The following is a 427,335-nucleotide window of genomic DNA, read 5'->3' as shown; positions in this document are numbered from 1 at the left end:
AAATTAGGGAGGAACAACTTCGATACATATACTATAAAAGGTAGATGTGACCTAGATGTGAACATGGAGTGAAAGAGGGAGGGAGTTTTAAGTAAGAAGAAAGAGAGAGTAAAAAAATAAGACCATCACATATAGGATGGTCAAGGAAGGGGACAATTTATGTCAATTTAATTAGGGATGGAAGCTGCTTCTAGACACTGGGGAATGTCTTATAAATTAGGGAGGAACAGCTCCGATACGTATACTATAAAAGGTAGATGTGACCCTCGTGTGAACTTGGCGTGAAAGATATGGGAATTTGAAAAAGGGGTAAAATAGTTGTTGGTGTAAGAGTTATAGTATAAGTGGAGATATAATAGAGAATATTCTTTTGTAAAATAATAGGAGTCTGAATATAAATAAAAGTTGAAATCTATGAAAAAAAGGATTATGCTCAACTATATTATGAGAATATAAGGGTTATCCCGCTACTTGTAGGCTCTTAAAGGGTCTTTGTGTATGAGGGGATAAAAGCTTCACTTGATAAAGGGAGTTAGTGATATGGAAGTAGCAAAAAAACAAGGGTTGTATAATCGCATTATACGATTAAATCCACCACAAATTTTAGCATTAGGCTTTTTTTGTTTAATTGTGGTCGGAGGATTGTTATTAAAGTTACCGTTTGCAACGAAAGCACATATTAGTTGGATAGATGCTTTCTTCACAGCTACGTCGGCAGCGACTGTAACGGGTTTAGGCGTTGTAGATACTGCAAGTACATTTACGATGTTTGGTGAAATTGTTATTATGTTTTTAATTCAAATAGGTGGTCTCGGTCTTATGACGATAGCCATTTTAATTGTTTGGGTATTAGGTAAAAAAATTGGTTTACGTCACCGATTATTAATTGGAGAAGCATTTAATCAAACAAATATTGGTGGTCTTGTGAAATTAGTGAAACGAGTTTTTATTTTTTCTATTTGTATTGAGCTAATTGGAGTTATCTTTTTATCGATTCGCTTTATTCCAGAGTTTGGATTTGGAAAAGGTTTATATTATAGTATTTTTCACGTTATTGCGTCATATAATAATGCCGGTTTTGCGCTTTGGCCAGATAATTTAACAAGATACGTAGGAGATCCTATTGTTAATATTGGGATTTGTTCTTTAATTGTAATAGGAGGGCTAGGGTTTACGGTATTAATTGATATATGGTATAGTCGCAGTTTCCGAAAATTATCACTTCACTCCAAGATTATGATTGTTGGAACGATAGCACTTAACATTATTGCGATGATTGTGATTTTTGTATTGGAATATAATAATGTGAAGACTTTGGGACAACTATCTTTAAATGAAAAGTTATGGGCTTCGTTCTTCCAAGGAATTACACCTCGTACAGCCGGTTTTAACACGATAGATTATGGCGGCATGGAAGAGTCGTCGATATTATTTACGATGATATTAATGTTTATTGGTGCAGGAAGTGTATCGACAGGTGGTGGAATTAAGTTAACGACATTCGTTATTTTAATTACATCAGTTCTTTCTTTCTTTAGAAAGAAAGAGGATTTTGTTTTATTTCATCGTACGATTAAAATGTCGACAGTAACGAGAGCGTTAGCAATTGTCGTTGCTAGTCAAATACTTATTTTTACAGCGGTATTTGTATTAATGCTTACAGAAGACTTCAGTTTTATTCAGTTATTATTTGAGACAATTTCAGCGTTTGGCACAGTAGGGTTAACAATGGGGATTACTGCGAAGCTATCGGCGTTTGGAAAATGTATTATTATGTTTGTTATGTTTTGTGGATTAATCGGACCGTTAACACTTGTTTTCTCTTTGGCACGACCAGCGAAACAAAAAATTAAATATCCATCAGAAGATGTATTTACAGGATAAGGTATCCCGCATAAAGCGAGATACCTTTTTCATTTTAAAAAAGAGAGAACAATAACCCAATAAGCGCCACTCGGAATAAAATCGCAATGAGTGCAGCGATACCGCCTACAATGGCAGCGATACCGCCAGTTACAGTAGCCCCACGATTATATGCGTAAATACCGAGTAAAACAGACACAAGACCAAACAGTGTTGGGAATGTAAATAGCGATAATATTGCTAAAGCAAGAGCAATAAAACCAGCAGTCGATCCAGCTGCAGATGATCTTACATCATCATTATCTTTATCATCATAATCAATACGTTGTGGTGCAACTTCAGCTGCGTATTCTTCTTTATAGTCACTATAATCACTATCTATTCGATCTCTTTTTTTATATTCATCAAATTTCTCAGTCAAAGTAAGGACTCCTTTCATAACAAGGTTCAATAATAGTATGTTTCTCTTTACTGTTTTTATCCGAGCCTGTACAGGGAGTAATATCCAATTGGAAAGTGAAAATGTTTTTTTAAAATAGGAAAACTAAGTATGACTTCCTCTATTTTGGAAAGTATAAAAAAGAATAATGAGGAAAGGGTGCAATACATAATGGAACATCCAATTGAAAATTTAATGAAAACAGCAATGACAAATTTAAAAGAGATGGTAGATGTAAATACGATTGTTGGAAGTCCAGTTTCAACAGCTGACGGAAATGTAGTATTAACAGTGTCTCAAGTGGCTTTCGGTTTTGGAGCTGGTGGAAGTGACTTTAAAGGGGAGTTTATTTCTGAAAAACATAATGGCGGACAAGGGCAGCATAAAGAGAACAAGCAAAATCATCCATTCGGAGGCGGAAGCGGGGCTGGGGTTTCTATTAGTCCAGTTGCTTTTTTAGTAGTTGGTTCTAACGGTGTGCAAGTATTGCATCTCAATAGTAGTACACATTTAATTGAAAAAGCTCTAAATACTGTACCAAGCACTGTAGATAAATTTGTAAATGGTCGCCACAAGTGAACTTGCATTTTTTAGGAATTATGATATATTAGAAAAAGTGCGCTTTAGGATGATCGGAATAATTGAGCTGTAAATATATATGATGTGTGGAATAAGGGAGAGGAATTTATGATTAATATCAAAAACTTAGTAGTTGGCTTATTTATGTTAGTAAGCGGTTTTGTTGTATATGTAATAAAAGAAAAAGCTCCATTCTAAAACAGACAAACCGTTAATGTCTGTTTTTAATTTGTAAAAAATGTTGACAAGTTATTGTATTGGTGTTATAATTTTAATTCGTGTCTCGGTTAAAGCTAGTGTAAAGTAAATAAATCTTATGAATATAATACGAAAAGTTTGCGAAAGATCGGGTAGTCTTACCAACAACTTTTGTGAACAAACCCTATAAATTGTATATGTAAGCTTTATATGTATACTAGTGAATCAAGGAGCGGTCAGTGGAACCGTAATGATGAGAGAGAGGTAGGGCTTTCATCCAGTATATGTTACTTTCCCGTTAGGTGAATATAAAAAAGAGGGCTCCTTTTGAAAAGGAGCCCTCTTTCTTTTGTGTATTGTGATTTGTAAAAATTTAAATGCGACTTTCAACTTGCTGACAAATTTCATCTGTTGTTAAACCATGTGCTGTAATTACAGATCCTTTTATCGATGTATCTGCAATGCCCATTATATTAGAATCTTGCCCAGTTACAACACAACAATCACAACCTTGTACATCATTTTCAGAGTTAAGTGAAATAACTTCATGCCCTTGTTGCTGAAGAGCTTGTTGAACATCAGTTAAAGAGTTCTCAACACCAATTCTAGCCATAATTTTCACCTCCTACCATCTAGTTGCTAGTATGCTCAAATCCATAGCATATATTTATGAAAAGATGGTAGGAAGAGAATATTTATTTAGTCGTTATATACACCAGTAAGCATTTGACTTACGAACTGATCGTTTAAAGTATCTTGGGCGGAAGAAGTATTTGAATGAATGCCGATTGAAGCAATAAAATTATTATGTTCTTTATTATTTGGTTCTACCTCTACATAATTATCGAATTTACAAAAACCTTTCGTATCCATTAGATCAAATAGTTGAAGCATTTCTACTACCTCTTGTCTCGTTCCTTTAATTTGTACACACGCCATATTGATTTCCTCCTTCATTTTGACAAATTGTTTTTTAAAAATAGGATTATGATTACGAAATGAAAAATATGAATGTTATTTTTAGACAGCGTTATTTTTATTATTTTCCCCCTTTTTCAGCAAAAGTCGTTGTATATTCCCGAATTTATAAAAACGGACGTCCGTTTATTGAATACAATAGATTCGTATCAATTGACAAAAATCCTTCTTTTAAACAAATATTTTTTTTAGTGGAAATTGGCGAAAAAATTTTTTTGACTTTTTGTAAACGTTAACAATGCTGTTAAATCAATATAATCAAAGATGTACGTACGATTAAAAATTAAAAATTTTCTAAAAATTCACTTGATTTATTTAGAAAGGAGAGTAAACTAGGAAACAATAAAAAACTCATAGAACATAGGGGGCGCTTTCCAGTGAACGAGCAATGGATTTTCTTAAATGGAGAATTTGTTCCAAAAGACGAAGCAAAAGTTTCAGTATATGATCATGGCTATTTATATGGCGATGGAGTGTTCGAAGGGATTAGGGTGTATAGCGGTAATGTTTTCCGTTTGAGAGAGCATCTTGTCCGGTTATATGAATCAGCGAAATCCATCATGTTAGAAATTCCATATACGTTAGAAGAAGCAACGAAGATCGTTGTTGAAACGATTCGACATAACAAACTATCTAATGGATATATCCGCCTAGTTGTGTCAAGAGGACCAGGGAATCTTGGATTAGATCCCGATTCTTGTACGAAACCAAATGTAGTAGTAATTGCAGAACAACTATCTTTATTCCCACAAGAATATTATGAAAAAGGGATTCCAATTATAACAGTTGCAACGCGTCGTAATCGCCCAGATGTTTTGTCGCCTCAAGTAAAATCTTTAAATTACTTAAATAATATTTTAGTTCGCATCGAAGCGAAATTAGCTGGAGTACAAGAAGCACTTATGTTAAATGATCAAGGGTATGTAGCTGAAGGCTCTGGAGATAACGTATTTATTGTAAAAGGAAATAAATTAATTACACCGCCAAGTTCTGCTGGGGCGTTAGAAGGTATTACACGAAACGCAATTTTAGAAATCGGCGAAAAGCTTGGGTATGACGTAAGAGAAGAATTATTCACAAGGCACGATGTATATGTAGCTGATGAAGTGTTTTTAACAGGAACAGCTGCTGAAGTCATTGCTGTTACGACAGTAGATGGTAGAACGATTGGTTTAGGAAAAACAGGTCCACATACAAATCGTCTATTAGAAGAATTTCGTAAATTAGTTGTAGAAGATGGTGAGAAAATTTACGAAGAAAATAAAGTTGGATAATAACTCTTTATGACATGATAAAACGTTGATAGGGAGGAGTAGTTGATTGTGAAGCCTCACAGAGAGTCGGTGGTTGCTGAAAACCGATGGTTCACGTCGACGAACATCGCCCTTGAGTGCTAAGCTGAAGCATTTGTCTAGGCTTAGACGGTAGCTCCGTTATTAGCTAGACTCATCCCGAGTCACTGAGGCAAGAGTATTCTTGCAAAGAAGGGTGGTACCGCGAAATCTTTCGTCCCTTCAGCACATAGCTGGAGTGTGGACGTAGGATTTTTTTATTTTATAAAGGGTATAAAAAGGGGGCTTATAAGAAAAATGTCTTCAAAAACAGAAGAGAAACTGGCAACTGGTGCACAGCTATTGTTAGAAGCGCTAGAAAAGGAAAGAGTAGAAGTGATTTTCGGTTATCCAGGTGGTGCTGTTTTACCTCTATATGATGCGCTTTATGATTGTGAGATTCCGCATATTTTAACGCGGCATGAACAAGGTGCAATTCATGCCGCTGAAGGATATGCAAGAATTACAGGGAATCCAGGAGTTGTAATTGCAACAAGCGGGCCTGGTGCTACAAATGTTATTACTGGTCTAGCTGACGCGATGATTGATTCATTACCGCTTGTTGTATTTACAGGGCAAGTAGCAACAACGTTAATCGGGAGTGATGCTTTCCAAGAAGCTGATATTATGGGGCTTACGATGCCGGTGACGAAACATAATTATCAAGTACGAAAAGCATCGGATTTACCTCGAATTATTAAAGAAGCATTTCATATAGCTAGAACAGGAAGACCGGGCCCAGTTGTAATTGACCTTCCGAAAGATATGGTAGTAGAGAAAGGTGAGCGATGTAGTGATGTACAAATGGATTTACCAGGATACCAGCCTAATTACGAACCGAATCTACTACAAATAAACAAATTATTACAAGCGATTGCGACTTCAAAAAAGCCGTTAATTTTAGCTGGAGCAGGTGTATTACATGCAAAGGCATCGAAAGAATTAACAAGCTTTGCTCGTAAATATCAAATTCCTGTTGTGCATACATTACTTGGTCTTGGTGGTTTTCCGCCTGATGATAAATTATTTCTTGGGATGGGAGGAATGCACGGTTCTTACACGGCTAATATGGCGTTATATGAATGTAATCTACTTATAAATATAGGAGCAAGATTTGACGATCGTCTTACTGGGAATTTAGCATATTTTGCTAAAGAAGCGCTTGTCGCACATATAGATATTGATCCAGCGGAAATCGGAAAAAATGTGCCGACTGAAATTCCAATTGTTGCGAGTGCGAAGCGGGCGTTAGAAGTATTACTTCAAACAGAAGGAAGTAAAGAAAATCATCATGAATGGCTCTCTTTATTAAAGAGTAGAAAAGAAAAATATCCATTAACTTATAAACGAAATTCTGAAAGTATTAAACCTCAATACGCGATTGATATGCTATATGAAATTACGAAGGGAAAAGCCATTGTAACAACAGACGTTGGGCAACATCAAATGTGGGCAGCACAATATTATCCGCTGAAAAATCCAGATAAATGGGTAACTTCTGGAGGCTTAGGAACAATGGGATTTGGATTTCCAGCAGCAATTGGTGCACAAATTGCAAAGCCAGAGGAATTAGTTATTGCCATTGTCGGTGATGCGGGATTTCAAATGACCCTGCAAGAACTAAGTGTATTAAAAGAGCATTCTTTACCAGTTAAAGTGTTTATTTTAAATAATGAAGCTTTAGGAATGGTAAGACAATGGCAAGATGAGTTTTATAATAAACGATATTCGCACTCCATACTTTCGTGTCAACCAGATTTTGTTGCCCTTGCGAATGCATACGGCATAAAAGGCGTCCGTATTGATGATCCACTTCTTGCAAAGAAGCAATTAAAGCATGCGATTGAATTACAAGAACCAGTATTAATTGATTGCCGCGTACTTCAATCTGAAAAGGTTATGCCGATGGTTGCCCCAGGAAAAGGGGTTCACCAAATGGAGGGAGTGGAGAAAAGGTGAAGAGAATTGTTACAGCGACAGTTCGAAATCAAAGCGGTGTGTTAAATCGAATTACAGGCGTTATGACACGTAGACATTTTAATATTGAAAGTATTTCAGTAGGGCATACGGAATCGTCGGATATTTCAAGGATGACGATTGTTGTACATGTTGAAAGTGAACAGCAAGTTGAACAGTTAATTAAACAACTGCATAAGCAAATCGATGTCCTAAAAGTCTCTGATATTACAGAAGAGGCAATGATTGCTAGAGAACTCGCACTTATTAAAGTGGCAACTTCAAGTGTAACAAGAGCAGAATTATATAGTTTAATTGAACCGTTCCGAGCCGCTGTAATAGATGTTGGAAAGGATTCCATAGTGGTGCAAGTAACAGGTACCCAGGAGAAAGTAGAAGCGTTAATTGAATTGCTTCGTCCATACGGTTTGAAAGAAATTGCTAGAACAGGTGTAACAGCATTTACGCGTAGTATGAAAAAACAAGATAAACAAGTGATGTTAATTCAATAATTATTTAAATATAGGGGGAAATGAAAATGGCAAAAGTTTATTATGAGAAAGATGTAACGGTAAATGTATTAAAGGAAAAGAAAGTAGCAATTATCGGATATGGATCGCAAGGTCATGCGCATGCGCAAAACTTGCGTGATAACGGATTTGATGTAGTAGTTGGACTGAGAAAAGGAAAGTCATGGGATAAGGCGAAAGAAGATGGCTTTTCTGTATATACAGTAGCGGAAGCAGCAAAACAGGCGGATGTAGTAATGATTCTACTACCTGATGAATTGCAGCCAGAAGTATATGGAGCTGAAATTGCACCAAACTTACAAGGTGGGAATTCTCTTGTGTTCGCACATGGCTTTAATGTTCACTTTGATCAAGTAAAACCGCCAGCAAATGTAGATGTATTTCTAGTAGCGCCGAAAGGCCCGGGGCATCTAGTACGCCGTACGTTTGCTGAGGGCGGAGCTGTTCCTGCATTGTTTGCAGTATATCAAGATGCAACAGGAGTTGCGACTGAAAAAGCACTTTCTTATGCTGATGGAATTGGAGCGACGAGAGCTGGTGTATTAGAAACGACGTTTAAGGAAGAAACAGAAACAGATTTATTTGGAGAGCAAGCTGTGCTTTGTGGCGGAGTAACTGCGCTAGTAAAAGCTGGATTTGAAACGTTAGTTGATGCAGGATATCAACCTGAACTTGCATATTTTGAATGTTTACATGAATTGAAACTCATTGTTGATCTTATGTACGAAGGTGGACTTGAAAATATGAGATATTCAGTTTCAGATACAGCGCAGTGGGGCGACTTCGTATCAGGACCACGCGTTGTTACTGAAGATACGAAGAAAGCGATGGGAGAAGTGTTAGCAGAAATTCAAGATGGTACATTTGCAAGAGGTTGGATTGCAGAGCATAAAGCAGGAAGACCAAATTTCCAGGCGACAAATGAGAAAGAAAATGAACATGAAATCGAAGTAGTTGGACGTAAATTACGCGAAATGATGCCTTTCGTACAGCCACGAGTAAAGGTAGGGATTAAATAATATGAAGCAGATTTTGTTCATGGATACGACGCTTCGTGATGGCGAACAATCACCAGGAGTTAATTTAAATGAACAAGAGAAATTGCAGATTGCAAGGCAACTAGAAAGACTTGGTATTAATGTAATGGAAGCGGGATTCGCAGCAGCTTCTGAAGGTGATTTTCAATCGGTAAAACGTATCGCAAATACCATTCAAAATGCTACGGTTATGAGTTTAGCTAGAGCGAAAGAAAGTGATATTCGAAGAGCCTATGAAGCGGTGAAAGGTGCTGTCTCTCCTCGTTTACACGTATTTTTAGCTACAAGTGACATTCATATGAAATATAAGCTTTGTATGTCAAAAGAAGATGTATTAGATAGCATTCATCGCTCGGTTACGCTCGGAAAATCGTTATTTCCGACAGTGCAATTTTCAGCAGAAGATGCAACAAGAACATCGAGAGTATTTTTAGCTGAAGCAGTAGAAGTAGCGATTCGTGCAGGAGCGAATGTAATCAATATTCCTGATACAGTTGGATATACGAATCCAGAAGAATATTATTCTCTTTTTAAATACTTACAAGAATCTGTTCCTTCGTATGAAAAAGCAATTTTCTCTTGTCACTGTCACGATGATCTTGGGATGGCAGTAGCGAATTCGTTAGCTGCGGTTGAAGGCGGAGCATTGCAAGTAGAAGGAACGATTAATGGAATTGGAGAAAGAGCGGGGAATGCAGCTCTAGAAGAGGTCGCAGTTGCTCTTCATATCAGAAAAGATTTCTATGAAGCAGAGTCTTCTATGACGTTAAAAGAAATTAAAGCGACAAGTACATTAGTAAGTCGTTTAACAGGTATGGTTGTACCAAAAAATAAAGCGATTGTTGGAGCGAATGCATTTGCTCATGAATCAGGTATTCATCAAGATGGTGTTTTAAAAGAAGTGACGACATATGAAATTATTGAACCGACCCTTATAGGTGAATCTCAAAATCTATTTGTACTTGGAAAACATTCTGGTCGTCACGCATTTACGGAAAAAATGAAAGAACTAGGCTATGAATTTACAAAGGAAGAACGTGATGCGGTATTTGAAGCTTTTAAAAAATTAGCTGATCGTAAGAAGGAAATTACTGAAGAAGATTTACGAGCGCTTATGCTTGGTGAAGCAGCATTTGCGGCGCAGCAATATAACATTACGCAATTACAAGTGCACTTCGTATCAAATAGTACACAATGTGCGACAGTTGTGCTGAAGGATGAGGAAGGAAACGTATACGAAGATGCAGCGACTGGTTCTGGTAGTATTGAAGCAATTTACAATGCAATCCAAAGAATTTTAGGATTAGAATGTGAATTGGCAGATTATCGCATACAATCTATTACGCAAGGTCAAGACGCACTTGCCCATGTTCATGTTGAATTAAAAGAAGGAATGCATCAAGTATCAGGTTTTGGTGTTGCACAAGACGTATTGGAAGCTTCGGCGAGAGCTTATGTCCACGCGGCAGGGAAATTGAAATCTTTTATAGCGCTTGTAAAGTAAATGTTAGATAAGTGAGGAAAGTTCTCCTCACTTATCTAATTAAAGTTCTGAAAATTCAGTTAAAGGGGTGCTTAAGTTGGAAAAACGTATTGTTTGTTTAGCTGGTGATGGTGTTGGTCCGGAAATTATGGAAAGTGCGAAGGAAGTATTGCATATGGTAGAGAGGCTATATGGACATCATTTTCATTTACAAGATGAGTACTTTGGTGGGAGTGCTATCGACGTAACTGGGCAACCATTACCGCAGCGAACACTTGCCGCTTGTTTAGCAAGTGATGCGGTTTTACTTGGAGCGGTTGGTGGCCCACGGTGGGATGATGCGAAAGAAAGGCCAGAGAAAGGATTATTAGCTTTAAGGAAAGGACTTGGTGTATTTGCGAATGTTCGACCTGTAACGGTAGAAAGCGCAACTGCACATTTATCGCCATTAAAAAACGCTGATGAAATTGATTTCGTTGTTGTTCGTGAATTAACAGGTGGCATTTATTTTTCTTATCCGAAAGAACGAACAGAAGAAGTGGCAACAGATACTCTTACTTATCATCGTCATGAAATTGAACGTATCGTCTCGTATGCTTTTCAATTAGCGAGCAAACGGAAGAAAAAAGTTACGTCTATTGATAAGGCGAATGTTTTAGAGTCTAGTAAATTATGGCGAACTGTTACGGAAGAAGTAGCTCTTCGCTATCCAAATGTTGAATTAGAGCATATTCTAGTCGATGCAGCTGCTATGGAATTAATTCGTAATCCAGGTCGATTTGACGTTATCGTAACAGAAAATTTATTTGGTGATATTTTAAGTGACGAGGCTTCTGTATTAGCGGGATCGTTAGGAATGCTTCCATCAGCAAGCCACGCTGAAAATGGTCCTTCGTTATACGAGCCTATTCACGGATCAGCACCGGATATTGCGGGGAGAAATAAGGCGAACCCAATTGCGATGATGCGTTCTGTTGCAATGATGCTTGGACAATCATTTGGATTAATGAGAGAAGGGTCTGCAATTGAATCCGCAATATCTGCAGTTCTTCAATCGGGAAAATATACAGCAGACATTGGGGGAGATGAGACGACAACTTCATTTACGAAGGCAGTTATTCAAGAGATGGAAGAGCAAGCGCTAGTAGGGAGAGGAAGATAATGGGGAAAAGATTACTAGATAAGCTTTGGGAGAGACATGTAGTTGCGACAAACGAAAATGGATTGGATTTATTATATATCGATCTTCATCTCGTTCATGAAGTAACGTCACCGCAAGCCTTTGAAGGCTTGCGGCTTACAAATAGAACTGTTCGGAGACCAGAATTAACATTTGCAACGATGGATCATAATATTCCAACGAAAGATGTTTGGAATATTACCGATCGTATTGCGAAGCAGCAATTGGATACACTTCGTGAGAACTGCAAACAATTTCAAGTGTCATTAGCTGATATTGGTGATGAAGAGCAAGGGATTGTCCATGTTATAGGACCAGAACTTGGACTCACGCAGCCAGGGAAAACGATTGTTTGCGGTGATAGTCATACAGCAACCCACGGTGCTTTCGGAGCGTTAGCATTTGGCATTGGTACGAGTGAAGTAGAGCATGTATTAGCAACGCAAACGCTGTGGCAACGAAAACCGAAAGCGATGGGTATTGAATTAAAAGGAAAGTTACAGAAAGGTGTTTATGCAAAAGATATTATTTTACATCTCCTTTCAAAGTACGGCGTAGCAGTTGGAACCGGATATGTAATGGAATTTTACGGTGAGACGATTCATGCTATGGAAATGGAAGAGAGAATGACACTTTGCAATATGGCAATTGAAGGAGGAGCGAAAGCTGGTATCATTGCACCAGATGAAAAAACATTTTCTTATGTAAAAGGGCGTAAATATGCACCGAAAGACTATGGAACTTTTACGGAAAAATGGTCGGAGCTTTATACAGATTCAGATGCAATTTATGATTTGCATATTTCGATAGACGTTACGGATTTAGCACCGTATGTTACTTGGGGAACAAATCCTAGTATGGGTGTTCGCATTGATGAAAAATTACCAGAAAAGCGTGATGAAAATGATGAAAGAGCATTTTCGTATATGGGATTGAGTCCTGGACAAAGCACTTTTGAAATTCCAGTTCAGCATGTTTTCATAGGATCTTGTACAAATTCCAGGCTATCTGATTTAGAAATTGCCGCATCTGTTGTAAAGGGGAAAAAGGTAAAAGACGGTGTGCGAGCCCTCGTTGTTCCTGGGTCTAAAAAGGTAAGAGAAGCAGCAATGCAAAAAGGATTACATCGCATATTTGAAGAAGCGGGGTTTGAATGGAGAGAGCCTGGATGTTCAATGTGTCTTGGAATGAATCCGGATCAAGTGCCGGAAGGAGAACATTGTGCATCTACTTCAAATCGTAACTTTGAAGGAAGACAAGGAAAAGGAGCACGAACGCATTTAGTTAGCCCAGCAATGGCAGCAGCAGCTGCGTTATATGGTCATTTTGTTGATATTAGAAAGGAGAGTTACGATGGAGCCATTTCGTATTCATAAAGGTACTGCCGCAGTACTTATGAATGACAACATTGATACAGATCAAATTATTCCGAAGCAATATTTAAAGAGAATTGAAAGGACGGGATTTGGACAGTATTTATTTGATGAGTGGCGCTACGATAATGAGCGTCATGAAAATCCTAATTTCCCTCTTAATGCTCCAGAAAGAAAAGGGGCAAGTATATTAATTACAGGTGATAATTTTGGGTGCGGTTCTTCAAGAGAACATGCTCCGTGGGCGCTTGCTGATTATGGTTTCCGCGTTATTATCGCCGGAGGGTTTGCAGATATTTTTTATATGAATTGTATGAAAAATGGTATGTTACCAATTGTAATGGATAAAGTAATGCGAGAACAACTTGCCAAAACTGATGCGAGAGAACAAATTGAAGTAGATTTAGAGAATGAAGTAATTACAACGAGTACGCACAGGTTTCATTTTACAATCGAGAAAATGTGGAAAGAGAAATTATTAAATGGTCTAGACGAAATTAGTATTACGATACAATATGAACAAGAAATTGGAGAGTATGAAAGGGAAATAGCTTTATATTAAGAAATAACAGAATTTTTAAAATGTATTTACATTCAGAATTAAGTGTTATATACTATGTAAAAATCAGAGGAGAAAGGGAGTAAGTATTATGAATATCGTACAATCTATTAAAATGCTTACACAACTACATCATCATACATAAAACCCTTGAACCTAGCGTGAAAACGTGTAGGTACAAGGGTTATTCCCGTTGTACCTACACTCTACTAAAGAGCCTTGTAGGTATTTTGTCTACAAGGCTCTTTTTATTTTCGGTTTAGGTGAATGAAATAGGCATACATTAGAAAGGGAAAGGTGTGAGAATTTAGATGACAAAATGGAAACGTGCAAACCCAAGTGGAACGAGAGACTATTTATTCGAAGAATGTACGTTAATTGAAGAAGTAGAACAAAAATTAAGGCGTACTTTTTTAGAGCGAGGTTATGAAGAAATAAGGACACCGACAATAGAATTTTATGATGTTTTTGCATTTCGAAGCAGGCCGATAGATGAGGAAAAGATGTATAAATTTTTTGATGAAAAGGGACGGATTATCGTGTTACGCCCAGATATGACAATTCCTTTAGCGAGAGTGATGGGAACGCAGAGCTGGGATACTCCGCTTAAACTGACGTATAGCGGGAATGTATTTCGGGCGAATGAGTCCCATTCTGGAAAATATAATGAAATCGTACAAGGTGGTATTGAAATTATCGGGATTGATAATGTAAGAGCTGAAATTGAATGCGTAATAAGTGTTATTCAGGCACTTCAAAAGTTAAAGGTGCAATCTTTTACAATTGAGATTGGGCAAGTACAGTTATATAAATGTATTGTAAAAAAACTCTCCATTCGTGATGAAGAAGAGAGTGTGCTTAGAACATATATTGAAAGTAAAAATTATGCTGCTCTATCAAATTTTATTAGAGAAAAAAAATTAGATCGATGTGATGAAACAGTCAGATTACTTGAGAAATTGCCAAGGCTATTTGGAAATTTAGAAGTTATTGAGGAAGCAGAAAAACTCGCCTCAAGTAATGAAATGAAAATGGCGATTGCCAGAGTGAAAGAAATATATGAAGCGATTGAAAAACTAGGCTATGGATCTTACATCTCAATTGATTTAGGTATGATTCAACATTTGGATTATTATACAGGTGTTATTTTCAAAGGGTATATATATGAAATTGGAGAAGAGATTGTTAGTGGAGGAAGATATGATGAGTTAATTGGGAATTTTGGAGAGATGCTACCGGCTGTTGGACTCGCGGTGCAAGTCAATCAAATTGTGAAGGCGCTGCAAGAGCAGCAAGAACCATATGAACGAAAGAAAATAGATATTATGATTCATTATGAGTTAAATAGATTAGCAGAAGCGGAAAGATTACGAAATTTACTTCAAAAGGACGGGAAAAAAGTAGAGCTATCTTTATTCCCTAATTTAAACGACACCTTTCAATTTGCCAGAAAAAATAAAATAGTAACGGTCGTAGAGGCAAAGAACGAATCATTAGTGGAATATGTATGGAAAGAGAAATGGGTATTCCAGAAAGAAGGAGAAACTTCATGCGTAACATTCAAATTGCGTTAACAAAAGGAAGATTAGAGAAGCATGTGATTCCATTGTTTGAGCAGATTGGAATTGATTGTTCGGAGCTCAAAAATAAAGGACGAAAGCTTGTCTTTCAAAGTAGAAATACAGATATCTCATTTATTTTAGTGAAAGCAGTAGATGTTGCTACTTATGTAGAACATGGAGTAGCTGATATTGGGGTCGTTGGAAAAGATATTTTAATGGAAAACGAGAAAGATGTTTATGAAATGTTGGATTTAGGAGTAGGCGTGTGTAAGTTTTGTGTTGCTTCTATTCCTACTTATAATCCGAAGAGTTACCGGAAGAAACGCATTGCTACGAAATATCCACATATTACTTCTAACTATTTTCATGATAAAGGGGAGGATGTAGAGATTATAAAAATAGAAGGTTCTGTAGAAATCGCTCCTATTCTTGGATTGGCAGATGCGATTGTTGATATTGTTGAAACAGGAAAAACATTACAAGAAAATGGACTCATTGTATTTGAGGAAATGTGTTCTATATCTGCTCGAATGATTGTAAATAAGGCTGCATTAAAAACTAAAAAAGACGAAATATTCAGTGTTATAAATATGATGGAGCAAGAAATTTTGTCAGGAAAATAGGGGGGCTTGTAATGGAGATAGTTTGTGAGGATTTCCAAGTTGCGTTATCGAAAATAAAGTTGCTACGAGAAAACGCTAATATAATAGAAGGAACTGTTCAAAGAAGTGTAAACGAAATCGTTCAAAATGTAAGGGAGAGTAAAGATGAGGCTGTATCTTTCTATACAAAAAAGTTCGATGGTGTGGAGGTTAAAGAGTTTCGTGTAAGTGAGGAAGAAATAAAACAAGCGAGTAGGTTTGTAGAGAATTCATTTTTAGATGCGTTAAAAGAGGCAAAGAAAAATATTATTTCGTATCATGAAAAGCAAAAAAGACAATCGATGTTCGATTGCACGAGTGAGGGCATCATTAGAGGACAAATCATTCGGCCTTTAGAAAATGTAGGGGTATATGTGCCAGGCGGAACTGCTTCGTATCCTTCGTCAGTATTAATGAATGTATTGCCAGCAAAAATCGCAGGCGTGGAAAAAATTGTAATGGTGACGCCGCCGAATCAAGGAGGAATTGATCCACATATTTTAGTTGCTGCAAGCCTTGCAGGAGTAGATGAAATTTATACGATAGGTGGTGCGCAAGCAATTGCTGCTTTAGCATACGGGACGGAATCGATTCCGAAAGTGGATAAAATAGTTGGACCAGGAAATTTGTACGTCGCTCTAGCGAAACGAGAAGTATACGGAATAGTAAATATCGATATGATTGCTGGACCATCAGAAATTGTAGTTATTGCTGATGAAACCGGCAATGCAAAATATATTGCTGCTGATTTATTATCACAAGCGGAGCATGACGAGAGAGCAACAGCAATTTGCATTACAACGAGTATAGAGTTAGCGAAAGAAGTAGAAAGAGAGATAGAAAGGCAGCTAGCGACATTACCAAGAAGTGAAATCGCACGTGAATCGATAAATAGAAATGGAGCCATCTTTATCGTTTCTTCTTTAGATGAGGCACTAAAGTTATCGAATGAAATCGCTCCAGAACATTTAGAGTTACATATAAAAGAGCCGATGAATGCTCTAGCGTATGTGAAACATGCAGGATCTATTTTTCTTGGACCATATGCACCGGAACCGCTCGGTGATTATTTAGCAGGACCGAATCATGTGTTACCGACAAGTGGAACGGCAAAGTTTTTCTCACCGTTATCAGTTGATGATTTCGTGAAAAAATCAAGCTTTCTATCTTATACGGAGGAAGCGTTAAGAGATGTACAACATCATATTGTAGAACTTGCAAATAAAGAAGGGTTACATGCGCATGCGAGAGCAATTCAAATAAGATTTGAGGAGGAAGAATAATGCGTGAGTCCAGTCAAATACGTGAAACGACAGAAACAAAAATAAAATTAAGTTTGCAGCTTGATGAAAGCAAGAATGTTTCTGTGCAAACGGGAGTTGGATTTTTTGATCATATGTTAACTTTATTTGCAAGGCATGGAAGATTCGGTTTGCAAGTGGAGGCGGAAGGCGATGTATTCGTTGATGCGCATCATACAATCGAAGATGTTGGAATTGTACTCGGAAATTGCTTGAAAGAAGCGTTGCAAAATAAAGAGGGGATTAACCGCTACGGTTCAGCGTATGTACCGATGGATGAATCGTTAGGATTTGTCGCGATTGATATAAGCGGACGCTCATATATTGTATTTCAAGGTGAATTAACAAATCCGAAACTAGGAGATTTTGACACGGAATTAACGGAAGAATTTTTTAGAGCAGTTGCCCATGCAGCAAATATTACGTTACATGCTCGCATTTTATACGGGAGCAATACACATCACAAAATTGAAGCTCTATTTAAAGCGTTTGGTCGAGCGCTTAGAGAAGCAGTCGAAAGAAATGCCAACATTACTGGTGTAAATTCAACGAAAGGGATGTTGTAATTGATTGCTATTATAGATTATGGAATGGGGAATATTCGCAGTGTGGAACAAGCATTAAAATATATTGGAGCAGAGCACATCGTAACGGATGATAAAGAAGAAATATTGAGAAGTGATGGCGTTATTTTACCGGGAGTAGGCGCATTTCCGAAAGCAATGGACGTTTTAGAAGAAAAAGATTTAGTATGTGTGCTAAAAGAATTTGGGAGTTCGGGAAAACCACTTTTGGGCATTTGCTTAGGAATGCAGCTTTTATTTGAAAAAAGTGAGGAGCTACAAGACTGTAACGGATTAAATTTATTGCCAGGTGTCATTAGAAAGTTAAAAGTTCCTTATAAAATTCCACATATGGGGTGGAATGAATTAAAGAAAGATGGAGAAATATCGCTTTGGAATGGAGTAGAGGACGGTTCTTTCGTATACTATGTCCACTCTTATTATGCAGATTGTCCAAATGAAATTGTGTATGGGTCAAGTGAGTATGGAGTGCAAGTACCTGGTTTTGTAGCAAAAGGAAATATATATGGCGCACAGTTTCATCCTGAAAAAAGTGGTGACATTGGAATGCAAATGTTGAAAAATTTCAAAGGGGTGGTAGAAGCATGGAAATCTTCCCAGCTATCGATTTAAAAGAAGGTCGATGCGTTAGACTTTATCAAGGGGAATTTAGTAAGGAAACAGTAATGAATGAAGACCCGGTTGCGCAAGCGCTCATATTTGAAAAGTTTGGAGCGAAAATACTACACATTGTTGATTTAGATGGTGCAATTGCTGGGGAGTCAGTAAATTTGTCCGTAATTGAAAGGATATGCAGGGCGGTACGTATTCCTGTGCAAGTTGGAGGAGGAGTTCGATCACTTGCGGTAGTAGAGAAGTTATTGTTAGTCGGTGTAAAAAAAGTAATTTTAGGAACAGCTGCTCTTTATGATAAGGCATTTTTAGAAGAAGCAGTTCGTCTATACAAAGAGAAAATCATAGTTGGAATTGACGCGAAAAATAGTTTTGTAGCAACGAGAGGCTGGCTTGATATGTCTGAAATTTCTTACATTGTTTTAGCAAAGCAAATGGAGAATTTAGGTGTTCAAACGATTGTGTTTACAGACATTTCGAAAGACGGGACGCTGGCAGGGCCAAATTTTGAGCAATTAGAGTTATTACAAAAAAGCGTAGGCATTCGTCTCATTGCTTCTGGAGGAGTAGCATCTATTCAAGATGTGAAAAAATTAAATGACATGAATATATATGGCGTCATAATTGGAAAGGCACTTTACGAGAAAACGATTGATTTAGAAGAAGTGTTACAGGTGACGAAGCTATGTTAGCGAAACGAATTATTCCATGTCTAGATGTAAAAGGAGGGCGAGTCGTAAAGGGTGTGAATTTTATAGGGTTACAAGACGTCGGTGATCCTGTTGAAATAGCAGCTTTATATAATGATGCGGGAGCAGATGAAATCGTATTTTTAGATATTACTGCGACGCATGAAGGGCGAAAAACGATTATAGATGTTGTAGAACAAACAGCTTCGAAAGTATTTATTCCTCTTACAGTTGGAGGAGGGATTTCAAGTGTGAAAGATATGTACAATTTACTAAGAGCTGGAGCAGATAAAGTTTCAATAAACTCAGCGGCAGTGAGAAGTCCGAAGTTAATCCAGGAAGGTGCAGAACATTTTGGCTCACAATGTATTGTTGTAGCAATTGATGCTAGAAAAGTAGAGGAAGATAAATGGAATGTATACGTGAACGGCGGAAGAGTCGATACAGGGATGGATGCAATCGAATGGGCGAAGCATGTTGCCCAGCTAGGGGCAGGAGAAATTTTACTAACGAGTATGGATGCAGATGGAACAAAAAATGGATATGATCTTCGGTTAACAGAAGCAATTTCAAAAAGTGTTTCCGTCCCAGTCATTGCATCTGGAGGGTGTGGTCATTCGGATCACATTATAGAAGTCTTTCAAAAGACAACTGTTGACGCAGCATTGGCAGCATCAATCTTTCACTATGGCGAGGCAACTGTACAGGATGTGAAGAGGAAATTAAGAGAAGCAAACGTTGAGGTGCGGTTATGAAACCTAACTTTTCAAAAGGGTTGATACCAGCTGTTGTTATCGAGGAAGATACGAAAGAAGTTTTAATGCTAGCTTATATGAATGAAGAAGCGTATGAAAGAACGCTAGAAACGAAAAAAACATGGTTCTATTCCCGCTCGAGACAATCGTTGTGGAATAAAGGAGAAACATCAGGTAATGTTCAATATGTTCAGTCACTTTATTTAGACTGTGATCAAGATTCAATCGTTGTTGTCGTAAAGCAAATAGGGCCTGCTTGCCATACGGGAGAAAAAACGTGTTTTCACTATAAAATTATATAGGGGGGTACATATGGAAGATATCCTTAAGTTATTATTTGAAACAATTGAAGAACGAAAGAAAAATCCACTCTCTGAATCATATACGAATTATTTATTTTCAAAAGGTGAAGATAAAATTTTAAAGAAAATTGGTGAGGAGTGCACCGAAGTAATTATCGCGTCTAAAAATAATGATAAAGAAGAACTAGTAAAAGAAATGGTTGATGTGTTCTATCACTGTTTTGTTCTATTAGCTGAAAAAAATATTTCGTTAGAAGATGTCATGCAAGAAGTGAAAGAAAGAAATGGAAAGCTTTCGAGAGTAGGAGATCGAAAAGAAATAGATACATTATAAGGAGGGAATATGGATGAAAGTGGACTATCACCTTCATTTAGAAGAAGGTCCTTATTCAATAGGTTGGCTTGCTAAAATAAATGATGCACTACAATGTTATGAACCGCTTAAAGAAGATAAACATTCAATAGGATGGCTTATGAAAGCACAAGAACGCCTGCAAAAACGTGTGAAGGAAGGCCCATTTACAGCGAAATGGATTGATTTATATTTAGAAGAGGCGTTGCGAAAAGGGATAAAGGAAGTTGGCATTGTCGATCATTTATATCGATTTCACGAGGCGAAAGGATATTATGAAAAATATGTAGATATTAGTGATTCAAAACTCGGTCGTTTACAGAAGGAATGGCTAGACCAAGTAAGAGTAACGTCTCTTTATGATTTTACAAAGGCGATTGAAGAGGCAAAAGAGCGATGGAGTAAACGAGGGGTAACGCTCAAACTTGGAATTGAAGCGGATTATTTTATCGGCGGCGAACAAGAGCTAAAAGAGTTACTAGCATTAGGAGACTTTGATTATGTAATCGGTTCAGTCCATTTTATAGAGGGGTGGGGATTTGATAATCCAGATGCGAAAGAGTATTTTGGTAAGCATGATTTACATACTTTATATCATACGTTTTTCGCTACAGTTGAAAGTGCGGTTCGTTCTGAGCTCTTTGATATAATAGCTCATCTTGATAACATAAAAGTATTTAATTATCGGTTAGATGAGAATGAACAGCTTTTTTATTATAAGGAAATTGCGCGTGCGCTAGTAGAAACGAATACCGCAACAGAAGTAAATGCAGGATTGTACTATCGCTATCCTGTTCGTGAAATGTGTCCAAGTCCACTATATTTACAAGTGTTAGCTAAATATGGAGTTCCAATTACGATTTCTTCGGATGCTCATTATCCGAATGATCTAGGGAAATACGTAAAAGAAAATGTGCAAACATTACGGACTCACGGTATTACTCAAATCGCAACATTTTCGAAACGAGTAAGAGTAATGAGACAACTTGAAGAAGAAGTAACAATTTCAAAATAAAGCACGATTTTTTGATGAAAACCACCCTTTTTGTTCAAAATAAGAAAGAATGAAAAGGAGGGTAAAAAATGGTGAAACAACAAAATAAACAAAACGTACAAGCGACAGATCAAGTGATAGATCAAGCTTATACTTCTGAAACGAATAATACAGCTAACTCAGTTATCGAGGAACAAATTAGCGATACAGTTGCAGAAGGAACAATTGATGCGAAGCTTGGAAAAGAATCGCAAGAGAAGGCATAAGAAGAGAGGAGAGATGAATCTCCTCTTTTCTTATGTGAAAAAATGACGATTTTCAAAACTATAATCAAATTCCTTGGTTTTTATATGTGGATTTCTTACAATGAAATATAAGAGATATCTTATTTTGCATAGAAGAGGTGTTAGTAGTGGCGAAAATATTAGTAGCAGGGAAAATTCCAGAAATCGGATTAGAACTATTAAAGGATCATGATGTAGAAATGTATGATAAAGAAGAATTAATTTCTTTAGATGAATTAACAGAGCGTGTAAAAGATAAAGATGCATTGTTAAGCTTACTTTCTACAAAGGTGACGAAAGAAGTTATTGATGCGGCACCTCATTTAAAGATTGTCGCAAACTACGGTGCTGGTTACGATAATATTGATTTCACTTATGCAGGAGAAAAAGGAATTGCAGTATCGAATACACCGAAAGTATCAACTGAAGCGACAGCAGAATTAACATTTGCACTTCTGTTAGCAGCTGCACGTAGAATTCCTGAAGGTGATACGTTATGTCGTACAACTGGATTTAACGGATGGGCACCGTTATTCTTCTTGGGCCGCGAAGTACACGGTAAGACAATCGGAATTATTGGCCTTGGAGAAATTGGGAAGGCAGTTGCAAAGCGTGCGAAAGCATTTGGAATGGATATTTTATATACGGGGCCAAATCGTAAGCCTGAAGCGGAAAGTGAACTGGGAGCAACATATGTAACATTGGAAGAATTATTACAAACAGCAGACTTTATTACAATTAACTGTGCTTATAATCCGAAATTACATCATATGATTGATGAAGAACAGTTTAAAATGATGAAGAAAACAGCATATATTATAAATGCTTCACGTGGACCAATTATGCATGAATCAGCACTTGCTCATGCACTAAAAACGAATGAAATTGAAGGTGCAGCTCTTGACGTATTTGAATTTGAACCGAAAATTACAGAAGAGCTAAAAGGATTAAAGAATGTAGTACTTGCTCCTCATGTAGGAAATGCAACATTCGAAACTCGTGATGCGATGGCTGAAATGGCAGTGAGAAATATTTTAGCTGTATTAAACGATGAAGAACCTGTAACACCTGTAAATCAAAAATTATTAGTTACAAAATAAAAAGAAACCTTCCAATTTCGGAAGGTTTCTTTTTATTTTTCTTTATTTGCTTTTTTAGAAGGTCTTTGTCTAAGGAATTGAGATAGCATATACAAAATATATAGTGGAATGGCAATGAATAAGAAAACAGAAAAATTACCAAAACCTGTTTGGTACATTGTGATAATGCTTCCAACTAAAAATAGTGTAATAATGATGCTATATCGTGGAATTGGTACATCCTTTAAACTTGGGATGCGAATTCGGCTCACCATTAAAAATGCGAACGTTACAAATACTGTAATAAGAACGATTTTTGGAATGGTATTTGAAAATAATGTTAGGAAAGCGACAAGCCCTCCTGCTGCAGTAATCGGAACTCCAGTGAAATATTTCATAGAAGTAGAAGATGGTGTTACATTAAATCGTGCTAAGCGATATGCTCCGAACAGTGGGAATAATCCCGCTATGTATAGTCCAATGATTCCGTAGTTGGAAAAAGATGTGTAATACATTAAAACAGCAGGTGCTGCGCCAAATGTTACAACATCTGCGAGTGAATCAAGCTCTTTTCCCATTTGTGAATCAACGCGTAATAAACGAGCAACACGACCATCAAGACTATCTAACATCATCCCGATAAGTACTAAAATAGCAGCTGATTTATAATATCCTAAAGATGCATAGCCAATTGACAAGAATCCGCTATATAAATTTCCGAGCGTAAATAAGTTTGGAATAGCTGCTCTATACAAAATCTGATCCCTTGCTTTCTGTTATAAATTCTTAATTAGTGTATGAAAGTTTACTTATTTTATCATACCATAAATTTCTTCCTCATACGAAAGAAATTCCCAATTTGTGAAAGATTTCATAGAGGACAAGATTGAAGTATAAGTAAAAAAAGAAGCAACTTTTCATAAAGTTGCTTCTTACATTATTCAAATTTTGTTATCATCGTTCCAGTTTTATATCGATTATTAGGATCGAATCGTAATAAATCTCCATAGATCAGTTTGTCGGATAGTTTTAAATCTGTTTTTGCTTTTTCAATATACGGCTGACATAGCGCTACATCTGCCTCTTCACCGGAGCTTTTTTTGTAGCACATATTTTTTGTGTACACATAATCCTCTGTTACAAAACTACCATCGCGCATTACCATGAGAGGGTCTTTTTCTTTTATAAATAAGTCAGTTCCAAATTCAACTGATTGATTTGTTTTAATACCAAGTAAATGAAGAAGCGTCGGTTTAATATCAATTTGTCCTGATACTTTAGAAATAACTTTTCCTTCTTGACCAGGTACATGAATAATAAGAGGGACGCGCTGTAATTGCATAGAATCAAACGGTGTAATAGCGTCTTTCCCAAGGAACTGAGCCATAGATGCATTATGGTTTTCGGAAATGCCGTAGTGATCTCCATAAATGACAATAACAGAATTGTCGTAAAGTCCTTCTTCTTTTAATTGGTTAATGAATAATTTGAGAGCTTCATCCGTGTAGCGGACCGTTGGGAAATAGCGATTTAGAACGCCGCTTTCCGAATTAAACTCATCAACATATTGATCTTCTGGATTTAGAAGAAATGGAAAATGGTTTGTTAAAGTAATAAATTTTGTATAGAACGGTTGTGGTAAAGATTTTAGCTTTGGAATAGATTGTTCAAAGAACTCTTTATCTTTTAATCCCCAACCGACAGACATTTGCTCCGTGCCTACGTAATCATTTAAATTAAAGTAACGATCATATCCAAGTGCAGGGTACATTACATCACGATTCCAAAACGTTTTATCGTTTGAATGGAAGACAGCAGAAGAATATCCGTATTTCTTTAATTGTTCTGCTGTAGCTGTATATTCATTCGTTGCATGAGTGAAGAATACAGAACCACGGTCTAACGGATAAAGTGAGTTTTCAACGATAAATTCAGCATCAGAAGTTTTACCTTGTCCCGTTTGATGATAGAAGTTATCAAAATAGAAACTATCTTTAATAAACTCATTTAAAAATGGAGTAATTTCTTTTCCATTTATCTTTTTATTAATAACAAAACTTTGTGTAGATTCCATTGAAATTAAAATTACATTTTTACCCTTTGCAGCTCCAAATAAGTTTTTATCAACTTGTTTATCTTTTGAGTCTGTATAGTTTTTAATTTCAGAGAACCCGTCTCCACTTGCAAATACACGCTCGGCTGAAGACTTAGATTGAAGGGTAATATCAAATAGATGATATGTGTATAACCCTAAATTTTTCACGACAGTTTGACGATCAAATGAGCGTGAGAACATTTGTGGTTTATATATAACTGAAACAACAATTTGTAGTGCTAATAATGCTGTTACACCGCTAAAGAAAGTTCGCTTCTCAGAGCGAGAAAGCGGCGTCTTGTCACAGAATGATGGGAATTTACGTGAAATAAACATTAAAATAATTGCATCTGCAAATAAAAGTAATGTTTTATACGTAAATAGTTCTTTAATGCTCGTTCCTAAGTCAGCCATATTATTTGTTTGGAATAAAACAGGGAAAGTAACAAAATCGTTATAGAACCCGTAAAACATTGCATTTCCAAATAAAATAAATGACAGTATAAAACTAATTACAATAATAATTCGGTTTCGGTACTTAGATGCAAGTAAAGCGAAACCAAAAAATAAAAGTAACGAAGCTAGTGGGTTAATAAAAAGCATAAATTCTTCAAAGAAGTTATCAATTCTAATATCAAATGCTAGCTTGTACACAATATATGTTTTTATCCATAATAAAACGACTGCAACTAGTGCAAATCGTAATTTTGGAAACAGACGTTGTAGCATAATATACTCCTCTCTTAAAAGCATGACAGTTCTTGTGAGTCCCTTTGAATAGCGCTTCACTTTATATATACGAACAGTCCTTTATTATTATGATTATTATACTATGAGTATCATTATACGAAAATAAAAGCGGGTTGTGGGCTTTTTTTGCAACAATTGAGTAGAAAAAGCGAAGTGGGAGACAATAAAATGGAATTTCTATGTATGATTATTATCATTCGTTAAACATAGAAAGTATCGCAATGGTACGGAGGTTATGATGCGAAAATTATTATATCTAATAGTATGCATTAGTTTTATGCTTTTTTCTTCACCGAGTGTATCAGTAGCACAATATGATGCACAGCTCATGGAAGATGCTCTTTATTCTGTGTTATTTCCAAAAATAAATGAAGCGATTGAGAAGCAATATGGAAAATTAAAACCGTTTGATTGTCCTAAAATTATTAGTTTAAAAAAACTTTATAGCGGTACATATTTATTTCAAGCAGTAATTGAAATAACGAAATATGAATCAGGAATAGGTGGTAAAGTACTTCCTCCATTTGAGAAGATAAGTATGACATTTAACAATGAAGAAGGAGAATGGACTGTTACAAAAATATCTATAAAGCGCTTACCGGATGAAACGAAATTAAACTGTAAAAAAACAATTTAAAAAATTGTTTGACAAATAAAATGTTCCTTTGGTATTGTTAATAGCAACAATTAGATGTTTGAAAATTAAATAGACTTACCTCATCTACTCTCAAAGGTAGAGGCCGCGATAGGAAAGAGTAAGCTATGGGAGATTTAATGGAATCTGTGATCATAGGTTGAAAGGGACTATTGCCGAAATATAAGAATAACCATCTTATTCATATATTGGGACTGCATTGAATAAATGTAGTACTGTCATAAGATTTATTTTATGGAGAGCTATTTGGAGATGTTGATGCGGTTTCTTATTTTGAGAAGATAACAACTCGTTTATTTTTTCAATATATATTTTTCCTAATAAGAAACGCGTGTGAACATTGTTCCGCGCGTTTTTTGTCTATCTAAAAGCGTGCTGCAATGAATAGAAGATTGGGGTTATGAGTTTTAGAGGAAATAAGGGAGGAATTCAAATGTATTTACACGGCACAAGCCGAATCAATGGGCAAGGACACTTAGAAATTGGTGGGTGCGATACGACGCAGCTAGCAAAACAATACGGAACACCACTTTATGTATACGATGAAGAGTCTATTCGAGGAAAGTGCCGCGCGTTTCATCGTGCTTTTAAAGAAAGTGGTTTCTCTTATCAAGTAGCATATGCAAGCAAGGCGTTCTTGTGCATGGAGATGTGCCGAGTAGCTCGTGAAGAGAATATGTCATTAGATGTTGTTTCTGGAGGAGAATTATATACTGCGCTTCAAGCAGGATTTCCAGCATCGCGCATTCATTTTCACGGCAATAATAAAACAGAAGAAGAGATTGTGATGGCTCTTCAGGCGAATATTGGTTGTTTTGTCGTAGATAATTTCTTGGAATTAGAAATTTTGCATGATTTAGCAGTGCAACATGGAAAGTTTGTGAACATATTAATCCGTGTAACGCCAGGAGTAGAGGCACATACACACGAATATATAACAACAGGTCAAGAGGATTCGAAATTTGGATTTGGTGTTTCAAATGGTCAAGCGATGCAAGCAATTGAGCTAGCTTTGCAAAAATCAAATTATAATGTGCTAGGAATTCACTCGCACATCGGATCACAAATATTCGAAACGGCTGGTTTTGTTCGAGCAATTGAAGTACTACGTCAATTTTTAGAAGAAGTGAGAGAGCGAACAAACTATGTAGTGAAAGTATTGAATGTAGGTGGAGGTTTCGGTATACGTTATACGGAGTCTGATACACCGTTAACACTTGAAACATATGTGGAGGCTGTAACGAGTACGATAAGAGAGCAGTTTACAGTATGTGAATACCCGCTTCCAGAAATATGGATTGAACCGGGTCGTAGTATCGTAGGTGATGCTGGAACAACAATTTATACAGTTGGATCGGTGAAAGAGATTCCTGGTATTCGGAAATATGTTTCAGTCGATGGTGGGATGACAGATAATTTAAGACCAGCTTTATATAACGCTCGTTATGAAGCAATGTTAGCGAATCGAGGGAATGATGAGAATGAGGAACTCGTTTCGATCGCTGGGAAATGCTGTGAAAGTGGAGATATGCTGATTTGGGATATTAACTTACCGCAAGTTGCTTCTTCTGATTTACTAGCAATTTCTTGTACGGGGGCATATGGGTACTCGATGGCGAATAATTATAATCGTATTCGTAGACCAGCTGTCGTCTTTGCAAAAGGCGGAACATCACAAATCGTTGTAGAGCGTGAAACGTATGAAAATATTATTGGGAACGATCGCATACGTATTAAAGAGCTTGTTTAGGTAGGGAAAAGGAGTTGTTCTGAGGGGCAATTCCTTTTTTATAAAATAATTAAAATATATCGGAAAACTAGGATTGAAAAAAAACAGAATTGTGATAAAATACAAATACAAAGCTTATCAAGAGAAGCGGAGGGAACTGGCCCGGCGAAGCTCGGCAACCTGCTTATAGAAAGCAAGGTGCTAAATCCAGCAAAATGGAATCCATTTTGAAAGATAAGGTAAAATATATTACCGAACAGTCTTTTCGAAATGGGAAAGATTTTTTTTATGAATAAAAAGGGGGGCTGTTCGCGTGAGCGTACGGGAACATTTTGAGGAAGTATCTGAGAAAATTCAAGCGATGCTTGCTGATATGAAATATGGCTCAATTACAATTGTTGTGCAAGATGGAAAAGTAATTCAATTAGAGAAAAGTGAAAAAGTACGTTTAAAGTAAAAAGCGCTGACTAGAAAAACTAGAGGCGGTTTTAACCTATTTTATTAGGTTAAAACCGTCTTTTTGCTTTTACAGGGGGAAAAAACATGTTGACGTATGAAACGTGGAAAGAAAATGGGTTTTCATTTTCAGAAGAAGATGAAACGAAAGGCGCGCTATCCGTATTAAGTTGGGCTTATAAAGAATATAAAGATGAAATCGTATACGCATGTAGCTTTGGATTAGAAGGTATGGTATTACTGCATCTTATAAACCAAGTAAATCCATCTGCTAAAGTTGTATTTTTGGATACAAATGTTCACTTTCAAGAAACGTATGAATTAATTCAAAAAGTGCGAGAGCGATTTCCTTCATTAAATATTATAGAAAAACAGCCAGAGTTAACACTTGAAGAACAGGCGAAGATCCATGGAGAGAATTTATGGGAAAGTAATCCGAACCTCTGTTGTAAAATTAGAAAAATATTACCGTTAGAAAAATCATTAGCAGCGGAAAAAGCGTGGATATCGGGCTTAAGAAGGGAACAATCAGAAACACGTAAGCATACAAATTTTATAAATCAAGATCATCGCTTTCAATCTATTAAAGTTTGTCCACTTATTCATTGGACGTGGAAAGAAGTGTGGCGATATGTATACAAACATAGTTTGCCATATAATCTATTGCATGATATTGGCTATCCAAGTATTGGGTGTGAAAAATGTACGTTACCTGTAGGAGATGGTGGTGACTCAAGAGATGGTAGATGGGCGGGGAAAATGAAGACAGAGTGTGGCCTTCATTTTCAATAAGATAGATTTTGAAATAAAGCTAAGAAGGGATATAAAAAGATGAGTACAACAAATGAATTAGTAAACCGTATTGATGAAACATATGACATATCGAACATTGTAAAAGAAATTGAGCTAGACAAAATTGCGCTTAGTGATTTAGAACTTCTGGCGATAGGAGGATATAGTCCACTTACAGGATTTTTAGGGAAGAGGGATTATGATGCAGTCGTAAAAACGCTCCGTTTAGCAAATGGTAGCGTGTGGAGTATACCAATTACATTACCAGTAACAGAAGAAGTAGCAGAGAGACTGAAAGTAGGAGAGGAAGTAAAACTTGTTAACGATGGAAATGTATATGGTGTCATTCAAATAGAAGATATTTTTGTACCTGATAAAGAAAAAGAGGCGTTACTTGTATATAAAACGACGGATGAGGATCATCCGGGAGTAAAAAAATTATATGAACGACCAAATGTTTACGTAGGAGGAGCTATTATTCTTACAAAACGTTTTGGGAATAATCCATTTCCTTCTTATCATTTAGATCCAATTGAAACGAGAGAAGAATTTAAAAAACGTGGTTGGAAAACAGTAGTCGGATTTCAAACGAGAAACCCGGTACATCGTGCTCATGAATATATTCAAAAGTCAGCTCTTGAAATTGTAGACGGTCTCTTTTTAAATCCACTTGTTGGGGAAACGAAGTCAGATGATATTCCTGCGGATGTAAGGATGGAAAGCTACGAAGTATTACTTCAAAACTATTATCCGGAAAATCGTGTCTTTTTAGGTGTATTCCCTGCAGCGATGCGTTACGCAGGACCGAGAGAAGCGATATTTCATGCATTAGTAAGAAAGAATTTTGGATGTACCCACTTTATAGTAGGGCGCGATCATGCTGGGGTAGGAGATTATTACGGAACATATGAAGCACAAGAAATTTTTACGAACTTTACATTAGAAGAGTTAGGAATTACGCCACTATTTTTTGAACATAGTTTTTACTGTACTAGATGTGAAGCGATGGCTTCAACGAAAACGTGTCCGCACGGAAAAGAGGACCGTGTCATTTTATCAGGTACAAAAGTAAGAGAAATGTTAAGAAATGGTGAGATTCCGCCTAGTACATTTAGTCGTAAAGAAGTAGTGGAAGTGCTAATTAAAGGTTTGAAAAAAGAAGTAGTAACAGAATAGGGAGAGAATGAGATGGATACGAATACTACTTGGCATACAGCTTCTGTTTCAAAAGATGAGAGAAGAGTGAAGAATGGGCATCACAGCTTTGTAGTTTGGTTTACTGGTTTATCAGCTTCAGGTAAATCTACAGTAGCGAATGCGGTTGCTCGTAAACTGTTTGAAAAGAATATCGGAAATTATGTGCTAGATGGGGATAATATTCGCCAAGGTTTAAATAAAGATTTAGGTTTTTCTGAAAGTGATCGCATGGAAAATATAAGACGTATTGGTGAAGTGGCGAAGCTATTTGTAGATCAAGGTACTGTTGTTCTTACAGCGTTTATTTCACCGTTTCGAGTAGACCGAAAACAAGTAAGAGATCTATTAGCTGCAGATGAGTTTATAGAAGTGTTTGTAAAATGTCCAATTGAAGAGTGCGAGAAACGTGATCCGAAAGGACTTTATAAAAAGGCGAGAAAAGGTGATATTAAAGAGTTTACGGGAATTGATTCACCGTATGAGGAACCAGAACGAGCGGAATTAATTGTAGAAACGCACAAGTATTCTATTGAAGAATGTGCAGAACAAATTGTGAAGTACTTACAAGAGCGTAGTTTCATATAGGGGGATAAAAGATGAGTTATGAAAAAGTGTGGGCTAATAATGAAAAATTAAATCAAACAGAGAAAAAGAAATTAGAGAAAGACGGATTAGAAATATTTAATGATATTCCTTACTATGCGGAGAATGGATTTGAATCTATTCCGAAAGAAGAGTGGGACGCTTTTAAATGGGCGGGATTGTATTTACAAAGACCGAAAGAAGCTGGCTATTTTATGATGCGTGTAAATATTCCTTCGGGGATTATTACGAATGCACAGGCAGAAGTGCTTGCTTCTATCGCTGAGGATTATGGGCGTGATGTAATAGATATTACGACAAGACAGGCGATTCAGTTTCACTGGTTAGAAATTGGGCAAATTCCAGATATTTTCAAACGATTAGCAAGAGTGGGGTTATCTTCAGCAGGGGCGTGTGGTGATATAACGCGTAATATTACAGGGAATCCACTTGCTGGCATTGATGCGAATGAACTATTTGATACAACGCAAATTGTGAAAGAAGTATATGACTATTTCCAACATAATGAAGAGTTTTCAAACTTACCACGTAAATTTAAAATGTCTATTAGTTCTAACATTTATAACTCAGCAAACGCAGAGATTAACTGTGTTGCATTTACACCTGCTACGAAAGAGATAGATGGTGAGAAAAAAGTTGGTTTTCATATAAAAGTAGGCGGGGGATTATCAGCCCGTCCATATTTAGCTGATGAATTAGATGTGTTCGTTTTACCAGAAGAAGTGAAGGCGGTAGCGATTGCAATTGCTACTATATTCCGTGATTTTGGATATCGTGAAAAACGTCATTTAGCCCGTTTGAAATTTCTTGTTGCTGACTGGGGTGCGGAGAAATTTAAAGAGAAATTAATAGAGTATACAGGACCATTGCAAAGCAAAGGGGAAAGTGCACTCAAAGGATGGAATGCAGGATACTTTTATGGCGTCCAAGATCAAAAACAAGAAGGATTAAAATATGTCGGTTTTAATGTACCGGTAGGGCGTTTACATGCAGAAGAAATGTTTGAGATTGCTAGAATTGCAAAGCAATATGGAAACGGGCAAATTCGTACTTGTAACTCACAAAACTTCATTATTCCGAATGTTCCGCCAAAAAATGTTGCAGGATTATTAAGTGAACCGTTGTTTGAAGCAATTTCAGCAAATCCGAAATCGTTTATCGGTCATGCGGTTTCATGTACTGGCATTGAGTATTGCAATCTTGCACTAGTAGAAACGAAAGAAAGATTGCGTAAAATCGCCGAATACTTAGATACACAAATCGCACTCGATGTTCCGGTTCGAATTCATATGGTAGGATGCCCGAATTCATGTGGTCAACGTCAAATTGCTGATATTGGTTTGCAAGGAGTAAAAATGAAAACGAAGGAAAAAGGAATTGTTGAGGCATTTGAAATATATGTAGGCGGAACGCTATTAGACGGAGGAGCATATAACGAAAAGTTAAAAGGGAAAATAGATGGAGAAGATTTGCCTGATGTCCTCGTATCATTTTTGAATTATTTCCAAAAGAATAAACTACTAGCCGAAACGTTTTATGATTTCGTCGGACGTGTTGGAGTGGAAGAATTACAAATTGTACTAAATAACGTATTAGAAGAAGTAATAGCATCTTAGGAGGGGGCAATATGGACTTATATCGATTTGAAGCTGTATTAGTAAATAGTATTGTTCCAATTGTTGTCGTTGCTCAAAGCGAAGAACAGGCATTTAAGCTCGCGGAGATGGAGCTTGAAAAGCATTTTTTACCGCTGCCAGAAGTAAAGGAAATTTCTCTATTTGAAAAAAAGAAGATTCGAAAAGGTGCGGCATTTGTTATTCATGAGTAGGGAACAGGTAATAGGAAATAATGAAAACTTCCATTCGTATATAAGGATGGAAGTTTCACTTTAATAGTAGAAATGAGGAGAGATGATGGGGAAGGTTTATATCGTTGGAGCAGGTCCTGGTGATCCAGATTTAATTACTGTGAAAGGGTTGAAATGTATTGAGAAAGCAGACGTTATTTTATACGACCGTCTTGTAAATAAAGAGTTGCTTTCATACGCAAAGTCTGAAGCTGATTTAATTTATTGTGGAAAACTGCCAAATTATCACACGATGAAGCAAGAGACGATTAACACGTTTCTTATTAAATACGCGAAAAAAGGAAAAGTTGTAACGAGGCTAAAGGGCGGAGATCCATTTGTATTTGGAAGAGGTGGAGAAGAAGCTGAAGCGTTAGCGAAGCAAAGTATCCCATTTGAAATTATTCCTGGTATTTCAGCTGGTATAGCTGCTCCTGCTTACGCTGGAATTCCAGTAACACACCGCGATGCAAGTGCAAGTTTTGCTATTGTGACAGGGCATCGGAAAGAAGATGCTGAAGAGGAAGTGAAGTGGGAAAATTTAGCGAAAGGTGTGGATACATTAGCGGTCTATATGGGGGTTAGTAATTTACCTTATATATGTGAACAACTTATAAAGTACGGAAAAGAAAAGAGTACACCTGCTGCTATTATTGAGCGGGGGACGACATCTATGCAACGTACAGTTACAGGGACGTTAGGAACGATAGTAGAAGTAGCTAAAAAAGAACAGATTCAAAATCCAAGTATGATTGTTATTGGAGAAGTTGTCCGTTTTAGAGAAAAGATACATTGGTTTGAGAAACAAGCGGAAAATGCATATCCAGTAAGCGGAGTATTGTAAAATGAAGGCTGTCTTATATATATGTCATGGAAGTCGTTTGAAAGCAGCAAAAGAAGAAGCGGTTGCATTTATTACGTCATGTATGAATCGTGTAGAGATAAATATTCAAGAAGTTTGTTTTTTAGAGTTAGCGAGTCCTTCTATTGAAGAAGGATTTCGTACATGTGTGAAGCGTGGTGCTACAGAGATTGTCGCTATTCCTGTTTTTTTATTAGCGGCAGGGCATGTAAAGAAAGATATTCCGCTTGAATTGCGAAAATTAAACGAGGAATATCCGGATATCAAAATAGTGTATGGTAATCCATTTGGTGTATCAGAAGTGCTTGTAAAAGCGGTATATAACGGAAGTGGCATTAAAGACTATGAAGAAGAAGTAACACTTTTGCTTGTTGCAAGAGGGAGTAGTGATCCGGAAACTTTACAAGACATAAATTGGATCTCTTCTTTATTTCAAAAAGAAGAGAACATTAAAGAGGTGGAAGTTTGTTATTTAGCAGCTGCAGAGCCGAAGTTTGATGAGAAGTTGAAAGAAATTGTAGAACAAAAAGAACGGAACATTGTTGTGTTACCTTACTTATTATTTACAGGCTTACTTATGAAACATGTTGAGAAAGAAGTGTGTCAATATGAGTCGGAAGAGATAAAAATAAGTCCATATTTAGGGAAGAATGTGGCGTTTCGAGAGATGTTAATTCAGAAAACAGAGGAAATACTGAAGGGAGAACAATATGTATCCACTTACAGTGCGAGTTGATAAGAAACGTGTGGTTGTCATTGGCGGAGGGAAAGTAGCAGGGTTTAAAATTGTTCCCTTACTAAAACAAGGTGCGGATATAATTGTGATAAGTACAGAATTAGATGCGAATTTAGTAAAACTTGTAGAAGAAAAGCAAATTCGTTGGTATCAAAGGGAGTATGAGAAAAGTGATATCGACGATGTTTTTTTAGTAGTCGCAGCGACTAGCGATTCGGTACTAAATGAACAAATTGCTGAAGATGCCTCGGCAAATCAATTGATAAATGTTATTACGAATCCGGAAAGTGGAAATGTTCATTTTCCGGCGGCAATTCATCGTGGACTACTTAATGTAGCTGTTTCTACTGGAGGGGCTAGTCCGAAACTTGCAAAAAAAATTCGTGATGATATTGCAAATAAATATGATGAGACCTATGAATCATATCTTGATTTTTTATATGAAGTTAGAATAAAAGTGAAAGAATTGCAGGTAGAGAAAAGGAAGAAAAATATATTATTGCAAGAAGTATTAAAGTCGGTATATGTTCAAAATGAACAAAAAAGAGAAATTTTTTTACAAGAATTAGAGAGGGAACTTCATGTAGGATAGTGAGTGAATTGTGCTTTACAAATGTAAAAATATAATTTATAATCACAAGTAACTTCAATAGATGAAATCGATGAGCAAGAAGAGTACGTATATTTGAGGCGTTCAGAGAGCTGGGGTAAGGTGTGAGCCCGGTACGATAAAATATACAGAATGGGCTTGCGAGAGGTATGCTGAACATTGCAGTAGGCAACCCGGGTTCCGCCGTTAAAAGGATAGAGTATCGGAGTTTTCCTGTACTTGAACAAGTGGGATTTATCAATCCAATTGAGGTGGTACCACGGTATTTATATTACATATATCGTCCTCTACATGCATATTTGCGTGTAGGGGACTTTTTTATTTTCTAAAGGAGGTGTGCGAGTATGAAATGAAAGTGTATAATTAGTAAAAGTTTAAATATTCAGAAAAGGAGAAATTATAATGAAAGAAACACAGCAATGGACGTCGAAAATAGGCTTTGTACTCGCAGCAGCCGGAGCCGCAGTAGGTCTTGGGGCAATATGGAAATTTCCATATGTTGCAGGTAATGGCGGGGGAGGCGCATTCTTCCTTGTATTCTTACTATTAACTGTATTTATTGGTATGCCTCTCCTTATAGCTGAATTTGTTATCGGACGTAGTACCCAAAAAGAGGCGGTTACAGCTTATAAAATATTAGTACCAAATAGTAAGTTATATCCTTGGATTGGTCGTATGGGAGTTGTTACTTGTTTTAGCGTACTATCTTTTTATAGTGTTGTAGGCGGATGGATTTTACTTTATTTATACTATAGTGTCACAGGTAGTTTCTGGAACGGTGTAGTCGATTATGGGCAATTGTTTGGTGAAACAATTTCAAATCCAGCAAGTGCTATTGGAGCACAATTCATCTTTATGCTTTGTACCATTTTTGTTGTTAGTAAAGGTGTGGAAAAAGGCATAGAAAAAGCAAGTAAGTACATGATGCCGCTATTATTCATTTTATTTATTGCTATCATTATTCGTGCCTTAACGCTTGATGGCGCTATGGCTGGGGTAGAATTCTTCTTAAAACCAGATTTTTCAAAGCTCACAGCAGATACGATTTTATATGCGATGGGACAATCTTTCTTCTCACTAACGGTAGGTGCCTCGGTAATGGTAACGTATAGTTCGTATTTAAAGAAAGAAGAGCATTTAGCTAAATCAGCAACATCTATTGTAAGTTTAACTGTATTTATTACAGTACTTGCAGGATTAGCGATTTTCCCAGCGATTTTCGCATTAGGAGTTAAACCGACAGAAGGACCAGGGCTACTGTTTATCGTTCTTCCTGCTGTCTTTGCAAAAATTCCATTTGGACAATTTTTCTTCATTATGTTTTTAGTATTATTCTTCTTTGCGACTTTAACATCTGCGATTTCAATGCTAGAAATTGTAGTAGCATCTGTTGCGAAAGATAATGAGAAGAAGCGTCCATCAGCTTCGTTATTAATTGGTATTCTTATTTTTGCAGTTGGAATTCCATCAGCGTTATCGTTTGGAATTATGAGTGATGTGAAAATATTTGGTAAGACATTCTTTGATTTCGTCGATTTTTCGGTAAGTAATGTGTTACTGCCATTAGGAGTACTAGCCATTTCGCTATTCGTACCAAATAAAATGAGTAAAGAGTTATTAATGAAAGAATTAGAAGTTACGGAAACGAAAGGAAAAACATTATTTAACATTTGGTTCTTCTTACTTCGTTATGTTATTCCGGTAACTGTAATTATCGTATTTTTAAATGCGATAGGCGTATTTAAAATGTTTGCATAATAAAAAGACGGAGACTTCTCCGTCTTTTTATTATGTTGTAGAAGTATTTAATAAGCGATTATATGCTTTATAAGCTGTGACAACTGCGATAAATGATCCAATTAAAAATAACGCTGAGCCGCCGAATGTAAATAACCGGCCGATGTATGCTTCTCTAGCTTCTTCTATTTCTTCTTGTAATTGTGTATTCATATTTATCACCCCGCAAAATATAGGCATTTAGTTGTAGTTTATGTAAAACGCCTAAAAAGTGTGAAGTGGTAAAAAAAACTCGGTATGCACCGAGTTTTTTTATAATCCGATATAAGGAGACGGATCAACTGCGTTTGTCTTACCAACATTCCATTCCCCAATATGAAGTTCGAAGTGTAAATGTTGTCCGTAAGATTGACCGGTATTTCCCATAAAGCCAAGCTGATCGCCTTGTTTTACAGTTTGTCCATTGGATACAGAGCGACTATTCATATGTGCATACACTGTCGTATATGTTTTTCCGTTAACACGGTGAGATAAGTAAACAACGTTTCCGTAACTAGAGGATAATTCTGAACGGATAACAACACCATCTGCAGCGGCAATAATTGGAACTGTTCCCGAAGCTGCGATATCGATTCCTTTATGGTTATCTAAAGAACGTGCGCCGAATCCAGAAGTTTTTGATCCAGCCGCTGGTTTAATAAATCCACCTTTGTTCGTATCTTGCGGTGTTGGTGCGGCTTGTGTGCTTTCTTTAGCAGAAGCAGCGGCTTGTTTTTTTGCTTCCTCAGCCTTGCGTGCCTCTTCCGCTTTCCGAGCTTCTTCCGCACGTTTTTCCTCTTCAATTGCTTTTTGAACAGCTTGACGCTGGTTTTCTAAAATACCTTGTGACTCTTCTAATCCTTCAATCTCGGAATCTACTTTTGATACTTTCGTATGTAGATCTTTAATAAGAGTTTGTTGCTGTTGTTGATTACTTACTAACTCTTGTTGTTTTTGCTCTAATTTTTGTTCAGATTCTTTCAGTTGTTGCTCTTTTTTCTCAACAGCCTCTTTTTCTGTCGTTACAGCATTTTGATCGTTTGTTTGCTTTTTCACAATATCGGTATCGTTATTTAAAATTAAACTTACAGAGTACATATTATCAACAAGATCGGCAATATTTGCAGAACTTGTTATTACTTCTGTAATGATACTCGTACGAGGCTTTTCTTGCATAGATTGTAGTCGTTGTTTAATAACTTCCTGTCGTGTATCTATGTTCGTTTGTAATTGCTCTATATGCTTCTTTTTTTCAGTAATAACTTGCTGTGTGTTGCTAATTTCTTTTTTTGTATCGTTTAATTCAGCTTCGTTTTTATTAATAGAAGTAGTTAATTCATCAATTTTCTTTTGTAATTCTTGGATTTCTTTTTCTATTTGTTCTTTCTCAGCTGATTTATTTTGTAAGTCATTTTGTTTGCCTTCTAATTCAGATTGAATATTAGATAATTTATTTTCATTCGTTTCAGCGTATACGGGTGAAAGTAACGGGGAAACGAAAATCGTTCCAGCTGCTAAAACACTAAACGCTGCAAATTTCTTTTTCATTGTTGTCTGGCTCCTTTCCCTATGAATGTTATATATCATAAGAAGAAGAGTGTCTATCGTTGTAATCATAATGTAAAGAGAATTTTATAATTTTGCTAAGTTTTGTCGGAATTTAGCATCTTTTCGTAGTGTTTGTCATAAAGTTAAAATTCTTGAATGTATAGAAAAAGGTATCAATTTCTATATTGTTTAAAAAAATCATGGAAAATGATGGAGTTTTCCATAATGAAACAGTACTTCAAAAACCTATCAATCACTAGTGAGGAATCGATTTCATGTGAGGTTTTCTGACATGAGGTTTATTTTTGTCAAGAAAATTATTTGCGTTCGGGCAAACTTATTTTGTTGTCAGATTTTAATTTTTGATTTATGATTTTTAACAGGGACAAAATGTAGTGAATTGTCGAATAATATGTAATACTCTTAATTTCAAGTTTTATAGACATAGAATGAGAGATAGAGTGACACATCGAAGAGGGGGTTACCACAAGTATGAAAAGAATAGGACTTGCATGGCAAATTTTAATAGGACTTGCGCTTGGTATTGCAGTTGGGGCTATTTTCTTTGGCAATCCAGAAGTGGTGAAGTACTTACAACCAATTGGTGATATTTTCATCCGATTAATTAAGATGATTGTTGTACCGATTGTTGTAGCGAGTATTGTTGTTGGGGTTGCTGGTGTTGGCGATGTTAAGAAGTTAGGCCGACTAGGCGGAAAAACAATTATTTACTTTGAAATTATTACAACGATTGCAATTGCTGTTGGTCTATTAATAGCAAACATTTTCCAACCTGGAAAAGGCGTTGATATGGATAAGTTAACAAAAACAGATATTTCTAAATATACACATACGACAGAGCAAGTACAAAGTCATTCGTTCGCGGATACGTTTGTAAATATTGTTCCGACGAACATTATGAAATCATTAGCTGAAGGTGATATGCTTGCTATTATCTTCTTCTCAGTATTATTTGGTTTAGGTGTAGCAGCAATTGGTGAGCGTGGCAAACCAGTTCTGCAATTTTTCCAAGGTGTAGCAGATGCAATGTTTTATGTAACGAACCAAGTTATGAAGTTTGCGCCATTTGGTGTATTCGCATTAATTGGTGTTACAGTTTCTACATTCGGATTAGCTTCATTAATTCCATTAGGGAAATTACTCATTGTAGTATACGGAGCAATGATATTCTTCGTTGTGGTCGTATTAGGACTTACAGCGAAAATATTCGGTATTAACATTTTCCAATTCTTTAAAATTTTAAAAGACGAGCTGATCTTAGCGTATTCTACAGCAAGTTCAGAAACGGTTTTACCGAAAATTATGGAGAAAATGGAGAAATTCGGTTGCCCGAAAGCAATTACATCTTTCGTTATTCCAACAGGTTATTCATTTAACTTAGATGGATCAACGTTATATCAAGCAATTGCGGCAATTTTCTTAGCGCAAATGTACGGTATTGAATTATCCATTACACAACAAATTACGTTATTACTTGTATTAATGGTTACATCAAAAGGTATCGCGGGTGTACCGGGCGTATCATTCGTTGTATTATTAGCAACACTTGGTACAGTAGGTATTCCAGCTGAAGGTTTAGCGTTTATTGCAGGTATTGACCGTATTCTAGATATGGCCCGTACGGCAGTTAACGTTGTAGGTAACTCTTTAGCGGCTGTAGTTATGTCTAAGTGGGAAGGTCAATATGACGCTGAAAAAGGACAAGCCTATTTAAAAGAGATATCTGAAAAGGGTCAAGCGGCTTAATTATGATTTGAAAAGCTCTCACATATTATGTGAGAGCTTTTCTGTATGTAGAAGAGGAGCGAAAGTTATGAAACGTAAGTACGGTGATGGTTCTACGTGGAAGCGATTAATAGAGAAGACATACACAGTAAAACGAGTTGAAGCAGGTATGTTAGGAATATTGGATATAAAAAAGGTGAGAGAGCCTAGTTATAAAGAATACAATAGTAAAGAGATTTGCATTGCAGGTGATGGGTATACATGGATGCAATATTTTATAAGCGACAAAAACTTTGCAATTACAGCTATGTTAGACAATCAAAAACAATTAGTGCAATATTATATCGATGTGACGAAAGAATTTAAAATTGACGATCGTGGTTTGCCTTATTTTGATGATTTATACTTAGATGTAGTATTGTTACCGAGCGGTGAGATTTATGTATTGGATGAAGATGAGTTAGAGGATGCCTATAATATAGGTGATGTTACTAAGGAAGAATATGAATTAGCATGGCGTATAACAAAATGGATTGTAGCAACGATAAAAAATGAAGAATTTTCTTGGATTTCAATATTAGATAAAGAAATCGAAAAGTTAAAATGATTGTTGTATTCAAATTTTTGCATAATTACCAAAAAAATCTATACAAAAAATAATTGACTTTTGTTTTGTAAGCGAGTAAAGTTAGGGAAGAAATTATTATTAAAAAATAAATATGAAACCTTCTTATAAAGAGAGGCGGAGGGACTGGCCCTACGATGCCTCGGCAGCGGACTCGATTTCAGAGTGCTGTGCCAAATCCAGCAAGCATGTGCTTGAAAGATGAGAAGAGCGTTTCTTATAGATGTATAAGACCTCTTCTCATTGGAAGAGGTCTTTTGTTATTCATTAGAAAAAGGTTGAAACTAGGGAGAGATGGTACTTTGAAAGAAACGAGAGGAAATGGTTTGGCTTTATTACCACTTGGGATATTTTTGGCGCTATTTATTGGTTCTGGAATTATTACAGGTGATTTCTATAAATTGCCGATACTTGTAGCAATTTCAATTGCTGTAGGGGTCGCTTTAGTGATGAATCGTAAAGAAAGCTTTAATGCGAAAGTAGAACGATTTGCTAAAGGTGCAGGAAATCCGGATATTATGATTATGGTATTAATTTTTGTACTTGCAGGGGCGTTTTCTGAAACAGCAAAAGGAATGGGCGGAGTTGATTCAACTGTTAATTTAGCGTTATCTATTTTGCCACCAGGATTTATCGTTGCTGGAATTTTTGTTATAGGGGCATTTATTTCATTAGCGATGGGAACTTCAATGGGAACAATTGCAGCACTAGCACCAATTGCTGTAGGGATTAGTGGGCAAACTGATATCTCAATTGCACTTGCGATGGCTACTGTTGTGGGCGGAGCGATGTTTGGTGATAATTTATCATTTATTTCAGATACAACAATTGCTGCTGTTCGTTCACAAGGAACAGAAATGAAAGATAAGTTTAAAACGAACTTTTTAATTGTATTGCCAGCTGCTATTATTACAATTGTACTATTAGTAATAATTACTTTAGGAAGTGATACACAAGTTAAAGCCCATAGTTTCGACTGGATAAAGATTTTACCGTATGCAGGAGTACTTATTACGGCGTTACTTGGTTGGAATGTACTTATTGTGTTAACTGGTGGAACTGTATTATCAGGTGTTATAGGGCTTATAGATGGAAGTTACACGTTAGAAAGTTTCTTTAAAAGTGTAACGACTGGCATGGGCAGTATGATGGAGCTAGTATTACTTGCTATATTAATCGGTGGTATGGTTGAACTGATCCAATATAATGGTGGTATTCAATATTTAATGAATCTTTTAACGCGTAATATTCGTTCGAAAAAAGGAGCAGAGTTCGGTATTGCTGGTTTAGTGAGTATGACGAATATGTGTACAGCGAATAATACGATTTCGATTATTTTTACGGGTCCTCTTGCGAAGAACATTGCGGATCAATATGAAATTGATCCACGTAAATCAGCGAGTGTACTAGATCTTTTCTCTTGCTGTATACAAGGGTTAATCCCATATGGTGCTCAAATGTTAACTGCGGCAGGATTTGCTGCGTTATCTCCGGTTGAATTGTTACCATATGCATTTTATCCGATCTTAGTTGGAGTATGTGGAATCATTTCTATATTAATTGGTTTCCCGAGATTTTCTAAAGTGGCGGAAAAAAAAGAGTATCATAAAACAGCATGATTAAATATGGATGTTATTCGTAGTAACAGAAGCCGTACAGAGAATATTCTCTGTACGGCTTTTTATGTGTGATAAAAGAGGGAATTATCCTATCCTACCTTCTGTTTTTACAAAAGGCTGAATTTAACTCAGTCTTAAGTCTGAGTTAAAAACGGTTCTTAAGCTCGTTATGAAAAAAAGAAAAAATAGTTAAGATAAGAGTATCAAATCGAAGGGAGGCAAGCACAAGATGAAACAATTTCTAGCGTTTATCGCGGCCGGTATTTTGGCTTTAATTGCTCTTGGTAGTCTTGCTGGTATTGTAGGATTCGCAATCGGAGCAGGAGTTGTGTACTGGAGCTATAAATCATTTGTGCGAGCACAATCATTTTTTGGAAAGTTAGCTTGGGGTATTGTTGGTTTAATCGGTTTGTCCATTGCACTTTCTCATTCCCCAGCATTAATCGGTATCGCAGCATTAGTAGTTTTATACTACGGATACCGTGAGTGGAAAAAAGAAAAAAACGTAGTTGTTGATTCTGCTCCAGAAAGTTCTAAACCATATAGCAACTTTGAAGATGAGTGGAACAAGTTAATGAAAAACTAATATAAAATAAATTAAATTATAAAGTAGAAGAGAGGAAGATTTATAATGAAACAATCTTTATTCGGACGTGTACGCGATGCAATTTTAGCTGATTTTCATAATGTGTTAGATGAGAAAGAAAGAAAAAATCCAATTGCTATGTTAAACCAATATTTACGCGATAGTGAGCGTGAAATAACAAAAATTGAGAAGTTAATTCAGCGTCATAAAACATTAAAATCTAACTTCGCTCGTGAGCTTGAGCAAGCACGCTATTTTGTTAACAAAAGATCAAAGCAAGCCATCATCGCTCAAGAAGCAGGCGAGTTACAACTGCATGAACGTGCATTAGAAGAAGTAGCGTATTATGAAGGGCAAGTAACTCGCTTAGAAGAAATGTATGCTGGTGTTGTAGAGCAAATTGATGAGTTAGAGCGTCGTCTTTCAGAAATGAAAAATAAATTAAAAGAAATGAACGCAAAACGTATGGAATTAATGGCGCGTGAAAATATGGCACATGCAAACCGTCGTATGAATACTGCTATGCATAAAATGGATGAAAATAATCCGTTCTTACGATTTGAAGAAATTGATGATTACATTCGTGACTTAGAGCTTCGTATAAATGAAGAGTATGAGCGTGATACATTTGATATGAAAATTGCAAAACTAGAGCGTGAGATGAAAGAGAAAAATGAAGTATCATTAACGAAAGAAGTAACAAAATAATTGTAGTATATAATAAAACAGGCTTATGATATAGTGATAGAAGAAAAGGTGTTGGAAAGCAATGCCTTTTCTTCTATGTATATGTGACAAAGAGGGAGGGGAGCTGAAATGAAGAAGCACTTTTCAAAAACACAATTAATGGGGATGCTCCTCCTCATATTTGGATTCGGTCTTTTTCTTGATATGATACTTGGACATTTTGAACCAGGTGGTCTAATATTTGCATTTATTATGATTATGTTTGGAAGGCATTACCGAAAGAAAAATCGTTATGTAAGAGGAAATGTATTTTTATTTGTCGGTGGTATTGTATTCTTATTCTTCTTATTTTCATCAGCAGCATTCGTACTTGTTGTATTTGCTTGTTTAGCTTTAATTGGTTATCAACTTATTCAACAAGGGCACCAGCAAAAAGCAATGAAAGTTGAAATTAAAGAAAAGGGATATATAGATGAAGAAAAACAAATATATCGTACAGAACCGTACATAAAAAATATGTTCGTAGGTAATGTACGAATGATGAATCATATTTATGAACTTGAGGATATTAACGTCCAATATGGCGCTTGTGATGTCGAGATTGATTTAACAACTGCGATGATTCCAGAGGGAGAAACGGTAATTGTTATTCGGGGAGTCGTTGGTAACATTCGTTTATATGTGCCATATGATATCGAACTGTCCTTAAATCATTCTGTTATTGTTGGGCGAGTGCTCTTGCCGGGACACGAAGAAACAGGATTTAACCGTAATGTTACGTTTAGAACAGAACAGTATAAAGAAGCTCCTCGCCGTATAAAAATTATTTCTTCGCTTGTCGTAGGTGATACGGAAGTGAGGAAAGTATAATGAAAAAACAAAAGAATATTTCGTGGATGTATATTCGTTATTCTATGTTGTCCTCTGTGAGTATCGCACTTATTTGTACAATTGTATATGTATGGAAAAGCGAACAACAAGTTTATGATTTACTATGGAAAGAATCCATTGCTTCTGTTCCAATTGGCTTGTTTATTATGAGTACTAGTCTTCTTATCGGAGGAATTGTAGGGTATGCAATCGGTTATTATATAGAGCAGCGTATACAAGGATTAAATACTTTTCTATTTGAAGTAGAGCGAGGGAATTTTCCGAGTGATGTTTCGTTTACTGCGGATGATGAATTTCATGAAGTGGAACGAAAAGTAATCGTTCTGGCTCGTCGATTAGAGGAGCAAGCGGGGCTATTTCAAAAAGTAACGAATGAACGAGCTCATTGGAATGAAGAGATGAGACAAGAAGCGATTTCCCAAGAGAGGCATCGATTGGCGAGGGAGCTGCATGATTCTGTAAGTCAGCAGCTTTTTGCAATGTCGATGATGATGTCAGCTATTAATGAACAAGTAGCTGAAATTCCAGACACGACGAAAAAACAGTTGCAGCTTGTTGAGAATATGGTTGTAAATGCACAATCAGAAATGAGAGCATTGCTCCTTCATTTACGCCCAGTGCAGTTAGAAGGTAAGAAACTAACAGAGGGTATAGAAGAATTATTAACAGAACTGTCTAGAAAGCAACATATGAAAATTGAATGGTTAGTTGAACCGATTCAATTAAAAAAAGGTGTAGAAGATCATTTATTCCGTATTGTACAAGAGGCGCTGTCTAATACTTTACGACATGCGAAGGCAAAGAAAACCGAAGTACGCCTTCGTAAAATTGATCAATATGCGATTTTGAAAATTATTGATGATGGTGTTGGTTTTAAGGTTGGGGTTAATAAGGCAGGTTCATACGGCTTAAGGTCAATGCAAGAGCGAGTTCATGAAATTGGTGGTACATTAAAAGTCCTTAGTTTTCCGAATAAAGGTACGCAAATAGAAGTGAAAGTACCGATTATGATTGAGAGAGGGGGAGAATCATGATAAAAGTATTACTAGTTGATGATCATGAAATGGTTCGAATGGGTGTATCAGCATATTTATCAACGCAGCCAGATATTGAAGTAGTTGGAGAAGCTGAAAATGGAAGAAAAGGTTCAGAGTTAGCCTTGCAGTTAAGACCGGATATTATTTTAATGGACCTTGTTATGGATGAGATGGACGGAGTTGAAGCGACACGCGCTATTATTCAAGAATGGCCAGAAGCGAAAATTGTAGTTGTAACGAGCTTTTTAGATGATGAAAAGTTATATCCTGTTATTGAGGCGGGAGCGACAAGTTATTTATTAAAAACATCAAGAGCGAGTGATATTGCAGACGCTGTACGAGCTACTTATGATGGGGAAACGGTATTAGAGCCGAAAGTTACTGGCAAAATGATGTCTCGTATGCGTCAGAAGAAAGAACAACCTTTGCATGAGGAGTTAACAGAAAGAGAGTCTGAAATTTTGTTATTAATTGCAGAGGGGAAAAGTAATCAAGAGATTGCAGATGAGTTGTTTATTGCCCTTAAAACAGTAAAGACACATGTGAGTAATATATTAAATAAGCTAAATGTAAGTGACCGGACACAGGCGGTTATTTATGCGTTTAGACACCAATTGACGAAATAAAAAGGAAGCTTTGACTATATATGGTCAAAGCTTTTGGTTGACGGTCAATTATGTAAGCGTTATTATCGAGGTGTTAACAGTACATACAAAGGGGAGAGAGTGTATGTTAGTTCAAACGATATTTGGAATGAATGAAACGAAAAAATTAGGTAACTATGTGAATGCGTTGCAAGCACTTTGTGAACAATATGATATTGAAGCAGATCGTATTGCAATTATTGAGGCAACAGAAGAATATTATTTATTTCTAGTAAAGCAAGAAGATTGCTATGATGTTGTAAAAGTAGAAACGGTGGATACGAATATTGATTACTATACGAAAGCTTATAAAGTAAGTAGCTTTAATCATACTTCTTATCAAATGTAAAAAACTCCCATTTCGTTAAAGGTATATAACTACAATTAAGTATTATAATTAAAAGCCTCTATCGAAAATTACTAAGTAACTTTCGATAGAGGCTCCTTTTATTTAGGTCACTCTATATTCATCAAAAAAATTGAATACTACTTTACGGGGTACCGCCAGCATTTCTAAAAAAAACCCGCTAAGAGTATGCAAGATTTTATACAACTTTTCGGATAATCTAGTAACAAACAAGAACCCTAAAACCGTGCTAGGATAGGAATGTATAAAAAAATGCATAGATCCATAGAACAAAAAAAGAAGGTTCCCTTGTGAGAGTAGGGGTTCCCCCCTTTTCCTTGCTACCAATAATGAGACGTTATGTCAACCTAACATGTATAGGATATACACTCTTCCTTATTCAACTAAATGGCAGTTTAGTTCAACAAGAAACAGGAATGTTTTTGTTTTTTGTTGAATTTAAGAATTCAAAGATAAAAATTTGAGGTGGATATTGTGTCGCAAGTTGCACTTTTAACGGTCACTCACGACCCCAAGGGAATAAACATTGAGCTTTTTCAACAATTACAAGAGGACCTTGAGGGTATTTATGGGGAACTTTTCATTACCATTAGCGATTTGTCGTCAATTGAATTAGTTAAAGAGATGGAAAGAAGTCAATTTAATGTGAAGATAATTCCAAAGAAGGGAGCGGCTCAGGCACGAAGAGAAGTTGTGAAATTTGGTCTTACAGGTCAATGCCAGTATTTTCATTATTGTGACTTTGACCGTTTGTTAACTTGGAGTAAGAATCATTTAGATGAATTAAAGAATATGGTGTCAGATATGCCGAATTACGATTACCTTATTTTAGGACGTACTGAACGTGCAATGAACACACACCCATTGGAATGGATTGAAACGGAAAAGATAACAAACAAAATCTGTTCTTTAGAGCTAGGTAAGGAAGTTGATATAACAGCAGGTTCTTGTTCTTTTTCAAGGGAATGTGCGAATAATATCAATAATTTTTCGAAAGAAAAGATGACAGATGCAGAGTGGGTAATGATAATTCATAGAATTGCTAAGTTGAATGTGGAGTACGCTCAAGTTGAAGGGTTAGAGTACCACGAAGATACTAACGGAATTATGAGGATTATAAGTGATTCTGAAAAGTGGTTAGGAAGGCTTCAACTTAGTTTAATTATTAGTGAAACCGCATTTAAAATAGGTAAATAAATGCTTTTTAATGTGAGTTTGTGAAAAAATATACTTAAACAAACGGGTGCTTTAATTGAGCAAGAAACTAAAAACTTTTAACTTCCGCTTTCGATAATTATGTAAATAAGCTGTCCATATGGGCAGCTTATTGTATTTTTTTTGCTTAGCGTGTTTTTCTTCTAAAATGCTGGCGGTACCCCATGCCCATCAAGCTAAAATTTTATAGTACCCCCAGAACGAAATTTTGTACTAACTTGTAACAAAATGCTCATTTTTTCGTTTTGAGGTATTTGCATTTCTTAGCTTGATGGTGATGGGGTGGTACCCCTACTAGAAAAATTGTCTCCGTGTGAACGTGAAGAACTTGAAAAATTTAAAAAAGAAGCAATGGAAGAACCACCGGATTTCTTTGAATATATTCAGTCTACCGAAAAAGATAATAAATGATACATAATACCTCCAACAGAATATTTATCAAATTGATAACATATGTATGTATTCCTTTCGATTTTTACAGAAATTGTAATAATATAAGTATATGCATATAGAAGGGGAGGCATAGATTCTATGAAAAATGTTAAGTTTTATGGGTTAATTCTAGCATTCATCTTGCTACTGGCAGCTTGTAGTAGTAATTCCTTTGAAGGTTATACATCAAAAGCTGATAAGAACATTAAGGATAAAAAGTATAGCGAAGCTATAAAGAATTATCAAGAGGCTTTGAAGTTGAAGGATGATAAGAAGATTAGAAGTAAGTTAGAACAAACCGAACATTTAAAGAAAGCGCAAGATGCTTTTGATAAACATGAAATCGGGAAAGCTATGAATAATGTTCAAAAGGCAAAAAGTGATGAAAATAAAGAATTAACAAAGCAAGCCAATGCATTGCAAGGTGAGATTCAACAAGAATTTTTAGCTACATTTAATAAGTTGAACATGAATGATATTACTGGCGATGTAAAAGAAGCTCGTAAATCTTTAGATGATCTTAAGGCTTGGATACAACAATCTGACCTATTAAAATCTCAAAAGGATTTTGTTGATACGTTACCTGAAAAAGAAGCAAGTATCTCTAAACTAGAGGAAAGTAAAAAATAAAGAAAAGAGGTTGCCCAAAGGTAACTATTCAGCGACTTTTGGGACAACCTCTTCTTTTCATTGTATACTTTCAAGAAAATTTAGAATAAAATAAAAATATAGTCATCTACCTATTATTCACTAATGAAAAGAAAAGGGGGTAGCGAAATGCAACTGAAGTATGGGAAGCACATTAATATATTATCTATTGTTCTAACTTTGTTCTCTTTTTTAGCAATTGTAAGTTTCTCTACCTGGTTGAGTGGATATTCAATTCCCAACCTTTCTACAATGGTTAAGGTAACAATGTGGAGTGCATTTATTCTTGGAATTATAGGGTTTAGACAAGAGAAAAGCGCACTAGCGATTATAATTATGGGAATATGTGCCTTTGGTCTAGTCGTTCTATATACTTATGCGGTTATAAGTTTTCTTGAGCATTAAACACCATGAAAAAGAAACGAACATTTTTGTTCGTTTCTTTTTTTTGTGATGATTATTATAAAATAGCCTCTTCTAATGATTGAGTGCTGAATCCAAGAATTGATTTTTGAGTGTTATTTTCATGATCCTTTACAATGATATATGGAACGCCCTGTACGTTAAAGGAATTATACTTTTCTTTTCCTTCTGGGGTATTAGGGGTACCACCCCATACCCATCAAGCTAAGATTTTAAAGTACCCCCTAAACTGAAAATTTGTGTTTTTCATCGCACTTGTACGCATAACACTGCGATAAACAACAGGATTATCTTTTATTTTCCCACTAGCTTTAAGCCATAGAAATAACGAACTTACTCTATCAATTATTGCGTTGATAGTTGTAGTTTTGATGTCATTATCCTCATACTCATCCTCAAAATCAAAATTAAACAACTCTACATTTTCATAAAATCTATAAGGGTTCTTGAGCCATAGTTTAAAGTCTGTTAATATCTGTGGTCTCCCATCTAAATCTAAAATGTCTAACCGTTTAATTTTTAAAAATACAATGAAGTACCAGAGTTGATAGCAGTACGTTTGAACAGTCTTAGGTGCTACTTGTTGTACTGCTCTTGCTTGTATCACATTGAGGTAGTCTTTTACAAATGATATGAAATTAAGGTCTTCATCCATTAAATAATACATAACCCCATTGTCTGTTATAGCTTTTCTTACAGATATCATTTCACGCCATTTATCTATTGGTGTTTGTTTTATCTTAGAAATATGTATCACAACCTTTTACTAAGCTAAGCATTCATTTTTAGGCAAGGTCCTCGAATTGAGGCTATACCCTCCTCTAAAAGAAAGAATATTCATTCTAGAATCAACATTCTAATAATAACACGTATTAACCTATATTACTATGTATCACTAATCTGTACGTATACATAAAAAAAGGACAGTAGGAACATCGTTCCTTACTATCCTTACTCATATATATAATATATCTTTAACGAAATGGGAGTTTTTTTATGATGCTTTCGATTCAGGTGAATGGTCCGTTAATGGTACTGCTTTTGCACCACTTAATTTTGCGATAACAAAACCGATAATAGCCCCAACTAATGCTGGCACTAACCAGCCAATTCCTTCATTATATAATGGAATAAACTCGAAATAAGATGTGATAGATGAAACAGGAATATTCCCTTGTTTTAATCCGTCAAAAACGCTAACAACTGCTGTTCCGATTAAAGCACATACATAAACAGATCGATAGCCACCGAAATATTTATGAAGTAATGATAATAACACGAGTACAATTGCAACTGGATATACAACAAGTAAAATAGGAACAGAGATTGCGATAATTTTTGTTAAACCTAAATTGGCAACTAATAATCCTAACAAGCAAATGACGCTTGCTAACGTTTTGTATGAAAATTTTGTCAATAAAGTTGAGAAGTATTGACTGCATGCAGATACAAGTCCAACGCATGTTGTTAAGCAAGCGAGTGTAACGATAAGAGATAACAGAATTAGACCATATGGACCGAATAATTGTTGTACGATAACGGTAAGTAGCTGTCCTCCATTGTTTGCGTATCCAAGAGAGACACTAGTTGTACCGAGCCAGCCAAGTGCACCATATACAAGTACGAGGCCAGTAGCGGCAATAAGTCCTGCTTTTGCTGTTGCGATGGCAATTGATTTACGGTCATTCACACCTTTTGAGCGAATTGCATTTACAACGATAATCCCAAATGCAAGTGCTGAAATGGTATCCATCGTTAAGTATCCTTCCATAAAACCTTTGAAAATTGGAGAAGTTTGATACTCTTGCATGGCTGGTCCAGATTGCCCGAGGGGTGTAAATACACTCTTAACGAATAATAAGAAAATAGAGAGTAATAAAATAGGTGTTAATACACTTCCGATACGATCGACGAGCTTAGAAGGGTTTAAACTAAGCCAAAATACGATAGCAAAGAAGATGACTGTGTATAAAAATAGCGCTAGGCTGCTAGAGCGAATAGATTCTGGTAAGAAAGAACTAACTCCCATTTCATAAGCGACATTAGCGACACGCGGAATGCCCATAGATGGACCAATTGCAATGTATACAATTACCGTAAAGAATATTCCGAATGATGGGTGAACATGACTCGCAAGTTGCTGCATGCCATTTCCTGATAGAGAGATGGCGATTACAGTAAGTAGCGGTAAGCCGACTCCTGTTAGTAAAAACCCAATCATCGCTGGCCAAAAGTTTTCACCAGCATTTTGTCCAAGCATTGGAGGGAAAATTAAATTTCCTGCCCCAAAAAATAAAGAAAATAGCATAAGGCCTGTGAAAAAAACGTGCTTTTTTGATACAGTGTTCATTGTTTTTCCTCCTTTTTTGTAAATTCATTGTTAGAACACAAAAAACTCGCCCCTTAAGAAAGGGACGAGTTATATTTACCCGCGATACCACCCTAATTTATACATGTAGAAATATATCTATATGTATACGGCTTTACAACGTACAACATGATACGTGTTCCTTGTAACGGGGGACGACCGGTAAGAACTTACTTCAGCATTCGGTTCTACTTCTCGGAGATGATTTTCGGTTACGAACTGAGCATTGGCTTTCAGCAAAATACCAACTCTCTGGGGAACAGCCCTATAACGTACTCGTTCTCGTCAATGAATTTTTATTCAAGTATTCTGACAACATTTTCACATGTTTTTTTCAGAAAGTCAACATATTTTTTGGGAAATACACTTTCCTGTAGAAATATAGCTGAGAATATAAGGATTAATGCTGTTTGTAAAAATGCTGTAAAACATTATAGAGAATTGTAAAGTTTATGGAGAAAATCGATATTTAGAGGAGTAAAGAAGGTATTGTTAGAATTTACAGAGAATAATACAACAATCCACTTGTTGGAAAGAACAAACCAAAAGAGGTGACTGAAATGCTTGCGATGGGAGTATTATTTGGCATTATTGCTATAATTGGTTTTATGTGGTTATATTATTCGCGTTCGTTTAAACAAGCAGAAGTTTTACTCTTTCAAAAAGGTAGTTTGTTGACAAATCAGTCTAGATATTTAGTATGTCCGAAGTGTGGAAGTGCACAGGCCAGGAGTGGAGGATATCAAGAGTGTTGTAAAATTAGATTATGAAAGAAGGAAGCCTCACATTATTTTGTGAGGCTTCCTTCCTTACAATTTCATGGCGCTCCAAATGGTCCAACGATCTCTTTCGATAATAGGAGAGACGTTTTGTAATGCTGTTTGGATATGATGTAGAAGTTGAGAAAGTTCATGATCTGTTAATTCATATAGAATGGATCGTCCGGTTCGAGGAGATAAATCTTGCAGCAATGCTTCTACAGAATCATGTGTTTTTCGTACTTCCCATTGTGTTTGAATGGGGAAAACTTGAAGAGAATATTTTTGTAATTCTTGCTGTATAGTAGTGGTTTTTGGTCTTCTTTTTGATTCTATTTCAATGAGTTTTGGAAATACAGAGAAAAAGTATCCACGAATGTGTTCAGGACTTCCTGGAATTGTACAATCTTCAATAGTTCGGTCTTGTAAAATAAGTATACCGTCTTTTTTTAATATGCGAGAAGCCTCTCGGATAAATATAGGAATATCTTGTAAGTGATGAATGACGGCACGCGAAATGATAAGGTCGAATGTTTCGTTAGGGTATGGAATGTTGTGCGCATCACCGTGAATGAATGAAATGTTTGGGAAGCCGTTACAATTTTCTTTTGCAGCTTGTAATATTTCTTTTGAAAAATCAAGTCCAACAACACTTTTGGCTCCCATAAGAGCAAGTTCTTTCGTATAAATGCCGCCACCACAACCTATATCAATTACTTGTTTATTTTGCACATCTGCAATATTGTTTATTGTTTCCTGCCATGAAATATGTGCGTTACGACTTGCATACGTATACCTATTATTTGCATCATGAAAATTAATGGACATTATAAAATCCTCCCTTCATTGTATAGTATAGCTCATTCTATATAATGTAACGTTTTTGTTTCATGTATGAGGATTATAAGAATTTCTTATTGGAAAAGGAGAATCGATTTGAAAGGGAAATATTTAATGGGTTTATGTGTTATTTTACTCGCGTCGTGTGGTCAAGCCGAGCAAAAGAAAGAATCGAAACAAGTAGAGGAGACAGTGAATGAAGTGAAAGAACCATTACAAGTAACTGTTATACAAAAAGGTACAGAAGAAAAAAAATTAAAGAAAATGGATGCGGAGTTAGTGGTAGATATTATAAACAAAGCAGAAAAACAAGAAGTAACAGGTAGCTTTGGTGAACCAGAATATGAAATACAAATTAGTAGAGATGGGAAAATAGAAACGTATTATGCATGGTTAAGAGGAGAGGATCGACGGGGATGGGTGCAATATAAAAAAGCTATGTATATGATGAATGAAAAAGATACGGAAAAACTTTTGGCTATATTTCCAAAGATTCCAGAACAAAAAGAAGATGAGATGCAGGTAGGGCCTTTAACGGAAATAACGAAAAAAGATTTGCAGATTACCGCGTTCCATATTAAAGCGGGTGATCAAAAAATGAATTATACAGTACGTTATACGATTTCACAATCACTATATAATAAGTTAGCGAAGGAACAAGAATATTATTTGCAATTGATTTTCCCGGAAAAGGTTCAAAAATTTATCGGAGCAAAAGAAAGTGAAATAATTGCAGCAGAAAAAGTAAAGGAAGGGTATAAACAGTATGAATTGAATGTTACTGTTCCGATAAAAGATGCTTCAGAATCACAATTAAAATCACTGGAAGCCTATTATGATAATTACGATTTGCAAATATTAAATAGTAAGAAAGAAAAAGTAGGAGCATTTCAAAACATTATTCAAATTGTTAAAGATTATGGTGAAAAAATGAACTTACAAAGATAAAGTGAAACTTTAATCAGTGGGGGATCCATCCCCTACTGATTATTAGCCTATACCAATCGGGCGTTTACGGGATAAATGTGAATCGTAAAGTCTATACAGATTTTCCTAGGAAATGATAAGAGAGGGGAAAGAATCCCCTCTCTATTACTTTGCTTTTGCAGATGGCTCATTCATTGATTTTCGTGTAATAAGAAAAGAAATCATAAGAGCGGAAAGAATGATAAGAGCAATAAATAAGTGATTTGGCAACAAATCTAATAATAATACGTAGCTAACGGTATAAAAAATAAGAGTTGAAGCTAAAAAAGATAGAGCGCCTATCATAAGGGATTGTAATTTCATTTGTAATACCTCCTTTCATTTATATTTTTGGCTAAAAATGGATGTAATAAACATTATTTCTAACAATAGAAAAAAATATGTCATAATAAAGACAAGAATAGGTTTTGGTGAGTGTAAATGACTCAGTAAAGTGAGATAAAGGAGAGGAATATGAAAAAAAATAAAAAAGGGTTATGGGGAATTATCGTTGCAATAGGGTTATTTTTACTGTCTAAGTTAAAGTGGGTATTTGCCATTTTTAAGTTAGCAAAATTCTCAACAGTATTTAGTATGTTCTTATCGCTTGGGGCATACGCGGTTATATATGGATGGAAATTTGGGGTAGCGCTCGTTTATTTGTTGTTTGTTCATGAAATGGGTCATTTATGGGCCGCGAAAAGAAAAGGGATACCAACATCGCCGGCGATCTTTATTCCATTTATGGGAGCTCTTATTGGCATGAAAGAAATGCCGAAAAATGCAAAAGATGAAGCTTACATCGCCTTTATGGGGCCTCTTTTCGGCTTGCTTTCATTTTTACCGGCTATTCCACTATATATAATAACGAAAGAGCCATTTTGGGCGCTTATTATTTTGCTTGGAAGTATGATTAATTTCTTTAACTTAATTCCAGTTTCTCCGTTAGATGGTGGAAGAATAATTTCAGTTGTAAGTACGAAAATTTGGGGAGCAGGGCTAGTTGTACTACTTGGCTATTCTATTTACTTCAAAAGTATTTTAGGTGGATTTATTGTTATTATCGGTTGTATGGAATTGTATAGAGTAATAAAGAGAGATGAACCGATTAAGGAATTAGGATATAAAATCGATGGAATGAAAGAATATGTTGCTAGGCTTGAAGAGGAATTAAAAGAAACTGGTGCGGTGCATCGCACTATTTATATGATTCATCATGAGATGAATGTATTAAGACAAAGAGAGCGTGAGAAAGAATTAAAAACAGGAGAAATTCAAAAAATCGAAGTGCTAGAATACCTTTTACCAAAGTTTGAGCCGCTTGATTATGTCCCATATGAAGATGAAAAAGATGAGTATACAATTCATATAAGAGAAGCATTTGAAGTGTCGGAAAGAAAATTAAATGAATGGGAAATAGAAAAGGAACAACAAGAAAATTATTATAAAGTTGATACGAAAACAAAATGGACAGTTTTTGCTTGTTATATCGGATTAATGGCTATACTCGGTTATACAGCTTATGAAGGTTATATTGTTTTACAAGAGCATTTACCAAAGAGAAGTTTGTAGAAAAATAGTGTCGAAATGACAAGAAGGATTTAGACAGGAATTACATTTCTGCGAGAGAATGTTACAAGTGTAACAGTACATTGTAATATTCATAGTAGAAAAGGAGTTCTGTATATGAAGAAATTGTTAAGTGTATTGGTAACTATTACTGTAATGGCAATAGCGAGCTATAGTCTTACGAAAGTACTACTGTATTATGCGAATAAGTCTGCTGGAGTAAATACAGTAGCACAAATAGAAGATGTGCAAGAGAAGAAGAAGACACTCGAGTTTGTTCGTACGACGCATGAAAGTTATAATAATTTCTTGAACTATGGTAAGGCAGAGGAATACACAGATGGGGATTGGAAACATTTTAAACAATGGTTTCAAGAGCAAGAACCTTCTTTAAAAAATATACATAAAGAAATAAAAAATGAAAAAATAAAACGTGATGTGAATAGAAGTTATGAAATTGTAAAAAAAGGTGTGGAGCTTCATAATATTGAGTATGTAGTCTATGCTCATCGCGTATATCATGACTTGGATATAATTGTAAATAAATATAAAGGTGAAACGAATGTGTGGGGGTATACCGAGTTTGGAGATGGGCAGAATATACAAGTAATTGAACAAGCGATACAAACGAAGTAGTAGGCTAGCTAGAATTCTAGTTAGTTTTTTTTTGAGCACTATTAATGATGGCTAATTAAAATTTACTTAATATGTGCATTGTTCATATATTTTTCACAAAAACACCATGCCAATAGTGATTAAAATCACAATATGTATTATACAATTCAGTTAAACTAAAATCAGTTAAAGAAATAGAGGAGTGGGATACAATGTTAAGTGCAAAAACAATTGAAATCGTAAAATCAACAGTACCGTTATTACAGGAAAAAGGCGTTGAAATTACAACGAGATTTTATCAAATTTTATTTTCGGAACATCCGGAGTTATTGAATATTTTCAACCATACGAATCAGAAAAAGGGAAGACAACAACAAGCATTAGCAAATGCGGTTTATGCAGCTGCAATGTACATTGATAATTTAGAGGCTATTATTCCAGTTGTAAAACAAATAGGTCATAAGCATAGAAGTTTAGGTATTAAAGCAGAGCATTATCCAATAGTAGGTACATGCTTACTACGAGCGATTAAAGAGGTCGCAGGCGCACCAGACGAAGTTTTAAATGCATGGGGAGAAGCGTATGGCGTCATTGCTGATGCATTCATTAGCATTGAAGCGGATATGTATGAAGAAGCTGCACATAAAGAAGGTGGATGGAAAGATTTCCGCAACTTTGTGATTGTTAAAAAGGTGAAGGAAAGTGACGTTATTACATCATTTTATTTAAAACCTGAAGATGGCGGGAAAGTTTCATCATTCATCCCAGGGCAATATGTAACGATTCAAATAAATATTGAAGGTGAAACATATACGCATAATCGTCAATATAGCCTATCTGATGCTCCTGGAAAAGAATACTATCGCATTAGTGTAAAGAAAGAAAAAGGTGTAGATACACCAGATGGTAAAGTATCTAATTACTTACATGATCATGTAGGAGAAGGAGATGTCTTACCAGTAAGTGCACCAGCGGGAGATTTCGTGTTAAATATGGAGTCAACATTACCTGTTGTATTAATTAGTGGTGGAGTAGGTATTACACCGATGATGAGTATGTTAAATACGCTAATCGAACAAGAATCAAAGCGTAATGTATGCTTTGTTCATGCGGCGATAAATAGTAATACACATGCGATGAAAGAGCATGTTGAGACAGTAGAAAAAGAGTATGAACAAGTGAAAGCATATACTTGCTATTCTTCACCGACAGAGCAAGATGTGGAAATGAAGAATTTTGACAAAGAAGGATTCATTGAACGTGGATGGTTACAAACTATTATTCCAACAATTGAAGCAGAATTTTATTTCTGTGGCCCAGTACCATTTATGAAGCATATAAATGCTGCATTAATTGATTTGGGTGTTAAACAAGAGAACATTCATTATGAATTTTTCGGTCCCGCAGCAAGCTTACAATAGATTAACGTTGCTAAGCAAAAAACGAGGTATTATTTTACCTCGTTTTTTGCTTGTTCTCTTAATAAGCGATTTACTGTTTCGCGGCGTACACCTATGAGTTGACCAATTTCAGTTTGTGTTAATATTTCATAAATAGGAATGTCACCTAAATATAAGGTGAACCACTCTTGTAAACGATGAAGGCGCTCTTTAGGAGAGACAGTTGTCAATTGATCGATACGCTGTTGCATCATTCTTAATTTCGATTGTAATTGCGTAGCGATATTTTCATACGATGCAGGATTTTCCTGAAGTTGATTGTACCATTCATTGCTAATTATAGGCTCAACTTCTGTTTTCATTAAAGCGATAGCTGTACCGTGATATTCCTTCGGTGAAATTAAAGAATGGTGAGGTATCGTTTCACCAGGAACGATAATATTAAATAAAAATGGTGTTCCGTCTGCTTCTAACCGAATAACTTTTAATAAACCTGTTTTTATAAAATATAATGGACCGTCCTCACCTTGACGGAATAATACATCTCCCTTATGTAGAATCAATGTTAGCCCCCCATTAAAACATTTCTATTTCTTATATTTTAGCGTATATGTATCAAGACAATATGCTTTTTAAACAGCAATTTCATTGACGAAATGTATGCTATTACAGTAGTATACTATTTAGTGTGTAATAGTACTAGCAATGAATACGCTGTAGGGGGTTTAGTATATTGTTAGATGCGATGAAGATGACGGATATGAGAATTCCGGCGAATGCTATCATTCATGTAGAAGAGATGAAAGGTGGAGTCGTTTTATCCGTTGAAATAGACGGCCAAATTATTTATACGATGGCTTATGATGAAGAAACAGATAGTTATGCTGAATTATATGATCGAAATGATAAGAGGGCGTGCCAAGTACATGAAGACTTTATGGGATGGTCACTTCTTCACTAAAAAGATGTCAATATGACATCTTTTTTTATTGAATCGATAGATTATACAAAGAAATGAAATATAAGGATAAAATTTGTAATAAATGATTTTGCATTGTTAGCACTTTGTAACTGCATGAGACCTGTTTTTTCGCTATCATAAAGATAACAGTCGTAGCTATAGGAGTGATCAACTTGAAGAAAGTACATATTTCAAATTTTATGCTATTAAGTGTTTGTTTAGTTTTATTTGTTCTCCTAGGAGCCTTTTTATATTCATGTGTATAAGAAAAAACGCATTCTAGAAAGAACGCGTTATAAAAATGAAGTAATGATTAATCTAGTTCCAAGAATAATTAATGTGATACGTAATAAATTAATTACGGCATTACCGCTTAATTTTGTGTTAATATAAGCCCCGATTTTTCCGCCAATCCATGCACCAGGAATCAAAATTAATGCATAGATCCAGCTAACATTTCCAAGGGAGATGTGAGTTGCAGAACTTACAATTGCTGATAAAAATACGATAAACATCGAAGTTGCTACAGCAATGTGTGCTGGGAACGCAAAAAGGAGCATCATCGCTGGCACAAGTAAGGCGCCACCACCGATTCCGAATAATCCGGATATAAATCCAACTATAAAGGCGATAAAGATAGCGAGAAATGGTGGGAATTGATAGTCTACAGTATTTCCTTCTTTATCTGTAAAAGATCGTTTAATTACAGTCATATTTGATAGGGAAAGAGGTTTCAATTTGTCCCGTAACATAAGAAGAATGGAGACGAATATAAGAAAAATCCCAAAGTATAAAGAAAATGTATCTTGGTTTAAAAATTTGTTTGCCCATGACCCGATAATACCACCAGGGCCACTCCCGATAAATAAAATAAGTCCACTTTTATAATCTACCCGTTTATGTTTCATGTATGTAAGGGTAGAAGACAGCCCTGTAAAAACGACTGTTACCATAGAAGTTCCTACTGCGAGTTGTGGTGATAAACTGTGTAATCCAATTAATAACGGAACGATAATAATTCCGCCCCCAAGCCCTACTAGGCTCCCGACTGTCCCGGCGATTAATCCGATGAAAAGTAACATGATGTATTCCAAAATTGCCAACTCCTCTATATAACTTATCCAACAATCATTATACACGCTTTTTAATAAGAAATAGACTTGTTCACAAAAAAGTCGTCTTCCTAGAAAAATAAGGAAGACGACTTTTGATTAAAAGATTAAGTGTAATAAGTAGTAAAATAACGCAGCTAAAGAAGCTGAAATAGGAAGTGTAATTACCCATGTAATTAACATGCGTTTTGCAGTTCCCCATTTTACACCTTTCACACGATGTGAAGCACCAACTCCTAAAATAGAAGAAGAGATAACGTGCGTTGTACTAACCGGTAAGTGAATGAATGTTGCACCGAAAATAACAAGTGATGATGATAAATCGGCAGCTACACCATTTACAGGACGAATTTTCATAATTTGTCCACCGACAGTTTTAATAATTTTCCACCCACCGACAGAAGTACCAAGCCCCATTGCAGTTGCACAAGCTAATTGTACCCAGAAAGGGATGTCGTCAGAAGTATGATAGTTATTGGCCATAAGAGCCATCGTAATGATTCCCATTGCTTTTTGTGCATCATTCGTACCGTGTGTAAAAGCCTGTAATGCTGCAGTGAAGATCTGGAATATACGGAAGTTTTTGTTCGTTTTCGTTAAGTTAAAGTTTTTAAAGACGACTTTAAAAATACTATATACGATATAACCAATAACAAAAGCGATAATCGGTGAAATGATTAAAGCTTCAAGAATTTTTATAAACCCTTTATAGTTTAATGCGTTAACACCAGCAGCAGCAATTGCTGCACCAGCGATTGCGCCAATGATTGCATGCGAAGAACTACTTGGAATACCATAGTACCAAGTGATTAAATTCCAAGCTATTGCCGCAAGCAAAGCAGCTAAAATTACAAGAGAACCATTAGGTAAAGCAAATGGGTCAACGATATCTTTTGTAATAGTTTTTGCTACACCTGTAAATGTCATCGCACCTAAAAAGTTCATAAGAGCTGCCATAATAATTGCATGTCTAGGCTTTAGAGCTTTCGTTGAAACAGCCGTTGCAATAGCGTTTGCTGTATCGTGAAATCCATTGATAAAGTCAAAAGCTAAAGCGCAAATGACTACTAAAACGGTCAGTATCAAGAGTGTATCCATGATCAAACTCCTTACGCGTTCTTCATAATGATTGTTTCTAATACGTTTGCAACGCTTTGACAGCTATCAGCTACTTCTTCAAGCTCTTCGTAAATCTCTTTAAATTGAATAATTTTAATCGGATCTTTCTCACGAGAGAATAAGTGCTTAATCGCATGACGGCGAATATCATCACATTGTGATTCGTAATCCTTAATCTTAATCGCATTTGTACGAATATCGACTAATTTCTTTTTAGACAGTAATTCAACAGAGTTTGCAATTTCAATCGCACATTGATTAATTGCTTCTACGAATTTAATCATGTATTCATCAGCTTCTGTAATAGAATACATTTCGAATAGACCAGCACTATGATCTAATCCGTCTAATACATCATCCATACTCATTGCAAGCTGTAGGATGTCTTCACGTTCAATAGGAGTAATAAACGCTTTGTTTAGCTCCATAATGATTTCGTGAATAAATGAGTCACCTTTTGACTCATACTCTTTCATGCGCATAGAAAACTCTTTTAAATCGCTAGCATTTTTAATTTTATACTCCACGAAAAACTGCGCGCCTTCTTTTAAATTTTCGGAAACATTCATTAGCATTTCAGAAAATTTATCTTTTTTTGATTTAAAGACCATTATTAGTTACCCCCACAAAAGTAATATATGTAAAATATATTGGCTAGTCAATTCTAACAAAAAACTGTCGTTTTTTAAAACATTTTATCGAAAAGTTTACAAAAACTTAACATAACTCACATTGTTGCATTAATAATATTAATACTAATGGTGAATATCTTACTTGTAGAATGTCCTTTTCTTGTAAAAAGTATGAATGTGAAAGAAAAGCTTTACACTATAGGAAAGACTACGTTATTATAATAAATTTAAAAGGAGGTATATTCTTCCTTTTAAAAAGAAGCGTGTAAACAAACGAAGGAAGTGAACGAATGAAATTGAAGAACACTCACTTAAAAAAAACGCTTGAGTGGTTCAATCAGAGGAAAAAACTACGCAATTCATTAATTGTATTGGGAAGTTTGCTCGTTACTCTATTTATTGCTGTAAATATAATAATTTCCATTCAAGATATATCTGAATTAAAACAAGCTGTACCACAACCGACTTTAATTTATGATGCAAATAATGAAGTTGCGACTAAATTAGCTTCTTCTAAAACAGAAGGGGTCAAAAGGAAAGATATTCCTGATATTATGGTTCAAGCAATTGTTGCAGTAGAAGATAAGGAATTTTTTAGTCATCATGGCATTTACTATAGTGGAATCATAAGCGCTGTATTTAAGAACATTACAGCTGGTGAAGTTGTGGCTGGTGGTAGTACAATTACACAACAACTTGCAAAAAATGTATTTTTAACACAAGATCGCACATACTCACGTAAAATAAAGGAATATTTTTTAACAAAAAAAATAGAGCGTACTTATTCAAAAGATGAAATTATAGAAATGTATATGAATCAAATTTATTTTGGTGAAGGTGCTTGGGGGATAAAAAGAGCAGCCAAATCTTATTTTGATAAAGATGTAAAAGACTTAACAATTTCAGAAGCTGCAACGATTGCAGGATTAATTAAAGCGCCATCTGCGTATTCGCCGTATAAAAACTTTAATAAATCCATTGAAAGACGTAATGTCGTATTAAGTTTAATGAAGGAACAAGGATATATTTCTGAAGAACAATATAATCAGGAGAAAGAATCAGGTCTTGTATTACGACGTGGTGTTGACGATAAATATAAGGGAAAATACTCTCAATACGTAGATTATATTGTTAGAGAAGCGATGGACAAGTATGAATTAACACAAAATGAAATTTTAGCAGGTGGTTATCGTATTTATACGGAACTTGACCCGAAAAAACAACAAGCGGTTGAAGATGTTGTGAATAATGATAGTTATTTTAAAGATAGTGGTTCAGATCAGCTTATGCAAACTGGAGTGGTCCTTATGAATCCCAAAACTGGCGGTGTTCCAGCTTTAGTTGGAGGTAGAGGTCCATATCAATTTTTACAGTTTAATCATGCGACACAATTAAAAAGGCAGCCCGGTTCAACGTTAAAGCCTCTTGCAGTGTATGTACCAGCGTTAGAGCAAGGATATGAAGTATACGATGTTTTAAAAGATGAACCATTTAATATTAAAGAATATGCACCACAAAATAGTGATCATACGTTCCATGGCAATGTGACAATGTATGAAGCAGTGGCAAAGTCATATAATGTTTCAGCAGTTTGGCTATTAGAGCAAATTGGATTAGATAAAGGATTGAAATCTTTAGAGCGGTTTGGTATTCCATTAGAGCCTGAAGATCGTACGTATCCGATTGCTTTAGGAGGTATGCATGTAGGGACTTCTCCATTTGTAATGGCTCAAGCGTATAGCACATTGGCAAATGATGGTGTCCAAGTAGAAGCTCATGCTATTAGAGAAATCCAAAATGCTGAAGGGGAAACAATTGGAAAATGGTATAAGAAAGAAACTCGTGTGACGAACGAGAAAGTTGCCCAAAAGATGACATACTTATTAAAAGGTGTTATTGAAAGGGGAACGGGTGAAAAAGCGAAAGTTAATAATATCGATACCGCAGGCAAAACGGGGACTACCCAGCTTGTAAATGGACCAAGCACTGGTGCGAAGGATTCGTGGTTTGTTGGATACACACCGGATTTAGTAGGTGCGATTTGGGTAGGGTATGATAAAACAGATAGTGAGCATTATGTGCCAGGAGGCAGCCAGATTACAACGACAATGTTCCGGGACATTATGAAGAAAGCGAATGGAAATCCAGCTCAAAAGGCATTTCAGTTATCACTAATACCTGAGGCGGATTATACAAAGCAATTAAAAATGATTGAGGAAGAAAAACGAAGGAAAGAAGAAGAGGAAAAACGAAAAGAAGAGGAACAACAAAGAAAAAAAGAGCAACAAGAGTGGTTTGACAAAGTGAAAGAGTGGATTCCATCATTTTGGTAAAAGAAAGAGGCGAATAACGAAATTCGCCTCTTTTTCGTATGGAAAATAAAGTGAAACTTTAATCGGTGGAAATCTTTGCATACCTTTACTAGTTATTAGTACATATCAATTGGGATAAATGATATTACTCGTTAAGTATAATATTCGTACTGCCAAAGGATTGAGAATCGTATGTGACGATTACGGTACCTTTACTAATAGGTTCGTAAGGTAATTCTTCTTCATAATTACCATTATTTTTATTGTGAATAGAAAGTGTGATTTCATCAATTTCTTTATTTGTATATTGATCTTTAATCGTTTCAGCAATTTGAAGTAGCGCTTCGTAACTAGAAGCTTCTGTAATAAGCATTCCTTTTATAACCTTTTTTTCATTTTGTGTGGAAGAGGAATACGGGATGTCGTTTTGTTTTGTATACAGAAGTTCGTATGGAACTGTTTTTCTTTCTGCTTTTGAAATGTTTGAATATTTTAGAGTTAAAAGAAATCCTATACATAAAATTATGCATACCATAAGAACAAACCAAAAACGTGTCAGTGATATAATTCTCATTATCATCCCTCTTTCATGTCTTTGTCTTCACTATTTATCATACAAAAAGAGAATTAAGCTAAAGTAAATTTGAAGTAAAGAAACGTAAAGAAGGAGTACTTATCCTCCAAAATAAGTACTCCTTTTTATTAAAAGAGAGATTTAACATACAATCAAAATAATACAAATTACTATAAACCAAATATTCTTGGTCTTTCAAAAATAAGATAAAAACTAAAAGTTAGTAAATTCGGAAGACTGATAGTGTAGCTGTTGTGTCACCAGTGTTAGGAATAGAAATAGTATTAGCTGTAGGTTGTACAGCGATTGTTGTACCAGCTTGTAAAGTAACGATTGCAGAGAAAGAAACAGCACTACCGATAACGTTAGTTGAAAAATTGCGAGTAGGTGGTTGACCGTTGAATGAAATACCGAACCCGAATGGTGAAGAACCCGGGAAGGTTGTAGATGCTGAGAAACTAATATCGTATACTCCTGTTTCTAGAATAGTTAAAGTATCTGAAGTGTCGTTAAAAGTTATATTATTTATTTCAAAAACTTGATTGAATTGGATGTTTGTTCCAGGAGATATAGTTTGTGCATTGGAGTTTCCTATTGCTGCTATAGTTACAGGGATTGGTGTGCCCGCCGGTCCAGTAGCACCGGTAGCACCAGCAGGTCCTTGAGCACCTTGAGCGCCAGTAGCACCAGCAGGTCCTTGAGGTCCAGTAGGTCCAGTAGGTCCTATTGTTCCTCCACCAAGGCAACCTGATCCATATTGAACTAGGATAGCTTGAATTTCTGTAATAAGCTTAACTAGTTTATCGATAGTACAGCAATCGATTTTGAATAACTTAGTAATATACAATAAATAATTAAGCAAACTTTGTAGCTCAACGTACAATGCTCCGCATGAGAAAGGTGAGGACTTTAGGATAGTTAATAAGTTAGCAATAATAGAACTACCAATTTTTTCTTGTGCAGGTGATAAATCTAAGCAACTGAGGAATTTTTGAAGATTATTCAGGAGAGCAATTAGTTTATCGATGTTTTCTTGAGAAGGATTTTGAAATACAGCTTGAATACTATGACCAAGAGCTTGAAGAAGTCTAGCATACTCTTTTAGTTCTGCCTTAGAGATGTTAATATAACTGCAAGCTCTTACTTCGCAACAATCATTACCATAAAATACTTTCCCTTTCTTTTATAGAATAAATAGTCGTTACTATATAATAAAATGAAAACTAAACTGAATTCGTGAGGGACAAACTACTATTTCAAAAAAATAAGAAGTTTACCTATATTGTGAAAACAAAGAACAATGAAGAGATAGAGAAAGATTTATATGAGTTAAAAAAGAATAGGCTAGAATAAAAAAACTGCACGCAAATTGTTAAATAATATCTAACAATTTGCGTGCAGTTCGTGGAACAGCACAACCTTTTTAATGATTAATTCGTTCATAGTTCGCTTTAGGTAAAATTGGAATAGAAATAGTGAAAGTTGTACCGTTTTGATTACTAGACATTTTTAATGTACCGTTATGATTTTGAATAATTTTCTTCGTTACTGACAAGCCCAGTCCTGTTCCTGAATCTTTTGTTGAGAAGAATGGATCAAAGATATATTCTTGAATAGCTGGAGGAACCCCAGTTCCGTTATCTGTGAAAGTAATCCGAACAAAGTTATCTAGGCGATAACTAGAGATTTGAATGGAAAGAGGTCTTTCGCCTCGAGCATCGATAGCATTTTGAAATAAATTTAAAAAAACTTGCACGAGTTCATGGCGATCAATATTGACGAGTACACCATCTAATTCAGTAGAAAAATCATAGTCAATAGAAATGTTGTGCAAAAAAACTTCACTAGCAAGTAGTTGTTGAATATATTCGCGTAAAAACGTATTGATCGGAAAAGGTTCTCTAGTAAATTCACGCGTTTTTGAAATGGCTAAAAATTTTGTGATAATACTATTTGCACGATCTAGTTCAGGAATGAGTAGACTTTTAAACAATTCTTTATTGGATGGAGAAACGCTATCTTGTAGAAATTGCAAGTATCCACGTACCGTTGTAAGAGGATTTCGTACTTCATGTGCAATCCCAGCAGCAATTCGACCAGCTAGAGAAAACTTTTCGGCATCACGTTCTGTATTTAAATAATGAAATACACTAATAACTTGGAAAATCTCTCCATTATAATCACGAATAATGCGGTTGTTTACGATGCCGTAGTTTTTGTCCAATACTTCTTCATTATATATTTCGGTTCCCGTTTTTAACGTTTCAATAGCTTTAATTTGTTCTTCAGGTAAGTTTAATAACTGTTGAATTGGTTTCCCAATTATAGAATTTCGTATGACACCAAAATCATCTGCAGCAGCTTGATTACATAATGTAATGTTACCTTTATTATCAATAAAAGTGACGTGATGCGAAAATGCATCGAAAATATGAACAAAATATTTTTCGAGTTGTTCAAATAAAAATAGTGAATCGCAAGTAAGCTGAAAGGTAGGCTCTTTATCTTTTTGTTGTATGGGTTGAATAGAATGAGATGTTCTCGTTTTTTTTATTTGCAAACCAATATGTGGATTTTTATATGTGAAATGATGTGGTAATTGATTTACAAGCTCTTCATATAACCGCACTTTATTTTCTAACTCTTTTATTCGATTTTCATGAGATAAAATAATATCGTCTTGAAGCATAAATAAATAACCCCTCAATTTAAAAATTCTTCCATCTAGTATATCATATTTTTATATAGATACTCTTAAAGAAAGAGCTACTTTGTGAAATTGGTCGGATGGTATTTTTGTGAAGTAATATAGAATGAGTGTAGGCTGAAGTTGAGAAGGGAGGAATTCGTTTGCTTTTTATTGGAGTAACGGGATGGGGAGATCATGATTCTTTATATGTAAATCCCTATGAAAATAGAAATAAATTGCGAACTTATAGTGAACATTTTCCCATTGTGGAAGTAGATAGTTCATTTTATGCGATACAACCTGCGCGGAATTATACAAAATGGGCGATGGAAACGCCGAAAGATTTTTCTTTTATAGTAAAAGCCTATCAAGGAATGACAGGACATATGAAAGGGGAAATCCCTTTTTCTACGTTCGATGAGATGTTTGATGTGTATAAACAATCCATTCTTCCTTTAATAGAAGCGAATAAATTAAAAATGATTTTATTTCAATATCCACCATGGTTTGATTGTAAAGTGAAAAATGTAGATTTACTTCGATACACGAAAGAAAAAATGGAAGATTTACCATGCGCAATAGAATTTCGAAATCAAACATGGTTTTATCCAGAAATGAGAGATAAGACGTTACAGTTTTTAGAAAAAGAAAAATGGATTCATACAATTTGTGATGAGCCTCAGGCAGGAATAGGATCAGTACCGCTTGTATTAGAGGCAACAAACTCGGACATGGCGTTAATACGTTTTCATGGCCGAAATGTTCATGGTTGGCTGGATAAAGGAGAAAATTGGAGAGCGGTTCGCTGTTTATATCGTTATAATAGTAAAGAGTTGGCGGAATGGGTAGAACGATTAGAGCGATTGAAAAAAAAGACGAAGGATATATTTGTTTTGTTTAATAATAATTCAGGTGGAGATGCCGCGGATAATGCAAAACAATTGATGGAAATGTTGAATATTACATATGGTGAACCGAAACCGGAGCAATTAAATTTATTTGAATAAATACAAACAAGAAAAGCACTGCACAAACAGGGGGAATGTACAGTGCTTTTCTATATGAAAAAGAGGGGTAACAATGTTACTGAGCGTTTGGTTGATTCATCAATTGTTGGCTTCGTAATAAATGATAATGGTTATCATTATCATAGTCAATAGTTTTTCGGAAAATAAATAAAAAACTTTTGATATTTTGAAAATAAATAAAAAAAGAACAGCGATTACTGCTGTTCTTTTCCATTGACGAATTGTTGTAAATCAAAAGGAGTTATCGCTTGGATAAATTCCTTTGAGATAAGCGTTTGAACAAGAGTGCTTTCAGAAATGGTAGCACCTGTTTTCTTTTCATAAGATTTCTTTAATAAATCAAGTTTTTCAGCCGTTTCTTTCGGTAATTCAATTGTTAATGTGTTCATAATTTCTCCCCCTTACTATTAGAGTACCACTACAGTATAGGAGAGACAAGGAAAGAGAATATGAAATATAAAAAAGGTTACCAGATTTATAAATGGTAACCTTTTTTATGTATAAGAGTTATTAAGCAATACCGATATACTTTAAAGTTTTTGATGGAGTACTGTGGTCAAAGAAGTGTTGTAAAAATGCGATATCAACACCTGATTTGTATGCACAATAGCCCCAAGTTTTTCGAAGTGTATGTGAGCTAATCCCTTCTAATCCAACTTCTTTTGCAGCTTTGTTTAAAATGTACCATGCATGTTGTCTCGTAATAGACTTTGTCCCTTTTTGAGACTTTAATAATGGTTCATTGCGTTTCCAAGTTTTACGTTCTTTCATGTAGTCTTCGATTGCGTGCTGTAAGTCTTCATTTACAGCAAACCATTTATGTTTTTTTACTTTTTCATTGTAAAATAAAATGGAATGGCGAACATTTTCATTTTCATCGATTACATCACTGACTCTTAATTGTAAAATTTCACTTACTTTTAAGCCAGAATTTACAGCTAATACGAATAATAAGCCATCACGTTTCGAAGATTGTAAAAGTATATTTTTGATAGTTTCTAATTGTTTTTCGTTTTGAATAGGTTGTCCTGCTTGTTTCATTTCACGCACTCTCCTCTTTTATGTGTGTAAAGGAAAGGATTAACTTGTTTCTAACTATAAAGGGAGAGTGTGAATTTCATGTGAACTCCTAGTGAAATTAAGACAAATTATTTGACTTCTTTTACTTTTTGTAAATTAAAATAAAATACAACGCTATTAGTAGTATTATACACACCGTATTCGGCGTGATGGAGATCTAAAATGTTTTTCACAATAGATAACCCAAGACCAGTACCTCCAGTATGACGGCTACGAGAAGCGTCTAAACGGTAGAAGCGATCCCAAATCTTTTCAAGGCTTTCTTCTGGAATAGGATTACCTGTGTTTTCGATTTCAATTTTCACATTATCTTCCGTTTCTACAACAGAGACGTGTATTCTTTCTCCATCTGGAGTGTATCGAATTGCATTGCTAAGTAAGTTTACAACTACTTGCTCAATACGGCTACGATTTGCTTTAACAAATAGAGAAGAGTCAGCATGTATGTCCACTTGTAAATGTTTTTCTTCCATGCTAAATAATAATTTTGTATAGATTTGTTGAATTAATTCACCGATTGAGAATGTCGACATTTCTAGTTTGTACGTACCAGATTCAAGTTTTGCTAATTCTAACATTTCAACAATAAGCCTGTTCATATTATCTGTTTCTTCCAAAATAACATTTGTATAATATGTCGTATCTTTACTTACGCCATCTTGAATACCTTCAGCGAAGCTACGAATAACACTAAGTGGTGTTTTTAATTCATGAGATACACCAGAAATGAATTCTTTTCTCGTTTTTTCTAATTGACGTTCGCGTTCAATATCTTGTTGTAATTTTGTATTGGCAACATTTAATCGGTCGATTCGATCTTTTAAATTTACAGAGAGTGTATTAATACTACCTGATAACCCACCAATTTCATCGTCTGCTGTAACAGGTAACTTCTCGCTAAAATCAAAGTTGGCCATTTTTTTTGTAACGCGATTTATCTTAATTAATGGTTTAACAATGATTTTTGAGTAGTAGAAGGATAACAAAATAATAACGAGAAACACGATAATTAAGGCATAGACATAATAATCTTTTAAAACGAGCATCGCTTCATTAACGGGTTGTAAAGATGCTATCGCAAAAGCGTACTCCTTAATTTCTCCGTTTTCCATAATAGGCTTTACAAAGACACTGTTTTTTATATTTTCCCCACTATCTAAAATATACGTGTTTAATTGATTTGAATTAGAAGCACCTTGCCTAATAGTTCTTGCAAAATATTGAACAGCTTGTAATGTTTCAAAATCCTTTGCAAGACGAACCTCAGTCTTGGAAGGAAGCTGTAATTTAGATATTACCCCAGTAAAATCGATTGGAGAACCAGTATCATTATATCGATTTTTAAGTTTATTTTTAGATGGATTACCACTAATAGATTGAAAATCTGAATTGAATTGTTCATTTTCCCATCTAGTATTATTAGTTATTAATTCTAGAGGTGTTATCATATTATTCGGTTGGAGTAGTCCGTCTACATAAATTATTCCATCTTTTTTTAATCCTAAGTTTGCGAATTTATTATATTCTTCTGGTGTTAAAAGATTGTTAAGGGGGATGGAATAGGTTTTATTATTGTTAGGGTTAATCACATCAATGTAAAAACTGTTTTCACTTTTAATAATTCCGTTAGAATCTAAAAATTGGATTTCGGCATTTGTTTTATCATGAAATTCTTGTTTTAATTTTCTAGTGTCCTCAAAGTCTTGAGCGCTTTTTTCGTAATTATCTACGAATTTTTCAAAAGCCGTTTGAACGGTTTTTACTTTCTTATTAATATAAAACTTCTCTAAAAATAGAGATTGTCCAAGGAAAAAAAGGAGAAATATGATTGTAAATAAAGTTGATGTTAATAAAAATAGTTTAAAGACGATGCTTCTGTTCTTCACTGTTTCACCTCGTATGAAAAATACTGTAATATAAATGATTTCTTAATTATAACAAAGGTTATCAAAAAAATAGAGGGGAGAAATCTGTCTCTCTCTAAAGTAGTTTTTTATAGAAAGTCACATAAAGAGAAGATGCAGTGACTGTCGAAGTATTGTAGCATAAAAAAGAACTCGCCAGACGTATGACGAGTTCTTTAGTGTACTATTGCTGAATTGCTGCATCTAAAGCGATTTCAATCATTTCGTTAAATGTAGTTTGACGCTCTTCAGATGTTGTTTCTTCACCAGTGAAGATGTGGTCGCTTACTGTTAATACGGATAATGCATTTACACCATATTTAGCTGCTAATGTGTAAAGAGCAGTCGTCTCCATCTCTACTGCTAATACACCGTAATCTCCAAGTTTTTTAACCATGTCCATGCTCTCACGATAAAATACATCTGCTGTTAATACGTTACCAACACGAACGTGTAATCCTTTTTCTGTTCCAGCATCGTAAGCTTTCTTTAAAAGATCAAAGTTTGCAGCAGGAGCAAAATCAAAACCTGGGAATGTTAAGCGGTTCATATTAGAATCTGTACAAGCCGTCATAGCAATAATAACGTCACGTACCTTAACATCTTTTTGAATTGCACCACATGTTCCAACACGAATTAAATTTTTCACGCCGTAGCTTTGAATTAATTCGTTTACATAAATAGAAATAGAAGGAACACCCATACCTGTACCTTGAACAGATACACGCTTTCCTTTATAAGTTCCAGTGAAACCTAACATGCCACGTACGTTGTTATAGCAAGTAACGTCCTCTAAAAATGTTTCAGCAATATATTTTGCACGTAATGGATCACCAGGTAATAGAATAGATTCAGCGATTTCGCCTTGTTTTGCTTCGATATGTACACTCATGAAAAGTCCTCCTTATTATGTATTGATAGAAATCAATATCATTTGCATTATACACTACGAATCCTGTCAATCAAAACCTTTTTAATATTTGTAATGTGTACAAAATAGGAGGATTTCATGAATCATCACCTAGAATATATATAAGAAGTTTTGCATGAATAGAGACAATAAAAATGGTAGGTGATATTTTGAAAAATCTTGTCATTGGGCTTATTGCACTAGTACTTATTGTGGCAGGAGGATTTTACATAAAAAAATATCAAGAAACTGTAGAAACGACCGGAGATGTTCAAGAAGTGAAATGGGATGTGAAAAATAAAAAGGGAAATGAAAAAGCAGATATTTCGTTTCAATTGCTAAATAAAATGAATAATGAAGTTCGTGGTGTGAACGATCAAATTCGAGCGGTGATAGTGGATGGGAATTTGAAAAACATACAACAAACGAAGCCTATATTTGCTGGAAATGGATCGTATAAGCTATCTTCAGATGTAGCAAAAGGTGAAGAGTACACGATATTTTTGTATGAAGATGAAAACAAGTCCGTGGAATCATTTTCTAAGAAAGATTTTGGTGAAGAAAAAAAGGAGAAAAACAAGGACAAGAATAAAAAGAAACTACCTGTCGATACTGTACTTACAAAAAATATAGGAGAGCATCAAGTGTCTCTTTTATTTGGTGCATTACATCCGAATGAGGCAACGACATTAACATTTCAGTTTCAAGCGAAAAAGGGAGAAAAGCTGAAATTAAATTCAGGAAGAGGAGAAGTCAACGCTCTTTATATCGTTGATGAGACGAGGGAGCATTTTTTATACGCGATTCCTGTTGATATGGATGAACAATTACAATATAGAATTACATTTCCTGAAGAAGGAACATATAAAATATGGGGAGATTTCTATATAAATGGTAAGAAGTATACAAAAGAGTTTAGTATACAAGTGCAAAAACGAAAAAACAGCTAAGTACTTAGCTGTTTTTTCGTTTTCCTATTAATTTTGTTACAGCGAGCATTGTAATTGGTAAAGAATGATTCTTTCGAAATGCTAAATATTTTCCACTCCATGCAGGTTTGTATTTTTCTTTGAAATGTCGTAAACCGCTGAAGCTATATGTGTAACGAACGTTATTAAATATTGCAGCGGCAACTCGTTCAGACCAGAACGATTGCGTTGATAAACCGACATTTGAGAGTGGTGCCATACCAATATTAAAGGAATGGTACTCATTTTCTTTTGCCCAGTGGAATAAGTGGATAAAAATTGCATCCATGATGCCGCTAGGAGCGTCTGGATAATAACGCATTAAATCAACAGATAATATGCCACTTTGATATACTGGCATAAAGGTTGTAAAGGCAATTATTTTTCCTTCTGCATCAGATAAAGTAGCGATAGGGGCACGGCTAATATACTCACGATCGAAGTACCCAAGTGAAAATCCTTTTTCTTTTTTTCCGCCAAGCCAAGCATCAGACACTTTCTTTAATTCCTCGTATAATTCGTCTGAGAATGGTGGCTCATGAATAGAGAATGTATAACCTTCTCGTTCAAAACGGTTGAAAGTAGCTCGCATACCAGCACGTTTTTTCCCTGTTATTGTAAACGTATTTAAATCAACGACAGCCTCTTCGCCAAGTTTAAAGAAGTTATAGCCGAAATCGTGGTATAAGCTCATCCATTTACTTTCAATTTGATAAAATACGCAAATATACCCAAATCGATCAGCTTCAGCTAAAAATTCTTGCAACACAGTACGGTAGGAGGATGGATCACCAATTGGATCACCAAGTACAACAAGACGTTTTCCAGTAATTGAAAAGAGAAGAAGTGCTTTTCCATCACTACTAAAGAAGAACTGTTTATCTCCTAAAAAACCTAAATGACTAAGTACATTCCCGCCATGTTCCTCTAAGAAGTTTTCTAACCTTTTATCATTGGCTGGTTGCCCGGGAAATTCACTACGGTAACGATTGGCAATTAGTGAACCGATAAGTAAAAAAGTAGGAACGAAAAAAGCGGCTGCTAATGCACTTCGTTTAACCTGTGTAATATTTCGAACGACAAAATCGGGTTGGAATGCTTCTTTTGCGCCTGCAAATAAAATGCCTAAGTTTTTATATAAATATAACGTAAGCAATAAGAAGATAAATACTTTTACGATATCAGAAAGAGAGACTTCCATTTTCTCGCGTACAAATCTTTTACGAAGCATATATAACACAGCAAGTACGATTAATAAAATAAAGGTTTCTTCAATATCAATTCCTTTTAGGGTATTAAAGATCGCTGCTCCAATTAAAGAAACAATCGTCATATAGTAAGAACGCTTTGTTCCGTAATATATTCCTCGCGAAAGAATCAGGAGGAGAATACCGAATGTTAATGATAAGCTAAAAGAAAATTGGATAAGGTGCTTGGGAGCTAGAATATGTAAGGCGTGAGCTCGGTTAATACTAGTTGGTAAAATTGTTGATAAAATAACCATCAAGCCAGCGAACACTGTTAAAGCGGCGGATGCCCATGAACCTAATTTCCCTAAAAAATCACGTTGTAAAGTCCAAATTACACCAGTTGTTTCTAATGCAGGTGCAATAAATGGTTTATCTTCAATTTTTTTAATGGCTGCTCCTGTCATTTCAAAGGCTGCAAAAATGAGACCAAGGCAGAATGGTAAGATGTAATAGACAAGGCGATATAATAACATAGCAGGTAGTAATACACCTGTATCAATGCCGTATTGTCCGAGTCCAGTTAAGAAAACAAGATCAAATGAACCAAGGCCACCAGGGACAAGACTTACGACACCAGCTAAAGCTGCAATTACATAAACACCTAAAAACTTTTGAAATTCAATATCAATTCCAAACAATATTAAAATGACGTACATAACGATACCAGCAGATACCCACTCAACTAATGAAACTAATGAATATAAAACAGTTGGATTTTTCTCTTCTTCTTCATCCTCTTGTCCGTCTAGCTGTTTTGTTTTTCTATTTTTAATTTTAGAAAATCCAATATATATAGGAACGAAAAGAGCAAAGAAGATAAGAACAGGCCATAACCACGGTTTTTCATGCAGAATAAAACTAGTGTCTAATATTCCAATAAGGCCGAGGAATGAAAGAATGGCTAATCCGTTAATAAACGCGGTTGTCATCCAAGCGATGCTTTTAATAAGTTTTCCATTATCTTTTATATGCGGACGATATAACATTGTACGTACACCGGCACCAACAAGACCACCAAAACCGATAAATCCATTTAAAGTGTTTGCAATCCATGAGATGCGGAAAATCTTTTGTACAGGTATATCGGCTTTTAAGTAACGAAGCATAACAAAGTCATAAAAGAACATTGTTGAAACGGCAAATGCACCGAGTGTAATCGCTAAAAATACTCCACCAGTTGGAATGTTTTTAATTGTTTCAATCGCTTCTAAAAAAGAAATGCCTGCTAATTCTTTTTTAGCTTGAAAGAAAACAATTGTTAAGACAACAAATGGGAAGAGTATTTTCCCGATTTGTAAGAAACGTTTCCATGAAAACGACATAAATACAACTCTCCTTGTGTAAGAAAACTGAGACAATAATATTATTATGACAAACTTCAAGAAAAATAAAAAGGTAAATTCCTGTATAGGGAAGCTATTTTTTATATAGGTTATATTTAAAAGAATATTTCGTTTATCGGAAAATTGGGTTAAAATAAGGTGAAAGAAGGAAGAGAGGGGAAGTAGATGGTTATAATAGGTTATGCAGGATATGAGTTAGAAAAAGCAAAACCGAATACATCAGAAGATTTTTTTAATAGATCTGAAGTGACATATGTATTAAATAATCAAGAGAAAACCTTTTCTGTCTTATATGTTCGATATTTTGAAGAAATTTTACAAGAAATTACCCCTTTTGAAGGAAATCCAGTTTATAAAGTAGAAGAACAAGACGTATATTTACGAGATATTGTAGCAATCGCTTGTTTAGTGAACAATAAAGAGCTACGCGCGCAGAAGCGCTTGTATCTCAATGAAGTAACAGACTTTCAACGATACTTTGACGAAGGAACAGTGGTGAAAGTACAAGAAATATTAGCTGAATTACATAAAAATAAAAGAGTGGAAATAGCGTAAAACGGCAAAGGAGAGAGAAGCCATGTCTAATTTGATGGTTGAAAATCAAACAGAACAAGTTTCTATATTTTTAGAAGATGTCATTTCCTTAATAACTAATTATGTAAATTATCATACATTACCTTCTTTATTGGAAGAAACACCAACAGGAAACGAGCAATATTATAAAGGGATATTAGGGTCAATAAGGAGACTTCTTGTTTTTTGTGAAGAAGGACTTGATGCATGTTTTGTTTTGCTGAATAGCCAGCCATTTCGAAAGACAGCAGCTGAAAAAGTTTTATATAAGATTTATCATCAAGTAATTGCAGAGTTTTTTTCACCAAAGAATGATCATTGGTATGAAAATAGTCGTTCCGCTTATACAGGGAAAAATTCTATTGTTTTTCAGCAAACACCACCTGGATCTATAGAACGAATGATGAAGGATTTAGAAGGGAAATTTCAATTGATGCGTGAAGAACTAGAATATTATGAGACAGATTATCAAACAAAAATGTTGCACAAATATTGATTAAGGAAAAGAAGCTAAGGACACTTAGCTTCTTTTCCTTTTGTCCAGTTATATAAGGGATTTTAATTGAATATAGTTAAAGTGGATAGCATCAAGGAGGTGTGACATGAGTCAGCAAGGTGTATTTACAGATTACTTTCATGAAGTAGAAAGTTGGTGTGAAAGTGTTCTTCAAGTATTAGATAGCCGTGCAATGGAAGTGTATGATGTCCATATGCTTGCTTATAAAATTCAAACGCTATTAGAGCGTATGAAAGAGCATGAATACGACACAGATGCCGAGTTTATGTATGAAATAAGTGATGATGTAGAACATATTCAACACCATTTACAGGAAGTATTTGTGCAAGAAGGAGAGGAATATGAACTATGTGAAAGAGGGGATAGCGAACGAGCTGTTCCGATTGGGGGGCATACACTCCCACCATTACCTTATCCATATAGTGCGTTAGAACCGTACATTTCACGAGAAATTATGATGTTACACCATGATAAACATCATCGTAGTTACGTGGAAGGATTAAATAAAGCAGAGAAGATGATGGAAGAAGCGAGAAAAACAAATCAATTTGATTTAATTAAGCATTGGGAAAGAGAAGCGGCTTTTCATGGATCAGGTCATTACTTACACACGATATTTTGGAATAACATGAAAAAAGATGGTGGTGGAAGTCCGAGAGGGGCTTTTTCACAACAAATTGAGCAAGATTTCGGAAGTTTTTTACGTTTTCAAAAGCATTTCACAGAAGCAGCTTCTAAAGTGGAAGGTTCAGGATGGGCGATTCTTGTATGGGTACCCCGTTCAGGAAGGTTAGAAATTTTGCAAAGCACGCTTCATCAATTGTTTACACAGTGGGATACGATACCACTCCTTGTACTTGATGTATGGGAACATGCGTATTATTTACAATATCAAAATCGAAAAGATGAATATATTAAAAATTGGTGGAATGTTGTAAATTGGCCTGATGTAGAAAAGAGATTTGAAAGTGCAAAGCAAATTGAATGGACGCCGTATTAGACGCATATCCCATGCGTCTTTTTTATTGGAGGTGGAAGGAAGATTTCGTTCATATTTTAAAAGGCCAAGCATACACTTGTACAAAAAGTGCCAAAAGGACGTGGGGGGGAAATATGAGACGAATTTGTATAATAATTACGCTAATTATAATGTATGCAAGCGTTATGCCGATTCCTACATATGCAAAAATGAACGGTGGTGTCAGTGCTCGTAACGCAGTTTTAATGGAGCAACAATCTGGTCGTGTACTTTATGGGAAATTAGAACATGAGCCACAAAAAATTGCGAGTATAACAAAAATTATGACAGCATTGTTAGCTGCTGAATCAGGAAAAATGAAAGAACTAGTATCGGTGAGTAATGAAGCAGTACGAGTAGAAGGATCAGCAATTTATTTAAAACCTGGACAAAAAGTGAAGTTAGAAGATTTAGTCTACGGATTAATGCTTAGATCAGGTAATGATGCAGCACAAGTAATTGCTGAAAATGTGGGAGGAAGTATAGAAGGGTTCGTATATTTAATGAATGAAAAAGCGAAAGAAATCGGAATGAAAGATACGCACTTCTCAAACCCGCATGGCTTGGATGGGGATGGATCGCATTATTCGTCGGCTTATGATATGGCATTATTAACGAAATATGCAATGGGGAACGAGACCTTTAAGAAAATTTTTGGAACAAAAACGTATAAATCAGATTCTTGGGATTATCCGTGGAAAAATAAACATAAGCTTGTGACATCTTATTATGAATTTGCAACAGGAGGAAAGACAGGTTTTACGAAGAAAGCAGGACGGACACTTGTTACGACAGCTTCAAAAGATGGACTAGATTTAATTGTCGTAACTTTGAGTGCTTCTAGTGATTGGGATGATCATATGAATTTATTTGACAAAGGTTTTGAACGTTTCAAGCAAACGAAAGTTTTAGGACAAGGAGCACTCGCTGAAATAAATGAAAAGAAATATGCTAATCATGTTTATACGAAAAATAGTTTTTTCGTGCCTTTAACTGAAGAGGAAAAAAAGAGCGTGGTATTAAAAGTTGAACTCGATAAAAGTGTAAAACTTATGGATGGAGTAAAAGTTGGAAAGACAGATGTTTATGTTGGCAATGAGAAAGTTGGAGAACGGAATTTATTTTATAGTAAACGGAAGTTAATAGCTACAACGGGAATGTATTGGAATAATGTGCAAGAAATTTTTTCTTATATGATAGGTGTTGGGAACGATGGTTAATCTCGTCTGGGCAGCGATGGCGATCATAGGGATTGTATATGCCATGATAAACGGAACGATGGAAGAAGTAACTAAAGCTGTATTTGACGGGGCAAAAGATGCAGTAACAATTTGTATAGGACTTATTAGCGTTTTAGTATTTTGGCTTGGTTTAATGAAAATTGCAGAGGAAGCAGGGTTATTAAAAAAGTTAGTTACACTTTTTATGCCGATAATAAAAAGGTTGTTTCCAGAAATACCGAAAGATCATCCGTCAATGGGATTTATTTTATCGAATATGATGGCAAACTTTTTTGGATTAGGTAATGCAGCGACCCCTCTTGGTATTAAAGCGATGGAACAATTGAAAGAGTTAAATGGAGGGAAGGATTCGGCCAGTCGCTCTATGGTGACGTTTCTCGCATTAAATACATCAGCGATTACTTTAATCCCTACTACTGTCATTTCGATTCGAATGACTTATGAATCAGCAAATCCTACCGAAATCGTTGGGGTAACATTCATTGCACAAGTACTCTCTATGATTGGAGCAATTTGGATTGACCGCTATTTTTACCGAAGAAGGAGTAGAAAGGGGCGGAAAAAATGAGTATTGTAAATACAATTTCATTATGGGTCATCCCTTGTGTAATCGGTTTTATCCTTTTATATGGCACGATAAAAAAAGTTCCGACGTATGAATCGTTTGTTGAGGGAGGAAAAGAAGGGATTCAAATTGCAGTTTCCATTTTACCGTTTATGGTGGGAATGCTTGTATCCATTTCGATTTTTCGAGCGTCTGGAGCGTTAGATGCGATGATATCTGTAATGAAGCCGATGTTAGACTTAATTCATGTCCCAGCGGAAATTGTTCCACTAGCACTTATACGTCCTATTTCCGGATCGGCTGGTTTAAGTATTACGACTGATTTAATTGCGACATATGGGCCAGATTCGTTTATTGGAAGATTAGCTTCAACGATGCAAGGTAGCACAGATACGACCTTTTATATTTTAACAGTATACTTTGGGGCTGTTGGTATTAGAAAAATGGGAGATGCATTAAAGGTAGGGCTTTTTGCAGATTTGATCGGAATTATTTGCTCGATTGTGTTTGTTTCTCTATTGTTTCGGTAATGCTATTCATTTTTTGCGCTATTTCGCTTATAATACGTATACGACCACTATTAACGTGTAGTTTAATAGTGGTTTTTTTATGCGGTATTTTTGACAAAATGATGAACTTTTATTGTGAGAAATATGAAAAATGTGGACAATAATAAAGGGTAAAAACATGATTTGACCTTTATATGTTTATTATCATCGCTATGTTGTTTAAGTGAGAAGGAGCGAATAGCCGTAAAGCGTATGCGGTTGCCAAGTCTTTCTAATGTAAGGTAAGATAAATTCGAGGTGAAAAAAAGAAATGGAACGATTACAAAAAGTGATTGCGCAAGCAGGTATTGCATCGAGAAGAAAGGCTGAGGAATTAATTCAGCAAGGAAAAGTGAAAGTTAATGGGAAAATAGTGAAGGAGTTAGGAACAAAAGTAACTCCTCAAGATAAAGTAGAAGTAAATAACATCCCTCTTGAAAAAGAAGAACCTGTTTATTTTTTACTATATAAACCAACTGGTGTAATTTCGAGTGTATCAGATGATAAAGGAAGAAGTGTTGTAACAGACTTTTTCCCTGAAATCAGACAACGTTTATTCCCAATCGGACGTTTAGATTATGATACGTCTGGCGTATTATTGATGACAAACGATGGAGATTTCGCCAATGTATTAATGCACCCGAGATATAAAGTTGAAAAAACATATGTTGCAAAAATTAAAGGACCATTAACAGGTGAGAAAATTCGCATGTTAGAACGAGGCGTTATGTTAGAAGATGGGAAAACAGCACCAGCAAATGTGAAAATTACTTCTTGGGACAAGCGTAAAGAGACGGCAATTGTACAATTAACGATTCATGAAGGACGTAACCGTCAAGTACGTCGTATGTTTGAAGCGTTAGACTGTAAAGTAGTAAAATTAAAGCGTGAACGTTATGCTTTCTTAGAAGTAGGAAGTCTGCGACCTGGTGATGCGAGAGAATTGACACCTCATGAGGTGAAACAATTACGCGCACTTGCTTCTACAAAGCCAAGATAAGTTATAGAGTTAAAATTTCACCAGTGGAGTACTCTGCTGGTGATTTATTCAATACAACATTTACAGAAGATAATACATAACATTTACCGAGGAGAGGAGAGGTAATATGAAGAAAAATCGCTTATTATTTCGTGTTATTATTCTACTCATTTTATGTGGTGCTGTAGGATTTACCCTTTATCAAGGATTCTTTGCTAATAAAGAGAAAATGCAAATCGGAAAAGAAGCACCTAACTTTGTTGTGACGGATTTAGAAGGGAAGAAAATTGAACTAAAAGATTTAAAGGGTAAAGGTGTATTTTTAAACTTTTGGGGCACGTGGTGTAAACCTTGTGAAAAAGAAATGCCTTATATGAATGAATTATATCCAAAGTATAAAGAAAAAGGCGTTGAAATCATAGCGTTAGATGCAGATGAAACGGATATTGCAGTAAAGAACTTTGTGAACCAATATGGTTTGAAATTCCCAGTTGCCATTGATAAAGGACAAAATATTATAGGAACATATGGAGTAGGTCCATTACCGACAAGCTTTTTGATTGATAAAGATGGAAAAGTAGTGGAGCAAATTATAGGTGAACAAACGAAAGAACAGTTAGAAGGCTATTTAAAGAAAATTACTCCGTAATAAAGAAAGCCTTTACATAAGAGGTGCATGTCAATAGCGCCTCTGATTTAAAAATTCTGAGTATTGCGGTAACTTGAGGTTAGAATATACAATAGTACATATAGATACAGGGGCGGTGAGAGTGTTGAAAGAAATTAAATGTGAATGTGGACATGTTAATCCGATAGGAACCATTTTTTGTGAAGCTTGTGGGAAACCATTTGAAAGCAATGAAAATGTAAAACTATTGGATATGCGCTATGAGGGGAGTGCACGGAGATCTCTCACGCAAACAAAAACGATAGTCGATAAAATTTGGAGCTTTTTCTCTTCTGTAAAAGTGGGTGTATGGCTAATCGTAATAACTTTAGCTGCATCAGCGATAGGAACTATTTTTCCGCAAGAAATGTACATAACTCCAGGGATTGCACCAGCTGAATATTATAAACAAGAATACGGATTTTTAGGACAATTGTACTATCAATTAGGATTTAATAATTTATACGGTTCATGGTGGTATATGATTTTGATTGCTTCTATCGGTATTTCACTTGTGATATGTAGTTTAGACCGCGTTATTCCACTTTATAAAGCTTTAAAAAAGCAAGGCGTAAAAAGACATCCTAGCTTTTTAAAGAGACAGAGATTATATGGGACTGGTACACCTCAAGATGGTGATCTGGAAAGAGTGCAAAAGAATTTAAAGAAAAGAAACTATAACGTGAAAGTGGAAGACGGAAACGTTTTAGCAGAAAAGGGACGCTTCTCGCGTTGGGGTCCATATGTAAATCATATCGGTCTTATTATCTTTTTGTTCGGTGCAATGCTTCGTTTTTTACCGAGTATGTACGTAGACGAAGCTCTTTGGTTACGTGACGGTGAAACGAAAGAAATACCAGGGACGGATGGACAATACTATTTGAAGAACGAAAAGTTTATCAAGGAAGTTTATGATAAGAGTAAGGACAAAGAAGTTTATGATGAAGCGATTGATCGCGTTGGTGATAAAATGATTGCGAAAAACTTCCAAACAAATGCTGTATTATACAAAACGGTAGGAGAAAATATAGCGGGTCAAAAACCAAAATTAGAAAAGGTAAAAGAAGCGGAAATTCGCGTGAATGAACCACTGAAATTTGATCAATTTGCAGTGTATCAAGTGGATTATAAAGAAAGTGAATTTAAAAGTATGTCCTTTAACTTGCAAAATAAAGAAAATAATCAAAAGTGGGGACCGATTAAAGTAGATTTAACGAATCCTAAGGAAAAATATGATTTAGGAAATGGTTATTCTCTAGAACTATTAAGCTATTTTCCTGATTTTTATTTTGATGAGAATGGAAAACCAAATACAAAAACGAAATTACCAAACAATCCTGCATTTGTATTTAAAATGTTTACACCTGAAACACCAGATGGTGAAGTGAGTTTTGTTGGTATTCAGCAAAATATAGAACCTGATGGAAACAACAAATATAAAATGTCGTTTGCAGGTGTTGAAATGCAAAATGCAACAGCACTTACTGTAAGAAAAGATTTAACGCTTTGGATTCTCGGTATTGGAGGATTTATATTTATGGTTGGTGTCATTCAAGGTATGTATTGGAATCATCGCCGTATTTGGATACAACGTGTTAATGATGAATGGTGGATTGCAGGGCATACGAATAAAAATTGGTTCGGTTTAAAGAAAGATATTGAAAGAGTAATAGAAGGTACAGCAATTCCACAGCCAAATGATAAAGTAATTGATAAAAAAATTAGTTAAGGTGGGGAAACGATATGGTGCAAATAAGTAGTAACTTTCTCTTTACCGCATTTATTTTATATTTAATTGCGACTCTATTTTTTGGGGGAGCCATTAAAGAAAAGGGTCATAAATGGGCAAATGTAGGAATAACGATTACAATTTTAGGGTTTATAGCACAAACAGTATATTTTGTTACAAGGTGGATTGCATCAGGTCATGCGCCAGTTAGTAACTTTTTCGAATTCGGTACGTTTTTCGGTATGATGCTTGTCGGAGCATTTATTGTAATGTATTTTATGTACCGCGTAAGTATAATTGGACTATTTGCATTACCAGTTGCTCTTTTATTAATTGCCTATGCAAGTATGTTCCCGAGGGAAATATCCCCGCTTATCCCATCTTTAAAAAGTAACTGGTTACACATTCACGTGACGACTGCAGCAGCAGGACAAGCAATTTTAGCAATTAGTTTTATTACGGGCGTTATGTATTTATTGAAAAATGTAGATCAATCAACGAGAAGTAAACGTACATTTTGGTTAGAAACGGTAGTGTTCACACTTGTTTGTACAGTTGGATTTATTGCAGTAACGACAGTATTCTCCAGTATGAAATATGAAGCTAAGTTTCAATGGATTGATAAAAATGAACAACAAGTCGAGATGAAGTATAATCTCCCAGCTTTAGTTGGACCACATGAAGGGAAGTTACTGACAGAAAATAAACTAGAACCGACAGTCGAAGTTCCAGCAATTGTAAATGCGAAAAAATTAAATACTGTTATTTGGTCAGTAATAGTTGGAACACTACTTTATATTGTATTAAGACTTGTTTTACGCAAACGAGTATCAGCGGCACTTCAGCCACTAGTAAAGAATACGAATAGTGATTTACTAGATGAAATCGGATATCGATCTATTGCGATTGGATTCCCAGTTTTCACATTAGGTGCGCTAATTTTTGCGATGATTTGGGCTCAAATAGCATGGACGCGTTTTTGGGGGTGGGATCCAAAAGAGGTTTGGGCACTTATAACGTGGCTCTTTTATGCTGCAGTATTACATTTGCGATTATCTAAAGGATGGCATGGGGAAAAATCAGCGTGGCTTGCAGTAATTGGTTTTGCGATCATTATGTTTAACTTTATTGTAGTGAACTTAATCATTGCGGGTTTACATTCATATGCATAGAGAAATAAAATAGGAGAGTGTATGTCACTTTCCTATTTTATTTTTGTCAAATTTTCTTCTTTTTTGAGAAAAACATGACAAAGTAGCGGTTGATTTTGTAAAATGATGTCGAGGACATAATATACTGTTCAAATAAAATACATAGTTTTGGAAAAAAATTGAACAAACTTTATTATTCTTGTGAAGCATAATATGGAAAGTGAAACGTTTAAAAAATATTTTGTTAAATGAGAATAAGTGCAACATAATATTGTAGAAGGGTAGGTGTGAACCGTTGCGCTAAAATGCGTAGCGGGTAGAAATGGAAAATGAATCAAGAATATTAATTGTAGACGATGAGGATCGTATTCGTCGCTTATTGAAAATGTATTTAGAAAGAGAGCAATACACAATTGAAGAAGCTGATAATGGTGATACAGCTTTAGAAATGGCCTTACAAAATGATTATGATTTAATCTTATTAGATCTTATGATGCCTGGTAAAGATGGTATCGAAGTGTGCAAAGGGGTTCGTGAGAAGAAAGCGACACCAATTATTATGCTGACAGCAAAAGGTGAAGAAGTAAATCGGGTACAAGGGTTTGAGGTAGGAACTGATGATTATATCGTGAAACCATTTAGCCCACGTGAAGTAGTGCTTCGTGTGAAAGCGGTGTTACGTCGTGCTGTACCAACAACATTCTTTACACAAGATACAACGACGAAAGATGTTACTGTGTTCCCGCACTTAACAATTGATAACGATGCACATCGTGTTACAGCAGATGGTAATGAAGTGAATTTAACACCGAAAGAGTATGAATTACTATTATTCTTAGCGAAAGCTCCAGATAAGGTGTTTGACCGTGAGCAATTGTTAAAAGAAGTATGGCAATATGAATTCTTCGGAGATTTACGTACAGTTGATACGCATGTAAAGCGTTTACGTGAGAAGTTAAGTAAAAAATCACCAGATGCTGCGAAGATGATTGTTACCGTTTGGGGCGTTGGTTACAAGTTTGAGGTTGTGAACGACTGATGCTTTGGAGAAGTGTAGTAGGGAAGTTATGGATGACCATATTACTTCTCGTTTCGTTTGTTCTTGGATTTGTTGCGATTTTACTTTCGCAGTTTTTTAGAACATATTATGTTGATATGAGTGAAGCTAGGCTTCAAAAAGTTGCAACAAGTGTTTCAGAGTTAATTGAAGAAGGTGCCGATGTCAAAACGATTGAGGATATCGCCTACAAATTTTCTGACCCACTTTCAAGGATTATCATTGTAGAAGACGGTAAGGAAATTTCTTCTTCACCGAAACAAGAAGGATTAGTTACGCTTACAATGGATGATTTGAAAAATGATAAAGAATTAGCAGCTGTATTTACAGATAAAAAGGAAATCAAGAATAATATTAGAAAAGCCTCTAATAGTAGAAAAAATAAAAACACGGAAAATGATATTATGATTGTCGGGAAACCAGTGCAGTCAAAAAATCAAAGTGCAGTGTTTGTATATGAATCTTTACAAGTGCCGATACAAGGTATGGAGAGAACGACTGATTTTATTTTCTTATCAGCCGGGATTGCGATTATTTTAACAACTTTCTTTGCATTCTTCTTATCTACCCGAATTACAGCGCCGCTCCGTAAAATGCGTGAGGTTGCTTTTGAGGTGGCGCGCGGGAAATTTGATACGAAAGCCCCTATGGTGTCGCAGGATGAAATTGGGGAGCTCGCAACTGCTTTAAATCAAATGGGTAAGCAGTTGAAGTTTAATATGAATGCTCTGCAGCAGGAAAAAGAGCAGTTAGCTAGCATTTTGAGTAGTATGGCGGACGGTGTTATTACGTTAAATCAAGAAGGTGAAGTCGTTGTTATCAATCCACCGGCAGAAAATTTCTTACAAGTTTGGCAAGAAGAAAAAGAAGTAGAATTAAGTAAAAAACTTCCTTCTGAACTTGTTGAACTATTCCATCTCGTTGTAGAAAGCGAACAACAACAGGTTGTTGAAATTAATTTGCAAAAAGGTAACTACGTAGTTCTTATGACACCGCTTTACAATCAAACGAAAATTCGTGGAGCAGTAGCAGTATTGCGAGACATGACGGAAGAGCGTCGTCTTGAGAAAATGCGTCAAGACTTTATTGCGAATGTATCACATGAACTTCGTACACCGATGGTAATGCTTCAAGGGTATAGTGAAGCGATTTTAGATGATATTGTGCAAACAAAAGAAGAAATTAATGAGTTTGTTCAAATTATTTATGATGAATCTGTTCGTTTAGGTAAACTTGTAAATGAGTTATTAGATTTAGCACGTATGGAAAGTGGTCATGTAGAGTTACATATAGGTGAAGTTGATATTCATCCTTTTGTCGAAAAAATTGGCCGTAAATTCCAAGGGATTGCAAAGGATAAAGAAGTTCAATTAACAGTTGATTTCCAAAGCCCAATTGAACAATATCCGTTTGATGCAGATCGTATGGAGCAGGTATTGACGAATTTAATTGATAATGCAATCCGTCATACAAATGCGGGTGGACATGTTACACTTGTAATTAATACGGAAAATAGTGGCCTTGCTTTTGAAGTGCAGGATTCAGGTGCGGGTATTCCAGAAGAAGATATTCCATTCTTGTTCGATCGGTTCTATAAAGCTGACAAAGCGAGAACGCGTGGGAAAAAGGTTGGAACTGGACTCGGGCTTGCGATTGCTAAAAATATTGTTCAAGGTCATGATGGAAAGATTTCTGTATCCAGTGTCGTTGGAGAAGGAACTACATTCTCTGTATATTTACCAAATCGTATAATTTAGATATGTATGTTTTTAAAAAGTGATAATGAATAAAAGCTCTACTGTTTTTTATTTTTTTGTAAGTTCAATTAAATAAAGAATGGTAGAGTTTTTTTCTTTAATAATCAGTATGAAAAAAGAGAGGTGTCATAATGAAATGAAACTTTATACAAAAACAGGAGATAAAGGGGAAACGAGTGTAATAGGTGGCCGAGTGGATAAAGATCATATACGTGTAGAAGCTTATGGCACGATTGATGAGGCGAACTCTCACATCGGATACGCGCTGTCAAAATTGCAAGAGGAATGTTTTCGTGACATTTATAACGAGCTTGAAAATATTCAACATGAACTATTTGATTGTGGAGGAGATCTAGCAATAGTAGAGAAGAAAATCCCCTATAAAGTAACGATAGAGATGGTCGAGTATTTAGAGAGAAGAATCGATTCCTATACAGAAGAAGCGCCGCCATTAGAACGTTTTATTTTACCAGGTGGTAGCGAGGCATCAGCTACAATACACATTGCACGTACAGTTATAAGAAGAGCAGAACGTTGTATAGTGTCGTTGCAAAAAGAAGGAGAAACCAATGAAATTGTTCTGAAGTATGTAAATAGGTTATCTGATTATTTGTTTGCGGTAGCTAGAGTAATAAATGCGCGTTTACAAGTGAAAGATGTGGAATATAACCGCAGTGCACTTGTTTTTCGCAATAAAAAAGAGAAGGAAGTGGAGTAATTCACTTCTTTTTTTGTATACTTTTTTCTATAATATCCCACAATAGAGAAGGTATGACGGTTATTAGAAAACGGAGGATGTATATGAAAGCGTTAAAATGTGGCGTGGTGATATTGAGTATATTATTTTTATCTCAATTACATGTTTATGCTGAAGAGAATCAGTGGATATGGCCTGTTGATGGGCAGGTAAGTGATTATTTTGGGACAAGACATGGGAAACACTATGGTATTGATATAGCTGCGTCCATTGGAACGCCTGTTGCAGCTATTCAAAATGGTAAGGTGACAAAGTCTTATTTTTCAAGTAGTTATGGAAATGTTGTGTTTATTAAACATGGAGAATATGAGGCTGTTTATGCGCATTTAAATAAGAGATATGTAGTTCAAGGGGATAATATTTCAAAAGGAGAGCGAATTGGAGAGGTAGGGAATACAGGAGAATCGCGAGGAGCGCATTTACATTTAGAAGTGCATCAAGGAAGATGGACGATGGAGAAAAGGAATGCGATGAATCCGTTACTTGTTTTAAATGAACAAAAAAACCAAGTCGTTTCATCATCATTATATGTTGTACAAAAAGGTGATACTTTAGTTAGTATTGCTCGGAGATTTAGTATGACAGTTGAGGAAATCAAAGTGAGAAATGGATTACGACAAGAGCAAATCTATCCGAACCAACAACTATACGTTAAGTAAAGGAAACTTCTCAAAGTATAACTTTTGAATAGATTTTTAAGAATACGATAGTAAATGAATTTATATCGACGTTTCGACAAGAAATGTTGACTTAGCAATAACATACGAGGATAAGAGTAACCTATTCTTAACGAAAAACCGTCCCAAAAAATCTTTTGGGACGGCTTCTTTTACCAAAAAATAAAGACACATATAAATCCAGAAATAGCTAAGTAGCTATATAAGTAAAAGACTTTTGTTCTTGTTTTTTCTTTTGTCCGAAATAGTACGATAGTTGGTTCGATTAGACCAATTGTAAGACAAAGTAAACCAAGAAGCATAAAGCCAATTGAAAGAGAATACAGGGCGATTTGTGGTGCTTGAAATGGAATCATCCATTTTAATAAAAATGCAATAAGTGCAGTGTAACAAATGCTACCGATGTATTTATTCAATGGTGTATTAGAACGGAAACCAGGAAGTTTCTTGGAAAAAGGACGGGAAACAACTTCCGTTTGTAAAGATGTATGTTCTTCAATTATTTTTTGAGCTTCTTTTCCTTTTTGGAAAAGGGATAAAATCCAGTTTCGCTCACCTTGAAAAATAAATTGAGAAGTTGTTAAATAGTGATCAACTTTTACCTTATTCCAACTCTTCCATGGATGACGCTCACATAATTTTAATTTACTTTCTGTTTTTTTATCATACTGATAAATACTTATGCCATCTTGGTCAAAAGTAGCGTAGTATGTCTCTCTTGAGAATGTGCCTAGATCAATTGGACAGTAGAAAAGTAATTCTTTTTTTAAATAAAAGTATTCTTTTCTTAAGTTCTTTTTCATTGCTTCTCGAATAGAGTGTCTTTTATCTTTCTTCATGACATTTCCTCCATAACTCAGAAAATGTTCTTATCTTAACAATTCAACATCTTATCACTTTTAACGATATATGACTAGGGGATTCATAAGAGAAATACCGAATTATAAAAAATATGGGTTGTATTGTAAAATATATTGATTGTATCTTTGATTATATAAAATTAATAACTTATTTTTAATAAGTTACACTTTTTTTGTTCACAATACGATTATGTTGTTGTATAATGAAGTGGAAAATAGAATATCGGTCTATCTTCGGGGCAGGGTGAAAATCCCGACCGGCGGTGATGAACAGTTAATAATTTCGTTCTAAGCCCGCGAGCCGTTAAGGCAGGATTTGGTGTGATTCCAAAGCCGACAGTATAGTCTGGATGGGAGAAGATGGAGGTTCATGCGTTCAAAAAAGATAAGTATTTGAACGTCTGTTTGATGTGCCTTAAAATTCTCCCTTTGTGTAAATCGCAAAGGGTTTTTTCGTTCTATGAAAAAATAGGCATAGCAGAACCTTTCCACTTTCCATGAGAAGATCGATGGAAAAGGAGAGAGAAAGATGAAACAAAAAAACAGTGTAGTGCAGATGGTGAGTGTAGCGATGCTAAGTAGTATTGCGTATTTACTAATGATGTTGGATTTTCCATTCCCAGGGCTTCCGCCATTTTTAAAAATTGATTTTAGTGATGTGCCAGCTTTAATTGCGGCGATTATTTTTGGGCCGATTGCAGGAGTAATTGTAGAAGCGATAAAAAATATTTTACATTACGGGATTCAAGGAAGCTTAACGGGAGTGCCAGTTGGAGAAATTGCAAACTTTATTGCAGGGTGTTTATTTATTGGACCAGCAGCTTTCTTATTTAGAAAGTATCGTACTGTAAAGAGTTTAACGACAGGATTAATGCTTGGGACAATTACAATGGCGTTAATCATGAGTGTATTAAACTACATCATCATATTCCCAGCTTACACTTGGTTTTTAAATTCACCAGCTATGTCTAGTGATGCTATAAAAACAACGGTTGTAACGGCAATCTTACCATTTAATTTAATTAAAGGAATTGTAGTGACAATTGTATTTGTAGCGTTATTCTCACGCTTGAAAGTATGGGTGTTTGCAAAAATGAATAATGCATAAAATATAAAGTGAAACTTTAATCAGTGGGGGTTTTGTTCATCCCCCGCTGATTATTAGCCTTCACCAATCGGGCCTTTACGGGCAGCACGCCCCTCACCTAACTTATTTGCTTTCGCTGAATTTTGAGGTGGGGGTCTTACTGCTCGGCGAATAGTGAGGTAAAATAAAACCATTAGTAGTATGGACTACTAATGGTTTTTTATTAAGCAGAATGAAAATAGAAAACAAAAAATACCCCTCATCCATATGAGGGGCATTTTTTGAAGTTAATAAAAGACTATTCGAATTTTAAAGAGTCGCCATCAAATGATTCGTCAGCAACTTTAATTGAGTCAGTTGGACAGCCTTCGAATGCATCCATCATATCTTCAATTAATACATCTGGAATTTCAACGATACCTTGGTTATCGTCTAATGTCACAAATGCAATACCTTCATCATCATAGTCATAAATGTCTGGTGCAGCAGCGCCACAAGCACCACATGCAATACAAGTATCTTTATCAACGATTGTATATTTTGCCATCTTTTTTCCCTCCTGATAATATGTATGTGAAAAGTTCGTCAAAAAATTATAACCTTATTGTAAAACGGTTTTTAAAACTTTTCAACATAAAATTATAATGATAATGCTTATCAATTAGGGTGTCAACTTGTTTTTGAATTATTTCATAAGATTTTCAAAATACTTAAATGTTATTTCGTTTGATACAATAGAATATATACAAGCATGTAGTGTGAATATGATAAGTTAAATGCGATCGTATTGAAAAAGGAATGAAGTTAGACTGAAAGGTGGAAGCGGTAATGCAGCTACAATATACTTTATTATATTGTTTAAAACAATTGAATGGTGAAAGAACCGTTTCTTCGATTTATTATTTGTTAAAAGGAAAGAGATCGTCGCAAACATTACAAGATGGGAATATGTTTCAAATTTCTTTTTTGTTTGGGATTTATAAATCATTAAATAGAGCTGATTATGATCAAGAAGTTGCAAAGTTGTTACAGACGGATTTAGTGCAATCTATACATGATAATACATACGTGTTAACGACTGCGGGTATCATGCAATTAAACAAATGGGAAGATGAATTTGCCTTTCCGACGTATTTACATGGTTTACACTATGGTGAAATAGGTGAAACGTTTTGGAAGAGATTATCATTAATCGTTCAAACCATTTCGAATATACAACAGGCAAATGCGAAATTTATTCCAATTCAACAGGATACAGAAATAATGATGTGGGTGAAACGTTTTCTCACGGGAATACCATATACGAGAAATGAATTGGCTAAAAGATTGTGGAAGGAGATGCATACTCTTTTACAAAAAAATAATTCAGTAGAAGCGACAATCGTAACATACCGGTTAACTGGCTATGAACGTATTGGGTGTACTTTACAACAATTAGCGGAAATTACGAAACAAGATGTATTTCGAGTGTACTTTTTATTTTGGGGTACAATTCATTTCCTTATTCAAGAAGTTCGCAATAAAGAAAATGAATTTCCATTATTAGCTGAAATTATTTCTTATCCAAATGAGAAAGCTGATTTATTTAGCTTATCAACGAAAAAAACATATAATTTTTGGAGACAAGGACGCTCTTTAGAAGAAATAGCGACAATTCGGAATTTAAAGGTTGCCACGATAGAAGATCATTTTGTGGAGATTGCTTTACGAGAAAAAGAATTTTCTATTGAGATGTTTATGGAAAAAGAAAAAATAGAAAAAGTATCAAAAGTAATTGAAGCATTACAAACACGTAAATTGCGTGTGTTGAAGCAAGCGGTTGGAGAGGGAATCTCTTATTTTGAAGTCCGTCTTGTATTGGCACGGATGGAGGGTATTAATGAAGCTTGAGGAATATTTATATAAGTGGTTTGGATATTCTGAATTTCGTCCGGGGCAAAAAGGAGTTATTACGGACTTATTGGAAGGAAAAGATGTTGTAGCAATGCTTCCGACTGGAAGGGGAAAGTCAATGTGTTATCAACTTCCAGGGCTTCTGCAAGAGGGGACGGTGCTTGTTGTATCACCACTATTATCTTTAATGGAAGACCAAGTTACGCAATTAAAGTATGTCGTGAAAAATCGAGTTATTGCATTTAATAGTTTTCGGACGTTAAGTGAAAAAAGAGAAGCAATGAAAAAGCTATCTTTTTATAAATTTGTTTTCGTATCACCCGAGATGTTGCAGTCGGAACTCCTAATAAGAGAATTGAAAAAAATACATATTTCATTATTTGTCGTAGATGAAGCGCATTGTATTTCACAATGGGGATACGATTTTCGGCCAGATTATAAAAAATTAGATAAAGTAATTGAGAGTATCGGATCTCCAAATGTATTAGCATTAACAGCGACTGCTACAAAGGATGTACTGCAAGATATAGCGGAAAGTTTAAATCTAAAAAATGTCGCTGAGCATGTGTATTCAATTGATCGTCCAAATATTGCGATGGAAGTGCAATTTGTGGAAACGATAGAAGAAAAAAAAGAGGCGCTTTTTGAGCATATAATGTATTTGCAAGGACCTGGTATTGTTTATTGCTCAAGTAGGGCCTGGACAGAGCGTTTAACCGAGTACTTAAGAGGAAAAGGAATTACAGGTGTAGCTTTTTATCATGGTGGTATGGAACATGAAGAGCGTATGTTAATTCAACAACAGTTTATGAATGACCAGTTGCAAATTGTAATATGTACAAGTGCTTTTGGGATGGGGGTCAATAAGGCGAATACAAGATATATTATTCATTTTCAATATCCAACAAATGTAGCTTCTTATTTACAAGAAATTGGAAGAGCGGGGAGAGATGGTGAGCCAAGTATAGCCATTTTGCTATGTAGTCCATTGGATCATGATTTGCCAATTTCAATCATTGAAGATGAATTGCCAAGTAAATCACAAATACAATTTTTATTTTCGTTACTACAAGAAAGAATGTTTCAAACGAAAGTATTACCAATAGAAGATGTAGAAGAAATTTGTTATAATGCAGCAAGATTTAATGAACAATATTGGCGTTTTATCCGTTATCATCTCGAATATCTTGGAATCATACAACGGCGAAATCTTCTGCTAGAGAGCTTGTCAGATGAAATAATGCACAGATTAATAGCGGAAGTGGAAGTGAGATTGCGTAATAAATATAGTGAGCTAGAAAATATGAAGTCATGGATACAAGTTCAAGGATGTAGGCGTGAATATTTATTACAACAGTTCGGTTATAGAAAGGAAAAAGAGATAGAAAACTGTTGTGATTACTGTGGTATTACAAAAACAGAGTATAAAAAAAGACGAGCGCAACAGTCTGTTTTCGACTATAATTGGGAAACAGAGTTACAAAAGCTTTTCGGCCTAGGGAAGATGGAGGAATGATGAACATTCAAAGGCAAAATGTTGAAGATATGAGTCCGAGGGAAATAAGACTGAATCTATACATAACACAACTAATCATTATTGGCATCGGTTGTTTACTAGCATACATATTATTTCAAGATAAAAGAGAAGTTTATAGTTTATGGAAATGGGAACCCATTTCTATACTTGTACTAGGTGGCTTATTAGCGATTTGTATTGTGTTATTAGATTATGTTGCAATGCGAGTGTTTCCAGAATCTTGGTTTGATGATGGTGGCATTAACGATAGAATGTTTCAAGGAATCTCGGTCATGCATTTACTCGTTATCACGTTTATTATTGGCTTTGCGGAAGAGTTTTTATTTAGAGGTGTAGTGCAGACTCATTTTGGAATTGTAATAGCGAGTTTAATTTTTGCTGTGTTACATATTCGGTATATAACGAAGCCTTTTTTGTTTTGTTTCGTCTGCTTTATTAGCTTTGTTTTTGGTTATGTATTCGAGTGGACAGGAAATTTGTTTATAACAATCTTTGCACACTTTCTTGTTGATTTTATAATGGGACTCCAATTAAGAAAATAAATGGAAGGTGGTGGTGAACAACATGAGAAAACGAATTCCTAATTTTGAAGAGGAGTTAGAAGTTGAGCGAGTGGAAGAAGATGAAGGTTTACCGCCGCGTAGTGAAGTTCGTAGAAATAAAGAGAAAAAACCAAAATTTAAAATGAATCATATTTTCGTCCGAGTTTTAACATTTTTATTCATATTGTTACCTATTAGTATTCTATGGTATACAGATAAATATACACAGGTGAAAAATGATAGTAATAATGCTGGGAAAAGTGCGTTTGAAGTGATTTTCTTTGATTCAGCTAAGACTGAATCTCAAAAGCAGTCTGAGAAAGTAGCAACTCATATTGTGAAAGATGGAGAAAGCTTAGAAAGTATAGCGAAGCAATATTTCTCAGATGAAAATGGGATGGAAGTAATTAAAAAGTATAATGATTTGCAAGAAGACGAAGTGAGAGTAGGACAAGAATTAAAAATTCCTATAAAAGATAAGTCTGCGAAGTAAGAGAGCGAGTTAAATGAGTGATATAAAATAGCTGCATATAAAATGAAGGACTATACTTTACGAGGAGGGAGAGTAAAAATATATGACATGGATTATATTATTATGTACTCTCATATGCATTGGTTTTGTATGTCTTCTTGGAATGTATAAAGAAGCGATGCGTAATACTGTGCTGGAACATACATTAGTATTCGAAGAATTTCCGGAAAGTTTTCAAAAAGTTAATGTTTTTTTTATTTCGGATATTCATAGAAGGGTCATTTCTAGCTCGCTAATTGAACGAGTGAAAGGGAAAGCGGATATCGTAATTATTGGCGGCGATTTAGCTGAAAAAGGAGTACCTTTATCGCAAATCTCTTTAAATATTCAAAAGTTAAGAGAAGTAGCCCCTGTATATTTTGTATGGGGAAATAATGATTATGAAATTGAATATCACGAATTAGATGCTTTATTGTTAGAAAATAAAGTGAAGGTATTAGATAATACAAGAGTTGTATTTGAGTCTGAATTAGGAGAGAAAATTTGCTTGCTCGGTATCGATGATGTTGGATTAGAACGAGATCGTTTAGATTTAGCATTGGCTGATTGTAAAGAAGAAGGTTTTCGCATTTTAATTAGTCACAACCCTGATATAATAAAAAAAATGTCTGGTAAAGAGCAAATTTCGCTCGTGTTAAGTGGGCATACACATGGAGGACAAATTCGGTTGTTTTCATCTGAAAAACATTTAAAGGGTGGCATATATAAGCATTTTAATATGACACTATTTGTTAGTAATGGGTATGGAACAACATTGTTTCCTCTTCGTTTTCGGGCACCTTCTCAAACGCATATCATTACGTTGTGTGGAGGGAAATAATGCCAACTTCAAATGGAAATTATAATATAAAAGCTGTTTCGAATATACTCGGAATTCAACCGAGTACACTTCGCGCATGGGAAAGACGCTATCATATTATTGCCCCAAAAAGAAATCATGCGGGGCATCGTTTGTATACAGAAGAGCATATTCATATTTTGAAATGGTTAATGAACAAGGTTTCTGAGGGGATGATGATTGGACAAGCCGTTCAGTTATTAGAAGGGAATCGGTTGCAGAACAATATTCAAATAGAAAAAATTCCTGATAAAGAAGTTGTTTTAGTGGACGATATACTACAAGCTTTGTTAGAATTTGATGAAATTACAACTTCTGCATTATTAAACGAGGTTTTTAGTATATATTCAACGGAAAAAGTTGTTATAAGCATCGTTCTTCAAGTCGCAAACAAGTTGTTAATTTTAAAAAATAATAATGAGATTACAATGTTACAATTCAAATATGTTGTATCATTCTTACAAACACGTCTAGGAATGATTTATCATAATGCATCAGTGTATTCTTCCGTTAACAAAGTTTTCGTTTTGGAAAATAATATATTAAAAGGATTTATTTTCGCGACGTATTTACGAATAAAAGGATATCAAGCAATATATATGGGGACAAGTTTAGATGAAGAAGGTATTTTACTAGCTATTGAACAATTGCAACCTAAGTATTTGTTTATATCTTTTGATGATGAACGAGAACTTGAAGAGGCAGTAAGATTTATTGATTTGTTGCAAGCAAAAAATAAAAATCTCTTTGTTGGTTTTATAGGAAGAAAAAGCATTGGGGATCAATTAAATCTTCAAAATATCCTTATTGGTAACACGAAAGAAGAATGGGATAGATGGATAAGAATGTCAGAATAGTTGTTCGAAAAGAACCATCTATTTTCTATTTCATATAATAAAAATTAGATGCAATGGTTACGTAGGGAGGGTATGAGATGAGACTGGAACGTTTAAATTACAATAAGATCAAAATTTTCCTAACATTTGATGATTTATCAGAACGAGGATTAACGAAAGAAGATTTGTGGAGAAATGCACCGAAAGTACAGCAACTATTCCGTGATATGATGCAAGAAGCAAATAAAGAATTAGGGTTTGAAGCGGATGGTCCGATTGCTGTGGAAGTATTTTCTCTACAAGCTCAAGGTATGGTTGTAATTGTAACAAAAGAAAATCAAGAAGTGGATACAGAAGATGAGTTCCGTGACGAGTTTATTGAAATGCAAGTGACTCTTGATGAAAGTGAACATATACTTTACGAGTTTGCTACATTAGATGATGTAATCAATTTGTCAAATCGCTTATATAACCTTGGTGTAACTGATGGGAAGTTGTATACATGGGATAATCGTTTTTATCTTTGGATAGAAGAAGAAGAGCAATTTCAATTATTGAAGGCGGATTTTATAGCTATTTTAGCGGAATACGGTAATCCGTCAACAGCAACAATTTATCGCATAATGGAATATGGTAAAGAATTAATGGATTCTCAAGCAATTGAACAAATATACAATTACTTTGTGAAAAAGCAAAACCTCAGCTAATGTAACGTAGCTTGAGGTTTTATTTTTATTCAGCTGAAGATTGGAAAACCTAAAATCTATAAAGCGAAGTTTAGGCAACAATACTAGCCGAACTGTATTTGAAAATTTGATCAGTATTTCTTGATGAAATATTGATTTTATTGAATGTGTTTTGGTGAAAATAAAAAATATTTAAATATTTAAGTATTTTACTTTTCTAAAAGCAATAAAAGGACTATAATAATAGTGAAAACGTTTGCAATGCGAAATAGTTTGTATATATTTGTTAGCGTTTTCTATTGCATTCCAAATTTAACGGTGTATACTAGGCAATGAAGGTTTACTAAACAAGTGAAATTACAGGGGGTTTACTTACTATGGTAGCCGAAAAGGGAACTCAAACGAAAACACAACAACAAGGGGAACAACATTTTGAATTGTTAAATTCAACACAAATTGTAATTAATGAAGCATTAGAAAAATTGGGTTATCCAAACGAAGTATATGAATTATTGAAAGAACCAATTCGTATGATGACAGTGAAAATTCCAGTTCGTATGGATGACGGGACTGTTAAAATATTTACAGGATATCGTGCACAACATAATGATGCTGTTGGTCCAACGAAAGGTGGAATTCGCTTCCATCCAAACGTAACAGAAAATGAAGTGAAAGCACTTTCTATTTGGATGAGTTTAAAATGTGGTATTGTTGATTTACCATACGGTGGAGGTAAAGGTGGAATCATTTGTGACCCACGTGAGATGTCTTTCCGTGAATTAGAAAGATTAAGCCGCGGTTATGTACGAGCAATTAGCCAAATTGTTGGTCCGACAAAAGATATTCCGGCTCCAGATGTATTTACAAACTCACAAATTATGGCATGGATGATGGATGAGTATAGCCGTATCGATGAATTTAATTCACCAGGATTTATTACAGGTAAACCACTTGTATTAGGTGGATCACACGGACGTGAAACAGCGACTGCAAAAGGTGTAACAATTTGTATTCGTGAAGCTGCGAAAAAACGTGACATTGATATTAAAGGTGCACGCGTTGTTGTTCAAGGATTTGGTAACGCTGGTAGCTTCTTAGCTAAATTTATGCATGATGCAGGCGCGAAAGTAATTGCAATTTCAGATGCTTATGGCGCATTACATGATCCAAATGGATTAGATATTGACTACTTACTAGATCGTCGCGATAGCTTCGGTACTGTAACAAAACTATTTAATAATACAATTTCAAACAAAGAACTGTTAGAACTCGATTGCGACATTTTAGTTCCAGCTGCAATTGAGAACCAAATTACAGAAGAAAATGCTGATAAGATTAAAGCGAAAATTGTGGTTGAAGCTGCAAATGGCCCAACTACATTAGAAGCAACAAAAATCTTAACAGATCGTGGTATTTTACTTGTTCCAGACGTATTAGCAAGTGCTGGTGGCGTTACAGTATCTTACTTTGAGTGGGTACAAAATAACCAAGGTTACTACTGGACTGAGGAAGAAGTAGAACAACGTTTAGAAAAAGTAATGGTAAGATCATTCGATTCAATTTATGAAACATCACAAGTTCGTAAAGTAAACATGCGCTTAGCTGCATACATGGTTGGTGTTCGTAAAATGGCTGAGGCTAGTCGCTTCAGAGGTTGGGTATAATATATAATGTTTTGAGAAAACGTGATTTCCTTTCGAGGGGATCACGTTTTTTTGTTGAAGTATTAAATTGAGGTGTTGTATATGGAAAATGAAATGATGGAACGAGTAGAACAATTAGAAGAAAAGGTTAAGAGGTTAGAGGGAGAACTTGCAAGAACGATGGAAGCCAGAAAAACAAGTATCGTTCGGGTGTTCGGGGAAGGGTTACTGTTTTTAATATTTGGTTTGATTGTAGTAGGGCCGATTATCGCCGTTGTAATCTCAATTCTTACTTGGCTTGCTGAAAAATAAAATAAAAACAAAAAGAACACTTGTTCTACACGAACAAATGTGCTATACTCTCCTTAGATAAACAAAACGGAAATGATTTTAAGGAGAGATAAATGATGAAAATGACAGTAGACCAAAGATTTATGATGCCAGCGGATGTTGTAGAACGAGTGGAAGTATTACGAAACAAGCAAAGTAAGCGTGGCACATTATTACAATCAGTAAATAAATTTTTCGGTTTAGATACGAAAGAAGATTGTGTTTGGTTTTACGGTTTTTATGGAGTGGCTGTAAGTATTTTATTATTTATGGTATTCACATCAAATATTTTCGATTTTATCTTCGCATAAGAAATATGCTATAAGGACATTGCTACCGAATACATATAAGGAAGTAAGGTAATCTTCTAAAGCGGGAGTTGGTAGTAATGGCGATGTTTCCTATAGAGCGTAACTATATTGGATATGGAAGTTCACGACCGGGAATTCCTCTTTCTAAAGTAAGGTTTATTGTAAGTCATGATACGGGGAATCCTGGTAGCAATGCGATAGGGAATCGAGATTACTTTAATGAAATACAACCGAAAGCTTCGGCGCATACATTTATAGATGATAAAACGATATTGGAAATTATTCCTATAAATGAAGTTGCGTATCATGTTAGATATGGTGTGCCGACGGATAATGACTTATATGGTTATGATGCGAATAAGGCTGCCATTGGGGTAGAACTTTGTTATGGCGGTGATGTTAACTTTTGGGAAGCATATACTCGTTTTACGTGGTATCATGCGTATTTATGCCAAAACTTCGGTTTGAATCCAAAAAAAGATATCGTATCACATAAAACATTGGATCCAGCTAGAAAGATTGACCCTGAGAATGTATTAGGGAAACAAGGTATTAAATTTCAGCAGTTTTTAGCAGATGTCTATCGGATGTATGTTTCGTTTAGATGACAAATATATGAAAAATGAATACAATAAAGATAGGTGCCTACTGCTGTAAGTAGGTTTTTTCTTGTTTATATAAAATAGAGCAGAGGTAGAAGACTAGGAGTGAACTGAGTATGCAAAAAGAAACAGTTATTATTATCGGAGGCGGTCCATGCGGATTAGCAGCAGCGATTTCGTTGCAAAAAGTGGGGTTAAATCCGTTAGTAATCGAAAAAGGAAACATTGTAAATGCAATTTATAATTATCCAACTCACCAAACATTTTTCTCCTCTAGTGAAAAATTAGAAATTGGTGAAGTGGCTTTTATTACAGAAAATCGTAAGCCATTTCGTAATCAAGCGCTTGCTTATTATCGTGAAGTAGTAAAGCGTAAATCTGTACGTGTAAATGCATTTGAACGAGTGGAACAAGTTCAAAAAGATGGTGATGTTTTTAAAGTTGAAACGACGAAGCGTGACGGAAACAAAGAAATATATGTGGCGAAATACATTGTTGTCGCAACTGGATATTATGATAATCCGAATTATATGAATGTACCTGGTGAGAAACTTGAGAAAGTAGCTCATTATTTCAAAGAAGGACATCCTTATTTTGATCGAGATGTCGTTGTAATAGGTGGTAAAAATTCAAGTGTAGATGCGGCGTTAGAGCTTGTTAAATCGGGTGCACGTGTAACAGTTCTATACCGTGGTGGGGAATACTCGCCAAGTATTAAGCCGTGGATTTTGCCGGAATTTGAGGCGTTAGTACGAAATGGGACAATTCAAATGCATTTCCATGCGCATTTAAAAGAAATTACTGAGCATACGTTGACGTATACAGTAGATGGTGAAGCAAATACAATTCAAAACGATTTTGTATTTGCTATGACGGGTTACCATCCAGACCACAATTTCTTAACAAAAATGGGAGTTCTGATTGATGAAGCAACAGGGCGTCCGATTTATACAGAGGGTAGTATGGAAACAAACGCTGAAAATATTTTTATTGCAGGTGTAATTGCTGCGGGGAATAACGCAAATGAAATATTTATCGAGAACGGTAGATTCCATGGAGATGCGATTGCGCACACCATTGCATCAAGAGGAGAATAAAAAGCAGCTGTCGAAAACTCGACAGCTGCTTTTTTAATCGTGCATATACATATTTTGGATTGTTTCGTGAGAGTTTGTGTTCTCTAATGCGACTAACAATTTAATACGTGCCTTTTGAGCGTTTAAACCGTATGTGAATATAACACCCATATCTTTTAGTTGTTTGCCCCCACCTTCATACGAATATACATCTTGAACGATACCGTTGAAACAGCGAGACACTAATACAACAGGAATTCCTTTGCTTATTAACCGTTCTAAACTAGGAAGTGTTCGTGGAGGTAAATTACCTTGTCCAAGTGCTTCAATAACAATTCCATCTACTGGTAGTGTTTCGATTGCTGATAATAATGTATCATCCATACCTGCGTATGCTTTTAGAACGACAACGTTTTTAGAAATCTGTCGTACTGCGCATGTTTCGTGATGCACTAAAGCATGATGGAAAACAACACCGCGTTTTGTTACCATGCCAATTGGTCCGTACTGTGGACTTTGGAATGTCGCGACATTACTTGTGTGCGTTTTTGTTACATTTGTAGCGCAATGTATTTCATCATTTAATACGACTAAAACACCTTTTTCAGCAGCTTCATTACTGCTAGCAACTTTTACAGCTGATAAGAAATTATATAGACCATCAGCACCTAATTCATTACTAGAACGCATTGCTCCTGTCACAATGATTGGGATGGTTGCTTGAACTGTTAAATCAAGAAAATAAGCTGTCTCTTCTAATGTATCGGTACCATGCGTAATGACTACGCCGTGAATATTATCTTGTTTTACTCTTTCGTCAATGATGACTTGTAATTGTAGCATTTCGCTAGGAGTCATATGAGGAGATGGAAGATGGAACACATCTTCGACAATTAAATCAACATCGCCTTCTAAATCAGGAATAAACTTCAAAAGAGGATTCTTTTCACCTGGTTGTACAACCCCAGTTTCTTTATCTTCTTCCATTGCAATTGTTCCGCCTGTGTGTAAAACTAGGATTCTTTTCAATGCTTATACCCCTTTCAAGTTGAAAAATACATTTAGAACATAACATGTTTTGAGTAAATTCGACAATGAAAATGTATAAAAGTATGCTTAGAAAATGACAATAAAATGAATTGCTTTAAGCGTTTGCTGGTAAGTGGTTATTAGATTAGGTTTTGTTTATATAAATTTACGAAATTAGATGTGTAAGTATAGAGGGGAAGGAGTGAGTTTTTTGGAAAAAGTGGAAAGAATTATAATTCGTATATTGCTGATTCAATTTATTTGTCTTTCTATTGTTCAACTACTTTTTATACATAAATCTTCAGTGAAATATTTATCGAAAATTGTTTATTACGAAGGTGTCGTCACGAAAAATAAGGCGCAAATCTTACAGGTGAATAAGTAGTTTTCATTTTCTTCTATGGTGGATTATGCTACAATAATTGAGGATTTAATGACGTGAAGCAAATGGGAAGAAGCAGGGGGAGAATACCTGCTTTTCGTTTTGTTTTATAAGTGAAAAATGAGGTGTTACAATGGATAAACGAATTTCGATTGCTATAGATGGTCCAGCAGCAGCTGGGAAAAGTACAGTTGCAAAAGTTGTTGCAAAAAAACTTTCATATGTTTACATTGATACAGGCGCAATGTACCGTGCTATTACATATGCAGCCCTTGAACAAAAAGTGGATCTTGAAAATGAAGAAAAGTTAATGGAAGTTGTAAAAAATGTGAATATTGAATTTCAGCAAGGGGAAAATACACAACTTGTATTTTTAAATGGACAAGATGTTTCTGAAGTGATTCGTACGCCTGATGTGACGAATCGCGTATCTATTGTAGCAAAGCATCGTCTTGTTCGTGAAGAAATGGTACGTCGTCAACAAGAATTAGCTGAAAAAGGCGGCGTAGTAATGGATGGCCGTGATATTGGTACACATGTACTACCAGATGCTGAAGTGAAAATCTTTATGCTTGCTTCTGTAGAAGAAAGAGCAGAAAGAAGACATTTAGAAAATATGAATAAAGGTTTCGATTCTAATTTAGAGCAGTTAAAAGAAGAAATTGCTAGGCGTGATAAATTAGATTCAGAACGTGAAGTTTCTCCTTTGAAAAAAGCTGATGATGCATTGGAATTAGATACAACTTCTTTATCAATTGAAGAAGTGGTCCAAAAAATTATGGGTATTGTTTCAGGAGTATTTGCGAAATAAAGAAAGAGGGCTATCCTCTTTCTTTATTTTTTTTGAAATGTAAAGGATACGTGAATTATAAGTCTCTTTTCTTGACAAATGGGCTAATTTGTAAGAAGTTAGTTACAGAGGAGAAAAACTGTCAGAATATATTCGCTATTATATTTCAAATCATACTTTCTTCAAGATGATTTTGCTGTATACTATTTATATAGGTTTAATATAGTTTCTTGTGAACTGTATTGAAACAGAATATGTGATGATAAATTCTTAAACATGCAAATGAAAACATTTGTTTTCATTTCGTATATACATAAAAATGCTTTGTCAATTCTGTAGGGAGGTATTTCCATGGTAGAGAAAATGAATGAAGAAGTTATGAATTCAAAAGAATTACAAGTTGGTGACGTTGTTACAGGTTCTGTAACGAAAGTTGAAGAGAAACAAGTGCTTGTAAATGTTGGATACAAAACAGATGGCGTAATTCCGATTAGTGAATTAGCTAACGTTCATATTGAAAAAGCAAGCGATGTTGTAGAATTAGATCAAACACTAGAATTGAAAATTATTAAATTAGAAGAAGATGATCTTGTTTTATCTAAACGTGCTGTTGACGCAGAAAAAGCGTGGGTAGAATTACAAGAGAAATTTAATTCTGGTTATGTATTTGATGTTACTGTAAAAGATATCGTGAATGGTGGATTAGTTGTGGACCTTGGTGTTCGTGGTTTTATCCCAGCTTCACTTGTAGAAGTACATTATGTAGAAGACTTTGCTGACTATAAAGGGAAAACATTAGCGGTGAAAATTGTTGAATTAGACCGTGAAAAAAATCGTGTAATCCTTTCGCATAAAGCTGTAGTAGAACTAGAACTAGATTCTAAGAAAAAAGAAGCCATCTCTTCGTTAAAAGAAGGAGATGTTGTTGAAGGGACAGTACAACGATTAACGGATTTTGGTGCTTTCGTTAACGTTGGTGGTGTGGATGGTTTAGTTCACATTTCACAAATTTCACATGAACGTGTAGAACAACCTTCTGAAGTATTAGAGCAAGGTCAAAAGGTAAAAGTAAAGGTGCTATCTGTTGATGCGGATACACAACGTATTTCTTTATCAATTAAAGCAGCTCAGCCAGGACCTTGGGAAAATGTTGCTGGCGAAATAAAAGCTGGAGATATTCGTGAGGGAGTAGTAAAACGCCTTGTTACATTCGGTGCGTTTGTTGAAATTTTACCTGGTGTTGAAGGGCTTGTACATGTATCTCAAATTGCAAATCGTCACGTGAAAAATCCAAATGAAGTATTGGCAATGGGGCAAGAAGTAAAAGTGAAAGTGCTTGAAGTCCATGTAGCGGAAAAACGTATTTCTTTAAGCATAAAAGAAACGCTTGAAGAAAATAATGTAACAGAAGATTATAGCCAATATGAGCCAAATGCTGATTCAGCTACTTTCCAGTTAAGTGATATTATTGGTGAACAACTGAAAAAATTAAAGAAATAAAGAGGGGTACAAGTGGTAAGGGCAAAACGTAAATTAGATCATATTGAATATGCTCTTTCTACTGGTCAGTCTCGTACGCATGGCTTTCATGATATTGATTTTGTGCATCAAAGCTTGCCAAATTCAAGTTATGACACTGTAACATGTGAAACAAAAATCGGCGAACTTTCACTAAGTTCGCCGATTTTTATCAATGCGATGACTGGTGGTGGAGGAGAGCAAACGTTACATATTAATGAGCAATTAGCATATGTAGCGAAACATCATAACCTTGCTATGGCTGTAGGTTCGCAAATGGCAGCCTTAAAAAATGAAAGTGAGGCGGCTTCGTATAAAATCGTCAGAAAAGTAAACCCAAATGGCATTTTCTTTGCTAATTTGGGGAGTGAGGCAACTGTCGAACAGGCGGAGCGTGCCGTTGATATGATTGAAGCGAATGCACTGCAAATTCATTTGAATGTCATACAAGAGTTAACGATGCCAGAAGGAGACCGTGATTTTACGGGTGTACTTCGGCGAATTGAACAAATTGTGTTAAACAGTAAAGTTCCTGTCATTGTAAAAGAAGTAGGATTTGGAATGAGTAAGGAAACAGTACAGCAGTTAGCGAGTATAGGTATAACAGCAATTGATATTGGTGGACAAGGTGGTACGAATTTTGCTGCTGTTGAAAATGAAAGAAGACAGCGAATGCTTTCTTATTTTAATAACTGGGGCATACAAACTGTTACCTCGATTATTGAAGCAACCTCTACAAATAATAACCTCTCTTTTATTGCATCTGGGGGTATACAAACAGCGCTTGACGTGGCAAAGGCAATCGCATTAGGGGCGAATACAACTGCGTTTGCTGGATACTTTTTACGTGTTTTAATGCAAGATGGTATCGAGAAGTTAGTGGATGAAATCGATCTTTTACATACAGATTTAAAATTTATTATGACAGCTCTTGGCGCGAAGACGATAGAAGAGTTACAATCTGTACCTCTTGTTGTAAAAGGCGAAACCTATCATTGGTTAATGCAGCGTGGTATTGATACTACGCATTATAGTAGGAGATAAAAAATCAACCGTGTGGTTGGTTTTTTTATAAAATAAAGAAGTGAGATATTGCGCTATATAATTCTATGAATGAAAAAAGAGAATATATTATGATTGAGATATTAATACGAAAACAAAAGAATTTATTAAAAAAATACGAAAAAAGACGGTTTCATACAATACTGAAACCGTCTTTTTTTATTTTTAGTGCTGATTTTGCTTTCGAGCTTGCTCCGGTGTATCAAGACTAGTTGCACCAGGATATTGAAGTGATTGGTCGCGATCAGATTCAACGCGGCGTGATTCTCTTAGCTTTCGTTCTTGGCGATCTTTACCCATTGTGAGTTCCACCTCCTTATTAAAAGTTTTGCTGTTATGAGAAAAACTATGCACAAAGAAAAGGTAGGATTAACTTTCATAAAAAGTTCCCATAATGGAAAACATAGGAGGTGAAATGATGGATGGGAGTACTTTTTATTTTGTGGCTTGGATAGGGTGGATTGTCGTGACCTTTTTTATGAAAAAAGAACCTATTCGTTGGAAGATAAGTGCTTGTATATTAATTTTTATTATTTGTTCCCCGTTAAATGTGACGATTGCTTCTTTTACTGTATCGGTAAATGCCCTTTTGCTTTGTATTATTTCTTTTGTAGGCATCACACTATACTCTATTTGGAAAAAATTATACACTTTACTTTCGGCGCTTATTATTGCAATGTTATATACAAGTTTCCATTTGTTAGAAGTATATGATCCGATTTGGATTGTGGTTGATAGGTTGTTGCTGCTAAGTGGTGCACTTGTGTATGCATCAATTTTATTGTACGGGGATCGCATATTAAGATTGTGCACCTTGTATATAGGGATGTTACAAGGAGAGTTGTTGGTGACGCTTATTTTTCATAAATTACATTTTCCTTATGAATATGGCAGTTTAGCCTTTTTTGATGTTGTTGCCGTTTCTACTTTATTTATGGCGATTTTACTATGGATTACAAAAGTATCAGTATATATGGAACAATTTAAGAGGAAAACGCGTAAAAGAAGGGCGAGGGTAATACATGACTGAATATACACCAGCCATTTTATGTGGCGTAATTGCCGGGACGGTAACTAGGGTGTTAATGCTTCGTACCGATACGAGGCAATATCCGACGAGGCTTCACGGGAAAATTATTCATATTGCGATGGGGTTAATTGCGGCTGCCTTAGGGGCAATTGCGATTCCGTCTATTTTGAAAAAAGATTTTTCTGCAATTACATTTCTTACGTTAGCGGCGACGCAATTTCGTGATGTGCGTAATATGGAAAGAAATACGCTTCAACAATTAGATGGATATGAGCTCGTACCACGTGGTAATACATACATTGAAGGGATTGCATTAGTCTTTGAAAGTCGTAACTATTTGGCGATGTTAACGTCGTTTGTAACAACGTTTGCGTATATAGGATTCCATTCATGGATTGCTGGGGTAATTACTGGTATGGTAAGTTTTTTCATTGCGAGAAAATTAATGTCAGGTAAAAGGCTTCATGATCTTGTAGAAATTGAGCACGTTCCACTTCGTTTTGAAGGAGCGGGACTTTATATTGATAATATTTACATTATGAATATTGGATTACCAGCAAGGCAAGAAGAAATTATGAAATATGGAATGGGTTTTATTTTAAAACCGAAATCAATTGATGCGATGGTTACAATTGCAAATTTAGGACAACGGCAAGCTATTTTACATGATGTCTCTGTTGCTCTAGGGATATATAGGGATTCAGGTACACCAGCACTTGTACCGTTAGCAAAGCGTGATTTAGAAGATGGAAGAGTTGGGATTTTTGTTTTGCCGCAAGACCAAGATGCCGAGAAAGCGATAGGTGTCATAGGGAATGTGCCAACGCTAGAAAGTGCTGTTCATATGTCATCGGAAGCCCCGAAAGGAAGGGAAGATAAAAGATGATGTTAGAAAGTGTTATTCTCGCAGTAATTACAACAACACCGGAAAAGTTTGCAGGTGGAGCTCCCTTATTTACTTGTGAGACGACAGAGGAACTAGAATTTGTTGCGAATAATTTAGAGGCGATATTAGATGGTATTGCGCATCGCTTACAAGAGAATGTATATATTATTGTGAAACATTAGCAACGTGTGTTATAATATGAGGTGTTTTGATACGTTGAGAAATATTCTGGAATGCAAATCCCTTCTTGCACAAAGAAGGGTTTTTTACATAATAAACAGAAGCAAGTTGAAAGGATGAAAGTATATGCCGAAACCAGTAATAGCAATAGTAGGCCGCCCAAACGTGGGGAAATCTACTATTTTCAATAGAATTGTTGGAGAAAGAGTTTCAATCGTAGAAGATATACCAGGTATAACGCGAGACCGTATTTATAGTGCTGGAGAATGGTTAAATCATGAGTTTAACATTATTGATACAGGTGGAATTGATATTGGAGACGAGCCGTTCTTGACACAAATTCGTCAACAGGCGGAAGTAGCGATTGATGAAGCAGATGTTATCATTTTTATGACGAATGGTCGCGATGGTGTAACTGCAGCAGATGAAGAAGTTGCTAAAATTTTATATCGTTCTAAAAAACCTATTGTACTTGCGGTAAATAAGGTTGATAATCCAGAAATGCGTAGTGATATTTATGATTTCTATGCATTAGGATTCGGTGAGCCATTCCCGATTTCAGGTACACACGGTTTAGGACTTGGTGATTTGTTAGATGAAGCTGCAAATCATTTTCCGAAGATTGAAGAAGAAGCGTATGACGATGAAACAATCCGTTTCTCTTTAATTGGACGTCCAAACGTAGGGAAATCATCACTTGTAAATGCACTTCTTGGTCAAGAACGTGTAATTGTAAGTAATATAGCAGGAACGACACGTGATGCTGTTGATACGCCATATAGCAAAGATGGTCAAGATTATGTAATCATCGATACAGCTGGTATGCGTAAAAAAGGGAAAGTATATGAAAGTACAGAAAAATATAGTGTACTTCGTGCACTTAGAGCGATTGAACGTTCTGACGTTGTTTTAGTTGTTTTAGACGGAGAAGAAGGAATTATTGAGCAAGATAAAAAAATCGCTGGATATGCTCATGATTCAGGACGAGCTGTTATTATCGTTGTAAACAAATGGGATGCAGTGAAAAAAGATGAAAAAACAATGAAAGCATTTGAAGAAAACATCCGTGCTCATTTCCAATTCTTGGATTATGCACCGATTGTATTCTTATCTGCGAAAACGAAAAAACGTACACAAACGTTATTACCGGTTATCAATGAGGTAAATGAAAGTCATAGCATCCGTGTACAAACGAACGTATTAAACGATGTAATTATGGATGCGGTAGCGATGAATCCAACGCCGACTCATAATGGTAGCCGTCTGAAAATCTTCTATGCGACACAGGTTGCGGTAAAACCACCGACATTTGTTGTGTTTGTAAACGATACAGAATTAATGCACTTTTCATATGAGCGCTTCTTAAAGAATCGTTTACGTGAAGCGTTCGGTTTTGTAGGAACGCCGATTCACATTATCGCTCGAGCAAGAGACTAATGGAGAGGATGTGATTTTATGACAAAAATCACAGTAATAGGAGCAGGTAGCTGGGGAACAGCGTTAGCGATGGTATTAGCTGACAATGGACATGATGTACGTATTTGGGGAAACCGTCCTGAACTCATGAATGAAATTAATACGAAACATGAGAACAGTAAATATCTTCCGGGGATTACATTGCCAAGCACAATCGCAGCCTACTCTTCTTTAGAAGAAGCGTTAGTAGATGTAAATACAGTACTGCTAGTAGTACCGACGAAAGCGTATCGTGACGTATTGCAAGAGATGAAGGGGATTGTTACGGAACCAATTACTTGGATTCATGCAAGTAAAGGAATCGAACCAGGTACGTCAAAACGTATTTCAGAAGTGATTGAGGAAGAAATTCCAGAGAACTTGATTAAAGATGTTGTTGTACTGTCTGGACCGAGTCATGCTGAAGAAGTAGGTTTGCGCCAAGCGACGACTGTTACGTCTGCAGCCAAACGTATGGAAGCGGCTGAGGAAGTACAGGATCTGTTTATGAATAGCTATTTCCGTGTGTATACAAACCCAGATATCGTTGGAGTTGAGCTCGGTGGTGCGTTAAAAAATATTATCGCATTAGCTGCTGGGATAACGGATGGTCTAGGGTTAGGTGATAATGCAAAAGCGGCATTAATGACACGTGGTTTAACGGAAATTGCTCGTTTAGGAAGAAAAATGGGCGGAAATCCGTTAACGTTTGCTGGTCTAACTGGTATGGGAGACTTAATTGTAACTTGTACAAGTGTTCATAGCCGAAATTGGCGCGCTGGAAATATGCTTGGAAAAGGACATTCTTTAGAAGAAGTGTTAGAAAGCATGGGAATGGTTGTAGAAGGTGTAAGAACAACGAAAGCTGCTCATGAATTGGCAGAGAAAATGGAAGTTGAAATGCCTATTACAGCTGCTTTATATGACGTGCTATTCAATGGGAATAATGTGAAAGATGCAGTAGGCTCATTGATGGGACGTGTTCGAAAACACGAGGTTGAGGCGATACCTGATTTGTTATAAAAAAACGGTAGAAGTACATTTTGTACTTCTACCGTTTTTTTTTTATTCCCTGGGTTTTTTCACCAATTTTTCATTTTTGCATAGGATAAAGAGTAACTTGAGGAGAGGGTGAAAAAAATGGATAACAACATTTTTAGTAACATTGAAAAAGAGGCGAAAGTGAATAAAGAAGATATTTTTAAATTAGCATCATCTGTACAAAATGCGAACTTGCGTGATGAGCAAGTGCTTCGTCAATTGATTCATCAAGTTGCCCTAATGGCAGGACGTGAAGTGCCGAAAGAGCAAGAGGATCAAATTGTAAAAGCTATCATTAACAATAATATGCCAGCGGATTTTGGTTCGTTAAGTAAAATGTTTAAAAAATAAATTATGAGAAACAAAGAGTTTAGAGAATGCATATGATAGTCATGAAAGAATGGGAATAGAGCTGGTAAGGGCATATTTGGTCAACCGAAGCACATCATTTCGTGCTTCGGTTTTATTATTTTAAATAAATTTCATCAATTCACGGCAAAATGATGAAATTTATTTGTTTAAAGATTTTAATTTGTTAAAATAGTATAAAAATAGATTGAAAGTAAAGGGGTGTATATATGTCGGAAGGGCTTATGAAAATGTGGTTTGCTTTAGGGGCAATTGGATTTATGTTTCTTGCAGTAAGTTTTATTTTATTAAGTAGGCATAAAATGAAGAATAAAATTTTGAAAGGGATTACAGCTTTAGTAGCGTACACCCTCATGATTGTATCTGGAATTATTATTTTCCTTGTTGTATTTAGTGGCCCTATTGAGCAGTAGAGGATGTGTAGTCTGTAAATGTTACAAAAGGAACAGTCCATACTAGCGGGAAAAGGTGATTACCAGTGAAAAAAATCCATATTATTTTAATATTTTGTTGCATAAGCATTTTGACAGGGTGTATGTATCCGAGAGAAAATATGAAACAAAACGCTATTCCTTATGAAGATCAGTTACAAGTTGTTCAAAAAGCTATTACTACATACAAGGAACAAACGAATGGTTTATTGCCAATTAAGACGCGTGATATGAGTACGCCGATTTATCAAAAATATCCAATTGATTTTCAAAAAATTGCTCCGAGATACATACAAGAGGCACCAGGGAATGCGTATGAAAGTGGGGGAGTGTATCAATATGTATTAATAGATGTTGAAACAAATCCGACAGTAAAGTTAATTGATGTTAGGATGGCGGAACAAATTCAAGAAGTAGCATTAAAGTTAAGGATGTATCGTGATGAACATCAATATCCACCTTTTAAAAAAGTGATTACAGATGGTGTTTATGAATTAGATTTCAAAAAACTAGGATATAAAGAGGTACCTCAAGTGACAAGTCCGTACTCTGGAAAAAGTCTCCCTCTTGTAATCAATGAAAAAGGAGAATTGTTTGTTGATTATAGAATCGATTTATATGAAGCGCTGAAAAAAAATGAAGGGCAATTTAAAGAAGGGGAAGATATCCGGAATATACTACTAAAAGATTCCCCGTTTGTCCCTGCATATTCTTTACCTTACACAGTGGAAAATGGCGAACCAATTTTTTTAAAATCATAAGTCATGAACCTTTCTTTTAGTGAATAAGTTCTAGAAGAAAGGTTTTTTATGTTATACAACTTGCGATGCAAACAAAAGGTATTTTTAAATAGTCATATGAAATTGGACAAAATTATATGATATATTGTCCGAACTTCTAGAATACCATTATATTATATCAGATATTATAGGCAACGTTAGAGAAGGTATTAGTTGACTATAAACGTGGAATTATTCCCAAAAATATTGAGGGAGGGAATCACTTGGAAAAGGTAGATATTTTTAAAGATATTGCGGAACGCACAGGCGGTGATATTTATTTTGGAGTTGTAGGAGCTGTTCGAACAGGGAAATCAACATTTATAAAAAAATTTATGGAACTTGTTGTTATACCGAATATTGAAAATGAGTCAGACCGTCAAAGAGCGCAGGATGAATTGCCTCAAAGTGCTGCTGGTCGTACAATAATGACGACGGAACCGAAGTTTGTTCCAAACCAAGCGGTTTCTATTGAAGTAGATGAAGGTCTTGAAGTGAATATTCGATTAGTAGATTGTGTTGGGTATACGGTTCCAGGAGCAAAAGGCTATGAAGATGAGAATGGTCCACGTATGATTAATACTCCTTGGTATGAAGAGCCTATTCCATTCCATGAAGCTGCAGAAATCGGAACACGTAAAGTAATTCAAGAGCATTCAACAATTGGTGTCGTTATTACAACAGATGGAACAATTGGTGAAATTCCAAGAAGAGATTATATAGAGGCAGAAGAACGCGTTGTAAATGAGTTAAAAGAAGTAGGAAAGCCTTTCATTATGATTATCAATACTGTACAGCCGTATCATCCAGATACAGAGCAGTTACGTCAAAGTTTATCAGAAGAATATGATATTCCAGTAATTGCGATGAGTGTAGAGAGTTTAAGAGAAACAGATGTGTATAATGTACTTCGGGAAGCGTTATTTGAGTTCCCGGTCTTAGAAGTGAATGTAAACCTTCCAAGCTGGGTAATGGTGCTAAATGAAGGACATTGGTTACGCCAAAGTTATCAGGAAGCAGTTCAAGAGACTGTAAAGGATATAAAACGTCTTCGTGATGTGGACCGTGTCGTTTGGCAGTTTAGTCAATATGAATTTATTGATCGAGCAAGTCTAGCTGGCATCGATATGGGGCAAGGTGTGGCGGAGATTGATTTATATGCGCCAGATGAATTGTATGATCAAATTTTAAAAGAAGTAGTAGGAGTAGAAATTCGAGGGAAAGATCATTTATTGAAGCTTATGCTCGATTTATCTCATGCGAAAACAGAGTATGACCAAGTTGCGGATGCCCTGCGTATGGTAAAGCAAACCGGATATGGAGTAGCAGCGCCTGCATTAGCTGATATGAGCTTAGATGAGCCGGAAATTATTCGTCACGGTTCCAGGTTCGGTGTTAAATTAAAAGCGGTTGCGCCGTCTATTCATATGATTAAAGTGGATGTAGAATCAACATTTGAACCGATTATCGGTACTGAAAAACAAAGTGAAGAACTAGTTCGTTATTTGATGCAAGATTTTGAAGATGATCCGCTATCAATTTGGAATTCTGATATATTTGGGCGCTCTCTTAGCTCGATTGTTAGGGAGGGCATTCAAGCGAAATTATCTCTAATGCCAGAAAATGCGCGTTATAAATTGAAAGAAACGCTAGAAAGAATTATTAATGAAGGGTCTGGCGGATTGATTGCGATTATATTATAAGAAAAAATCCCTCTAATTGTAGAGGGATTTTTTTATTTTGGAGTATGTAATAGTAAAATAAACAGTTATTATCTAATACTTTGTTGTAAATTGTCAAGTTTCATCAGATTTTCACATTTTAAGAGTAACAATTTCCTTAAAAATATTGAATTATAAAGGAGAATCGTATAATATAGGCGTTGATAATGATTTATCTACATCTTTGTAGTATAGAATTTGCAAAAATTGCCTACAAATGAAAGTAAGACTCATTTTATGATCATTATACAGTCTTATCTTTGGGAGGAGGTGAATGGCATGAACAAGACAGATTTAATCAATGCTGTTGCAGAAGCAAGTTCCCTTTCTAAAAAGGACGCAACAAAAGCAGTGGACGCTGTTTTTGATTCTATCTTAGAAGCTTTAAAACAAGGTGATAAAGTACAACTTATCGGATTCGGTAACTTCGAAGTTCGTGAGCGTGCGGCTCGTAAAGGTCGTAACCCACAAACAGGTGAGGAGATTGAAATCGCTGCAAGTAAAGTACCTGCATTCAAACCTGGTAAAGCGTTAAAAGATGCGGTTAAATAATCCTTACATATTAACAGGGAAGAAGAGGTTCCTTTTTGGAAACTCTTCTTTTTGCTTTTAAAAACATAAATATGCTAGAATGTGTTCGTATCACTTTTAGGTTTTTCGGGAGGGCTAGCGGATGGCAAAAGTTAATTTAGAACAAATTGAACAAGCAGTACGTCTTATTTTAGAGGCAATCGGAGACGACCCAAATCGCGAGGGAGTACTGGATACACCAAAGCGTGTTGCGAAAATGTACGCAGAAGTATTCTCAGGGATGCATGAGGATCCAAAAGAGCATTTACACAAAGTATTCGGAGAAGATCACGAAGAGCTTGTACTAGTAAAAGATATACCATTCTATTCGATGTGTGAGCATCATCTTGTTCCTTTTTATGGAGTTGCTCACGTTGCATATATTCCGCAAGGTGGAAAAGTAACGGGACTAAGTAAATTAGCTCGTACTGTAGACACAATTGCACGTCGTCCGCAACTACAAGAACGTATTACATCAACAGTAGCTAACTCTATTATGGAAGTACTAGAGCCGCATGGTGTAATGGTAGTAGTAGAAGCAGAGCATATGTGTATGACGATGCGTGGTGTGAAAAAGCCTGGTGCAAAAACAGTAACGACTGCAGTGCGCGGCGTGTTAGAAAATGATGCAGCAGCACGTAGTGAAATTTTATCGTTTATTAAGACGAAGTAAAGAAAAGCGGGAAACTGCTTTTCTTTTTTTTATATGCAAAAAAATGATATAGTTTTAGTATGAAAGAGCAAGAATATAAAGGTTGAAAATTATTTCTGCCTTTTGTGCAAATGAATGTTTGTAGTTGTTAGTGATGAAGATGATTCGTATGAATGAAAGTTGAGGCTGCATTCGGTGACAGTTTGGCAGAAGTAGCCAAGTTTTGATTATAGAAAATAGAATGTATGTGTTATAATAAATTTTATGAATTAGAAAACAAGGGTGATTTTTTGTGTGTGACATCTACGGAGGGTATGCTGGTATTAAAGAGAAATTGATGGAGAAATTACGCCATCCTTATTTTATAAACTATATTGAAGAACCATTTATTGATGAAGAAAAAATAGCGCTGTTATACGGTGCATTAAAGGATGCAAATATACATAAAGAACAAATTGATCATTATGTAGTAACGATTATGCTTGTACAAATTGCTCTTGATACACATGAAAAAGTATCAAATAAAGCAAACGAAGAGACGAGTGGATTTCATAAGCGTCGTCAATTGACAGTGCTTGCAGGCGATTATTATAGTGGTCTATACTATTACTTATTGTCAATGAATTGTGATATTATCTTAATTCGCGCACTTGCTGAAGGAATTAAGGAAATTAATGAGCATAAAATTATGCTATATCAAAAAGCCCATGTGACGATTCAAGACATAATGGAAAGTGTAGTAATAATTGAATCTGCGCTGTTGCAAAAAACATGTGATCATTTTCATTTATCCAATTGGAAACCATATATAACTTATGTATTAGGAAAAAATCGTCTTCAAAAAGAGTGTCAATTGTATGCTGATAAACAAAATTCACCTGTTTTTCAAGCGGTTCAAAAAATCTCATTGGATGATGATAAAAATCTGGAAACAGTTATTAATGAATGGCTTATGGAAATGAAAAAGCAGGAAGAAAAATTTTTAGAGAATCATACAGAAGTTAATGAAATAATTTCTATGTTAAGAGATAAATCAAGGACATAAGCAACTTTACATTGGAAGAAGGTACGAGCATGCAACAATCAAAAGAAGAAAGAGTACATGACGTATTTGAGAAAATTTCTGATAAATACGATGTGATGAATTCTGTAATTAGTTTTCAAAGGCATAAGGTATGGCGCAAAGAAACGATGAAAATTATGGATGTGAAACCTGGGAGTAAGGCACTCGATGTTTGCTGCGGAACAGCTGATTGGACAATTGCGCTAGCAGGAGCTGTAGGGGAAAATGGAAAGGTTTACGGTTTAGACTTTAGCGAAAATATGCTAGCTGTCGGTAAACAAAAGGTAGAAGCTTTAGAATTAAAGCAAGTAGAACTTATGCATGGAAATGCAATGGAACTTCCTTTTGAAGATAATACGTTTGATTATGTAACGATTGGTTTTGGGCTACGTAACGTTCCGGATTACATGCAAGTATTAAAAGAAATGACGCGTGTAGTAAAGCCTGGTGGAAAAGTAATTTGCTTAGAAACATCTCAACCAACAATGATTGGTTTTCGACAAGGGTATGTCTTATACTTTAAATATATCATGCCGTTGTTTGGAAAGATATTTGCAAAAAGTTATAAAGAATATTCATGGCTTCAGGAATCCGCTAGTACATTCCCAGGGATGAAAGAGTTAGCGAGTATGTTTGAAGAAGCTGGGCTTAAGAATGTGCAAGTGAAACCATTTACTTTTGGTGTAGCAGCTATGCATTTAGGTGTTAAACCAGAATCAAAATAGAAAAAAGACGTTTTAGGTTAAGGTGAACAATATGAAGTTACAACTTATGTACTCTTTTTTACGATCGGATATTAATGTTATAGAAAAAGAATTGAAGAAGACAGTTGCTTCTGAGCAGCCGTTAGTAGAAGAAGCGGCATTACAGCTTATTGAAGCAGGTGGGAAGCGGATTCGCCCTGTTTTTGTTTTGCTTGCAGGGAAATTTGGGGATTATAAGTTAGATGCAATTAAGCATGTTGCGGTTGCATTAGAACTTATTCATATGGCTTCTCTTGTTCACGATGATGTTATAGATGCTGCGTTTTTACGACGCGGTAGCGCAACAGTGAATGCGAAATGGGGAGATCGTATTGCAATGTATACAGGAGACTACTTGTTTGCGAAGTCTCTTGAATGTATAACAAATATAGAAATTCCAGATGCACACCAGGCACTATCTCATACAATTTTAGAAGTTTGTAAAGGTGAAATCGAACAAATTAAAGATAAGTATAACTATGATCAAAATTTAAGAACGTATTTAAGAAGGATAAAACGAAAAACAGCATTATTAATCGCCGCGAGTTGTCAGTTAGGAGCGATTGCTGCTGGTGCTAATCGTGATACTGTAAATCGTCTATTTTGGTATGGATATTTTGTTGGTATGTCTTATCAAATTATTGATGATATTTTAGATTTCGTATCGACAGAAGAGAAGCTTGGAAAGCCTGCTGGTGGTGATTTATTACAAGGTAACATTACATTACCTGTTTTGTATGCCATGGAAGATCCTGTTCTTCGTCAGAAAATTACATCTGTGCATGAAAATACAACAGCAAGTGAAATGAAAGAAATTATTAATGATATTAAAGCGAGCGAAGCTATTGATAAAGCATTTTCGTTTAGTGAACGTTATTTACATAAAGCATTAGAAATAATAAAACCACTCCCTCGTGGACAGGCGAAGTATGCGTTGCAAAATGTCGCAAAGTATATTGGAAAACGAAAATTTTAGTGTTTTTTCTAAAAAATAAAATAATCTCTCTATTTCAAAACTATTGCACAATTGTGATAAGGGTGTTAATATGTGTGTGGGGATATACAATTACATACATAATTCAGAAGTGGAGAGATTTTTTATGGAAAAAACATTTCTAATGGTAAAACCAGACGGTGTACAACGTGCCTTCATTGGGGAAATTGTAGCTCGTTTTGAGAAAAAGGGCTTTCAATTAGTTGGTGCAAAATTAATGCAAGTTACTCCGGAAATTGCTGAACAACACTACGGTGAGCATAAAGAAAGACCTTTCTTTGGTGAATTAGTAGAATTTATTACATCTGGCCCTGTATTCGCAATGGTATGGCAAGGTGAAAATGTAGTAGATACAGCGCGCAATATGATGGGTAAAACACGCCCACATGAAGCTGATATGGGAACAATTCGCGGAGATTTCGGTGTAACTGTTGCGAAAAACATTATCCACGGTTCGGATTCTTTAGAAAGTGCAGAGCGCGAGATTGCTATTTTCTTTAAGGAAGAAGAATTGGTAGACTACTCAAAATTAATGAATCAATGGATTTACTAATTATTTTAAAATAATTTGTAAACGCTTTAATAACTGTGATAATAGTAAAAAGTGCAAGAAGAATAGGGGTATTCTTCTTGCACTTTTTTTATTTTGATTTGTTACGAAGTTAGGACTGTTATGATATATTGGTATGTAAAGTAAAAGGTATAACGTTATGAAAATGTTAGAATGATTACAAGTAGGATAAAGCAAGTAGTTGATTTACTATATAATTTCAATGTTTTCTTATAAAATGATGAAAGATACCATTGCTACTTTATGTAGCGGGATAAATACATATGCGAAAAGAGGAATAACGTATGCGATATATTACAGCTGGTGAATCCCACGGTCCGCAACTTACGACAATTTTAGAAGGTGTTCCGGCAGGATTATCTTTAGTAGCGAATGATATAAATGAAGAATTAGCTAGAAGACAAAAAGGATATGGACGCGGTAGACGCATGCAAATTGAGAAAGACCAAGTGCAAATTGTAAGTGGTGTTAGGCATGGGAAGACGATGGGATCCCCGATTGCACTTGTTGTTGAAAATCGTGATTTCACCCATTGGACAAAGGTTATGGGCGCAGAGCCGTTAACTGAGCAGGAAGAGAAAGAAATGAAAAGGCAAGTTACGAAACCTAGACCTGGACACGCAGATTTAAATGGTGCGATTAAATATGGTCATAGAGATATGAGAAATGTATTAGAGCGTTCTTCAGCACGTGAAACGACAGTTCGTGTTGCAGCTGGTGCAGTTGCAAAAAGGATATTAGCAGAATTAGGTATACAAGTAGCGGGACATGTTATCGAAATTGGTGGTGTACAGGCAGAAAATATTACGTATAACTCTATTGAGGAATTACAAAGTACTACAGAAGCATCTCCTGTACGTTGTTTAGATGAAAAGGTCGGTAAAAAGATGATGCAAGCAATTGATGATGCGAAGGCAAATGGTGATTCTATCGGCGGTATTGTTGAAGTAGTTGTAGAAGGTATGCCAATTGGAGTAGGTAGCTATGTACATTATGATAGAAAATTAGATGCAAAATTAGCAGCGGCAATTATGAGTATTAACGCTTTTAAAGGTGTTGAAATTGGAATTGGTTTTGAAGCTGCGCATAGACCTGGAAGTGAAGTGCATGATGAAATCCTATGGGATGAAGTGCAAGGGTACAGAAGAAAAACGAACAATGCAGGTGGAGTAGAAGGTGGTATGACAACTGGTATGCCGGTTATTGTGCGTGGTGTGATGAAACCGATACCGACATTATATAAACCGCTTCAAAGTATTGATATTGATACGAAAGAACCTTTTACAGCGAGTATTGAACGTTCAGATAGTTGTGCAGTACCGGCAGCTAGCGTTGTGGCTGAAGCTGTTGTCGCTTGGGAGCTCGCGACAGTTTTAATTGAACAATTTGGATTAGATCGTATCGATCTTATACGTGAAAATATTGAGAAACATAATGAATATGCGAGGGGATTTTAATGGAGAACATACATATTCAAACGAAATCAAAAGAATATGATGTACATGTTGGAAAAGAAGCGTTGTCACATTTAACAACGTTTATTCAAAAGATGAATCCTGCTGTATCTAACATAATGATCATTTCTGATGAAGCTGTTTCATCACTACATTTACAGACAGTTGTTGATGCATTACAAGTAGAGCAGGACGTGTTTTCGTTTGTTGTACCGAGTGGCGAAAAAGAGAAGTCTTTTGAAAATTTTTATGCGGCTCACACTTCGGCTCTTGAAAATAAATTAGATAGAAATTCTTTAATTATCGCACTTGGAGGCGGAATGATTGGAGATTTGGCTGGCTTTGTTGCCGCGTCGTTTATGCGTGGTATTCGCTTTGTCCAAGTTCCAACGACTTTATTAGCTCACGATAGCGCAGTAGGCGGGAAAGTAGCAATTAATCATCCACTAGGAAAAAATATGATTGGAGCGTTTCATCAGCCAGAAGCTGTTGTATATCATACGCCATTTTTGCATTCACTTCCTGAAAAAGAGTGGAGATCAGGTTATGCAGAAGTGATAAAGCATGCTCTTATTGGTGATGTAAAGCTATATCATTGGTTAAAAGAAGAAGTGCAAACATTAACGGATCTTCGTGATGAAAAATTAATTCACATATTAACGAAGGCGATTCCTGTGAAAGCGAACATTGTGTCACAAGACGAAACAGAAAAAGGTGTACGTGCCCATTTGAATTTTGGGCATACGTTAGGACATGCTCTTGAAAAAGAGTTAGGGTATGGAAATATTACTCACGGTGATGGAGTAGCGGTTGGTATGTTATTTGCTATATTTTTAAGTGAGCAAGTGTACAAGGTTGATCTTGCTTATGAAGAGATGAAGCAGTGGTTCTTGAAATACGGCTATCCAAAGATGCCAAGTGATTTGAATGTAGAGCGCCTCGTTCAACTGATGAAACAAGATAAGAAAGCGAATGCAGGAACAATTCATATGGTACTTATGCAGGAATATGGGGTAGTGAATGTCGTATCTATTTCAGATGAGACTGTTCATATTGCGTTAAAAGCATTTCAAAAGGATATGGTCTAGAAAAGTTGTAGAATAGGTATGAAATGCATATGTAGAGGTATTCTCGTAATGGTGACGGTTATGATTAAAGATGACAGTAAGGAATTATAAATCATATCAATGACTGGGGGAAGAAAAGTGAGAGTAAAAGAGCAATTGTTAACTTTGAGAGCATATGTACCTGGGAAAAATATTGAAGAAGTAAAAAGAGAATATGGATTGTCAAAAATTGTGAAGTTAGCGTCGAATGAAAATCCATTTGGCTGCTCTGCGCGTGTGACAGAAGCATTAACTTCGTTAGCCAATCAATATGCACTCTATCCGGATGGGGCGGCTTTTGAACTTCGGGAGAAAGTAGCAGAGCATTTAGGTGTAAAAGCGGAACAACTTTTATTTGGTAGTGGGCTAGATGAAGTCATTCAAATGATTAGTCGTGCTTTGCTCCATAATGGAACAAATGTTGTAATGGCGAACCCTACGTTCTCGCAATATCATCACCATGCTGTTATTGAAGGAGCGGAAGTTCGTGAAGTACCACTTAAAGAAGGTATTCACGATTTAGATGCGATGTTGCAACAAGTAGATGACAAAACGAAGATTGTATGGATTTGTAATCCGAATAACCCGACAGGTACATATGTAGAAAAACAAAAATTACTTTCATTTTTAGAATCAGTTCCAAAGTCAGTGCTCGTTATTATGGACGAAGCATATTATGAATATGCTGGGGCAGAAGATTATCCGCAAACATTGCCTCTTCTTGAAAAATACGAAAATCTTATGGTGCTACGCACATTCTCAAAAGCATATGGATTAGCTGCTTTTCGTATTGGATATGCGATTGGGGATGCAAAACTTATAGGGCAGCTAGAGGTAGCGAGACTGCCATTTAACACATCAACTATCGCCCAAGCAGTAGCATTAGCGGCAATAGAAGATCAACAGTTTTTACAAGAGTGCGTGAAGAAAAATGCCGAAGGGTTAAATCAATATTATGCATTTTGTAAGGAATATAACGTATTCTACTATCCATCCCAAACGAATTTTATTTTCTTGAAGCTCGGTATACCTGGTAATGAAGCTTTCGAACGATTAATGAAAAAAGGATATATCGTTCGTTCTGGTGCTGCATTTGGTATACATGATGGTATTCGTATTACTGTTGGGCTTAAAGAAGAAAATGCTGAGATTATTGAGTTGCTTACGGAACTTGTAAAAGAACAAGTGAAAAAAGAAGAAACGTATTCTTAATAAATAGTGAAGGCTCCTAGTATAGGAGTCTTTTTTATTTGAACTGTAATAAGGGGAGTTGTTTGCACGTTCAAGAAAGAAAACGTTACAATAGAAGTAGACGTATAAGAAGGACTATTGTACATATAACTTATTTAAAATGTGAGGAGGATACATTTTGAAACTAGTAGGACGAAAAAATAGTTTGAATGGGAAAATTGTTGTTCCAGGAGATAAATCTATTTCGCATCGCTCTGTTATGTTTGGAGCGATAGCAGAAGGGACGACGAAAGTATCAAATTTTTTATTAGGAGAAGATTGTTTAAGTACAATTGCATGTTTTCAAAAACTAGGTGTCAAGATTGAACAGAGTGGTAACGATGTCACGATTTACGGTAAAGGATTACATAATTTACAAGAACCGAAAGAAGTATTAGATGTGGGGAATTCAGGGACGACTATTCGTCTTATGCTTGGGATTTTAGCTAATACGCCGTTCTATAGTACGATAATCGGTGATGCATCAATTGGAAAACGTCCTATGAAACGTGTTACAGACCCGCTTAGTAAGATGAACGCTCAAATTGATGGTAGAGAAAATGGACAATATACACCTTTATCTATTCGTGGTGGAAAGGTGAAAGGTATGCATTACCAATCACCAGTAGCAAGTGCACAAGTGAAATCGGCAGTTTTACTTGCAGGTTTGCAAGGAGAAGGTGTAACTACAGTAACAGAGCCTATGCAGTCTCGTGATCATACAGAGAGGATGTTACGTGCATTCGGTTGTACAGTAGATGTTAATGAACGTACCGTGTCATTACAAGGTGGCCAACAACTTAAAGGGACAGACATAGAAGTTCCAGGAGATATTTCTTCGGCTGCATTTTTCTTAGTAGCTGGTGCAATTGTCCAAAAAAGTAAGCTTGTATTGGAAAATGTCGGTTTAAATCCAACGCGAACAGGGATTTTAGATGTTTTAACAAAGATGGGTGCACTTATTTCTATCGATAATATTAGAAACGAAGAGTTTGAACCGTGCGGGGATATTACGATTGAAACATCGAAACTAAAAGGAATAGAGATTGGTGGATCGCTTATTCCAAGGTTAATTGATGAAATTCCTGTAATTGCTTTATTGGCAACGCAGGCAGAAGGAATTACTGTTATTAAAGACGCTGAGGAGTTAAAAGTAAAAGAAACAAACCGTATCGATACTGTTGTAGATGAATTAGGCAAATTAGGTGCGAAAATTGAAGCTACACCAGATGGTATGATTATATATGGTAAACAAAATTTAAAAGGAAATGCTGTTAATAGTCACGGCGATCATCGTATTGGGATGATGCTAGCAATCGCATCTTGTATTATAGATGGAGAAGTAAAAATAGAGAATAGCGATGCGGTCTCTGTATCGTATCCGAACTTTTTTGAACAATTAGCTGCGCTATAAGAGAAAGTATAGGAAGAGGCAGTTCACTCAAAAGGTTGCGTTCTTACACCTAGTTGCTTATGATAAGTGAACAGAAGAGAAATATTTTTTGAATTAAAGGAGACGTTTATGCAAAAGTTTGAACAAGCTGTTACATATATTGAAAATGGTGAAGCGGAAAAAGGATTACAATTATTAAAAGAACAATTACAAGTTGCGAATGATGAAGAGAAGTATGATATCGCTCACTACTATCATACACTTGGATTTACGGATGAGGCGTTAGCAATTACTGAAGACTTACGTTTATTATATCCGGAAGAAAGTGAATTTACGGTATTTTTAGCAGAATTATATATTGATTTAGACAAAGAAGATGAAGCAATTGAAGTACTTCATGATATTCCAGAAAATGATGATTTATATGTTCAATCGTTATTACTTGTTGCGGATTTATTCCAAATGCAAGGTTTTGATGATGTAGCAGAGCAAAAACTATTGAAGGCGAAAGAAATCATGCCTGAAGAGCCTGTTATTACGTTTGGATTAGCAGAATTATATAGTAGTAAAGGTGAAGAACAAAAGGCAATCACTTATTACGAGTCGCTATTAGCGGAGCATAAAGTAATGGGTGGTGTTGTCATTGCACTTCGCCTTGCAGAAACGTTAAGTGCGATTGGAAACTGGGAAGAGGCGATCTCTTACTATGAAGCAGGCTTAGAGGAACAAAAAGATATTCACTCCTTATTTGGATATGCGTTCACATTATATCAAGGAGAAGAATATCAAAGAGCAATTGGTGCTTGGCAAGAACTAAAAGAATTAGACCCTGAGTATGCATCACTATACATGTATTTAGCGAAAAGCTATGAAAAAGAAGGAATGCTTCAAGAAAGCTATGAAACACTTCATGAAGGAATTAAAGTAGATGAGCTTGCTGTTCCGTTTTATGTAGAATTAGCGAACATTGCAGCTAAATTAGGAAAAGTAGCAGAGGCAGAGGAAGTACTTCAAAAAGCGCTTGAGTTAGATCCAGGACATTTAGGTGCAATATTAAAATATGCGTATATCTTAAAAGGACAAGAAAAGTATGAAGAGTTAATTACAGTTGTAGAGCGTGCTATTGATAGTGGAGAGCAAGATACACAATTACTTTGGGATCTTGCGTTTGCAAAAAAACAATTAGAAATGTATTCGGATGCATTAAAACACTATGAAAGTGCATATACTTCTTTTAAGAATCATCCAGACTTCTTGGAAGAGTACGGCTATTTCTTATTGGAAGAAGGAATGCGAAAAGAGGCCAAAGAAGTGTTTGTTCAGTTATTACAACTAGACCCGACACAAATTCATATTGAAGAGTTGTTATATAATTTAGAGGATTTTTCATAAGTTGGAAGGAAACTGAATGCCGCTTCTTGAATCTAAAAAGAAAAGAGAAAGACAGAGGAGGGACTTAATTGCTATGAATACCCCTGTTTCTGTAAACGAGAAGAAGGATTTTGTAAAATGGTTTTTGAATAACTACCAACTGAAACAGCGTGAATGTGTATGGATTTTGAATTATTTAATGAGTCACGACCAATTAATGCATAAAGTCCACTTCGTAGAGCATGCAAAATATTGTCCGCGTGGCTTAGTGATGTCAGCAAATTGCGTAAAGGACACACCGTTTCACTTTTTTAAACAAAATGTTATGACAACAGATGCTGAAAAGTCGTTTCATGATATTCGTTTAAATCGAGATGAGGATATTTATATTCAACTCAACTTTAAATCATCGTTCCAAAATGCAAATTATGTAGCTGTATTAGAAGACAATCCATATTTACCAAAGCATATTGAAGTAAATGAAAAGGATCGTTTACTTGCAGAGAGATTTTTAGAAGAGAGTGTATTTTCGTTTAGAAGAGAACGTCTTTTGAAACAAATTGATGAAGCGCTGGATAAGCAAGATAAGGAAGCGTTTCATAGGTTAACAGCGGAGTTAAAGACTTTATAGAATTTATTTGGATTATTAATTTTTTACAAATTTCAGACTCTTTTTAAGAAAAACTATCTAACTTGGGTAGTTTTTCTTTTTTTACCTCTTTTAGTATGGTTTAATATATATAAAGTGAAAGTTCTGTCATTTTGATTAGAGGGAGGGGAGAAATGTGAAATGGATTGTAAAAGACGTGGAACAGTTTGAGCAAGCAAGAGAGTATGTAGATACAGGAGTAATACCTCTTTTATCAATTTCAGCAGCAAAAGAAATGAAAATGGTAGTAGAACAAGGTGAATTTATAGAATTGTTGAGTATGGAGTTGGAAAGAGAATATAAAGGAAGAGTGCTTTTACTACCTGCATTTACGTATTTAGTAGAAAGTCAAAAGAAAGAAAAAGCTCGTTTGCAAGAGTGGACAGATCATTTGCAAAGCCAAGGTTTTAAGCATATTGCTTATGTTACAAGTGATTTTTCATGGAAAGAAGATATGCAAGAGTTACCAGGGGATTTATTTTGGTTTCCTTCATTGGCGTTAGAGCAATTTAGTGATCAAGCGAAGAGAGAAGTCATTCACGCTCATATAAAAAATATTATGGTAATGTTAGAAGAAAGATGGGGAAAATAATAATAAACAGAAAGTTCTTATTATTATGAGTAGTATGATATTGACCTGTGCATGAGGGTATTATATCATGATAGTGTCCTAGTTTTTATTTTTTATATTATTTTTCACGAGGGGACAATTTCTGATAGAGGGGGGAAATTTTCGTGAGCGAGAAAGAACATCGTGTGTCAAGAAGACAATTTTTAAATTACACACTTACAGGGGTAGGAGGCTTTATGGCAGCGGGTATTTTAATGCCGATGACGCGATTTGCGCTTGATCCGGTGTTAAGAAAAGAAGCGGGAACGGACATGGTTGCTGTTGCACAAGTAAAAGATATTACAACAGAGCCGAAGCGTTTTGACTTTAAGGTGAAGCAGGTTGATGGTTGGTACAAGTCTGAAGAGCCAAAATCAGCTTGGGTTCATAAAGATGAAAGCGGAGACATTGTTGCGTTCTCTCCGGTATGTAAACATTTAGGATGTACAGTTAACTGGAATTCGGACAAAGCACATCCGAATCAATTCTTTTGCCCGTGTCACGGGGGCCGTTATACAAAAGATGGGGTTAACATTAAAGGCACACCGCCTCTTGCTCCGCTTGATGTGTACGAGTCTAAAGTGAAAGATGGAACGTTGTATTTAGGAAAAGCGAAGCCAAGAGGGGGTGGAAAGTAGATGCTAAATAAAATTTATGATTGGGTAGATGAACGATTAGATATTACACCAATATGGCGCGATATCGCTGATCATGAAGTACCTGAACATGTAAACCCGGCACATCACTTTTCTGCATTCGTCTATTGCTTTGGAGGACTTACCTTTTTCGTTACTGTAATTCAAATTTTATCTGGAATGTTTTTAACGATGTATTATGTGCCTGATATTAAAAACGCTTGGGAATCGGTTTATTATTTACAAAATGAAGTTGCTTACGGGCAAATTGTTCGTGGTATGCACCACTGGGGTGCTAGTCTCGTAATTGTAATGATGTTTTTACATACACTCAGAGTTTTCTTCCAAGGTGCGTATAAAAAGCCTCGTGAGTTAAACTGGATTGTTGGTGTTCTTATTTTCTTTGTTATGTTAGGTCTTGGCTTTACCGGATATTTATTACCGTGGGATATGAAAGCGTTATTTGCGACGAAAGTAGGGATTCAAATTGCAGAGCAAACGCCGCTCATTGGTCCTTATATTAAAACATTACTCGCTGGTCATTCCGAAATTGTTGGCGCTCAAACATTAACTCGCTTCTTTGCTATTCACGTCTTCTTCTTACCAGCAGCACTTCTAGGTTTAATGGCCTTCCACTTCATCATGATTCGCAAACAAGGTATTTCCGGTCCGCTATAAGAGATTGCTAAATTAAAGGGGAAAGAACTAAAGGAGGGAGATTATGCATCGCGGCAAAGGGATGAAGTTTGTAGGAGATTCTCGAGTACCAGTAGCTCGGAAACCAAATATTCCAAAAGATTATTCGGAATATCCAGGGAAAACAGAAGCGTTTTGGCCGAATTTCTTGTTAAAAGAATGGATGGTTGGTGCAGTTTTTTTAATCGGTTATTTATGTTTAACAGTGGCACATCCGTCACCGCTTGAGAGAATGGCGGATCCGACAGATGCCGGATATATACCACTTCCAGATTGGTATTTCTTATTCTTGTATCAGTTATTAAAGTATTCATATGCTTCGGGTTCATTTACTGTAATTGGTGCGTTTATTATGCCAGGTATCGCGTTTGGAGCATTATTGTTAGCACCATTTCTTGATCGTGGCCCAGAAAGAGCACCATTTAAGCGTCCAGTAGCAACTGGATTTATGCTTTTAGCAATTGCATCTATCATTTTCTTAACTTGGGAATCTGTAGCACACCATGATTGGGAAGCTGCAAAAAAGCAAGGAGCAATTGTAAAAACAGCACCAGTTGATAAAAATGATGACGGCTACAAACTCATGCAAAAAAATACTTGTTTAACATGTCATGGTGACAACTTACAAGGTGGTGCAGCAGCACCAGCTCTACAAAACTTAACTTTAAAACCGGAAGAAATCGCTAAAATTGCGAAAGATGGTAAAGGTGCAATGCCTAAAGGTGTATTTAAAGGAACGGATGAAGAGCTGAAAAAGCTTTCGGAATTCGTTGCAAAGTATAATAAAAAATAATAGAAAAGCTGACTACAAATTTTGTAGTCAGCTTTTCTATTTAGTTAGAGGAAGTTTGTTATAATAGAGTAGGATTTAGTGAATGAATTACTTTGCTTGAAAGGTGTTGGACATACAGATTGGTTTACGTGTATGCAATGTTAAGACAGCGCTCAGTATTATTATTTTTATTGATTGTTAACATATTAGGCACAATTTACGGGTTTATATGGTATGGAAATCAATTAAAAGAAACGTTCCTAATATTTTGGCCGTTTGTACCAGATAGCCCGATGGCGAGTCTCTTTTTTGTCTTTGTTCTAATCGCTTTTTTGATAAAGAAGAACTGGGGATTAATAGAGGCATTAGCGATAGTTACTTTAATAAAATATGGTATTTGGGCGGTTGTTGTAAATGGGGTTTTGATTTATGTAAAAGGTCCTATTGGTCTTATGGGATATATGTTAATGTTATCTCATTTTGCAATGGCGGTGCAGGGAGTGTTATATGCTCCGTTTTATCGGATAAAAAAATGGCATTTCATTGTAGCTGGCATATGGACGTTACATAATGATGCAATTGATTATTTATTTTGGCAAATGCCGAGATACGGAATTATGCATTTGTTTGCAGAGAAAATTGGTTATTTTACGTTTTGGCTAAGTATTGTTGTACTGTGTATTACATATTATTATTGCTTACGTGAGAACCGAAAACAGTTTTATTTATGATGGTGAGGACATTTAGGGGGAGAAAATGAAGAAAAATAAGAGTGGTATAAACATATTGGATCGATTGGTTACTTTAGTTGTTTCATATAGCATAGCATTTTCTATTTTCGCTCTCGCGACAATGGTAGTTGTATATGGAAAATGGCTGTATTATTTTGAAATTGATTTCTTAAATATTCCAGACTTAGCGGATATGACGAAAGATGAAATTAAAAGAAACTATGATGTGCTTATTACATATTTATCTCCGTTTTATGAAGGTGCATTACAATTGCCGACATTAGACATGTCTACAAATGGTCGCATTCATTTTGTGGATGTTAAAAATATTTTAGTAAAGATTCAATATATAATGTATGGAGCGATTGTAATTGCTTTATTAGGAGGAACGTATTTACTAAAAAAGAAAAAAGAAAAGTTTTTACTTCACGGATCGATTCTTACAATTCTTTTTCCGATAGCTCTTACGTTACCGATTGCCATTGATTTTGAAAAGAGTTTCGTATTATTTCATAAGCTTTTATTTAGCAATGATTATTGGATGTTTGATATTGAAACAGATCCGATTATTTTAATGTTACCGGAAGAATTCTTTATGCATGCTGCATGTGTTATTTTATTATTGATTTTAAGTGGAAGCGTACTTTGTTACGGTGTGTATAAATATTTAGTGAAAAAGAAAAGGGTTTCAAAGAAAAAATTCTCTGCCTAAAGAGAATTTTTTTGTTTTCATAGAGATAATATATTTTTTTGATTTTGTTCTGTTCTATTCTTGTCCAACTCCACATATTTTGTACTAGTAGTTATAGGGGGGACCGGGATGAAGAGAACATTAATTGGACTGATAGCATTTCTAATTATAATGTTTCCAGTACGTATATATGCTGAAGAGTGGAGTGAACTAACTGGATTGCTAGATGACTCTTTACAGTTAGTAAAGAAAAATGAAGATGAGAAGGCAATACAAGTACTGCACCATTTCTCAGAGCAGTTTCTATCAAAGGAAAATGAAAATAATTCAAAAGTAACTCCGGGACAAATTAGAGTCGTTTCTTTGGCATACGATAAGGCGAAACAATCTCTCGCGGAAGATTTAGATAAGCAAGTTAAAGTTGATAATATGTTAGCGTTACAACTTGCTGTTGATGCACAAGTATCTAAATATCAGCCACTTTGGATGGAAAGAGAAAGAAAGATAATGGATGCTTTTTCTCAAGTAGAAAAAGCAATGAAAAAAGAAGATGATGGGCAGTTCCAACAGACACTAAATACATTTTTGAATGAATTTAATATTATTTATCCGAGTTTAATGATTGCCCTGCCAGAAAACGAAGCGCAGCGTGTAAATGCACATTTATCTTATTTGGATGAATTTCGTAATGTTATGCTAAAAACGAAAGGTGGACAAATGCAACTAGGGATTATTAAAGGTGATTTGCAAAAAATATTTCATACAGTAAAAAAAGATGAGATTGCTCCCTCTCTCATTTGGTTTATGACCATTACTGGAGGACTTATTTTGTTCACTTTAACGTATGTTGGATGGAGAAAGTATAAAGGGGAGAGAGAGAAACGGAGAAGTAACTTGCATTCTAAAGATAGATAATGTGTATAAATAAAGATACGGATTGTAAGGTTTATTTATTGACAATGGTGCAAGAAAAAAATAGAATGAGAAGTACTATAATTAAAACTTCAATGGAGGTTTATGATGTTTTATTTAATTTACTTCGCGATCATTTTGATCATACCGTTGTATGCACAGTCAAAAGTACGTAGTGCCTATAGCAAGTATTCACAAGTTTATTCAACTTCAGGTATGACAGGAGCGGAAGTTGCTCGGAAAATTTTAGATGAAAATGGATTGTACAATGTAGCTGTAGAGGAAACGCCGGGTCATTTGTCGGACCATTACGATCCAACCGCAAAAACAGTCCGATTATCAACAGATAACTATTATGGACATTCAGTTGCTGGTACAGCTGTAGCAGCACACGAAGTAGGACATGCAATTCAAGATGCGAAAGATTATAACTTCATGCGTGTACGCCATTCGTTAGTGCCAGTTGCTAATTTTGGTTCAAACATGTCATGGGTTTTTGTACTAATTGGTGTATTTGCACAAATGTCTGGTTTGTTGTTACTAGGAATTATTTTAATGGCAGCAGGTGTTATTTTCCAACTTGTTACATTACCAGTTGAATTTGATGCATCAAAACGTGCAATGCAACAAATTGAAGCACTTGGTATCGTATCGACAGATGAGTACGGTCAAGCTCGTAAAGTATTAAATGCGGCAGCATTAACATATGTAGCAGCGGCGGCTGTAGCAGTATTTGAATTATTACGCCTTGTATTAATTTATACTGGTATGCAGCGTAGCGACGATTAAAGACTATCAATTATGATAGTCTTTTTTTGTTTCGTGGAATGAATCTTATAACATGTTACAAATGGAAATAATATGGGGTGTAGAACTAGTTAAAAAAGATAAGTATGGGATGTTGAAAGAAGGTGACAGACATGGAATATCCAGAACATTTAGTTAAACAAGTGAGGGAGCGAAGTGCTACATACCAGTTAGAAGGTTTTTTAAGTGGACAGGGTCCTAGAAATCCGAAATTAATGCTTGTTGGAGAAGCGCCTGGTGAAACGGAAATTCATAATGGTATCCCGTTTAGCGGGAGAGCCGGAAAACATTTAATGGAGTTTTTAGAACGTATTCACGTTACAAGGGAAGAGGTATATATTACGAGTGCGGTTCGGAGTAGACCTTATAAATGGAGAGAGAAAAGGGAACGAAATGGCGAAATAATACAGAAGAAGTACAATAGAACACCAAATCAAGGAGAAATACTTGCTCATGCACCTTTGTTAGACTATGAGTTGGAGCTTATACATCCGCCTGTTATTGTCACACTTGGTAATATTGCACTGCAGCGTTTAGTTGGTAAAAATAATAAAATTACGAGTGTTCATGGTGAATTGTTAAAACAACCCGTGCAGCGATTGAAAGATAGTAGCAGTACAGAATTTATATGGACAGAAAAAGAACATTATATTTTTCCGACCTTTCATCCAGCTTCAATTTTTTATAATCGGAGTTTATTGGAACTCATTTATGAGGATTTGGAGAAACTTAAAAGATGTATAATAAAAAACTAGAAAAGCTAAAGAGCTTTTCTAGTTGAATTTAATTATGTAACGGATTTTTATTTTCATCTAGTGTAAATCCTTCGCCGACGACATCATGTACATCACTTACAGCAACAAAGGCGTGAGGGTCTACAGAAGTAATAATACTTTTTAATTTCACGATTTCGTTTTTTGCAACGACACAATAAAGTACATTTCTTTCAACTTTTGTATAGGATCCAACTGCTTTTAAAAAGGTTGCTCCGCGCTCCATTTCGGATAAAATTTTTGCAGCAATTTCATCGTTTTTATCAGAAATAATAGTTGCACCTTTTGCTGCATAAGCTCCTTCTTGCATAAAATCAATAACTTTAGCCCCGATAAAAACAGCAACTAACGTGTACATGCCTTCGCGATATGATAAATAGGTAAGAATAGAGACGACAATAACGACGGCATCAAACATAAACATCGTTTTTCCCATACTCCATCCAACATATTTGTGAGCTAGCCTTGCGATAATATCAACACCGCCAGTAGTACCGCCGTATTTAAATATAATTCCAAGTCCTATACCGATAAATGCCCCTGCGAATAAAGCAGCCAGTGTCATATCATTTTGCAAGTTTAAATGTAAGTTGAGTACTTCGTAGCGCTGGAAAATCCATAGGAATAAAGATACGCTAAATGTACCGATTAATGTATATAAAAATGTTGTTCGACCGAGTAACTTCCAACCAATAAAAAATATAGGAATATTTAAAATTAAGTTTGTATAGGAAGGGTCAAGCGAAAATAGAAAATATAATAATAGCGTAATACCGGTAAACCCACCCTCTGCAAGATGGTTTTCAATATTGATATTTACAATACCGAAAGAAAAAATAGCGGAACCGATTAAAATAAAAATGATATTTCGAATCTTCAAGTTTGCTTTCATATAGAAATCCCCCTAGTTATGCAATGATTGGAATTGCTCCGCTTAAACGGCAAAACATAATAAGTTATTTCTAGCTGCTAATAAAAATAGTGAATATCATAGGAACCCGATTAGTTCAGGCTAATCTTTTGCAAAAAACGCAAAAGAAGTTTCACTTTACCCCGTCCCAACGGCTGGTAGGAGATAAGGCGAAGAAGAAGGACAAACTAGCCGTAGGGACCCGATTAGTTCAGGTTAATCTTTTGCAAAAATCACGCAAAAGAAAGTTTCACTTTATTATAGTCTATCCCAAAAAGAGTCGTAAATAGTGATATGAGAGAATAATATTTGTCAAATCGCGATGAATTGGCTAACATGAAAGAAGAAGGAATAGAGGTGACAAGTATGGAAGCGAAAACGATGAAAGATATGCAGAAGGAAGTAGATGCATATATCGGTCAATTTAAAGAAGGATATTTTAGTCCGCTTGCAATGATGGTTCGTTTAACTGAAGAGATGGGAGAGCTTGCAAGAGAGGTTAATCATTATTATGGTGAGAAACCGAAGAAAACGACTGAGATAGAACGAAGTATTGAAGAAGAGCTTGGAGATGTGTTATTTGTTATGATTTGTATGGCAAATAGTTTAAATATTGATTTAGAAACAGCGCATAACATTGTAATGAATAAATTTAATACACGTGATAAAGATCGCTGGACACGTATTGATGAGGGAGAGAAAGAAGCATGAAAGAAATTAAAGTAATTATCGCTGGACCAAGAGGACGTATGGGACATGAAGCAGTCCTTCTAATGGAAAGAACAGCGCATTTCAATTTAGTAGCAGCAATTGATTATAAGCATGGCGGAGAAAGAATTTCTGATTTATCTGGAATGCCAGCGTTAGATGCACCTATTTACGCGGATTTACATACTTGTTTAGATGAAGTAGAAGCAGATGTATTGTTAGATTTAACAACACCAGAAATTGGAAAGAAACATGTGACACTTGCAGTTGAACGTGGACTTCGATCTGTTATTGGTACAACTGGATTTACTGAAGAAGAACTAAAGCAATTAACAGAAAATGCAAAAGAAAAAGAAGTAGGAACAATTATCGCTCCAAACTTTGCAATTGGTGCAGTCCTGATGATGAAATTTTCACAAATGGCAGCGAAGTACTTCCAAGATGTTGAAGTAATTGAATTACACCATGATCAAAAATTAGACGCACCATCAGGTACGGCTGTAAAAACAGTAGAATTAATCCGTCAAAATCGTGTACCAAAAGAGCAAGGACACCCTAATGAAACGGAACAATTAGAAGGAGCACGTGGTGCAAATGTAGACGGTATTCACATTCATAGCGTACGTCTACCAGGGCTTATTGCACACCAAGAAGTCATGTTCGGTGGAGATGGACAAATGTTAACAGTTCGTCATGATTCATTCAATCGTGCATCATTTATGTCAGGTGTAAAACTATCAATTGAAACAGTAATGAACCTTGATCATCTTGTGTACGGTTTAGAAAATATTATCGACTAAAGGGGAGACAACGGATGAAAATTGCCTTAATCGCACATGACAAAAAGAAAGATGATATGGTTTCGTTTGCGTACGCATATAAACCAATCTTTGAAAAACATGAACTTTTTGCAACAGGAACGACAGGCCTTCGTATTATGGAGGCAACTGGTTTAGTTGTAACAAGATATCAATCTGGTCCTCTTGGTGGCGATCAAGAAATTGGTGCAATGATTGCAAAAAATGAGATGGATATGGTGATTTTTTTCCGGGATCCACTAACAGCGCAGCCGCATGAACCTGATGTCAATGCGTTACTTCGTTTATGTGATGTATATGCCATCCCACTAGCAACGAATATGGCAAGTGCTGAAATGCTAATGCATGCATTAGAGCGAGGAGATTTAGATTACCGAAAGTTAAGAAAATGAGGGGAACAATTATGAGTGGATTACATATATTAGCGTTTGGTGCTCATGCCGATGATGTTGAAATCGGCATGGCAGGTACCATTGCAAAGTATACGAAGCAAGGATATGAAGTAGGCATTTGCGATTTAACAGAAGCTGATCTTTCTTCAAATGGAACGGTAGAACTAAGAGAAGAAGAAGCAAAGGCTGCAGCTCGTATTATGGGAGTAAAAACGAGAATTAATTTAGCAATGCCAGACCGTGGTTTGTATATGAAAGAAGAATATATACGTGAAATTGTAAAGGTTATTCGTACATATAAACCAACGCTAATTTTCGCACCATATTACGAAGATCGTCATCCAGACCATGCTAATTGCGCGAAACTTGTGGAAGAAGCTATCTTCTCAGCGGGAATTCGTAAATATATGCCTGAGATTTCGCCGCACCGTGTAGAGTCTTTTTATAATTATATGATTAATGGTTTTCATAAACCGAATTTTTGTATAGATATTAGTGAATACCTTTCTAAAAAGGTGGAGGCGTTAGAAGCGTATGAAAGTCAATTTTCAACAGGAAGTGATGGTATTAAGACGCCATTAACTGAAGGTTACGTTGAAACAGTAATTGCTCGTGAGAAGATGTTTGGGAAAGAAGTTGGAGTGATGTATGCCGAAGGATTTATGAGTAAGAAACCGGTTTTATTACATGCTGATTTAATAGGGGGATGTAAATGAGATTGAAAATAGGTATTACATGTTATCCTTCTGTAGGTGGTTCTGGTGTTGTTGGAACGGAATTAGGAAAGCAATTGGCGGAACGTGGGCATGAAATTCATTTTATTACATCGGGTGTACCATTCCGGTTAAATAAAGTGTATCCAAACATTTATTTTCACGAAGTAGCAGTAAATCAATATTCAGTATTTCAATATCCACCTTACGATTTAGCGTTAGCAAGTAAAATGGCCGAGGTTGCTCAAAGAGAAAATCTTGATATTTTACATGTGCATTATGCAATCCCTCATGCTATTTGTGCATATTTAGCAAAACAAATGATTGGAGAGCGTATTAAAATTGTTACAACCTTACATGGAACAGATATTACTGTGTTAGGTTCCGACCCTTCGTTAAATAATTTAATTCGCTTTGGTATTGAACAATCTGATGTAGTTACTGCTGTGTCACATTCGTTAATTGAAGAAACGAATGAACTTGTAAAACCAGATAAAGAAATTGAGACGGTATACAATTTTGTAGACGAACGTGTGTATTTCAAACGGGATATGTCTCAATTAAAAAAAGAATATGGTATACGAGAAAATGAAAAAGTGTTGATTCATATTTCAAATTTCCGAAAGGTTAAGCGTGTACAGGATGTTGTGCGGTCATTTGCCGAAATTGTAAAGGGAGTAGATGCGAAATTGCTTCTTGTTGGGGATGGACCAGAGTTCTGTACTATTTTACAATTGGTGAAAAGTTTACATATTGAGGAACGTGTCTTATTCCTAGGAAAGCAAGATAATGTTGCAGAGCTTCTTGCGATGAGTGATTTAATGCTGCTTTTATCAGAAAAGGAAAGTTTTGGTCTAGTTATATTAGAAGCGATGGCGTGTGGTGTGCCTAGTATCGGAACGAGGGTTGGGGGCATTCCAGAGGTCATTCAACATGGTGAAACAGGATATATATGTGAAGTTGGAGATACAGATGGAATAGCTAAGCAAGCAATTCAACTACTAGAAAATGAAGAACTTCACCGTAATATGGGAGAGCGGGCGATGAAATCTGTATATGAGCAGTTTCGTTCGGAAAAAATCGTTTCACAGTATGAGGCGATTTATTATGACATACTAAGGGATGACAATAATGGAAAGATTTAAAAAAGCTAGTTCAATTATTGAGATATTAAAACAGCACGGACATGAGGCTTACTTCGTTGGTGGAAGTGTACGCGATCTTATTATCGATAGACCAATTGGAGATATCGATATCGCAACATCTGCTTTACCAGAAGAAGTAATGGCTATTTTCCCAAGACATGTTCCGGTTGGTCTTGAGCATGGAACTGTAATTGTTGTAGAAAATGGTGAACCGTATGAGGTAACTACTTTTCGAACAGAAAGCGAATATGAAGATTTTCGGAGACCTAGTAGTGTTCAATTTGTCCGTTCATTAGAAGAGGATTTAAAACGACGTGATTTCACGATGAATGCAATTGCAATGACAGAGGAAGGCGAAATGATTGACTTATTTGCTGGGCAAGAAGCGATTCGTCTGAAGGAAATTACAACGGTTGGAGATGCTGCAGACCGTTTTCAAGAAGATGCACTGCGAATGATGCGTGGTATTCGGTTCGTAAGTACGTTAGGTTTCTCTTTGGAAACAAAGACGAAACGAGCAATTGAAACGTATGGACATTTGCTCGAACATATAGCGATTGAAAGAATTACAGTTGAGTTCGAAAAGTTATTGACGGGTACGTATTGTGTGAAAGGGCTTCAAGAATTGGTAGAAACGAAGCTATTTTCTCATCTGCCATATTTACAAATGTCAGAAGAAAGACTCTTGAAAGCTACGCAGTATAAATGGGATTCTTTTGAAACAGACATTGAGGCGTGGGCATTTTTCTTATATTGTATCGGAGAAGAGCATCCATCTGTCTTTTTACGTCAATGGAAGTTTTCGAATAAAAAGATTAAGGATATTGTAGCGGTGTTATTAGCAATTCGTTCTAGAAAGGAGAAGGAATGGGATACTGTCCTTCTTTATAAAACTGGAATTCACATTGCTGAAATGGCGGAAAGAGTATATGAAGCGATAATAGAAAGTTATAATAGCGCGTCTGTTAAGCAAGTACAATCATTATTTCATGCATTGCCGATAAAAAATCGTCAAGAAATGAATGTGACTGGTAATGATTTATTAAGCTGGGCAGATAAAAAGCCAGGTCCGTGGGTTGCCGAAATGCTTCAAAACATTGAAGAAGCAATCGTACAAGGAGATTTAGTCAATAAGAAAGAGAATATAAGGGAGTGGCTACAAAGATGCAATCTACTATAAGAAAGCAGTTATTACAAGTTTTTTCTGAAGCAGATGGTGCATTTGTATCTGGTCAAACACTTAGTGACAAACTTGGCTGTTCGAGAACCGCTGTATGGAAGCATATGGAGGATCTTCGTAATGAAGGGTATGAACTAGAAGCTGTACGCCGCTTAGGGTATCGAATTGCTAGTAAACCAGATAAGGTAACTGCTAATGAGATCCAATTAGGATTGCAAACAGAGCGTATCGGTAGAACGGTTTATTTTGAAGAATCAGTTGAATCTACTCAGCATATTGCAGCAAGACTTGCTTATGAAGGAGCAGAAGAGGGAACAATTGTCGTTGCAGAAGAACAAACAGCAGGTAGAGGACGTTTAAGTAGAAAATGGTATTCTCCAAAAGGCACAGGGATCTGGATGAGTATTATTTTGCGTCCATCTATTCCAGTTCATCATGCACCACAGCTTACTTTATTAGCAGCTGTTAGCGTAGCACAAGCAATTGAAAAATGTACAGGTGTAAACGTAGGGATTAAATGGCCAAATGATATTTTAATTCAAGGTAAAAAAGCTGTCGGTATATTAACGGAGATGCAAGCTGACCCGGATAAAATTAATGCTGTTATTATGGGAATTGGCATTAATGCAAATCAGAAACAAGAACATTTTGATGAGGAAATTCAGCAAATTGCAACTTCATTAGCAATTGAATCGGGTAAGCCGATTGTTCGTGCGGAACTTATGCAACAAATTTTCTTGCAACTAGAAAAAATGTATGAAGAGTATTTAAAAAATGGTTTCTCTGTTATAAAAATTCTTTGGGAAAGTTACGCAATTAGTATCGGAAAAGAAATTACGGCTCGAACGATGAAGCAAACGATTAATGGATTAGCAAAAGGGATTACAGAGGATGGTGTATTGCTGCTTGAGGATCATCAAGGATACGTACATCACATTCATTCTGCGGATATAGAAATTAAGTAAAAGAAGTTCCTATTTTGGAGCTTCTTTTTGTCATTTAGACATTGATAAATTTCACATACCGTAATTAGGATAGAAAATTATTTTTTCGAAAAAATGTAGCAATTCCTTTTCAGAGTTTGCTATAATTAGTTCGAATATGGGCAGTATCAAAGCGAACTGCACCATTATTTTAAGCAGTATGAAAAAATAATACTTTGGATTCTGCCTTGATCCAATAACGGACTGGGACAGAGGGATGAATAATGCCGACTAAAACACAACCCTTCTGCCCTTTTATGGCCAGAGGGGTTTTTTATATGATTTCGGCCATCTCCTCTCTCCTGCATAAAGGAGGAGTAGTTTTTGAAAACAAAAACAGATTTTTTGAAAATGAAAGAGCAAGGTGAGCCGATTACAATGCTAACGGCGTATGATTATCCATCTGCTAAATTAGCAGAAGAAGCTAAAGTCGATATGATTTTAGTTGGTGATTCTCTAGGAATGGTTGTACTTGGATATGATTCAACGGTTCCAGTAACGGTAGAGGATATGATTCATCATACGAAAGCTGTACGCCGCGGCGCGAAAGAGACGTTTATTGTAACTGATATGCCATTCATGTCTTATCATATCTCATTGCAAGATACGATGGTTAATGCACGTCGCATTGTTCAAGAGAGTGGTGCACATGCATTAAAGGTAGAAGGTGCTGGAGAAGTTATATCAACTATTCACTACTTGACGAATGCGGGAATCCCCGTTGTGGCACATTTAGGTTTAACTCCTCAATCTGTAGGAGTACTAGGTGGATATAAAGTACAGGGGAAAGATGCTGAAAGTGCAAAGAAATTAATAGAAGACGCAAAGAAATGTGAAGAAGCTGGTGCGATAGCACTTGTGTTAGAGTGTGTGCCAATGCAATTAGCAGAACTTATTTCAGAGCAAATGACAATTCCTACAATTGGAATTGGAGCAGGACAAAAAGTAGATGGGCAAGTTCTTGTATACCATGATCTTATTTCGTACGGCGTAAATCGTGTTCCGAAATTTGTGAAGCAATATACGTCTGTTCAAGAGGAAATTGTGCGAGGGATTTCGCAATACGTTACTGAAGTAAAGACAGGGCAATTTCCTGAAGAAAAACATTCATTCACAATGAAAGAGGAAGAATGCTTAGCGTTATACGGAGGAAAACAATAATGAAAATCATAACTACAGTGCAAGAGATGCAGCAAATTACAAACGAACTTCGTACAAGTGGAAAAAGTATCGGTTTTGTCCCAACGATGGGATATTTACACGAAGGGCATGCTACTTTATTACGTAAGGCAAGGGAAGAAAATGAAATTGTAGTTTTAAGTGTATTTGTAAACCCACTACAGTTTGGGCCGAACGAAGATTTAGATCGATACCCACGTGATATTGATAGAGACGAAAATGTAGCAAAAGAAAATGGTGTTGATTATTTATTTTATCCGAGTGTAGAAGAAATGTATCCAGCAGAACAAACGACAATAGTGGAAGTTGTGAAGCGTACCGACGTATTATGTGGCAAACAAAGACCTGGTCATTTCGCTGGTGTTACGACTGTACTAATGAAACTATTTAATATCACATTGCCAACGCGTGCTTATTTCGGTATGAAAGATGCACAGCAAGTCGCTGTCATTGAAGGGTTTGTCGCTGATTTTAATATTCCAGTTACGATCGTACCAGTGGATATTGTAAGGGAAGAGGACGGATTAGCGAAAAGTTCTCGTAATGTGTACTTATCACAAGAAGAACGTGAAGAGGCTCCTCATTTATACCGCAGTCTATGCATAGCGAAAGAAAGAATTGAGGCGGGCGAACGTAATCCAGAAACTATTACAAATCTTGTGAAAGAGTATATTGAGAAATATACAAAAGGAACTGTAGATTATGCTGATTTATATGCATATCCTTCATTAAAAGTAATGGATGAACTTGAAGAACGAATTATATTAGCAATTGCTGTTAAGTTTGAAAATGTACGATTAATTGATAATATATCATTAACGGTTAAATAAGGGGGAGCATCTATGTTTCGCACAATGATGAGAGCGAAGTTACATCGCGCAACAGTAACAGAAGCAAATTTAAATTATGTAGGCAGTATTACAATTGATGAAGATTTAATGGATGCAGTAAATATTGTAGAAAATGAAAAAGTACAAATTGTAAATAACAATAATGGTGCTCGCTTAGAGACATATGTTATTAAAGGAGAGCGCGGTAGTGGTGTTGTTTGTTTAAATGGTGCAGCAGCAAGGCTTGTACAACCAGGTGATAAAGTTATTATTATTTGCTATGGTTTAGTGGCAGAAGAAAATGTTCATAAACAAGAACCAAAAATTGCAGTGTTAGACGATGATAATCAAATTATTGAAATGTTAGGTGCTGAAAAAGCGGGCACGATATTATAAGTAGGAAGGCTATCTCTATTACGGAGATAGCTTTTTTGTGCATCTTTTCATTAAGATGAGATAAAACGTGGTATAGTAACATTATATAATTTTGTGTTTGATAGGTAAGAAATTGAGGTGTTACATATATGAGTAAGCGTTATGTCGTTGTTGATTTAGAGACGACAGGGAACTCCTGGAAGGATGGGAAGGATAAAATCACCCAAATTGCGGCTGTTGTAGTGGAAGATGGAGAGATATTAGAGATTTTTTCATCTTTTATTAATCCGAAGAGAGAGATTCCACCATTTATTACAGAATTAACAGGGATTGATGAGAGTTTGGTTAAGCAAGCCCCGTTATTTCAAGATGTAGCCCCGATGATTGTTGAGCTATTACAAGGTGCAGCTTTCGTTGCACATAATGTTCACTTTGATTGGAATTTTTTAACGGAAGAATTAAGGCAGGCTGGATATACAGAAGTACATTGCCCAAAAGTTGATACAGTTGAGTTGGCGCAAATTCTTTTGCCGACAGCTGATAGTTATAAATTACGTGATTTAGCTAAGAAACATGAACTAGAGCACGATCAACCACATCGTGCGGATAGCGATGCTCTTGCAACAGCGGAATTGTTTATACAATTTTTAAATGAAATCGAAAAGTTACCGCTTGTCACGTTGCAATCGCTTTATGAATTAAGTGATGTTTTCCAAAGTGATATAGCTGATGTGCTTTCTGAAAATATTTTAAAGAAAATGATGCATGGTAAAGAAAGGGCAGAGGGGTATGAAGTGTATCGAAATATTGCGCTTCGAAAGCGGAATTATTCTTTAAGTCTCAGTGAAACATGCTCATCTAAATTTGATGCTTTCTTACATAAGACAATGGATAAACTTGAGTTAAGTATGCCGAAGTTTCAAAAAAGAGAAAGCCAACAGATTATGATGAAGGAAATATATACAGCGCTAAGAGATTCTAGGTTTTCACTTATTGAAGCGGGAACAGGTACGGGGAAGACTCTTGCATATTTACTTCCAAGTATTTATTTCGCAAAGAAAAAAGAAGAACCTGTCATTATAAGTACACAAACTGTACAACTGCAACAACAAATACTAGAAAAAGAAATACCGTTATTACAGAAAATAATGTCATTTTCATTTGAAGTAGCTCTTCTGAAAGGAAGAAAGCATTATCTTTGTCTACACAAATTTGAATATGCTTTGCAAGAGGAAGAGAAAAATTATGATATGGCGCTCACAAAGGCAAAAATTTTAGTATGGTTATTGCAAACGGAAACTGGCGATCGTGATGAATTAAATATTCCTGAGGGCGGAAAATTACTTTGGAACCGTATTTGTAGTGATGCATATAGTCCAGGCGGGATGCAAAGTAATTGGTTTAGTCGTTGTTTTTATCAACGAGCGAAAAATAAAGCATTATTTGCGGATATTGTTATTACAAATCATGCTTTATTATTTCAAGATTTTTCAAGCGAAGAACCACTGTTTGCTTCATATGAACATATTATTTTTGATGAAGCTCATCACATCGAAGAAGCGGCGAGTAGAACATTAGGTGAACAGTTCTCATGCATGTATTTTCAATTAGCTTTATCTCGTCTTGGTACGCTAGAAACAGATGATGTACTTTCTAAAGTATATAAAATGATGAAAAAATCAGAGCAAGCATCTCGTTCGACTTTCCGTATGGTGAGTCATAGTTTGAAGGAATTGAAATTTGATGCGGATGAACTATTCCAAATGTTACGGACTTTCGTATTTAAACAAACAAAGCAGGAACAAGGGATGAGCAATATGCCGCTCATTTATCGATATAACACGGAAGTAGAGAAAGGTAAGTTATGGGATAGCATTACCGAGTTAACAAATCGATTTGTGTATGATGTAAGAAAGTTATTAACTACACTTGAGAAGCAAGTTGATATATTGCAAAGTAAATTAGAATGGGAGATGCATGTCGTTACAGGTGAATTTATGCATTTAATTGAGTTGTTGAGAAAGATGACACAATCTTTACAATTACTCATTTTAGAAAAAAATTCATACGTGACATGGATGGAGACTGAAACGAAGGGAACGATTCATTCAACAGTTTTATATGCGCAGCCTGTTCATATTGGTGAAAGATTTGCTGATGAATTCTTAACACAGAAAAAGAGTGTTATTTTCACATCAGCAACGCTAACTGTTAATGATTCATTTGACTATATAAAAGAGGAGCTAGGTTTACATGATTTTGCTCCCAATACACTAAAGGTCCTATCACCATTCCGTTTTGAAGAACAAATGAAATTAATGGTTTCAACGGATGTACCTTTTATTAAGCAAGCAAGTAATGAAGAGTATATTGAGTCTATATCGACACATATTGCGAAAATAGCGAAAGCTACAAAAGGTAGAATGCTCGTTTTATTCACTTCGTATGAAATGTTGAAAGAAGCGTATACGAATTTGAAAAATGATGAGGCATTAGAAGGATATTTATTATTAACGCAAAGTGTGAATAATAAGAGCCGAAGTCGTCTAATCCGCAAATTCCAGGAGTTCGACAAATCGATTTTGTTAGGAACAAGTAGTTTTTGGGAAGGGATAGATATACCTGGAGATGCCCTGAGTTGTCTTGTCATTGTCCGTCTTCCTTTTACCCCTCCTCATCAGCCGATGATGGAAGCAAAAGGAGAGTGGTTACAAAATCAAGGAGAAGACGTATTCGCTAAGTTGGCGCTCCCACAAGCAATCTTGCGTTTCAAACAAGGGTTTGGTCGTCTTATTAGAACAAATACAGATACGGGAACTGTATTTGTATTAGATCGTCGTTTGACAAGTTCTTCCTATGGAAAACGATTTTTACAATCAATCCCAACTGTACCGCTATATGAAGGACCGTTAGAAGAATTATTAGTACAGTTAGAAGAATCGTCAAATGAATAAAATTGGAAGAAAAATACGCCTGAAGTACATTTGAACTTCAGGCGTAAAAAATGTGGGTAGGAGGAATTTTATTTTTCTTACTTCTTGTATACAAAATATATTGCTTTTCGATTTGAAACCTTTTTTTGCTGTACATGTCCTGCTATAATAGATGGGTGATGAAGCAGGGGTTGTAAAGAATGTACTCTTATTGTAACCGCATTGCGTTCTTCTATAATTAGAAATTTTTGTGTAACGGAGGAGTTTTTTCATGGATAAGAAAATCGAAGTCCTATCAACGACGCGTATTAAATATTCGTCTGACTTGTATAAAATTGTTGATAGCTTGAATCGCACGTTAAAAGAGCAGGACCTCATGTTCGGATTAGCATTAGACGAAAAAGATAAAGAAACAGCTGTATTTACGATTTACAGAACGTAGTGATACAATGAAAAAGTGGATCTTTGCAATCGTTATCGTAATCGTTGCTAGCGGAATATATGGGGCGTATGTTTATAATAAAGCAATGGAAAAGAAAATTCCTAAAGAGGCAAAATCTGTAGAAATTGCTAAAGAAAAAGCAAAGCTTACAAAGGTAAAATCTGTGGATTATTATAATGGAAATTCTTCATATACAGTCGTGCAAGGTGTAGACGAAAAAGGAGAACAAATTATTGTTTGGGTGCCTGATAAAAAAGGAAATGTCCTTGTGAAGAAAAAAAGCGAAGGTATTTCAGAAAAAGCTGCTTTGCAAAAATTGGCTGAACAAGCTACAGGAGAAGGTGCTGAGCCGAAGCCGAAACCAAAAGAAGTTATAAAAGTAAAATTAGGTGCTCAAAACGATATTCCATTGTGGGAAATTACATATATTGATCAGGAAGATCGTTATACGTATTACTATTTAGAGTTTCAAAATGGGGTTTATGCTGGACACTACAGCATTGAAAAATAGATGTAGGGGGAACTACAAATGAAATTAGCAAAGCGAGTAGCTGCTTTAACACCATCTGCAACTTTAGAAATTACAGCAAAGGCACAAGCATTAAAAGCAGAAGGTCATGATGTAATTGGATTAGGAGCAGGAGAACCTGACTTTAATACGCCAGAACATATTATGGATGCTGCGCATAAAGCGATGTTAGAAGGACATACGAAGTATACACCAACAGGTGGATTACAAGCGTTAAAACAAGAAATTGTGAAGAAGTTTACTCGTGATCAAGGAATTGCGTATGATCCATCTGAAATTATTGTATGTAATGGTGCCAAGCATGCATTATATACATTATTCCAAGTGTTACTTGATGAAGGAGATGAAGTTATCATCCCAACTCCTTATTGGGTAAGTTATCCTGAGCAAGTAAAGCTTGCTGGTGGTAAGCCAGTTTATGTAGAAGGTCTAGAAGGCAATGAGTACAAAATTACAGCAAAGCAGCTGCGTGAGGCAATTACAGAGAAAACGAAAGCAGTTATTATTAATTCACCGAGCAATCCAACAGGGATGATTTACAGCAAAGAAGAATTACAACAGCTTGGAGAAGTATGTTTAGAGCATGATATCTTAATCGTTTCAGATGAGATTTATGAAAAATTAATTTATGGTGACGTGGAATATACTTCAATTGCCCAGCTTTCTAATGCATTGAAAGAACAAACACTTATTATTAATGGTGTATCTAAATCACATTCTATGACAGGTTGGCGTATTGGATATGCAGCAGGAAATAAGCAGCTTATTAAAGCGATGACGAACTTAGCGAGTCATAGTACGTCAAACCCTACTTCAATTGCTCAATACGGTGCAATTGCTGCGTATGCAGGCTCACAAGAACCTGTAGAAACAATGCGTCAAGCGTTTGAAGAAAGATTGAACATTATTTATGATAAATTAATTCAAATTCCTGGTTTTACTTGCATTAAGCCACAAGGTGCTTTTTACTTGTTCCCAAATGTAAAAGAAGCCGTAGCATTAGCTGGGTATGATACAGTTGATGAGTGGGCAAAAGCATTATTAGAAGAAGAAAAGGTGGCTCTTGTTCCAGGTACAGGATTTGGTGCACCAAATAACGTTCGATTATCGTATGCGACATCTCTTGAGCAAGTTGAGAAAGCATTAGAACGAATTCATACGTTCATGAAAAGTAAAGTACAGGCTTAATCGTCTGTTTCTTGTAGTAAATGGAAAAAAACCTCCCTATATATAGGGAGGTTTTTTTGACGAATTGTGGCAAAAAGAAATGGCTAAAGGTGTGTTATACTAGAAAGCGAGGTGTTTGGTGATGAAAAAGAAAATGATGTTACAATGGTTTGAACAGGGAAGCATAGCGATTCCTAAATTGCTTATGATGCATTATAAAAAGCTAGGTTTAAATGAGACGGAATTTATGGTAGTACTTCATGTACACACATTTTTAGAATCAGGTAATTCGTTCCCGACTCCTTCAGAGATTTCAGAACGGATGACGATAACAGAAATGAAATGCATGGAAGTGATTCAGATTTTAATCCAAAAAGGCTTTTTAGCACTAGAAGGTGGACGAAGATCTGAAGCGATGATGTGTGAAAGTTATTCTTTACAACCACTGTGGGAAAAAATATTGCACTTTTTAATGAATGAATCTATAGAGGAAGAGCAAAAAGAACAAAAACAAATTCAAGTAAATTTATATACAGTATTTGAAAAGGAATTCGGAAGACCACTTTCGCCATTTGAATGTGAAACATTAGGGATGTGGGAAGATCAAGATCAACACCATCCGAATTTAATTCAAGCGGCTCTTCGTGAAGCTGTTATGAGTGGTAAACTTAATTTCCGGTATATTGATCGTATTTTGTTTGAGTGGAAAAAGAACGGAATTAAAACGGTAGATCAAGCGCAAAATCAAGGCCAGAAATTTAGAGCGAATCAACAACGCACACAACAAACGACAAAACAAGAGACGAAATTTACTGGGAAAGTGCCTTTTTATAATTGGTTGGAGCAGTAGTGTAGGAGGAAAGATATGTTGAACAAAACGCAAATTCGTTATTGTTTAGATACAATGGCGGATATGTATCCAGAAGCGCATTGTGAATTAATTCATGATAATCCATTTGAACTTGTAATCGCAGTGGCATTATCTGCACAATGCACAGATGCACTTGTGAATAAAGTGACGAAAAACTTATTTCAAAAATATAAAACACCAGAAGATTATTTAAGTGTGTCTTTAGAAGAATTACAACAAGATATACGTTCCATTGGATTGTTTCGAAATAAGGCGAAAAATATTCAAAAATTGTGCCGGATGTTACTAGATGATTATAACGGGAAAGTTCCAGAAGACCGTGACGAGCTGACGAAATTACCAGGAGTAGGAAGGAAGACAGCGAATGTAGTTGTTTCGGTAGCATTTGGAATTCCAGCGATTGCTGTTGATACGCATGTAGAGAGAGTAAGTAAACGGTTAGCAATTTGTAGATGGAAAGATTCTGTGTTAGAAGTGGAAAAGACGTTGATGAAGAAAATTCCAATGGATGAGTGGGGAGTTACACACCATCGTATGATTTTCTTTGGACGTTATTACTGTAAGGCGCAGCGACCACAATGTGAAGAGTGCCGATTACTAGAAATATGTCGTGAAGGAAAGAAACGAATGAAGGGGAAATAAAGGATGGAGCGAGTTATAGAAATACCGAAAGAGTTTCGGTACGTACCATTTTTTAAAAAGAGTGCAAATTCGATTACGTATAATACAGACCAGTCTTTTGAAGAAATAATACAAAATACTTACTTTATATTTGATATTGAAAGACAATATGAGCCGTGGAATGAAATTGAAACAAGTATTCCAGCGGTGTTAAATGTATGGAAAAGCAGACATGAAGAAATTGCTACACTATTTCGAAACCGAAAAAAACAAGAAGCTGAGGGCCCGATGATTCTTTTTGCAGCACACTTGCTATCGATTGTATATTGGCTAAATGAGAAGCCTGTTCATAGTTTGAATGAGATGCAAGTAAATACGAATGAATTGGAAGTACAACCTGTTAATTTTATAGAACGATACTCATTTATTATAAAGAAACCGAGTAATTATCATTCGTATATTCAATTAGCACAGTTGTATATTGAAATAGAAAAGCTATATGTTAAGAAAATAATAACAAAAAAGAAGTCCTTTTCTCGTTAAGAGTAAGGACTTCTTTTTTGTTATTAAGACTCTGATGTAACAACATCTCCGTCTGCGTGAGGTGTATCTCCTCCGGGATTCTGTTGGTGCTGCTCTTCTTCAGCTTTTTTTCTGGCTTCTTCTTCAGCTTTTCTCTTAGCTTCTTCTTCAGCTTTTTTCTTAGCTTCTTCGTCAGCTTTTTTCTTAGCTTCTTCGTCAGCCTTCTTCTTAGCCTCTTCTTCAGCAGCTTTCTTTTGAGCTTCTTCTTGCTGTTTACGTTGTTGTTCTTGTTGCTGTTGTTGTTGCTGCTGTTGTTTACGCTGATCTTCGTCAGCTTTTTTTGTAGCTTCTTCTTGTTTTAGTTTATCTTCATTGGCCTTTTTCTGGGCCTCTTCGTCAGCCTTTTTCTTAGCTTCTTCGTCAGCTTTCTTCTTAGCCTCTTCGTCAGCTGTTTTCGCATCTGGAGTTCCGCCAGGCGCAGTGAATGATGCACCAATTGCAGGACTTGTTCCAGTACCTTTTTTCGCTACTACAGAGAAGCTGTAAGTAACACCTGGTTTAATACCACCAAGAGTAGCTGTCGTACCGCTTACTGACAAGCTACCACTAGAACCGTCAGTAGCTTTATAGCTTGCTGCGTATGCATCAACATTTGATGATGGTCCAGACCAGTTCAGTGTCACTGTGCTAGCACCATCGAAAGCGACATTAAGGCCACTAGGTGGATCTACTTTAATTTCTTTAACTGCATCTTTTTTCGCACCTTTAATGTACAGTTCTCCATTTAATTCTTGTACAGAAGAAGGGCGCTCGAAACGAGATTTATCTGTAGCGAATTTGCTCATCATCACTTGGAACATTTGCTGAGCAATTCTAGTAGAACGATCTCCAATGTAATTTTCTGCACTATCTTTTTCATAACCGGTCCATACAGCCATTGTATATTGAGGCGTATATCCTGCGAACCAACTATCTCTGTTTGCATCTGCTGGAATATCGTATTTTTTAATAACAGATTTATCAAAGTTTTGTGTTCCTGTTTTACCAGCAACGTCAAAACCGGGAACATAAGCCGTTGGGCCAGTACCACCACTACCAGGTTTTACAACATCACGAAGTACATCGGTAACCATGTAAGCTGTATAATCGTGCATTGCTCGTTTTTCTTTCGGCTTAAAGCTTTTCTTTTTCCCATCTGGGAAAATAACTTCTTTAACGAAATGAGGCTTATTGTACATACCATCATTTCCAAATGCTGCATAAGCTCCAGCGACATCTAACGGAGAGCCTTCATTACTACCAATTGCAGTTGATTCAAATACAGTATCATCTTTAAATGTCATGCCTAGATCTTTGGCGAATGCTTTTGATTTATCAAGCCCGACCGCTTGAGCTGTTTTTAAAGCAGGAATATTTAAAGATTTTTTTAGTGCGTCACGTAGGGAGACATCTCCTTTATAACTGTTTGTAGCATTTTTAATTTTTGTACCATCAGAGTATGTGTACTCTGAGTCATTTAATTGATGGTACGTAGACCATTGTAGATTTTCAATAGCTGGACCGTAGTCAAAAATAGGTTTCATTGTTGAACCAACTTGACGTTTTAAATCGATAGCCATGTTGTGTCCTTTAAATGTTGATTTGTTTTCTTTACGACCGGCACCGACTGCACGAACTTCTCCAGTTTTCGTATCCATAAATACAAATGAACCTTGGAATTGATCATTTGGATATTTAATAAGATTTCCATCCATTATTTTATCTGCATAATCTTGAGCTTCAAGGTCAAGATTTGTATGGATTATTAAACCATCAGAGCCAATATTCACATCAGGTATCTCTTTTTCTACTTCTTTGAAAACGGCATCTAAATATGCTTGATAAGGCATTTCAGTTGCATCTGAAGATGGAAGAAGACCTTCTTTTACAGAGATTTGCATAGCTTCGTTCATTTCTTGTTTTGTAATGTAGCCATGACGATTCATTAATGTTAGTACAACATTACGACGATTTGTTGCTCGTTCAACATTTTCTGGTTTTGTTGGATCATAAATGTTAGGACCTTGGGGTAAACCAGCGAGCATTGCAGCTTCATGTAACTTTAAGTCTTTTAAGTCTTTGTTGTAGTATTTTTTTGCTGCAGTTGCAATACCATACGAACGGTTACCTAAGTTGATTTTATTTAAGTACATTTCTAGAATTTCATGTTTAGAGTACTGTTGCTCTAATTTATAAGATAAGTACCATTCTTGCACTTTTCTCTTTGCGGTTTTTTCCATCGTTAGGAAATAGTTTTTAACTACTTGCTGTGTAATTGTACTACCACCTTGTGATCCGAAACCACCAGTGACATTTTCCATAACTGCTTTTGTAGTACGTTTAAAATCAATTCCATTATGGTCATAGAAGCGTGAATCTTCAGTCGCAAGGAAGGCATTTTCAACTACTTTTGGAATTTGTTCATATGTAACATGGGTTCGTTTTTCAGCACCGTATTCATAGAAGAAATTCCCGTTTTTATCAAGGAATTTTGTTGATAAAGGATTGACAAGTTTTGATTTGTCTAATTTCGGAGCGTCCTTTACCATAACAAAGAAAGCTGAAACGCCGGCAACGAGTCCGACGATACTAAGAAGTAGAAAACCTATAAGGAATTTCTTGAAAAAGGAACCTTTTTTCTTTGGTTTTTCTTCTTTATTTGTTTCTTTCGTTTGATTTTTTACATGATTTCGTTCTGTACGAGAACGATAATTATCTGACATTATACTTTCTCCTACCTTTCATTCTCTCCCCAAAAGTCGAAAAAAGAGCCTTAGTGATGACTCTATCACGAAAAATAAACCGTGTCTAGTACGCGGATATAATCAATTCGAGGGTGATAACCGCATGATAATAAAGATCCATGCTCTTCTATTTCTTGTTTTGTAATCGATTTACGTCCACCAGTATTTTGACGATTCCAAAATGCAATAATATGTTTTGCATCTAATAAATAAAATTCATCAAAAAGTGTAAATTTAATAATAACAAATGCAATTCCATTATGAGCGATTACTTGCTTCATATGCTCAATTTGATGAAGGTGGAAGTTTTGAAGTGGAAAACTGGTTTTGTTTTTTGTTTCTTTTGCTTCAAAATCGATGTATTTCCCTTTGTATACACCGTTGTAATCTGTTGTAGAAGGTTGTTTGAAATACGCTTCTTTTACCACTGCAGCACTTCGAGCGGGGTAATCTACTTTTACAATTTGAAGAGGTGTAGGTTTTTTATGTACGCATGCAATATTATGGGTTAAGTAATATTGATTGGTTTCATTCAATTCCTCTTCAAGGGACATACCTCTATTACTGTAAGTATGTTTTTTTATTGGTGTTTTATGGGGTTGTGAAGCTTGATCGTACCTTTTTCCATTTGGGTAACGAATGGTCATATTGTGTCCACTCCCAACTTGTTAAGAATTACTTACAAAGGTGATTATATCAAAAAATGAAAAAAGATGTGACCTTTTTCAAGAAAGGTATGGTACTTATTCATGTTTAGCTGGAACGATTACGGAAAAATTAAGCAAAACCGTAATGATATTTTGTGTACAGAAGAGGAGAAAGCTATAGTTCTTAATATTAAGGAGAGAACGGATGTAGCTAACGTAGATAACATTTCACGTACACAATCTTACCAAGAATATTATTTGAGAAATAAAGAAATTAGGTGGTCTTTTTTAGCGAGTATGGTCTCAAGGAATGGGGGATGGAATATGACAGATTTAGAAGGAGAATATTATTCTAATCTTCTACCCCAAACAGTTAAGAGACGATTATTTCTTTGTTATGAGAAAGCCAATTGGCTCATTTTTTTAGATGCATTCCCTCAACTATTACTGTATGAAGAAAGTAAAAGGCGATGTGAGCCGCTCTTTCATTTGTTACAATTTTTTAACATATCAATTTTTATGGAAAAAGAATGGTCATATTTCTGGGAGAAAAAAGATATCAATAGGCTTATGACGGCGCTTATTATTAATGAACAAAATAAAATTCAAAAACCAGTAATCGAGAATACATACTTTCAAAAACATGTATTTGATACGGCAGTGTTCAAATTTCAAGAAATACTTCACATTAGTGCAGTTGTTTTTCCGATGATGGAAGGGAGAATGTATGGGTTTTCAGTTTATCAATTTGAAACGTTACAAAAACGTATAGAACTTGGGAAGAAGTTAGCTTGGTTATTGTTTCATTCAAAGTATAAAGATTCTTTTTATAAGTTTGCATTGCAAACTAGGCATACGGGATCAAGGATGGATTATGAATGTAATATAAGAGAGGTTAGACAATCAAGTACACCGGCTCTTAGAGATGTGTACGCTATTGTCGCTCACGAAAAATTAATTGAAAAAGATTGGTTTAGTGAAGGGATGGAAATGGAGTCTTTATTTGTACTTGAAAAGCCAAAGGGGGAAATTAATATAACAGAATGGTATAGAATGAAGAGGGAGCAAATACACACTCTTTCTATATTAAGTAGTTTTGTTAAAAGAATAGATGAGTTCATGATATAATCAAAAAGTCCCGCTTTCCTACATGAAGGCGGGGCTTCTTGATTAAAAGTAATATGTTCTTCAACAAATGACTTTTTACTTCGCTATTTGCCGGCAGTACGACTTTAACCTCAGCACTTATCGAAAGCGAATAGGGAAGGTTAGACTGGAAATTAGCTATTTGTAAAAGCCACTTTGGTTAAAGGGGCATTTTATCCTGCTATTTGTGGGCGGTAAAACTCCCACCTCAAAATTCGGCTGGAGCAAAGAAGTTAGGTGGAAGCCTTGCTGCCCGTAAACGCTCGATTAGTGAAGGCTAATAATCAGTGGGGGATGAACAAAACCCTCACTGATTAAAGTTTCACTTTATGTAGCGGGGAAATTTGGACCATCAAGCTTTGGATTACCAGTCTCAGGTTTGTTTTGTTGTTTGTTTTGTTTTTTCTTTTTTTCATTTTTATTTTTTGCCATCATAATACACCTCCTTTTTGTATTGTTACCATTTCTAAAAATGGCATACAAAATGATTTCTTTGACGAATATCAACTAGTTTTGTCATGTGAGCAGGAGTAACCAATCAATCGGCGAAATTACATGACAAAGGAAAGGCAAAGAAGGGGGCGTTTTAAATATGGCGATGGTTCAGAAGGAAGATGTTATGAAAAAAATGGATCAAATGTTAAGTTCTCTCGATTTGCTGGAAATGAATATTGGGATTAGAATGAATCACGCATTGAAGGATAAAGTTGAAAAAATATGCAATAAGATAGAAATAACAGAAATGCATATCGAGCATATGGAAAATAAATTAGTGCATCACGAAGAAAAAGGAAGCTGGGTAAAGACATTTCAAAACGTCGTAGTGAGTGCATAATAAGGTGGGAATAAAATGAAATATGAAGCATTAATCCAGTCTTCGGAGAAGTTAATGCAGTATAATGATGAAGCCAATGTAAAAAAAAGAGAAATGGATGAATATGATTTTTATAAGGATATGAAGCCATTTGTTGATATGGTAGATGCGGAGTTAGAGGTGTGGAAAGAATTAGCTTATATATGGATAAAGGAAGAGCTGCCTAAGTATATACATGTACAACAAATCGATCAAGTGTATGAGAATTTACAAACTAATGTGCTACAATGTTTTGTTAATAAGGGAAAAGGTAAACGTTTCTTTGAAACTCATCAAGCTATTTCGTATACTTTACAAAATATCGTAGATCAATGTAAGTAACAAGAGGGGAAAACCCTCTTGTTTTTTTAGGCTTCTGTCGCTGTTGTAGGTTTTGTTGCGCCGTTTATTTCTAATTCACGTATTAATGTTCTGTAATCTGAGATGCATATTTTTCCGTCGAGATAACAATGTCTCGCAAAGTCTAGCAGTTCATTTGAACTTTCTGTACAGTACCCCTTTTTTTGAGAAAACGCTTGTTTTAAATCCCCTAATACCATGTTGATTCCTCCCCCATGAGAATCTTCTTCCTTATTATCATAGCATGGAAGGGTTTACTTTCTAATTTTTTTAAAAATTTAAACTTCCGACAAAAACAGACAGATACTCCGTCACACATTTTATTTTATAGGTACATATTCTATATGTAGAAACTTATGTGAAGGAGGAGAGTATGCATGTTTCAACAACCTAATGTATATCAGCAAACAAATCCATATGCACAGCAAAATATGTACCAATATAATGAGGATACATATTTACGATATAATATGTATCCTTTCGAGCCTCATTATGGGAACCAAAATTATTATCAACCATTTGAAGTGTCGTTTGGGAATCAACCGCAACAAGAACAACAACCCTACATGAATCAACAACAGCAGCAACCGCAACCGCAACAAGTACAACAACCCTACATGAATCAGCAGCAGCAACCACAACCGCAACAAGCACAACAACCCTACATGAATCAACAACAGCAGCAACCACAACCACAACAAGCACAACAACCCTACATGAATCAACAACAACCTTATATGAATTCACAATATTATATGCCGCCACCATCTTCCTATGGAAATCAACAAGCGATGTTTTATCCACCAAAACAACCGTATCCAACTATGAATAAACAAAAGCAACAACAGCAACCGAGTCAATTTTCTAGTTTTGTTTCCCAATTTAAAACATCAGATGGCAACTATGATGTAAATAAAATGATGAACACAGCTGGACAAATGATGAATGCGATGAATCAAGTGACAGGAATCGTTAAGCAAGTTGGAGGTTTTTTTGGTAAATAATAGTGGGGGGTATCTATAATAGTATTATGTATGAAGTAGGGCAATAGTCAAATTTCTATGAAATAAATGGGTGTATATAACAAGCGGCTTAACCTCTTCTCTCATATTGTAAAGTGTAGTCAGATTTTTTTTAAGAGAGAGGAGAGAAAAACTATGCATCATTGTCATCCTTGTTTTGGAGGGCATAAGCCTGTAGGACCTATTTGTACAACTGCTCCTGTCATTCATCCGACCAAACAATGCGTAACACATTCTTTTTCAACAACGGTGGTGCCACACATTTTCCCAACGCATACAACACATGTACACCATCAACAAATTAAAAATCAAGGCTTCTTCCCACAAACAAACTCGAATGTAAACGTTGTAGATCCTGGTAATCCAGGATTTGGTGGTGGATTCGGCGGGGGATGTGGACCATGTGGTCATGGTCATCATCACCACGGGCATCATATATCTCCATTTGGACCAGGACCGAATGTATCTCCGTTTGGACCAAATATCGGACCGAATATCGGACCAAACGTTGGTGGAATGTTTAAAAAGTAAATGATATGTTAGAACTAGCGAAATGCTAGTTCTTTTTTTGTAATGGAGTGTTGATATGAAAGTTGTTACTGTAACAGGATATAAGCCATTTGAGCTTGGAATCTTTAAAAATGATCATCCAGGAGTAGAATGTATAAAAAAGGCGCTTCGTCGTAAGTTAACTGCTTTTGTAGAAGATGGTTTGGAGTGGGTTATTATTAGTGGCCAGTTAGGAGTCGAATTATGGGCTGCTGAAGTTGTTTTTGAGATTCAAGTAGAATATCCAGATTTAAAATTAGCGGTATTTACTCCTTTTTTAGAACAAGAAGAAAATTGGAAGGAAGATAACCGTGAATATTACGAATTTATTCTTTCGCAAGCAGATCACATTGATAGTATTACGAAACGGAAGTACGAAAGCCCAGAGCAATTTAAATTAAAGAATCAATTTTTTATTGCAAAAAGTGATGCACTTTTAGCTGTATATGATGAAGAAAAGCCTGGGAGCCCTAAATATATAGTAGAAGCGGCTAAGAAAAAAGGAGAAATAGAAAATTATCACAGTTATTTCATTCTTTTTTCTGATTTACAAGATATAATGGAAGAGGAACAGTGGAATAATGCAGATTAATATGTAATATTGTACTTGCATATTTGATTGACAAAAGGCATTGTTTCTGAAAAAATTTAGTTAATGAAAGCTTTGGCAAAAATTTGAGGTGAAGAAAATGATTTCGGATAAAATTAAATTAACAGCGAAAGATATTTTAGAAAAAGAATTTAAAACAGGTATGAGAGGTTATCAACAAGAAGAAGTAGATAAGTTTCTTGATATGATTATTAAAGATTATGAAGCTTTTCATAAGGAATTTGATCAATTAAAACAACAAAATGCTCGTTTAAAACGTGAATTAGAAGAGCAGAAAGTAGCGGCAACACAAGTTCCGCAACAACCAGTACAAACACCAGTTGCACAACCAGTATATAACAATACGAATACGGATATTTTAAAACGTCTATCTAATTTAGAAAAAGCTGTATTTGGAAGTAAGTTATACGAATAAATTAGGGTAACAAAAAGGTTAAAGTAGTTTACATAGAAAAAAACATTGCAAAATCTTTTTGTTTCCACTATACTAATGTTTGTCATAACGTTTGGGTAATCGCTGCAACGCCAACGTTGTAGAGGAAAGTCCATGCTCGCACGACCTGAGATGGTCGTAGTGTTCGTGCCTAGCCAAGTCATAAGCTAGGGTATTCTGGCTGTGAAGCTGGTTTAACGGCAGGGAAAAAACCTAAGTCCTTTCGGATATGGTTTGACTACCTTTAAAGTGCCACAGTGACGAAGTCCTTGAAGAAATGATAGGAGTGGAACGAGGTAAACCCCACGAGCGAGAAACCCAAATAATGGTAGGGGAATCTTTTCCAAGGAAATGAACGACGGGAAAGGACAGGTTTTATAACCTGTAGATAGATGATTGCCACCGGAGTACGAGGCGTGGGCCGTTTGCAGTACAAAGGAACAGAACATGGCTTACAGAACGTTATGAACCAACTATGAAATAACTCAGCTCTCCTTTGTTAGAGGAGGGCTTTTTATTTGTATGAAGTTATAAATTATGAGTTACAATGGTTAATGAGAAAATTTTTCGTAAAATTTAATGATTAATAGGACAAATTGCTATTAATTATTGTTTGAATATACATAAGAGGTGAATGCAAATGGGAAAAGTTACTTTAATTGCAACAGCGGCAATGGGTATTGAAGCGTTAGTTGCCCGAGAAGTTCGCGATCTTGGTTATGAATGTCAAGTAGAAAACAGCAAAGTAACATTTGAAGCAGATGAAAAGGCGATTTGTCGCACGAATTTATGGTTACGTACTGCGGACCGTGTGAAAATTAAAGTTGGCGAATTTAAAGCAACAACATTTGATGAGCTATTTGAAAAAACGAAAGCATTAAACTGGGGAGATTATATTCCAGAGAACGGAGAATTCCCTGTTATCGGTAAATCTTTAAAATCTGAGTTATTCAGTGTTTCGGATTGCCAACGTATCGTTAAAAAAGCTGTCGTTGAAAAATTAAAAACAACATATAAACGTACAACTTGGTTTGAAGAAGATGGTCCGTTATTCCGTATCGAGATTGCAATGTTGAAAGATATTGCAACATTAACAATTGATGCGAGTGGTGTTGGACTTCATAAACGTGGGTACCGCATGGATCAAGGGGAAGCTCCTTTAAAAGAAACATTAGCTGCGTCTTTAATTAAGTTAACGAACTGGAAGCCAGATCGTCCTTTCGTGGATCCTTTCTGTGGATCTGGAACAATTCCGATTGAAGCTGCATTAATTGGACAAAATATCGCACCAGGATTTAACCGAGGTTTTGCATCGGATGAATGGGGCTGGGTTGGTAAACAAAATTGGCGTGAAGCTCGTCAAGAAGCTGAAGATTTAGCAAATTATAATCAACCATTACAAATCATTGGATCTGATATTGACCATCGTATGATTCGAGTTGCTCAAGATAACGCAGAAGAAGTAGGTTTAGGTGATTTAATCACATTTAAACAAATGCAAGTAAAAGATTTCACAACAAAAGAGGATTATGGCTACGTCGTAACGAATCCTCCATACGGAGAACGTTTAAGTGAAAAAGCGCTCGTTGAACAACTGTATAAAGAAATGGGACAAGTATTCCGCCCGTTAGATACGTGGTCAATGTATTTATTAACAAGTTACGAAGCATTTGAGAAGTGTTACGGAAAAGATGCGTCGAAGAAACGTAAACTATTTAACGGATTTATCCGTACAGATTACTACCAATACTTCGGAAAACGTCCACCGCGTAATTCATAGTATAAAACTCCTCCAGCACGCATATACTGGCTATTATGTAATGCGTAAAGGAGGCAGTGATATGGATAGTTTTCAATTATCAATGATTCAAAAAGCTATTCACCGTACGTATGATGAGCTCGGAAAAGAAGTGGATAGTCAAGGCGTAATTGTAGATGAAATACAAAAAGCGCAGGAAGAATATTTATCAGCTCTTTCACATGAAACAGCGATTGATAAACGGTATTTAAAGTCATTAATATAGAAGAAAATTTTCCTTTTTCGAAAGGGAAATTTTTTTTCGTGTATTTCTATGTATTGCAACAGGGGAAAGTGGCTGCACGCATATAAGTAGCAGCTACTAAATCTTTTTATAGAAAAACTGTTTGGTTGGAGGCTAAGGATGTTTACTGAGAAGAGATTACCATTTGAAGTAGGAAAACAAGACAATTTTTATGATAAGTTGAATGAGTGGATTGGAGATGTATTTTACGACATCCTTCCGGAAAAAGGCTTTGAAGAGCGTGATGAACAAATTTTTATGGCGTTTCAGTTAGAGCGCGCTTTCCAAGAGAAAAAAGTTATGTTCGCAGAAGCGGGAGTAGGAACAGGGAAAACAATTGTATATCTTCTATATGCAATTTGTTATGCACGTTATACAGGGAAACCTGCTATTATCGCTTGTGCAGATGAAACGTTAATTGAGCAGCTTGTGAAAGAAGAAGGGGACATTGCTAAGTTATCTGAAGCATTAGGACTATCTGTTGACGTAAGACTTGCGAAATCGATGGATAACTATTTATGTTTACGTAAACTTGAAGATGTTATGAGTGGACGAGCTCCGGAAGTAATTGAAGACGTATATTATGAATTACCACAGTTTGTATTTGATCATGGTACGATGCAAAACTTTACTCACTATGGTGACAGAAAAGAATTTCCACTTTTAAATGATGAGGAATGGTCAAAAGTAAACTGGGATTACTTCCAAGATTGCTTCACTTGCGATTCACGTCATCGCTGTGGACAAACTCTTTCTCGTGAACATTATCGTAAAGCGGCAGATTTAATCATTTGTTCTCAAGACTTCTATATGGATCATATTTGGACGTACGATGCTCGTAAACGTGAAGGACAAATTCCATTACTACCTGAAAGTAGCTGCGTTGTATTCGATGAAGGACATCTTGTAGAATATGCAGCTCAAAAAGCCTTAACGTACCGTTTAAAGCAAACGATGATGGAGCAACTTTTAACGAGATTGTTACAAAATGATATTCGTGAAGAGTTTGCACATTTAGTAGAAGAAACAATTTGGCAAACAGAGCGATTCTTCGATGTGTTACAAGAGAATAAAAAGGAAATTGAAGGTTCTGATCGTTTAGAAATTACTGTGACAGAAAAAGTAACTGCAGAAGCGAAAAGACTTTATGCGAAAATCGGTGAAGTCGGTGATGCACTAGTATTTGAAAGTGAAATGCATACAGTAAACACATATGATTTAAATATCGTTGATGAACATTTAGATGTGTTAGAACATTCACTTCGTCTTTTCATGCATGAGAAAAATGTAATTACGTGGGGTGAAGAAGGTGATGGTGCCTTCACGTTAGTTATTATGCCGCGTGCAGTTGAAGAAGTGTTACAAGAAAAAGTATTCTCGAAGAAAATTCCATACATTTTCTCTTCTGCGACATTATCGGACAATGATTCGTTCGCATTTACTGCAAACAGCCTAGGGGTAAAAGATTACTTATCATTCTCAGTTGCCTCACCGTTTGATTATGAAGAGCAAATGGCAGTAAACTTATTATCGCATACGAAAGAAAATGAATGGGAAAGAAAGTGTCAATATACACTTGAAAATATACAGAAAACAAATGGACGTACACTTGTATTATTCCGTACAACACAAGAGCTTGCAGCGTTTAAAGAATATGTAAGTAAAGAGCAAATGTCAGTTCCGTTCCTATATGAAGGGGATAAAGAAATTAGTCAGCTCGTTTCTCGTTTCCAAAATGAAGAAGAGACTGTACTTTGTGCCGTTCATTTATGGGAAGGTTTAGATATTCCTGGCTCATCATTATCACATGTTATTATTTGGTCATTACCATTCCCTCCAAACGATCCTGTGTTTGAAGCGAAGCGTAAACATGTAAATGATCCATTCTGGGATGTAGATGTACCATATATGATTTTACGTCTTCGTCAAGGGATTGGCCGTTTAATTCGTACGAGCGACGATAAAGGTGCTATATCAATCTTCTTATCTGATACAGAAGATGAGAAAGTGGTAGAAGCGGTGAAAAACGTACTACCAGTAGAAGGTAAAGAATTATAAGGAAAAAGCTTGGCGCTTGCCAAGCTTTTTTTCTATTATAAAAGGAATTTAGATTTCCATGTCGAATTAAGTTTGAGGTAGAAAAAGGAGGTTTTTATACGATGACAGTAGCTACATATGAAGTAGAAAAACAATTTTTAACATATGTGAAGAAGATACAGAATTACGGAGAAGCATTAAGCTTAATGTTTTGGGACTTGAGAACAGGTGCGCCTAAAAAAGGTGTAGACCAGCGTTCAGAAGTAATTGGTATGCTTTCATCAGAAGTGTTTGCCATGTCGACTTCAGATGAGATGGGGGACTATTTAACAGAGCTTGAAGCTTTAATACGTGAAGACAAACTTTCTGAAACGACAAAGAAAATGGTTGAAGAGTGTCGTAAAGAATATGATAGAAATAAGAAAATTCCACAAGCGGAATATGAAGCGTATGTGAAATTAGAAGCGAAAGCGGAGAGTGTGTGGGAAGAAGCCCGCGAAAAATCTGATTTCGAAATGTTCCGTCCGTATTTAGAACAAATAGTTGAATTTAAGAAGAAATTTATTGCATATTGGGGTTACGAAACATATAAATACAATACATTATTAGATATGTATGAGCCGGGTATTACAGTAGAAGTGTTAGATCACGTATTTGGTCAACTACGAGAGCGTATCGTTCCGCTCGTAAAAGAAATATCGGAGTCGCAAAAGAGATTAAATACAAGTGCTTTATCAGAACATTTTTCAAAAGAAAAACAAAAAGACTTTACATTAGAGCTATTAAAGCAATTGAATTATGACTTTGAAGCAGGTCGTCTTGATGAAACGGTACATCCATTTGAGATTACATTAAATAGAGGGGATGTTCGTATTACGACACGCTATGACGAAAGAGATTTCCGTATGGCAGTGTTTGGAACAATTCATGAATGTGGTCATGCTGTATATGAGCAAAATATTGCAGAGAAATTTGAAGGTACACCGCTATGTAGTGGAACATCTATGGGTATTCATGAGTCACAATCATTATTCTTTGAGAACTTTATCGGTCGTAATAAATCATTCTGGAAGAAAAATTATGATTTATTAAAAGAGTATAGCGATGGTCAATTCAATGGTATATCAGTAGATGAGTTTTATGATGCGATTAACGAATCGAAGCCATCGTTCATTCGTATAGAAGCAGATGAGCTTACATATCCGCTTCACGTCATGGTTCGTTATGAACTTGAGAAAGAATTATTTGATGGTACATTACAAGTGAAGGATTTACCGGCGGCTTGGAATGATAAAATGGAAGCATATTTAGGAATTCGTCCAGAAAACGATGCACAAGGTGTATTGCAAGATGTTCATTGGGCTGGTGGTTCATTTGGATACTTCCCATCTTATGCGCTTGGTTATATGTATGCAGCGCAATTTAAGGAAAGAATGTTAAAAGACATTCCGAACTTTGATGCATTATTAGAAGAAGGAAACGTAACACCAATTCGTGAGTGGTTAACAGAAAACATTCACCAATACGGTAAAACGAAAAAGCCACTTGAAATTTTAGAAGATGTAACAGGTGAAGGATTAAATGCAAATTACTTAGCAGATTATTTAGAAGCGAAGTATAAAGAAATTTATGATTTATAAAAAAGAGCTGCTTACTTGCAGCTCTTTTTTTAAAGGGGATAGAAAATTGGATTATACATATACAGTAATGACGCAAGAAGAAGCAGAAGAAATTGCATACAACTGGAATTATGAAGGGAAATATTCCTTTTACGATATAGAGGCAGATGAAGAAGATTTAGCTGAATTTTTACATGATGAGAGTAGAGGGGATCATACATTTTCTGTGAAGGAAAATGGCACTCTCATTGGTTATTTTACTGTTTGTAAAATAAATGATGGAACGGTTGATATAGGTCTTGGAATGAGACCTAATATAACTGGAAACGGATTTGGTTTACAGTTTATAAACGCTATACTAGCTTTTAGTAAAGAAAAATACGGATGCAATTATATAACACTATCAGTAGCGATATTTAATGAGAGAGCGATTAAAGTGTATAAAAGAGCGGGATTTGAAGCTGTTGGAACGTTTATACAGAAAACAAATGGTAGTTGTTTTGAGTTTTTGAAAATGAATTATATATGTAAAAATGATTAAAAAACAGAAGAATCTCCTTCTGTTTTTTTGATGCAAAAATAAATAATACTTTTTGTAATTGGGAGCTTTGAAATTTTGGAAGAGGATGTGTATGATTGAACTTTAGCAGCAAATAGCAAGTTTAGTAAGGAGATGCAGTATGAGTACAATTAAAACGAAAAATGAAATAGATTTGATGCACGAATCTGGAAATTTACTTGCGTCATGTCATAGAGAAATTGCGAAAATGATGAAACCGGGTATTACGACAAAAGAAATTAATACGTTTGTTGAAGCATATTTAGAAAAGCATGGTGCAACATCTGAGCAGAAAGGTTACAACGGGTATCCATATGCGATATGTGCATCTGTAAACGATGAAATGTGTCATGGGTTTCCGACCGATGTTCCTTTAACTGAGGGCGATATTGTAACAATTGACATGGTAGTAAACTTAAATGGTGGTCTTTCAGATTCTGCTTGGACGTATAGAGTTGGAAATGTTTCTGATGAAGCAGAAAGGTTGTTGATAGTAGCTGAGAATGCTTTGTATAAAGGAATTAATCAGGCGATAATCGGTAATCATGTAGGAGACATTGGCTATGCAATTGAAAGCTATGTAGCAAAGGAAGGTTTTTCTGTCGCAAGAGACTTTACGGGACATGGGATTGGGAAAGAGATTCATGAAGAACCAGCAATTTTTCATTTTGGGAAACAAGGACAAGGACCTGAGCTACAAGAAGGAATGGTAATTACAATTGAGCCCATTGTAAATGTAGGTATGCGATATTCGAAAGTAGATTTAAATGGATGGACTGCAAGAACGATGGACGGGAAATTATCAGCTCAATATGAGCATACAATTGTGATTACAAAAGATGGGCCAATCATTTTAACGAATCTTTAATATGATATGTAAGAGTTTACAAAACTCGAACGAAAATGATATTTTCATAAAATTTGTACGTGTTTTATTAAGAAAAGCTTTTCAAAGTATAAAAAGTGCGTTATAATCCTTCTATAAAATAAATAGTTAGCTACACTCATATAATCGCGGGGATATGGCCTGCAAGTTTCTACCGAAGTACCGTAAATACTTTGACTATGAGTGAGGACGAATATATTTGCTTGTTTAGCATTCTTTTTTTGCGAAACTCCAAAAGCGCGTCTCTCACTTGTAACGAGTGGTGGCGGCTTTTGGAGTTTTTTTATTGCATAAGAGGGGGAACAAACATGAAAGTATTACAAGAAAAGATTTTGAACGAAGGAAAGGTTTTATCTGGTGACGTATTAAAGGTAGATGCATTTTTAAATCATCAAATTGACCCAGTACTTATGCAAGAGATCGGAAAAGAATTTGCTAAACGTTTCAAAGAAGAGAACATTACAAAAATCGTAACGATTGAATCTTCGGGCATTGCACCGGCAGTTATGGCTGCATTAGAGCTTGGTGTAAAAGTAATCTTTGCAAGAAAACGTAAATCGTTAACGTTACAAGATAATATGTACGTTGCAAACGTATATTCATTTACGAAACAAGAAACGAATGAAATTTCATTATCTCGAAATCATATCGATGAAAATGATCGCGTTTTAATTATCGATGACTTTTTAGCAAATGGTCAGGCTGCTCTAGGTTTAATGAGTTTAGTAGAGCAAGCAGGAGCGAGTATTGCAGGAATTGGTATTGTTATTGAAAAAGCATTTCAAGATGGAGGAAAGAAGCTTCGTGAACAAGGCGTTCGTGTTGAATCACTAGCAGAAATTGCATCACTTGATAACGGCACAGTTACATTTGTACAGCATGAAACTGCGGAGGTGAAATAAACGATGAAGCAACATCCATTTAAAATCGCATCGCTTGGTATGCAGCATATGCTGGCTATGTATGCTGGCGCAATTATTGTTCCTCTTATTGTCGGCGGAGGACTTGGTTTAAATCAACAAGAATTAACGTATTTAGTATCGATTGACTTATTAATGTGCGGCGTGGCAACAATTTTACAAGCATTATCAAATCGCTTTTTCGGTATTGGACTTCCAGTTGTACTAGGTTGTACATTTACAGCTGTTGGGCCGATGATTGCAATTGGTAAACAATACGGTGTGTCTTCCATATATGGGGCAATTATTGCTGCGGGATTATTTGTTGTTATTTTCGCGAAATTATTTGGGAAACTCGTAAAATTATTTCCTCCTGTTGTAACAGGATCTGTCGTTACCGTAATTGGAGTTACACTTGTTCCAGCTGCTATTAATGATATGGCTGGAGGAGTAGGGAGCAAAGACTTCGGAAGTCTTGAAAATTTAGCGTTAGCATTTGGAGTATTATTATTTATCATCATTATGTATCGTTTCTTTGATGGCTTTATACGTTCTATTTCTATATTACTTGGTCTGTTGTTCGGTACAATCGTTGCAGCTTTCATGGGGAAAGTAAGTTTGCAAGCGGTTGGAGAGGCAGATTGGTTCCATGGTATTCAGCCGTTTTACTTTGGTACACCAACATTTGAATTAACACCAATTATTACAATGATTCTCGTTGCTTGCGTAGGGATTGTAGAAGCAACAGGTGTATATTTTGCATTATCTGATATTTGTAATAAAAAGATCGGTGAAAAAGAATTAACAAAAGGTTATCGTGCAGAAGGATTAGCAATGGTTTTAGGTGGAATTTTTAACGCATTTCCATATACAACTTACTCTCAAAACGTAGGACTTGTTCAATTAACCGGAGTAAGAAATCGCGTTATTATTTATACTTGCGGTGGTATGTTAATTGTTCTTGGGTTCATTCCAAAAATCGCAGCTATCACAACAATTATTCCGAAATCAGTACTTGGCGGTGCAATGCTAGCAATGTTCGGTATGGTTATGGCATATGGTATTAAAATGTTAAGCAGTGTTGATTTTGGAAAACAAGAAAATTTATTAATTGTCGCATGTTCTGTCGGAATCGGACTTGGAGTTACAGTTGTTCCAACGTTATTCTCACAGCTTCCTGAAAATATTCGTATTTTAACGGATAACGGAATAGTTCTAGGAAGTGCGTCAGCAGTACTTTTAAATATCGTATTTAATATGGTGCCGCAGCGTAAAGTGAAAGTAAAAGAAGAGCCAGTGTCTATGCAAGGTGCAGTAAGAGAAGCGTAAAAAAGCAAGGTCTCATTATGAGACCTTGCTTTTCTTTTTAAGTGGCATCATTTTCCCGTACGTACCAAGACGCCAAATGTACTCAAGTGGCCCGTATTGATAACGTGACAGCCACCAGCGGCTAATAAAGATTTGCAACGTGTAGAAACCGACGCAGAATAGTGGTCCTACCCATAATGGAGCAAGATAATCATTTTTGAACAATAGCCCGAATACAAGTAATGTAACAATTGTATGTGAGATGTAATTCGTTAACGCCATTCGTCCAACGTACTGGAATGGACGTAATAATTTTTGCCATTTATCTTTTTGTAATAAACGCATCAGCGTGAAAATGTAGAATATGAATAACGTTTTTCCGCTTATCATCGTAATTCCCATAAGTGATAATGGTGTGTATGGTTGATTATTCATAAAGAAGTACACCATAATAAACCACATTGGCAATGTTAGAATGAACATAATGATTTGCCATTTCTTTAGCTTTGGATCTAATTCTTTTGCACGGCGGAAAATATCTTTTTTACCAGCATATAATCCGAGTAAAAATAATCCAAGTGTTTCAGGAAGCATAATAAGACTGTTATTTATTGCTTCAGAATAGAAAGAATGGAATCTGACTGTAATTTGTAAGCCCCAGTTGTCTAACGGCATAATTGCTGTGGAAAGACCTAATTCATCTACTGGAACTCGTAACATAAGAAGGGAACCTAATAACGTGAACAATTGCATGAAACTTAATAGAACGATTGCCCATATTAAAGTAGTTCGAGGTTCTCTCTTATAAAATAAGAATAAGAAAAATCCAGCGATTGCATAACTATGTAAAATGTCTCCGTCCCATAAAAGAACGTAATGCAAGAAACCAAATAATAATAAAATGAGCAAACGACGCACAAATAAAGTTTTCGGACGATCTGTTTTCGCCTCAGCACGACTCATAAAGATGTAAAAACCTAATCCGAATAAAAATGAAAAAATAGTATAAAACTTCGTTTGAATAAACATGTCAAAAAACAAGCGAATATAGCTGTCTAACCCCTCATAAACGCCTGAAATGTCTCGAGAATCAACACCAGCGATAACTGGCCAGTTAACAAGAAAAATACCTAGTACAGCTATTCCTCTAATAATATCAATTGAGTGTATCCTCTCGCCTTGTGTGAGATTTTGTGTCATTTTTTTCCTCCTTGATAAGTAATTCCCTTTTATTATACAAAATGTAAGAGGGAGGGGATAGGGGAGATTTCCAATTTTTAAAGCTGTTAAGTTGTGAATTATGAGATATAATAAGAGTGCACAGCAAGTTTTAAACTTCTTTAAAACAGGCAGTAAAGCTCCTTTTCCCGAAGGAGCTTTCTTTTTTAGAAATTTGTTGATAATGATTCTCTTTAATGATAAAATGTATTCAAAAGTGATAATCATTATCAAAAAAGGTTGGTGTGTTAATATGATGTATGCACTTGTTGCAGGAACGATTGCTATATATGTTGGTGTTACAAAGTATGTATTAAATGGAGTAGGAACAACAAAATGAATAATATTACATAAAATCCCTTTCATTTGTAAAAAGAATGAAAGGGATTTTTTTATTTTTAATGAGAATATGCTGAAAATTTAGTATGATAGTAAAGTGAAACTGTAATCATTGGGATGCTCAGTCCTAAATGATTATTGTCACACAAATAGCGGGATACAGTATATACATCTTGGATAAAGGGGAACAAGGGGATGACAAACATAGTACAGACAAACGGTATGAAAAAACTTGTTTGTTTTTATGAAGAGTGGCAAAAACATGGAGATGCAGAGAATAGTTTGAAGTTGTTTGAAGTGATTCAAAAATATAAACAAGAACAGCTTATGATAGCTTTTTGTGGTCATTTTTCGGCAGGGAAATCGACAATGATGAATCATCTATATAAAGCGCAATTACTACCGACAAGTCCAATTCCAACGAGTGCTAATGTCGTTAAAATTGAAAAAGGTTCTGATCGCGTTGTTGTTACGATTAAGTCTGGAGAACAGTATGAATATGACGGCGCATATTCAGCAGAAGAATTAAAACAAATATGTAAAGACGGTGATGAAGTAATTGGTGTTCATATTTATCGAAATGATGCACCAATTCCTGACGAAGTTATGTTAGTTGATACGCCAGGAATTGATTCTACAGATGATGCTCACCAATTAGCAACAGAATCAACACTGCATCTTGCAGATGTTATTTTTTACATGATGGATTATAACCATGTCCAATCAGAAGTAAACTTACAATTTGTTAAAGAATTGAAACAACGTAATAAAACGGTTTATCTTGTTGTAAACCAAATAGATAAACATAAAGAAAATGAACTATCTTTTGAAGAGTATAGAGAAAGTGTAAAACAATCTTTTGCTAACTGGGATATTGAAGTAGATGGTATTTTTTATACATCACTGCGAATGATGAATCATCCATACAATGAGATTCAAAGTTTAGAAGTACTAATCTCTTCTATCATGAAAGAAAAAGAGCAGTATGTAAGTGCGGGAATGGAGCGAGAAACAGAATATTTACTGCAAGAACATTTCTCATTTATTCTTTCTGAAAATGAAAAGCAGCTTATAAAATATGAGGAAGAATTAGTGTCACCGCTGTCGCTTTCAGAGATTGTTGAAAAGAAGGAAGAGTTAATTGAAAATAAAAATCGAGCATCGAGTAAAGAGTCTGATGTAAGAAATGAATTTATTAAAGGTTTACAAGCTATATTAGATAACGCGTATTTAATGCCATTTGAAATGAGAGAATTGGCAAATGAGTATTTAGAAACGAAATTAACGAAATTTAAAGTTGGTTTGCTATTTGCGAAGGGAAAGACGGAGCAAGAAAAACAGAGACGTGTAGATGCTTTTCATTCCGCCCTTCAAAAGACTGTTGAAACGCAACTTGATTTTCATGTGAAAGAATTCATTGTAACCTTCTTAAAAGAAGAGGGATTATTTACAGAGGAAATTGGGAAGGACATATATGCTCTAGAGATTGCTTTCGGGCCAGAATTATTGGCTGAAACAATTAAACAAGGGGCTGGCTTTACCGGTGATTACTTACTTCTATATACAGCTGATGTTGCAAATGAGTTGAAAAAAAGATACTTTATGAAATCTCAGCAAATCTTTGGGAAAAGTACGGGTACATTGCAGAAAAAAGCGAAGATAGAAGTTGCTCGTATTGAAGAAGAGATTGAAAAATACACGATGTTACAAACAGCAAAAGAAACGAAATTACAATATATTAAGGCGTATGAGGAATATGAGAGCTATTTAGGAGATGTTTGGAATGAACATATTTCTATACCAGATGGATTGCGAATAGACGAAATATTACAAAGTGAAAAACAAATTGTTAGTGAGAAGTTTACGCTACAAGAGCAAGAAATCGTAAATGATAACGAAATGGCTAGTGAAGAAGAAATGAAAGGGACGGCAGCTTTAAATATTCAGCGTATATTAGAAAAAGTGAAGAAAGCTGAAACAATATTAGATCCATTGCCAGCGCTGAAACATTTACAGCAAGAAGTAGTTGGAAAAAGACAGCGTGTAGAAACGAAGCAATTTACAGTAGCATTATTTGGAGCTTTTAGTGCTGGGAAATCATCATTTGCTAACGCATTGCTCGGTGAAAAGGTACTTCCTGTATCACCAAACCCAACGACAGCAACGATTAATCAAATTTTGCCGGTTACAGAGGAAAAACCACACGGAACAGTAATTGTTCAGTTTAAATCAAAGCAAGCACTATTAGAAGATATGAAAGCTGTTTATAAGCTGTTTCACTATGAGATTACTACGTTAGATGAAGCATTAACGCAAATTGATAAAATTATGAAATATCCTTCACCGAGCGGGAAGCAAAAAACAACATTTAGCTTTTTACGAGCGGTACAAAAAGGATATGAGGCAGTTGCTGCGCATTTAGGGGAACAAGTACAAGTTACGTTAGAGGAGTTCTCTGATTATGTAGCTAATGAAGAAAAATCATGCTTTGTTGAGTATATGGAGCTTTATTATGATTGTGCTTTAACAAGGCAAGGAGTAGCTCTTGTAGATACACCAGGAGCTGATTCTATTAACGCCCGCCATACGGATGTTGCATTCCAGTATATTAAAAATGCGGATGCTATTTTATTCGTAACATACTATAATCATGTTTTCTCTCGTGCAGATCGTGAATTTTTAATTCAGCTCGGTCGTGTAAAGGATACGTTTGCGCTTGATAAAATGTTCTTCTTAATTAATGCGGCCGATTTAGCAGAGTCTGAAGAAGAACTTAAAATGGTAAAAGGTTATATTGCGGATCAGCTCTTGCAATATGGCATTAGAAATCCACGTTTATTTGCAATTTCAAGTTTATGTGCGCTTGAGGAAAAACAAGGGGAAAGTATTGACAAAGAAAAGTATGGCATTTTACAAAACTCTGGGATTGCTAAGTTTGAAGAATCATTTACGTCCTTTATGATGAGGGATTTAATGCTTGTATCTGTGCATGCTTTATATGGTGCATTGCAAGGAGCAAATCAACTTCTTGTAAATATGATAAATGGCGCAAAGCAGGGAAATGATGAGAAAGTGAAGCAAACAAAAAAAAATGAAGCAGAGCGTGATCAGCTACTTCATATTATTTCGTCATATAGTGTGCTCGCTGAAGAACAAGCAATGCAAAATGAAGTGAAAGAATTGCTTTATTACGTACAACAACGCTTATTCCTACGCTATAACGATGTGTTTACTGAATTTATTAACCCGGCATCACTTCGAACAGATGGGAATGTAAAAACGCAGTTGCAACAGTGTGTAATGGAATTAGTTTCATTTATTCAACATGATTTATTACAAGAAATGCGTGCGACATCATTACGTCTTGAAAGATGGATAGATGAAGCGATGAAGCGTGCAAAGGATGAAATTGTTGTGAACTGCAAAGGAGAAAATGAATCGATTTCTCTGGGCGGAACAGTAGATTATGAATATAAAGTTATTACACATAAAGAGCCATTTCCTTCAATAGAAATAAAAGATTTCAAAAAGGCACTAACGCATTTTAAAAACGAGAAAAGCTTTTTTGAAAAAAATGATAAAGCTTTTATGCAAGAAGACGCTAAAGGAGTGCTAGAACCTTTCGTATCAAACTATGTAGCTGATGAAGAAGATTTATTCGTTCATCATTATAAGCAAGAGTGGGATACAAAATGGAATTTATTCCAAAAAGTGATGCAGCAAGATGTTGAGAAATATTATGAAAGTATATTATTCGCTTTAGCTGAAAAAATTGATGTAACACTATATGAGCAAAGTAAAGAAGAGCTTCAAAAGCAGTTAATAGAAATAGAAAAAGAAATTTATGTTATATAGTCGCTATGAAAAAAAGATTCGTTCAATTTTCTTTTGTAATACAGTATCTAAAGATTTTACGAACCCTGCGAATTCATCAGTAGAAATCATATGTGTAAGAACTAAGCGTCTGCCGTCTGGTGTTTCACCGCATAAGACGAATGAAGAAAACTCATATGTTTTGTTTTCGACTACTAATTTTGGATAGGAATATGTGTCGCTTTTCTTTTTCTTTCCATCAATGGAGATGACGTTGCATTTTTTCTCATTGTTGTCCATGGTGAATCCCTCCTTTCTATTACTTATGGTAGACAAGGAGGGTTTAGAACAATGGAGAAGGGGGATTTTTATGGATGTTGTATTAGAGCGTGTTTCTAAAGATAATGTGCCAAAGTCTTTACTCTTGCTTGCTGATCCAAGCGAGCGGCAAATTGCTACATATATACAGAGAGGAATGGTATATGTAGCTAAAGTAGAGGGGAAAGTGGTTGGTGTATATGTGTTGTTGGAAACAAGACCAAAGACGATGGAAATTATGAATATTGCGGTTGTAGAACATATGCAAGGGAAAGATATTGGTAAGAAAATGTTGCTGCATGCGATAGAAATAGCTAAAGGATATGACATGCACAAAATTGAAATTGGGACAGGTAATTCTAGCGTTTCACAACTTGCGTTATATCAAAAATGTGGATTTCGTATTTTTTCTATTGATTTTGATTACTTTTCGAAGCATTATGAAGAAGAGATTATTGAAAATGGAATTGTATGCCGTGATATGATTCGGCTTGCAATGGAATTGAATAAGAAAGTATAACTTATTTAGGGGGAAGAGAAGATGGAAGTACATAAAGCAATTACAGCACATTCTCGTAAACAAAATGAAAGTGTAAAAGCATGTTTACAATTAGATGCGCAGCGTGAAGCAGCTATTGAAGCAGCCGTATCTCTTGCGTCAAATGGGAAAGAATTTTCGGTTGATGTCATTAATGTTGTAACAAAGCAAATTAATGATCTTGCAAAAAATGGTGTTACACTACAGCGTAAATATGTTACAGAAGAAATGGTTATGGAGTATGTAAGTCGTTTGCAAGAGAAAGAAGGTCGTTAAAGATGATAGTTACAGTCGAATGGTTACGTGAGCATATAGAAGATGAGAACGTCCGTATAATCGATTGTCGTTTTGATTTAGCGAATCCTAATTGGGGTAGAGAAAAGTATGAGGAAGAACATATTCTTCATGCGTTATATTTTGATTTAAATTTAGATCTATCAAGTCCTGTAACAGAACATGGTGGTCGCCATCCGTTGCCAAATATTGAGGAGTTTGCAGACAAGCTTTCGCAAGCTGGTATTGATGAACATACGACAGTAATTGCATATGACAGTGAAGCGGGTGCAAATGCTTCTCGTCTCTGGTGGTTATTAAACTATGTAGGACATGAGAAAGTATATATATTAGATGGCGGATTTCCAGCTTGGAAAGAGAATGGACTACCGATAACAACGGAAATTCCTGTTGCTAAACGAAAAGCATTCAAAGCAAATATACAAGATCATATGCTTGTAACGATGGACACGGTCAAAGAGAATATTCATGCAGGTACAGATATTACGTTAATTGATTCTAGAGAGTCAAAACGTTATGCTGGTGCTGAAGAACTCGTTGATTCGAAGGCAGGGCATATTCCAACAGCAGTAAACTATTTTTGGAAAGATGGAATTTTAGAATCAGGACGCTTTAAAAACAACGAGGAACAGCAAGGACGTTTCCAAAATCTCGATAAAGAGAAGGAAACAATCGTATATTGTGGTTCTGGTGTTACAGCGTGCCCAAATATAGTTGCATTAAAATTAGCTGGTTTTCAAAATATTAAATTGTATGCAGGTAGCTGGAGTGATTGGATTTCTTATTCAGAAAATCAAATTGCAAAAGAAGAAGATTAATCACTTGCATGCAAAAATAATTTGTATTAAAATAAGGTCACAAGCAAGAGATTGCTCGAAAAACTTTGTATTTTACACATTGGAAACAATGTGATAATATAACGACAAGTAAATAATACATCCTGCGGTGTACGTAACTTATTTATGTCTAAAACCGATGTTAGTTATACGGAAGCTCAATATTTAGCGACCATCATCAAGCCTTCCTTGTGGAGGAAGATGTACGGTAACTGTGAGGGCATCCACCTGCGAGTAGCGGGTTTTTGGACATTTACGAGGAGCGGCACGTGCGGGGGTCTTATTTCAACTAACATTATATAAAATTCCTACGGTGTACGTAGCTTATGCATGTCTTAAACCAATAAGTTTAATATGGAAGTTCAATATTTAAATGTAGCTAACATGCCGTCTTTTTAAGAAGGAAGTTACAAACATTTGTGAGAGCATCCACCTGTGAGAGCAGGTTTATGGACATCTAGAGAGAACGGCATATGTGGGGCTAAATAAAAACCTTACGTTTTATACGTAAGGTTTTTTTGTTGTATAAATATATCTACTTTATCTGGATTCACCTGTGAAGTTTCCATAATAAATATAGCACTTTCTGTCTTCATCAATCTCTCTTGAATCTAAAGTGAACTCCATATGCATGCCGTCGCGCTGAATATATATAATATCTGAATGAAGAGATGGTAAAATTTCTTCATAGTTCCATATATCTTTACTATCTATTATGCATGAACTCGTTTCACGTAGTTCTCTAACTTCAAAACCGATGTGGGAGTATATAGGGTCTGAAGGGTCATTTGCAAACTCTTCTTTTTGAATATATATAACTGCTGTTCCGTCTGAATCTACTGAAGTTGCAGTAACAACATATGTATTTTTATCTTTTATAAAATATTCACAAGTCATGCGTGCGATGATTTCAGAATTAGAAATATTTGCGTAGTTCCATAAAGCAGGATACCCTTTCGTTTCATCGTTAATTCGATATTCTAAGCGCATTTTATCCCTCTTCTTCCTTTTTCTTCTACTTTATCATGCTATCTTATATAATAGGAATAGAATTTAAAAAGGGGAGTGCGAAGGTGACAAAAACGAAATGGTTAGTAGGCGGTGTCGTAACGTCTTTAATGACTGGCACTTTATTTGGCTGCGCACAAGATCTTCCCCCAAAACCGAATGATAATAGTTGTTCAGATTGGGATTGGGATGATGAACTTGGGGTATGGCAGTGTGATGATAGTAGTTCAGGTTATCGTGGGCATTACTTCTATGGTGGGAGTTACTATCAAAATAAATCCACTTTTAAAAATTCATCGGCGTTTAAATCTTATCAATCGTCTGCGGAATTTAAAGGTGGAATTGGAAGCGGTTCAAAGGGAGGATTTGGGGGCTAAAATATGTCGCAATACATAAGAGATAGAAAAGAGTTTTATTTGAAATATCCGAATTTTTGGTCGGATTTATATGAATGTGAGTATAGTCTGTTTCATGTTTTCTCTATAACAAATCAGACTATGAAACAATTGCAATTAGCAACTGAACGAATGGGGAAAATATTTTTTAAGACTGCTAGACTTTTGCGTAATTTAAGTGACGAACAGCTTCTTGAACTTGGGTTTCCTCCTGCGAGCTTATCATTCATTAGAATGAAAGGATTATATCCTGAATCTGTTATTTCGCGATTTGATTTCGTTTTAACAGATGATAACCAAATTAAAATGCTTGAGTTTAATAGTGATACACCAACTTTTATTATGGAATGCTTTCAAATGAATGGAAAAGTTTGCGAGAAACTAGGCTATGATGATCCAAACTCGGATCAAGAACGATTACTATCTTCTGGTATTACAAAAGCCGTAATGGAAGCGACAAAGGGAATAGACAACCCAAATGTTGTTTTTACAGCACATCATGAACATATTGAGGATTGGAATACGACTGTGTATTTGAGTCAGTTATGCCATGTTGAGAATAAAGTAGTGCCAATGTCAGAACTTAGAATTACAAAAGATGCTTTAGTGGATAGGGATGGAGTACAGATTGATGTGTTATATCGCCAAACATATCCGATAGAAGATTTAATTGAGGATCAAGATCCTGAAACAGGAGATTTGGTAGGTGTGGAACTGTTGCAACTTGTAAAAGCCGGAAAGCTTTTTATAATAAATCCATTGTCAGCATTTTTACTTCAGCCCAAATCAGTTCAGTGTCTTATTTGGGGATTAGCAGAAGAAGAGGCCTTTTATACAAATGAGGAACAACAGTGGATTAAAGAATATATGTTACCTACATATTTAGAACCAGATTTATTTTTAGGAAAAGGTTCTTTCGTTCAAAAACCTTCATTTGGTAGAGAAGGGGACACAATTACCATTCGCGATAAGGACGAACATATTATGCTTCAAAATGCACACCAAACATATAAAGCGTCACTGCCGATATTTCAAAAGTATACAGAACTTCCAGTCGTATCCTTGGAAACAGAAAAAGGGATGGAGAAACTGTCGTATGTGTTTGGTTCGTTTTTAATTGCCGGAAAAGCGAGTAGTATCGGTATTCGTGCGGGGGAAAAAATTACGGGGAATGAATCGTACTATTTACCGGTAGGTATAAAAAAGGAGGAAAGTATATGATTAATTTTTTATTATATTTAGCAGTAACACTAGGCCTTTTATGCATTGGTCTTTTCCTAATGGAAGTAACAACGAAAGTAAAAGAATTTAAGCTAATGGCCCAAGGAAATAAGGCGGTAAGCTATGTACTTGGAGGACGACTACTTGGGTTAGCTATTGTTTTATATTCGACAGCCGCTAATTCCATTTCACTTCTTGATATGGTTTGGTGGGGAGCAGTTGGGATTTTGGCTCAAATTATCGTCTTTTATTTAGCTGAGTGGCTTACACCACGCTTTAATATAAATAAAAGTCTCGAAGAAGATAATCAAGCAGTCGGTCTTTTTCTTATGTTTTTATCGCTTTCAATTGGGATTGTAATTGCTGGTTGTATAACTTATTAAAAACTTTACGTTTAAACGTAAGGTTTTTATTTTTGCTAATTTTGAAATGTGTGCTTGATTCATTTAATTAGTCGAAAGAGAAATAGTGTGTATATGAGAGGTAGTTGTTGTAATAAGGAAAAATTCCCATGCAAAGTGTTGACATCTATTTTAAATAAGAGTAACATTTTCTATGTAATTAAAATAAGTCTCTGTTAGGTGAGGCTCCTGTATAGAGAAATGCTACTGCCCAAAAATGTCGAGAGACGCCAATGGGTCAACAGGAATGATCGAATTAAGGTTTTTCTTAACGTAGCTGGTAATGAACCTATGCTATACAGTGCTAAAACTCGACGAGGGAGAGGTCCGTAGATTTCTAATTATATTAGGAATCGCTTATTTGTGTATGCAATGACCTTTGCTCTCTTATGAGTAAGGGTCTTTTTTGTTACAAAGCTATGAGTAATTTCATAGTATAGATTATAACTAAAAAATAAATGAGGAGGTGAGGAGCATGTCAAATTCTGACTCGGTTCCGTTACCCATATGCTTCAAATCAAAAATATATGATGTAGGCAGGAAACGACTTGTTCCTCCCTTTATATTTATCATAATGTAGCGTTTATTTGAGTATTCCAGCACTAGATACTTTCACGCTAAAGTGGATAAATTGAGAAACAAAGCGTTTCTTCCTATGTTTAAAGGAGGAGACGATAATATGTTATATGCAAACAAAACTGTGGGTAACACGTCATATAAACTAAGTAAAAAATCAATAAAAGAACAAATAATGCTCCAAAAAAATAAAGATTTATTAATTGAAATTGCAACGAGAGATGTAAAATCTGTATTTGCGTATTTTAAAACAACAAGAGACGGACTATCTGTGAAAGAAGCACAAAAACGAATTCAAGTATACGGCCGAAATGAATTAATTTCAAAAAGAGCGCGTATTGCGGAAGTGATGATAAAGCTAAGTGAAATGATTCCAGGTCTTTCAAAACAAAATGCACGTGATGAATTACAATGTGAAACAGTTACTGTTTCTAGAGTAGAAGCATCTAGCCTAACAGGGCTAAACAATGAATTGAAAATGATGAAGCTACCAGTACAAGAGCTTGTACCTGGAGATATGATTTTTCTTTCAGAGGGCGATACAGTACCAGCAGATGTACGTATTATTTATGCAAATGATTTATTAGTGAATGAATCTATGCTGACAGGAAACGATGCTAGTATTGAGAAATTTGAAAGCTGCTATCATCTAGAACGTAAACGATTTATTCCATTAAAACGGATGAAAGACTATAATCCACTTGAACTTGAAAATGTATGTTTCAAAGGTACTTATATTGTTGGCGGAACTGCAAAAGCTGTAGTTGTTTCGACAGGTAAAAATACGTATTCAGGAATACTTCATACTTGTTGTGGTAGAACGTCTTAATTTGTTAATGATGCTAAATATAAAAAAACAATGTATAATAGACAAAGTTGAACAAAAACGTAGAATGGTAATCTATATATAACCTTACGTGATAACGTGAGGTTATTATTTTTTGTTAGTAGGAGAGGTATTATGAAAAAAGTATTATTAGTTGATGGTATGGCACTATTATTTCGTGCTTTTTACGCAACAAGTGTCTACGGACAATTTATGAAGAGACAAGATGGTACCCCAACGAATGGGATTCATGGTTATATGAAGCATTTATTAACGGCAACACAAGCAATTGAGCCAACACACATTGTAACGTGCTGGGATATGGGAAGTACGACATTTAGAACAGAATCGTTCTCGAATTATAAAGCAAATCGTGCAGCACCGCCGGAAGAATTAATTCCACAATTTGATTTAGTGCAAGAAATGACTGCGAAATTATCTATTCCAGTCATCGGTATGAAAGGTTATGAAGCGGATGATTGTATCGGTACACTTGCAAAACAATATTGTAACGAAGCGGAAGTTTATATTTTAACTGGAGATACAGATCTACTTCAACTTGTTGAAAAGAACGTTACAGTTATGCTTCTTCGTAAAGGAATTGGAAATTATGAGTATTATACACCGGAGAAAATCATGGAAGAGAAAGGTGTAGAACCTTGGCAAATTGTCCATGCAAAAGCATTCATGGGAGATACAAGTGATAATTATCCAGGTGTAAAAGGTATTGGTGAAAAAACAGCGTATAAGCTTATTCAAGAACATGGTACAGTATCGGCAGTACTAGAAAATATAGCATCATTAACGAAAGCACAGCGTACAAAAATTGAAAGTGATTTAGAGAACTTAAATATCTCTTTACAATTAGCGCAAATTCATTGTGAAGTTCCAATTTCATGCTCAATAGAAGAAGGGTTACACACAATGAACGAAGAAAAACTACGATTTGTTTGTAACGAAATGAATTGGGGAAGACCTGAAATATTAATCAATATGCTATAAATAGTTTGGAAAGAGGGATGTTACATGAGTCGAACGTTGACTAGGTGACACCTTCTTTTTTTGTTTTGGAAAACAGTATCTTAGTGAATGGGATAATATAGAATTCATCTTGAAATATATAAATATTTCGACAAGATAAATCGATATAAGATGACGAAAATAGCAATTTATATAATTAAATGAAGCAACTTCAAAATGGTTTTAGGATGATCTCTTTTTTGCGTTGTTCACAAAGTTGTCAGAAAATAAACGTAATTTTCATATGAAGTTCAAATAGAATTCACAACAATCAATTATTATAAGAACAACCAGATAATTCTTTATCTTTTATATAAACCATCCCCCAAGGAGGACAATGAAAATGAGAAAAAAAGTGAGAAAATCTTTTAAACAATTATTAATTGAAAATAAACAATCACTATTAAATAATAAAGAAAATATGAAAGAAATTGAAGAAAGAATTGAGAAACGACATGTAGCATATAGTGGTGCCAGTAATTAAATAAAATAAAAAAGATAGCCTATAAAGGCTATCTTTTTTATTTTATATTGAAAAACACTATTCCTCTCTTTAATTTTGTAAATATGCAAGGTATTTTTATAATGTTTTTCTAACAATATTACCCATTTTTCGAGGTTGAAATTGGTATATGCCAATTTTAAAGATTAACTATTCATAATATTACAAAAAATGTTACAATACACTCAAATTTATACTATAAAATCATTTTAATATGAAAAATTGGAATGAAAAGAAAGGAGAGGAATATGAATAAAGATGTCGCTTTGAAATGATTATTATCATTTCATTAGGAGTTGATGTAAAACGATGGAAAGGCATGAAGAACTGGATTCTATAAGAGGAATTTCTTCATTGGTAGTAATGATTGGTCATCATTTGATGATTTTCTCAGCATTTCAAAATTACAGTTATGAAGATAATAAACCATTTGTTGTATATCTATTAAAAGAAACGCCTGCACGTCTTATTTTTAGTAGTGGTAACGAATCAGTTATTGTCTTTTTTATTTTGAGTGGATTTGTTTTGTATGAATCTATTCAAAAAACATATAGTAGCTATGGATCATACCTTCTAAAACGTATATGCAGAATATATATTCCGTATATTGTGGCAATAGTCATAGCTATTATATGCCAGACTACAATAAGTAAATATGGTATTTCTTATTTAAGCGAATGGTTTAATCGCTCATGGACGATTGAAAGTTCTTCAAGTCTAATAGCACAGCATGTTTTATTGGTTGGGAAATATAATACTGATACATATAACAGTGTGATTTGGTCACTTGTACATGAAATGCGAATATCTATAATTTTTCCGTTAGTTTTGATGGTTTGTTTACGAAAAACAGTAAGGGGTTCATTACTATCATTGTTTAGTTTTAGTATATGTTCTGTCGTGATATTATTCTTATTTCGCTCGAGTTTAACATTAACAAGCTATGTATTAACGTTGCATTACACAGTGCTGTTTTTACTAGGAGCACTAGTTGCGAAGTATAAAAATAATTTAATAGCTTTTTATAGTAAGTGTACTAAAAATACGAAAATTACATGGTTTTTATTTGCGATTTTACTTTATATGTATGAAGGGCTTATTGGAGAAATTAAAGTGCTCAATAATTTTATATTTCGAGACTACGTAGTAGCGATAAGCGCATGTCTATTTGTCATATTAAGCTTGTCAGTATCAACTTTGTCGTCCTTGCTGCATAATAAATACTTGTTATATTTGGGGAAGATTTCTTACAGTCTTTATTTATACCATATCATATCTTTATTTTCTCTTATATACGTGCTCCATGAAATATTACCGTTACCTATTGTTTTAATTTTGTCGCTTATTCTTTCGCTTATACTAGCAATGATTTCGTATGTATTTGTAGAAAAATTTGCATTTAGAGTCGGAAAGTATGTAACAAAACGAGCTGATAGAGAGAGGAAAGAGTTATTTGTAGAAAATGATGTGCAGGATGTTATTCAGACAAAGGCGGTGAAATAATTGAAGCAAGAAATGAGTATAAAAGATTTTCAACAGTTATTGAAAAGAAGATTTGTAACGATCATTTTGACGATGTGTTGTTTAACCGTTTCTCTAGTTCTTATTTCTATGTATGTGCTAAAGCCTTCGTATCAATATTCAGCGCAAATTCTTGTTGGAAATTTAGATGAGTTTAATAAGGAAAATACAGCGAATAAAACACAAGAAAATAAGCAACTTGTAACATCGTTTGTTGACATTTTAAAAAGTCCACTTATTATTTCGACAGTAAAAAACACTTTGAAATTAGAACAATCAAGCTATGAATTAGCACAAAAAATTTCAGTAGTGAATACGGACAACTCACAAATTGTTACTGTTACAGTAAAAGATTCGGATCCTAAAATCGTGAAAGAAATTGTAAAGTCATTGGCAGAACAATCTCAAAAAAGCTTTCAACAATATACGAATGTACAGGGAGTAAAAATATTGATTAATCCAGACTTACAGGAAAAAGCGGAGAAATTGTTTCCAAAATTTCAACTTATCATTCCTATCTCTTTAATTGTTAGTTTTTTTGTTGGTGTAGGTTTAGCTATATTTCGAGATTATTTTGATGAACGTATATACGTGGAACAAGATTTAGAGAAAATAACGACAGTCTCTGTTATTGGTCATATAAATATGAAACCGAAAAGAAAAAAGAAACCTACAGAGGTTGATAAGCAATCATCTATATATCGAGGTGAACATGTCGATGTTTAAGACAAAGAAAAAGCTACCATTCGATCCGCATGATGCTCTGATGAAAGAGCAGTTTTATACTGTATATCACGAGTTGAAAAAATCTGGAAAACAACTATTCTCAGTTATTTCAACGAAGGACAGAGGCGTCGTTGCCTCGCTTATAGTAAATATGGGGCTAGTGTTTGCGGAAATGAAAAAAAAGGTGTTACTTATCGATGTGAATTTTTCGGACCCTAAACTACACCTACTATTACAAAGTGATCATATGACAACAGTAAACGATATAATAAGCTCCCCTCCATCTAATTATGAAACTTTTTCAAGTGATTTGTCTAAATACTTGTATTGTATTCCTGCAAAAAAAACAGTACACAGCGGAACGCCCTTAGTTGCTATGGATGAATTTGATAATGTAATTGCTAAGTGGAAAGAAGATTTTGATTACATTTTCTTTTATTCATCCGAAGTATTTGAGCTTCCTACTACGTATATTATTGCGGAGAAATGTGATGGAGTAATTTTGGCAGTCAAAAAGCGGAAAGATTCTCTGCGTACAGTGAAAAAAGTAATAGCGGACATAAAGCGGAAAGAATGTGAATTACTTGGTATAGTTTTATATTCTTGAATTTGGGGGTAACGATCCATGATTCGTGAAACAAATCAAGCGAAGTTGTATGCTATTCCGGCTCAAGAAAAGGATAAGGTTTTGAATCGAAGTGTTAAACGCTTGTTTGATATTATATTTTCACTCATATTGTTACTTTTTACGATACCAATTATGTTGTTTTTTTGTGTTTTGATTGCTTTAGAGACATCGGGGGCTCCAATCTATTTTCAAGAGCGTTTAGGAATCAAAGGAAAGAAATTTTATTTATTTAAATTAAGATCGATGGTTAGCGATGCGGAAAAGAACGGACCACAATGGGCAAATGAAAATGATCCGAGAATTACAAAGGTTGGATTGTTTATAAGAAAAACGAGAATTGATGAATTACCACAACTAATAAATATTTTAAAAGGTGATATGTCTTTTGTTGGCCCTAGGCCAGAGAGAGAGTATTTTTATAAAAAATTTGAAGCTACTATTCCGGAATTCAGGGAGCGTTTATTAGTGAAACCAGGGTTAACAGGATGGGCACAAATAAATGGAGGATATAATCTTGATCCGAAAGAAAAGTTGGAATTGGATATGGAATATATTGAATTGAAGACGGTTAAAATGGATATTCGTATTTTATGTAAGACAGTTTTTATTGTATTGAACGGGAATGGTGCAAGATAGTAAATATAATTTTATTTAAATATTAAAATAATACAAAAAATATAAGTAGGTTACATGCAAAGGAGAACTGGTATGGGTAGATCCATTCTAAACAATATTGTACATCTATTTTATAGTACGATTTTAGCTAATCTTCTTCAAGCCATTAGCTTAATTGCTTTAGCCAACTTTTTTAATGCCCAAAATTACGGGATGTTTAGTGTTGCAATAGCATTTACGTTTGTAATGTTATTTTTTACAGATTTAGGGCTTAGTAATACATTTCTTCGAGAAGGGGCAAAGGATGGAGTAGATTTAGAAACGGTTGTATCTTCATACGTAAAGATAAGGATGCTTCTTCTTATTTCTATTTCTGTAATTGGTTATATAGCCATTCATTATGTATATGAGGATAAGAATTTAATTTATATGATGTTAAACATAATGTTCCTGATGTTAATAGGCCTTACATGGCAAAATATAGCGATTGCCTATTTTCAGCTTATGGAACGTATGAAATATATAGCACTAATTAAAGTTGTATCCGCATCAGTTGTCATTATTATTACATGCCTTTGCATTTTCGGAGAGTTACCAGTGTATACAACAGCTCGCTTATATGCTTTTGGTTATATGATTGGCGGTTTATTTAGCATATACGTTATGAGAAAAAAGACGAGCATGAATATGAAAGTAGCAATTCATAAAGGATTGTTTTGGCAATTAGGTCCTTTTATTGTTAGTGGTTTTTTAATAATGAGTACGCCACAATTAGCACCCATCTTACTCAATTATACTTTACCGTTAAGTATGGTGGGGGTTTTCGCGGTTGCTTATCGGATGCCAGCGGCTTTATATCAAGTGCCAGGGGTAATTGCAGGGGCATTTTTTCCAGTGCTCTTTAAACACTATAATCAGAATAATTTAGAAGAACATACGAAATTAAATATGCTTCAAATAAAATCAATGGCGGTCGTGGGAATATGTATGACGATAGGTTTATATAATTTAGCACCCTATTTTATTTCTATATTTTTTCATGAGGAATGGAATAATGCAATAGAGCCGCTCCAAATACTATCTTTTCTTATTGTATTACAAAGTTTAAATATTGCTATCGCGGATGGTTTAACAACGAGTGGCTTTCAAAATAAGAGAACTGCCGTACAGTGTATTGCTTTAGTGATTGGAGGAATTATGCTATATAGCTTCAGTAGCATTGGTGGAGTCAGAGGAGCGGCTTACGCTATGGTTTTATTTGAAATAGTGGCTTTGATTGGATATATAGCAGTAAGTACAGTGAGGACAAAAATTGTATTCCAAATTGTAATACCGTATACAATTTATTTTGGTGTAACCTTTATTGGAGTGCAATATGTATTACAGACATATAATTTGATTGCACTTGTTCTTAATACGTTAATCGTAGTAGTTGGGATATTCCTATATGATCACGAATTTAAAAAACTTATTCTTTCATTTATAAGAAAAACACGAGAAAAGGATTATATTACGAAGCAGGGGATATAGCCTATGGAAAATAATATGCAAATTTCGATAAAATGGATTTTTCTTCTAACTTTCTTTGTTATGTTAAGTAAATACAACATATATATAGGATTTTCCTTGAAGATATATATGATTTTTCTAGTCATTTATTTTTGTTTAACAATTAAAGATTTTTATATTCGAAAGCTATATTTTCATGAAGTTGTATTTTTACTGTTTTATTTCATCTATTGTTTAAGTGGTATTCTTTCTATATATTTAAGTGCTAGTATTCGTATGATTTTTGGCGTATTACTTGTTTTAGGATGTTATTTTATTATGAGGAATTTACTGGGGAACACCGAAATAGTAGTACTTGAGTCAGCCATTGTCTATGTAGGATTAGTATTTAATATTGTAAGTCTCATACTCTATATAGTTGGATTACAACATTTTGGATTATATGGCGGAGAAGAGAGAGAGATTTATGCTGGATTATTAGTAGATAGAGGATATCCGAGATTAATTGGATTATTAGATGATCCCAACATCTTTATTTTTTATAATACAATATTTTTTATGTATTATATGACGAATTTATATAATATCACCAATGTAATAGGGTTGATTCTATGTGTTACAACGAGTTTATTAACTTTTTCCAGAGGCGGTATTTTAGCAATTGCGCTCGTCATTTTTGTATATGTATGCATGTCCAGTTTTGCTAAAAAAGTAAAAATAATAATGGGTTTAGTATTATTTAGTGTTATTATTTTTAGTTTAGCGAATGTAGTAATGGGTGGACAACTAGATGATATATTGAATGGTCGGATTTCTGATTTTTCACACGATAATGGGAGTGGCAGATTTACACTATGGGAAGCTGCTTTTAAATATTTTTTATCTAATCCATATATCGGTATCGGTGCTTTTAATTTCTCGAATTATTATGAGTATCAGTACAATGAAAAACTATATGTACACAATACATTTTTAGAAATTTTATCTGAATCAGGTATAATTGGTTTCCTTTTATATAGCGCTTTTTTATGTATTCTAATGGTGAAGTTGACTAAGTATAACTTGTTTCGTGAAAAGCCATATCTTTTATTGACTATGATTGCATTTTTATTTCAGATGATGTCATTGTCACTTATTATTAACGAAGCTTTCTTTCTATTTTTAGCAGTTGTTGTGAAGTACATTTCAACATATGAAGGAAGGGGAATGATAGATGGTAAAGTGTCTATCAGTACATAACGAGGCGCCTTGTGTTTCTATAATAACACCTTCTTATAATAGTTTACGTTTTATTGGTGAGACAATCACATCTGTGCAGAGTCAATCTTATGAAAATTGGGAAATGCTTATCGTTGATGATGCTTCAACGGATCACTCAGTTGTAAAAATTAAAGAGATGATAGAAGGGGATTCGCGAATTCGGTTATTATCATTAGAAGAAAATAGGGGTGCTGCTAAAGCTAGGAATATAGCGATTAAAGAAGCGAGAGGAAGGTATATTGCCTTTTTAGATAGTGATGATATTTGGCTACCAAATAAATTGGAGACGCAATTGTTATTTATGGAAGGAACGAATGTTGCGTTTTCGTATACGTCCTATAGTTTAATTGATGAAAATAGTAATGACCTGAATAAAGAGGTGAACGTACCAGAATTTGTTGATTATCATTATTTAGTAGGAAACACAATTATTGGGTGTTTAACAGTGATGCTTGATCGTGAGAAGATTCCTTGTATTGAAATGCCTAGTGTGCAGCCAGAAGATACAGCATTATGGCTGAACTTGTTAAGTAAAGGATATGAAGCGAAAGGGATACAGCAGGTATTGGCAAAATATAGGATTGTTACAAATTCTGTTTCGAGAAATAAAATAAGGGCGGCCTTCCGATATTGGAAGCTGTTAAGAGCACAAAAACCACTTAATTCATTGCAAACCTTTTTTTATTTTAGTAAGTATGCTTATCATGCTTATAGAAAAAATAAAATCAATGTAGTTGGGAAGACGCAAGTATGAATATATTGTTGATGACAGATAAATTGATAACTGGGGGAGCCGAGAGTTACTTCTGTAAATTGGAAAACAATTTGCAATATGAAAACATTACGGTTTATACAGCGGCAGGTGATGGGGAATTATATCAATCTCTAAATAAAAAAGAAAATTTCATTTTGCTCAGCCGTTGGAATCATTTGAGAAATGTTTATGATTTACGAAAAGAAATTTGTAAACGAAAGATAGATATTATTCATGCAAATAGTTTACGAATGGTATTATATGCTTTGTTACTTCAAAAGTTTATTAAAAGAAAGATAAAAGTTGTGTATACGAAACATAATGTTACGATACTAGAAAAGAAAATGCCAATGATCTTTCGTTATTTCATGAATAAATACGTGAATAATATTATTACAGTAAGTGAGTCTGAAAGAAAGAATTTAATTTCAATTCGTGTAGCTGAAGAAAAAATCAAAACAATTTATAATGGTGTGGATATTCAAAAGTTTTTATTCCAGCAGAGAAAGAAAGAATCTATTTATAGGATAGGCATATTAGCGAGATTATCTAAGGAGAAAAATCATCAACTATTTGTTAAAATTGCAGATGTGTTAAAAACGAGAAATGATTTTATGTTTTATATTGCTGGTGATGGACCGGAGAAAGAATCTATAATGAAAGAAATAGAAAAATATGGTTTACAACAAAGTGTAAAGATGTTAGGAAATGTTTCAGAACCACATGAATTTATAGGAAATATGGATGTATTACTTTTATTATCTTTTCGTGAAGTGTTTCCAATGGTAGTAATTGAAGCAATGGCTACAGGAACGCCAATTGTTTCAATAGATGTCGGCGGAATAAATGAAGCGGTAATAAATGGAGAATCAGGTGTTTTGGTGTCTGAATATTGCGAATCCGAATTCGCAGACGTGCTGGAGGAATTACAAGGAAATGAAGAAAAGGTGAATGATATTAGAGTGAAAGCGCGAGAAAAAGCGGAAAAAAATTTCTCGTTAACTAAAATGGTAGAAGAAACGAAGGATATATATGAATTAAACAAATGACCGTGGAGGTCGTTTGTTTTTTTTATGATACAAACTTTTAAGAGAGAACTCACATATTATATGAAAAAGGCAATATAAGGAGTGAATTTATTTTGTCAGAATATATTTCTTCACAAGAGGAGTGTGCGCCAGAAAATAGTGTTCATATTGATTGCTTTGGTGCAGTTCCGAATTCGGGAAGTGATAGTTCGTTAGCGATTCAACAAGCGATTAATTATTGTGTAGCGAACCGAATTTCGACGGTAAGAATTACAGGGGTAAATACGTATAAAATATTGAAGCCGATTGTTATTAAATCCAACGTAAGGTTAGAGTTAGATCCTACCGTAACGCTGCAAATTGATGGAGATTTTAATGTGTTTGAGTTACAAAGTAATGCTTCTATAACTGGCGGTACTATTCAAGTTATTAATCAAGTATTTCAGTCATCTGTTATTTATGTTTCCGGTTCACAACAAATAGAAGTTCCTAATCACTCTCTTATTTCAAATATAAATATAATAAATGCAACGTCGTCATATAAAGGTAAGGCTATACACTTTTATTGTCAAAAAGCATGGGATTATATTAGTTTCTTTCAAGTTAACTTTATTCAAATTAAAAACTTTCAAACTGCAATACATTTGAAGACAGAATATATAGATGATATAAATACACCTTGCTGGATTAACGCAAATGTATTTCAATCTATATTTATTGATGGATGTCAGTATGGAATAGAAGTAGATGGGAATAGTGATTTACCAAATGAAAGCTCAGGAAATACGTTTCATGATATTCAAGTGCAATGTAGACAACAAACGAAAAAAGCAATTCGTTGTTCAGGTGCTTATAATACATTTAACTGTATGATTTGGGATACGTACCGGATGAGTAGTGAACAAATAGCAATTGAATTTTCTTCCAATTCTCATCGTAACTACCTTTTTTCAAATTTACTTTCAACAACTATTGTAGATAACGGACAATACAATGTTTGTAAGTCTACTTATGAAGAATCACTACGGATTCAGTTACCTTTGACGCTGAATAAACCACATTTAATAGGAAATCAAGATGATATTTTAGTAAATGCTCAACTGAAGTATAGTGTTAAGCAAGTAAGTGGGAAATTACCTTACGGAGGAAATATCGCTAATTGTTTTAATTTAATAGATGAACAAAGTGTGAATTATATCGATGTTCCAGATAGTAATCCAGTTGTTATTGAACTGGACTTTACGAAAAATCCGATTAAAATGTTGAATTGTATTGGGATGTACTTTGGATGGGGAGAGAGCCCAAAGAAAATTAAAATTGAATATGCATTAAGTGCAACTGGGAGTTGGATTATCGCGGCAGATGTTCCATTAAATGTTGGAGATACAATTATATCGAATATGAAAGCTAATCTGTTATATAAAGTAAGAATTACATTGAGTGGTTACGCTCAAGACCATAAGCGTTTTCGAATTAATCGTATTTTTGCAAGGTCTTCTATGGAAAATGGAAATGCTTGGTTAGCGACAACTGGTGGAAGAATGTTTGGAGATATTGAGTTAGAAGCAAGTAAAGGTGTAATTATGAAAACTGCTGGTGGAGTAAAATGGAAAGTTACTATAAATGAAGCGGGTCAGCTTATTACAACTAAAATAACTTGAGATGTTCTTCTCTTTGCATAAGTTGTACAAGTATTAGGTGGTGTGATGAATTCGTTTTAAAAGAGGAAGTGTAGTCTGTAGAATGAAAAAAGCTTGTAGTTTGAATATTATCAAACTACAAGCTTTTTATTTTTTCGATTACCGCCACCAAATCCAAGTCCAAAAGTAGTTTCGTATATTCCGAGGAGTAATGCGTATAAAACGTTCACCGTCAAAGAAACAATTTAAATTTGGAAGTGTTTCATCTGGATTTTCTGGAATAAAGGTGACGATGTTTTCGTTACTTGTAACGGTTACTGTAATTGGTGGATCGGTAGGCGAGACTTGAAGTTGTAAAGAAACGTTTGCTGTGTTTTTAAATTCATTATTAATAGGTGGACTTATCACTTGTACTGTGAATAACACGATAATTGTTTCGTTCGGTTCCAAATTAGTAGCGACTAGGAAACCGATATTCGGATTCGCTAGTGGAGAGCGTTCCCCATTAATGAAGACCGTACCGTTCATAAATTGTAAACCTGCTGGAATGGTGTCTTGTAACGAAATATTTGAAAGTGAAATCTCAGAAGTATTCGTAATACGCACCGTATAGTCAAAATATTGGTTTAAATAAGCAGAGCTGACGGAAGCGGTTTTCGTGACTGTTGCAGTTATAAATTGAACTGGTATACGAACAATATTCGAATTAACAATGAAAGTAATAATCGGATCCTGTGGTGTCAATTGGAAAGCGACTGTAACTGTTGCAGAATTGATAATTGTACTGTTTGAAGGAATAGAAGTTACGAGAACTTGAAATGTTATAGTTGCTACTGAATCAGCTGGTAAAGCCCCGATATTAATACCAGTATCTGGACGAACATTTGGTGCCGGAGTACCGTTAATTGTTACGCTGTTTTCTATAAATGTTGTACCAATTGGAATGGTATCTAAAATAGAAGTACTTATCGTAGGAATCGGGGAATGGTTCAATACCTCTAATGTGAATGTAATAATATCTCCTATAACGGCAATAGATGTGTCGGCTGTTTTTTTAATACGAACCATAGGATCAACTACTGTTGTTGTAACGACATTTGTTTGCTTTGTAATTGTAATAGGTGGTTCATTCGGATCAATGATAACAGTATAGGAAACGGAAGCATCGTTATTGATAGCAGATTGAAGAGTTGAAGGAGATATTGTTACTTGGAAAGTAATGATAGTAGATTCATTAGGGGCAAGGTTTCCTAACGAAATACCGTTTTCAGGATTCGCATTAGGCTGATTGATTCCGTTAATCGTAACGCTGCCCGTAACGAAGGTTGTATCTACTGGTGCGGTGTCTATGGCAATAATATCTTCAATAATCAAATTACCATTATTTGTGATCGTGATTGTATACGTTAAATTTTGACTAGGTAATGCATTTGTAGCATTAACAGACTTTAGGGTAACGACATTATCATTTTGGACAGTTGTTGTGACAGTATTTGTTGTAGTCGTATTTGTAACAGGTAAGTTATTTGGGTTGACTATATAGTTAAAAGTAGTAATTGCTTCGTTGTTGAGTTCATTTGGTGATGGAATAGAAGTTACAGTTACTTGGAAGGAAGCGATAGTATTTCCATCAACAATTATAGTGCCAATTGGTATACCACTTATTGGATTAACTCCTGGAAGAGCTTCTCCGTTTACAATAACGCTATTTTCTATAAACGTAGTACCTTGAGGAATAATATCTTGAATGATTACATCATTTGCTGCAACATTACCGGTTTGATTGAGTGTAATCGTATACGTTAACGTATCACCGACCGTTGCAAATGCAAGGTTAACAGCTTTATTACTATTCAAATTCGCGTGATGAATTTCTGTTACGGCAGCTGATGAAAGAATAGTTTCGGTAATAGGTGGTCGATTTGGTAAAGTGTATTGGTATTCAATTGTACTCGTGTTAGAGATTGGATTTGTTTGCGGAATGGAAGTAACCCGTACTTGGAATAGAATAGTTGCTGTCGTATTAGGCAGAATGTTATCAATTAGTATACCGCTAAGTGGGTTGTCATTTGGACGAGCGTTGCCATTCACAATAACACTATTCTCTATAAAGCTCGTATTTGCTGGGATAATATCTGTAACGATAATGTTTTCCACTTGTATATTCCCAGTGTTTGTGATGGAAATTGTGTAAGGGATAATAGTTTGTAGGTCAGCATATTGGATAGGTGTTGTTTTTATTGCGATTATATTAGCAGAAATAACTTCAGTGAAGGTAATATTACTAGTGGATATTTGTTCTTCACCATTTAGTGTATAACGAGAAGTTGCTTGATTTTGAATGCGACCACTAGCTGGAAGAGCTACCACAGTAACGGAAAATGTGACTGGGATAGTAACGTTAGGAGCAACCGTTCCTACAAGTATACCGGTACTTGGATTGGCGTTAAGCTGCGGAAAGTTATTTACTAAAACGCTACCGTCTATAAAGATTGTTCCATCAGGAATATTGTCTGTAAATACAACAGCAGTAGCATCCGTATTTCCTGTATTCGTTAAAGTTGTTGTATAAGTTAAAATGTCACCAATCGTTACAGAAGTTAAATCAACAGTTTTCAGTGAAACGATATCAGCGTCATTAATTTGAACGAAAGTAGTATTGGAAGTAGTAGATTTTTGAATTGGTGCAAAGTCAGGATTGAAAATAAAGTCGTAGACGATGTTTACAGTATTAGGTGTTGGATTTACAGCAGGTAAATTCGTAACGGAAACTTGGAATGTTATTGTTGTCGATTGACCTGATGCGATATTAGGAATGGAAAAGCCGATATTAGGGTCCGCTGCAGGAAGTAAAGTGTTGTTAACTATTACACTTCCCGGAATAAATACTGTCCCATCCTCGATAGTATCTGTAAAAAAGATGGAGTTAGTTGTAGTGGATCCGTTATTTTGAATGACTACTGTATATTCAATGGTTTCATCAATATTAGCTAATACTTTATTAGCGGATTTTGTAGCGATAAGAATAGTATCAATAAATTGTATATTTGTAGTATTGGAAGAGGTCGTTTCTGAAATTGGTGGTAAGCTTGGGTCTGGTTGATACTCATAGTGAATGACGGCGATATTATTAATGTTATTTTGAGAAGGTATAGAGACTACATTTACTTGGAACGTAACGATAATCGTATTATTTGGAAGGATAATATTAAGGGTGATTCCGGTAATTGGATTTTCGTTAGGTCTTGGTATGCCATCTACAAGGATACTATTTGGAACGAATGTGGTGCCAGCTGCAATTGCGTCAATTAGGAGAGTATTTGTAATAGGTACTGTACCAGCGTTTGTAACTGCGACTGTATATGTGATGATTTGACCGATACGTGTAATGGATCTATTGGCGGATTTAATTGCACTAACATTTGCCGTCCGTACTTCCGTGTTTACTGCATTTGATAACGATCTACGCTGAATAATCGGAGAGCTAGGGTCAATTTGGTATTCATACGAAGTGTCTGAAATGTTAATGACCGTATTGCCGGGCGGTATACTTGTAAGTTGTACTTGGAATGAAATAGTGACTGTTTCATTTGGTTGTATCGTGCCAAGGGTTACTCCGTTTTCTGGATTCGCGCCAGGCTGAATCACATTATTTATTGTTAAGCTATCTTCAATGAATATAGTACCTTCTGGAATGTTATCAATGAACACAATATTGTTAGCTGGAACGGTTCCTATATTTTGTAGTGTATTTGTGTAGGTAATATTTTGCCCGATTGATACGAAAGTTACATCCGCCGCTTTAACAGAAATAATATTTGCATTTTGAATCGATGTTGTAACAATATTAGAATTTGCAGAGCGATTCACTGGTGGAGCTGTAGGAATACTTACATATTGGTAAGTTACAGAAGATTGATTTATAATTTCGGTTTCAGTAGGTGGATTGTTTGTTTGCACTTGAAATAGTATCGTTTTGGAACTGTTTGCTGAAATCGTTCCAATCGGTATTCCACTTTCTGGATTTACACCTGGCTGCAGGACACCGTTAACTGTAACACTATCTGGAACGAATGTAGTCCCAGCTGGAATAGAATCTGTAAAAATAGTATTTATTGCGTCAACATTGCCGATATTATGCACTTCAGAAATATAAAGTATAGTTCCACCAATATCTACAGTTATTGGGTTGGAGGCTTTTGTAATTGTCAATTGTGCTTGCACGAAGTTCGTAATGACGATATTACTTGTAGAGGTTTCAGTAATTGGCGGCTGGCTTGGATCTGGTTGAATTGTATATGTTGTATTGGATTGATTTGTAATAGAATCTTGCGAGAATGAATTATTAATAAGAATTTGAAACGAAATAAGGTGAGTAGCGTTTGCTGCAAGGTTAGGAAGCGTGACACCTACATTTGGATTTGCGCCAAGTATAGTAGTTCCGTTAAGTGTAAAACTATTTTCTACAAACGTAGTCCCTTGCGGAATAGTATCTGAAAATATGAGATTAGAAGCTGGAATATTTCCGGAATTTTCTAGTGTTACGGTGTAAGTTAAAATATCTCCAACGGTTGCTTGTGGTGCGTTGACAGCTTTTAGAGAAAGGATTGTGGCATCAGAAATTTGTGTAAATGCCGGATTAGAAGTAATTGTTCGAGAGATGATAGGATCGTTTGGATCGGCGATAAAAGTATAGTCAATACGGGCTGTATTAGAAATTGGATTCACGCTTGGAATGGATTGAACGATAACTTGGAACGTGACGGTGACGATTTCTGACGGCGCGATGGCGTTTAATGGTATCCCTACGTTTGGATCGACACCTGGAACTGAAACGGTATTAATGGTCACGCTATTAGGAATGAATGCAGTTCCTTCTGGGACCAAATCTGTTAAAGTAACTGTATTTGCAGTTGTATTGCCATTATTTTGAACGACTACTGTGTAAGTGATTGTACCGTTAGTAGATTGTACGAGAGAATCTGTATTTTTAATTACGGATAATGATGCATCAACGACAGCTGTATTAACCGTATTAGATGAGGATGTTGCGGTAACTGGAGGTTGACTTGGATCGACAATAAACGTGTAACTTGTAATGGCTTGATTTATAATCGCCCCTTGCGGTGGAATAGAACTTGCAAGAAATTGGAACGTAATAGTAGCAAAATCACCTGGTGCGATAATACCAACTGGAATACCGAGAGTTGGACTTGCATCTGGAAGTGAAATTCCATTTAACGTAACGCTATTTTGAACGAATACTGCACCTATAGGAACTCCGTTTATGAGCAATACAGAATTTGCAGGGAAGTTTCCGGTATTTGTTAATGTTGCTGTATACGTAATTACATCTCCGATAGATACGATTGATCGATTTGCTTCTAAAACAGTAGTAACGGTAGCGTTATTAATTTGTGTTGAAGCGCCATTAGAATTTATTGTGCTTGTAACAGGAGGAGCTGCCGGGTTAACAATAAATGCGTATTGAATAGATGCAACGTTTGTAATTGGGTTTGAAGGTGGAGTAGATGCAACTATGACTTGGAAAGTAACAATTAAGGAACTGTTCGCGCTAACGGTTCCGATATTAACTCCGTTATTTGGATTTGCACCTGGAATGATACTTCCATTTACAGCAAAACTATTTTCAACAAAGGTCGTTCCTGCTGGAATCAGGTCTGAGAAGTTTAGATTCGTAGCGTTTGTATTGCCGCTATTTTGAATCGAAACTGTATAAGTGATCGTGTCACCGATATTTGCAAAAGCTGTATTAGCAGTTTTTACAGCTGAAAGTATTGCTGAGTTAATAGAAGTAACGAAGACGTTCGTTTCCACATTGCCAGGTTGAGCCTGTAATGCATTGCCTACGTTATATTGGAAGTTAACAAATCCTAAGTTTTGGAGTTCAGGAGTGAATGTAGTTGGATTGCTTACGATTTGTACTTGGAATATGATTGTTACAGTTTGATTTGGATTGATTGTATTTATACCAACACCGTCAATAATAGAAGCGGATGATAATGGAGTGCCATCAACAACAACTGATCCTGCAACAAATTGTGTCCATGTCGGTAAAGGGTCTGAGAAAACAACGTTGTTAGCTGGAATATTTCCTGTGTTCGTAATAGTCGTTGTATACGTAATTGTATCACCGATCGTTGCAAAAGCTTTATCTCCTATTTTAAGAGTAGTTAAAATAGCACTTTCAATTTGTGTTGAAACAATATTAGAAGTAATGTTTTTTGAAACGGGAGGATTCGCTGGATTAACGATATGTTGAAAACTAACGCTAGCTTGGTTGGTAATTGGATTTATAGGCGGGATTTCATTTGCGGTAATATGAAATCCTACAATGATAGACTGGTTTGGCGCGATATCACCAATTGGAACGCCTGTAATTATATTTGCATTTTGGATAATAGTTCCGTTAAGTGTAAAACTATTTGGTTCAAAGGAAGTACCGTTTGGAATAATGTCGGTAAAAATAACATTAGTTGCGCTAACATTTCCGCTATTTGTAATTGTAACGGTGTAGACAATATCTTGCCCGATATCTACTGTTGACACATTTGAATTTTTTTGTGCAGTAAGGATAGCACTATTAATTTGTGTTGATGTTGTATTAGATTGATTAGAAGTTGTAATAGGTGGCAGGTTAGGATTAACGACATAATGATATGTGATAGAAGCAGAATTAGAAATTGGATCAAGTGTTGGAAGTGTAGTAACAGTTGCTTGGAATGTGACGATTGCCGCATTACCACCAATAATTGAACCAATATTTACACCAGTAGATAAATCAGCGTTTGGAATGGTTTGCCCATTAACTGTAAAACTATTTGGAACGAAACTTAAATTGCTATCAAGAATATCGATAATAGTTACATCAGTTGCAGCCACATTCCCTGTATTAGGAAGGTTAAGTGTAAATGTTATTGTATTACCAACATCTGCAAAAGTAAGATTTGCTGTTTTTGTACTAATAATAGTTGCATTGTTTATTTGAAGAAGCGTAGTGTTAGAAGTAGCTGTACTTGAAACGGGAGGATTATTTGGATCAACAGTAAACTCATAATTCGTGGATGCTGTATTCGGTGTTGGATTAATAGGTGGAATGATGTTCACTGTAACTTGAAAGACAATACTATATATTTCATTTGGGGGAAGTGTTGCAAGTAATACACCGGTATTCGGATTCGCGTCAGGTTGTAAAACACCATCAACAGTTAATGTGTTAGGAACAAATGTGAGTCCACTTGGTAATACATCTGTGAATACAATATTAGTTGCATCGGTATTCCCTATATTCGAAATAGAAGTAGTGTAAAAAGCAGTTTGCCCGATATCTGTATAAGATACACTTTCATTTTTCGTCATGGATAATATGGCTTCTCTAATTTGCGTTGAAACAGGATTACTAATCGAAGTTTCTGCATCAGGTGGTGAGACTAATTGGTACGATGTTGATGAGAAATTTACAATTGGGTTTTCGGTTGGTAAGGAGATTACGTTTACTTGGAAGGAAACATTTACTGTAGTTCCAGCTGTTATAGGCCCAATATTTACACCGTTCACTGGATTCGCGCCACTTTGAGGAATACCATTAATAGAAAATGAGTTTGCAATAAATGTAGTTCCGTTCGGCACAGTATCTGTGAATATAACATTTTGTGCGGATGAATTTCCGTTGTTTGTTAAAGTAACAGTATAAGTTAGTATGTCTCCGATATGGCTAAATGATGTATCAACTTGCTTTGATGAAAGGATGGTAGCTGTATTAATTGTAGTAAACACTGTATTTGAAGTAGCAGTTCTTGATACAATTGGCGCATTTGGATCAGCGATGAATGTGTAGGAAGCAGTAGCGGTATTTGCGATTGGATTTTGAACAGGGGTAGAAGTAGCGGTAACTTGAAATGCTATTGCTATTGAGCTGTTAGGAGCAATTGATCCAATTGTAATACCTGTATTAGGATTAAGGCCAAGTTGTGTGATGCCATTTATTGTGACACTATCCGAAACGAACGTTGTGCCGTCTGGAATAAGGTCAGTGAACGTAATATTCGTAGCGCTTGTATTCCCATTATTCGTTAAAATTGTCGTATAGGTAATAGTATCACCTAGCGTTACAAGGGTTTGATCGACTGATTTTGCCATCGTTATCATAGCATCTAGTACAGGGTTTGTAACGATATTTGTTGAAGTAGAAGTAGTAGCAGGAGCACTGCTTGGATCAACGGTATAAGAATATAAAATTGTGTCACTACCCATAATCGAACTTGAAGGAGGAATAGAAATAACATTTACTTGGAAAGTAACAGTTACTGTTTGGCCAGGAGCGATATTGGGTATGTTTACTCCAAGTGCTGGCTGCGCCCCGGGCTGCTGAACTCCATTTATTGTGACTGAATTTGGTATAAATGTAGTGCTAGCTGGGATAGCGCTTGTGAATGTTATATTCGTTGCTGGTGTATTACCTGTATTTGTAATAGTAGTTGTATACGTAATTGTATCTCCGACAGAAATAATGGATTTATCGGCACTTTTTGTAGTTGTTAATATAGCACTCTTAATTTTTGTTGAAACCGTATTAGATACATTCGTTTGTGATACAGCAGGCTGGCTAGGATCGACCACATGTGCAAACTGTACAGAACTAAAATTCGAAATTGGATTTATACTTGGAATGTTTGCTACAAGTACGTTTATCGTAATAGAAACCGTACTACCAGGGTTTATATTTCCAATCTGAATTCCGTTCGCTGGATTTCCAATTTGCTGCGCACCAGAATCATTTACAAGATTGCCAGATATAAATGTCGTTCCATCAGGCAAAATATCCGTGAAAATTATATTTTGTGAAGTGACATTTCCAGGGTTACTTAATGTGATTGTATAAGAAATGGTATCGCCAATCGTTGCGAAAGCTTTATCTACAGATTTAACGAGTGCAATTTCCCCAGAATTTATTTGTGTCGAAACAGAATTAGATGACGTATTTCGTGAAACAAGTGGTAAATTAGGTCCTGTCATAAATTGATAATTAATAGAAGCGCCGTTTACAACCGGTGAGTTTGGTCCTCCGGGTCCGATTGTAAAAATAGGATTTGGGATGCTAACTACTTGCACACGGAAGGTGACGTTTATAAAATCTCCCGCAATAATATCCCCAATTGGTATTCCGTTCGCTGGATTTACTCCAGGTAATAAAACCCCGCCTACTCGAACGCTATTTTCTATAAATACTGTATTATTTGGAATCGAATCTGTAAAAGTAATATGAGTAGCAGTAGTATTTCCTATATTTTCTAACAAAACAGTATACGTTAAAAATGAATTTCCAGGTGCGATGTCAGAAAATAGTCGATCCACACTTTTCGTTGCTTGAATGATTGCTTCGTTAATTTGAATTAAAGTTGGATTACTTGTAGCTGTTTCTGTCACCGGTGGCTGGGTAGGGTCAACAATGATTGAGTACGTTGTGCTAGATTGGTTCAATGTTGGGTTTGTAGCTGGTATTGAGCCAACGATAGTTTGAAAACTAATTGTTGTCGTTCCTCCAACTGGAATTGAGTCTAAAGAAATCCCGCTATCTGGCCTAAATCCAAGTTGTGGGATGGAGTTAATTTGTACGCTATCAGGAACAAATGAAAGTTCAGGTGGTAATATATCGATAAAAACAGGCGTGTTTGCAGTAGTATTTCCGCTATTAGTGAGGGTAGTTGTATACGTAATTGTATCTCCAACAGCAGCAAATGCACTACTCGCAGTTTTTGTTGCGATAACGGAAGCAGTATTTACTTGTGTAAAAGTTTTATTGGATTTAACTGTTCGTGAAACAGGTGGTTCATTAATATCTACAATAAAACTATATTGAACCGATGATTTATTAGGGATTGGATTAGGATTTGGAATTGTTGTAATGTTTACTTGAAAGCTGAGTATAACTGATGCATTTGAATTTATGTTACCGATATTGATACCATTTTGTGGATTTGCATTAGGAATGGTTGTTCCATTTACTGTAAAACTATTTGGAATAAACGTTGTACCATCTGGAATTAAATCTGTAAAAATAACATTGTTTGCGGTAGTGTTACCGGAATTAGTAATGGTAGAAGTGAAAGTAAGTGTATCTCCAATAGTAGCGAATGTTGAATTGACAGTTTTATTTATAGATAGAGTAGCATCAATAATTGGAGTAACCGTTGTGTTTGTAATTGTACTACCAACAGCAGGTGATTGGTTTGGATTCACGGTATATTCATAATTTACAAGAGCATTATTTGTTAATGTGCCACTAGGTGGTATGGCTAAAATTTGTGCTTGAAAAGTAATGAATACAGTATCTCCTGGTGAAATATCTGCTAAGTGAACACCAAGTGATGGATCTAATCCTGGTTGTGGAACATTATCGATAGTTACGGAGTTTTGGATAAATGACGCTCCTGCACCAAGTCCATCCGTCAAAACAGTTGCACTAGCAGGGATATTACCTGTATTTGTTACTGCAATCGTATAGGTGACGATATCTCCAATTGCAGCTGTTGGTGCATTCACTGACTTAGTAGCGACGATTGTAGCGTTATTAATTTGAGTTGTTATTACGTTACTTAACGCATTGGCAGATGTTGGAGCTAAGTTAGGATTTACGACATATTCGTATGCTGTATTACTTTGATTAGGGATTGGGTTCGGATTCGGGATGGAAATTACTTGCACTTGGAACGAAATTATCGTATTTGCATTCGGATTTATTGGATCAATTGCTATTCCATTCGATGGATTTACATTAGGCAGTATATTCCCATTTACTGTTACACTATTAGGAATAAACGATGTCCCGCTTGGAATTAAATCTGTAAATATCACGTTTGATGCAAGTGTGTTCCCGTTATTCGCTAAAGTAGTTGTGTACGTAATAATATCATTTACGTTCGCAAACTGTTTATCTGCAGATTTTGCAGAGGTAATCGTAGCGTTATTAATAGTTGTCAGTACAGTGTTAGAAGCTACCATTTGCATTACAGCTGGTTTAGATGGGTCATATGTGTATTGGAAAGTAGTGCCTGATTGATTCGTAATTGGATTTACCGCAGGAATAGTTGGTACAAAAACTTGGAATGAAACGGTACGTGATGAATTTGCTCCTATCGTACCAATAAGAATGCCATTAGCGGGATTTGCATTGGCTATAGGGACACCGTTAATCATTACAGTGTTAGGAAGGAAGATGGTACCAGCTGGAATGATATCTGTAAACGTTACATTGGAGGTAGGGATATTGCCGTTATTAGTTAAAATCGTTGCATAAGTTATGACATCGCCAACATCAGCGAAATTTGTGCTCGTTAGTTTCGTAGCAACAATATTAGCAGTATTAATTTGTGTAGTTACTATATTACTAGTAGCGTTTCTAACAACAGCAGGTAAATTTGGATCTGCGATAAAGCTATATTGAAGTGCAGCGCTGTTTTGAACTGGATTTGGTGCAGGTAAACTATTTGCACTAATTTGGAAAACAATCGTTGTAATGCCGCCTGCTGGAATAGTACCAACTTGAAGACCAACACTTGGATCTGCACCTAACTGTAAAGCACCGCCTATAAAAATACTATTTGGTACGAGAGTCATACCAGGAGGGAGTATATCAGTAACGACTACATTATTTGCTGAAGTATTTCCAGGGTTGGCTAGAGCAATTGTGTATGTGATCGGTTGCCCAACATCTGCAATAGTTAAATCTACTTGTTTGACAATAACTACATTTGCTAAGTTGATTTGTGTACTTACAGTGTTACTTAAAGATGTTTCTATAGTTGGCGGGTCGCCCGGAATTAAAATAAAACTATATTGTGTACTAGATGAATTTATTGTTGGGTTTTGTGTTGGGAAAGAGGTGACAGTTACTTGATAAGAGACGGTAAGTGAGCCGTTAGCAGGAATGGAAGGTAACGGAACACCGACATTTGGATCGGCGTTATTTTGGAGTATATCATTAATAAGGAAAGTATTTGGGATAAAGGTAGTACCGTCTGGATTCGTATCAACGAAAGTAGGGCTATCAGCGGAAACACTTCCTGCATTCGTCAAAGTAACGGTATAAGTTAATATATCCCCTACGGTAGCGAACGCTCGATCCACTGTTTTGGTTGAAATGACATTTGCATCGTTTACTTGAGTAAATGTAGTGGTTGAAGTAGTGTTCTTACTTACAGGTCCTCCTGAAGGTGTTAAAAATCCTGAGACTGATACATCGGCACTACCAGTTTCTACAGAAACACGGTTACCAGCTACATAAATTGTTAAATTTCTTGCGGGTAAGGAACCGTTTTGATAAGCGACAATGAGCGTCCATCCAGAAGAATTGATAGCCCCGTTAGAAGCATCTAAAGGGTCAACAAGTCCAGGGACAGAGCCAGTTGTATAAGAGCCGGATCCTCCAGCTTGAACGAGGGATGTTACATCTGCGGACCGTGTATAGAATCCAAATGTGACAGATCCAGAAACGAAAGTTTGATTTGAAGCTGTAACAGCTGAAGGGGTAATTGAGTAAGTTGACACAGGTGTTGTAAAAGAAACGGGGTTTCCTAATAAACTCGTAATGTTTTGATCACGAGATAAATAGTTTCCTCCCCAAACAAGTTCTGCGTAAAGGATAGTACTACCAGCAGGGATATTCAAAATAGCGGTAGAACTATTTTGTGTATAGTTTAATGTTGTACCAGCAGGAAAAGTAGTTACTTGTAAAGCAGTATTCGTAGTTACGAATGCACCAATTGCCCCGATTGTACCAGCACGGTTTTGATTACTAATTTTACTTAAGCCGAGAGTGTTTCCTGTAATAGCGAGTGCGCCGTTAGTGGTGGTAGAAAATCGATTCGTAATGGGCATGTTGTCACCTCATTTATATTATAGTCTTGGTCAAAATAGGATATGTGTGTGACAGATAAAGGGAAACATGTACAAGTTGATTTGGAAAGAATGATTCAAATGTCTAGATAAGGAGATGGAGAATGATTGAATTGGAAATGAGGGTAGAACGTCTTAGGCAAGAAGAAATAGAGGACATTGTAGCGTTATCTGCTTATATTGGTTGGGATTATAATAGAGAAGAAGTTGAAACGATTTTTAACTCATGTATTGTATATGGCGTATGGAATGAGAGAAAAAAACTTATTGCAAGCGCTGCAATTATATTATACGGAGAGGCGTTAGCGTCAATAGGAATGGTGATTGTACATCCGGATTATAAGGGAAGAGGGATTGGAAAGGCGATAACGAATTTATGCATTAAGAGCGTATCGGTTCAAACTCCCATTATGCTTATTGCTACGGATGAGGGAAAGCCTCTATATGAAAAATTAGGATTTAGAGCAGTAAGCTATGTTTCTAAATACATATGTAACTCGTACAATGGGAATGATTATTGTGTAGGAAATGAAGATTATATGATGAATTATGAAGAGTGTGATTTAGAAGAAATAATAAAATTAGATGAGTATGCGTTTGGAACAAATAGAGAAGAGTTCTTAACGAAAAGAATTATGCAAAGTGAACAGTGTATTGTTGTAAAGGATAAGGAACAAAATGTATTAGGTTACGGTTTAAGTATACAAACACCAGAAAATAAAATAATAGGACCAGTCGTTGCAAGAAATGATGCGATGGCAATGAAGATTGTACATTATTTAGCAAGAGAGTATCATGGTAAATTAAGAATTGATGTACCAGAAGGAAAGAAAGATTTCATGAAAGAATTAGAGATTACTGGTTTCAAAAAGGTTAATACACCACCAATTATGATGAAAAATAGCGATAAATTATTAAAAAGGAATAATGAGCTATATAGTATTGCGGCACAAATTTTTGGATAAAAAAGAATCCTTCTGAATGAAGGATTCTTTTTCGTTAATCACGATATTGGTCGTGAGTTGGCTGAAAGAGATCTTCCTCGATATCTCTCACCATAGAAAAATGATCAACATTATAATGACCGTGTAGAGTTTTATTATGATGACCAATAATTTGCTCTGCAGACAATACGTCAGAATCAGTTGTGGAATGACCATTTTTAATTAATGTAACGTCAAATCCTTGTACAGTAGCTGTTCTAACTGCGGTGTCAATGCAATGTTCTGTTTTACATCCACCTATAACAATATGATTAATTTTTTCTTCTTTTAAAAGTTCAAGTAAAGAAGTGCCATAGAATGAATTTGTTGCTGCTTTATTAATAAGGATTGCAGACTGAGGTACTTTAATTTGATTATGTACTTCAAATCCCACGCCGCTACCAGAAGCGACATCAATATCTCTTACGAAAACAATAAGGGCATTTGAATCTATTGCTTTCTGTACGGCTGTATTTAGTGTAGATAATAGCTCGGTTTTACGAAAAACTTCATTTTCTTGTTTATTTCCATCAATTAATTCTTGCTGAGCATCGATAATTAATAGTGCCTGTTTCATTCGATATCCCCTTTAATATAAAATAAATTCCACTTTACATATTCTTTTATATTGTAAGGAAATCCTCTATTGTCTACGGAGTAGACAATAGATTTACAAAGTTGTCAAATAAATTTCATTCTCATAGCGTGTAAAAACATGTATGATAGGAGATGGAGAATTTTTGAGTAGGTGGGAATATCATGCAAACAGTAGAAGATTATCTTTCATTCTTACATACGAAAGGATTTAAATTATCAGAGGAAGCACAAGGGTTTATTATGTTCGGACAAGGATACACCGGTGCGTCTGATGGAATTGTGAATGCAGCAATAGAAGCGACGATTAAGCATCAATTCCAGTTTGATGGTAGTTATTTTGTTGCGTTATTAGAACGATTGAAAGAAGAAGAAATTACAGATAAAAAAAGCGCTAAGGCTTTTATGCGGAAGTTACAAGCGTAACTTCACGCAGCCCGCGCTTCTTTTTTTGTTTTGGAAGGTAGTTCAACAAAAACCATACCTAGGAAAATACATAGACATCCGATAATGGCAGAAATAGAAAGCTGTTCATTTGCAACGAGAACACCTGTTAAGGCAGCAAAAACGGGCTCCATTGCGAAAATAATTGCTACTCTCGTTGGAGACGTATGTTTTTGTGCCGATGTTTGAATGAAAAAAGCAATGGATGTCGCGAATAGGGACGTTAGAAATAGAGCAAATAAAAAGGAAGAATTCGTCCATAGTGCTACTGAAAATAATTTTTCCCAATCTTCAAACAAAAAGGCGCAAATAGAAGAAAACATACCGACAGCTAATACTTGCGACGTGCTTAACAATAAAGGTGATATTTTCTTAGAAAAGAAGCCGTTAACAAGAATATGGGCAGCGAAAGCAACTGCACAACCGAGAACGAGTATATCTCCAATGTTTAATTGAAAAGAATCACCAGCCGTTAATAAGTATAAACCTGCTGTTGCTACAGCAATACCAAGTACGATAAAAATGGTAGCTTTTTGTTTTAAAAAGATAAAAGATAAAATTGGTACCATAACGATACTAAGCCCTGTTAAGAAACCAGCTTTTGAAGAAGTTGTATAAAGTAAGCCGAATGTTTGTAATACATAGCCAACACATAAAAAGAAGCCAACGATTAATCCGGCGAGACTACTCTGTTTTATATCTTGTTTTGAAGATTTTTTCGAGAAAATCATTTGAACGAATAATAAAATAATTCCAGCGAATAAAAAGCGAATACCATTAAAAGTAAATGGACCAACGAAAGACATAGCATTTTGAACGACAACAAACGTAGCTCCCCAAATAAAAGAGACAAATAATAAAGCAAGAGGAGCAATCCAATCTTTTTTCACACTCATACCCCCGTTAATTTTGTAAGATAGCTTTTCTAGCTAATTCATCAGCGACTTTATTTTGACTACTTGGAATCCACTTAATAAAAAAGAGATCGAAACTTTTTATGTACTGCAGTGCTTCCTCTAATAGTGGTGCAAACATTTTGTTTTTTGCGTATTCTTTTTCAACAGCTCGCTCGACAAGTTGTGAATCTGTACGAAAAGAGACAATGTTATAATTATGCTCCATGCAATATTTTAATGCTGCAAGTAAAGCGTGGTATTCTGCTTCATGATTGGACATTGTCCCAAGGGGCAGTGATAATTGTACAGCTGGTTGAACCCCTTTAATAAACACGCCTGCACCAGAAGGACCAGGATTTCCTTTTGATGCACCATCAATATATACTTCAATCAAAATGAGAAACCTCCAAATTATAAGATTATCCCCTACTTATATGTTTCCTTGAAGTAGGGGATAGAGTACTTAGCCGATTGTAAGACTATAACGACATGTAAATGTTTCATTCGCTTGTAAAGATTGAATCCCTTTTTTTTCCTTAAAATCTTTTGCTGGATTTATTTCATCAGCAATCCCGTACCAAGGTTCAATACATAAGAAAGGTGCGTTCTCGCCTGGTGTCCATACGCCGACAAATGGGAAGCCGTCAAATTCTACTTTTACAAATTTATTATGTTTATGAGAACGAATAGAGATTTCATTCGTATTCATATTTTCAAAAATAAGCGCATCATTTTTGAATAAATCGTATGTAAGTGGTAATTCATTCGTATTTTCAGCGATTAATTGCTTTTTACTTGAAAGGTAAGGTCCTTCTAATACGTTTGTTTCTAAGCGTTCAGAACCATTAAATGATAAATGATAATCTGTAAATGATTCACCCTCTAATAAGGGGAAGTTGAAACCAGGGTGTGCTCCGATTGAGAAGAACATCTCTTTTGAAGTAGGATTATTTACTTCATATGTAACATGTATATTTTGTTCGTCTACTTCATAAGAAACGAGTAATTCGAATTCGTATGGGTATTTTTTTAATGTTTCTTCATTACTAGTAACGATATAAGTGATATTCGTTTCATTTTGTTCTTTTACAGAAAATGTAAGGTCACGAGCGAAGCCGTGTTGTGTTAAAGAATATGGTTTACCATCTACGTAGTATGTATTATCTACTAATCGGCCGACAATTGGGAATAAAATTGGTGCGCGGCGTCCCCAGTAAGTAGAATCGCCTTGCCATAAGTATTCAGTGTTATCTGCTTTTAAGCGAACGCTTTGTAATTCTGCACCTTTGTCAGAAATGGAAACGATCACTTTTTCATTTTGAATTGTTGCTGTCATGAAGTGAAACCTCCTAAATCTTTCATATGTTTTATTATACGTTGTCCAAAAGAAAAAAGGTAGTAAATGATAGGAATCTATTGACGAAAGAGTGGCTACCACGTAAAATATAATCTTGTTGCTTAAAAACGAATAACGTGGTTCGAAACCATCCCACGTAAAAAAACTAAGGAGATTTTGTCATGAATATAAGAACATTAGTCGGTAATGGTATTTTAGCGGCATTATATATTGCTGTTTCTATGCTTATTCAGCCATTTGGCTTTACGAATGTACAGTTTCGTATTTCAGAGATGTTTAATCATCTCGTTGTCTTCAATAAGAAAGCAATTTACGGTATTGTATTAGGTGTATTTTTAACGAATCTCTTTTTCTCACCTATGATCGCTTATGATTTAGTATTTGGAGTAGGGCAATCAATTCTTGCACTACTTGCAACTATTATTTCTATGCGCTTTATTAAAGGTGTTTGGGCTCGTATGATTTTTAATACAGTTATCTTTACAATTACAATGTTTATGATAGCAATTGAACTTCATCTTGCATTTGATTTACCATTTATGTTGACTTGGTTAACATGTGCAGTCGGTGAATTTGTTGTCATGGCGATTGGTATGCCTGTAATGTACTGGATTAATAAGCGAGTACAATTTGAAAGATTTATGTAATAGATGAAAGAGCCGTCCTTTATATAGGAGGGCTCTTTTTGTATGTGATTATATTGAATATAATACTGTGACTCTTGATAAAATATAATAAAATAAATATAAGAAGTCTTATATAAGGGGAATCTAGTATGAAATATAAAATTCATTGGTTGTACAAAACGAAGCGTGGTTTACAAACTGAATTAACAACAGATTATATGAACATAGAAGAAGTGCTTCAATTTGCAGAGGATTTTGAGAAAACAGGAAGGGCGAAAGAACTGTTATTTTTCGATGAAATGGATGCGGAATGGTCATTAAAAGAAATGAAAAAACTGAGTAAGCAAGTGGAGGAAGATCCCCGAGAAATTCAAGTTTATTTTGATGGTGGTTATGATGTACAGACGAAAGAAGCTGGGGTTGGTATATGTGTGTACTATAAAAAAGGAAATACAAATTACCGAATTCGTCGCAATGCATACATAGAAGGCATATATGATAATAACGAAGCGGAGTATGCAGCATTATTATACGGGATGAATACACTCGAGGAATTAGGAATTAAATATGAACCGGTTACACTTCGGGGGGATTCTCAAGTTGTACTGCAGCAATTAGCTGGTGAATGGCCTTGCTATGATGAACATTTAAATCATTACTTAGATCAAATTGAACAAAAAGCGAAGCAAATGAAATTAAAGCTTGTTTGTGAACCGATATCTAGAAAACAAAATAAAGAGGCGCATCAATTAGCAACGCAAGCATTAGAGGGGACGGTAATTGACAGTCATAAAGAAATAACCGAATAGAGAGGTGCCAAGGTGAAGAAAAAGCAACTCATTACAGAGGTAAATGACTTATTAGAGACGTATTGCGAAGGGTGTTTCCTGCAGGAACATAATCGGAAAAATCATAGTAAATACTATGCCCATTCTTTTTGTATACGGCAATGTACGGTTGGAGAGAAGTTGAAAAAGTATGGAGAGCAATTGTCATAAAAAACATCCAGAGAATTTTCTCTGGATGTTTTTTTAATGTTTTGCTTCGTGTAATTGATGCTCACATTTACTTAATTTTTTTTCTTCATTCATGAGAAATGGCTCATCTAAATCTGTCGCAACAGATTTCATAATTTCTAGCTGAGAACGAGCCGCTTCTACTGCAGTAGTGGCATGCTCTAATGTGTCCGGATCCATTGAGATGGTTGCAGAACCTACCATTTTTTGTGCAGTTTCTACACGGAATTTTACTTCTTCAAAATCATTTACATGTGAACCCATTGTTATTGCCTCCTTTGTATTTTGCGCATTTCACATAGTTTTTGCTCTGTAAAAGGGAAATATACAAAGGAATAACAAAGGAGGTTACCAAGTTAGGTAACCTCCTGTCGTATGCTGTATTAAAGTTTTACTACGTTAGCAGCTTGAGGTCCACGGTTTCCTTCAGTAATGTCGAAAGATACTTCTTGACCTTCCTCTAAAGCTTTGTAGCCGTCACCTTGAATAGCAGAGAAATGTACGAATACATCATCAGAGCCGTCCATTTCGATAAATCCAAAACCTTTTTCATTGTTAAACCATTTTACTTTTCCTTGCATGTTACAATTCCTCCTAAAAAACGATTACTTTTTTCATTTAGTGAAATTCATTGAAAAGAAAATATATTTTAAAAATGCTATATTCTAGAATATTCTGCTAAATGATTAATTTAAATATACACGTATTGGTAGAATTTAGTCAAGTAAGCGGTTTTATTTTTTGTATTTTTAAATAACTTTCCGCTCAAATTTTTAATAAGGTATAGGACAAGCCGCGTATGTAATATTCTTAAATGAAAGCTGTACATAATGAGGTGAAAGAATGAATGAGTCTTATTTATTAGATAATGAAGGAATGAAAAATAGAGTCGACATACCGAATTGGGTTGCAAAAGAATTTCATGATTTTTCGAATGTCGTGCTAGAACCAACTTTTCCGTGTTATTTCGGTTTAACAGCTTTGAAAAAGAATGAACTTCGTTATTCATTTCTCTCTCATAATGATTGGGGGCATTTACCTAATACAATGTTATCTTTTTTGGAGTTAATGAAAGAACGGCCAATTGTAAGAAGAGGATTTTTTCTTTTTGTAGAACCGGAATGTGAAGAGAAATCAATCGAATATTATCGAGATTATTTTTGGAACGTACTACAATATTTACATGAAAACGATGATCAAACATGGCCGAAGCAAATTCCAACAGATCCAGATCATTATTTATGGGAATTTTCATTTGGTGGTGAACCGATATTTGCGTTTGGAAATGCACCGGCTTATAAACAGCGAAAGACTAGGCATTTAGGAAATTCTCTCGTTATTGGATTCCAGCCACGAACTATTTTCGAGGGTTTAGAAGGAGATCGTCCTAAAGGCTCATACTCGAGACAAATGGTTCGTGAGCGAGTTGAAAAGTGGGATCAGCTACCGAAGCATCCTAACATTAGTCACTATGGCGATTCTGACCATCGTGAATGGAAGCAATATTTTATTGGAGATGATATAGAGCCGATTAAAGGTAAATGTCCTTTTCATCATAGGATAGTGAAATAAGAGCCATCAACTGGATGGCTCTTTTGTATATTTTGGATAAAAAAGGGTATTGTATTAGTGAATAATTTTTATGAAAGCTAGTCTATTTTCTATATTTGCATCATTACTTAATAGTAAAAGAAGTAGAAAGGATAGAGAGATGTTTGGAGCAATTATACAACAAATAGTATTGGGTATTTCATTAGCTGCACCGGTAGGTCCAATTAATATTGAAATGTTGAAACGTGGAATTGAACGTGGATTTTGGCATGCGTGGATTGTTGGAATCGGAGGAATGACTGCTGATATTTTGTTTATGCTTCTTATTTATTTTGGTTTATCTTCTGTGTTTATGTATACATATGTACAAGCTTTTATGTACTGCACTGGGTTTTTCCTGTTATTTTATTTAGGATTTCAAAGTGTAAAACAAGGAATCTCCCACTCGAATATGGAATATAACAAAGAAGAGGTAGGTGGACTTAAACAATCCTTTATGGCGGGATTTTTAATTGCGATATCCAACCCATTAAATCTTGTTTTTTGGTTTGGCATATACGGAAGTACACTTAGCTCATTGCTTACAAGGGTAACGAAACAAGAAGCTTTTTTGTACAGTCTTTGCATTATTATTGGTATTATTTTGTGGAACTTAAATATTGCTTTTTCTGTACATTTTGGAAGAACTTTATTAAAACCAAAAGCACTTGGCTATATTACAGCCGGAGCAGGTATTATTTTAGTAGGATATTCTATCCATTTTGCATACAAAGCTTTACAGTTGTTCACATAAGATTGAAGGGGAGATTTTTATGTATCGAACCACTATTGACGGAAAAGAAATTATCATCACATTAGCACCAAAAATCCGAAAAGAAATTACTGACAGGAACCCATTATATGAAGCGGTATTTAAAAATGCAGCAAGGTTGCTGCAAACGAAACAACCAACGTTTGCGGTAAATCATGAAATATTTGGGCTTATTATTGGAGAAGTACAAAGGGGTGAAGTAACAGTGTTTGCAGTAGAACACATTATCCCGAAGCAAAATATATTTGGTCCGAACACTTTTTTCTCGACAATAGAACAGCAGGCAAATTTGTAAAGTGAATAGAATAAGAATAAAATAGAAAAGAAATAGTCGTAACGATATGTTACGGCTGTTTTTTTGGAAAAGGGGGAAGAAAGATGAAGAGAGTGGTAAAGGGGTTCTTTTTGCAACATGATATTGTTATTATGTATAGTGTTCTATTAATTTTTATCTTTATTTTAAAAATGCAATTTTTCACATGGATCGGTATGTTAGCGTGTCTGTTTGGTATTGTTTTTTATACGTTTAACGAGTATATGACACATCGTTTTTTATTCCATTTAAAGCCGCCTAAAAATGCATTTTTATTAAAAATGTTAAGAAGATTACATTATGATCATCACGTATATCCGGATGATTTGAAACTTTTATTTTTGCCTGTATGGTTTAGTATACCTAGTTTCACTATATATTTACTTATATCATATGGTATTACAAAAAGTGTTACTGTTACACTTTCATTTGGAGTCGGAATGATTATCATGCTCCTCGTTTATGAATGGAAACATTATATTGCACATAAGCCGATTCGTCCCTTCACTAAGTTTGGAAGATGGCTAAAAAAACAGCACATATTACACCATTATAAAAATGAAAAGTTTTGGTTTGGTGTTTCAAATCCAGTATTCGATTTTATATTTGGAACGCTTAAAGATGGAAAAGAAGTTGAATTAAGCCAAACAGCTCGTAATTTAGAAAAAGAGAAAAAGACAGAAGCGGTGCGATAAGCACTACTTTTTTTATCCCGATTGGTGTGGATTGAAGTACGCGGATTTTATGGTGAAAAAGTATATTAAAAACTTAGGGGAAAATGCCGAAAAATGTCTATCGAAAAATCTTTGCAGGAATGTACGGATTGTCTAAAATGAAAATAAGTTTCTGAATATTTATAAAATTTAGTCTTTAGGTATGCAAGGGGGAAGTGTATCTCAAGTAAGAGAGGGGACCAGAGAATGAAACGAGATGATACGTCAGCACGTAAGTTACAAAATGAGGTGAATTATACAGAGGTTGTTCAGTCTGAAGAGTTTCAATTGTTATTAAATACGAAAAAGAAGTTTATCATTCCGATGAGTATTTTCTTTTTAAGTTTTTTTATTACATTACCTGTTTTAACATCGTATTCAAAGGTGCTTAATACACCGGTATTTGGTGATGTTACATGGGCGTGGGTATTTGCATTTGCACAATTTATAATGACATGGGCATTATGTATGATTTATAGCAAAAAAGCAGAATCCTTTGATGAAATCTCGCAAAAAATTCTGCAAGATATGCAAAAGGGGAGGGGCTGAATTTGAATACTACTGCTTTTGCACTATTTTTAATTATCGTCCTTGGTACACTTGTTATCACGTATTTCGCATCGAAAAAAACGAAAAATGCGAGTGAGTTTTATACGGCTGGAGGGGGATTAACTGGTTGGCAAAATGGTCTGGCCATTGCTGGGGATTATATGTCTGCTGCGTCATTTCTTGGTATCGCTGGGGCAATAGCGTTAACTGGGTTTGATGGTTTCTTTTATAGTATAGGCTTCTTAGTTGCTTACTTAGTTGTATTGTACCTAGTTGCAGAACCGCTTAGAAATTTAGGGAAGTATACGCTAGCAGATATGATTGCGGCGCGTTTTGATGCAAAGAAGGTTCGCGGTATTGCAGCACTTAACACGATGACTATTTCGATTTTTTATATGATTGCACAATTAGTCGGTGCAGGTGCACTTATTAAATTATTATTAGGAATAGAATATACGACATCCGTTTTAATTGTTGGTACACTCATGACAGTGTACGTTATTTTTGGAGGTATGACTGCTACGAGTTGGGTACAAATTGTAAAGGCTGTACTACTTATGGCAGGTACATTTATTATTTCTGTTATCGTTTTCGCGAAATTTAATTTTAGTGTGACAGAAATGTTCGCTCAAATGAAAACAGCTACTCCATTGAAGGAATCATTTTTAAATCCAGGAGTAAAGTATAAAGATGGTCTCGATACACTTTCTTTAAATTTAGGACTAGTTCTTGGTACAGCGGGATTACCGCATATTCTTGTCCGCTTTTTTACAGTACGTGATGCAAAAACGGCACGTCAATCTGTTGTGTACGCTACGTGGTTAATTGGAGCATTTTATATTATGACGATTTTCTTAGGATTTGGTGCAGCGGCGTTTGTAGGGAATGAGGCAATTATTAAAGCAAATCCAGCCGGTAATATGGCAGCACCTTTATTAGCTAAAGCACTAGGTGGAGATTTCTTATTCGCATTCGTATCGGCGATTGCTTTTGCAACAATTTTAGCTGTAGTAGCAGGTCTTGTATTAACAGCGGCTTCCGCATTTGCTCATGATTTTTATAACGAGATTATTCGAAAAGGAAAATCAACGGAAAAAGAACAAGTTTCAATGGCTCGTTATGCGTCTATTGGAGTAGCGATAGTATCTATTATACTTGCTTTATTTGCGCAAACATTAAACGTAGCATTTTTAGTATCACTAGCATTTGCAGTTGCTGCTAGTGCAAACCTACCAGTTATATTATTTACAATATATTGGAAGCGCTTTAATACAACGGGTGCAATTTGTGGTATGATCGTTGGTCTTGTATCAGCAATTGTTCTCGTAGCGTTAAGTCCAAACGTTTGGAATCCTGTAGTTGGAAAAGCTATTTTTGTCGGGGAAGCGATATTCCCATATACGACACCTGGAATTGTTTCAATTCCGCTTGGATTCCTTGCAGCATATTTAGGAACTATTTTCTCTAGTAAGAAAGAAGATGCAGCGAAGTTTGATGAAATTCTTGTGAAATCTAATACTGGTCATGGAATTAGTGATGCATCTACACATTAAAAAAGAGGAGCTTTTCGAATTATGAGAAAAGCTCCTCTTATTTTTGTCATTTTCTTATAAATATTACATTATTTTTGGTAGGATTTGTCTTGGTTTTGTGGAATGAAAATAGCAGGGAGAAATTTAACTCATCATGGCACCAGCGCAGCTTTGTGAAAAATAAGTTGTTATGGAAGGTGGAAGAAATGATGAAAACAAAACAAACAGATGAATTATTAGCAAAAGACGAGCAATATGTTTGGCACGGAATGCGACCCTTTAGTCCGAATAGTACAATGGTAGGGGCAAAGGCAGAAGGGTGCTGGGTTGAAGATATACAAGGAAAAAGATACTTAGACGGTATGAGTGGTCTTTGGTGTGTAAATAGCGGATATGGAAGAAAAGAGCTCGCAGAGGCAGCTTATAAGCAATTGCAAACATTATCATACTTTCCGATGTCACAATCACATGAACCAGCAATTAAGCTCGCTGAAAAGTTAAACGAGTGGCTTGGTGGAGAGTATGTTATATTCTTCTCTAATAGTGGATCAGAAGCGAATGAAACAGCTTTTAAAATAGCAAGACAATATTATGCTCAAAAAGGTGAACCGCATCGTTACAAATTTATGTCACGTTATCGTGGTTATCACGGAAACACAATGGCAACGATGGCAGCGACTGGACAAGCACAGCGTAGATACCAATATGAGCCATTTGCGTCAGGATTTTTACATGTAACGCCTCCAGATTGTTACCGTATGCCAGAAATGGAATCACAAAATATTTATGATGTAGAGTGTGTGAAAGAAGTCGATCGTGTTATGACATGGGAATTAAGTGAAACGATAGCAGCATTTATTATGGAGCCAATCATTACAGGTGGAGGTATTTTAATGCCGCCACAAGACTATATGAAAGCTGTTCACGAAACATGTCAAAAACATGGGGCATTACTCATTAGCGATGAAGTTATTTGCGGTTTCGGGCGTACAGGAAAAGCTTTTGGATTTATGAATTATGATGTGAAGCCAGATATTATTACAATGGCTAAAGGTATTACGAGCGCATACTTACCCTTATCAGCAACAGCTGTGAAAAAAGAAATTTATGAGGCATTTAAAGGAACAGGAGAATATGAATTCTTCCGCCATATTAATACATTTGGTGGCAATCCAGCGGCTTGTGCATTAGCGCTTAAAAACTTAGAGATTATGGAAAATGAAAATTTAATTGAGCGCTCTGCACAAATGGGTTCGCTTTTATTAGAGCAATTAAAAGAAGAAATCGGAGAACATCCACTTGTTGGGAATATTAGAGGGAAAGGGCTATTAGTTGGGATCGAACTAGTAAATGATAAAGAAACGAAAGAGCCAATTGATAATGATAAAATCGCAACTGTTGTAAATGCCTGTAAAGAAAAAGGACTTATTATTGGGCGTAACGGTATGACAACAGCAGGATATAATAATGTCTTAACATTGGCACCGCCGCTCGTTATATCAAGTGAAGAAATTGCTTTCGTTGTTGGTACGTTGAAGACGGCGATGGAGCGTATTTAATTAATTGAGCGAGCTGTAATATACAGCTCGCTTTTGTTTATTACGTGAAATAGGATAGCTTTTTAAAGGAAGGGATATTAATGGAGAAATATGACCCTAGTAAACATTATCACATTGGATATTATGAAGATGGATATGATTTAGAAGTGACAGCGTATAAAAGAATAAATGAACCAATTTGGGATGCCTATATTCCACACTATGAGGTAGATGATTTTTACAAAAAAGTGGAGGAAATGAAGCTAGGTGAATATATAGATGATTATGGCATTAAGGTGTATTCATTTAGTAATGATATCGATGATGAAGAAGCGCGAACTATGTTTGAAAATTGGTTAAAAATGAATGGAATTGTTTAAAGATAAAATGAAAAAGGAGATTACTATCTTATAAGATAGCAATCTCCTTTTATTATATGAAACTTATTTACTTGCTTTCATTGCTTTATCTTTTGCACCAAAAGTGTATTTTAACATTGGTGGTGTAATCATTGTAGTTAAAATAACGACAATAACGATAGCTGTAAAGTAATCTTGTGCTAATAGGCCAGAAGAAAGTCCTGTTCCTGCGATGATAAGAGCGACTTCACCACGAGAAACCATTCCGGCACCGATAATTGCAGAAGACTTAGCGTCAAATCCAGTCATACGTGCACCGAATCCACAACCAATTAGTTTCGTTAATACAGCGATTACTGTTAATGCTAGGATGAACCAAATTTGATTACCAATACCATCAAATGTAATATTCATACCGATACTTACGAAGAATACTGGTACGAACATTGCGTAAGCGATTGGTTCTACTTTCTTTTCTACTTCATGTTTGTAGTTCGTTTGAGAAATTGCGATACCAGCTGCGAAAGCACCGATAATACCAGCAATTCCTAATAATTCGCCGAAATACGCGAATGAGAAACAGATAATAAGAGCCGCGCTCACGATAGACTCAGATACGCGTAGTGGTGATAACCAACGCATAATCGCTGGAACACCTTTCCATCCGATTAAAATAATAGAGGCGAAGAATACAACTTTCTTCAAGATAACCATTGTTAAGTTAACATCGTCTGTACCTAAGAAGCTCATTGCGAATGCTAATAAGATAACAACAAGAATGTCATCAAATACAGCAGCGCCAAGCATTGTTGTACTTTCACGTGTTTTCATTTTACCTAAATCACGAAGTGTTTGAACGGAAATACTAACACTTGTCGCACATAGAAGTAATCCTAAAAATACAGCGTTCCCTTGTTCCATTCCCATAACAAGACCGGAAACGTAACCACCTACGAATGGAAGAATGATACCTCCGAGTGCAACTGCTAAAGAAGAATTACGATTTGCGTTTAATTCTTCTAAGTCTGTTTCAAGTCCAGCCATGAACATTAACAGAATAACCCCGACGTTACTTAATTGTGTTAGAAGCTCTGAATTTTCAATCCAACCAAATACAGCTGGACCGATAACGATACCGACAATTAATTTACCTAGTACAGAAGGTTGACCTAATCTAACACTAAGGTCACCAGCAAGCTTTGTACTTAATAAAATAAGTGCAATTTGAAAGAAAAATTCGAATTCCATCGGATCCTCTCCTCATCATTTTTATTTTTATCATACGATTTCTCGGAATTTGCCTAATGAAAATATGTAAAACCCATTAAACAAAGGGTCTTATTACAAGTTCTTTTGAACTCGTAATTTGAACCTGTAATTAATATATAATAAAATTTATTAAAAATCAATGAAAAAATAGCAGATTTTCATGAGAGGATTCGTTTTAGAAATGGAAGATATAGATATATAATAAGAAGTAATAAAGTTTACATATAATGAATGGAGAAAGAAAAATGTTATTAAATCAACGTTTTACCATTGGAGAAATGGCGAAAATGCATAATATAGCGGAATCTACATTACGTTATTATGATGAGAAAGGGATTTTTCATCCGTCAACTGTTGACCCTCAAACAAATTATCGTTATTACACAATTGATCAGTTTTCACTATTAGATACGATTAAATTTTTACGCCAATTGAACATCCCGTTAAAGGAAATAAAGAAATATATTGATGAAAGAAACCCATCGTATGCGCTGAATTTACTTGAAAAACAACAAGAAATGATGTTGAAAAAGCAAAGAGAAATTGAGTATGCTTTGGCAAAAATGGAGCATAAAATCCATTTAATGAAGAAAGCGACGAAATCTGAAGCGAATCAAATTATTTATAAAAAGATACCGAAACGAAAAATTACAGCAATTGCAGTTGCGCCTAATACAACGGATGATATGTTTGAGTATTATATCCATTCATTGCAAAAAAATATGAAGCAAATCGATAATAGTTTATTTTCAGGAGATATCGGTGTAACAGTCTCAAAGAAAGCATTAATGCAAAATGAGTTTCAAGCATATAACAGTGTGTTTATTCTTTTAGATTACATGCCTTTTCAAGTACATACTTCAGATGAAATAAAAGAAGGGATATTTGCTTGTTCTTATCACCATGGACCATATGAAGAAACAGACACAACGTATATGGAATTATTAAAGCACATTGATAATGAAGGATATGAAGTGTGCGGAGATGCACTGGAACTTGCATTAATTGATTGGTCCGTAACAGAAAATCCGGAGGAGCAAGTAACGGAAATTCAAATACCTGTTATTAAAAAGACAAATAAAAAATAGGCTTATATATTTTTCAATTCTCTCTTGACCTTCAAGTTACTTGAAGGTTTAAACTGTGAACAGAGCATTGAAAAAGGAGCATTTATATGATGGAAACAACAGAAAAGTTAAGAGAAAAACCGATAAAAAGTTTATTTATTTCATATTTAATACCAGCTGTTCTTGGAATGGTATTAATGTCAGTTAATATTGTGATTGATGCAGTCATGATTAGTAGAGGAGTGGGCGCAAATGGTCTAGCAGGAGTAAACGTAGCTATTCCAGCGTTTTCAATTTTCTTCTCGATATCATTATGGATTGGAATGGGAGGAGCAACGTTATATTCGATTGCACTAGGTGAAAATAAACTGGAAAGAGCAAGGTCTATTTTTACTCAATCTATGACAGTGGCAGTTATTATCGTAGCTGGTTTAGCAGCTATTTGCTTATGGAGAATAGAAGATATAGCATACTTATTCGGTGCAAATGAAGTGATTTTACCATATGCGTTAGACTATTTACACGTGTTATTAACATTTGGAATGATATACGTGTTAGAAAATATTTTAAGTACATTTATACGAAATGACGGAAATCCTAATTTAGCAATGGCGGGTCTTGTTGTAACGGCTGTATTAAATATAGTGTTTGATTATATCTTTATTTTTATCTTTGGATGGGGCGTAACAGGTGCTGCTTCAGCGACTATTCTTTCAGCGGCGATTGGTTTCCTCGTATTATTATCCCACTTCTTTAGAAAAAGTAGTATTTTAAAATGGACGAAATTCCATTTTGAATGGGATACGATTAAACAAATTATGGTGATTGGTTTCCCGAGTTTTACAGCAGAAAGTACAGTAGCGATTGTAACAATCGGTTTTAATATTGCGTTCGTTCAATATGCAGGAGAACTAGGTGTAGCTTCTTATGCGATGGTGAATAGTATTCATGCAATGACATTACTATTATTCTTCGGTGTTGGTGCAGCATTACAACCAATTGCTAGTTTCCATTATGGTGCAAATTTATCAGAAAGATTACGTGAAGGATTGCAGTTCGCAGTAAAAATTGCGGTAGTACTCGGAGGTATTGCAATTGTTATCGGTTTATTCTTCGGGAAATATATTATTGGTTTATTTGATGTTCAATCGCCAGAACTACTGGAGTTAACGTTAACAGGTATTAGTTTATTCTTTATTCAATATGTATTTTTAGGCTATAACATTGTATATGGAGAGTACTTCCAATCAGTGAGACAAACGAAAAAATCAGTACTTATTATAATGAGCAGAGGTTTACTATTTATTATTCCATTGTTATGGATTATGCCAAAGTTATTTGGGATAAACGGAATTTGGCTCGTTATGCCAGTAGCTGAAGTATTGACAGCAATTATCGTATTTACGATGAATCGTATGAAACATCCTGTTCCGTTAAACATGGCGAGAGAGACAGAAGCAATATAGTGAAGAAAATCCCCTTGAACAAATAAGGGGATTTTTTTATTCTTTTAAACTAATCGCAAAAGATCCATCTGTCTCCTGCACAGAAGCGAAAGCCACATTTTTAATGTTTGTAACACCTTTCTCCTGTAACTCTGCATGTAACCACTTTTCGTTTTTATGGATTAATTTTAAGTTATCGTATTGAATTTGTGAATCAACGATAAGAGCGATTGGTAACCCTGCATACTTAACATCTATATTCATATCTTTTGGCGTCAATGGTACGAGTTCTCTCTTTGGTAAAATACTTATAGATCCATTTGATTCTAAAATTGCATATTCAATTTCATGAACACTTGGATATCCTGCTACTCGGAGGTTTGAGAGTAATTCGGCAATCGGGTATCTACTTTTCTTTAAGTTCTCAAAAATAATATCTCCATGTTTTATTAAAATAATGGGGTGCCCGAGAATGAAGCGATTTAATTTATTGAATAAACTTAGTTTTGTAAGAAGTAGATGTAAGCATGTAATGGTAACCATGCCGAAAAATGCTTGTAAAGCACCAGCGACTGGTATTGCTTGAAAAGCTAGATAAGATAAAAAAATAATAGCCCCAAAATCATGAGGGGTTAGTTGTGCTAATGCAGATTTACCAAGTAGCTTAAGTGATAGTAAAAATAAGATAAAAAAGAACGATACATTAAATAAAAAGAGAAGCAAGAGGGACACTCCTTCGTGTGAAGTTGTACTTACTATTCCCGAAAGTAATGTGAATATTACCTTTTATAGGATGAATTAGGGTGAATTGGAATTTGGCTGTATACAAACAAATAAATGGATATTATGATGAAGGAAGTAAAGGGAATAGGAGTATATGGATATGAGAAAGAAGAAAATAATTAAGTACATTTTAGTTGTTATAATGATCTTCGCCGTGTATGCGGGGTTTTTACAATATAACATCTATAAGCATGGTCATATGAATGCCACCTACGATGCGGATTATATAATTGTACTAGGATCGAAAGTAAATGGAATAAAACCTTCTTATTCATTGCAATATCGTATTGATAAAGCAGCTGAGTATTTAAAATCACATGAGAAAACAATTGCTATCGCATCTGGAGGCCAAGGAAAAGGTGAAGATATTACAGAAGCATTAGCGATGAAACAAGGATTAATGAAACAAAATATTGCAGAAGACCGCATTATAGTGGAAGACCGTTCGACGAGCACAGATGAGAATATTAAATTTTCAAAACCTCTTATCCCTGAACATATGAAAAAAGGGATGATTGTAACGAACGATTTTCATATGTTCCGAGCGAAAAAGATTGCAGAAAAACAAGGATTGACATTAGAAGGTCTTCCGGCGAAAACACCGAAACCAATTATTATTCAATCGAACGTTCGAGAATATTTAGCGATTACGCAATATTGGTTTATGAATCGAATATAGTGAAAGTGATCCCGCCTGAAATTCTAGGCGGGATTTATTTTGAGGGAAATCTTACAAAAGTGTCATGTTCATGAAAGGTAAAGCGATAGTTTCTAAAAGGGTTTCCTGACATAATGAAGATAACAAAAAACTTTAGAGGTGATTCGGTTGAAAGGAAATAATATTTTATCTTCGCTATGTTACTTTAGTATCTTTTTTGCACCATTTTTACTACCAATTATCGTGTACTTCGTTGCGGAAGATGAAGTGAAATATCATGCAAAAAAAGCATTTTGGTCACATATTTTCCCATACGCAATTTTATTTGGAGGATTGGCACTATCAGGAGTATACGGTTTAAGTTTCAATCAGTCTGAGGGCGTTGGAATTGGGATGGTTATAACGTATGCAGTGTTTATTTTAGTAGGGATTTATTATTTCATTTGGAATATCGTAAAAGGCGTTAAAGTTTTAAAAACGGCGTAACAATAATAGAGTACGGATTTCTTGGTAGTTTCCAGTAAGTTAATATAATTTCATTTACCGTAATGAAAGATACTTATAAAAAAGAGTAATTCAAAAAGAATTGCTCTTTTTGTGCTTATAAGTTGTGAATAATGAAAAAGATATGTTAATTTTTCATTATGAAGAGAAAAAAGGAGTGACTTTCATGAATGAGATGATACATAAGATGGAGCAACACGTTTCAGTTCGTAAATATAAAGAAGAACCAATTTCAAAAGAGGTAGTAGAAAGAATGGTGCAAGCTGCACAACATGCGGCTTCCTCACATTTTGTACAGGCGTATTCTCTTATATATGTAACAGATCAGGGACTAAAGGCTAAACTAGCTGAATTATCCGGGAATCGTCACGTGAAAGACTGCGCAGCATTCTTTGTATGCTGTGCGGATTTAAAACGTTTAGAAACTGCATGTGAGAAACATGGAACAGAAATTAAACATGAGGGAGTAGAGGACTTTATCGTAGCAACAGTAGATGCTTCACTATTTGCACAAAACTTAGCACTTGCAGCTGAATCTTTAGGATACGGCATTTGTTATATTGGTGGAATTCGTAATAACCCGAGAGAAGTGAGTGAATTGCTTCATTTACCGGATAAAGTATATCCTGTGTTTGGAATGACAGTCGGTGTGCCAGATGAAAAACATGGAGTTAAACCACGTTTACCGGTAGCGGCCATTCTTCATGAAAATGGATATGATGAAACGAAATATGATGAATTATTAAACGAATACGATGAAACGATGAGTGCGTATTACAAAGAAAGATCGTTAAATCAAAAAAACGTAACATGGACTGAATCAATGAGTTCATTTATGTCCAAAGAGAAAAGAATGCATATGAAAGAGTTTTTAAATGAAGAAGGATTAAATAAGAAATGAGTAAAAAGGCAAACCTGTGATGCGGGTTTGTCTTTTTTGGAGGAGAAATGTGATTGTTTTCGAATTGGTATAGAGGGAGGCGATAATATGAAAAAAGCTTTAATCTTTTTATTTGATGGATTTGCAGAATTTGAAGTGAATATAGCGAGTTTATTTTTGACAAGTAAGGAGTTCGAAATAATAACAGCAACTGTAGACGGAAAAACAGTTACAGGAGAAGGAGGATTTTTGTGTCAACCACATGTCTCTATAGAGAATATTGAAGTAGTGGATTACGAAGTGTTTATTGTACCAGGAGGACATATTTTTGATCATTTAGAAAATGAAAAGTTGTTATCTATCGTGAACAAATTACATAAGCGAAATAAATGGATAGCGGGTATTTGTGCAGGGACATCTTTACTACATGCAGCAGGCGTACTTAATAAGAAGAAATTCTCAACATCATTAACTCCAGATGAAGAACACTTAGCAGATCTACATGAATGGAAATATAAACAAAAGAAAGATGTAACTGTGGATGGTAAGGTTATTACAGCGGTAGGGTCTGCATATGTTGAATTTGCAGTTGAAATAGTGAGGCAGCTTCATTTATTTAATGAATTTGAAGTGAATGAGAACTTACAATACTTTAAAAATATAACGGGACTTTGCGATGAAACTTTAGTTTAAGTGAATAGCTTTATATTAATACCTAAGTTTAGAAAGCTGTCGATTCTTTCTGAACTTAGGTATTTTGTTTGTTATCCTGTACATAGGAATAAAAATTAATAAATTTTTACAAAAGTGATAGAAAATGAGAATGAAATGCCAATAGTAAGTAAAAGCAGCTGCTAAAGGGGAACTGAGGAAGGAAGATGCTTATGATTTTCAATTCTGAAGAGGATTTAATTATAGCTATGAAAAAACGTGATCAAGATGCTTTGAAAGAAGTGATTGATCAATATGGAAAATTAATTTTGTACATTATTCATAAATCATTAAGTACTCCTATTGAAAAACAATATGTGGACGATTGTTATAACGATGTATTTACTGTCATTTGGTTTCATATTGACCAATTTGATATAGAAAAAGGAAACTTAAAATCTTGGATGATTGGTATTACTAAATTAAAAGCGTTGGAATATAAAAAGAAAGTATATAAAGAGAATAAAATCGATAAAGACGTAGAAATAGATACAGGTATCCATGATAGGTATGAAATAGAACAAGAAGAAGAGATTATGGAAATAGTCCAAGATTTAAATAATAAAGATCGGTATATCTTCTTAAAGAGGTATATTGATGGATATTCCATTGACGATATTGCAAAAGAATTAAAAGTAACGGCGGATTATATATACAATCGAATTTCTCGTGGGAAGAAAAAACTTCAAAAACTGTGGAAAGGGAGTATGTAATATGGATAAAAGATTGTTATCGATGTTAAATGAGCTCCAATATTCAGAGGAAGAAATTACATGTTTAGAAAAAGAGGCGAATGATTCTATAAATATAGATAAATATTATGTGAGAAATGGAGAGTTACTAAAAAAATTAACTTTACAAATGTTAGAAGAATCCATTCGCAACGAATTACAAACTGGTGAAGAAATTGAGAAGGAACTGCTAGCAGACGAAGGATGTATGGTAAATAGTAAAATTATACCCAATATATTATACGTAGGAGCTACTTTTTATTATTATATCGTGTTGACAAATAAGAGAGTGATCATGAAAGGATTAGATTGTTATTTTAAAAAAACAAATGAACATAGTATGCCAATAGAGGATATACAATCCATTTCGCAACATAAAAAAATGAAAAATGTCTTTGAGATTAAATATAATAACAATTATATACAATTTGGAAGTATCGAGTATGAACATGAAATTGCAATGATTATGATAGAGTTAAAAAAACGTGGAGTAAAAGTAGGGAAATATACAGATTTAGAAAAAGGTTGGATGATTTTTTTCAGTGTATTTGTAATAGTGATGGGTGGGCTCATAGCTTTACCATATTTAACATAAAACGATAAAAGCGGCATAATAGCCGCTTTTTATCGTTTAGTTAGTTTGTATTAATGATTTTGTAGCTTTAAAATACAACAATAATTCCGTTGAATCTATGTATTATTGCACAAACTACAGCACCATCTATAACAAATGCAAACTGTCAATAAGAAGATAAATACCTGTACAGCTCAAAAGGATGTATGTGAATATTTTGAAAACTTGTTGATTAAGCCATTTGAAAATAATTTGACCTATAAACAAACCTAAAAATACAATTGGAATTGCATAAAAACTTGATTTCCAAATTGTTATGTCCGTTCCAGTAAAGAGTATTTGAGTTAGTAGACTAATGAAATATATAAACAGATAAAAAGCTAATGTAGTTGCTCTCAACTTCTCTTTTTCAGTATCAGTTCCTGTAAAGTAAAGTAACAAAGGAGGTCCGGGCATACCGATACTCGTCGTTAAAAGTCCAGATAATCCACCAACTATGAAATCTCTAAACGGTGTTGATCTAACTTTAACATTGCATATTAGCAACAATGTTAATAGTAAGAGTAGGGTGCTAATTGTTAATTTAAAAGTGTTTATGTTAACGGAAATGAAGATTAAAATTCCAAAAGGTACACCGGCTATACTTCCAAAAATAAACCGTTTCAGTAAAATAAAATCAACGTCCATTCTTATTTTCCAAATGAGTGATATGGAAATAATTAATGATAAAATAATGTTTATTTGTATAGCTTCTTGCGGTAGAAATAACATGAGTAAGAAAGGTGTTGCCATTATAGAAAAGCCAAAACCTGTACTGGCTTGTAAAATAGAAGCCACTAATATAATACATATGAAAATGAATATAGTATTCAAAAAAGCCCTCCTACATAATCGAATCTAATACATATTTTAACATGAAGTGAAACTTTAATCAGTGGGGGATTCATCCCCACTGATTATTAATCGACATCAATCGGACCTTTACTGCCTGTTCTTAATACGAGAAAAAAGCGGCAAAAAAGCCGCTTTTTATGTTGCAGTTAATATTCTAATGATGATCCTGTAGCTCTAAAATATTTTTCTCGTGAAGGAGTCATTACCCGGATTGCTAATAAACAGGAAAGGAAAAGAATGAGTAATGAGCTACTTATTACAGTAATTTGAACGGAAAGAAATTGTGCGGATGCCCCAATTGCTAAAACGAAAAAGATTTGGATGAAATTTTTTATGGAATCAAACACGCTATCGATACGTCCTATCATATGTACAGGAATGTTATTTTGATAAAATGTGATAAAGCCAGTACCTGCAAATGATGAAGAAATGCCAAGTAAAATGAAACCAGCTGCCGCGACTATAAATGAATTTGAAAAGGCGAAAATTACATAACCTATTGCTGTGAATATCATACCGAATCCGATACAATGTTGAATTGGTAATCGTTTGGCAAGGAGAGAGACAAGAAATGAACCGGAAACGTAAGCGGCACCAGTTATACTAACAAGCATGCTATATTCCATGTCGGACAAAAGCAGTACTTGATTTGTGAATACAACTTCTTGTGAATCGAGTGCCATAGAAACAAGCATAGTCGCTTGAAATAAAACGAATATGAGAATTATGTAAGTTTCCGTTCGAGCGAATGAAAAGACTTGTTTCAAATCACTTCGTAATGTTTGTACGAAAGTATTTGCAACCTCTTCGTTTTGCTTTGTTTGTAATGTAATGTTAGGCAAGAAGTAAATGAGAATGGTAGAAAGTAGAAATGAAAGCGAGTTGCAGTAAATAACAAAGGATGCTGAGTACGTGGTGAGAAGTATTCCAGCAAGAGCTGGACCGATAATAAAAGCCCCGCTCGTACAAAAGTTATTCCAAGCGTTGAATTGAGCGCGTTCTTCAGCTCGTATGAGCATTGTTTTATAAGTAAATGAAGCTGGATCGAAAAATGATGTAGCAATGCGAGTTAAAAAGATAAAAATATAAATGGCCCAAATAGAATCAAATAGTGGAATACAGCCAATGAGAGCTGCACGAATGATATCTGTGATGAGCATAATGGACCGTTTGTTTAATCGATCTACTATGCTACCAGACCATATTTTTGTAACAACGGTGGCAATTGGGCCAACAATCCATAATCCTGCTACAGCAGCAGGGGAGTTTGTACTATTTAACACCATTAAGTTTAGAGCGATGAGATACATAAAATCACCTAAACGAGAAATTCCTGTTCCCGACAATAATAATAATTTATTTTTCATAAACAAATGGCCCTTTCTTTCATTGTTTTTTAATCCTGCAGGAAATAGCGTATTCCTCTTCAGAGTTTGATTGACGAGCGGTTTTGTTTTCCCAACGTAATAAAACTTGTGTAATCTCCCAAGTAAGCTGTTGTAATTCTTCCGGAGTTAAAAATAGATGAGATACAATATGGCTACCTGTATTCGTTCCTTCTGTGCCACTTTCTTCAATATAGAAATGAGCCGCTTTTGCTTTATAATATTTTTCAATAATTCCGCGTTTTTCCTTCGTGTCTACTAATTCAAGTAACCCTCCATCATATAAAATTTGAACGTGATAATGTACGCTGCCAGCAGTTTTATTTAGTTTAGTAGCTACTTGTTTTGCAGTGAGTGCTTCGTCTTTTAAAAGGTGAAGAATTTGAATACGAGTTGCATTGGAAATGAGCTTCTGCTGCTCAGCTGAAATAGTAAGTCTATCATCAAACATTATGGCATCTCCTTTCTTATAATCTGAATTTATTGTACATTCTAAAAAATTAGAACGTAAGGAAAATAAATCTCCTTTTTTCTCTGTATTTCGACACAAATAAAAATGGCATGTACATATGCATGCCATTAAGTGATAGTAGATTCTTCACTTAGCTCCCCGCGATAAAACAAGAAAAGCCATATAAAACTAACAAAAATACAGCATATAGCCAACAAGCTACCAATAACTTGCGGAGAAAGAATCTCTAAAAGCCATCCCGTAAAAAACATAGATAACTGAATAAGCGATCCATAGATGGAATAATGAAATGAAAAAACTTTACCCATCATATTTTCGTGCGTGTAAGTTTGAAGTAATGTCGTATCAAGTGGAACGATGATTCCTCCTGCTATACGCATACAGAGTAATGTAATGATACCGATAATAAGTTGATTGGATAAAGTGAAACTTTAATCAGTAGGGGCATCCCACACTGATTATTAGTTGAACCAATCGGGCTTTTACGGGCAGTTGATTCCCCACCTAACTTCTTTGCTTTCGTTTAATTTTGAGGTGGGGGTCTTACTGCCCGTTAATGCGGGGCAGAATGAATCCGAGAAAGAAAATTCCTTGTAGTAAATAGGCCCAACAAAATGCTCTTTTCATTTTGTCTTTATTTTTAGACATATAAAGATTAACGAGGAGACTGCCAATCATAAGTCCAGCCCCTTGAACCGTATATAAAATTCCAATGTTAGTGTGGAAGATTCTTTCGGCATAGATTGTTAGAAGTAACTGATAGGCACCTCCAATAATGCCCCATGAAATGCCGACAAGAATTAATGTTAAAATAATTTTGCTTTGTAATATGTATGTATAACCATCTTTTATATCAGTAAAAAATGCTTTTTTTGTGGTAAAAGTATCATGAGCAGGAATACTCATTTTATAAATAATATAGGCTGAAATAAAGTATGATAGGCTATTAATAAAAAAGGCAATCTCGATACTTAAAGATTGTGCAATCATCCCACCTAAAGAAGCTCCCATAATAGACATAAAACCATTGATTGTACTAGAAAGAGAGTTAGCGGTTACTAAATGCTTTTGATGTACGATATTTTTTATAGTTGATTGCTTAGCGGGCTCGAATAAGCAAGAGAGTACTGATAAGCATATATTAGAAACGAAAATAATTTCAATTTTGTAGACTGCTAATAAATAAGTGAGGACGATAATTCCTCGTAAAATATCGGTAAAAATCATAATTTTCTTTTTTGAAAAATGGTCTACAACTCCGCCTATGAATGGGCTCAGAAGAAGTTGAGGTAACCCTTTGCTCATAAAGGTGAGTGCTAACATAAATGAAGATTCCGTTATGCTATAGACGAGTGTTAATAAAGCGACAGTATGAAACCAATCCCCAAGTACACTTAATGTTTGACCATAAAATAATTTTTTAAAGTTTTTATTTGTTTTAAGCAGTATGGAATACGACATGGATTGTGTAGGCATAAAAAATTAATCCTGATCTATTGGTGATGTTTGTATATGTTTTTTCCATTCATTTAAATACATTTTCTCTTCTATAAGTAGTTCAACATATAAGTCTACTTTGTAAAAGACTGTAATCATTGTAATCCTCCTTAGTAAAAATGTTTCTTATTCCATAGTAAACGATTTCTTGTTAGTTGAAATCACAAAAAAGATGGACATAAATTCATACGAAAGTATGAAAAAACAGCTCATATTTGAGCTGTTTTCGTATAGTTTTTAGTTAACATATTTCATTCATTTAGAGTTTAACGAAAAGGATATTTTATCTTAATATCCGCCTCCGCCACCCCAGCAGCTACATCCGATAATGATTAGAAGGATGAATAGCACGATGAGTAAAGCAAATCCACCGCCGAAACCAGCGCAACTACCACCAAAGCTCATGTTTTTTCCTCCTTTTTAGGAAATTAATCTATATAACTAATGGATTACTTTATAAGATATGTTTTTATTTGGAAAAGGAGCAAGTCTTACTTTTAATTAGACAAGAGCCTGTGAGCTAATTTAGATATGACATACACGTACTTTCATAGCACTTTTTGAAAAGGGTAAAACAATATGGAAGCGTATAATAGTTGGATGTAGCTTACAATTACATTAAAATTTCTTTTCATGAATATAAAATTTGTAAAAAAAACCATTTTTTTATTTTTTTATTGGTAAAAATGTACTATAATTTTACAGGTAATATTATGGGAAAAGGGAGTTTTAGTATAGAGATGGAGATGGGACAATTACACAATAAAATAGAACACAAAAAGAAAGAGTTAATTCAACTTGTTGCTATGCATGGATTGGATCATGTTAAAGTTTTGTTATTTAGTCGCGATTTAGATATACTAATTAATGAATTTATGAATATAAAAGACAAAGTATATAAGTAATTAATCTTTAATTTTTTATATTAGGATTATTTACTGATAAAGGAGAGAACAGTTATTGGAACATTTACTAGAAGAGTTGTATAAACAAATAAAAGAAGAAAAAGGTGCAGTTACTATATTCTTAAAGAGCGGAGTAAGAATAGTAGGGGAAGTAGTTGGAGTAGATAGATTTACAGTATTAATGTTAGTAGATGGAAAACAACAACTTATTTATAAGCAGGCAATATCAACAATTATGAAATAAGACACTCAAAATGAGTGTCTTATTTCATAATTAAATGGTTACTGCTTGCATGCTTCAACGTCAATGCCAGCAGCGAGTAATTTTTTTTCTCCGTCTTGTTCAATGATTTTTTGTAATTTAGATAAGAAAGAGTCAAAATCTGTATGTTTACCAACTTGGAAAGTCATTTTATGCTCAATTGGTAGCCAAGTATCAATATCAGCTTCGTTATGCTGAATTTTCACTTCAAGTTTATCAAGCGCGTTAGCAACTTTTGCTTCATACGTTTCTTTCGCTTCGAATTCCATCCATAAATCGTATAATTCTTCGCCAAGAGAACCTTCTAGTGTACGTTTAATATTTAAAATAGCCTCTTGTTCATTTTTTTGTTTTTGTAATTGTAATTTACGGCTATTCATCGTATCAAAGGCGGGGATGTCACCAGCTTCTGCTTCAACAAGATCGTGGATTATGACCATTTTAAGTAATTTTTCTATGTTTACTTTTTGATCCAAATAAGGCTCAACTAAGATAGCCATTAAGGACATACGCCAAGTATGTTCTGCAACACTTTCTTGACGTCCGTTTGAAAGCCAACTATGTCGCATTTCGTATTTTAGTTTTTCTGCTAATGCAATGACCTGTAAAATATTATGTTCCATAGGAATCCTCCTCACATTGCTATATTATAATTCTAGTATAGAAATGAAATGTGTCAATTATATTAGTGTATTGCTATAAATGGATTGAAAGTGTATAATGAGTATTATATGTAAAAATGAATTATTAAAATAAAAAAATGATGTATGAAAATGTGTATGAGTTAAGAAAAGGTGCAACATTATTAGATAAGATTGGTGATTTCGCTCCAGCATGGGGCGTGATAGGAACGTTAATCGGTCTTATCATTATGCTTCAAAACTTACAAGATACTTCACAAATTGGTACAGGGATGGCGGTTACAATGTTGACGACATTATATGGATCTAGTATTGCAAATATGATTGCAATACCCCTATCTGAAAAAGTGTATCGTGGTATTGAAGATTTGTATACAGAGAAGAAGTTTGTAATAGAAGCAATTTCAGAGCTGTACCGAGGACAAATTCCTTCCAAATTAAAGTTAAAACTCGATACATACGTGTATGAATAAAAGTGTATAATGTGGATGATAAAAGGTTAGCAGCGGTAGGATATGTAGACGCAAAACCAGTAGCGCCAAACGGTTCACCACAAAATGGGGAGAAGAACCGCCGCTTTGAAATATATTAAGGAATAATATATTTCTATTTTAGTAATAAAATAATAAAAATACAGAATTTCTTTTAAAAAAACATTAAATTTTATCGTTTTATTTTATATAATGATAAGGTGAAATATTAGGATATTTTTATATATAGTAAGGAGAGAACCGAAAAGAATGGCACATAAAATTTTAGTTGTAGATGATGCGATGTTCATGCGAACAATGATTAAAAACTTGTTGAAAAGTAATTCTGAATTTGAGGTTATCGGTGAAGCAGAGAATGGGGTAGAAGCAATCCAAAAGTATAAAGAGCTACGACCTGATATTGTAACACTAGATATTACGATGCCTGAAATGGACGGACTTGAAGCATTAAAAGAAATTATGAAAATTGATTCGAGTGCAAAGGTTGTCATTTGTTCCGCGATGGGACAACAGGGTATGGTATTAGATGCAATTAAAGGCGGGGCAAAAGACTTTATTGTAAAGCCATTCCAAGCGGATCGTGTAATCGAAGCTTTAACAAAAGTAGCAAACAGCTAATATAGAAGGGGTGCCACAAGGAATCAAAACAATGATAGTAGATAGATATGTGGCCCCTTTTTTTCTTGTTTTAAAACGATAAATCTTTATGCATAAATGAAATGTTTGTTAGACGGATAGGGGATTAAAATGCAAACAGATCTATTAAATATATTTTTTGAAGAAGCAGAAGAACATTTACAGTCGCTAAATGAAAATGTGCTAAATTTAGAACGGAATCCTGCCGATATGGAAGTCGTAGGAGAAATATTCCGCTCAGCTCATACATTTAAAGGTATGTCTGCGAGTATGGAATTTACAGAAATGGCGGATTTAACGCATAAAATGGAAAGTGTTTTAGACGAAATTCGTCATGGTAATATGATGTTCAATGTTAATATTATTGATGTTATTTTTGAATGCATTGATAATTTGGAAAAGATGGTTGCAGATGTGCAGCAAGGCGGAATAGGTAATATAGATGTCATATCAACGAAACTTAAATTAGAAGCATTATTGAACGGAAATGCAGAGCAAGGTAGTAAAAACAACAATGATACAGTTTCGCATGAAGTACACATAACAGTTGAAAAACAAGCTATTTTAAAAGCTGTACGTGCCATTATGTGTATGGAAGCGTTACAAAATTTAGGGGAAATACAAAAAACGGTTCCGAGCATTGAAGAAATTGAAGCAGACGCTTTTGGATTTGAGTTTACAGTATATATGAATACGGATCGTAGTGTTGAAGAGCTGAAACAGGTAGTGCTTCATATTTCTGAAATTGAGAAAGTAGAAGTGAAACAAGGGAAACATAAAGCGCAAGAAATAGTAGTACCAGAAGTCGTACCCGTGGAAGAAACGATTCAGCAGGGTGAAACTGTACAGTTGGAGTCACCTTTAGAGCTACCACCTCAACAAGTAAGCAATACGTCAACGAAAAGTACTACAAAAACGAAAAATGCTAAAGTAGAGAATCGTTCTATTCGTGTTCAGTTAGAAAAAATCGAAAGATTAATGAATATGTTTGAAGAAAGTGTAATTGAGCGAGGACGAATTGATGAATTAGCAGAAACAATTCAAAATAAAGAGTTAATCGAGCATTTAAATCGATTAGGGGATATTTCAAAAGATATTCAAAATGTACTATTAAATATGCGTATGGTACCAATCGAAACAGTTTTCAACCGTTTCCCACGTATGGTGCGCATGTTAGCGAAAGATTTAGGAAAAAAATAGATTTACAAATTACAGGTGAAGATACTGAAGTTGATAAAATTGTTATCGATGAAATTGGTGATCCGCTTGTTCATTTAATTCGCAATGCAATTGATCATGGGGTTGAGACAGTTGAAAAACGCCGTGATGCTGGAAAAAACGAAACAGGTACAATTAAATTAGAAGCGTTCCATAGTGGGAATCATGTCGTAATTCAAATTACTGATGATGGAAACGGTATCTATAAAGAGAAAGTATTAGAAAAAGTGATTAAAAATGGTGTTATAACAGAAACAGAGGCAAATAAATTAACGGATCGTGAAGTGTATGATCTTATTTTCCAACCGGGGTTTAGTACAGCGGAAGTTGTGTCGGATCTTTCTGGACGTGGTGTTGGATTAGATGTTGTTAAACATACAATTCATAGTTTAGGTGGGCATTTAATTATTGATTCTGAGGAAGGAAAAGGAAGTACATTCAGAATTGAACTTCCATTAACTTTGTCAATTATTCAATCAATGCTTGTTCAAACAAATGATACGCGTTATGCGTTACCCCTTGGTAATATAGTTGAAGCGATTCGAATTCAAAAGGAAGACATTCAATCGTTACAAGGAAAAGATGTTTTAAATTATCGCAATCAAATTATTGAAGTGAAACATTTAAGCACTGTATTTGGTGAGAAAACAGAAGGTGATGCGTTTGCATCATATGATAGTCAAATGGTTCCAGTATTAATTGTTCGCAATTCATATCGCAGCTATGGACTTATTGTCAACACGATTATCGGACAAAGAGAAATAGTCTTAAAGTCATTAGGTGACTTCTTTGCAGAGAGTTCTAACTATTTCTCTGGTGCGACAATTCTCGGTGATGGACGAGTGGTACTCATTTTAAACCCAGAAGGTTTATAATAGGAATGAAGGAAGCTCCCCACTTGTATACAATTGGGGAGCTTTTTAGTCAGAACGGTTAATTAAGTGTGTGACAACATCCGTTTACAAATGTTGTGGAAATAAATACATGTTCCAATGTGACTAATAAGTTTGGTAAAAAAACGAGTGCAATCGAAAGTTTATATCATGAAAGAAAAACAGACATGAGGAGGCAGGGAAAATGCCTGAGCAACACACAAAAGGGGATACGAGCACTATTGTACTAGAGAAAGAAAATGAGCATTTAACGACTCAACAGTGCGATATTCTTGGCGAGATTGCAAATATATCATTTGGTTCAGCTTCGACGGTATTATCAAGCATCTTAAATAGGCAAGTAAGTATTACTACTCCTCATATAGAATTGGTGGATTTATATGATACAAGTGATGTTGAAATTCCCCATGTTGTATTAAATATTCATTTCACAAAAGGATTAGATATGGAAAATCTTCTTGTTTTAAAGCAAGACGTCGCTTTATCTATTGCTAATTTAATGATGATGGAAACAGGGGTAGTTGAAGAAGGGAAAGAGCTCGGTGAACTAGAGCTAAGTGCAGTACAAGAAGCAATGAATCAAATGATGGGATTCGCAGCTACATCTATGTCGGAGTTCTTCCAGGATACAGTGGATATGTCTCCACCTACAATTAAAGTTGTGAGACTTCAGGAAGAGATGGAGAAAATTTCTGGTATTGATGGAAGTAACGTAATTATTAAAGTATCGTTTGAATTAAAAATAGATAATCTTGTAGATTCTAAACTTGTGCAAATTGTTTCAGGTGAACATGCGAAGCAAATGGTAAAAAAATTATTACAATTATCTGGTGGTATGGAAGAAGGAATAGAAGAGCAAGCGGAAATTATGGAAGTTGAGGTTGTAGAAGAACAGATTGAGAAAGAGCAGTTAACACAAGAAGAGAAAGATGTACTTGGGGAAATTGCGAATATTTCGATTGGATCAGCGTCAACAGTACTATCAACGCTTTTAAACCAACCAGTTTCTATTAGTACACCAAATATAGAGGCAATTAATGTTCGTCATTATGATGGAGTACCAATTCCTTTTGTTATATTAAATGTCGATTTTGTTGAAGGATTAAAGAATGAGAATGTATTCGTATTTACGAAAGACGTTGCTTTAACGATGGTAGATTTAATGATGATGGGAACGGGTGAAATTGATCCTGAGAAGGAACTAAGTGAATTAGAGTTAAGTGGTATTAAAGAAATCATGAACCAAATGATGGGGCATGCTGCAACAGCAATGTCAGAAATATTTAAAGAAAAGATGGATATGACATCACCAGATGTTAAATTTGTTTCGTTAAAAGAAGAAATGGAGTATTTGGGAGAAGCGATGGAAGTGGACGAGCTTGTTCAAATTACATTTAATATTGAAATTGGTAACCTTCTTCAGTCAAAGATGTATCAAATACTACCAATTGCAGAAGCAAAAGAAATGGTTAGACGACTTCTTTATCCGATGGTGGAAGAGCAAGAAGAAATAGTTGAAGGAGTTATTGAAGAGGAAGGAATTCCTGCACCGGTCATACAGCCGATTGAATATCAAGAAGTTAAACAGATAGAGCCAGTGTATATGGATGCATCTATTCTACAAAATGTAGAAATGAATGTTAAATTTGTATTTGGAAGTACAGTGAGGACAATTCAAGATATTTTAAGTTTACAAGAAAACGAAGCGGTCGTACTGGATGAAGATAGTGATGAACCAATTCAAATTTATGTGAACGACGTATTGGTTGCGTATGGAGAGCTTGTAAATACAGGTGGGTTTTTCGGAGTAAAAGTGACGAAATCGCTATAGGAGTTTGAACAAATAGATGAAAAACGTAAAGTTTTTTCTAGTGAGTTTGCTATTTATATATATATGTACCTTCTTCCCATTGCAAGGGCAAGCGGAAGAAGTAATTGTACAAGAGCAAAATATAAGTAAAGTGAATGAGAAAGAAGAGCAACATATAGAAAATTGGGAACAGCCAGAACAAACGGGAATGCTCCCGGTTGAAGATGAAAGAAAAGCAGTTGAGAATGAGAAAGAACAACGAGAAGAAAGAAAGATAGAAACAGACCGAGGAATTATTACAGTTAATAAGCAGGAATTAAAGGTTGGCGAAGAATTGCGAATTGCTGTAGAGCCAAATGAAAAAAATATTCAAAGTGTAAAAGGTGTATTGCAATTACCACAAAATGGTGTGCAGTACAGGCAGGAAAGAGTAATATCTTTCGAGTATGAAGAAGAAACGAAACGATGGGTCGCCAATTACGAAGTCGGAATATATGATTTGCAAGGTGATTGGAATCTTCAGCTCGTTGAAAGCTATACAGAAGATGAGAATGAATTAAATGTTCCGCTCATTCGAATAAATAGTGAAACACCCACTATAGATAAAGAATTACCGAAGTTAGAGAAGGTTACTATTGATGAGGCAAACGAGAATTTTATTGAACGGAAAAAGGGAGAATCTGTTCATATACGAGTAAAGACGGTAGATATAGAATCGGTTGTTAAAGAAGTGCGGGTTATATTAAAGGGAAAAGAAGAAAGTAACGATATTACTTTTTTATTAGACTATAATAAACACGCCATGGATTGGCAGAAAATAATTGAAATAACAGTAGCATTACCTATTGGTCCGCATCAACTTATCCTGGAAGTAACAGATGCGGCAGGTAACAAGCTTGTGATAGAGAGTGAATATATCATTTCTATTATCGAACCAAAAGTGAAAGATGATGAAAATATAGAAGAACATACGAATCAAAATAAACTAGAAGATAAGAAAGAAACTGAGAAGCAGGAAGATTCGAAAATGGAGACTCCGCTTCCGGAAGAAAAACTTCAAGTTGTTCAAATATTAAAGCAAGACGAGAAAGTAAACTATTTTGTAAAAGAGCCGTTGAAAGAGAAAGAGGAAATCAACTACGTTATAAAAGAGCCGTTGACAGACAATAAGGAAGTAAATATTGGGAAGGCTCATAAAGATACAAAAAGCAAAAATGATAATCAAGTCGTTTCTAAAAAGAAAGAAAAAATAGAAGAACGACAAGAGAAAAAAGAAGGGAAAAGTGAACAGGGAATACAAGTCTCTAATGTGTTTGCTATCATGTCAGGATTATTTGTACTATTTTTAGTTTTAAAGAGTAATAAAGAGTGGGGCTAATAATTTAAATGGTCTGTTACAGCTCTATTTCTCTTTGTATGGATTATAGGTTTCATATTGATTCGTATTCTATAATAAAAAAGGTCGTCATTTCAATTATGACGACCTTTTGCTATATTTTTTCATAGAAGAATGTATCAAAACGCTGAAGGTTGTAGCGTTCGGGTGTTAAAATTTGTTCTGTGCTACCAACGAATAGTACGCCGCCTTTTCGTAAAGAACGACTAAATTTTTCATAGAGCTTTATTCTTGCTTCTTCTGTAAAGTAAATCATTACATTTCGACAAATGATTAAATCGTAGTTTGTATCAAATGCCTGCATTAACAAATCGTGTTGCTTAAATGTGACTTGCTGTTTAATATTTTCATGCAATATATATGTATCATCTTCTTTTGTGAAATGACGTTGTTTTAAATCAATAGGTAATTCTTTTAAAGAGCGTTCTGTATATTGACCACGTTTCGCAGTTTCTAAAACATGATAATCAAGATCAGTGGCTTGGATTTCATAACGAAACGGAGCTAGATACTTCGATAAGATTAAAGAAAGTGTATACGGTTCTTCACCGGCAGCGCAAGCAGCACTCCAAACTTTTAATTTACCGTTATTTTGTTCAAGTAATTTTGGTAAAGCTTTCGTTTCTAACGTTTGCCAGCGTTCTTTGTTTCTGAAAAACTCTGAAACATTAATCGTAATGTAGTCAATAAAACTTAAAAATAATGTTTGATCAGTGCGTAAACTATTTAAAAAGCTTGTATAATTGTCAAAAGCTTTTCTTGAAATGAAAGCATCGATTCTTCTGCGCATTCTATCTTGCTTATAGGAAGCGATATCCATATTAAATAGCTGTTTAAAACTCGTAATAAAATGATTATAATCTTGTGCAGTTTTCATATTTACAATAGGCACAATAACGATATTGTGCCTCCCCCTTTACATCATACGAATTTTTTGTTCAAAGATTTTTTTCATCTGCTTTTCATGTAAGCCTGGTAAATCATAAATAACGGCGTCAATTCCTGCTTCTTTTGCAATGTCAATAGGAATGACAGACGTATGTTTATCCCCATTATAAAAACAGAGAACTAAATCAGTATCTTCGACGATTTGCTTTACAAAAAACATATAATCTGATCGATAAATGGATTCGGAAGGATGATCAAAAGCAATATATTCAGCTCCGTGTTTTTTTAAATAATCAACGACTTCTTGAAATTCGCATGTTAATACATGTAACGGTTGTAGCGTATAAAGGCATAAATTTTGAGCGAGTCTTTCGTTTTCAATGAAAAAACGAAGAACTTCATTTTCAACATATTTATAATATAATATATAAATTTTATGTTTATGAGCATAGTCAATTAAAAATTTTTTTATTTCTTCTTGATTTAATGCTGTTAATTGATTTGAACCACAAAGAAAAATATTCATAGTTTTGTGCCACCTCATGCTAAATTGTAACGTATCTTCTATAAAAAATAACTGCAAAATATGAGTGTTCAGAGTATAATTATAAATAACTGGATTTTACGATTAAGTTTTGAAAGAAATAAAAAAATAAATAGGTGATATATATGCTACGTTCTATCTCGCACAATCCGATTTTATCGCATATACCGCCTGCTACTCAAATGCCGAAAGAAGCAAATATTAGGACAGGACTTGCATTTTCGGATAATTTGCATGCAGATCCGAAAAAAGATAAATTGTTAGAACAAATGGAAGCGTTAGTTGATAATATTGGGGAAATTAAAGAGAAAATTGAATTAGAGTTAACGCTTGATAATGTTAGGGAATATAAAAATACTGTGAAATCATTTTTAAATTTTTATGTTGATAACTTACTGCAATATAAAGACGTTATGTCTCGTCATCCGCGTTATGCATATCCGCAGAAAATGACAATTGTAAAACAAGCCGAAGTGGGATTAAATGAATTGGAGGATGTTATGAATTTAATTAATACGAAAACAGGACATTTAGAAATGTTAAATCAAATTGGAGAAATTCATGGTTTAATTGTAAATTTAGTTTTGTAAAGGGGAAGGAAGTTATATGTACATACAATTATATGAAAAGCTTGTTATTATTCAAAAAGCATATGAAAATATTCAAACGCTTGGAGAACAAATAGATGAGAATTTAAAACATAAAAATATAAATATAAATGCAGTTCAAAAGCTGCAAGTGGAACAATTACAGTACATAGAAGGTGTAAAAGGATTATCCTGCTCTTTTGAGGAGATGGTTGTTCAGTTTTGTAAAGAAAAGAAAGTTGAGCCATTGCGTATGCGTTCGCTATTTTTGTATTTTACACCGGGAGAAATTAGGGAAATGGAAGAATTGCAAAAAAGTTTCAATAGATTAGATGAAAATGTAAAAATGATTCTTTTGAAAAATAAATATCGCTTAAACGTACTATTAAAAACTACAGAGATTATTGTAGATTCCGTTTCTGAATACAATTTGGAGAAAAACAATAATTCGCAAATCTTTATGAATGAACTATTGTAAAGGAGAAGTGAAGCATTATGAGGTTATCTGATTATAATACGCCGCTATCTGGTATGCTAGCGGCTCAAATGGGATTACAAACAACGAAACAAAACTTATCTAACATTCATACACCTGGTTATGTGCGTCAAGCCGTGAATTTAGGATCTGTAGGAGCTAGTAACGGTCATACGCCAGGACAGAGAATAGGTCATGGTGTACAAACATTAGGTGTTGATCGAATTGCTGATGAAGTGAAAACGAAGCAATTTAATGATCAGTTGTCACAGTTATCTTACTACGCATATATGAATTCTACTTTATCTCGAGTAGAGTCTATGGTAGGAACTACAGGGGAAAATTCATTATCAAGTTTAATGGATGGATTTTTTAATGCATTTCGTGAAGTTGCGAAAAATCCGGAACAATCAAACTACTACGATACATTAGTTGCTGAAACTGGAAAGTTCACAAGTCAAGTAAATCGTCTTGCGAAAAACTTAGATACAGCGGAAGTACAGACGACAGAAGATATTGAAGCGCATGTCAATGAATTTAATCGTCTTGGTGCTAGTTTAGCAGAAGCGAATAAAAAAATTGGACAAGCAGGGACACAAGTACCTAATCAACTATTTGATGAACGTGATCGCATTATTTCAGAGATGTCTAAATATGCCAATATAGAAGTGTCTTATGAATCTATTAATCCTAATATAACAAGTATTAGAATGGATGGCATTTTAACAGTAAATGGACAAGACACACATCCACTTCAATTAAATAGGGGGCACGAACCGATGACTGTTGCGATTTATGGATCGGATATTCCTTTAACAGGTGGAGCAATTCAATCGGCAATAGATACGAAAGCGAAGATTGCTAGTTATAAGAAAAATATTGAAGAATTAATGAGTTCTGTGAAAAATCAAGTGAATACAGTGATGGGAAAAGATTTCTTCGTTGGAGATCATGCGAAAGATATTCAGTTAAATCCTGAATTCGCAAAAGATGTTTCAAAAATGAAAATTTCTGCTGAAACAGCAAATAAACTGGCAAGAATTACAGATGGAGATTATAAAGAAGGTCTTTCTTATAAACAAGCGTTAGACCAATTTATAGTTGGTGTAGCTTCTAATAAAAGTGCGGTGAATGTTTATCAAAATATTCATAAAGAGTTATTAGAAGGTATTCAGCAAGAAAAAATGAGTATAGAAGGCGTCAATATGGAAGAGGAAATGGTTAATTTAATGGCCTTCCAGAAATACTTCGTGGCAAACTCTAAGGCTATTACAACGATGAATGAAGTATTTGACAGTCTGTTTTCGATTATTAGATAACATGTAGAAGAATTGAAAAGCTTTTTATGGATCCAATCTAGGGTAGAAGCGGACAGGGCCTTTTAGTGGATCAAGCTGTGTAAGATCAGAGAAATGAAATGGTTGCATGGTAAGAAAGAAAATAACCGTACAAAGTGGCAGTTGCTGCCCCTTGCCAAGTCAAATATAGATAAAGGAGAAGATAGGGATGAGAGTATCGACGTTTCAAAATGCAAACTGGGCAAAGAATCGGATGATGGATTTGAATGTGCAACAGCAATATCACCGAAATCAAGTAACTTCCGGTAAAAAAAATCTTCTCATGAGTGAAGATCCACTTGCAGCAAGTAAATCATTTGTGATTCAACATTCGTTAGCAAATATTGAACAGATGCAAAAGGATATAGCAGATTCTAGAAATGTGTTAAGTCAAACGGAAAATACATTACAAGGTATTGTGAAATCTTTAACGAGAGTGGATCAATTAACTTTGCAAGCATTAAACGGGACGAATAGTGAAAAAGAATTGAAAGCAATTGGATCAGAGTTAGAGCAACTTGTAAAACAAGTTGTGTATTTAGCGAATACGAAAGAACAAGGGCGTTATCTTTTTGGTGGTGATGGTGCTGAGAAGCCGCCGTTTGCAGACGAGGGTACATACCAAGGTGGCGAAAACGATGTAATGTGGAAGCTAAATGATGGTTATGAAATTAAGGTATTCCGTAAAGGTGATGATTTATTAACTCCTGTAATTCAAACGTTAGTAAAGATGAAGGATGCTATGCAAAATGGTAATCAGGCAGCATTGCAGCCGTTATTGGGGGAAAATAAGAAAAACTTAGACAATGTTATCAACCGTACGACAGAAGTTGGTTCAACGATGAACACTGTTGATACGTTTAAGACCATTTTAAATGAACAAAATTTAGCGCTTCAAGAAAACCGTAAAGAAATTGAAGATGTTGATTTAGCAGTAGCAATTTCTGACTTAGCTTACATTAATGCGACATATGAAGCAACGCTGAAAGCAGTTAGTACGATGAGTAAAACGAGCATTTTAGATTACATGTAAAACAATAAGGAGTGAGAAATATGGCAGGGACGTTAACAGGTATCGGTGGTAGACAACAGATTTGGAATCTCGGTAATAATATGATCGATACTTCTAACTTCGTAGAATTAGAAATGAATGCATTAGATATGAGGAAAACGCCATATATAAATGAACAAAGTAAACTTACACAAGATAAATTGTTGTATACAAGCTTAAAATCAGAATTTAGTTCTTTTACACAAACTTTTAAAAACTTAGCGGCTTTTAAAGGAAACGAGAAAAAAGTAACGACATCACAAGATGGTTATATTAACATAAAAGCTGATGGTGGAGCGATTACAGGAACGTTTAATATAACAATTAATCAACTTGCACAACGTCACCAAATAGCTTCTAATACTATTGAAGATATAAATGCAAAGCTTCCTAGAAATGAAACATTAAAGATTAATGACAAAGAGATCAAAGTTACGACTGATATGACATATAAAGATTTAATTAATAAAATAAATGATGGCGATTATGGTGTATCGGTATATACACTTGGTAATAAAATCTTCATGTCTTCTACGAAAGAGGGCAAAGAAAACGCTATTAATTTAGACAAGACACAACCTAACTTACTTAGAGAATTATTTTATTCAAAGGTAGAAATTAAAGGAACAGATAGTGAAACTGGGCCGGAATTGAAACTAAACACAATCAATGAAGCGCTAGATGCCGAATATAGTATCAATGGTATCGTAGAAACAAGCGCTAACAACACAATTGAAACACTTCCGGGTGTAAAGGTTGAACTTTTAAAAGTAACTGAACCGAAAGTAGAAAATCAGCCTAGTGGTGAAACCGGTAGAGAAACAAAAGCTGCAAATCAAAAAGGCGTAGATTTGAAGTTTACAGTTAGTGAATCAAACGTCATAGATGCAGCTAATTTAATTAAAAAAATGGTAGTTGATTACAATAAAGCTGTAGGTACAGTTGACATTTTTGATGGGAAAAATGGTGCTTTTCAAGGACAGGCAATTATGCAAAGTGTTCGTCAAATGATGAACAATGTTGTGACGTTTTCAAAAGATGGAAGCTACTTGTTCACATATGGCATTCAATTAAAGCAAGATGGAACTTTGCAAGTGGATGATGAAAAACTAACAAAAGCGTTAAAGGATAATCCGGACGGTGCAAAACAGCTTTTCTTTAGTTCAAATGGCATAGGAAAAATGATGGAAGAACGAATCGAGAAAATTTTTGGAGATAAAGGTGTTGTTGGTGAGCGAGTAAAGGGCATTGATTCGCGTGTAAATGATTTAGATAAAAAGATTAAAGATATTGAAGCTCAAAATTTACAAAAACAGGATGGAATTGTGAAGAAATATCAGCAATTAGAAAGTACACTAGCAGCGCTAGATAGCCAATTAAAAACAATTAAAGCAATGACAAAGCAAAAAAGTGATGATTAATCAAAGTTAAGGACGTGATCGTATGCAAGCATGGCAACGCTATATGCAAAATGACATTATGACGAGTAACCCAATTAAAAATACAATTTTTATTTATGAAAGATGTATCGTTGAGTTTCGTAATTTAGAAGAGCTTTTAAATACTTTTAAACTACAGGAAGGAGATGCACTTCTTGAAAAATTAGAGCGTATTTTTGAAGAGCTAAAGCTTCAATTGAATCCTGAGATTACTAAAGATTTGTATGATAGTCTATTCGGTTTATATGATTGGATTAGCATTCAAATTCAGACGATGAAAGTAACGCGTGAAGCAAAAGATATTGATACGATTGTGAAAGTGTTACAAGATTTAATAGATGGTTACCGCGGGGCACTTGAAAATGAACAATGATATTTATCAATCGTTTGTCGGCTGTTTTAATGAAATCGGTGAATTGAAAGTGTCAGATGAAGAATTTGCTGAGAAAAGTGCTATGTTAAATCGCTGGATGATGATTTTGGATGAAAAGACGCGAGCGGATGTCGCAGCGGAAGTGAGTTTATTAATAATAAAGGCAGCTCAACATATTCGAGATAAGCAAAAGATTTTGGAAGAAATGATTATGACAAATGATGGGCGAATGAAAGCTAATTCGTTTTACGGTAAATATTAAGTGCAAAGTATGGAAACGGGTTCCTCTAATTACAAGGGGGATCCATTCTGTTGTTTGAATAAAGACGTTCCGCTAATTGAGGTTTCACTTTATGATTGTAATGGAAAAATAGCAGTGATCTAAACAATAAAAAAATGAATGTTATTTTATTGTTCTTATATCGAAATGTTATATAGATTACTAGGTGAATACAGTTTTTTATATTCTTTTATATATTTTTTATTTTTCTAAAGACAGCAATAGGAAAATGGAATAAAATATGAAAGAGTACACAATAGATAATATTTTAATAAATACATATGAGGAAATAAATAATGAAGTGAAACTTCCATCAGTGGATGATCATGCCGTAAGCGGTATGATGGAAAAAAGAAGGGTGTGGAATATGCCGGACTTAGTTAGTGATGTTAGTCATTATATGAATTATTTAGTAACGAAGCGAAATACTGTTTCTAGTAATATTGCAAATGCGAATACACCGGGCTATAAAGCGCAAGAGGTAACATTTGCTGAACAAATGAATATGAATAATCCGCTATTCAAAAAAAATGTTGCGGATTTAAAGAGTAATTCAGACTTATATCAAACGAATGAAATGCACTTACCGACAGCAAATATGAAAAATACATATGCAAAGATTCAAACGAAATCAATGCAAACGAATAAAGATGGAAATAGCGTGGATGTAACGACAGAAATGCTGGATTTAATGAAAACAAACCAATTATATGGTATCTCAATTAATGCGATTAATACGCAATACGCAATTAACCAAGCAGCACGTGGACGTTAAGAGTAGAAGGAGAGACAACGATGTTCCAAGCAATTAATGCAAGTGGCTCAGCGCTAACTACAGCGAGAAAATGGATGGAAGTTACTTCTAACAATATCGTAAATGCGAATACGACGGGAGCACCAGACGCAGAGCCGTATCACCGCCGAAGTGTGGTGCTAGAATCAAATAATAATTTTGCGAATATGCTAGAGGGAGCTCCTGCTAACGGAGTGAAAATAAAAAGTATTGAAACAGATCGAAATGAAAATCTAGTATATGATCCAACGCATCCACATGCAAATGAAGAAGGATATGTACGTTATCCGAACATTGATGTGACAGCTGAGATGACGAATGTAATGGTTGCTCAAAAAATGTATGAAGCAAATACAAGTGTATTAAATGCGAACAAAAAAATGCTTGATAAAGATTTAGAAATCGGCCAAGGATAAGAGGGAAGAGGGGAAATATGAAAATCCAACCATTGTTAAATACACAGCCATTTGGAGCGATTCATCCAATTGGAGCACCGAAAAACACGCAAACATCTGTAGTTGAAGGTGAAAAGTTTATCGATTTATTGGAAGATATGAATAAAACACAAAATAATGTACAAACTGCGGTATATGATTTATTGACAAAAGGAGTAGGAGAAACACATGACGTTTTAATTCAGCAAAAGAAAGCTGAATCACAAATGAAAACGGCTGCTCTTGTACGAGATAATCTCATTGAGAATTATAAGTCACTAATTAATATGCAAATTTAGGAAAATAGACGGGTGTGTTTAAATGGAAAAGATAAAAAATGTTTTCCAATCGTTAAAAACGTGGCATAAGTTAGTCATTGGTGCTGCGCTTTTAGCAATTGTAACAGGAGCACTTTTATACTTTACCTTGCCAGATAAATATGTTGTTGTATATCAAAATTTAAATGATGCAGATAAGCAAGAGATTACAGCAGAATTATCGAAGCTAGGTGTTGATTATCAATTAGCAGCCGATGGTTCGATTCGAGTGCAAAAGAAAGATGCTCTATGGGTTCGAAAAGAAATGAATGGAATGGGATTACCGTTTAATTCAAAAAGTGGTGAGGAAATTCTATTAGAAAGCTCGATCGGTTCAAGTGAGCAAGATAAAAAAATGAAGCAGCTTGTCGGTACGAAAAAGCAATTGGAGCAAGATATTGTCCGAAACTTTGCGACAATTGAAACGGCAAATGTGCAAATTACATTACCTGAAAAAGAAACCATTTTTGATGAAGAGAAGGAAAAGGGAACAGCCGCAATTACTGTTGGTGTGAAACGTGGACAACTATTAACGGCCGATCAAGTTGCGGGTATACAGCAAATGATTAGTGCAGCTGTTCCGGGTGTGAAAGCAGAAGAAGTAAGTGTTATTGATAGCAAAAAAGGTGTTATCTCAAAAGGAGCAGATGCGGCGCATTCTAATCGTTCTTCTTATGAAAAAGAAGTTGAGATGCAACACCAAATTGAAGGTAAATTAAAACAAGATATAGATGCAACGTTAATGATGATGTTTAAACCAAATGAATATAAAGTGAACACGAAAGTGTCTGTAAACTACGATGAAGTTACACGTCAGTTAGAAAAATATGGTGATAAAGGTGTACTTCGTAGTAAACAAGAACAAGAAGAACGCTCGACGGCACAAGATAATACAAAGCAAAGTGCCGGTATTACAGCGAACGGTGAAGTGCCAAACTACGGTACGAACAATAATCAAGATGGTAAAGTCGTCTATGAGAATAATAACAGCAACAAAATTGAAAACTATGAAATAGATAAAACAGTTGAAACGATTAAGAAACATCCAGAATTAACGAAAACAAATGTTGTTGTATGGGTAGATAACGATACGTTAGTAAAACGAAGAATTGATATGACAACGTTTAAAGAAGCAATTGGTACAGCAGCTGGACTTCAAGCTGATCCGAACGGAAACTTTATAAATGGTCAAGTTAACGTTGTAACTGTTCAGTTTGATCAACCGAAAGTAGAGAAGGAAAAAGAACCAGAAGAAAGTGGCATTAACTGGTGGTTATTCGGTGGAATTACAGGTGGATTGTTAGCGCTTGGTGGCCTATTATGGTTCTTCTTAGCGAGACGTAAGAAAAAGAAAGAAGAAGAGGAATATGATGAATACTTAGCAGAAGAGGAAGTTGCTGCTAGTAGTGAAAGCATTATGGAAATTCCTGAAGAGAAAATAGTGCCAGAGTCAAAACCAGGACCAGTAGAACCGATAGAACCTACATTAGATGACCAAGTGCAGGAAGCTACGAGAGAGCATGTAGAAGGTACTGCAAAAGTTATTAAAAAATGGCTAAACGGATAGTAAGGGAGGAAAAACAATGTTAGATGAAATCTCCTCCAAAGAAAAAGCTGCTATCCTCATTCGTACATTAGACGAAGGGGTGGCAGCAAAAGTCATTGAATATATGACGGCTGAGGAAAAAGAAGTGTTACTTCGTGAAATTGCGAAGTTTCGTGTATATAAAGCAGAAACGTTAGAAAATGTACTAGGGGAGTTTCTGTATGAACTAAATGTAAAAGAATTGAATTTAGTGACCCCAGATAAAGAATACATTCGTCGTATATTTAGAAATATGCCAGAAGACGATTTGGAAAAATTATTAGAAGACCTTTGGTACAACAAAGATAATCCATTTGAATTCTTAAATTCACTAACAGATTTAGAGCCACTTCTTACAGTGCTTAATGATGAATCGCCACAAACGATAGCAATTATTGCTTCGTATATTAAGCCTCAATTAGCATCTCAATTAATTGAGAGATTACCAGATCATAAGCGTGTAGAAACGGTAATGGGCATTGCGAAGCTAGAGCAAGTAGATGGTGAATTAATTAATCAAATTGGTGAGTTATTAAAAGCAAAATTAAATAATATGGCATTTAGTGCTATTAATAAAACAGATGGCTTGAAAACGATTGTGAACATTTTAAATAATGTTTCACGAGGCGTTGAAAAAACAGTCTTTCAAAAGCTCGATGAAGTCGATTATGAGTTATCTGAGAAAATTAAAGAAAATATGTTTGTCTTTGAGGATTTACTTGGTCTTGAAGATCTTGCACTTCGCCGCGTATTAGAGGAAATTACAGACAACGGTGTTATTGCGAAAGCAATTAAAATTGCAAAAGAAGAAATTAAAGAGAAATTATTTACATGTATGTCTTCAAACCGTAAAGAGATGATTCTAGAAGAGTTAGATGGCTTAGGACCGCTTAAGATGACGGATGCTGAAAAAGCGCAGCAAACGATTACAGGTGCAGTGAAAAAGCTAGAGAAAGAAGGAAGAGTTATCATTCAAAGAGGTGAAGATGATGTCCTTATTTAAAAACAGAATTCCGAAGAATTTTGTTTCTTTTTCTGAAGAAACGTATGAATTACAATTTCCAAAACCGGCTTCAGTTCAAATAGAAGAGGAAGAATTACAAGCTGATCATGCAGAGCTTCGCGCCCAGCAAGAATCATTACATATGGAAATGAATCAGCTAAGGCAAGAGCAGCAAATGCTAGAACGAGAGCGGCAGCAGTTATTACAAGATAAAGAACAATTTCAAATGCATATCCATGAACAAATGGAGCAGATGGAAGCAGCGCGTGTGCAGTTTCAAAAAGAACAACAAGAAATAGCGTATGAATGGACAGAGTTATTATGGGATTAATCTTTTCATTTAGCAGAAAAAATCGTGAATCAAGCGGTAGATTCACGATTGCTTGATGTGTTGCCTATTTTAACGGGCATCGTGCAAACATTGCCTACTTCGTTTGAAAAATTAGTCATTACAGTACATCCAGAAACGTTTGAACGTATTCAGGAAGAGAAGGGAAATACGAAAGAATATTGGTTACTACAATTAGTAGAATGGAAATATGATTTCTCCCTGCAGTTTGGTGAATTTGTTCTAGAAGAAGAGAAAGAGTTCTTTGAATTTAAATTTGCACCTATATTTGCGGAACTTCGTCAGAAATGGGAAGAAGAGAAGTTATTTGAGGAGCAAAATGTATGAGCCGCCTGTTAATGAGTGAGAACGAAAAATGGAATAAGTTCATTGAAACACCGCTGTATACGAAAGTTGGCAAAGTTCATAGTGTACAAGAGCAGTTTTTTGTAGCGAAGGGACCGAAAGTGAAGATTGGAGATGTTTGTCTCGTTGGAGAGCATAGTGTCTTATGTGAAGTGATTGCAATTGAAAAAGAAAACAATATGATACTCCCATTTGAACAGACAGAAAAAGTATGTTACGGAGATTCAGTTACATTAATTGCAGAAGATGTCGTTGTGCCCCGTGGTAATCATTTGCTTGGCAAAGTGTTAAGTGCAAATGGAGAAGTGTTAAACGAAGACGCTGAAAATAGTCCAGTGCAAAAAATAAAATTAGATGCACCGCCGATCCATGCGCTCGAGCGTGGAGAAATTACAGACGTATTTGAAACGGGAATTAAATCGATTGATTCTATGTTAACGATTGGTATCGGACAAAAGATTGGTATTTTTGCTGGATCGGGTGTTGGTAAATCTACTTTACTTGGAATGATTGCGAAAAATGCAAAAGCTGATATTAATGTTATTAGTTTAGTAGGTGAACGTGGCCGGGAAGTAAAAGACTTTATACGAAAAGAATTAGGTGAAGAAGGTATGAAAAAAAGCGTCGTTGTTGTAGCGACGTCAGATGAAAGTCACCTTATGCAACTTCGGGCGGCAAAGCTTGCAACGTCGATTGCCGAATATTTCCGAGACCAAGGAAATAATGTATTACTTATGATGGATTCAGTTACTCGTTTTGCCGACGCTCGCCGAAGTGTAGACATTGCGGTCAAGGAATTACCAATCGGTGGTAAAACACTGTTAATGGAAAGTTATATGAAAAAGTTATTAGAGCGATCCGGAAAAACACAAAAAGGGTCAATAACAGGTATTTATACAGTGTTAGTTGATGGTGATGATTTAAATGGTCCTGTACCAGATTTAGCTCGTGGTATTTTAGATGGACATATTGTATTAAAACGTGAGCTCGCAACTCTTAGTCATTATCCTGCCATTTCTGTATTAGATTCGGTAAGTAGGATTATGGAAGAAATCGTATCGCCGAATCATTGGCAACTTGCAAATGAAATGAGAAAAATTTTATCTATTTATCAAGAAAATGAATTGTATTTTAAATTAGGAACAATTCAAGAAAATGAAGAAAATGCTTATATTTTTGAATGTAAAAATAGAATAGAAGATATAAATATGTTTTTAAAACAAGGTCGAGCTGATATCTTTCATTTTAAAGATGTTGTCCAAGCGATGCGCCATATTGTATAAGACCTCGCCCTTCGAGGTCTTATTTTTTTGTTTTTAATATTTCACAGTTTTTTTTGTGAAAAAACTATATAATAGAAAAAAGGAACGTTATAATAGGAAGAGGCTATGAAAAAGCGTGGATAAACAGCAGTACGAAACGATAAAATTGCAGATTAATCAAGAAAAAGAACATATTTTAAAAGAAGTGTACGAACTAACAGCTGAAAAAATAAAAATAGAACAAAAAAAAGAATATGATTTGTATGTTGTGAAATCACGTAGTAAAGTTGTACAAACTGGGCAACGTATTATGGTTGGTATGCTGTCTTCACATACATTTTCACCTGAAAGAATAGAAGAATGGAATCGAAAAATTAAAAAAACAAAAGGTTTTATTCAAAAAAATGAAAGCCTTTTAGAGCAAATAAAAGAAAAAGAACGTGTCATTGATGAAATGTATCAAGAAGATTGTATGAAGCTTGCGAAGGTAAAAGAAAAGTTAGAAGAAAAAATGCTTCTTGATTTAAAAATGTGTATGAACGGATGAGGTGGGTGTAGTGATACAATTTGTATTACCGGTGCAGCAAAGTTTACCTCCGCAAAAAGACAAAGGGCTAGAAGTACAATCGAAAAATGAAAATTCTTCATTCGATCGTACGATGAGAATTGAAAATAAAAAACAGCCGAAAACGGAGAAATCGAAACGAGAAGAAGCACTAGAAAAAGAGAAGAAAGAATATCTTCTCGCAAAAAAAACGGTAACGAAAGAAAAGTCGATTGAAAAGAAAGAAGGGAAAAAAGAGAAAAAAGAGATAGAACAACTATTACTAGCTGTATCTGGGCAAATGATTGCAATTGAGCAATTACGTGTGCAACCAGAATTGTTATATCGATACATACAAAAAATACAAGAATTATATAAAGAATACGGAAACATTAAACTGAACGAATTGCCTACAGCTGAATTACAACAATTTCAAGAAATCCTTTCGAATATAAATATCTGAAATATTATATATTTAGAAAATACAATTCTAATGGCGTTAGACAAGGTGACGATGCCAGAGCAGACATTGCAAGTATTAAAAGTCGTAGAATCAGAAACTTGTAATATTGCAAAGAAACAAGAGGGATCTAAGGAAGTAGAACTCCCGAAAGCAGAGAGTGATGATGTTAAAGTAGAGTTACCAAAAGTCGATCAGTTAAATGACTCAAATTCGACCGGGGCTGAGTTATTAAATAAAGCAACGGGTACTGACCAAATAGGAAAACAAAATAGTGGAGCTGACAAGGTTACATTACCTGACTTAGGCAAGAAGATGGAAGCACAAGTAGAAGCTCTGCAAAAGTTTGTAGTGAAACGAGAACGTGTTTTATTCCAGCTTAATCCAGAAAAACTTGGTACATTAACTGTGTTTATGAAAAAACATGGAGATCAAATTGATGTTCATGTAGAAATGGAAAAACACAATGCGAAAAAACGTGTTGAAATCATTTTCGATGAATTGAGACTAAAGTTAAAAGAAAAAGAAATCAATATTCAAATTAGCTATTCAGATAAAGATGAAAATCGTAAGGAACAGCGAGAACAAGAGCAAAGGCAAAAACAAAAATTAGCAAGTGCAAAATATGAGAAACAACAATCAAAAGAATTTGCCGGATTATTGGAGGAATAAAGCGTGCCAACAGTTGGATTAAATACAACGAGTACAAATCATATTCCATTGCAAGCAGGAGCACAGAACAATAACGCGTCTAGTAACCGTGTACAATCGCCAGTGCAACAAACGAATGGAGTATCAACAGGAGAGCAAAAAACTCCTGGTGTAATGGGGAAAGATGATTTTCTAAAACTCTTTTTAGCGAGTTTCCAACATCAAGATCCATTCAATGCGATGGATATGAATCAGATGATGAATCAGACAGCACAGTTATCTCTTATGGAACAAGTGCAGAATATGACAAAAGCAGTGGACTCTTTAAAAACGACGATGTATTCGACAGCGCTAGATGGCGGAATGAAGTTTTTAGGGAAGTACGTAAGAGGTGTTGACGGTGAAGGGAGAAAAGTAACTGGTAAAGTAGAGACTGTTCGCCTTGCAGAAAATAATGAAGTACAGCTCGTTATTGATAATAAAGTCGTATCTCTTCGTTTCGTTGAAAGAGTGTCCGATAAACCGATTGGAGAAACGAATCCAGAAGATGCGAAGAATGACGATCCAAAAGTAACTGAAGAAGTAAAAACTACAGATTTATAAGGAGTGTCCATACATTATGATTAAAGCGTTATATACAAGTATTACAGGAATGAACGCAACACAAAATGCATTAAGTGTAACTTCAAATAATATTGCTAACGCACAAACAGTTGGTTATAAAAAACAAAAAGCAATGTTTGATGATTTACTGTACAACAATTCAATTGGTTCAAAAGGCGATGATAGATACGCAGGAACGAATCCGAAAAGTATTGGTAACGGTGTGAAAATGAGCGGAACAGTTACGGATTATAGCGATGGTACAATCACGTTAACAGGAGGAAAAACACAAGTAGCGATGGAAGGTAACGGATTCTTCGTCGTAGGTGATTCGAAAGCTGGAAATATGGAATTCACACGTAAAGGGACATTTACAATATCTTCAAATTACTATATCACGAATACAGAAGGTCAATATGTATTCGTTTATCCAACCGATCCATCAACTGGTAATGTTGACCTATCTGGTATCCCAGGACCATTGCAAATTCCAATGGGATCAGCAATCGGTGGTATTCGAACGTCAAAAGGTATAGTTGGAGGGAACATTCCAGCTGATGCAAAACACATTACGCAAGAATTGCCTGCATACGATGATGCCGGTAATACATGGACAATGCGCGTAGAGTTTACACAAGATGGTGAACATAATTACAAATATACAGTAAAGATGCGTAATGACTCGAAAAAAGAAACTGAGTTTACAGAGGTCCAAGGCGCAGGTGGTAATGTGACATTCGATGCAGTAGGGAAGCCAGATCCAGTAAACCCTGAAGCGAATATTCCATTTAATGGTGGAACAGTAAAAATAGATTTTAGTAAATTAACAAACCACCCGACAGAGAAAACAATAGCGGTAACAAACGTAGATGGTAGACCAACGGCAACTGTTAAAGATTGTTTTATTGCTGACGGTGGATATGTGATGGTAAAATATTCTGATGGAAGTATGAAAGCGGCAGGTCAATTAGCTGTTGGGATGTTCCCGAATGAAGGCGGCCTAATGAAAACTGGTAATGGTAACTTTACAGCGACAAATACAACTGGTATTTTAGCACTAGATGTATCTGGTCAAAACGGTGCAGGAAAAGTACGTGGTGGTGCACAAGAAGGTGCAAACGTAGATTTATCTGTAGAATTTGTTGATTTAATGCTATACCAACGTGGCTTCCAAGGAAATGCGAAAGTAATTAAAATTTCAGATGAAGTATTAACTGAAGTTGTAAACTTAATTCGATAATAAATAGTAAAGAAAAATTGTAACGTAGTAGAAAGGGTTTTATATTCGTATGACAAGACAAGAGCGAATTTTACAATTGCCTTTTTTCGAAAATAAACGTGAGCTTGCTGAGCAAGTGTTAAAAATAGAACGAGAAGAGCATGTATGTTTACCAGATCAATTTGAAATCAAACAAGTGCCTCCATATTCGTTTGGTGAAAAACAAGCAATCATTGGCCGTATACACGAGTTTTATTTCGTAAGTATTGGTAGTGAAGGCGTTTGGAAGTGAAGGCGTTTGGAAGTATCAATTATTTAAAGATGAGATGAAGTGCCGTGAGTTTTTCGTTATGTTGCCGGATATTACGGATCAGCAGCTTGCTTTTTGGTTTAATAACATTGAGTTGTTGAAAAGTTCTTAAAAGTCTTTTTTTAGGGTTTGAGAGAGGAACCAGCGGTATGTGGTAGCGGTCGGTGCCTATGAGGGTGCTCGACTGGTGTGTGTGGATAGAGATATGTAGTGTTACTAGGTTAGTATAAGAAGAGGTAAGTGAAGTGGGTAGGTAATTTCTGTGGTCCAGAGTGATTCTAAGGTAGTAGAAGAGGTTGAAAGCTAATTATTGGTTGGTGCTTCTTCGCTCTTTGACGATAGGATTTATCTAAGTCTAGAAGCAATGGTATGAAATAAGTTTAAGTTAATTTATAGTATACAAATAGACTGAATTTCTATAAAAGGAGAGGTGAGGAGGATGGTGCAGAATAAGTATCGCGTTACATTCATTTCGCCGAGTGAGGTTGAGCAGCGGACTGTAATGACGGCGAGTAGTTTGCCAGATTTAATTCGTAAAGTAGAGGGTATTATTGCAGATCCGAACGGTTATTTTGTAAATGATAAAAAGAATAATTGCTATTTTAAAGTGATTAAAGAAAATGTTACGTTTATTCAATATGAGTTACTATTTTCGAATAAGGAAATTCACATTGAAAAATTAAAACATATAGCACCAGCGGTATTGAAACAATTATCTGGAAAAATAAACGATCCGGAATTATATGCACTTGCACTCCTTGATGTTGATATAGCGACAAAGGATTATTTGCTAGGAGAAATGAATCCAGAGCTTAGAGTGAGAGTGGAAACAGAGCTTTCGAAAAAATGGGAAGCGATGCCGACAGAAATTGTAGGAGCGCAAGAAGTGTTATTAGAGGCACTTGCTTCGTTTATACAAGATTAAGCTTTACCACTGTTTTTATTATTTTAAAACTGTAAGGCTCACCCAATTATCTATATTTTTTATATAGGTAGTTGACTTTTTTGTATTAATAAAGATTAATAAATAGATATAAAGAATTAACGGAAGAGGAGCGACACTTTTATGTCACAAGCACAAAGTATTTTATTAGAAAGTGGAACAAACGAATTAGAAATCGTAACTTATACTGTTGGTGAAAATTTATTTAGCATCAATGTAATGAAAGTGCGTGAAATTATTAATCCATTCCCTGTTACAACTGTGCCGGAATCTCATCATGCAGTTGAAGGTGTTGTTCAAGTACGCGGTGAAATTTTACCTGTTATTAATTTAGCGACAGCCCTTAATTTAAAATCTACAAAGCCACTTGATCAAACGAAATTTATCATCTCGGAATTAAACCAAATGAAAGTTATTTTCCGTGTTGATGAAGTGCATCGAATTCAACGTATTTCTTGGGAACAAATTGATGAACCAGCTTCATTATCTATGGGACTAGAAGAAACGACGTCAGGAATTGTAAAACTAGATGGGAAAATCATCTTATTGTTAGATTATGAGAAAATTGTTTGCGAAATTAGTAACAGCGGTTATGACAATAGAACACTGTCAGGATTAGAACAAAAAACAGATCGAGCTGAAAAAGTTATTTATATTGCGGAAGATTCAGCGATGCTTCGCCAAATATTAGAAGAAACATTATCAACAGCTGGATATACGAAAATGAATTTCTTCAGTAATGGTGCAGAAGCATTAGCACAAATTGAAAAACTAGCAAAAGAGCAAGATGAAAAAATGTTTGAACATATTCATCTGCTTATTACAGATATTGAAATGCCAAAAATGGATGGACATCATTTAACAAAAATAATTAAAGATAGTGAAGTAATGAAGCAATTACCAGTTATTATTTTCTCTTCATTAATTACAAACGAATTATTCTATAAAGGTGAGACAGTTGGGGCGAATGCTCAAGTGAGTAAGCCAGACATTCAAGAGTTAATTGGTTTAGTTGATAATCTAGTGTTGTAAAAGGTTTTGAAAAGCGTTTTTTAGTTGGAAGAGTCGGCGTAAAATACATTTTTAGCTGAAAAGAGGAACTAGCCGTATAGTACAGGTTAGTTTCTTTTTAGTATGTACAGGTATAAAAAAACAAACGTCTCTAGAGTGTTTATGACAATACTCTCTTTCAAATATTTAGCTGTTCTTATTTAGGGATTATTGATTGGTTTAATTAATAAGTGGTAGGATTTTTTTATTTGAAAATATAAGAGAGTGTATCTCTAGAGTGTGTTAGTAATATTTCGCGATAGCTCAAAAATTTTCGGTGAAATTATATAGGGAATACCATATAATAGAACTGAATGCATTTTATCGATATAACATCGTGTTGGATTTTGTATGATTTACTTAAAAATCTAATCTATTTTTATATACTCTATATACTTTTTAATATGTTGATTATTTGACAGATAATTTCGAAATGCTATAATATGGATATGTAAAAATTGCTATTTTCTTAAAAGACATGGGAGTCAGATGAGAATTGTGAAAGGATGAGGGGGAGTGACACAGAGTATGTATCACCACACAGCGATCAATGTATTAAATCTTTTACAAAACATGTCAAATAATAAAACGAACGATATGAAATTAGAGGCGGAATTTAAAAAAATAGAGAAACAATTCCGAGTAAATTATGAAGAGCTAATTGATTTATATAATAAAATGGTATTATTTCAAATAGATATAGAAAAAAATGGCGGTATGCGAGTTTATGAAAAATCAGGAATTACATGGTTAAAGTCTGAACTAGAATTACTGTATGAAGTATATCAATTTTGTCAGCGTCAAGGCTTAAATATCGCAAATATTTCAAAATATGTTAGTAAAAATGAACTGAATTTATTTCCAAAAACAGAAAGTCAATTACAGAATACGTATTATAAATTAAAAAAACAAGAAATCCCGTTTGAAAATATTGAAAAACAGAAGCCGGGTCGAAAACGAAAATATACACCTGTAAAGGCTACCGTTGTTGAGGCGAAACAAGAAAGAAAACAGGAAGTAAAAGAAGATTTCCAAAGTGAAGAGGACGAAAAGAATCTCGTAACTGTTATATCTGGTATCGTTGATAATTTTGAGACAATTAGTCAATCCCGTGAAAAGAAAGAGTATGAATTACATCAGTTTATGGAGGGAATCTATAAGCTTTCTAGTATGGCTGCAGAGCGTTCGAAAGAAGAAAAGAATGCTCGAGGTCTTGAAGGTGAGGTACATTCATTACGAACTGAAAATGAAAGGTTAAAAAGAGAGAAGGAAGACCTTGTACATGATATTAAAGAAATGACGCACCATTTAATTCATTTCATCACGGGCTCTGACATCGATCAAATTCGTACGTTGCCTTTCTTCGTAAAAGAGTGTAAACAAGATTTACATAAGCTGGGATTATATAACGCTCAAGACGGAAAGATGAAAATTGTGGTTGATAGTGGCGGTCAGGTTATGACCATATCATAATAAAAATGGATACAAAACAAAAGGGAAATACATATACACTATGTATTTCCCTTTTGTTTTGTATGAAAATGTTCTAAAAAAATATGTATTTTGTAAAAACATTGGTAGTGAAACTGAAATAAATGATGTGTGGTCAACAATAAACCAGATATGGATGTGACTTGGAAAAAGAGGTCATATCATTAGTTTACGGTTTTGATACGGATGAAAAGCACAATCTACCTCTTTTTTTGTTGAAATTATAACAAATAGGGGACAGTAAAGTAACTGTTAAAATATTGTAGCCGCCATTTTTAGGATTTGATTTTGCCTAATAGGAAATTCTAATGTTAGCAAAGTCTTTACCTCATTTTTGTTTTAGAAAGGAGAGAAGCGGATGGAGTCAATATGGCTAGAGTACGCTTGGGCATTATTAATTCTAATTGGACTAGAAGGCTTGTTATCGGCTGACAATGCCCTTGTCCTAGCGGTTATTGCGAAACATTTACCTGAAGAAGAGAAAAAAAGAGCTATAAATTACGGAATCATTATGGCCTTTGTTTTTCGATTTGCAGCTCTATTTGCGATTTCATTTATTGCAAATGTATGGCAAATACAAGCAATAGGAGCGGCCTATCTTCTTTATTTAGGATTGAAGCATGTTATTCAGGCGCAATTCGGCAAAGAAAGTAAAAATATTCATGAGGACGATGAAAAGGAAGCGGCAGGTAAAAGCTACTGGTTCACAGTAGGTAAGATCGCATTAGCGGACCTTGCTTTCGCAATCGATTCAATATTAGCCGCGGTTGCTCTTGCTCTGGGGCTTCCGGATTCACCGCTTGACGATTTCGGAGGTATGGATGGAGGGCAGTTCATTGTTGTACTTCTTGGAGGGATCGCCGGACTTATTTTAATTAAATTTGCTGCAACTTGGTTTGTTGGGCTTCTTGAGAAACGGCCAGCACTGGAAACAACGGCATATGCGATTGTTGCTTGGGTTGGTGTCAAATTAGCTGTAATTACACTGGCTCATGAGGATATTGGTATTTTAGACCATGATTTTCCGCACAGTACAACTTGGACTTTAATCTTCTATAGCGTATTAGTTGCTATCGCACTAATTGGCTGGTTTGCACCGGGAAATAAGTCAGCCAAAAACAATCCCGAAAGGTAATAAAAAGGTCAGAGCATTATGTGCTTTGTCCTTTTTAATGATAATTATATTGTGTATTTTTTGATTTAACGCTATAATTACAGTGTTAAAGATGGAATCGTGATATGACCTGTTATGAATCTATCATTTTATTTATGAATAAATGGATTGGTATTTTAGCAAGATGTGCTAATAAACTACTCCACCATGATGATAACGTGCCAAAAATATGGTGCGTATATTTTCGTGGTGGAGTTTTTTTATTCTCAAAAAGGGGGAGTAACCATGAATGACAGCATGGTTCATATTACAATTGATGGCAAAGAGTATAGTGCTGAGCCTGGTTCAACTATATTAGGCATTATTAATGAGAACGAAATTGAACATCCACAAATTTGTTACGTGCCGGAAGTGGATCCTATTCAAACGTGTGATACTTGTATTGTAGAAGTGAATGGAAAGCTAGTGCGATCATGTTCTACAGTAGTGACGGACGGTATGGATATTGAGTTGTCCTCTATTAGTGCGAAGGCAGCACAACATGAGGCGATGGACCGTTTACTAGAAAATCATTTGCTTTACTGTACGGTATGTGACAACAATAACGGGAATTGTAAATTGCATAATACGGCAGAATTAATGGAAATTGAGCATCAAAAATATCCTTATGAACCAAAAGTTGATGCAAGCGAAGTTGATATGTCTCATCCATTTTATCGCTATGATCCGAATCAATGTATTGCGTGCGGTCAATGTGTAGAGGTGTGTCAAAACTTACAAGTGAATGAAACGTTATCTATTGATTGGGAGGCAGAGCGCCCTCGTGTTATTTGGGATGAAGGAGTAGATATTAATGATTCTTCCTGTGTAAGCTGCGGTCAATGTGTAACGATTTGTCCTTGTAATGCATTAATGGAGAAGTCGATGCTCGGTGAAGCTGGATTTATGACAGGATTAAAACCGGATATTCTTGAGCCTATGGTTGACCTTATTAAAGAGGTTGAACCTGGGTATAGCGGTATTTTCGCTGTGTCAGAAGTAGAAGCTGCAATGCGCGATACCCGTACGAAGAAGACGAAAACAGTATGTACGTTTTGCGGTGTAGGTTGCTCATTTGAAGTGTGGACGAAGGGACGTAAAATTCTGAAAGTACAACCAACTTCTGAGGCGCCAGTTAATGCAATTTCTACTTGTGTAAAAGGAAAATTCGGTTGGGATTTCGTTAATTCTGAAAAACGACTTACGAAACCTTTAATCCGTAAAAATGGAGTGTTCATTGAATCAACTTGGGAAGAAGCGCTTGATGTAGTGGCGAATAAAATGGGCTCTATTAAAGAAGAGCACGGTAAAGGTTCTATCGGCTGTATTTCTTCTTCTAAAATTACGAATGAAGATAATTATGTTATTCAAAAATTAGCGCGTCAAGTGTTTGAAACGAATAACATTGATAACTGCTCACGCTATTGTCAATCGCCAGCGACAGATGGATTATTCCGTACAATTGGTATGGGCGGAGATGCAGGAACGATTAAAGATATTGCGCAATCGGGTCTTGTTATTATCGTCGGTTGTAATCCAACAGAAGGTCACCCAGTATTAGCGACTCGTGTGAAACGTGCGCATAAGCTTCACGGTCAAAAACTAATTGTTGCAGATCTTCGTAAAACTGAAATGGCAGAGCGTTCAGATATCTTTATTAGTCCAAAGCAAGGAACAGACCAAGTATGGTTAATGGCTGTTACGAAATATATGATTGATCAAGGTTGGCATGATCAGCAGTTCATCGATGAGAATATAAACTTCTTTGATGATTTCAAAGATAGTCTTGCGGAATATACGCTTGAATATGCAGAAGAGATTACAGGCATTTCAAAAGAAACTCTCGTTACAATGGCAGAAATGATTCGTGATGCAGATGGTACGTGTATTCTTTGGGGAATGGGTGTAACGCAAAATACTGGTGGTTCAGATACTTCTGCTGCGATTTCAAACTTACTTCTTGCAACAGGAAATTATCGTCGCCCAGGTGCTGGTGCATATCCACTTCGTGGCCATAACAACGTACAAGGTGCTTGTGATATGGGAACCCTCCCAGGTTGGCTTCCGGGATATCAACACGTTACTGACGACATAGAACGTATGAAATTTGAAATAGCTTACGGAGTAAAAATTGATAACAAACCAGGTCTGAATAACATTGAAATGCTTCATGCAATTGAAGAAGGAAAAATGAAAGCAATGTATCTTGTTGGGGAAGATATGGCTCTTGTAGACTCGAACGCAAATCATGTACATGAAGTGTTATCAAGTCTTGAATTCTTTGTCGTTCAAGATGTGTTCCTTTCTAAAACGGCTCAATACGCTGATGTTGTATTACCGGCAGCACCATCTCTTGAAAAAGAAGGTACGTTTACAAATACTGAGCGTCGTGTACAAAGATTATATCAAGTATTGCCGACGCTAGGTGATGCGAAACCAGACTGGTGGATTGTACAGCAGATTGCCAATAAATTAGGTGCAAACTGGAATTATAATCATCCAAGTGAAATCTTTGCTGAAATGGCAAGTTTATCACCATTATTTGCACATGCAAACTATGAAGTGCTTGAAGGGTGGAACAGTTTCCATTGGGGAAGTTTTGATGGAACGAATACGCCGCTTCTTTTCAAAGATGGATTTAACTTCCCAGACAAAAAAGCTCGTTTTGCAATTGCTGATTGGGTACGTCCTGCTGAATTCCCAGCAGAATACGATCTCCATATTAATAATGGTCGTATGCTGGAACATTTCCATGAAGGTAATATGACGAATAAATCAAATGGTATTCAATCGAAAGTTCCGGGTGTTTTCGTTGAGATTTCTTCAGAACTTGCAAAAGAACGCGGAGTGAAAACAGGTTCATTAGTACGTCTTGTATCTCCTTTTGGAGCACTTAAATTACGTGCACTTGTAACGGATCGTGTAAAAGCGAATGAGCTGTATTTACCGATGAACTCGACAGATAACGAAACAGCGATTAATTTCTTAACAGGTCCTGCTGTCGATCAACGTACGAATACGCCTGCATATAAACAAACGAAAGTACGTATGGAAGTGTTAGAAGTAGAAGGTGAAAATCCGATGCCGAAAACGAATCCACGTAATAAAAAGCGCCATCCTCAAAAAGGTATTGAGGTAAATCGTAAGTGGGCTCGTCCAGGATACGTACACTTAACAGATAAATAGGGAGGAGAAAAGAAGATGGCAGCACCTATTCAAGCGATTCAGAAGCAGGAGCTAACTGAGGAAGAAATAAAACAACAAAAACTCGAAGATTTAAAAGAACTTTTAACGAATAATGAAGAAGCGTTAAATCAAATGTTTAATATAGTAGGTGAACTGAATGACATTGGGATGCTGGAAGCGGCAAATTCTATGCTGAAAGCGAAAGAACCAATCGCAAAAATCGTTCTAGGCCAAGTCACTCGTGAACCAGTTACAAATTTAATTAATAATATGATGGGCGCTGCAGGAGCTTTAACAGAACTTGATCCGGAACTTATGAAAAAGCTTATAGGTAGTTTATTAGTAGGGCTGGAAGAAGGTAATGAGCATCTACAAAGTAATAAAAAGGTTGGGGTATTCGATCTTATGAAAGTACTGAAGGATCCGGATATTAATCGTGCTATCGGATTTGGTCTTCATTTCTTAAAAGGTATGGGTAAAGGGTTAAAAGAAGAATAGATAAGCAACAATAATAGTAATTCATCTTTACACTTATTTGAAATCATGTGTAAAGATGAATCTTTTCGTCTCAATTTAAGTGAATAGTTTAGATGAAAAGGTCATTTTGGTAGAATAGTTATGATGAAAGAATATGCGAAAAGTTAGTGTTGATGAACAGGGGAGGAATGTGAGTATGTCAAAGATGGTACACGAATTTAATGATATGATACGAAAGCTTCGAAAGGATTTATTCGGAAAAGGGCCGGAGCGAATTCATACTGTATTTGCTGAAAATATGGCGATTGCTACACTTTATGGAAATTTGACACCGACTGAGAAGTTCATTTCGGGAACGATGGATGGTGCAGAAATGGTTCATGTGGCTCGAACGAAAATGATTCAAGAAGTGTATGCTGTTAATTCTCGTGAGCATTTAGAGGAACTTGTTGGTGCGAAGTTAGTTCATCTGTTTTCGGATATGAAAGTGGAAGAAGATATTGCAGTTTCGGTGTTTGTCTTTGATAAAAATATAACGTGAGAGAAGGATACTCATCGTGAAATCGATACAGGTGGAACGGGAAATTTTTCGTTATGAACAAGGAGAATTTACACATATAGAGGACAGCATTGTAACAGAGTTTCCTGTTACGATTAAAATGAACGGACAGGAATTTGTTACAATGGTTAGTACTCCAGAGTATATTGAAGATATGGTAATAGGTTTTTTAGCTTCTGAAGGCGTTATCCGAAAGTATGAAGATATTGATGAAATATGGGTACAGGAAAAAGAAGGATATGTGCATGTAAAAACGAAAAAAATCAATCCTTATTATCGTGACATGCAAAATAAACGTTATATTACGTCATGCTGTGGAATGAGTAGACAAGGGTTTGTTTTCGCAAACGATGCGCTGACTGCGAAAGAAATGAATGATATTCGCGTAAAAATCTCTGCCGAGGATTGTTTTCGGTTAATGAATGATATGCAACAATCTGCGTCTACGTTTCAACATACAGGCGGCGTTCATAATGCAGCTTTATGTGATGTGAGTGGAATTGTTTTAAGCCGCATGGATATAGGAAGACATAACGCTTTAGATAAAATTTACGGATATTGTTTAAAAAATAACATTTCGATTGGTGATAAAGTTATTGTTTTTAGTGGACGTATCTCTTCTGAAATCCTATTAAAAGTTGCGAAAATTGGCTGTGAAGTAATATTGTCAAAGTCAGCTCCAACTGAGTTAGCACTAGAGCTAGCAGAGAAGTTAGGGATTACTACAATAGGCTTCATTCGTAATAAATCTTTTAATGTATATACGCATCCAGAACGGGTTGTAAATATAAAATAAGTAGAAACGAGGCAATAATCATGAAATCTGTCACATTAGACAAATTAGATCGTCCTTTAAAGGATTTACGTATTTCTGTTACTGATCGCTGTAATTTTCGCTGTCGATATTGTATGCCAGAAGAAATATTTGGTCGTGATTATTCTTTTTTGTCTAATGATAAAATTTTATCTTTTGATGAAATTGAAAGGATTACACGTATTTTCGTTTCTTTAGGTGTAAGAAAGTTACGTATTACTGGAGGAGAGCCTTTACTTCGAAAAGACTTACCTGAACTCATACAGCGGTTAAACGAAATTGAAGGAGTAGAGGATATCGGTTTAACGACAAATGGATCATTACTTAAAAAGTTTGCTCCTGATTTATATAAGGCCGGTTTATCTCGCGTGACAGTTAGTTTAGATTCTTTAAATGAAGAGCGTTTCTCTTATTTAAATGGAAATAGAAGTAAAGTAAAAACAGTTCTTGCAGGAATACAGGCTGCAGCGGAAGTAGGAATGAAAATTAAAATGAACATGGTTGTTCAAAAAGGGAAAAATGAGCAAGATATCGTTCAGATGGCAGAGTATTTTAAAGAGAATAAGCATATTTTACGATTTATTGAATATATGGATGTCGGAAATTATAACGGTTGGGAATTAGGCGAAGTAGTTTCTAAGCAAGAAATACTAAAGATGATTAATGAAGTTATGCCGCTTGAACGTATTGAAGCGAACTATCCTGGTGAAGTTGCGACACGTTATCGCTATATCGGTAGTAATGAAGAAATAGGAATTATTTCATCTGTAACAGATTCGTTCTGTTCATCATGTACAAGAGCGCGTATTTCCGCAGAAGGAAAATTGTATACATGTTTGTTTGCTTCTAAAGGAAACGATCTTAAAGAATTACTTCGCTTTGGATATACGGATGAGGAGATTACTAATGTTATTCGTGACATTTGGAATAATCGTTCAGATCGTTATTCAGATGAACGATTAAGCAATACCAATAAAAAAACAATGCCGAAAATTGAAATGTCGCATATCGGTGGCTGAGAAACTACTGAATGAAGATTCTCTTTGTTAACGTAAATAGTGGGAAATGTGCAAGTTTTGTACACTTTCTATGAGTATAGTAAAAATGATGATTGATATTTCTGTAAGAGATATGCAGAGAGATTAAGCAGCATTCAAAAATCCTTACGATGTTAAGGGTTTTTGGTGCTGCTTTTTTTAGATGAGAAAAATGGAGGAATTGGTTATGGCATTTCATAAACCGGAACAAATTGCTGCGCTTGTGATTGAATCCGGTGTTCAAAAGGTAAGGCAACCGCTATCCGCAATGCTTATTCTTGGTTTTTTAGGAGGAGCATTCATTTCGTTAGGATTTTTACTTAATATTCGTGTTCTAGGTAATGTACCGGAGCAATGGGGAAGTTTAGTCAATTTTATAGGAGGAGCGGTTTTCCCTATTGGACTTATGCTCGTTGTTTTAGCGGGAGGAGAATTGATTACGGGAAATATGATGTCGATGTCCATGGCACTTTATGCACGGAAAATTTCATTGAAACATGTGTTAAACAATTGGGCTTGGATTACTTTAACTAATTTCGTAGGTGCGCTTTTCGTTGCGTATTGTTTCGGGCATCTTGGCGGGCTTACAGAGGGAGCGTATTTAAATAAGACGATAGCGATAGCTCAAGATAAGTTACATGAATCTTTCGGGAGAACGTTAATTTTAGCAATTGGTTGTAACTGGCTGGTTTGCCTTGCAATTTGGTTAGCTTACGGAACGAACGATTTAATTGGGAAGATTGTTGGAATTTGGATTCCGATTATGGCCTTTGTCGTAATTGGATTTCAGCAAGTAGTAGCGAATATGTTTGTCATTTCAGCAGTAATTTTTGCGGGGCACCTTACGTGGATGGATCTTGCTAAAAACTTTGTTCCTGTCTTTATTGGAAATGTAATTGGCGGAGCTGGATTTGTTGGATTCGCTTATTTTTCTTGTTATCAGAAACAAAGTGTTATCGAGAAAGATGTGTTGAAAAAATGATCGAATAGGAAGCAAATTTTTCACATGAAAGGAAGGCTATCTCATGATAGAGCGATATTCACGTCAACAGCTGTTCAATCCTATTGGGAGTGAAGGACAAGAGAAAATTAGAAATAAGCATGTGTTGATAGTCGGGGCAGGTGCATTAGGAAGTGCAAGTGCTGAAAGCTTCGTACGTGCAGGTATCGGGAAATTAACGATTATTGATCGTGATTACGTAGAATGGAGTAATTTACAGCGGCAACAGCTTTATGCTGAACAAGATGCGATAGAAAAGTTACCAAAAGTAATAGCGGCACAGAATCGTCTCCAACAAATTAATTCAGAAGTACAAATTCAAGCTCTTGTAATGGATGCAAGAGTAGATAATATGGAAGCTTTATTGGACGGTGTCAATGTCATTATTGATGCAACAGATAATTTTGATATTCGCTTTGTAATCAATGACTTAGCACAAAAATATAATATTCCTTGGATTTACGGTTCTTGTGTCGGATCGTATGGCATGAGCTATACAATTATTCCAAAGAAAACGCCGTGCTTACATTGTGTGTTGAAAAGTGTTCCTGTTACAGGAGCGACGTGTGATACGGTTGGAATTATTAGTCCAGCTGTTCAAATCGTTGCAGCGTACCAAGTGGCGGAAGCTTTCAAAATTTTAGTAGAAGATTACGAAGCAACTAGAAAAACTTTTTTAATGTTTGATATATGGAGTAATCAACATCACTCAATCAAACTAGGGAAAATAAAAACGGAAAACTGTCCTTCGTGCGGAACAAATAGAACTTATCCTTATTTATCATACGAAAATCAAACGAAGGCAGCTGTTTTATGCGGAAGAAATACAGTTCAAATTAGACCAGCGCATAATAGACATTACAGCTTTGATGAGTTAGAAAAAGTATTAAAAAACCACGGGAAAGTTGATCAGAATCCGTATTTGCTCTCTTGCCAATTAGAAGAGTATCGCATCGTCATTTTTCATGATGGTCGTGTATTTATTCATGGCACGAATGAAATTCAAAAAGCGAAACAAATATACTATCGGTTATTAGGATAATAGAGAGGGATTGATAATGATGGAAAGAAGAGTGCTAATTACTGTTGAAGAGGCTGTTCGTAAAGTGATGTCATTTGCTAATTGTGGTGTAAAAGAACTAGTACCACTGGAATTAGCATACGGGCGTACGTTAGCAGACGATGTAGTAGCGGATCACGATGTGCCTTCTTTCGATCGCTCGCCATATGATGGATTTGCTATTAGGGCAGAAGATACTTCGCGAGCAAGTCGTGAGAATCCAATCGTATTTGAAGTCATCGGTGAAATTGGAGCAGGTTCCGTATTTCCTAAAGAAGTAGGAGCGTTTCAAGCAGTTCGAATTATGACAGGGGCACAAATACCGAAAGGATGTAACGCAGTTGTCATGCTAGAACTGACTCGTCATCGTCAATATGAGAATATCGGAAAAAGCTATATGGAAGTGAGGCGCTCATTTAAAGAAGGGGACAATATATCCTTTCAAGGTGAAGATATTCAGAAAGGAACCGTTCTCGCAAAAAGAGGTAGTTACATTAATCCGGGTATTTCAGCTCTTCTTGCTACATTCGGTTATAGCGAAGTGCCAGTAGCGAAAAAGCCTGTAATTGGACTATTAGCGACTGGGAGTGAACTTCTCGATGTAAATGAAGAACTACAACCCGGAAAAATCCGAAATAGTAATACGTATATGATATCGTCTCAAATTCGAAGAGCAAGTGGAAGAGTAAAGTACTTTGGGAAGTTTAGCGACGATTTGAATACGTGCTACGAAGCAGTGAAAAAAGCGTTAAGCGAAGTGGATATGTTAATTACAACTGGTGGTGTTTCGGTAGGTGACTATGACTATTTACCAGCGATATACGAAAAGTTAGGCGCGTCAGTTCTTTTTAATAAAGTAGCCATGCGGCCGGGTAGCGTCACAACAGTAGCGCAATTAAACGGGAAATTGTTATTCGGATTATCAGGTAATCCATCTGCTTGTTACGTAGGTTTTGAGTTATTTGTAAAACCTAGCATTCGTACGTATATGTTTAGCGAAAAACCATATGTAAAACGAGAAAAAGCAATGCTCGGAGAAGATTTTCTAAAACCGAATCCATTTACAAGATTTGTACGAGGTAAGCAGAAGTATAACGAAGGACAACTAATTGCTTATCCATCAGGCTTTGATAAATCTAGTTCCGTTTCTTCATTAGCAGAATCAAACATTTTTATCGTCCTACAAGGCGGAACGAGAGGATATAAGAAAGGGATGTTTGTAGACATTCTTTTATTAGAAGATAACGAAGGTAGTGAATGGCCTTGGACATTCCGTAAAGTGGGGAGAGGTTTTGATGGGACAAGCACGATTTGAAATTGTAGATAATCCGATTGTAGTTCAAGAAGTAACGGATAAAGTAGCAAGACGAGAAGCAGGAGCAATTACAACTTTTATTGGAACGGTTAGAGAATTAACGAAAGGAAAACGAACGTTACATCTTGAGTATGAAGCATATAAACCGATGGCAGTAAAAAAGCTTACTGAAATTGGAGAAGAAATTAAGAAACAGTGGCCGGATGCAAAAATAGCAATCACGCACCGAGTAGGGCGATTAGAAATAATGGATATTGCAGTTGTCATTGCAGTATCGTCACCACATCGTAAAGTAGCGTACGAAGCGAATGAATACGCAATTGAACGTATAAAGAGAATCGTACCAATTTGGAAAAAAGAATTTTGGGAAGATGGAACGGAGTGGATTGGAGATCAACTTGAAAATACTCCGTATCCAGAAGGAAAACCAAAGAAAGAAGAATGAGAGAATGATTACAATTTTACTGTTCGCAAATTTACGAGAAGAAGTCGGTTCAGAGAGATTAGCAATAATAGAAAAACAAGAGATGAACGTTCATCAATTGAAAGGATGGCTGAAAGAAAGCTATCACTTACAGACGCTAGATAAAGTTATGGTGGCAATCAATGAAGAATTTGTAACGGACGAAGATATCGTAAAAGCCGGGGATACAGTAGCGTTTATCCCACCTGTAAGTGGAGGTTAATTCTTTCTACTTGAATACCGTATTTTTTATAAAGCGAGGAAGATTATTATGAGTGAGTTTTCGCACTGGAACGAAGAAGGAAGAGCAAAAATGGTTGATATTTCTCAAAAGGATATTTCAACACGTACAGCTGTCGCACAAAGTACAATTTCTTTATCAAATGAATTATTTGAAGCAATTCAAAGTGGTGGATTGAAAAAAGGTAATCCACTTCAAGTAGCACAAGTTGCTGGAATAATCGGTGCAAAAAAAACAGCGGATATTATTCCGATGTGTCACCCGATATTAATCCAAGGAACAGATTTTACGTTCCAGTATGAAAAGACAAGTGATGGGCATGAGTTAATAATACGAGCGACCGTAAAATGCAGTGGGAAAACAGGTGTAGAAATGGAAGCATTAACGGCCGTATCGATTGCCGCTCTTACTTTTTACGATATGTGTAAAGCAGTTGATAAAACGATGGTCATGAAAGAAACGTATTTAGTACAAAAAACGGGTGGGAAAAGCGGGGACTTTTTTCATCACGTAAAATAATTACAATGGAAGGAATGTGTATGATGATTACTCACGAACAGATTATGAACGCTTTAAGCCATGTAGAAGATCCAGAGTTACACAAAAGTATTGTGGAACTAAATATGGTTAGAAATATAAAAATAGATGGTACAGAAGTTGGGCTAGAAGTAGTTTTAACAATTCAAGGTTGTCCGCTGAAAGCAAAAATACAACAGGATATTGAAGACGCACTTCGAAATATTGGTGCGTCGAAAGTTTCCTTAACATTTGGCTCAATGACGCCAGAAGAACGAGCGGCACTAACAGCGTCTTTAAAGAAAGAGGCTAGAACAGAAACAGGCATGCCTAGTATGCTGAGACCTGATTCAGGTGTACGTTTTATTACTATAACAAGCGGAAAAGGCGGCGTAGGGAAATCAACTGTGACGATTAACCTTGCTACTGCGTTAGCTCGTATGGGTAAAAAGATTGGGATTTTAGATGCGGATATATATGGATTTAGTATTCCAGCTATGATGGAAGCGAATGAAAAGCCAACAATGATCGATCAAACGGCAATTCCAGTCGTAAGTCACGGTGTTAAAATTATGTCGATGGGATTCTTTACAGATGGTAATAACCCAGTAATGTGGCGAGGACCGATGTTAAACAAATGGATTCAAAACTTCCTTGCGAACACGCACTGGGGAGAACTAGACTATCTTCTTCTCGATTTACCACCTGGAACAGGAGACGTTGCGATAGATGTGGCTGCAATGATTCCACAAGCGAAGGAAATTATCGTTACAACGCCTCATAACGTAGCTTCATTTGTCGCGTCTAGAGTAGGAGTAATGGCAAAACATACGAAACACGATATTTTAGGTATCGTTGAAAACATGGCATATTACGAAGAACAAGATGGCTCAAGAAACTACCTCTTTGGAAAAGGTGGCGGCGAAATGTTAGCAGAACAACTGCAAACAGAAGTAATCGCCCAAATACCGTTTGCGAAGCGTGAAGAAAATAAAGGCTCATGTGTATATGATGAAGACTCACTTGTTGGGGAGATCTTTACTTCTTTAGCTGAGGATATTATTTATTATGAGGACTAGTATATAAAATAAGAGGAGAGATACATAGTGTATGTGTATCTTTCTTTTATCTTTTATGAATTGCTTATGGCTGTAGTAAATTAGAAATGTTTTGTGAAACTACATTAAGAACAATTAAATGCGTATTCTTTCTTAGGACTGCCAAATATGCTCTTTTATAAATTGATGTAGTCATTGTTTTAAAGTTATTAAAAGGGTACGAAAACAAAAATGGAATTTTTACTACAGAGGGGGAAAGTAGGGACTGCCTGCTTCTATGCATGGATGTATTTTCTACCTAAGCGATAAAAGGGAATTTATCGCTCTTTATCTATATATAAAGAAAAAAAGAACCTCTCTATAAATAGAGAGGTTCTTTCATGAAACTAACTCAAATGGTTTATTGTAATAATTTAGAAACCATTTGAGGAGTTTGGTTTGCTTGAGAAAGCATACTAATACCAGCTTCGTTCAAGATTTTGAACTTAGTCATTTCAGACATTTCTTTCGCCATGTCAGCGTCTTCAATTTGAGAAGCAGAAGATGCCATGTTAGAAGCTTGGTTATTTAAGCTTTCTACGTTAAAGTCTAAACGATTTAATGTAGCACCTAAATCAGCACGGCTACCTGCGATAGATGCGATCATGCCATCGATAGCTTTAATTGCTTCGTTAGCATTATTGATAGCAGCAGTATCACCTTCAGTACCAGCTGTTCCATCAGCGCCTGCGTTTGTTGCTGAGATAGAAATTTGGCTAAGTTTCTTACTATTACCTTCTAAATTAGCGCTGGTAACATTTGCTAGTGTGATATCGATAGTGCCGTTAATAGCAGGTTTTGGAGTTTCAATACCCCCTTCATCAGATGTACCCTCATCAGCTAATGCTGGAGCTGAAGTTGCTGCTTGTCCATCATCATAACTATGAATTTTAACAGATCCATTATCACCATTTAATAATGTTTTTCCGTTAAATTGAGTGTTAGTTGCAATGTAATCAATTTGATCTCTTAATGCAGAAAATTCTTTTTCTAGTGCACCACGGTTTTCGTTTGTGTTTGTACCGTTGGCAGATTGAACTGCTAGGTCACGCATACGAAGTAAGATGTTTGATACAGAGTTCATTGCTGAATCAGCTGTACGAATCATAGAAATACCGTCTTGTGTATTATGAGATGCAACACCTAATCCGTTTTCTTTTGCGCGCATACGAGTTGCGATAGCAAGTCCTGCTGCATCGTCAGCTGCACTGTTAATACGTTTACCGCTTGATAAGCGATTCATAGAAACGTTCATTTTGTCTTGGTTTTGGCGCATGTATTCTTGCGTACGCATGCTATTAATGTTTGTATTAATTCTCATGGTAAGAACCCCCATTTTTTATATTGATTTTTCTTCTAATTTAAAAATTCAAATATACGAAAAAATCGATTTTAAATTCATTGTAAGTCCTGCTATATCAAGTGTCAACTGAAAATTTGAATTAATAAATATAAAAAAATAAAATTTTAACAATTTAGTTGTTTTTTTATTACAAAGGATTATTGCAAATTTTTTAAAAAAACTCTAATATTATATTATCTTTATTTATCGAAAAGGTGATATTATGGTAGTTGGAAATATTGTAAAAGAAGTTCTTGTGTATAAAAAAGGACTAATTCAGCAAAAGTTAAGTAGTCCGCAGGCGTTCGTTAGTAGTCGTTTTCAAGATCAATTGCAGAGTGAACCTGCGAAGGAGACGAAGGTTACTCCACAAGCGGAAAAAGTAGAGGCTATGAACCAGTCGGTACAATCTACGAAAATAGAAACGGTTGTTAATAAGCCGATAGAGCCTATTAAAGCAGAGGAAACGAGTAAGCTTGAGGAGACGGAGAAAGCTGAAACGAAGAAAGTGGATGAAGTGCAAATCGCACAAAAAGAGTTTAAGCGACGTTTCTCAGAAACGAAAAATGAGTCTGCTGATACGTGGAGATTAACGAAAAAGTATAATATTCAAAAGATACGTTATTCAAATGAAGGTAAGTATGAGGATATTATTGATCGCGCTAGTCGTACATATGGAATTCCGAAAACGTTAATTCAAAAAATGATTGAAGTAGAGTCTAATTTTAATCCGAAAACGGTGTCACATGCAGGAGCGATGGGGCTGATGCAGCTTATGCCAGCAAATGTGAAAGAGATGGGTATAAAAAATCCATTTTCACCAGCTGAAAGTATTGACGGTGGTGTGAAAGAGTTAAGCGGTTATTTAAAGAAAAATAACGGTGATCTCATACTAGCACTTGCTTCTTATAATGCTGGTCCTGGTAATGTGAGAAAGTACGGAGGCGTACCACCATTTAAAGAAACGCAAGGATATATAAAGAAAATATTGAATATAGACGTTTCGAAATAAGAAATTTCATTTATATAAAGTGAAACTTTAATCAGTGTTTTGTTCATCCACCACTGATTATTAGCCTTCACCAATCGGGCTTTTATGGGCAGTGGATCCCCCACCTAACTTCTTTGCTTTCGCTGAATTTTGGGGGAGGGGTCTTACTGCCCGCAAATAGCGGGATAAATAGAGAATATGAAATGTTCGTGAACATGATATGGGAGTTGGCTAGATTTGAAATTACAAGATGATATTCCGTTAACGATTTATTTTGAAATTGGAAATACGAAAAAGAAAATTGAAGATCTGCTTCATATTACGAAAGGTACATTGTATCGTCTTGAAAATTCAACGAAAAATACGGTGCTTATTATGCTTGAGAATGAAGATATTAGAACCGGAAAGATTTTGACGAAGAATGGAAAAATGTACGTTGAAATTGTTGAATTGAAAAGGTAGGGAAGGGGATTTTCATGAGTGGCGATAAATTAAGCCAAGAGCAAATTGATGCCCTGCTGAAGGCGGTAAATGAAGGCGAGGAAATGCCAGCTTTCGCACAAGAAGCAGGGAAACAAGATAAATTTCAAGAGTACGATTTTAATAGACCGGAGAAGTTTGGTGTTGAGCATTTACGTAGTTTGCAAGCGATTGCGTCGACTTTTGGAAAACAGACGTCACAGACGTTTTCAGCTCGTATGCGTATTCCGATTGAACTAGAGCCGTCGACTGTTGAGCAAGTTCCGTTTACGAGTGAGTATGTGGAGAAAATGCCGAAAGATTACTATTTATATTGCGTTATTGATCTCGGCCTTCCAGAGCTTGGAGAAATCGTAATTGAAATTGATTTAGCGTTCGTTATTTATATTCATGAATGCTGGCTTGGCGGGGATAGTAAGCGTAATTTTACGATGCGTCGACCGTTAACTGCGTTTGAGTTTTTAACGCTTGATAATATATTTGCTCTTCTTTGTAAAAATTTACAACAATCATTTGAAAGCGTTGTTGCGATAAAGCCGAAATTTGTAACGACGGAGACAGACCCAAATGCGTTGAAGATTACAACAGCGAGCGATATTATTTCATTACTGAACGTAAATATGAAAACAGATTTTTGGAATACGACAGTTCGTATCGGGATTCCATTCTTATCTGTTGAAGAAATTATGGATAAGTTAACGTCTGAAAATATTGTCGAAAATTCTTCGGATAAGCGTAAAAAGTATACATCTGAAGTAGAAGTGAAAGTAAATCAAGTGTATAAGCCTGTACACGTTGCGATTGGTGAGCAGAAGATGACAATGGGCGAGATTGAGCAAATTGAAGAAGGTGATATAATTCCGCTCCATACGAAAGTAACAGACCAACTACGTGGTTATGTAGATGGAAAACATAAATTTAATTGTTTTATTGGGAAAGATGGAACGCGTAAGGCGCTCCTATTTAAAAGTTTTATAGAGTAGGAGGATCCATATGAAACATGAAGTATTTCCTGTGTCACTAATGGGTTTGGAAGAATTTGCAAGGGATCGAAATGAAGCGGGGAAGGCACATATTGATACCGTTTCAGATATTTCGATTGAACTTGGAGTGAAACTGGGGAAGTCATCTATTACGCTTGGTGATGTGAAGCAATTAAAAGTTGGCGATGTTCTTGAAGTAGAGAAAAATTTAGGACATAAAGTAGATGTATATTTAAGCGACATGAAAGTCGGTATTGGTGAAGCGACAGTAATGGATGAGAAGTTCGGCATTATTATTTCTGAAATTGAAGCTGACAAGAAACATGCAGCGCTTATGAAGGTGCAAAATCAAATGCAGGATAAAGAGTAGAGGAGGAGTCATATGTCGTATATGACGACCTTATTTCAAGTCGTTTTACTGTTTGGTGCGCTCGGCTACGGTGCGTATTATATGACGAAAAAGACGCGCAAACAGCAGTTTTTTAAGCAAGGTGAAAATGGCCATATTCAAGTGAAAGACGGCGTGTATTTAAATCATCAAACGAGCGCCTTTTTATTTGAAGTGGACGGGAAGCAAGTGTTCACTATTATTAGTAATAACGGTGTGCAATCTGTGCAATTAACAGGGACAGGAAATCAGTTTCAACAAGCACTAGAAGACGCGGTGAAGAGTGAAACGAAAAAAGTAGAGGATCCATCATGAAAATAAAGAAAAAGTTATCGTTATTTGCCGTTATTTTCGCATTTCCTATTATTTTTTCATTTGTTTTTGTAAATCCAGCGTATGCAGCCCCGAACGGTTTTATTAATTTCGAAAATGGAAAAGAGTTTACGAGTAATTCAAGTGTACAGTTATTTGCACTCGTTCCCCTTCTATCATTATCTTCTTCTATCGTTCTTTTATTTACGCATTTTACTTATTTTATGATCGTTCTTAGGATTACTCGTCAAGGACTTGGAGTTATGAATTTACCACCAAACCAAGTGCTTGTTGGACTTGCTTTGTTTTTATCACTATTTACGATGCAACCGGTGTTAGGTCAGTTAAAGAGTGATGTGTGGGATCCGATGACGAAAGAACAAATAACAGTAAGTCAAGCTGCGGAGACGACAGCTCCGATTATGAAAGCTTATATGGCGAAGCATACATATAAGCATGATTTAAAAATGATGCTGAAAGTACGCGGTGAAGAGTTGCCGAAAGATTTGAAAGATCTTTCATTATTTACGCTCGTACCATCCTTTACGTTAACGCAAATTCAAAAAGGATTATTAACGGGGATGTTCATTTATTTAGCGTTTGTTTTTATTGATTTAATTATTAGTACACTTTTAATGTACCTCGGGATGATGATGGTACCGCCGATGATTTTAAGTTTACCGTTTAAAATACTCGTTTTCGTATATTTAGGTGGATATACAAAAATCGTCGATATAATGTTTAAAACGGTCGCCTGAAGCGTTTGATGCTATGTGATAGGAGTCATATAAATGAATACGTCACCAATTATAGATATTTTTCAAACCTTTTTTATAAAGGGGTTATGATTTTAATGCCGGTTGCCGGTGTAAGTATGATTGTCGTTATTATTATCGCGGTCATTATGGCGATGATGCAAATTCAAGAGCAAACGCTGACGTTTTTACCGAAAATGTCGAGTATTGTGCTCGTTATTATCATTTTAGGTCCGTGGATGTTTCAAGAGTTAACGACACTTATTTTAGATTTATTTGATAAAATCCCATCGCTATTGCGTTCTTACTAAGATAGGTGAACTGAAATGAATATGGAATTATGGGCGGCGACGTTTTTTGCGTTTTGCCGCATTACTTCATTTTTATATTTTTTACCGTTTTTCTCAGGACGATCGATTCCGGCGATGGCAAAGGTTACATTTGGGCTTGGTCTTTCGATTACAGTGGCCGACCAAGTTGATGTCTCTCACATAAAGACAGTTTGGGACGTCGCGGCTTATGCAGCAACGCAAATTGTAATTGGAGTATCTCTTGCAAAAATTGTAGAAATGCTGTGGAACATTCCGAAAATGCCAGGACATATTTTGGACTTTGATATCGGTTTATCACAGGCGAGTTTGTTTGATGTGAATGCAGGATCGCAGTCTACTTTACTATCAACAATTTTTGATATATTTTTTCTCATTATTTTTATTTCACTTGGCGGCATTAACTATTTCGTTGCCACGATTTTAAAGTCGTTTCAATATACAGAGGCGATTTCAAAATTGTTGACGACTAGTTTTTTAGATAGTCTAATCGCAACGTTATTATTTGCGATTACATCAGCGGTCGAAATTGCTTTGCCGCTTATGGGCAGCTTATTCATTATTAATTTTGTTCTTATTTTAATCGCAAAAAACGCTCCACAATTAAATGTTTTTATGAATGCATACGTGATTAAAATTACGTGTGGTATTTTATTTATTGCGATGAGTGTACCGATGCTCGGTTATGTGTTTAAAAATATGACAGATGTATTGCTTGAGGAATATACGAAACTATTTAACTTTTTCTTAACAAAGTAGGGGGACGCGTATGGCAAAGGATAATAAAACAGAAAAGGCCACCCCGCAGAAGCGTAAGAAATCGCGTGAAGAAGGGAATATTGCCCGGAGTAAAGATTTAAATAATTTATTTTCCATTCTCGTATTAGCAGTTGTCGTTTACTTTTTCGGAGATTGGTTAGGGTTTGAGATTACGAACTCCGTAGCGGCGCTGTTTGATCAAATTGGAAAAAATACGGATGTGACGGAGTATTTGTATTTAATGGGCATTTTGCTTCTTAAAGTATCGGCTCCTATATTAATACTCGTATACGCTTTTCATTTATTCAATTATATGATCCAAGTTGGTTTCTTATTTTCTTCTAAAGTACTTAAGCCGAAAGCATCACGTATTAATCCGAAAAACTATTTTACGAGATTGTTTAGTCGTAAAAGTTTAGTAGATATTTTGAAATCACTGTTTTATATGGGATTAATCGGTTACGTTTCGTACGTTCTCTTTAACAAGAATTTAGAGAAGATTGTTAGTATGATTGGATTTAACTGGACAGCGTCACTAACTGAAATTATTAGCCAAATTAAATTTATCTTTTTAGCCATTTTAATTATTTTAATCGTTCTTTCTATTATTGATTTCATTTATCAAAAATGGGAGTACGAACAAGATATTAAGATGAAAAAAGAAGAAGTAAAAAGGGAGCATAAAGATAATGAAGGGGACCCGCAAGTAAAAGGGAAACGAAAAAACTTTATGCATGCGATCTTGCAAGGGACAATTGCGAAGAAGATGGATGGTGCAACATTTATTGTAAACAATCCGACTCATATTTCGGTCGTACTTCGGTACAATAAACAGGTTGATGCGGCGCCAATTGTCGTTGCAAAAGGGGAAGATGAGCTCGCATTATATATACGAACGCTTGCCCGCGAACAAGAAATACCAATGGTGGAAAACCGTCCGCTTGCTCGTTCTTTATATTATCAAGTCGAGGAAGACATGGCGATTCCAGAAGATTTATATGTAGCTGTAATTGAAGTTATGCGCTATTTAATTCAAACGAATGAACTTGAAGTATAATAGCGCGGTTGGAGGAGATCTCTTGTGTTTAAGATAGACTCTGCAAGAACCTATTTTTCTATCTTTTTAGCAGCGTCATTCGTAGTGGCGCTCTTAATTCCACTTCCACCATTTATACTTGATATCGTTATCGTTTTTTTACTAAGTATGTCAGTGCTTATTTATATGCGAGCAACAAGTATTAACGAGTGGGATGAATTAAAGTCATTTCCGACGATGTTGTTATTAATCGGGATTTTCCGCGTATCAATTAACGTTTCGACGACGCGAGCGATTTTGACAGACGGAAATGCCGGTCATGTTATTGAAGAGTTCGGCCAGTTCGTAATTGGCGGGAACTTATTAATTGGTATCGTTATTTTTACAGTATTAATCATATTCCAGTTTATTGTTGCAAACGGTGCGTCTCGTACAGCTGAAGTAGCAGCTCGTTTTACGCTTGATTCTTTACCAGGGAAACAAATGTCTATCGATGCTGACTTGAATCAGCGCATTATTACTGAGAAAGATGCACAAGCAAAACGAAAAAAATTAAATATGAAAACAGAGTTTTACGGAGCGATGGATGGTGCCGGAAAGTTCATTAAAGGGGACGTTATTTTCGGAATTGTCATTTTATTCGTAAACATTATTTTCGGTTTAATTGTCGGTATGATGCAGCAAGGAATGAGTTTTGGAGAAGCAGCCATTCATTATACACAGTTAACTGTCGGTGACGGAATCGTAAACCAGATTGGTTCGTTAATGCTTGCAATTTCAACAGGTATCATCGTAACGCGAGTATTTGACGGTTCACCTGATACAGTAACAGAAGGAATCTTTAAAGAGTTATTAGCGCATGAAGTTGTTGTATATGCGCTCGGTGGTTTATTTATCGCAATGGGTATTTTTACTCCGCTACCATTTCTACCATTCGCTCTCGTTGGAGGCACGATTATCTTCTTAGGTGTTCATAATAAAAAGCGAATAAAGAAAGAAAAAGAAGACGAGCTTCAAAAAGAATTAGAAATGATTCAAGGCAATGAAGAGCAATTGCAACAAGTGGAAGATCCATTCGGCGTGTTTACAGATAAATATCCAATTATCGTAGAGCTTGGTTTAGATTTAGCGGCACTTGTAAAGCAGAAGATAAACGGGGAAACAGCTCGTGATAAAGTTGTTCTGATGCGGAAATCGATTATTACCGACCTCGGTATTAACGTTCCTGGAATTAACTTTAAAGATAATACGAGTTTTAGACCGCGCGGACGTTACATTATTCGTATTAAAGGTGCGAAGGCGGCTGAAGGTGTTTTAAAATCAGGTTACTTATTAGCACTGAAAACACCGAATGTAATGGCCGATTTAGATGCAGAACCAGCGAAAGATCCGATTTTCGGTGAAGATGGATATTGGATTTTAGAGCATATGGTACAAGATGCACAAATGAAAGGCTATCAAGTGTTAGAGCCACTTAGCGTATTAATAACGCATTTAGATGTTGTCGTTCGACGTAATCTTCATGAGTTAATTCAGCGTCAACATGTAAAAGACTTAATTAACTCGCTTGAAAATGATAACGGGGTTTTATTAGAAGAGATTAAGAAGAAGGAAATTGACTTATCACTCGTTCAAAATGTTATTAAACAACTGCTAAAAGAAGGTATTTCTATTCGTGATTTACCAACCGTTATCGAAGGTATTATTGATGGGAAGGAAATTTATCAAAACCATGTTGATGGTGTCACTGCATTTGTTCGTGAATGTATTTCAAAAGTTATTTGTGAGAGTGCGAAAAATCCTGATGGGAAAATCTATGCGGCGCTCTTCTCTGATTCAATTGAATTGGATGCAGATGTTGTGAATAATTCATACCAAGGTTATTTATTAAACTGGGATTTAGATTTAGAAACGCGAGTAGTAGAGCAAGCACAGCGCATTTTCAAACAAACTCGTTTAATGGGAAGAGAGCCAGTATTATTAACACGCAGAAAAGATTTCAGATTTGCGATTGTGAGACTTCTTGAACGTTATCAAATAGAAGCTAAAGTATTATGCATTAGTGAACTAGCACCAGAAATTGTTGTAGATCAAATTGCTTATATTGAATAGTAGGGGGTGAAGTAATGGAAAGTACAGAAAAAAAAGAAGTGTTAATGCGAATAAAAGCAGCCTCGAAAAATGAATTGTATCGAAAGTTATTTGACCAATATAGTACAAATTATTACTATGTTGTCGATGAAAGTGTAAAACGAAACATCCCGTTTTTTTGGAAAAAGAATTATGAAATGTTAGTCGCTTTTCCTGAAGATAAACAGGAAGAAAGTAACGAAGGCGTAACTCAATTTCATGAACAATTAATGGATGTTGTAAATGAACCTTCAGAAGAAATCGTGAAGGCGAATGGAATTCAATCAGTCTTGCACAATTTAGAAAACGTGACGACTTCTATGTCATATGCGGAAATGCAAACAGGAAATAGTGAAGGATGGACGAGAAAGAAAGAGAAACTATTAAAGTTGTTTGAAAAAGGAATCGTCGTTGTGAAACAGACGGAAGAAACGAAAGTAACGAAAAAGAAAAAAGCTGTAAAAAAAGAAAAGCAAGAATCTGTACCGTTTATTATTCAAAAAGTAATTCGGATGCTAGAACAAAACGATGTGGAACATTATTTCATTCATGCATATGCTGAAAAATTAAAAAAGAAGTTTGAGAATGCAACGATGATTACAGAAGAGGAAGTCATCGAATACATATTGGAAGATATGAGATCTCATTTTAATACTGAAAACGTATTTGAAAAAGAAGTACAAACGATTGCATTAATCGGTCCAACTGGTGTTGGAAAAACGACGACACTTGCGAAAATGGCATGGCAGTTTCACGCTAAGAGAAAAACAGTTGGTTTTATTACGACAGACCATTCTCGCATTGGAACAGTGCATCAATTACAAGATTACGTAAAAACAATTAGATCAGAAGTAATTGCTGTGCGAGATGAAGCAGCTATGACAAGCGCACTCACTTATTTTAAAGAAGAAGCACGCGTCGATTATATATTAATAGATACAGCCGGGAAAAATTATCGTACGTCAGAGACAATTGAAGAAATGATTGAGACGATGGGACAAGTAGAGCCAGATTATATTTGTTTAACGTTATCAGCTTCTATGAAAAGTAAAGATATGATTGAAATTATTACGAACTTTAAAGATATTCATATAGATGGTATCGTGTTTACGAAATTTGATGAAACAGCGAGCAGTGGTGAATTGTTGAAAATTCCAGCTGTATCATCAGCTCCCATTGTACTAATGACAGACGGACAAGACGTGAAGCAACATATCCATATCGCTACAGCTGAACATTTAGCAAAACAAATGTTACAAACATCGTAGAAAAGAGGTGAAGAATAAGGTGCTTGCCTTATTCAAACGAGTATGAACGGTCTTTATATAGGTTCTATGGGTATGATGAATTACATGCAGCGCATTAATGTTCATTCGAATAACGTTGCAAATGCTCAAACGACAGGATTTAAAGCAGAAAATATGACTTCTAAAGTATTTGATGTGCAAGACACATATCGCCGCGGAGATGGATCCACGACAAATATCGGTTCGGTCGATTACGCTGTAGTACCAGCTGCGACGCATGTGAACTTAATACAAGGGAATGTACAAATTACAAATAGCCCTACAGATTTCTTTTTAGATGACGGTGCAGCCGGCACATCATCATTTTTCGTTACATTTAAAAACGATGAAACATTTTTAACGAGAGATGGTAGTTTTACATTAAATAGTGATCGTTATTTGCAAACATCGTCTGGTGCATATGTTATGGATGTAAATAATGAACGTATTCGTATTCCTGAAAATGTGAATTTCTTCGTATCTAATAATGGAGAAATTTATAGAGAAATTAACGAGGGAACTTTGCAAAAACCAGATATTCAGAGAATTGTAATTGCACAGTTGCAAACAAAAACAGTAGATGCAGAAACGAATGCTCGTCTCGTGCAACGTGAAAATAAAAGCTTTACACTAGCAGAAGGAAATATTGCTAATTTACTGAACGGAACAGGAATAGTAAAAAATCACATGCTAGAAAATTCAAATGTGGATATGACGAAAGAAATGGCCGATCTTATGACGAATCAAAAAATGATTCAAGCATCGCAGCGCATCATGACTTCATTTGATAAAATTTACGAAAAAGAAGCGAATGAAATATTGAGATAAAGGACTTCCCGTTAGTGGGAGTCTTTTTTTATTGCATTTATTTCAGTAACGCCATAAAATGATATTGATAATCATTATCATTTTATGGCGTTTAATAAGAATGGAAGCTGTGATGGTCGTATCACTTGTTTAACTAGGTGAATTAAAAACTAAGGGGAAGGTGTATTTATGTCTAATAAAAAGCAACTTTGCATTGGATTATGTTTAATTTCTAGAAAGAAAGAACAAGAGAATAAGTTTGATTCAGGAATCGATGAACAAGTAGAGTTAGCACAATGGGCAGAAAAGGCTAAGTTAGATTTTGTATTTAAAGCAGATTATTTAGTGGCACACCCTGATTTAATTGCTCGTAATAAGGGGAATGTAATTTTAGATCCAACATTATTATTTACTGCTATTGCTTATGCAACAGAAAAAATTGGAGTTGTTACGACAGCTTCAACATCATTTTATTCACCATACATACTAGCGAGGCAACTACAATCTTTAAATTGGATTAGCAATGGCCGAGTAGGATGGAACATTGTCACATCCATTGACGGTGCTGAAAACTTTGGTGAGGCAGGGATGCCACCATCTGAGGAACGATACGCGAAAGCGGCAGAATGTACAGAGTTAGTAAGAAAACTTTGGAGGAGTCATCCTTATGAGGTTTTGAAAGAAGATAACGCAGATGTAATTAGAGAGATGGTACAGCCAATTGAGCATCGTGGTGAGCATTTTGAGGTGAAAGGTCCGCTTAATGTCCCTCAGCACATTTCTGGAGAAATGCCATTATTTCAAGCGGGTGCTTCAGAGTCGGGGCGGAATTTCGCTGCTTCTGTTGCTGATGCAATTTTCGCTGCAATGCCAGATGTAGAATCAGGAATCGAACTTCGTCAAGATTTAAGAAGAAGAGCAGAGCAACATGGTCGTCAGTCAGATGATATACGTGTATTGCCTGGTTTATATTTCTTTATTGGTGATTCATATGAGGAAGCACTAGGAATGCATAGGCAAGCTCATCAACATCTTACAAAAGAGAAGAGGTCCGCTTTACTCGAAATGGTTCTCGGGTTAGACGTTAGAGGGCTTCCGTTAGAAAGTAAGGTTACTGAATGTATGCTACCAAGTAGGAATCAAGCTGTACGTAGTAAAACACATGCCGAATTATTACGGAATTTCATCATTAAAAATGAACCAACTGTTGAGCAAATATTAGAACGACCAGAAGTTGTTGGTTCTGCTCATTGGGTCGCTATTGGTACACCACAAGACGTTTTTAAGCAAATTATGGAAAGATTTGAAGCAGGAGCATTAGATGGATTTATTGCAATTCCAGGTGGGCCTCAGAAATCATTGGATCTATTCTTTAGTGAAGTTATTCCGTTATTTGTGAAAGCAGGTGTATTTAGAGAAGAGTATACAGGTTCAACCTTGCGTGAGCATTTGGAGGGGAACATATCAAATACTTTGCAGTTAAAATAAGTGGAATAGTATGTACAAAAAGCCTTTCACAAGAAGGCTTTTTATTCTGTTTTAAAATTCGGAATTATCAATTGACTTTATAGGTCTTCTTTTTTATATTGGTAGGTATAGTAATAACTACTAATATAAAATGCATCGTTTTGAAATGAGAGTTATTTAGATTGTGAGGGATTACCGATGGATGAAATTATAAAAGAATTACAAAAGTTAGGTTTTTCTCAATATGAATGTAAAGCATATATTGGTCTATTAAAACATTATCCAGTAACAGGTTATGAAGTTAGTAAACAAACAGGAGTACCCCGTTCAATGATTTATGAGGTACTCGGTAAGTTGATGGATAAAGGAGCGGTACATATCGTTCCTTCTGAACCAGTGAAATATGTGCCAGTACCAGCTACGGAATTAATGTATCGAATGCGAAAAGACTTTGAAAAGTCCTTTGAATTTTTAGACCAAAAATTAAATTGTTTAGAGCAGGAGCGACAAATTGATGTAATTTCGCATATTCGCTCAAATGATCGTGTTTTAAAAGAAATATGCAATATAATTAGTAGAGCAAAGGAAGAGTTATGGATTTCTGTATGGGAAGATCAAGTGCATGAGATTGAACCGTTTATTCATATAAAGGAAGCGGAAGGAGTACATATATTTTCAATCTTATTTGGTGCCCCAGAAACAAAAATAGGAGCGACATTTCATCATAATTATATGACGCCTCACGTTGTTGAAAAGAGAATGGGGGGTCATTTAACTGTTATCGCACGTGATGGGGAAGAAGTGTTAATTGCTAACTTCTCAAATGATAGTACTTCATGGGCCGTTACAACGTACGACCCAGCTTTAGTTCTCGTTGCTACGGAGTATGTGCGGCACGACATTATGGTGGAAGAGATTACGAAGGAATTTGGAGCTGATAAGTTAGATGCGTTATGGCGAGAAAATATAGATTTAGTTCACGTTGTAACAGGAAAACGTAGTATGGAAGAAATGGGGGGAGAGAAAGGTGAATAAAGCTCAGGCACATATGACATTGCAGAGTGATGATACATTTCAACAAGGTGTAAAGGATTGTTTACCAACTGTATTTGGATATTTGAGCATTGGTATAGCGGCTGGTGTTATTGCAAAAACAGCGGGTTTTTCCATTATAGAAATTGCCTTTATGTCCACTTTAATTTATGCAGGTTCTGCCCAATTCATTTTAGCGGGTATGTACGCAGCTGGTGCTCCGGCTTCGGCAATCATTTTTACCGTATTTTTTGTTAATCTACGGCACCTTTTAATGAGCGCAGCGCTCGCACCCTACTTCACGAAAATTCCTCTATTTAAAAACTTGATCATTGGTTCGCAAATTACAGATGAAACTTTCGGCGTTGCAGTGCAGCATGCAGCACAAAAAGGTTATTTAGGTGAAAGGTGGATGCTAGGACTAAACGTAACAGCATATTTAAATTGGATTCTTGCTACAGTTATCGGTGGGCTCTTTGGTGAATGGATACCAGATCCGCATACGTACGGGATGGATTATGCATTACCAGCGATGTTTATCGGATTATTTGTACTTCAGCTAATAAGTAGTAAACCGAAACTGGCAATTCATCTAAGTGTTGCAATTATAGCGATTATTATCGCATATGTTTCACACTTATTTATGCCAGATAGTATAGCAGTTATTATCGCAACGCTGTTAGCTGCGACTATTGGGGTGGTGATTGAGAAATGGAAATGAGATTAGAAGTATTATTACTTTTACTAGCAGCAGGAGCAGTTACGCTTGTGCCCCGTATATTACCTCTACTCGTATTTAGTAAACTACAAATTCCAGACTGGGGTTTGAAATGGTTGAATTACATACCGATTGCGATATTAGCAGCACTTTTAGCACAAGTATTACTTATGCATGAGACGATGCAATGGGATTATCTTATCGCCGCAATTCCAACATTTCTTGTTGCGATATATACTCGTAGTTTATTAGGAACAGTATTAACTGGAGTCATTGTGATTATTTTGTTACGTTTATTTTTCTAAAAAGGATTCAGCTCATATAATAGCGAAAGGTGTAATAACATGAAATATATAGGGGTGGTGTTATGATACTTTTAACGATAGGAGCAATATTGTTAACGTTGTTTATTTTTTTTATTATCGGATTTATTACGTTTATGATGTTTGTGGATAAGGCGACACCTCAAATTTACTACACACCTTGTGAGTCAGTGACAGTGAAATCTAAAGGTAAACATAGAAGGAAGAAAAGTTGATGTTTGGCTTTTCTTCCTTCTATTTTATCTGATTATTCTGTATAATTTAAGTTAGTTATTCAACTAACTTAAAAGGTGGTGATATAAATGGCTAAACCGAATGTTGTTAATAAACAGAAGTTGCTAGAAGCAGCAAAAGAAATTATTGCAGAGCACGGGATGGAAAAATTAACGTTAAAGGCAGTTGCAGAGAATGCTAAAGTTACACAGGGAACCGTATATTATCATTTTAAAACGAAGGATCAATTATTACTTGAAGTGACTGAATCGTTTTGTAAAGCATCGTGGGAACAAATAGGAAGGGATGTACAGCTAGAAAAGGCTTTACAATCGGCCAAAAGTAGATGTGTGAAAGATTCAATGTATCATCATTTGTTTTTTCAATTAGTAGCTAGTGGACTACAAAATGATGCGATGAAAGATAAAATTGGTGAACTGTTACATTATGAAAATCAAGAATTAAAAAGAGTTTTAGATAAAAAAGTAGGAGGTGCAATTACGTCTCAAATTTCAGCTGAAACGTGGAGCATTGTATGTAATGCATTAATTGACGGATTGGCATTGCAAGCTTTATTCAATCAATCTTTTTCTACAGAAAGAATATATGACGATTTGTCTTTGCTTTTAGAAACATTTATGAGATTGCAAAAGGGAGGGAATGGTAGTGAATAAAAAATTATGGATTACCATTTTGTTTTCTGTCGGTATTTGGTTTGTTGCCTCAGCGTTTTTTATTGTCCTCGGTTCTTCAGTTTTAGAAGAGTACACATCAAGTAAATTTTTTCTACACATGACCTTTCTAGAATTAGGAACGGCAGTAGCAATTTATTTTGTGATGTGGTTATATGAAAAACTAGACTCCTCGAAATATGCAGTTATTAAGTTAGGTATATGCGGTACAGCAATTGGATTAATTTTAGATTCTTACATCTTGTATAATTCTTCCAGTATACTTTCACAATTATCCTCACAGCAAATCATATCATTTACCATTTGGATGGTTATTGCTTATGCTTTATATTTAATAATTCCTTTAGTCATGGAACGAAAAAAACTGTTGTAAAGAGGTTTTTATCTTCTTTACAACAGTCACATTCCCGAAAGAACTAACAACAATAATCCAAGTAGAAAACTAATAAAAGAAAGAAAACCGATAGAGATGGAAAAAACACGATTGTTTTTCCATTCGCGTGAGAAAACGATAAAGCCTAAAACGCAAAGGAAAAACCAGATAGGTAGAAATATAAATCGACTAACTTTCTCAGGTAGCAATGAATAAAAATTTGTTAAATATAATATCCAATTCGCAAAAAATAGAGCACATACGATGAATGATTGTAAGTATGGTCTGTTTAAAAAATTTCCTTTTTTAACTGTCATAAAAATGAGAGCTAATGCTGAAATAAAGGGAATGATTATGAATATGAGCAATAGTAATGTTAGTGGCATATGAAACTCCTTTACAACATAATTTTCATAAGAAACGAATCTATTATTTTGTATACTTGCGTTGTAGATTGTTCGTTATATGTTACTGCGGATGGATTTAAAAATCCATGTTCGCCATGTAGTTGTTTTATTCCTAATAACGGATTGTCTTGTTGATGTAATGTTTTGATCAAGGAGGATACTGAAAAACTCACTTCTTTTTCAGGGAAAATAAGTAAGGTAGCACATGTTGGTTTTATTTGTAAATAGTCGCGTATACGTGAACCGTAACATCCGATGATAAAATCTATTTTTGGATTGTTACTACAGAGCCAGGCGATGGTAGCCCCAACACTAAAGCCGATAAGTCCTATATGCGTGTAATCATTTGAAAGGGTAGAAATTACCTCATTAATTTGTTCTTTCCCATAATCAAATCCAGTATAATTCATAAAATATTGATATGCTTTTTCTTCATCACTATAATGAAATGAATTTTGTAGTTGTAGAAGGTTAGGACAGAATACATCTGTATTAGATGATGTGAAGTGGTCTATAACGTGCTGCATATGATCATTCACACCGTATATTTCATGAACAACAACGAGAGCCAATTTTTTCTTCATAAGTTACAAGGTACCTCTATGAAACTTATATTCTTTCTCAACAAGGCAGATACGCAGGTGGAAGTTTTCATACCATTGTTCACGGCCTCTTTTTTTCGCTTCTTTATGTAAGGCGTTTTTTTTCCAATTTTCAATTGCTTCAAGTGAATCCCAATAAGAAATAGTAATTCCGAGTCCCGAATTATCACGTGCGCTTTCGACACCTAAAAATCCAGTTTGCTGTTTCGCAAGATCCTCCATCTTTTCGGCAGCGGCATTATAGTCTGTTGTATCATTCGATAGATTAGAAGTGAATATAACTGCATAATAGGGCTTGTTTTTTTCTAAATCAGATTTCATTATCTTTCCCCCTTAATGTATAGTGCGAATAATTAATTCATAGTTTGTATTTTAGCAGGTTAAACAAAGAAAAGAAGTAGAAGATTCTTATTTTTTAGGTGTTGTAAAACAGAGGGTAGAAGGAATTTATATTAAGTAATCTAAAGTAAGAAAAATACCACTTCAAAATCGAAGTGGCATTTCTTATATTTCCTCTAAGCTATTAACTGGAACAGTTAATTCGCGACCTGGATTTTTTACTTCATATATGCGGGCGGTTTCGTTGCTTTCGTCGACGTGTTGAATCATAACAGGCATGCCTTGAAAACTGACATTAGCATGTTCCGCTGACACAGAAAGCTCTTTAGCACGTTGAATATTCATTTATATTCCTCCCATCATTATTATCTTTGCTAAAAAGGAGGAATAATATACCATTTCTAGACATTTTTAAAGTTTTTGTATTATTTGTAATGTTTCCTTAATAAATGATGAAAAGATGGAATCCGGATAAGGTTGTATTTTTTGAGCTGCTTCGATTGCTTCTTCAAGCGCTCTTTGCTTATCGTTAAGTTTTACATAACAAAGGGCACGATATGCACCTGCTGTTGTAAGCCATGCTTGATCAAGTGGATGCATCATATAATCTGGTATTTTAGCACGTTGAAAAGCTTCCAGAGCTTCCTCGTATTTCTTTAATCCGTACAAAGCTTTTCCAGTTTCGAGGTAATACAACCCATCTTCTTGGAAAATTGGTTCGTCTTTTAGTTTTTCTCGAAATTGTTCTACATGTTCTAATGCAATTGTATATTCTTTAGTAATCGTGTTGTAGTAATACGCTTTTAATATATCTACGATTGCAACGGATAAAGTGTCTTCTGTAAAAATGGCGAATTGCTCAGATTTCTTAATGTAATGTAAATACTGTTCTTTATCAGCCGTCATGACTTTTTGATAAGATAATATGCGATAAAATTCATCTGTTTTATAATACACTTGATGTTTTTTTGAAAATGCTAATGCTTCTAATATGATTTTTTCACATTCCTCATATTTGCCACATGCGAGTAAAATAATGGCTTCTTTTAAGCACAATCTGATATGTATAATAAGATCCATTTCTAAATGGTTCGCTTCATAATCATCTCGAATACGAGCAATAAGCTGCAAACATTCCTCATACTTTTTACGTGAGAATAACGTATAAGAAAATGTTAATTTTGTTTCAGTACTGTCTCTGTATAAAGTATATTTTTCAAAAATAGAAGTTGCTTTTTCAACGTAAGACTCAATGCTGTAATCTTTCATTATAGCTGCTCCAGTAATAAATTGTTTATATAATCGGGCAGTATTTAAAGTGAGAGGGAGTTCCTTTTGAACGATAGGAAGTAAAGTTTCATACACCTTATCACATTTATTAGCCTTTATAAGTTGATCCATTTGTTGAATGAGTTCTACAATTTCTACATCATCATCTTCTAGTAAAAAACTCGTTTCGCACCCAAGTTTTTCAGCGATATATTGTAATGTTTTCATGGAAGGTGTAGCTTTTCCATTTTCAATTTGACTAAGCATGCTTTTTGTCAATTCGGAACCTGCTAGTGCTGTTTGTGTAAGTTTTTTTTCTTTTCGTAATGCTTTAATTTTTTCTCCGAGAGTTGCCATATTATTGCTCCTTTATAATTAAGAAAGTTAAATACAATTTAACTTTTTGTTGTAAAAATTTGAAAGTTAATTATATAATAAGTTTAACACAATTTAACTTTTGAGGGGAGAGTGTCATAATGGGGGATGTAAGTATAGTTCCAAATGATTCAAAAATGAAGACTGCAACGAGAAATATTATTTTAATGATGATTGGAAAGATGACGTCTTTGCTCGGGGCAGGTATTTATACGTTCGCAATGGGGTTATACGTATTAAAGACAACTGGTTCAGGGATGGGGTTTGCTACTACGCTCGTTTGTGGATCACTTCCAAGGATGATCTGTGGTCCGATTGCAGGTGCTGTAGCAGACCGTGTTAATCGAAAATGGCTTGTCATTGGCACTGATTTATTAAGTAGCTTAACGATGCTTATTATGTTTATTCTTGCTACTATATTTGGACCATCACTTCTTTTTATTTATATTTCAGCAGCATTATTATCAATTTGTGCAAGTTTTTATTCTGTTGCATTAACTTCGTCTATTCCGAGTTTAGTAGATGAGGGGCGTATTCAAAAAGCGAGTGCTTTAAATCAAACGGCAGCTTCTTTATCAAATATTTTAGGGCCGATTATTGGTGGAGTTGTATTTGGTTTCTTTTCAATCAAGTCGTTCTTTTTGTTAAATAGTATTACGTTCTTTTTAGCGGTTATTTTGCAATTATTTATTGTATTTGATTTATATAAAAAAGAAGTGGCTGAGAGTAAAGAGCATTTCTTGACGAGTATAAAAGAAGGTTTTTCATATGTAAAACGACAGCATGAAATATATGGTTTAATGAAAATAGCATTGTGGGTAAACTTTTTTGCGTGTGGGCTAACAGTTGCACTTCCATACATTATCGTCCATACATTGCATTTATCTTCAAAGCAACTCGGTACTGTAGAGGGAATGTTAGCAGTCGGGATGTTAATGGGTGCGATTGCTTTATCAGTGCGTAAAGAAGTGAATAATCTGTTTCGTTCTATTTATAGTGGACTGTTTTTATTTGCGGGTTTGAGTTTATGTACAGTTTTCCCGTTGTTAGTTACCATTCCGAAAGTAGCAAGTTTTATTTACTATATTGCTTTTATGATGTTAACTGGTATATCAATTATGATTGTAAATATTCCGATGCAAGTACATATGCAAAAGACGACAGATCCGAGCTATTTAGGGCGTGTGTTCGGCCTACTTGAAACAATTGCTACTGCAATCGCGCCGCTTGGTATGATTGTATATGGATTCTTATTAGATATGTTGCCAACTAGCATTGTTATGATGACAATAGGTGGAGGATTATTGTTAGTTGTATTAGTTGGAGTAAAGCAGCATATGGCGAAAAGAAAAGTGAATGTTTCAGCTTAAAGGAAAATTTTAACGGAATAAAAATGACCAAATTAGTATTTTAGTTTTTGAAACTCTTTTTCATGTATGTTACAGTAAAGTGAGCAGGCAAAGAAAAGGAGAAAACATCATGAAAAAATTAAGTTTTGTTATGCTTTTTCTGTTAGTAGTAATGACTGGATGTAGCAATTATGATACGTATATTGAAACAGGTATGCAATCATTGAAAAATGAAAAATATAGTGATGCAACGATGTGGTTTGAAAAAGCAGAAAAAGAGAAATCAGGAAATGAAGCGAAATCATATAAAGAAATGGCCGAGAAAATGGATCACGGAGCAACAGCATTAAAAGACGGTAAGTATTTAGAAGCGAAAGATATTGCAAATGAAGTGTTACAAATGAAAAAAGACGATGCACTTGAAACAGCTGTGACATCAAATGCAGAGAATATGCTTCAAAAAGCAAAGGATGTGGAAGAAAAAGTAAATGAAAGAGTGGCAAAGAGTAGAAAGGTAGAAGAAGAAGGAATCGATAAACTTATTAAAGCTGTCGATAGTATAGATGACGTGAAAGAAAAAGAGAAAAAAGTTTCAGAAGCATTAGATAAGACTGAAGAGGCACAAGCAAAAATTGAGGCGAAGAAAAATAAATAGAGTTTTAGTTTAAAAGGCTGTCGTGTATAACGACAGCCTTTTAATTTTTTTCTGCAAAAGAAGTAATGCTATGTAGTAAAAAAGAAATTATTTTAGAATTCCACCTGTCCTCATGATGAATGGTATAAATATTACGCTGAAATTCAAAATCAGGGATCGGTATATAGCATAGCTCATTTCGATGCACTTCTTGCTCAATAGCAAGTTTAGAAATAAAAGCGACACCATCACCATATTTTAAAATTTGTTTCATCGTTTCTAATGAATCTAGTTCAATTTCAGATTGGAATGTAATGTTATGTGCTAGCATCCATTGTGTAAGTAAATCTCGCGTTGTAGATGGGTTTCGATGCAATAATATGCGTTCTTTTTCAATATCTTGTAATGATATATTTGCTCTTTTAGAAAAATGATGTTCTTTGGAAAATGCAAGAACTAGTGTATCAGGTATTATATTTGCTTGTTTTAAAAGTGGTTCATCAAATGGTGCAGCAGAAATTACCCCGAGATCAATTTCATGATTTTGTAGCATCGTACGAATTTCAGGAGCCGTTTTTACCATGAGTGTTATTTTTATATTAGGAAATTCGCATTGAAATTGGTGAACAACTTCTGGTAAAAGATAAGTCGCTGGTACATAACTAGCACCAATTGTTATAGCACCTTTATGAAAATCTTTAAACTCTTGTGTGACCCGCCTAGCTTCTTTCATAAGTGCATCTATTTTACAAGCATAATGATGTAATGCCTCGCCAGCCTCTGTTAAGAAATACCTTCCGGAACGTAATTCAAATAAAGACACACCGAGTTCCTCTTCTAAGCTTTTTATATGAAATGTAATAGTGGGTTGTTTCACGCCAAGTTTTTCTGCAACAATCGTAAGCTTTTTGTATTTCTTAATAAGCACTACAATTTCTAATTTTAAGAGATTCATTATGAATTGTCCGCCTTTTTTATTTTAACTATAGAAAAAATCTATAGAAATAAATAGTTTATTAGAAGTTTTTTAATTTAATCTTTACAGTACATTAACATTCAGTATAAATCTTCCATATAGAATGAAAGCAGGTTAAGAATGAGGGGAGAGAGGTGAAACGATGGATATTAAAATTAGTGGATTAGAAAAGACGTTTGGAAAAATGCAGGCGTTAAAACCGCTACAAATTGTAATGAAAAAAGGGGAATTTACCACACTTTTAGGGCCTTCGGGATGCGGAAAAACGACTTTACTTAGAATGATTGCAGGGCTTGAAGAGCCGGATAGAGGTGAAATATATTTTGGAGATAAGTGCATGTATTCTGGTGCAAAAAAAATAAAAACATCTCCTCATGAACGGAATATCGGTATGGTATTTCAAGATTTTGCTTTATGGCCGCATATGACAGTGTTTGAAAATGTTGCATTTGGATTAAGGGCTACAAAGCAAACGAATCATTTACGAGAAAAGGTAGAAGATGCGATAAAGCGAGTTCGTCTGCAAGGTATGGAGAAAAGATATCCGCACGAACTTTCTGGTGGACAGCAGCAACGTGTTGCATTTGCTAGAGCAATTGTAACAAAACCTCATTTTATTTTGTTTGATGAACCGTTAAGTGCACTCGATGCAATTTTGCGTGAAGAAATGCGCTTAGAGCTTATGGATATCGTTCATTCTATTGGTTTAACGGCATTGTATGTAACGCATGATCAAACGGAAGCTATGTCAATGTCAGATCAAATTATTGTCATGAAACAAGGAGAAGTATTACAAAAAGGAACGCCAGAAGATATTTATGTGAAGCCGTCTCATGAATTTGTTGCAAAGTTTGTTGGTAAGGCAAATTGGCTTGTAGAGGGTAAACAAATGATTCGTCCAGAGCATGTGAGCTGGACGAAAAATGAAGTGTGCGACATGTATACAGGTGAAATTCAGCACGTTACATATGTAGGAGAACGTTATGAAGTAAAAGTAAATATGGGGACAATCGGTGTATGGACAGCTTATCACAATAGTAAGCTAAGCGTCGGTAAACCGGTATCGTTATATGTACCAAAAAAATGTATTCATCATATAGGGGGAGAATCGTATGAAGAAATTCAGTTCGCTTAAGTCTTTATTTGTATGCACTTTACTATTTTCTGCTGTAGTAGTAGGTTGTAGCTCAAAGACAGGTAATGTAGATGCAAAAAATAAAAATACTAATGAAAAGAAAATTGTTGTATATAGTGCAGGGCCAAAAGGGTTAGCAGAAAAAATTCAAAAGGACTTTGAAAAGAAAAGCGGTATAAAGGTGGAAATGTTTCAAGGAACAACTGGTAAGATTTTAGCGAGAATGGAAGCTGAAAAGAAAAATCCAGTCGTTGACGTTGTCGTACTCGCTTCTTTACCAGCGATGGAAGGATTAAAGAAAGATGGTCAAACGTTAGCTTATAAAGAAGCGAAACAAGCTGATAAGCTTCGTCCAGAATGGTCGGATGATAAAGGACATTATTTCGGGTATAGTGCTTCAGCATTAGGAATTGTGTACAACACAAAAAATGTGAAGACAGCGCCTGAAGATTGGAGCGATATAACGAAAGGAGAATGGAAAGGCAAAGTGAATCTTCCAGATCCAGCACTTTCAGGTTCGGCTTTAGACTTTGTAACAGGATACGTGAAAAAGAATGGACAAGATGGATGGAAGTTATTTGAACAGCTTAAGAAAAATGAAGTTACAGTAGCAGGGGCAAACCAAGAAGCGTTAGATCCAGTTGTAACAGGTGCGAAAGATATGGTAATTGCGGGTGTTGATTATATGACGTACAGTGCAAAAGCAAAGGGTGAACCTGTGGATATCGTATATCCAAAAAGCGGAACAGTCATTAGTCCACGTGCGGCAGGCATTATGAAGGATAGTAAAAATGTAGCAGGTGCAAAAGAGTTTATTGATTATTTATTATCAGATGATGTGCAAAAACAAGTTTCTAAAGTGTACTTATTGCCAGGTAGAACAGATATAAAAGCTGAAAATAGACCAAATGTAGAAGAGATTCCAGTATTAAATATTGATTGGAAAACAGTTGAGAAAGAACAAGATGAAATAGCAAAACAATTTAAGAAAGTATTTCAATAAGATGGTGATTACATGATAAATCGATTCGTATCAGTAAGACAATTTGGAGTGACGGTAGCGTTGTTACTTGTGGCGATGTTAATCGTCATTCCGCTTTGTCTCATTTTATTTTCTAGTGTATATGAAAATAGCGGTTGGAATTTTTTAAAGCCTTTTGAAGTCATGCAGAGTGGTGGATTAGCTGGGATTTTTCTAAATTCGATGCTCCTAGGTGTACTCGTTGTAATAGGAGCTACCATATTTGCATTTCCATTGGCGTTCATTATGAGCAAAACAGATGTAGGAAAGTATAGTAAGTTAGATATTGTTTTTATGATTCCATTTATGACCCCGCCTTATATCGGATCAATGGGATGGATTTTGTTTATGCAACCTAACGGCTATTTTGAACAATTTTTTCCAGGCTTAAAGTCGATCTCATCATCGTTTTTTAGTTTAGGTGGCATGGTTTTAATTATGAGTCTGCATTTATTCCCATTCCTTTACTTCATGTTGAAAAATACGTTACTTCAAATTGGAAGTAGTAAAGAAGAAGCGGCAGCAGTTCATGGTGGAAGCTTTTTCTATCGTTTAAGAAAAATAATACTACCGTTATTGTTATCAAGTTATGTGATGGGTGCTTTACTTATTTTCGTAAAGACGATTGCTGAATTCGGAACACCGGCTACATTCGGACGTAGAATAGGATTTCACGTGCTAACATCAGAAATCCATAAATTTATTTCGAGTTGGCCAATTGATTTTAGTAGTGCAACAGCATTATCTTCTTTATTACTAAGTGCGTGTATGCTTATTTGGTATATGCAAAATGTATTGAATCGAAAGTATTCATATGCCATGGTTAGTGGAAAAGGTGTGAAATCTAAAAGGTATACTTTGTCTATAGTTACACGTTTTATAGCATGGATTTATGTAATTGGTTTACTAATAGTAGCAATTGGAATCCCATACTTTTCTATACTTATTGCTTCTTTGTCAAAATTAAGAGGCGGTGGCTTACATTTAAATAACTTTACAACAAACCATTATGAGGCATTGTTTACAATGGGATCCCCAGGGTTAGAAGCTTTATGGAACAGTTTTCTTTTTTCACTTGTAACAGCGATTGTTGCTGTAATTATTGGAGTCTTTTTAGCACTTATGATTCGAAAGGGGAAAAAGTCCTCTGAAAAATGGCTTGATATGTGCGGTATGTTACCGAATATGGTACCAGGAATAGTGATGGTTGTAGGGCTTATTTTATTTTGGAATTCACCATATATGCCTATGTCAATTTACAATACACCAGTCATGGTTATCGTAACGTATGTTGTTCTTTTTTTACCTTATACGGTGCAGTATGTAAAAGCTTCGCTCGGACAAATTGATGATTCCCTTGTACAGGCAGGGAGTATTTTTTCTGGAAATTATATTTATATTTTTAGAAAAATAATATTGCCTCTTATAATCCCGGGCGTTCTTGCTGGATGGGCGATGACATTTATGATTTCGATAAGAGAGTTAGTAGCGTCGCTTCTCGTACTACCTCCATCAGTAGAAACGTCAGCAACGTTTATTTTTGCTCAATTTGAACAAGGGGAAGTATCTATAGGAATGGCGATGGCCGTTGTTTCTGTTGGACTTACAACAATGTGCTTATTACTTCTGCAACATATGGAGCAAAAACGAAAAGGGGTAGCATGATGAGGGTAGAAGTATGGGGAGGAGCAGGAGAATACGGTCGTTCCTGCTACTTCGTAAAAAATAAAGAGACGAAAATATTATTTGATTGTGGTATTAATCGATCCTATGAGGATAGTTATCCAAAAATAGTGAGAGAAGTTGTTCCATTTTTAGATGCGGTATTTTTATCACATATTCATGAAGATCATACGATGGGTTTACCTTTATTAGCGAAGTATGGATATAATAAAAAAATTTGGACGACTCGTTATACGAAGGAGCAACTGCCGTTATATTATGAAAAATGGAGAAACTACAATCTGATGCAAGGGTGGAATTTACCTTATAGCGACCAGCACATAAAAGATTTAAATTATGTATGTATTGATGAGATTAGTAATCCAAATGAATGGATACAAATTACTCCTACATTGCGGTTTCAATGGGGATATAGTGGGCATGTATTAGGAGCTGTTTGGTTTTTAGTTGATATGTGTAGTACATACGTATTTTATTCAGGCGACTATTCAGCAGAGTCTAATATACTACGAGCTAATTTACCTGAGAAATTAGGCCACAATATAAAAGTTGCAATTGTAGATGCCGCTTATCATACTGATGATGTTTCGCAACATGAACGAGTAAACGAACTATATGCAGAAATTGAACGAGCTGCGGGGAAAAAAGGAATAGCATTACTACCATTGCCACCGCTTGGTAGGGCACAAGATATCGTATTGTATTTATATAAAAAATATAAAGAATATAAAGAACTTCCCATTATAGTAGATCAAGAAATTTTAGATGGATTCCAAGAGATGATTATATATAAAGATTGGATCAAAAATAATGAAGAACTTGAAGAGCTAATGGAGAGTTTAAAAAGAAACATAATAGTTATGGATGATGACAGCGGTATGCAACATAGTTATGGAATAGTTGTAATGAGAGATGCAAATATGCAAACGAAACGAGCGCAATTATATTATGAACAACTTCGGCATGAAGAACGAAATTCTATTATCTTTACTGGGTATATTGCAAAAGGGAGTTTTGCAGAAAAAGTTTTGAAAGAACGTGTAGGTAAAGAATGTAGGGTGAAGCGAGTGCCATATAAAGTTCACCAAAGTATAAGTGATGTGAAAGAGATGTTAAATACACTATTACCAGAACATACGGTGTTAGTACACGCTTTGAAAGAAGATACGGATCGATTGCAGAAAAAGCTTAGTATAGCAGGATATGAAAATGTATATTCACTTGCAATGGAATGTGTAGAATTGACTTAACATGTATAGGAAAAAAAGAATCCATAGACATATGGATTCCTTTTTCTAATATATGAGTATTAAGCTAAATCAGCTGACACGAACATATCATTATTTTGAAGGTTTTTAGAGCGTAAACTATAAGCAACTACCTTCTTTTTATGTTGCTTTACAACATCAACATGCTCTTCATGACTATAAATATAAAATGTAAACTCTTTTTTGCCACGTTTTGCATTGATAATTAAAGGTGTGCCCTCATTGTGAGGCGGTGCATAATAGCGATCTAAAAATAAGCCTTCGTTAAAATCATGAATAATTTTGGATTTCTGTTCGCCTTCTAAATTATTTCCATTGATTGTAACAGTCACATTCTCTTCTTCAAGTTGTGGATGTGTTTCGTACTTGCTAATGATGGATTCAATAACAGAGTTAGGAAGGCTAGAAACGATAATTTTAAATGCTCCAAATACAACTAACATTACAATAAACCAAGTCGTCATAGTATTTCATCCCCTTTATCCCGCATTAATGGTCCGTAAAATCCTGGTTAGTGCGGGCTAATAATCAGTGTGGGATGATCCCCCTTACTGATTAAAATTTCACTTCATCCTATTTAACAATATAACTCATATGGTAATAGTACATATGGTTAAGTTTTGTATATTTTGTGAAAAATTTTCCTTTTCCTGAACGAAATATTAGAAAAAACAATTTTTTTACAAAAAGTTGAAATCAAAGCTTTTTATAAAAAAAAGGTTTATAATAAAAATATAACTAATTACAAGGAAGTGTAACTATGAGTACTGTAGCTATCGTATATGGTATTATTCTTTCCACAATTATTATTTTATTTTTCGTTGGGGTTTCACGTTATATTCATAAATGGAAAGAAGGCGTTGCGAAATTAAATCACATTGAAGAAGAACTTAGTGATTTAATGTTACATCATGGTAAGTAAAAGAGTTATTTTTTAACTAAACAATGTGAAGAATATCACAAAACATGCTCTCGTAATGAAAGCATGTTTTTTTGTTATGTTGTTAATAGGCACATTCCTAAAAAATTCCCATACGATACAGTGTGAAATCAGAAATGTTCGGATCGGGAAAGAGGGATAAAATGAGTAATTCAGGTTATGTTACAGATAATAAAAATTTAAAGAAAAGCTCAGGAACGCCAAATCTTTTCTTTGATTCAAGAAAAAATGTCTTTTTTAAAAGAGATGAGAAAAATGTTGCGTATGAAGTTACGTCAACACAGTTACCGGCGATGATCGGAGGAGCATTTGTTGATTTGTTTATGACGAAGGGTCATATGCGAGAACCACATTGGCATCCGAATGCTTGGGAATTAGATGTTGTTGTCTCAGGGGAAGCAGTTACATCCATTTTAAATCCCGAAACGAATCAATTGCAAAATTATCATTTGAAAGCGGGGCAAACGGTCTTTATTCCAATGGGGTGGTGGCACTGGATCACGGCCGTAACAGAAGAAGTACAATTACATTTATTCTTCAATAACGATCAGTTTGAAACAGCAGAAGGATCGGACGTACTTAGATTAACGCCTCCAGAAGTATTTCAAGCTGCTTACGGTGTAAGTGCAGAGAAGCTAGCGATGGATCTTTCACCAATTAAAGAGTCAGTTGTAATTGGGCCGCCCACATCAAATCGTTCAAAAAGTGATAAACAGACTGACGATTCAAATATAGTAGTTACGTTAAATGGACAAATAACTTCATGTGAAATAGAATAACTCTTTCTATTATTAGGAAGAGTTATTCTATTTTGTATAATTTTGTAATTGGATTCGTTATAATTATGATATAGAAGGGAATGTATTAGAGGGGGCATATTGTGAACATATTAAAGATTATAGGAATTGTTGCAGGAGTCATTATAGTAGCCGTTATAGCTTTCTTTGTTATTATGAAGTACTATTTGTCAAAAGAAGATCCTGATTACGTATTAAAGTACATAAAAGAACATAAAGGCGATAAAACATGTTCATTACTGATTAGAAAAAATGGGGAAGTATTAACATCTATAAATGAAAATGTAAAATTGCCATTAGCGAGTACGGCCAAAATCGTAATAGCAGTTGAATTTGCTAAGCAAGTGTCAGAAGGGAAAATAAGTCGAGATGAACAAATTTCATTACAGGAGCTAGAAAAATATTACGTTAAAAACACTGATGGTGGAGCACATCCTGACTGGTTAGAAGATGCCAAAGCGAGAGAATTAGTGAAAAATGGACAGATTACTTTAGAAGAAGTCGCTAAAGGGATGATTCATTATAGTTCTAATGCAAATACAACATATTTGTTAGAAAAGCTTGGAATAGAAAGAGTAAATGAAAGTATAAAAGAGTTAGAGCTTACCGGTCATGACAAGTTCTCCTCATATACTGCTTCACTATATATGAGAGGATACGTAGAAAAAGAGCTTCATGAGCCAGAAACTCAATCGTTAGAAACGATACGTAACATGTCAAAAGATGAATATAATAAACATGTGTTACAAATACATGAATGGATGAAAGATGAAGAAGAATGGAAAAAACGGGATATCCCATTAAAAGTAGATATGGAATTTCAGCGGATTTGGTCAGATCGATTAGTGGGTGCAAATGCTAAAGATTATATGAGTATAATGGAAAAGATAAATAGTAGAAATTATTTTCCAAAATCAATGCAAGATGAAATTGAGAATGTTTTTAAAGGAACAGTTGAAAATAGTAAGTTTGAATATGCTGGTCAAAAAGGTGGTTCTACCGCATTCGTATTGACAAAAAGCTTGTATACTACAGATAAGCAGGGGAATAAGGTAGAAGTTGTAATCATGTTTAATGATATAGATAATCAAATTACGCACCAAAAGCTTAGAAATAATATAGATTACTTTATTCGAGATGTTATAACAAGTGAAGAATTCAGAAGAAAGTTATAATGGAATAATTTTATTATGTAAACAAAAGAGCGCTTTTTAAAAGGTGCTCTTTTCTATTCATGATACAGGATTTCCTATTTACTGCATGGAATATAGATTGAAACTAAGAAAGGAAGTTGAATAATGACTACAGTATATTTCGTGCGGCATGCTCACTCTACATATACAAAGACAAAGGAGGAAAGGGAACGGCCCTTATCTGAGAAGGGACACTGTGATGCAGAGAATGTAACAAGATTATTAAAAGATAAACATATTGATGCTGTGATTTCTAGTCCGTATAAAAGGGCGATTCAAACCGTGCAAGGGATTGCGAATACATATAATTTATCAATACAACTGGAAGAAGATTTAAGAGAGAGGTTATTAAGTAAAGAGCCAGTAACAGATTTTAACGATGCTATTCAGAAAGTGTGGGAAGACTGGACTTTTGCATACGAAGGCGGGGAATCAAGTAATATAGCGCAAAGGCGTGCTGTAATATGTATGCAAAATATATTGGGAAAATATAAAGGTAAAAATATTGTAATAGGTACTCATGGGAATATTATGGTTTTACTTATGAATTATTTTGATCCGAAATATGATTTTCAATTTTGGAAAACCCTTCATATGCCTGATGTGTATAAATTAACTTTTGATAATAATCGTTTCATTTCTGCTGAAAGAATAGAGAAAACAGGTCATCGGATAAATATTTTGTAAAAGTTTATCAAAAAAAGAGGAAAGAGAGAAGGTATTGTAGAAGTATGACTTTGTAACATAAAAAATATTGGTTAAAGGAGGCTGTTTACATGTTTGAGAAAGAGAAAGAAGGGCTTATTGAAGTTCACAACGTATATGAAATCGCACCAGCAGATGGAGCAATTATAGGTATGGCAACGGAAGAAGAAATGGAGATTGCTGCTGAACTAGAGTTACAGTACTATGCCCATTCTCGTTTATTAGAAGCAAATATTCAGTTAGACGGTTCCTCCTATAAAGAGTTACTTCAGGAGTTCCAGGAGTACGAAAGAAAATCAATGAACTTTTGGAGAGCAATACATAAACGTTTAGCTGTGCCATGGGCATGGGTATTACGTATTGATGTTGCGAATGGTCCTATATATGTAAGCAATGGGAGTTCGTATTATGAAGAAGTTGATGATGACGAAGAAGACTATGAATAGATAAGTAAGGAAGCAACTTCAGTTGCTTCCTTTTTTTATTGACAATGAGTGAATGGCTTCAGTGATAGTATCTGGGCGATCATTTTCTATCCCATGACTAGCATGTTCAGCCAAAATATATTGGCTATTTATTGAGAGATTTAGTTGTTCACGAATAAGTTCTTGCCACATATCTTCAAGTTGTGTAGCTTCTTCTTTTGGCATACCACCCTCAATTAATTGATTAATTGAATATTGAGGATCTCTACCGATAACGATTAATGGTATTACTAATGTTTTATGTTGTTTTTTTATTGAGTGAGCGCAATATTTCCACTCGGACAGCTCAGCAGCTGTCGCCTTATATAAGGAAGGAGATGTGGAAAATTTGATATGCTGTTTTGTTGTATGGACAAGCATTGATTTTAGTTCATTATAAAGTGCTTCTGCATCCATGTTGGAGTATGTATGATATTTTTGTAGCCACATATCATCAGAATCAGTTTGATCAGAAACCGGTAAATGCAGTTCATCTAATCGGTGTAAGTTCATGGAAGTAGAATCAACTAAAAGAAGTGCTTGCAGCCTATCTTCATGTAACATTGCAAAATGTTGTGCGCATAAACCTCCATAGGAATGACCGATTAAAATGATTGGCTCATAAATATCAAGTTCATGTAGTAACATATGTAGCTCTTTTACAACTTGCATTGTTGTACGTCGATTAGTTCCTAGCCCACTTTCTCCGTAACCTGGGCGATGATATGAAATGACCGTAAAGTTTTGTGAAAGCTTTTCTATAATAGGAAGCCAATCGTAAAATGAGCAACCCATTCCTGTTTGAATGACTACAGTTTGTTTACTACTACCTCTCATATATACTTCTACATTTTGTCCAAATATCTCTACTGATCTATTAATAGTAATTCCCCCTAAGCTTGAAATACTTTTTGGCAAGTAAAGACGATACACCAGGCGACTATGCCGAAGAGTATAGATGTACTAAGTGAAAAGGAGTTCTTTAAACCGATATAAACAATAAATAATAGTAGTGCAGATGCAGGAAATCCATATAATACGCCTAAAGCGAATTGACTTAATTCCTGTTTACTCCCACCTTCGAAAGAAATCCAAAATAAACTAAGTAAACTAATAAGAGGAAGGGCTGCGATAAAGCCACCAAGCGTACTAAAATATTTGGCAAATTCGGTTACACCCCCAATAATGAGGGCGGAGACGATGACCTTAACGAGGAAATGCATATTTTGCCTCCTTAGCTAATAACGAAAAGGCTTTTTCTATTAGTTGTTGTTCTTCTTTTGATAACTGTGATTCTAATATTTGTATCTTTTCTTTGTCTAGCAAAGTATGCTTTTCTAATGCTTCAATTCCTTCTGTCGTTAATGTAAGATTCACAACTCTTTCATCTTGTTTATTTCTTTCTTTAATGATAAATCCTTTTTGAATAAGGCGTTTTACATGTTCGGACGCTGTATTATGAGATAAACCAAGTTCAGAAGCAATTTTTCCAATTGTTATATCTTTCTCTCGAGAAATGATTTGTAAAATACGAATTGCTTGATGAGAAAGATTGTCTTCATATTCATAGCGTAAGTGATAGTATATTGTCTCCCAATGTGGATTAATGTCTTTCATATTATAATTCCCCCTGATTTTTATATCGTATTATAAGATATATTCGCTTTGTAAGAATTAAATTCCTGTTATTTTCATAATAAATGTTGAAAAAGTTTATTTTTATTGAAATATAAGGTAATCTATGTGTAAAGGTATACATTTAGCAAGAGAGAGGATGATAGCTGTGAATACATTTAAATGGATTAGTCATGAAAAGATGTATGTAGATCAAATACATGTTGAAAAATGTGGTCCTCTTTCAGTCGGCGTATATGGAGGAAATCAAGAGAGTGATGCATATGAAAGAGGAGATGCAGTGCTAGCTTGGTGGGATCCGAAATTAGAATTTGAATTTGTTATGATTTTTGATACACATCATAAAACGAAAAATATACATTATATAATAGAAGCGATTTCAGAAAGAGAAGAAAAACTAAAAGAGTTATTTTCATACCCAATCCATTTAGCTTTTCATCATACACATATGTATTTATTAGCGTTATTTACAGATGAGCTCTTTATCGAGAAATGTGACCAAGATGATGAGGAACTTGCATGTTTAATTTGTTTACGAAAAGGCGAGTTCTTATATTGGCTATCAGTTGGTGATTGCTTCGCGTATTTATTCCATTCAGAGCAAACGAAAAATGGAAAAGGTAGGCTAAATAAGCGTAAGAACTATGAATATATAGGAAGAAAAAATGTTTTTGCAGCGAATACACCTTGCTTTACATCAGGGATAAGGGGATTAGAAAAAGGTCAAAATCACATTGTAATGGCAACAGATGGTATTTTAGAATGTGATAAACGAAAGTTTGATGATGATCAATCTTTAATAGAAATATTACACGACGGAAGTTGCTTACAGATTGAGCCAGTATTAACAAATGTACTGCAGTGGAAAGGGAGAGATTGTGCCACTATTATTGGATGGTCCATTGATACTGAAAATAGACAATGTGCCAATTAATAAATGAAAGAGAGTTCAAGGGTTTTTGTCCTTGAACTCTTTTTTGTTAAGCAATATGAATATGATACGTTTTTAACCATTCATTTACTTGTAGCATATACTCCATAGCACTTCTTGCTTCAAAATTGTTAATCACTTTATTACTTTGATCAGCAATTGCAAGTAATATGGAATGGTTAATGAGTGAGAAAACAGGATTGTTTTTATTACTGCACATATCAAGTGTTAAATTACGGATTGTTTGTAAGTAGTGTGGATCTTGTGAAGTTGGATAAGCACTTTTTCTTCTATTTCGGACGTCATCAGGTAAAGCTGGTTTCAGTGCCCTACGTAAAATTCCTTTTTCAATATTATCAATACTTTTTATGTTGAAAGGAACGTTCCATAAATATTCAACTAATCTATAATCGCAAAACGGTACACGAACTTCAAATCCTACAGCCATACTCATACGGTCTTTACGGTCGAGTAAGAACGGAAGGAATCGTGTTAAAAATAAATAAAACATTTGACGTTGTTTCGCGGATTTTTTACTTTCCCCTTCAAGAGTAGGTACTTCAAGAGCAGCCTCATGGAATCGTTTATTAATATAATGCTCAGGATTACATTGATTTGTTACTTCGCTTAATAATAGAGAAGATGTGTTTTTCCAGTTTGTTAACCATGGAAACTTATCTACATATAATAGTTCTTCTTGATGAAACCAAGGATATCCCCCGAATACTTCATCAGCAGATTCTCCAGATAAAGCTACGGTTGCATCTTTTTTCATTTCGCAAAATAGTAAATAAAGTGAAGTTTCCATTTCGCCAGCACTCGGTAAATCTTTCGCGTGAAGGGGAACGAATAAGTGATTTGCTAATTCTTCAGCATTCACAATTATGTCATGATGCGATGTCCCCACATAATCAGAAACACGTTTTACCCAAGGAGCATCTAGACCAGTGCGAGCAAATGTAAGTTCGAAATCTTTTGCGCTATTTACAAAGTCAACGGAATACGTATGAAGTGTTTTATTTTTCGCTGCAAATTCTTTACCCGCTAGTGCAGTAATACCGCTAGAGTCTAATCCGCCTGATAACATACAAACGAGGGGAACATCGGCAATTAATTGTCTTTTCACTGTATCTTGTAAAATAGATAAAATATGTGAAGATGTGTCTCTGGTAGAGTCTGTATGGACATTACTTTCTAAATTCCAATACTTCTTAACTATTTTTTTATCACGTGTAAATGTTATAGAATGTCCAGCACGCACTTCCTGAATACGTTTAAAGACACCACATCCAGGAGTTCGAAATAAGCCTAATCCAAATATTTCATTTATGCCATCCGCATCAATTTCAGCAGGAACAGATGGATGAGCTAGTAGTGCTTTTATTTCAGATCCGAAAATAATGCTGTCATTTCTTTCAGTATAAAAGAGTGGCTTTACGCCTAAATGATCACGTGCTAAAAATAATTGTTGCTTTTGATCATCCCATAAGGCGAAAGCGAAAATTCCGTTTAAATGTTGTACGCAATCTTCTTTCCATTCTAAATAAGCATGTAGTAACACTTCTGTATCTGAATGCGTTTCAAATGCATGACCACATTTTCGAAGTTGTTCTCTCAGTTCACGGAAATTATAAATTTCTCCATTATAAGTAAGAGCATACGTATAATCATCAGCACGAAATGTCTTCGGCTGCGTCCCGCCTTCTGGGTCAATAACAATTAAACGTCGGTGTGCAAAGGCCGCACGAGGAGAAAACCAAAATCCTTCAGCATCAGGACCACGATGCTGAATACTATTTGCCATCTTTTCTAAAATAACATGTTGATTTGAAAGATCCTTTTTCCAATCTACCCAACCTGTAATTCCACACATACATATCTCATCTCCTAATTTAAAATTATAAAAATAGATTAATTAAATGAAATGTACATCAGGTTAAAGAATGTCTGCATAAACAGTGTACTACACTAATTGAATTCCAGACTTGAGAAAATTTTCTTCAAGCTTATATTTATATGAGACAATGGCTAAGGAAAAGTCCCCCATATTACATACAAAAAATAAAAAAAGATGAGAGAAAAAAATTTCCAAAACGTTATATAGGGTGTAAAAGCTTTTACAAAAAAATAAGGGGAATCGCTACATGAAATCAAATGAGAAAAATTTTATAAAAAGATTACGGCGGCAAAAAGAAGATGCGCTAGAATTTGTTGTCGATACATACTTACCGCTCATAAAGGGGATAACGCACAAAGTTCTTCTTCCAGTTCAAAATGATGGATTGATAGAGGAATGTGTAAATGATATATTTCTTTCCATTTGGAATAACGCAAATAAGTTTCATGGAGAGCCGAGTGATTTTAAAAAATGGATTGCAGCGATTGCAAAATTTAAGGCAATTGATTATTACCGAAAAGCGAATAAAAAAGTAGAAATCATTTCAGATGAGTTTCATATAAGTACGGAAAAATCGGCAGAAGACGAATTAATCGTTATGGAAGATAGGGAAGAATTATTGAAGCTTATTAATCAATTAGAACCGTTAGATCAAAAAGTATTCATCATGAAATATCTTCTCGGTATGAAGACAGAGGAAATAGGTGACAAATTAGGATTAACCAGGGCGGCGATTGATAACCGTGTGTACCGTGGAAAAAAGAAACTACAACAAAATGCTACGAATATTAGTTTTGGAGGTAGTGCAATATGAAAGACATTTATGAACTATTAAATGATATTGATATAGATGAAAAAGAACTTGAGGAAATTGAGGCTTCTGAAATTGAAAAAGAAAAAGTGAAGCGTAATGTAAAACAATCAATACGTACGAAGAAAAAGATGAAAAGTTGGAAAAAAGGTGTCGCTGCTGCATCTATTTTAGTAGGATTATCAGTTGCAACGCTTGGTATCGGATTTCCTACATATGCCGGGGGATTGCCAATTGTAGGTGACATATTCCGATTTTTAGATAATGGTAGAACAGGGTTATATGAAAATTATAAAGAGTTTTCGACTGAGTTGAATATGACGAGGGAGAGTAATGGGGTTAAGGTTACAATTAATGATGTGATTTCTGATGGCAGAACATTATCTATAACGTATTCACTGGAAAGTGAGCAAGACTTAGGGGATGATCCTATCATATTAGGCGGATTGGATATAATGGACGCTCATGGTAGTTCAGGAAGTGGGAAAATGACTAAAGTTACTGAAAAAAAGTATGTAGGTATGGTAACAACGACGCACCATGATAGTAATAAAAAGGACAAAATAAACTTTAGATGGAATATAGAGGGAATAGAGATACCAGATAGGAAAAAATCAATACAAGGTAATTGGAATTTCGCGTTAACTGTAAAATCAATGGATAGTAAAGAGAGAACAATTGGTGGAAGTTCGGAAAAAGAAGGTATAAAAGCAAATATGGAAAAGATCGCAATGTCGCCGGTTTCATTTATTCTTTATTACAATCAAGAAGTTTCTAAGGGTGCGAGGAAAGAATGGGATAGTGTAGATGTTGAATTGACGGTTAAGGATGATTTAGGGAATGATTATTCGGGTGAAGGAAATGGGGGAAGTGGCAACGATCCTTACAATATTCGATGGAGTGCTACATTCCAAAAGTTAAACGAAAATGCAACAAAGCTTATCGTTACACCTCGTGTACACTTGCGAGTTCATACACCTGAAAATCATGGTGGAGTGGAGTATGTGAATGGAAAAGAGAAGAAAATAGAAGTGCCGAAAAAAGAAGCGAAGAGTAAAGATATTGTTCTAGATGATATCGTAATTGATTTAAAGAAATAAAAGAGAGACTGCCTAAAATCGTTAGGCAGTCTTTTTTTCGTTAAGGACTAGTAACGAGCAATGCATGCGGATGCTGCGTTTTATATTCATCTTTCCACGGAATGTTTAGTTGTTCCCACGATTCGCCGCTATCATTGGATTGAAACACGCCGTTGTTATTTAAAGTGTAAAACGTATGTGGTTCTGCTTGATTTGTAGCAAACATCGAAATGACTGTACCGATTGCAGATGGTAGACCTTGCTGTACTTGCTCGAAAGGAGTATCTTTCGTTTTTCGATAAATATAAGATTCATAAGGAATACGGTGATGAGCGAGATCAGCACTCGGTGCGGCAGAAACGAGAATTGTATTACAATCAGCTGGATCGATAGCCATGCTGTATAAATAATGATGCTCAAGTCCGTCACTACATGAGATCCAGCTGTTTCCACTGTTATAACTTTCAAGATATGCACGATCAGGTCCGCCCATAAATCCATCACCACATGATGCATAAAGGCGATTTGGGGCTTCAGGGTGCATAAGTAATTGATGAGCATCGATAGGAGCACCGAATTTTTTATCAATCCATGTATGCCCTTTATCATTACTTTGAATAACGGCACCAGCTTCGATTGAAACATGGATTGTATTTGGGTTAGTTGGATCAACTGTAATCCAGCGTACGTGATGGGTAAAAGGTCTAGGCGGAAAAGCCCACGTATAAGAAGATAATAATGATTTCATATTTTTAAGTTCAGTCCACGTTTCACCACCATTTTCTGAACGGAATAAAGTACTAGGTTCTGTACCTACATAAACGACACCATATCCGTTAACTTGTTCATTAGGGCTTATCGTAATGGAAGTAATCGAAGAATGTAAAATACCATCTTCTTTAGGGAAATCAAAGTAACGATAAGAATCTCCAATCGGTCTCCATGAATCTCCGCCATCGTCACTTAGCCATAAACCTCGTCCAAAGGTGCCGCAATAAACACGATTTGTTTGGAATGGATCAACCACAATACAGGTAGGTTGCATATTTTGTAAATGATATGTGGTTTCATAGTTACCATATTGTTCTTTTATTACAACAAGTTCACGCTCCATGCAGAGAAATAAACGTTTCATTTTAGTAACCTCCTTAAAAATTCTTTCATTATTAAACAATATGAAGTTGAAAAAGAAGTAGTCTTATTTTTTGTTGAGAAAAAGGACTTGTTTGAAAAGTAGCGAAGAGTGTATACAGAGGAAGCGGGCGTTTACGAGCAGTCAATTCGGGATAAAGATGGGGAGTTTGTTTCATACTAACATACAGATATTGCACTTAAAGGAGTATAAGTATGGGACATTCACATGATCACGGTCATTCAAAAAATAAAAAGGCGTTATTAATTGCCTTCCTATTAACAACAAGCTTTATGATTGCTGAAGTTATTGGCGGGTTTGTAACAAATAGCTTAGCACTATTGTCTGACGCAGGGCATATGTTAAGTGATGCAGTATCCTTAGCTTTAAGTTTACTTGCGTTCAAGCTTGGAGAAAAAACGGCAACGGCCGCGAAAACATATGGGTATAAGCGAGTCGAAATGTTAGCGGCATTATGTAATGGTGTCGTTCTTATTGTCATTTCAGTATATATTTTTATTGAAGCAATTCGTCGTTTTAAGGAACCAGTTGAAATCGCCAGTAATGGAATGCTCGTTATTGCTGTGCTTGGTCTGCTTATTAATATTGTATCAGCTTGGATATTAATGAGAGGCGGAGATGTGAAAGGTAATTTGAATTTAAGAAGTGCTTTCTTACACGTACTAGGCGATTTATTAGGTTCAGTTGGAGCGATTATTGCTGCGTTACTTATCAAATTTTTCGGATGGACTGCTGCAGATGCGATTGCTAGTATTCTTGTGTCTATTTTAGTCATTATTAGTGGGTGGCGTATAACACGTGATACGGTCCATATATTAATGGAAGGTGTACCGCAACACATAAATGTTGAAGAAGTAAAAAGTACATTATTAAATATTCCGATTGTAAAAGAAGTTCATGATTTGCACATATGGTCTGTCACATCTGATTTTCAAGTATTAACTTGTCACCTTATTATAAAAGGTAATGAGACGCAAAGTGTATTAGAAGAGGCAACGGATGTATTAAAGGAGAGGTTTCATGTAGAACATGTCACCATTCAAGTAGAAATAGACGGTGAATTCAAGCATAGTGAAACAACTTGCAAAGTATGAAAGAAAAAGGATAAGAAAAAGTGTCATAACATTTTTCGCAGGGCATACATATATATAATGTGGCCACAAATACTTTGTAAGGTAAATATTTCATAAGATTACTTTACTTATTAAGAATCATCTTTTATAATCAAAAGTGGTAATTGATAAAGATTATCATTTTCAATGATCGTAGAAAGGAGTTTTTTAAAAGATGAGTAGTCAACTCCGTTTTGCTGTTGAAAATCGTAAGAGGCATTTAATTGATGAGTTAATTGGAGCAGGGGTGTTTAAGATTCGCGACCGACAATTATACGAGCTATCTTTAGAGGAATTGGAAAAAGAGTACGAAGATATTGAAGATTACGCAAATATTCAGGCATAGCATATAGATTATTAAAGAAGGAGCTGGTTACACTTTTGTGTAACCAGCTTTATTCTTCTTTCATAGAAATCATTTTTTGTATTTCTTTCATGGGACGGAGCCAGTTTTGAGCCATCATTTGTTCCATTCGTTTTTCGTCCTGCTTTTGAAGTGCTTGAATGATAGAGTGATGTTCTTTAATAGATTGACTTGCAGGCACAAAGTTTTGGAAAAACAAATATTCAAGTCGTAAAACGTGAAGCTGCATATTTTCTAGAAAAGGTTCAATATATCGGTTTTTTGCAATAGAAGTAATTGTATTGTGAAATTGTATATCTAGTTTTAAAGCTTTTTTTGAATCTTTTTCATGCATAGATTGTTGAAAAGTATCATTTATCTCGGAAAGTAGTTTAATATCAGCATCTGTAACTTTTTGAAGTGCTTGTTTTCCTATAATTGAGTGAAGACCGGCCAGCGTCTCATAAATGATAGATACGTCTTCTAATTTAATAGGAGCAATTTTCGTTTTTTGACCGGGAATCATTTCTACTAGCCCAGAAAGCTCTAAAATTTGTAAAGCTTCTCTAACTGGTGTTCTACTTACTCCTAATGCTTCTGCCAATTCCCCATCATTAATTTTTTCATCTGGTTGTAATACACCTTCTATAATCCAATCTTGTAGTTGGGTTAAAACGAGTGACTTTGCGGAAACTCTTCCAGGTTTTTTATAATTTTGAGGGACAGGCATAAATAATTCAATCCTTTCATTGTATATTTTGTTTTTTTCTACTCATAAGTTTTAGCTTCGGTTTTCCTTCATCCGGCTTTTGGCTTAATATAAGCACCATTACAATGACACAAAAAGCACCTAATAACTGAAAAGATTGAAACGGTACGTGCAAAATAAGTACGGAAGAAATAATAGCTGCGAGCGGCTCTGTACAACCAAATAACGTTGTTTCTTTCGGCGTAAGGTATCTTATGCTATCTAAGTATAAATAAAATGCTATGAGTGTCCCGAAAATGACTACGAATGTAATGAGCGGGAGGGTACTTAAATTTACATAGTTCATAGTGGATAATAAAATGAATTCGTTTGTGGAAATAAAGTGTAAAATCGTTACACCAATCCCCCCAATAATCATACCCCAGCCAACGATAACAGATGAAGACCACTTTTCTAACAATTCTTTTGAATACAAACTATAAAATGCAAGAGATAGTCCAGAGAAAATGCCCCAAATGATAGCTGGTGTAGATACAGCTAATCTATGCATAGACCCGTTTGTTAATAAGAGAAAAGTCCCTACTAATGAGAGTGTAATTGAAATATAATCAATTTTTGATGGACGAACGTTCCATTTGAAAAGTAAGTATACAGTGATAAATATAGGGGCTAAATATTGTAACAAAGTTGCAACAGCAGCGTTTCCTTCTTTAATAGAGGCGAAGTACGTGTACTGTACAGCAAGCATGCCTAAAAGACCGAACAAAATCATTTTACTAGCGTCGGATTTTTGCTTCCAGATGGAAAAGATCTCTTTTTTTCTCGTTCCGAATGATGAAATAATGAGTAAAATAACCCCAGATATAAGCAAACGGATCGTAACTAACCATTCGGCTGAAACATTTTCATATTGAAAAAGTTGTTGCGCGGCTGTTCCTGACAACCCCCATAAACAAGCACCGATTATGACCATTATAATTCCTTTTAATCGATTTGGATTCATAAGGTATATAGTCCTCCTTCCAAAATATATATTGGATACAATATGCAATATATCACGAAATGGGGGATTTATAAATTGAAATTTCTGATTTCCTTAAATGGAAATGGTATGAAGTGTAGTTAGGTCTATAATACAAGGAAGTAGGCTAAATAAAGCAAGATAAAATTATAAAATTAAATCATAATCAAGAGGATAAAAAAATAAAGATAAGAGTAATTTGATTTGTTAAAAATATGTGTATAAGGAGATATGTGATGAGCTGGGTCACCCATAAACCAACATTTGAATTCGATAATTATAGTCATTTTATTCGGACGAATACAGCGTGGATTGGGCATTTAAATTTCGCATATGATTTAGTAAGGTTTGAAAAGCCGGAAGTATTAGTTGAGTTAGGGACACATTTAGGGGCTTCCTTTTTCAGTTTTTGTCAAGGGGTAAAAGATGGAGGATTAGGTACAAAATGTTTTGCTGTAGATACTTGGACGGGAGATGAGCATACAGGTCCATATGGGGAAGGTGTTTTTCAAATAGTAAATAAAGTAGTAAATACGAGTTATCCTAATATAGGTAATTTAATTCGCTCTACTTTTGACGAGGCTGTGGATCAATTTCAAGATGGAACGATAAATTTGTTGCATATTGATGGCTATCATACGTACGAAGCAGTTTCTCATGATTATAAAACATGGTTACCGAAACTTGCGGATAACGGTATCGTTTTATTTCATGATATTGAAGTTAAAGAACTTGATTTTGGGGTGTATAAATTTTGGGATGAAGTTAAAGCGAAGCACCCTCATTTTCAGTTTGAGCATTCATATGGGCTTGGTGTATTATTTCCGAAAGGTTATAGCGATAAGTTTGTGGAAATACTTAAAAATAAAGAAGAAATACAAAATATGTATAGGTAGAAGTGGAGCATGCATCATTTTAATGATGTGTGCTTTTTTTATCTGGGAAATAATAGGGCTGCGTAAAAGGTGAGGATAATAGTAAAAAGTTTTGTCGTGGCAAATATTAAAAAAGTTACTCTTGGATTGATCTTTATAAATAAAAATATAATATTTTTATTTTTTCATTGCGAAAAGTAGCATCTACTTTTACAATAGAAAGGGTTGTGAATATATTATACCGAAAAAATAAATCGAAATAATATGAAAATTTTGTTTTGTCTTCGCTAATTGTATACTACATACACGTAAGACGACATACATCATGTTATCGACTTGTAAGGAGAGAAGAAAATGAAAAGTGTAAGATTACCCTCGATGCTAGAAATCATCATTCTTTTATTCCTATTTCTTGCTGTCGTCTTTTCCTTCCAAACGATTTTTGATCTCCCAATTCAATTAGCGCTATTTATTTCATGGTTTTTAGTTATTGCGCTTGGATTAAGGTTAGGATTTCGTTATCAAGAATTGCAAGATGCAATTACGAAAGGGATTTCTAATGGATTAGAAGCAATTCTTATTTTAGTTGCAGTTGGAGCTTTAATTGGAACATGGATAGCTGGTGGTGTTGTACCCACATTAATTTATTATGGATTAGAATTCATTCACCCTAGCATATTCTTATTGGCAACTTTAATTATTTGTTCCATAACTTCTATCGCGACAGGAACATCATGGGGAACAGTTGGAACAGCTGGTATTGCTATGATGGCGATTGGTGAAGGGCTTGGATTACCACTTCCGCTTGTTGCGGGTGCAGTCCTTTCAGGAGCTTATTTCGGGGATAAGTTATCACCACTTTCTGATAGCACAGTTCTTGCAGCCTCTATGGCGAAAGTAGATGTTATTGCTCACGTTCGGGCTATGCTCGTGTTAGACGTTCCGGCTTATATTATTACCAGCATTATGTTTACTGTTGCTGGATGGATGTACGGCGGGGACAATGTAGACTTGAATAGAGTAGAGTTTTTAAAAGAATCTTTATTAAAGCACTTTGATATTAAAATATGGATGCTTGTTCCAGCAGTCATTGTTATTGTGCTATTGGCGCTGAAGAAACCTTCTATGCCAACAATTGCTATGGGAGCTTTAATTGGTGCAATTTGGGCAACTCTTTTCCAAGGAATGAACTTTGGAGAGGCGATTGGAACAGCATATAACGGATTTTCAATTCAATCGGGTGTTGAGTTTGTAGATAAGTTATTAAATCGTGGTGGAATTAACGGTATGCTTGGTTCAGTAGCCGTGATTATTTTCGGATTAGGTTTTGGTGGACTACTTGAAAAGCTAGGTGTTTTAAAAGTAATCGTATCAAAATTTGAGAAGAAATTAAATTCTGCAGGTAATGTAACATTGTCTACATTAATCGTGGCATTCTTAGCTAATATATTTGGTTGTGCGATGTACGTATCGCTTATTTTAACACCGAAAATTATGGAAGATAGTTATGATAAATTAAAAATAGACCGCCGTGTATTAGCGCGTAACTCAGAAGTAGGTGGAACGTTAACTTCTGGTATGGTTCCGTGGTCGGATAATGGTATTTTTATGGCTGGTATTTTAGGTGTGGCAACGTTCTCATACGTTCCATTTATGTGGTTAAGCTTCGTTTCATTAATTTTGGCAGTTATTTACGGATATACAGGCAAATTCATTTGGTATGTAGATGACGTTGAAAAAGGAAAGCAAGCATCATAAAAAAAATACCTTCTGCGGTGGCAGAAGGTATTTTTTTTATATATAAGAGTGAGAATTCTTATCATTTGGGTGGAAGTCTGTTAAAATGAGAAATGTAGGTATTTTATTTTCAAGGGGATGAAAAAATGGAGTACAGAATTGAAAGAGATACATTAGGAGAAATAAAAGTTCCAGCTGATAAATTATGGGCAGCACAAACGCAGCGTAGTAAAGAAAACTTTCCAATTGGAACAGAGCAAATGCCGCTTGAAATTGTAAAAGCATTTGCAATTTTAAAGAAAAGTGCAGCACTTAGCAATCAAAAATTAGGAAAGTTATCAGAAGAAAAAGCAGGAGCCATTGTGGAAGCTGCTGATGAAGTAATTGCAGAGAAATGGAATGAACATTTTCCACTTGTCGTATGGCAAACAGGTAGTGGTACACAATCGAATATGAATGTAAATGAAGTAATTGCAAACCGCGGTAATCAAATTTTGAAAGAAAAGGGATCTGACGTACATATTCATCCGAATGATGATGTGAACATGTCTCAAAGTTCAAATGATACGTTCCCAACAGCGCTTCATGTAGCGTGTGTAATTGCGGTAGAAAATCATGTATTACCAGCTATTACGAAATTAAAAGAAACATTAGCAGAAAAAGTGACTGCATTTGAACATATTATTAAAATCGGTCGTACGCATTTACAAGATGCAACACCATTAACGTTAGGACAAGAAATTAGCGGATGGCACCGTATGTTTGAAAAAACAGAGCGTATGATTGCGGATAGCAATACATATATGAAAGAATTAGCAATTGGTGGTACTGCGGTTGGAACAGGTATTAATGCTCATCCTAAATTTGGTGATATGGTAGCAGAGGAAATTAGTCAATTTACAGGTAAGAAATTTATTTCTGCACCAAATAAGTTCCATGCGTTAACGAGTCATGATGAAGTTGTATTTGCACACGGAGCATTAAAAGCATTAGCTGCTGATTTAATGAAGATTGCTAACGATGTACGCTGGCTTGCAAGTGGTCCCCGTAGTGGTCTAGGAGAAATTATTATTCCGGCAAATGAGCCAGGAAGCTCTATTATGCCAGGTAAAGTAAATCCAACGCAAAGTGAAGCGTTAACGATGGTTGTAGCGCAAGTTATGGGGAATGACGCAACAATCGGATTCGCTGCGAGTCAAGGTAACTTTGAGTTAAACGTATTTAAACCTGTTATTGCCTATAACTTCTTACAATCAGCTCACTTATTAGCGGATGCGATTGTTTCATTTAATGATAATTGTGCAGTAGGTATTGAAGCAGATGAAGAAGTAATTAATGAAAATGTGAATCGTTCATTAATGCTTGTAACAGCATTAAACCCGCATATTGGATATGAAAACGCAGCGAAAATTGCGAAGCATGCTCATAAAGATGGGTTAACTTTAAAAGAGGCAGCGCTGCAATCTGGATTACTAACAGAAGAGCAATTTGATGAAATTGTAGATCCGAAAAAAATGATTGCTCCGAAAGAGTAATAGAAAAAGCCAAGGTTCTTAGTATAGAATCTTGGCTTTTTTTGATATTCATTTTTATGTTTCCTCCACTTGTACTACTGCAAGCTCCAAAAGATATTATTTGTTAGCAGACGTATTCATTACTTTCATATGTGGGCAGTTCTCTTTTAAGAGTGAAATGAATTTTTCTTCTTCTTGTGGTACGAAAGTTGTCACAGAGTCAAATAAATTATAATCAATTTCTAATTGCTGCCTAGTCCATTTTTCTGAACGGAGTGTTTTGCCAGAGTATTTAATGTGACGAATATCTTCAAATGGAATTTCAGTACGTAATATGAAACCGTGTTTTACAATAAGAGAAGATTCCGTTATGTTGTAGTGAGAGAAATAGAATGAAGAGAGATTCACGATATTTAACAGCATCATGAGAGTGAAAAAAATAGAATTCTCATTTTGCAAGAATAATGAAATGAAAAAAATAATTATAAATAATGTAATGAAAATGACGTGAAATGGATTTTTTTTCGCTTTAAACTTCAAGTTAGTCACCTCGTTATACGTGTTCTTTAAATAAATTAAATCACAACATCGTAATAAAACGTGGAAATATGCAGAATTGCATATTCTTTCGGTTTATTATTCGTGTAAAATTTTTTGATAGGATAAATTTAAATGAAGTTTTTAGTAGTGGAGTGGCATAAAGTGACTAACAAGAATAGAAGTGTAGTGCTAGTTATAATTAGTTGTATGATGATTATGAGTGGCTGCTCAAATAGATTCGTTGAGGATGGAAAGCGAAAACATGTATTTGTACAAGCGAGTAAAGTTTTAGTGGAAGTTGTTTATAAAATATATAAAGGGTAAAAAGGGTGTTTCTATATGTGGAAACACCTTTTTTGTAGTTAAAATTGAATGCTGAAGTTTTGGAATGTATGAATGCCGGTTCCATGTTGAATTAGGTTTTTATCACTTAAATATTGAACAGCATATTTCACTTCTTTCAATATAATAGGCGAAAGGCCAAGGGTGTGATGTGAACCATAAATTTGTTTAATAGGAGAGAAATTTGTAATTTTGTTTAGAGACTGAACTAAATCTACAGGGTTTGTTGATGGATAAAATGCAAAAATTGTGCCTTCATAAAGTAAATCTCCTGTAAATAAAAACGCAGTCTCGTAATCATATATACAAATATGTCCCGGTGAGTGACCAGGAGTATGTATAATTTGAACTTTCCGATTTCCGATATCAATAAGATATCCATCTTCTAGTAATTTTGTTGGTGTTCCTTGAAATGGTTTGAATGTTTCAGGTTGAAATGTTTTAGGGGGAGGTAAAGTGATATCACGAGCGATGTCTTTCCGGATTTGAGAAATAGGAAGTCCTTTTATACCGTTAATGAGCCAATCTTCTTCTAAAGCATGTACATAGATTTCATCATATTGTCCGTGACTACCAATATGATCCCAATGAACGTGTGTCGTGACTACTATAATTGGTAAGTTTGTTAGTTTTTCAGTAATACGTTTTATATTATCAATACCTAGTCCAGTATCGATAAGCAGTGCATTTGTATTGCCCGTAAGTAAGAAGGAATGTACTTTCTCCCAATGGCCATATTCACTAATTGCATATGTATTTTTCGCGATTTGTTTTATGGTAAACCAAGGATCTTTCATAGTAACCATATTTTATTTCACATCCTAATAATAAGTGGTTTATTAAAACACATTCGCTGTTTGTTGTGATAAGTCCTTTTTATAATGTATAAATAGATGTTTTTATAAAAGTTTGTAAAATAGGCAAACGAAATATTGAATTGTTTGCTTTTGTTATGTTAAGATGATGGAGTGATAATAAACGATATCTTAATTTGTTTATGGTTTTAATAAACTTTTTGGAGGAATGTTTAGTATGAGTGATATTTCAGAGAAGTTTTGGGATGCGTCGGTAGAGGATTTGAAGAAAGGGTATGTGTTTGACGAGGTAGCAGAAGAATATATTTGTTTAGCTTGCGGAGAAACGTTTATAAAGGGGGTTATTTATCAAGATAATCAGGTTTTGTATGAAGCAGAGAAGTTTGTACAATTGCATATTCAAAATGAACATTCGTCTATGTTTGAGTATTTATTAAATCTTGATAAAAAGTTTACAGGTTTAACCGATTTGCAAAAGAAGATGGTTCAGTTTTTCTATATGGGACTTAATGATAAAGAGATTGTAAAAGAGATGGATGGCGGGAGCACATCAACAATTCGTAATCATCGATTTACATTGCGAGAGAAGATGAAGCAAGCGAAAGTATTTTTAGCGTTAATGGAATTGTCAGAAGAAAAATCAAAAGTTCAATCGAAATTTGTACCGATTCATAGAACAGCTACGATGGTGGATGATCGATACAATATTACAGAAGAAGAAAATAATGAAGTTTTAACAACGCATTTTACAGAAGGATTGGATGGGCCGCTTTCTAAATTTCCGAAAAAGCAAAAGCGTAAATTAATTATATTACGTCACTTAGTGAAGAAGTTTGATAGTAATGAAAAGTATACTGAAAAAGAAGTAAACGCAGTTTTAGAAAGTGTATATCCGGATTTTGTAACTTTAAGAAGATATTTAATCGAGTATGGTTTTTTAGATAGAACAGCCGATGGAAGCCAATATTGGGTGAAATTATAAGAATGAAGCAAAGCAAAGAAAGTGAATAGAAGCACATCATAAAAACAACTATACAAAGAGATAGGGATTGAAATATGTAGCACATTATAAAGACAAAAAAACGTATGTTGAAAGTATGATGAGCTTGAAGCATGAGAGGTCTCAAAAAGAAAGGGAATGGGCATTTCAATATCGAAAGTAGAATTGAAAAAATGCAACAGTACGGAGCACACGGGTGTAACCGTGCAAACTTTTAATAAAAGGAGAAATGAAATTTGAAACCACCTACAGATAACAATGAAGAAGGTGTAGAGTCACAGCAGTCAGAAAAGGGAAATAAACCAATATGGAAATCGATGTCTATGTTTTTAGTTCCGTTACTATTAAGTAATGTATTACAATCAGTTGGACAATTATTTGGTATGGTAGTCGTAGGGAGATGGCTTGGTGTAAATGATTTAGCGGCTATATCGGCATTCTTCCCATTATTTTTTCTACTCGTTTCATTTGTAATTGGAATTGGTTCTGGTAGTTCTATTTTAATTGGTCAGGCATTTGGTGCTAAAAATGAAGAACGTTTAAAAGCTATCGTTGGTACGACGCTTACGTTTACTTTTATTATCGGAGTTGTGTTGGCGGTAGTAGGAAGTGTGTTTGCACTGGATATTATGCGCATCATGGGAACTCCAGAAAATATTATTAATATAAGTGTACATTATGCACGTATTTTATTTATATCTATGCCAATTTTATTTTTATATTTTGCGTATACAACTTTTATGCGAGGGACGGGAGATTCCAAAACACCATTTTACTTTTTGATCGTTAGTACAGCACTAAATATGTTATTATTACCGATTCTTATTTTTGGTTGGTTAGGACTTCCGAAATTAGATGTTTACGGAGCAGCATATGCTTCAGTTATATCTACAGTTATTACGTTTATTGTCATGCTAGTGTATTTAAAGAAGAAAAATCACCCATTACAACTAGATACAACGGTAAGAAAATATCTTCGAATGGATTTGGAGTTATTAAAGCTATTGTTACGACTTGGTATTCCAGCGAGTATTAATATGATATTAGTTTCATTATCTGAAATTGCGGTAATCGCGTTTGTGAATCGCTATGGATCAGATGCAACAGCGGCGTATGGTGTTGTGAACCAAGTTGCAAGTTATGTACAAATGCCAGCCGTTAGCCTAGGCATTACAGTATCGATTTTTGCAGCTCAATCAATTGGTGCGAACCAATTTGATCGATTACAGAAAGTTGTTAAGGCCGGAATTATCATGAATTATATCATTGGTGGTGTATTAATATCACTTATTTACTTGTTCTCAAGAGATATTTTAGCGTTATTTTTGACAAGTCAAACTACAATTGAAATTGCTCATAGCTTAGTTATGATTACTTTATGGAGTTACTTAATTTTCGGTCATGCACAAATTATTAGTGCGACAATGCGAGCAAGTGGTACAGTACTTTGGCCAACTGTGATTGGGGTTGTATCCATCTGGCTTGTTGAAGTACCTGTAGCGTATTATCTTTCTTACCATACGAGTCTTGGTATAGAAGGAATTTGGATTGGATACCCAGCGGCATTCATCGTCAGTTTAATATTACAGTATGCGTATTATAAGCTTTCATGGCAGAAGAAACGAATTACACGATTAGTGAGTTAAAAAATGAAAATGTCCCTAAGTCATTATACTTAGGGACATTTTTTTGATGAATGCTTATAAATAACTTTTTAAAGTTATGTCAAAATGTTGTCTAATGAGTTTTCCATTATTCATATAAAACTCCCAAGCTGTATCTGGCTCACCGATAATTTCAAATGAACCTTCTGTAATATATAAAGCGCAATTATCTTCTAATGCAATGCCTTCTATATTACCTTGGTGAGTTTGTAAAAACGTATGGAAAGCATTCATTCTATTTAATTGATTGTAATGAGGGCAAAATCTTTTGTTAACAATGCTCCAGCCACTACTTTCTATATAACCAGAACCTTCATAATCTGAACGAATGCTAGATGTGAACCAGCACATCGCACCGGCACTATACCCTGAAATAAGTGTTCCACGTTTTAAAGCAAATAGTAACTTTTCATCTAGTTTATGTTCTTTCCATTGTTCAAGCATGTGAACGTAATTTCCACCGCCAAGATAAATTAAATCGGCAGAATGAATCATCTCATCTATTTCATATTTAGTAGGTGTTTCGGTTGAAATGCGTAAAATTTGAACCTCACAATGTAATTGCTTTTCAAATGTTTCTAAAAATAACTTTATATATCTTTCATCATCACGACTAGCTGTAGGAATGAATAATACTTTTGGGTATTGTTTATTCGTTAATTCTATAAGTCGTTCATTAATATGCAAGTGATTTGGATCTTGTAAATCACCGCCACCAATGACAGCTAATTTCATAGTAAAGCACCACCTAATAATATTTGTTATGTAAAAATTCGATAGTGGGGAGTTACATTCCTTCTGTGATTTAATGAATAAGGGGAAATAAAGTGAACAATATATTAGAATAGCATAAGGAGTCGATAGCTGTGGATAGAAAGGAATTAGAAGCAGTTTATCCCGCTATTTGCGGGCAGTAAGATTCCCAACTCAAAATTCGACTGGATCAAAGCAGTTAAGTGGAAGCCCTGCTGCCCGTAAACGCCCGATTGGTGAAGGCTAATAATCAGTGGGGGATGAACAAAACCCCCACTGATTAAAGTTTCACTTTATTGATATATAATACTGGATAATATTGTTTCAAAGTATGGAAACAATATGTTTAAATGAATATAACGGCGTACTAATTAATATTGAAAGAGTGTTTATATTTAAAAAGTGCGGGGAATACCAGAGGTTTTACAAAAGCGGTTTTTACTTTTTATTGGAAGTTATTTTATAATATGGTAAAATTATATTAATATATTTATTAGCGTAGACTGAAAAGAGGGAGCGTGAAAGAGTGGATTTTCGATTTGAGTTCGCAGCGAAGGTGAAAGAATATTTAGATGATGAAAAAGATGAAAAAATAATAAAAGATGGACACAGAGATATAATTTATAAATATTTATATCCGTTAGAGAGTGAAATTGGAATTTTTAAAAATCCTAACTTTACTTTTTTTGCATCAGGAAGACGTTCACATATAGTATTAGAAAATATTGAATTTAAAACAGAAGTAAACGTAGAAAGTAATATAATTGAAATTACAAAAATAGTGGATAATGTGGCGATTCCATTAGATACTATCGTAGCTAAAGATCGGGAATTATTTGCACTCGGGCGTAATGAGAAATTTAGTGTGCAAATATTAGAATATTATCTCTATGATACATTTGGTGAGAAGTTAGGTTTACAATGAATCGAACGCGGTACAGCTAACTAATTAGTGGAGATTAGGATTCATTTAAGTATCAGTTAATATCATTTATGTTTGACCTTCTATATATTTTATACTACAATCTGTAGTGTGAAAGGGGCCATACGATGTTTACTCAAAACTATAAGTTAAATGAGCAAGGGTTAAATCACTTTTTCGGACCGCTTGAAGCGAAAATAATGGAGATTGTTTGGGCTACGGAGGGTATTACCATTAAAGATGTGCAACAGAAATTAAGTGAAGAATCCCCGGTGAATTTTAATACTGTAATGACAGTTATGAACAGATTAGTAGAGAAAGCACATTTAGAAAAGCATATTGTGAAAAGAAGTGGTATGTATCGTACTACACAAACGAAGGAAGAATTTTTATCTAATCAAACGAAGAAAATGACACAGGAATTAATGGGTGAATTTGGGGCTCTTGTTGTGAACCATATGATAGATGAGTTAGAACAAGCTGATCCATCTTTAATAAAAAAATTAGAAGAGAAATTAAGTCAGCTAAAAAAAGAGGACCGATAAAATGAAGTGGCAAATGCGTAAAATCATTTTGTTAGCAGTGACTATTAGTGTGCTTTTTTTAAGCATGTTAGTATACTATGTTACATACCCATTTCTTTTTCAAAATAAAGCATTTTTCCTTTCGCAATTTTGTTTATTTGAATTACAAAAACATATGAGGGAACTATCGATACTTCGTATAATGATAGCCGGATTACTGTTATTTACTGTAATCATTATGAGTAAAAGAATTTGGAAGCAATTTTTTTATAGTAAAAGATTGAAAAGAAATCTCGTGTCTATTACTAGAAAAGGAAAGCAAGTGTACGTATTATCAACGTTACAGATTACGGCATTTACAATTGGATTATTTCGACCGAAAATTGTCATTTCAGAAGGAATGTTTCAGGCATTTTCTGAGGAAGAAATTGATGCGATTGTATTACATGAGGAATATCATCAAAAAAATCGAGATCCATTAAAGTTATTTTTCTTTACCTTGTTAGCTGAGGGAATGATGTATATTCCTATATTAAAAGGGATGCTGCAGCGTTATCATGTATATCAAGAGCTATCAGCTGATAAATATGCAATGCAAAAAATGAAATCTTCATTTGAGCTAGGTAGTGCATTATTAAAGTTAATTAAAATAAAGACGATGGAAAATCAATGTATTACAGCGTCGTTTGCGAAAACCGCAATTAATTTACGAATTGAGCAAGTATTGAATGAGAAAGTTGTTAAGCTGAATATGCCATTACATACAAATTCAGTATATGTAACGTTAGGGCTATTTTGTATGTCGATTGTACTTATTGTCGGAGAGTGCATATAGCCTCTTTTTTTAATAATCAACACTACACGTTGTAGTGTTTTTAGGAGGGATAAAATGAATGCGACGGATTTAACAATTTGGCTAGTAGTAGGGGCGGGGATACTTTCATTTATATCACCATGTTCTTTACCGCTATATCCATCTTATTTATCATATATTACAGGTGTTTCTATTCAAGATTTAAAAGAAAATCGTGGAATTATGCAAAAGTCAGCGATTATACATACAGTATTTTTTATGATCGGTTTCTCGGTTATTTTTTATGCGTTAGGTTTATCGGTAAGCTGGATTGGGATCACTTTTTCATCTAATCAAAGGTTGATTCAGCAAATTGGTGGGATATTTATTATTTTGATGGGGCTATTTATGACTGGATTGATTCAGCCTAAGTGGCTTATGGCAGAGAAAAAAGTACAATATAGAAGAAAATCGACAGGCTATATTCGCTCAGTTTTGGTCGGCATGACATATGCAGCAGGATGGACACCGTGTGTTGGACCAATATTTTCTGCAGTGCTTATGCTTGGTGCGACCAATCCTGAAAGTGCGCTTCTGTATATTACAGCGTACACCCTTGGATTTGCGGTTCCGTTTTTCGTGATGGCATTTTTTATTGGAAAGGTAAAATGGATTGTTACATATGCCAATGTCATGATGAAAATTGGCGGTGGAATTATGCTTGTAACAGGAGTTTTATTATATACAAATCAAATGACGAAAATTACAGCATTTTTTATTCGTATATTTGGTGGATTTACAGGATTTTAGAAATGAGGAGGAAGAAAAGTGAAGAAACTAATTGCTATTATACTGGCCGGGGCATTAATTTGGGCAGGGGTTAACTTTTATAATACAAAGAAAGAAGAAAAAGAAAGAAAAGCAAAACAAGCGGAGTTACAAGAAACAGAAGTATTACCACAAGTAGGATTTAAAGCGCCAAACATAACATTAAAAGGGTTAGACGGTAAGCTGCATTCGTTAAATGATGCAAAGGGAAAACCATATGTTATTAATTTTTGGGCATCATGGTGTGGGCCATGTGAAATGGAGGCTCCTGATTTAGTTCGTTTGTATGATAAATATAAAAAGGATGTTGAAATTTTTGCGGTAAATGCAACAATCGGGGATCCAGTACAAGAAGCGAGTGCATTTGCAGATCGTCACGGATTTAAATTTCCTGTTCTATTAGATATGGACGGAGTAGCTGGAATAGATTATAAAGTATTTTCTTTACCAACGACATTTTTTGTTAATAAAGATGGAATTATTGTAGATCATGCACGAGGTGTATTACCTCCAGATCAATTAGAAGAGAAGTTTAAAAAAATAATTGAGAATTAAGAGGGGATTTCATAGTGATGGAGTGGATGGTGAGGTTACAGCCAGTTTCTCTTATAATAGGAAGTCTATTTGGGTTTACTATGATGAAACTAAGGATGAAAAAGCAAAATATTCAATATGAAAAAATGATGGATGCGGTAACGAATGGTTTTCTCATCATTGTATTAGCATGGAAATTCGCACCGGCAATTTTAAATCCGGTATGGGCCATTGGAGCGCCACTGCAAGCATTATTAGCTGTAGGAAGTATGCAGCATATTATAGCAGGATGTGTAATTGCGAGTGTATACATTGTTTGGAAAAGTAAAAAGGAACAATTTTCGCTTTGTATTTTACTTGATGCATTGCCTATTGGACTAAGTATGAGTATTATTTTTTATTTTCTATTCAACCACAAAATAGGTGTACAAACGACACTGCCTTGGGGTGTGAAAATATATGAATCAAAATTTTTATATCACCCTATTTTCGTATATGAGATCATCCTTGCTCTTTGTATAATGGGCTTGTTATGGGTGAAAAATGAAAGACTCGGAAATGGAAAGAATATAAGTGTTTTTCTAATTATTGAGGGTGTTACTCATATTATTATTTCGCTTATTAGTGAGCAAAATTCGGTTCTACTTGGTTTATCAATACAGCAAATAATGAGCTTCTTTGTTATTAGTTTAGGGATTTTGTTCGTGCCGAAAAAATAAAAAGATAGCTACATATGGAGTATGTCCATGCGTGGCTATCTTTTTATTTTATATTAAAAAATCGGCGGAGTAACAGAAAATAAAACAATCGCATTTTTCTTGAATTGATTTACCCATTTATGTTTTAAATAAGCTGGTATTTTTACGCTATCACCAGTTTCTAATGTGTATTCTTCTTCATTTAAGTGCAATGTGATTTTTCCGTCTAATACAAATGCTAATTCTTCTCCTTTATGTTCTAAAGGATTTTCTGATGAAGAAGTATTTGGAGGAACAGTCATAATTGCTGTTGCTAAATTTCCTGTGAAATCAGGCGATAACAATTCATATGATAAATTATCGATAATCATTTTTTTTCGTTTATGAGAGCGTACGATTAAATCGTCTGTATTTGTCTCTTCAAGTAAAAAACTAAATGTTGGAACATCAAGAGCTTTAGCGAGCACCTTTAATGTTTGAATAGAAGGGTTAGCAGAACCACGTTCAATTTGACTGAGCATAGATGGTGTGATTTCAGCCATCTTTGCTAGTTCTTTACTAGTTAACCCTTTTTCTTTTCTTTGTTTTTCAATCTTTTTTCCAATATCTATATTTTCCATAACGCATTCTCCTTAATAATTATTAAATTATATTTAAATAAATTAAATTGAAATTAACCGAAACTGAATTTTATGTTAAACTATATTTAAATTAATTTAATTATAATTTATTGTATGGCGAGCTACAAGGATATGAGGAGGAAGAGGAATGAAGGAGATAGAGGTATTAAAAGAACGATTCCCATTAGTAAATAACCTTATTGCAACGGAAGAAGTATTTTGGATAAATCCGAATACAGAAAAGTATGAAACGGCAATAAAAGATTCTCCATTGAATGAAGGAAATGTAAAAGATGCCGAAGAGAGGTTAAAGCGTTTTGCACCGTATATTGCGAAAGTTTTTCCGGAAACGAAAAAAACGAGTGGCATTATAGAATCTCCTTTAGTGAAAATACCTACTATGAAACAATCTTTAGAGAAAAATTACGGGCAATCTATATGGGGAGAATTACTATTAAAATGTGATAGCCAACTTCCGATATCAGGCTCAATTAAAGCTAGGGGCGGGATTTATGAAGTGTTGAAACATGCTGAACAATTAGCTTTGCAGCATGGAATGTTAACAGAGGAAGAGAATTACTCCATTTTAGATAGTGATCCATGTAGAGAGTTTTTTGCAAAATACTCAATTGCGGTAGGTTCAACAGGAAACTTAGGATTAAGCATTGGGATTATGAGTGCGAAACTAGGTTTTAACGTGACTGTTCATATGTCAGCAGACGCAAAACAATGGAAAAAAGATTTATTAAGAAGTAAAGGTGTAAATGTTATTGAATATGAGGCTGATTATAGTAAAGCAGTAGAGGAAGGAAGAAGGCAAGCAGATGCTGATCCTACCTGTTATTTTGTAGATGATGAAAATTCACATGATTTATTTTTAGGGTACGCAGTAGCAGCATCCCGTTTACAAAATCAATTAAAAGAGTTAGAGATTGTAGTAGATGAAGAACATCCTTTATTCGTTTATTTACCATGTGGTGTCGGAGGCGGACCTGGCGGAGTGGCATTTGGCTTAAAGTTATTATATAAAGACAACGTTCACTGTTTCTTTGCAGAGCCGACGCATTCCCCGTGTATGTTACTCGGGTTAATGACAGGACTTCATGATAAAATTGCTGTTCAAGATATCGGGATTGATAATGTAACAGACGCGGACGGACTTGCAGTAGGAAGGCCATCTGGATTTGTCGGTAAAACGATGGAACCATTTTTGAGTGGAAATTACACAGTGAGTGATGAAGAGTTATATAGATTATTAAAAGAACTGGCTGATACGGAAAATATTTATTTAGAGCCTTCTGCGTTAGCGGGTATGATTGGTCCGCTTAATGTATGTAAAGCTGAAAATGGGTATTTACAAAAGCAACAGTTAACTGAGAAGGTGAAGAAAGGTACTCATATCGTGTGGGGAACTGGTGGGAGTATGGTTCCAGAAGACGTGATGAATGGGTATTATAAAACAGGTGTGGAATTAACGTTAAAATGAAAATGAGGCTATTTGCAGCCTCATTTTTTTCATGTACATAAAATTCTTTGTTATTTTCACAATAGTTCTTTATAGTATATATAAAGGATAACTAATATTGAATAAATATAACAAACAGCTTTATTTTACATAATAAGAGGATGTGTATACGATGTCATTACAGACTAAATATATAGCGGGTATTTCGCTTGGGGTTATGGGCGTAGGTTTTGCGGCTTCAATCCCTTTTCAAGGAACGGTAGCTGGAGAGATTATTCAAGGGGGATTTGAAGCTGGTTTAGTTGGTGGACTTGCGGATTGGTTTGCGGTTACAGCTTTATTCCGTCATCCGTTGGGAATTCCAATTCCACATACAGCATTATTACCTAAAAATCGGAAGCGGGTAACAAAGGGACTCGTTTCTACGTTAGAAAATGACTGGCTGACGAAAGAAAGTATTACAAGTAAAGTAAAAGAAATGCAGCTAGCACAAATGGTACTGCAAATTGCTGAGAAAGAGTTACAGTCTGATGCTGTGAAAAAAGGGATTGTAACAATTGCTGAGAAAGCGATTCTTCAAATAGATACGGAAAAATTAGCAGTTATTATTGAAAAAGAATTGAAAACATATTTGCATACAATTAACACAAGTAACATATTACAAGTTCTCGTGGATCAATTAGTTGTGCAAGAATATGATGAAAAAACACTTGATTACATATTAGTAAAAGTGAAAGATTGGACAGCTCAAGATGAAGCCCGTTACCAGCTCGGAAGCTTAGGTATGAAGGCGATGGAAAACATAAAAGTAGATGGATTTTTACAGTTTACTTTGAAATCGTTTATGAATATTGTAGATGAAGATAAAATTGGCGGCATTTTGCAGAAATTTATTATTAGCAATATTAACAGCTTACAAGATGCGGATAATAGCACAAGACAACTTATATTATCGAAAATTCGTCAAGAAATTATAAATGTAAAAGAGAATGAAGCGTTACTACAAGAATTAGAAAATTGGAAAGAAAAATGGATTGCCAATTGGGATGCTACTGACAAAATTAAAGAGATGCTGGAGCAAGTAAAACAAAGGGCAATTACTTTTGTGAAAAATGAAGAATTCACGGATAAATATGTTATTCCATTTTTACAAACACAAATGAATAAAATAAAAGAAGATGAACAAACTGTTCAAAAAATAGAAGATTGGTTACAAAAACAAGTTGTCACACTTGTGGAAAAGAATCATTCGAAAATTGGAAAACTTGTACAAGAAAATCTTGATAAGTTAGATGATAAAACGTTAATCGAAATGATTGAAAATAACGTAGGTAAAGATTTACAGTGGATCCGAGTAAACGGGGCTGTTTGCGGATTTATGATTGGATTAGTGTTAGAAGGAATTAAAGCGATTATATGAGAAAAACCTTCCACAATTGTGGAAGGTTTTTTATTTTTCAATAACACTCATATTTAAATTGTAAGCTTTCTCAATGTTTAACTTATACGTCCCATTGCCTGTTTTAATCGAATTTTTATACCAATGTTCTTGCCCGTTGAATTCTGGATTTTTCTCTGAAGTATTATCTTCTTTTTTCGTTAAATCTTCAACTTGTTCCCAAGGTGTGTTTCCATGAGTTTCTTTTTGATTCGTTACTGCTGTTAAAGATACGTCACTTTCTTGTGCAAGATGGACAGACACTCTTGAGCTTTCCTGTACAAACCAATTATTTTGTAATTGACCTGGATAAAGGGATAGTTCGTTATTTGAAGCACGAACTTCTACATTTTTATTTTGCGGAAGAACGAGTGTCGGTTTGACCTGTGGTGCTGAATTCCATAACGTATGCTGAGCTGGTAATGACTTCAAAGTGACATACATCGTTTCCCCAGCTGTTTGAACTGAAAGGAAATCTTCTTGTTTTAAATTGAGTTTTTCATTAGCTTTCGTCGTTATTTCATATGTTCCAAGAAGGTGAATTTGATTTGTATTATTTCCCTCAATTGTTAGAGGATGATGCCCTGCATCTACTACAATTTTTTTGATAGATTCAGGTATATCAAGTTGTCCGTCTGGAATATTACTCGTTTGCCTAGTTGTATTCATAGAATGACGAACTTCGTCTAGTAATCCAGTAGATAATAAACAGTAAAAAGCAATTCCAATACTTCCTAAAACGCCGATAAAGAAAATACTAAAAATATCATATTTAATAAATGGTTGTTCCTTCTTAGAAAATAGAAGATATAGTAAAATTTCAGCACCAAGTATAATAAGTAAAACAGGCCACCATGCTGTTAATGTATCCAATACTTGAGTGCCTTTAATGACTGAAAATAGTAAGAAACAACCTAATGTAATAATGGAAAGCCCCATTGAGAATGTTCCAACGCGCCATGTTCTCATTCGTTTGTACCACCTTTGTTTTCTTTATTTCCAAGTAACAATTTAAAGCCGCCACCAATTAAAAGGAGAGCAACGATAGATGTTTGGAAATAGCGATAATATAGTTCGCTAAGATGAATATTAAATATAGTTGCAAAATAGTCATTCAAAATAGGAAGGACTGTTTGATCCAATAAATAATAACCACCGAGTGTAATTAATCCGATACCGATCCATCGTTGATGATTTATAAAATAATCTATGATAGGTTCGTCATTAACACGTTCTTTTCCGTATTTTGCAGTTTGCTGTAACGCATCAAAAAAGCTATAGAACCAAATGATTGGTACTAAAAATAAAAACGCAGAAAGTCTTAGTAAGTCGAGCAAATAAATAGATAGTAAAAAGGCTGCCATAAGCTGAAGACCACGGCGCTGTAAGCCTAAATACATATGCCCTGCTCCAGGAAACATTGCTAAAATGGAAGCGAATGTTTTGTTTTTCTTTCCTTGTTCTCGATGTTCTTCAAACTCTTCGAAAATAGTACGATCATCTAGTGGCTCACCACGTTCTTTTTTCTGGATTTGTTGAACAACATCAAAGAAGTTATATATCCATAAAACAGGTAATGTAATAAGGAAGATAAGGAAACTTCCTTGAGATGTTAAGAGTGCGACGAAAATGATCATACTCCCGATTCCTGTACAAGCTACTAAAAATGTAAGGCCACGTTGCATAAGTCCTAATTGAAAATGACCAAGTCCAGGGATGATTGATAGAAGAATGATATAAAATCGTTCGCTCTCTTTAGAGGACTCTGTAAATTCTCCGGCAGCTTGTTTTTTCGATTGATTAATAATAGTGATAACTAAATCTAATAAATTGATCGCCCATAACACGACTAGTAAAAATAGAGAAAGAAAAGCAATATCACGCGCTCCTAATGCTATTGTACAAAATGCTGCAAAGATAAATAGAAATACAGCCCCTCCGCTATATAAAATAAACCGTCCAAATTTCTTTAAATATAAATGTCCAAGCCCAGGAATTAGCCCTAATACAAGTGCTAAAAAGGGATTTTTATTCATGCTTTGAACCTCCGTCCGTTTTTGATGAGTCTATCGATTTGTTTACAATTTGTTGTGAGATAGAAGACTCGTTATGTTTTGAAGATTTCTCGAAATTTGATGTCGCTGTGAAAATATATTGGAATAAACCACTTACCATAAAAATAATTGTAGCCGCAGTCGCAATTATGTAATGAATAATTGTGCGCTTTAGTGAGTTTGTTTTTATATTTTCATTAGGTTGTAGCGTTTCAAAATTAATTTGCGTCATAACTTCGTTCGTAAATGAATCATCATTTATCATTGGAAGGTTTTCATGTTGTTCATCAATACTTTCCATATAAAGTGCTAAACAATGATCACATTCATAAAGGTGTTCTTCCATAGACTCACGTTCATTGCTAGCTATAAGATCTAGCGTATAATTGCTCCAATCATCTTTTGTAAAATGCGTCATAGAAACTCTTCCTCCTTCCAATGTTTTTTAATCCATTTTCTTGCCCGATACAGTTTCATTTCGACTGTTTTCACTTCAATGTTTTCCTTCAAAGCAATCTCTTGATAACTTTTTTCTTCTAAGTAATGTGCGAGAACGACGTCACGGTAATTTTCGGGAAGTTCTCTTAGTTTTTGAGCAATGAGTAATTTTTGCTCTTTCGTCAATAATAAATCCTCAATGTTATGAGAGGATTTTATATTTTCCTCAGTTTCTTTACATAAGGAGAGTTCTTCGTTTTCTCTAGCTTTCTTCCTCTTATAATCAATAGCGTGATTGGTGGCAATGCGTGCCATCCACGTTTTTAATCCGCGAAATTGATAATTAGGGAGAGAGGTGTGAATTTTTACGAATACTTCTTGTGTAACATCTTTAGCATCTTCTTCATGTCTTAAAATAGAAAAGATAACTTGGAAAATATAATGACGATATGTTTGCACAAGGATACGAAAGGCATGCTCGCTTCCTTGCTGTGCTTTTTCAATTAATTGTTTTTCCTCAATCGGTCTCTCCCTCCTTTTGACGCATTCTATTATATAGACGTAAAAAACAATAAGTCACCCTACACATGTTATAAAAAAAGAATAATATATTTTTAGAGAAGGGGCTATATGAAAAAGGTGTGAAAAAATGGTAAAGAGAAGTATATAATGAGCAAGTAGAAAATGTTACGGGAAGAAAGGATGTGAATGTTAGTAGGGTAAGGTCCATACTAACTAACATGAAAATAAAAATATTAATAGCAGACGATAATTCTTTTATTAGAGAAGGCATGAAAATTATTTTAAATACATATGAAGAGTTCGAAGTGGTAGATACAGTAAATGATGGGAAAGAAGCAGTGGAATATTGCAAAAAGAACGACGTTGATATCGCTCTTTTAGATGTTCGTATGCCAAATATGAACGGGGTAGAGGCGACGAAATTCATTTGTGAAGAAACGAAAACGAAGCCACTAATTTTAACGACGTTCGATGATGATGAATATATTTTGGACGCAGTGAAGAACGGGGCGAAAGGTTATTTATTAAAAAATAATGATCCAGAGCGTATTCGTGATGCAATAAAAGGAGTATATAACGGCCAAACTGTTATGCAAGATGTAGTTCTCGATAAAATTAAGTCTAATTTAATGGAAAGCAAAGAGGAAGAATGTAAAATTGATCAGAGCCTTTTCACAGAAAGGGAGCTTAGTATTATCGCATTAATTGCAAAAGGTTTCTCAAATAAAGAAATTTCAAAGCAACTTTTCATATCAGAAGGAACAATTGCAAATTATATTACATCAGTTTTAGGGAAAACTGGACTTGAACATCGTACACAAATTGCGATTTATTATTTAACAGGGAAAGTAGATTAAAGATATGGAATTTTGGTTAATTGTAAGTAAATTAATTGTCTTTATATATATTGTGTTTAGTTATATTTATTTAAATGTTGCGAACTTACCATGGATTATACTGACTTTGCTTTTATATCTTTCTGTAAACGTGCTAATCTCTATATTTAAAAAAGATACGTACAAAAACATATTAACTTCTGTGTCAATTGGTTTAGTTATGTTATTTACATGGAAAATTCATCCGTTTTTTATTTTGTTTTTACCATTGAACTTATATGAAATTATATTCCGTTATATAGAGAAGAAATGGCAACTCTTTATCATTATGATGATTCCTATTATATTTACAGATGAAAGTATTCGAATGACATATGGATTAATTGTTGCATTTTCTTTCCTCGTATTAACTATGGCAGAACGGTATATATCGCGCGTATTAAAGCTTGAATCACAAAATGATAAGATGCGAAAAGATATGCAGCGACTGACGAAAAGTTTACATGAAAATAAAGAGTACATAAGGCAATCAGAATACACATTTAAGTTAGAAGAAAGAAATCGACTTTCTCAAGAAATTCATGATAAAATTGGCCATTCGATGACAGGTGCGCTAATTCAAATGGAAGCAGCGAAGAGATTAATGGGGATAGATAAAGAAAAATCTGCGGAGTTATTACAAAATGCAATTCACATTTCAAAAGAAGGAATCGAAAGTATTCGGGTTACATTAAAAAATATGAAGCCACCGACTGAGCAAATTGGTATTCATCGTATGAAATTGTTCATAGAGGAATTTGCTGGTAAGCATGATATAAATATTCCATTCGTATATAAAGGGAACTTAGATATGATTTCACCAATTCAGTGGAAGATTATCGGTGAAAATGTTATGGAGGTACTAACAAACGCGATGAAATACGCTGATGCGACAGTCATTTCAATCGATATTCATGTACTGAACAAGATGATAAAAGTACAAGTAAAGGATAATGGAAAAGGTGCAGCTCTTGTTAAGAAAGGTCTCGGGATTATGGGGATGGAGGAGCGGACAGCATCAGTAAACGGAAAAATTATTATAGATGGAACAAGTGGTTTTTCAGTAACGATGTTGTTGCCGATATGAGGGATGAATCATCTCATATGAAAAAAGTGAATAATCTCATGTGGAAAGAGTGAACTTCTGCACTGAGCAGGTTCATTCTTTTTGCTTATAATAAAGTGAAACTTCAATCAGTGGGAGTCTTACTGATCGCAAATAGCGGGATAAAAGCAGAGAAACCGAAATAGGGGTGAAATGATGAACACATTAGAAATTAAAAATTTAACGAAAAAATTTGGTGATTTCATCGCGGTAGATAATATGTCTTTATCTATTAAAGAAGGAGAAATATTTGGATTTTTAGGATCAAATGGTGCTGGTAAAAGTACAACAATTAATATGATTGCTGGCTTATTAAGAAGTAATGAAGGTGAAATTAGCATACTAGGAAAAAATATAAAGAAACATAATCGATTTGCGAAAATGAATATTGGTATCGTTCCGCAAGATATTGCGATTTATGAAGAGTTAACTGCCTATGAAAATGTGAAATTCTTTGCTGGATTGTATGGATTACGAGGAGCCGAGCTAAAAGCGAGAGTAGAGGAAGCACTTCAATTTGTAGGCCTTAGTGATAAACATAAAAGTTACCCGAAAAACTTTTCTGGCGGGATGAAACGAAGGCTGAATATCGCTTGTGCAATCGCTCATAGACCGAAGTTAATTATTATGGATGAACCGACAGTTGGAATTGATCCACAGTCAAGAAACTATATCCTTCAGTCTGTTCGGAAATTAAATGAAATGGGAAGTACGATTATTTATACAAGTCACTACATGGAAGAAGTAGAAGAGATTTGTACGAAAATAGCAATTGTAGATCACGGTAAAGTAATTGCAGAAGGCACGAAAGAACAGTTAAAAGCGATTATTACCGATACGAAAGACATTTGGATTGAAGTGAAGTCAGTAGAAAATCTAGACGTCGAAAAATTAAAAGAGATAAACGGTGTGAAAGCTGTTCAAATTGAAGAGAACGTAATCAAAGTAAATTCTGATGCAGGATTAAATAATTTAAATAAAATTATTCAACACTTTATTAATCATGATATTGAAATTCGTTCATTAGAAGAGCAGGCTCCGAATTTAGAAACAGTATTCCTTACATTGACCGGAAGAAACTTACGAGATAAATAAAGTGATTGTAAGAATAGGAAAAGGGAGGTTCATCGATTGAACATCTTCAATATTGCAGTTATGCACATTAAAAGAGATTTCAGGGACGTAAGAACTTTAGTTTTTATGTTAGCATTTCCGATTGTGCTTATGCTTGTATTAGGAACAGCGTTAAGTAACGCATTTAATAGCGATAGTCATTCGATTAAAGATATACAAGTACTTTATAAAGATGAAGCGGGAAGCACGTTTTCTCAATCATTTGAAGCATTTACGAAAGAGGTCGATAAATCGGGTATCCATTTTAAAAAAGCTTCCGAAGGTATAGAGGGGAAAGAAGAAGTGAAGCAAAATAAATATGCTGCATATGTAGAATTGAATAAAGATGGTGCGAAATTTTACGGAAGCGACAGAAGTAGTATTGAAGGAAGTATTGTTGAAGGAATGCTTACGACATTTGTTGATAAGTACAATGTAGCGGCAGAAGTTGCAAAAGTAGATCCAAGTAAGGGTAGCACAGTTATTTCAAATGGAAATCATAATGATTATATTAAAGAAACATCTTTACAAGCTGCTAAAAAACCAGGTTCTATGGATTACTACGCGGTTGTAATGACGACAATGATTGCATTGTATGCTGCAATGGGTGCGAGTTTTTTAATTCGAGGAGAACGAGTACGTAAAACAGGAGATCGTTTAATTGCAGCACCTATAAGTAAGGCTGAAATTTTCATTGGGAAAGTGCTCGGTAGTCTTGTAGCAAATGCACTTTGTCTATTACTCGTCGTTATATTTAGTAAATTTGTTTTTCAAGCGAATTGGGGCGACCATCTTGGAATCATATTTATTATTTTACTAACAGAAGTCTTTCTAGCAATTAGTTTCGGTTTAGGAATCGGATTTATTACAAAAACAGGTGAGGCATCTAGAGCAATTATTATGGTTGTTGTGCAATTAGCTTCTATTTTTGGTGGTGCGTATTTCGTAGTGGAAGAAAATGTCGTTACGAATTTATCACCATTAACGTGGGCCAACACAGCTATTATGAAAATTATTTATGCAAATGACATAGGAGCAGCACTGCCGGTTATTTCTTTAAATCTTGGAATTTCAGCAATCTTTTTATTAATTGCGATTATCGCATTACGTAGACGGGAGGGGCTGTAATATGAAAGATATTTTATGGCTCATACGAAAAACATTAGCTGCGCTTTTTAAAAATAAAAAAGGATTATTACTTATTGTAAGTTTGCCGATAATAGGAACACTCATTTCTTTTTCAATATATGGTAATGTAGGGCAAGGAACGTTAAATATTGGGGTTATAAATAAAGAAAATCAGCCTATCGCAAATGATACAGTAAAATTTTTAGAAGGACTCAATCATGTAAATGTTAGTAAAATTAAGGAATCCGAAGTGGAAGATAAACTCATTTCAAAAAAACTTGATGGTGTTATTACATTACAGTCTGGTTTTTCCGAAAGTGTTCGAGCAGGGAAACCGAGTCATATTGAAGTTTCATCGATTAAAGGTGATCAAGTAACAGTATTTATAAAATCATATTTATATAACTATGTTGATAATATAGCTGCGATTAGTAAAGTGGCAGGGGCGGATCAAAGTACGTTTGATAGTATGTACGCTGGTTATCAAAAAAGTTCATTTAAAGTAAAAGCAGAGACACTTGAAGATACTTCGAAAAATAAGGATATGACAAATCAAACGATTGGTTATCTTATCATGTTTATGCTATTTTCGGCAGCGAATTTATCTGGAATTATTTTAAAAGAAAAAGAGAACAGAACGTATTTTAGATTATTATCGACACCGATAGATGGAAAGAAATTTATATTATCTAATGTCGCGGTGAATATGATTATACTAACAGTGCAAATTGTAATTGCCGTATTATTTATGAAGTATGTTTTCCATACAAATATAAATATGCCTTTCACAGTGATGATTGGTGTACTCATGATATTTGCTTTAATCGCAATTGGTTTATCATTAGTCATTGTGTCTTTTTCAAAAAGTTCAACTGCTTCAAATGCGATGCAAAATGTTGTTATTGTACCGACATGTTTATTAGCGGGATGTTATTTTCCATATGATATTATGCCGAAAACAGTACAAAAAATAGCTGATTTTTTACCGCAACGCTGGCTAATGGACACGATTTCGAAATTACAGCAAGGAATTCCGTTTTCAGAGTTGTATTTAAACATTTTAATCTTATTCGCTTTCGCGATAGCATTCTTCTTAATTGCGATTTATAAGTTTGGAAGAAATAATGATGCAAGGAACTTCATTTAATGAAAAGGTGTGGCGCAATGCCACACCTTTTTTGTATTCGTAATTTAAAGTATCTTTTGTAATATAGGAATGCTTTTGTAGAGCACTTCGTTATGTGAAGCATGCACAACATATTTATTTCCCTCTAGAAGAAAAACGCTATGTAGAACAGCGTTACCATCACCATGTTTTGTAAGTATATCACCGACGACTTTTCCGTCTGTCCATTCCAGTTTTGAATATGAAGGGACGACTTGTAAATATTGAATCGTTTCTACTCCATCTCCTGCAATGAGTGTAGTTTCAATATTTCTTTTCTCGATAATAAATCTATTTTTATTTAATGTATCGAGGAAAGGATTTTTCGTTTTCATCTTGTTATAAGGAAGAAATGTAATAGAAGAGCCGGATCTTATAAATAAATAATTTCCGTAATCTTTACAAGGAATAACATCTTGTAATCCTGGAAAGTAACGGTGTATTGCTTCAATTTTATTCATTTTGTGTAAGGTGCTTACGTAGTGAATGTACTGTTCCATATAAAAATGAACAATATTTATTTTAGAAGAGGCATGAACAGGGAGACTACCCCCAGTCCAATAACTATAATTGGGAGGAGATCCAGCGTTTGGTGTACAGAGTATAATAAGTTGCTCCACATCATTTTCATATTCTTCACTTTGAACGTAAGAACGTGCAAGAAGTCCACCCATACTATGACAAACTAAATTTAGTTTATCGTACCCTGTAAATTCTTTAACATAAGCAATCGTTTTTAATAAATATTTTTGAGTAGAAACAGCAATACGCTGACGCCAGTCATAAAAACAGATAAACAGGTTTTTATTTCGTTCATAGCCTATACTTTCTAACATCATGATGAATGGTTCATAGATAAACGAAGAAAGTCCAAAGCTCCAATTACCAGTACCCGGAATAATAATATTACTCATTGAACCGAAAAGACCTGGGATAAAAATAATAGGGATTTTTCCTTTTCTCATACTCTTCTCTCCTTTACCTGTTTAACATCGATAAAAATTAAAAACTACATTTCGTATGAAAACATATTTAAATGAAACACTACGGAGTAGAACGTAATTTGAGCGGAAGGAAATCAAAATGATTAAAAAAATATTGCGAGTTACTTCTATTATTATGGCTATTGTTATTTTTATATTAATTTGGATGCATATTGACGTTACGCTCGGAAGAAAAATGGAAGCCGGAAAAAATATGCCGACAGAGTACGCGCCTCATTATAGTGATTTTCAATTATATGTAGAAGGAAAGTCATTTTATAAAAAGTTATTTACTGATGTAAGAGAAGCGAAGCAATCTATTTACACGTATTTTTTTATTTTGTCGGATGATAAAAGTAGCCATACTTTTTTAAACTTATTAAAAGAGAAGGCAAAAGAAGGAGTAAACGTCTATTTATCAGTTGATCGCATTAATGATTTATCATTTGAAAGAAAGATGAAAAATGAATTGCGGGAAAGTGGTGTACATTTTACATATAGTAGAAAACCTGAATTGCCATTCGGATTTTATTCACTGCACCATCGTAATCATCGCCGTATTACGACGATTGATGGGGGGATTGGCTATACGGGTGGCTTTAATATGGGGGATGAGTACTTAGGGAAAGATAAGCGTTTTGGATATTGGCGTGACTATCATGTGCGGATAAGAGGAGAAGGAGCAAAGGACTTAGAGGAACAGTTTGCTTTAGATTGGAAACGAGATACGAAAGAAGATATAAAGAGAAGTACGAATAAAGCTAGTAAAGGGAACACATTACATACTATGACTAGTTACAATGGACACCACGTCGCTGAAAAATATATAGAGTTAATAGACCAAGCGAAGCATTCAATTGTCATTACAACACCATATTTTATAGCGAAAAATAAAGAATTAATGAATGCTTTAATTGGAGCGCAAAAGCGTGGTGTTACAGTGAAAATACTTTGGTCATATAAACCGGATATACCTCTTATTAAAGAGGCGGCATATCCTTACATCCGTCAAGCTGTTAAAAATGGGATTACTGTGTATGGTTATAAAAAAGGGATGTTTCATGGAAAGTTAATGCTGATTGATAATGAATTAACTGTTATCGGTACAACGAACATAACTGCACGTAGCTTCTATATAAATGATGAGATGAATTTGTATATTCACGGTGGACCTATCATAGCGCAAGTGAATGAGGCGTTAACGCAAGACATTGGTGATTCGAAAGAGATGACAGAAACATTTTTTGACAACTTATCTTTCTGGGAGCGTTGTAAAGAGAAAGTAGTTGGATGGGTTGATTTTTATTTGTGATGATTAACAAAAGGGTGTCTATAAAAGGCACCCTTTTGTTAATGAAAATAACTATTTTTCATGCACAAGCATCGACGCATCATCATTAATCAACGTCCCGACATGCTCACCTAAACAAATTCTTTTCATCACTCCAGGCTCATCAAAGTTAAAGACGTGTGCCGGTAAATTATAATCTCGAGCAAGCAACAAAGCGGCTTGGTCCATTACTTGTATGTTTTGCCTAACAATATCGTTATAGTTCAGTTTACTGTACATTTTCGCTGATTTGTTATGTTTCGGATCACTTGTAAAGACGCCGTCGACCCCTTGTTTTGCGACTAAAATGGCGTCGCTATTCATTTCAATGGCTCTTTGTACACTTGGATAATCTGTCGTAACGAATGGCTGCCCATTCCCGCCTCCAAAAATGACGATATAGCCGTTATCTAAATGATGTACTGCACGCAAGCGAATGTATGGTTCAGCTACTGCATTAAAAGGGATGGAAGTCATAACACGTACTTCTCTATCTGTTTTACTTGTTAAAACGCCGCGAAGCATTAAGCTGTTAATAATCGTACCTAGCGTACCGATATTATCAGCTTCTACACGATCAATTCCCCATTCTTCAGCTAGATGACCTCTGAAAATGTTACCGCCGCCGATGACAATGGATACTTCGATATCTAGGTCAATAATGGATATAATTTCGTTTGCGATATGCTCTAGTCGTTTGGAGTTAAAGCTATTTCCAGATTGATCAGCAAGTGCGCCACCGCTCAGTTTAATTAAGACGCGTTTATATGGTTTCATAACAATTCCCCCTATATAAATGGCAATAAAAAAGGAACAAAGGCGAATGCCCTTGTTCCTTGCTGAGAAAATGAAAAAGAAAAGAAGAAGATAGGCTGAATTTCTGTACATAATTTTTCATAACATCCACTCCTTTTCATTCCAATTTATTGTAAGTGTATATCTTTTTGATTATACAAAATAATCCGATTACTTATCAAGTATATTTTATCGCTTTTTAACAAAATGGTGTCAATGAAAAATATAAGAAAAAAATTGAATTTTTTGTGACGAACTTGTAGGTTTTTGTATGATTTTGTAGGTTCACTTATATCATGTGTGAGTAAGCTTTTATAAATATTAAATGAAAGCGTTCGCATGAAGGGGATGAACATAAATGAAAAAATTCGGATTGGCAACACAAATTTTTGTCGCACTTGTTTTAGGGATTGTAGTAGGGGCAATCTTTTATGGCAATAAAACGGCAATTTCTTATATCACACCAATTGGGGATATATTTATTCACTTAATTAAAATGATTGTAGTACCGATTGTTATTTCAGCATTAATTGTTGCGGTAGCTGGTGTAGGAGATATGAAGAAGCTTGGGAAACTGGGCGGGAAGACAATTCTTTATTTCGAAATTATTACGACGATTGCTATTTTAATGGGATTACTTGCGGCAAATATATTCCAACCAGGTACTGGCGTTGATATGAGTAATTTACAGCAAAGTGATATTTCTTCTTATAAACAAACAGCAGATGCAACAGAGAAGAAAGGCTTCGCAGAAACGATTGTTCATATTGTACCGAAAAATATATTTGAGTCTATTACACAAGGTGACTTATTACCGATTATATTCTTCTCAGTACTATTCGGTTTAGGAGTTGCAGCAATCGGTGAAAAGGGAAAGCCTGTTTTTAACTTTTTTGAAGGTGTACTCGAAGCGATGTTTTGGGTTACAAATCAAGTGATGAAATTCGCACCATTTGGTGTATTCGCATTAATTGCTGTTACGGTTGCAAAATTTGGTGTAGCAACACTACTTCCTTTAGGAAAACTAGTGCTAGCTGTATACGTAACTGTTATACTATTCGTTGTGATTGTATTAGGTATTAATGCACGAATGGTTGGCGTAAACATTTTTACATTAATGAAAATTTTAAAAGAAGAACTTATTCTTTCATTTACGACAGCAAGTTCAGAAGCTGTTTTACCTAATATAATGAGAAAAATGGAAGAGTTCGGTTGTCCAAAGGCAGTTGCCTCTTTCGTAATTCCGACAGGTTATACATTTAACTTGACTGGATCGGCTATTTATCAAGCGTTAGCGGCATTGTTTGTTGCACAAATGTACGGTGTGCACATGTCACTGACAGAGCAAATAACGTTATTATTCGTTCTCATGTTAACATCCAAAGGTATGGCGGGAGTTCCGGGTGCATCATTCGTTGTTGTATTAGCGACGTTAGGATCAATGGGCTTACCGCTAGAAGGCATCGCATTAATTGCGGGAATTGACCGTATTTTAGATATGATTCGCTCAGCTGTCAATGTATTAGGAAATGCATTAGCGGCCATTGTTATGTCGAAGTGGGAAGGCGAATTCGATGATGAAAAAGCAAAACAATATGTAGAAACAGTCAAACAAACAAAAGCAGCATAAGAAATCGTTAAGGAGTGAAAAGTCATGTCAACATTAACTGAAGTTAAAAATGGAGTACGAATTGAAAAAGATTTTTTAGGTGAAAAAGAAGTGCCAAATTATGCGTACTACGGTGTACAAACAATGCGTGCAGTAGAGAATTTCCCAATTACAGGATATAAAGTCCATGAAGGTTTAATTAAAGCGTTAGCAATTGTAAAAAAAGCGGCAGCACTTGCTAATACAGATGTAGGAAGATTGGAATTGAAAAAGGGTGGTGCTATCGCAGAAGCATCACAAGAAATCCTTGATGGGAAATGGCATGATCATTTCATCGTTGATCCAATTCAAGGCGGTGCAGGAACTTCAATGAATATGAACGCAAATGAAGTCATTGCCAATCGTGCTCTTGAATTATTAGGAATGGAAAAGGGAGACTATCATTATATTAGTCCAAACAGTCATGTAAATATGGCGCAATCAACAAATGATGCATTCCCAACAGCAATTCATATTGCAACATTAAATGCATTAGAAGGCTTATTACAAACGATGGGTTATATGCATGATGTATTTGAATTAAAAGCAGAACAGTTCGATCATGTTATTAAAATGGGTCGTACACATTTACAAGATGCTGTGCCAATTCGTCTTGGACAAGAATTTAAAGCATACTCTCGCGTACTTGAACGTGATATGAAACGTATCAAGCAATCACGTCAACATCTATATGAAGTAAATATGGGAGCAACTGCAGTTGGTACAGGCTTAAATGCGGATCCAGAATATATTGAAGCAGTTGTAAAACATTTAGCTACCATTAGTGAACTACCACTTGTTGGTGCAGAAGATTTAGTAGATGCAACCCAAAATACGGATGCGTACACTGAAGTATCTGCAGCACTTAAAGTATGTATGATGAACATGTCTAAAATTGCGAACGACCTTCGTCTAATGGCATCAGGTCCACGCGTTGGATTAGCGGAAATCATGCTACCAGCTCGTCAACCAGGTTCATCTATTATGCCAGGGAAAGTAAACCCTGTTATGCCAGAAGTAATTAATCAAATTGCGTTCCAAGTAATTGGTAACGACCATACAATTTGCCTTGCTTCAGAAGCAGGACAATTAGAATTAAATGTTATGGAGCCAGTACTTGTTTTCAACTTACTTCAATCTATTAGCATTATGAATAACGGTTTCCGTGCCTTTACAGATAATTGCTTAAAAGGAATTGAAGCGAATGAAGATCGCCTAAAAGAGTATGTTGAGAAGAGTGTAGGAATTATTACAGCCGTGAACCCTCATATCGGCTATGAAGCAGCAGCTCGCGTTGCGAAAGAAGCAATTGCGACAGGGCAATCCGTTCGAGAACTATGTGTGAAAAATGGTGTATTGTCACAAGAAGAATTAGAGTTAATTCTAGATCCATTCGAAATGACACATCCAGGGATTGCAGGAGCAACTCTTTTAAAGAAAAATTAAAAGAAGAGGGGGACAATCCCCTCTTTTTTGTTTACAATATAGAAATGTTATATATGAATAGAGGTAGGGATGTTATGAGTAAGTTTACAGTGGCTTCTAATGGTTCATTAGAAACGACATTAAGAGGAGTAGAAGTATTATCAACACCACTTTTAAATAAAGGGGTAGCTTTCACGCAAGAAGAAAGAGAAGAATTAGGTTTAAAAGGGTTATTACCGCCAGCAGTTTTAACGCTAGATGAACAAGCACGTAGAGCGTATGAGCAATTTTGTTCTCAGCCGGATGATTTATTAAAGAATGTATACTTAACAGCGTTACATGATCGAAATGAAGTATTATTTTATCGTATTTTAACAAATCATTTACGTGAAATGTTACCAATCGTATATACACCTACTGTTGGTGTAGCAATTCAAAGATATAGCCATGAATATCGTAAACCACGCGGTGTTTATTTATCAGTTAATGATCCTTCAGGTATTGAAGAAGCATTTGCAAATATCGGTGCAACAGCTGATAATATTGATTTAGTTGTTGTAACAGATGGAGAAGGTATATTAGGAATCGGTGACTGGGGTGTTGGTGGTATTAACATTGCGATTGGAAAGCTAGCTGTATATACGGCCGCAGTTGGAATCGATCCTAGTCGTGTGTTACCAGTAATTTTAGATGTAGGTACAAATCGTGAGGAATTATTGAACAATCCATTTTATATTGGAAATCGTCATCCACGTGTAACTGGTGAAGCTTACGATGAATTTATTGATACATTTGTACAAGCGGTAGGCAATAAGTTCCCGAAAGCACTTTTACATTGGGAGGACTTCAGTTCTCGCAATGCACGAAAAATTTTAGATAAATACCGTCATGACGTTTGTACATTTAATGATGATATTCAAGGTACAGGTGCAGTTTCACTTGCTGCAGTATTATCGGCAGTGAAAGCTTCTGGTGTACCATTAAGTGAACACCGTGTAGTGGTGTTTGGTGCTGGTACAGCTGGAATCGGTATCGCAGACCAAGTAAGAGATGCAATGGTTCGCGTCGGCTTATCAGACGAAGAATCTCATAATCGTTTCTGGTGTATCGACCGTAGCGGGTTAGTTACAGATAATATGGAAGATCTTCTTGATTTCCAAATTCCGTATGCCAGAAAAGAAGCTGAAGTAAGTGAGTGGAAACAAAATGGTGTGATCGGACTTGCTGAAGTTGTGAAACATGTAAAACCGACAATTTTAATTGGTACATCTACTGTTGCCGGCGCATTTAAAGAGGAAATTATTAAAGAAATGGCTTCTCATATAGAGAGACCAATTATATTACCAATGTCGAATCCAACGCCACTTGCGGAAGCGAAACCAGCAGATTTAATCGAGTGGACAGAAGGAAGAGCGTTAGTTGCAACAGGAAGTCCATTTGAACCAGTTACATATAACGGTGTAACGTATGTGATTGGGCAGTCAAATAACGCACTTATTTTCCCGGGACTAGGTCTTGGTACAATTGTTGTTCGTGCAAGCGTTATGACTGATGGTATGTTCGCAGCAGCTGCTGAAGCAGTTGCAAGTATGGTAGATGCAAGTAAACCAGGAGCACCTATCTTGCCAGAAGTTGAAGAGTTACGTAATATCTCTGAAATGGTTGCAATTGAAGTAGCGAAAGTTGCTGTTGCAGAAGGTGTTGCTAGAGAGAACTTAAGTGATAACGATATTAAGATAGCAGTGAAAGAATCAATGTGGACGCCTGAGTATCGTCAAATAAAAGCGGTAGAAAAGGTTAACATATAGAAAAAAGCCCGTTTATAATAATAAACGGGCTTACTTGTATAATATTGAAAAAATACATAGGAAGTGGCACTTTTGAATTGGAATCAATTATGGAAAAAAGATATATCTCTTTTAATTATTTTAATGGTTGTTGTTCCGATTGCTGGAGAGCTAAATTTTCATCCTTTTAATGATACGTTTCGCGTTAGCTTTGGGACACCGCTTTTCTTCTTTTTATTACTATTTTTAAGAAGAATACCAGCAGCGGTTGCGGGTATTCTTGTTGGTATATCTGTAGTCTTATTCCGTGTATGTCTTGACTGGGTATTACAAGGTTCATTTTATATGACAGAATCATTTTATTTGCGCTATCCTGTGTTCTTTTATTATTTTGTTTATGGAAGCTTATTTTCGCTTTGTAGAGTGAATAAGTTCCATCAGAATCCAGTTGTAATTGGGTGCCTTGGAATTACAATTGAAATTATCGCAAGTATGTCAGAACTTGCGATTTATCACATGGTAGTGCTCAGTACAACAATAACAGTTTCTGAAATAAATAAACTAATCATAATTGCTATTTTCCGTAGTTTCTTTGCACTTGGTTTTTTAAATATGATGAATTTATATGAAACAAAATTAAAAGAATCACAAGTTCGAAAAGAAAATGAAAAAATGTTGATGCACCTTTCTAACTTATATGTGGAATCTGTTCATTTGAAAAAAACGTTGCAAAATGCGGAGTTAATTACACAAGAAGCGTATCAATTATATCGGAATTTACAAGCGAACGATGATTCAAGTAGTAAAACAGCATTGAAAATAGCAGGAGAAGTGCACGAAGTAAAAAAGGATAATCAAAGGATTTTTGCAGGACTATCTAAACTATTATTAGATAAAAATGTAGCTGAGTATGTAGAAGGACATGAGCTTGCAGAAATGATTGTGAGAATAAATGAGAAGTATGCTGAAATGTTGGAAAAAGATATTTGTTTTTCTAAACATATAGAAGGTGAGCATGCAGAATATCATGTGTATACGGTCTTATCAATTTTTAATAATTTAGTTGCAAATGCGGTTGAAGCAATTGAGGGTAGTGGTGCTATCATTATTAAGTTATATAAAATTGATAAACGTATATTTTTTGAAGTAATTGACGATGGGCCTGGTATTGCGCAAAAATATAAGAAACTAGTATTTAAGCCAGGGTTTACTTCGAAGTATGATCAAACAGGAACACCATCTACGGGAATTGGACTTTCTTACATAAACGAAATGGTAACTGAGCTCGGAGGAGAAGTAAGATTGGAAGATGGGGAAATTGGTGAAGGCTGTAAGTTTGTCGTTTGTTTGCCGGAGTGTAGTTTAAAGCGGGAAGGGGAATAAAGTTGTTTTATTATATCGTAGATGATGATGAAGTTTTCCGCTCCATGCTTTCACAAATTATTGAAGATGGTGATCTTGGGGAAGTAATTGGAGAATCGGAAGACGGAGCTTTTATTGAAGCAGATCAACTAAATTTTAAAAAAGTAGATATTTTATTTATTGATTTATTAATGCCAATGCGAGACGGCATTGAAACAGTTCGCCATATCGCATCCTCTTTTACTGGGAAAATTATTATGATTTCTCAAGTTGAATCGAAGCAGCTTATAGGTGAGGCGTATACACTTGGTGTTGAATATTATATTACAAAACCATTAAATAAAATTGAGGTTATATCTGTTGTACGTAAAGTAATGGAACGTATTCGTTTAGAGCGCTCTATACATGATATTCAAAAATCATTGAATAACGTTTTTAAGTGGGAACAGCCGCAAGTTCGAAATGAGCCAATGCAAGAAGGGAAAAAAATAACGGATTCAGGACGCTATTTATTATCAGAACTTGGTATTGCGGGAGAGAATGGAAGTAAAGATTTACTTAGTATGCTGGAATATTTATATGGACAAGAAAAAGCACAAACATTTGACTTTGGATTTCCTGCGCTAAAAGATATCTTTCACCATATAACTATAAGGAAATTAGAGAATATAGCTTCAGATGCACATATAGATAAGGAGAGAAAAGCATCTGAACAAAGGGTACGTAGAGCGATTTATCAATCGTTAAATCACTTAGCTTCCCTTGGATTAACAGATTTTTCAAATCCGAAATTTGAAAGCTATGCTCCGAAATTTTTTGATTTCACTGTAGTTAGAAAACGTATGACAGAAATGACAAAGGAAGAAGTAGCAACTTCCAGACATACGCGAATTAATACGAAAAAGTTTATTCAAGTGTTGTATTTTGAGGCGAAACGGTTGATGGAGATAGAGTGAAAAGGTGCTTATAAATAAGCATCTTTTTTTGTTAAATCTACATTTTATATTTTCTCTTGGAGCATGTAAAATGTTAGTTGAGAGAAACTGGTTTAAATTAAGGAAGTGTAAAAAATGAGTTTTACATTAAACAAATCGATTATTAAAGAAGTATGCGGAGAAACCTCATATAAAAGAGGCGAAGCTTATTATAAAGCAAATAAAGTGATAGTAAATCATTATGATGAAAATAAAGAAATTTGCGAGGCGACGGTAAAAGGGAACGAAGATTTTCATGTTACAGTAGAAAAAGCTAAAAAAGGTGATGTTGTTGCGAAATGTAGTTGTCCGTCGTTAGCTTCTTTTCAAACGTATTGTCAACATGTTGCAGCAGTATTGATACAAATAAATTATAATCAGCAAACGGGTGGAATGCTCCCCGCTAGTAGCGAAAGCATGAGCGGAAATGAACAATTAACAAGCGGGATGTTTCAGTTATTTGCAGACAAACCACTGCGGCCAAAAAGTAAACAACACCGCTTTGATACACGTGAATTACTTCATGTTGAATTTATTTGTACACCAGTAGTTACGAAAAAGGGCGGGGCACTTCTGGGAATTCAGTTGATACTTACCAAAACGTATTTCGTAAATCATATTAGAGAATTTCTTTCTAATGTGGAGAAAAGAGAACCTTTTAATTGTTCTAATGAATTCACATACACACCAGATGTACATAGCTTTAGGCAAGAAACGGATACGATTATTCAGCAACTTATTAAAATGTATCATAATGAAAAAATGTATGAAGATACACTAGAAGTACATGCAAAACAAGATGATAGCATGATTTTAATACCGCCAGCTTCGTGGATGGATATGCTTTCTTTCCTTTCTAAAGCTGAGTTTGTCAGACTTAATCAAGATGGACAATCTTTTCACGGTTTACAAATTTCAAAAGGACTACTTCCTTTACATTTTGAGTTTAATAAAGGGAGTAACGGTGGGTTTACACTTTATATTGACGGCTTACAACAAGTAGACGTAATGGATACGTATAGTTATGCTCTATTTGGAGGGAAACTGTATCAGTTGAACGCTGAGGATTGCAAGCGGCTTATCGAATTACAAAAAATGATGAATCGTTCTAGTAGTAACCAATTGTATATTCCAGCAGATAGGATGGAGCACTTTGTAGAAAAAGTTGTACCAGGGTTAATGAAGCTAGGAACTGTGCGAATAGATGAGGTAGTATCAGATCGTGTTGAAACACCCGCATTAAAAGCGAAATTATATTTAGATCGAGTGAAAAATCGCTTATTAGCAGGTCTTGAATTTCACTATGGAAACGTCCTAATTAATCCGTTAGAAGAGGATGAACAGCCGTCTGTTTTTAATCGTGATGAGAAAAAGGAAAAAGAGATTTTAGACATTATGCGTGAAAGTGCCTTTGCGAAAACGGAAGGCGGTTATTTTATGCATAATGAAGAAGCTGAGTATAATTTTTTATATCATGTTGTTCCAACGTTAAAAGGTTTAGTTGATATTTATGCGACGACAGCAATCAAATTACGAATTCATAAAGGAGACACAGCTCCTCTTATAAGAGTTAGGAGGAAGGAGAGAATTGATTGGTTATCATTTCGCTTTGATATAAAAGGTATTCCAGAAGCTGAAATTAAAGGGGTATTAGTAGCTCTTGAAGAGAAACGTAAATATTACCGATTAGCGAACGGTTCTTTATTATCACTGGAGAGTAAAGAGTTTAATGAAATTAATCAATTTGTAAAAGAAACGGGTATTCGGAAAGAATTTTTACATGGGGAAGAAGTGAATGTTCCGCTTATCCGTAGTGTAAAATGGATGAACGGACTTCACGAAGGACATGTTTTAAGTTTAGATGAGTCTGTTCAAGAGTTAGTAGAAAATATTCAAAATCCGAAAAAATTAAAGTTTGCTGTGCCAAATACGTTAAATGCAGAAATGAGAGAGTATCAAGTATACGGATTTCAGTGGATGAAAACACTCGCACATTATCGTTTTGGGGGTATTTTAGCAGACGATATGGGACTAGGAAAAACGTTGCAAAGCATTGCTTTTATAGATTCTGTTTTGCCGGAAATTCGAGAGAAAAACATGCCTATATTAGTCGTCTCTCCGTCATCCCTCGTTTATAATTGGCTGAGTGAATTGAAAAAATTCGCCCCGCATATTAGAGCAGTTATTGCAGATGGAAATCAAATAGAGCGCCGAAAAATTTTAAAAGATATAGCAGAATTTGATGTCATAATTACGTCATATCCATTGCTGAGAAGAGATATAAGGTTGTATGCAAGACCGTTTCATACACTATTTCTTGATGAAGCACAAGCGTTTAAAAACCCTACAACGCAAACTGCAAAAGCGGTGAAAACGATTCAAGCGGAGTATCGTTTCGGATTAACAGGAACACCTGTAGAAAATTCGTTAGAAGAGCTATGGTCTATCTTCCATGTCGTCTTCCCAGAATTATTACCTGGAAGAAAAGAGTTCGGTGATTTAAGACGTGAGGATATAGCGAAGCGAGTGAAACCATTCGTATTAAGACGATTAAAAGAGGACGTATTAAATGAGTTGCCAGATAAAATAGAGCATTTACAGTCATCGGAGTTGTTACCAGATCAAAAGAGATTGTATGCTGCATATTTAGCGAAATTAAGGGAAGAAACGTTAAAGCATTTAGATAAAGATACGTTACGTAAAAATAAAATTAGAATTTTAGCTGGTTTAACGAGATTACGACAAATTTGTAATCATCCCGCTTTATTCGTTGATGATTACAAAGGCAGTTCAGCTAAATTTGAACAACTGTTAGAGATTTTAGAAGAATGTAGAAGTACTGGGAAGAGAATTTTAATCTTTTCTCAATTTACGAAGATGCTTTCCATTATCGGTCGTGAGTTAAACCGTCAAGCGATTCCATACTTTTATTTAGACGGGAGTACACCTTCGCAAGAGCGTGTAGAGCTATGCAATCGGTTTAACGAAGGTGAAGGTGATTTATTTCTTATTTCTTTAAAAGCTGGTGGTACGGGTCTTAACTTAACTGGTGCAGATACAGTGATATTATATGATTTATGGTGGAATCCAGCTGTTGAACAGCAAGCAGCAGATAGAGCATATAGAATGGGACAAAAAAATACGGTGCAAGTTATTAAGTTAGTAGCCCACGGAACAATTGAAGAGAAAATGCATGAACTACAAGAAACGAAGAAAAATTTAATTTCTGAAGTAATTGAGCCAGGAGAAGGGAAATTATCCTCCATAACTGAGGAAGAAATTCGAGAAATTCTTATGATTTAAAATAAAAAAGCTATGCTTTCAAATTTATGAGAGCATAGCTTTTTTGTTGTAATAATTATATTTTGTTTTGAACAAAGTAAAGAAATCAAATGGTATTTAAATTACTTCTTTGTGCCTTTACTTTTGTATGGTTTTGCTGCTTTCTTTTTCTTTGCACTTGATTGCCAACGGTTCCATCCCTTACTTCCTGTACCTTGTCCTACACCTTTTTTCGGTTTCGCTTTCGTTTTGCTCATATGATCACTCCGTTATATAAAAATCTTGTTTGATAATAGTCAATGAATTAGAAAATACTCTTGATAAATGACTATGTTTGCTTTAAGTAAAAACAAACTGCTTGAATGCTATAGTATATCATGAAATTGCAAGTAAACTGAAAGGAATTACAAAGAAAATGAAAATAATAAGAAATACTGCGGATTCTATATTTCGAACGATTACACTAATAGTTGTGTATACGTTAGTTTCGGTTAGTGAAACATTTTTTGGAATGACGAGACAGAAGAAGTAAAGATGTTAAATTAACAACAATCAATAAAGCCGTAAAATAAAGAATTGAAAAATTTTTTAAAACTTTTTGTTGACTTTCTTTATTTTTTGTATAGAATAATCATTAATAAAATGTTTCAGAGATGTGACAACAAAACGACTATGAAAGGACGAGTAGTAGTAGGATGTAGTTTAAGCGAGTCAGGGACGGTGTGAGCCTGATACGAAGCCTATTATGAAGAACCTCCTGGAGTCGCTAACCGAAATCCTTTATAGGAAAGTAGACTTAGCCGGGAACTTCGCCGTTACAAGAAGAACAGTATCGAGATTTTTTCATCTCCGTATTGTATAAGTGAGCAACCTCTGTTGCTAATTTGGGTGGTACCGCGGAACCAAAGCCTTTCGTCCCAGTTTTTTGGGATAGAAGGGCTTTTTTTGTTGGCTTCTTTTCACAACATCCAAACATTTTAGGAGGAAACCACCATGTATCAATCATTAATGACAGTAAGAGAGACTCAAATCGCAATTAAGGAAGTTAAAACATTTTTCGAGGACCAATTAGCAAAACGTCTTGAACTATTCCGCGTATCTGCACCATTATTCGTAACGAAAAAATCAGGATTAAACGATCATCTAAACGGTGTAGAACGTCCAATTGAATTTGATATGCTACATTCAGGAGAAGAATTAGAAATTGTTCATTCACTAGCGAAGTGGAAAAGATTCGCACTACATGAATACGGCTATGAAGCTGGTGAAGGCTTATATACAAACATGAACGCGATTCGTCGTGATGAAGAACTAGATGCAACACATTCCATTTACGTTGACCAATGGGATTGGGAAAAAATTGTTCAAAAAGAATGGCGCACTGTAGAATACTTGCAAGAAACAGTACGAACAATTTATGGAATATTCAAAGATTTAGAAGATCACTTATTTGAAAAGTATCCGTTCCTTGGAAAGTATTTACCAGAAGATGTTGTTTTCATTACTTCCCAAGAACTAGAAGATAAATATCCAGAATTAACACCGAAAGATCGTGAACATGCAATAGCGAAAGAACACGGTGCAGTCTTTATTATCGGAATTGGTGATGCACTCCGTTCAGGTGAAAAACACGATGGACGTGCAGCTGACTATGATGATTGGAAATTAAACGGTGACATTTTATTCTGGCACCCAGTACTACAAGCTTCATTCGAATTATCATCCATGGGAATCCGTGTTGATAGTAAATCACTTGATGAACAGTTAACGAAAACTGGTGATGACTTCAAACGTGAGTATGATTTCCATAAAGGTATATTAGAAGACGTACTACCATTAACAATTGGCGGTGGTATTGGACAATCAAGAATGTGCATGTACTTCTTACGTAAAGCACATATCGGTGAAGTTCAATCTTCTGTATGGCCTGATGATTTACGTGAAGCTTGTAAGAAAGAAAACATTCATCTGTTTTAATAGAAGAGAGAGAATAGCTTAAATATAGAGCTATTCTCTCTTTTTTTATTGTGTAAACGAATAGTTTACAGTGGCTTTTACCAATAGTTTCTGTCATTTGTATCTCCTTTCATGTCATAATTTATTAAAGGAGGAGACGTTATGAGCATAGGAGAACCGCTAAAAAAACTACGAGAATCAAAGCTTTAAAGAGAAAATACATATTGATGAAGAAGAGGCGGATTTTGAGAAAGAGAATGAGTTTGGTTTTTATATTGGCTGCGGATTATTAATTATGAGTGCTTTCATTGACTATGAAGGAATTCAAGGGAAAGAGCGATAAGATATATAATGAAGAGTGGGAGGAGTCAGTTATATTTCCTAGGAAAGGATATAACGAATAATTTAATTGTTTTATAATAATTTTTTGATGTTGATAATATGTTAAAAAGCTGTTTGTGTAGAGGCTTGAAATCCATGTGTAAAATGATAATAAAGTTTTAAAAGCTCAAACAAGTATAACCCCGTCCTAACTTTAGGACGGGGTTATACTTGTTTAATTTTGAATGAATTTCTGTTTGGCATAGCCAACGACTTTTTATCCCGCTAAAGCCCGATTGGTGAGAGCTAATAATCAGTGGGGAGGAACACCCTCCCACTGATTAAAGTTTCACTTTATAAAACGTCACTTACTTATTTGTTACCGAGTTCTTCCGCTAAACCGATTAAAATTCCTTCGGTTCCACGAATGTAGCAGAGTCGATACGAGTCCTCGTACTGAACTACTTCGCCAACGAGCTCTGCACCATGCTTAGTAAGTCTGGATACCATTTCGTCAATGTCCTCAACGGTGAACATGACACGCAGATAACCGAGAGCGTTTACAGGAGCTGTCCGATGATCTGCTATAGTAGGTGGGGTGAGAAATCGTGAAAGTTCAATTCGGCTGTGGCCATCTGGCGTAACCATCATAGCAATCTCTACGCACTGAGAACCGAGTCCAGTTACGCGACCAGCCCATTCACCTTCGACAGTGGCTCGCCCTTCGAGGTTCAGGCCAATCTCTTCGAAGAAAGAGATTGCGTCATTAAGGGATTCTACAACGATGCTGACATTGTCCATTCTTAGTAATTTGTTTTTTGTCATAGTCTTTATCTCCTTATGTGTAAAAATTTATCCCGCTATTTGCAGGTAGTAAGATTCCCACCTCAAAATTCGGCGAATGCGAGGAAGTTAGGTGGTAGATAACTGCCCAATTGTTGAAGAGAACGACTTGCTTCTATTTTTTAACAATTTTATTATTTTTCAAACGACTTTATTTTAAACTAAATAACCTTTTTCTCACTTTCCACTATGCAAACAGCTTTCTATTTATATAGGAAGGAAATAGATTAATATAATTTGTTGTAAGTTTTACTGGCGGAAATTAGCTCATTTGCACTAAAGGCTCAATTTTCGCCATAAATGATTGATGTAGTGCTTCCACACCATCTACTAAGTGAATTCGATCAATGACAACTGATACTTTAATTTCAGATGTACTTACCATTTTAATATGAATACCGTCTTCTTTTAAAGTAGTGAACATATTTGCAGCGACACCTGGGTTAGATACCATACCTGATCCTACAATTGATACTTTTGCTAAATGATTTTCATATTCCACAGATTCATAGTGAAGTGCTTCTTGATTTTGTTCCAATACTTCTAATGTTTCTCTTAAATCATTAGAATGGATTGAGAAAGAGAGGTGAACAGTTCCTTCATTTGTAATACTTTGAATAATAATATCTACATTAATATGTGCCGCTGCTAACGTAGAGAAAACTGTTGAAAGTGCACCTTGTTCTAACCCTTTAATTGTGACGCGTGTAATGTTATCCTCAAATGCAATACCTTTAACGATTGATTGTTGTTCCATGTTACATTCTCCCCTTACAATTGTTCCGTTTTCTTGTTCCATACTTGATCGTACTTCTAAAACTACATTATGATTTTTAGCAAATTCAACAGCGCGTGGGTGTAACACGCCAGCACCGAGATTGGCAAGCTCTAACATTTCGTCATAAGAAATTTCATCTAATTTATAAGCAGTTTTTACAACACGTGGATCAGTCGTATATACGCCGGTCACATCCGTATAAATATCACATTTTTTTGCTTTTAATGCCGCTGCTAATGCAACAGCAGTCGTATCGGAGCCACCGCGGCCAAGTGTTGTAATTTCATTTTCTTCACTTATTCCTTGGAAACCAGCTACTATAACAATCGTGCCTTTAGTAAGATAGGACTGAATACGATCAGTATTAATGTCAGTAATCCGTGCACTACTATGTACAGATTCAGTCGTAATACCAGCTTGCCATCCTGTTAATGAAATTGCATTATAACCTTTTGTTTGTAGTGCCATTGTTAATAGTGAAATGGTTACTTGTTCTCCTGTAGATAGGAGTATATCCATTTCACGTTTACTTGGATTTTCAGTAATAGCGTTAGCAAGTGCGACAAGTTCATCTGTACTTTTTCCCATTGCTGAAACGACAGAGACAATGCTATGTCCTCGTTCATATTCTTCAATAATTAAGCTTGCTACATGTTGAATGCGTTCGACGCTTCCAACAGAAGTACCGCCAAACTTTTGTACAATCGTTTCCATTACGAATTCCTTCTTTCGTCCATTTTTAAGAATAGGTTAGGACATATACAAATCCCAATATTCCTGTAGTTACCAGAGAGAAAAACAAAAAACACCATCTCAAATAAGTGAGGATGGTGCTGTTACAGGAAAAGGGAAACAGAAAACGGAGCTAATAAAAAAACCGCCAAAAAAGGAATATCATAAAGATGATATCTCTTTTTTGTAGATAGCTCTTCACACGTACATGTCTGTACATATGACAGTTCTGTTTCTATTCGAAAACAGCCCCAATTGATAAATGCAGAGAAATTTATCAATTTCGGCAACACTTCCTTTCTTCTAAATTCATAGACATCTCTGTGTCTCCTTTAGAATACTTATAAGCGTTGCGACCTCTATCTCACGTTTTAGGCGAGAGTGTTTGATTTATGAAGTTGTTGGTAACATTTGTTTTATAATAATTTAAATTTTTCAGGGAATCAAGTGTTTTATATATTTTTTAAAAATTCTATCTTTTTTGAAGGTTAGTTTGTGAAAAGTGTAGCAAAATAAATTCGTTGCATGTACATTAAAAATATAGAGCATGGGAGGTGGAAGGATGGGCAAGAAAAAGCCTATTTATGTAGCGATAGAAATGAAAACAACAATGGAGAAATTATGGAAATATACGCAAGAACCGGACCTACATACAGAGTGGGATGCACGTTTTACAGAAATCTCGTATTTGGAGAAAAAGGAGGGGGAGCCGCAGAAGTTTTTATATAAAACGAAGATTGGTTTCGGACTTGAAATAGCTGGAGAAGGAGAATCGATAGGTGAAGTAAGAAAAGAAACTGGAGAGCGCATTTCTTCTTTAAAATTTTGGACAGACAATCAATTATCACTTATACAAATCGGGCGTGGTTATTGGAAATATACACCGAATGAAGAACATATTTATTTTGAGACGAAATATGATTATGATACAAGGTTTGGTCGTATAGGAAATGTGATAGATTCATATGTTTTTCGACCTTTATTTGGCTCTGCGACTGCTTGGAGTTTTGATGCTTTAAAATTATGGTTAGAAAAGGGACTTCATCCTAAGTTGTTAATTAGAAGAACGATGACGTATTGGCTCGTTTGCTTTTTATTTGCCTTCGTATGGTTATATCAAGGGATTGTACCGAAAGTGATTTTTACTCATCCAGAGGAACTGAAGATGCTTTCTGAGTTAATCGGATCGAATGAAAGTAGTATTTTTATACTTAAAATAGTTGGATTTTTAGAAATAATATGGGGTGTTATGTGGCTATTGCCATTTCAAAAACGAAAATTGTTTATATTACATATTGTTATGTTAATAGGTTTAACTATAGTGGCAGGAGTTACGAATATCACAAGTTTTACAGAGCCGTTTAATCCGATTACATTGAATTTTCTTCTAATAGGGTTATCAATCGTCGGTTATATGAATTGCACTAATTTGCCAAGCGCAAAAAATTGTAAGAGGAAGAGAAAGGGATAAATATATGGCTAATATTTATGAAAGATTATTAGGAGATACCTATAAAAATCTTCATCCAAAATTACAGAAGCGATATGCGATTACAGAAGAGAATAGTTTTACAGGAGAAGGGGAAATGGATGAAATTTACGGTGGCTCTTTTTTCGTTAAATTGATTTTGAAAATTGCATCGAAGTTTCGAATGTTTTTCTCTGAGCGAGGAAAGAAAGTGCCATTTACGATACATAATACCGCTGAGCGAGATGAATATGGGAAAGAATTTGTAACATGGAATCGTACTTTTTATTTTCATAATAAGAAAAGATATTTTAACGCTGTTATGAAGTTGGATGAAGAGAATAATGAAATTGTAGATTATTTTGGTGAGCCACATATACTTGTTTCTACATTGAGTTTTTATATTGATGAAAAAGGCGGGATACATATTTCTTCAAAGAAACAATGGTTTTTTATGTTTGGAAGAAAAATACCGTTACCTAGATTTTTATACGGAGAGGCAAAAATTGTAGAAAGTTATGATGAAACACTACAATGTTTTCGAATTCATGTACAAGTACGGAATCCGTTAATTGGTTCGTTATTTTCATATAAGGGAACATTTGTGGAAAGGAAATAAACGAGATGAAAAATATACTATTTGGATTTGCTTGTTATATTGTATTTCTAATATACGAGTGGTCGAATGTAGATCCTGTTGAAGCAATTATTTTATTATCTATTTTGTTATTTATACCGATGTCATTTTGCATCATTGATAAGAAAACAAGAAATGGATCGTATGTATTCTTTTATAAATTTGTATCGTTTTTATATCCAATCGCAGCAATTAGTGCAATGTTAGCTTTCGTAACAAATCACTATTTCTTTGCGCTATTTTGGTTTGTATATACAGGAATTGTCGCGTTATTTGGTGTAAGTAGATTGCTAGAAAGAGGATGGAAACCGTTAGAAGAGACAGCTATTGATAGTGCCTTTATGTATTTGTTTTTAGGTGGTTTCTGGTTTTTTGCTTCTGTAGCAAAACTTTCAATTATGCACTTTAGTTCTGACATTGTTTTACTCACAGCTGCACACTTTCATTACTCGGCATTTTTATTGCCGTTATCAGCGGGTTTACTTGGAAGAAAAAGAGAACGGGGAAGTAAGTTATATGACGCTATTATGTTTATCATCGTCATTTCTCCAATGACAGTTGCAATAGGAATTACGTATTCGAGGGTGTTTGAATTCTTTGCAGTATTCATATATTTATGTGCCATTTATGGATATGGAATTTATGTATGGAGAACGAAATTCAATGCTATAAGTGCAAAGGTACTTTTAGTTATTTCTTCTAGTGCACTTATGGTAACAATAATGTTTTCACTCATATATTCATACGGAAATTTCAAACAAGTAATGACGATTACAATTGCACAAATGGTCTGGATTCACGGCGTGGTAAATGGGATTGGGGTAGCGTTACCAGCTTTTCTCGGTTGGATGATTGAGAAGAGTATTCCGAATTATAAATACTATGGAAAACCAATGAGCCACTTAAAAGGGAGTTTTACAGTTGGAGAGCGTTTTTTACATAGCCAAGGATTAGTAGATAATAAGGAATATAGTGGATTAGTTGATAAAATGAGTAATTTTCATAGAGATACATTTGATGAAACAGAGATACCAATAAGTATTAATCGCTTTTATGAACATACGAAAGAGTATCATTTACAAGCAAACATTAAATGGGCTCGTTGGTTTCGTCCATTTGCATTTTGTTATGCAAAAATGAGTAAACGTGTAGCGCAAATACATTTAGGAATCGGTGGTAAGTGGGAAGCAATGCAAGGTTCTATCGTTAGTGTAAAAGATGAAAGTGATGGTAGGGAAAACGTGAGGGCATGGATAAGAAAGAATGGAGAGGGGGAAACGATTTTTGTAGCCCTTTATTCAAAGCATGTATACAAGAACGAGACATATATGAATATCGCATTGCCTTTACCATATTCGAATATGACTGGTATTTTGAAGTTAGCTAATGATGCAAACAGTTTAGTTATTACAAGTAAGCTAAGAGAGAGTTGTAAGGGAGATGAAGGGATATACTTACACACTGGCTACTTTACAATACGCTTACCATTAGCAGAGACTTTTATCATTAAAGAGGGCACGGATCAAATGTTAACAGCTAACCATAGAATGTGGATATTTGGAGTTAAGTTTTTAGAAATTGATTATGAGATTAAGAAAATAGAGGAGAAGTAAGCGAAGCTTGGAGATATTCCAAGCTTTTTTATGTAGGGGTAATTGTCATAGCAACTTGTTTATCTAAGTCACGATCCCAAACACGTTGAATTTCGAAAGTGCTTTTTTCAAAAAATAATGGGAATCTTTCTTTAAACCACTCTTGCATGGGAAGCTGTAACGCAGAGTCAATTGGAACCCATACTAATTCTCCTTCTGGAGGGTGAGGAAGAAGGCTACCTTCAAATGAATTTGTCCAATAATTGAAAACCATATAGCGAACTTGTTCTTTTGGATTTACATATTCGTCTAATCCTTTAAAGATTAAATTAGAAACAAGTAATCCAGTTTCTTCTTTTACTTCTCTTATAGCGGCTTGAACGATACTTTCTGGGAAATCTACTTTTCCGCCTGGAGCGATGTAACCAGGGAAGCCTAGATGATCCGGCCGTTGTATTAGTAATATTTCATTGTTACGCTGAATCATACACATTGTATAAATGCGGTGTTCGATACTTTTCCAATTCGTACTCATACGAATCTCTCCTCTTATAAAATGAGTCTCTTATAGTTTAACTATAGTTATTTGTTCCAAAAAATACAATAATAAGACAAAATTATACAAAATGCAATTGACTATTACTAATTTTCAGAACTATAATTACTCTGTTACATAAAACATTGTACTTGAGAGGGGAATATATTCTATGAAAAATAGAATAATCACAGCAGGAATAATCGCAGCTAGTATATTATCTTATTCATCTAGTAGTTTCGCACAAACAAAAACATTTCCAGATGTTCCAGCTAAACACTGGGCAGAAGATTCTATTAACTATTTAGTAGAAAAAGGTGCAGTTAAGGGTAATGATGCAGGAATGTTCGAGCCTGAAAAGGAAATCACTCGTGCAGAAGCAGCTACAATGATGGCTAAAATCTTAAACTTACCAATCGATAAAAATGCTAAACCATCTTTCGGTGATTCTCAAAACCAATGGTATACTCCATTCATCGCAGCTGTAGAAAAAGCTGGTGTTGTTAAAGGGAAAGGCCCAGGCGTATTTGATCCAACTGGGAAAATCGACCGAGTTTCAATGGCCTCCCTTATTGTAGAAGCTTACAAATTAGATTCTAAAGTAAATGGTACTCCAGCAACTAAATTCAGTGATTTAGAAAAAAGCTGGGGTAAAGCAAAAGCTAACATCCTAGTTGAATTAGGGATTTCTGTTGGTACTGGTAACAAATGGGAGCCTGAAAAAACTCTAACTAAAGCAGAAGCAGCTCAATTTATTACAAAGGCTGACAAAATTCAAGTTGGAAATCCATTAGTGGAAAAGGTAGTTATTATTGATCCTGGTCATGGAGGATTTGATCCAGGGAATCCAGGGCAAGGTGAAAAGGAAAGTGAAATTGTATTTGATACATCTTTAAGATTACAGCAATTGTTAGAAAAAAATACACCTTTAAAAGCTTTGTTAACACGTGAAGAGAACGGAAATCCAGGAAGTAACAAGAATGAGTCTCTTGTGAATCGAGTGAAATTTGGTCAAGAGAACAATGCAGATATATTTGTAAGCATTCATGCAAATGCTTCTGAAAATCATGATGGTCATGGAACGGAAACATATTATTATAAAAAATCCAAGTCTGGGGAAGAGACACAGCTTGAAAAGGATAGCAAAGTATTAGCACAAAAAATTCAAAAACGAGTAGTAGAAGCACTACATACAAGAGATAGAGATATAAAAGACAATCATTCATTTTATGTAGTAAATAAAAATACAGTACCAGCAGTTTTAACAGAGCTTGCCTTTATAGATAACAATATAGATAATGGCAAATTAGCTACTGAGTCAGGAAGACAAATTGCTGCAGAGGCAGTTTATGCTGGGATTTTAGATTATTATGAGTGGAAAGGTTTCAATGTTACAAAGTATCGATTAGCTAAATAAAAAAACATCGTTTAAAAAGCCCATCGTCTATATAGAGATGGGCTTTTTATATGGATTTATATAATTTTGTATCGAAATAAAAAGATATATCGTATTATGCTGATTATAAATAAAATAATGGTAGATTAGTTTATTTTTATCACGTATACTTTTACTGTTGACTAATTAATTGACTTAAAAGTTTGTTAGTTTAATAGGGAAAATTTTATTAAAAAGGGAGGCAAGTTAACACGGGACAAGCATATACATAACGTGTTAAAAAATATGAAAAAATTTATTTCTAATGTGTTAGCAGTGACAGTCGCACTTCAAGTAGTGATGGCTCCAGCAACTTCATTTGCAGCTGAAAAGGAATTTCCAGACGTTCCGAAAGATCATTGGTCATATAAAGCAATTATTAATTTAACGTCAAAAGAAATTATTGCAGGATATGATAATGGTAAGTTTGGATTTGGGGATGTTGTAAATCGTGAGCAAGTAGCCGCATTAATATATCGTGCATTAAAACCAGAAGCGAAAAGCGAGTATAAAAATCCATACTCTGATATTAGCGAAGGGACAACAATGTTCCAAAAAGAAATTTTAGCTTTAACAGATATGGGGATTTTCGTAGGTGATGGTAAAGGAACATTTAGACCGAAAGAATCTTTAACTCGTGCTGAAATGGCTGTAATTTTACAGAAAGCTTTTAAACTAAAAGTAAAAGCTAATCATACATTTAATGATGTTCCGAAAAATCATTGGGCAAATGATGCCATTAGTGCATTAGAGTCTAACGGCGTTGCTGCAGGTAATGGTGCAGGTGCATTTAATCCAACTAGTGTTTTAACACGTGAAGAATATGCGCAATTTTTATATAATGCCATGGCATCATATATCGATTTAGATGTAACATTACCTTCTAATGTAACAGCTCAAGAGATTGATAATTATATTAAAAGATATCATCCCGATAGTCCGCTTGTTGGAGTTGGACAAGACTTTATTAAAGCGCAAAACGAGTATGGCGTAAACTCTTTATATTTAGCAGCACATGCAATCTTAGAGTCTGGATACGGGAAATCAGAAATTGCATATCGTAAACATAATTTATTTGGACTACGAGCGTATGATTGGGACCCATTCGCACATGCAAAATATTTACCATCTTATGGATTAAGTATTTCATACAATGCTGATTATGTGAGGAAGAATTACTTAGAACAAGGTGCTAAGTATTTCAACGGTTACACATTATCTGCGATGAATGTAATGTATTCAACTGATAAAGAATGGGCTGGCAAAATTGCTAATATTATGGAACGTATTAAGCCTTTCAATAACAAAGATTATCAAAATGTAAACCGATTGCCGAAAAACCCTAATACATTAAATGTAGAGGCATTAGGCGAAACAATTCCATATAAAGATTACGCAAAAGATGCGAAAGCTACTGTTCAAACTGTAGGATCTTACTATCAAGTTCCATTCCCGTTTAACAATCCAATTAAGAGTGTACCAAACGTTACACAAAATGAAGTTGGAAAATTAGAGAATGGTACAAAAGTAAATGTATATCGTGAAGATCCAAATGGCTGGGTAGAATTCTCATTTGAAAATGCTCAAGAAAAGTATTGGACATTGAAGAAGAACTTAAAATTATAAATAGAAAAGGTGTTTTCATAAATGAAAACACCTTTTCTATTTATATTCAACACGTGATATGTGTAGATTCATTATGATTTTCTTTTTTATATTTTTACTAATAATTTAACAGTTTCATATATAATTAAAGGTGTTAAAGATTGAATTTTCTGTATTTAATCTTGGGTATTAACTTAATTTGAAAAGAGGAGAGAGATATGCAAGGAGAAATACCAACAGAAAAACATTTAGGTTATGTCGGTAAATTGTTATTGCCAGTTAAAGTGTCACCACACTTTAAGTTTTTATGGCTTGGGCAATTACTTTCGACTTTAGGTAGTTCGATAACGATGGTTATTCTGCCAGTCGTTGTATATTCATTAACTGGTTCAACAGTTGTAATGGGAATGACTATGGCAATGTACATGCTTCCTAATATTCTTGCGTTACCGTTTGCTGGATTAGTCGTGGATCGAATTGACCGGGTAAAATTGATGTTATTTACAGATATAATCCGTTGCATATTAATGTTATTACTTGCAACACTTATATTTATGGACGTTTTAACAATTCCACTTCTATATGTATTCGTAGCATTATATGGACTTATGGAAGGGATATTTCAGCCGGCGTATGCGGCTGTAAGAGCGAAAGTATTTGTACCGAAAATTCGAAATGCAGCTAATGCATTAACTCAAATGAGTAATCAAGGTATACGACTAATTGGACCGGCTCTTGGAGGATTGATCGTTTCAGTTGCATCTGCCGGAATAGGATTTGGACTGGATGCAGTAACATATTTGTTATCATTTTTATGTTTATTATTTTTAAGAGAAATCAAGTTTCAAACAGTAAAACCTATTGAAAAGAGTAAGATCGATTACAAACAAGAGTTTATGGAAGGTGTTTTAGTTTTGAAAAGTCACCCGTGGCTGTGGATTACAATTTTAGTCTTTTCTTTCATAAATATTTGTTATGCAGGAATTATCGTTGTATTAATTCCATGGTTGTTTAATGTTCATCATCATTTTGAAGCTTTCGTGTATGGATTGGGTATGGCTTCTTCTGGTGCTGGAGCTGTAATTGCAGCACTAATTTTTGGTGGGCGGCAGCAGTGGCGTAAGAGGGGAGTACTAGCATATGGTGGTGTGTTAATAAGTGGAATAGCACTATTAATTATGCCTTTCGTTTCTTGGGCACCTGCTTTAATAGCTTTAATGGCAATAGAAGGATTCGGTATGATGATATTTGGGCTCATTTGGGAAACAAGTTTACAAGAGCTTGTACCAGAAGAAGCATTTGGAAGAGTGGCAAGTCTTGATATGTTAGGTTCATTTGCTTTATTGCCATTAGGGTATGTGATTGTAGGCTGGTTAGCCACTGTAATAGGTGGCAAAATAACAATTATAATGCTAGCTATTTTAGTACTCATAACAATTGGAATGGCATTGTCTATACCAAGTATTCGGCGGTTCGATTGATTATGTAGGCTAAAAGGGGGATATGGTATATGACTATAGAAAACCTAAATGATTTAGTAGTAGGTGAGTTAGGATGTAAATATGTTTTGGGAGAAAAGGTATTTGAAGCAAAGAATTTTACGGTGTATATTGCGACTCCTATAGAAAGTAAAATGGCATATAGTCAATTGATTTTAATGAAGCATCTTTCTAATAAAAAATCATCCGTACATATTTGGTATAAAAAACTTTGTATGGAAGCAACGACAATGGAAATTGCAAAAGAAGTGACAGATGCAATTCAATCTGGTTTTGTAAATGAAGAGTAAGCCCTAATCCAATTAGGGCTTACTCTTCATTAAACACAAATGTTTGTTTTATTTTTTTACTCTCATTTACTGGATGGCCGTTGTAAGAGAAATTCTTTTCCTCCCAAGTAATGACGACTTTGAAATTATGGCTATTAAAGTCTAATGGGAATACCATGTAGTCAAAGCTTGTATGACTTTTTGAAACGTTGTTATTTAATGTAGTAGGATTGAAGGTAGCTTTAGATGTAGGTGTGTTATCAAGTATTTCTACAGATACATTTGATACATCATTACCAATATTTTTTAAGAGTAAACTATACGTATCATATACACCTTGTTTTGGCTGCACCGCTTGCTTGTTTGAGTTATGAGATTTGTCAATTTCGATATACCATTGTTTAGACTTTGATGCAATTGGTAACGACTGAAATGTGTAAGCATTAGCTTGCATTGGTAGTGCTAAACATATAAGCGTAAAGAGAGTTATTATTTTGTGTTTCATTTTAGAGAGCTCCCATTCTTTAATGAATTTATTTGTTATTATCTTCTCTTTTTGAGATAATATACCACGTGGGATTGTAATAACATTATTATCAATATTAGTTAGTGGATTTACAGTGTTTGCTTACTTTTTATCAGAAGGAGATATTCCGCCTGTAATTCGTTTGTAGTATAAGTGAAGCGATAGAGCTCCTATCTTTTCGTAATTAATCTTCCCAAGTATGTCACACACACATTAAAAAAAACAAGGAAACTGTGTAGAGCTTTTTCGGCATAGTTTCCTTGTTTTGTTTTTTTGATTAATAATAAATGCTTGCTAAAGGGTACTAAAAAGTAAATCTGGGGGGGATTTATCAATTTAAAGATGCGTCCGACTTACAAAGGATAGATACAGGTGGAGGGGATGAGTATTAGTCAAAAGGAATGTTAATATGAAAAAATTCCCAATAAATATGTTAAAATAACATTGTCATATAACAAGGGGGATTTGTTTGATGGAAAAAGAGCATCTGGCTAAAGTAGATTTAACGAAAAGAATTGATTCGAAATCTAAGTACAATAAGAAACTCGAAAAATATCAAATGCGCTTATTAGCACTACAGCAAATTTTAAAAGAAGAAAAAATAGCCGTTATGCTTGTTATGGAAGGCTGGGATGCAGCAGGTAAAGGCGGAGCGATTAAGCGAGTGACTGAACATCTTGATCCGCGTGGATTCCAAGTGAATCCAATTGGCGCCCCTGCTCCACATGAAAAACGGTATCATTATTTGCAACGTTTTTGGCGGAAAATTCCTCAATATGGGCAAATTACTATATTCGACCGTTCATGGTATGGGCGGGTATTAGTTGAACGTGTTGAAGGTTTTGCTACAAACGAAGAGTGGACGAGAGCGTATGATGAAATTAATGATTTTGAAAAACTATTAACTGATGATCATTACATAATAGGAAAGTTTTTCTATCATATTAGTAAAGACGAACAGTTGAAGAGATTTACAGAAAGAGAGAATAATCCTCTTAAAAGATGGAAAATTACAGATGAGGACTGGCGTAATCGGGAAAAATGGGGTGAGTATGTCGAAGCAATGGAAGACATGTTTGAAAACACAAATAAACCGAATGCTAAATGGAATATTATTGCGAGTAATGATAAATTATACGCTCGTTTGAAAACATTGAAAGTGATTATTTCATTAATTGAGGGTTATTTCTTAGAACATAATATAGAATTACCTTCGTATTATTATGAAATAAAAGAAGGTAAGAAAAAGGAAATTGAATCTGTGCAAGATGCAGGAGTCAAATAGTAAAAAGGTTTGTATAGGAAATATGAAGGGAAGCTGTCTTGTAATTTGGTTTTACCCAATTACAAGACAGCTTTTTAGTTGGAAGTATTTTATATATTTATATAAAGCGAGTGTTCCATTTATTTTAATTTGTGCTTTAGTGAGTTTGTTGTTTTTGGAAGGGAAGGCTTTCAGTAAAAAGAGAGGAGAAAAGAGTAGTAAGGGAATTGTAAGGGAAATAGGCTAATTATGAATTGTGTTCTAAAGATGTAACGAAGGCTGTCAAAAAATTAGTATAGTTATTTTGGGAACCCCTCGGTAATGGGTGAAACATAAACCGTGGGGTTCTTTATACGGATAAATAAATTGCAACATTTTAAATTTGGGGATTTTGTTGTTCTATAGTACATTAACAAGAGGGATCAGTTTTATAGAGAGGTTGAGGAAATGATAGAGACAACAGATGCTTTAATAAGTAATCGTATGTACACAGAAGAAGAGCAACAAAAATTATATAAACGAACCTTAGTAATCGTAAGCATTTCACAAATGTTTGGTGGTGCAGGCCTAGCTGCGGGAATTACAGTAGGGGCACTTCTTGCACAGCAAATGCTTGGGACAGATGCATATGCAGGATTACCGGCTGCTATGTTTACAATGGGATCCGCTGTAGCGGCTTTCTTTGTTGGGAAGTTATCGCAAAAATATGGTCGCCGAATAGGACTTGCAACAGGGTTTATAGTAGGGGGACTAGGGGCTATTGGAGTTGTATTAGCTGCTTTAACAAATAGTATTATTCTATTACTAGTCTCTTTACTCATATATGGTGCAGGTACAGCGACGAATTTACAAGCTCGCTATGCTGGTACCGATTTAGCGAATAAGAAGCAGCGAGCAACTGCTGTTAGTATTACGATGGTAATGACGACTTTTGGTGCAGTTGCAGGTCCAAATTTAGTAGGTGTAATGGGAAGGTTTGCTCATTCAATTGGAATTCCTGAACTTGCTGGTCCGTTCATATTATCGGCAGCTGCATTTATACTAGCGGGTCTTGTCCTATTTGTTATGCTTCGTCCAGATCCGTTAATTATTGCTAACATAATAGAAACATATAAACAAGAGCATACATATAAAGGGCAACTAGTAACAGAAGAAGGGACAGAAAACAAACGAGGTATTACTGTTGGAGCGATCGTTATGATACTTACTCAAATAGTGATGGTTGCGATTATGACGATGACGCCAGTTCATATGGGACACCACGGTCATGGTTTAAGTGCAGTAGGCCTTGTGATCGGTTTCCATGTAGGTGCAATGTATCTTCCATCTCTCGTTACGGGAATGTTAATTGATAAAATTGGCCGAACTACGATGAGTATAGCTGGTGGGGTGATTTTACTTGCAGCGGGTGTAATAGCTGCGATAGCACCAAGTAATTCTTTACTATTATTAATTGTTGCTCTTTCTTTACTTGGATTAGGATGGAACCTCGGTTTAATAAGTGGAACAGCACAAATCGTTGATTCCACAACTCCTTCTACACGTGCTAAAACACAAGGGAAAATAGATGTTTTTATTGCGTTAGCCGGAGCTTCAGGTGGAGCGATGTCAGGAATGGTAGTAGCTAATTCCAGTTATGCCGCATTATCATTAGCGGGAGGAGTGTTAGCATTATTGCTAATCCCTGTTGTGATATGGTCTCGAAAAGGGGCAAGAAATTAAAGTAAAGAGAGGTTCTAGTTACTGACTAGAACCTCTCTTTATATACTTAACTTAAATTCCACTCCACAATAAGCCCTAAATGCGTAAGACCACCACCAAATCCATACAGCAAAAGTGTATCTCCGTTATTTAATTTTCCTTCTTTTCTAGCTAAATCTAAAGCGAGTGGAATGGAAGCGGAAGATGTATTCCCCATGTATTTTACACTGGTTAAAGTTTTTTGAATTGGAATTTCGGTTTTCTCGCAAATAGATTCAATCATTCGTAAGTTAACACTGTGTGGTACGAACCAGTCTATATCATCTATTTGCATATTTGCGGTATGTAATAGTTCTTTTATACTTGCTGGTACCGTGCGTGTTGCCCATTTATACACTTCTCTCCCATTTTGAACGATTTTTTCATTTGTTTGCAGTGGTGTGCCATTCATAGTGGTAGATAAGTTTGTTCTGTATAGGTGAATGCCACCAGCACCATTTGTTCCCATGTGAACAGCGATAAAGCTTGGTTTGATTTCATCTCTTTCTAATAAAATAGCTCCAGCACCATCGCCAAATAAAATGCAGGTCGTTCTATCGGAGTAATCAGTAACTTTAGATAATGTCTCTGTTGCTACGACAAGTACTTTTTCATGTGATCCAGAAGTAATCAAGCTATTACCAACGTGCAGGCCATATGTGAAACCAGCGCAAGTCGCATTTAAATCAAAAGCTAGTGTATGGGGTAAGTTGAAGTATTGTTGTATTTGGCAAGCAACGCTAGGGAAAACAAAGTCAGCAGTAGTTGTAGCGACAATGATACAGTCGACATCTTCTAGGTTTTTCTTATATGTTTTACATAAGTTTTCGATTGCTCTAATGGCTAAGTGTGAGGAGTATTCGTCTTCGTTAGCAATTCTTCTTTCCTTCATTCCTGTTCTTTGCACAATCCATTCATCATTCGTATGGACTACTTTTTCTAAATCGTTATTAGACAATATTTGATCTGGAACATAAGTACCAATTGCAGTAATACGAGATTTAGAATTCATAGGAACATCTCCTTGTTATTTTTATAACCTGATACTAATATCAGGTTATAAAAATGTCAATAAAGATTTTTATTGTATTGAAACGATAATGTTTAATTCACTATGGAGGAATTTGGCGAATAACGTAAAAATAATATACGGAAAGCTTCTAAAATTGATAATGAAGGGGTTTGAGATTCTTGAAAAGAATCGTATATGTATTGTCTCTTTTTTTAATTTGTAGCTTTACTTATTTTATTTTACCAGAGAAGTCTTATGCTTGTGATTGTACTAAAGCATCACCAGAAGAGAGGTTACAAAAAAAATGATGTAGTGTTTGAAGGTAAGGTGTTAGAAGTTCAAGAGAAAGATGGAGAAATGAAAACATTATTTGAAGTGAAGAAAATTTGGAAAGGGACAAGCTCTTCGCAAGTTATTATATATACAAGTTTTAGTAGCTGTGCATTTCGTTTTGCGGAGGGAGGAGAGTATCTAGTCTTTTCTTCTTATAGAGGAGAGGAGAAGTTAGAGACATCTCTCTGCAGTGGAACGAAGAGATTAGATGAGGCAGAGATGGAGAGGAATACTTTAAGTCATATTGCGAAGGAAGCTATTCCGACGAAGAAAATCGATTTAAAAGATGAACTGGTGAGCGGTTTAAGTTGGTGGCAAGTGGCTATCATTTCTATAGGTCTGTTATTGATAATTGCTGTTGTTATTTTTATTATGAGAAGAACCCGCAAAAAATGACGATTAAAGTAAAAATATAAAGATTTTCTTTCTGTTTCTATGGGTGGTTTAATCTTGTGAAAGCGAATTACTTATGCTACACTTTATGTAACTTAAAATGAACGGAGGGGCTTCCTTTGATCTTAATCAGATTACGTCTCAATACTTTGTGCCGATAATTGAATAGCGCTCAAAGGCTCTGTCTGTGTACAGAGTGAACGGGATTGGTCTGCCTATTTTAAAGGAACCCTTTATTAAGCTTATATGTGAAAAAGAGGGAGGGACGAATACGCCCTCTTTTTGTTTTGCCTTTATAAATAGAATGGGACAGTATAGGTGAACACTTGTTGGATACGTATACTATCTTGGGACTTTTTGACCATGTTATAGGACGAAAGCACTGCTTTCTTCTATTTCTTTGGTAAACCCTTATCCGTTTACGAAAACACAGGCAGTGACCTGTGTTTTTTATTTTGCGTAATCGAAATGGAGGAATAAATATATGGAAGAATTATTACAAAGAGCAATATTAGTCGGAGTAAATTTAGGTAATGAAGCTGATTTTGCATATTCGATGGAAGAGTTAGCAAATCTGACGGAAGCTTGTGATGTGGAAGTAATCGGTCAAGTGACGCAAAATTTACAACGAGTAAATCCGTCGCATTATATTGGAAAAGGGAAGATTGAAGAAGTAGCAGCGTATGTGAAAGAAGCCGATGCGAATATGGTCATCTTTAATGATGAATTATCTCCTTCACAAATTCGAAATTTAGAAGAGGATTTAGATTGTAAAGTAATTGATCGTACCATTTTAATTTTAGATATTTTTGCGCAGCGTGCAAAAACGAAAGAAGCGCAGTTGCAAGTAGAAGTGGCCCATCTTCAGTACATGATGCCTCGTTTAATCGGTCTTCGTGAATCTTTAGGAAGACAGAGCGGGGGAGTTGGCACGAAAAATAAAGGTGTCGGTGAGAAGAAGTTGGAATTAGACCGTCGTAAAATTGAAGAACAAATTGCAGCTCTAAATAAAGAATTAGAGGCACTTGTTGCACAGCGTCAAACGCAGCGTAAACAACGTAAGAAAAATGAAATTCCGGTTGTATCATTAGTAGGATATACGAATGCAGGTAAATCAACGATAATGAATACAATGCTTGAAATTTTTAATGGTACTGTAGAAAAACAAGTATTTGAAAAAGATATGTTATTTGCGACATTAGAGACATCTGTACGAAATATTGATTTACCGGATAATAAATCATTTTTATTAACGGATACTGTTGGATTTGTAAGTAAATTACCGCATCATCTTGTGAAAGCATTCCGTTCAACGCTAGAGGAAGTGGCGGAAGCAGATTTACTCATTCACGTCGTAGATTACTCAAATCCTAATTATGAGCAATTAATTGATATTACAAATGAAACGTTAAAGAAAATTGGCGTGGAAAATATCCCGACGATTTATGCATACAACAAATCAGATATGGTAGATGTTGAAATTCCGAAAGTGCAAGAAGATCGCGTGTATCTATCTGCGAAGAAACATGTTGGAATTGAAGAGCTTGTAGAAATGGTTCGCGCGCATATTTATAAAGAGTATACGAAGTGTGAAATGTTAATTCCATATGATCAAGGACAGGTAGTTTCGTATTTCAACAATCATGCGCACGTTTTATCTACGAGTTATGAAAATGAAGGTACGAAAATTGCACTGGAATGTAAGACGAGTGATTATGAGAAGTATAAGCGTTTTGCTATTTAATAGAAAAGGCGATCCTAATATGTTTTAGGGTCGTCTTTTTCTTCATAATTGCAAGCCTTTCTTCCGTCCAGTCCCAGTATAAAATAAAATACAGAGGGTTCATATGAATAAATCCGACAAAGCATATAGAAAAAATATATTTTTTAGAAGTTGAATTTCTGGAAAAAGAAATGAAACCAGTATAGAATAGAAATGTTTCAAAACTCAGAATTTATTACACTAACTGTAATAAATATATATTTTGTACAGGAAGGAGAGATTCGTATATGCAAGCAGTTTCACAAAAAAGTGTAGTGGAAACACCGACGATATATCGAATATTATTTGCGATTAGTTTCGGACATTTTTTGAATGATTCGATGCAAGCGGTTGTACCAGCGTTGTTTCCTATTTTGGAAAAAACGATGAATTTATCTTATATGCAAGTAGGATGGATTGCGTTCGCGTTAAATATGACGTCATCGATTATGCAGCCGGTTTTTGGGATGTATTCAGATAAGAAGCCGTCACCATTTTTATTACCACTCGGTATGTTTTCGAGCATGCTTGGGATGATTGGGCTCGCGTTTGCCCCGAATTTTATTATTGTTATTATTTCTGTTTTATTTATTGGATTAGGTTCCGCAGTCTTTCATCCAGAAGGTGCCCGCGTTGCTTATATGGCGGCAGGTGCCAAACGTGGTTTAGCACAAGCGATTTATCAAGTGGGAGGAAATACAGGGAATTCGTTAGCACCTATTTTTACAGCGCTGATTTTCGTTCCGCTCGGTCAAATTGGTTCTCTAGGTTTTACTGCTTTCGCAGCAGTAGGAATTGTATTACTAATTTTCGTATCAAATTGGTATAAAAATGAATTAGCCACTGGTGCTGTAAGAAGGAAAAAGAGGGCTGCACTTGAGGCTGAAAATGCGATTGTAAGTACGCACATTAAATTTGTTATTTTACTTCTTGTTTTTCTAACATTTGTACGTTCTTGGTACGGTGCTGGTATCGGGAATTTCTATCAATTTTATTTAATAGAGCATTACGGTTTATCTATAAAAAATGCACAGTATTTCGTCTTCGCTTTTATGATTGCTGGTGTATTAGGTACTTTCTTTGGTGGTCCACTAGCGGATCGATTCGGTAAGAAAAAGATCATTGTCTTTTCAATGCTCGGTTCAGCACCGCTTGCACTTTTGCTACCTCATGTTTCTCTTGTGTGGGTTGTACCGTTATTTTTATGTATCGGTTTTATTAGTTCAAGTAGTTTTAGTGTAATTGTTGTATACGCGCAAGAACTTGTACCTGGAAAAGTAGGAATGGTATCAGGGCTCATTGTCGGTCTTGCGTTTGGTCTTGGAGCATTAGGTGCTGTAGTTCTTGGGAAATTAGCTGATATGTATAGTCTTCAGTTTATTATGCTATTATGTAGTTGTTTACCATTAATTGGACTTACTTCATGGTTACTGCCAAATGATAAGAAAACGATAGAATAGGGGATACGCTATGAAATTATGTGAAAACGTTACAGAATTAATAGGAGATACACCTGTCGTCCGATTATCTAAATTTATTCCAGAGGACGCAGCGGATGTGTATGTAAAACTGGAAATGTTTAATCCGTCACGCAGTGTGAAAGATCGTGCGGCCTATAACTTAATTCATGTCGCTGAGGAACACGGTCTCATTAAGCCGGGTGATACAATTATTGAACCGACAAGTGGAAATACAGGAATTGGTTTAGCGATGAATGCGGCTGCTAAAGGATATAAAGCTATTTTAATTATGCCAGATAACATGTCAAAAGAGCGTATTAATTTATTGAAGGCATACGGCGCAGAAGTAGTTTTAACACCGGCAGAACAAAGAATGCCAGGAGCAATTGCGAAGGCGGTAGAGTTACAAAAAGAAATTCCAAATAGTTTCATTCCGCAGCAATTTGAAAACCCAGCAAATCCGAATATTCATCGTTATACGACTGCACTTGAAATTTATGAGCAAATGGATGGAGAGCTTGATGCATTTGTAGCAACCGCAGGAACAGGTGGAACAATTACAGGGACAGGTGAAACATTAAAAGAGAAACTACCAAACTTATATATTGCAGTAGTAGAACCGAAAGGATCACCAGTGTTATCTGGTGGTGTTCCAGGCCCTCATAAACTAGTAGGAACAAGTCCTGGTTTTATTCCGAAAAACTTAAATACTGAAGTGTATAACGAAATTATTCAAATTGCGGATGAAGAAGCATTAACGACAATGAGAAACTTAGCAAGACAAGAAGGTTTATTAGTAGGTCCATCTTCAGGAGCTTCTGTTTACGCAGCGATCATGATAGCGAAACGTCTAGGTGCTGGTAAAAAAGTTTTATGTATTGCGCCTGATACTGGTGAACGTTATTTGAGTATGGGGTTATTTGAATAAAAATGATAGAAACCCCTTAATGGTGCAATAGAGCTATTAAGGGGTTTATTTTAGGGTATTAAGAGGGGGGAAGCACAATGAAACTATTAAAACCAACTTATAAATATAGCAAACAAATTATGGAGTATAGGCAGGCATTTTTAAATTCAGGAGAACAACCGCATGGCAGTAGTTCTTTACAAAATTTTGATTTTCTAGATAAATGGTTTGAAAAAGTGAGTATACAAGAAGTAGGAGAAAACTTACAATCGAATCGAGTGCCATCTAGTCAGTTTTTAAGTTTTGAAAAAGGAGAACTTATCGGTTTTGTAAATATTAGACATCGATTAAATCCAGAATTATTGCTGGAAAGCGGTCATATCGGTTATAGTGTGCATCCTAATAAACGTCGCCAAGGATATGCTACTAAACAACTTCAACTTTCATTAGCTGAGGTGAAAAAGTTAGGTTTGAACAAAGTGTTAATAACTTGTGATAAAGCGAATGTTGGCTCGGCTAAAACAATTCAAAAGGTTGGCGGTGTGTTAGAAAATGAAGTGATTTCTACTCATACTGGTGAAATTGTTCAGCGTTATTGGGTGGAAATATGAATTAGTGAGATTTGAAAAGGTGTAAGTCGTAAAGGGATTATAAGATGTGGTATTGAAATATATAAATAGAGAGGGATGTTGCAGCTTTAGGGGGAAATGAAATGGGATTACTAGAGAAAGCAATAGAAATGTCAGAGATTTATAGGGAAAACTCGAAAATCGAAGCAATTATTTTAGCGGGTTCAGTAGCGAGAAAGTTAGAAGATGAACATTCAGATATTGAATTACATATTTTATGGTCAGCGCCGCCAGAGGATGAGGACCGTAGAGCTCCTATTCATCGTATTGATGGGACAATTTTATCCTATTATCCGTATGAGGAAGAAGAATGGTCGGAAACGTATTTGACGAAAGAAGGAATTAAGCTAGAGATTAGTAACTTTTTAACAGGAACAGTAGAAAAAGTTATTTCAGATGTTGTAGATTTATATGATATAAATTATGAGAAACAATGTATTGTATCATCCGTTCATGATGGAGTTAGTTTGTATAGAGAAGAGAAAGTGAATGAATTAAAAGGTAATGTGGCGGTGTATCCAGAAGAACTAGCGAAACGGATGATTTCAGAAAATCTATGGTTAAGCAATCGCTGGCATAATCGAGAAGCGCTTTTGAAACGGAAAGATTGGCTTATGTTGTATGATGTTATTTGTGAAGTACAAAGAAATATATTTGGGGTTTTATTTGGTTTGAACCGAATGTACGTGCATCATCCAGCATTTAAATGGATGAGTAATAATGTGGAACAAATGACAATTAAACCTGAAAATCTATTTGAGCGTATGGCGGGTACGTTAATAGGGAGTCCAGAGCATAGCGTGCAAGAGCTAGAAGTATTAATCGAGGAAGTATTACATTTAGTAGAACAATATGCTCCAGAATTAAATGTTTCTGAACAACAAAAGCGTATTGAATATGTGAAGTGAAAAAGAGAGATGTAACAACGAGTTACATCTCTTCTTTTTTATTTAACTAATTTCCCTAGTACAGGTAAACGTTGAATACGATCACCGAGAATATGAGAAGCAAGTCCGCTCTTTAGGGCGAATAAAAGGTAAACAAGCCCTCCGGCAGCGCCACATATAAAGACAATGAGCAGTGATTCGATATAAGATTGTCCAGGGATTAACCATTTTAAAATTACTTTTAATGCAATTACAACAGCAGACATTGCTGCGGAGTAAATCGTAATTAGAAATACTGTTTTTGCTGTTTCACCAATTTTGAATTTCGCAAACTTAACGATGCAGTACAGCATAATAATATTTGAAACAAGATATCCAAGAATTGTTCCAAGTACAGCACCATGTCCACCGAATAAATGTAAGAGCGGTGTGTTCACCACAATTTTAACGAGAATACCAACTGAGAATGCAATCATTGTTTTTCTTTGATAATCAATTCCTTGTAATATAGCAGCTGAAACTGTAAAAATCGCACTTAATATAGCAGACGGTGCAAATGAAATTAAATATTGTGATCCACCAAGTGCAATTTCAGGATTTACATAAACCATGCGGAATGCATCGTAAGCGATACTTGCTAGGCCGAATGCGGCTGGGATAGTGAAGAATAACAACACTTGGAATATCTTTGAAATTTGTTCTTGTAATTCTTCTAGTTTCCCGCTCGTAAATGATTTCGTTATAGCTGGAATAATTGTTAATGAGAATCCAGTTGCAAGTGAAGCGGGAATCATAATTAACTTTTGTGCATAGTTCGTTATATAAGCGAAAACTGCATTCGCGGTTTCTAAAGGCTCTCCCATCGCTCTAAGGACATCAGCTACGGTATATTGATCTACTAACGTATAGAGCGGAATTGCAATACCGACAAATACAATTGGGATTGCATATCGAAGTAATTCCATATAAATATTTTTTAATGGAATATCGGATGCCCTTGATTTTAATTCACCTTCGGGAGGCTTTAATCCGTTATATTTTTTCCAGTACAGCATTAAAATAGAGACGCTGGCAAGTGCCCCGATAACAGCACCAAACGTAGCAACTGCAACAGAAGAAGCTACTGAACCCCCTAATAGTTTTGAGACGATAAAACTACCAACTAAAATGAAAACAACGCGTGCGATTTGTTCTACAACTTGAGAAACAGCACTTGGTTTCATATGTTGAAAACCTTGGAAATAACCACGTGTAACACTCATAGCTGGTACGATAATAAGTGCGAAGCTTAATGCTCGCATCGTAAGTGTTACGTCGGCGATAAATTGTGGATCTGGCGTTTTCGAGCGAATAATAAATTGTGATATGTACGGTGCTCCAATAAATAAAATTAAAAATCCTAAAAAGCCCATAAACAACATCAATTTTACGCTAGAGTTGTATAATTTTTTACTTGTACTATAATCACCAAGTGCATTATGTTTTGCAACAAATTTGGAGACGGCAATAGGAATACCAGCTGTTGAAAAACTTAATAAAATACCGTACCAAGAGTATGCATATCCGTATAAAGCGACCCCTTGCGTTCCAACTAATAATTGAAAGGGGAAAAAATATATAAACCCTAAAATACGTGAAATCATTGTGGCACCGCTTAATAAAGCCGTACCTTTTAAAACTTTTGAAGTAGACAAAATTCTTTCCTCCTACTCGTGCTGCCTTGCATTTATCGTATACTACTATAAACCCGTTAAAGAAGTTAATACAGTATAAACCATAAATGTATGAATACTATGCATTCAAAAGTCATATTTTGAATTTTTAAATAGAATGTAATACATAAAAATTCAAAATATAAGTTGACACTATTTTTAATGTGTGATAAAAATGATAGTAATCAATTCGGAAAATAATATTTGGGCAATGAAAGGGTATAGTAGTGAAAATCTCCCTATTTCAGAGAGCTGATGGTTGGTGTGAATCAGTATATAGATTATTCATGAAGTTCGTCCTGGAGCATCTTTCATAAATCTCATATTTTGAGGAAATGAAAGACGGTAGTTTATACCGTTATCAAATAAAGTGGTGAAGATTGTTTCACAACTAGGGTGGTACCGCGATATTTATCGTCCCTACGTATTTACGTAGGGACGTTTTTTATTTAGGTCCTAACTCTGGTGTGGCTTCATAACTAGGGTGGTACCGCGATATTTTATCGTCCCTACGTATTTGCGTAGGGACGTTTTTTATTTAGGTCTTACTTTTGTTGTATCTTCATAACTAGGGTGGTACCGCGATATTTTTGTCGTCCCTACGTATTTACGTAGGGGCGTTTTTTATTTGAGAGGAAGTGGTTGGATTAGAACGGGCTAGTAATAGAACAATATGAACATAGAGCAAATTATAATGAAAAGAAAAAGAAAAAGAGAGGAGATAAAAAGATGAATTCACAGCAATGGACATCGAAATTAGGTTTCGTATTAGCTGCAGCAGGTTCAGCGATTGGTCTTGGAGCGATTTGGAAATTCCCGTATATGGCCGGCATCGGAGGAGGCGGCGCGTTCTTCCTTATTTTCATCGGTTTCACATTATTAATTGGTTTACCGCTACTATTAGCAGAATTCGTTATTGGAAGAAGTACACAAAAAGAGGCCGTTGATGCGTACAGAGAAATTGCACCTAAAACGCTATGGCCGTGGTTAGGTAAGTTGGGGATTGTAACATGTTTCATATTACTTTCTTTCTACAGTGTTGTAGGAGGTTGGATTATATTATATTTATGGAATGCAACTACAGGTAGACTATGGGAAGGAAATGGTGCGTACGAAGCTACGTTTGGTGAAATCATTTCCAATCCATATTTAGCAGTTGGATCACAGCTATTATTCATCCTTATTACTATTTTTATCGTAAGTAAAGGAGTACAAAATGGTGTTGAAAAAGTAAATAAATATTTCATGCCAGCACTATTCGTTTTATTCTTTGTATTAATCGTTCGTGCACTTACATTAGACGGTGCTGGAGAAGGAGTTCGCTTCTTCTTACAACCTGATTTCTCAAACGTAACATCAGAAATTATTTTATATGCGATGGGGCAATCGTTCTTCTCGTTATCTGTCGGTGTAGCCGTTATGGTAACGTATAGCTCATACTTACCGAAAGAAGAAAGTTTACCGCGTTCAGCATTTTCTATCGTTGCTTTGACGCTTGTTATTACTTTACTTGCAGGACTTGCGATATTCCCAGTTGTATTCGCATTTGGAATGGAACCATCGCAAGGACCAGGGCTATTATTTATCGTATTGCCAGCTATTTTCAGTAAAATGGCGTTTGGAAAATTATTCTTCATCGTTTTCTTATTACTATTCTTCTTTGCTACTATTACATCAGCAATTTCGATGCTAGAAATTAGCGTTGCATCTTTAACTGCAAAAGGAAAAGGGAAACGTGAAAAAATGGCCTTAATCGTAGGGTTATTAATCTTCGTTGTTGGGGTACCATCAGCATTATCATTCGGTTTGTTAAGCGATGTGAAACCATTTGGAAAAACAATTTTTGATTTAGCAGATTATGCGGTTAGTAACATACTAATGCCACTTGGTGTTTTATTAGTTTCCATCTTTGTTCCTTTAAAAATGAAGAAAGATGTATTAATGAAAGAGCTTGGTGTAAGTAAAAATAAAGGCTATAAATTATTTGTATTATGGTTATTCTTACTTCGCTATATTGCACCAATTGCGATTATTATCGTATTCCTAAATGTACTTGGAATTATATAAAAAGAGAGGTAGCGCATCGCTCTATGATACGCTACCTTTTTATTTTGCTCTTTTTTGCAATTCATTTACTGTCACGAACTGATACCCTTTTTTAGATAAAGAGTCTAAAATACCTTCAATGGTTTGTAAATTTTCATTAGACTCATCGTACATAGAGTGTAATAAAATGATAGAACCGGGTTTTATATTCTCATTGACGTAGTCAATTTTATCAGATGCAGATTTATAAAAAGTATCAGGTTCAAGATCCCATGTAATCGTTTCGATATTGTTGTTATTTAAGTAATATGGTAGTCCAATTAATTTCTTGCCGTTAGGGGGTCTAAAATCAATTTCACCTGTATATCCTGTTTGGTGGATTAATGAATTCGTTTTTTCTATTTCTTCTTTAATAAAAGAAGGTGTTTTGAAAACCATTCTATTATGAGAATATGTATGGTTTCCAAGTTGGTGTCCAGATCGAACAATCGCTTCACCTAATGGTAAATTGTTTTCTAATTCGTTTCCGATAACAAAGAAAGTAGCTTTAGCATTGTACTTATCTAGTAGTGGTAGTATTTGTTTTATATTGTTAGTAGGGCCATCATCAAAAGTTAAAGCAATCACCTTTTCATTCGTTTCAACGCGATTTGTTAAGTCTCCAAATAATTGAAAGCTTCTTGCGTTCATTAATTTGTACGTTCCGAATAATGCTATAGTAATAATGAATAATGTAACTATTGTAATGATTATTTTTTTCTTCATAACGCAACCTCACTATACTTTTTGATTGGAATAAAAAGTATTATATCAAACTAAGTAATTTCGTGCTTTAAAAAGGATGTGGATGCAAGGGGAAGGGATTTATCATATAATAAAATGCAAAAGGTATATTAGGAGGTGTTTATATGGCGATTATAATTCAATTGCCAGACACTGCAACGTCTCATGCAAAGCCAAGTATGGAAATGGCGATACTTTGCGTGAGGTAGACAAGTAATATACAATCGCCAAGATGAGCTCGTATCATTTTTTATATTTGGCTTTGCACCTTATTGAAATGAACCATAAAAAATAAGGGGCGAGCAGAAATGAAATACGTAAAGGCTAAGGCCGTTTTACCAGAAAGTTTAATTGCTGAAATTCAAAAGTATATACAAGGTGAAACAATTTACATTCCAAAACAAGAAACAAAACATTATAAATGGGGTACACAATCTGGCGGAAGAAAACAACTGGATGAAAGAAATAAAGCAATTAAAGACGCTTTTAAAAGTGGAATTGCAATTCATCAATTAGCAGAAGAATATTTTCTTTCCGGAGAAACGATTAAGAAGATAGTGTATTCCAAATAAATTTTAAAAAAGAGTCTGATTCATATGTTATTTTGAATCAGATTCTTTTTTTATAGGTTCATTACAAAATTGGATTCGATATTTTTAGTATAAATGGGCATGATAATAGCAAAAATGAATCGCAATTGTATAGTATTGGGGCGTGGATGGGAAATGAAAACGTTATATTTCATATGACAGAAAGGTGAACCTATATGAATCATCTTGGACAAATAACAATAGAATTGATTTTTGGTTTTTTTGTTCTATTGGTTGCTACAAAAATATTAGGGAAAACACAAATATCGCAGTTAACGCCTTTTGATTTTATTTCTGCTATTGTTCTCGGAGAATTGGTCGGAAATACTATATATGATCCGAAAATAAAAATATGGTCTATTTTATATGCAGTACTTGTATGGGTAGTACTAATTTATACAATAGAAGTAATAACGCAAAAATTTAGAGGGACGAGAAGTTTTTTTGAAGGCTCTCCGTCAATCATTATCCGTAATGGATATATTGACCGGGAACAACTAAGTTCAAATCATTTGGACATAAACCAATTACAGCAAATGCTACGGCAGCAAAAAGATATTTTTTCAATCCAGGAAGTTGAATATATGATTTTGGAACCTAACGGAAACATAAGTGTTCTGAAAAAAAGTAAATATGAAACTCCTACTATAAATGATTTAAGTTTAAAACATAAGCCTGTATACTTACCCATTTCATTAATTAGTGATGGAAAAGTAGTGAAAGATAATTTGAGGGAAGCAGGTTTTGATGAAGGATGGCTTTATAAACAAATAAAACAAAAAGGGATTACTAAATTTGAGGATGTACTATATGCGGAATGGAAAACAGATGATGGATTCTTTTGTCAGGAAATGCAGCGGTAGAGAATAATCGATGTATGTAATATTCTTTTCTAAGTTATCTTTTACATATCAAAAAGTTGAATCATTGTATACAATAAAACTAGATCAACAATTTGTATGGAGTGATAAAGATGGAAGCTTTTATTAGAAGTGATCAATATAATTTTATAAAATCACAAGCTTATATTTTAGCAAATGGGCATGCAACGGCAAATGATAGAGGTGTAATTCAAGCGTTAAAATCACTTGCGATTGAAAAGATAATACATGTATTTGAGAATTTAACGGATGAACAGAAAGAGTTAATTGATACGGTATTAACAGTTCAAAATAGAGAAGATGCAGAATCGTTTTTAATGAAAATAAATCCGTATGTAATTCCGTTTCAGGAAGTTACAGCACAAACGTTAAAGAAATTATTTCCTAAGGCGAAAAAGTTAAAACTTCCTGATATGGAAGAACTGGATATGAAAGAATTATCTTATTTAAGCTGGATTGACAAGGGATCAAGCAGAAAATTTATTATAGCGAAAAATGATAAAAATAAGTTTGTTGGTCTGCAAGGGACATTTCAAAGTTTAAATAAAAAAAGCATTTGTTCATTATGTCATGGGCATGAAGAAGTAGGGATGTTTTTAGTTGAAATTAAAGGTGATGTACCAGGGACTTTCGTTAAAAAGGGAAACTATATTTGCAAAGATGGTGTAGCTTGTAATCAGAATATGAAATCACTTGATAAATTGAACGATTTTATTGAACGATTGAAGAAATAAAGAAGGAACCTCTAGTATTTAAACTGGAGGTTTTTATTTTTTGAAGAAGTAATAATAGGCTTCTTTTGTAGCTGTAATTTTATAAAAAAAGTCATGTCATTTATAATGAAATTTGATGAAAATATCAATTTGGACATAGTTGCTTATATGCAAGGAGGTAAAACATGAATTACATTTCACCGAAAGAAGAGATGTTAAAAGTGAAACGGTGGCCTAAAGATACGATAGCGGCAGGTCGTGGTCATACAGTTGCTCTTAAATCGGATGGCGCGGTGATAGCAGTGGGCCGAAATAAAGAGGGAGAATGCAATGTAAGTGGCTGGCGTGATATTGTATCGGTCGCAGTGGGCAATGTCCATATGGCGACGAACACGGGTAATGCTCATACAATCGGTCTTAAATGTGACAGTACTGTGGTAGCAGTGGGCTGGAATAAGCATGATCAATGTGATGTGAACGACTGGCATAATATAGTATCGGTTGCGGCAGGATGGCGTCGTACCATTGGTCTTAAACCGGATGGAACGGTAATAGCGGTGGGCCGAAATAAAGAAGGAGAATGTAATATAAGCAGCTGGAGAGATATTGTGGCGACTGCGGTGGGTGATTGGCATACAGTTGGTCTTAAATTGGACGGCACAGTGACGACTGTGGGGAATAATCGATATGGCCAATGCAGTGTAAGTGACTGGCGTGGTATGGTGGCGCTGTCGGCAGGTTATCTTCATACTGTGGGTCTGAAATCGGATGGAACGGTGATGGCTGTCGGTAATAATAAACATGGTCAATGTGATGTAAGCAGCTGGCGTGATATTGTGGAAATAGCGGCAGGGAGTAAGCATACAGTCGCTCTTAAATCAGATGGTACTGTAGTGGCAATAGGTTCGAATGGGTATGGTCAATGTAATGTAAGCGATTGGAGTGATATTGTAGCGATAGCGGCTGGTTGTGCGCATACAGTCGGTCTGAAATCAGATGGAACCGTTGTGGCAGTAGGTGATAATACATACGGTCAATGCAATGTAAGTAGTTGGCACAACATCCGATTGCCCGGTAATTAGTTTTTAATAACGATTTGTTGATGTGGAATGAAAATGGTTGCTTTACAATAAATCACTAGTAATATTATTCTATTTTAAGAGTAATTACGGAATAGGATGTGTAGAAAATAATCAAACTTACATCTGCTAAATAAGAATTCCTTTATTTAAAAGGGATTCTTATTCTTTTTCCATAAAATGAGTGTCTGAATGGAATTTTTGAACAAGCTTTATTTCAAAGCTACAGTAGAAGAGATAAATAAAGCATAGGAGAGCTGAAGAAATGCTTAAAAAGTTTTTGCTTTCTTTACCGGATGTTTTACTTGAATGCGTTGTTCTCTACATAACATACACAACTACTCTTAGCTTTGTACAGATGTTAGTAATTTCAATTGCAATAGGAATCATTGGTGGTCTTGCTATAAGAATTTTTACGGATTTATTCACATTCATCAAGTGGACAATTAAACAAAGGAAGACTTGACTATGTTTAATTGCTACTAGGGGGGATGAAATGAATAAGAAAAAGAATGGCATGAAAAACGAGATAGTACTTTGGACATTAACAGCTGTTGTTTTTATCATTGTATGGTACTTTTTTCAAAGATAAAAACGCATCGCACTTTGAAAAGAGAGCACGATACGTTTTTATTATTTTTTTGGCCAATTTTCTTTTATAAAGTCTTCACGGCCAGATTCTTTTTGCTCGATAGCATATTTCTCAGGGTTCTTTTTATAGAAATGTTGATGGTATTCTTCGGCTTCATAAAAAGGTGCAGCCGAGCGAATTTCAGTTACGATTTGATCTTTAAACATACCGCTTTCTGCAAGAGCTTGTTTTGATTTTTCAGCAAGCTCTTTTTGCGTTTCAGTATGATAAAAAATAGCAGTGCGATAAGATGGACCACGGTCAAAGAATTGTCCGCCATCATCAGTTGGATCGATTTGTGGCCAATATAAATCTAGTAATTTTTCATATGGAAAAATAGAAGGGTCGAATGTAATTTGTATGACTTCTAAATGACCAGATGTACCAGCTTTTACTTGTTCATATGTTGGGTTTTCTACATGACCACCTGCATAGCCAGAAAGTACTTTATGAATACCAGGAAGTTCATCAAATGGCTTTACCATGCACCAAAAGCAACCGCCTGCAAAGGTTGCGAGTTCGTATGTTTTTTCGGACATTGCTGTAATCCTCCTAAATATATATGTTTTATATAGTATTATACAAAAAGTTTTATTGCGCAATAAAAAAGATTCAAAAATATATGTATTATTAAAAATATTTTCTGAAAATGTATTGACAATGAAAAGAACAACGTCCTATAATACGTTTAACAAATAAAAGTTAATTAAGAATTTTCTAACTTTATATGTTGTATATGCAAAGAAGAGGAAAGTAGATGATTATGATCGTTTCAGAGAGCTACTCCTAGGCTGTGAGAGTAGTAGCAATCGAATCATTGAAGATCACCTCGGAGCATCGCTTGCGAAAAGGAAACTGAGTAGAGGGCGGCGGCATCGTCTCCGGTAAAAGGACGGAGGTCTGATTGGACCTATGAAGCTTATATTTCGCGAGAAGTATAAGGAAGCTGAGTGGTAACGCGAAACTCTCGCCTCAGCAATCAAAGCTACTAAGTTGTAGTAGTTGATTGCTGAGGCGAGAGTTTTTATTTTATAAAAATAGAATAAAAGAATGCGTGGAAGAGGAGAGTAAATGATATAGATTGTTTCAGAGAGCTGCCCAAAGGCTGTGAGGGTAGTAACAATCGAATCATTGAAGATCACCTCGGAGCACTACTTTTGAAAACTAGTAAAAAGTAGCGGAATTGTTTCCGATAGAAAAACAAAAGTCTAATTGGACTTGCAAAGCTTATATTTCGTGAGAAGTGTAAGGAAGCTGAGTGGTACCACGATTCCCTCGTCTCAGCAATGGATTGCTACAAGTATGTAAGTAATCGATTGTTGAGACGAGTATATTTTTAAGGTTTATATACTGAATATTCTGTTAAAATACTCATCTCAGCAATCGATATAGAAATAGATTGCAAAAATAGAGATAAAAAAGAGGAGCGATGTGAGATGGGAAACCAGTACATTTATATGAATGGAGAATTTGTAGAGAAAGAAAAGGCAGTTGTTTCAGTATATGATCACGGCTTTTTATACGGGGACGGTGTATTTGAAGGGATTCGTAGTTACGGAGGAAATGTATTTTGTTTAAAAGAACATGTGAAACGACTATATGAATCCGCGAAATCTATTTTGCTTACAATTCCAATGACGGTAGATGAAATGGAAGAAGCAGTTTTACAAACATTGCAAAAAAATGAATACGCGGATGCCTACATTCGATTAATTGTTTCAAGAGGAAAAGGTGACTTAGGGCTTGATCCGAGAAGCTGTGTGAAACCGAGCGTAATTATTATTGCAGAACAATTAAAGTTATTCCCTCAGGAATTTTATGATAATGGACTAAGCGTTGTGTCTGTTGCATCAAGACGTAATACGCCAGACGCATTAGACCCACGCATTAAGTCAATGAACTACTTAAATAACGTGCTTGTAAAAATTGAAGCGGCACAAGCGGGAGTGCTAGAGGCTCTTATGTTAAATCAACAAGGGTATGTTTGTGAAGGGTCTGGAGATAATGTTTTCATTGTGAAAGATGGAAAAGTGTTAACACCTCCTTCGTACTTAGGGGCGCTAGAAGGTATTACGAGAAATAGTGTGATTGAGTTATGTGAGCGTCTAAGTATTCCGTGTGAGGAAAGGCCATTTACTCGCCATGACGTATATGTAGCAGATGAAGTGTTTTTAACAGGAACTGCAGCGGAACTAATTCCTGTAGTGAAAGTAGATTCAAGAGAAATTGGAGATGGAAAACCAGGAGATGTAACAAAAAGATTAACCGAAGAATTTAAAAAATTAACGAGAGAAAGAGGAGTACGTGTTCCAGGGTTGGCGGAAAGTTTAGCGTAAATAGGGAGAGGAGTTAATTGAAATGGAGGAACAGTATACAGCATGCGATGAACTGCAGAGTGAAGAAGCTACAGGTGCTGGACACGTTATTCAATGTTTGAAGAAATTAGGTGTAACGACCGTTTTCGGTTATCCGGGCGGAGCGATTTTACCAATATACGATGCGTTATACGAAAGTGGTTTAAAGCACGTGTTAACTCGTCATGAACAAGCTGCAATTCATGCAGCGGAAGGATATGCGAGAGCTTCTGGAAAGGTTGGGGTAGTCTTTGCTACCTCTGGTCCAGGGGCGACGAATTTAGTTACGGGTTTAGCAGATGCTTATATGGATTCGATTCCTTTAGTAGTCATTACAGGGCAAGTTGCAACGCCTTTAATTGGTAAAGACGGATTTCAAGAAGCAGATGTTGTCGCAATTACAGTACCTGTAACGAAGCAAAATTACCAAGTTCGTGATGTGAATCATTTATCAAGAACTGTGCAAGAAGCTTTTTACATCGCCGAAAGCGGGCGACCGGGACCGGTATTAATTGATATTCCAAAAGATGTTCAAAATGCAAATGTAACAAGTTTCTTTAATGAAGAAGTGGAGATTCCAGGATATAAACCAGAACCTTTGCCAGACAGTTTGAAACTGAGAGAGGTAGCAAAATCAATTTCAAAAGCAAAACGCCCACTCCTTTATATCGGGGGAGGCGTCATTCATTCAGGCGGATCTGAAGAACTCATCAAGTTTGCGAAGGAGAATCGTATTCCAGTCGTTTCAACTTTAATGGGACTGGGTGCATATCCGCCGGGAGATCCGTTGTTTTTAGGAATGCTCGGTATGCATGGAACGTACGCTGCAAATATGGCAGTAACAGAATGTGACTTATTACTGGCGTTAGGTGTTCGTTTCGATGATCGTGTAACAGGAAAATTAGAACTTTTTTCTCCGCATTCGAAAAAAGTACATATTGATATTGATCCTTCTGAGTTCCATAAAAATGTAACTGTAGAGCATCCGATTGTTGGTGATGTGAAAAAGGCGCTACATATGCTTTTACATATGTCTATTCATACACAAACAGATGAATGGCTTCAGAAACTGAAGAAATGGCAAGAAGAATATCCACTTTCATATAAGCAAAAAGAATTTGAGTTAAAACCACAGCATGTTATCAACTTAGTAAGTGAATTAACGAATGGTGAAGCGATTGTCACGACAGAGGTAGGACAGCATCAAATGTGGGCTGCTCACTTTTATAAAGCGAGAAAACCACGGACTTTTCTAACATCAGGGGGATTAGGGACGATGGGATTTGGTTTTCCAGCAGCAATTGGTGCTCAGCTTGCAAAAGAAGAAGAACTTGTCATCTGTATTGCTGGTGATGCTTCTTTCCAAATGAACATTCAAGAGCTGCAAACAATTGCTGAAAATAATATTCCTGTCAAAATATTCATCATAAACAACAAATTTTTAGGGATGGTAAGGCAATGGCAAGAAATGTTTTATGAAAACCGTTTGTCGGAATCGAGAATTGGGTCACCAGATTTTGTGAAAGTAGCAGAAGCTTATGGTGTAAAAGGGCTAAGAGCAACAAATTCGTTTGAGGCGAAAAAAGTAATGTTAGAAGCTTTTTCTCATGAAGGTCCTGTCGTAGTTGACTTTTGTGTAGAAGAAGGTGAGAACGTCTTTCCGATGGTTCCGCCAAACAAAGGGAATAACGAAATGATTATGAAGAGGTGGGAAGAATGAGTCATACTTTTTCATTAGTTATTCATAACGATCCGAGCGTCTTATTACGTATAAGTGGAATTTTTGCTCGGCGTGGTTATTATATTTCTTCTTTAAATTTAAACGAAAGAGATACAAGTGGTGTTTCTGAAATGAAACTAACAGCAGTTTGTACTGAAAATGAAGCAACGTTACTCGTCAGTCAGTTGAAAAAATTAATCAATGTACTGCAAGTAAATAAATTATAAGGAGTGTATGGAATATGAAAACTTATTATGAGAAAGATGCAAATTTAGAGCTATTAAAAGGGAAAACAGTTGCGGTAGTCGGATATGGGTCTCAAGGTCATGCCCAAGCACAAAATTTACGCAATTCTGGTGTGGAGGTTGTAGTTGGTGTTCGCCCTGGTAAGTCATATGAAGTAGCAAAAGCTGATGGATTTGAAGTAATGTCTGTATCAGAAGCGGTTCGAACCGCACAAGTTGTACAAATGTTATTGCCGGATGAACAGCAAGCGTATGTATATAAAACAGAAGTAGAAGAGAATCTTCGTGAAGGACAAATGTTACTTTTCTCACATGGATTTAATATTCACTTCGGACAAATTAATCCGCCAAGTTACGTAGATGTAGCAATGGTCGCGCCAAAAAGTCCAGGTCATCTCGTTCGCCGTGTATTTCAAGAAGGGAATGGTGTTCCGGCATTAGTCGCAGTACATCAAGATGCAACGGGAACGGCATTAAGTGTAGCACTTGCGTATGCAAAAGGTGTAGGGTGTACACGTGCAGGTGTAATTGAAACGACATTCCAAGAAGAAACAGAAACCGATTTGTTTGGTGAGCAAGCAGTACTTTGCGGCGGAGTAACTGCACTTGTGAAAGCTGGTTTTGAAACATTAACGGAAGGCGGATACCGTCCTGAAATTGCATACTTTGAATGTTTACATGAATTAAAGTTAATTGTTGATTTAATGTACGAAGGTGGTTTAACGAACATGCGCCATTCTATTTCAGATACGGCTGAGTTTGGAGATTATGTAACAGGATCGAGAATTGTTACAGATGAAACAAAGAAAGAAATGAAACGAGTACTTACAGAAATTCAGCAAGGTGAATTCGCGAAGAAATGGATTTTAGAAAACCAAGCTGGGCGTCCAACATATAATGCGATGAAAAAAGCAGAGCAAAATCATCAGTTAGAAAAAGTAGGGGCAGAGCTTCGTGAAATGATGAGCTGGATTCATGCACCGAAAGAATTAGTAAAGAAATAGAGTAAGTGATTGTAAGTGAAAAATACGTAAGAGGGGATTTGACAAGATGAGAAGTGACATGATTAAAAAAGGTTTTGATAAAGCTCCGCATCGTAGTTTATTAAAAGCAACTGGTTTAAAAGATGAAGATTTTGATAAACCATTCGTAGCAATCTGTAATTCTTTTATTGAAATTATTCCAGGGCATAAGCACTTGAACGAGTTTGGGAAACTTGTAAAAGAAGCCGTTCGTGCGGCAGGCATGGTGCCATTTGAATTCAATACAATTGGAGTAGATGACGGTATTGCGATGGGACATATCGGTATGCGTTATTCGCTTCCGAGTCGTGAAATCATTGCAGATTCAGTAGAAACAGTTGTAAATGCACATTGGTTTGATGGCATGATTTGTATTCCAAACTGTGACAAAATTACACCTGGTATGATGATGGCGGCTCTGCGTATTAACATTCCGACTGTATTTGTTTCAGGCGGCCCAATGGCGGCTGGGAAAACATCAAAAGGAGAAGTTGTTGATTTAAGTTCTGTTTTTGAAGGGGTAGGAGCTTACCAATCTGGGAAAATTTCAGAAGAAGAATTAAAGGATATCGAAGATCATGGCTGTCCATCTTGTGGCTCTTGTTCTGGTATGTTTACCGCAAATTCTATGAATTGTTTATGTGAAGTGTTAGGTTTAGCTCTTCCAGGTAACGGTAGTATTTTAGCGATTGATCCTAGGCGTGAAGAGTTAATTAAACAAGCAGCAGAGAAATTAAAAATTTTAATTGAGAGAGATATTAAGCCACGCGATATTGTAACAGAAGAGGCAATTGATGATGCATTTGCACTTGATATGGCGATGGGTGGATCTACGAATACAGTATTACACACGCTAGCGCTCGCACAAGAGGCTGGATTAGATTACGATATGAACCGTATTGATGCTGTTTCAAGACGTGTACCGCATTTATGTAAAGTAAGCCCTGCTTCTAATTGGCATATGGAAGATATTGATCGAGCAGGCGGGATAAGTGCAATTTTGAAAGAGATGAGTCGAAAAGAAGGGGTACTTCATCTAGATCGAATAACTGCTACTGGGCAAACATTAAGAGAAAATATTGCTCATGCAGAGATCCAAGATAAAGAAGTTATTCATTCTCTTGAAAACCCTCATAGTGAAGAAGGGGGATTACGTATATTAAAAGGAAACCTTGCGAAAGATGGGGCAGTTATTAAAAGCGGAGCAACCGAAGTAAAACGATTTGAAGGACCTTGCGTTATTTTTAATTCACAAGATGAGGCGCTTGCGGGCATTATGCTTGGAAAGGTGAAGAAAGGAGATGTAGTTGTCATTCGTTATGAAGGGCCAAGAGGCGGACCGGGTATGCCTGAAATGCTAGCACCAACATCAGCAATTGCTGGAATGGGATTAGGTGCTGAGGTTGCATTATTAACGGACGGACGTTTCTCTGGAGCTTCACGTGGCATTTCGGTAGGACATATTTCACCAGAAGCAGCTGCGGGTGGAACAATCGCACTACTTGAACAAGGGGATATTGTATGTATTGATGTTGAGGAACGCTTGCTAGAAGTAAGAGTGAGTGATGAGGAATTAGAAAAGCGTAAAAAAGAATGGAAACGACCAGAACCGAAAGTGAAAACTGGATGGCTTGGGCGATACTCTCAGATGGTAACATCGGCGAATACAGGTGCAGTTTTAAAGGTGCCGAATTTTGATTGAGTCAAAATAAAAGAGATAAGGATGATAGAAAATGGTGCAAAATGTGAAGGAGAGAGTGAAGATTGAAGATATCCTTATGGCCCATAACTGCATGAAGGATATCGTCATGAAAACGCCCTTGCAGCGAGATAAGGTTTTATCTGAAAAATACGAATGTGAGGTGTATATTAAACGAGAAGATTTGCAAGTAATTCGTTCTTTCAAAATTCGCGGTGCATACAATTTAATTCAAAGTTTGTCGAAAGAACAATTACAAAATGGTGTTGTTTGTGCAAGTGCTGGCAATCATGCACAAGGAGTTGCGTATACGTGTAATTTATTAAATATTCCATCGAAAATCTTTATGCCAACAACGACACCAAAACAGAAAGTATCACAAGTTCAATTTTTTGGCGGTAGCTTTGCAGAAATCATGTTAGTTGGTGATACATTTGATGGTGCTTTTCAAGAAGCACAGCGCTATTGTGAGGAAAATAGGATGACATTTGTGCATCCGTTTGATGATCCGTATGTGATTGCAGGGCAAGGAACAGTAGCTGTTGAAATTATGCACGATATGGATAAGGCAGTTGATTATCTCTTTACAGCAATCGGCGGTGGTGGATTAGCATCAGGTGTAGGTACATATGTGAAAGGTGTTAGTCCAACTACAAAGGTCATTGGTGTAGAACCGATGGGGGCTGCATCTATGAAAGAGGCTTTTCTTCAAAACGAAAATGTAGCATTAGAGAAAATAGATAGCTTTGTTGATGGAGCAGCTGTAAAAAAGGTAGGGAAGTTAACATTTGAAACTTGTAAAGATGTCATTGATGATATTGTTTTAGTACCAGAGGGAAAGGTTTGTACGACGATTTTAGAACTGTATAAGAAAAATGCAATTGTAGCTGAACCTGCTGGAGCACTTTCTATTGCAGCACTTGATCTATACAGAGATGAAATAAGAGGGAAAACAGTTGTATGTACGCTAAGTGGTGGAAATAATGATATTGATAGAATGCAAGAAATGAAAGAACGTTCGCTCATTTATGAAGGACTAAAGCATTACTTCATCATTGAATTCCCGCAGCGATCGGGAGCGCTAAGAGAATTTCTTGATAAAGGATTAGGGCCAGAAGATGATATTACGCGCTTTGAGTACATTAAGAAACATAATAAAGAAAATGGTCCAGCGCTAGTCGGGGTAGAATTAAAACATAAAGAAGATTATGAGCAATTAATTACTCGTTTTAAAGAAAATAATATTCAATTTGTGGAGCTGAATAAAAATCCTATTTTGTTTGATTTACTTATTTAAAAAAATAGAAAGAGAGCTATTATTAGCTCTCTTTCTATTTACGTTTATTTATTATTTTCCCAGTATCATCAATTTCCACATCAGTTGAAACTGTTTGTAAATATTGTAGTGCTTTTTTCTTTTCTTCTTCATTTACAGGAGAAACTTGGTTGTTGCGAATGATGTACGGGTTAAATGACATTTGGACATCATTTCCTTTAAAGGTTAAAGTTAATACGCCAGTTTCGGCGCTTTTTCCATTTACATAACTTGGGAATAAAAAGTTTCCTAATGAGTAAGCGATAGGAACTTTATTATAATACTCAAACCCTTGTAACCAATGTGGATGACTGCCGACAATAGCGTCAGCTCCTGCTTCAACCATTTTAGGTACATATTGTTTTTGGTATTCTATTGGACGATTTGATTTTTCAACGCCCCAATGCATATAAACGATTACATAATCAGCATCTTTCTTTTGCTCTTGAATCGTTTTGGTTACAAGATCTAGATCGTATCCGTTCGTAACGCCAGGCTTATTTTCACCAGCTACCCAATTAAAATTAGGCATAAATCGAACGAAGGAAAGAAACTTAAACTTTTTCCCTTTTACAGTTAGTTCACGAGCGGTATAAGCATCCTCAGCATTTTTTCCGGCTCCAGTGTAAGGTAGTTTTAATTTTTCGACGTGAGAAATGGTGTCTAGTAGTCCATCTTGTCCATAATCAAGCGTATGGTTATTGCCAATATTGACAATATCGTATCCAGTATTTTTTATTGCTTGTAGTGTGGATGGGTCGCTTTTAATCCAAAATTGTTGTCCAGGTACTTTTTTTTCTCTCGCTGTAAATGCTGACTCTAAATTAATAAAAGAAATATCAGCTTTTGTTATTTCTTCTTTTACGTGTTGGAATGGATAATCAGCCCCATTTTTTTCGATTACGGGACGTAATTGCCAATCGAACATTGTATCACCAGAGAAGGTGAGTGTGATTTCAGGCTCTTCTATTTTCTTTTCGCTTTTTGAAGCTGTTTTACTAGACTTGTTTTGCATATCAGGTTTGTCTTTCGCTTTTGAAATAAAAGAGTAGTTGATTAATAAAACAATTGGTGTAATGAAAAAGGCTATTAACAGAAATCGTTTTAGTAAAGTGTTCATAAATACCTTCCCTTTTGAGTTTATCCCGCAAGTAGATTAACAATGAATCTACTAAAAGAAATCGGTCTTTGTATAGTAACAAAAAAATAGCGGGTTATATAGTAGAAATTGTTTGTTAATATTCACAATATTAAGTTAACATATAGGTAACCTGTAAATCAATGTATAAACCAAAATATAGAAATAAAGAATTCGAAGGGTGAAGAATAAGAAATGGTTATATTAGGAGCGGTTGTAAATGGTGTCTGCATTATAATTGGTACTTTGTTTGGTAAATTATTTAGTACGATTCCAGAAAGTATGAAGGGAACGATTATGCACGCAATTGGTTTAGCGGTTACTGTGCTTGGACTTCAAATGGCATTGAAAAGTGAAAATTTTCTTGTTGTAATACTAAGTTTAGTGATTGGTACGGTAATCGGAGAATGGCTACAATTAGAAGAAAAGTTAAAACTTTTAGGGGATTGGCTAGAAAATAAAGTTGGGTCGAAAGGGAAAGGAAGCATATCAGAAGGTTTTGTAACAGCTACTTTAATTTTTGCAATTGGTGCGATGGGGATACTTGGTGCATTGGACAGTGGGATTCGCGGAAATCATGATATTTTATTCACAAAGGCGATTATCGATGGGTTTATTTCTATTATATTAACGACAACTCTAGGAATTGGCGTAGTATTTTCAGCGATTCCAGTTATTTTATACGAGGGAGGTATCGCGGTTTTTGCAACACAAATTAATAGTTTTGTTCCAAAGGAATTAATGAATCAATTTATAGTGGAAATGACGGCTACTGGCGGTATTATGATATTCGCAATCGGATTAAACTTACTTGGATTTATTAAAATTAAAGTGGCAAATTTACTTCCAGGGATATTGGTAGTGGGGATAATTGTTTCAATTATTTATGGCTATGATTCGATACTAAGCCATTAGGAGACGAGATATATGGAAGAATTTCAATTTGCAAAACGTATACATAAAATATTGGAGATTGCAGCAGAAGAGAGTCAATGTAACATAATTCACCCGGTCCATCTGTTTATCGGCATGTGTAAAGAAGGTACAGGAGTGTGCGCTGAGTTATATATGTATTTGTTTCGTAAAGTGGGTACGGATTTTTTAGAAAAAGTGTCGCTACAAAAACAATTGGGTTTTAATGATCAAGAGTATATAAAAATAGGACAATATAACTTATCCTATAAGACACTAGAGATGTTACAAATGGCGAAAAAACGTATGGAACGTTTTCAGCAAATCTTAATAAATGAAGGTCATATAATATATGCATTATTTCGTTTAGATACAGATGTTGGAAAGTTTATTCATACACAAATGCAACAAGATATATTGCGTATAACAGCCGAACCAAGAGATTTATCGGTCGATTTAAGATGCTTTGATCCCATTTATAATACATTATCTTGTAATATTAGAAGAGCTAGCCTTTCTGATTTTGAAAAATTAGCAAGTTTTGTTAAGGATGAATTTGGAGAACGTTGGTTACATTCGATAGATTATGGATTTAGAACATTTAAAGAAAAGGTACCTATTTATATTGCACAGCAGGAAGAAGCGATAGTAGGCTTCGCTTGTTACGATGTAGTGAGAGGAAAGAAAGGATTATTTGGCCCGATGGGGACAGCGAAACAAAATCGTGTGAAAGGTGTAGGTAAGGAATTGTTGCATCATTGTTTATATAATATGAAGCAAGATGGATATGAATATGCAATTATTGGACAAGCGGGTCCGATTGAGTTTTATGAGAGAAATTGCAATGCTCGTTTAATACCGATAGAAGAGAATTGACCAACTCCATATCTTGGAGTTGGTTTTATTATGAAAACAATGTGGAATTTAGGTGGTTTTTGCTAGGAAATATCGAGTTTAGTAATTAATATTACGTATAAATCAAATTACTAAACTTTTTACAAAAAAAGGTGTAGAATGGGTATCGAATGAAAGAAGGTGTGAAAATGGCCAGCTGGAAACGAAATTTAATGATTTGTTGGCTAGGTTGTTTTACCACTGCAGCCGGTATGAGTTTAGTAATTCCTTTTTTATCTTTTTATATTGAGGAATTAGGGGTGACTGGCACTTCTAGTATTGCACAGTGGTCGGGACTTGCATTTGGTGTGACATTTTTAATGGGTGCGATCGTATCACCAATATGGGGCAAGCTTGGTGATATACATGGACGGAAATTGATGCTTATACGTGCGAGCCTTGGTATGGCGATAATTATGACGCTTATGGGGTTTGTGACGGACGTGTATCAACTAGTCGCACTTCGGTTTTTAATGGGATCGGTATCAGGTTTCCTTTCTACAGCGATGACATTTATTGCTGCAGAAACTCCGCAAGAACATTCAGGTTGGGCGATTTCTACAATCTCAACTGGTGGCGTGAGCGGTTCATTACTTGGGCCATTACTTGGAGGTTATTTGTCGGAGTTAATTGGAATGCGCCATGTTTTTCTAGTTACAGGAACTTTCTTATTCCTTTCCTTTCTCATCGTCTTTTTCTTCCTACATGAAGAGAACCATTCTGCTAAAGCAAAAAAAGCACAGCCGAAAAAAGTATGGACGATGGTCCCAGCTAAGAATTTAATTATTAGTTTATTTGTAACAACATTTATTATTCAACTTGCGAATATGTCAATTCAACCTATTATTACATTGTACGTAAAGAATTTGGAAGGGCCAGGAACATCTCATATCGAAATGATTGCAGGGGCAGTCATGTCAGCGACAGGGTTAGCAGTTATTTTGGCAGCGCCAAGACTTGGAAGATTATCAGATCATATCGGTCCTCAAAAAACGTTAGTTGTAGCTTTGTTTGCTGCCGGAATTATTTTTATTCCGCAAGCATTTGTAACCTCAGCTTGGCAACTATTAATTCTTCGCTTTTTATTAGGTATTGCACAAGCAGGATTATTACCTTCAGTACAAACTCTACTAAAACAACATACACCAACCCATGTTACGGGACGAATATTTGGATATAATCAGTCATTTCAGTTTTTAGGAAATATGATTGGTCCAGTGCTCGGGGGACAAATTGCAGCTCATGCAGGCTTCCAATATGTTTTCTTCTCTACATCATCACTTTTATTTATTGCGTGCATTTGGGTTTATTTTCATAATAAGAACGAAGAGGTATCAGAGAAACGACATTTGGAAGTTAGTTAACTAAGTGAATGAAAAAAGGATGAAGCAACGATTGCTTCATCCTTTTCTTTAAAATTTAAGACATAGATAACTTAATGTACCGAGCTCATAACTACGGTGAATGACTTCACCGCTATTTTCACCACTTCCCATAGCGATAAATAAAGGAACAAAATGCTCTGCTCTTGGTACTGCTAATTGTGCATGAGGCGCATTGTTTTCCCAATTAAACAATGCATCTTTATCATTGGTCTGCATATGTTTAATAATCCAATCATCAAATTCAATTGCCCAATTTTCAGGTGTTGTTTGATTCCATTTCAATGCTCGTAAATTATGAACAGTAACACCGCTGCCGATTACTAAAATATCTTCTTGTCCAAGTCCTTTTAGTGCTTCTCCAATTTCAAATTGTTCTTTTGCAGGAAGGAATGGATTTACTGATATTTGTATGACAGGAATATTTGCTTCTGGATACATACGATGCAGGAGTGTCCATGAACCATGATCTAACCCTCTCGTCATATTATGATGGACTGGAATGCCTTTGTTTTTAAATTTTGTTGCTAGCATAGACGCAATGATAGAAGAGCCTTTCGCACGATACTTAATTTCGTATAACTCAGGAGGAAAACCTCCAAAATCATAAATTGTTTCATATTCGTTATCTGATGAGGAAATCGTTAATACTTCACTTTCCCAGTGAGCAGTAAAAATAACAATTGCTTTCGGTTTATATGTTTCTCCAAGTGTTTTTAAAAAGCGTGTATAATCTGTATCTTGAATAGCGAGCATTGGTGAACCATGTGCTAAAAATAATGATGGCATCATAATAGAAACCTCCTATAAAATATAATAATTACTTTATGTAAGTAACTATATAATTCTATTTTTTATTCGTCAACATAATAGTCTGACAGCTAATCGGAAAAGGAAGGCATTTGTCATAATGAAAGCAATTGCATATAATATATAGTAAGAATAATGAATGGGTATTCATTTTTTGAGATACATAATAGATTTGGGGGCTGACGAAATGAACGTACAAGAAAGTTTCGTTACGGCATTGGATGGATCGGAAATTTATTTACGTAAGTGGGTACCAGAAGAAAATCCGCGAGGGATTATTCAAATTGCACACGGTATGACAGAACATGCGGGTGTTTATACAGAATTTATTGATGCTTTATTAGGCGCAGGGTATGGTGTTTATGCTCATGATCATAAAGGGCATGGAAAAACAGTGAAAAAAGAAGAAGACTATGGTCATTTTGAACCGAATATAGGGTGGAATCAGGTTGTATCTGATGTTATCTTTGTTTCGGAAATGATAAAAGAAGAGCAGTCATGTCCATTGTTTTTACTCGGACATAGTATGGGCTCTTTCTTATCAAGACGAGCTGTGCAACTTCGAGGCGAATTATATGATGGATTCCTTATTTCAGGAACTGGTGGAAACCCAGGGGTTTTAGGAGTTGTGGGTCATAAAGTGGCGACAATTGAGATGAAACTTCGCGGGGGGAAAACGAAAAGTCCGATGCTAAACTTTTTATCTTTCGGTAATTTTAACTCGAATTTTAAGCCGAATCGTACAAAATTTGATTGGTTATCTTCAGATAACAGTCAAGTTGATAAATATATTAAAGACCCGCTATGTGGCTTTATTTGTACAACAAGTTTTTATCGAGAATTATTTCATGGTGTACTAGAAGTAAACAAATTAGAAGAATACAAGAAGACGCCAAGCAATCTTCCAATACATATTTTCTCTGGAGATCGTGATCCTGTTGGGGATATGGGGAAAGGTGTAAAAGAAGTATATGAAAACTATAAAAAATGTGGTGTGAAAGACGTGACACTACGTTTATATGAAAATGGAAGACATGAAATGTTCCATGAAGTGAATAGAGATGAAGTATTTAAAGATTTGATTTCGTGGTTAGATGGACATATTGTATAAGAAGAAACCTCACTTTTTCTGAAGTGAGGTTTTTTAAGGATATGGAGGAGTGGATATGAGCGAATTTGAAAATAAAGAATATGTAGAAAGAGATTTTCAAGATGTTAAGAATAATTTCTAATCAACCTTTTTATAAAGCAACAGATGCCTGTTCATAATAGTAGTATAATGGTGAATGAGGTGTTAATAGTATGGAAGATAAAACATTAGGTTTACTACTAGATGTTGTTGGTGAATTATTTTCAGATGAAATTTCAATTGCTGTATCGAATACGAAAGAATATATTTATTATCGGCCAAGTAAACGAATTGATTTAAAGATTAGCGTCGGGGATCCTATAAAGGAAGGAACGATTGCTCATAAAGCAATGGTGACGAACCAAAAAACCTCTGAGTTTATTAATCGGGATGTTTTTGGTATTCCTTATCACGGAATGGCCGTACCATTTTCAAACAATGGAAAGCTTGAAGGTTGCGTGACAGCTATTTATCCAGCTTTAACGGATGGAAAGTCAGTCGTTACTTTAAAAACAACGGACGGCTGGATTCCGGTTCCTTTTTCAAAGGTCATGTATTTAGAGGCGAAAGATAAAAAGACGTATGTAAATTCAGAAGAGTTAACAGGAACACATAAATACTCGCTACAAGAATTTGAATACTTGCTTCCGAAAGATTCATTTATTAGATGCCACCGTTCCTTTATTGTAAATGTAAATCATGTTAAAGCGATATATCCTGATACGCATTCTACTTTTTTACTTTCGATGGATAATGGAGAGAGGGTACCAGTTAGTCAATCATACGCTAGCTATTTTCGCAAACTTCTAGGGTTCTAGATTATTCTGCTTTAGAACCTTGATTCGCTGTTTTGTCTGAATTTGTTGCATTGTATACTGAAATCCCTATTTGGATACCGTTAAAGTGTAAAATAATTATGAATATTCATTAGGAGAGGGATTACATATGGAGAATAATTTGGATAGAATTAGGGATCAACGTCTGAAAGATCGCGTAGTTACACCTGAAGAAGCAGCTTCATGGATTGAAAGTGGAATGACTTTAGGCTTAAGTGGGTTTACACGTGCAGGTGATGTAAAAGCAGTCCCATTTGCGCTTGTAAACCGAGTTAAGAATGATAAATCTTTTAAAGTAAATGTTTATACTGGCGCTTCCTTAGGATCAGATGTAGATAAATTATTTGCTGAGGCAGGAATTTTAGGGAAAAGGTTGCCTTTCCAAGCCGATGCGACTATGCGAAAAGGCATTAATAACGGAGACTTTTTATTTGTAGATCAGCACTTGTCTCATACAGCAGAGTTACTTCGCGCTGACGTTATGGATGTAGATTTTGCTATTTTGGAAGCGGTTGCGATTACTGAGGATGGCATGATTATTCCAACGACTTCAATAGGAAATTCCTTAGCGTTTTCTTTAAATGCTAAGTCCATCATTATTGAAATGAATATGGCTCAATCCGCGCAGCTAGAAGGGCTACATGATTTATATGAACCAGGTAAACAAGGAGAAAGGCTTCCAATTCCGATTGTGAAAACGGATGATCGAATTGGAACAATCGGTATCCCGATCGATGTTGAAAAAGTGAAGGGCATTGTGTTTACGAACCAACTAGACTCGCCATCGACAATTGTTCCTCCGGATGAAGAAACTGTTATTATGGCACAGCATTTAATAGAGTTTCTTCGAAATGAAGTAAAAGTAGGACGATTAACAAATCGTTTAGCACCGTTACAATCGGGAATTGGTTCAGTGGCAAATGCAGTCCTGCATGGAATGTTAGATTCCGAGTTTGAAGATTTAGAAGTGTATTCTGAAGTTTTACAGGATGCGGTCTTTGATCTTATGGATGCTGGAAAAGTCAATTTTGCTTCCTGCTGCTCGATCACACTTTCTGAAGAGAAAATGCAAAAAGTATTTTCCAACTTTGAAAAATATCGTGACAAATTAATGATGCGCCCGCAAGAGATTTCTAATCATCCTGAAATCATTCGTCGCCTTGGATTAATCTCGATTAATACTGCTTTAGAATTAGATATATACGGAAATGTCAATTCTACTCACGTTTTAGGTACAAAAATGATGAATGGTATTGGTGGTTCTGGTGATTTTGCAAGAAATGCACGTCTAGCTATCTTTGTTACTAAATCCATTGCAAAAGGTGGTAACATTTCAAGTATCGTTCCTTTCGTTTCACATGTAGACCATACGGAACACGATGTAGATGTTATCGTTACTGAACAAGGGTATGCTGACTTAAGAGGATTGGCGCCAAGAGAAAGAGTAGAACTGATTATTGAGAATTGTGCACATTCAATGTATCGTGACCAGTTACGAGCTTATTACGAAGAAGCACAAACAAGAGGTGGACAAACTCCTCATGTTTTAGAAAAAGCTTTTTCTTGGCATACGAATTATGCTAAAAATGGAACAATGCTTGAAACGGTAGTAGAAACTGTATAGAAGTATAAAGATGATTCTTAATATAATATGTTATAAAGATTGAAAGAAAAAGAACGCCAATTTTCAGGAATGGTGTTCTTTTTCTTTTGAAAAATTGTTACCTATAATAAAAATTTATAAAAGCAACCTCTTATTTACGAAAATAAGAGGTTTTTTAAATTACTTTTCGAATCATTTTAATAGTTTATATATCAAAGGTGAGGAGAAAGAATCATGAAGATAAGAGAAGCATTATTAAGTGAAGCAAACGAATTAAGTGAACTCGCATTACATTCAAAAGCAACTTGGAATTATAGCGAAGAATTTATCTTAGCTTGTAAGGAAGATTTAACAATTACAGAAGAGTACATAAAAAATAACTTTGTATATGTTTTAGAAAATGATAATAGGAAGATTGGCTTTTTCTCATTTTTACGTAACGATAATGCTCTCGATTTCCTTTACATTCATCCGCGTTTTAAAGGGATAGGTTACGGGAAAATACTTTGGAAGTTTGTAATAGAGCAAGCAAATGAACTAGGAATAAAAAGTTTTACAATTGATAGTGATCCGAATGCAAAAGGATATTATTTAAAAATGGGAGCGAAGTTAATCGGAGAGACGCCATCAACGGTTTTTAAGGATCGACTATTACCGCTTTTGCAATATGATGTGTAAAACTATTAATAGTAGGGGAAGCTGAAAATGGATAATGTAAAGAAAAAACAAATATATGAAGCGTTAGTAAAATCGTGGTCGATTGAAACAAGTTCAAAGTGGACAATTGAAAATCCAGCAAAGGGACAATGTGGTGTTACGACTTTAGTCGTTCAAGACATATACGGAGGAGAAATTAAAAAGACAAAAGTAAGAGAGGTGTGGCACTTTTATAACTTTATAGATGGACAGCGTTTTGATTTTACAGAGGCTCAATTCAATGAAAAACTAAATTATATGGATGCGGAATCAAATTGGGGAGAAGCATTTACAGATACAAATGAAAAACAATATGACATTTTAAATGAAAAGATAATGAAAGAATTAAAATTATCTTTTGACTCTTAATCTTTAATAAGTTACTATAATGGTGGTAACTTATTAAAGGGAACTTCATAGAGTTGAAAGGGGAAATACTTTTGAAAACAACTTATGTAAACGCTACAATTGCAACGATGAATGAACAAAATGAAGTGATAGAAAATGGATATATCATTGTAGAAAATGATCAAATTATAGATGTAAATAGCGGAGAATTCGCTAACAATTTTGAGGTGGATGAAGTAGTTGACATGAAAGGAAAGTGGGTTTTACCAGGGCTTGTTAATACACATACACATGTTGTTATGAGCCTTTTAAGAGGTATTGGCGATGATATGTTATTACAGCCATGGCTTGAGACGAGAATTTGGCCACTTGAAAGTCAGTTTACGCCAGAGCTAGCGGTCGCTAGCACGGAATTAGGATTACTTGAAATGGTGAAAAGTGGTACAACATCATTCTCTGATATGTTTAATCCAATTGGAGTAGATCAAGACGCAATTATGGAAACGGTATCAAGGAGCGGAATGCGAGCTGCTGTTTCAAGAACTTTATTTAGCTTCGGAACGAAAGAAGATGAGAAGAAAGCGATTGAAGAAGCTGAGAAATATGTGAAACGCTATTATAACGAAAGTGGTATGTTAACTACGATGGTTGCGCCGCATAGCCCATATACATGTAGTACAGAAATGCTAGAAGAGTGTGCACGTATTGCCGTAGAAAATCAAACTATGGTTCATATTCATCTTTCTGAAACAGAGCGTGAAGTACGTGATATTGAAGCGCAGTATGGGAAGCGTCCAGTAGAATATGCAGCAAGTTGCGGATTGTTTAAACGCCCAACAGTTATTGCGCACGGTGTAGTATTAAATGAAAATGAGCGTACTTTCTTGGCAGAACATGATGTTCGGGTAGCTCATAATCCGAATAGTAATTTAAAACTAGGTTCTGGTATAGCGAATGTAAAAGCGATGCTAGAAGCAGGAATTAAAGTAGGAATTGCAACAGATAGTGTTGCGTCTAACAATAATTTAGATATGTTTGAAGAAATGCGCATAGCAACTTTATTACAAAAAGGTATTCATCAAGACGCAACAGCATTACCAGTTGAAACAGCTCTTTCTCTTGCGACGAAAGGAGCAGCTGAAGTAATTGGGATGAAACAAACGGGATCAATTGAGGTTGGAAAGTGTGCTGATTTTATTACGATTGATCCGTCTAATAAACCACATTTACAACCAGCTGATGAAGTGTTATCACATCTTGTATATGCTGCTAGTGGAAAAGATATAAGTGATGTAATTATTAACGGTAAACGTGTTGTTTGGAATGGTGAGTGTAAAACATTAGATGAAGAGCGTATTATATTTGAAGCAAGTCGTTATAAACGAGGTTTACAGAGATAGGTATTTATATACCTTCTTGAGAAAGCTATCCTTTCTAGAAAATAGAATAGGGTAGCTTTTTTTATTGAACAAACGAATATTCAAAAATAATGAAACATTTCCCTGTTGGTATTTCTGCTGCAATTTGGGCTGTATTAGGAGATAGTATTACATCACTAAATTATGCAGAAACTCCCTATTGGAAAGTGATTAGTAATGCTAATAATACAATTCCTTACAACTATGGTATTTCGGGGTCTCGTATAGCAATGTGGGGAGGACACGACCAGCCAATGTGTACAAGATATGCAAACATGACCGATGACGCAGATATCATTACTGTTTTCGGAGGTACAAATGATTACGGGAATACGGTTACACTTGGAACAATAAACAGTGTAGATACAGGTGCTTTTTACGGAGCATTGAATGTCCTGTGTGCAGGTTAAAAAATAAAGTTGGCTTCAAAGGCATCGCAAAAAGGCGGTGCTTTTTCTTTTGATCGGAGTGGCAACACAATTAGATACAGCACTTGGAAGTAATAGTGCTATTCGTGAAGCGACAATTTTTTTATCGGAAATGAGTTGCTTTCACTTTTAGAAAACGCTGGTCATATGGGAGTTCCGCTACCTTCAGCATTAACGAATGTAGTTGGAATTTTAAGTGACAAGAGCAATAAGACAAGTTCTGAATATGATAATAAGAAAGGAGATGTTGAATAATGACTCGTTATAGTTTACACGGAGGGCACAACAGTATTGTACAAGGGGCTAATTCTGGAAATCGAAAAGAGCATATTATGGATCGGCAGGTGAAAGATGCGGTGGCAGCTAAGTTAAGAGCTTTAGGACACACAGTCTATGATGATACAGACGAAGTAGGGAGCACTCAAGCGCAAAATTTAAATAATATCGTTCGTAATAGTAATTCCCACAATGTGGATTTGGTTGTTTCTTTTCATCTTAATGCAGCTGATGGGAATGGGCAGGGTGTGGAAGTTCTGTATTATGATCAGAAAGACCTAGCGGCTAAAATCTCAGCTCAACTAGCAAAAGATATTGGATGGGGTGATCGTGGTGCGAAACAACGTACAGATTTAGCTGTATTGAATGGAACTAAAGCACCAGCTATTCTTATCGAATTAGGATTCATCGATAACGAATCCGACATGGCTAAATGGAATGTTGATAAAATCGCAAATTCTATCGTATATGCTCTAACGGGACAAACTGTTGGGGATGGTGGAGGAAACGGCGGTTCTAATAGTGGATATCAATATGTTAAGTCTGGTGAATTCGGTATAAACTATCTAAATGAAGCGATTCAAGCTATGGTTGAACGAGGAACAAAAGGAAAAGTTATTGTTAATCCATTAACAGGTCTTGCTTATATCCAAACTGAGGTATTGCCTAATTCAGAACTAGATAAAATCACTTGGTGGATGGATACTCGGCCAGGTGGTAAGTGGTGGTATGAATATATTAAAGTGAGTTAATAAATTTTTAACAAAAGGATAGTTTGGTGACAAAAAAATAAAAGCCGTAAATTACGGCTTTTATTTTTATTTTTGAGGATGAGCTATCTCCATTCTCTTTTATTCTTTTTTCGTGTTCTTTCTTTATTTCATCTGGAATGATGATTTCAATGTTACCCCATATTTTTTTATATTCCTGATGTGAAATTTCGTGACGAAGAAGGGATACTTCATGGAGTCGAAGTAGATCGGTCACAGAAAATGAAAGTGAATGCAGAGAAGTTAAAAAAGTATGAAGAGTTCACACAAATATATAAGCAGAAATATAACAGGAAGATGCCAGTCATTCATTTCTTTACAGTTACCAGCTAAGTATGATGTGTTTGTGAAAGTGTATGTAATAGAAGAAATATAAAAAGTGCTAACAAGTTTGCAAACGAACTTGCTAACACCTATACGAAATAAACATAAAATATAGCTGATATGTCGCTTGATAAAACGATAATAATTAAGCACTTATAATGAATAATGGTTTATTATAATAGAAGTCACAAAATATAACGATTTATAATATTTTATACTTAAGGAGAACAATTCATGAAGCGAAAAAAGAGCTATTTAATGGTAATGGCACTTGTTACATCTTTATTTTTAACAGCTTGTAATAATAAAGCGAATAAAAGTGATGTAGAAGCTAAAAAACAAGTGTTAAATGTAACAGTATCAGAAGAAATTCCCTCTCTTGATACTGCGAAAACGATGGATGGTACATCAGCACACGTTATGCAAAACATATTTGAAGGGTTGTATGTGTTAGATGATCAGGATCATCCGATTCCAGCAGTAGCAAAATCGTTTAAAAGAAGTGAAGATGGTAAAAAATATACATTTGATTTGCGTAAAGATGCAAAATGGTCAAATGGGGACAATGTAACAGCAAAGGATTTTATGTTTGCGTGGAAACGTGCAATTAACCCTGAAACAGCTTCTCAATATGCGTCCATGCTTTTTTATGTGAAAAATGCGAAAGAGATCAATAAGGGAACGATGCCTCTTGATGAACTTGGGGTTAAAGTCATAAATGATTATAAGTTAGAAGTGGAACTAGAACAGCCAATTCCTTACTTTTTACAGTTGTTAGCACTACCTATATACTTACCACAGCATGAATCATTTTTGAAAGAACAAGGAAAGAATTATGCATTGGAACCTAGTAATCTCATATATAACGGTCCGTTTGTATTAGAAGAATGGAAGCATGAACAAGAGTTTCAATTAAAGAAGAATGCTACATATTGGGATCAAAAGAAAGTGAAATTAGACGAAATAAACTTTCAAATTGTAAAGGATACAATGACGGTTGTTAATTTATATGAAGCTGGTAATTTGGACCGGGTGCCTATTAATTCTCAATTTGTAGACAAGTATAAAGGGAATAAGGATTTACATATGTCGAGTGACCCTGGAATTGCTATGCTACGTTTTAACGAAAAAAATAATGCATTAGCAAATAAGAAAGTGCGTCAGGCTATCTCATTCGCGCTAAATAAAGAAGATTTCGTTGCTCACTTTATTAATAATGGAGCAAAACCAGCAAGTGGGCTTGTGCCAGCTGGTCATATAAATGAAGAGACTAGTAAAGATTTTAGAAAAGAAAACGGAGATCTTTCTTCATATGATTTGCAAAATGCGAAAAAGATTTGGGGAGAAGCGAAAAAAGAACTGGGAGTAGACGAAGTAGAACTCGAGTTTTTAACATATGAACAAGATAATGCCAAACGTATGGCAGAATATATAAAAGGTGACTTAGAAAAGCATTTGCAAGGATTAACGATACACATTAAACAACAGCCATTTAAGCAAAAATTACAGTTAGAACAAACGGGTGATTACGATATATCTTTGACAAATTGGGGACCGGACTATAAGGACCCAATTAGTTATTTAGAGCTATTTACGACGGGTAATCCGAATAATAAAATGAATTACTCCAATTCTCGTTACGATGAATTAATAAAGAAAGCGAAAAATGATTTTGTACTGGATCCTGAAAAACGATGGGAAGCATTGCGAGAAGCTGAACGTATTCTATTAGAGGATGCTGCGATAGCACCGCTTTACCAAATTGGCTCAGCTTACGTACAAAAGGATTATGTAAAAGGAATTGAAAAGCATCAATTTGGTGGTATTTATACTTATAAGAATGCTTACATCGCTAATGATCGCTAATGAATAAATACAAAAAACCTTACTTTTAAAAAGTAAGGTTTTTTTAAGAGTACATGGAATAAGGAAATGCGGTACAAATCAGCATACAAGCATTCTCTTGCTGTAACTATGTTTGTTTTTAATTATATAAAAAAAATAATAGATTATATATTTTGTCATTGATATACTTAAAAGGTAATTGAGGTATTAAGATGAATTGATAGAGATGTTTGCGTGTAATTATTTGAGTATTATAAAAAATAGGGGAGCTTAAGTGTTTGATTGGAACGGGGCTTTTTCTATATGTATTAATTGGTATGTATAATACTTGGGGATATTAATTTGGGAATCTCGGGGGATCTTTTGAAGCTGGAAAAAGCAGATTCAAATTCCATGTACCATTTGGTCCTGGTGTAGGTTTATGGGGATTTGGTTTAGAAGTTAATGTTAAGGAATAAAGGGGATAATTAGTATGAATAAGAAAGTAAAAAGATTTAAATATTTTATGGTTGTATTAGCCTGTATTGCAATTTTCGGTACAATTTTACCTAATGCATTAGATCCAAATGAAACATTAGCAGGCAAAATTTCAATTGCAACTTTCGGTACAATTGGAGCTTGTTTACTATTCTCTATTATGTATTTTATTGTAAAAAAAGCTATTTTAAGAGGTGGTAAATAAGATGGGATAAAATTTAGAGTTAGAATTATTTCCAATAGGTTCTGTTGTAATGTTTAAAGATTGGGAGCACCGATTAATGGTTTATGGAAGAAGACAGATGGATTCTGAAACAAAAAAACAGGGGATTATGTATGTTGTTATTTTCCTCATGGTATTATTTCTTCGGAGTACAATTTCTTTTTGAATCATGGAGATATTTCTAGTATGTTACATCTTGGTTTTATTAATGAAACAGAATTAGAGTTTCAAAAATTATTTAAAAAAGAAATTGAAGAAAAGCAGTGATTCTTTTAAGCTGTTGGTGTTTTTGAAATGGTTAAAGAATGAATCTTAATTCATATACATAAAAAAGGGGAATTTCTATGAAATTACTACGTTTATTTATGATTCTCACTCTTGTTGTATTGTTAAGCGCATGCAATACAGCAACACAAGTCACAAAGGTTCAAAAAAATGGCGAAACGACTTTAAAAATTGGTTCCCTGCAAGGGTATTATGATGTGCAAACACTTAAAGCTGAAAAAGGAAATGTGGAAATCCCTTATGAAGCAGCCGTTGAAGAAGGTAAGATTTTATTGCAAGTTACAAAAGATGATAAGGTTATTTATGAAGAAGAAGTCACTTCTCAAAAAGAAGGTTTGCTTTCTTTTGAAGTTCCAAAATCCGGATCATATGATTTAATTGTCCGCGTGAAGGGTGAAAAAGAGAAAGCAAAAGAAATTCAAATACATACTAAGCTATGAAAAAACGGCAAGTGGAGTGCACACGCTTGCCGTTTCCATTTTTAGTTGATTCTGTTACAACATATGTTTATCAATTTAAGAAGTGATCCGCTGAGTCCTGATGTTTATTCCGCCGAAATTCCTAATGAAGTTAAAATAAGAGATGAACGAAAGAATATGTTACAACCTTGGCATGTTAGTAACGAAATTGATAATTCTCTTTTACATGATAAAAAGATTGGGTTTGATACATTTGTATTCGAAAGTGATGTAGATGGTAAAAAGCAAGTAGTAGCATTTAGGGGGAGGGACATGAGGTGATGCTCTTTTTGGAGAAGGTGTCTCAGACCTTACTACAGATATTGATTATATATGGGGGTAAATAAGTTGAAAAACATTGAAGTTCTAAATAAATACATTGAAGGGTTTTCTGATACTCTCCCTACGTGGTTAAAGCATCTAATCGAGGCAGAGGAGATACATCAAAACTATGAGAATGTACAGGTACTTGGTGCATTAAAAACGGATGCGGTGTTGTACTATGTACACCGTACGCTGCAAGTATTAGGTGGGTTGCCTTTAGACGAAGAAGCGTATTGCATTATTGAAAAGGTACTAACGTATAGTGAGCTTGCAAAGGTAGGCTCTTTAAAACAGCGGGAGCAATGGAAGAAAAACGGGATTAATCTATTGGTACATAACGAGGGTTCTGCTGATATCTTTAGTGATATTCAGTTTAACGAACGTATAGAGACAAACTCAAACTCTACTGAGTATTTGTTTGTTCGAGATTTAATTAGAACACATGGATTAATCGGGCAGTATATCCGCGGAGAGGCGCGTTTGGACTCTCATGTTGATTTAATTAACACATATAAAGAAGAATACGGAGACGTTAGGTTAAAGGAGATTCTATACTATCTTAACCAATGTATTATTGAGGGCGTATCAAAATCCTTGTGGAGTGAAGTAAAGAACGATGTGAAGATTACAATTGATGGTCTATTTGATGGCTATGTGGAGCCATTTACTTCTCGCATACATAGACTCACGCCAAAACATAAGGAGTCAGCATTTGAAAAAGATATAATTATGGGGAGCGAGAAGAGTGGCGTTCAAACCTTCTTATCTGATAAGGATTTGTGGTATGTAGAACCGTCTATGCATGCCCTTAGCTTCGAGGATATTTGGACAGTTTTTGTTATGTTAAAGAACGAGATAGACACTGGAAAGGTTCAGCATATCCATTTCGAGAAATTGATGCAGCAGTTGCACTATGATTTCAAAGGCGAGAAGAAGAACAACGTGTATCGTAAGCGGGTTATTGAGAAGTATCTACGGGAGTACCGTGAGAACGAGAAGCCGGATACAACGCATGTTTCTTTTGAGGCTAAAGTTGATGAAGATATGAAGACTGCGTATGTGTCGTTTCAGTTTTCTGCTGTAGGTGAGGCGTTAATCACCTTCTGTGTAGAAGCAGAAAAGATAGATATGATGCATGCTCGGGCAAATGTGCTGCTATTTGATTTCTTCGGGTTACGTAAGGATGCGTATGATAGATTCCATAACGAAGAAGTATATCTGGAGCATATGAATAGTGCGGCTGATGATAAACGAATTATTCTTGATTATATAAAGGGAGATACGGTTGTAGATGTCGGAGCCGGTGGTGGTGTCATGCTAGATATGATTGAAGCAGAGACTGAGAATAAACGAATCTACGGTATCGATATTTCTGAAAACGTGATTGATACGTTGAAAAAGAAAAAGCAGAAAGAGGGTCGATCTTGGGACATTATTAAAGGGGATGCAATCAACTTAAGTAGCTCGTTTGATAAAGAATCGGTTGATACGATTGTATATTCTTCTATCCTTCATGAGCTGTTCTCTTATATCGAGTATGAAGGTAAGAAATTCAATCATGAAGTAATTAAAAAGGGGCTGCAAAGTGCCTACGAGGTGTTAAAGACAGGGGGGCGTATTATCATTCGTGATGGCATCATGACCGAAGGTAAAACGTTAATGCGTGTGATTCGTTTTAAAGATGCGGGCGGAATGAAGTTCTTAGAGCAGTATGTCCATGAATTTAAGGGGCGTATAATCCAGTATGAGGTACTTACAGACAATACAGTCAAAATGCCTGTTAACGATGCGATGGAGTTCTTATATACGTATACCTGGGGCGAGGATTCCTTCGTTCATGAGGTGCAGGAGCAGTTTGGAATCTTTACGCCAAACGACTATAAGGATTTCGTAAAGGGTATCTTTGGAGATAAAGTAAATATCGTTCAAGCTATGAACTATTTGCAGGATGGATATACAAACCATCTTAGCGAGAAAATCGAGTTTACAGATGAGTCTGGGAATGTGGTTGGGCTACCGGATAGTACGTTCTTTATGGTTTTAGAAAAGAGGTAATGATGTTAAAAATACAATTTTATTTGTTTTATATTTAGTAGTTTTTAGTGGGTGTTTTACAAGAGAGAGAACTATTGTTGATGGTAAAGTTCATGGTTCTTCAGATGGTATATCTGGGAAGTATAAAAAATTTACTGGATCTGCAACACAAGATATGAAAGTTAAAAAGGTGAGAATTGGATATTTTCTTTTGACGATAAAACGAAACAAGGAACTATAACTGCTTATGTTGTGGATTCAAATGATAATACAATATTAGAGTTTAATAGTGGAAAAGGCGAAAATAATATGAAAGTACATAAGGATGTTACATATAAGGTTGAAATTAAAACGGAAGAACATGGTGGAGAATTTCAAATATCATGGGAAAGAAGGTAGTACTTTGAAAACGACAGGAAATTTTACCGACGAGGCCGATATATACGCGAAATATCGCCCTAATTACCCGAATGAATATATTGATTATTTGTTTTCAGCTAACCAACTGAAAGAGGATCGGATAGTGGCCGATATTGGTTCAGGTACGGGGATATTTAGCCGTCAGCTGCTTGAAAAAGGTTTAAATGTTATTGGGGTTGAGCCAAATGATGACATGAGAAAGATGGCAGAGCAATCGTTAAAACTGTATTCTCGTTTTCAATCAATAAAAGTAACTGCTGAAAATACCACTTTAAAAGAGCATAGTGTGGATTTAGTAACTGTTGCTCAAGCATTTCATTGGTTTGATAAAGTAGCTTTCAAAATTGAATGCCAACGAATTTTGAAACCAAAGGCAAATGTTGCTCTTGTTTGGAATAGTAGAGATTTAACTAGTCCGATTATTAAAGAGAATGCAGAAATTTGCCAGAAGACATGCCCGAATTTCAAAGGATTTAGCGGTGGAATAGAGGAAACTCCTGAAGTATTTAACAGCTTTTTTAAGGATGGAAAGTACGAGTTTAAAGAGTATCAAAATGATTTACTTTTTGATTATGAAGGTTTTTTGGGAAGGAATTTATCAGCTTCCTATGCTCCGAAAAAAAATGACGAAGAGTATCAAAATTTTGTTTTTCTTCTGTCAGAGTTATTCGAAAAACACAGTAAGAATGGAAAAATTGTTCTCCAAAACATTACACGAAGCTATCTAGGAAATGTCTAAACAGCCGGACATAAAGTGGCTTTAATCGAAGTGCCCATTTGAATTGTAGATTATCATTTGCTAATTAAGATCTTCAACAAATGGGCGCGATTGTTGAACAACAATTAAAAGGGCGATACATATTATGCGTGACTAATATGTATCGCCCTTTATTTTTTATGACTTTTTACGATTTAGGTCTTGATGACTAAAAAAAGATGTGATGTGTTGAAGAAAGCCACGATGTTTATAAAAAGTTGTGAAGCTTTGCCCTTTTAGGTCATTTAGTCTAAAGGGGGTGTTTATATTTTTTTAAAAAGAGCTTCTATGATTGTTGAAGAGGAAGGTAGAAACATTAGATCAACAGCAGAGGAAGATTATTATTTGTGATTCATCTCACAGCATAAATACATATATAACTTTACAATTAGAATATCAATTGATGGGAGGGTTAATCTTGATTAATGGATGTACTTGAAGAGATGGCAATGTTAATAGAAGAATTAGAATGTGTACTCTGGAGTATATTTTACTTAGTTCCAACGGGGCGAGGTAAGGAAGAGGATATGATTTTACCAGCCCAACATGAAAGGGTATTCCATTGGCTATATCAACTTAGTAAAAAGGTTTCTTTTGATATTAAAACAACAGCTGGTCAGCATTATAGATGTGTTGTGATTCAAGAAAAAATGAAAGAAAATAAAAAAACAAATCAGGTCATTCAATATCAGGATGTATTGATGAATGGGACGACGGGTCGAATTGATGGGCTTGGGCGTGCTCCAAAAGGGGTGAATGATGGAAATGGTTTTGTATTTATTTCTCATATTGGAGATGTGTATCCAAGTGGGTTATTGCCGATTAAAACCGGGAATATTAGAACAACATCGCTAGCTGAAATTTATCGAAACTCCCCTGTTTTTCAAAACCTTCGTAATCCGGACAAGTATAAAGGAAAGTGCGGTGTTTGTGAGTTTCGATATGTTTGTGGGGGATCTCGTTCTAGAGCATATGCGATGACGGGGGATTACATGGAAAGCGAACCTTTCTGTGTATACATTCCAGAAGCATTGCGAAAACAGAAAAAGAACGTAAAAAGCGGTACATGAGTAAGGGTTTGCTCATGTACCGTCTTTTTTAGATTATATAATTTATTGTACGTTGCATCCGTCGTACGATGATCTAAGAAATGGAAACTGTATCCCTCATTAAAAATCCACTACCTGGCTCCGTTGTGCTGATACGAGTTTTTTACACGTTAATTCTATTAAACTGATTTTAATAAAGAATAATAATTCGTATCATATGGAATATCATCTTGATACATATAATTTTTTAAAACTCCTTCTTTTTCAAAACCTAATTTTAATAGCACTTTATTTGAAGCTTCATTTTCAAGAAAGACAATCGCACCGATACGTTTTAAATGAAGGGTGTGGAAACCATATGATATAACTTCAGGAACTGCTTCAGTCGCATATCCATTTCCCCAGTGTTCAGGGAGAAAGGCATAACTTATATTGGCGCGTTTATGCTCAGAAGACCAATCGTGAAAACCAATTGTTCCAATGAGTTCTTTCTTATCTTTTAATTCGATTCCCCATTTTATACCGTTTCTTGCATTGTAACTCAACTTGAAATTATTTATGATCTGTTTTACTTGATCAACATTCTGTAATGGTTTTTGGCCATAATAGCGCAGTACATCAGTGTTAGAAAAGCATTGTAGTATACTTGGTGCGTCTTTTTCGGTAAGTTCTCGCAAAATGAGTCGGTCGGTCTTTAATATAGGAAACATGCCTTCACTCCTGTTCATATGAAACTAAAATGTATTTGTTATTATATAATTTAATCTGAAAATAAAGATTATTCAAGGTGTAAGGGTCAGATTGTTTTGAAATAGATTACAGAATGTATTTTGAATAGAAATTGGGATGTGGAAGAATCAAAAGGTTTGTTAAAAATACTTTGTGGCATTAATACAAATCATATAAAGAAAAAAGGGATTCCATTTTCATTGGAATCCCTTTTTCATTAGCCTACAAATGTTTGATACAGTAAGAAAATATTTAAAACGATAACGAGTGCAGCGATTATCCAAGCGATAAATGTTGTTATACGGTGGTTAACGAGTGCACCCATAATCTTTTTATTACTTGTAAACATAATAAGTGGTACTAGTGCAAAGGCAATACCGAACGATAAGATAACTTGACTCATAACGAGAGCGTAAGTTGGGTTTACGCCTAAAGCAATAATAACTAGTGGTGGAATCATTGTAATAAATCGGCGTAAATATAGCGGAATATGCATGCGAATGAATCCTTGCATAATAATATCACCCGACATTGTACCGACAGATGAGCTAGAGAGTCCTGCTGATAAGAGTCCAATTCCAAATAAAGCAGCTGATACAGGACCGACTAAGTTACTAAATTGGTTAAAAGCAACATCAAGATCTTCAACATGCAAGCCGTTTTTAAAGAATAAAGCAGCTGCTACAATTAACATACTTGCATTAATAGCTCCAGCGATAACCATTGCAATAATAATATCGATGAATTCGAAGCGGAAAATCTTTTTCCTTTGTTCATCATTTGTTCCGACTACGCGGCGTTGCGTTAAGGCAGAATGTAAATATATCGCGTGCGGCATTACTGTCGCACCTAAAATTCCAGCTGCTAAAAGAATGCTATCCACGCCTTGGAATTTTGGAATAAATAGACCTGAAAGAAGAGGACTTAATTCTGGTTTAGCATAAAAGACTTGGACACCAAAAGCGATAACAACGATAAAAATCATCCCTGTTATGATAGCTTCTAATGGACGAAAGCCTCTGCGCTGAAATTCAAGAATAATAAATGATCCAACCGCTGTAATTAAAGCAGCTGGTAACATCGGAATTCCAAACAGTAAGTATAATCCGAGTGCTGCTCCAATAAATTCAGCTAAATCAGTCGCCATAATAACGAGTTCACCTTGTATCCATAAACCGATGGAAACTGGTTTTGGGAAATTTTCTCGAGCTATTTCAGGAAGGTTTTTCCCAGTAGCGATTCCTAATTTAGCTGATAAAGTTTGGATTAATACAGCCATTAAATTAGAAGCGAGAATTACCCAAAGTAATAAATACCCATATTGGGATCCAGCAGCTATATTCGTTGCGAAATTCCCAGGATCAATATAAGCAACTGATGCGATAAAAGCAGGTCCTAAGAATGGTAATAGTCTCTTTAAGCCTTTCGTTTGTCCGCTTAATGCTAAATGTGCGGATTGAACAGTTGTACTTTGAGAAGGGACTTGTTCATCTTTTGATATATCTTTATTCATAGTAGTGTTCCCCTTTGGAATGTTAACTTGATGAAATTATTGTATTTGCTCTTATTCATTATTTCAATACATTTAAATATATTATGTGGCAATTTCATTTGAACACGAAAGTTTCCTTAATGCAAATTATATGACTTCGTGCAAAGAATGGTGTGACGATGTGAAAAATATTTTGGGAGTTTATGGCTGCTGAATAAGGGGGAAGATAATAAATTATAGGGTTGTTTTTGAAATTTATGTGAACATAGAGCCTATATTACAGCATATTAATTGATGGAAATGAAATTGTATGATATATAATATATTGGGATTACAACATAACCATAGTGTTTTGTGATGTAATCTTGTTTTTATTTTTGTTAACTTATAGAAAAAATTGTAAATAGAAGAAAATAGGCTAAGTACAATTTAGTATGTATTTTCTTATTATATATGTTTTGATATGAACGTTAACTTATACATGATTTTAAAATTTAGATAGGTGGTAGAAATACATTGGCAACTACAAAACCATATAGAGTATTACTTTATTACATGTACACAACAATTGAAAATCCAGAAGAATTTGCTGAACAGCATTTAGAATTTTGTAAATCACTTGAGTTAAAAGGAAGAATTCTTGTAGCGACAGAAGGAATTAATGGAACTTGTTCTGGAACTGTTGAGCAAACAGAAAAATACATGGAAGCGATGAACAATGACCCACGTTTTGCTGGAATCGTTTTTAAAATTGATGAGGCAGATGAACATGCATTCAAGAAAATGCACGTACGTCCTCGCCCAGAGTTAGTTACACTTCGCTTAGAAGACGACATTAATCCAAAAGAAATTACTGGGAAGTATTTAGAACCAAAAGATTTTTATGAAGCAATGAAACAAGAAGATACAGTTATCATTGATGCACGAAATGATTATGAATTTGATTTAGGACACTTCAAAGGTGCAATTAAACCAGATATTGAATCATTCCGTGAATTACCAGATTGGATTAGAGAAAATAAAGAAACACTTGAAGGCAAAAAGATTTTAACATACTGTACAGGCGGAATTCGTTGTGAGAAGTTCTCTGGTTGGTTAGTTCGTGAAGGTTATGAAGATGTAAGTCAGCTTCATGGCGGAATTGTAACATACGGAAAAGATCCAGAAGTACAAGGCGAGCTATGGGATGGTCAATGTTACGTATTTGATGAGCGTATCGCTGTACCAGTAAACCAAAAAGAGCACGTTATCGTTGGTAAAGATCACTTTACAGGTGAACCTTGTGAGCGCTATGTAAACTGTGCAAACCCTGAATGTAACAAGAAAATTTTATGCTCTGAAGAAAGTGAAGCAAAACATTTACGTGCATGTTCTCATGAATGTCGTGTACACCCACGTAATCGTTATATCGTGCAACATGAATTAACTGAAGAGCAAGTAGCTACTGCATTAGAAAAAATCGAAGCAGGGAAGTAAGCGAAATTAGTGTAACAAAAAGAGAAGAGGCTACTCCAAGGTTCATTTTGGAGTAGCCTTTTTTATGATTCGGTTCTTATTTTTGTCAGTTTTTGTCGGTAAGTCGATATATTTAAAAAATCGCTGATATATTTTGAGTTGCGCCGATATATTCGGAAAATCGCTGATAAAAATTTCATTTACTTAAGCGCACCATGTATTTGTAATTTAAAAATAATCGTCTTTAATTTTTATCCTCTTTTTCTTTCACAGCAGAAAGTACAGTTTGTTTTACCCACGCTTGTCTTCTTCGATGCTGTATACCCCATTGGTATACACTTTGTGCACCTAAAATAAAGGAAATGACTATACCGCTAATTGCTATTAACAGTGCGAAAAATTCAAGAGGCGATGATATTTTGTTTGAATCTGTGTTTCTTAAAAGGTCAATCATAGTAAACCCTAACATTTGACCCACCACAGAGTAGAGGGTTAAAATTAATAATAAAAGGCTATCTTTTTTAGAGGCGACATTTTCTTGATATTTAAACAAACTATCAAGATTTTGTTTCGCGTTCGAGTATAAAATTTCAATGTTAAAAAGTTTTCTTAAGCGGAAGAAAATATCTTCACTTTGTGATTGAGATACTAATTCTAAAGAAAAATAATTCGCTGTAAACGAATTGATTGAATAAATTAATTTCTCTATTTCATTTGTATCTTGTTCAATATTTAGCTCAGCATAAGCGTTCGCCATCTTTAATAAAACAACTTTATGAAATAGATTTAATAATAAAGCGTAATAAAATTCCCCGTACATTTGACTGGCAAGTTTAGTGACTTCTCGTCCACCTTCATTTGTTATACATGTGAAAATATGTTCTTCCATAATAAAATAACGGTTAGGAGCCCATCTTTGATAAGAATGCTTTGTTAAATAATCGTGAATATAAGGAACATTATTTGCGCTAATATACGGCTTACCATCGTCTGTTAATCCGGAAAGACTGGAAGCTCGATATACATCAACTATATGAAGGTCTGACTCTTTGTTTATAGATAATAAAGTTTGTACATACATTCGTTGGTCTTCAAAGAAGGGGAATGTTTGAAAATATGAACTCCGCAACCTCTTATTCTCAAAGAAGTCTGTTAAGCCATGAAATAAATCGCCGAATATAAGTTTTTCTACTTGTGAATATTTTCTTCCATCACATTCAATACAAATGGTCTCAGTTGTATCATTTCTAGTTTCAAGCACACGGAAGCGAGAAGCGAATTCGATGGCTTCTGATAATGTCATGTTTGGAGCGGTTTTGACTCCTGTTCGAATTGTTAAGAAGCCAAGCTCATAAGGACAAAGTGTTACATCAATTGAATGTATCTTGAATGGAACGGAAATAAGATTTGTTGTTAAATGTCCGTTTAAATTAAGATCTTTAGAATAGCGCTGTAATCCTTTTTGATGCTCTGAAGGAGGGAAGAGAATTTTATTCGTAAATGAAAGATAGTAAGCTTCCATGTTTTGATGTGAAACTTTAAACTCCCCATAATATGTATTTTCATCTTCGAGATGATCGAGTCGAAAAGGACGGAAATTATTTTTTTGTAAGAAAGGGAACATATTTTGTTCATATCCAGTTTTAAACGAAAACGGGAATATAAATTGAAATATAGCTGTTGTTACATCTTTTTCTTCGATTGTTTGTATTGCCTCCATTTACATTGTTTCCTTTCCGAATAAGCTATAGAAACAACATGCCCAATTTTTCTTGAAAATAACCTTGTTTTTGCAATAGATTAAGAATGAAAATTCAGCTAATTTAACAGGGGACATGTATAATGTTATGTATACTAAAACTAGTATAATTGTGTTAGGAAAAGGGGATATTGTATGCGCATTTTAGTATTAGGAGCTGGTGGCGTCGGTGGATTTTTTGGTGGCCGATTAGTAGAAAAGGGAGAAGATGTTACATTTCTCGTTCGCAGCAAAAGAAAACAGCAATTAGAGGAAAAAGGACTTGTTATTCGTAGTGTGAATGGAGATTTTTCATTTCAACCGAAATTGATAACGAAAGAAGATAGAACGTCTCCATTTGATGTGATTTTATTTTCAACAAAAGCGTATCATTTACACGAGGCGACCATAGATTTAAAGCCGTTTGTAGGTGAAAATACTGTAATAATCCCATTGTTAAATGGTATCGCTCATTTATCACTATTACAAAAGGAATTCGGCGTGGAAAAAGTAATTGGTGGTTTATGCTTTATCGAGACGACGTTAAACGAACAAGGAGAAATTGTACAAACTAGTGCTGCTAACAGACTTGTATTTGGGGAAATTAAGCCTCAAGATTCAGAGAGAATAAAGCGTATTTCTAAAGCATTTGCAGGTACAAAAGCTAGTTTTGTTTTAAGTGAAAATATTACGCAGGATATGTGGCATAAATATTTATTTATAACTGTAATGTCAGGTGTGACAACATTAATGCGTGCACCAATAGGACCGATTCGTGAGAGTGAAGGTGGACATGATTTTATCCGAAACTTATTTGAAGAATCTGTGCAAATTATAAGGGTATTGGGGGCTCCGGTTAAAGATAATATTGTTGAGGACCATATGAAAACGATTGATAAAATTTCTTATGATATGAAGTCATCTATGCAGCGCGATATGGAAAAAGGTTCGTTCATTGAAGGAGAACATTTACAAGGATATTTACTGGATTTAGCAGAGCAATTTTCTATAGAAGCACCTTTATTAGGCGCTGTATATCAAAATTTAACGGTGTATGAAGAGATGATAAAAAGTAAGGAAATAATATGATTTTAATAGTATGAAAATGGATAAAGGATAGCAAAATATAAATACGTTGCTATCCTTTTTTGTGTTTATAGTGACATTTTATTCATCTCTTCTAATTCTTTCTGTCGTATTTTTTTCTTTATCACGGTTACCATATAATTGATTAATTTCGCTTGCTAATGCATCTAAATATGAATCGGTAAAAAGTGGCTTCTTTTCTTTAGACATATGGGTCTCCTTTGTGGTTTTTTAGTATTCATTATGTATGTTTAATGGCTTATTATGCACAATCATTTTAATTTTTTTCGTTTTTGAAATTTTTGTTTACTTTTTTAAAATAAAGGAGTATTATAATCCACAGTTTCAATTTTCTAAATCGCTGAAACCGCATGGTGCGGGGGACCCGTTTTAATGAATTAGTGCATAATTCAATGGGGTGAATCCTTGAAAAAGGTAGGGCTACTCAAAGGTCCGAATCCGACAGCTAACCTCGTAAGCGTTATATTGAGAAGGAAGGTGGAGCTTGTGCGACAAAAAAATTAATGTCTACAAGTTTATTTCGTTATGGCTTGTAGACATTTTTGTTTTCTGAAGAAATAGTTTATCCGCTGTAATTAGCAGAAAAGTTCGTACAAAATTATTGGAGAGTGGACAGCAGTGGTTTCATCTATCAAAAAGTTATTAATTGGAAGACCGTTAAAATCAACTGAATTAGGAGAGCAAAAGCTTAATAAAACGAAGGCGCTAGCAATTTTATCTTCTGACGCATTATCATCGGTTGCATACGGTCCAGAGCAAATTTTAATCGCACTAGCAGGTCTTGGAGCGGTAGCTTATTGGTATTCCATTCCGATTGCTATTGGGGTATTAGTATTATTGACAGCTCTTATTTTATCTTATCGACAAATTATTTTTGCTTACCCTCATGGCGGGGGCGCATACGTTGTATCAAAAGAAAATTTAGGGATGAATTCAGGCTTAATAGCTGGTGGATCTTTATTAGTAGATTATATTTTAACGGTCGCAGTAAGTGTATCTGCAGGTACAGATGCGCTCACATCTGCCTTTCCTAGCCTACATGCACATAATGTAATTATTGCAATTATATTTGTAATACTAATTACCATTTTAAATTTAAGAGGGGTAACTGAATCAGCTTCCATTTTGGCATATCCTGTTTATTTATTTGTTTTAGCATTATTTATATTAATTGGTGTAGGGATATATAATATTTTAACTGGGCATGTTTCACCGACTTTACATGCGCCACTTGGAACACCGGTTGCGGGAATTAGTTTGTTTTTACTGTTAAGAGCATTTGCTTCAGGAAGCTCTGCTTTAACAGGTGTTGAAGCAATTTCAAATGCAATTCCAAACTTTAAAGATCCTGCACCAAACAATGCAGCAAAAACATTGCTTGCGATGGGGGCATTACTTGCCGTTTTATTTTCAGGAATTGTCTTTTTAGCTTACTATTACGGAATTACTCCAAATAAAGAAGTAACAGTCGTTTCCCAAATCGCTGAACAAACATTTGGACGTAATTTTATGTACTTTTTCATACAAGGTACAACAGCTTTAATATTAATTCTTGCAGCTAACACAGGGTATTCTGCATTTCCGTTATTAGCAGTTAATCTTGCGAAAGATAAGTTCATACCGAGAATGTTTACAATTAGAGGAGACCGTCTGGGATATTCAAACGGTATTATTATACTAGGGATTTCTTCGATTATTTTAATTGTAGCTTTCCAAGGGCAAACAGAACATTTGATTCCGCTATATGCGGTAGGGGTATTTATTCCATTTACGCTTTCTCAAACTGGAATGGTATTAAAATGGCTCCGTGAAAAACCTGAAGGATGGATTTTACGTTTATCGATTAATTTAATTGGTGCAGTTATTAGTTTTATCGTAATGAGTATGTTCTTTTTAACTAAGTTCGCACAAGTTTGGTCAATCCTTATTTTCTTACCTGTCATTATCTTCGTGTTCCATCGAATTAAGAAGCATTATGATGCAGTGGGAGATCAATTAAGTTTAAAAACTTGTGAACGGATTGTTCCGATTGAGGGGAATGTAATTGTCGTTCCTGTAGCTGGTATGACTCACGTAGTAGAAAATTCTTTGAACTATGCAAAGTCTCTTTCGGCAGATCAAGTTATTGCTGTATATGTTGCTTTTGACAGAGAAGAGGAGAAGAAATTCGAAGAGAAATGGAAGAAGTGGCAACCTGAAGTTAGGCTTGTTACATTACATTCTCATTATAGAAGTATTATTCAGCCGCTAACAAAATTTATTGATACAGTGCAATATAAAGCGAATGAATCAAATTACCGAGTTACAGTCGTTATACCACAGTTTATTCCGAAAAAAGGTTGGCATAACATTCTTCATAATCAATCTAGTTTACTCATTCGTGCGTATTTACTCTATAAAAGAAATGTTGTTATTACGACAGTACCATATCATTTGAAAAAGTAAGGGGATTTTTTAAGGATAACTTCACGAGAGTGAAGTTATCCTTTTTGTGTATATGCTATGCATAATTGCATATAGGTCTTAAAATTATATTGCTATAATATTATCACTTATGAGTAAACAGTGTTTTTTGTTATGATATATGGATAATTTAATGGAGAAAGTTAATTGGATTTTATTTTGGAATAAGGACATGAGAGCTTGAAAATAAAGGGAATTAAAATACTTCTTTACGGTAGATGAATAGCTGTGTTTAAATGACCTTACAGTACAAAAATTAAATAAAAACAAAACGGAATTTCATATTTACGTACGCTATTTAGCTTAAAATGAATAATATTTTCATGCAATATATTCACTGTGTGAATGTGGAAATTACGATGAAACAGAAATTTTATACAATATTATTCATACTAAGCACATGTGAAAAGTTATGAAATGTTTTATGACAATAAGTAAGTACTGTAGAAATAAAGTTTGAGAGAGGTGGTTCGTACATGACTCACGGTGAGAATGTTCTCTATTTTTAACCATCTCAAATAATGTGCAAGAAAATAGAATAATAAAATGCGATAGTAATAGTTGCTAATACATAGGAGGAGTTAAAGTGAAAAAAACTTTAATTACAGGGTTATTGGTTACAGCAGTATCTACGAGTTGCTTCATTCCTGTAAGCGCTTACGCTGAAGGGGGGCAATCAGAAGTGAAAATATTAAACGTGCAAAATGTAATTGCACCAAATACATTATCAAATTCAATTAGAATGTTAGGGTCGCAGTCACCACTTATCCAAGCATACGGATTAGTTATTTTACAACAACCAGACATTAAGGTAAATGCTATGAGTAGTTTAACGAATCATCAAAAATTTGCAAAAGCGAATGTACGAGAGTGGATTGATGAATATAATCCGAAGCTGATCGACTTAAATCAAGAAATGATGAGATACAGCACAAGATTTAATAGCTATTATAGTAAGCTCTATGAACTAGCAGGAAAAGTAAATGAAGATGAACAGGCAAAAGCAGATTTTACAAATGCATATGGAAAATTACAATTGCAAGTCCAAAGCATTCAAGAGAGTATGGAGCAAGATTTATTAGAGTTAAATCGATTTAAAACGGTATTAGACAAAGATAGTAACAACTTATCAATTAAAGCTGATGAAGCAATAAAAACAATGCAAGGATCAAATGGGGATATTGTGAAATTAAGAGAAGATATTAAAAGAATTCAAGGGGAAATTCAAGCTGAACTAACTACTATTTTGAATAGACCTCAAGAAATTATTAAAGGTTCTATTAATATCGGTAAACAAGTATTTACAATTACAAATCAAACTGCACAAACGAAAACAATCGACTTTGTATCTATCGGGACTTTAAGTAATGAAATTGTAAATGCTGCAGACAGTCAAACGAGAGAAGCAGCTCTTCGTATTCAACAAAAGCAAAAAGAGCTATTACCACTTATCCAAAAATTATCACAAACTGAAGCCGAAGCGACTCAAATTACATTCGTTGAAGATCAAGTAAGTAGCTTTACAGAACTAATTAATCGCCAAATTACAACTTTAGAGACGTTATTAACGGATTGGAAAGTTTTAAATAATAACATGATCCAAATTCAAACAAATATTGAAGAAGGTACGTATACAGACAGTAGTTTACTTCAAAAACATTTCAATCAACTCAAAAAAGTAAGTGATGAAATGAATAAGCAAACAAATCAATTTGAAGATTATGTTACAAACGTTGAAGTACATTAAACAGAAAAATAATTAGCGATATAGGGAGAGAAGAAAAATGACAAAAAAACCTTATAAAGTAATGGCTTTATCAGCACTTATGGCAGTATTTGCAGCAGGGAATATTATGCCAGCCCATACTTATGCAGCTGAAAGTACAGTAAAGCAAGCTCCAGTTCATGCTGTAGCAAAAGCTTATAATGACTATGAAGAATACTCGTTAGGACCAGAAGGCCTGAAAGATGCGATGGAAAGAACAGGTTCAAATGCTTTAGTAATGGATCTGTACGCTTTAACAATTATTAAACAAGGTAATGTTAACTTTGGAAATGTATCGAGCGTTGATGCGGCTTTAAAAGGAAAAGTGATTCAGCACCAAGATACAGCTAGAGGGAATGCGAAACAGTGGTTAGATGTATTAAAGCCACAGCTTATTTCAACGAATCAAAATATTATTAATTACAATACGAAATTCCAAAACTATTATGATACTTTAGTTGCTGCGGTAGATGCGAAGGATAAAGCAACACTTACGAAAGGTCTAACTAGATTATCAAGTAGTATTAATGAAAATAAAGCGCAAGTAGATCAGTTAGTAGAAGACTTGAAGAAATTCCGAAATAAAATGACGTCGGATACTCAAAACTTCAAGGGAGATGCAAATCAAATTACATCAATCTTAGCTAGTCAAGATGCTGGAATTCCGCTTCTGCAAAATCAAATTGCAACGTATAATGAAGCAATTAGTAAATATAATGCAATTATTATCGGCTCATCTGTTGCGACAGCTTTAGGCCCAATTGCAATTATCGGTGGTGCAGTAGTTATTGCTACTGGTGCAGGAACGCCGCTAGGAATCGCATTAATTGCAGGTGGTACAGCAGCTGTAGGCGGTGGAACAGCTGGAATCGTATTAGCGAAGAAAGAGCTTGATAATGCACAAGCAGAAATTCAAAAGATAACAGGACAAGTTACAACTGCGCAATTAGAAGTAGCAGGATTAACGAACATTAAAACGCAAACGGAATATTTAACAAATACGATTGATACTGCAATTACAGCGTTGCAAAACATTTCAAATCAATGGTACACAATGGGGTCAAAATACAATTCTTTACTTCAAAATGTAGATTCAATTAGTCCAAATGACCTTGTTTTCATTAAAGAAGATTTAAACATTGCGAAAGATAGCTGGAAGAACATTAAGGACTATGCAGAAAAGATTTATGCTGAAGACATTAAAGTAGTAGATACGAAAAAAGCATAATAGTAATTAAACCGCTACAGCATTATGTGTAGATAAATAATTTTAAAATAATAGAGAGCTCCTGTTCAGTAGTGAGCAGGAGCTTTTTTTACCTCTAATGTTTTATATCCTCATAAAAAGAATAGGTGATAATTATGCGTAATAATTTCTATAAAAAATGTCTTTTAACGATAATGATTGCTGGAGTCGCAACAAGTAATGCGTTTCCTTTACATCCTTTTGCAGTGGAACAAAACGTAAAAACATTGCAAGAAAATGCGAAAAATTATTCTCTCGGACCAGCGGGGTTCCAAGATGTAATGGCGCAAACGACATCGAGCATATTTGCAATGGATTCATATGCAAAATTAATTCAAAATCAACAAGAGACTGATTTGAGTAAAATAAGTTCAATTAATAGTGAGTTTAAAGGAAATATGGTTCAGCACCAAAGAGATGCAAAAATTAATGCAGCGTATTGGTTAAATAATATGAAGCCTCAAATTATAAAAACAGATCAAAATATTATTAATTACAATAATACTTTTCAAACGTACTATAATGACATGCTAGTAGCGATTGATCAAAAGGATAGCGGTAAATTAAAAGCGGATTTAGAAAAGTTGTATGCGGACATTTTAAAAAATCAAAATGAAGTAGATATTTTATTAGGGAATTTAAAAGCATTTCGCGATAGAATGGCGAAAGATACAAACAGTTTTAAAGAAGATACAAATCAATTAACTTCGATTTTGGCGAGTACGAATGCTGGTATTCCAGCTTTAGAGCAACAAATAAATACATATAACGATTCAATTAAAAAGAGCAATGATATGGTTATTGCTGGTGGTGTACTTTGCGTAGCGCTAATAACATGTCTTGCGGGCGGACCGATGATTGCGATCGCAAAAAAAGATATTGCAAATGCAGAACGAGAAATAGCCAATTTAAAGGATAGAATTTCTGGAGCACAAGCAGAAGTGGTAATTTTGACAGATGTAAAAAATAAAACAACAAATATGACAGAAACAATTGACGCAGCAATTACAGCACTACAAAATATATCAAATCAATGGTATACGGTAGGTGCAAAATATAATAATTTACTACAAAACGTAAAAGGAATGAGTCCAGAAGAATTTACCTTTATAAAAGAAGATTTAAATACAGCGAAAGATAGCTGGAAGGATGTAAAGGATTATACAGAAAAATTGCATGAAGGTGTGGCGAAGTAAACAGTGGACTAGTTCCGCTGTTTATTTTTTTATCCCGTTTTTTGTGGAGAGCCGAGCATGTAATTTTATCCATAAGTTTGCTGTGCGTTTTATCAATGTGGCTTTCTATGAGAATTTAACTTGTTTTTTCATTTTGGGGTGGTAAAAAATTCTTAAGTCGATGGGCATGGGATAGCACCACACATCCATCAACTTAAGGATTTAGACTATTCTTGAAGGTGAAAGCACGTTACTATTCTCTTATGTTAATGAGAAAG

The 427,335-nt window shown here is 35.2% G+C and carries 428 protein-coding genes, 3 other RNA genes, 19 pseudogenes, 9 riboswitches and 7 other annotated features; of the genes and pseudogenes, 358 read left to right on the top strand and 92 right to left on the bottom strand.

Annotated features, from left to right (window positions below; all coding sequences use genetic code 11):
* The first annotated feature begins 540 nt into the window (after nucleotides 1–540).
* The gene (locus tag JDS80_RS06305; RefSeq protein WP_199637486.1) at nucleotides 541–1,884 is read left to right on the top strand and encodes a TrkH family potassium uptake protein; all 1,344 of its coding nucleotides are present in this window, start codon (nucleotides 541–543) and stop codon (nucleotides 1,882–1,884) included.
* Nucleotides 1,885–1,918: 34 nt separating this feature from the next.
* Here JDS80_RS06305 and JDS80_RS06300 read toward each other — a convergent pair whose 3' ends face one another.
* Nucleotides 1,919–2,284, bottom strand: coding sequence for a hypothetical protein (locus tag JDS80_RS06300; RefSeq protein WP_000136552.1), 366 nt, complete (start codon nucleotides 2,282–2,284; stop codon nucleotides 1,919–1,921).
* Nucleotides 2,285–2,413: 129 nt separating this feature from the next.
* Between JDS80_RS06300 and ytfJ the strand changes: the two genes are divergently transcribed.
* Both ytfJ and JDS80_RS06290 read left to right on the top strand, forming a co-directional pair.
* Complete coding sequence (gene ytfJ / locus JDS80_RS06295) at nucleotides 2,414–2,881, top strand: GerW family sporulation protein (protein WP_071744814.1); 468 nt, start codon at nucleotides 2,414–2,416, stop codon at nucleotides 2,879–2,881.
* Nucleotides 2,882–2,989: 108 nt separating this feature from the next.
* Nucleotides 2,990–3,079 carry a hypothetical protein gene (locus JDS80_RS06290; RefSeq protein ID WP_000608227.1) on the top strand — a complete coding sequence of 30 codons (90 nt, stop codon included), beginning with the start codon at nucleotides 2,990–2,992 and terminating at the stop codon, nucleotides 3,077–3,079.
* A gap of 373 nt (nucleotides 3,080–3,452) precedes the next feature.
* On the opposite strand, the gene JDS80_RS06285 is transcribed toward JDS80_RS06290, so the two are convergent.
* Together JDS80_RS06285 and JDS80_RS06280 are read right to left on the bottom strand one after the other, a co-directional pair.
* The gene (locus JDS80_RS06285; RefSeq protein WP_199637485.1) at nucleotides 3,453–3,692 is read right to left on the bottom strand and encodes a YkuS family protein; all 240 of its coding nucleotides are present in this window, start codon (nucleotides 3,690–3,692) and stop codon (nucleotides 3,453–3,455) included.
* Between the two features lie 86 nt (nucleotides 3,693–3,778).
* The gene (locus JDS80_RS06280) at nucleotides 3,779–4,018 is read right to left on the bottom strand and encodes a DUF3911 family protein (RefSeq protein ID WP_071744815.1); all 240 of its coding nucleotides are present in this window, start codon (nucleotides 4,016–4,018) and stop codon (nucleotides 3,779–3,781) included.
* 59 nt (nucleotides 4,019–4,077) lie between these two features.
* Between JDS80_RS06280 and JDS80_RS32085 the strand changes: the two genes are divergently transcribed.
* The 21 genes from JDS80_RS32085 (at nucleotide 4,078) to JDS80_RS06175 (ending at nucleotide 22,682) form a co-directional block, all read left to right on the top strand.
* Nucleotides 4,078–4,293 carry a hypothetical protein gene (locus JDS80_RS32085; RefSeq protein WP_098425856.1) on the top strand — a complete coding sequence of 72 codons (216 nt, stop codon included), beginning with the start codon at nucleotides 4,078–4,080 and terminating at the stop codon, nucleotides 4,291–4,293.
* Between the two features lie 141 nt (nucleotides 4,294–4,434).
* Nucleotides 4,435–5,331, top strand: a complete 897-nt coding sequence (ilvE, locus tag JDS80_RS06270; RefSeq protein WP_001005501.1) for a branched-chain-amino-acid transaminase — start codon at nucleotides 4,435–4,437, stop codon at nucleotides 5,329–5,331.
* A 16-nt stretch (nucleotides 5,332–5,347) separates the two neighbouring features.
* Nucleotides 5,348–5,574, top strand: a binding site (T-box leader).
* A 72-nt stretch (nucleotides 5,575–5,646) separates the two neighbouring features.
* Complete coding sequence (gene ilvB, locus JDS80_RS06265) at nucleotides 5,647–7,347, top strand: acetolactate synthase large subunit (protein ID WP_199637484.1); 1,701 nt, start codon at nucleotides 5,647–5,649, stop codon at nucleotides 7,345–7,347.
* Entirely contained in the window at nucleotides 7,344–7,856 is a 513-nt protein-coding gene (ilvN, locus tag JDS80_RS06260) for an acetolactate synthase small subunit (RefSeq protein ID WP_000822951.1), read from the top strand. Before ilvB (JDS80_RS06265) ends, ilvN begins: the two co-directional genes overlap by 4 nt.
* Nucleotides 7,857–7,882: 26 nt before the next feature.
* Entirely contained in the window at nucleotides 7,883–8,893 is a 1,011-nt protein-coding gene (ilvC, locus tag JDS80_RS06255; RefSeq protein WP_199637483.1) for a ketol-acid reductoisomerase, read from the top strand.
* A gap of 1 nt (nucleotide 8,894) precedes the next feature.
* Entirely contained in the window at nucleotides 8,895–10,415 is a 1,521-nt protein-coding gene (gene leuA, locus JDS80_RS06250; RefSeq protein ID WP_071744819.1) for a 2-isopropylmalate synthase, read from the top strand.
* 76 nt (nucleotides 10,416–10,491) lie between these two features.
* Nucleotides 10,492–11,556, top strand: coding sequence for a 3-isopropylmalate dehydrogenase (gene leuB / locus JDS80_RS06245; protein ID WP_199637482.1), 1,065 nt, complete (start codon nucleotides 10,492–10,494; stop codon nucleotides 11,554–11,556).
* Nucleotides 11,556–12,950 carry a 3-isopropylmalate dehydratase large subunit gene (gene leuC / locus JDS80_RS06240; protein ID WP_199637481.1) on the top strand — a complete coding sequence of 465 codons (1,395 nt, stop codon included), beginning with the start codon at nucleotides 11,556–11,558 and terminating at the stop codon, nucleotides 12,948–12,950. Before leuB ends, leuC begins: the two co-directional genes overlap by 1 nt.
* Nucleotides 12,928–13,509, top strand: coding sequence for a 3-isopropylmalate dehydratase small subunit (gene leuD, locus JDS80_RS06235; protein WP_199637479.1), 582 nt, complete (start codon nucleotides 12,928–12,930; stop codon nucleotides 13,507–13,509). Before leuC ends, leuD begins: the two co-directional genes overlap by 23 nt.
* Nucleotides 13,510–13,817: 308 nt before the next feature.
* Nucleotides 13,818–15,080, top strand: coding sequence for an ATP phosphoribosyltransferase regulatory subunit (locus JDS80_RS06230; RefSeq protein ID WP_199637477.1), 1,263 nt, complete (start codon nucleotides 13,818–13,820; stop codon nucleotides 15,078–15,080).
* On the top strand, nucleotides 15,056–15,691 hold the full coding sequence (hisG, locus tag JDS80_RS06225) for an ATP phosphoribosyltransferase (protein ID WP_199637475.1): 636 nt from the start codon (nucleotides 15,056–15,058) through the stop codon (nucleotides 15,689–15,691). Before JDS80_RS06230 ends, hisG begins: the two co-directional genes overlap by 25 nt.
* Before the next feature lie 11 nt (nucleotides 15,692–15,702).
* Nucleotides 15,703–16,992, top strand: a complete 1,290-nt coding sequence (gene hisD, locus JDS80_RS06220) for a histidinol dehydrogenase (protein ID WP_199637473.1) — start codon at nucleotides 15,703–15,705, stop codon at nucleotides 16,990–16,992.
* A complete protein-coding gene (gene hisB, locus JDS80_RS06215; protein WP_071744826.1) occupies nucleotides 16,992–17,576 on the top strand; it encodes an imidazoleglycerol-phosphate dehydratase HisB in 585 nt (194 codons plus the stop codon). The genes hisD and hisB overlap by 1 nt, the downstream gene beginning before the upstream one ends.
* Nucleotides 17,577–18,206 carry an imidazole glycerol phosphate synthase subunit HisH gene (gene hisH / locus JDS80_RS06210; protein WP_071744827.1) on the top strand — a complete coding sequence of 210 codons (630 nt, stop codon included), beginning with the start codon at nucleotides 17,577–17,579 and terminating at the stop codon, nucleotides 18,204–18,206.
* Nucleotides 18,179–18,898, top strand: a complete 720-nt coding sequence (gene hisA / locus JDS80_RS06205; RefSeq protein ID WP_199637471.1) for a 1-(5-phosphoribosyl)-5-[(5-phosphoribosylamino)methylideneamino]imidazole-4-carboxamide isomerase — start codon at nucleotides 18,179–18,181, stop codon at nucleotides 18,896–18,898. The genes hisH and hisA overlap by 28 nt, the downstream gene beginning before the upstream one ends.
* Entirely contained in the window at nucleotides 18,892–19,650 is a 759-nt protein-coding gene (gene hisF, locus JDS80_RS06200) for an imidazole glycerol phosphate synthase subunit HisF (protein ID WP_071770184.1), read from the top strand. Before hisA ends, hisF begins: the two co-directional genes overlap by 7 nt.
* Nucleotides 19,647–19,952, top strand: coding sequence for a phosphoribosyl-AMP cyclohydrolase (gene hisI / locus JDS80_RS06195; RefSeq protein WP_071770183.1), 306 nt, complete (start codon nucleotides 19,647–19,649; stop codon nucleotides 19,950–19,952). Before hisF ends, hisI begins: the two co-directional genes overlap by 4 nt.
* Nucleotides 19,953–19,962: 10 nt before the next feature.
* Nucleotides 19,963–20,286: a phosphoribosyl-ATP diphosphatase gene (hisE, locus tag JDS80_RS06190; protein WP_000389488.1), complete on the top strand. Its 324-nt coding sequence runs from the start codon at nucleotides 19,963–19,965 to the stop codon at nucleotides 20,284–20,286.
* Nucleotides 20,287–20,299: 13 nt separating this feature from the next.
* Entirely contained in the window at nucleotides 20,300–21,319 is a 1,020-nt protein-coding gene (locus tag JDS80_RS06185; protein ID WP_199637470.1) for a histidinol phosphate phosphatase domain-containing protein, read from the top strand.
* A gap of 68 nt (nucleotides 21,320–21,387) precedes the next feature.
* On the top strand, nucleotides 21,388–21,564 hold the full coding sequence (locus JDS80_RS06180; RefSeq protein WP_071770181.1) for a YozQ family protein: 177 nt from the start codon (nucleotides 21,388–21,390) through the stop codon (nucleotides 21,562–21,564).
* A gap of 146 nt (nucleotides 21,565–21,710) precedes the next feature.
* A complete protein-coding gene (locus JDS80_RS06175; protein ID WP_071744833.1) occupies nucleotides 21,711–22,682 on the top strand; it encodes an NAD(P)-dependent oxidoreductase in 972 nt (323 codons plus the stop codon).
* A 32-nt stretch (nucleotides 22,683–22,714) separates the two neighbouring features.
* Here JDS80_RS06175 and pssA read toward each other — a convergent pair whose 3' ends face one another.
* Together pssA and JDS80_RS06165 are read right to left on the bottom strand one after the other, a co-directional pair.
* Nucleotides 22,715–23,416, bottom strand: coding sequence for a CDP-diacylglycerol--serine O-phosphatidyltransferase (gene pssA / locus JDS80_RS06170; protein WP_002158661.1), 702 nt, complete (start codon nucleotides 23,414–23,416; stop codon nucleotides 22,715–22,717).
* A 182-nt stretch (nucleotides 23,417–23,598) separates the two neighbouring features.
* Nucleotides 23,599–25,485 (bottom strand): LTA synthase family protein, encoded by a 1,887-nt coding sequence (locus JDS80_RS06165; RefSeq protein WP_199637468.1) that lies wholly within the window; start codon nucleotides 25,483–25,485, stop codon nucleotides 23,599–23,601.
* A gap of 259 nt (nucleotides 25,486–25,744) precedes the next feature.
* Between JDS80_RS06165 and JDS80_RS06160 the strand changes: the two genes are divergently transcribed.
* The 12 genes from JDS80_RS06160 (at nucleotide 25,745) to JDS80_RS06105 (ending at nucleotide 36,750) form a co-directional block, all read left to right on the top strand.
* Nucleotides 25,745–26,143 (top strand): DUF3888 domain-containing protein, encoded by a 399-nt coding sequence (locus JDS80_RS06160; protein ID WP_199637466.1) that lies wholly within the window; start codon nucleotides 25,745–25,747, stop codon nucleotides 26,141–26,143.
* 89 nt (nucleotides 26,144–26,232) lie between these two features.
* Nucleotides 26,233–26,414: riboswitch (Lysine riboswitch) on the top strand.
* Between the two features lie 180 nt (nucleotides 26,415–26,594).
* Complete coding sequence (gene lysA, locus JDS80_RS06155) at nucleotides 26,595–27,911, top strand: diaminopimelate decarboxylase (protein WP_199637465.1); 1,317 nt, start codon at nucleotides 26,595–26,597, stop codon at nucleotides 27,909–27,911.
* 111 nt (nucleotides 27,912–28,022) lie between these two features.
* A riboswitch (SAM riboswitch) is annotated at nucleotides 28,023–28,131 on the top strand.
* A 72-nt stretch (nucleotides 28,132–28,203) separates the two neighbouring features.
* On the top strand, nucleotides 28,204–28,347 hold the full coding sequence (locus JDS80_RS06150; protein WP_000116163.1) for a YezD family protein: 144 nt from the start codon (nucleotides 28,204–28,206) through the stop codon (nucleotides 28,345–28,347).
* An 86-nt stretch (nucleotides 28,348–28,433) separates the two neighbouring features.
* Nucleotides 28,434–29,138: a phosphoadenylyl-sulfate reductase gene (locus JDS80_RS06145; RefSeq protein ID WP_199637464.1), complete on the top strand. Its 705-nt coding sequence runs from the start codon at nucleotides 28,434–28,436 to the stop codon at nucleotides 29,136–29,138.
* Nucleotides 29,139–29,177: 39 nt separating this feature from the next.
* Nucleotides 29,178–30,314 carry a sulfate adenylyltransferase gene (sat, locus tag JDS80_RS06140; RefSeq protein ID WP_199637463.1) on the top strand — a complete coding sequence of 379 codons (1,137 nt, stop codon included), beginning with the start codon at nucleotides 29,178–29,180 and terminating at the stop codon, nucleotides 30,312–30,314.
* A 12-nt stretch (nucleotides 30,315–30,326) separates the two neighbouring features.
* Nucleotides 30,327–30,920: an adenylyl-sulfate kinase gene (cysC, locus tag JDS80_RS06135; protein ID WP_071744839.1), complete on the top strand. Its 594-nt coding sequence runs from the start codon at nucleotides 30,327–30,329 to the stop codon at nucleotides 30,918–30,920.
* An 11-nt stretch (nucleotides 30,921–30,931) separates the two neighbouring features.
* Complete coding sequence (locus JDS80_RS06130; protein WP_071770177.1) at nucleotides 30,932–32,554, top strand: nitrite/sulfite reductase; 1,623 nt, start codon at nucleotides 30,932–30,934, stop codon at nucleotides 32,552–32,554.
* An 11-nt stretch (nucleotides 32,555–32,565) separates the two neighbouring features.
* Nucleotides 32,566–32,766: a DUF3906 family protein gene (locus JDS80_RS06125; protein WP_000366917.1), complete on the top strand. Its 201-nt coding sequence runs from the start codon at nucleotides 32,566–32,568 to the stop codon at nucleotides 32,764–32,766.
* Nucleotides 32,767–32,851: 85 nt separating this feature from the next.
* Complete coding sequence (gene cobA, locus JDS80_RS06120; protein WP_071744841.1) at nucleotides 32,852–33,628, top strand: uroporphyrinogen-III C-methyltransferase; 777 nt, start codon at nucleotides 32,852–32,854, stop codon at nucleotides 33,626–33,628.
* A gap of 1 nt (nucleotide 33,629) precedes the next feature.
* The gene (locus tag JDS80_RS06115) at nucleotides 33,630–34,382 is read left to right on the top strand and encodes a sirohydrochlorin chelatase (RefSeq protein ID WP_199637462.1); all 753 of its coding nucleotides are present in this window, start codon (nucleotides 33,630–33,632) and stop codon (nucleotides 34,380–34,382) included.
* Complete coding sequence (locus tag JDS80_RS06110; protein WP_199637461.1) at nucleotides 34,357–34,974, top strand: NAD(P)-binding protein; 618 nt, start codon at nucleotides 34,357–34,359, stop codon at nucleotides 34,972–34,974. Before JDS80_RS06115 ends, JDS80_RS06110 begins: the two co-directional genes overlap by 26 nt.
* A gap of 61 nt (nucleotides 34,975–35,035) precedes the next feature.
* Nucleotides 35,036–35,283, top strand: a binding site (T-box leader).
* Nucleotides 35,284–35,394: 111 nt separating this feature from the next.
* Nucleotides 35,395–36,750 carry a sodium-dependent transporter gene (locus JDS80_RS06105; protein ID WP_071770171.1) on the top strand — a complete coding sequence of 452 codons (1,356 nt, stop codon included), beginning with the start codon at nucleotides 35,395–35,397 and terminating at the stop codon, nucleotides 36,748–36,750.
* 30 nt (nucleotides 36,751–36,780) lie between these two features.
* Here the strand turns inward: JDS80_RS06105 and JDS80_RS06100 are convergent, their stop codons facing one another.
* Together JDS80_RS06100 and JDS80_RS06095 are read right to left on the bottom strand one after the other, a co-directional pair.
* Nucleotides 36,781–36,942 (bottom strand): hypothetical protein, encoded by a 162-nt coding sequence (locus JDS80_RS06100; protein ID WP_164881575.1) that lies wholly within the window; start codon nucleotides 36,940–36,942, stop codon nucleotides 36,781–36,783.
* A gap of 99 nt (nucleotides 36,943–37,041) precedes the next feature.
* Complete coding sequence (locus tag JDS80_RS06095; RefSeq protein WP_071744846.1) at nucleotides 37,042–38,316, bottom strand: murein hydrolase activator EnvC family protein; 1,275 nt, start codon at nucleotides 38,314–38,316, stop codon at nucleotides 37,042–37,044.
* A 492-nt stretch (nucleotides 38,317–38,808) separates the two neighbouring features.
* Between JDS80_RS06095 and gltP the strand changes: the two genes are divergently transcribed.
* The 13 genes from gltP to JDS80_RS06030 all read left to right on the top strand — a co-directional run bounded on the left by gltP (nucleotide 38,809) and on the right by JDS80_RS06030 (nucleotide 49,218).
* Nucleotides 38,809–40,083 (top strand): glutamate/aspartate:proton symporter GltP, encoded by a 1,275-nt coding sequence (gene gltP, locus JDS80_RS06090; protein WP_071744847.1) that lies wholly within the window; start codon nucleotides 38,809–38,811, stop codon nucleotides 40,081–40,083.
* 67 nt (nucleotides 40,084–40,150) lie between these two features.
* Nucleotides 40,151–40,669, top strand: coding sequence for a ribonuclease FAU-1 family protein (locus JDS80_RS06085; RefSeq protein WP_199637459.1), 519 nt, complete (start codon nucleotides 40,151–40,153; stop codon nucleotides 40,667–40,669).
* A gap of 120 nt (nucleotides 40,670–40,789) precedes the next feature.
* Nucleotides 40,790–40,895: riboswitch (SAM riboswitch) on the top strand.
* Between the two features lie 94 nt (nucleotides 40,896–40,989).
* On the top strand, nucleotides 40,990–42,306 hold the full coding sequence (locus tag JDS80_RS06080) for a Na+/H+ antiporter NhaC family protein (RefSeq protein WP_071744849.1): 1,317 nt from the start codon (nucleotides 40,990–40,992) through the stop codon (nucleotides 42,304–42,306).
* Between the two features lie 229 nt (nucleotides 42,307–42,535).
* The gene (locus JDS80_RS06075; protein ID WP_048370510.1) at nucleotides 42,536–42,892 is read left to right on the top strand and encodes a lmo0954 family membrane protein; all 357 of its coding nucleotides are present in this window, start codon (nucleotides 42,536–42,538) and stop codon (nucleotides 42,890–42,892) included.
* Between the two features lie 45 nt (nucleotides 42,893–42,937).
* The gene (locus JDS80_RS06070; protein ID WP_199637457.1) at nucleotides 42,938–43,600 is read left to right on the top strand and encodes a PspA/IM30 family protein; all 663 of its coding nucleotides are present in this window, start codon (nucleotides 42,938–42,940) and stop codon (nucleotides 43,598–43,600) included.
* Between the two features lie 108 nt (nucleotides 43,601–43,708).
* The gene (gene liaF / locus JDS80_RS06065; protein ID WP_199637455.1) at nucleotides 43,709–44,449 is read left to right on the top strand and encodes a cell wall-active antibiotics response protein LiaF; all 741 of its coding nucleotides are present in this window, start codon (nucleotides 43,709–43,711) and stop codon (nucleotides 44,447–44,449) included.
* Nucleotides 44,449–45,504, top strand: a complete 1,056-nt coding sequence (locus JDS80_RS06060) for a sensor histidine kinase (protein WP_071744851.1) — start codon at nucleotides 44,449–44,451, stop codon at nucleotides 45,502–45,504. Before liaF ends, JDS80_RS06060 begins: the two co-directional genes overlap by 1 nt.
* Nucleotides 45,501–46,133, top strand: coding sequence for a response regulator (locus JDS80_RS06055; RefSeq protein ID WP_000598709.1), 633 nt, complete (start codon nucleotides 45,501–45,503; stop codon nucleotides 46,131–46,133). Before JDS80_RS06060 ends, JDS80_RS06055 begins: the two co-directional genes overlap by 4 nt.
* 10 nt (nucleotides 46,134–46,143) lie before the next feature.
* Nucleotides 46,144–46,500: a DUF3992 domain-containing protein gene (locus JDS80_RS06050; protein ID WP_199637454.1), complete on the top strand. Its 357-nt coding sequence runs from the start codon at nucleotides 46,144–46,146 to the stop codon at nucleotides 46,498–46,500.
* Between the two features lie 492 nt (nucleotides 46,501–46,992).
* Complete coding sequence (locus JDS80_RS06045) at nucleotides 46,993–47,715, top strand: hypothetical protein (RefSeq protein WP_199637452.1); 723 nt, start codon at nucleotides 46,993–46,995, stop codon at nucleotides 47,713–47,715.
* A gap of 300 nt (nucleotides 47,716–48,015) precedes the next feature.
* Nucleotides 48,016–48,144 carry a hypothetical protein gene (locus JDS80_RS31930; RefSeq protein WP_274605830.1) on the top strand — a complete coding sequence of 43 codons (129 nt, stop codon included), beginning with the start codon at nucleotides 48,016–48,018 and terminating at the stop codon, nucleotides 48,142–48,144.
* 120 nt (nucleotides 48,145–48,264) lie between these two features.
* Nucleotides 48,265–48,795, top strand: a complete 531-nt coding sequence (locus JDS80_RS31360; protein WP_242477345.1) for a hypothetical protein — start codon at nucleotides 48,265–48,267, stop codon at nucleotides 48,793–48,795.
* A 147-nt stretch (nucleotides 48,796–48,942) separates the two neighbouring features.
* Nucleotides 48,943–49,218, top strand: a complete 276-nt coding sequence (locus JDS80_RS06030; protein WP_199637450.1) for a hypothetical protein — start codon at nucleotides 48,943–48,945, stop codon at nucleotides 49,216–49,218.
* Between the two features lie 217 nt (nucleotides 49,219–49,435).
* Here JDS80_RS06030 and JDS80_RS06025 read toward each other — a convergent pair whose 3' ends face one another.
* Nucleotides 49,436–49,942 carry a hypothetical protein gene (locus tag JDS80_RS06025; protein ID WP_242477344.1) on the bottom strand — a complete coding sequence of 169 codons (507 nt, stop codon included), beginning with the start codon at nucleotides 49,940–49,942 and terminating at the stop codon, nucleotides 49,436–49,438.
* A gap of 288 nt (nucleotides 49,943–50,230) precedes the next feature.
* Nucleotides 50,231–51,586 carry a branched-chain amino acid transport system II carrier protein BrnQ3 gene (brnQ3, locus tag JDS80_RS06020; RefSeq protein ID WP_199637449.1) on the bottom strand — a complete coding sequence of 452 codons (1,356 nt, stop codon included), beginning with the start codon at nucleotides 51,584–51,586 and terminating at the stop codon, nucleotides 50,231–50,233.
* A gap of 57 nt (nucleotides 51,587–51,643) precedes the next feature.
* Nucleotides 51,644–51,902, bottom strand: a binding site (T-box leader).
* A 262-nt stretch (nucleotides 51,903–52,164) separates the two neighbouring features.
* Here brnQ3 and JDS80_RS06015 point away from each other — a divergent pair.
* Entirely contained in the window at nucleotides 52,165–52,374 is a 210-nt protein-coding gene (locus tag JDS80_RS06015; protein WP_000880630.1) for a hypothetical protein, read from the top strand.
* Nucleotides 52,375–52,413: 39 nt separating this feature from the next.
* Here the strand turns inward: JDS80_RS06015 and JDS80_RS06010 are convergent, their stop codons facing one another.
* A complete protein-coding gene (locus JDS80_RS06010; protein WP_199637447.1) occupies nucleotides 52,414–53,190 on the bottom strand; it encodes a class I SAM-dependent methyltransferase in 777 nt (258 codons plus the stop codon).
* Nucleotides 53,191–53,298: 108 nt separating this feature from the next.
* Between JDS80_RS06010 and JDS80_RS06005 the strand changes: the two genes are divergently transcribed.
* Nucleotides 53,299–54,150, top strand: coding sequence for a YhfM domain-containing protein (locus JDS80_RS06005; protein ID WP_199637445.1), 852 nt, complete (start codon nucleotides 53,299–53,301; stop codon nucleotides 54,148–54,150).
* Nucleotides 54,151–54,294: 144 nt separating this feature from the next.
* On the opposite strand, the gene JDS80_RS06000 is transcribed toward JDS80_RS06005, so the two are convergent.
* Nucleotides 54,295–54,492, bottom strand: a complete 198-nt coding sequence (locus JDS80_RS06000; protein WP_000776285.1) for a hypothetical protein — start codon at nucleotides 54,490–54,492, stop codon at nucleotides 54,295–54,297.
* A gap of 150 nt (nucleotides 54,493–54,642) precedes the next feature.
* Here JDS80_RS06000 and JDS80_RS05995 point away from each other — a divergent pair, with 150 nt between their 5' ends.
* From JDS80_RS05995 to hmpA, 3 genes are all read left to right on the top strand, one after another.
* Nucleotides 54,643–55,740, top strand: coding sequence for a site-2 protease family protein (locus tag JDS80_RS05995; protein ID WP_199637443.1), 1,098 nt, complete (start codon nucleotides 54,643–54,645; stop codon nucleotides 55,738–55,740).
* A gap of 114 nt (nucleotides 55,741–55,854) precedes the next feature.
* Nucleotides 55,855–56,373, top strand: coding sequence for a hypothetical protein (locus tag JDS80_RS05990; RefSeq protein WP_199637441.1), 519 nt, complete (start codon nucleotides 55,855–55,857; stop codon nucleotides 56,371–56,373).
* A 191-nt stretch (nucleotides 56,374–56,564) separates the two neighbouring features.
* Entirely contained in the window at nucleotides 56,565–57,773 is a 1,209-nt protein-coding gene (gene hmpA, locus JDS80_RS05985) for an NO-inducible flavohemoprotein (protein WP_071744858.1), read from the top strand.
* Between the two features lie 29 nt (nucleotides 57,774–57,802).
* On the opposite strand, the gene JDS80_RS05980 is transcribed toward hmpA, so the two are convergent.
* Nucleotides 57,803–58,315 (bottom strand): Crp/Fnr family transcriptional regulator, encoded by a 513-nt coding sequence (locus JDS80_RS05980; RefSeq protein WP_199637439.1) that lies wholly within the window; start codon nucleotides 58,313–58,315, stop codon nucleotides 57,803–57,805.
* Between the two features lie 170 nt (nucleotides 58,316–58,485).
* Here JDS80_RS05980 and JDS80_RS05975 point away from each other — a divergent pair, with 170 nt between their 5' ends.
* On the top strand, nucleotides 58,486–58,713 hold the full coding sequence (locus JDS80_RS05975) for a hypothetical protein (RefSeq protein WP_000883004.1): 228 nt from the start codon (nucleotides 58,486–58,488) through the stop codon (nucleotides 58,711–58,713).
* A gap of 293 nt (nucleotides 58,714–59,006) precedes the next feature.
* On the opposite strand, the gene JDS80_RS05970 is transcribed toward JDS80_RS05975, so the two are convergent.
* The 3 genes from JDS80_RS05970 to JDS80_RS05960 form a co-directional block, all read right to left on the bottom strand.
* Nucleotides 59,007–59,807, bottom strand: coding sequence for a sulfite exporter TauE/SafE family protein (locus JDS80_RS05970; protein ID WP_071744861.1), 801 nt, complete (start codon nucleotides 59,805–59,807; stop codon nucleotides 59,007–59,009).
* A 117-nt stretch (nucleotides 59,808–59,924) separates the two neighbouring features.
* Nucleotides 59,925–60,923, bottom strand: a complete 999-nt coding sequence (locus JDS80_RS05965) for an inorganic phosphate transporter (RefSeq protein WP_071744862.1) — start codon at nucleotides 60,921–60,923, stop codon at nucleotides 59,925–59,927.
* Between the two features lie 11 nt (nucleotides 60,924–60,934).
* Entirely contained in the window at nucleotides 60,935–61,555 is a 621-nt protein-coding gene (locus tag JDS80_RS05960; protein WP_000231445.1) for a DUF47 domain-containing protein, read from the bottom strand.
* Nucleotides 61,556–61,866: 311 nt separating this feature from the next.
* Here JDS80_RS05960 and JDS80_RS05955 point away from each other — a divergent pair, with 311 nt between their 5' ends.
* Nucleotides 61,867–63,909: a transglycosylase domain-containing protein gene (locus JDS80_RS05955; RefSeq protein ID WP_071744863.1), complete on the top strand. Its 2,043-nt coding sequence runs from the start codon at nucleotides 61,867–61,869 to the stop codon at nucleotides 63,907–63,909.
* 124 nt (nucleotides 63,910–64,033) lie between these two features.
* On the opposite strand, the gene JDS80_RS05950 is transcribed toward JDS80_RS05955, so the two are convergent.
* The 3 genes and pseudogenes from JDS80_RS05950 to JDS80_RS05940 form a co-directional block, all read right to left on the bottom strand.
* On the bottom strand, nucleotides 64,034–64,462 hold the full coding sequence (locus JDS80_RS05950; RefSeq protein ID WP_001220309.1) for a hypothetical protein: 429 nt from the start codon (nucleotides 64,460–64,462) through the stop codon (nucleotides 64,034–64,036).
* Nucleotides 64,463–64,682: 220 nt separating this feature from the next.
* Nucleotides 64,683–65,642, bottom strand: a pseudogene (locus JDS80_RS05945) (Gly-Xaa-Xaa repeat protein); the annotation flags it as partial.
* A 243-nt stretch (nucleotides 65,643–65,885) separates the two neighbouring features.
* Nucleotides 65,886–67,151 carry a PAS domain-containing sensor histidine kinase gene (locus JDS80_RS05940; RefSeq protein WP_199637438.1) on the bottom strand — a complete coding sequence of 422 codons (1,266 nt, stop codon included), beginning with the start codon at nucleotides 67,149–67,151 and terminating at the stop codon, nucleotides 65,886–65,888.
* A 161-nt stretch (nucleotides 67,152–67,312) separates the two neighbouring features.
* Here JDS80_RS05940 and JDS80_RS05935 point away from each other — a divergent pair, with 161 nt between their 5' ends.
* On the top strand, nucleotides 67,313–68,158 hold the full coding sequence (locus JDS80_RS05935; protein ID WP_071770163.1) for a DUF72 domain-containing protein: 846 nt from the start codon (nucleotides 67,313–67,315) through the stop codon (nucleotides 68,156–68,158).
* A gap of 215 nt (nucleotides 68,159–68,373) precedes the next feature.
* On the opposite strand, the gene JDS80_RS05930 is transcribed toward JDS80_RS05935, so the two are convergent.
* The 4 genes from JDS80_RS05930 to deoD form a co-directional block, all read right to left on the bottom strand.
* Entirely contained in the window at nucleotides 68,374–68,568 is a 195-nt protein-coding gene (locus JDS80_RS05930) for a DUF3924 family protein (RefSeq protein ID WP_002149425.1), read from the bottom strand.
* A 121-nt stretch (nucleotides 68,569–68,689) separates the two neighbouring features.
* Nucleotides 68,690–69,220, bottom strand: a complete 531-nt coding sequence (locus JDS80_RS05925) for a tyrosine-type recombinase/integrase (protein ID WP_071744867.1) — start codon at nucleotides 69,218–69,220, stop codon at nucleotides 68,690–68,692.
* A 107-nt stretch (nucleotides 69,221–69,327) separates the two neighbouring features.
* Nucleotides 69,328–71,145: a sensor histidine kinase gene (locus JDS80_RS05920; protein WP_071770162.1), complete on the bottom strand. Its 1,818-nt coding sequence runs from the start codon at nucleotides 71,143–71,145 to the stop codon at nucleotides 69,328–69,330.
* A 202-nt stretch (nucleotides 71,146–71,347) separates the two neighbouring features.
* Nucleotides 71,348–72,055: a purine-nucleoside phosphorylase gene (deoD, locus tag JDS80_RS05915; RefSeq protein WP_000110707.1), complete on the bottom strand. Its 708-nt coding sequence runs from the start codon at nucleotides 72,053–72,055 to the stop codon at nucleotides 71,348–71,350.
* Nucleotides 72,056–72,228: 173 nt separating this feature from the next.
* On the opposite strand from deoD, the gene JDS80_RS05910 reads away from it, so the two are divergent.
* Complete coding sequence (locus tag JDS80_RS05910; RefSeq protein WP_071744869.1) at nucleotides 72,229–73,023, top strand: hypothetical protein; 795 nt, start codon at nucleotides 72,229–72,231, stop codon at nucleotides 73,021–73,023.
* Between the two features lie 4 nt (nucleotides 73,024–73,027).
* Here the strand turns inward: JDS80_RS05910 and mprF are convergent, their stop codons facing one another.
* Nucleotides 73,028–75,613 carry a bifunctional lysylphosphatidylglycerol flippase/synthetase MprF gene (gene mprF / locus JDS80_RS05905; protein ID WP_199637437.1) on the bottom strand — a complete coding sequence of 862 codons (2,586 nt, stop codon included), beginning with the start codon at nucleotides 75,611–75,613 and terminating at the stop codon, nucleotides 73,028–73,030.
* 186 nt (nucleotides 75,614–75,799) lie between these two features.
* Between mprF and JDS80_RS05900 the strand changes: the two genes are divergently transcribed.
* The 14 genes from JDS80_RS05900 (at nucleotide 75,800) to JDS80_RS05835 (ending at nucleotide 88,852) form a co-directional block, all read left to right on the top strand.
* Nucleotides 75,800–76,189, top strand: a complete 390-nt coding sequence (locus JDS80_RS05900) for a hypothetical protein (RefSeq protein WP_071744871.1) — start codon at nucleotides 75,800–75,802, stop codon at nucleotides 76,187–76,189.
* Nucleotides 76,190–76,211: 22 nt separating this feature from the next.
* Nucleotides 76,212–76,703 carry a YpuI family protein gene (locus JDS80_RS05895; protein ID WP_000067564.1) on the top strand — a complete coding sequence of 164 codons (492 nt, stop codon included), beginning with the start codon at nucleotides 76,212–76,214 and terminating at the stop codon, nucleotides 76,701–76,703.
* Between the two features lie 106 nt (nucleotides 76,704–76,809).
* Entirely contained in the window at nucleotides 76,810–77,724 is a 915-nt protein-coding gene (locus tag JDS80_RS05890) for a superoxide dismutase (protein WP_199637436.1), read from the top strand.
* Between the two features lie 113 nt (nucleotides 77,725–77,837).
* Entirely contained in the window at nucleotides 77,838–78,962 is a 1,125-nt protein-coding gene (gene dacB / locus JDS80_RS05885; RefSeq protein ID WP_071744874.1) for a D-alanyl-D-alanine carboxypeptidase DacB, read from the top strand.
* The gene (gene spmA / locus JDS80_RS05880; RefSeq protein ID WP_199637435.1) at nucleotides 78,955–79,551 is read left to right on the top strand and encodes a nucleoside recognition domain-containing protein; all 597 of its coding nucleotides are present in this window, start codon (nucleotides 78,955–78,957) and stop codon (nucleotides 79,549–79,551) included. The genes dacB and spmA overlap by 8 nt, the downstream gene beginning before the upstream one ends.
* Nucleotides 79,548–80,078: a spore maturation protein SpmB gene (gene spmB / locus JDS80_RS05875; protein ID WP_002201161.1), complete on the top strand. Its 531-nt coding sequence runs from the start codon at nucleotides 79,548–79,550 to the stop codon at nucleotides 80,076–80,078. Before spmA ends, spmB begins: the two co-directional genes overlap by 4 nt.
* A gap of 289 nt (nucleotides 80,079–80,367) precedes the next feature.
* A complete protein-coding gene (gene rluB / locus JDS80_RS05870; protein ID WP_199637434.1) occupies nucleotides 80,368–81,096 on the top strand; it encodes a 23S rRNA pseudouridine(2605) synthase RluB in 729 nt (242 codons plus the stop codon).
* A gap of 106 nt (nucleotides 81,097–81,202) precedes the next feature.
* Complete coding sequence (gene resA / locus JDS80_RS05865; protein ID WP_199637433.1) at nucleotides 81,203–81,724, top strand: thiol-disulfide oxidoreductase ResA; 522 nt, start codon at nucleotides 81,203–81,205, stop codon at nucleotides 81,722–81,724.
* A gap of 121 nt (nucleotides 81,725–81,845) precedes the next feature.
* Complete coding sequence (gene resB / locus JDS80_RS05860) at nucleotides 81,846–83,471, top strand: cytochrome c biogenesis protein ResB (protein ID WP_199637432.1); 1,626 nt, start codon at nucleotides 81,846–81,848, stop codon at nucleotides 83,469–83,471.
* Between the two features lie 14 nt (nucleotides 83,472–83,485).
* Nucleotides 83,486–84,643, top strand: coding sequence for a cytochrome c biogenesis protein ResC (resC, locus tag JDS80_RS05855; RefSeq protein ID WP_002011757.1), 1,158 nt, complete (start codon nucleotides 83,486–83,488; stop codon nucleotides 84,641–84,643).
* Nucleotides 84,644–84,944: 301 nt separating this feature from the next.
* Entirely contained in the window at nucleotides 84,945–85,661 is a 717-nt protein-coding gene (gene resD, locus JDS80_RS05850; RefSeq protein ID WP_000426861.1) for a DNA-binding response regulator ResD, read from the top strand.
* The gene (resE, locus tag JDS80_RS05845) at nucleotides 85,661–87,436 is read left to right on the top strand and encodes a sensor histidine kinase ResE (RefSeq protein WP_083595866.1); all 1,776 of its coding nucleotides are present in this window, start codon (nucleotides 85,661–85,663) and stop codon (nucleotides 87,434–87,436) included. Before resD ends, resE begins: the two co-directional genes overlap by 1 nt.
* A 136-nt stretch (nucleotides 87,437–87,572) precedes the next feature.
* Complete coding sequence (locus JDS80_RS05840; RefSeq protein ID WP_071770158.1) at nucleotides 87,573–88,154, top strand: cob(I)yrinic acid a,c-diamide adenosyltransferase; 582 nt, start codon at nucleotides 87,573–87,575, stop codon at nucleotides 88,152–88,154.
* Between the two features lie 83 nt (nucleotides 88,155–88,237).
* Nucleotides 88,238–88,852, top strand: a complete 615-nt coding sequence (locus JDS80_RS05835; protein WP_199637430.1) for a peptidoglycan DD-metalloendopeptidase family protein — start codon at nucleotides 88,238–88,240, stop codon at nucleotides 88,850–88,852.
* Nucleotides 88,853–89,022: 170 nt separating this feature from the next.
* Here JDS80_RS05835 and JDS80_RS05830 read toward each other — a convergent pair whose 3' ends face one another.
* Nucleotides 89,023–89,709, bottom strand: a complete 687-nt coding sequence (locus tag JDS80_RS05830) for a hypothetical protein (RefSeq protein WP_002117606.1) — start codon at nucleotides 89,707–89,709, stop codon at nucleotides 89,023–89,025.
* A 247-nt stretch (nucleotides 89,710–89,956) separates the two neighbouring features.
* Nucleotides 89,957–90,096: riboswitch (FMN riboswitch) on the top strand.
* Nucleotides 90,097–90,259: 163 nt separating this feature from the next.
* On the opposite strand from JDS80_RS05830, the gene JDS80_RS05825 reads away from it, so the two are divergent.
* Nucleotides 90,260–90,838, top strand: a complete 579-nt coding sequence (locus tag JDS80_RS05825) for an ECF transporter S component (protein ID WP_000810848.1) — start codon at nucleotides 90,260–90,262, stop codon at nucleotides 90,836–90,838.
* Nucleotides 90,839–91,115: 277 nt separating this feature from the next.
* Here JDS80_RS05825 and JDS80_RS05820 read toward each other — a convergent pair whose 3' ends face one another.
* Nucleotides 91,116–91,364: a ferredoxin gene (locus JDS80_RS05820; protein WP_001151994.1), complete on the bottom strand. Its 249-nt coding sequence runs from the start codon at nucleotides 91,362–91,364 to the stop codon at nucleotides 91,116–91,118.
* A gap of 281 nt (nucleotides 91,365–91,645) precedes the next feature.
* Here JDS80_RS05820 and JDS80_RS05815 point away from each other — a divergent pair, with 281 nt between their 5' ends.
* The 12 genes from JDS80_RS05815 to JDS80_RS05760 all read left to right on the top strand — a co-directional run bounded on the left by JDS80_RS05815 (nucleotide 91,646) and on the right by JDS80_RS05760 (nucleotide 101,664).
* Nucleotides 91,646–92,707, top strand: coding sequence for a YpbB family protein (locus tag JDS80_RS05815; RefSeq protein ID WP_071744882.1), 1,062 nt, complete (start codon nucleotides 91,646–91,648; stop codon nucleotides 92,705–92,707).
* Nucleotides 92,697–94,226 (top strand): RecQ family ATP-dependent DNA helicase, encoded by a 1,530-nt coding sequence (locus JDS80_RS05810; protein ID WP_071770156.1) that lies wholly within the window; start codon nucleotides 92,697–92,699, stop codon nucleotides 94,224–94,226. The genes JDS80_RS05815 and JDS80_RS05810 overlap by 11 nt, the downstream gene beginning before the upstream one ends.
* Nucleotides 94,226–94,789 (top strand): CPBP family intramembrane glutamic endopeptidase, encoded by a 564-nt coding sequence (locus JDS80_RS05805; protein WP_001025786.1) that lies wholly within the window; start codon nucleotides 94,226–94,228, stop codon nucleotides 94,787–94,789. Before JDS80_RS05810 ends, JDS80_RS05805 begins: the two co-directional genes overlap by 1 nt.
* Nucleotides 94,790–94,811: 22 nt before the next feature.
* A complete protein-coding gene (locus JDS80_RS05800) occupies nucleotides 94,812–95,282 on the top strand; it encodes a LysM peptidoglycan-binding domain-containing protein (protein WP_071770155.1) in 471 nt (156 codons plus the stop codon).
* An 82-nt stretch (nucleotides 95,283–95,364) separates the two neighbouring features.
* Nucleotides 95,365–96,141 carry a metallophosphoesterase gene (locus tag JDS80_RS05795; RefSeq protein ID WP_199637428.1) on the top strand — a complete coding sequence of 259 codons (777 nt, stop codon included), beginning with the start codon at nucleotides 95,365–95,367 and terminating at the stop codon, nucleotides 96,139–96,141.
* On the top strand, nucleotides 96,141–97,016 hold the full coding sequence (locus JDS80_RS05790) for a MerR family transcriptional regulator (RefSeq protein WP_199637426.1): 876 nt from the start codon (nucleotides 96,141–96,143) through the stop codon (nucleotides 97,014–97,016). Before JDS80_RS05795 ends, JDS80_RS05790 begins: the two co-directional genes overlap by 1 nt.
* Before the next feature lie 77 nt (nucleotides 97,017–97,093).
* Complete coding sequence (locus JDS80_RS05785; RefSeq protein WP_001235405.1) at nucleotides 97,094–97,702, top strand: genetic competence negative regulator; 609 nt, start codon at nucleotides 97,094–97,096, stop codon at nucleotides 97,700–97,702.
* 356 nt (nucleotides 97,703–98,058) lie between these two features.
* Complete coding sequence (gene gudB / locus JDS80_RS05780) at nucleotides 98,059–99,345, top strand: NAD-specific glutamate dehydrogenase (protein WP_071744887.1); 1,287 nt, start codon at nucleotides 98,059–98,061, stop codon at nucleotides 99,343–99,345.
* A gap of 81 nt (nucleotides 99,346–99,426) precedes the next feature.
* Nucleotides 99,427–99,636, top strand: a complete 210-nt coding sequence (locus JDS80_RS05775; protein WP_199637424.1) for a hypothetical protein — start codon at nucleotides 99,427–99,429, stop codon at nucleotides 99,634–99,636.
* Nucleotides 99,637–99,728: 92 nt separating this feature from the next.
* Complete coding sequence (locus JDS80_RS05770) at nucleotides 99,729–99,965, top strand: DUF3961 domain-containing protein (RefSeq protein ID WP_002075213.1); 237 nt, start codon at nucleotides 99,729–99,731, stop codon at nucleotides 99,963–99,965.
* 77 nt (nucleotides 99,966–100,042) lie between these two features.
* Nucleotides 100,043–100,573, top strand: coding sequence for a peptidoglycan recognition protein family protein (locus tag JDS80_RS05765; protein WP_001240643.1), 531 nt, complete (start codon nucleotides 100,043–100,045; stop codon nucleotides 100,571–100,573).
* Between the two features lie 110 nt (nucleotides 100,574–100,683).
* Nucleotides 100,684–101,664, top strand: a complete 981-nt coding sequence (locus tag JDS80_RS05760) for a YpdA family putative bacillithiol disulfide reductase (RefSeq protein WP_199637423.1) — start codon at nucleotides 100,684–100,686, stop codon at nucleotides 101,662–101,664.
* 33 nt (nucleotides 101,665–101,697) lie between these two features.
* Here the strand turns inward: JDS80_RS05760 and ansA are convergent, their stop codons facing one another.
* Nucleotides 101,698–102,672, bottom strand: a complete 975-nt coding sequence (gene ansA, locus JDS80_RS05755; RefSeq protein WP_071744892.1) for an asparaginase — start codon at nucleotides 102,670–102,672, stop codon at nucleotides 101,698–101,700.
* Between the two features lie 211 nt (nucleotides 102,673–102,883).
* On the opposite strand from ansA, the gene JDS80_RS05750 reads away from it, so the two are divergent.
* The 4 genes from JDS80_RS05750 to JDS80_RS05735 all read left to right on the top strand — a co-directional run bounded on the left by JDS80_RS05750 (nucleotide 102,884) and on the right by JDS80_RS05735 (nucleotide 106,406).
* On the top strand, nucleotides 102,884–103,057 hold the full coding sequence (locus tag JDS80_RS05750; protein ID WP_083595865.1) for a DUF5359 family protein: 174 nt from the start codon (nucleotides 102,884–102,886) through the stop codon (nucleotides 103,055–103,057).
* Nucleotides 103,058–103,187: 130 nt separating this feature from the next.
* Nucleotides 103,188–103,865: a (d)CMP kinase gene (gene cmk, locus JDS80_RS05745; RefSeq protein ID WP_071744893.1), complete on the top strand. Its 678-nt coding sequence runs from the start codon at nucleotides 103,188–103,190 to the stop codon at nucleotides 103,863–103,865.
* 330 nt (nucleotides 103,866–104,195) lie between these two features.
* The gene (gene rpsA / locus JDS80_RS05740; protein ID WP_071744894.1) at nucleotides 104,196–105,344 is read left to right on the top strand and encodes a 30S ribosomal protein S1; all 1,149 of its coding nucleotides are present in this window, start codon (nucleotides 104,196–104,198) and stop codon (nucleotides 105,342–105,344) included.
* A gap of 12 nt (nucleotides 105,345–105,356) precedes the next feature.
* Nucleotides 105,357–106,406: a type 2 isopentenyl-diphosphate Delta-isomerase gene (locus JDS80_RS05735; protein ID WP_098888068.1), complete on the top strand. Its 1,050-nt coding sequence runs from the start codon at nucleotides 105,357–105,359 to the stop codon at nucleotides 106,404–106,406.
* Nucleotides 106,407–106,589: 183 nt separating this feature from the next.
* Here JDS80_RS05735 and JDS80_RS05730 read toward each other — a convergent pair whose 3' ends face one another.
* Nucleotides 106,590–106,724, bottom strand: a complete 135-nt coding sequence (locus tag JDS80_RS05730; RefSeq protein ID WP_000513901.1) for a YpzI family protein — start codon at nucleotides 106,722–106,724, stop codon at nucleotides 106,590–106,592.
* Nucleotides 106,725–106,842: 118 nt separating this feature from the next.
* Here JDS80_RS05730 and JDS80_RS05725 point away from each other — a divergent pair, with 118 nt between their 5' ends.
* From JDS80_RS05725 to JDS80_RS05580, 30 genes are all read left to right on the top strand, one after another.
* On the top strand, nucleotides 106,843–107,454 hold the full coding sequence (locus tag JDS80_RS05725; RefSeq protein WP_128855297.1) for a YphA family membrane protein: 612 nt from the start codon (nucleotides 106,843–106,845) through the stop codon (nucleotides 107,452–107,454).
* Nucleotides 107,447–108,340: a YIEGIA family protein gene (locus tag JDS80_RS05720; RefSeq protein WP_071744902.1), complete on the top strand. Its 894-nt coding sequence runs from the start codon at nucleotides 107,447–107,449 to the stop codon at nucleotides 108,338–108,340. Before JDS80_RS05725 ends, JDS80_RS05720 begins: the two co-directional genes overlap by 8 nt.
* Entirely contained in the window at nucleotides 108,337–108,522 is a 186-nt protein-coding gene (locus JDS80_RS05715) for a capping complex subunit for YIEGIA (RefSeq protein ID WP_071744903.1), read from the top strand. The genes JDS80_RS05720 and JDS80_RS05715 overlap by 4 nt, the downstream gene beginning before the upstream one ends.
* A 124-nt stretch (nucleotides 108,523–108,646) precedes the next feature.
* Nucleotides 108,647–109,957, top strand: a complete 1,311-nt coding sequence (gene der, locus JDS80_RS05710; protein ID WP_001125887.1) for a ribosome biogenesis GTPase Der — start codon at nucleotides 108,647–108,649, stop codon at nucleotides 109,955–109,957.
* 18 nt (nucleotides 109,958–109,975) lie between these two features.
* The gene (locus JDS80_RS05705) at nucleotides 109,976–110,998 is read left to right on the top strand and encodes an NAD(P)H-dependent glycerol-3-phosphate dehydrogenase (protein ID WP_071744904.1); all 1,023 of its coding nucleotides are present in this window, start codon (nucleotides 109,976–109,978) and stop codon (nucleotides 110,996–110,998) included.
* Nucleotides 110,999–111,115: 117 nt separating this feature from the next.
* Complete coding sequence (locus tag JDS80_RS05700; protein WP_000369757.1) at nucleotides 111,116–111,367, top strand: stage VI sporulation protein F; 252 nt, start codon at nucleotides 111,116–111,118, stop codon at nucleotides 111,365–111,367.
* Between the two features lie 227 nt (nucleotides 111,368–111,594).
* A complete protein-coding gene (locus JDS80_RS05695) occupies nucleotides 111,595–111,798 on the top strand; it encodes a DUF2768 domain-containing protein (protein WP_001289003.1) in 204 nt (67 codons plus the stop codon).
* A 65-nt stretch (nucleotides 111,799–111,863) separates the two neighbouring features.
* Nucleotides 111,864–112,577 carry a hypothetical protein gene (locus tag JDS80_RS05690; RefSeq protein ID WP_071744905.1) on the top strand — a complete coding sequence of 238 codons (714 nt, stop codon included), beginning with the start codon at nucleotides 111,864–111,866 and terminating at the stop codon, nucleotides 112,575–112,577.
* 242 nt (nucleotides 112,578–112,819) lie between these two features.
* Nucleotides 112,820–114,298, top strand: a complete 1,479-nt coding sequence (spoIVA, locus tag JDS80_RS05685) for a stage IV sporulation protein A (RefSeq protein WP_000416521.1) — start codon at nucleotides 112,820–112,822, stop codon at nucleotides 114,296–114,298.
* 297 nt (nucleotides 114,299–114,595) lie between these two features.
* Nucleotides 114,596–114,868 carry an HU family DNA-binding protein gene (locus tag JDS80_RS05680; protein WP_001043860.1) on the top strand — a complete coding sequence of 91 codons (273 nt, stop codon included), beginning with the start codon at nucleotides 114,596–114,598 and terminating at the stop codon, nucleotides 114,866–114,868.
* A 121-nt stretch (nucleotides 114,869–114,989) separates the two neighbouring features.
* A complete protein-coding gene (folE, locus tag JDS80_RS05675) occupies nucleotides 114,990–115,559 on the top strand; it encodes a GTP cyclohydrolase I FolE (RefSeq protein WP_071744906.1) in 570 nt (189 codons plus the stop codon).
* 271 nt (nucleotides 115,560–115,830) lie between these two features.
* Complete coding sequence (locus tag JDS80_RS05670; RefSeq protein WP_000332838.1) at nucleotides 115,831–116,583, top strand: heptaprenyl diphosphate synthase component 1; 753 nt, start codon at nucleotides 115,831–115,833, stop codon at nucleotides 116,581–116,583.
* 29 nt (nucleotides 116,584–116,612) lie between these two features.
* The gene (locus JDS80_RS05665) at nucleotides 116,613–117,326 is read left to right on the top strand and encodes a demethylmenaquinone methyltransferase (protein WP_199637421.1); all 714 of its coding nucleotides are present in this window, start codon (nucleotides 116,613–116,615) and stop codon (nucleotides 117,324–117,326) included.
* Between the two features lie 31 nt (nucleotides 117,327–117,357).
* Complete coding sequence (hepT, locus tag JDS80_RS05660) at nucleotides 117,358–118,320, top strand: heptaprenyl diphosphate synthase component II (RefSeq protein ID WP_071744908.1); 963 nt, start codon at nucleotides 117,358–117,360, stop codon at nucleotides 118,318–118,320.
* Nucleotides 118,321–118,444: 124 nt separating this feature from the next.
* Complete coding sequence (gene ndk, locus JDS80_RS05655; protein WP_199637419.1) at nucleotides 118,445–118,891, top strand: nucleoside-diphosphate kinase; 447 nt, start codon at nucleotides 118,445–118,447, stop codon at nucleotides 118,889–118,891.
* Between the two features lie 302 nt (nucleotides 118,892–119,193).
* The gene (gene aroC, locus JDS80_RS05650; RefSeq protein ID WP_071770140.1) at nucleotides 119,194–120,366 is read left to right on the top strand and encodes a chorismate synthase; all 1,173 of its coding nucleotides are present in this window, start codon (nucleotides 119,194–119,196) and stop codon (nucleotides 120,364–120,366) included.
* Nucleotides 120,366–121,451: a 3-dehydroquinate synthase gene (gene aroB, locus JDS80_RS05645; protein WP_071744910.1), complete on the top strand. Its 1,086-nt coding sequence runs from the start codon at nucleotides 120,366–120,368 to the stop codon at nucleotides 121,449–121,451. The genes aroC and aroB overlap by 1 nt, the downstream gene beginning before the upstream one ends.
* A 117-nt stretch (nucleotides 121,452–121,568) precedes the next feature.
* Nucleotides 121,569–122,681: a histidinol-phosphate transaminase gene (gene hisC / locus JDS80_RS05640; protein ID WP_071744911.1), complete on the top strand. Its 1,113-nt coding sequence runs from the start codon at nucleotides 121,569–121,571 to the stop codon at nucleotides 122,679–122,681.
* A 157-nt stretch (nucleotides 122,682–122,838) separates the two neighbouring features.
* Complete coding sequence (gene aroA, locus JDS80_RS05635) at nucleotides 122,839–124,113, top strand: 3-phosphoshikimate 1-carboxyvinyltransferase (RefSeq protein ID WP_199637418.1); 1,275 nt, start codon at nucleotides 122,839–122,841, stop codon at nucleotides 124,111–124,113.
* A 108-nt stretch (nucleotides 124,114–124,221) separates the two neighbouring features.
* Nucleotides 124,222–125,484, top strand: coding sequence for a tetratricopeptide repeat protein (locus JDS80_RS05630; protein WP_199637416.1), 1,263 nt, complete (start codon nucleotides 124,222–124,224; stop codon nucleotides 125,482–125,484).
* A 73-nt stretch (nucleotides 125,485–125,557) separates the two neighbouring features.
* Nucleotides 125,558–126,094 (top strand): ReoY family proteolytic degradation factor, encoded by a 537-nt coding sequence (locus tag JDS80_RS05625; protein WP_001095919.1) that lies wholly within the window; start codon nucleotides 125,558–125,560, stop codon nucleotides 126,092–126,094.
* 154 nt (nucleotides 126,095–126,248) lie between these two features.
* On the top strand, nucleotides 126,249–126,704 hold the full coding sequence (locus tag JDS80_RS05620; protein ID WP_071744914.1) for a YpiF family protein: 456 nt from the start codon (nucleotides 126,249–126,251) through the stop codon (nucleotides 126,702–126,704).
* A 143-nt stretch (nucleotides 126,705–126,847) separates the two neighbouring features.
* Entirely contained in the window at nucleotides 126,848–127,360 is a 513-nt protein-coding gene (gene qcrA / locus JDS80_RS05615) for a menaquinol-cytochrome c reductase iron-sulfur subunit (RefSeq protein WP_070141534.1), read from the top strand.
* A complete protein-coding gene (gene qcrB, locus JDS80_RS05610; protein ID WP_000932700.1) occupies nucleotides 127,361–128,035 on the top strand; it encodes a menaquinol-cytochrome c reductase cytochrome b subunit in 675 nt (224 codons plus the stop codon).
* A gap of 43 nt (nucleotides 128,036–128,078) precedes the next feature.
* Nucleotides 128,079–128,846: a menaquinol-cytochrome c reductase cytochrome b/c subunit gene (qcrC, locus tag JDS80_RS05605; protein WP_071770138.1), complete on the top strand. Its 768-nt coding sequence runs from the start codon at nucleotides 128,079–128,081 to the stop codon at nucleotides 128,844–128,846.
* Nucleotides 128,847–128,965: 119 nt separating this feature from the next.
* Nucleotides 128,966–129,556 carry a lipoprotein heptaprenylglyceryl N-acetyltransferase LhaT gene (gene lhaT, locus JDS80_RS05600; RefSeq protein ID WP_199637414.1) on the top strand — a complete coding sequence of 197 codons (591 nt, stop codon included), beginning with the start codon at nucleotides 128,966–128,968 and terminating at the stop codon, nucleotides 129,554–129,556.
* A 25-nt stretch (nucleotides 129,557–129,581) separates the two neighbouring features.
* Nucleotides 129,582–130,268, top strand: a complete 687-nt coding sequence (gene lit / locus JDS80_RS05595) for a lipoprotein intramolecular transacylase Lit (protein WP_199637412.1) — start codon at nucleotides 129,582–129,584, stop codon at nucleotides 130,266–130,268.
* 108 nt (nucleotides 130,269–130,376) lie between these two features.
* Entirely contained in the window at nucleotides 130,377–131,162 is a 786-nt protein-coding gene (gene ypjB / locus JDS80_RS05590) for a sporulation protein YpjB (RefSeq protein WP_199637411.1), read from the top strand.
* Between the two features lie 105 nt (nucleotides 131,163–131,267).
* Complete coding sequence (locus JDS80_RS05585) at nucleotides 131,268–131,948, top strand: zinc metallopeptidase (protein WP_000499538.1); 681 nt, start codon at nucleotides 131,268–131,270, stop codon at nucleotides 131,946–131,948.
* Nucleotides 131,949–132,079: 131 nt separating this feature from the next.
* Nucleotides 132,080–132,721 carry a uracil-DNA glycosylase gene (locus JDS80_RS05580; RefSeq protein WP_199637409.1) on the top strand — a complete coding sequence of 214 codons (642 nt, stop codon included), beginning with the start codon at nucleotides 132,080–132,082 and terminating at the stop codon, nucleotides 132,719–132,721.
* Nucleotides 132,722–132,749: 28 nt separating this feature from the next.
* Here JDS80_RS05580 and JDS80_RS05575 read toward each other — a convergent pair whose 3' ends face one another.
* Nucleotides 132,750–133,631, bottom strand: coding sequence for a YitT family protein (locus JDS80_RS05575; protein ID WP_199637408.1), 882 nt, complete (start codon nucleotides 133,629–133,631; stop codon nucleotides 132,750–132,752).
* A 384-nt stretch (nucleotides 133,632–134,015) separates the two neighbouring features.
* On the opposite strand from JDS80_RS05575, the gene JDS80_RS05570 reads away from it, so the two are divergent.
* The 17 genes from JDS80_RS05570 to JDS80_RS05490 all read left to right on the top strand — a co-directional run bounded on the left by JDS80_RS05570 (nucleotide 134,016) and on the right by JDS80_RS05490 (nucleotide 149,078).
* Complete coding sequence (locus JDS80_RS05570; protein WP_199637507.1) at nucleotides 134,016–134,360, top strand: nucleotide pyrophosphohydrolase; 345 nt, start codon at nucleotides 134,016–134,018, stop codon at nucleotides 134,358–134,360.
* The gene (gene dapB / locus JDS80_RS05565; protein ID WP_071744920.1) at nucleotides 134,357–135,157 is read left to right on the top strand and encodes a dihydrodipicolinate reductase; all 801 of its coding nucleotides are present in this window, start codon (nucleotides 134,357–134,359) and stop codon (nucleotides 135,155–135,157) included. Before JDS80_RS05570 ends, dapB begins: the two co-directional genes overlap by 4 nt.
* A gap of 14 nt (nucleotides 135,158–135,171) precedes the next feature.
* Nucleotides 135,172–135,567: a methylglyoxal synthase gene (gene mgsA, locus JDS80_RS05560; RefSeq protein WP_000684753.1), complete on the top strand. Its 396-nt coding sequence runs from the start codon at nucleotides 135,172–135,174 to the stop codon at nucleotides 135,565–135,567.
* 11 nt (nucleotides 135,568–135,578) lie between these two features.
* On the top strand, nucleotides 135,579–136,283 hold the full coding sequence (gene bshB1 / locus JDS80_RS05555; protein ID WP_199637407.1) for a bacillithiol biosynthesis deacetylase BshB1: 705 nt from the start codon (nucleotides 135,579–135,581) through the stop codon (nucleotides 136,281–136,283).
* On the top strand, nucleotides 136,280–137,425 hold the full coding sequence (gene bshA / locus JDS80_RS05550; protein ID WP_071744921.1) for an N-acetyl-alpha-D-glucosaminyl L-malate synthase BshA: 1,146 nt from the start codon (nucleotides 136,280–136,282) through the stop codon (nucleotides 137,423–137,425). The genes bshB1 and bshA overlap by 4 nt, the downstream gene beginning before the upstream one ends.
* Nucleotides 137,412–138,605 carry a CCA tRNA nucleotidyltransferase gene (locus JDS80_RS05545; protein ID WP_071744922.1) on the top strand — a complete coding sequence of 398 codons (1,194 nt, stop codon included), beginning with the start codon at nucleotides 137,412–137,414 and terminating at the stop codon, nucleotides 138,603–138,605. The genes bshA and JDS80_RS05545 overlap by 14 nt, the downstream gene beginning before the upstream one ends.
* The gene (locus JDS80_RS05540) at nucleotides 138,590–139,570 is read left to right on the top strand and encodes a biotin--[acetyl-CoA-carboxylase] ligase (protein ID WP_199637406.1); all 981 of its coding nucleotides are present in this window, start codon (nucleotides 138,590–138,592) and stop codon (nucleotides 139,568–139,570) included. The genes JDS80_RS05545 and JDS80_RS05540 overlap by 16 nt, the downstream gene beginning before the upstream one ends.
* Before the next feature lie 342 nt (nucleotides 139,571–139,912).
* Nucleotides 139,913–140,749: a 3-methyl-2-oxobutanoate hydroxymethyltransferase gene (gene panB, locus JDS80_RS05535; RefSeq protein WP_071744924.1), complete on the top strand. Its 837-nt coding sequence runs from the start codon at nucleotides 139,913–139,915 to the stop codon at nucleotides 140,747–140,749.
* A complete protein-coding gene (gene panC, locus JDS80_RS05530; RefSeq protein ID WP_199637405.1) occupies nucleotides 140,749–141,597 on the top strand; it encodes a pantoate--beta-alanine ligase in 849 nt (282 codons plus the stop codon). The genes panB and panC overlap by 1 nt, the downstream gene beginning before the upstream one ends.
* A gap of 12 nt (nucleotides 141,598–141,609) precedes the next feature.
* A complete protein-coding gene (gene panD / locus JDS80_RS05525; protein ID WP_000490180.1) occupies nucleotides 141,610–141,993 on the top strand; it encodes an aspartate 1-decarboxylase in 384 nt (127 codons plus the stop codon).
* A gap of 128 nt (nucleotides 141,994–142,121) precedes the next feature.
* Complete coding sequence (dinG, locus tag JDS80_RS05520) at nucleotides 142,122–144,926, top strand: ATP-dependent DNA helicase DinG (RefSeq protein WP_071744927.1); 2,805 nt, start codon at nucleotides 142,122–142,124, stop codon at nucleotides 144,924–144,926.
* Nucleotides 144,927–145,176: 250 nt separating this feature from the next.
* Complete coding sequence (locus JDS80_RS05515; RefSeq protein WP_000358352.1) at nucleotides 145,177–145,347, top strand: YpmA family protein; 171 nt, start codon at nucleotides 145,177–145,179, stop codon at nucleotides 145,345–145,347.
* Nucleotides 145,348–145,354: 7 nt separating this feature from the next.
* Nucleotides 145,355–145,858 (top strand): cell wall elongation regulator TseB-like domain-containing protein, encoded by a 504-nt coding sequence (locus JDS80_RS05510; protein WP_071744928.1) that lies wholly within the window; start codon nucleotides 145,355–145,357, stop codon nucleotides 145,856–145,858.
* Nucleotides 145,859–145,876: 18 nt separating this feature from the next.
* Nucleotides 145,877–147,064, top strand: a complete 1,188-nt coding sequence (gene aspB / locus JDS80_RS05505; protein WP_070141548.1) for an aspartate transaminase AspB — start codon at nucleotides 145,877–145,879, stop codon at nucleotides 147,062–147,064.
* 121 nt (nucleotides 147,065–147,185) lie between these two features.
* Entirely contained in the window at nucleotides 147,186–147,893 is a 708-nt protein-coding gene (gene dnaD, locus JDS80_RS05500; protein ID WP_071744930.1) for a DNA replication protein DnaD, read from the top strand.
* 15 nt (nucleotides 147,894–147,908) lie between these two features.
* Complete coding sequence (nth, locus tag JDS80_RS05495) at nucleotides 147,909–148,556, top strand: endonuclease III (RefSeq protein ID WP_000933020.1); 648 nt, start codon at nucleotides 147,909–147,911, stop codon at nucleotides 148,554–148,556.
* 3 nt (nucleotides 148,557–148,559) lie between these two features.
* Complete coding sequence (locus tag JDS80_RS05490) at nucleotides 148,560–149,078, top strand: YpoC family protein (protein ID WP_199637404.1); 519 nt, start codon at nucleotides 148,560–148,562, stop codon at nucleotides 149,076–149,078.
* Nucleotides 149,079–149,101: 23 nt separating this feature from the next.
* On the opposite strand, the gene JDS80_RS05485 is transcribed toward JDS80_RS05490, so the two are convergent.
* Nucleotides 149,102–151,819 carry a penicillin-binding protein 1A gene (locus JDS80_RS05485; RefSeq protein WP_199637403.1) on the bottom strand — a complete coding sequence of 906 codons (2,718 nt, stop codon included), beginning with the start codon at nucleotides 151,817–151,819 and terminating at the stop codon, nucleotides 149,102–149,104.
* 65 nt (nucleotides 151,820–151,884) lie between these two features.
* On the bottom strand, nucleotides 151,885–152,487 hold the full coding sequence (gene recU / locus JDS80_RS05480; RefSeq protein ID WP_071770132.1) for a Holliday junction resolvase RecU: 603 nt from the start codon (nucleotides 152,485–152,487) through the stop codon (nucleotides 151,885–151,887).
* Between the two features lie 102 nt (nucleotides 152,488–152,589).
* Between recU and JDS80_RS05475 the strand changes: the two genes are divergently transcribed.
* Nucleotides 152,590–153,615, top strand: a complete 1,026-nt coding sequence (locus tag JDS80_RS05475) for a DUF2515 domain-containing protein (RefSeq protein ID WP_199637402.1) — start codon at nucleotides 152,590–152,592, stop codon at nucleotides 153,613–153,615.
* Between the two features lie 345 nt (nucleotides 153,616–153,960).
* Here JDS80_RS05475 and JDS80_RS32080 read toward each other — a convergent pair whose 3' ends face one another.
* Complete coding sequence (locus JDS80_RS32080; protein ID WP_083595859.1) at nucleotides 153,961–154,140, bottom strand: phage portal protein; 180 nt, start codon at nucleotides 154,138–154,140, stop codon at nucleotides 153,961–153,963.
* An 85-nt stretch (nucleotides 154,141–154,225) separates the two neighbouring features.
* Here JDS80_RS32080 and JDS80_RS05470 point away from each other — a divergent pair, with 85 nt between their 5' ends.
* Nucleotides 154,226–154,468 (top strand): hypothetical protein, encoded by a 243-nt coding sequence (locus JDS80_RS05470; RefSeq protein ID WP_001252038.1) that lies wholly within the window; start codon nucleotides 154,226–154,228, stop codon nucleotides 154,466–154,468.
* 15 nt (nucleotides 154,469–154,483) lie between these two features.
* The gene (locus JDS80_RS05465; RefSeq protein ID WP_071744935.1) at nucleotides 154,484–154,828 is read left to right on the top strand and encodes a YppE family protein; all 345 of its coding nucleotides are present in this window, start codon (nucleotides 154,484–154,486) and stop codon (nucleotides 154,826–154,828) included.
* A gap of 26 nt (nucleotides 154,829–154,854) precedes the next feature.
* Here the strand turns inward: JDS80_RS05465 and JDS80_RS05460 are convergent, their stop codons facing one another.
* Nucleotides 154,855–155,046, bottom strand: coding sequence for a YppF family protein (locus JDS80_RS05460; protein ID WP_071744936.1), 192 nt, complete (start codon nucleotides 155,044–155,046; stop codon nucleotides 154,855–154,857).
* Between the two features lie 177 nt (nucleotides 155,047–155,223).
* Here JDS80_RS05460 and JDS80_RS05455 point away from each other — a divergent pair, with 177 nt between their 5' ends.
* From JDS80_RS05455 to pbuX, 13 genes are all read left to right on the top strand, one after another.
* Entirely contained in the window at nucleotides 155,224–155,850 is a 627-nt protein-coding gene (locus JDS80_RS05455; protein ID WP_199637401.1) for a YppG family protein, read from the top strand.
* Between the two features lie 153 nt (nucleotides 155,851–156,003).
* Nucleotides 156,004–156,399 carry a CotD family spore coat protein gene (locus JDS80_RS05450; RefSeq protein ID WP_199637400.1) on the top strand — a complete coding sequence of 132 codons (396 nt, stop codon included), beginning with the start codon at nucleotides 156,004–156,006 and terminating at the stop codon, nucleotides 156,397–156,399.
* A 55-nt stretch (nucleotides 156,400–156,454) separates the two neighbouring features.
* Complete coding sequence (locus JDS80_RS05445) at nucleotides 156,455–157,009, top strand: SLOG family protein (RefSeq protein ID WP_071744939.1); 555 nt, start codon at nucleotides 156,455–156,457, stop codon at nucleotides 157,007–157,009.
* A 97-nt stretch (nucleotides 157,010–157,106) separates the two neighbouring features.
* A complete protein-coding gene (gene gpsB, locus JDS80_RS05440) occupies nucleotides 157,107–157,442 on the top strand; it encodes a cell division regulator GpsB (protein ID WP_000622426.1) in 336 nt (111 codons plus the stop codon).
* 87 nt (nucleotides 157,443–157,529) lie between these two features.
* Nucleotides 157,530–157,920: RNase P RNA component class B (gene rnpB, locus JDS80_RS05435), an RNA gene on the top strand.
* A 180-nt stretch (nucleotides 157,921–158,100) separates the two neighbouring features.
* The gene (locus JDS80_RS05430; RefSeq protein ID WP_071744940.1) at nucleotides 158,101–159,240 is read left to right on the top strand and encodes a THUMP domain-containing class I SAM-dependent RNA methyltransferase; all 1,140 of its coding nucleotides are present in this window, start codon (nucleotides 158,101–158,103) and stop codon (nucleotides 159,238–159,240) included.
* A 61-nt stretch (nucleotides 159,241–159,301) separates the two neighbouring features.
* Nucleotides 159,302–159,484, top strand: coding sequence for a DUF3921 domain-containing protein (locus tag JDS80_RS05425; RefSeq protein WP_000376898.1), 183 nt, complete (start codon nucleotides 159,302–159,304; stop codon nucleotides 159,482–159,484).
* A 138-nt stretch (nucleotides 159,485–159,622) separates the two neighbouring features.
* Nucleotides 159,623–161,560: an ATP-dependent DNA helicase gene (locus tag JDS80_RS05420; RefSeq protein ID WP_199637399.1), complete on the top strand. Its 1,938-nt coding sequence runs from the start codon at nucleotides 159,623–159,625 to the stop codon at nucleotides 161,558–161,560.
* 101 nt (nucleotides 161,561–161,661) lie between these two features.
* Nucleotides 161,662–163,179, top strand: coding sequence for a carboxypeptidase (gene ypwA / locus JDS80_RS05415; protein WP_199637398.1), 1,518 nt, complete (start codon nucleotides 161,662–161,664; stop codon nucleotides 163,177–163,179).
* Nucleotides 163,180–163,225: 46 nt separating this feature from the next.
* Nucleotides 163,226–163,699: a GNAT family N-acetyltransferase gene (locus tag JDS80_RS05410; RefSeq protein ID WP_199637397.1), complete on the top strand. Its 474-nt coding sequence runs from the start codon at nucleotides 163,226–163,228 to the stop codon at nucleotides 163,697–163,699.
* A 139-nt stretch (nucleotides 163,700–163,838) separates the two neighbouring features.
* Nucleotides 163,839–164,585 carry a type I methionyl aminopeptidase gene (locus JDS80_RS05405; RefSeq protein ID WP_199637395.1) on the top strand — a complete coding sequence of 249 codons (747 nt, stop codon included), beginning with the start codon at nucleotides 163,839–163,841 and terminating at the stop codon, nucleotides 164,583–164,585.
* 116 nt (nucleotides 164,586–164,701) lie between these two features.
* Nucleotides 164,702–164,803: riboswitch (purine riboswitch) on the top strand.
* Between the two features lie 108 nt (nucleotides 164,804–164,911).
* The gene (locus tag JDS80_RS05400) at nucleotides 164,912–165,505 is read left to right on the top strand and encodes a xanthine phosphoribosyltransferase (RefSeq protein WP_000866482.1); all 594 of its coding nucleotides are present in this window, start codon (nucleotides 164,912–164,914) and stop codon (nucleotides 165,503–165,505) included.
* Between the two features lie 3 nt (nucleotides 165,506–165,508).
* Nucleotides 165,509–166,831, top strand: a complete 1,323-nt coding sequence (gene pbuX, locus JDS80_RS05395; protein WP_199637394.1) for a xanthine permease PbuX — start codon at nucleotides 165,509–165,511, stop codon at nucleotides 166,829–166,831.
* Nucleotides 166,832–166,846: 15 nt separating this feature from the next.
* On the opposite strand, the gene JDS80_RS05390 is transcribed toward pbuX, so the two are convergent.
* A complete protein-coding gene (locus JDS80_RS05390; protein ID WP_199637392.1) occupies nucleotides 166,847–168,010 on the bottom strand; it encodes a DUF418 domain-containing protein in 1,164 nt (387 codons plus the stop codon).
* A gap of 100 nt (nucleotides 168,011–168,110) precedes the next feature.
* On the opposite strand from JDS80_RS05390, the gene JDS80_RS05385 reads away from it, so the two are divergent.
* Together JDS80_RS05385 and JDS80_RS05380 are read left to right on the top strand one after the other, a co-directional pair.
* The gene (locus tag JDS80_RS05385) at nucleotides 168,111–168,368 is read left to right on the top strand and encodes a hypothetical protein (protein ID WP_071744949.1); all 258 of its coding nucleotides are present in this window, start codon (nucleotides 168,111–168,113) and stop codon (nucleotides 168,366–168,368) included.
* A gap of 194 nt (nucleotides 168,369–168,562) precedes the next feature.
* Entirely contained in the window at nucleotides 168,563–172,222 is a 3,660-nt protein-coding gene (locus tag JDS80_RS05380) for a dynamin family protein (protein ID WP_199637390.1), read from the top strand.
* A 3-nt stretch (nucleotides 172,223–172,225) separates the two neighbouring features.
* On the opposite strand, the gene JDS80_RS05375 is transcribed toward JDS80_RS05380, so the two are convergent.
* A complete protein-coding gene (locus JDS80_RS05375) occupies nucleotides 172,226–172,480 on the bottom strand; it encodes a DUF3931 domain-containing protein (RefSeq protein ID WP_000369740.1) in 255 nt (84 codons plus the stop codon).
* Nucleotides 172,481–172,550: 70 nt separating this feature from the next.
* Between JDS80_RS05375 and JDS80_RS05370 the strand changes: the two genes are divergently transcribed.
* The 5 genes from JDS80_RS05370 to ssrS (JDS80_RS05350) all read left to right on the top strand — a co-directional run bounded on the left by JDS80_RS05370 (nucleotide 172,551) and on the right by ssrS (JDS80_RS05350) (nucleotide 174,652).
* On the top strand, nucleotides 172,551–173,018 hold the full coding sequence (locus JDS80_RS05370; protein ID WP_071770122.1) for a GNAT family N-acetyltransferase: 468 nt from the start codon (nucleotides 172,551–172,553) through the stop codon (nucleotides 173,016–173,018).
* A 21-nt stretch (nucleotides 173,019–173,039) separates the two neighbouring features.
* Nucleotides 173,040–173,312 carry a YpbS family protein gene (locus JDS80_RS05365; RefSeq protein ID WP_000451820.1) on the top strand — a complete coding sequence of 91 codons (273 nt, stop codon included), beginning with the start codon at nucleotides 173,040–173,042 and terminating at the stop codon, nucleotides 173,310–173,312.
* 2 nt (nucleotides 173,313–173,314) lie between these two features.
* Entirely contained in the window at nucleotides 173,315–174,148 is an 834-nt protein-coding gene (locus JDS80_RS05360) for a sulfurtransferase (RefSeq protein WP_071744952.1), read from the top strand.
* Nucleotides 174,149–174,264: 116 nt separating this feature from the next.
* Nucleotides 174,265–174,447: non-coding RNA, 6S RNA (gene ssrS / locus JDS80_RS05355), on the top strand.
* Between the two features lie 21 nt (nucleotides 174,448–174,468).
* Nucleotides 174,469–174,652: non-coding RNA, 6S RNA (gene ssrS / locus JDS80_RS05350), on the top strand.
* 54 nt (nucleotides 174,653–174,706) lie between these two features.
* Here the strand turns inward: ssrS (JDS80_RS05350) and JDS80_RS05345 are convergent.
* Nucleotides 174,707–175,156, bottom strand: coding sequence for a hypothetical protein (locus JDS80_RS05345; protein ID WP_199637388.1), 450 nt, complete (start codon nucleotides 175,154–175,156; stop codon nucleotides 174,707–174,709).
* A gap of 83 nt (nucleotides 175,157–175,239) precedes the next feature.
* On the opposite strand from JDS80_RS05345, the gene JDS80_RS05340 reads away from it, so the two are divergent.
* From JDS80_RS05340 to JDS80_RS05270, 15 genes are all read left to right on the top strand, one after another.
* Nucleotides 175,240–175,551 carry a hypothetical protein gene (locus JDS80_RS05340; protein WP_000169032.1) on the top strand — a complete coding sequence of 104 codons (312 nt, stop codon included), beginning with the start codon at nucleotides 175,240–175,242 and terminating at the stop codon, nucleotides 175,549–175,551.
* Between the two features lie 3 nt (nucleotides 175,552–175,554).
* The gene (locus JDS80_RS05335) at nucleotides 175,555–176,790 is read left to right on the top strand and encodes a glutathionylspermidine synthase family protein (protein WP_199637386.1); all 1,236 of its coding nucleotides are present in this window, start codon (nucleotides 175,555–175,557) and stop codon (nucleotides 176,788–176,790) included.
* A complete protein-coding gene (locus JDS80_RS05330; RefSeq protein WP_199637384.1) occupies nucleotides 176,787–177,173 on the top strand; it encodes a DUF350 domain-containing protein in 387 nt (128 codons plus the stop codon). The genes JDS80_RS05335 and JDS80_RS05330 overlap by 4 nt, the downstream gene beginning before the upstream one ends.
* A 183-nt stretch (nucleotides 177,174–177,356) precedes the next feature.
* Nucleotides 177,357–177,522, top strand: a riboswitch (M-box (ykoK) riboswitch).
* Nucleotides 177,523–177,870: 348 nt separating this feature from the next.
* Nucleotides 177,871–178,596 (top strand): P-type ATPase actuator domain-containing protein, encoded by a 726-nt coding sequence (locus tag JDS80_RS05325; RefSeq protein WP_071770119.1) that lies wholly within the window; start codon nucleotides 177,871–177,873, stop codon nucleotides 178,594–178,596.
* Nucleotides 178,597–178,728: 132 nt separating this feature from the next.
* Complete coding sequence (locus JDS80_RS05320; RefSeq protein ID WP_071744956.1) at nucleotides 178,729–179,595, top strand: 5'-3' exonuclease; 867 nt, start codon at nucleotides 178,729–178,731, stop codon at nucleotides 179,593–179,595.
* Nucleotides 179,596–179,956: 361 nt separating this feature from the next.
* Nucleotides 179,957–180,097, top strand: coding sequence for an FbpB family small basic protein (locus JDS80_RS05315; protein WP_001228048.1), 141 nt, complete (start codon nucleotides 179,957–179,959; stop codon nucleotides 180,095–180,097).
* 327 nt (nucleotides 180,098–180,424) lie between these two features.
* Nucleotides 180,425–181,618: an acyltransferase family protein gene (locus JDS80_RS05310; RefSeq protein WP_071770118.1), complete on the top strand. Its 1,194-nt coding sequence runs from the start codon at nucleotides 180,425–180,427 to the stop codon at nucleotides 181,616–181,618.
* Entirely contained in the window at nucleotides 181,619–182,362 is a 744-nt protein-coding gene (locus JDS80_RS05305) for a YveK family protein (protein ID WP_071744958.1), read from the top strand.
* A complete protein-coding gene (locus JDS80_RS05300) occupies nucleotides 182,349–182,969 on the top strand; it encodes a CpsD/CapB family tyrosine-protein kinase (protein ID WP_071770117.1) in 621 nt (206 codons plus the stop codon). Before JDS80_RS05305 ends, JDS80_RS05300 begins: the two co-directional genes overlap by 14 nt.
* Before the next feature lie 18 nt (nucleotides 182,970–182,987).
* Nucleotides 182,988–183,626, top strand: coding sequence for a sugar transferase (locus JDS80_RS05295; RefSeq protein ID WP_071744960.1), 639 nt, complete (start codon nucleotides 182,988–182,990; stop codon nucleotides 183,624–183,626).
* A gap of 72 nt (nucleotides 183,627–183,698) precedes the next feature.
* Entirely contained in the window at nucleotides 183,699–185,135 is a 1,437-nt protein-coding gene (locus JDS80_RS05290) for an oligosaccharide flippase family protein (protein WP_199637382.1), read from the top strand.
* A 3-nt stretch (nucleotides 185,136–185,138) separates the two neighbouring features.
* On the top strand, nucleotides 185,139–186,353 hold the full coding sequence (locus JDS80_RS05285) for an O-antigen ligase family protein (RefSeq protein WP_199637380.1): 1,215 nt from the start codon (nucleotides 185,139–185,141) through the stop codon (nucleotides 186,351–186,353).
* Nucleotides 186,328–187,128, top strand: a complete 801-nt coding sequence (locus tag JDS80_RS05280; protein WP_199637378.1) for a glycosyltransferase family 2 protein — start codon at nucleotides 186,328–186,330, stop codon at nucleotides 187,126–187,128. The genes JDS80_RS05285 and JDS80_RS05280 overlap by 26 nt, the downstream gene beginning before the upstream one ends.
* Complete coding sequence (locus JDS80_RS05275; protein WP_071770115.1) at nucleotides 187,125–188,177, top strand: glycosyltransferase family 4 protein; 1,053 nt, start codon at nucleotides 187,125–187,127, stop codon at nucleotides 188,175–188,177. Before JDS80_RS05280 ends, JDS80_RS05275 begins: the two co-directional genes overlap by 4 nt.
* 92 nt (nucleotides 188,178–188,269) lie before the next feature.
* The gene (locus JDS80_RS05270; protein ID WP_071744965.1) at nucleotides 188,270–189,817 is read left to right on the top strand and encodes a glycoside hydrolase family protein; all 1,548 of its coding nucleotides are present in this window, start codon (nucleotides 188,270–188,272) and stop codon (nucleotides 189,815–189,817) included.
* 138 nt (nucleotides 189,818–189,955) lie between these two features.
* On the opposite strand, the gene JDS80_RS05265 is transcribed toward JDS80_RS05270, so the two are convergent.
* The gene (locus JDS80_RS05265) at nucleotides 189,956–202,693 is read right to left on the bottom strand and encodes a beta strand repeat-containing protein (RefSeq protein WP_199637376.1); all 12,738 of its coding nucleotides are present in this window, start codon (nucleotides 202,691–202,693) and stop codon (nucleotides 189,956–189,958) included.
* A gap of 122 nt (nucleotides 202,694–202,815) precedes the next feature.
* On the opposite strand from JDS80_RS05265, the gene JDS80_RS05260 reads away from it, so the two are divergent.
* Nucleotides 202,816–203,676 (top strand): GNAT family N-acetyltransferase, encoded by an 861-nt coding sequence (locus JDS80_RS05260; RefSeq protein WP_199637375.1) that lies wholly within the window; start codon nucleotides 202,816–202,818, stop codon nucleotides 203,674–203,676.
* Nucleotides 203,677–203,710: 34 nt separating this feature from the next.
* Here the strand turns inward: JDS80_RS05260 and JDS80_RS05255 are convergent, their stop codons facing one another.
* A complete protein-coding gene (locus JDS80_RS05255) occupies nucleotides 203,711–204,271 on the bottom strand; it encodes a cysteine hydrolase family protein (RefSeq protein WP_071744968.1) in 561 nt (186 codons plus the stop codon).
* A 182-nt stretch (nucleotides 204,272–204,453) separates the two neighbouring features.
* Between JDS80_RS05255 and JDS80_RS05250 the strand changes: the two genes are divergently transcribed.
* Entirely contained in the window at nucleotides 204,454–204,714 is a 261-nt protein-coding gene (locus tag JDS80_RS05250; protein ID WP_063224108.1) for a DUF6123 family protein, read from the top strand.
* A 2-nt stretch (nucleotides 204,715–204,716) separates the two neighbouring features.
* On the opposite strand, the gene JDS80_RS05245 is transcribed toward JDS80_RS05250, so the two are convergent.
* The 3 genes from JDS80_RS05245 to JDS80_RS05235 all read right to left on the bottom strand — a co-directional run bounded on the left by JDS80_RS05245 (nucleotide 204,717) and on the right by JDS80_RS05235 (nucleotide 206,964).
* On the bottom strand, nucleotides 204,717–205,622 hold the full coding sequence (locus tag JDS80_RS05245) for a DMT family transporter (RefSeq protein ID WP_071770111.1): 906 nt from the start codon (nucleotides 205,620–205,622) through the stop codon (nucleotides 204,717–204,719).
* A 13-nt stretch (nucleotides 205,623–205,635) separates the two neighbouring features.
* Nucleotides 205,636–206,022: a reverse transcriptase-like protein gene (locus JDS80_RS05240; protein ID WP_000573871.1), complete on the bottom strand. Its 387-nt coding sequence runs from the start codon at nucleotides 206,020–206,022 to the stop codon at nucleotides 205,636–205,638.
* A 69-nt stretch (nucleotides 206,023–206,091) separates the two neighbouring features.
* Nucleotides 206,092–206,964, bottom strand: a complete 873-nt coding sequence (locus tag JDS80_RS05235) for an aldose 1-epimerase family protein (RefSeq protein ID WP_199637373.1) — start codon at nucleotides 206,962–206,964, stop codon at nucleotides 206,092–206,094.
* A 131-nt stretch (nucleotides 206,965–207,095) separates the two neighbouring features.
* A riboswitch (PreQ1 riboswitch) is annotated at nucleotides 207,096–207,140 on the top strand.
* Nucleotides 207,141–207,146: 6 nt separating this feature from the next.
* Between JDS80_RS05235 and JDS80_RS05230 the strand changes: the two genes are divergently transcribed.
* The 3 genes from JDS80_RS05230 (at nucleotide 207,147) to JDS80_RS05220 (ending at nucleotide 208,609) form a co-directional block, all read left to right on the top strand.
* Nucleotides 207,147–207,632 (top strand): QueT transporter family protein, encoded by a 486-nt coding sequence (locus JDS80_RS05230; RefSeq protein WP_071744971.1) that lies wholly within the window; start codon nucleotides 207,147–207,149, stop codon nucleotides 207,630–207,632.
* Nucleotides 207,633–207,760: 128 nt separating this feature from the next.
* On the top strand, nucleotides 207,761–208,420 hold the full coding sequence (locus JDS80_RS05225) for a ribonuclease H family protein (protein WP_071744972.1): 660 nt from the start codon (nucleotides 207,761–207,763) through the stop codon (nucleotides 208,418–208,420).
* Nucleotides 208,421–208,432: 12 nt separating this feature from the next.
* On the top strand, nucleotides 208,433–208,609 hold the full coding sequence (locus JDS80_RS05220; RefSeq protein WP_071744973.1) for a zinc-finger domain-containing protein: 177 nt from the start codon (nucleotides 208,433–208,435) through the stop codon (nucleotides 208,607–208,609).
* 33 nt (nucleotides 208,610–208,642) lie between these two features.
* Here JDS80_RS05220 and JDS80_RS05215 read toward each other — a convergent pair whose 3' ends face one another.
* Nucleotides 208,643–208,891, bottom strand: a complete 249-nt coding sequence (locus JDS80_RS05215; protein ID WP_002117839.1) for a DUF2564 family protein — start codon at nucleotides 208,889–208,891, stop codon at nucleotides 208,643–208,645.
* Nucleotides 208,892–209,010: 119 nt separating this feature from the next.
* Nucleotides 209,011–209,208 (bottom strand): cold shock-like protein CspB, encoded by a 198-nt coding sequence (cspB, locus tag JDS80_RS05210; RefSeq protein WP_001161729.1) that lies wholly within the window; start codon nucleotides 209,206–209,208, stop codon nucleotides 209,011–209,013.
* Between the two features lie 262 nt (nucleotides 209,209–209,470).
* Here cspB and JDS80_RS05205 point away from each other — a divergent pair, with 262 nt between their 5' ends.
* From JDS80_RS05205 to JDS80_RS05170, 8 genes are all read left to right on the top strand, one after another.
* Nucleotides 209,471–210,199, top strand: a complete 729-nt coding sequence (locus tag JDS80_RS05205; RefSeq protein WP_199637371.1) for a YqcI/YcgG family protein — start codon at nucleotides 209,471–209,473, stop codon at nucleotides 210,197–210,199.
* 139 nt (nucleotides 210,200–210,338) lie between these two features.
* Nucleotides 210,339–210,971, top strand: a complete 633-nt coding sequence (locus JDS80_RS05200; RefSeq protein WP_199637505.1) for a LysE family transporter — start codon at nucleotides 210,339–210,341, stop codon at nucleotides 210,969–210,971.
* 19 nt (nucleotides 210,972–210,990) lie between these two features.
* Nucleotides 210,991–211,284, top strand: a complete 294-nt coding sequence (locus JDS80_RS05195) for a hypothetical protein (protein WP_000286371.1) — start codon at nucleotides 210,991–210,993, stop codon at nucleotides 211,282–211,284.
* An 83-nt stretch (nucleotides 211,285–211,367) separates the two neighbouring features.
* On the top strand, nucleotides 211,368–211,997 hold the full coding sequence (locus tag JDS80_RS05190) for a sterol desaturase family protein (RefSeq protein ID WP_199637369.1): 630 nt from the start codon (nucleotides 211,368–211,370) through the stop codon (nucleotides 211,995–211,997).
* Between the two features lie 225 nt (nucleotides 211,998–212,222).
* Nucleotides 212,223–212,564 carry a DUF485 domain-containing protein gene (locus JDS80_RS05185; RefSeq protein ID WP_199637367.1) on the top strand — a complete coding sequence of 114 codons (342 nt, stop codon included), beginning with the start codon at nucleotides 212,223–212,225 and terminating at the stop codon, nucleotides 212,562–212,564.
* Between the two features lie 2 nt (nucleotides 212,565–212,566).
* Nucleotides 212,567–214,117, top strand: coding sequence for a solute symporter family protein (locus JDS80_RS05180; RefSeq protein WP_206774486.1), 1,551 nt, complete (start codon nucleotides 212,567–212,569; stop codon nucleotides 214,115–214,117).
* Nucleotides 214,118–214,305: 188 nt separating this feature from the next.
* Complete coding sequence (locus tag JDS80_RS05175; RefSeq protein WP_199637365.1) at nucleotides 214,306–215,655, top strand: aspartate aminotransferase family protein; 1,350 nt, start codon at nucleotides 214,306–214,308, stop codon at nucleotides 215,653–215,655.
* A gap of 80 nt (nucleotides 215,656–215,735) precedes the next feature.
* Complete coding sequence (locus JDS80_RS05170; protein WP_002030895.1) at nucleotides 215,736–216,014, top strand: DUF3986 family protein; 279 nt, start codon at nucleotides 215,736–215,738, stop codon at nucleotides 216,012–216,014.
* Nucleotides 216,015–216,077: 63 nt separating this feature from the next.
* Here the strand turns inward: JDS80_RS05170 and JDS80_RS05165 are convergent, their stop codons facing one another.
* A complete protein-coding gene (locus JDS80_RS05165) occupies nucleotides 216,078–217,241 on the bottom strand; it encodes a cation:proton antiporter (protein ID WP_199637363.1) in 1,164 nt (387 codons plus the stop codon).
* A gap of 266 nt (nucleotides 217,242–217,507) precedes the next feature.
* Between JDS80_RS05165 and JDS80_RS05160 the strand changes: the two genes are divergently transcribed.
* Together JDS80_RS05160 and JDS80_RS05155 are read left to right on the top strand one after the other, a co-directional pair.
* Nucleotides 217,508–218,350 (top strand): MerR family transcriptional regulator, encoded by an 843-nt coding sequence (locus JDS80_RS05160; protein ID WP_071744981.1) that lies wholly within the window; start codon nucleotides 217,508–217,510, stop codon nucleotides 218,348–218,350.
* Between the two features lie 89 nt (nucleotides 218,351–218,439).
* Nucleotides 218,440–219,795 (top strand): MATE family efflux transporter, encoded by a 1,356-nt coding sequence (locus JDS80_RS05155; protein ID WP_199637502.1) that lies wholly within the window; start codon nucleotides 218,440–218,442, stop codon nucleotides 219,793–219,795.
* A gap of 36 nt (nucleotides 219,796–219,831) precedes the next feature.
* Here JDS80_RS05155 and JDS80_RS05150 read toward each other — a convergent pair whose 3' ends face one another.
* Entirely contained in the window at nucleotides 219,832–220,497 is a 666-nt protein-coding gene (locus tag JDS80_RS05150; protein ID WP_199637361.1) for a DUF421 domain-containing protein, read from the bottom strand.
* 160 nt (nucleotides 220,498–220,657) lie between these two features.
* Between JDS80_RS05150 and JDS80_RS05145 the strand changes: the two genes are divergently transcribed.
* From JDS80_RS05145 to JDS80_RS05120, 6 genes are all read left to right on the top strand, one after another.
* A complete protein-coding gene (locus JDS80_RS05145; protein ID WP_199637359.1) occupies nucleotides 220,658–221,236 on the top strand; it encodes a YdcF family protein in 579 nt (192 codons plus the stop codon).
* Nucleotides 221,237–221,383: 147 nt separating this feature from the next.
* Nucleotides 221,384–221,701: a magnetosome magnetite crystal formation protein family gene (locus JDS80_RS05140; RefSeq protein ID WP_199637358.1), complete on the top strand. Its 318-nt coding sequence runs from the start codon at nucleotides 221,384–221,386 to the stop codon at nucleotides 221,699–221,701.
* A gap of 184 nt (nucleotides 221,702–221,885) precedes the next feature.
* The gene (nfsA, locus tag JDS80_RS05135) at nucleotides 221,886–222,620 is read left to right on the top strand and encodes an oxygen-insensitive NADPH nitroreductase (RefSeq protein WP_199637356.1); all 735 of its coding nucleotides are present in this window, start codon (nucleotides 221,886–221,888) and stop codon (nucleotides 222,618–222,620) included.
* Between the two features lie 87 nt (nucleotides 222,621–222,707).
* Complete coding sequence (locus tag JDS80_RS05130) at nucleotides 222,708–223,292, top strand: DJ-1/PfpI family protein (protein WP_097831664.1); 585 nt, start codon at nucleotides 222,708–222,710, stop codon at nucleotides 223,290–223,292.
* 185 nt (nucleotides 223,293–223,477) lie between these two features.
* Complete coding sequence (locus JDS80_RS05125) at nucleotides 223,478–224,023, top strand: sigma-70 family RNA polymerase sigma factor (protein WP_199637354.1); 546 nt, start codon at nucleotides 223,478–223,480, stop codon at nucleotides 224,021–224,023.
* Nucleotide 224,024: 1 nt separating this feature from the next.
* A complete protein-coding gene (locus JDS80_RS05120; protein WP_199637352.1) occupies nucleotides 224,025–224,636 on the top strand; it encodes a PH domain-containing protein in 612 nt (203 codons plus the stop codon).
* Between the two features lie 126 nt (nucleotides 224,637–224,762).
* On the opposite strand, the gene JDS80_RS05115 is transcribed toward JDS80_RS05120, so the two are convergent.
* The 5 genes and pseudogenes from JDS80_RS05115 to JDS80_RS05090 form a co-directional block, all read right to left on the bottom strand.
* Entirely contained in the window at nucleotides 224,763–225,488 is a 726-nt protein-coding gene (locus JDS80_RS05115; protein ID WP_199637350.1) for a sulfite exporter TauE/SafE family protein, read from the bottom strand.
* Nucleotides 225,489–225,655: 167 nt separating this feature from the next.
* A complete protein-coding gene (locus tag JDS80_RS05110) occupies nucleotides 225,656–226,876 on the bottom strand; it encodes an MFS transporter (RefSeq protein WP_199637348.1) in 1,221 nt (406 codons plus the stop codon).
* A 19-nt stretch (nucleotides 226,877–226,895) separates the two neighbouring features.
* Nucleotides 226,896–227,345, bottom strand: coding sequence for an ArsR/SmtB family transcription factor (locus tag JDS80_RS05105; protein WP_071770099.1), 450 nt, complete (start codon nucleotides 227,343–227,345; stop codon nucleotides 226,896–226,898).
* Nucleotides 227,346–227,473: 128 nt separating this feature from the next.
* Nucleotides 227,474–228,842 (bottom strand): annotated as a pseudogene (locus JDS80_RS05095) (MFS transporter).
* Between the two features lie 309 nt (nucleotides 228,843–229,151).
* The gene (locus tag JDS80_RS05090) at nucleotides 229,152–229,268 is read right to left on the bottom strand and encodes a YjcZ family sporulation protein (protein WP_002149182.1); all 117 of its coding nucleotides are present in this window, start codon (nucleotides 229,266–229,268) and stop codon (nucleotides 229,152–229,154) included.
* 281 nt (nucleotides 229,269–229,549) lie between these two features.
* Here JDS80_RS05090 and JDS80_RS05085 point away from each other — a divergent pair, with 281 nt between their 5' ends.
* Nucleotides 229,550–229,768, top strand: a complete 219-nt coding sequence (locus tag JDS80_RS05085) for an aspartyl-phosphate phosphatase Spo0E family protein (protein WP_199637500.1) — start codon at nucleotides 229,550–229,552, stop codon at nucleotides 229,766–229,768.
* Between the two features lie 55 nt (nucleotides 229,769–229,823).
* Complete coding sequence (gene hfq, locus JDS80_RS05080) at nucleotides 229,824–230,012, top strand: RNA chaperone Hfq (protein WP_199637347.1); 189 nt, start codon at nucleotides 229,824–229,826, stop codon at nucleotides 230,010–230,012.
* A 38-nt stretch (nucleotides 230,013–230,050) separates the two neighbouring features.
* Here hfq and JDS80_RS05075 read toward each other — a convergent pair whose 3' ends face one another.
* The gene (locus JDS80_RS05075) at nucleotides 230,051–230,653 is read right to left on the bottom strand and encodes an HD domain-containing protein (protein WP_199637345.1); all 603 of its coding nucleotides are present in this window, start codon (nucleotides 230,651–230,653) and stop codon (nucleotides 230,051–230,053) included.
* Between the two features lie 152 nt (nucleotides 230,654–230,805).
* Here JDS80_RS05075 and JDS80_RS05070 point away from each other — a divergent pair.
* The 6 genes and pseudogenes from JDS80_RS05070 to JDS80_RS05045 form a co-directional block, all read left to right on the top strand.
* Nucleotides 230,806–231,144 (top strand): annotated as a pseudogene (locus JDS80_RS05070) (MotA/TolQ/ExbB proton channel family protein); the annotation flags it as partial.
* Nucleotides 231,141–231,263 (top strand): annotated as a pseudogene (locus JDS80_RS05065) (OmpA family protein); the annotation flags it as partial. The pseudogenes JDS80_RS05070 and JDS80_RS05065, both read left to right, overlap by 4 nt.
* Before the next feature lie 148 nt (nucleotides 231,264–231,411).
* The gene (locus JDS80_RS05060; RefSeq protein ID WP_071770096.1) at nucleotides 231,412–231,780 is read left to right on the top strand and encodes a response regulator; all 369 of its coding nucleotides are present in this window, start codon (nucleotides 231,412–231,414) and stop codon (nucleotides 231,778–231,780) included.
* Between the two features lie 129 nt (nucleotides 231,781–231,909).
* Nucleotides 231,910–233,891: pseudogene (locus tag JDS80_RS05055) on the top strand (chemotaxis protein CheW).
* Between the two features lie 202 nt (nucleotides 233,892–234,093).
* Entirely contained in the window at nucleotides 234,094–235,740 is a 1,647-nt protein-coding gene (locus JDS80_RS05050; protein WP_199637343.1) for a flagellar motor switch protein, read from the top strand.
* A 16-nt stretch (nucleotides 235,741–235,756) separates the two neighbouring features.
* Nucleotides 235,757–237,097 (top strand): transglycosylase, encoded by a 1,341-nt coding sequence (locus JDS80_RS05045; protein WP_199637341.1) that lies wholly within the window; start codon nucleotides 235,757–235,759, stop codon nucleotides 237,095–237,097.
* A gap of 112 nt (nucleotides 237,098–237,209) precedes the next feature.
* Here JDS80_RS05045 and JDS80_RS05040 read toward each other — a convergent pair whose 3' ends face one another.
* Complete coding sequence (locus tag JDS80_RS05040; protein ID WP_199637498.1) at nucleotides 237,210–237,992, bottom strand: CheR family methyltransferase; 783 nt, start codon at nucleotides 237,990–237,992, stop codon at nucleotides 237,210–237,212.
* A gap of 39 nt (nucleotides 237,993–238,031) precedes the next feature.
* On the bottom strand, nucleotides 238,032–238,529 hold the full coding sequence (locus tag JDS80_RS05035) for a flagellar motor switch protein FliG (RefSeq protein WP_199637339.1): 498 nt from the start codon (nucleotides 238,527–238,529) through the stop codon (nucleotides 238,032–238,034).
* 143 nt (nucleotides 238,530–238,672) lie between these two features.
* Between JDS80_RS05035 and JDS80_RS05030 the strand changes: the two genes are divergently transcribed.
* The 35 genes and pseudogenes from JDS80_RS05030 to JDS80_RS04860 all read left to right on the top strand — a co-directional run bounded on the left by JDS80_RS05030 (nucleotide 238,673) and on the right by JDS80_RS04860 (nucleotide 270,348).
* Nucleotides 238,673–239,137 (top strand): YaaR family protein, encoded by a 465-nt coding sequence (locus JDS80_RS05030; protein WP_199637337.1) that lies wholly within the window; start codon nucleotides 238,673–238,675, stop codon nucleotides 239,135–239,137.
* Between the two features lie 16 nt (nucleotides 239,138–239,153).
* Nucleotides 239,154–239,612, top strand: a complete 459-nt coding sequence (locus JDS80_RS05025) for a hypothetical protein (protein WP_199637335.1) — start codon at nucleotides 239,154–239,156, stop codon at nucleotides 239,610–239,612.
* Between the two features lie 17 nt (nucleotides 239,613–239,629).
* Nucleotides 239,630–240,928 carry a flagellar hook-associated protein FlgK gene (flgK, locus tag JDS80_RS05020; protein ID WP_199637333.1) on the top strand — a complete coding sequence of 433 codons (1,299 nt, stop codon included), beginning with the start codon at nucleotides 239,630–239,632 and terminating at the stop codon, nucleotides 240,926–240,928.
* A 187-nt stretch (nucleotides 240,929–241,115) separates the two neighbouring features.
* Nucleotides 241,116–241,979 (top strand): flagellar hook-associated protein 3, encoded by an 864-nt coding sequence (locus JDS80_RS05015; RefSeq protein WP_199637331.1) that lies wholly within the window; start codon nucleotides 241,116–241,118, stop codon nucleotides 241,977–241,979.
* 20 nt (nucleotides 241,980–241,999) lie between these two features.
* The gene (locus tag JDS80_RS05010) at nucleotides 242,000–243,418 is read left to right on the top strand and encodes a flagellar hook-associated protein 2 (RefSeq protein WP_199637329.1); all 1,419 of its coding nucleotides are present in this window, start codon (nucleotides 242,000–242,002) and stop codon (nucleotides 243,416–243,418) included.
* Nucleotides 243,419–243,440: 22 nt separating this feature from the next.
* Nucleotides 243,441–243,809: a flagellar export chaperone FliS gene (locus tag JDS80_RS05005; RefSeq protein ID WP_199637327.1), complete on the top strand. Its 369-nt coding sequence runs from the start codon at nucleotides 243,441–243,443 to the stop codon at nucleotides 243,807–243,809.
* Nucleotides 243,799–244,071, top strand: coding sequence for a flagellar biosynthesis protein FlgG (locus JDS80_RS05000; RefSeq protein WP_199637326.1), 273 nt, complete (start codon nucleotides 243,799–243,801; stop codon nucleotides 244,069–244,071). Before JDS80_RS05005 ends, JDS80_RS05000 begins: the two co-directional genes overlap by 11 nt.
* A 259-nt stretch (nucleotides 244,072–244,330) precedes the next feature.
* Nucleotides 244,331–244,864: a flagellar basal body rod protein FlgB gene (flgB, locus tag JDS80_RS04995; RefSeq protein ID WP_346011345.1), complete on the top strand. Its 534-nt coding sequence runs from the start codon at nucleotides 244,331–244,333 to the stop codon at nucleotides 244,862–244,864.
* 20 nt (nucleotides 244,865–244,884) lie between these two features.
* On the top strand, nucleotides 244,885–245,298 hold the full coding sequence (gene flgC / locus JDS80_RS04990) for a flagellar basal body rod protein FlgC (RefSeq protein ID WP_199637324.1): 414 nt from the start codon (nucleotides 244,885–244,887) through the stop codon (nucleotides 245,296–245,298).
* A 17-nt stretch (nucleotides 245,299–245,315) separates the two neighbouring features.
* Nucleotides 245,316–245,615 (top strand): flagellar hook-basal body complex protein FliE, encoded by a 300-nt coding sequence (gene fliE / locus JDS80_RS04985; protein ID WP_199637323.1) that lies wholly within the window; start codon nucleotides 245,316–245,318, stop codon nucleotides 245,613–245,615.
* Between the two features lie 22 nt (nucleotides 245,616–245,637).
* A complete protein-coding gene (gene fliF / locus JDS80_RS04980) occupies nucleotides 245,638–247,200 on the top strand; it encodes a flagellar basal-body MS-ring/collar protein FliF (RefSeq protein ID WP_199637321.1) in 1,563 nt (520 codons plus the stop codon).
* A gap of 16 nt (nucleotides 247,201–247,216) precedes the next feature.
* Nucleotides 247,217–248,221 (top strand): flagellar motor switch protein FliG, encoded by a 1,005-nt coding sequence (locus JDS80_RS04975; protein ID WP_199637320.1) that lies wholly within the window; start codon nucleotides 247,217–247,219, stop codon nucleotides 248,219–248,221.
* A pseudogene (locus JDS80_RS04970) lies at nucleotides 248,208–248,897 on the top strand (FliH/SctL family protein). Before JDS80_RS04975 ends, JDS80_RS04970 begins: the two are co-directional and overlap by 14 nt.
* The gene (locus tag JDS80_RS04965; protein WP_199637318.1) at nucleotides 248,894–250,198 is read left to right on the top strand and encodes a flagellar protein export ATPase FliI; all 1,305 of its coding nucleotides are present in this window, start codon (nucleotides 248,894–248,896) and stop codon (nucleotides 250,196–250,198) included. The pseudogene JDS80_RS04970 and the gene JDS80_RS04965 overlap by 4 nt, the downstream one beginning before the upstream one ends.
* A gap of 115 nt (nucleotides 250,199–250,313) precedes the next feature.
* Nucleotides 250,314–250,724 carry a cytoplasmic protein gene (locus JDS80_RS04960; protein ID WP_199637316.1) on the top strand — a complete coding sequence of 137 codons (411 nt, stop codon included), beginning with the start codon at nucleotides 250,314–250,316 and terminating at the stop codon, nucleotides 250,722–250,724.
* Nucleotide 250,725: 1 nt separating this feature from the next.
* Nucleotides 250,726–251,853 (top strand): annotated as a pseudogene (locus JDS80_RS04955) (flagellar hook-length control protein FliK).
* Between the two features lie 3 nt (nucleotides 251,854–251,856).
* Nucleotides 251,857–252,435, top strand: a complete 579-nt coding sequence (locus tag JDS80_RS04950; protein ID WP_199637314.1) for a flagellar hook capping FlgD N-terminal domain-containing protein — start codon at nucleotides 251,857–251,859, stop codon at nucleotides 252,433–252,435.
* A 16-nt stretch (nucleotides 252,436–252,451) separates the two neighbouring features.
* The gene (locus JDS80_RS04945) at nucleotides 252,452–253,675 is read left to right on the top strand and encodes a flagellar hook protein FlgE (protein WP_199637312.1); all 1,224 of its coding nucleotides are present in this window, start codon (nucleotides 252,452–252,454) and stop codon (nucleotides 253,673–253,675) included.
* A gap of 49 nt (nucleotides 253,676–253,724) precedes the next feature.
* Nucleotides 253,725–254,076 (top strand): annotated as a pseudogene (locus JDS80_RS04940) (DUF3964 family protein).
* Between the two features lie 327 nt (nucleotides 254,077–254,403).
* Nucleotides 254,404–254,889, top strand: a complete 486-nt coding sequence (locus JDS80_RS04935) for a LysR family transcriptional regulator (protein WP_199637310.1) — start codon at nucleotides 254,404–254,406, stop codon at nucleotides 254,887–254,889.
* A 141-nt stretch (nucleotides 254,890–255,030) separates the two neighbouring features.
* Complete coding sequence (locus JDS80_RS04930; RefSeq protein WP_199637308.1) at nucleotides 255,031–255,939, top strand: chemotaxis protein; 909 nt, start codon at nucleotides 255,031–255,033, stop codon at nucleotides 255,937–255,939.
* 546 nt (nucleotides 255,940–256,485) lie between these two features.
* Complete coding sequence (locus tag JDS80_RS04925) at nucleotides 256,486–257,430, top strand: DNA-binding domain-containing protein (protein ID WP_071744990.1); 945 nt, start codon at nucleotides 256,486–256,488, stop codon at nucleotides 257,428–257,430.
* Between the two features lie 376 nt (nucleotides 257,431–257,806).
* Nucleotides 257,807–258,583: a TerC family protein gene (locus JDS80_RS04920; RefSeq protein WP_071744991.1), complete on the top strand. Its 777-nt coding sequence runs from the start codon at nucleotides 257,807–257,809 to the stop codon at nucleotides 258,581–258,583.
* 264 nt (nucleotides 258,584–258,847) lie between these two features.
* Entirely contained in the window at nucleotides 258,848–261,787 is a 2,940-nt protein-coding gene (gene fdhF / locus JDS80_RS04915) for a formate dehydrogenase subunit alpha (protein ID WP_199637306.1), read from the top strand.
* 15 nt (nucleotides 261,788–261,802) lie between these two features.
* Nucleotides 261,803–262,285 (top strand): helical membrane plugin domain-containing protein, encoded by a 483-nt coding sequence (locus tag JDS80_RS04910; RefSeq protein WP_199637304.1) that lies wholly within the window; start codon nucleotides 261,803–261,805, stop codon nucleotides 262,283–262,285.
* A gap of 175 nt (nucleotides 262,286–262,460) precedes the next feature.
* Complete coding sequence (locus JDS80_RS04905) at nucleotides 262,461–262,805, top strand: Na-translocating system protein MpsC family protein (protein ID WP_199637303.1); 345 nt, start codon at nucleotides 262,461–262,463, stop codon at nucleotides 262,803–262,805.
* A 16-nt stretch (nucleotides 262,806–262,821) separates the two neighbouring features.
* Nucleotides 262,822–263,619, top strand: coding sequence for a formate dehydrogenase accessory sulfurtransferase FdhD (gene fdhD, locus JDS80_RS04900; RefSeq protein WP_199637301.1), 798 nt, complete (start codon nucleotides 262,822–262,824; stop codon nucleotides 263,617–263,619).
* Between the two features lie 20 nt (nucleotides 263,620–263,639).
* Nucleotides 263,640–264,656, top strand: a complete 1,017-nt coding sequence (gene moaA, locus JDS80_RS04895) for a GTP 3',8-cyclase MoaA (protein ID WP_199637299.1) — start codon at nucleotides 263,640–263,642, stop codon at nucleotides 264,654–264,656.
* Nucleotides 264,657–264,861: 205 nt separating this feature from the next.
* A complete protein-coding gene (locus JDS80_RS04890) occupies nucleotides 264,862–265,656 on the top strand; it encodes a formate channel (protein ID WP_063217900.1) in 795 nt (264 codons plus the stop codon).
* A 43-nt stretch (nucleotides 265,657–265,699) separates the two neighbouring features.
* Nucleotides 265,700–266,716 carry a molybdopterin-synthase adenylyltransferase MoeB gene (locus JDS80_RS04885; RefSeq protein ID WP_199637297.1) on the top strand — a complete coding sequence of 339 codons (1,017 nt, stop codon included), beginning with the start codon at nucleotides 265,700–265,702 and terminating at the stop codon, nucleotides 266,714–266,716.
* Between the two features lie 19 nt (nucleotides 266,717–266,735).
* Entirely contained in the window at nucleotides 266,736–268,049 is a 1,314-nt protein-coding gene (locus JDS80_RS04880; protein ID WP_199637494.1) for a molybdopterin molybdotransferase MoeA, read from the top strand.
* Nucleotides 268,030–268,494: a molybdenum cofactor biosynthesis protein MoaE gene (locus JDS80_RS04875; RefSeq protein WP_199637295.1), complete on the top strand. Its 465-nt coding sequence runs from the start codon at nucleotides 268,030–268,032 to the stop codon at nucleotides 268,492–268,494. The genes JDS80_RS04880 and JDS80_RS04875 overlap by 20 nt, the downstream gene beginning before the upstream one ends.
* Nucleotides 268,495–268,498: 4 nt before the next feature.
* Nucleotides 268,499–268,735: a molybdopterin converting factor subunit 1 gene (moaD, locus tag JDS80_RS04870; RefSeq protein ID WP_199637294.1), complete on the top strand. Its 237-nt coding sequence runs from the start codon at nucleotides 268,499–268,501 to the stop codon at nucleotides 268,733–268,735.
* A 48-nt stretch (nucleotides 268,736–268,783) separates the two neighbouring features.
* Nucleotides 268,784–269,272 carry a cyclic pyranopterin monophosphate synthase MoaC gene (gene moaC / locus JDS80_RS04865; protein ID WP_199637292.1) on the top strand — a complete coding sequence of 163 codons (489 nt, stop codon included), beginning with the start codon at nucleotides 268,784–268,786 and terminating at the stop codon, nucleotides 269,270–269,272.
* A gap of 20 nt (nucleotides 269,273–269,292) precedes the next feature.
* A complete protein-coding gene (locus JDS80_RS04860) occupies nucleotides 269,293–270,348 on the top strand; it encodes a P-loop NTPase (protein WP_199637290.1) in 1,056 nt (351 codons plus the stop codon).
* 379 nt (nucleotides 270,349–270,727) lie between these two features.
* Here the strand turns inward: JDS80_RS04860 and JDS80_RS04855 are convergent, their stop codons facing one another.
* Nucleotides 270,728–271,687, bottom strand: a complete 960-nt coding sequence (locus tag JDS80_RS04855; RefSeq protein WP_199637288.1) for a flagellin N-terminal helical domain-containing protein — start codon at nucleotides 271,685–271,687, stop codon at nucleotides 270,728–270,730.
* A 244-nt stretch (nucleotides 271,688–271,931) separates the two neighbouring features.
* Between JDS80_RS04855 and JDS80_RS04850 the strand changes: the two genes are divergently transcribed.
* The 19 genes and pseudogenes from JDS80_RS04850 to JDS80_RS04760 all read left to right on the top strand — a co-directional run bounded on the left by JDS80_RS04850 (nucleotide 271,932) and on the right by JDS80_RS04760 (nucleotide 286,782).
* On the top strand, nucleotides 271,932–272,720 hold the full coding sequence (locus JDS80_RS04850; protein ID WP_199637286.1) for a lytic transglycosylase domain-containing protein: 789 nt from the start codon (nucleotides 271,932–271,934) through the stop codon (nucleotides 272,718–272,720).
* Between the two features lie 216 nt (nucleotides 272,721–272,936).
* Nucleotides 272,937–273,161: a flagellar motor switch protein FliN gene (locus tag JDS80_RS04845; RefSeq protein ID WP_199637284.1), complete on the top strand. Its 225-nt coding sequence runs from the start codon at nucleotides 272,937–272,939 to the stop codon at nucleotides 273,159–273,161.
* Nucleotides 273,162–273,175: 14 nt separating this feature from the next.
* A complete protein-coding gene (fliM, locus tag JDS80_RS04840; protein WP_071745003.1) occupies nucleotides 273,176–274,162 on the top strand; it encodes a flagellar motor switch protein FliM in 987 nt (328 codons plus the stop codon).
* Nucleotides 274,163–274,172: 10 nt separating this feature from the next.
* Entirely contained in the window at nucleotides 274,173–274,532 is a 360-nt protein-coding gene (gene fliN, locus JDS80_RS04835) for a flagellar motor switch protein FliN (protein ID WP_199637283.1), read from the top strand.
* A 12-nt stretch (nucleotides 274,533–274,544) separates the two neighbouring features.
* Nucleotides 274,545–274,865, top strand: a complete 321-nt coding sequence (locus JDS80_RS04830) for a flagellar motor switch protein FliN (protein ID WP_199637281.1) — start codon at nucleotides 274,545–274,547, stop codon at nucleotides 274,863–274,865.
* Nucleotides 274,862–275,620 (top strand): EscR/YscR/HrcR family type III secretion system export apparatus protein, encoded by a 759-nt coding sequence (locus JDS80_RS04825; RefSeq protein ID WP_199637279.1) that lies wholly within the window; start codon nucleotides 274,862–274,864, stop codon nucleotides 275,618–275,620. The genes JDS80_RS04830 and JDS80_RS04825 overlap by 4 nt, the downstream gene beginning before the upstream one ends.
* Before the next feature lie 33 nt (nucleotides 275,621–275,653).
* Nucleotides 275,654–275,928, top strand: a pseudogene (locus JDS80_RS04820) (flagellar biosynthetic protein FliQ).
* A gap of 15 nt (nucleotides 275,929–275,943) precedes the next feature.
* Nucleotides 275,944–276,705 (top strand): flagellar biosynthetic protein FliR, encoded by a 762-nt coding sequence (locus JDS80_RS04815; RefSeq protein WP_199637275.1) that lies wholly within the window; start codon nucleotides 275,944–275,946, stop codon nucleotides 276,703–276,705.
* 10 nt (nucleotides 276,706–276,715) lie between these two features.
* A complete protein-coding gene (gene flhB / locus JDS80_RS04810) occupies nucleotides 276,716–277,762 on the top strand; it encodes a flagellar type III secretion system protein FlhB (protein ID WP_071745007.1) in 1,047 nt (348 codons plus the stop codon).
* Between the two features lie 24 nt (nucleotides 277,763–277,786).
* Entirely contained in the window at nucleotides 277,787–279,853 is a 2,067-nt protein-coding gene (flhA, locus tag JDS80_RS04805; protein WP_199637267.1) for a flagellar biosynthesis protein FlhA, read from the top strand.
* Nucleotides 279,854–279,867: 14 nt separating this feature from the next.
* The gene (gene flhF / locus JDS80_RS04800) at nucleotides 279,868–281,139 is read left to right on the top strand and encodes a flagellar biosynthesis GTPase FlhF (protein WP_199637264.1); all 1,272 of its coding nucleotides are present in this window, start codon (nucleotides 279,868–279,870) and stop codon (nucleotides 281,137–281,139) included.
* 42 nt (nucleotides 281,140–281,181) lie between these two features.
* The gene (locus tag JDS80_RS04795) at nucleotides 281,182–281,985 is read left to right on the top strand and encodes a flagellar basal-body rod protein FlgG (protein ID WP_199637262.1); all 804 of its coding nucleotides are present in this window, start codon (nucleotides 281,182–281,184) and stop codon (nucleotides 281,983–281,985) included.
* 168 nt (nucleotides 281,986–282,153) lie between these two features.
* A complete protein-coding gene (locus JDS80_RS04790) occupies nucleotides 282,154–283,452 on the top strand; it encodes an NtaA/DmoA family FMN-dependent monooxygenase (RefSeq protein ID WP_199637260.1) in 1,299 nt (432 codons plus the stop codon).
* Between the two features lie 177 nt (nucleotides 283,453–283,629).
* On the top strand, nucleotides 283,630–284,466 hold the full coding sequence (locus JDS80_RS04785; protein WP_199637258.1) for a TrmB family transcriptional regulator: 837 nt from the start codon (nucleotides 283,630–283,632) through the stop codon (nucleotides 284,464–284,466).
* Between the two features lie 13 nt (nucleotides 284,467–284,479).
* Nucleotides 284,480–285,184, top strand: coding sequence for an AzlC family ABC transporter permease (locus JDS80_RS04780; protein ID WP_206774492.1), 705 nt, complete (start codon nucleotides 284,480–284,482; stop codon nucleotides 285,182–285,184).
* On the top strand, nucleotides 285,175–285,486 hold the full coding sequence (locus tag JDS80_RS04775; protein ID WP_071745014.1) for an AzlD domain-containing protein: 312 nt from the start codon (nucleotides 285,175–285,177) through the stop codon (nucleotides 285,484–285,486). The genes JDS80_RS04780 and JDS80_RS04775 overlap by 10 nt, the downstream gene beginning before the upstream one ends.
* 62 nt (nucleotides 285,487–285,548) lie before the next feature.
* Nucleotides 285,549–285,719 carry a DUF3951 domain-containing protein gene (locus tag JDS80_RS04770; RefSeq protein WP_016088508.1) on the top strand — a complete coding sequence of 57 codons (171 nt, stop codon included), beginning with the start codon at nucleotides 285,549–285,551 and terminating at the stop codon, nucleotides 285,717–285,719.
* Between the two features lie 87 nt (nucleotides 285,720–285,806).
* Nucleotides 285,807–286,391: a TetR/AcrR family transcriptional regulator gene (locus JDS80_RS04765; protein ID WP_071745015.1), complete on the top strand. Its 585-nt coding sequence runs from the start codon at nucleotides 285,807–285,809 to the stop codon at nucleotides 286,389–286,391.
* Nucleotides 286,384–286,782: a DUF5367 family protein gene (locus JDS80_RS04760; protein ID WP_002149064.1), complete on the top strand. Its 399-nt coding sequence runs from the start codon at nucleotides 286,384–286,386 to the stop codon at nucleotides 286,780–286,782. Before JDS80_RS04765 ends, JDS80_RS04760 begins: the two co-directional genes overlap by 8 nt.
* Before the next feature lie 26 nt (nucleotides 286,783–286,808).
* Here the strand turns inward: JDS80_RS04760 and JDS80_RS04755 are convergent, their stop codons facing one another.
* The 5 genes from JDS80_RS04755 to JDS80_RS04735 form a co-directional block, all read right to left on the bottom strand.
* Complete coding sequence (locus JDS80_RS04755) at nucleotides 286,809–287,168, bottom strand: DUF2768 family protein (protein WP_071745016.1); 360 nt, start codon at nucleotides 287,166–287,168, stop codon at nucleotides 286,809–286,811.
* An 11-nt stretch (nucleotides 287,169–287,179) separates the two neighbouring features.
* A complete protein-coding gene (locus JDS80_RS04750) occupies nucleotides 287,180–287,773 on the bottom strand; it encodes a dienelactone hydrolase family protein (RefSeq protein ID WP_199637256.1) in 594 nt (197 codons plus the stop codon).
* A gap of 3 nt (nucleotides 287,774–287,776) precedes the next feature.
* On the bottom strand, nucleotides 287,777–288,112 hold the full coding sequence (locus tag JDS80_RS04745) for an antibiotic biosynthesis monooxygenase family protein (protein ID WP_199637254.1): 336 nt from the start codon (nucleotides 288,110–288,112) through the stop codon (nucleotides 287,777–287,779).
* Nucleotides 288,113–288,295: 183 nt separating this feature from the next.
* On the bottom strand, nucleotides 288,296–288,475 hold the full coding sequence (locus JDS80_RS04740) for an H-type small acid-soluble spore protein (RefSeq protein ID WP_001025738.1): 180 nt from the start codon (nucleotides 288,473–288,475) through the stop codon (nucleotides 288,296–288,298).
* A gap of 66 nt (nucleotides 288,476–288,541) precedes the next feature.
* Entirely contained in the window at nucleotides 288,542–289,756 is a 1,215-nt protein-coding gene (locus JDS80_RS04735) for a helix-turn-helix domain-containing protein (protein ID WP_071745019.1), read from the bottom strand.
* A gap of 119 nt (nucleotides 289,757–289,875) precedes the next feature.
* On the opposite strand from JDS80_RS04735, the gene JDS80_RS04730 reads away from it, so the two are divergent.
* Entirely contained in the window at nucleotides 289,876–291,144 is a 1,269-nt protein-coding gene (locus JDS80_RS04730) for an MFS transporter (RefSeq protein ID WP_071745020.1), read from the top strand.
* Between the two features lie 109 nt (nucleotides 291,145–291,253).
* Nucleotides 291,254–291,778 (top strand): COG3014 family protein, encoded by a 525-nt coding sequence (locus JDS80_RS04725; protein WP_071745021.1) that lies wholly within the window; start codon nucleotides 291,254–291,256, stop codon nucleotides 291,776–291,778.
* Nucleotides 291,779–291,818: 40 nt separating this feature from the next.
* Here JDS80_RS04725 and JDS80_RS04720 read toward each other — a convergent pair whose 3' ends face one another.
* A complete protein-coding gene (locus tag JDS80_RS04720; RefSeq protein WP_071745022.1) occupies nucleotides 291,819–292,712 on the bottom strand; it encodes a LysR family transcriptional regulator in 894 nt (297 codons plus the stop codon).
* Nucleotides 292,713–292,875: 163 nt separating this feature from the next.
* Between JDS80_RS04720 and JDS80_RS04715 the strand changes: the two genes are divergently transcribed.
* The 4 genes from JDS80_RS04715 to JDS80_RS04700 are packed head-to-tail and all read left to right on the top strand — an operon-like array spanning nucleotide 292,876 to nucleotide 297,822.
* The gene (locus JDS80_RS04715; RefSeq protein ID WP_199637252.1) at nucleotides 292,876–293,868 is read left to right on the top strand and encodes an ABC transporter ATP-binding protein; all 993 of its coding nucleotides are present in this window, start codon (nucleotides 292,876–292,878) and stop codon (nucleotides 293,866–293,868) included.
* Nucleotides 293,846–294,871: an ABC transporter substrate-binding protein gene (locus JDS80_RS04710; RefSeq protein ID WP_199637250.1), complete on the top strand. Its 1,026-nt coding sequence runs from the start codon at nucleotides 293,846–293,848 to the stop codon at nucleotides 294,869–294,871. The genes JDS80_RS04715 and JDS80_RS04710 overlap by 23 nt, the downstream gene beginning before the upstream one ends.
* Nucleotides 294,872–294,883: 12 nt before the next feature.
* On the top strand, nucleotides 294,884–296,554 hold the full coding sequence (locus JDS80_RS04705) for an ABC transporter permease (RefSeq protein WP_199637248.1): 1,671 nt from the start codon (nucleotides 294,884–294,886) through the stop codon (nucleotides 296,552–296,554).
* On the top strand, nucleotides 296,554–297,822 hold the full coding sequence (locus JDS80_RS04700) for an MBL fold metallo-hydrolase (protein ID WP_199637246.1): 1,269 nt from the start codon (nucleotides 296,554–296,556) through the stop codon (nucleotides 297,820–297,822). The genes JDS80_RS04705 and JDS80_RS04700 overlap by 1 nt, the downstream gene beginning before the upstream one ends.
* 59 nt (nucleotides 297,823–297,881) lie before the next feature.
* On the opposite strand, the gene JDS80_RS04695 is transcribed toward JDS80_RS04700, so the two are convergent.
* Nucleotides 297,882–298,304, bottom strand: a complete 423-nt coding sequence (locus JDS80_RS04695) for a YfmQ family protein (RefSeq protein WP_071745027.1) — start codon at nucleotides 298,302–298,304, stop codon at nucleotides 297,882–297,884.
* A gap of 296 nt (nucleotides 298,305–298,600) precedes the next feature.
* On the opposite strand from JDS80_RS04695, the gene JDS80_RS04690 reads away from it, so the two are divergent.
* From JDS80_RS04690 to JDS80_RS04670, 5 genes are all read left to right on the top strand, one after another.
* On the top strand, nucleotides 298,601–298,762 hold the full coding sequence (locus JDS80_RS04690) for a hypothetical protein (protein WP_002158451.1): 162 nt from the start codon (nucleotides 298,601–298,603) through the stop codon (nucleotides 298,760–298,762).
* 161 nt (nucleotides 298,763–298,923) lie between these two features.
* Nucleotides 298,924–299,559: a cupin domain-containing protein gene (locus tag JDS80_RS04685; protein ID WP_071745028.1), complete on the top strand. Its 636-nt coding sequence runs from the start codon at nucleotides 298,924–298,926 to the stop codon at nucleotides 299,557–299,559.
* A gap of 101 nt (nucleotides 299,560–299,660) precedes the next feature.
* Entirely contained in the window at nucleotides 299,661–300,752 is a 1,092-nt protein-coding gene (locus JDS80_RS04680; protein ID WP_071745029.1) for a serine hydrolase, read from the top strand.
* 123 nt (nucleotides 300,753–300,875) lie between these two features.
* Nucleotides 300,876–301,457, top strand: a complete 582-nt coding sequence (locus tag JDS80_RS04675) for a histidine phosphatase family protein (RefSeq protein WP_199637244.1) — start codon at nucleotides 300,876–300,878, stop codon at nucleotides 301,455–301,457.
* Between the two features lie 89 nt (nucleotides 301,458–301,546).
* Nucleotides 301,547–301,921, top strand: a complete 375-nt coding sequence (locus JDS80_RS04670; protein WP_000461761.1) for a hypothetical protein — start codon at nucleotides 301,547–301,549, stop codon at nucleotides 301,919–301,921.
* An 18-nt stretch (nucleotides 301,922–301,939) separates the two neighbouring features.
* On the opposite strand, the gene JDS80_RS04665 is transcribed toward JDS80_RS04670, so the two are convergent.
* Genes JDS80_RS04665 through JDS80_RS04655 form a run of 3 tightly spaced genes read right to left on the bottom strand, consistent with a single transcriptional unit; the run spans nucleotide 301,940 to nucleotide 303,556 of the window.
* Nucleotides 301,940–302,872: an alpha/beta fold hydrolase gene (locus JDS80_RS04665; RefSeq protein WP_199637242.1), complete on the bottom strand. Its 933-nt coding sequence runs from the start codon at nucleotides 302,870–302,872 to the stop codon at nucleotides 301,940–301,942.
* Complete coding sequence (locus JDS80_RS04660) at nucleotides 302,833–303,162, bottom strand: DUF3147 family protein (RefSeq protein ID WP_199637240.1); 330 nt, start codon at nucleotides 303,160–303,162, stop codon at nucleotides 302,833–302,835. The genes JDS80_RS04665 and JDS80_RS04660 overlap by 40 nt, the downstream gene beginning before the upstream one ends.
* Nucleotides 303,146–303,556, bottom strand: a complete 411-nt coding sequence (locus tag JDS80_RS04655; protein WP_071745033.1) for a MarR family winged helix-turn-helix transcriptional regulator — start codon at nucleotides 303,554–303,556, stop codon at nucleotides 303,146–303,148. The genes JDS80_RS04660 and JDS80_RS04655 overlap by 17 nt, the downstream gene beginning before the upstream one ends.
* Nucleotides 303,557–303,680: 124 nt before the next feature.
* On the opposite strand from JDS80_RS04655, the gene JDS80_RS04650 reads away from it, so the two are divergent.
* On the top strand, nucleotides 303,681–304,508 hold the full coding sequence (locus JDS80_RS04650) for a PP2C family serine/threonine-protein phosphatase (protein ID WP_071745034.1): 828 nt from the start codon (nucleotides 303,681–303,683) through the stop codon (nucleotides 304,506–304,508).
* Nucleotides 304,509–304,554: 46 nt separating this feature from the next.
* On the opposite strand, the gene asnB is transcribed toward JDS80_RS04650, so the two are convergent.
* Nucleotides 304,555–306,378: an asparagine synthase (glutamine-hydrolyzing) gene (asnB, locus tag JDS80_RS04645; RefSeq protein WP_071745035.1), complete on the bottom strand. Its 1,824-nt coding sequence runs from the start codon at nucleotides 306,376–306,378 to the stop codon at nucleotides 304,555–304,557.
* A 271-nt stretch (nucleotides 306,379–306,649) separates the two neighbouring features.
* Between asnB and JDS80_RS04640 the strand changes: the two genes are divergently transcribed.
* Complete coding sequence (locus JDS80_RS04640) at nucleotides 306,650–307,216, top strand: sigma-70 family RNA polymerase sigma factor (RefSeq protein WP_199637238.1); 567 nt, start codon at nucleotides 306,650–306,652, stop codon at nucleotides 307,214–307,216.
* On the top strand, nucleotides 307,213–308,313 hold the full coding sequence (locus JDS80_RS04635) for a DUF4179 domain-containing protein (protein WP_071745037.1): 1,101 nt from the start codon (nucleotides 307,213–307,215) through the stop codon (nucleotides 308,311–308,313). Before JDS80_RS04640 ends, JDS80_RS04635 begins: the two co-directional genes overlap by 4 nt.
* Before the next feature lie 40 nt (nucleotides 308,314–308,353).
* Here JDS80_RS04635 and JDS80_RS04630 read toward each other — a convergent pair whose 3' ends face one another.
* Nucleotides 308,354–309,427: a WD40/YVTN/BNR-like repeat-containing protein gene (locus JDS80_RS04630; protein ID WP_071745038.1), complete on the bottom strand. Its 1,074-nt coding sequence runs from the start codon at nucleotides 309,425–309,427 to the stop codon at nucleotides 308,354–308,356.
* 212 nt (nucleotides 309,428–309,639) lie between these two features.
* On the opposite strand from JDS80_RS04630, the gene JDS80_RS04625 reads away from it, so the two are divergent.
* Nucleotides 309,640–310,539 carry a cation diffusion facilitator family transporter gene (locus JDS80_RS04625; RefSeq protein WP_199637236.1) on the top strand — a complete coding sequence of 300 codons (900 nt, stop codon included), beginning with the start codon at nucleotides 309,640–309,642 and terminating at the stop codon, nucleotides 310,537–310,539.
* Nucleotides 310,540–310,732: 193 nt separating this feature from the next.
* The gene (gene fbpA / locus JDS80_RS04620; RefSeq protein WP_000098300.1) at nucleotides 310,733–310,903 is read left to right on the top strand and encodes a Fur-regulated basic protein FbpA; all 171 of its coding nucleotides are present in this window, start codon (nucleotides 310,733–310,735) and stop codon (nucleotides 310,901–310,903) included.
* Between the two features lie 49 nt (nucleotides 310,904–310,952).
* Here fbpA and JDS80_RS04615 read toward each other — a convergent pair whose 3' ends face one another.
* Both JDS80_RS04615 and JDS80_RS04610 read right to left on the bottom strand, forming a co-directional pair.
* Complete coding sequence (locus JDS80_RS04615) at nucleotides 310,953–311,630, bottom strand: GntR family transcriptional regulator (RefSeq protein ID WP_098888121.1); 678 nt, start codon at nucleotides 311,628–311,630, stop codon at nucleotides 310,953–310,955.
* A gap of 16 nt (nucleotides 311,631–311,646) precedes the next feature.
* On the bottom strand, nucleotides 311,647–312,612 hold the full coding sequence (locus JDS80_RS04610; RefSeq protein WP_199637235.1) for a DMT family transporter: 966 nt from the start codon (nucleotides 312,610–312,612) through the stop codon (nucleotides 311,647–311,649).
* Nucleotides 312,613–312,866: 254 nt separating this feature from the next.
* Here JDS80_RS04610 and JDS80_RS04605 point away from each other — a divergent pair, with 254 nt between their 5' ends.
* From JDS80_RS04605 to fumC, 3 genes are all read left to right on the top strand, one after another.
* Complete coding sequence (locus JDS80_RS04605) at nucleotides 312,867–313,526, top strand: class I SAM-dependent methyltransferase (RefSeq protein WP_199637233.1); 660 nt, start codon at nucleotides 312,867–312,869, stop codon at nucleotides 313,524–313,526.
* 333 nt (nucleotides 313,527–313,859) lie between these two features.
* The gene (nhaC, locus tag JDS80_RS04600; protein ID WP_071745042.1) at nucleotides 313,860–315,263 is read left to right on the top strand and encodes a Na+/H+ antiporter NhaC; all 1,404 of its coding nucleotides are present in this window, start codon (nucleotides 313,860–313,862) and stop codon (nucleotides 315,261–315,263) included.
* Between the two features lie 125 nt (nucleotides 315,264–315,388).
* The gene (gene fumC / locus JDS80_RS04595) at nucleotides 315,389–316,777 is read left to right on the top strand and encodes a class II fumarate hydratase (RefSeq protein ID WP_199637231.1); all 1,389 of its coding nucleotides are present in this window, start codon (nucleotides 315,389–315,391) and stop codon (nucleotides 316,775–316,777) included.
* A 96-nt stretch (nucleotides 316,778–316,873) separates the two neighbouring features.
* Here the strand turns inward: fumC and JDS80_RS04590 are convergent, their stop codons facing one another.
* On the bottom strand, nucleotides 316,874–317,296 hold the full coding sequence (locus JDS80_RS04590; protein WP_097831582.1) for a PH domain-containing protein: 423 nt from the start codon (nucleotides 317,294–317,296) through the stop codon (nucleotides 316,874–316,876).
* A 132-nt stretch (nucleotides 317,297–317,428) separates the two neighbouring features.
* Between JDS80_RS04590 and JDS80_RS04585 the strand changes: the two genes are divergently transcribed.
* A complete protein-coding gene (locus JDS80_RS04585; RefSeq protein ID WP_071745044.1) occupies nucleotides 317,429–317,620 on the top strand; it encodes a hypothetical protein in 192 nt (63 codons plus the stop codon).
* A 38-nt stretch (nucleotides 317,621–317,658) separates the two neighbouring features.
* Here the strand turns inward: JDS80_RS04585 and JDS80_RS04580 are convergent, their stop codons facing one another.
* Complete coding sequence (locus tag JDS80_RS04580; protein ID WP_199637229.1) at nucleotides 317,659–318,444, bottom strand: MBL fold metallo-hydrolase; 786 nt, start codon at nucleotides 318,442–318,444, stop codon at nucleotides 317,659–317,661.
* A gap of 226 nt (nucleotides 318,445–318,670) precedes the next feature.
* Between JDS80_RS04580 and JDS80_RS04575 the strand changes: the two genes are divergently transcribed.
* Both JDS80_RS04575 and JDS80_RS04570 read left to right on the top strand, forming a co-directional pair.
* Entirely contained in the window at nucleotides 318,671–319,435 is a 765-nt protein-coding gene (locus JDS80_RS04575) for a DUF2087 domain-containing protein (protein WP_071745046.1), read from the top strand.
* Nucleotides 319,436–319,689: 254 nt separating this feature from the next.
* Nucleotides 319,690–321,099: an MATE family efflux transporter gene (locus JDS80_RS04570; protein ID WP_071745047.1), complete on the top strand. Its 1,410-nt coding sequence runs from the start codon at nucleotides 319,690–319,692 to the stop codon at nucleotides 321,097–321,099.
* 54 nt (nucleotides 321,100–321,153) lie between these two features.
* Here the strand turns inward: JDS80_RS04570 and JDS80_RS04565 are convergent, their stop codons facing one another.
* Entirely contained in the window at nucleotides 321,154–321,852 is a 699-nt protein-coding gene (locus tag JDS80_RS04565) for a peptidase E (RefSeq protein WP_199637227.1), read from the bottom strand.
* Between the two features lie 544 nt (nucleotides 321,853–322,396).
* On the opposite strand from JDS80_RS04565, the gene JDS80_RS04560 reads away from it, so the two are divergent.
* The 6 genes from JDS80_RS04560 to JDS80_RS04535 all read left to right on the top strand — a co-directional run bounded on the left by JDS80_RS04560 (nucleotide 322,397) and on the right by JDS80_RS04535 (nucleotide 326,190).
* The gene (locus JDS80_RS04560) at nucleotides 322,397–322,795 is read left to right on the top strand and encodes a DUF3942 family protein (RefSeq protein ID WP_071745049.1); all 399 of its coding nucleotides are present in this window, start codon (nucleotides 322,397–322,399) and stop codon (nucleotides 322,793–322,795) included.
* A gap of 125 nt (nucleotides 322,796–322,920) precedes the next feature.
* Nucleotides 322,921–323,337 (top strand): BlaI/MecI/CopY family transcriptional regulator, encoded by a 417-nt coding sequence (locus tag JDS80_RS04555; RefSeq protein ID WP_071745050.1) that lies wholly within the window; start codon nucleotides 322,921–322,923, stop codon nucleotides 323,335–323,337.
* Between the two features lies 1 nt (nucleotide 323,338).
* Nucleotides 323,339–324,151, top strand: a complete 813-nt coding sequence (locus JDS80_RS04550; protein ID WP_071770062.1) for a M56 family metallopeptidase — start codon at nucleotides 323,339–323,341, stop codon at nucleotides 324,149–324,151.
* Nucleotides 324,152–324,205: 54 nt separating this feature from the next.
* The gene (gene ccdA, locus JDS80_RS04545) at nucleotides 324,206–324,919 is read left to right on the top strand and encodes a cytochrome c-type biogenesis protein CcdA (RefSeq protein WP_071745052.1); all 714 of its coding nucleotides are present in this window, start codon (nucleotides 324,206–324,208) and stop codon (nucleotides 324,917–324,919) included.
* An 18-nt stretch (nucleotides 324,920–324,937) separates the two neighbouring features.
* Nucleotides 324,938–325,492, top strand: coding sequence for a TlpA family protein disulfide reductase (locus JDS80_RS04540; RefSeq protein ID WP_071745053.1), 555 nt, complete (start codon nucleotides 324,938–324,940; stop codon nucleotides 325,490–325,492).
* 17 nt (nucleotides 325,493–325,509) lie between these two features.
* Nucleotides 325,510–326,190, top strand: a complete 681-nt coding sequence (locus JDS80_RS04535; protein WP_199637492.1) for a prolipoprotein diacylglyceryl transferase family protein — start codon at nucleotides 325,510–325,512, stop codon at nucleotides 326,188–326,190.
* A 53-nt stretch (nucleotides 326,191–326,243) separates the two neighbouring features.
* Here the strand turns inward: JDS80_RS04535 and JDS80_RS04530 are convergent, their stop codons facing one another.
* Nucleotides 326,244–326,789 carry a helix-turn-helix domain-containing protein gene (locus JDS80_RS04530; RefSeq protein WP_071745054.1) on the bottom strand — a complete coding sequence of 182 codons (546 nt, stop codon included), beginning with the start codon at nucleotides 326,787–326,789 and terminating at the stop codon, nucleotides 326,244–326,246.
* Between the two features lie 148 nt (nucleotides 326,790–326,937).
* On the opposite strand from JDS80_RS04530, the gene JDS80_RS04525 reads away from it, so the two are divergent.
* The gene (locus JDS80_RS04525; protein ID WP_098888130.1) at nucleotides 326,938–328,275 is read left to right on the top strand and encodes a D-serine ammonia-lyase; all 1,338 of its coding nucleotides are present in this window, start codon (nucleotides 326,938–326,940) and stop codon (nucleotides 328,273–328,275) included.
* Between the two features lie 151 nt (nucleotides 328,276–328,426).
* Nucleotides 328,427–329,674 (top strand): DUF445 domain-containing protein, encoded by a 1,248-nt coding sequence (locus JDS80_RS04520; protein ID WP_199637225.1) that lies wholly within the window; start codon nucleotides 328,427–328,429, stop codon nucleotides 329,672–329,674.
* A 30-nt stretch (nucleotides 329,675–329,704) separates the two neighbouring features.
* Here the strand turns inward: JDS80_RS04520 and exsE are convergent, their stop codons facing one another.
* From exsE to JDS80_RS04500, 4 genes are read right to left on the bottom strand one after another with little or no spacing between them, the layout of a single operon-like run.
* Nucleotides 329,705–330,661 (bottom strand): exosporium protein ExsE, encoded by a 957-nt coding sequence (gene exsE, locus JDS80_RS04515; RefSeq protein WP_098888132.1) that lies wholly within the window; start codon nucleotides 330,659–330,661, stop codon nucleotides 329,705–329,707.
* Entirely contained in the window at nucleotides 330,658–331,728 is a 1,071-nt protein-coding gene (locus tag JDS80_RS04510; RefSeq protein ID WP_098888133.1) for a hypothetical protein, read from the bottom strand. Before JDS80_RS04510 ends, exsE begins: the two co-directional genes overlap by 4 nt.
* A complete protein-coding gene (locus tag JDS80_RS04505; RefSeq protein WP_199637223.1) occupies nucleotides 331,721–332,164 on the bottom strand; it encodes a hypothetical protein in 444 nt (147 codons plus the stop codon). The genes JDS80_RS04510 and JDS80_RS04505 overlap by 8 nt, the downstream gene beginning before the upstream one ends.
* Nucleotides 332,161–332,643: an RNA polymerase sigma factor gene (locus tag JDS80_RS04500; protein WP_321195667.1), complete on the bottom strand. Its 483-nt coding sequence runs from the start codon at nucleotides 332,641–332,643 to the stop codon at nucleotides 332,161–332,163. Before JDS80_RS04500 ends, JDS80_RS04505 begins: the two co-directional genes overlap by 4 nt.
* Before the next feature lie 281 nt (nucleotides 332,644–332,924).
* Here JDS80_RS04500 and JDS80_RS04495 point away from each other — a divergent pair, with 281 nt between their 5' ends.
* The 5 genes from JDS80_RS04495 to JDS80_RS04475 all read left to right on the top strand — a co-directional run bounded on the left by JDS80_RS04495 (nucleotide 332,925) and on the right by JDS80_RS04475 (nucleotide 338,074).
* Nucleotides 332,925–333,563: a response regulator transcription factor gene (locus JDS80_RS04495; RefSeq protein ID WP_199637490.1), complete on the top strand. Its 639-nt coding sequence runs from the start codon at nucleotides 332,925–332,927 to the stop codon at nucleotides 333,561–333,563.
* A 4-nt stretch (nucleotides 333,564–333,567) separates the two neighbouring features.
* Nucleotides 333,568–334,668 carry a sensor histidine kinase gene (locus tag JDS80_RS04490; protein WP_098888136.1) on the top strand — a complete coding sequence of 367 codons (1,101 nt, stop codon included), beginning with the start codon at nucleotides 333,568–333,570 and terminating at the stop codon, nucleotides 334,666–334,668.
* A gap of 174 nt (nucleotides 334,669–334,842) precedes the next feature.
* A complete protein-coding gene (locus JDS80_RS04485; RefSeq protein ID WP_002148977.1) occupies nucleotides 334,843–335,781 on the top strand; it encodes an ABC transporter ATP-binding protein in 939 nt (312 codons plus the stop codon).
* Nucleotides 335,782–335,817: 36 nt separating this feature from the next.
* Complete coding sequence (locus JDS80_RS04480; protein WP_199637221.1) at nucleotides 335,818–336,927, top strand: ABC transporter permease; 1,110 nt, start codon at nucleotides 335,818–335,820, stop codon at nucleotides 336,925–336,927.
* 1 nt (nucleotide 336,928) lies between these two features.
* Complete coding sequence (locus JDS80_RS04475; RefSeq protein WP_071745064.1) at nucleotides 336,929–338,074, top strand: ABC transporter permease; 1,146 nt, start codon at nucleotides 336,929–336,931, stop codon at nucleotides 338,072–338,074.
* 44 nt (nucleotides 338,075–338,118) lie between these two features.
* Here JDS80_RS04475 and JDS80_RS04470 read toward each other — a convergent pair whose 3' ends face one another.
* Entirely contained in the window at nucleotides 338,119–339,057 is a 939-nt protein-coding gene (locus tag JDS80_RS04470) for an esterase/lipase family protein (RefSeq protein ID WP_071770058.1), read from the bottom strand.
* A 118-nt stretch (nucleotides 339,058–339,175) separates the two neighbouring features.
* Between JDS80_RS04470 and JDS80_RS04465 the strand changes: the two genes are divergently transcribed.
* Nucleotides 339,176–340,387, top strand: a complete 1,212-nt coding sequence (locus tag JDS80_RS04465) for a phospholipase D-like domain-containing protein (protein ID WP_071745066.1) — start codon at nucleotides 339,176–339,178, stop codon at nucleotides 340,385–340,387.
* Between the two features lie 51 nt (nucleotides 340,388–340,438).
* Here JDS80_RS04465 and pyrH read toward each other — a convergent pair whose 3' ends face one another.
* Nucleotides 340,439–341,182 (bottom strand): UMP kinase, encoded by a 744-nt coding sequence (gene pyrH / locus JDS80_RS04460; protein ID WP_071745067.1) that lies wholly within the window; start codon nucleotides 341,180–341,182, stop codon nucleotides 340,439–340,441.
* A gap of 376 nt (nucleotides 341,183–341,558) precedes the next feature.
* Here pyrH and JDS80_RS04455 point away from each other — a divergent pair, with 376 nt between their 5' ends.
* The 6 genes from JDS80_RS04455 (at nucleotide 341,559) to JDS80_RS04430 (ending at nucleotide 351,699) form a co-directional block, all read left to right on the top strand.
* On the top strand, nucleotides 341,559–342,830 hold the full coding sequence (locus JDS80_RS04455) for a cation:dicarboxylate symporter family transporter (protein ID WP_060751549.1): 1,272 nt from the start codon (nucleotides 341,559–341,561) through the stop codon (nucleotides 342,828–342,830).
* Between the two features lie 24 nt (nucleotides 342,831–342,854).
* A complete protein-coding gene (gene aspA, locus JDS80_RS04450; RefSeq protein WP_071745068.1) occupies nucleotides 342,855–344,294 on the top strand; it encodes an aspartate ammonia-lyase in 1,440 nt (479 codons plus the stop codon).
* Nucleotides 344,295–344,368: 74 nt separating this feature from the next.
* Nucleotides 344,369–346,081, top strand: coding sequence for an oxaloacetate-decarboxylating malate dehydrogenase (gene malS / locus JDS80_RS04445; RefSeq protein ID WP_199637219.1), 1,713 nt, complete (start codon nucleotides 344,369–344,371; stop codon nucleotides 346,079–346,081).
* Between the two features lie 63 nt (nucleotides 346,082–346,144).
* On the top strand, nucleotides 346,145–347,443 hold the full coding sequence (locus JDS80_RS04440) for an ATP-binding protein (RefSeq protein WP_199637217.1): 1,299 nt from the start codon (nucleotides 346,145–346,147) through the stop codon (nucleotides 347,441–347,443).
* 2 nt (nucleotides 347,444–347,445) lie between these two features.
* Nucleotides 347,446–348,378 (top strand): response regulator, encoded by a 933-nt coding sequence (locus tag JDS80_RS04435; protein ID WP_199637215.1) that lies wholly within the window; start codon nucleotides 347,446–347,448, stop codon nucleotides 348,376–348,378.
* 114 nt (nucleotides 348,379–348,492) lie between these two features.
* Entirely contained in the window at nucleotides 348,493–351,699 is a 3,207-nt protein-coding gene (locus JDS80_RS04430) for a DEAD/DEAH box helicase (RefSeq protein ID WP_199637213.1), read from the top strand.
* A 101-nt stretch (nucleotides 351,700–351,800) separates the two neighbouring features.
* On the opposite strand, the gene JDS80_RS04425 is transcribed toward JDS80_RS04430, so the two are convergent.
* Nucleotides 351,801–351,935, bottom strand: coding sequence for a DUF3934 domain-containing protein (locus JDS80_RS04425; protein ID WP_000047591.1), 135 nt, complete (start codon nucleotides 351,933–351,935; stop codon nucleotides 351,801–351,803).
* Nucleotides 351,936–352,341: 406 nt separating this feature from the next.
* Nucleotides 352,342–352,601 (top strand) — a binding site (T-box leader).
* Nucleotides 352,602–352,671: 70 nt separating this feature from the next.
* On the opposite strand from JDS80_RS04425, the gene asnA reads away from it, so the two are divergent.
* Nucleotides 352,672–353,655, top strand: a complete 984-nt coding sequence (gene asnA, locus JDS80_RS04420; RefSeq protein WP_002118166.1) for an aspartate--ammonia ligase — start codon at nucleotides 352,672–352,674, stop codon at nucleotides 353,653–353,655.
* Between the two features lie 178 nt (nucleotides 353,656–353,833).
* A pseudogene (locus JDS80_RS32320) lies at nucleotides 353,834–353,962 on the top strand (helix-turn-helix domain-containing protein); the annotation flags it as partial.
* A gap of 365 nt (nucleotides 353,963–354,327) precedes the next feature.
* Here the strand turns inward: JDS80_RS32320 and JDS80_RS04415 are convergent.
* Together JDS80_RS04415 and JDS80_RS04410 are read right to left on the bottom strand one after the other, a co-directional pair.
* Complete coding sequence (locus JDS80_RS04415; protein ID WP_199637211.1) at nucleotides 354,328–354,780, bottom strand: VOC family protein; 453 nt, start codon at nucleotides 354,778–354,780, stop codon at nucleotides 354,328–354,330.
* A gap of 280 nt (nucleotides 354,781–355,060) precedes the next feature.
* Nucleotides 355,061–356,290, bottom strand: coding sequence for an aspartate kinase (locus JDS80_RS04410; protein ID WP_071745073.1), 1,230 nt, complete (start codon nucleotides 356,288–356,290; stop codon nucleotides 355,061–355,063).
* A 201-nt stretch (nucleotides 356,291–356,491) separates the two neighbouring features.
* A riboswitch (Lysine riboswitch) is annotated at nucleotides 356,492–356,678 on the bottom strand.
* Nucleotides 356,679–356,870: 192 nt separating this feature from the next.
* Between JDS80_RS04410 and JDS80_RS04405 the strand changes: the two genes are divergently transcribed.
* From JDS80_RS04405 to JDS80_RS04395, 3 genes are read left to right on the top strand one after another with little or no spacing between them, the layout of a single operon-like run.
* Entirely contained in the window at nucleotides 356,871–357,779 is a 909-nt protein-coding gene (locus JDS80_RS04405; protein WP_199637209.1) for a DoxX-like family protein, read from the top strand.
* Nucleotides 357,780–357,783: 4 nt separating this feature from the next.
* Nucleotides 357,784–358,395 carry a DUF4166 domain-containing protein gene (locus JDS80_RS04400; RefSeq protein ID WP_071745076.1) on the top strand — a complete coding sequence of 204 codons (612 nt, stop codon included), beginning with the start codon at nucleotides 357,784–357,786 and terminating at the stop codon, nucleotides 358,393–358,395.
* A 5-nt stretch (nucleotides 358,396–358,400) separates the two neighbouring features.
* Nucleotides 358,401–360,026: a YndJ family protein gene (locus JDS80_RS04395; RefSeq protein WP_199637207.1), complete on the top strand. Its 1,626-nt coding sequence runs from the start codon at nucleotides 358,401–358,403 to the stop codon at nucleotides 360,024–360,026.
* A 28-nt stretch (nucleotides 360,027–360,054) separates the two neighbouring features.
* Here JDS80_RS04395 and JDS80_RS04390 read toward each other — a convergent pair whose 3' ends face one another.
* Nucleotides 360,055–360,540: an 8-oxo-dGTP diphosphatase gene (locus tag JDS80_RS04390; protein WP_071745078.1), complete on the bottom strand. Its 486-nt coding sequence runs from the start codon at nucleotides 360,538–360,540 to the stop codon at nucleotides 360,055–360,057.
* A 172-nt stretch (nucleotides 360,541–360,712) separates the two neighbouring features.
* On the opposite strand from JDS80_RS04390, the gene JDS80_RS04385 reads away from it, so the two are divergent.
* The 4 genes from JDS80_RS04385 (at nucleotide 360,713) to JDS80_RS04370 (ending at nucleotide 365,369) form a co-directional block, all read left to right on the top strand.
* On the top strand, nucleotides 360,713–361,957 hold the full coding sequence (locus JDS80_RS04385) for an N-acetylmuramoyl-L-alanine amidase (protein ID WP_199637205.1): 1,245 nt from the start codon (nucleotides 360,713–360,715) through the stop codon (nucleotides 361,955–361,957).
* A gap of 264 nt (nucleotides 361,958–362,221) precedes the next feature.
* On the top strand, nucleotides 362,222–363,601 hold the full coding sequence (locus JDS80_RS04380) for an S-layer homology domain-containing protein (protein ID WP_071745141.1): 1,380 nt from the start codon (nucleotides 362,222–362,224) through the stop codon (nucleotides 363,599–363,601).
* Nucleotides 363,602–363,798: 197 nt separating this feature from the next.
* Nucleotides 363,799–365,061, top strand: a complete 1,263-nt coding sequence (locus tag JDS80_RS04375; protein ID WP_199637203.1) for an MFS transporter — start codon at nucleotides 363,799–363,801, stop codon at nucleotides 365,059–365,061.
* 29 nt (nucleotides 365,062–365,090) lie between these two features.
* Nucleotides 365,091–365,369: a hypothetical protein gene (locus JDS80_RS04370; RefSeq protein ID WP_199637201.1), complete on the top strand. Its 279-nt coding sequence runs from the start codon at nucleotides 365,091–365,093 to the stop codon at nucleotides 365,367–365,369.
* 19 nt (nucleotides 365,370–365,388) lie between these two features.
* Here the strand turns inward: JDS80_RS04370 and JDS80_RS04365 are convergent, their stop codons facing one another.
* Complete coding sequence (locus JDS80_RS04365; protein ID WP_071745082.1) at nucleotides 365,389–365,853, bottom strand: hypothetical protein; 465 nt, start codon at nucleotides 365,851–365,853, stop codon at nucleotides 365,389–365,391.
* A gap of 493 nt (nucleotides 365,854–366,346) precedes the next feature.
* Here JDS80_RS04365 and JDS80_RS04360 point away from each other — a divergent pair, with 493 nt between their 5' ends.
* Nucleotides 366,347–367,159, top strand: coding sequence for a polyphosphate kinase 2 family protein (locus tag JDS80_RS04360; RefSeq protein WP_199637199.1), 813 nt, complete (start codon nucleotides 366,347–366,349; stop codon nucleotides 367,157–367,159).
* Between the two features lie 426 nt (nucleotides 367,160–367,585).
* A complete protein-coding gene (locus JDS80_RS04355; protein WP_199637197.1) occupies nucleotides 367,586–368,860 on the top strand; it encodes an MFS transporter in 1,275 nt (424 codons plus the stop codon).
* A gap of 46 nt (nucleotides 368,861–368,906) precedes the next feature.
* Here the strand turns inward: JDS80_RS04355 and JDS80_RS04350 are convergent, their stop codons facing one another.
* Nucleotides 368,907–369,890: a ketoacyl-ACP synthase III gene (locus tag JDS80_RS04350; RefSeq protein ID WP_199637195.1), complete on the bottom strand. Its 984-nt coding sequence runs from the start codon at nucleotides 369,888–369,890 to the stop codon at nucleotides 368,907–368,909.
* A 179-nt stretch (nucleotides 369,891–370,069) separates the two neighbouring features.
* Here JDS80_RS04350 and JDS80_RS04345 point away from each other — a divergent pair.
* From JDS80_RS04345 to JDS80_RS04320, 6 genes and pseudogenes are all read left to right on the top strand, one after another.
* Nucleotides 370,070–370,619, top strand: a pseudogene (locus JDS80_RS04345) (cobalamin biosynthesis protein CbiN).
* A gap of 481 nt (nucleotides 370,620–371,100) precedes the next feature.
* Nucleotides 371,101–372,360, top strand: a complete 1,260-nt coding sequence (gene hflX / locus JDS80_RS04340; protein WP_071745087.1) for a GTPase HflX — start codon at nucleotides 371,101–371,103, stop codon at nucleotides 372,358–372,360.
* A gap of 266 nt (nucleotides 372,361–372,626) precedes the next feature.
* A complete protein-coding gene (locus JDS80_RS04335; protein WP_199637193.1) occupies nucleotides 372,627–373,838 on the top strand; it encodes an MFS transporter in 1,212 nt (403 codons plus the stop codon).
* A gap of 10 nt (nucleotides 373,839–373,848) precedes the next feature.
* On the top strand, nucleotides 373,849–374,766 hold the full coding sequence (gene cysK / locus JDS80_RS04330; protein WP_098888148.1) for a cysteine synthase A: 918 nt from the start codon (nucleotides 373,849–373,851) through the stop codon (nucleotides 374,764–374,766).
* 77 nt (nucleotides 374,767–374,843) lie between these two features.
* Nucleotides 374,844–375,356, top strand: a complete 513-nt coding sequence (locus JDS80_RS04325) for a GNAT family N-acetyltransferase (protein ID WP_071745090.1) — start codon at nucleotides 374,844–374,846, stop codon at nucleotides 375,354–375,356.
* Nucleotides 375,357–375,457: 101 nt separating this feature from the next.
* Entirely contained in the window at nucleotides 375,458–376,282 is an 825-nt protein-coding gene (locus JDS80_RS04320; protein WP_199637191.1) for a DUF4037 domain-containing protein, read from the top strand.
* Nucleotides 376,283–376,320: 38 nt separating this feature from the next.
* On the opposite strand, the gene JDS80_RS04315 is transcribed toward JDS80_RS04320, so the two are convergent.
* Nucleotides 376,321–377,955, bottom strand: a complete 1,635-nt coding sequence (locus JDS80_RS04315; protein WP_071745092.1) for a putative polysaccharide biosynthesis protein — start codon at nucleotides 377,953–377,955, stop codon at nucleotides 376,321–376,323.
* Between the two features lie 220 nt (nucleotides 377,956–378,175).
* Nucleotides 378,176–378,398: a binding site (T-box leader), on the top strand.
* A 304-nt stretch (nucleotides 378,399–378,702) separates the two neighbouring features.
* Between JDS80_RS04315 and JDS80_RS04310 the strand changes: the two genes are divergently transcribed.
* Entirely contained in the window at nucleotides 378,703–380,040 is a 1,338-nt protein-coding gene (locus JDS80_RS04310; protein ID WP_199637189.1) for a sodium-dependent transporter, read from the top strand.
* A 39-nt stretch (nucleotides 380,041–380,079) separates the two neighbouring features.
* On the opposite strand, the gene JDS80_RS04305 is transcribed toward JDS80_RS04310, so the two are convergent.
* Nucleotides 380,080–380,784 (bottom strand): polysaccharide deacetylase family protein, encoded by a 705-nt coding sequence (locus tag JDS80_RS04305; protein WP_071770034.1) that lies wholly within the window; start codon nucleotides 380,782–380,784, stop codon nucleotides 380,080–380,082.
* A 326-nt stretch (nucleotides 380,785–381,110) separates the two neighbouring features.
* On the opposite strand from JDS80_RS04305, the gene JDS80_RS04300 reads away from it, so the two are divergent.
* The 5 genes from JDS80_RS04300 (at nucleotide 381,111) to JDS80_RS04280 (ending at nucleotide 384,531) form a co-directional block, all read left to right on the top strand.
* Nucleotides 381,111–381,374 carry a CD3324 family protein gene (locus JDS80_RS04300; protein WP_071745093.1) on the top strand — a complete coding sequence of 88 codons (264 nt, stop codon included), beginning with the start codon at nucleotides 381,111–381,113 and terminating at the stop codon, nucleotides 381,372–381,374.
* 194 nt (nucleotides 381,375–381,568) lie between these two features.
* Nucleotides 381,569–382,255: a DUF421 domain-containing protein gene (locus tag JDS80_RS04295; RefSeq protein WP_071770033.1), complete on the top strand. Its 687-nt coding sequence runs from the start codon at nucleotides 381,569–381,571 to the stop codon at nucleotides 382,253–382,255.
* Between the two features lie 110 nt (nucleotides 382,256–382,365).
* A complete protein-coding gene (locus JDS80_RS04290; RefSeq protein WP_000387067.1) occupies nucleotides 382,366–383,007 on the top strand; it encodes a FusB/FusC family EF-G-binding protein in 642 nt (213 codons plus the stop codon).
* Nucleotides 383,008–383,171: 164 nt separating this feature from the next.
* The gene (locus JDS80_RS04285; protein ID WP_098888151.1) at nucleotides 383,172–384,068 is read left to right on the top strand and encodes an RCC1 domain-containing protein; all 897 of its coding nucleotides are present in this window, start codon (nucleotides 383,172–383,174) and stop codon (nucleotides 384,066–384,068) included.
* A gap of 262 nt (nucleotides 384,069–384,330) precedes the next feature.
* Nucleotides 384,331–384,531 (top strand): hypothetical protein, encoded by a 201-nt coding sequence (locus JDS80_RS04280; RefSeq protein ID WP_071770030.1) that lies wholly within the window; start codon nucleotides 384,331–384,333, stop codon nucleotides 384,529–384,531.
* Nucleotides 384,532–384,698: 167 nt separating this feature from the next.
* Here the strand turns inward: JDS80_RS04280 and msrA are convergent, their stop codons facing one another.
* Entirely contained in the window at nucleotides 384,699–385,235 is a 537-nt protein-coding gene (msrA, locus tag JDS80_RS04275) for a peptide-methionine (S)-S-oxide reductase MsrA (RefSeq protein ID WP_199637187.1), read from the bottom strand.
* A 193-nt stretch (nucleotides 385,236–385,428) separates the two neighbouring features.
* Nucleotides 385,429–385,674: a binding site (T-box leader), on the top strand.
* Nucleotides 385,675–385,742: 68 nt separating this feature from the next.
* Nucleotides 385,743–385,982 (top strand) — a binding site (T-box leader).
* A 150-nt stretch (nucleotides 385,983–386,132) separates the two neighbouring features.
* On the opposite strand from msrA, the gene ilvE (JDS80_RS04270) reads away from it, so the two are divergent.
* From ilvE (JDS80_RS04270) to JDS80_RS32315, 7 genes are all read left to right on the top strand, one after another.
* Complete coding sequence (ilvE, locus tag JDS80_RS04270; RefSeq protein ID WP_071745099.1) at nucleotides 386,133–387,032, top strand: branched-chain-amino-acid transaminase; 900 nt, start codon at nucleotides 386,133–386,135, stop codon at nucleotides 387,030–387,032.
* A gap of 22 nt (nucleotides 387,033–387,054) precedes the next feature.
* Entirely contained in the window at nucleotides 387,055–388,770 is a 1,716-nt protein-coding gene (gene ilvB, locus JDS80_RS04265) for an acetolactate synthase large subunit (RefSeq protein WP_199637185.1), read from the top strand.
* Complete coding sequence (locus JDS80_RS04260) at nucleotides 388,767–388,997, top strand: ACT domain-containing protein (RefSeq protein ID WP_044440462.1); 231 nt, start codon at nucleotides 388,767–388,769, stop codon at nucleotides 388,995–388,997. The genes ilvB (JDS80_RS04265) and JDS80_RS04260 overlap by 4 nt, the downstream gene beginning before the upstream one ends.
* Before the next feature lie 14 nt (nucleotides 388,998–389,011).
* Nucleotides 389,012–390,019 (top strand): ketol-acid reductoisomerase, encoded by a 1,008-nt coding sequence (ilvC, locus tag JDS80_RS04255; RefSeq protein WP_199637183.1) that lies wholly within the window; start codon nucleotides 389,012–389,014, stop codon nucleotides 390,017–390,019.
* A 46-nt stretch (nucleotides 390,020–390,065) separates the two neighbouring features.
* Complete coding sequence (ilvD, locus tag JDS80_RS04250) at nucleotides 390,066–391,739, top strand: dihydroxy-acid dehydratase (RefSeq protein ID WP_098888156.1); 1,674 nt, start codon at nucleotides 390,066–390,068, stop codon at nucleotides 391,737–391,739.
* Between the two features lie 31 nt (nucleotides 391,740–391,770).
* Nucleotides 391,771–393,033, top strand: a complete 1,263-nt coding sequence (ilvA, locus tag JDS80_RS04245) for a threonine ammonia-lyase IlvA (RefSeq protein WP_071770025.1) — start codon at nucleotides 391,771–391,773, stop codon at nucleotides 393,031–393,033.
* An 84-nt stretch (nucleotides 393,034–393,117) separates the two neighbouring features.
* Nucleotides 393,118–393,195 (top strand): hypothetical protein, encoded by a 78-nt coding sequence (locus JDS80_RS32315; protein WP_472926350.1) that lies wholly within the window; start codon nucleotides 393,118–393,120, stop codon nucleotides 393,193–393,195.
* Nucleotides 393,196–393,343: 148 nt separating this feature from the next.
* Here JDS80_RS32315 and JDS80_RS32310 read toward each other — a convergent pair.
* Nucleotides 393,344–393,979: pseudogene (locus tag JDS80_RS32310) on the bottom strand (CapA family protein); the annotation flags it as partial.
* 405 nt (nucleotides 393,980–394,384) lie between these two features.
* Here JDS80_RS32310 and JDS80_RS04235 point away from each other — a divergent pair.
* From JDS80_RS04235 to JDS80_RS04225, 3 genes are all read left to right on the top strand, one after another.
* Complete coding sequence (locus tag JDS80_RS04235) at nucleotides 394,385–395,104, top strand: DUF554 domain-containing protein (protein WP_071745105.1); 720 nt, start codon at nucleotides 394,385–394,387, stop codon at nucleotides 395,102–395,104.
* Between the two features lie 12 nt (nucleotides 395,105–395,116).
* Nucleotides 395,117–395,977, top strand: a complete 861-nt coding sequence (locus JDS80_RS04230; RefSeq protein WP_199637181.1) for a GNAT family N-acetyltransferase — start codon at nucleotides 395,117–395,119, stop codon at nucleotides 395,975–395,977.
* A gap of 167 nt (nucleotides 395,978–396,144) precedes the next feature.
* Complete coding sequence (locus JDS80_RS04225) at nucleotides 396,145–397,359, top strand: multidrug efflux MFS transporter (protein WP_199637179.1); 1,215 nt, start codon at nucleotides 396,145–396,147, stop codon at nucleotides 397,357–397,359.
* Nucleotides 397,360–397,407: 48 nt separating this feature from the next.
* Here JDS80_RS04225 and JDS80_RS04220 read toward each other — a convergent pair whose 3' ends face one another.
* Nucleotides 397,408–398,169, bottom strand: a complete 762-nt coding sequence (locus tag JDS80_RS04220; protein WP_199637177.1) for a DODA-type extradiol aromatic ring-opening family dioxygenase — start codon at nucleotides 398,167–398,169, stop codon at nucleotides 397,408–397,410.
* A gap of 205 nt (nucleotides 398,170–398,374) precedes the next feature.
* Here JDS80_RS04220 and JDS80_RS04215 point away from each other — a divergent pair, with 205 nt between their 5' ends.
* The 20 genes and pseudogenes from JDS80_RS04215 to JDS80_RS04125 all read left to right on the top strand — a co-directional run.
* Nucleotides 398,375–399,298 carry an alpha/beta hydrolase gene (locus JDS80_RS04215; RefSeq protein ID WP_199637175.1) on the top strand — a complete coding sequence of 308 codons (924 nt, stop codon included), beginning with the start codon at nucleotides 398,375–398,377 and terminating at the stop codon, nucleotides 399,296–399,298.
* 191 nt (nucleotides 399,299–399,489) lie between these two features.
* Entirely contained in the window at nucleotides 399,490–400,134 is a 645-nt protein-coding gene (locus tag JDS80_RS04210) for a LytTR family DNA-binding domain-containing protein (RefSeq protein ID WP_199637173.1), read from the top strand.
* 127 nt (nucleotides 400,135–400,261) lie between these two features.
* Nucleotides 400,262–401,776: an acetyl-CoA hydrolase/transferase family protein gene (locus tag JDS80_RS04205; RefSeq protein ID WP_199637172.1), complete on the top strand. Its 1,515-nt coding sequence runs from the start codon at nucleotides 400,262–400,264 to the stop codon at nucleotides 401,774–401,776.
* A gap of 213 nt (nucleotides 401,777–401,989) precedes the next feature.
* The gene (locus tag JDS80_RS04200; RefSeq protein WP_071745111.1) at nucleotides 401,990–402,433 is read left to right on the top strand and encodes a GNAT family N-acetyltransferase; all 444 of its coding nucleotides are present in this window, start codon (nucleotides 401,990–401,992) and stop codon (nucleotides 402,431–402,433) included.
* Nucleotides 402,434–402,460: 27 nt separating this feature from the next.
* Nucleotides 402,461–402,820, top strand: coding sequence for a YunG family protein (locus JDS80_RS04195; RefSeq protein WP_199637170.1), 360 nt, complete (start codon nucleotides 402,461–402,463; stop codon nucleotides 402,818–402,820).
* Nucleotides 402,821–402,873: 53 nt separating this feature from the next.
* A complete protein-coding gene (locus tag JDS80_RS04190; protein ID WP_116733443.1) occupies nucleotides 402,874–404,199 on the top strand; it encodes a bifunctional S-methyl-5'-thioadenosine deaminase/S-adenosylhomocysteine deaminase in 1,326 nt (441 codons plus the stop codon).
* An 89-nt stretch (nucleotides 404,200–404,288) separates the two neighbouring features.
* On the top strand, nucleotides 404,289–404,627 hold the full coding sequence (locus tag JDS80_RS04185) for an SGNH/GDSL hydrolase family protein (protein WP_206774484.1): 339 nt from the start codon (nucleotides 404,289–404,291) through the stop codon (nucleotides 404,625–404,627).
* Nucleotides 404,624–404,900, top strand: a pseudogene (locus JDS80_RS31350) (phage holin family protein); the annotation flags it as partial. The gene JDS80_RS04185 and the pseudogene JDS80_RS31350, both read left to right, overlap by 4 nt.
* Nucleotides 404,900–405,409, top strand: a pseudogene (locus JDS80_RS04175) (N-acetylmuramoyl-L-alanine amidase); the annotation flags it as partial. The pseudogenes JDS80_RS31350 and JDS80_RS04175, both read left to right, overlap by 1 nt.
* A 99-nt stretch (nucleotides 405,410–405,508) precedes the next feature.
* On the top strand, nucleotides 405,509–405,673 hold the full coding sequence (locus tag JDS80_RS32305) for an N-acetylmuramoyl-L-alanine amidase C-terminal domain-containing protein (protein ID WP_412676980.1): 165 nt from the start codon (nucleotides 405,509–405,511) through the stop codon (nucleotides 405,671–405,673).
* A 171-nt stretch (nucleotides 405,674–405,844) separates the two neighbouring features.
* Nucleotides 405,845–406,067: pseudogene (locus JDS80_RS31345) on the top strand (replication-relaxation family protein); the annotation flags it as partial.
* 182 nt (nucleotides 406,068–406,249) lie between these two features.
* The gene (locus JDS80_RS04165; RefSeq protein ID WP_071745117.1) at nucleotides 406,250–407,881 is read left to right on the top strand and encodes a peptide ABC transporter substrate-binding protein; all 1,632 of its coding nucleotides are present in this window, start codon (nucleotides 406,250–406,252) and stop codon (nucleotides 407,879–407,881) included.
* Nucleotides 407,882–408,204: 323 nt separating this feature from the next.
* Nucleotides 408,205–408,318: pseudogene (locus tag JDS80_RS32070) on the top strand (WXG100 family type VII secretion target); the annotation flags it as partial.
* Between the two features lie 14 nt (nucleotides 408,319–408,332).
* Nucleotides 408,333–408,542 (top strand): hypothetical protein, encoded by a 210-nt coding sequence (locus JDS80_RS04160; RefSeq protein WP_002118262.1) that lies wholly within the window; start codon nucleotides 408,333–408,335, stop codon nucleotides 408,540–408,542.
* Between the two features lie 49 nt (nucleotides 408,543–408,591).
* Nucleotides 408,592–408,827 (top strand): annotated as a pseudogene (locus JDS80_RS31225) (DUF4176 domain-containing protein).
* 77 nt (nucleotides 408,828–408,904) lie between these two features.
* A complete protein-coding gene (locus JDS80_RS04145; protein WP_199637165.1) occupies nucleotides 408,905–409,285 on the top strand; it encodes a BA_1872 family lipoprotein in 381 nt (126 codons plus the stop codon).
* Between the two features lie 351 nt (nucleotides 409,286–409,636).
* Entirely contained in the window at nucleotides 409,637–411,682 is a 2,046-nt protein-coding gene (locus tag JDS80_RS04140) for a class I SAM-dependent methyltransferase (protein ID WP_199637163.1), read from the top strand.
* Nucleotides 411,683–411,698: 16 nt separating this feature from the next.
* Nucleotides 411,699–412,060 (top strand): annotated as a pseudogene (locus JDS80_RS04135) (hypothetical protein).
* Between the two features lie 4 nt (nucleotides 412,061–412,064).
* Nucleotides 412,065–412,820: a class I SAM-dependent methyltransferase gene (locus tag JDS80_RS04130; protein WP_199637161.1), complete on the top strand. Its 756-nt coding sequence runs from the start codon at nucleotides 412,065–412,067 to the stop codon at nucleotides 412,818–412,820.
* 443 nt (nucleotides 412,821–413,263) lie between these two features.
* Nucleotides 413,264–413,908: pseudogene (locus JDS80_RS04125) on the top strand (SPASM domain-containing protein); the annotation flags it as partial.
* 158 nt (nucleotides 413,909–414,066) lie between these two features.
* Here JDS80_RS04125 and JDS80_RS04120 read toward each other — a convergent pair.
* Nucleotides 414,067–414,597: a GNAT family N-acetyltransferase gene (locus tag JDS80_RS04120; protein ID WP_071745122.1), complete on the bottom strand. Its 531-nt coding sequence runs from the start codon at nucleotides 414,595–414,597 to the stop codon at nucleotides 414,067–414,069.
* A gap of 236 nt (nucleotides 414,598–414,833) precedes the next feature.
* Nucleotides 414,834–416,129, bottom strand: a complete 1,296-nt coding sequence (locus tag JDS80_RS04115) for an Nramp family divalent metal transporter (RefSeq protein WP_199637159.1) — start codon at nucleotides 416,127–416,129, stop codon at nucleotides 414,834–414,836.
* Between the two features lie 495 nt (nucleotides 416,130–416,624).
* Here JDS80_RS04115 and trhO point away from each other — a divergent pair, with 495 nt between their 5' ends.
* Nucleotides 416,625–417,584 (top strand): oxygen-dependent tRNA uridine(34) hydroxylase TrhO, encoded by a 960-nt coding sequence (gene trhO / locus JDS80_RS04110; RefSeq protein ID WP_071745124.1) that lies wholly within the window; start codon nucleotides 416,625–416,627, stop codon nucleotides 417,582–417,584.
* 223 nt (nucleotides 417,585–417,807) lie between these two features.
* On the opposite strand, the gene JDS80_RS04105 is transcribed toward trhO, so the two are convergent.
* On the bottom strand, nucleotides 417,808–419,283 hold the full coding sequence (locus JDS80_RS04105; protein WP_199637157.1) for a hypothetical protein: 1,476 nt from the start codon (nucleotides 419,281–419,283) through the stop codon (nucleotides 417,808–417,810).
* Between the two features lie 174 nt (nucleotides 419,284–419,457).
* On the opposite strand from JDS80_RS04105, the gene panE reads away from it, so the two are divergent.
* Nucleotides 419,458–420,390 (top strand): 2-dehydropantoate 2-reductase, encoded by a 933-nt coding sequence (panE, locus tag JDS80_RS04100; RefSeq protein ID WP_098889632.1) that lies wholly within the window; start codon nucleotides 419,458–419,460, stop codon nucleotides 420,388–420,390.
* Between the two features lie 78 nt (nucleotides 420,391–420,468).
* Here the strand turns inward: panE and JDS80_RS31925 are convergent, their stop codons facing one another.
* Nucleotides 420,469–420,597: a hypothetical protein gene (locus JDS80_RS31925; protein WP_257208392.1), complete on the bottom strand. Its 129-nt coding sequence runs from the start codon at nucleotides 420,595–420,597 to the stop codon at nucleotides 420,469–420,471.
* Nucleotides 420,598–420,736: 139 nt separating this feature from the next.
* Nucleotides 420,737–420,883: riboswitch (cyclic di-AMP (ydaO/yuaA leader) on the top strand.
* Between the two features lie 143 nt (nucleotides 420,884–421,026).
* Between JDS80_RS31925 and JDS80_RS04095 the strand changes: the two genes are divergently transcribed.
* The 4 genes from JDS80_RS04095 (at nucleotide 421,027) to nheC (ending at nucleotide 427,078) form a co-directional block, all read left to right on the top strand.
* Entirely contained in the window at nucleotides 421,027–422,853 is a 1,827-nt protein-coding gene (locus JDS80_RS04095; protein ID WP_098889633.1) for an APC family permease, read from the top strand.
* A gap of 604 nt (nucleotides 422,854–423,457) precedes the next feature.
* Nucleotides 423,458–424,618: a non-hemolytic enterotoxin NHE subunit A gene (gene nheA / locus JDS80_RS04090; RefSeq protein ID WP_098889635.1), complete on the top strand. Its 1,161-nt coding sequence runs from the start codon at nucleotides 423,458–423,460 to the stop codon at nucleotides 424,616–424,618.
* Between the two features lie 37 nt (nucleotides 424,619–424,655).
* On the top strand, nucleotides 424,656–425,864 hold the full coding sequence (nheB, locus tag JDS80_RS04085) for a non-hemolytic enterotoxin NHE subunit B (RefSeq protein ID WP_071745130.1): 1,209 nt from the start codon (nucleotides 424,656–424,658) through the stop codon (nucleotides 425,862–425,864).
* Nucleotides 425,865–425,998: 134 nt separating this feature from the next.
* Nucleotides 425,999–427,078: a non-hemolytic enterotoxin subunit C gene (gene nheC, locus JDS80_RS04080; protein ID WP_199637155.1), complete on the top strand. Its 1,080-nt coding sequence runs from the start codon at nucleotides 425,999–426,001 to the stop codon at nucleotides 427,076–427,078.
* Nucleotides 427,079–427,335 lie beyond the last annotated feature (257 nt).

Source organism: Bacillus cereus group sp. N8 (assembly GCF_016483685.1).
GTDB classification, from domain to species: domain Bacteria; phylum Bacillota; class Bacilli; order Bacillales; family Bacillaceae_G; genus Bacillus_A; species Bacillus_A proteolyticus.
The sequence above is the reverse complement of the archived record's forward strand: the minus strand, read 5'-3'. Positions and strand labels throughout refer to the sequence as shown.

Bases quoted from the DNA above. Each gene is read 5' to 3' on its own strand.
- JDS80_RS06305 (WP_199637486.1), top strand. From the start codon at position 541: ATGGAAGTAGCAAAAAAACAAGGGTTGTATAATCGCATTATACGATTA.
- ytfJ (WP_071744814.1), top strand. From the start codon at position 2,414: ATGACTTCCTCTATTTTGGAAAGTATAAAAAAGAATAATGAGGAAAGG.
- JDS80_RS06290 (WP_000608227.1), top strand. From the start codon at position 2,990: ATGATTAATATCAAAAACTTAGTAGTTGGCTTATTTATGTTAGTAAGC.
- JDS80_RS06285 (WP_199637485.1), bottom strand. From the start codon at position 3,692: ATGGCTAGAATTGGTGTTGAGAACTCTTTAACTGATGTTCAACAAGCT.
- JDS80_RS06280 (WP_071744815.1), bottom strand. From the start codon at position 4,018: ATGGCGTGTGTACAAATTAAAGGAACGAGACAAGAGGTAGTAGAAATG.
- JDS80_RS32085 (WP_098425856.1), top strand. From the start codon at position 4,078: ATGAAAAATATGAATGTTATTTTTAGACAGCGTTATTTTTATTATTTT.
- ilvB (WP_199637484.1), top strand. From the start codon at position 5,647: ATGTCTTCAAAAACAGAAGAGAAACTGGCAACTGGTGCACAGCTATTG.
- ilvC (WP_199637483.1), top strand. From the start codon at position 7,883: ATGGCAAAAGTTTATTATGAGAAAGATGTAACGGTAAATGTATTAAAG.
- leuA (WP_071744819.1), top strand. From the start codon at position 8,895: ATGAAGCAGATTTTGTTCATGGATACGACGCTTCGTGATGGCGAACAA.
- leuC (WP_199637481.1), top strand. From the start codon at position 11,556: ATGGGGAAAAGATTACTAGATAAGCTTTGGGAGAGACATGTAGTTGCG.
- leuD (WP_199637479.1), top strand. From the start codon at position 12,928: ATGGAGCCATTTCGTATTCATAAAGGTACTGCCGCAGTACTTATGAAT.
- JDS80_RS06230 (WP_199637477.1), top strand. From the start codon at position 13,818: ATGACAAAATGGAAACGTGCAAACCCAAGTGGAACGAGAGACTATTTA.
- hisG (WP_199637475.1), top strand. From the start codon at position 15,056: ATGCGTAACATTCAAATTGCGTTAACAAAAGGAAGATTAGAGAAGCAT.
- hisD (WP_199637473.1), top strand. From the start codon at position 15,703: ATGGAGATAGTTTGTGAGGATTTCCAAGTTGCGTTATCGAAAATAAAG.
- hisB (WP_071744826.1), top strand. From the start codon at position 16,992: ATGCGTGAGTCCAGTCAAATACGTGAAACGACAGAAACAAAAATAAAA.
- hisA (WP_199637471.1), top strand. From the start codon at position 18,179: ATGGAAATCTTCCCAGCTATCGATTTAAAAGAAGGTCGATGCGTTAGA.
- hisF (WP_071770184.1), top strand. From the start codon at position 18,892: ATGTTAGCGAAACGAATTATTCCATGTCTAGATGTAAAAGGAGGGCGA.
- hisI (WP_071770183.1), top strand. From the start codon at position 19,647: ATGAAACCTAACTTTTCAAAAGGGTTGATACCAGCTGTTGTTATCGAG.
- hisE (WP_000389488.1), top strand. From the start codon at position 19,963: ATGGAAGATATCCTTAAGTTATTATTTGAAACAATTGAAGAACGAAAG.
- JDS80_RS06185 (WP_199637470.1), top strand. From the start codon at position 20,300: ATGAAAGTGGACTATCACCTTCATTTAGAAGAAGGTCCTTATTCAATA.
- JDS80_RS06180 (WP_071770181.1), top strand. From the start codon at position 21,388: ATGGTGAAACAACAAAATAAACAAAACGTACAAGCGACAGATCAAGTG.
- JDS80_RS06165 (WP_199637468.1), bottom strand. From the start codon at position 25,485: ATGCTACAACGTCTGTTTCCAAAATTACGATTTGCACTAGTTGCAGTC.
- JDS80_RS06160 (WP_199637466.1), top strand. From the start codon at position 25,745: ATGCGAAAATTATTATATCTAATAGTATGCATTAGTTTTATGCTTTTT.
- lysA (WP_199637465.1), top strand. From the start codon at position 26,595: ATGTATTTACACGGCACAAGCCGAATCAATGGGCAAGGACACTTAGAA.
- JDS80_RS06145 (WP_199637464.1), top strand. From the start codon at position 28,434: ATGTTGACGTATGAAACGTGGAAAGAAAATGGGTTTTCATTTTCAGAA.
- sat (WP_199637463.1), top strand. From the start codon at position 29,178: ATGAGTACAACAAATGAATTAGTAAACCGTATTGATGAAACATATGAC.
- cysC (WP_071744839.1), top strand. From the start codon at position 30,327: ATGGATACGAATACTACTTGGCATACAGCTTCTGTTTCAAAAGATGAG.
- JDS80_RS06130 (WP_071770177.1), top strand. From the start codon at position 30,932: ATGAGTTATGAAAAAGTGTGGGCTAATAATGAAAAATTAAATCAAACA.
- JDS80_RS06125 (WP_000366917.1), top strand. From the start codon at position 32,566: ATGGACTTATATCGATTTGAAGCTGTATTAGTAAATAGTATTGTTCCA.
- cobA (WP_071744841.1), top strand. From the start codon at position 32,852: ATGGGGAAGGTTTATATCGTTGGAGCAGGTCCTGGTGATCCAGATTTA.
- JDS80_RS06115 (WP_199637462.1), top strand. From the start codon at position 33,630: ATGAAGGCTGTCTTATATATATGTCATGGAAGTCGTTTGAAAGCAGCA.
- JDS80_RS06110 (WP_199637461.1), top strand. From the start codon at position 34,357: ATGTATCCACTTACAGTGCGAGTTGATAAGAAACGTGTGGTTGTCATT.
- JDS80_RS06105 (WP_071770171.1), top strand. From the start codon at position 35,395: ATGAAAGAAACACAGCAATGGACGTCGAAAATAGGCTTTGTACTCGCA.
- JDS80_RS06100 (WP_164881575.1), bottom strand. From the start codon at position 36,942: ATGAATACACAATTACAAGAAGAAATAGAAGAAGCTAGAGAAGCATAC.
- JDS80_RS06095 (WP_071744846.1), bottom strand. From the start codon at position 38,316: ATGAAAAAGAAATTTGCAGCGTTTAGTGTTTTAGCAGCTGGAACGATT.
- gltP (WP_071744847.1), top strand. From the start codon at position 38,809: ATGAAAAGAATAGGACTTGCATGGCAAATTTTAATAGGACTTGCGCTT.
- JDS80_RS06085 (WP_199637459.1), top strand. From the start codon at position 40,151: ATGAAACGTAAGTACGGTGATGGTTCTACGTGGAAGCGATTAATAGAG.
- JDS80_RS06075 (WP_048370510.1), top strand. From the start codon at position 42,536: ATGAAACAATTTCTAGCGTTTATCGCGGCCGGTATTTTGGCTTTAATT.
- JDS80_RS06070 (WP_199637457.1), top strand. From the start codon at position 42,938: ATGAAACAATCTTTATTCGGACGTGTACGCGATGCAATTTTAGCTGAT.
- liaF (WP_199637455.1), top strand. From the start codon at position 43,709: ATGAAGAAGCACTTTTCAAAAACACAATTAATGGGGATGCTCCTCCTC.
- JDS80_RS06060 (WP_071744851.1), top strand. From the start codon at position 44,449: ATGAAAAAACAAAAGAATATTTCGTGGATGTATATTCGTTATTCTATG.
- JDS80_RS06055 (WP_000598709.1), top strand. From the start codon at position 45,501: ATGATAAAAGTATTACTAGTTGATGATCATGAAATGGTTCGAATGGGT.
- JDS80_RS31360 (WP_242477345.1), top strand. From the start codon at position 48,265: ATGAAAAATGTTAAGTTTTATGGGTTAATTCTAGCATTCATCTTGCTA.
- JDS80_RS06030 (WP_199637450.1), top strand. From the start codon at position 48,943: ATGCAACTGAAGTATGGGAAGCACATTAATATATTATCTATTGTTCTA.
- JDS80_RS06025 (WP_242477344.1), bottom strand. From the start codon at position 49,942: ATGATATCTGTAAGAAAAGCTATAACAGACAATGGGGTTATGTATTAT.
- brnQ3 (WP_199637449.1), bottom strand. From the start codon at position 51,586: ATGAACACTGTATCAAAAAAGCACGTTTTTTTCACAGGCCTTATGCTA.
- JDS80_RS06015 (WP_000880630.1), top strand. From the start codon at position 52,165: ATGCTTGCGATGGGAGTATTATTTGGCATTATTGCTATAATTGGTTTT.
- JDS80_RS06010 (WP_199637447.1), bottom strand. From the start codon at position 53,190: ATGTCCATTAATTTTCATGATGCAAATAATAGGTATACGTATGCAAGT.
- JDS80_RS06000 (WP_000776285.1), bottom strand. From the start codon at position 54,492: ATGAAATTACAATCCCTTATGATAGGCGCTCTATCTTTTTTAGCTTCA.
- JDS80_RS05995 (WP_199637443.1), top strand. From the start codon at position 54,643: ATGAAAAAAAATAAAAAAGGGTTATGGGGAATTATCGTTGCAATAGGG.
- JDS80_RS05990 (WP_199637441.1), top strand. From the start codon at position 55,855: ATGAAGAAATTGTTAAGTGTATTGGTAACTATTACTGTAATGGCAATA.
- hmpA (WP_071744858.1), top strand. From the start codon at position 56,565: ATGTTAAGTGCAAAAACAATTGAAATCGTAAAATCAACAGTACCGTTA.
- JDS80_RS05965 (WP_071744862.1), bottom strand. From the start codon at position 60,923: ATGGATACACTCTTGATACTGACCGTTTTAGTAGTCATTTGCGCTTTA.
- JDS80_RS05960 (WP_000231445.1), bottom strand. From the start codon at position 61,555: ATGGTCTTTAAATCAAAAAAAGATAAATTTTCTGAAATGCTAATGAAT.
- JDS80_RS05955 (WP_071744863.1), top strand. From the start codon at position 61,867: ATGAAATTGAAGAACACTCACTTAAAAAAAACGCTTGAGTGGTTCAAT.
- JDS80_RS05950 (WP_001220309.1), bottom strand. From the start codon at position 64,462: ATGAGAATTATATCACTGACACGTTTTTGGTTTGTTCTTATGGTATGC.
- JDS80_RS05940 (WP_199637438.1), bottom strand. From the start codon at position 67,151: ATGCTTCAAGACGATATTATTTTATCTCATGAAAATCGAATAAAAGAG.
- JDS80_RS05930 (WP_002149425.1), bottom strand. From the start codon at position 68,568: ATGAACACATTAACAATTGAATTACCGAAAGAAACGGCTGAAAAACTT.
- JDS80_RS05925 (WP_071744867.1), bottom strand. From the start codon at position 69,220: ATGAAACAAGCAGGACAACCTATTCAAAACGAAAAACAATTAGAAACT.
- deoD (WP_000110707.1), bottom strand. From the start codon at position 72,055: ATGAGTGTACATATCGAAGCAAAACAAGGCGAAATCGCTGAATCTATT.
- JDS80_RS05910 (WP_071744869.1), top strand. From the start codon at position 72,229: ATGGTAGGTGATATTTTGAAAAATCTTGTCATTGGGCTTATTGCACTA.
- mprF (WP_199637437.1), bottom strand. From the start codon at position 75,613: ATGTCGTTTTCATGGAAACGTTTCTTACAAATCGGGAAAATACTCTTC.
- JDS80_RS05900 (WP_071744871.1), top strand. From the start codon at position 75,800: ATGGTTATAATAGGTTATGCAGGATATGAGTTAGAAAAAGCAAAACCG.
- JDS80_RS05895 (WP_000067564.1), top strand. From the start codon at position 76,212: ATGTCTAATTTGATGGTTGAAAATCAAACAGAACAAGTTTCTATATTT.
- JDS80_RS05890 (WP_199637436.1), top strand. From the start codon at position 76,810: ATGAGTCAGCAAGGTGTATTTACAGATTACTTTCATGAAGTAGAAAGT.
- dacB (WP_071744874.1), top strand. From the start codon at position 77,838: ATGAGACGAATTTGTATAATAATTACGCTAATTATAATGTATGCAAGC.
- spmA (WP_199637435.1), top strand. From the start codon at position 78,955: ATGGTTAATCTCGTCTGGGCAGCGATGGCGATCATAGGGATTGTATAT.
- spmB (WP_002201161.1), top strand. From the start codon at position 79,548: ATGAGTATTGTAAATACAATTTCATTATGGGTCATCCCTTGTGTAATC.
- rluB (WP_199637434.1), top strand. From the start codon at position 80,368: ATGGAACGATTACAAAAAGTGATTGCGCAAGCAGGTATTGCATCGAGA.
- resA (WP_199637433.1), top strand. From the start codon at position 81,203: ATGAAGAAAAATCGCTTATTATTTCGTGTTATTATTCTACTCATTTTA.
- resC (WP_002011757.1), top strand. From the start codon at position 83,486: ATGGTGCAAATAAGTAGTAACTTTCTCTTTACCGCATTTATTTTATAT.
- resD (WP_000426861.1), top strand. From the start codon at position 84,945: ATGGAAAATGAATCAAGAATATTAATTGTAGACGATGAGGATCGTATT.
- resE (WP_083595866.1), top strand. From the start codon at position 85,661: ATGCTTTGGAGAAGTGTAGTAGGGAAGTTATGGATGACCATATTACTT.
- JDS80_RS05840 (WP_071770158.1), top strand. From the start codon at position 87,573: ATGAAACTTTATACAAAAACAGGAGATAAAGGGGAAACGAGTGTAATA.
- JDS80_RS05835 (WP_199637430.1), top strand. From the start codon at position 88,238: ATGAAAGCGTTAAAATGTGGCGTGGTGATATTGAGTATATTATTTTTA.
- JDS80_RS05830 (WP_002117606.1), bottom strand. From the start codon at position 89,709: ATGAAGAAAGATAAAAGACACTCTATTCGAGAAGCAATGAAAAAGAAC.
- JDS80_RS05825 (WP_000810848.1), top strand. From the start codon at position 90,260: ATGAAACAAAAAAACAGTGTAGTGCAGATGGTGAGTGTAGCGATGCTA.
- JDS80_RS05820 (WP_001151994.1), bottom strand. From the start codon at position 91,364: ATGGCAAAATATACAATCGTTGATAAAGATACTTGTATTGCATGTGGT.
- JDS80_RS05815 (WP_071744882.1), top strand. From the start codon at position 91,646: ATGCAGCTACAATATACTTTATTATATTGTTTAAAACAATTGAATGGT.
- JDS80_RS05810 (WP_071770156.1), top strand. From the start codon at position 92,697: ATGAAGCTTGAGGAATATTTATATAAGTGGTTTGGATATTCTGAATTT.
- JDS80_RS05805 (WP_001025786.1), top strand. From the start codon at position 94,226: ATGAACATTCAAAGGCAAAATGTTGAAGATATGAGTCCGAGGGAAATA.
- JDS80_RS05800 (WP_071770155.1), top strand. From the start codon at position 94,812: ATGAGAAAACGAATTCCTAATTTTGAAGAGGAGTTAGAAGTTGAGCGA.
- JDS80_RS05795 (WP_199637428.1), top strand. From the start codon at position 95,365: ATGACATGGATTATATTATTATGTACTCTCATATGCATTGGTTTTGTA.
- JDS80_RS05790 (WP_199637426.1), top strand. From the start codon at position 96,141: ATGCCAACTTCAAATGGAAATTATAATATAAAAGCTGTTTCGAATATA.
- JDS80_RS05785 (WP_001235405.1), top strand. From the start codon at position 97,094: ATGAGACTGGAACGTTTAAATTACAATAAGATCAAAATTTTCCTAACA.
- gudB (WP_071744887.1), top strand. From the start codon at position 98,059: ATGGTAGCCGAAAAGGGAACTCAAACGAAAACACAACAACAAGGGGAA.
- JDS80_RS05775 (WP_199637424.1), top strand. From the start codon at position 99,427: ATGGAAAATGAAATGATGGAACGAGTAGAACAATTAGAAGAAAAGGTT.
- JDS80_RS05770 (WP_002075213.1), top strand. From the start codon at position 99,729: ATGATGAAAATGACAGTAGACCAAAGATTTATGATGCCAGCGGATGTT.
- JDS80_RS05765 (WP_001240643.1), top strand. From the start codon at position 100,043: ATGGCGATGTTTCCTATAGAGCGTAACTATATTGGATATGGAAGTTCA.
- JDS80_RS05760 (WP_199637423.1), top strand. From the start codon at position 100,684: ATGCAAAAAGAAACAGTTATTATTATCGGAGGCGGTCCATGCGGATTA.
- cmk (WP_071744893.1), top strand. From the start codon at position 103,188: ATGGATAAACGAATTTCGATTGCTATAGATGGTCCAGCAGCAGCTGGG.
- rpsA (WP_071744894.1), top strand. From the start codon at position 104,196: ATGGTAGAGAAAATGAATGAAGAAGTTATGAATTCAAAAGAATTACAA.
- JDS80_RS05730 (WP_000513901.1), bottom strand. From the start codon at position 106,724: ATGGGTAAAGATCGCCAAGAACGAAAGCTAAGAGAATCACGCCGCGTT.
- JDS80_RS05725 (WP_128855297.1), top strand. From the start codon at position 106,843: ATGGATGGGAGTACTTTTTATTTTGTGGCTTGGATAGGGTGGATTGTC.
- JDS80_RS05720 (WP_071744902.1), top strand. From the start codon at position 107,447: ATGACTGAATATACACCAGCCATTTTATGTGGCGTAATTGCCGGGACG.
- JDS80_RS05715 (WP_071744903.1), top strand. From the start codon at position 108,337: ATGATGTTAGAAAGTGTTATTCTCGCAGTAATTACAACAACACCGGAA.
- der (WP_001125887.1), top strand. From the start codon at position 108,647: ATGCCGAAACCAGTAATAGCAATAGTAGGCCGCCCAAACGTGGGGAAA.
- JDS80_RS05705 (WP_071744904.1), top strand. From the start codon at position 109,976: ATGACAAAAATCACAGTAATAGGAGCAGGTAGCTGGGGAACAGCGTTA.
- JDS80_RS05700 (WP_000369757.1), top strand. From the start codon at position 111,116: ATGGATAACAACATTTTTAGTAACATTGAAAAAGAGGCGAAAGTGAAT.
- JDS80_RS05695 (WP_001289003.1), top strand. From the start codon at position 111,595: ATGTCGGAAGGGCTTATGAAAATGTGGTTTGCTTTAGGGGCAATTGGA.
- JDS80_RS05680 (WP_001043860.1), top strand. From the start codon at position 114,596: ATGAACAAGACAGATTTAATCAATGCTGTTGCAGAAGCAAGTTCCCTT.
- folE (WP_071744906.1), top strand. From the start codon at position 114,990: ATGGCAAAAGTTAATTTAGAACAAATTGAACAAGCAGTACGTCTTATT.
- JDS80_RS05665 (WP_199637421.1), top strand. From the start codon at position 116,613: ATGCAACAATCAAAAGAAGAAAGAGTACATGACGTATTTGAGAAAATT.
- hepT (WP_071744908.1), top strand. From the start codon at position 117,358: ATGAAGTTACAACTTATGTACTCTTTTTTACGATCGGATATTAATGTT.
- ndk (WP_199637419.1), top strand. From the start codon at position 118,445: ATGGAAAAAACATTTCTAATGGTAAAACCAGACGGTGTACAACGTGCC.
- aroC (WP_071770140.1), top strand. From the start codon at position 119,194: ATGCGATATATTACAGCTGGTGAATCCCACGGTCCGCAACTTACGACA.
- aroB (WP_071744910.1), top strand. From the start codon at position 120,366: ATGGAGAACATACATATTCAAACGAAATCAAAAGAATATGATGTACAT.
- JDS80_RS05630 (WP_199637416.1), top strand. From the start codon at position 124,222: ATGCAAAAGTTTGAACAAGCTGTTACATATATTGAAAATGGTGAAGCG.
- JDS80_RS05625 (WP_001095919.1), top strand. From the start codon at position 125,558: ATGAATACCCCTGTTTCTGTAAACGAGAAGAAGGATTTTGTAAAATGG.
- qcrB (WP_000932700.1), top strand. From the start codon at position 127,361: ATGCTAAATAAAATTTATGATTGGGTAGATGAACGATTAGATATTACA.
- qcrC (WP_071770138.1), top strand. From the start codon at position 128,079: ATGCATCGCGGCAAAGGGATGAAGTTTGTAGGAGATTCTCGAGTACCA.
- lit (WP_199637412.1), top strand. From the start codon at position 129,582: ATGAAGAAAAATAAGAGTGGTATAAACATATTGGATCGATTGGTTACT.
- ypjB (WP_199637411.1), top strand. From the start codon at position 130,377: ATGAAGAGAACATTAATTGGACTGATAGCATTTCTAATTATAATGTTT.
- JDS80_RS05585 (WP_000499538.1), top strand. From the start codon at position 131,268: ATGTTTTATTTAATTTACTTCGCGATCATTTTGATCATACCGTTGTAT.
- JDS80_RS05580 (WP_199637409.1), top strand. From the start codon at position 132,080: ATGGAATATCCAGAACATTTAGTTAAACAAGTGAGGGAGCGAAGTGCT.
- JDS80_RS05575 (WP_199637408.1), bottom strand. From the start codon at position 133,631: ATGAAAGCAAACTTGAAGATTCGAAATATCATTTTTATTTTAATCGGT.
- JDS80_RS05570 (WP_199637507.1), top strand. From the start codon at position 134,016: ATGGAAGCGAAAACGATGAAAGATATGCAGAAGGAAGTAGATGCATAT.
- dapB (WP_071744920.1), top strand. From the start codon at position 134,357: ATGAAAGAAATTAAAGTAATTATCGCTGGACCAAGAGGACGTATGGGA.
- mgsA (WP_000684753.1), top strand. From the start codon at position 135,172: ATGAAAATTGCCTTAATCGCACATGACAAAAAGAAAGATGATATGGTT.
- bshB1 (WP_199637407.1), top strand. From the start codon at position 135,579: ATGAGTGGATTACATATATTAGCGTTTGGTGCTCATGCCGATGATGTT.
- bshA (WP_071744921.1), top strand. From the start codon at position 136,280: ATGAGATTGAAAATAGGTATTACATGTTATCCTTCTGTAGGTGGTTCT.
- JDS80_RS05545 (WP_071744922.1), top strand. From the start codon at position 137,412: ATGGAAAGATTTAAAAAAGCTAGTTCAATTATTGAGATATTAAAACAG.
- JDS80_RS05540 (WP_199637406.1), top strand. From the start codon at position 138,590: ATGCAATCTACTATAAGAAAGCAGTTATTACAAGTTTTTTCTGAAGCA.
- panC (WP_199637405.1), top strand. From the start codon at position 140,749: ATGAAAATCATAACTACAGTGCAAGAGATGCAGCAAATTACAAACGAA.
- panD (WP_000490180.1), top strand. From the start codon at position 141,610: ATGTTTCGCACAATGATGAGAGCGAAGTTACATCGCGCAACAGTAACA.
- dinG (WP_071744927.1), top strand. From the start codon at position 142,122: ATGAGTAAGCGTTATGTCGTTGTTGATTTAGAGACGACAGGGAACTCC.
- JDS80_RS05515 (WP_000358352.1), top strand. From the start codon at position 145,177: ATGGATAAGAAAATCGAAGTCCTATCAACGACGCGTATTAAATATTCG.
- JDS80_RS05510 (WP_071744928.1), top strand. From the start codon at position 145,355: ATGAAAAAGTGGATCTTTGCAATCGTTATCGTAATCGTTGCTAGCGGA.
- aspB (WP_070141548.1), top strand. From the start codon at position 145,877: ATGAAATTAGCAAAGCGAGTAGCTGCTTTAACACCATCTGCAACTTTA.
- dnaD (WP_071744930.1), top strand. From the start codon at position 147,186: ATGAAAAAGAAAATGATGTTACAATGGTTTGAACAGGGAAGCATAGCG.
- nth (WP_000933020.1), top strand. From the start codon at position 147,909: ATGTTGAACAAAACGCAAATTCGTTATTGTTTAGATACAATGGCGGAT.
- JDS80_RS05490 (WP_199637404.1), top strand. From the start codon at position 148,560: ATGGAGCGAGTTATAGAAATACCGAAAGAGTTTCGGTACGTACCATTT.
- JDS80_RS05485 (WP_199637403.1), bottom strand. From the start codon at position 151,819: ATGTCAGATAATTATCGTTCTCGTACAGAACGAAATCATGTAAAAAAT.
- recU (WP_071770132.1), bottom strand. From the start codon at position 152,487: ATGACCATTCGTTACCCAAATGGAAAAAGGTACGATCAAGCTTCACAA.
- JDS80_RS05475 (WP_199637402.1), top strand. From the start codon at position 152,590: ATGTTTAGCTGGAACGATTACGGAAAAATTAAGCAAAACCGTAATGAT.
- JDS80_RS05470 (WP_001252038.1), top strand. From the start codon at position 154,226: ATGGCGATGGTTCAGAAGGAAGATGTTATGAAAAAAATGGATCAAATG.
- JDS80_RS05465 (WP_071744935.1), top strand. From the start codon at position 154,484: ATGAAATATGAAGCATTAATCCAGTCTTCGGAGAAGTTAATGCAGTAT.
- JDS80_RS05460 (WP_071744936.1), bottom strand. From the start codon at position 155,046: ATGGTATTAGGGGATTTAAAACAAGCGTTTTCTCAAAAAAAGGGGTAC.
- JDS80_RS05455 (WP_199637401.1), top strand. From the start codon at position 155,224: ATGTTTCAACAACCTAATGTATATCAGCAAACAAATCCATATGCACAG.
- JDS80_RS05450 (WP_199637400.1), top strand. From the start codon at position 156,004: ATGCATCATTGTCATCCTTGTTTTGGAGGGCATAAGCCTGTAGGACCT.
- JDS80_RS05445 (WP_071744939.1), top strand. From the start codon at position 156,455: ATGAAAGTTGTTACTGTAACAGGATATAAGCCATTTGAGCTTGGAATC.
- gpsB (WP_000622426.1), top strand. From the start codon at position 157,107: ATGATTTCGGATAAAATTAAATTAACAGCGAAAGATATTTTAGAAAAA.
- JDS80_RS05430 (WP_071744940.1), top strand. From the start codon at position 158,101: ATGGGAAAAGTTACTTTAATTGCAACAGCGGCAATGGGTATTGAAGCG.
- JDS80_RS05425 (WP_000376898.1), top strand. From the start codon at position 159,302: ATGGATAGTTTTCAATTATCAATGATTCAAAAAGCTATTCACCGTACG.
- JDS80_RS05420 (WP_199637399.1), top strand. From the start codon at position 159,623: ATGTTTACTGAGAAGAGATTACCATTTGAAGTAGGAAAACAAGACAAT.
- ypwA (WP_199637398.1), top strand. From the start codon at position 161,662: ATGACAGTAGCTACATATGAAGTAGAAAAACAATTTTTAACATATGTG.
- JDS80_RS05405 (WP_199637395.1), top strand. From the start codon at position 163,839: ATGAGTACAATTAAAACGAAAAATGAAATAGATTTGATGCACGAATCT.
- JDS80_RS05400 (WP_000866482.1), top strand. From the start codon at position 164,912: ATGAAAGTATTACAAGAAAAGATTTTGAACGAAGGAAAGGTTTTATCT.
- pbuX (WP_199637394.1), top strand. From the start codon at position 165,509: ATGAAGCAACATCCATTTAAAATCGCATCGCTTGGTATGCAGCATATG.
- JDS80_RS05390 (WP_199637392.1), bottom strand. From the start codon at position 168,010: ATGACACAAAATCTCACACAAGGCGAGAGGATACACTCAATTGATATT.
- JDS80_RS05385 (WP_071744949.1), top strand. From the start codon at position 168,111: ATGAGATATAATAAGAGTGCACAGCAAGTTTTAAACTTCTTTAAAACA.
- JDS80_RS05380 (WP_199637390.1), top strand. From the start codon at position 168,563: ATGACAAACATAGTACAGACAAACGGTATGAAAAAACTTGTTTGTTTT.
- JDS80_RS05375 (WP_000369740.1), bottom strand. From the start codon at position 172,480: ATGGACAACAATGAGAAAAAATGCAACGTCATCTCCATTGATGGAAAG.
- JDS80_RS05370 (WP_071770122.1), top strand. From the start codon at position 172,551: ATGGATGTTGTATTAGAGCGTGTTTCTAAAGATAATGTGCCAAAGTCT.
- JDS80_RS05365 (WP_000451820.1), top strand. From the start codon at position 173,040: ATGGAAGTACATAAAGCAATTACAGCACATTCTCGTAAACAAAATGAA.
- JDS80_RS05360 (WP_071744952.1), top strand. From the start codon at position 173,315: ATGATAGTTACAGTCGAATGGTTACGTGAGCATATAGAAGATGAGAAC.
- JDS80_RS05345 (WP_199637388.1), bottom strand. From the start codon at position 175,156: ATGCGCTTAGAATATCGAATTAACGATGAAACGAAAGGGTATCCTGCT.
- JDS80_RS05335 (WP_199637386.1), top strand. From the start codon at position 175,555: ATGTCGCAATACATAAGAGATAGAAAAGAGTTTTATTTGAAATATCCG.
- JDS80_RS05330 (WP_199637384.1), top strand. From the start codon at position 176,787: ATGATTAATTTTTTATTATATTTAGCAGTAACACTAGGCCTTTTATGC.
- JDS80_RS05325 (WP_071770119.1), top strand. From the start codon at position 177,871: ATGTTATATGCAAACAAAACTGTGGGTAACACGTCATATAAACTAAGT.
- JDS80_RS05320 (WP_071744956.1), top strand. From the start codon at position 178,729: ATGAAAAAAGTATTATTAGTTGATGGTATGGCACTATTATTTCGTGCT.
- JDS80_RS05315 (WP_001228048.1), top strand. From the start codon at position 179,957: ATGAGAAAAAAAGTGAGAAAATCTTTTAAACAATTATTAATTGAAAAT.
- JDS80_RS05310 (WP_071770118.1), top strand. From the start codon at position 180,425: ATGGAAAGGCATGAAGAACTGGATTCTATAAGAGGAATTTCTTCATTG.
- JDS80_RS05300 (WP_071770117.1), top strand. From the start codon at position 182,349: ATGTCGATGTTTAAGACAAAGAAAAAGCTACCATTCGATCCGCATGAT.
- JDS80_RS05295 (WP_071744960.1), top strand. From the start codon at position 182,988: ATGATTCGTGAAACAAATCAAGCGAAGTTGTATGCTATTCCGGCTCAA.
- JDS80_RS05290 (WP_199637382.1), top strand. From the start codon at position 183,699: ATGGGTAGATCCATTCTAAACAATATTGTACATCTATTTTATAGTACG.
- JDS80_RS05285 (WP_199637380.1), top strand. From the start codon at position 185,139: ATGGAAAATAATATGCAAATTTCGATAAAATGGATTTTTCTTCTAACT.
- JDS80_RS05280 (WP_199637378.1), top strand. From the start codon at position 186,328: ATGGTAAAGTGTCTATCAGTACATAACGAGGCGCCTTGTGTTTCTATA.
- JDS80_RS05275 (WP_071770115.1), top strand. From the start codon at position 187,125: ATGAATATATTGTTGATGACAGATAAATTGATAACTGGGGGAGCCGAG.
- JDS80_RS05265 (WP_199637376.1), bottom strand. From the start codon at position 202,693: ATGCCCATTACGAATCGATTTTCTACCACCACTAACGGCGCACTCGCT.
- JDS80_RS05260 (WP_199637375.1), top strand. From the start codon at position 202,816: ATGATTGAATTGGAAATGAGGGTAGAACGTCTTAGGCAAGAAGAAATA.
- JDS80_RS05255 (WP_071744968.1), bottom strand. From the start codon at position 204,271: ATGAAACAGGCACTATTAATTATCGATGCTCAGCAAGAATTAATTGAT.
- JDS80_RS05250 (WP_063224108.1), top strand. From the start codon at position 204,454: ATGCAAACAGTAGAAGATTATCTTTCATTCTTACATACGAAAGGATTT.
- JDS80_RS05235 (WP_199637373.1), bottom strand. From the start codon at position 206,964: ATGACAGCAACAATTCAAAATGAAAAAGTGATCGTTTCCATTTCTGAC.
- JDS80_RS05230 (WP_071744971.1), top strand. From the start codon at position 207,147: ATGAATATAAGAACATTAGTCGGTAATGGTATTTTAGCGGCATTATAT.
- JDS80_RS05225 (WP_071744972.1), top strand. From the start codon at position 207,761: ATGAAATATAAAATTCATTGGTTGTACAAAACGAAGCGTGGTTTACAA.
- JDS80_RS05215 (WP_002117839.1), bottom strand. From the start codon at position 208,891: ATGGGTTCACATGTAAATGATTTTGAAGAAGTAAAATTCCGTGTAGAA.
- cspB (WP_001161729.1), bottom strand. From the start codon at position 209,208: ATGCAAGGAAAAGTAAAATGGTTTAACAATGAAAAAGGTTTTGGATTT.
- JDS80_RS05205 (WP_199637371.1), top strand. From the start codon at position 209,471: ATGAATGAGTCTTATTTATTAGATAATGAAGGAATGAAAAATAGAGTC.
- JDS80_RS05200 (WP_199637505.1), top strand. From the start codon at position 210,339: ATGTTTGGAGCAATTATACAACAAATAGTATTGGGTATTTCATTAGCT.
- JDS80_RS05195 (WP_000286371.1), top strand. From the start codon at position 210,991: ATGTATCGAACCACTATTGACGGAAAAGAAATTATCATCACATTAGCA.
- JDS80_RS05190 (WP_199637369.1), top strand. From the start codon at position 211,368: ATGAAGAGAGTGGTAAAGGGGTTCTTTTTGCAACATGATATTGTTATT.
- JDS80_RS05185 (WP_199637367.1), top strand. From the start codon at position 212,223: ATGAAACGAGATGATACGTCAGCACGTAAGTTACAAAATGAGGTGAAT.
- JDS80_RS05175 (WP_199637365.1), top strand. From the start codon at position 214,306: ATGAAAACAAAACAAACAGATGAATTATTAGCAAAAGACGAGCAATAT.
- JDS80_RS05170 (WP_002030895.1), top strand. From the start codon at position 215,736: ATGGAGAAATATGACCCTAGTAAACATTATCACATTGGATATTATGAA.
- JDS80_RS05165 (WP_199637363.1), bottom strand. From the start codon at position 217,241: ATGGAATTCGAATTTTTCTTTCAAATTGCACTTATTTTATTAAGTACA.
- JDS80_RS05160 (WP_071744981.1), top strand. From the start codon at position 217,508: ATGTTATTAAATCAACGTTTTACCATTGGAGAAATGGCGAAAATGCAT.
- JDS80_RS05155 (WP_199637502.1), top strand. From the start codon at position 218,440: ATGGAAACAACAGAAAAGTTAAGAGAAAAACCGATAAAAAGTTTATTT.
- JDS80_RS05145 (WP_199637359.1), top strand. From the start codon at position 220,658: ATGAGAAAGAAGAAAATAATTAAGTACATTTTAGTTGTTATAATGATC.
- nfsA (WP_199637356.1), top strand. From the start codon at position 221,886: ATGAATGAGATGATACATAAGATGGAGCAACACGTTTCAGTTCGTAAA.
- JDS80_RS05130 (WP_097831664.1), top strand. From the start codon at position 222,708: ATGAAAAAAGCTTTAATCTTTTTATTTGATGGATTTGCAGAATTTGAA.
- JDS80_RS05125 (WP_199637354.1), top strand. From the start codon at position 223,478: ATGCTTATGATTTTCAATTCTGAAGAGGATTTAATTATAGCTATGAAA.
- JDS80_RS05120 (WP_199637352.1), top strand. From the start codon at position 224,025: ATGGATAAAAGATTGTTATCGATGTTAAATGAGCTCCAATATTCAGAG.
- JDS80_RS05110 (WP_199637348.1), bottom strand. From the start codon at position 226,876: ATGAAAAATAAATTATTATTATTGTCGGGAACAGGAATTTCTCGTTTA.
- JDS80_RS05105 (WP_071770099.1), bottom strand. From the start codon at position 227,345: ATGTTTGATGATAGACTTACTATTTCAGCTGAGCAGCAGAAGCTCATT.
- JDS80_RS05090 (WP_002149182.1), bottom strand. From the start codon at position 229,268: ATGAGCTTTGGTGGTAGTTGCGCTGGTTTCGGCGGTGGATTTGCTTTA.
- JDS80_RS05085 (WP_199637500.1), top strand. From the start codon at position 229,550: ATGTACTATAATTTTACAGGTAATATTATGGGAAAAGGGAGTTTTAGT.
- JDS80_RS05075 (WP_199637345.1), bottom strand. From the start codon at position 230,653: ATGGAACATAATATTTTACAGGTCATTGCATTAGCAGAAAAACTAAAA.
- JDS80_RS05060 (WP_071770096.1), top strand. From the start codon at position 231,412: ATGGCACATAAAATTTTAGTTGTAGATGATGCGATGTTCATGCGAACA.
- JDS80_RS05050 (WP_199637343.1), top strand. From the start codon at position 234,094: ATGCCTGAGCAACACACAAAAGGGGATACGAGCACTATTGTACTAGAG.
- JDS80_RS05045 (WP_199637341.1), top strand. From the start codon at position 235,757: ATGAAAAACGTAAAGTTTTTTCTAGTGAGTTTGCTATTTATATATATA.
- JDS80_RS05040 (WP_199637498.1), bottom strand. From the start codon at position 237,992: ATGAAAACTGCACAAGATTATAATCATTTTATTACGAGTTTTAAACAG.
- JDS80_RS05035 (WP_199637339.1), bottom strand. From the start codon at position 238,529: ATGAATATTTTTCTTTGTGGTTCAAATCAATTAACAGCATTAAATCAA.
- JDS80_RS05030 (WP_199637337.1), top strand. From the start codon at position 238,673: ATGCTACGTTCTATCTCGCACAATCCGATTTTATCGCATATACCGCCT.
- JDS80_RS05025 (WP_199637335.1), top strand. From the start codon at position 239,154: ATGTACATACAATTATATGAAAAGCTTGTTATTATTCAAAAAGCATAT.
- flgK (WP_199637333.1), top strand. From the start codon at position 239,630: ATGAGGTTATCTGATTATAATACGCCGCTATCTGGTATGCTAGCGGCT.
- JDS80_RS05015 (WP_199637331.1), top strand. From the start codon at position 241,116: ATGAGAGTATCGACGTTTCAAAATGCAAACTGGGCAAAGAATCGGATG.
- JDS80_RS05010 (WP_199637329.1), top strand. From the start codon at position 242,000: ATGGCAGGGACGTTAACAGGTATCGGTGGTAGACAACAGATTTGGAAT.
- JDS80_RS05005 (WP_199637327.1), top strand. From the start codon at position 243,441: ATGCAAGCATGGCAACGCTATATGCAAAATGACATTATGACGAGTAAC.
- JDS80_RS05000 (WP_199637326.1), top strand. From the start codon at position 243,799: ATGAACAATGATATTTATCAATCGTTTGTCGGCTGTTTTAATGAAATC.
- flgB (WP_346011345.1), top strand. From the start codon at position 244,331: ATGAAAGAGTACACAATAGATAATATTTTAATAAATACATATGAGGAA.
- flgC (WP_199637324.1), top strand. From the start codon at position 244,885: ATGTTCCAAGCAATTAATGCAAGTGGCTCAGCGCTAACTACAGCGAGA.
- fliE (WP_199637323.1), top strand. From the start codon at position 245,316: ATGAAAATCCAACCATTGTTAAATACACAGCCATTTGGAGCGATTCAT.
- fliF (WP_199637321.1), top strand. From the start codon at position 245,638: ATGGAAAAGATAAAAAATGTTTTCCAATCGTTAAAAACGTGGCATAAG.
- JDS80_RS04975 (WP_199637320.1), top strand. From the start codon at position 247,217: ATGTTAGATGAAATCTCCTCCAAAGAAAAAGCTGCTATCCTCATTCGT.
- JDS80_RS04965 (WP_199637318.1), top strand. From the start codon at position 248,894: ATGAGCCGCCTGTTAATGAGTGAGAACGAAAAATGGAATAAGTTCATT.
- JDS80_RS04945 (WP_199637312.1), top strand. From the start codon at position 252,452: ATGATTAAAGCGTTATATACAAGTATTACAGGAATGAACGCAACACAA.
- JDS80_RS04935 (WP_199637310.1), top strand. From the start codon at position 254,404: ATGGTGCAGAATAAGTATCGCGTTACATTCATTTCGCCGAGTGAGGTT.
- JDS80_RS04930 (WP_199637308.1), top strand. From the start codon at position 255,031: ATGTCACAAGCACAAAGTATTTTATTAGAAAGTGGAACAAACGAATTA.
- JDS80_RS04925 (WP_071744990.1), top strand. From the start codon at position 256,486: ATGTATCACCACACAGCGATCAATGTATTAAATCTTTTACAAAACATG.
- JDS80_RS04920 (WP_071744991.1), top strand. From the start codon at position 257,807: ATGGAGTCAATATGGCTAGAGTACGCTTGGGCATTATTAATTCTAATT.
- fdhF (WP_199637306.1), top strand. From the start codon at position 258,848: ATGAATGACAGCATGGTTCATATTACAATTGATGGCAAAGAGTATAGT.
- JDS80_RS04910 (WP_199637304.1), top strand. From the start codon at position 261,803: ATGGCAGCACCTATTCAAGCGATTCAGAAGCAGGAGCTAACTGAGGAA.
- JDS80_RS04905 (WP_199637303.1), top strand. From the start codon at position 262,461: ATGTCAAAGATGGTACACGAATTTAATGATATGATACGAAAGCTTCGA.
- moaA (WP_199637299.1), top strand. From the start codon at position 263,640: ATGAAATCTGTCACATTAGACAAATTAGATCGTCCTTTAAAGGATTTA.
- JDS80_RS04890 (WP_063217900.1), top strand. From the start codon at position 264,862: ATGGCATTTCATAAACCGGAACAAATTGCTGCGCTTGTGATTGAATCC.
- JDS80_RS04885 (WP_199637297.1), top strand. From the start codon at position 265,700: ATGATAGAGCGATATTCACGTCAACAGCTGTTCAATCCTATTGGGAGT.
- JDS80_RS04880 (WP_199637494.1), top strand. From the start codon at position 266,736: ATGGAAAGAAGAGTGCTAATTACTGTTGAAGAGGCTGTTCGTAAAGTG.
- JDS80_RS04875 (WP_199637295.1), top strand. From the start codon at position 268,030: ATGGGACAAGCACGATTTGAAATTGTAGATAATCCGATTGTAGTTCAA.
- moaD (WP_199637294.1), top strand. From the start codon at position 268,499: ATGATTACAATTTTACTGTTCGCAAATTTACGAGAAGAAGTCGGTTCA.
- moaC (WP_199637292.1), top strand. From the start codon at position 268,784: ATGAGTGAGTTTTCGCACTGGAACGAAGAAGGAAGAGCAAAAATGGTT.
- JDS80_RS04860 (WP_199637290.1), top strand. From the start codon at position 269,293: ATGATGATTACTCACGAACAGATTATGAACGCTTTAAGCCATGTAGAA.
- JDS80_RS04855 (WP_199637288.1), bottom strand. From the start codon at position 271,687: ATGAGAATTAATACAAACATTAATAGCATGCGTACGCAAGAATACATG.
- JDS80_RS04850 (WP_199637286.1), top strand. From the start codon at position 271,932: ATGGTAGTTGGAAATATTGTAAAAGAAGTTCTTGTGTATAAAAAAGGA.
- fliM (WP_071745003.1), top strand. From the start codon at position 273,176: ATGAGTGGCGATAAATTAAGCCAAGAGCAAATTGATGCCCTGCTGAAG.
- fliN (WP_199637283.1), top strand. From the start codon at position 274,173: ATGAAACATGAAGTATTTCCTGTGTCACTAATGGGTTTGGAAGAATTT.
- JDS80_RS04830 (WP_199637281.1), top strand. From the start codon at position 274,545: ATGTCGTATATGACGACCTTATTTCAAGTCGTTTTACTGTTTGGTGCG.
- JDS80_RS04825 (WP_199637279.1), top strand. From the start codon at position 274,862: ATGAAAATAAAGAAAAAGTTATCGTTATTTGCCGTTATTTTCGCATTT.
- JDS80_RS04815 (WP_199637275.1), top strand. From the start codon at position 275,944: ATGAATATGGAATTATGGGCGGCGACGTTTTTTGCGTTTTGCCGCATT.
- flhB (WP_071745007.1), top strand. From the start codon at position 276,716: ATGGCAAAGGATAATAAAACAGAAAAGGCCACCCCGCAGAAGCGTAAG.
- flhF (WP_199637264.1), top strand. From the start codon at position 279,868: ATGGAAAGTACAGAAAAAAAAGAAGTGTTAATGCGAATAAAAGCAGCC.
- JDS80_RS04795 (WP_199637262.1), top strand. From the start codon at position 281,182: ATGAACGGTCTTTATATAGGTTCTATGGGTATGATGAATTACATGCAG.
- JDS80_RS04790 (WP_199637260.1), top strand. From the start codon at position 282,154: ATGTCTAATAAAAAGCAACTTTGCATTGGATTATGTTTAATTTCTAGA.
- JDS80_RS04785 (WP_199637258.1), top strand. From the start codon at position 283,630: ATGGATGAAATTATAAAAGAATTACAAAAGTTAGGTTTTTCTCAATAT.
- JDS80_RS04780 (WP_206774492.1), top strand. From the start codon at position 284,480: ATGACATTGCAGAGTGATGATACATTTCAACAAGGTGTAAAGGATTGT.
- JDS80_RS04775 (WP_071745014.1), top strand. From the start codon at position 285,175: ATGGAAATGAGATTAGAAGTATTATTACTTTTACTAGCAGCAGGAGCA.
- JDS80_RS04770 (WP_016088508.1), top strand. From the start codon at position 285,549: ATGATACTTTTAACGATAGGAGCAATATTGTTAACGTTGTTTATTTTT.
- JDS80_RS04765 (WP_071745015.1), top strand. From the start codon at position 285,807: ATGGCTAAACCGAATGTTGTTAATAAACAGAAGTTGCTAGAAGCAGCA.
- JDS80_RS04755 (WP_071745016.1), bottom strand. From the start codon at position 287,168: ATGCCACTAACATTACTATTGCTCATATTCATAATCATTCCCTTTATT.
- JDS80_RS04750 (WP_199637256.1), bottom strand. From the start codon at position 287,773: ATGAAGAAAAAATTGGCTCTCGTTGTTGTTCATGAAATATACGGTGTG.
- JDS80_RS04745 (WP_199637254.1), bottom strand. From the start codon at position 288,112: ATGAAATCTGATTTAGAAAAAAACAAGCCCTATTATGCAGTTATATTC.
- JDS80_RS04740 (WP_001025738.1), bottom strand. From the start codon at position 288,475: ATGAATATTCAACGTGCTAAAGAGCTTTCTGTGTCAGCGGAACATGCT.
- JDS80_RS04735 (WP_071745019.1), bottom strand. From the start codon at position 289,756: ATGGCAACTCTCGGAGAAAAAATTAAAGCATTACGAAAAGAAAAAAAA.
- JDS80_RS04730 (WP_071745020.1), top strand. From the start codon at position 289,876: ATGGGGGATGTAAGTATAGTTCCAAATGATTCAAAAATGAAGACTGCA.
- JDS80_RS04725 (WP_071745021.1), top strand. From the start codon at position 291,254: ATGAAAAAATTAAGTTTTGTTATGCTTTTTCTGTTAGTAGTAATGACT.
- JDS80_RS04720 (WP_071745022.1), bottom strand. From the start codon at position 292,712: ATGAATCTCTTAAAATTAGAAATTGTAGTGCTTATTAAGAAATACAAA.
- JDS80_RS04715 (WP_199637252.1), top strand. From the start codon at position 292,876: ATGGATATTAAAATTAGTGGATTAGAAAAGACGTTTGGAAAAATGCAG.
- JDS80_RS04710 (WP_199637250.1), top strand. From the start codon at position 293,846: ATGAAGAAATTCAGTTCGCTTAAGTCTTTATTTGTATGCACTTTACTA.
- JDS80_RS04705 (WP_199637248.1), top strand. From the start codon at position 294,884: ATGATAAATCGATTCGTATCAGTAAGACAATTTGGAGTGACGGTAGCG.
- JDS80_RS04700 (WP_199637246.1), top strand. From the start codon at position 296,554: ATGAGGGTAGAAGTATGGGGAGGAGCAGGAGAATACGGTCGTTCCTGC.
- JDS80_RS04695 (WP_071745027.1), bottom strand. From the start codon at position 298,304: ATGACGACTTGGTTTATTGTAATGTTAGTTGTATTTGGAGCATTTAAA.
- JDS80_RS04690 (WP_002158451.1), top strand. From the start codon at position 298,601: ATGAGTACTGTAGCTATCGTATATGGTATTATTCTTTCCACAATTATT.
- JDS80_RS04685 (WP_071745028.1), top strand. From the start codon at position 298,924: ATGAGTAATTCAGGTTATGTTACAGATAATAAAAATTTAAAGAAAAGC.
- JDS80_RS04675 (WP_199637244.1), top strand. From the start codon at position 300,876: ATGACTACAGTATATTTCGTGCGGCATGCTCACTCTACATATACAAAG.
- JDS80_RS04670 (WP_000461761.1), top strand. From the start codon at position 301,547: ATGTTTGAGAAAGAGAAAGAAGGGCTTATTGAAGTTCACAACGTATAT.
- JDS80_RS04660 (WP_199637240.1), bottom strand. From the start codon at position 303,162: ATGCATTTCCTCGTTAAGGTCATCGTCTCCGCCCTCATTATTGGGGGT.
- JDS80_RS04655 (WP_071745033.1), bottom strand. From the start codon at position 303,556: ATGAAAGACATTAATCCACATTGGGAGACAATATACTATCACTTACGC.
- JDS80_RS04650 (WP_071745034.1), top strand. From the start codon at position 303,681: ATGTGTAAAGGTATACATTTAGCAAGAGAGAGGATGATAGCTGTGAAT.
- asnB (WP_071745035.1), bottom strand. From the start codon at position 306,378: ATGTGTGGAATTACAGGTTGGGTAGATTGGAAAAAGGATCTTTCAAAT.
- JDS80_RS04640 (WP_199637238.1), top strand. From the start codon at position 306,650: ATGAAATCAAATGAGAAAAATTTTATAAAAAGATTACGGCGGCAAAAA.
- JDS80_RS04635 (WP_071745037.1), top strand. From the start codon at position 307,213: ATGAAAGACATTTATGAACTATTAAATGATATTGATATAGATGAAAAA.
- JDS80_RS04630 (WP_071745038.1), bottom strand. From the start codon at position 309,427: ATGAAACGTTTATTTCTCTGCATGGAGCGTGAACTTGTTGTAATAAAA.
- JDS80_RS04625 (WP_199637236.1), top strand. From the start codon at position 309,640: ATGGGACATTCACATGATCACGGTCATTCAAAAAATAAAAAGGCGTTA.
- fbpA (WP_000098300.1), top strand. From the start codon at position 310,733: ATGAGTAGTCAACTCCGTTTTGCTGTTGAAAATCGTAAGAGGCATTTA.
- JDS80_RS04615 (WP_098888121.1), bottom strand. From the start codon at position 311,630: ATGCCTGTCCCTCAAAATTATAAAAAACCTGGAAGAGTTTCCGCAAAG.
- JDS80_RS04610 (WP_199637235.1), bottom strand. From the start codon at position 312,612: ATGAATCCAAATCGATTAAAAGGAATTATAATGGTCATAATCGGTGCT.
- JDS80_RS04605 (WP_199637233.1), top strand. From the start codon at position 312,867: ATGAGCTGGGTCACCCATAAACCAACATTTGAATTCGATAATTATAGT.
- nhaC (WP_071745042.1), top strand. From the start codon at position 313,860: ATGAAAAGTGTAAGATTACCCTCGATGCTAGAAATCATCATTCTTTTA.
- fumC (WP_199637231.1), top strand. From the start codon at position 315,389: ATGGAGTACAGAATTGAAAGAGATACATTAGGAGAAATAAAAGTTCCA.
- JDS80_RS04585 (WP_071745044.1), top strand. From the start codon at position 317,429: ATGAAGTTTTTAGTAGTGGAGTGGCATAAAGTGACTAACAAGAATAGA.
- JDS80_RS04580 (WP_199637229.1), bottom strand. From the start codon at position 318,444: ATGGTTACTATGAAAGATCCTTGGTTTACCATAAAACAAATCGCGAAA.
- JDS80_RS04575 (WP_071745046.1), top strand. From the start codon at position 318,671: ATGAGTGATATTTCAGAGAAGTTTTGGGATGCGTCGGTAGAGGATTTG.
- JDS80_RS04565 (WP_199637227.1), bottom strand. From the start codon at position 321,852: ATGAAATTAGCTGTCATTGGTGGCGGTGATTTACAAGATCCAAATCAC.
- JDS80_RS04555 (WP_071745050.1), top strand. From the start codon at position 322,921: ATGTTTACTCAAAACTATAAGTTAAATGAGCAAGGGTTAAATCACTTT.
- JDS80_RS04550 (WP_071770062.1), top strand. From the start codon at position 323,339: ATGAAGTGGCAAATGCGTAAAATCATTTTGTTAGCAGTGACTATTAGT.
- ccdA (WP_071745052.1), top strand. From the start codon at position 324,206: ATGAATGCGACGGATTTAACAATTTGGCTAGTAGTAGGGGCGGGGATA.
- JDS80_RS04535 (WP_199637492.1), top strand. From the start codon at position 325,510: ATGGAGTGGATGGTGAGGTTACAGCCAGTTTCTCTTATAATAGGAAGT.
- JDS80_RS04530 (WP_071745054.1), bottom strand. From the start codon at position 326,789: ATGGAAAATATAGATATTGGAAAAAAGATTGAAAAACAAAGAAAAGAA.
- JDS80_RS04525 (WP_098888130.1), top strand. From the start codon at position 326,938: ATGAAGGAGATAGAGGTATTAAAAGAACGATTCCCATTAGTAAATAAC.
- JDS80_RS04520 (WP_199637225.1), top strand. From the start codon at position 328,427: ATGTCATTACAGACTAAATATATAGCGGGTATTTCGCTTGGGGTTATG.
- exsE (WP_098888132.1), bottom strand. From the start codon at position 330,661: ATGAGAACATGGCGCGTTGGAACATTCTCAATGGGGCTTTCCATTATT.
- JDS80_RS04510 (WP_098888133.1), bottom strand. From the start codon at position 331,728: ATGAATAAAAATCCCTTTTTAGCACTTGTATTAGGGCTAATTCCTGGG.
- JDS80_RS04505 (WP_199637223.1), bottom strand. From the start codon at position 332,164: ATGACGCATTTTACAAAAGATGATTGGAGCAATTATACGCTAGATCTT.
- JDS80_RS04495 (WP_199637490.1), top strand. From the start codon at position 332,925: ATGAAAATAAAAATATTAATAGCAGACGATAATTCTTTTATTAGAGAA.
- JDS80_RS04490 (WP_098888136.1), top strand. From the start codon at position 333,568: ATGGAATTTTGGTTAATTGTAAGTAAATTAATTGTCTTTATATATATT.
- JDS80_RS04485 (WP_002148977.1), top strand. From the start codon at position 334,843: ATGAACACATTAGAAATTAAAAATTTAACGAAAAAATTTGGTGATTTC.
- JDS80_RS04475 (WP_071745064.1), top strand. From the start codon at position 336,929: ATGAAAGATATTTTATGGCTCATACGAAAAACATTAGCTGCGCTTTTT.
- JDS80_RS04470 (WP_071770058.1), bottom strand. From the start codon at position 339,057: ATGAGAAAAGGAAAAATCCCTATTATTTTTATCCCAGGTCTTTTCGGT.
- JDS80_RS04465 (WP_071745066.1), top strand. From the start codon at position 339,176: ATGATTAAAAAAATATTGCGAGTTACTTCTATTATTATGGCTATTGTT.
- pyrH (WP_071745067.1), bottom strand. From the start codon at position 341,182: ATGAAACCATATAAACGCGTCTTAATTAAACTGAGCGGTGGCGCACTT.
- JDS80_RS04455 (WP_060751549.1), top strand. From the start codon at position 341,559: ATGAAAAAATTCGGATTGGCAACACAAATTTTTGTCGCACTTGTTTTA.
- aspA (WP_071745068.1), top strand. From the start codon at position 342,855: ATGTCAACATTAACTGAAGTTAAAAATGGAGTACGAATTGAAAAAGAT.
- malS (WP_199637219.1), top strand. From the start codon at position 344,369: ATGAGTAAGTTTACAGTGGCTTCTAATGGTTCATTAGAAACGACATTA.
- JDS80_RS04430 (WP_199637213.1), top strand. From the start codon at position 348,493: ATGAGTTTTACATTAAACAAATCGATTATTAAAGAAGTATGCGGAGAA.
- JDS80_RS04425 (WP_000047591.1), bottom strand. From the start codon at position 351,935: ATGAGCAAAACGAAAGCGAAACCGAAAAAAGGTGTAGGACAAGGTACA.
- asnA (WP_002118166.1), top strand. From the start codon at position 352,672: ATGTATCAATCATTAATGACAGTAAGAGAGACTCAAATCGCAATTAAG.
- JDS80_RS04415 (WP_199637211.1), bottom strand. From the start codon at position 354,780: ATGACAAAAAACAAATTACTAAGAATGGACAATGTCAGCATCGTTGTA.
- JDS80_RS04410 (WP_071745073.1), bottom strand. From the start codon at position 356,290: ATGGAAACGATTGTACAAAAGTTTGGCGGTACTTCTGTTGGAAGCGTC.
- JDS80_RS04405 (WP_199637209.1), top strand. From the start codon at position 356,871: ATGGGCAAGAAAAAGCCTATTTATGTAGCGATAGAAATGAAAACAACA.
- JDS80_RS04400 (WP_071745076.1), top strand. From the start codon at position 357,784: ATGGCTAATATTTATGAAAGATTATTAGGAGATACCTATAAAAATCTT.
- JDS80_RS04395 (WP_199637207.1), top strand. From the start codon at position 358,401: ATGAAAAATATACTATTTGGATTTGCTTGTTATATTGTATTTCTAATA.
- JDS80_RS04390 (WP_071745078.1), bottom strand. From the start codon at position 360,540: ATGAGTACGAATTGGAAAAGTATCGAACACCGCATTTATACAATGTGT.
- JDS80_RS04385 (WP_199637205.1), top strand. From the start codon at position 360,713: ATGAAAAATAGAATAATCACAGCAGGAATAATCGCAGCTAGTATATTA.
- JDS80_RS04380 (WP_071745141.1), top strand. From the start codon at position 362,222: ATGAAAAAATTTATTTCTAATGTGTTAGCAGTGACAGTCGCACTTCAA.
- JDS80_RS04375 (WP_199637203.1), top strand. From the start codon at position 363,799: ATGCAAGGAGAAATACCAACAGAAAAACATTTAGGTTATGTCGGTAAA.
- JDS80_RS04370 (WP_199637201.1), top strand. From the start codon at position 365,091: ATGACTATAGAAAACCTAAATGATTTAGTAGTAGGTGAGTTAGGATGT.
- JDS80_RS04365 (WP_071745082.1), bottom strand. From the start codon at position 365,853: ATGAAACACAAAATAATAACTCTCTTTACGCTTATATGTTTAGCACTA.
- JDS80_RS04360 (WP_199637199.1), top strand. From the start codon at position 366,347: ATGGAAAAAGAGCATCTGGCTAAAGTAGATTTAACGAAAAGAATTGAT.
- JDS80_RS04355 (WP_199637197.1), top strand. From the start codon at position 367,586: ATGATAGAGACAACAGATGCTTTAATAAGTAATCGTATGTACACAGAA.
- JDS80_RS04350 (WP_199637195.1), bottom strand. From the start codon at position 369,890: ATGAATTCTAAATCTCGTATTACTGCAATTGGTACTTATGTTCCAGAT.
- hflX (WP_071745087.1), top strand. From the start codon at position 371,101: ATGGAAGAATTATTACAAAGAGCAATATTAGTCGGAGTAAATTTAGGT.
- JDS80_RS04335 (WP_199637193.1), top strand. From the start codon at position 372,627: ATGCAAGCAGTTTCACAAAAAAGTGTAGTGGAAACACCGACGATATAT.
- cysK (WP_098888148.1), top strand. From the start codon at position 373,849: ATGAAATTATGTGAAAACGTTACAGAATTAATAGGAGATACACCTGTC.
- JDS80_RS04325 (WP_071745090.1), top strand. From the start codon at position 374,844: ATGAAACTATTAAAACCAACTTATAAATATAGCAAACAAATTATGGAG.
- JDS80_RS04320 (WP_199637191.1), top strand. From the start codon at position 375,458: ATGGGATTACTAGAGAAAGCAATAGAAATGTCAGAGATTTATAGGGAA.
- JDS80_RS04310 (WP_199637189.1), top strand. From the start codon at position 378,703: ATGAATTCACAGCAATGGACATCGAAATTAGGTTTCGTATTAGCTGCA.
- JDS80_RS04305 (WP_071770034.1), bottom strand. From the start codon at position 380,784: ATGAAGAAAAAAATAATCATTACAATAGTTACATTATTCATTATTACT.
- JDS80_RS04300 (WP_071745093.1), top strand. From the start codon at position 381,111: ATGAAATACGTAAAGGCTAAGGCCGTTTTACCAGAAAGTTTAATTGCT.
- JDS80_RS04295 (WP_071770033.1), top strand. From the start codon at position 381,569: ATGAATCATCTTGGACAAATAACAATAGAATTGATTTTTGGTTTTTTT.
- JDS80_RS04290 (WP_000387067.1), top strand. From the start codon at position 382,366: ATGGAAGCTTTTATTAGAAGTGATCAATATAATTTTATAAAATCACAA.
- JDS80_RS04285 (WP_098888151.1), top strand. From the start codon at position 383,172: ATGAATTACATTTCACCGAAAGAAGAGATGTTAAAAGTGAAACGGTGG.
- JDS80_RS04280 (WP_071770030.1), top strand. From the start codon at position 384,331: ATGCTTAAAAAGTTTTTGCTTTCTTTACCGGATGTTTTACTTGAATGC.
- msrA (WP_199637187.1), bottom strand. From the start codon at position 385,235: ATGTCCGAAAAAACATACGAACTCGCAACCTTTGCAGGCGGTTGCTTT.
- ilvE (WP_071745099.1), top strand. From the start codon at position 386,133: ATGGGAAACCAGTACATTTATATGAATGGAGAATTTGTAGAGAAAGAA.
- ilvB (WP_199637185.1), top strand. From the start codon at position 387,055: ATGGAGGAACAGTATACAGCATGCGATGAACTGCAGAGTGAAGAAGCT.
- JDS80_RS04260 (WP_044440462.1), top strand. From the start codon at position 388,767: ATGAGTCATACTTTTTCATTAGTTATTCATAACGATCCGAGCGTCTTA.
- ilvC (WP_199637183.1), top strand. From the start codon at position 389,012: ATGAAAACTTATTATGAGAAAGATGCAAATTTAGAGCTATTAAAAGGG.
- ilvD (WP_098888156.1), top strand. From the start codon at position 390,066: ATGAGAAGTGACATGATTAAAAAAGGTTTTGATAAAGCTCCGCATCGT.
- ilvA (WP_071770025.1), top strand. From the start codon at position 391,771: ATGGTGCAAAATGTGAAGGAGAGAGTGAAGATTGAAGATATCCTTATG.
- JDS80_RS04235 (WP_071745105.1), top strand. From the start codon at position 394,385: ATGGTTATATTAGGAGCGGTTGTAAATGGTGTCTGCATTATAATTGGT.
- JDS80_RS04230 (WP_199637181.1), top strand. From the start codon at position 395,117: ATGGAAGAATTTCAATTTGCAAAACGTATACATAAAATATTGGAGATT.
- JDS80_RS04225 (WP_199637179.1), top strand. From the start codon at position 396,145: ATGGCCAGCTGGAAACGAAATTTAATGATTTGTTGGCTAGGTTGTTTT.
- JDS80_RS04220 (WP_199637177.1), bottom strand. From the start codon at position 398,169: ATGATGCCATCATTATTTTTAGCACATGGTTCACCAATGCTCGCTATT.
- JDS80_RS04215 (WP_199637175.1), top strand. From the start codon at position 398,375: ATGAACGTACAAGAAAGTTTCGTTACGGCATTGGATGGATCGGAAATT.
- JDS80_RS04210 (WP_199637173.1), top strand. From the start codon at position 399,490: ATGGAAGATAAAACATTAGGTTTACTACTAGATGTTGTTGGTGAATTA.
- JDS80_RS04205 (WP_199637172.1), top strand. From the start codon at position 400,262: ATGGAGAATAATTTGGATAGAATTAGGGATCAACGTCTGAAAGATCGC.
- JDS80_RS04200 (WP_071745111.1), top strand. From the start codon at position 401,990: ATGAAGATAAGAGAAGCATTATTAAGTGAAGCAAACGAATTAAGTGAA.
- JDS80_RS04195 (WP_199637170.1), top strand. From the start codon at position 402,461: ATGGATAATGTAAAGAAAAAACAAATATATGAAGCGTTAGTAAAATCG.
- JDS80_RS04185 (WP_206774484.1), top strand. From the start codon at position 404,289: ATGAAACATTTCCCTGTTGGTATTTCTGCTGCAATTTGGGCTGTATTA.
- JDS80_RS32305 (WP_412676980.1), top strand. From the start codon at position 405,509: ATGGTTGAACGAGGAACAAAAGGAAAAGTTATTGTTAATCCATTAACA.
- JDS80_RS04165 (WP_071745117.1), top strand. From the start codon at position 406,250: ATGAAGCGAAAAAAGAGCTATTTAATGGTAATGGCACTTGTTACATCT.
- JDS80_RS04160 (WP_002118262.1), top strand. From the start codon at position 408,333: ATGAATAAGAAAGTAAAAAGATTTAAATATTTTATGGTTGTATTAGCC.
- JDS80_RS04145 (WP_199637165.1), top strand. From the start codon at position 408,905: ATGAAATTACTACGTTTATTTATGATTCTCACTCTTGTTGTATTGTTA.
- JDS80_RS04140 (WP_199637163.1), top strand. From the start codon at position 409,637: ATGGGGGTAAATAAGTTGAAAAACATTGAAGTTCTAAATAAATACATT.
- JDS80_RS04120 (WP_071745122.1), bottom strand. From the start codon at position 414,597: ATGTTTCCTATATTAAAGACCGACCGACTCATTTTGCGAGAACTTACC.
- JDS80_RS04115 (WP_199637159.1), bottom strand. From the start codon at position 416,129: ATGAATAAAGATATATCAAAAGATGAACAAGTCCCTTCTCAAAGTACA.
- JDS80_RS04105 (WP_199637157.1), bottom strand. From the start codon at position 419,283: ATGGAGGCAATACAAACAATCGAAGAAAAAGATGTAACAACAGCTATA.
- panE (WP_098889632.1), top strand. From the start codon at position 419,458: ATGCGCATTTTAGTATTAGGAGCTGGTGGCGTCGGTGGATTTTTTGGT.
- JDS80_RS31925 (WP_257208392.1), bottom strand. From the start codon at position 420,597: ATGTCTAAAGAAAAGAAGCCACTTTTTACCGATTCATATTTAGATGCA.
- nheB (WP_071745130.1), top strand. From the start codon at position 424,656: ATGACAAAAAAACCTTATAAAGTAATGGCTTTATCAGCACTTATGGCA.
- nheC (WP_199637155.1), top strand. From the start codon at position 425,999: ATGCGTAATAATTTCTATAAAAAATGTCTTTTAACGATAATGATTGCT.